395 protein-coding genes, 2 tRNA genes and 12 pseudogenes (1 of these 409 cut by a window edge) are annotated in these 459,570 nt (G+C 66.2%); 259 read left to right on the forward strand and 150 right to left on the reverse strand.

The genetic code is table 11. From position 1 onward, the window contains the following. Position 1, reverse strand: a 1-nt sliver of a protein-coding gene (locus tag DM992_RS29485; RefSeq protein ID WP_111019748.1) for a LysR family transcriptional regulator. The gene continues 920 nt to the left of window position 1, outside the view; only 1 of the gene's 921 nt is visible here; only part of the start codon is in view: it crosses the left edge, with 1 base visible at position 1; its stop codon lies off the left edge, out of view. Positions 2-112: 111 nt separating this feature from the next. Here DM992_RS29485 and DM992_RS29490 point away from each other — a divergent pair, with 111 nt between their 5' ends. The 3 genes from DM992_RS29490 to DM992_RS29500 all read left to right on the forward strand — a co-directional run bounded on the left by DM992_RS29490 (position 113) and on the right by DM992_RS29500 (position 2,455). Beyond that, on the forward strand, positions 113-541 hold the full coding sequence (locus DM992_RS29490; RefSeq protein WP_111019749.1) for a MarR family winged helix-turn-helix transcriptional regulator: 429 nt from the start codon (positions 113-115) through the stop codon (positions 539-541). Positions 542-765: 224 nt separating this feature from the next. Further along, positions 766-2,013, forward strand: a complete 1,248-nt coding sequence (locus DM992_RS29495; RefSeq protein ID WP_111019750.1) for an aconitase X — start codon at positions 766-768, stop codon at positions 2,011-2,013. After that, positions 2,006-2,455, forward strand: a complete 450-nt coding sequence (locus tag DM992_RS29500) for a DUF126 domain-containing protein (protein WP_111019751.1) — start codon at positions 2,006-2,008, stop codon at positions 2,453-2,455. Before DM992_RS29495 ends, DM992_RS29500 begins: the two co-directional genes overlap by 8 nt. A gap of 19 nt (positions 2,456-2,474) precedes the next feature. On the opposite strand, the gene DM992_RS29505 is transcribed toward DM992_RS29500, so the two are convergent. The 3 genes from DM992_RS29505 to DM992_RS29515 form a co-directional block, all read right to left on the reverse strand. Then, the gene (locus DM992_RS29505; RefSeq protein ID WP_111019752.1) at positions 2,475-3,077 is read right to left on the reverse strand and encodes a hypothetical protein; all 603 of its coding nucleotides are present in this window, start codon (positions 3,075-3,077) and stop codon (positions 2,475-2,477) included. Further along, a complete protein-coding gene (locus tag DM992_RS29510; RefSeq protein WP_105393426.1) occupies positions 3,074-3,619 on the reverse strand; it encodes a hypothetical protein in 546 nt (181 codons plus the stop codon). The genes DM992_RS29505 and DM992_RS29510 overlap by 4 nt, the downstream gene beginning before the upstream one ends. A 100-nt stretch (positions 3,620-3,719) precedes the next feature. Next, entirely contained in the window at positions 3,720-4,799 is a 1,080-nt protein-coding gene (locus DM992_RS29515; protein WP_111019753.1) for an AraC family transcriptional regulator, read from the reverse strand. Between the two features lie 75 nt (positions 4,800-4,874). Here DM992_RS29515 and DM992_RS29520 point away from each other — a divergent pair, with 75 nt between their 5' ends. After that, positions 4,875-6,908: an NADPH-dependent 2,4-dienoyl-CoA reductase gene (locus tag DM992_RS29520; RefSeq protein ID WP_111019754.1), complete on the forward strand. Its 2,034-nt coding sequence runs from the start codon at positions 4,875-4,877 to the stop codon at positions 6,906-6,908. A gap of 105 nt (positions 6,909-7,013) precedes the next feature. Here the strand turns inward: DM992_RS29520 and DM992_RS29525 are convergent, their stop codons facing one another. Together DM992_RS29525 and DM992_RS29530 are read right to left on the reverse strand one after the other, a co-directional pair. Beyond that, complete coding sequence (locus DM992_RS29525) at positions 7,014-7,424, reverse strand: DUF2471 family protein (RefSeq protein ID WP_034185087.1); 411 nt, start codon at positions 7,422-7,424, stop codon at positions 7,014-7,016. A 220-nt stretch (positions 7,425-7,644) separates the two neighbouring features. Further along, on the reverse strand, positions 7,645-8,538 hold the full coding sequence (locus DM992_RS29530) for a LysR family transcriptional regulator (RefSeq protein ID WP_111019755.1): 894 nt from the start codon (positions 8,536-8,538) through the stop codon (positions 7,645-7,647). An 86-nt stretch (positions 8,539-8,624) separates the two neighbouring features. On the opposite strand from DM992_RS29530, the gene DM992_RS29535 reads away from it, so the two are divergent. Continuing rightward, the gene (locus tag DM992_RS29535) at positions 8,625-9,410 is read left to right on the forward strand and encodes an NAD(P)H-dependent oxidoreductase (RefSeq protein ID WP_111020463.1); all 786 of its coding nucleotides are present in this window, start codon (positions 8,625-8,627) and stop codon (positions 9,408-9,410) included. Between the two features lie 10 nt (positions 9,411-9,420). On the opposite strand, the gene tssE (DM992_RS29540) is transcribed toward DM992_RS29535, so the two are convergent. The 6 genes from tssE (DM992_RS29540) to tssK (DM992_RS29565) form a co-directional block, all read right to left on the reverse strand. Further along, positions 9,421-9,843: a type VI secretion system baseplate subunit TssE gene (tssE, locus tag DM992_RS29540; RefSeq protein WP_105393430.1), complete on the reverse strand. Its 423-nt coding sequence runs from the start codon at positions 9,841-9,843 to the stop codon at positions 9,421-9,423. Continuing rightward, positions 9,840-12,554, reverse strand: a complete 2,715-nt coding sequence (tssH, locus tag DM992_RS29545; RefSeq protein ID WP_111019756.1) for a type VI secretion system ATPase TssH — start codon at positions 12,552-12,554, stop codon at positions 9,840-9,842. The genes tssE (DM992_RS29540) and tssH (DM992_RS29545) overlap by 4 nt, the downstream gene beginning before the upstream one ends. A 135-nt stretch (positions 12,555-12,689) precedes the next feature. After that, positions 12,690-13,175: an Hcp family type VI secretion system effector gene (locus DM992_RS29550; RefSeq protein ID WP_006479553.1), complete on the reverse strand. Its 486-nt coding sequence runs from the start codon at positions 13,173-13,175 to the stop codon at positions 12,690-12,692. A gap of 94 nt (positions 13,176-13,269) precedes the next feature. Beyond that, positions 13,270-14,931, reverse strand: coding sequence for an OmpA family protein (locus DM992_RS29555; protein ID WP_239511449.1), 1,662 nt, complete (start codon positions 14,929-14,931; stop codon positions 13,270-13,272). 98 nt (positions 14,932-15,029) lie between these two features. Continuing rightward, positions 15,030-15,704 carry a DotU family type IV/VI secretion system protein gene (locus DM992_RS29560; protein ID WP_111019758.1) on the reverse strand — a complete coding sequence of 225 codons (675 nt, stop codon included), beginning with the start codon at positions 15,702-15,704 and terminating at the stop codon, positions 15,030-15,032. A 77-nt stretch (positions 15,705-15,781) separates the two neighbouring features. Continuing rightward, complete coding sequence (gene tssK, locus DM992_RS29565) at positions 15,782-17,134, reverse strand: type VI secretion system baseplate subunit TssK (RefSeq protein WP_111019759.1); 1,353 nt, start codon at positions 17,132-17,134, stop codon at positions 15,782-15,784. A 573-nt stretch (positions 17,135-17,707) separates the two neighbouring features. On the opposite strand from tssK (DM992_RS29565), the gene tssB (DM992_RS29570) reads away from it, so the two are divergent. From tssB (DM992_RS29570) to tssJ (DM992_RS29640), 13 genes are all read left to right on the forward strand, one after another. Continuing rightward, positions 17,708-18,220, forward strand: coding sequence for a type VI secretion system contractile sheath small subunit (tssB, locus tag DM992_RS29570; RefSeq protein WP_111019760.1), 513 nt, complete (start codon positions 17,708-17,710; stop codon positions 18,218-18,220). Positions 18,221-18,293: 73 nt separating this feature from the next. Further along, a complete protein-coding gene (gene tssC / locus DM992_RS29575) occupies positions 18,294-19,844 on the forward strand; it encodes a type VI secretion system contractile sheath large subunit (protein WP_111019761.1) in 1,551 nt (516 codons plus the stop codon). Between the two features lie 80 nt (positions 19,845-19,924). Beyond that, positions 19,925-22,393: a type VI secretion system Vgr family protein gene (gene vgrG / locus DM992_RS29580; protein ID WP_111019762.1), complete on the forward strand. Its 2,469-nt coding sequence runs from the start codon at positions 19,925-19,927 to the stop codon at positions 22,391-22,393. Positions 22,394-22,423: 30 nt separating this feature from the next. Beyond that, on the forward strand, positions 22,424-24,214 hold the full coding sequence (locus DM992_RS29585) for a hypothetical protein (protein ID WP_111019763.1): 1,791 nt from the start codon (positions 22,424-22,426) through the stop codon (positions 24,212-24,214). Next, positions 24,211-25,110 carry a T6SS immunity protein Tli4 family protein gene (locus DM992_RS41905; protein WP_162631760.1) on the forward strand — a complete coding sequence of 300 codons (900 nt, stop codon included), beginning with the start codon at positions 24,211-24,213 and terminating at the stop codon, positions 25,108-25,110. The genes DM992_RS29585 and DM992_RS41905 overlap by 4 nt, the downstream gene beginning before the upstream one ends. 205 nt (positions 25,111-25,315) lie before the next feature. Further along, positions 25,316-26,218 (forward strand): T6SS immunity protein Tli4 family protein, encoded by a 903-nt coding sequence (locus tag DM992_RS41910; protein WP_162631761.1) that lies wholly within the window; start codon positions 25,316-25,318, stop codon positions 26,216-26,218. Between the two features lie 318 nt (positions 26,219-26,536). Beyond that, complete coding sequence (locus DM992_RS29610) at positions 26,537-27,790, forward strand: hypothetical protein (protein ID WP_162631762.1); 1,254 nt, start codon at positions 26,537-26,539, stop codon at positions 27,788-27,790. Positions 27,791-27,860: 70 nt separating this feature from the next. Next, entirely contained in the window at positions 27,861-28,151 is a 291-nt protein-coding gene (locus DM992_RS29615; protein ID WP_111019767.1) for a PAAR domain-containing protein, read from the forward strand. Between the two features lie 105 nt (positions 28,152-28,256). Continuing rightward, entirely contained in the window at positions 28,257-32,024 is a 3,768-nt protein-coding gene (locus tag DM992_RS29620; RefSeq protein ID WP_111019768.1) for an ImcF-related family protein, read from the forward strand. Positions 32,025-32,032: 8 nt separating this feature from the next. Beyond that, the gene (gene tssA, locus DM992_RS29625; RefSeq protein WP_111019769.1) at positions 32,033-33,616 is read left to right on the forward strand and encodes a type VI secretion system protein TssA; all 1,584 of its coding nucleotides are present in this window, start codon (positions 32,033-32,035) and stop codon (positions 33,614-33,616) included. Positions 33,617-33,625: 9 nt separating this feature from the next. Beyond that, positions 33,626-35,440: a type VI secretion system baseplate subunit TssF gene (gene tssF / locus DM992_RS29630; RefSeq protein ID WP_111019770.1), complete on the forward strand. Its 1,815-nt coding sequence runs from the start codon at positions 33,626-33,628 to the stop codon at positions 35,438-35,440. Continuing rightward, on the forward strand, positions 35,437-36,561 hold the full coding sequence (gene tssG, locus DM992_RS29635; RefSeq protein ID WP_111020466.1) for a type VI secretion system baseplate subunit TssG: 1,125 nt from the start codon (positions 35,437-35,439) through the stop codon (positions 36,559-36,561). Before tssF (DM992_RS29630) ends, tssG (DM992_RS29635) begins: the two co-directional genes overlap by 4 nt. A 13-nt stretch (positions 36,562-36,574) precedes the next feature. Then, entirely contained in the window at positions 36,575-37,108 is a 534-nt protein-coding gene (gene tssJ / locus DM992_RS29640) for a type VI secretion system lipoprotein TssJ (protein WP_111019771.1), read from the forward strand. Between the two features lie 108 nt (positions 37,109-37,216). Here tssJ (DM992_RS29640) and catC read toward each other — a convergent pair whose 3' ends face one another. Genes catC through DM992_RS29655 form a run of 3 tightly spaced genes read right to left on the reverse strand, consistent with a single transcriptional unit; the run spans position 37,217 to position 39,619 of the window. Then, positions 37,217-37,507 carry a muconolactone Delta-isomerase gene (gene catC, locus DM992_RS29645; RefSeq protein WP_034185107.1) on the reverse strand — a complete coding sequence of 97 codons (291 nt, stop codon included), beginning with the start codon at positions 37,505-37,507 and terminating at the stop codon, positions 37,217-37,219. A gap of 43 nt (positions 37,508-37,550) precedes the next feature. Next, on the reverse strand, positions 37,551-38,453 hold the full coding sequence (gene catA, locus DM992_RS29650) for a catechol 1,2-dioxygenase (RefSeq protein WP_111019772.1): 903 nt from the start codon (positions 38,451-38,453) through the stop codon (positions 37,551-37,553). A gap of 32 nt (positions 38,454-38,485) precedes the next feature. After that, positions 38,486-39,619, reverse strand: coding sequence for a muconate/chloromuconate family cycloisomerase (locus DM992_RS29655; RefSeq protein WP_111019773.1), 1,134 nt, complete (start codon positions 39,617-39,619; stop codon positions 38,486-38,488). A gap of 91 nt (positions 39,620-39,710) precedes the next feature. Between DM992_RS29655 and DM992_RS29660 the strand changes: the two genes are divergently transcribed. After that, positions 39,711-40,601: a LysR family transcriptional regulator gene (locus tag DM992_RS29660; RefSeq protein ID WP_111019774.1), complete on the forward strand. Its 891-nt coding sequence runs from the start codon at positions 39,711-39,713 to the stop codon at positions 40,599-40,601. 146 nt (positions 40,602-40,747) lie between these two features. On the opposite strand, the gene andR is transcribed toward DM992_RS29660, so the two are convergent. Beyond that, complete coding sequence (gene andR / locus DM992_RS29665) at positions 40,748-41,707, reverse strand: anthranilate 1,2-dioxygenase regulatory protein AndR (RefSeq protein ID WP_111020467.1); 960 nt, start codon at positions 41,705-41,707, stop codon at positions 40,748-40,750. Here andR and DM992_RS41915 point away from each other — a divergent pair. From DM992_RS41915 to DM992_RS29690, 6 genes are all read left to right on the forward strand, one after another. Next, positions 41,706-41,849, forward strand: coding sequence for a hypothetical protein (locus tag DM992_RS41915; RefSeq protein WP_162631763.1), 144 nt, complete (start codon positions 41,706-41,708; stop codon positions 41,847-41,849). The genes andR and DM992_RS41915 overlap by 2 nt on opposite strands. 69 nt (positions 41,850-41,918) lie before the next feature. Then, positions 41,919-43,190 (forward strand): anthranilate 1,2-dioxygenase large subunit AndAc, encoded by a 1,272-nt coding sequence (andAc, locus tag DM992_RS29670; protein WP_111020468.1) that lies wholly within the window; start codon positions 41,919-41,921, stop codon positions 43,188-43,190. Positions 43,191-43,204: 14 nt separating this feature from the next. Further along, positions 43,205-43,681, forward strand: a complete 477-nt coding sequence (gene andAd, locus DM992_RS29675) for an anthranilate 1,2-dioxygenase small subunit AndAd (protein ID WP_014900133.1) — start codon at positions 43,205-43,207, stop codon at positions 43,679-43,681. A gap of 17 nt (positions 43,682-43,698) precedes the next feature. Further along, complete coding sequence (gene andAb / locus DM992_RS29680) at positions 43,699-44,025, forward strand: anthranilate 1,2-dioxygenase ferredoxin subunit AndAb (protein WP_111019775.1); 327 nt, start codon at positions 43,699-43,701, stop codon at positions 44,023-44,025. Further along, positions 44,015-45,235 (forward strand): anthranilate 1,2-dioxygenase system ferredoxin--NAD(+) reductase, encoded by a 1,221-nt coding sequence (gene andAa, locus DM992_RS29685; protein WP_111019776.1) that lies wholly within the window; start codon positions 44,015-44,017, stop codon positions 45,233-45,235. The genes andAb and andAa overlap by 11 nt, the downstream gene beginning before the upstream one ends. A 91-nt stretch (positions 45,236-45,326) precedes the next feature. Further along, the gene (locus DM992_RS29690) at positions 45,327-46,613 is read left to right on the forward strand and encodes a DUF445 domain-containing protein (protein WP_111019777.1); all 1,287 of its coding nucleotides are present in this window, start codon (positions 45,327-45,329) and stop codon (positions 46,611-46,613) included. A 33-nt stretch (positions 46,614-46,646) separates the two neighbouring features. Here the strand turns inward: DM992_RS29690 and DM992_RS29695 are convergent, their stop codons facing one another. Together DM992_RS29695 and DM992_RS29700 are read right to left on the reverse strand one after the other, a co-directional pair. Then, a complete protein-coding gene (locus DM992_RS29695) occupies positions 46,647-46,949 on the reverse strand; it encodes a HigA family addiction module antitoxin (RefSeq protein ID WP_034185116.1) in 303 nt (100 codons plus the stop codon). Between the two features lie 12 nt (positions 46,950-46,961). Next, the gene (locus DM992_RS29700) at positions 46,962-47,240 is read right to left on the reverse strand and encodes a type II toxin-antitoxin system RelE/ParE family toxin (protein WP_111019778.1); all 279 of its coding nucleotides are present in this window, start codon (positions 47,238-47,240) and stop codon (positions 46,962-46,964) included. A 388-nt stretch (positions 47,241-47,628) separates the two neighbouring features. Here DM992_RS29700 and DM992_RS29710 point away from each other — a divergent pair, with 388 nt between their 5' ends. The 11 genes from DM992_RS29710 to DM992_RS29765 all read left to right on the forward strand — a co-directional run bounded on the left by DM992_RS29710 (position 47,629) and on the right by DM992_RS29765 (position 63,420). After that, positions 47,629-49,269 (forward strand): acetolactate synthase large subunit, encoded by a 1,641-nt coding sequence (locus DM992_RS29710; RefSeq protein WP_111019779.1) that lies wholly within the window; start codon positions 47,629-47,631, stop codon positions 49,267-49,269. Between the two features lie 29 nt (positions 49,270-49,298). After that, positions 49,299-50,732: an aldehyde dehydrogenase family protein gene (locus tag DM992_RS29715; protein ID WP_111019780.1), complete on the forward strand. Its 1,434-nt coding sequence runs from the start codon at positions 49,299-49,301 to the stop codon at positions 50,730-50,732. A gap of 230 nt (positions 50,733-50,962) precedes the next feature. After that, positions 50,963-52,546: a Na+/H+ antiporter gene (locus DM992_RS29720; protein ID WP_111019781.1), complete on the forward strand. Its 1,584-nt coding sequence runs from the start codon at positions 50,963-50,965 to the stop codon at positions 52,544-52,546. Positions 52,547-53,022: 476 nt separating this feature from the next. After that, on the forward strand, positions 53,023-54,156 hold the full coding sequence (locus tag DM992_RS29725; protein WP_111019782.1) for a hybrid sensor histidine kinase/response regulator: 1,134 nt from the start codon (positions 53,023-53,025) through the stop codon (positions 54,154-54,156). 126 nt (positions 54,157-54,282) lie between these two features. After that, the gene (locus tag DM992_RS29735; RefSeq protein WP_111019783.1) at positions 54,283-55,959 is read left to right on the forward strand and encodes a methyl-accepting chemotaxis protein; all 1,677 of its coding nucleotides are present in this window, start codon (positions 54,283-54,285) and stop codon (positions 55,957-55,959) included. Beyond that, a complete protein-coding gene (locus DM992_RS29740; RefSeq protein WP_111019784.1) occupies positions 55,956-56,468 on the forward strand; it encodes a chemotaxis protein CheW in 513 nt (170 codons plus the stop codon). Before DM992_RS29735 ends, DM992_RS29740 begins: the two co-directional genes overlap by 4 nt. Then, positions 56,465-57,856: a CheR family methyltransferase gene (locus DM992_RS29745; protein ID WP_111019785.1), complete on the forward strand. Its 1,392-nt coding sequence runs from the start codon at positions 56,465-56,467 to the stop codon at positions 57,854-57,856. Before DM992_RS29740 ends, DM992_RS29745 begins: the two co-directional genes overlap by 4 nt. 46 nt (positions 57,857-57,902) lie before the next feature. After that, positions 57,903-58,607: a chemotaxis protein CheW gene (locus DM992_RS29750; RefSeq protein ID WP_111019786.1), complete on the forward strand. Its 705-nt coding sequence runs from the start codon at positions 57,903-57,905 to the stop codon at positions 58,605-58,607. Beyond that, positions 58,604-60,898: a hybrid sensor histidine kinase/response regulator gene (locus DM992_RS29755; RefSeq protein ID WP_111019787.1), complete on the forward strand. Its 2,295-nt coding sequence runs from the start codon at positions 58,604-58,606 to the stop codon at positions 60,896-60,898. Before DM992_RS29750 ends, DM992_RS29755 begins: the two co-directional genes overlap by 4 nt. Then, positions 60,895-61,914: a chemotaxis response regulator protein-glutamate methylesterase gene (locus tag DM992_RS29760; protein ID WP_111019788.1), complete on the forward strand. Its 1,020-nt coding sequence runs from the start codon at positions 60,895-60,897 to the stop codon at positions 61,912-61,914. The genes DM992_RS29755 and DM992_RS29760 overlap by 4 nt, the downstream gene beginning before the upstream one ends. Positions 61,915-62,178: 264 nt before the next feature. Continuing rightward, on the forward strand, positions 62,179-63,420 hold the full coding sequence (locus tag DM992_RS29765; RefSeq protein ID WP_111019789.1) for a voltage-gated chloride channel family protein: 1,242 nt from the start codon (positions 62,179-62,181) through the stop codon (positions 63,418-63,420). 81 nt (positions 63,421-63,501) lie between these two features. On the opposite strand, the gene DM992_RS29770 is transcribed toward DM992_RS29765, so the two are convergent. Then, complete coding sequence (locus tag DM992_RS29770; protein WP_111019790.1) at positions 63,502-64,215, reverse strand: riboflavin synthase subunit alpha; 714 nt, start codon at positions 64,213-64,215, stop codon at positions 63,502-63,504. A 207-nt stretch (positions 64,216-64,422) separates the two neighbouring features. Beyond that, positions 64,423-66,285: an ABC transporter ATP-binding protein gene (locus tag DM992_RS29775; RefSeq protein ID WP_111019791.1), complete on the reverse strand. Its 1,863-nt coding sequence runs from the start codon at positions 66,283-66,285 to the stop codon at positions 64,423-64,425. A 534-nt stretch (positions 66,286-66,819) separates the two neighbouring features. Between DM992_RS29775 and DM992_RS29785 the strand changes: the two genes are divergently transcribed. Next, positions 66,820-67,701, forward strand: coding sequence for a Dyp-type peroxidase (locus tag DM992_RS29785; protein ID WP_111019792.1), 882 nt, complete (start codon positions 66,820-66,822; stop codon positions 67,699-67,701). A gap of 90 nt (positions 67,702-67,791) precedes the next feature. Here DM992_RS29785 and DM992_RS29790 read toward each other — a convergent pair whose 3' ends face one another. Further along, positions 67,792-68,193, reverse strand: coding sequence for an OsmC family protein (locus DM992_RS29790; RefSeq protein ID WP_111019793.1), 402 nt, complete (start codon positions 68,191-68,193; stop codon positions 67,792-67,794). Positions 68,194-68,290: 97 nt separating this feature from the next. Beyond that, on the reverse strand, positions 68,291-69,214 hold the full coding sequence (locus DM992_RS29795) for a LysR family transcriptional regulator (RefSeq protein ID WP_111019794.1): 924 nt from the start codon (positions 69,212-69,214) through the stop codon (positions 68,291-68,293). Between the two features lie 486 nt (positions 69,215-69,700). Between DM992_RS29795 and DM992_RS29800 the strand changes: the two genes are divergently transcribed. The 6 genes from DM992_RS29800 to DM992_RS29825 all read left to right on the forward strand — a co-directional run bounded on the left by DM992_RS29800 (position 69,701) and on the right by DM992_RS29825 (position 75,750). Continuing rightward, positions 69,701-70,765 (forward strand): helix-turn-helix domain-containing protein, encoded by a 1,065-nt coding sequence (locus tag DM992_RS29800; RefSeq protein ID WP_111019795.1) that lies wholly within the window; start codon positions 69,701-69,703, stop codon positions 70,763-70,765. Then, entirely contained in the window at positions 70,714-72,030 is a 1,317-nt protein-coding gene (locus tag DM992_RS29805; protein WP_111019796.1) for an Nramp family divalent metal transporter, read from the forward strand. The genes DM992_RS29800 and DM992_RS29805 overlap by 52 nt, the downstream gene beginning before the upstream one ends. Before the next feature lie 81 nt (positions 72,031-72,111). Further along, a complete protein-coding gene (locus tag DM992_RS29810; protein WP_111019797.1) occupies positions 72,112-72,702 on the forward strand; it encodes a phosphatase PAP2 family protein in 591 nt (196 codons plus the stop codon). Positions 72,703-73,169: 467 nt separating this feature from the next. Then, positions 73,170-73,958 (forward strand): SDR family oxidoreductase, encoded by a 789-nt coding sequence (locus DM992_RS29815; protein WP_111019798.1) that lies wholly within the window; start codon positions 73,170-73,172, stop codon positions 73,956-73,958. A 44-nt stretch (positions 73,959-74,002) separates the two neighbouring features. Continuing rightward, positions 74,003-75,019 carry an NADP-dependent oxidoreductase gene (locus DM992_RS29820; protein WP_111020469.1) on the forward strand — a complete coding sequence of 339 codons (1,017 nt, stop codon included), beginning with the start codon at positions 74,003-74,005 and terminating at the stop codon, positions 75,017-75,019. Between the two features lie 245 nt (positions 75,020-75,264). Continuing rightward, positions 75,265-75,750 carry a thioesterase gene (locus DM992_RS29825; protein ID WP_111020470.1) on the forward strand — a complete coding sequence of 162 codons (486 nt, stop codon included), beginning with the start codon at positions 75,265-75,267 and terminating at the stop codon, positions 75,748-75,750. A 66-nt stretch (positions 75,751-75,816) separates the two neighbouring features. On the opposite strand, the gene DM992_RS29830 is transcribed toward DM992_RS29825, so the two are convergent. The 4 genes from DM992_RS29830 to DM992_RS29845 all read right to left on the reverse strand — a co-directional run bounded on the left by DM992_RS29830 (position 75,817) and on the right by DM992_RS29845 (position 80,246). Beyond that, positions 75,817-76,869, reverse strand: coding sequence for an AI-2E family transporter (locus DM992_RS29830; RefSeq protein ID WP_111019799.1), 1,053 nt, complete (start codon positions 76,867-76,869; stop codon positions 75,817-75,819). A gap of 235 nt (positions 76,870-77,104) precedes the next feature. After that, positions 77,105-77,689: a YSC84-related protein gene (locus DM992_RS29835; protein WP_111019800.1), complete on the reverse strand. Its 585-nt coding sequence runs from the start codon at positions 77,687-77,689 to the stop codon at positions 77,105-77,107. Between the two features lie 48 nt (positions 77,690-77,737). Then, positions 77,738-78,124, reverse strand: a complete 387-nt coding sequence (locus DM992_RS29840; protein ID WP_047901453.1) for a DUF883 family protein — start codon at positions 78,122-78,124, stop codon at positions 77,738-77,740. Positions 78,125-78,398: 274 nt separating this feature from the next. Then, on the reverse strand, positions 78,399-80,246 hold the full coding sequence (locus DM992_RS29845) for an ExeM/NucH family extracellular endonuclease (protein ID WP_111019801.1): 1,848 nt from the start codon (positions 80,244-80,246) through the stop codon (positions 78,399-78,401). A gap of 207 nt (positions 80,247-80,453) precedes the next feature. Between DM992_RS29845 and DM992_RS29850 the strand changes: the two genes are divergently transcribed. From DM992_RS29850 to DM992_RS29890, 8 genes are all read left to right on the forward strand, one after another. Beyond that, positions 80,454-80,807, forward strand: a complete 354-nt coding sequence (locus tag DM992_RS29850; protein WP_034185206.1) for a YciI family protein — start codon at positions 80,454-80,456, stop codon at positions 80,805-80,807. 125 nt (positions 80,808-80,932) lie between these two features. Then, entirely contained in the window at positions 80,933-81,355 is a 423-nt protein-coding gene (locus DM992_RS29855; RefSeq protein ID WP_111019802.1) for a YciI family protein, read from the forward strand. 38 nt (positions 81,356-81,393) lie between these two features. Beyond that, positions 81,394-81,810: a VOC family protein gene (locus DM992_RS29860; protein WP_111019803.1), complete on the forward strand. Its 417-nt coding sequence runs from the start codon at positions 81,394-81,396 to the stop codon at positions 81,808-81,810. Next, a complete protein-coding gene (locus tag DM992_RS29865; protein ID WP_111019804.1) occupies positions 81,807-83,075 on the forward strand; it encodes an RNA polymerase sigma factor in 1,269 nt (422 codons plus the stop codon). Before DM992_RS29860 ends, DM992_RS29865 begins: the two co-directional genes overlap by 4 nt. A 249-nt stretch (positions 83,076-83,324) precedes the next feature. Next, positions 83,325-83,747 (forward strand): rubrerythrin family protein, encoded by a 423-nt coding sequence (locus tag DM992_RS29870; RefSeq protein ID WP_111019805.1) that lies wholly within the window; start codon positions 83,325-83,327, stop codon positions 83,745-83,747. A gap of 121 nt (positions 83,748-83,868) precedes the next feature. Continuing rightward, positions 83,869-85,206 (forward strand): heterodisulfide reductase-related iron-sulfur binding cluster, encoded by a 1,338-nt coding sequence (locus DM992_RS29875; protein ID WP_111020471.1) that lies wholly within the window; start codon positions 83,869-83,871, stop codon positions 85,204-85,206. Between the two features lie 31 nt (positions 85,207-85,237). Then, positions 85,238-85,819 carry a DUF3501 family protein gene (locus tag DM992_RS29880; RefSeq protein WP_111019806.1) on the forward strand — a complete coding sequence of 194 codons (582 nt, stop codon included), beginning with the start codon at positions 85,238-85,240 and terminating at the stop codon, positions 85,817-85,819. Positions 85,820-86,541: 722 nt separating this feature from the next. Next, the gene (locus DM992_RS29890; protein ID WP_111019807.1) at positions 86,542-87,486 is read left to right on the forward strand and encodes a transposase; all 945 of its coding nucleotides are present in this window, start codon (positions 86,542-86,544) and stop codon (positions 87,484-87,486) included. A 124-nt stretch (positions 87,487-87,610) separates the two neighbouring features. Here DM992_RS29890 and DM992_RS29895 read toward each other — a convergent pair whose 3' ends face one another. Continuing rightward, positions 87,611-89,137, reverse strand: coding sequence for a mannose-1-phosphate guanylyltransferase/mannose-6-phosphate isomerase (locus DM992_RS29895; protein ID WP_111019808.1), 1,527 nt, complete (start codon positions 89,135-89,137; stop codon positions 87,611-87,613). A gap of 428 nt (positions 89,138-89,565) precedes the next feature. On the opposite strand from DM992_RS29895, the gene DM992_RS29900 reads away from it, so the two are divergent. The 10 genes from DM992_RS29900 (at position 89,566) to DM992_RS29945 (ending at position 102,450) form a co-directional block, all read left to right on the forward strand. Continuing rightward, complete coding sequence (locus tag DM992_RS29900) at positions 89,566-90,939, forward strand: undecaprenyl-phosphate glucose phosphotransferase (protein ID WP_111020472.1); 1,374 nt, start codon at positions 89,566-89,568, stop codon at positions 90,937-90,939. A 65-nt stretch (positions 90,940-91,004) separates the two neighbouring features. Then, entirely contained in the window at positions 91,005-92,417 is a 1,413-nt protein-coding gene (locus DM992_RS29905; RefSeq protein ID WP_034185153.1) for a UDP-glucose/GDP-mannose dehydrogenase family protein, read from the forward strand. Between the two features lie 31 nt (positions 92,418-92,448). Further along, complete coding sequence (locus DM992_RS29910) at positions 92,449-92,892, forward strand: low molecular weight protein-tyrosine-phosphatase (RefSeq protein WP_072439345.1); 444 nt, start codon at positions 92,449-92,451, stop codon at positions 92,890-92,892. Next, positions 92,886-94,064 (forward strand): polysaccharide biosynthesis/export family protein, encoded by a 1,179-nt coding sequence (locus DM992_RS29915; protein ID WP_034185155.1) that lies wholly within the window; start codon positions 92,886-92,888, stop codon positions 94,062-94,064. Before DM992_RS29910 ends, DM992_RS29915 begins: the two co-directional genes overlap by 7 nt. Before the next feature lie 50 nt (positions 94,065-94,114). After that, positions 94,115-96,340, forward strand: coding sequence for a polysaccharide biosynthesis tyrosine autokinase (locus DM992_RS29920; protein WP_111019809.1), 2,226 nt, complete (start codon positions 94,115-94,117; stop codon positions 96,338-96,340). 62 nt (positions 96,341-96,402) lie between these two features. Further along, on the forward strand, positions 96,403-97,362 hold the full coding sequence (locus DM992_RS29925; protein WP_111019810.1) for a glycosyltransferase family 2 protein: 960 nt from the start codon (positions 96,403-96,405) through the stop codon (positions 97,360-97,362). Between the two features lie 127 nt (positions 97,363-97,489). Further along, positions 97,490-98,626: a glycosyltransferase family 4 protein gene (locus DM992_RS29930; protein ID WP_111019811.1), complete on the forward strand. Its 1,137-nt coding sequence runs from the start codon at positions 97,490-97,492 to the stop codon at positions 98,624-98,626. Between the two features lie 10 nt (positions 98,627-98,636). Next, a complete protein-coding gene (locus DM992_RS29935; protein WP_111019812.1) occupies positions 98,637-100,103 on the forward strand; it encodes a glucose-6-phosphate isomerase in 1,467 nt (488 codons plus the stop codon). Further along, complete coding sequence (locus DM992_RS29940; RefSeq protein ID WP_111019813.1) at positions 100,100-101,284, forward strand: glycosyltransferase family 4 protein; 1,185 nt, start codon at positions 100,100-100,102, stop codon at positions 101,282-101,284. Before DM992_RS29935 ends, DM992_RS29940 begins: the two co-directional genes overlap by 4 nt. Further along, positions 101,284-102,450, forward strand: coding sequence for a glycosyltransferase family 4 protein (locus DM992_RS29945; RefSeq protein WP_111019814.1), 1,167 nt, complete (start codon positions 101,284-101,286; stop codon positions 102,448-102,450). Before DM992_RS29940 ends, DM992_RS29945 begins: the two co-directional genes overlap by 1 nt. Positions 102,451-102,595: 145 nt before the next feature. Here DM992_RS29945 and DM992_RS29950 read toward each other — a convergent pair whose 3' ends face one another. After that, positions 102,596-103,837: an MFS transporter gene (locus DM992_RS29950; RefSeq protein WP_111019815.1), complete on the reverse strand. Its 1,242-nt coding sequence runs from the start codon at positions 103,835-103,837 to the stop codon at positions 102,596-102,598. 153 nt (positions 103,838-103,990) lie between these two features. Between DM992_RS29950 and DM992_RS29955 the strand changes: the two genes are divergently transcribed. After that, positions 103,991-104,461 (forward strand): helix-turn-helix domain-containing protein, encoded by a 471-nt coding sequence (locus tag DM992_RS29955; protein ID WP_204356143.1) that lies wholly within the window; start codon positions 103,991-103,993, stop codon positions 104,459-104,461. A 135-nt stretch (positions 104,462-104,596) separates the two neighbouring features. On the opposite strand, the gene DM992_RS29960 is transcribed toward DM992_RS29955, so the two are convergent. Together DM992_RS29960 and DM992_RS29965 are read right to left on the reverse strand one after the other, a co-directional pair. Next, positions 104,597-105,370 carry an AraC family transcriptional regulator gene (locus DM992_RS29960; protein WP_111019817.1) on the reverse strand — a complete coding sequence of 258 codons (774 nt, stop codon included), beginning with the start codon at positions 105,368-105,370 and terminating at the stop codon, positions 104,597-104,599. Between the two features lie 25 nt (positions 105,371-105,395). Further along, complete coding sequence (locus DM992_RS29965) at positions 105,396-105,737, reverse strand: FKBP-type peptidyl-prolyl cis-trans isomerase (RefSeq protein WP_006479474.1); 342 nt, start codon at positions 105,735-105,737, stop codon at positions 105,396-105,398. 582 nt (positions 105,738-106,319) lie between these two features. On the opposite strand from DM992_RS29965, the gene DM992_RS29975 reads away from it, so the two are divergent. Both DM992_RS29975 and DM992_RS29980 read left to right on the forward strand, forming a co-directional pair. After that, positions 106,320-107,237, forward strand: coding sequence for a metal-dependent hydrolase (locus DM992_RS29975; RefSeq protein WP_111020473.1), 918 nt, complete (start codon positions 106,320-106,322; stop codon positions 107,235-107,237). A 470-nt stretch (positions 107,238-107,707) separates the two neighbouring features. Further along, positions 107,708-109,171, forward strand: a complete 1,464-nt coding sequence (locus tag DM992_RS29980) for a sigma-54 dependent transcriptional regulator (protein WP_111020474.1) — start codon at positions 107,708-107,710, stop codon at positions 109,169-109,171. A 39-nt stretch (positions 109,172-109,210) separates the two neighbouring features. Here DM992_RS29980 and DM992_RS29985 read toward each other — a convergent pair whose 3' ends face one another. Both DM992_RS29985 and DM992_RS30005 read right to left on the reverse strand, forming a co-directional pair. Beyond that, complete coding sequence (locus DM992_RS29985) at positions 109,211-109,597, reverse strand: GtrA family protein (protein WP_111019819.1); 387 nt, start codon at positions 109,595-109,597, stop codon at positions 109,211-109,213. A gap of 1,142 nt (positions 109,598-110,739) precedes the next feature. Next, positions 110,740-111,522 carry an ABC transporter substrate-binding protein gene (locus tag DM992_RS30005; protein ID WP_111019822.1) on the reverse strand — a complete coding sequence of 261 codons (783 nt, stop codon included), beginning with the start codon at positions 111,520-111,522 and terminating at the stop codon, positions 110,740-110,742. Positions 111,523-111,755: 233 nt separating this feature from the next. Here DM992_RS30005 and DM992_RS30010 point away from each other — a divergent pair, with 233 nt between their 5' ends. Further along, on the forward strand, positions 111,756-112,175 hold the full coding sequence (locus DM992_RS30010; protein WP_034185167.1) for an MbcA/ParS/Xre antitoxin family protein: 420 nt from the start codon (positions 111,756-111,758) through the stop codon (positions 112,173-112,175). A gap of 2 nt (positions 112,176-112,177) precedes the next feature. Further along, entirely contained in the window at positions 112,178-112,873 is a 696-nt protein-coding gene (locus tag DM992_RS30015; RefSeq protein ID WP_111019823.1) for an RES family NAD+ phosphorylase, read from the forward strand. A gap of 240 nt (positions 112,874-113,113) precedes the next feature. On the opposite strand, the gene DM992_RS30020 is transcribed toward DM992_RS30015, so the two are convergent. Then, entirely contained in the window at positions 113,114-113,845 is a 732-nt protein-coding gene (locus tag DM992_RS30020; RefSeq protein WP_111019824.1) for a metallophosphoesterase, read from the reverse strand. Between the two features lie 139 nt (positions 113,846-113,984). Between DM992_RS30020 and DM992_RS30025 the strand changes: the two genes are divergently transcribed. Continuing rightward, on the forward strand, positions 113,985-114,638 hold the full coding sequence (locus DM992_RS30025) for a DUF1345 domain-containing protein (protein ID WP_034185170.1): 654 nt from the start codon (positions 113,985-113,987) through the stop codon (positions 114,636-114,638). 117 nt (positions 114,639-114,755) lie between these two features. On the opposite strand, the gene DM992_RS30030 is transcribed toward DM992_RS30025, so the two are convergent. Beyond that, entirely contained in the window at positions 114,756-115,463 is a 708-nt protein-coding gene (locus DM992_RS30030; RefSeq protein ID WP_111019825.1) for a class I SAM-dependent methyltransferase, read from the reverse strand. A gap of 304 nt (positions 115,464-115,767) precedes the next feature. Here DM992_RS30030 and DM992_RS30035 point away from each other — a divergent pair, with 304 nt between their 5' ends. Continuing rightward, on the forward strand, positions 115,768-117,420 hold the full coding sequence (locus tag DM992_RS30035) for a DUF3459 domain-containing protein (protein ID WP_111020475.1): 1,653 nt from the start codon (positions 115,768-115,770) through the stop codon (positions 117,418-117,420). A gap of 89 nt (positions 117,421-117,509) precedes the next feature. On the opposite strand, the gene DM992_RS30040 is transcribed toward DM992_RS30035, so the two are convergent. From DM992_RS30040 to DM992_RS30060, 5 genes are all read right to left on the reverse strand, one after another. Continuing rightward, positions 117,510-118,094: a thiamine phosphate synthase gene (locus DM992_RS30040; RefSeq protein WP_111019826.1), complete on the reverse strand. Its 585-nt coding sequence runs from the start codon at positions 118,092-118,094 to the stop codon at positions 117,510-117,512. 28 nt (positions 118,095-118,122) lie between these two features. Next, positions 118,123-119,466 carry a hemolysin family protein gene (locus tag DM992_RS30045; RefSeq protein WP_111019827.1) on the reverse strand — a complete coding sequence of 448 codons (1,344 nt, stop codon included), beginning with the start codon at positions 119,464-119,466 and terminating at the stop codon, positions 118,123-118,125. Between the two features lie 76 nt (positions 119,467-119,542). Beyond that, positions 119,543-120,322, reverse strand: a complete 780-nt coding sequence (locus DM992_RS30050) for a HAMP domain-containing sensor histidine kinase (protein ID WP_111019828.1) — start codon at positions 120,320-120,322, stop codon at positions 119,543-119,545. A gap of 67 nt (positions 120,323-120,389) precedes the next feature. Next, entirely contained in the window at positions 120,390-121,313 is a 924-nt protein-coding gene (locus DM992_RS30055; protein WP_111019829.1) for a DMT family transporter, read from the reverse strand. 40 nt (positions 121,314-121,353) lie between these two features. Further along, a complete protein-coding gene (locus tag DM992_RS30060) occupies positions 121,354-122,211 on the reverse strand; it encodes a LysR substrate-binding domain-containing protein (RefSeq protein ID WP_111019830.1) in 858 nt (285 codons plus the stop codon). Positions 122,212-122,320: 109 nt separating this feature from the next. On the opposite strand from DM992_RS30060, the gene DM992_RS30065 reads away from it, so the two are divergent. The 3 genes from DM992_RS30065 to DM992_RS30075 all read left to right on the forward strand — a co-directional run bounded on the left by DM992_RS30065 (position 122,321) and on the right by DM992_RS30075 (position 125,356). After that, positions 122,321-122,704, forward strand: a complete 384-nt coding sequence (locus tag DM992_RS30065) for a tautomerase family protein (RefSeq protein WP_111019831.1) — start codon at positions 122,321-122,323, stop codon at positions 122,702-122,704. A gap of 126 nt (positions 122,705-122,830) precedes the next feature. Then, positions 122,831-124,471, forward strand: a complete 1,641-nt coding sequence (locus tag DM992_RS30070) for a CHAD domain-containing protein (RefSeq protein WP_111019832.1) — start codon at positions 122,831-122,833, stop codon at positions 124,469-124,471. 48 nt (positions 124,472-124,519) lie between these two features. After that, a complete protein-coding gene (locus DM992_RS30075; protein ID WP_111020476.1) occupies positions 124,520-125,356 on the forward strand; it encodes a TOBE domain-containing protein in 837 nt (278 codons plus the stop codon). Positions 125,357-125,538: 182 nt separating this feature from the next. On the opposite strand, the gene DM992_RS30080 is transcribed toward DM992_RS30075, so the two are convergent. The 4 genes from DM992_RS30080 to DM992_RS30095 form a co-directional block, all read right to left on the reverse strand. After that, the gene (locus DM992_RS30080; RefSeq protein WP_111019833.1) at positions 125,539-126,240 is read right to left on the reverse strand and encodes an ATP-binding cassette domain-containing protein; all 702 of its coding nucleotides are present in this window, start codon (positions 126,238-126,240) and stop codon (positions 125,539-125,541) included. A 64-nt stretch (positions 126,241-126,304) separates the two neighbouring features. After that, on the reverse strand, positions 126,305-126,982 hold the full coding sequence (modB, locus tag DM992_RS30085) for a molybdate ABC transporter permease subunit (RefSeq protein ID WP_111019834.1): 678 nt from the start codon (positions 126,980-126,982) through the stop codon (positions 126,305-126,307). Positions 126,983-126,992: 10 nt separating this feature from the next. Further along, positions 126,993-127,790, reverse strand: coding sequence for a molybdate ABC transporter substrate-binding protein (gene modA / locus DM992_RS30090; protein ID WP_111019835.1), 798 nt, complete (start codon positions 127,788-127,790; stop codon positions 126,993-126,995). Positions 127,791-127,926: 136 nt separating this feature from the next. Next, positions 127,927-128,625, reverse strand: a complete 699-nt coding sequence (locus DM992_RS30095; protein ID WP_111019836.1) for a phosphatase PAP2 family protein — start codon at positions 128,623-128,625, stop codon at positions 127,927-127,929. A 258-nt stretch (positions 128,626-128,883) separates the two neighbouring features. On the opposite strand from DM992_RS30095, the gene DM992_RS30100 reads away from it, so the two are divergent. Both DM992_RS30100 and DM992_RS30105 read left to right on the forward strand, forming a co-directional pair. Further along, a complete protein-coding gene (locus tag DM992_RS30100; protein ID WP_111019837.1) occupies positions 128,884-129,993 on the forward strand; it encodes a PHB depolymerase family esterase in 1,110 nt (369 codons plus the stop codon). A gap of 81 nt (positions 129,994-130,074) precedes the next feature. After that, positions 130,075-130,251, forward strand: a complete 177-nt coding sequence (locus DM992_RS30105) for a DUF3563 family protein (protein WP_065502568.1) — start codon at positions 130,075-130,077, stop codon at positions 130,249-130,251. Positions 130,252-130,363: 112 nt separating this feature from the next. Here DM992_RS30105 and DM992_RS30110 read toward each other — a convergent pair whose 3' ends face one another. The 5 genes from DM992_RS30110 to DM992_RS30130 form a co-directional block, all read right to left on the reverse strand. Next, positions 130,364-130,783 carry an organic hydroperoxide resistance protein gene (locus tag DM992_RS30110; protein WP_111019838.1) on the reverse strand — a complete coding sequence of 140 codons (420 nt, stop codon included), beginning with the start codon at positions 130,781-130,783 and terminating at the stop codon, positions 130,364-130,366. 156 nt (positions 130,784-130,939) lie between these two features. Continuing rightward, a complete protein-coding gene (locus DM992_RS30115; RefSeq protein ID WP_111019839.1) occupies positions 130,940-131,392 on the reverse strand; it encodes a MarR family transcriptional regulator in 453 nt (150 codons plus the stop codon). Positions 131,393-131,593: 201 nt separating this feature from the next. After that, a complete protein-coding gene (locus DM992_RS30120) occupies positions 131,594-132,403 on the reverse strand; it encodes a BPSS1780 family membrane protein (protein ID WP_111019840.1) in 810 nt (269 codons plus the stop codon). Beyond that, positions 132,394-133,392, reverse strand: coding sequence for a homoserine kinase (locus DM992_RS30125; protein ID WP_034185187.1), 999 nt, complete (start codon positions 133,390-133,392; stop codon positions 132,394-132,396). Before DM992_RS30125 ends, DM992_RS30120 begins: the two co-directional genes overlap by 10 nt. 101 nt (positions 133,393-133,493) lie before the next feature. Beyond that, positions 133,494-133,889, reverse strand: a complete 396-nt coding sequence (locus DM992_RS30130) for a hypothetical protein (protein WP_096474838.1) — start codon at positions 133,887-133,889, stop codon at positions 133,494-133,496. 129 nt (positions 133,890-134,018) lie between these two features. Between DM992_RS30130 and DM992_RS30135 the strand changes: the two genes are divergently transcribed. Next, positions 134,019-135,545, forward strand: a complete 1,527-nt coding sequence (locus tag DM992_RS30135) for an AMP nucleosidase (protein WP_111020477.1) — start codon at positions 134,019-134,021, stop codon at positions 135,543-135,545. A 117-nt stretch (positions 135,546-135,662) separates the two neighbouring features. On the opposite strand, the gene DM992_RS30140 is transcribed toward DM992_RS30135, so the two are convergent. The 4 genes from DM992_RS30140 to DM992_RS30155 form a co-directional block, all read right to left on the reverse strand. Continuing rightward, positions 135,663-136,226 (reverse strand): Tautomerase enzyme, encoded by a 564-nt coding sequence (locus tag DM992_RS30140; RefSeq protein ID WP_111019841.1) that lies wholly within the window; start codon positions 136,224-136,226, stop codon positions 135,663-135,665. A 148-nt stretch (positions 136,227-136,374) separates the two neighbouring features. Next, a complete protein-coding gene (locus DM992_RS30145) occupies positions 136,375-137,367 on the reverse strand; it encodes a helix-turn-helix domain-containing protein (protein ID WP_111019842.1) in 993 nt (330 codons plus the stop codon). A gap of 246 nt (positions 137,368-137,613) precedes the next feature. Then, positions 137,614-137,913: a hypothetical protein gene (locus DM992_RS30150; RefSeq protein WP_111019843.1), complete on the reverse strand. Its 300-nt coding sequence runs from the start codon at positions 137,911-137,913 to the stop codon at positions 137,614-137,616. A gap of 389 nt (positions 137,914-138,302) precedes the next feature. After that, a complete protein-coding gene (locus DM992_RS30155; RefSeq protein WP_034185191.1) occupies positions 138,303-139,061 on the reverse strand; it encodes a TIGR00730 family Rossman fold protein in 759 nt (252 codons plus the stop codon). 1 nt (position 139,062) lies between these two features. On the opposite strand from DM992_RS30155, the gene polA reads away from it, so the two are divergent. The 3 genes from polA (at position 139,063) to DM992_RS30170 (ending at position 144,730) form a co-directional block, all read left to right on the forward strand. Next, positions 139,063-141,816: a DNA polymerase I gene (gene polA, locus DM992_RS30160; protein WP_111019844.1), complete on the forward strand. Its 2,754-nt coding sequence runs from the start codon at positions 139,063-139,065 to the stop codon at positions 141,814-141,816. 278 nt (positions 141,817-142,094) lie between these two features. Next, a complete protein-coding gene (locus DM992_RS30165; protein WP_111019845.1) occupies positions 142,095-143,429 on the forward strand; it encodes an NAD(P)/FAD-dependent oxidoreductase in 1,335 nt (444 codons plus the stop codon). 425 nt (positions 143,430-143,854) lie between these two features. Continuing rightward, positions 143,855-144,730: a dienelactone hydrolase family protein gene (locus tag DM992_RS30170; protein WP_111019846.1), complete on the forward strand. Its 876-nt coding sequence runs from the start codon at positions 143,855-143,857 to the stop codon at positions 144,728-144,730. A 58-nt stretch (positions 144,731-144,788) separates the two neighbouring features. Here DM992_RS30170 and DM992_RS30175 read toward each other — a convergent pair whose 3' ends face one another. Together DM992_RS30175 and DM992_RS30180 are read right to left on the reverse strand one after the other, a co-directional pair. Continuing rightward, positions 144,789-145,658 (reverse strand): sulfurtransferase, encoded by an 870-nt coding sequence (locus DM992_RS30175; protein WP_111019847.1) that lies wholly within the window; start codon positions 145,656-145,658, stop codon positions 144,789-144,791. Between the two features lie 117 nt (positions 145,659-145,775). After that, positions 145,776-146,882: an aromatic ring-hydroxylating dioxygenase subunit alpha gene (locus tag DM992_RS30180; RefSeq protein WP_111019848.1), complete on the reverse strand. Its 1,107-nt coding sequence runs from the start codon at positions 146,880-146,882 to the stop codon at positions 145,776-145,778. 270 nt (positions 146,883-147,152) lie between these two features. Here DM992_RS30180 and DM992_RS30185 point away from each other — a divergent pair, with 270 nt between their 5' ends. From DM992_RS30185 to folE2, 4 genes are all read left to right on the forward strand, one after another. Next, the gene (locus DM992_RS30185) at positions 147,153-147,446 is read left to right on the forward strand and encodes an exodeoxyribonuclease VII small subunit (RefSeq protein WP_006479428.1); all 294 of its coding nucleotides are present in this window, start codon (positions 147,153-147,155) and stop codon (positions 147,444-147,446) included. Then, positions 147,443-148,327, forward strand: a complete 885-nt coding sequence (locus tag DM992_RS30190) for a polyprenyl synthetase family protein (protein WP_111019849.1) — start codon at positions 147,443-147,445, stop codon at positions 148,325-148,327. Before DM992_RS30185 ends, DM992_RS30190 begins: the two co-directional genes overlap by 4 nt. Positions 148,328-148,408: 81 nt before the next feature. Continuing rightward, positions 148,409-150,313, forward strand: a complete 1,905-nt coding sequence (gene dxs, locus DM992_RS30195) for a 1-deoxy-D-xylulose-5-phosphate synthase (RefSeq protein ID WP_111019850.1) — start codon at positions 148,409-148,411, stop codon at positions 150,311-150,313. A 154-nt stretch (positions 150,314-150,467) separates the two neighbouring features. After that, complete coding sequence (gene folE2, locus DM992_RS30200; RefSeq protein ID WP_111019851.1) at positions 150,468-151,277, forward strand: GTP cyclohydrolase FolE2; 810 nt, start codon at positions 150,468-150,470, stop codon at positions 151,275-151,277. An 80-nt stretch (positions 151,278-151,357) separates the two neighbouring features. On the opposite strand, the gene tsaD is transcribed toward folE2, so the two are convergent. Further along, positions 151,358-152,398 (reverse strand): tRNA (adenosine(37)-N6)-threonylcarbamoyltransferase complex transferase subunit TsaD, encoded by a 1,041-nt coding sequence (tsaD, locus tag DM992_RS30205; protein ID WP_111019852.1) that lies wholly within the window; start codon positions 152,396-152,398, stop codon positions 151,358-151,360. 129 nt (positions 152,399-152,527) lie between these two features. Between tsaD and DM992_RS30210 the strand changes: the two genes are divergently transcribed. The 15 genes and pseudogenes from DM992_RS30210 (at position 152,528) to DM992_RS30275 (ending at position 167,342) form a co-directional block, all read left to right on the forward strand. Further along, on the forward strand, positions 152,528-153,748 hold the full coding sequence (locus DM992_RS30210) for an NAD(P)/FAD-dependent oxidoreductase (protein WP_111019853.1): 1,221 nt from the start codon (positions 152,528-152,530) through the stop codon (positions 153,746-153,748). A 106-nt stretch (positions 153,749-153,854) separates the two neighbouring features. After that, on the forward strand, positions 153,855-154,067 hold the full coding sequence (gene rpsU, locus DM992_RS30215) for a 30S ribosomal protein S21 (protein ID WP_006479415.1): 213 nt from the start codon (positions 153,855-153,857) through the stop codon (positions 154,065-154,067). A gap of 192 nt (positions 154,068-154,259) precedes the next feature. Then, positions 154,260-154,706, forward strand: coding sequence for a GatB/YqeY domain-containing protein (locus DM992_RS30220; RefSeq protein WP_006479409.1), 447 nt, complete (start codon positions 154,260-154,262; stop codon positions 154,704-154,706). Positions 154,707-154,776: 70 nt separating this feature from the next. Beyond that, positions 154,777-156,648, forward strand: a complete 1,872-nt coding sequence (gene dnaG / locus DM992_RS30225; RefSeq protein WP_111019854.1) for a DNA primase — start codon at positions 154,777-154,779, stop codon at positions 156,646-156,648. A gap of 88 nt (positions 156,649-156,736) precedes the next feature. Beyond that, positions 156,737-159,154: an RNA polymerase sigma factor RpoD gene (gene rpoD, locus DM992_RS30230; RefSeq protein ID WP_111019855.1), complete on the forward strand. Its 2,418-nt coding sequence runs from the start codon at positions 156,737-156,739 to the stop codon at positions 159,152-159,154. 129 nt (positions 159,155-159,283) lie between these two features. Beyond that, positions 159,284-159,359: transfer RNA gene (locus tag DM992_RS30235), tRNA-Ile, on the forward strand. Positions 159,360-159,512: 153 nt separating this feature from the next. Next, positions 159,513-160,351, forward strand: a pseudogene (locus DM992_RS30240) (integrase arm-type DNA-binding domain-containing protein); the annotation flags it as partial. 1,596 nt (positions 160,352-161,947) lie between these two features. Further along, on the forward strand, positions 161,948-162,340 hold the full coding sequence (locus DM992_RS30245) for a hypothetical protein (protein ID WP_162631764.1): 393 nt from the start codon (positions 161,948-161,950) through the stop codon (positions 162,338-162,340). Between the two features lie 68 nt (positions 162,341-162,408). After that, positions 162,409-162,612, forward strand: a pseudogene (locus tag DM992_RS30250) (IS256 family transposase); the annotation flags it as partial. Positions 162,613-162,671: 59 nt separating this feature from the next. Beyond that, complete coding sequence (locus DM992_RS30255) at positions 162,672-163,940, forward strand: IS256-like element ISBcen18 family transposase (protein WP_081938342.1); 1,269 nt, start codon at positions 162,672-162,674, stop codon at positions 163,938-163,940. Between the two features lie 153 nt (positions 163,941-164,093). Then, a complete protein-coding gene (locus DM992_RS30260) occupies positions 164,094-165,035 on the forward strand; it encodes a TraB/GumN family protein (RefSeq protein ID WP_162631765.1) in 942 nt (313 codons plus the stop codon). 30 nt (positions 165,036-165,065) lie between these two features. Further along, positions 165,066-165,245, forward strand: a complete 180-nt coding sequence (locus DM992_RS30265) for a hypothetical protein (protein WP_111019858.1) — start codon at positions 165,066-165,068, stop codon at positions 165,243-165,245. Positions 165,246-165,265: 20 nt separating this feature from the next. Continuing rightward, positions 165,266-166,207, forward strand: a complete 942-nt coding sequence (locus tag DM992_RS30270) for a cysteine peptidase family C39 domain-containing protein (RefSeq protein WP_111019859.1) — start codon at positions 165,266-165,268, stop codon at positions 166,205-166,207. Continuing rightward, positions 166,204-166,431, forward strand: coding sequence for a hypothetical protein (locus DM992_RS41920; protein ID WP_162631766.1), 228 nt, complete (start codon positions 166,204-166,206; stop codon positions 166,429-166,431). The genes DM992_RS30270 and DM992_RS41920 overlap by 4 nt, the downstream gene beginning before the upstream one ends. Next, positions 166,428-167,342: an alpha/beta fold hydrolase gene (locus DM992_RS30275; RefSeq protein WP_111019860.1), complete on the forward strand. Its 915-nt coding sequence runs from the start codon at positions 166,428-166,430 to the stop codon at positions 167,340-167,342. The genes DM992_RS41920 and DM992_RS30275 overlap by 4 nt, the downstream gene beginning before the upstream one ends. Positions 167,343-167,570: 228 nt before the next feature. Here DM992_RS30275 and DM992_RS30280 read toward each other — a convergent pair whose 3' ends face one another. The 4 genes from DM992_RS30280 to DM992_RS30295 form a co-directional block, all read right to left on the reverse strand. Further along, entirely contained in the window at positions 167,571-167,750 is a 180-nt protein-coding gene (locus DM992_RS30280; protein ID WP_111019861.1) for a hypothetical protein, read from the reverse strand. A 9-nt stretch (positions 167,751-167,759) separates the two neighbouring features. Continuing rightward, a complete protein-coding gene (locus DM992_RS30285) occupies positions 167,760-168,014 on the reverse strand; it encodes a hypothetical protein (RefSeq protein ID WP_111019862.1) in 255 nt (84 codons plus the stop codon). An 85-nt stretch (positions 168,015-168,099) separates the two neighbouring features. Next, on the reverse strand, positions 168,100-168,909 hold the full coding sequence (locus DM992_RS30290) for a PRC-barrel domain-containing protein (RefSeq protein WP_111020478.1): 810 nt from the start codon (positions 168,907-168,909) through the stop codon (positions 168,100-168,102). A gap of 445 nt (positions 168,910-169,354) precedes the next feature. Next, the gene (locus DM992_RS30295) at positions 169,355-169,783 is read right to left on the reverse strand and encodes a carboxypeptidase regulatory-like domain-containing protein (protein WP_239511381.1); all 429 of its coding nucleotides are present in this window, start codon (positions 169,781-169,783) and stop codon (positions 169,355-169,357) included. A 573-nt stretch (positions 169,784-170,356) separates the two neighbouring features. Here DM992_RS30295 and DM992_RS30300 point away from each other — a divergent pair. Then, positions 170,357-171,907: a phospholipase D family protein gene (locus tag DM992_RS30300; protein WP_111020480.1), complete on the forward strand. Its 1,551-nt coding sequence runs from the start codon at positions 170,357-170,359 to the stop codon at positions 171,905-171,907. Between the two features lie 22 nt (positions 171,908-171,929). Here the strand turns inward: DM992_RS30300 and DM992_RS30305 are convergent, their stop codons facing one another. Further along, positions 171,930-173,396, reverse strand: coding sequence for a PLP-dependent aminotransferase family protein (locus DM992_RS30305; RefSeq protein ID WP_111019863.1), 1,467 nt, complete (start codon positions 173,394-173,396; stop codon positions 171,930-171,932). Positions 173,397-173,721: 325 nt separating this feature from the next. Here DM992_RS30305 and DM992_RS30310 point away from each other — a divergent pair, with 325 nt between their 5' ends. Next, on the forward strand, positions 173,722-174,378 hold the full coding sequence (locus DM992_RS30310) for a pyridoxamine 5'-phosphate oxidase family protein (protein ID WP_111019864.1): 657 nt from the start codon (positions 173,722-173,724) through the stop codon (positions 174,376-174,378). 133 nt (positions 174,379-174,511) lie between these two features. Here the strand turns inward: DM992_RS30310 and DM992_RS30315 are convergent, their stop codons facing one another. From DM992_RS30315 to DM992_RS30335, 4 genes and pseudogenes are all read right to left on the reverse strand, one after another. Continuing rightward, entirely contained in the window at positions 174,512-176,335 is a 1,824-nt protein-coding gene (locus DM992_RS30315; protein WP_111019865.1) for a S53 family peptidase, read from the reverse strand. A 665-nt stretch (positions 176,336-177,000) separates the two neighbouring features. Then, the gene (locus tag DM992_RS30325; RefSeq protein WP_111019866.1) at positions 177,001-177,612 is read right to left on the reverse strand and encodes an ankyrin repeat domain-containing protein; all 612 of its coding nucleotides are present in this window, start codon (positions 177,610-177,612) and stop codon (positions 177,001-177,003) included. A gap of 77 nt (positions 177,613-177,689) precedes the next feature. Further along, a complete protein-coding gene (locus DM992_RS30330) occupies positions 177,690-179,225 on the reverse strand; it encodes a catalase (protein WP_111019867.1) in 1,536 nt (511 codons plus the stop codon). A 221-nt stretch (positions 179,226-179,446) separates the two neighbouring features. Then, positions 179,447-180,064: pseudogene (locus DM992_RS30335) on the reverse strand (TolC family protein); the annotation flags it as partial. Here DM992_RS30335 and DM992_RS30340 point away from each other — a divergent pair. Next, positions 180,042-180,416: pseudogene (locus DM992_RS30340) on the forward strand (CerR family C-terminal domain-containing protein); the annotation flags it as partial. The pseudogenes DM992_RS30335 and DM992_RS30340 overlap by 23 nt on opposite strands. Before the next feature lie 27 nt (positions 180,417-180,443). On the opposite strand, the gene DM992_RS30345 reads toward DM992_RS30340, so the two are convergent. Together DM992_RS30345 and DM992_RS30350 are read right to left on the reverse strand one after the other, a co-directional pair. Next, positions 180,444-182,906, reverse strand: coding sequence for a mechanosensitive ion channel domain-containing protein (locus tag DM992_RS30345; protein ID WP_111019868.1), 2,463 nt, complete (start codon positions 182,904-182,906; stop codon positions 180,444-180,446). A 361-nt stretch (positions 182,907-183,267) separates the two neighbouring features. Further along, the gene (locus tag DM992_RS30350) at positions 183,268-184,227 is read right to left on the reverse strand and encodes an LLM class oxidoreductase (protein ID WP_111020481.1); all 960 of its coding nucleotides are present in this window, start codon (positions 184,225-184,227) and stop codon (positions 183,268-183,270) included. A gap of 197 nt (positions 184,228-184,424) precedes the next feature. Here DM992_RS30350 and DM992_RS30355 point away from each other — a divergent pair, with 197 nt between their 5' ends. Continuing rightward, positions 184,425-184,823: a lysozyme inhibitor LprI family protein gene (locus DM992_RS30355; RefSeq protein ID WP_111019869.1), complete on the forward strand. Its 399-nt coding sequence runs from the start codon at positions 184,425-184,427 to the stop codon at positions 184,821-184,823. A gap of 22 nt (positions 184,824-184,845) precedes the next feature. Here the strand turns inward: DM992_RS30355 and DM992_RS30360 are convergent, their stop codons facing one another. Then, entirely contained in the window at positions 184,846-185,109 is a 264-nt protein-coding gene (locus DM992_RS30360; protein ID WP_239511383.1) for a GNAT family N-acetyltransferase, read from the reverse strand. A 1,235-nt stretch (positions 185,110-186,344) separates the two neighbouring features. On the opposite strand from DM992_RS30360, the gene DM992_RS30370 reads away from it, so the two are divergent. The 4 genes from DM992_RS30370 (at position 186,345) to DM992_RS30385 (ending at position 189,933) form a co-directional block, all read left to right on the forward strand. Next, positions 186,345-187,241: an NAD-dependent protein deacetylase gene (locus tag DM992_RS30370; protein WP_111019870.1), complete on the forward strand. Its 897-nt coding sequence runs from the start codon at positions 186,345-186,347 to the stop codon at positions 187,239-187,241. Continuing rightward, positions 187,238-187,879: a DUF938 domain-containing protein gene (locus DM992_RS30375; RefSeq protein ID WP_111019871.1), complete on the forward strand. Its 642-nt coding sequence runs from the start codon at positions 187,238-187,240 to the stop codon at positions 187,877-187,879. The genes DM992_RS30370 and DM992_RS30375 overlap by 4 nt, the downstream gene beginning before the upstream one ends. Before the next feature lie 97 nt (positions 187,880-187,976). Continuing rightward, positions 187,977-189,389, forward strand: a complete 1,413-nt coding sequence (gndA, locus tag DM992_RS30380; protein ID WP_111019872.1) for an NADP-dependent phosphogluconate dehydrogenase — start codon at positions 187,977-187,979, stop codon at positions 189,387-189,389. Positions 189,390-189,588: 199 nt separating this feature from the next. Further along, positions 189,589-189,933, forward strand: a complete 345-nt coding sequence (locus DM992_RS30385) for a DUF4148 domain-containing protein (RefSeq protein WP_034180037.1) — start codon at positions 189,589-189,591, stop codon at positions 189,931-189,933. Positions 189,934-190,045: 112 nt separating this feature from the next. On the opposite strand, the gene DM992_RS30390 is transcribed toward DM992_RS30385, so the two are convergent. Then, on the reverse strand, positions 190,046-190,366 hold the full coding sequence (locus DM992_RS30390) for a hypothetical protein (protein ID WP_111020482.1): 321 nt from the start codon (positions 190,364-190,366) through the stop codon (positions 190,046-190,048). A gap of 422 nt (positions 190,367-190,788) precedes the next feature. Here DM992_RS30390 and DM992_RS30395 point away from each other — a divergent pair, with 422 nt between their 5' ends. Further along, positions 190,789-191,520, forward strand: a complete 732-nt coding sequence (locus tag DM992_RS30395; RefSeq protein WP_111019873.1) for a peptidoglycan DD-metalloendopeptidase family protein — start codon at positions 190,789-190,791, stop codon at positions 191,518-191,520. Between the two features lie 58 nt (positions 191,521-191,578). Here DM992_RS30395 and DM992_RS30400 read toward each other — a convergent pair whose 3' ends face one another. Next, positions 191,579-192,217, reverse strand: a complete 639-nt coding sequence (locus DM992_RS30400; RefSeq protein ID WP_111019874.1) for a Pr6Pr family membrane protein — start codon at positions 192,215-192,217, stop codon at positions 191,579-191,581. 228 nt (positions 192,218-192,445) lie between these two features. On the opposite strand from DM992_RS30400, the gene DM992_RS30405 reads away from it, so the two are divergent. The 5 genes from DM992_RS30405 to DM992_RS30430 all read left to right on the forward strand — a co-directional run bounded on the left by DM992_RS30405 (position 192,446) and on the right by DM992_RS30430 (position 198,076). Next, a complete protein-coding gene (locus DM992_RS30405; protein WP_111019875.1) occupies positions 192,446-192,982 on the forward strand; it encodes a cytochrome b in 537 nt (178 codons plus the stop codon). Positions 192,983-193,138: 156 nt separating this feature from the next. Beyond that, a complete protein-coding gene (locus DM992_RS30410; RefSeq protein ID WP_111019876.1) occupies positions 193,139-193,507 on the forward strand; it encodes a DUF2946 domain-containing protein in 369 nt (122 codons plus the stop codon). 83 nt (positions 193,508-193,590) lie between these two features. Further along, complete coding sequence (locus DM992_RS30420) at positions 193,591-195,723, forward strand: TonB-dependent copper receptor (RefSeq protein ID WP_111019877.1); 2,133 nt, start codon at positions 193,591-193,593, stop codon at positions 195,721-195,723. 220 nt (positions 195,724-195,943) lie between these two features. Next, on the forward strand, positions 195,944-197,038 hold the full coding sequence (locus tag DM992_RS30425) for a triacylglycerol lipase (protein ID WP_111019878.1): 1,095 nt from the start codon (positions 195,944-195,946) through the stop codon (positions 197,036-197,038). A gap of 3 nt (positions 197,039-197,041) precedes the next feature. Continuing rightward, positions 197,042-198,076, forward strand: a complete 1,035-nt coding sequence (locus tag DM992_RS30430) for a lipase secretion chaperone (protein ID WP_111019879.1) — start codon at positions 197,042-197,044, stop codon at positions 198,074-198,076. 27 nt (positions 198,077-198,103) lie between these two features. On the opposite strand, the gene DM992_RS30435 is transcribed toward DM992_RS30430, so the two are convergent. After that, positions 198,104-199,627 carry a PLP-dependent aminotransferase family protein gene (locus tag DM992_RS30435; protein WP_111019880.1) on the reverse strand — a complete coding sequence of 508 codons (1,524 nt, stop codon included), beginning with the start codon at positions 199,625-199,627 and terminating at the stop codon, positions 198,104-198,106. A 107-nt stretch (positions 199,628-199,734) separates the two neighbouring features. Between DM992_RS30435 and DM992_RS30440 the strand changes: the two genes are divergently transcribed. The 5 genes from DM992_RS30440 to DM992_RS30460 all read left to right on the forward strand — a co-directional run bounded on the left by DM992_RS30440 (position 199,735) and on the right by DM992_RS30460 (position 205,984). Next, positions 199,735-200,841: an ABC transporter ATP-binding protein gene (locus tag DM992_RS30440; protein ID WP_111020483.1), complete on the forward strand. Its 1,107-nt coding sequence runs from the start codon at positions 199,735-199,737 to the stop codon at positions 200,839-200,841. A 77-nt stretch (positions 200,842-200,918) separates the two neighbouring features. Continuing rightward, entirely contained in the window at positions 200,919-201,965 is a 1,047-nt protein-coding gene (locus tag DM992_RS30445) for an ABC transporter substrate-binding protein (RefSeq protein ID WP_105392770.1), read from the forward strand. Positions 201,966-202,064: 99 nt separating this feature from the next. After that, positions 202,065-203,318 (forward strand): ABC transporter permease, encoded by a 1,254-nt coding sequence (locus tag DM992_RS30450; RefSeq protein WP_162631786.1) that lies wholly within the window; start codon positions 202,065-202,067, stop codon positions 203,316-203,318. A 33-nt stretch (positions 203,319-203,351) separates the two neighbouring features. Further along, complete coding sequence (locus tag DM992_RS30455) at positions 203,352-204,191, forward strand: ABC transporter permease (RefSeq protein ID WP_111019882.1); 840 nt, start codon at positions 203,352-203,354, stop codon at positions 204,189-204,191. Between the two features lie 374 nt (positions 204,192-204,565). Continuing rightward, the gene (locus DM992_RS30460; RefSeq protein WP_204356144.1) at positions 204,566-205,984 is read left to right on the forward strand and encodes an MFS transporter; all 1,419 of its coding nucleotides are present in this window, start codon (positions 204,566-204,568) and stop codon (positions 205,982-205,984) included. An 85-nt stretch (positions 205,985-206,069) separates the two neighbouring features. Here the strand turns inward: DM992_RS30460 and DM992_RS30465 are convergent, their stop codons facing one another. Continuing rightward, on the reverse strand, positions 206,070-207,809 hold the full coding sequence (locus tag DM992_RS30465) for a S53 family peptidase (protein ID WP_111019883.1): 1,740 nt from the start codon (positions 207,807-207,809) through the stop codon (positions 206,070-206,072). A gap of 705 nt (positions 207,810-208,514) precedes the next feature. Here DM992_RS30465 and DM992_RS30475 point away from each other — a divergent pair. Genes DM992_RS30475 through DM992_RS30485 form a run of 3 tightly spaced genes read left to right on the forward strand, consistent with a single transcriptional unit; the run spans position 208,515 to position 209,703 of the window. Then, entirely contained in the window at positions 208,515-208,838 is a 324-nt protein-coding gene (locus DM992_RS30475) for a metalloregulator ArsR/SmtB family transcription factor (RefSeq protein ID WP_111020485.1), read from the forward strand. Further along, positions 208,838-209,269: an SRPBCC domain-containing protein gene (locus DM992_RS30480; RefSeq protein WP_111019884.1), complete on the forward strand. Its 432-nt coding sequence runs from the start codon at positions 208,838-208,840 to the stop codon at positions 209,267-209,269. Before DM992_RS30475 ends, DM992_RS30480 begins: the two co-directional genes overlap by 1 nt. After that, the gene (locus tag DM992_RS30485) at positions 209,266-209,703 is read left to right on the forward strand and encodes a DUF1801 domain-containing protein (protein WP_111019885.1); all 438 of its coding nucleotides are present in this window, start codon (positions 209,266-209,268) and stop codon (positions 209,701-209,703) included. The genes DM992_RS30480 and DM992_RS30485 overlap by 4 nt, the downstream gene beginning before the upstream one ends. Before the next feature lie 95 nt (positions 209,704-209,798). Here the strand turns inward: DM992_RS30485 and acnA are convergent, their stop codons facing one another. From acnA to DM992_RS30510, 5 genes are all read right to left on the reverse strand, one after another. Next, complete coding sequence (gene acnA, locus DM992_RS30490; protein WP_111019886.1) at positions 209,799-212,516, reverse strand: aconitate hydratase AcnA; 2,718 nt, start codon at positions 212,514-212,516, stop codon at positions 209,799-209,801. Between the two features lie 52 nt (positions 212,517-212,568). Then, the gene (locus tag DM992_RS30495) at positions 212,569-214,020 is read right to left on the reverse strand and encodes a bifunctional 2-methylcitrate dehydratase/aconitate hydratase (protein ID WP_111019887.1); all 1,452 of its coding nucleotides are present in this window, start codon (positions 214,018-214,020) and stop codon (positions 212,569-212,571) included. Between the two features lie 23 nt (positions 214,021-214,043). After that, complete coding sequence (locus DM992_RS30500; RefSeq protein ID WP_111019888.1) at positions 214,044-214,559, reverse strand: hypothetical protein; 516 nt, start codon at positions 214,557-214,559, stop codon at positions 214,044-214,046. A gap of 231 nt (positions 214,560-214,790) precedes the next feature. Further along, on the reverse strand, positions 214,791-215,798 hold the full coding sequence (locus DM992_RS30505; protein WP_111019889.1) for an aldolase/citrate lyase family protein: 1,008 nt from the start codon (positions 215,796-215,798) through the stop codon (positions 214,791-214,793). A gap of 180 nt (positions 215,799-215,978) precedes the next feature. Next, positions 215,979-216,965 (reverse strand): malate dehydrogenase, encoded by a 987-nt coding sequence (locus tag DM992_RS30510; protein ID WP_034180017.1) that lies wholly within the window; start codon positions 216,963-216,965, stop codon positions 215,979-215,981. A 288-nt stretch (positions 216,966-217,253) separates the two neighbouring features. Here DM992_RS30510 and DM992_RS30515 point away from each other — a divergent pair, with 288 nt between their 5' ends. From DM992_RS30515 to gltA, 7 genes are all read left to right on the forward strand, one after another. Beyond that, positions 217,254-218,078 carry a GntR family transcriptional regulator gene (locus DM992_RS30515; protein ID WP_081938389.1) on the forward strand — a complete coding sequence of 275 codons (825 nt, stop codon included), beginning with the start codon at positions 217,254-217,256 and terminating at the stop codon, positions 218,076-218,078. 170 nt (positions 218,079-218,248) lie between these two features. Then, entirely contained in the window at positions 218,249-218,665 is a 417-nt protein-coding gene (sdhC, locus tag DM992_RS30520; protein WP_111019890.1) for a succinate dehydrogenase, cytochrome b556 subunit, read from the forward strand. Positions 218,666-218,669: 4 nt separating this feature from the next. Then, positions 218,670-219,038, forward strand: a complete 369-nt coding sequence (sdhD, locus tag DM992_RS30525; protein ID WP_034180015.1) for a succinate dehydrogenase, hydrophobic membrane anchor protein — start codon at positions 218,670-218,672, stop codon at positions 219,036-219,038. A 3-nt stretch (positions 219,039-219,041) separates the two neighbouring features. After that, positions 219,042-220,817 (forward strand): succinate dehydrogenase flavoprotein subunit, encoded by a 1,776-nt coding sequence (gene sdhA / locus DM992_RS30530; RefSeq protein ID WP_111019891.1) that lies wholly within the window; start codon positions 219,042-219,044, stop codon positions 220,815-220,817. A 21-nt stretch (positions 220,818-220,838) separates the two neighbouring features. Next, positions 220,839-221,540: a succinate dehydrogenase iron-sulfur subunit gene (locus DM992_RS30535; protein WP_011658352.1), complete on the forward strand. Its 702-nt coding sequence runs from the start codon at positions 220,839-220,841 to the stop codon at positions 221,538-221,540. A gap of 10 nt (positions 221,541-221,550) precedes the next feature. Further along, positions 221,551-221,823, forward strand: coding sequence for a succinate dehydrogenase assembly factor 2 (locus DM992_RS30540; RefSeq protein WP_011548107.1), 273 nt, complete (start codon positions 221,551-221,553; stop codon positions 221,821-221,823). A gap of 53 nt (positions 221,824-221,876) precedes the next feature. Continuing rightward, positions 221,877-223,178 carry a citrate synthase gene (gene gltA, locus DM992_RS30545; protein ID WP_014899964.1) on the forward strand — a complete coding sequence of 434 codons (1,302 nt, stop codon included), beginning with the start codon at positions 221,877-221,879 and terminating at the stop codon, positions 223,176-223,178. An 89-nt stretch (positions 223,179-223,267) separates the two neighbouring features. On the opposite strand, the gene DM992_RS30550 is transcribed toward gltA, so the two are convergent. Then, positions 223,268-224,233, reverse strand: a complete 966-nt coding sequence (locus tag DM992_RS30550) for an AraC family transcriptional regulator (RefSeq protein WP_111020486.1) — start codon at positions 224,231-224,233, stop codon at positions 223,268-223,270. A 71-nt stretch (positions 224,234-224,304) separates the two neighbouring features. On the opposite strand from DM992_RS30550, the gene DM992_RS30555 reads away from it, so the two are divergent. The 6 genes and pseudogenes from DM992_RS30555 to DM992_RS42425 all read left to right on the forward strand — a co-directional run. Continuing rightward, positions 224,305-224,694 carry a VOC family protein gene (locus DM992_RS30555; protein WP_111019892.1) on the forward strand — a complete coding sequence of 130 codons (390 nt, stop codon included), beginning with the start codon at positions 224,305-224,307 and terminating at the stop codon, positions 224,692-224,694. 109 nt (positions 224,695-224,803) lie between these two features. Further along, the gene (locus DM992_RS30560) at positions 224,804-226,054 is read left to right on the forward strand and encodes a DUF1479 domain-containing protein (RefSeq protein ID WP_111019893.1); all 1,251 of its coding nucleotides are present in this window, start codon (positions 224,804-224,806) and stop codon (positions 226,052-226,054) included. A 209-nt stretch (positions 226,055-226,263) separates the two neighbouring features. Next, on the forward strand, positions 226,264-227,022 hold the full coding sequence (locus DM992_RS30565) for an amidinotransferase (RefSeq protein ID WP_111020487.1): 759 nt from the start codon (positions 226,264-226,266) through the stop codon (positions 227,020-227,022). A 98-nt stretch (positions 227,023-227,120) separates the two neighbouring features. Further along, positions 227,121-227,585, forward strand: a complete 465-nt coding sequence (locus DM992_RS30570; protein ID WP_111019894.1) for an Lrp/AsnC family transcriptional regulator — start codon at positions 227,121-227,123, stop codon at positions 227,583-227,585. 78 nt (positions 227,586-227,663) lie between these two features. Continuing rightward, positions 227,664-229,202, forward strand: a complete 1,539-nt coding sequence (locus tag DM992_RS30575; protein WP_111019895.1) for an amino acid permease — start codon at positions 227,664-227,666, stop codon at positions 229,200-229,202. Between the two features lie 352 nt (positions 229,203-229,554). Then, positions 229,555-229,716: pseudogene (locus tag DM992_RS42425) on the forward strand (indole acetimide hydrolase); the annotation flags it as partial. Positions 229,717-229,726: 10 nt separating this feature from the next. Here DM992_RS42425 and DM992_RS30585 read toward each other — a convergent pair. Continuing rightward, positions 229,727-230,632, reverse strand: coding sequence for a LysR family transcriptional regulator (locus DM992_RS30585; protein ID WP_111019897.1), 906 nt, complete (start codon positions 230,630-230,632; stop codon positions 229,727-229,729). Between the two features lie 138 nt (positions 230,633-230,770). On the opposite strand from DM992_RS30585, the gene DM992_RS30590 reads away from it, so the two are divergent. The 3 genes and pseudogenes from DM992_RS30590 to DM992_RS30600 all read left to right on the forward strand — a co-directional run. Then, positions 230,771-232,153, forward strand: coding sequence for an MFS transporter (locus DM992_RS30590; protein ID WP_111019898.1), 1,383 nt, complete (start codon positions 230,771-230,773; stop codon positions 232,151-232,153). An 8-nt stretch (positions 232,154-232,161) separates the two neighbouring features. Then, positions 232,162-232,560 (forward strand): DUF4440 domain-containing protein, encoded by a 399-nt coding sequence (locus DM992_RS30595; protein ID WP_111019899.1) that lies wholly within the window; start codon positions 232,162-232,164, stop codon positions 232,558-232,560. 156 nt (positions 232,561-232,716) lie between these two features. Continuing rightward, positions 232,717-233,118 (forward strand): annotated as a pseudogene (locus DM992_RS30600) (Rieske 2Fe-2S domain-containing protein); the annotation flags it as partial. A gap of 137 nt (positions 233,119-233,255) precedes the next feature. Here the strand turns inward: DM992_RS30600 and DM992_RS30605 are convergent. Next, entirely contained in the window at positions 233,256-233,981 is a 726-nt protein-coding gene (locus DM992_RS30605) for a glutathione S-transferase (RefSeq protein ID WP_111019900.1), read from the reverse strand. Positions 233,982-234,101: 120 nt separating this feature from the next. Then, complete coding sequence (locus DM992_RS30610) at positions 234,102-234,425, reverse strand: cupin domain-containing protein (RefSeq protein ID WP_111020488.1); 324 nt, start codon at positions 234,423-234,425, stop codon at positions 234,102-234,104. A gap of 397 nt (positions 234,426-234,822) precedes the next feature. Between DM992_RS30610 and DM992_RS30615 the strand changes: the two genes are divergently transcribed. From DM992_RS30615 to asd, 8 genes are all read left to right on the forward strand, one after another. Then, positions 234,823-235,644: a hypothetical protein gene (locus DM992_RS30615; RefSeq protein WP_111019901.1), complete on the forward strand. Its 822-nt coding sequence runs from the start codon at positions 234,823-234,825 to the stop codon at positions 235,642-235,644. A gap of 32 nt (positions 235,645-235,676) precedes the next feature. Next, complete coding sequence (locus DM992_RS30620) at positions 235,677-236,435, forward strand: Tat pathway signal protein (protein ID WP_111020489.1); 759 nt, start codon at positions 235,677-235,679, stop codon at positions 236,433-236,435. 233 nt (positions 236,436-236,668) lie between these two features. Continuing rightward, a complete protein-coding gene (gene leuC / locus DM992_RS30625) occupies positions 236,669-238,078 on the forward strand; it encodes a 3-isopropylmalate dehydratase large subunit (protein ID WP_111019902.1) in 1,410 nt (469 codons plus the stop codon). Between the two features lie 3 nt (positions 238,079-238,081). Continuing rightward, the gene (locus DM992_RS30630) at positions 238,082-238,228 is read left to right on the forward strand and encodes an entericidin A/B family lipoprotein (protein ID WP_111019903.1); all 147 of its coding nucleotides are present in this window, start codon (positions 238,082-238,084) and stop codon (positions 238,226-238,228) included. Positions 238,229-238,296: 68 nt separating this feature from the next. Next, positions 238,297-238,947 carry a 3-isopropylmalate dehydratase small subunit gene (leuD, locus tag DM992_RS30635; RefSeq protein ID WP_034179996.1) on the forward strand — a complete coding sequence of 217 codons (651 nt, stop codon included), beginning with the start codon at positions 238,297-238,299 and terminating at the stop codon, positions 238,945-238,947. A 77-nt stretch (positions 238,948-239,024) separates the two neighbouring features. Next, on the forward strand, positions 239,025-240,092 hold the full coding sequence (gene leuB, locus DM992_RS30640; RefSeq protein ID WP_034179995.1) for a 3-isopropylmalate dehydrogenase: 1,068 nt from the start codon (positions 239,025-239,027) through the stop codon (positions 240,090-240,092). A gap of 96 nt (positions 240,093-240,188) precedes the next feature. Further along, on the forward strand, positions 240,189-240,308 hold the full coding sequence (locus DM992_RS42970; protein ID WP_006756675.1) for a hypothetical protein: 120 nt from the start codon (positions 240,189-240,191) through the stop codon (positions 240,306-240,308). An 82-nt stretch (positions 240,309-240,390) separates the two neighbouring features. Further along, positions 240,391-241,512 carry an aspartate-semialdehyde dehydrogenase gene (gene asd / locus DM992_RS30650; protein WP_034179994.1) on the forward strand — a complete coding sequence of 374 codons (1,122 nt, stop codon included), beginning with the start codon at positions 240,391-240,393 and terminating at the stop codon, positions 241,510-241,512. A 105-nt stretch (positions 241,513-241,617) separates the two neighbouring features. Here asd and DM992_RS30655 read toward each other — a convergent pair. Further along, positions 241,618-241,875: pseudogene (locus DM992_RS30655) on the reverse strand (flagellar basal body rod C-terminal domain-containing protein); the annotation flags it as partial. Between the two features lie 387 nt (positions 241,876-242,262). On the opposite strand from DM992_RS30655, the gene DM992_RS30660 reads away from it, so the two are divergent. The 12 genes from DM992_RS30660 (at position 242,263) to DM992_RS30715 (ending at position 255,543) form a co-directional block, all read left to right on the forward strand. Then, a complete protein-coding gene (locus tag DM992_RS30660) occupies positions 242,263-244,350 on the forward strand; it encodes a FimV/HubP family polar landmark protein (RefSeq protein WP_111019904.1) in 2,088 nt (695 codons plus the stop codon). Beyond that, positions 244,350-245,162 (forward strand): tRNA pseudouridine(38-40) synthase TruA, encoded by an 813-nt coding sequence (gene truA, locus DM992_RS30665; protein WP_162631767.1) that lies wholly within the window; start codon positions 244,350-244,352, stop codon positions 245,160-245,162. Before DM992_RS30660 ends, truA begins: the two co-directional genes overlap by 1 nt. After that, positions 245,159-245,857, forward strand: coding sequence for a phosphoribosylanthranilate isomerase (locus tag DM992_RS30670; protein ID WP_111019906.1), 699 nt, complete (start codon positions 245,159-245,161; stop codon positions 245,855-245,857). Before truA ends, DM992_RS30670 begins: the two co-directional genes overlap by 4 nt. 54 nt (positions 245,858-245,911) lie before the next feature. After that, positions 245,912-247,105 carry a tryptophan synthase subunit beta gene (gene trpB / locus DM992_RS30675; RefSeq protein WP_111019907.1) on the forward strand — a complete coding sequence of 398 codons (1,194 nt, stop codon included), beginning with the start codon at positions 245,912-245,914 and terminating at the stop codon, positions 247,103-247,105. Positions 247,106-247,114: 9 nt separating this feature from the next. Continuing rightward, positions 247,115-247,966, forward strand: coding sequence for a site-specific DNA-methyltransferase (locus DM992_RS30680; RefSeq protein WP_111019908.1), 852 nt, complete (start codon positions 247,115-247,117; stop codon positions 247,964-247,966). A 42-nt stretch (positions 247,967-248,008) separates the two neighbouring features. Continuing rightward, the gene (trpA, locus tag DM992_RS30685) at positions 248,009-248,824 is read left to right on the forward strand and encodes a tryptophan synthase subunit alpha (protein WP_111019909.1); all 816 of its coding nucleotides are present in this window, start codon (positions 248,009-248,011) and stop codon (positions 248,822-248,824) included. Positions 248,825-248,886: 62 nt separating this feature from the next. Further along, positions 248,887-249,759, forward strand: a complete 873-nt coding sequence (accD, locus tag DM992_RS30690) for an acetyl-CoA carboxylase, carboxyltransferase subunit beta (RefSeq protein ID WP_009691548.1) — start codon at positions 248,887-248,889, stop codon at positions 249,757-249,759. Between the two features lie 100 nt (positions 249,760-249,859). Beyond that, positions 249,860-251,170 carry a bifunctional tetrahydrofolate synthase/dihydrofolate synthase gene (gene folC / locus DM992_RS30695; RefSeq protein ID WP_111019910.1) on the forward strand — a complete coding sequence of 437 codons (1,311 nt, stop codon included), beginning with the start codon at positions 249,860-249,862 and terminating at the stop codon, positions 251,168-251,170. Between the two features lie 29 nt (positions 251,171-251,199). Further along, on the forward strand, positions 251,200-252,024 hold the full coding sequence (locus DM992_RS30700; protein ID WP_111019911.1) for an SPOR domain-containing protein: 825 nt from the start codon (positions 251,200-251,202) through the stop codon (positions 252,022-252,024). A gap of 6 nt (positions 252,025-252,030) precedes the next feature. Then, positions 252,031-252,525: a CvpA family protein gene (locus DM992_RS30705; protein WP_111019912.1), complete on the forward strand. Its 495-nt coding sequence runs from the start codon at positions 252,031-252,033 to the stop codon at positions 252,523-252,525. A gap of 51 nt (positions 252,526-252,576) precedes the next feature. Beyond that, complete coding sequence (gene purF / locus DM992_RS30710; protein ID WP_111019913.1) at positions 252,577-254,109, forward strand: amidophosphoribosyltransferase; 1,533 nt, start codon at positions 252,577-252,579, stop codon at positions 254,107-254,109. A 243-nt stretch (positions 254,110-254,352) separates the two neighbouring features. After that, complete coding sequence (locus DM992_RS30715; RefSeq protein WP_111019914.1) at positions 254,353-255,543, forward strand: O-succinylhomoserine sulfhydrylase; 1,191 nt, start codon at positions 254,353-254,355, stop codon at positions 255,541-255,543. Between the two features lie 133 nt (positions 255,544-255,676). Here the strand turns inward: DM992_RS30715 and DM992_RS30720 are convergent, their stop codons facing one another. The 3 genes from DM992_RS30720 to DM992_RS30730 are packed head-to-tail and all read right to left on the reverse strand — an operon-like array spanning position 255,677 to position 258,768. Further along, positions 255,677-256,639 (reverse strand): NAD-dependent epimerase/dehydratase family protein, encoded by a 963-nt coding sequence (locus DM992_RS30720; RefSeq protein ID WP_111019915.1) that lies wholly within the window; start codon positions 256,637-256,639, stop codon positions 255,677-255,679. Beyond that, positions 256,626-257,672: a GDP-mannose 4,6-dehydratase gene (gene gmd, locus DM992_RS30725; protein WP_072444091.1), complete on the reverse strand. Its 1,047-nt coding sequence runs from the start codon at positions 257,670-257,672 to the stop codon at positions 256,626-256,628. Before gmd ends, DM992_RS30720 begins: the two co-directional genes overlap by 14 nt. Positions 257,673-257,703: 31 nt before the next feature. Continuing rightward, positions 257,704-258,768: an acyltransferase gene (locus DM992_RS30730; RefSeq protein WP_111019916.1), complete on the reverse strand. Its 1,065-nt coding sequence runs from the start codon at positions 258,766-258,768 to the stop codon at positions 257,704-257,706. A 492-nt stretch (positions 258,769-259,260) separates the two neighbouring features. Here DM992_RS30730 and DM992_RS30735 point away from each other — a divergent pair, with 492 nt between their 5' ends. The 3 genes from DM992_RS30735 to DM992_RS30745 are packed head-to-tail and all read left to right on the forward strand — an operon-like array spanning position 259,261 to position 265,425. Further along, positions 259,261-261,453: a hypothetical protein gene (locus DM992_RS30735; protein WP_162631787.1), complete on the forward strand. Its 2,193-nt coding sequence runs from the start codon at positions 259,261-259,263 to the stop codon at positions 261,451-261,453. Positions 261,454-261,493: 40 nt separating this feature from the next. Further along, positions 261,494-262,960 carry a flippase gene (locus tag DM992_RS30740; RefSeq protein WP_111019918.1) on the forward strand — a complete coding sequence of 489 codons (1,467 nt, stop codon included), beginning with the start codon at positions 261,494-261,496 and terminating at the stop codon, positions 262,958-262,960. Then, positions 262,957-265,425, forward strand: a complete 2,469-nt coding sequence (locus tag DM992_RS30745) for a glycosyltransferase family 4 protein (RefSeq protein WP_162631768.1) — start codon at positions 262,957-262,959, stop codon at positions 265,423-265,425. Before DM992_RS30740 ends, DM992_RS30745 begins: the two co-directional genes overlap by 4 nt. Before the next feature lie 383 nt (positions 265,426-265,808). On the opposite strand, the gene DM992_RS30750 is transcribed toward DM992_RS30745, so the two are convergent. Then, on the reverse strand, positions 265,809-266,984 hold the full coding sequence (locus tag DM992_RS30750; protein WP_111019920.1) for an acyltransferase: 1,176 nt from the start codon (positions 266,982-266,984) through the stop codon (positions 265,809-265,811). A gap of 232 nt (positions 266,985-267,216) precedes the next feature. On the opposite strand from DM992_RS30750, the gene DM992_RS42435 reads away from it, so the two are divergent. Together DM992_RS42435 and galU are read left to right on the forward strand one after the other, a co-directional pair. Next, complete coding sequence (locus tag DM992_RS42435; protein WP_006479318.1) at positions 267,217-267,360, forward strand: hypothetical protein; 144 nt, start codon at positions 267,217-267,219, stop codon at positions 267,358-267,360. Positions 267,361-267,592: 232 nt separating this feature from the next. Further along, a complete protein-coding gene (gene galU / locus DM992_RS30755; RefSeq protein WP_047901323.1) occupies positions 267,593-268,480 on the forward strand; it encodes a UTP--glucose-1-phosphate uridylyltransferase GalU in 888 nt (295 codons plus the stop codon). 380 nt (positions 268,481-268,860) lie between these two features. Here galU and DM992_RS30760 read toward each other — a convergent pair whose 3' ends face one another. Next, a complete protein-coding gene (locus DM992_RS30760; protein ID WP_111019921.1) occupies positions 268,861-269,979 on the reverse strand; it encodes an acyltransferase in 1,119 nt (372 codons plus the stop codon). A 257-nt stretch (positions 269,980-270,236) separates the two neighbouring features. On the opposite strand from DM992_RS30760, the gene DM992_RS30770 reads away from it, so the two are divergent. Together DM992_RS30770 and DM992_RS30780 are read left to right on the forward strand one after the other, a co-directional pair. Then, positions 270,237-270,686 carry an HU family DNA-binding protein gene (locus tag DM992_RS30770; RefSeq protein WP_034179973.1) on the forward strand — a complete coding sequence of 150 codons (450 nt, stop codon included), beginning with the start codon at positions 270,237-270,239 and terminating at the stop codon, positions 270,684-270,686. 332 nt (positions 270,687-271,018) lie between these two features. After that, positions 271,019-271,810, forward strand: a complete 792-nt coding sequence (locus tag DM992_RS30780; RefSeq protein WP_111019924.1) for an AadA family aminoglycoside 3''-O-nucleotidyltransferase — start codon at positions 271,019-271,021, stop codon at positions 271,808-271,810. Between the two features lie 165 nt (positions 271,811-271,975). Here the strand turns inward: DM992_RS30780 and DM992_RS30790 are convergent, their stop codons facing one another. The 4 genes from DM992_RS30790 to DM992_RS30800 all read right to left on the reverse strand — a co-directional run bounded on the left by DM992_RS30790 (position 271,976) and on the right by DM992_RS30800 (position 275,352). Further along, the gene (locus DM992_RS30790) at positions 271,976-272,449 is read right to left on the reverse strand and encodes a VOC family protein (RefSeq protein ID WP_111019926.1); all 474 of its coding nucleotides are present in this window, start codon (positions 272,447-272,449) and stop codon (positions 271,976-271,978) included. A 388-nt stretch (positions 272,450-272,837) separates the two neighbouring features. Further along, complete coding sequence (locus DM992_RS30795; RefSeq protein WP_111019927.1) at positions 272,838-273,995, reverse strand: porin; 1,158 nt, start codon at positions 273,993-273,995, stop codon at positions 272,838-272,840. A gap of 81 nt (positions 273,996-274,076) precedes the next feature. Then, a complete protein-coding gene (locus tag DM992_RS41925; RefSeq protein WP_162631769.1) occupies positions 274,077-274,340 on the reverse strand; it encodes a hypothetical protein in 264 nt (87 codons plus the stop codon). 91 nt (positions 274,341-274,431) lie between these two features. Further along, positions 274,432-275,352, reverse strand: a complete 921-nt coding sequence (locus DM992_RS30800) for a YihY/virulence factor BrkB family protein (protein WP_111020490.1) — start codon at positions 275,350-275,352, stop codon at positions 274,432-274,434. 142 nt (positions 275,353-275,494) lie between these two features. On the opposite strand from DM992_RS30800, the gene fdnG reads away from it, so the two are divergent. From fdnG to DM992_RS30850, 8 genes and pseudogenes are all read left to right on the forward strand, one after another. Further along, positions 275,495-278,566 (forward strand): formate dehydrogenase-N subunit alpha, encoded by a 3,072-nt coding sequence (gene fdnG, locus DM992_RS30810; RefSeq protein ID WP_162631770.1) that lies wholly within the window; start codon positions 275,495-275,497, stop codon positions 278,564-278,566. A 10-nt stretch (positions 278,567-278,576) separates the two neighbouring features. Further along, the gene (gene fdxH, locus DM992_RS30815) at positions 278,577-279,491 is read left to right on the forward strand and encodes a formate dehydrogenase subunit beta (protein ID WP_047901314.1); all 915 of its coding nucleotides are present in this window, start codon (positions 278,577-278,579) and stop codon (positions 279,489-279,491) included. Further along, a complete protein-coding gene (locus DM992_RS30820) occupies positions 279,488-280,114 on the forward strand; it encodes a formate dehydrogenase subunit gamma (protein WP_111019930.1) in 627 nt (208 codons plus the stop codon). Before fdxH ends, DM992_RS30820 begins: the two co-directional genes overlap by 4 nt. A 106-nt stretch (positions 280,115-280,220) precedes the next feature. Beyond that, a complete protein-coding gene (gene fdhE, locus DM992_RS30825; RefSeq protein ID WP_175958748.1) occupies positions 280,221-281,156 on the forward strand; it encodes a formate dehydrogenase accessory protein FdhE in 936 nt (311 codons plus the stop codon). A gap of 75 nt (positions 281,157-281,231) precedes the next feature. Then, the gene (selA, locus tag DM992_RS30830) at positions 281,232-282,671 is read left to right on the forward strand and encodes an L-seryl-tRNA(Sec) selenium transferase (RefSeq protein WP_111019931.1); all 1,440 of its coding nucleotides are present in this window, start codon (positions 281,232-281,234) and stop codon (positions 282,669-282,671) included. Beyond that, complete coding sequence (gene selB / locus DM992_RS30835) at positions 282,668-284,593, forward strand: selenocysteine-specific translation elongation factor (RefSeq protein WP_111019932.1); 1,926 nt, start codon at positions 282,668-282,670, stop codon at positions 284,591-284,593. Before selA ends, selB begins: the two co-directional genes overlap by 4 nt. A 32-nt stretch (positions 284,594-284,625) precedes the next feature. After that, positions 284,626-284,721 (forward strand) — tRNA-Sec (locus DM992_RS30840). A 576-nt stretch (positions 284,722-285,297) separates the two neighbouring features. Next, positions 285,298-285,561 (forward strand): annotated as a pseudogene (locus tag DM992_RS30850) (integrase core domain-containing protein); the annotation flags it as partial. 24 nt (positions 285,562-285,585) lie between these two features. Here DM992_RS30850 and DM992_RS30855 read toward each other — a convergent pair. The 8 genes from DM992_RS30855 to DM992_RS30890 form a co-directional block, all read right to left on the reverse strand. After that, positions 285,586-286,779, reverse strand: coding sequence for an MFS transporter (locus tag DM992_RS30855; protein ID WP_111019934.1), 1,194 nt, complete (start codon positions 286,777-286,779; stop codon positions 285,586-285,588). Between the two features lie 123 nt (positions 286,780-286,902). Continuing rightward, entirely contained in the window at positions 286,903-288,330 is a 1,428-nt protein-coding gene (locus DM992_RS30860; protein ID WP_111019935.1) for an MFS transporter, read from the reverse strand. A 207-nt stretch (positions 288,331-288,537) separates the two neighbouring features. Next, entirely contained in the window at positions 288,538-288,981 is a 444-nt protein-coding gene (gene aroQ, locus DM992_RS30865; RefSeq protein WP_014899800.1) for a type II 3-dehydroquinate dehydratase, read from the reverse strand. A 19-nt stretch (positions 288,982-289,000) separates the two neighbouring features. Then, the gene (gene aroE, locus DM992_RS30870) at positions 289,001-289,834 is read right to left on the reverse strand and encodes a shikimate dehydrogenase (RefSeq protein ID WP_111020491.1); all 834 of its coding nucleotides are present in this window, start codon (positions 289,832-289,834) and stop codon (positions 289,001-289,003) included. After that, positions 289,834-291,054: a CoA transferase gene (locus DM992_RS30875; protein WP_111019936.1), complete on the reverse strand. Its 1,221-nt coding sequence runs from the start codon at positions 291,052-291,054 to the stop codon at positions 289,834-289,836. Before DM992_RS30875 ends, aroE begins: the two co-directional genes overlap by 1 nt. Continuing rightward, the gene (locus tag DM992_RS30880; RefSeq protein ID WP_111019937.1) at positions 291,054-291,512 is read right to left on the reverse strand and encodes a MaoC family dehydratase; all 459 of its coding nucleotides are present in this window, start codon (positions 291,510-291,512) and stop codon (positions 291,054-291,056) included. The genes DM992_RS30875 and DM992_RS30880 overlap by 1 nt, the downstream gene beginning before the upstream one ends. A gap of 2 nt (positions 291,513-291,514) precedes the next feature. Continuing rightward, positions 291,515-291,907 carry a VOC family protein gene (locus DM992_RS30885; protein ID WP_111019938.1) on the reverse strand — a complete coding sequence of 131 codons (393 nt, stop codon included), beginning with the start codon at positions 291,905-291,907 and terminating at the stop codon, positions 291,515-291,517. Next, the gene (locus tag DM992_RS30890; protein ID WP_111019939.1) at positions 291,904-292,854 is read right to left on the reverse strand and encodes a 2-dehydropantoate 2-reductase; all 951 of its coding nucleotides are present in this window, start codon (positions 292,852-292,854) and stop codon (positions 291,904-291,906) included. Before DM992_RS30890 ends, DM992_RS30885 begins: the two co-directional genes overlap by 4 nt. Before the next feature lie 81 nt (positions 292,855-292,935). Here DM992_RS30890 and DM992_RS30895 point away from each other — a divergent pair, with 81 nt between their 5' ends. Beyond that, positions 292,936-293,868: a LysR family transcriptional regulator gene (locus DM992_RS30895; protein ID WP_111019940.1), complete on the forward strand. Its 933-nt coding sequence runs from the start codon at positions 292,936-292,938 to the stop codon at positions 293,866-293,868. A 420-nt stretch (positions 293,869-294,288) separates the two neighbouring features. On the opposite strand, the pseudogene DM992_RS42975 reads toward DM992_RS30895, so the two are convergent. Next, positions 294,289-294,447 (reverse strand): annotated as a pseudogene (locus DM992_RS42975) (aromatic alcohol reductase); the annotation flags it as partial. A 563-nt stretch (positions 294,448-295,010) separates the two neighbouring features. Between DM992_RS42975 and DM992_RS30905 the strand changes: the two are divergent. Next, positions 295,011-295,304: a hypothetical protein gene (locus DM992_RS30905; protein WP_111019941.1), complete on the forward strand. Its 294-nt coding sequence runs from the start codon at positions 295,011-295,013 to the stop codon at positions 295,302-295,304. A gap of 201 nt (positions 295,305-295,505) precedes the next feature. Here DM992_RS30905 and DM992_RS30910 read toward each other — a convergent pair whose 3' ends face one another. The 3 genes from DM992_RS30910 to DM992_RS30920 all read right to left on the reverse strand — a co-directional run bounded on the left by DM992_RS30910 (position 295,506) and on the right by DM992_RS30920 (position 297,585). Beyond that, a complete protein-coding gene (locus tag DM992_RS30910; RefSeq protein ID WP_204356145.1) occupies positions 295,506-296,270 on the reverse strand; it encodes a hypothetical protein in 765 nt (254 codons plus the stop codon). A 51-nt stretch (positions 296,271-296,321) separates the two neighbouring features. Continuing rightward, positions 296,322-296,930 carry an acyl-homoserine-lactone synthase gene (locus DM992_RS30915; RefSeq protein WP_111019943.1) on the reverse strand — a complete coding sequence of 203 codons (609 nt, stop codon included), beginning with the start codon at positions 296,928-296,930 and terminating at the stop codon, positions 296,322-296,324. A gap of 211 nt (positions 296,931-297,141) precedes the next feature. Further along, entirely contained in the window at positions 297,142-297,585 is a 444-nt protein-coding gene (locus DM992_RS30920) for a DUF4902 domain-containing protein (RefSeq protein WP_111019944.1), read from the reverse strand. Between the two features lie 73 nt (positions 297,586-297,658). Between DM992_RS30920 and DM992_RS30925 the strand changes: the two genes are divergently transcribed. Continuing rightward, complete coding sequence (locus DM992_RS30925; protein WP_111019945.1) at positions 297,659-298,378, forward strand: autoinducer binding domain-containing protein; 720 nt, start codon at positions 297,659-297,661, stop codon at positions 298,376-298,378. Between the two features lie 45 nt (positions 298,379-298,423). Here DM992_RS30925 and DM992_RS30930 read toward each other — a convergent pair whose 3' ends face one another. The 5 genes from DM992_RS30930 to DM992_RS30955 all read right to left on the reverse strand — a co-directional run bounded on the left by DM992_RS30930 (position 298,424) and on the right by DM992_RS30955 (position 304,350). Further along, positions 298,424-299,131 carry an MgtC/SapB family protein gene (locus tag DM992_RS30930; RefSeq protein WP_010089673.1) on the reverse strand — a complete coding sequence of 236 codons (708 nt, stop codon included), beginning with the start codon at positions 299,129-299,131 and terminating at the stop codon, positions 298,424-298,426. A 307-nt stretch (positions 299,132-299,438) separates the two neighbouring features. Next, positions 299,439-300,983, reverse strand: coding sequence for a TolC family protein (locus DM992_RS30940; protein ID WP_111019946.1), 1,545 nt, complete (start codon positions 300,981-300,983; stop codon positions 299,439-299,441). Next, a complete protein-coding gene (locus tag DM992_RS30945) occupies positions 300,970-303,030 on the reverse strand; it encodes an FUSC family protein (RefSeq protein ID WP_111019947.1) in 2,061 nt (686 codons plus the stop codon). Before DM992_RS30945 ends, DM992_RS30940 begins: the two co-directional genes overlap by 14 nt. Continuing rightward, positions 303,011-304,060: a multidrug transporter subunit MdtN gene (gene mdtN / locus DM992_RS30950; RefSeq protein WP_111019948.1), complete on the reverse strand. Its 1,050-nt coding sequence runs from the start codon at positions 304,058-304,060 to the stop codon at positions 303,011-303,013. Before mdtN ends, DM992_RS30945 begins: the two co-directional genes overlap by 20 nt. Beyond that, positions 304,057-304,350: a hypothetical protein gene (locus DM992_RS30955; RefSeq protein WP_111019949.1), complete on the reverse strand. Its 294-nt coding sequence runs from the start codon at positions 304,348-304,350 to the stop codon at positions 304,057-304,059. The genes mdtN and DM992_RS30955 overlap by 4 nt, the downstream gene beginning before the upstream one ends. Before the next feature lie 502 nt (positions 304,351-304,852). On the opposite strand from DM992_RS30955, the pseudogene DM992_RS30960 reads away from it, so the two are divergent. Continuing rightward, positions 304,853-306,002, forward strand: a pseudogene (locus DM992_RS30960) (metallophosphoesterase). A 9-nt stretch (positions 306,003-306,011) separates the two neighbouring features. Here DM992_RS30960 and DM992_RS30965 read toward each other — a convergent pair. After that, a complete protein-coding gene (locus DM992_RS30965; RefSeq protein WP_111019950.1) occupies positions 306,012-306,599 on the reverse strand; it encodes a malonic semialdehyde reductase in 588 nt (195 codons plus the stop codon). Positions 306,600-306,825: 226 nt separating this feature from the next. On the opposite strand from DM992_RS30965, the gene DM992_RS30970 reads away from it, so the two are divergent. The 8 genes from DM992_RS30970 (at position 306,826) to DM992_RS31005 (ending at position 329,239) form a co-directional block, all read left to right on the forward strand. Continuing rightward, a complete protein-coding gene (locus tag DM992_RS30970) occupies positions 306,826-307,431 on the forward strand; it encodes an alpha-ketoglutarate-dependent dioxygenase AlkB (protein WP_111019951.1) in 606 nt (201 codons plus the stop codon). A gap of 339 nt (positions 307,432-307,770) precedes the next feature. Next, positions 307,771-307,977: a hypothetical protein gene (locus DM992_RS30975; protein WP_034180396.1), complete on the forward strand. Its 207-nt coding sequence runs from the start codon at positions 307,771-307,773 to the stop codon at positions 307,975-307,977. A 306-nt stretch (positions 307,978-308,283) separates the two neighbouring features. Next, positions 308,284-308,715 (forward strand): type II secretion system minor pseudopilin GspI, encoded by a 432-nt coding sequence (gene gspI / locus DM992_RS30980; RefSeq protein ID WP_111019952.1) that lies wholly within the window; start codon positions 308,284-308,286, stop codon positions 308,713-308,715. Beyond that, positions 308,699-309,361, forward strand: a complete 663-nt coding sequence (locus tag DM992_RS30985) for a prepilin-type N-terminal cleavage/methylation domain-containing protein (protein WP_111019953.1) — start codon at positions 308,699-308,701, stop codon at positions 309,359-309,361. The genes gspI and DM992_RS30985 overlap by 17 nt, the downstream gene beginning before the upstream one ends. Before the next feature lie 176 nt (positions 309,362-309,537). Further along, entirely contained in the window at positions 309,538-311,760 is a 2,223-nt protein-coding gene (locus DM992_RS30990) for a tetratricopeptide repeat protein (RefSeq protein ID WP_111020492.1), read from the forward strand. A gap of 42 nt (positions 311,761-311,802) precedes the next feature. Continuing rightward, positions 311,803-314,046 carry a tetratricopeptide repeat protein gene (locus tag DM992_RS30995; protein WP_111019954.1) on the forward strand — a complete coding sequence of 748 codons (2,244 nt, stop codon included), beginning with the start codon at positions 311,803-311,805 and terminating at the stop codon, positions 314,044-314,046. A 47-nt stretch (positions 314,047-314,093) separates the two neighbouring features. After that, the gene (locus tag DM992_RS31000) at positions 314,094-316,295 is read left to right on the forward strand and encodes a tetratricopeptide repeat protein (RefSeq protein WP_111020493.1); all 2,202 of its coding nucleotides are present in this window, start codon (positions 314,094-314,096) and stop codon (positions 316,293-316,295) included. A 284-nt stretch (positions 316,296-316,579) separates the two neighbouring features. After that, a complete protein-coding gene (locus tag DM992_RS31005; protein ID WP_239511450.1) occupies positions 316,580-329,239 on the forward strand; it encodes a filamentous haemagglutinin family protein in 12,660 nt (4,219 codons plus the stop codon). Positions 329,240-329,576: 337 nt separating this feature from the next. Here the strand turns inward: DM992_RS31005 and DM992_RS31010 are convergent, their stop codons facing one another. Then, positions 329,577-330,902 (reverse strand): substrate-binding domain-containing protein, encoded by a 1,326-nt coding sequence (locus DM992_RS31010; protein WP_111019956.1) that lies wholly within the window; start codon positions 330,900-330,902, stop codon positions 329,577-329,579. A gap of 171 nt (positions 330,903-331,073) precedes the next feature. Then, on the reverse strand, positions 331,074-332,399 hold the full coding sequence (locus tag DM992_RS31015; protein WP_111019957.1) for a substrate-binding domain-containing protein: 1,326 nt from the start codon (positions 332,397-332,399) through the stop codon (positions 331,074-331,076). A 680-nt stretch (positions 332,400-333,079) separates the two neighbouring features. Between DM992_RS31015 and gspF the strand changes: the two genes are divergently transcribed. Continuing rightward, complete coding sequence (gene gspF, locus DM992_RS31020) at positions 333,080-334,297, forward strand: type II secretion system inner membrane protein GspF (RefSeq protein ID WP_111019958.1); 1,218 nt, start codon at positions 333,080-333,082, stop codon at positions 334,295-334,297. A gap of 8 nt (positions 334,298-334,305) precedes the next feature. Here gspF and DM992_RS31025 read toward each other — a convergent pair whose 3' ends face one another. After that, entirely contained in the window at positions 334,306-334,752 is a 447-nt protein-coding gene (locus DM992_RS31025) for a type II secretion system protein N (RefSeq protein WP_111019959.1), read from the reverse strand. Positions 334,753-334,806: 54 nt separating this feature from the next. On the opposite strand from DM992_RS31025, the gene DM992_RS31030 reads away from it, so the two are divergent. The 5 genes from DM992_RS31030 to DM992_RS31050 all read left to right on the forward strand — a co-directional run bounded on the left by DM992_RS31030 (position 334,807) and on the right by DM992_RS31050 (position 338,339). After that, the gene (locus tag DM992_RS31030) at positions 334,807-335,334 is read left to right on the forward strand and encodes a GspH/FimT family pseudopilin (RefSeq protein WP_111019960.1); all 528 of its coding nucleotides are present in this window, start codon (positions 334,807-334,809) and stop codon (positions 335,332-335,334) included. A gap of 174 nt (positions 335,335-335,508) precedes the next feature. Continuing rightward, on the forward strand, positions 335,509-336,255 hold the full coding sequence (locus DM992_RS31035; RefSeq protein ID WP_111019961.1) for a TonB C-terminal domain-containing protein: 747 nt from the start codon (positions 335,509-335,511) through the stop codon (positions 336,253-336,255). Between the two features lie 6 nt (positions 336,256-336,261). Next, a complete protein-coding gene (locus DM992_RS31040; RefSeq protein WP_111019962.1) occupies positions 336,262-336,813 on the forward strand; it encodes an RNA polymerase sigma factor in 552 nt (183 codons plus the stop codon). Between the two features lie 11 nt (positions 336,814-336,824). Continuing rightward, entirely contained in the window at positions 336,825-337,820 is a 996-nt protein-coding gene (locus DM992_RS31045) for a FecR domain-containing protein (RefSeq protein WP_111020494.1), read from the forward strand. A 258-nt stretch (positions 337,821-338,078) separates the two neighbouring features. Further along, positions 338,079-338,339 (forward strand): DUF4880 domain-containing protein, encoded by a 261-nt coding sequence (locus tag DM992_RS31050; protein WP_239511384.1) that lies wholly within the window; start codon positions 338,079-338,081, stop codon positions 338,337-338,339. Between the two features lie 219 nt (positions 338,340-338,558). Here the strand turns inward: DM992_RS31050 and DM992_RS31055 are convergent, their stop codons facing one another. Further along, a complete protein-coding gene (locus tag DM992_RS31055) occupies positions 338,559-339,383 on the reverse strand; it encodes a hypothetical protein (protein WP_111020495.1) in 825 nt (274 codons plus the stop codon). A gap of 182 nt (positions 339,384-339,565) precedes the next feature. On the opposite strand from DM992_RS31055, the gene DM992_RS31060 reads away from it, so the two are divergent. After that, on the forward strand, positions 339,566-341,209 hold the full coding sequence (locus tag DM992_RS31060) for a transposase (protein WP_111019964.1): 1,644 nt from the start codon (positions 339,566-339,568) through the stop codon (positions 341,207-341,209). An 87-nt stretch (positions 341,210-341,296) separates the two neighbouring features. Here DM992_RS31060 and gspK read toward each other — a convergent pair whose 3' ends face one another. Both gspK and DM992_RS31070 read right to left on the reverse strand, forming a co-directional pair. Next, positions 341,297-342,292 (reverse strand): type II secretion system minor pseudopilin GspK, encoded by a 996-nt coding sequence (gene gspK, locus DM992_RS31065; protein ID WP_111019965.1) that lies wholly within the window; start codon positions 342,290-342,292, stop codon positions 341,297-341,299. Between the two features lie 32 nt (positions 342,293-342,324). Next, positions 342,325-342,873 (reverse strand): hypothetical protein, encoded by a 549-nt coding sequence (locus DM992_RS31070; RefSeq protein WP_111019966.1) that lies wholly within the window; start codon positions 342,871-342,873, stop codon positions 342,325-342,327. Positions 342,874-343,567: 694 nt separating this feature from the next. On the opposite strand from DM992_RS31070, the gene DM992_RS31075 reads away from it, so the two are divergent. From DM992_RS31075 to DM992_RS31155, 17 genes are all read left to right on the forward strand, one after another. Beyond that, positions 343,568-344,740: a TIGR03032 family protein gene (locus DM992_RS31075; RefSeq protein WP_111020496.1), complete on the forward strand. Its 1,173-nt coding sequence runs from the start codon at positions 343,568-343,570 to the stop codon at positions 344,738-344,740. After that, positions 344,740-345,387 (forward strand): adenylyl-sulfate kinase, encoded by a 648-nt coding sequence (cysC, locus tag DM992_RS31080; RefSeq protein ID WP_239511385.1) that lies wholly within the window; start codon positions 344,740-344,742, stop codon positions 345,385-345,387. The genes DM992_RS31075 and cysC overlap by 1 nt, the downstream gene beginning before the upstream one ends. Positions 345,388-345,538: 151 nt before the next feature. Beyond that, the gene (locus tag DM992_RS31085; RefSeq protein WP_239511386.1) at positions 345,539-347,191 is read left to right on the forward strand and encodes a ShlB/FhaC/HecB family hemolysin secretion/activation protein; all 1,653 of its coding nucleotides are present in this window, start codon (positions 345,539-345,541) and stop codon (positions 347,189-347,191) included. Between the two features lie 67 nt (positions 347,192-347,258). Next, positions 347,259-349,064 (forward strand): MotA/TolQ/ExbB proton channel family protein, encoded by a 1,806-nt coding sequence (locus DM992_RS31090; protein WP_111020498.1) that lies wholly within the window; start codon positions 347,259-347,261, stop codon positions 349,062-349,064. A gap of 19 nt (positions 349,065-349,083) precedes the next feature. After that, positions 349,084-349,494, forward strand: coding sequence for a biopolymer transporter ExbD (locus tag DM992_RS31095; RefSeq protein ID WP_027780971.1), 411 nt, complete (start codon positions 349,084-349,086; stop codon positions 349,492-349,494). 4 nt (positions 349,495-349,498) lie between these two features. Continuing rightward, positions 349,499-350,197, forward strand: coding sequence for a TonB family protein (locus tag DM992_RS31100; RefSeq protein ID WP_111019968.1), 699 nt, complete (start codon positions 349,499-349,501; stop codon positions 350,195-350,197). Positions 350,198-350,289: 92 nt separating this feature from the next. Continuing rightward, positions 350,290-352,104, forward strand: a complete 1,815-nt coding sequence (locus tag DM992_RS31105) for a putative porin (protein WP_111019969.1) — start codon at positions 350,290-350,292, stop codon at positions 352,102-352,104. 12 nt (positions 352,105-352,116) lie between these two features. Beyond that, positions 352,117-352,794 carry a hypothetical protein gene (locus tag DM992_RS31110; protein ID WP_111019970.1) on the forward strand — a complete coding sequence of 226 codons (678 nt, stop codon included), beginning with the start codon at positions 352,117-352,119 and terminating at the stop codon, positions 352,792-352,794. Between the two features lie 59 nt (positions 352,795-352,853). Further along, entirely contained in the window at positions 352,854-353,444 is a 591-nt protein-coding gene (locus DM992_RS31115; protein ID WP_111019971.1) for a YbjN domain-containing protein, read from the forward strand. Beyond that, positions 353,441-353,905, forward strand: a complete 465-nt coding sequence (locus tag DM992_RS31120) for a hypothetical protein (RefSeq protein WP_111019972.1) — start codon at positions 353,441-353,443, stop codon at positions 353,903-353,905. Before DM992_RS31115 ends, DM992_RS31120 begins: the two co-directional genes overlap by 4 nt. An 89-nt stretch (positions 353,906-353,994) precedes the next feature. Continuing rightward, on the forward strand, positions 353,995-354,885 hold the full coding sequence (locus DM992_RS31125; protein ID WP_111019973.1) for a peptidylprolyl isomerase: 891 nt from the start codon (positions 353,995-353,997) through the stop codon (positions 354,883-354,885). Positions 354,886-354,893: 8 nt separating this feature from the next. Continuing rightward, a complete protein-coding gene (locus DM992_RS41930) occupies positions 354,894-355,769 on the forward strand; it encodes a hypothetical protein (RefSeq protein ID WP_162631771.1) in 876 nt (291 codons plus the stop codon). 46 nt (positions 355,770-355,815) lie between these two features. Next, on the forward strand, positions 355,816-356,199 hold the full coding sequence (locus DM992_RS31135; RefSeq protein WP_111019975.1) for a hypothetical protein: 384 nt from the start codon (positions 355,816-355,818) through the stop codon (positions 356,197-356,199). Positions 356,200-356,275: 76 nt separating this feature from the next. Further along, entirely contained in the window at positions 356,276-357,691 is a 1,416-nt protein-coding gene (locus DM992_RS31140) for a Do family serine endopeptidase (protein WP_111020499.1), read from the forward strand. A gap of 130 nt (positions 357,692-357,821) precedes the next feature. Continuing rightward, a complete protein-coding gene (locus DM992_RS31145; RefSeq protein WP_204356147.1) occupies positions 357,822-358,304 on the forward strand; it encodes a YbaB/EbfC family DNA-binding protein in 483 nt (160 codons plus the stop codon). A gap of 97 nt (positions 358,305-358,401) precedes the next feature. Continuing rightward, positions 358,402-358,881, forward strand: a complete 480-nt coding sequence (tecA, locus tag DM992_RS31150; protein WP_111019976.1) for a type 6 secretion system effector deamidase TecA — start codon at positions 358,402-358,404, stop codon at positions 358,879-358,881. 288 nt (positions 358,882-359,169) lie between these two features. Next, the gene (locus DM992_RS31155) at positions 359,170-360,063 is read left to right on the forward strand and encodes an IclR family transcriptional regulator (protein ID WP_111019977.1); all 894 of its coding nucleotides are present in this window, start codon (positions 359,170-359,172) and stop codon (positions 360,061-360,063) included. Between the two features lie 93 nt (positions 360,064-360,156). On the opposite strand, the gene DM992_RS31160 is transcribed toward DM992_RS31155, so the two are convergent. Then, positions 360,157-361,236, reverse strand: a complete 1,080-nt coding sequence (locus DM992_RS31160; protein ID WP_111019978.1) for a porin — start codon at positions 361,234-361,236, stop codon at positions 360,157-360,159. A gap of 447 nt (positions 361,237-361,683) precedes the next feature. Here DM992_RS31160 and DM992_RS31165 point away from each other — a divergent pair, with 447 nt between their 5' ends. The 19 genes from DM992_RS31165 (at position 361,684) to DM992_RS31260 (ending at position 379,742) form a co-directional block, all read left to right on the forward strand. Next, positions 361,684-362,001 (forward strand): non-heme iron oxygenase ferredoxin subunit, encoded by a 318-nt coding sequence (locus DM992_RS31165; protein ID WP_027789384.1) that lies wholly within the window; start codon positions 361,684-361,686, stop codon positions 361,999-362,001. A 1-nt stretch (position 362,002) separates the two neighbouring features. Then, positions 362,003-362,314, forward strand: coding sequence for a recombinase-like helix-turn-helix domain-containing protein (locus DM992_RS31170; protein ID WP_034180372.1), 312 nt, complete (start codon positions 362,003-362,005; stop codon positions 362,312-362,314). Positions 362,315-362,369: 55 nt separating this feature from the next. Then, positions 362,370-363,440, forward strand: a complete 1,071-nt coding sequence (locus tag DM992_RS31175; RefSeq protein ID WP_111019979.1) for an aromatic ring-hydroxylating dioxygenase subunit alpha — start codon at positions 362,370-362,372, stop codon at positions 363,438-363,440. Next, a complete protein-coding gene (locus DM992_RS31180) occupies positions 363,433-364,203 on the forward strand; it encodes an SDR family oxidoreductase (protein ID WP_111019980.1) in 771 nt (256 codons plus the stop codon). Before DM992_RS31175 ends, DM992_RS31180 begins: the two co-directional genes overlap by 8 nt. A gap of 29 nt (positions 364,204-364,232) precedes the next feature. Continuing rightward, the gene (locus DM992_RS31185; RefSeq protein WP_034180369.1) at positions 364,233-364,760 is read left to right on the forward strand and encodes a cupin domain-containing protein; all 528 of its coding nucleotides are present in this window, start codon (positions 364,233-364,235) and stop codon (positions 364,758-364,760) included. 18 nt (positions 364,761-364,778) lie between these two features. Further along, positions 364,779-365,675: an alpha/beta fold hydrolase gene (locus DM992_RS31190; protein ID WP_111019981.1), complete on the forward strand. Its 897-nt coding sequence runs from the start codon at positions 364,779-364,781 to the stop codon at positions 365,673-365,675. A gap of 100 nt (positions 365,676-365,775) precedes the next feature. Continuing rightward, positions 365,776-366,630: an IclR family transcriptional regulator gene (locus DM992_RS31195; RefSeq protein ID WP_111019982.1), complete on the forward strand. Its 855-nt coding sequence runs from the start codon at positions 365,776-365,778 to the stop codon at positions 366,628-366,630. After that, the gene (locus DM992_RS31200) at positions 366,627-367,424 is read left to right on the forward strand and encodes an SDR family oxidoreductase (RefSeq protein ID WP_111019983.1); all 798 of its coding nucleotides are present in this window, start codon (positions 366,627-366,629) and stop codon (positions 367,422-367,424) included. The genes DM992_RS31195 and DM992_RS31200 overlap by 4 nt, the downstream gene beginning before the upstream one ends. Next, complete coding sequence (locus tag DM992_RS31205) at positions 367,417-369,084, forward strand: thiamine pyrophosphate-binding protein (RefSeq protein ID WP_111019984.1); 1,668 nt, start codon at positions 367,417-367,419, stop codon at positions 369,082-369,084. Before DM992_RS31200 ends, DM992_RS31205 begins: the two co-directional genes overlap by 8 nt. After that, on the forward strand, positions 369,077-369,892 hold the full coding sequence (locus DM992_RS31210; RefSeq protein WP_111019985.1) for an aspartate dehydrogenase: 816 nt from the start codon (positions 369,077-369,079) through the stop codon (positions 369,890-369,892). Before DM992_RS31205 ends, DM992_RS31210 begins: the two co-directional genes overlap by 8 nt. An 89-nt stretch (positions 369,893-369,981) precedes the next feature. Beyond that, complete coding sequence (locus tag DM992_RS31215; RefSeq protein ID WP_111019986.1) at positions 369,982-371,472, forward strand: aldehyde dehydrogenase; 1,491 nt, start codon at positions 369,982-369,984, stop codon at positions 371,470-371,472. Positions 371,473-371,490: 18 nt separating this feature from the next. Next, positions 371,491-372,453 carry a VOC family protein gene (locus DM992_RS31220; RefSeq protein ID WP_111019987.1) on the forward strand — a complete coding sequence of 321 codons (963 nt, stop codon included), beginning with the start codon at positions 371,491-371,493 and terminating at the stop codon, positions 372,451-372,453. Next, positions 372,450-373,694 (forward strand): FAD-dependent oxidoreductase, encoded by a 1,245-nt coding sequence (locus DM992_RS31225; RefSeq protein ID WP_111019988.1) that lies wholly within the window; start codon positions 372,450-372,452, stop codon positions 373,692-373,694. The genes DM992_RS31220 and DM992_RS31225 overlap by 4 nt, the downstream gene beginning before the upstream one ends. Before the next feature lie 24 nt (positions 373,695-373,718). Next, entirely contained in the window at positions 373,719-375,119 is a 1,401-nt protein-coding gene (locus tag DM992_RS31230; protein ID WP_111019989.1) for an MFS transporter, read from the forward strand. 164 nt (positions 375,120-375,283) lie between these two features. Beyond that, a complete protein-coding gene (locus DM992_RS31235; RefSeq protein ID WP_111019990.1) occupies positions 375,284-375,835 on the forward strand; it encodes a GNAT family N-acetyltransferase in 552 nt (183 codons plus the stop codon). A 278-nt stretch (positions 375,836-376,113) separates the two neighbouring features. After that, positions 376,114-376,335: a DUF3079 domain-containing protein gene (locus DM992_RS31245; RefSeq protein ID WP_111019991.1), complete on the forward strand. Its 222-nt coding sequence runs from the start codon at positions 376,114-376,116 to the stop codon at positions 376,333-376,335. A 193-nt stretch (positions 376,336-376,528) separates the two neighbouring features. Beyond that, complete coding sequence (gene hcp / locus DM992_RS31250) at positions 376,529-378,196, forward strand: hydroxylamine reductase (RefSeq protein ID WP_111019992.1); 1,668 nt, start codon at positions 376,529-376,531, stop codon at positions 378,194-378,196. Between the two features lie 13 nt (positions 378,197-378,209). Continuing rightward, positions 378,210-379,232: an FAD-binding oxidoreductase gene (locus DM992_RS31255; protein ID WP_111019993.1), complete on the forward strand. Its 1,023-nt coding sequence runs from the start codon at positions 378,210-378,212 to the stop codon at positions 379,230-379,232. A gap of 96 nt (positions 379,233-379,328) precedes the next feature. Beyond that, complete coding sequence (locus DM992_RS31260) at positions 379,329-379,742, forward strand: PPC domain-containing DNA-binding protein (RefSeq protein WP_111019994.1); 414 nt, start codon at positions 379,329-379,331, stop codon at positions 379,740-379,742. A gap of 329 nt (positions 379,743-380,071) precedes the next feature. On the opposite strand, the gene acnB is transcribed toward DM992_RS31260, so the two are convergent. From acnB to DM992_RS31280, 4 genes are all read right to left on the reverse strand, one after another. Continuing rightward, positions 380,072-382,657: a bifunctional aconitate hydratase 2/2-methylisocitrate dehydratase gene (gene acnB, locus DM992_RS31265; RefSeq protein ID WP_111019995.1), complete on the reverse strand. Its 2,586-nt coding sequence runs from the start codon at positions 382,655-382,657 to the stop codon at positions 380,072-380,074. A 510-nt stretch (positions 382,658-383,167) separates the two neighbouring features. Then, a complete protein-coding gene (locus DM992_RS31270) occupies positions 383,168-383,641 on the reverse strand; it encodes a nuclear transport factor 2 family protein (RefSeq protein ID WP_111019996.1) in 474 nt (157 codons plus the stop codon). A 477-nt stretch (positions 383,642-384,118) separates the two neighbouring features. Then, a complete protein-coding gene (locus DM992_RS42980) occupies positions 384,119-384,367 on the reverse strand; it encodes an adhesin (RefSeq protein WP_111019997.1) in 249 nt (82 codons plus the stop codon). A gap of 631 nt (positions 384,368-384,998) precedes the next feature. Beyond that, entirely contained in the window at positions 384,999-385,433 is a 435-nt protein-coding gene (locus DM992_RS31280) for a universal stress protein (RefSeq protein WP_034180351.1), read from the reverse strand. Between the two features lie 371 nt (positions 385,434-385,804). On the opposite strand from DM992_RS31280, the gene DM992_RS31285 reads away from it, so the two are divergent. From DM992_RS31285 to DM992_RS31310, 6 genes are all read left to right on the forward strand, one after another. Continuing rightward, positions 385,805-387,289 (forward strand): amidase, encoded by a 1,485-nt coding sequence (locus tag DM992_RS31285; RefSeq protein ID WP_111019998.1) that lies wholly within the window; start codon positions 385,805-385,807, stop codon positions 387,287-387,289. A 393-nt stretch (positions 387,290-387,682) separates the two neighbouring features. Continuing rightward, positions 387,683-388,369: a hypothetical protein gene (locus tag DM992_RS31290; protein ID WP_111019999.1), complete on the forward strand. Its 687-nt coding sequence runs from the start codon at positions 387,683-387,685 to the stop codon at positions 388,367-388,369. A 123-nt stretch (positions 388,370-388,492) separates the two neighbouring features. Beyond that, entirely contained in the window at positions 388,493-389,323 is an 831-nt protein-coding gene (locus DM992_RS31295) for an arylamine N-acetyltransferase (RefSeq protein ID WP_111020000.1), read from the forward strand. 119 nt (positions 389,324-389,442) lie between these two features. Next, entirely contained in the window at positions 389,443-389,619 is a 177-nt protein-coding gene (locus tag DM992_RS31300; RefSeq protein WP_111020001.1) for a ribbon-helix-helix domain-containing protein, read from the forward strand. Between the two features lies 1 nt (position 389,620). Continuing rightward, positions 389,621-389,971, forward strand: coding sequence for a glyoxalase (locus DM992_RS31305; RefSeq protein ID WP_072443328.1), 351 nt, complete (start codon positions 389,621-389,623; stop codon positions 389,969-389,971). A gap of 7 nt (positions 389,972-389,978) precedes the next feature. Then, a complete protein-coding gene (locus DM992_RS31310) occupies positions 389,979-390,839 on the forward strand; it encodes a class I SAM-dependent methyltransferase (RefSeq protein ID WP_111020002.1) in 861 nt (286 codons plus the stop codon). A gap of 14 nt (positions 390,840-390,853) precedes the next feature. On the opposite strand, the gene DM992_RS31315 is transcribed toward DM992_RS31310, so the two are convergent. The 5 genes from DM992_RS31315 to DM992_RS31335 form a co-directional block, all read right to left on the reverse strand. Continuing rightward, positions 390,854-395,695, reverse strand: a complete 4,842-nt coding sequence (locus tag DM992_RS31315; RefSeq protein WP_111020003.1) for an NAD-glutamate dehydrogenase — start codon at positions 395,693-395,695, stop codon at positions 390,854-390,856. Positions 395,696-395,839: 144 nt separating this feature from the next. Then, positions 395,840-396,061, reverse strand: coding sequence for a hypothetical protein (locus tag DM992_RS31320; RefSeq protein WP_111020501.1), 222 nt, complete (start codon positions 396,059-396,061; stop codon positions 395,840-395,842). Between the two features lie 102 nt (positions 396,062-396,163). After that, on the reverse strand, positions 396,164-396,352 hold the full coding sequence (locus DM992_RS31325) for a 4-oxalocrotonate tautomerase (RefSeq protein ID WP_105392471.1): 189 nt from the start codon (positions 396,350-396,352) through the stop codon (positions 396,164-396,166). A 60-nt stretch (positions 396,353-396,412) separates the two neighbouring features. After that, the gene (locus tag DM992_RS31330; RefSeq protein WP_111020004.1) at positions 396,413-397,189 is read right to left on the reverse strand and encodes a class II aldolase/adducin family protein; all 777 of its coding nucleotides are present in this window, start codon (positions 397,187-397,189) and stop codon (positions 396,413-396,415) included. After that, positions 397,164-398,057 carry an urea transporter gene (locus DM992_RS31335; RefSeq protein ID WP_111020005.1) on the reverse strand — a complete coding sequence of 298 codons (894 nt, stop codon included), beginning with the start codon at positions 398,055-398,057 and terminating at the stop codon, positions 397,164-397,166. The genes DM992_RS31330 and DM992_RS31335 overlap by 26 nt, the downstream gene beginning before the upstream one ends. Positions 398,058-398,304: 247 nt before the next feature. On the opposite strand from DM992_RS31335, the gene DM992_RS31340 reads away from it, so the two are divergent. Next, positions 398,305-398,865 (forward strand): putative glycolipid-binding domain-containing protein, encoded by a 561-nt coding sequence (locus tag DM992_RS31340; protein ID WP_111020006.1) that lies wholly within the window; start codon positions 398,305-398,307, stop codon positions 398,863-398,865. Here DM992_RS31340 and DM992_RS31345 read toward each other — a convergent pair. From DM992_RS31345 to DM992_RS31365, 5 genes are all read right to left on the reverse strand, one after another. Further along, a complete protein-coding gene (locus DM992_RS31345; protein WP_111020007.1) occupies positions 398,820-399,731 on the reverse strand; it encodes an alpha/beta fold hydrolase in 912 nt (303 codons plus the stop codon). The genes DM992_RS31340 and DM992_RS31345 overlap by 46 nt on opposite strands. 4 nt (positions 399,732-399,735) lie before the next feature. Continuing rightward, positions 399,736-400,641: a metal-dependent hydrolase gene (locus DM992_RS31350; RefSeq protein ID WP_111020008.1), complete on the reverse strand. Its 906-nt coding sequence runs from the start codon at positions 400,639-400,641 to the stop codon at positions 399,736-399,738. Then, on the reverse strand, positions 400,638-401,573 hold the full coding sequence (locus DM992_RS31355; RefSeq protein WP_111020009.1) for an SDR family NAD(P)-dependent oxidoreductase: 936 nt from the start codon (positions 401,571-401,573) through the stop codon (positions 400,638-400,640). The genes DM992_RS31350 and DM992_RS31355 overlap by 4 nt, the downstream gene beginning before the upstream one ends. A gap of 21 nt (positions 401,574-401,594) precedes the next feature. After that, positions 401,595-403,178 carry an NAD(P)/FAD-dependent oxidoreductase gene (locus tag DM992_RS31360; protein WP_111020010.1) on the reverse strand — a complete coding sequence of 528 codons (1,584 nt, stop codon included), beginning with the start codon at positions 403,176-403,178 and terminating at the stop codon, positions 401,595-401,597. Positions 403,179-403,425: 247 nt separating this feature from the next. Beyond that, positions 403,426-404,097: a lysoplasmalogenase gene (locus DM992_RS31365; RefSeq protein WP_111020011.1), complete on the reverse strand. Its 672-nt coding sequence runs from the start codon at positions 404,095-404,097 to the stop codon at positions 403,426-403,428. A 406-nt stretch (positions 404,098-404,503) separates the two neighbouring features. Here DM992_RS31365 and speB point away from each other — a divergent pair, with 406 nt between their 5' ends. After that, on the forward strand, positions 404,504-405,472 hold the full coding sequence (gene speB / locus DM992_RS31370) for an agmatinase (protein WP_096474026.1): 969 nt from the start codon (positions 404,504-404,506) through the stop codon (positions 405,470-405,472). Between the two features lie 308 nt (positions 405,473-405,780). Here speB and DM992_RS31375 read toward each other — a convergent pair whose 3' ends face one another. Beyond that, complete coding sequence (locus DM992_RS31375) at positions 405,781-406,155, reverse strand: MerR family transcriptional regulator (protein WP_111020012.1); 375 nt, start codon at positions 406,153-406,155, stop codon at positions 405,781-405,783. 100 nt (positions 406,156-406,255) lie between these two features. On the opposite strand from DM992_RS31375, the gene DM992_RS31380 reads away from it, so the two are divergent. Further along, positions 406,256-407,083 (forward strand): SDR family oxidoreductase, encoded by an 828-nt coding sequence (locus DM992_RS31380; protein ID WP_111020013.1) that lies wholly within the window; start codon positions 406,256-406,258, stop codon positions 407,081-407,083. Positions 407,084-407,283: 200 nt separating this feature from the next. Here DM992_RS31380 and DM992_RS31385 read toward each other — a convergent pair whose 3' ends face one another. The 4 genes and pseudogenes from DM992_RS31385 to DM992_RS31400 all read right to left on the reverse strand — a co-directional run. Continuing rightward, positions 407,284-408,264, reverse strand: coding sequence for a sulfonate ABC transporter substrate-binding protein (locus DM992_RS31385; RefSeq protein ID WP_111020014.1), 981 nt, complete (start codon positions 408,262-408,264; stop codon positions 407,284-407,286). A gap of 124 nt (positions 408,265-408,388) precedes the next feature. Beyond that, positions 408,389-409,231: a MerR family transcriptional regulator gene (locus DM992_RS31390; protein ID WP_111020015.1), complete on the reverse strand. Its 843-nt coding sequence runs from the start codon at positions 409,229-409,231 to the stop codon at positions 408,389-408,391. Positions 409,232-409,240: 9 nt separating this feature from the next. Then, complete coding sequence (locus DM992_RS31395; RefSeq protein WP_111020016.1) at positions 409,241-409,804, reverse strand: GNAT family N-acetyltransferase; 564 nt, start codon at positions 409,802-409,804, stop codon at positions 409,241-409,243. Between the two features lie 98 nt (positions 409,805-409,902). Continuing rightward, positions 409,903-410,157 (reverse strand): annotated as a pseudogene (locus tag DM992_RS31400) (helix-turn-helix domain-containing protein); the annotation flags it as partial. Here DM992_RS31400 and DM992_RS42985 point away from each other — a divergent pair. Then, a pseudogene (locus tag DM992_RS42985) lies at positions 410,153-410,437 on the forward strand (MFS transporter); the annotation flags it as partial. The pseudogenes DM992_RS31400 and DM992_RS42985 overlap by 5 nt on opposite strands. 125 nt (positions 410,438-410,562) lie before the next feature. Here the strand turns inward: DM992_RS42985 and DM992_RS31410 are convergent. Continuing rightward, complete coding sequence (locus DM992_RS31410; RefSeq protein WP_111020503.1) at positions 410,563-411,456, reverse strand: LysR family transcriptional regulator; 894 nt, start codon at positions 411,454-411,456, stop codon at positions 410,563-410,565. A 131-nt stretch (positions 411,457-411,587) separates the two neighbouring features. On the opposite strand from DM992_RS31410, the gene DM992_RS31415 reads away from it, so the two are divergent. Next, positions 411,588-412,586, forward strand: a complete 999-nt coding sequence (locus DM992_RS31415) for a quinone oxidoreductase (RefSeq protein WP_111020502.1) — start codon at positions 411,588-411,590, stop codon at positions 412,584-412,586. Positions 412,587-412,685: 99 nt separating this feature from the next. Here the strand turns inward: DM992_RS31415 and DM992_RS31420 are convergent, their stop codons facing one another. After that, positions 412,686-414,200, reverse strand: a complete 1,515-nt coding sequence (locus DM992_RS31420; RefSeq protein WP_111020504.1) for an MDR family MFS transporter — start codon at positions 414,198-414,200, stop codon at positions 412,686-412,688. A gap of 230 nt (positions 414,201-414,430) precedes the next feature. Between DM992_RS31420 and DM992_RS31425 the strand changes: the two genes are divergently transcribed. Continuing rightward, positions 414,431-415,990 carry a methyl-accepting chemotaxis protein gene (locus DM992_RS31425; RefSeq protein WP_111020017.1) on the forward strand — a complete coding sequence of 520 codons (1,560 nt, stop codon included), beginning with the start codon at positions 414,431-414,433 and terminating at the stop codon, positions 415,988-415,990. A gap of 56 nt (positions 415,991-416,046) precedes the next feature. On the opposite strand, the gene DM992_RS31430 is transcribed toward DM992_RS31425, so the two are convergent. Continuing rightward, on the reverse strand, positions 416,047-417,714 hold the full coding sequence (locus DM992_RS31430) for an ATP-dependent helicase (RefSeq protein WP_111020018.1): 1,668 nt from the start codon (positions 417,712-417,714) through the stop codon (positions 416,047-416,049). 97 nt (positions 417,715-417,811) lie between these two features. Next, complete coding sequence (locus DM992_RS31435; RefSeq protein WP_034180325.1) at positions 417,812-418,666, reverse strand: helix-turn-helix domain-containing protein; 855 nt, start codon at positions 418,664-418,666, stop codon at positions 417,812-417,814. A gap of 226 nt (positions 418,667-418,892) precedes the next feature. Between DM992_RS31435 and DM992_RS31440 the strand changes: the two genes are divergently transcribed. From DM992_RS31440 to DM992_RS42990, 3 genes are all read left to right on the forward strand, one after another. Beyond that, positions 418,893-420,227, forward strand: coding sequence for an FAD-binding oxidoreductase (locus DM992_RS31440; RefSeq protein ID WP_111020019.1), 1,335 nt, complete (start codon positions 418,893-418,895; stop codon positions 420,225-420,227). Between the two features lie 84 nt (positions 420,228-420,311). After that, entirely contained in the window at positions 420,312-421,406 is a 1,095-nt protein-coding gene (locus DM992_RS31445) for a potassium channel protein (RefSeq protein ID WP_111020020.1), read from the forward strand. 279 nt (positions 421,407-421,685) lie between these two features. Further along, positions 421,686-422,066 (forward strand): hypothetical protein, encoded by a 381-nt coding sequence (locus DM992_RS42990; RefSeq protein WP_239511387.1) that lies wholly within the window; start codon positions 421,686-421,688, stop codon positions 422,064-422,066. Positions 422,067-422,323: 257 nt separating this feature from the next. Here the strand turns inward: DM992_RS42990 and DM992_RS31455 are convergent, their stop codons facing one another. The 6 genes from DM992_RS31455 to DM992_RS31480 are packed head-to-tail and all read right to left on the reverse strand — an operon-like array spanning position 422,324 to position 428,467. Further along, the gene (locus DM992_RS31455) at positions 422,324-423,418 is read right to left on the reverse strand and encodes a type VI secretion system ImpA family N-terminal domain-containing protein (RefSeq protein ID WP_111020022.1); all 1,095 of its coding nucleotides are present in this window, start codon (positions 423,416-423,418) and stop codon (positions 422,324-422,326) included. Next, on the reverse strand, positions 423,415-424,488 hold the full coding sequence (tssG, locus tag DM992_RS31460) for a type VI secretion system baseplate subunit TssG (RefSeq protein WP_111020023.1): 1,074 nt from the start codon (positions 424,486-424,488) through the stop codon (positions 423,415-423,417). The genes DM992_RS31455 and tssG (DM992_RS31460) overlap by 4 nt, the downstream gene beginning before the upstream one ends. Then, the gene (tssF, locus tag DM992_RS31465) at positions 424,488-426,377 is read right to left on the reverse strand and encodes a type VI secretion system baseplate subunit TssF (RefSeq protein ID WP_111020505.1); all 1,890 of its coding nucleotides are present in this window, start codon (positions 426,375-426,377) and stop codon (positions 424,488-424,490) included. Before tssF (DM992_RS31465) ends, tssG (DM992_RS31460) begins: the two co-directional genes overlap by 1 nt. A gap of 38 nt (positions 426,378-426,415) precedes the next feature. Continuing rightward, positions 426,416-426,973 carry a type VI secretion system baseplate subunit TssE gene (tssE, locus tag DM992_RS31470; protein ID WP_111020506.1) on the reverse strand — a complete coding sequence of 186 codons (558 nt, stop codon included), beginning with the start codon at positions 426,971-426,973 and terminating at the stop codon, positions 426,416-426,418. Beyond that, positions 426,966-427,817 carry a type VI secretion system accessory protein TagJ gene (locus tag DM992_RS31475; protein ID WP_111020024.1) on the reverse strand — a complete coding sequence of 284 codons (852 nt, stop codon included), beginning with the start codon at positions 427,815-427,817 and terminating at the stop codon, positions 426,966-426,968. Before DM992_RS31475 ends, tssE (DM992_RS31470) begins: the two co-directional genes overlap by 8 nt. Then, positions 427,814-428,467: a TagK domain-containing protein gene (locus tag DM992_RS31480; RefSeq protein WP_111020025.1), complete on the reverse strand. Its 654-nt coding sequence runs from the start codon at positions 428,465-428,467 to the stop codon at positions 427,814-427,816. The genes DM992_RS31475 and DM992_RS31480 overlap by 4 nt, the downstream gene beginning before the upstream one ends. Before the next feature lie 546 nt (positions 428,468-429,013). Between DM992_RS31480 and tssH (DM992_RS31485) the strand changes: the two genes are divergently transcribed. The 18 genes from tssH (DM992_RS31485) (at position 429,014) to icmH (ending at position 451,603) form a co-directional block, all read left to right on the forward strand. Beyond that, entirely contained in the window at positions 429,014-431,695 is a 2,682-nt protein-coding gene (gene tssH, locus DM992_RS31485; protein ID WP_111020026.1) for a type VI secretion system ATPase TssH, read from the forward strand. A 37-nt stretch (positions 431,696-431,732) separates the two neighbouring features. Beyond that, a complete protein-coding gene (gene tssB / locus DM992_RS31490) occupies positions 431,733-432,275 on the forward strand; it encodes a type VI secretion system contractile sheath small subunit (protein WP_034180314.1) in 543 nt (180 codons plus the stop codon). Positions 432,276-432,302: 27 nt separating this feature from the next. Continuing rightward, on the forward strand, positions 432,303-433,796 hold the full coding sequence (gene tssC / locus DM992_RS31495) for a type VI secretion system contractile sheath large subunit (protein ID WP_111020027.1): 1,494 nt from the start codon (positions 432,303-432,305) through the stop codon (positions 433,794-433,796). 88 nt (positions 433,797-433,884) lie between these two features. Further along, the gene (locus DM992_RS31500; RefSeq protein WP_034180312.1) at positions 433,885-434,370 is read left to right on the forward strand and encodes an Hcp family type VI secretion system effector; all 486 of its coding nucleotides are present in this window, start codon (positions 433,885-433,887) and stop codon (positions 434,368-434,370) included. A gap of 81 nt (positions 434,371-434,451) precedes the next feature. Beyond that, positions 434,452-434,958 (forward strand): type VI secretion system lipoprotein TssJ, encoded by a 507-nt coding sequence (gene tssJ, locus DM992_RS31505; RefSeq protein ID WP_111020028.1) that lies wholly within the window; start codon positions 434,452-434,454, stop codon positions 434,956-434,958. Positions 434,959-434,962: 4 nt separating this feature from the next. Continuing rightward, entirely contained in the window at positions 434,963-435,295 is a 333-nt protein-coding gene (locus DM992_RS31510) for a DUF6693 family protein (protein WP_111020029.1), read from the forward strand. Between the two features lie 133 nt (positions 435,296-435,428). Then, entirely contained in the window at positions 435,429-436,775 is a 1,347-nt protein-coding gene (tssK, locus tag DM992_RS31515) for a type VI secretion system baseplate subunit TssK (protein WP_111020030.1), read from the forward strand. Between the two features lie 34 nt (positions 436,776-436,809). After that, the gene (tssI, locus tag DM992_RS31520; protein WP_111020031.1) at positions 436,810-439,344 is read left to right on the forward strand and encodes a type VI secretion system Vgr family protein; all 2,535 of its coding nucleotides are present in this window, start codon (positions 436,810-436,812) and stop codon (positions 439,342-439,344) included. A 9-nt stretch (positions 439,345-439,353) separates the two neighbouring features. Then, positions 439,354-440,238, forward strand: a complete 885-nt coding sequence (locus tag DM992_RS31525; protein ID WP_111020032.1) for a DUF4123 domain-containing protein — start codon at positions 439,354-439,356, stop codon at positions 440,236-440,238. Between the two features lie 127 nt (positions 440,239-440,365). Next, positions 440,366-440,902: a DUF3304 domain-containing protein gene (locus tag DM992_RS31530; protein ID WP_111020507.1), complete on the forward strand. Its 537-nt coding sequence runs from the start codon at positions 440,366-440,368 to the stop codon at positions 440,900-440,902. Then, a complete protein-coding gene (locus DM992_RS41935; RefSeq protein ID WP_162631773.1) occupies positions 440,899-441,066 on the forward strand; it encodes a hypothetical protein in 168 nt (55 codons plus the stop codon). Before DM992_RS31530 ends, DM992_RS41935 begins: the two co-directional genes overlap by 4 nt. Next, complete coding sequence (locus DM992_RS31535; protein ID WP_111020033.1) at positions 441,063-441,605, forward strand: DUF3304 domain-containing protein; 543 nt, start codon at positions 441,063-441,065, stop codon at positions 441,603-441,605. The genes DM992_RS41935 and DM992_RS31535 overlap by 4 nt, the downstream gene beginning before the upstream one ends. A gap of 162 nt (positions 441,606-441,767) precedes the next feature. After that, positions 441,768-442,304, forward strand: a complete 537-nt coding sequence (locus DM992_RS31540) for a DUF3304 domain-containing protein (RefSeq protein ID WP_111020034.1) — start codon at positions 441,768-441,770, stop codon at positions 442,302-442,304. Beyond that, positions 442,301-444,673 carry a DUF2235 domain-containing protein gene (locus DM992_RS31545; RefSeq protein ID WP_111020035.1) on the forward strand — a complete coding sequence of 791 codons (2,373 nt, stop codon included), beginning with the start codon at positions 442,301-442,303 and terminating at the stop codon, positions 444,671-444,673. The genes DM992_RS31540 and DM992_RS31545 overlap by 4 nt, the downstream gene beginning before the upstream one ends. A gap of 23 nt (positions 444,674-444,696) precedes the next feature. Next, a complete protein-coding gene (locus DM992_RS31550; RefSeq protein ID WP_111020036.1) occupies positions 444,697-444,978 on the forward strand; it encodes a PAAR domain-containing protein in 282 nt (93 codons plus the stop codon). 41 nt (positions 444,979-445,019) lie between these two features. Next, positions 445,020-446,270, forward strand: a complete 1,251-nt coding sequence (gene tssL / locus DM992_RS31555; RefSeq protein ID WP_239511388.1) for a type VI secretion system protein TssL, long form — start codon at positions 445,020-445,022, stop codon at positions 446,268-446,270. Positions 446,271-446,295: 25 nt separating this feature from the next. Next, positions 446,296-450,363, forward strand: coding sequence for a type VI secretion system membrane subunit TssM (gene tssM, locus DM992_RS31560; protein ID WP_111020038.1), 4,068 nt, complete (start codon positions 446,296-446,298; stop codon positions 450,361-450,363). Positions 450,364-450,382: 19 nt separating this feature from the next. Continuing rightward, positions 450,383-451,603: a type IVB secretion system protein IcmH/DotU gene (gene icmH, locus DM992_RS31565; RefSeq protein ID WP_111020039.1), complete on the forward strand. Its 1,221-nt coding sequence runs from the start codon at positions 450,383-450,385 to the stop codon at positions 451,601-451,603. A gap of 519 nt (positions 451,604-452,122) precedes the next feature. Here icmH and DM992_RS31575 read toward each other — a convergent pair. Next, positions 452,123-452,701 carry a TetR/AcrR family transcriptional regulator gene (locus DM992_RS31575; RefSeq protein ID WP_239511389.1) on the reverse strand — a complete coding sequence of 193 codons (579 nt, stop codon included), beginning with the start codon at positions 452,699-452,701 and terminating at the stop codon, positions 452,123-452,125. Between the two features lie 402 nt (positions 452,702-453,103). Between DM992_RS31575 and DM992_RS31580 the strand changes: the two genes are divergently transcribed. Then, the gene (locus DM992_RS31580) at positions 453,104-453,439 is read left to right on the forward strand and encodes an H-NS histone family protein (protein ID WP_239511390.1); all 336 of its coding nucleotides are present in this window, start codon (positions 453,104-453,106) and stop codon (positions 453,437-453,439) included. A 76-nt stretch (positions 453,440-453,515) separates the two neighbouring features. Here DM992_RS31580 and DM992_RS31585 read toward each other — a convergent pair whose 3' ends face one another. The 3 genes from DM992_RS31585 to DM992_RS31595 form a co-directional block, all read right to left on the reverse strand. Continuing rightward, complete coding sequence (locus DM992_RS31585) at positions 453,516-454,274, reverse strand: SDR family oxidoreductase (RefSeq protein WP_111020041.1); 759 nt, start codon at positions 454,272-454,274, stop codon at positions 453,516-453,518. 152 nt (positions 454,275-454,426) lie between these two features. Next, positions 454,427-454,798: a hypothetical protein gene (locus DM992_RS31590; protein ID WP_111020042.1), complete on the reverse strand. Its 372-nt coding sequence runs from the start codon at positions 454,796-454,798 to the stop codon at positions 454,427-454,429. Between the two features lie 35 nt (positions 454,799-454,833). Then, entirely contained in the window at positions 454,834-455,778 is a 945-nt protein-coding gene (locus DM992_RS31595; RefSeq protein WP_111020043.1) for a LysR family transcriptional regulator, read from the reverse strand. Between the two features lie 166 nt (positions 455,779-455,944). Between DM992_RS31595 and DM992_RS31600 the strand changes: the two genes are divergently transcribed. Continuing rightward, positions 455,945-457,159 carry an FAD-dependent monooxygenase gene (locus tag DM992_RS31600; protein ID WP_111020509.1) on the forward strand — a complete coding sequence of 405 codons (1,215 nt, stop codon included), beginning with the start codon at positions 455,945-455,947 and terminating at the stop codon, positions 457,157-457,159. A 111-nt stretch (positions 457,160-457,270) separates the two neighbouring features. Here the strand turns inward: DM992_RS31600 and DM992_RS31605 are convergent, their stop codons facing one another. Then, positions 457,271-458,212: an alpha/beta hydrolase-fold protein gene (locus DM992_RS31605; protein WP_111020044.1), complete on the reverse strand. Its 942-nt coding sequence runs from the start codon at positions 458,210-458,212 to the stop codon at positions 457,271-457,273. 61 nt (positions 458,213-458,273) lie between these two features. Next, a complete protein-coding gene (locus tag DM992_RS31610) occupies positions 458,274-459,371 on the reverse strand; it encodes an OpgC domain-containing protein (RefSeq protein WP_111020510.1) in 1,098 nt (365 codons plus the stop codon). Positions 459,372-459,570: the final 199 nt, after the last annotated feature.

Genomic DNA, 459,570 nt, shown 5'->3' on the forward strand with positions numbered 1-459,570 from the left:
TGTCCGTCTCCTTGACGCGATGGCGGGCGCTGGCCGCTCCCCGCCGGCCAGCGGCCTCGTTACGGCGGAGTGTACATTGACTTTATGCATATGCACATATAAATTGCGGAGCATGAACGACAACCCGATTGCCCTAGCGTGCAACTGCCTCGCGCTGCGTCAGGCGGCGCGCTTCGTCACGCAACTGTACGAACGCCATCTGGCCCCGGTCGGCGTCACGCCCGCGCAGTTCTCGATCATGGCGAACCTGGCGCATCGGCCCGGCCTGCTGATGAGCGAACTCGCCGACACGCTCGTGATGGATCGCACGACGCTGCTGCGCGCGCTGAAGCCGCTGCAGCGCGACGGTTTTGTCGCGACGGCCGCGTCCGAGCACGATGCGCGTGCGCATGCGCTGAGCCTCACGAAGCTCGGCGAGCGCACGTTCGCGCGGGCGTTGGTCGCGTGGCAGGCCGCGCAGGAAGAATTCGAGACGCAGTTCGGCGAGGGGCGTGCGAAGGCGCTGCGCGATGAACTGTTCAGCCTTACCGCGGAACGCTAGGCGGGCCGCAGGTGGTTCGCACGTTGCGTCGAACTGGAGCCGAATTCGATCCATCGGCCGCTTTGGTGGCGTTCAAAGCGCGGAGGTGTGGCATCCATGACTGAAAATTGGTTTTTATTATGTCCGGATTGGCGGTTATCTGGACAGTTTTTATTTCCAGTTGTAGAGTCTTCTGACGGATTTCACGGGCCGGTGCCGCCGGCACGAGTCACGAGGAGCAACCGATGCTGCAGTTGAGCGACCGCGACGACGCGATGTTGCGCGGGGATTTCGGCGACGGCGTCGCGCGCGCGATGCGGATCGTCGTGCACACGGCGGAAGTGATGGCCGCGCCGCACCTGATCGACATTACGTCCGCGCATATCGACGGCTGTCTTTATCACGGCCAGACGAGCCTCGACTTCGTCGAGTATTTCGTCGACACCGGCGCGAAGGTCGCGGTGCCGACCACCTTGAACGTCGGGTCGCTCGACCTGATCCATCCCGAGCTGTACCACGGCGACCGCACGATCCAGCGCGATGCGCAGCGGCTAATGGACGCGCATCTGCAGCTCGGCTGCGAATCGAGTTTCACGTGCGCGCCGTATCAGTTGAAGAACCGGCCCGCGAAAGGCGAGCAGATCGCGTGGGCCGAATCGAATGCGATCGTGTTCGCGAACTCGGTGCTCGGCGCGCGCACGAGCCGGTACGGCGATTTTCTCGATCTGGCCGCCGCGATTACCGGGCGCGCACCGTATGCGGGTTTGCATGTCGAAGCGAACCGCGCCGCGCGGATCGTGTTCAACGCACCGGACTTCAGCGGCCTGCCGTCGCGCGATATTTATTTCGCCGCGCTCGGCCTGGCTGTCGGCAGGATCGCGGGTGCCGCCGTGCCGGCGATCGTCGGGCTGCCGGCGGACACCACCGAAGACGAACTCAAGGCGCTCGGCGCGGCCGCCGCATCGAGCGGGGCCGTCGCGCTGTTCCATGCGGTGGGCGTGACGCCCGAGGCGCCGACGCTCGATGCCGCATTGCACGGGCAAGCGGCGCAGCGCACCGTCGACGTCGCGATGGCCGACCTCGACGAGATTCGCCGCACGCTGAACCACGGCGCGGCCGGCGACGCACTCGTCGCGGTGGCGCTCGGCACGCCGCATTTCTCGCTGGCCGAATTCCGCACGCTCGATGCGTTGCTCGACGCGTACGACGGCAAGCCGGCCTGCGATTTCTACGTGAACACGAGCCGCTTCATTTTGTGGGAGCTGGGCGAAGCCGGCCTCGCGGACAAGTTCGCCGCGCGCGGCATCCAGATCGTCGTCGATACCTGCACGTACATCACGCCGGTGATGAAGCGACTGTCGGGGCTGGTGATGACCAACTCGGGGAAATGGGCGTCGTATGCGCCCGCGAACATCGGCGTGACGGTCGCGTACGGCAGTATGCGCGAATGCGTGCGTTCGGCGTACGAAGGAAAGGTGCGATTCGATGACTGACGCGACGGGCAACGTACTGACGGGCGACACGCTCGTGCCGGGCAGCGCGTGCGCGAGTGCGTTCGTGCTCGACAAGCCGCTCAGCTTCTGGGGCGGCTACGATTCGGGCGCGGGCAAGATCGTCGATCGCGGGCATCCGCAAGCCGGCGCGAGTCTCGCCGGCAAGGTGATGGTGATGCCGCACGCGAAGGGTTCGAGTTCGAGCAGCAGCGTGCTCGCGGAAGCCGTGCGCAATGGCACGGGGCCCGTCGGGATCGTGCTGAAGGAGCGCGACCTGATCATCTCGATCGGCGCGATCGTGGCCGCCGAGCTGTATGCGATCGCGGTGCCGGTGGTGTGCGTGACCGACGACGTGTATGACGCGATCGTCGCCGCAACCGGCGCGGTGCGGATCGACGCGGGCGACGGGGATGGCGGCGCGCGGATTTACATCGGCGACTGACGCGTCGTGCGTTATCGACTCAGATGAAGCGAATGCGCCGAGTATCGTCCGCCGCGAGCGACAGCGCATCTAGTGCAGCATGCATCTCGCGCTTGCCGCCCGGCTGCGCGAGCCGTCGGATCTCGGGCCACACGATCACGCCGAATACAGTGCGCAGCATCGTGCTCAGCAGGAACAGGCCGATCGCGCCGCCGGCGAACCACATGGCCGCGTCGAGCATCCCGCCCTTGCCGTGCGATACCGCGGACATGATCCCGAGGATGAAGACCAGGGCGACCAGCAGGAACAGCGTCACGAACACATCGACGCGGGCGCCGGCGACTTTCGCGGGGCGAACGAGATACACCGAGCCGTCGGTCACGTTGCGGATGCCGTAGATGGCGAGGCGATCCTGGCCTTCGGTGTAGGCGACATCCAGCCGATCGCCCGCGACGATGAACAGGCTTCGCGTTGCGCTGGTCCTGAGCGTGAGCGGCGCCTCGAACGCGTCCAGCTGCAGCGCGATTTCCTCGATGCTTCGCGTGGTCCAGCCGAGGTTGTTGCTCCGGACCTGCGTACTAATCGTCTTCTGGCTGACCGACGTCACGCAGCCGGATGCGATCCGCATCGAACCATCGGTCATGCGTGGCTCCGTTCCACCGTGAAACTGGCGGGTTCGTACTGCCACTTTTCCTGCGCTTCGCGACGCTGCGGTTGGAAGACCAGATCGGACAGGCCCGCGATCGCGAGCAGTGTACCTAGCAGGCTGATGATGCTCACGAGCAACGCCAGTGCGCACACGAACGCCCAGCTTGATTTGAATGCTGCGGCACCGACCAGCAGGCTCAGCATGAAGATGATCGACGCCCACGTGAGCAGCGACAGGTTGCTGTCTTTTTGTCCGAGCGCATCGTAAGGCGCGATCGCCAGATCGGTGCTTCTGATCCACGCGATCCGGTGACGGCCGCGATCCTCGAACACGCACGCGCGCACCGCCGTGCCGGGTTTCAATTGGTCGATCTGCTTGAACGCTTCCGCATCGATGTCGCCGGCCGCGATGAAGTAGCAGGCGCCCCGCATCGTCAGGCGGTAAAGCGGCACCTTCTTGATATCGGCCTCGACACGGATGAGGTTCGTATCGATACGGTCGATCGTCGCCTCGATCAGGGTGGTGTGGTTACGCATGGTCGGGAGAGTGCGCCGGTCGGCGCCGCTTTGGCGTGACATTGATCATACCGATGAAATCACACGCAGGCACCTCGTGCCACGGACGGCATTCTGTCAGTCACGTGCGTGGTCCGCCGGCCGCTTCCCGATACGCACTCGGCGTCTGCCCGGCCCAGCGCCGGAACGCGCGCGTGAAATTCGCCGGATCGGTAAATTGCAGCCGCTCGGCGATCGTCTTCAGGTCGAGATCCGACGCGGCGAGCAACTGCTTCGCGTCGCGAAACCGTGCTTCGTCGAGCAAGTGCCGATAGCTCGAACCGGCTTCCTCCAGCCGGCGCCGCAGCGTGCGAGTCGACACGAGCAGCGCATCGGCGAGCGTTTCAGGCCCCGGATAGACGCCGGTTGCTTTCGCCAACTCCGCGCGCACGCGCTCGACCAGATCGCCTTCCTCCTGCCGCACCTGCGCATACTCGCGCTCGACCTGCACGAGCGCCTGCCGGTGCGCGACTTCGTCGGCGAGCGGCAGCGGCCAGTCGAGCACGTCGCGCGCGATCCACAGCGCGTTCGCCGTGCAGCCGAATTCGACCGGCGGCAACTGGTCGCGATAGCGCGCGAAATACGCGGGCTCCGGCCACGCGAACTGCAGCGCGATCAGCGGCGACGCGCGTCCGGCCCATTGCGAGATGTTCTGCGCGAGCCCGGTCAGCACGAATTCGAACATCACGTGATGCTGCAACACCGGGCTCGCTTGCACGCCGTGCAGTTCGAGCGTCGCGCCGCGTTCGTCTTCCGCATAGGTCAGCCGGTATTGGCGGTTGCGCATCCGGAAGTAGCGCTGCGTGACGGACAGCGCTTCGCGGATATCCCGCGCGGTCAGCGTCGCGTAACCGAGAAAGCCGTGTACGGTCGGCTTCAGCAACAGCCCGAACGCGAGCCCGATGCCCGGATCGCCGCCGATCTCGATCGCGTTGAGCACGAGCCGCCCCCATTGCGACGGCGCGACGCGCGCGTCGGGTTCGGCCAGCACCGCGTCGCGCAGGCCCGTGCCGGCACGGACGGCGGCCAGGTCGACGCCGCGCGCGGCCAGCGCCTGCAGCAACAGGCGCGTATAGGCGACCGGGATCGTCGGCCGGCGCAGCCCGAGGCGGTCCTTGGCGAGTGGGGAGGTCATGTCATTTTGGCCGGAAATGACAAGCATTATGGCTGTTTGCCCCCTCACGTTCAAGGCGGCGCGCGCCTACGATGGCAGGCATCGCTTACAGGCAGGATCACCATGACGACCACCTTTCCCCACCTGCTCGCGCCGCTCGATCTCGGCTTCACGACGCTGAAGAACCGCGTGCTGATGGGCTCGATGCACACGGGCCTCGAGGACAGCCGCAAGACGCTGCCGCGGCTCGCCGAATATTTCGCCGAACGCGCGCGCGGCGGCGTGGGCCTGATCGTGACGGGCGGCTTCGCGCCGAACGTGGCCGGCTGGACCAAGCCGTTCGGCGGCACGCTGATGACGTCGGCCGCCGCGCGGCGGCATCGCGAGATCACCGGCGCCGTGCATGCGGAGGACGGCAAGATCGCGCTGCAGATCCTGCATACGGGCCGCTACGGCTATCACCCGTTCGCGGTCGCGCCGTCGAAGATCAAGTCGCCGATTTCACCGTTCGCGCCGCACGAACTGAGCGCGGGCGGCGTCGAGCGGCAGATTCGCGCGTTCGTCCGCTGCGCGAAGCTCGCGCGCGAAGCCGGCTATGACGGCGTCGAGATCATGGGCTCCGAGGGCTACCTGATCAACCAGTTCATCTCGATGCACACGAACAAGCGCACCGACCAGTGGGGTGGTTCGTACGAGAACCGCATCCGCTTGCCGATCGAGATCATCGAGCGCACGCGCGAAGCGGTCGGCCGCGATTTCATCCTGATCTACCGGCTGTCGATGCTCGACCTGATTCCCGACGGCAGCGACTGGAGCGAAACCGTGCAGCTCGCGAAGGCCGTCGAGCGTGCGGGGGCGACGATCATCAACACGGGGATCGGCTGGCACGAGGCGCGTGTGCCGACCATCGCGACGTCGGTGCCGCGCGGCGCGTTCGCGTGGGTGACGAAGAAAATGAAGGGCGAGGTCGGCATTCCGCTCGTGACGACCAACCGGATCAACCGGCCGGAAGTGGCCGAGCAGATTCTCGCGGATGGCTGCGCGGACATGGTGTCGATGGCGCGCCCGCTGCTCGCGGATGCCGAGTTCGTCGTCAAGGCCGCGCAGGGCCGCGCCGACGAGATCAACACCTGCATCGGCTGCAACCAGGCGTGCCTCGACCACGCGTTCAAGAACAAGATCGCGTCGTGCCTGCTGAATCCGCGTGCGTGCCACGAGACGGAGCTGAAATACACGGCCGCGCAGCAGCCGAAGCGCATCGCGGTGGTCGGCGCGGGGCCGGCCGGGCTTGCGTGCTCGACCGTGCTCGCGCAGCGCGGCCATCAGGTCGACCTGTTCGACGGCGCAGCCGAGATCGGCGGCCAGTTCAACATGGCGAAGCGGGTTCCGGGCAAGGAAGAGTTTCATGAAGCGCTGCGCTACTTCGGCCGCCAGGTCGAGCTGACCGGCGTGAACCTGCACCTGAACCGCCGCGTCGACGCGAGCGACCTGATCGCGGGCGGTTACGACGAGATCGTGCTTGCGACCGGCGTCGCGCCGCGCGACCCGAAGATTCCGGGGCAGGATGGCCCGAACGTGCTCAGCTATATCGACGTGCTCGCCGGCAGGCAGCCGGTCGGCCGGCGGGTCGCGGTGGTCGGCGCGGGCGGGATCGGCTTCGATGTCGCCGAATATCTGGTGCAGGACGGCGAGTCGCCGGCGCTCGATCTGGAAGAATGGAAGGCCGAGTGGGGCGTGACCGACCCGGCCGCGACGCGCGGTGGCGTGACGCGTGCGCAGGTTGCGGCGCCCGCGCGTGAAGTGACGCTGCTGCAGCGCAAGGCCGCGCCGCTCGGCAAGGGGCTCGGCAAGACGACCGGCTGGATTCACCGCGCGACGCTGAAGATGAAGCAGGTGAAGATGATCGGCGGCGTGAACTACGAGCTGATCGATGCGCGCGGGCTGCACGTGTCGTACGGCGAGCAGCGCACCGATCACGAAGTAATCGAAGCCGACACGATCGTGCTCTGCACGGGGCAGGAGCCGCAGCGCGCATTGCTCGCGCCGCTGCAGGCGGCCGGGCGCTCGGTGCACCTGATCGGCGGCGCGGAACTGGCCGCCGAACTCGATGCAAAGCGCGCGATCGATCAGGGCGCGCGGCTCGCGGCGCGGCTCTGATTGCTCGATGGCGCGGCTGCGCGTGACCGCGATGGCATGCGCTGTCCCAGGATTCGGCGCTTGCGCCGGCGCGGCCTGACCGGAAGGCCGCGCCGGCCGCCGGGGTCATTCCATCTCGACGCGCTGTGCCTCTGTCTCTTCCGCCTCGAGCATCGCCTTGACGATCAGATAGACGGCAGGTAGATCGTCGTCGTCGCGCTTCCAGTCGACGGCTTCCTCGATGTCTGCCGCGACCATTCGGCTGTCGCGCAGCCGGATGAATGCATCGACGACGGTCGGATCGTTGCGGTTCAGGAAACCGGCGTTCGAGAACGCCAGCTCCTCGACATTCAACAGCGCCTGCCAGCTCATCGTGCGGACCGCGGCCGGATGGCTGCGGCGTCGCAGACCGAGCGCCCGCTGCGCGGGGGCGCCGACGACGCGTTGAAGATCGACGACCGCCTGCCGCGCGGCGCGCTCGAAGTGGATCGGGTTGAAACCGGGTTGCTCGGGATCGAATGCGGATGACTGGAACATGGTCGCCTCACAAAAATCCGTCCGTCGATGGGTGACGGAATTCGGGTCAAATGGTGCAAAAGCACTGTAAATATATACAGTGTTCGAGGCGGTTTCAAGTCCCGAATGAAGAATCTTGCAGCATGGCCGGGCGGCCCTGGCGAACGCGACCGAAACCGGCAATCGGGCGCCGTCCGGCACGCTGTTCCCCGCCGTGCCGAATCCGGCCGCCGTCGTTGGCTTATACCGATGCTGCAATCGTCTCCCGCAGCCACCGATGCGCCGGATCGCGATGCACGCGCTCGTGCCACAGCATCGACATTTCATAGCCGGGCACCTCGACCGGCGCTTCCACGACACGCAGCGCGGGCACGTCGCGCACCAGCCGCTCGGGCAGCATCGCGACGAGATCGGTGCTGGCGACGGCCGACATCACGAACAGGAAATGCGGCACGGACAGCACGACGCGCCGCGTGGCGCCAACTTTCGCGAGCGCTTCGTCCGTCACGCCGAAGAAGCCACCGCCGTCGGGCGACACGATCACGTGTTCGAGCGTGCCGAACTGCGCGAGCGTCGGGCGCCGCTTCAGCTTCGGATGCCCGGCGCGGCCGATGAGCACGTAGCGCTCGACGAACAGCGGCAGGCGCCGCATGCTGGCCGGCGAACCCTCGGTCGTATGGAAGGCCAGGTCGATGCCGTTTCGCTCGGCATCCTGCTCGATGCGCGGCGGCACGAGCTCGACGACGGCCAGCCGCGTACCGGGCGCGGCCGCCCGCAGCGTGTTCAGCGCGGGCAGCACGATCGTCGATTCGCCATAGTCGGTCGCGGCCGCGCGCCAGGTGTTCGTCGCGGTTGCCGGATCGAACGGCGTGGCCGGACTCACTGCACGTTCGACGGCTTCCAGCGCATCGCGCAACGGCTCGCGCAGTGCTTCCGCGCGCGCGGTCGGCCGCATCCCGCGCGGCCCCGGCAGCAGCAGCGGATCGCCGAACAGGTCGCGCAGTTTCTGCAACTGCACGCTGACCGACGGTTGCGACATGTTCAGCTTCTCGGCCGCGCGCGTGACGTTGTGCTCGGCGAGCAGCACGTCCAGCGTGACGAGCAGGTTCAGATCGATCCGCCTGAGATTGTTCATGGCTATACCTGGAATATCAGGAATTCATTTCAAATATACCTTCGGCGGCGGCATCCTGCAGTCATTCAATCAACGGAGTGACGAACATGAATGTGCTGATCGTGTATGCCCATCCCGAACCGCGTTCGCTGAACGGCGCGCTGCGCGACTTTGCCGTCGGGCATCTCGAAGCGGCCGGCCACAGCGTGCAGGTGACCGATCTGTATGCGATGAACTGGAAGGCGGCGTTCGACGCGAACGACGTGACCGATCGCGCGCCCGATGCGCGTTTCGATCCGTCGCTCGATTCGAAGCACGCGTTCGCGACCGGCACGCAAAGTGAAGACATTGCGCGCGAGCAAGACAAGCTGAAGTGGGCCGACGCGGTGATCCTGCAGTTTCCGCTGTGGTGGTTCTCGATACCGGCGATCATGAAGGGCTGGGTCGAGCGCGTATATGCGTTCGGCTTTGCCTACGGCGTCGGCGAGCATTCGGACACGCGCTGGGGAACCCGCTACGGCGAAGGTTCGCTTGCCGGCAAGCGGGCGATGGTGATCGTCACGGCAGGCGGGTGGGAATCGCACTACAGCCCGCGCGGCATCAACGGGCCGATCGACGACGTGCTGTTCCCGATCCAGCACGGTATTCTGTATTACCCGGGTTTCGACGTGCTGCCGCCGTTCGTGATCTACCGGACGGGAAGGATGAACGACGCGCGCTTCGAGGAAACGCGCGCGGCGCTCGGCAGGCGTCTCGACGATCTGTGGACCACGCAGCCGATTCCGTTCCGGCGGCAGAACGCCGGCGATTACGAGATTCCGGCGTTGACGCTGAAGGAGGACGTTGCGCCGGGGAAGGCGGGGTTTGCGGCGCATCTTGCGCACGGGCATTGATTGGGCGTGGTCATGACCGATCGATGCGCCGTTCGACGCGCAGGCGGCCCGGCGGCTCGAAGTAGGTGCCGAAACGCACGAGCCCGGCGTTCTTCAGGTGGCACGTCATCTCGAAGCTGACCAGGATGCCGGGGTCGCGGTTGTCGATGATCCCGACGTCGATCGATCGAATGCGCGGCTCGTACTTCAGCAGCGTCGCTTCCATCTGCTGCTTGAGCAAGTGTGCGGATGCCGGCAGTGCCTTGTAGATGTTCGTGAGATCGGGCAGCCCGTAGTCGGGCAGGTGCTTGAGCGCACCGGCCCGCGTATTGAGAATGCGGCGTACGTTCTGCTGCACGCTCAGGCATTCGAGCGTCCGGTCGTCGTAAGCGCCGATCGGTTCGCCGCCGATCTGGCCGAGCAGCATGTCGTAGAGCGAGGGGCCGGCGGTCATCGGTCGTTCCATCGTGTCGTGCCGGTATCGCCGGCCGCCGGCGCGTCGACGAAGTCGATCGTCAACGATCCTTCGGTGGTGGCCGACAACATGATTTGCCGTGGCGTAGTGCCCGATGCCATCCGTCCAAGCAGTTCGCGCGACACGACCGGCAGCACGCGCTGGTTCAGGAACGCGTCGACGCTGCGTGCGCCGGATTCGCGCGACACGCAGTGCTGCGCGATCGATTCGATCAGGTCGTCCGCGCACGTCAGGGCCACTGCGTGTTGCCGATGGAGGCGTTCGGCGATCATGTCCAGCTTGATCCGCATGATCGATGCGAGCGCCGCCGCGCCGAGCGGCCGATAGACGAGTGTCTGAAAGCGCGCAAGCAGTGCGGGCTGGAAGTGAGCGACCAACTGGGGATGAACAGCTTCGCGCAGCGCTTCGTGCGTGATCGCCGGATCCTCGGCCGTTGCATCGTCGATTTGCGCGCTGCCGAGATTGGACGTCATCACGATCACGCAATTGCGGAAATCGATCTCGCGTCCCTCGCCGTCGCGCATCGTGCCGCGGTCGAACACCTGATAGAAAATGTCGAGCACGTCGCGATGCGCTTTCTCGACTTCGTCCAGCAGCACGACGCTGTACGGACGCTGACGCACGGCTTCGGTCAGGACCCCGCCGCGTCCGTAACCGACGTAGCCGGGCGGCGAGCCCTTGAGTTGCGATACCGTATGCGCTTCCTGGTACTCGGACAGGTTGATCGTCGTCAGCGCGGCTTCGCCGCCGAACAGCAGGTCGGCGAGTGCCAGCGCGGTTTCGGTCTTGCCGACGCCGGACGGCCCGGTGAGCAGGAACACGCCGAGCGGTGCGTGCTCGTTCTTCAGGCCGGCCTTGGCGGTACGCAGGCTCTCCGCCAGCGCACCGATCGCATCGTCCTGTGCAACCACGCGCGCGGCGAGCGTCGCTTCGAGCGCGAGCAGGCTTCGCAGTTCATCGTCGACGAGATTGCCGACCGGCACACCCGTCCATTCCGCGACGACGCGTGCGATGGATTGCGCATCAACGTCGGCGGCGATCATCGGCGACTTGCCCTGAACGGTCGACAGCGCATCGATGGCATTGGAAATGGCCGCCGGATCGGGCGCGGGGCCGGCTGCGCAGCGAAGGGCGCGCAAGATGTCGACGAGTTCGCGTTCTCGCGCGTACTGGCCGAGCAGCATGTCGGCGGTGCCGCGCACGGCGTTGTGTTCCGTGTCGATCGTCGCGCGCCGCCCTGCGACGTCGCCTATCCCGGCGCGGGAATCCGCATCGAGCGCGGCACGTTCCAGTTCGAGTGCCGTCAGCGTCGCGCGTGCCTGCTGCAGCTCCACCGGCGGCACGTCGAGCGCCATGCGCACGCGCGCAGCCGCCGTGTCGATCAGGTCGACGGCCTTGTCCGGCAGTTGGCGCGCCGGAATGTAGCGGCGCGACAGCCGCACGGCCGCGACGATCGCGTCGTCGCGAATGTGGACGTCGTGATGCTTCGCATAGCGGCTTGCGAGCCCGCGCAGCATCAGGCAGGCCGTGTCGTCGTCGGGCTCGTCGACCTTGATGACCTGGAAGCGCCGTTCGAGCGCGGCATCGCGTTCGAAATATTCCTTGTACTCGGCCCACGTGGTTGCCGCGATCGTGCGTAACTCGCCGCGGGCGAGCGCCGGCTTGAGCAGGTTGGCCGCGTCGGCGCCGCCTACCGCGTTGCCCGCGCCGATCAGCGTATGCGCTTCGTCGATGAACAACAGGATGGGTGTCGCCGATGTCCTTACCTCGTCGATCACGTTCTTCAGCCGTTGCTCGAATTCCCCCTTCACGCCTGCGCCGGCCTGCAGCAAGCCGAGGTCGAGCGTCAGGATGCGCGTGTCGCGGATCGTTTCCGGAACGCTGCCTTCGATCACGCGCGACGCGAGTCCTTCGACCAACGCTGTCTTGCCGACGCCCGGCTCGCCGACCAGGATCGGGTTGTTCTTGCGGCGGCGCGTCAGCACGTCGATCATCTGCCGGATCTCCCGGTCGCGGCCGAAGACGGGATCGATCTCGCCACGGCGGGCCTTCTCGGTCAGGTCGAGCGCAAAGCGCGCGAGTGCGTTGTCGTCGGCGGCGCGAGACGGTGCGTGCCGGTCGTGACGATCGATGGAAGTTTCCGTTGCAACATTGCCGGGTTGATCGATGGTTGGCGACGTTTTCGGCTGCAACGTCATTTCATCGGACGCGTTCTCGGACGAACGTCGCCCGATCCGGGGCAGCACGCGTCGGATCTGCGCGCTTGAAACCGACAGCAGCGGCCACACACGTTGCGTGCGCAAGACGTGTGGCGCGTCGACGATCGCCTGTAGCAGATGACCCGAACGAATGGTGCCGTCGGAATCGTCCGACACCGCATGTGTCCACGCATCCTCGATCACCGTGGCGAGCTGCCGCGACAGCGCCGGCATGCCGCGCAACGTACGTGGCATGCGGTCGATCACGTCGATCAACGCATCCCACACCGCATCGATGTCGAGATCGTAGTGGCGCAGGATTGCCGGAATGTCGCCGTCGTCCGCTTCGATCAGTTTCAGCACCCAGTGCTCGACCGCGATTTCGTCCGCGAGCCGGGTCTGGCACAGGCTCGCGGCGGCTTCGAGCGCGCGCGTGCAATGGGGATTGAGGCGGCGAATGAGATGGGAGGCGTCCCGGAGAGGCGGCGTCATGTCGATAGCAGATCAGGAAGGAGGGCGTGCATTCGTCGATGCCCATGCGAACCGACGGGCATGACTGCGAACGGGCGACCGGCGCAGCGGAACCCGGCGCGCGGGCGTGCCGGATTCCGCCAGTCGGTCAACGCATCAGGAACGTTCGTTCCACGTGTCCTTGTGGATGATGTTGCCGTCCTTGTACGACCACGTGATCGTCTCGTAGCGCAGTTCGACGTCTTCGAGATGGTTGTGTTTCTCGTAGTCGGGGTTCTTGATGTCGAGCATCTTCGGCTTCACGGCGACGATCTTCACGTTGTCGAGCTTCGTGTTGAAGTACTCCTTCTCCTTGCCCGCGTCGTCGATCTTGTACCACTTGATCTCGACCGACTTCAGCGTCTGGCCGCTCGTCACGGCTTTGTACAGATAGGGTGTCGACGCGTCCGTCTCCTTCGTCAGCGTAATCGGTTTGTGCACGCGCGTGCCGGTGAGCTTGCCCGTATTGCCGTCGGTCGGAATGTGCACGCCGTGATCGAACGCGACCAGTTCGACGCTGCCTTCGCGATCCTGGACGGTTACCGAACCCTTGATGTCCGCGCCGCCGTCGTCCTTGAGCCACATATAGGCCGGAATTGCCATTTGTTCACTCCTTCTTCTTCGTACTGCGAATCGCCGGAACCGGATTCCGGCACTGACAAACCCGGGGCGGATGCCCCAGGAACCAAAACGCGTGCTACATCGCAGTGCGGATCGAAGCGGCCGGCGCCGGTATATCAGGCACCAGCGTGATTTCGACCCGGCGATTCCTCGCTCGTCCTTCGGGTGTCCCGTTGTCCGCTACCGGTCGCGTATCGCCGTAGCCCTGAATCGCGAATTGCGTTGTCGGCAAGCCCGATGCATCGACGAGCCAGTCGCGCACGGCGGTCGCGCGGTCGATCGACAGCTTCAGGTTGCGGTCGGGGCGGCCCTGGTCGTCCGCATAACCGGCCACAAGTACGCGCTTGCCGGGATGCGCGTTGATCAGTTCGAGCGCATCGACCATCGCGCGCGTGGTACCCGGCTTCAGCTGTGCTTTGCCGCTGTCGAACAGCGACATGCTGTCCAGCGTGACGACGGCGGGCGGCGGCGCGGGCGGTTCGTAGGAGGCGATCGCGTCGTTGAGCATCGGCAGCAGTTGAGCGCCGCGATACGTGCCGAACGACAGTCGGAGCGGAACGCCGATGCGGGCATACCGTTCGAGTTGGTCGCGGTCCGACGAAAGGGATTTGACCGCGTCGCGCTTTGCGGCGTCTTGCGCAGCGGGAAGACGGTTGTAGCGCTCGACGTGTTCGCCGATTCGGGTCATCAGCGTTTCGTTGTTTTTCGCGGCGCTGCAGATGGCGGCGGTGGCCGCGCAAGCAACGATCGCGACGACATGTGCGACTGCGGTGACGCGCGGTGATCGCTGCGACCGGTGCGGCATCGCGTCGATCAGCGGCTGCGGCAGCGGCCATGGGGACGGCGATGCAGGCAGCGCAGCCGGCGCGATACCGATGCACGACCGGACTTCACGTTCCCATGGCTTGCCGGGGCCCGTCGCGGGACCATGGTCGATCCAGCCGGCGCCGAACAACGGCCAGGGCGACGCGGGCTGGCGTCGGTCCGTCAGCGTGTCGAACACGGTGCGGCGAGTCCATCCGATCATCGGTCCGATCCCGGCGGCGCGTGCCGCGACTGCGTGGCTTCCGTCGGCATGGAGGGCATCGGATTCGGCTGCGTCGATCGCGGAGTCGAAACGGTGCATATCCGCGATCGGTGAGCCTGCCGATACGCCATACCACTGGGCCGCCGGCTCCACCGAAACGGCTGAATCGGCGAGTCGCTGATAGATCGCGACGTAGCCCGGCAGCGACGCACCAAGCATGCGCGACGTGTCTGCAACCGCCTGCCGGATGACGCGCAGCGTTTGCGACAACATATCATCGTTCGCATGAAGCCCCGGCGCGACCGACAACACGACGCAATCGGGGGCATGACCGTCCCGCCACTGGCGGACGGCGACGGCAAGACGGGGAAGATCCTGGGGGCGATCGGCGCGCAACCAGATGGCGCCGTCGCCGACGTGGACGAAACGCGACCGGGTTGCGTCGCGATCGAACAGGGCGGGCAGGCCGTCCCCGGTGACGAGGGCGAGCGGCATCCTGGTGCGCAGCGCGACGGGCAGGTCGGCGGTTGCCGCGCCGAGTTGCGCAAGCATGTGCACGTTTCGTTCTCGGGCGTGCGTCATTCTGCGCGAATGCAACCAGACGATCAGCGCCGAAAGCGCGACGACGATCGCAATCAATCCCCACATGACGCCGCGGTCGACAGGCAAAACCCATCCGATGACGGCAAGCGCCAGTGCGGCCGATATCATCACGACCGTGCGCAGCGGGTAGCCGAGGCCCGACAGGGCCGCGCGGGCGGCATCGGAGTAGGCGCGTGTTGCCGCCGGCGGGAGGGCGGTATCGGAAGTCACGGCCGCTTCGCTTTCTGGACGAGTTGTGCCAGTTCCGCGTCGAGGATGCGATCCCACGCGAACCACACGCATATCGCGATCACGCATGCCAATCCCGCCATCGCCCACGGCGACAGGCGTCTGAACCGGTCGATCAGCCGCGTGTTCGAGCGGTCGGTGACGAACCCCGGCTGCGAGGCCGGTCGTAACCGATCGATCTGTGCGACCAGCGCAGCGATCACGGCCTGACGCTTCGCTTCGCCGTCGTGGGCTTCCGCCGACAGGCCCGAGCGAGCAGCGTAACGGCCGCGGAAACCAAGGCCGAGCACGGCCGCATAGCATTCGAGCAGGTCGACGTTCGGCGCGGGTTCTCGCATCCGGTGCTCGAGGCGCTCGTAGATGCGGGTCCCCGCGTCGTGAGTGCCGAAGCGCTCGACCTGCAGCGGTCGCGACTCCCAGTTCCCCTTGTCCGACGCGGGAAGGTAACGCAATGCCGCTTCATCGATCAGCCCGCACTGGGCGAGGACGGCGTCGTCCCGGATATCGGCGGCGACTCCTTGCGCATCGAGTGCCGTCGCGAACTGTGCGATGAGTCGGACGCACTGTTGACGCAGGTTTTCTTGGCTGTCGACCTGCCCACCGTTCGACAGGTGAGTAACGAGCAGCGCGGTATCGCGCAGCAGCGCCCGCATCGAAGGCCGGGGCGAGCGGCCGGACGATGGCTCCCTCGCGAGTAGCGCGGATTCATGGTGAGTGGAGACGATGGCATTCATCTGCGCAGCACCGCATAGAGTTCGATCGACGCGTCCGGAATCGACGCGGGCAGGTAGATCTGGCAAGCACGCGCGGCGAGCATCCGCGCATGCGCGGCGTCATGTGCATCGAGCGCGAAATAGTGGTTGTCCAGCCGAACCGGAATGGCGCCGGGTACTCGCTGCACGGCCTTGAGCGGAATACCGGCCACTGCGGAATTGACGATGTGCTCGACATCGTCCGGCGCACCGATCTTGCACAGGCGGGAAAACTGTTCGGCGAGCTCGAATGCCGGCAGCGCGGCGCTGACGGACAGGTACCAGTCCGCCGCGTCTTCGACGATGCGCTCGTCACGGAACTGGCCGACCCAGGTTGTCGGCGTCGTGTGCGAAAGTCCGATCGACACGACGCGCGACGGGATGATCGCGTCGAGCAGATCGCGGATCAGCGATTCGAGCGTTGCGAAGACCTCATGTGCGGCGGCGTGATCGTAAGGCGGAATGTCGGTCAGCGACACGCGCGTCGAGAACGTGGTCAACGATCCTGCCAACTGGGCGAGCACCTGGTACAGGCGATCCGTGGGCTGCGCCGGATGCGACGCGAGGAAACGCAGTTGCGGCCATGCTTGATGAATGCAGTGCAGGAGCCAGAAGAGCTGGACGTCGGCGACGCCGTATTCGGCTACCTGTTCGATCCGTTCGCTGCGGCGCGCGCCGAGGAGCGCGCTTTTGGCGGCGAGGATATCCGCAAGGCGCCGGATGCGCTCGATATGCAGTGGATGACCCGACAGCGACAGGCAGGGCGGCACATATCCGCGATCGATCTGGAACTGGCCGCTCGTCGTGCGCGTCAGGCGGGCTATCGCGCATGCCGTATCGTCCGCGTGCGATTCGTAGCCGTACAGCAACCGGACCGCGTGGCGCTCGGCAGCGATTTCGGTTTCCGCCGTGCCGTTCAGGTCCGTCACCTTGACGAATTCGCGGTACGCGCGACGCGGGCGGGCCAGCGCCGTTTCGTCGAAACGGCAGTTGCTGCCGTTCGCATTGGGCAGCGCGAGTGCGGCGAGCACCTCGACGGACTGGGTATCGGCGGGAATTTCGCCGACGAGGTCGCGAGCGGGCGGCAGTGCGTCTGCGATGGTCGTGTCGACCGGCGTGCCATCCGGGAAGCGCAGTTGCAGCCGCGTGAGCTTCAGGCGGCCGGAGGCCAGAGCTTCTTCGTCGACGTCGACGTTCAGCGTTCCCCAAGGCGATACGGCAATGGCCGACGCCAGCTGTTGCAGCGCGAACCCGTTCCAGCGGTCCTGCTGCTGGAAATGCTGCTGCGTAAGAATCAGCCCTTCATGCCAGAGCGGCTTTTCGATCCGCATGGTTTGGTCTATATCGATTAGGAATTATGAGGCGCCGATTCTATACATCATTTCCTGATTTCGTATACCCCGTGATTTGGGATTCTTTAAAGAATGTGTCATTTATATTGAGATATGTGAGTGATTAATTTTGAGATTGTGTGGGTGAGCTTGTTTTGAAGGTTCGAGGATTTAGGGTGGGGGGGATTATCGAGATTGTTGTGATTTTTTTGTCTTGTGTTTTTGTATAAAAATCAGTTGCTTATGTGCATGATTTTGTTATTTGTGATTGGTTTGGTGTTTGAGGTGATCTCGGTGTGGCGAGGTGGTCGGCTGGATTCTGTATTCGGACTAATCTTGTTATTGAAATTCCGTGTGTGATTGGAGATAAATTTTTGATTTTTGTGGTTTACTTCGTGTGAAAGTGCGTGCTATTTTTTCTGCCTGAATCAGATGTCGTGCCGCGAATATCTGAATCAGTCGTCCGTCAATACGTGTTGCGGGGTTGAGAAAAGGTGACGTGAACGACGGTGCACCAGCGATTGCGGGTGCGCATCGCGGAGTCTTCAAGCTTCCTGAGATAAGGAGAACGAATTGGATAGCTTTCAGCGAGAGATCCCGAAGAGCCGGGTGTCGATCACCCTTGATCTGCATACGGGCGGGGCGCAAAAGAAGGTCGAGCTGCCGCTGAAGCTGCTGGTGGCCGGCGACTTCAGCGCCGGACGCGAGCAGGCGCCGCTGGCCGAGCGCAAGAAAGTGAACATCGACAAGAACAACTTCGATGCCGTGCTGGCCGACTACGCACCGGATCTCAAGATCGCTGCGGACAACACGCTGGCCGGCGACGGTTCGGAGTTGCCCCTCAACCTGTCGTTCCGGTCGATCAAGGATTTCGAGCCCGAGCAGGTGGCGCGCCAGATTCCCGAGCTTCAGGCGCTACTCGCGATGCGCAATCTGCTGCGCGACCTGAAATCGAACCTGCTCGACAACGGCACGTTCCGTCGCGAGTTCGAGAAGGTGCTGAAGGACGACCGCCTGTCCGCGAAGCTCCGTGGCGAACTCGCGCAGATCGCGACCGCCGCGACGCAGACGGAAGGGCATGCGTGAGCGACGCCGGGCAAAGCGCGCGTTCAGCGCATTCCGCAACATCGTAGCGATTCGATCGCAGACAGGACCCGAGATGAAATCCACTGAAACGCAGCAGACTGGCGCGACCGAGACCGTCGTGCTGGACGCCCCGCACGGGGATATCGACAGCGTCTATGCATCGCTGTGCAGCAAGATCAACCTGAAGCCCGTCAACGAAGCGCGCCCGCTCGAGGCGTTCCGCGACAACGACATGCTGTCCGAGGCGTCGGCCGACGAGCGGATCGCGCGCGGGATGGGCGCGTTCCTCGAGCTCGTCGCGAAGGCGAGCCAGCCGGTCGACCGGCTGGACAAGTCGCTGCTCGACTTCCATATCGGCCAGATCGACCGGCAGATCGGCCGCCAGCTCGACGCGGTGATGCATACGCCTGAATTCCAGGCGCTCGAAGCACGCTGGCGCGGCCTGAAGATGCTCGTGAGCCGTACCGATTTCCGCAAGAACGCGCGAATCGAGGTGCTGGACGTGTCGAAGGATGCGCTGCAGCGCGACTTCGAGGACACGCCCGAACTGATCCAGAGCGGCCTGTATCGCCTGACGTACATCGAGGAATACGACACGCCGGGCGGCCAGCCGATCAGCGCGATGATCAGCGACTTCGAGTTTGCGAACTCGCCGATGGATGTTGCGCTGCTGCGGAACATCTCGAAGGTGGCCGCCGCTGCGCACATGCCGTTCATCGGCTCGGTCGGGCCGGCGTTCTTCGGCAAGCAGTCGATGGAGGAAGTGGCGGCGATCCAGGACATCGGCAACTACTTCGATCGCGCCGAATACATCAAGTGGAAGAGCTTCCGCGATACCGACGACGCGCGCTACGTCGGCCTGACGATGCCGCGCGTGCTCGGCCGCCTGCCGTACGGCAAGGATACGGCGCCGGTGCGGGCGTTCAACTACGAGGAAGCGGTCAAGGGCCCCGATCACAACAAGTACCTGTGGATGAACGCGTCGTTCGCGTTCGCGGCGAACATGGTGCGCAGCTTCGTCAGCAACGGCTGGTGCGTGCAGATTCGCGGGCCGCAGGCGGGCGGCAAGGTCGAGGATCTGCCGGTCCACCTGTACGACCTCGGCACCGGCTATCAGCCGAAGATCCCGACCGAAGTGCTGATCCCGGAAACGCGCGAATTCGAGTTCGCGAATCTCGGCTTCATCCCGTTGTCGTTCTACAAGAACCACGACTTCGCGTGCTTCTTCTCCGCGAGCTCGGCGCAGAAGCCTGCGCTGTACGAGACCAAGGAAGCCACGGCGAACAGCCGCATCAACGCGCGGCTGCCGTACATCTTCCTGTTGTCCCGCATCGCGCACTACCTGAAGCTGATCCAGCGCGAAAACATCGGCACGACCAAGGATCGCCGTCTGCTCGAACTCGAACTGAACGGCTGGATCAAGGGGCTCGTGACCGAGATGAAGGATCCGGGCGACGAGCTGCAGGCGTCACACCCGCTGCGCGACGCGAAGGTGACCGTCGAGGATATCGACGACAACCCGGGTTTCTTCCGGATCAAGCTGTTCATCGTGCCGCACTTCCAGGTCGAAGGGATGGACATCGGGCTGTCGCTCGTGTCGCAGATGCCGAAGGCCAAGAACTGATCAGGCGTTAGTCGCGTGAGGCGCCCGGGGTGGCGAGAGTCGCTCCGGTGTGCCGCATGTTTGCGCAACCGAGGGACCCCATGTCGATGATTCTGCCTTCGCAGGCTTATGAATTGAAACTGGCGCCGCAACCGGCGCCGTTCTCGATCCTGACGTTCACCGGGCTGGACCGGATCAGCCAGCTGTACCGGTACGAGATCGAATTCACGAGCCCGGTCGCGGGCATTCCGATGGATCAGGTGCTGGGGCGACCGGCGAAATTCATCGTCGATCCGGTCGATCCGGACATGGGGTATCTGCAGAAGATGTTCGGGGAGAGCGCCGGGCAATTCAGCACGAAGCCGCCGGCATATACGGTGCACGGGATCATCACCCGGTTCGACGAGCTCGGGACGTCGGCTGACGAGACGCACTATCGGGTCGTGCTGGAGCCGACATTGGCCGATCTCGATCGCGGGGTGACCAGCCGGTTGTTTCAGAAGCAGTCGGTCGAAGAGATCGTGACCGATACGTTGCGGCATTACGGGTATCGTGCGGGCGTCGATTTTCAGTTCCAGTTGCGCGGGGAATACAAGCGTCGCGAATACGTGACGCAGTATCGCGAGACGACGTTTGCGTTCGTCCGGCGTATCTGCGCCGAGGCAGGGATATGGTTCCGTTGGGAACAGAAGAAGGATCGCGCGGTGGTCGTGTTCGGCGACGATCTGGATGCCTATGCGCGCAAGCAGCGTACGGTTCCCTATCGTCGTGATTCGGGGCTGGAGAGCGTCGGGGCCGATGCGATCAAGACGCTTGGGCGTGAAATGCAACGTGTGCCGGAAACGGTGCGATTGCATGATTACAACCATCGGCAGGCCGGGGTATCGCTGTTGGTCGAGGAAAACGTCGCGCGCGACGACAAGACGACGAACTCGGTCGATTATCGCTGGGGCGAGCATTACGAGACGCCGGAGGAAGGCAAGCGCGTGGCCCGGTTGCGGCATGAGGCTTATCTGGCCGGACAGATCATCTTCAAGGGAACGGGCAATCCGTTCTGGCTCGAAGCCGGCGAGGTGATGCGGGTCGCGCCGAATCCGGTCGATGCGAAGCACGGGATTTTCGTGACGTCGGTCGAGTCGCACGGCGGGCGCAGCGAGGCGTATTGGGTGGCGTTCGAGGGGATTCCGTCAGATCGCGTGTGGCGCACGCCGATGGTGTCTGTCTCGCGGCCGGTGGTCGACGGAATCTTGCCCGCGCGGATTGCGTCGCCGGGCAATTACAAGTATGCGTATCTGACCGAGCAGGGCTGGTACGTGATCAAGCTGCCGTTCGATCTCGATGAATGGAGCCCGGGCGGCACGAGCCGGCCGGTGCGGTTTGCGAAACCGTATAGCGGCGACAACTATGGGCATCACTTTCCGCTGATCGATGGCGCGGAAGTGGCTATTGTCCATACGGACGGCGATCCGAACCGGCCGGCGATCATCGGGGCGATGCACGACAGCGTGCATCCGGATCTGGTCAACAACCTGAACCATACGCGGAACCTGATTCGTACTGCTGCGCGGAATGAGTTGCGGATGGAGGATAAGGAGGGTGTAGAGCACATTCACCTGACTACACCGCATCAGGTCAGCGAGCTCAATCTTGGGCACATGGTCGACGAGAACCGAAAGGAGCGCGGCCAGGGAGCGGAGCTTCGCACGGATGGACACGCTGCGGTTCGAGGCGCAAAGGGTGTTCTGGTTACTGCTGAAGCTCAATCTGACGACAACAGCCAACAGCTTGCCATGCAGGGTGCGCAAGGATTGCTCGATCTGGCTTTGCAGCAGATGCGCTCGCTCGGTGACGCGGCGAGCGCAGCGCGGGCCGTGGCGGCAGACTACGAGCGTCAACGCACACTGCTCGACGGAACGCTCAAGGAACTGAAAAAATCCGGCGTTCTCGTGAGCGCGCCGGATGGCATGGGCCTTACCTCCGGGACCGATCTCCAGTTGACGGCGAACAACCACCTATTTGCAACTGCTGGTGGAAACGCCGATTTTGGCGTCATGAAGCGCTTCACGGTTGCTGCTGGCGAACTGGTCTCTCTTTTTGCGCAAAGGCTCGGGCTGAGGCTTTTCGCCGCCCGGGGAAAAGTCGAGATACAAGCGCAGAGCGATGAGATGCACGTGATGTCGGACAAGGACATGCGCATCACCAGTGCCAATGGCCGCGTCACGGTGGAAGCCAAGGAAGAACTGATCCTTAAATGCGGAGGTTCATACATTCGGATTGCCTCAACCGGTATCGAGGATGGCACCCGAGGTCACCGAACCATCAAATCCGCTGCCTTTGGCCGCCAGGGACCGAGTTCACTCGCCGAATCGATGAATACGTGGAAGCACGCGAAATTCGCCGATACCTACGTTGTCCGGAATCCTTCGACCGGAGAGCCGCTTGCCAATGCAAGCGCCGAGATCAAGCGGGACGATGGCAGTGTGCTCAAGGTGTTGACGGACGAGTTTGGCAAGACGCCACATCAGAAGAGTCTTTTCACTGAGCACGTTCGTATTCGCGTGCTGGACTGAACCCGCCAATTCCTGTTTCAGAACAACGTCATGACAGAAACCACTCCCGTTCTGCATCACAGCATGGTCGACGAGAACGGTAACCAGTACAGCGTGGCGACGCTGACCTCCACGGAGGATCAGCGCGAGAAGATCGTGCTCGCGAAGCCTTACGTCATTCCTGTCCTTTTCCTGCCCGGGATCATGGGCACCAACTTGCGGAAGAAAAAAGGCAAGGCCAGCGCCTGGCAGCCGCCCAATCTCGATTTACGTGGCGCGGCGGATCTGATCGCACAGTTGTTCATCTATCTCTTCAAGAATACCAACGAGCGTGCCGCCGATCTGGTGACTGATTCGGTCGAGATCGACCCCAGCGGGCCGATCGACGCCGGCGAGAGCGGTTTGCCGAAGAGCGTGCTGGTGGCCCGGGGCTGGGGCGCGTTGATGCGCTCAAGCTATCACCCGTTCATGGCAAAGCTTCAGCATCTGCTGAACGATTTGTCCCGGTATGACTTCCAACGTTGCGAGGCCGACCTCCGGAAATGGGCCGCCGAAGCCGGTCAGGACGCGCCCACGGAATGGGGCGCGAAAGAAGGGGATGCCCTCACGCGTGAAGAGATTTTGCACGCCGCCAACTATCAGTTCGACGTCTGGGCGGGCGGCTACAACTGGCTGCAAAGCAATCGGGATTCCGGCGCTGCCATCAAGGATTTGATCGAGAAAACCATCCTGCCGTTCTACAACGAAGGGAAAGGCGTCGTTGTCCCGGACACGCCTGACGGGAAAGGCGGGTCGTACTGCTATAACGAGCGCCCTGCGCCCAACCGGCCCATGGCGGAAAAGGTGATCGTCGTCACCCATTCGATGGGTGGGCTGGTCAGCCGTGCACTCACGGAACTACACCAATGCGACAAGGTGCTCGGCGTCTCGCACGGCGTGCAGCCTGCTACGGGGGCGCCCGCCACCTATAAGCGCATGCGGTCGGGTTTTGAGGGTGGGGAAAAACTCTTCCTCGGGCGCAACGCGGCAGATGTCGTAGCGATTCTCTCGCAAGCGCCGGGAGGGCTCGAACTGCTGCCGACGGCGGATTACAACGACGGTAAGCCGTGGCTCAAGGTGCGGGACAAGGGGAGTGGAAAAGAGATTCTCGCGCTGCCGCAGAACGGTGATCCTTACAACGAGATCTATTTCTCGCCTGAGTGGTATGGATTGGTGCCGGAGGGGAACCTGGGGTTGATGAATCCGGAGAGGCGGGCGGATCAGATTCAGCCAACAAATGGGGCGGTGGTTAATAAACGCAGTCCACGCGAAAAGCTAAACGAAACGATTTGTCGAGTCAGGGAGTTCCACCATGCAATCGAAAAGCGCTACCAGCGGCTCACCTATGCCCACTATGGTGCGCAAGGAAAGCGCGATACAGACAAGGATACTGGTGGCCTTCTTGGAACGGGGCTACTGGCTAGCAAGCACCGCTTCGCTTGGGGTGAGGTGTCATGGGAAGGGGGCGGCCTTGGAGATTTTGACTCCGCCAAAGTGGGCATAGCCAACGACGACGGGAACGGAAAGCTTGTGACTACTACAGGTGTCAAGTTGACCATCAGCGAACCAGATTGCCGCGGGGACGGCACAGTGCCAGTGTATTCCGGCGAAGCGCCAGCCAAGGCCGGCATTGCGATGAGCTTTGCCCATGGACAAGGAAACCCTGGTCAATGCAATGAGAATTTCGGCTACGACCATCAAGGCAGCTACGGCGACGAAAACGGCCGATCACTGTACGCCACAATGTACGCCATTATCAAGATCGCCCAGCAAGCCTGCTGGCATAAAAAGGGGGAAGCATGAAACAAGGCTGGACGACGCGCGCAATCGGACGCCACCTGGTCGATTTGCCCTCTGCGGCAACGACTGCCGAAAGTTATATCTTCAACGAGGATCGTATAGAGCCGCTGTCCGAAATCAAGACGCAGGTGAACTTCGATTACCTTGTTGCTCAACGGGAAAAAGAATTGCGCGCGACCAAACACGTTAAGCACGGCAGCTTGTTTGTTGAGCGGGCAATGCACTCGAATGGCTCAGTGACGCTGCTCTCGTGGAATCGTTCGACGGGGGATATCCTGTATCGCTTCGAAGCTTACTTCCGGGCAGGCTCCAAAAGCCTGAAATATTCCGGGGATGTTTCACCGAAACGCAAAGACGCGGTTCTGGCTAGCTTTGAAGTGATGGCTAAAGAATGGCGAGAAATCCCAACCCACGAGCTTCCGGAAGGTGTCGGCTTCGTAGTCGATGACGCCATATTGGTTGACAGAGATTTCAATTTTGAGAGTTGGGAGCTGAACATCCGCCTGCCCGACAAGCCCGATGTCTGGTTCCGACTTACCGCCTATGCGCAAGGCAAAGTAGAGCCCGGCCTGCGTGCCCGCGCGGGCGGCATTTTGCCAGCGCTGCTGGGCGCAGTGGCAGGTGTGGGCCAGTTACGCAACCGCGCACGACCTGTCGGCCCGATCGAAGCCGATGAGATTCTGGTGGCCGGTATGCAAGACGGTAAACGTACCTACGGCTTCAAATGGGAAGCGCCGGGCAAGGCGTACTCGCTGGCTGAGCCGAACCTGAACGCCTCGCTGCGCGTGGGCGAAAGCGCGTACTCCACCAACAAGGAATCATTCGCCAACGACGGCGAGGCGCTGGAGTTGTGGGATGCCGTGGTGGGTTCAATTCGCCTGCGCCCGGGGGCCGTATGAAGACGCTGTCCCGCCGCGAAATCCTAATGGCGCTCGTTGCAGCGCCGGTTGTCGCGTTGACACCTCGGATCGCATTTGGCGCGCAGCGCGCTATGACGGTAGGCGAAGCAATGCGGTACTTGGACGAGCATGTGTTCCCGTCGCCTTGCCAGAAACGGAATGAATTGCATTACTCCGCTGACCGCTGGTCCAGGAAGGAGTCGGCATGAAACAAGGCTGGAGAATTCGCGCAATCGGGCGGCATCTGGTGGATGTGCCTAATGAGGCGACCATTGTCGAGACGTATAAGTACAACGAGGTGAAGATTGAGCCTCTGCCGGAAATCAAGACACCAGAGAGCTTTAGCGACCTGATTTCTCGAAAAGAGAACGAGCTTCGTTCGACAAAGCACATTTCGCGCGGAAACATGTTTGTCGAGCGGGTGCCGCATGCCAACGGTTCGGTTACCTTGGTATCGTGGAGTAACCCTAACTCGAACTATGAATATTACAAATTCGATACTTACTTCCGGGCAGGCACGAAAAGCTTAATGTACTCCGGAAAGGTGTCGCCGGATCGCAAGTCCAGTGCGCTTGCCACCTGTCAAAACCTGTCCCGCGAATGGCGAGAGATACCGGCCGGCGAGTTGCCAGAAGGAGTTGGCTTTGTGGTCGACGACACCATCCTGGCGGCAAAGCGCTTCAACCTCGAAAGCTGGGAGATGGTTATCCAGCTACCCGACAGGCCCGATGCTTGGTTCCGGCTGACCGCCTATGCGCAACGCAAAGTAGAGCCCGGCTTGCGTGCCCGCGCGGGAGGTATTCTGCCAGCGCTGTTGGGGGCGGTGGTCGGTGTGGGTCAGCTGCGTAACCGAGCACGACCCGTCGGCCCGATCGAAGCCGACGAGATTCTGGTGGCCGGTACGCAAGACGGTAAACGTACCTACGGCTTCAAATGGGAAGCGCCGGGCAAGGCGTACTCGCTGGCTGAACCGAACCTGAACGCCTCGCTCCGCGTGGGCGAAGGCGCCTACCCCACCAACAAGGAATCGTTCGCCAACGACGGCGAGGCGCTCGAGTTGTGGGACGCCGTGGTGGATTCGATTCGCCTGCGCCCGGGGGCGGTATGAAGACGCTATCTCGACGAGAGGTTCTGATGACGCCTCTTGCCATGCCGATTACCACGATGCTGCCTCGCATCGCGTTGGGCACGCTGCACATGATAACGGTAAACGAGGCAATGCGTTACTTATGCGACGAGGTATTTCCGTCGCCGTGTCAGAAGCGGAACGAGTTGCGGGGTGCGGTCGATCGACGGAACGAACACGGCCGTCGGACGGTATTGCAATAGAAGATTGACGAGGCTAGTTTAACTGAGGACGACATTGATTTGATAGATGCAGTGTCTCGTAGACTCCAACCTCGTCCTAATGTTTTTAGGATTGCAAATGGCTGTTAACTTCGAAAATCTTCCACCGGAAGAACTGGAACCGAACGAGAAACCCTCTCGCTTTGTCTGGACCATCGTGTTTTTCGTCATCGTGCTTGCCGGAGTTTTTGCTGTCCTGCTTCTCTGGCCCAAAGATGAGCCGACGCAGTCCCTATGGTTCTGGATATGCGTCACGGTGTACCCGGTTGGCGTTGCCGCCTTCGTCGTGTTGCGGCGCTACAGCGTTTTCGAGGGCCGTCGGCTAGACGCAATTGCGTGGAACGAAGCTCGGGAAAAGTATGTGACTGGCGTGTTCGAACAGGCCAGCCAACCGCTTGTGCTGCTGGCAGCGGCGTACAGGTTTGAGAGTGACGCGAAAGATGATGCGTTCGACAGATTGCTGCGTGGCTCAATCAAACTCGAACCGCGAACCGTATCCAAACCCGATGTACCGCCTGTGAACGCTCGGTGGTTCGACCAGCCGGATGCAGACGACGAGGGGGAGCGATTCAAGAACGACGACCAACGACAGCGTTGCGTGCGCGAGTGGGTGTTCGACGCATTGATTTCCGATGTCGCTGAAGCCGTGCGGACGTTGCCGTCGGATTTGAAGTTTTCGATCCAGCTGATGTTGCCAGGCGTTGCGAACACGGACGAAGCTTTGGCCTCGTGGGACAAAAAATGGGCGAAGTCTAGTCTCCGGCCGCTTCAGGCGGAGGTCCTGCTTGAGCCGCCCGATTTGATGGCTTTAGATACCTGGCTCGACCGAATCAACCAGCAGCAGGATCAACAAGCACGCCTGCTCGTCTTCGTTCGCTTGAATCCCGTTCTTCAAGCGCTCCCGCCGGACGGCAGCGCGGAAACCGGTGTCGCGCTTCTGGTTGTGCCAGAAGCGGTGCTGCATAGGGTTGACGTCAAACCGATTGCCAGGGTGCATCGACCCAACGGGACGGATGACTGCCCGGTGGATGTAGCACTTGCGCGTGCGCTGCGATGGGGACGTGTGGAACCAGCTGCCGTCAGCCGTATGTGGCAAAGCGGCCTTGATTCGAACGCGGCAAACGAGACGACCGCTGCCGCGGTCAAGGCGGGCGTCGCCGCGAAGTCAGCCAACCTCGACTACATGGTCGGTCACGCAGGCGAAATCGCGTCCTGGCTCGGCCTGGCTTGCGCGGCCAAGGCGGTGGTTCAGGATGGCCTGCCCCAGCTTGTTGTAACGGCCTGCAAGACCGGGCCTTGCTTCTCTGTATTGCGGAATAGCGACGCGCGATGACGGTGGCAAGGGTATTTCTCGGCGGTGCGGCGCAATACAGAACTTATCCGTGAATTGGGGAGATCGGATTATGACCAGACGATACGACATTCTGAAAGGCGACAGGACAACATCGAGCGGCACCGTAATGGGTGGCGATTCGAACGACAGGATTGGAGATCGCGAGCAGGCCTACGAGCGCGACGAGATCTGGTGTCCCGCATGTCAGTCGACGGGACACATTGTGTGCGCCGGCCCTCGCTTCTCGATGAAAGGCCCTGATGGCAGGGAAGGTGCGCTGAGCGACGATCTGTGCGTATGCCAGTGCGATCCGCCGCCGCGCCTGCTTCCCTCCCAACACTCGTCCTATGTCGATGTTTGAGCGGAAGAGAGAACATCCCGACCAAGAGGACATTGGCCGTATTGCTTAACAACGAGATGTGCGGGGGTGTCCGCACGGAAAATCTTGATTCAATTTCTATCAAATATGTTTCGCAAGTTCCGGATTGACATTCTAAGCATCGTCATAGCGGTCATCCTTCCCGGATTGCTGATCTGGTTCAAAGGTGACTGGGTGGGGCTGCACTCGGTCGAAAGGCGTGCAGGATGGATCGTTGCGCTTTGCGTAGTATTCGTCGTGTGGTTCCTGTGGTTCAGCTTCGATTCCTCATCCCGTCCAGCGATAGCCGCGCGGCGTATCAAGCACTGGGTCGCGAAACAGATTAATGCGTCAACCGGGGAGGGCGATACCAAAGCACCGGTCGGAGGAGGGCGCGCTGCTGTGCTACGTAGCAATCTTCTCAACCGTCACGGCTGGCGTTGGCGCTATCGTGACCGCTGGGTGCTTGTCGCTGGCGACGAGCCGTTCGTACGCCGTCTGGCGCCCGGCCTGGTCGATACCGGGTCGATTGTTCTTGGCAATACGGTCCTGCTGTATGCGAGGCAGATCGGCGACCAACTCGATACCGAATGGCTCGATCAAATCCGCCGCTTGCGGCGCCGGCGGCCAGTAGACGCAATCGTAGCGGTAACGCGTAGTTGCGGTTCCGTCAACGCCTCGTTTGATACCGACGAACTCACCGCTCGGCTTGCTCGCCATACGCGCGCATTGCGCTGGGCCGCACCTGCCTATCTTCTGGACGTTACGGATTTCGGCGGCGAGTGGATGGACACGGACGAGGCCATTGGATTCACGTGGGCAAACACGCACGTGAATGAAACGGTGATCGACGAGTCGCTCCGAAATCTTCTCGACGATCTCGCGGATTCTGGTGTCATGCGCCTTGCCGCGAATGCCAGTGACCGTTACCCGGCACAACTGGCGCAGCATATTTCGATGTTGCGCAGCGCGTTGGCGGGTCTGGTGCTCAAAACCACCGAATCCGGTGTTCGGACTGGTGGAATCTATGGCCTGATGTTCGCGCCGCTATTCAAGGAGCGGGATCTGGCGCAGCCGCATGCCGATACTGAGAGGGCCGATGTTTCTCGATTCAATCCTCAGCACCGAACGGTTTGGCAAACCGTCGCCGATCACAGCCGCAAGGTTAATGGTCGCCGCGTCGGCCTTTCACTGTCGACTACGGCAGCGTGGATGGCGATCGTTGTAATTGGCTGCTGGATTGCCGGCACGATGCTGTCCGGCTTCGTCAACCGCGCAACGATCGGAAGTGCTACAGAGACAGTCTCGAAGCTCGAGGGAATCCAGAACCCAACACAGTCACTGCAGACGCTCACCGACCTTGACCGACAGATTGACACACTTGAATTCCACCAGCGCACCCGCGCGCCGCTGACCACCCGTTTCGGCCTGAATCGCGACCACGCATTGCTCGATGTCCTCTGGCCGCACTATGCGGATGCGGCAAACCGCATTCTCGTCGGCCCGATTCGCCGGCAACTCGAGGCGCGACTGCATCAACTGGCATCGTTGTCCGACGCAGAAATCGCCAGCGGCGGCGATGCGCAAGTACAGGCCGCATACGACACGCTCAAGACCTATCTGATGCTCGCGAAGCCGGAGCGCGCGGTGGCCGCATTCCTGACACCCCAGCTCGTCGCGACGTCGATGCCGGCACGCCCCGTCAATTCATCGTTGTCGCCAGGCAGATGGGAAGACTTGCGGCAGCAAGCCATTACATTCTTCACGAACCACCTGGGACCCGGTGCGAAGTCGACCGCGGCTGCGTTGGCAATCGTTCCGGACAGTACCTTGATCGCAGCGACTCGCCAGACGGTGATCGGCGTTCGGGGTATTCAGAATTCGCGGGACGCGGTCTACCAGCAGATCCTAGACGAAGCGACGCCGAAGTACCCGCCGGTGTCGCTCGTCACGCTGCTGGGTGACTCGGCATCCCAATCCGGTGCAGGTGGCGCGACAAGCCGCGGCTTGTTCGACACGACCATGACCATACCGGGCGTATTCACGCGCGCAGCATGGGACGAACGGATCGCCAAGGCCATCGACGAAGCGGGCGAGCAACATGACGTGGCAAGCGACTGGGTGCTTTCCGACACCAAGGCCGCCGGCCAGTCCTCGTCGACGCTAAAGGACGAACTGCGCCAACGCTATTTCGACGACTATGCGCGCGCCTGGGCACTGTTCCTCAACAGCGTGCGCTGGCAACCGGCACCGACGCTTTCCGCCACGGCCGATCAACTGACCTTGCTGGGCGATCCGCAACGTTCGCCGCTCGTCGCGCTGATGAACGCGATCGTCTATCAGGCGGGAACGGGAGCCAACACGCAGTCGCTGTCCGACACGCTGATCAGCAAGGCGCAGCAGATCGTCGGCGCTGACGAAAAGGATCCGTCGAAGCAGGTCAAGCCGCAACTCGCGCCGCTGGCGGCGGCGTTCGGCCCGATCCTGCGTCTGACCGGCACCGATCTCGTTTCCGGCGGGCCGGTCAACGGCAAAACCGCCGCCGCGCAAATGGCCGCGACCGGTGATCTGAGCCTCGCCCGATATCTGGAACGCATCACGGCCATGCGCCTGAAGACGTCGCAGATCGTCTCCAGCGCCGATCCGGATGCGGTTGCGCGACTGGCCGCCCAGTCGGTGCTGCAGGGCAAGACATCCGACATCGCCGACAGCCGCGACTATGCGAGCCGGGTCGCCGCGAGCCTCGGCGAACAGTGGTCCGGCTTCGGCGCACTGTTCCGGGCGCCGTTCGATCAGGCATGGCAGGTCATCGTGCAGCCGGCCGCGTCGAGCCTGAACGAGATCTGGCGCGCGGCGATCGTGGCCGACTGGAACAAGTCGTTCGGCGGCCGCTATCCGTTCGCGGATTCGGACAACGACGCGTCGCTGCCGGAGATGGCGCGCTTCATGCGACCCGATGGCGGCGTGATCACGCAATTCGTGACGACGCAACTCGCGGGCGTCATCGAGCGACAGGGCGACCGCTGGGTGCTCGCACAGGGCACCGATTCCGGTGCGCTGACGATTGATCCGGGCTTCCTGAGCGGGTTGAACAAGCTCACGCGCATTTCGACGGTGCTGTTTCCGTCCGGTGACGCGCGCATGCGCTACGAGTTGCAGGCGGTGCCGACGCCGGGCGTCACCGACATGCGATTCGTGTTGTCCGGCCGCGAATTGCACTACTTCAACCAGAAGCAGGAATGGACGCCGTTCGAATGGCCCGGCCAGTCGCTCGAAAACCTGTCGCATATCGAATGGCAGACCGAGCAGGGTGGCTTGCGGACGGCGCTCGATTCGCAGGGGCGCTTCGGCCTGATTCGCCTGTTCGAGCGAGCGAAGGTCATGCAACAGGACAACGCCCGTTACCTGCTGACCTGGATGCCGGATACGAGCCAGGGCATCCCGTTGAAGGTGCAGCTGCGCAGCGAGGCGGGCGCCGGCCCGCTCGACGTCCTGCAACTGCGCAACTTCGTGCTGCCTGCACGGATTTTCATGGCCGGGGCGGTGAGCGCCGGGCCGAAGGTGTCGACGGCCAGTCCGCCGCCGTTGCCGGCTGCGGCGATTGCCGCAGCCAGGCACGCTGCCGTGCCGTTGCCACCGGGGCCGCCGGGTGCGATGGCGTGGCTGGATGAAGCGATGCCGGTGGAGTCTCGGAAGGCGTCCCGTCAGACAACTCCGATAGCGGAAGCGCGATCAAGCACACCCGGCGAGAAGCCGCCAAAGAGTGATCCGCGGATGGAGGTGTCTTCGCTGGCGACGACTTCGGCATCTTCCGATGTCTCCACCAGACCGTTCGGACACGCCCTCCGTTTGCTGGGCGACGCATTCGCATTCTGAGACCTGCCATGACGCTTGCCAATTTCGTAAAGACACTCGTCGGCGGTCCTCGCGTCGATTCGCTGCAGGAATCCCGACAGACCGCCTGGGCGGCATGGCTGGCCCCGATACCGGGCGAGCACACGTGCGGCCGCGATCCGGGCTACGAGGATGCCTTCTTTGAACTGAAGGACGAGGCAAACAAGCTTTCGGGAATCGACGACGGACTGATCGTCGGCAACTGCGAGCAGTTGCTCAAGGAAACCGGGAAGGATCTGCGTCTGGTCGGCTACTACACGTTTGCGAGGCTGCGGCTGGACGGATCGGCCGGCTTTGCCGACGGACTCGAACTGGCCGCTTCGCTCATCGACCGGTTCGGCGAGGCCGTGCTGCCCGCGCGGGCCGAGGCGAAGCGGGCGGCGCTGGAGATGCTGGCGACTTCACGCATGATCGAGACGCTGAACAGTCGTGGCGACTTTGCGCCGGCCGATCTGGAACGTGCGCTTGCCGCGCTCGACGTGCTCGTCGAACAAACGGGAAACTGGCCGGAAGCCGTGCGTCCGAATTTGCAGCCGCTGGTTGCCCGTTTCGAGCGCAAGGAGGAACCGGCTCGGGGTGCGAATCCGGGCGTGGTCCCGCCGCAAAAGATCGCTTCGGTTCCCGCGTCGAGCGGGGCGATCGCGTCGACGCGCGACCTGCTCGATCAGGCACGTTCGATGTCGACGTGGCTGCGGGATCAGGAAAACGGCTATCTGCCGTCGGTGCGCCTCGTGCGCAGCATTCGTTGGGATACCTTACATGACGTGCCGCCGGCTGATGCCGCATCGCATACGCGTCTGGCACCGCCGCGCGCCGAGTTGCGCCAGCAGATGAAGCGCCTCGTGCTGCAAAAGCACTGGCACGAGTTGCTGGAGCGTGTCGAAGGCGCGTTCATGGAAGGCGTGAATCACCTGTGGTTCGATCTGCAGTACCTCCAGCATGTCGCGCTCGATCACGTCGGCACGCCGTACAGCGCGTGGCGCGAACTGCTGCGTGCCGACTTTGCGCTGTTTCTCGAACGACTGCCGGGCATCGAACGGCTGGCATTCAGCGACGGCACGCCGTTCGCGGACGACACGACACTCGAATGGATTGCGCGGCACGCGGTCGTGCGCGACCTGGAGGCGGGCGAGACGGTGGCGCCGCTGCCGGTCTCCGCGGATGGCGACGGCGACGCCGCCGGCGACTGGCCCGAGATCGAGACCCAGGCCCGCGAACTGGCGGGGCGCGAAGGCATCGAGACGGCCTTCGCATGGCTCGAAGCGCTACCCGGCATGAAAACCGATCGGCACCGCTACCTGCAGCGGCTCGTGATGGCCCGCCTGGCCGATCATGCCGGCCGGCCCGATGCGGCGCTCGCGCTGCTTGCCGAGCTCGATGCGTCGTCGCGGTCGCTGCCGCTGATGCGCTGGGAGCCGGCGCTGACGTTCGAAGTCAAGCAACAACTCGTCAAGGCAATGAAAGCGATGAGCAGCCGCAAGGACGCCGACAAGCCGGCGCTCATGCGTCGCATCGGCGAACTGCAGGCCGAACTGACCGTGCTCGATCCCGCACGCGCCTTGACTCTTTCGTAACGGATTCCCATGGACAACAACGATTCCATCCTGCGCTACTACGAAGCGGAAATGCGCTATCTGCGCGAATCCGGCAAGGAATTCGCGAAGGCGCATCCCGATCGGGCGCGTCTGCTCAATCTCGATCGTGTAGGTGATCGTGACCCGTACGTTGAGCGGCTCTTCGAGGGTTTCGCGTTCCTGACCGGCCGGCTCCGACAAAAGCTCGACGATGAATTGCCCGAACTGACCGAAGGACTCGTCAGCCTGTTGTGGCCGCACTATCTGCGGATGATTCCGTCGCTGTCGATCGTGGAACTGATGCCGTTCGCGGAGAAACTGCAGAAGACCGAAATGGTGCCGGCCGGCGCACCCGTCAGGTCGGCGCCGATCAATGTCCCGTCGCCGGGCCGTGTCGAGGGGGCGGCGCCGCGAACGGTCCAGTGTATGTACCGGACCACGCAACCCGTCGCGCTTCAGCCGGTTACGATTACCCACGCCGGGCCGACCGTGCGCCATGATGGCCGGTCGGTGATCAGGATCGGTTTCGCATTGGAGGGATCCGCACTCCGCAACGAAACGAATCTGTCGCGCCTGCGTGTGCATCTGAACGCGGATCTTCCGACCGCATTCGCGATGCATCTCGCGCTCACGAGGCAGGTCGACGCGATCCACTGGCGCATCCCGGAAATTCGCGACGGCGAACCGGTGCCGCTCGCAGGTGTCACGATCGAGCCGGCGGGCTTCTCGACGGAAGAGCGGCTGTGGCCAAGGGCCGATGCTGCGTTTTCCGGGTATCAACTTCTGCTCGAGTACTTCACGTTCCGCGAGAAGTTTCTGTTCGTCGACTTGTGCGGACTCGATGTCGCGAAGCTTCCGGAAGGTGCGACCCGCTTCGAACTCGAAATCGTGCTGAAGCACGCGTATCCGTCGGACCAGCGTTTCAGTGCGGAAAACGTGCGACTGTTCTGCACGCCGGTCATCAACCTGTTCGAACTCGACGCCGAGCCGATCGAGATCGACCATCACGAAACCGAATATCGCGTCGTGCCGGCCGGCCATCAAGGCGAGCATGTCGAAACGTATTCGGTCGACGCGATCGCGACATTCGACCACGACACGGCCGAACGATACGAATACGTGCCGTTCGCCACGTTCCGTCACCGCGGCGGCATGTTGCGGCACGAGGCCCCCGAGCGCTATTTCCATACGCGCGTGCGTCCCGGCGTGTCGGGGCTGCATGAAACCTGGGTGATTCTCGGCGGCCATGCGTGGGAAACGATGGATGCGCTTCCCGAAGAGAGCCTGTCCCTGCGCGTGACCGGCACGAACGGGATGCTGCCGCGCAAGGGTTTGCGGGAGGCAAGTCTCAACGAGATCGCAGTCAGCACGCAAAGCGTTGCCGGCGTGCGTAATCTCGTGTCGCCGACGTTGCCGCTGTATCCGCCGACGGAGGATCGTTTCCAGTGGCGTGTGTTGTCGCATCTGGCGCCGAACTTCCTGTCGATGATGAACGCGGAAGTGTTGCGTGGCGCCCTGGCGCTTTACGACTGGACCAGCGACGAGCTGAACCGACGACGGCTCGCGGGCATCCTGCATGTGTCTCAGGAATTGATCGAAGAGGTGTCGGGCGGTGCGGTCGAGCGGGGCGTGCTGATCGAGATCACGCTCGACTCCCACGCTTTTTCCGGAGACGGTGACGTGATGCTGTTCGGGGAATTGCTGCATCGGTTCTTCGAGGCATATGCGGAGATCAACCTGTTTACGAAGCTCGCGATCGTCAGCCTGCCGTCGCAGCGTCGAACGGAGTGGCCGCGCGGCAAGGTGCAGAGGGCGGCGTTATGAAGCGGTTATTCAATCGGCGGGGTATCGAAGCGGCCGATGCACAAGAGCTTCCGGCAATTGTCGGAGGCCTGCTGGCGTGTGCGCCGAAGATGAGCTTCATGCAGTTCTGTCGGCTGTTGGAAGCCTGTGATTCCGACGCGCCCGGATTCGGCACGCGCGATACGCCGGAACGCGAGCCGGTGCGATTCCGGCCGCGTCCTCGCTTGGGCTTTCCGGCCGGTGAGATTGCGGCGGTCGAGATCGACGACGAGGATGGCGATGCGCCGCCGACCATCCGCACGACGTTCATGGGGTTGTACGGGGTGGATGCGGCGATGCCGTCGCATACGATCGACGAGATCGCGGTGCGTGAAGAGGGACATGAAGCGGTCGAGGCGTTTCTCGATCCGTTCAATCATCGCATCGCAACGCTGCTGTACCGCACATGGAAGAAATATCGATATCCCGAGCGTTTTCAGGCCGGTGGTGTCGACGATTATTCCCGGAGCCTGTTGTGTCTGGCAGGGTTCGGATGGGGCGACAAGCCCGCGCGTGCCGGTTTGCCGGCGTCGCGAATGCTGGCGTTGCTCGGTCTCCTGATTCAGCGCACGCGGACGTCTGAAGGGCTGGCCAGCGTCATCGCGCTGGCAGCACCGCGCGTCGGCGTTCGTGTCGACGAGTTCTGGGCGGTGACGACGAGCGCCGGCCAGCCGAAGCCGCTGACGTCGACACGCCCCGCGATTGCCGCTTCGCGGGACGGCCGGCGCGTCGGTCTCGGCGGCGGTTACGTGCTCGGCCGGCGCATCGCGTATCGAAGCCGCGCGGTGCGTGTGACATTGCGGCCTGACGATGTGCAGCAGGCACACGACCTGTTGCCGGGCGCGTCGTTGCATCGCGAGTTGACGGCGTTCATTCGGCTGTATGTCGGCATGAAAGCCGATGTGCATTTGCGAATGGAAGTGTCGTCCCGTTTCGTTCCGAGTCCGGTTGTCGGAGCAGGGCGTGCAGATCCTGCGCCGCGTCTCGGCTGGACCACGGTATTGCCCTCCGGGGACTCGCGCTTGATCGATATCGCGCTCGGTATCTACGAGGCATTGCCGACACCTCAATCGAACTCGCATCTCGTGCCGCGCACGATCTGATTCCGGAGTCTTCATGTTCAATCGAATGAGCGCAGCAACCGTTGCCGCAGCAGTGCTTCTGTCGGGCTGCGGTGCCTGGCAGTCCGTCTCGGATGCGTCATCGAGCGCCTATCGCGCGGTGTTTTTCAGGCAGGTGAAGGTGCTGAATGTCGATCTCACGGCACGGGCTGCACTGAATCCGGACGAGGCGGGGCGAGCGACATCGGTAGCCGTTCGCGTGTATCAGCTGAAGGATCGCACGGTATTCGATGAAGCAACGTATGAGGACCTGTTGAAGCACGATCGGATCGTTCTCGCACCGGATCTGCAGGCAGATATGTCGACGGTCGTGAATCCTGGCGCGTCGTCGAGTTTGTCGCAGCCCATGCAACGCGAGACGAAGTACGTGGCGATCGTTGCGTTGTACCGTGTCCCCGGAGCACAAGGAGACTGGAAGCGGGTGATTGAGAAAAAGAAGCTCAATCCGGATAAGCCGCTCCGAATGGAACTGTCGCTGAACGGACTACAGGTGACAGGAGAAGTCGTGAAGTCAGCGTCTTCTAGATGAACTGGGGAGATGGCGCTGGAGAGCTGATATCGTGTGCGAACGCGGGGCGTTTCATTCCCGGTGCTGGCCCATGTGCCGGGTAACCGGCAGCATGGGCCGCTTCGGGTATTACCGATCGTCTTCCCGAACCGAAGACGGATGCCGGCACAGTGCCCGCACCTCGAGCTCCATATACGGAAACAGCGGCAATTGACTGAGCAGGTCATGCAGCTGCTGCACGCTCTCGACATCGAAAATGCTGACGTTCGCATAGCGCCCGGCGATCCGCCACAGATGCCGCCAGATCCCTTCGTTCATCAGCCGCTGGCACATCGCCTTTTCTTCCGCCTTCAGCGTCGCCGCCTTGACCGGATCCATGTCCGCCGGCAGACGGACCGTCATTTCCACATGAAACAGCATCCTGCACTCCTTGCGTTATCGATTCGTCGAACGGAACGGCCGCTCAGGCTTGCGCACGGGCCCGCTCGACTTCGCTCGCCGGCACGTCCTGCTTTTCCTTGAGCAGCGAGAAATCGAAGTCGATCAGCGCGAACTGCCCGTCGACGCCATACGGCTTGCCTTCCGCGCCTTCGGCCTGCTTGACCTTCGGGATCAGCCCTTCGCGGGTCGCGAATGCGAAGTCGTCCCAGATGTGCGGATCGCCCTCGATGTTGATCTGCGTCGTCAGCTTACGATAACCGTCCGCCGAAACGAAGAAGTGAATGTGCGCCGGACGATGGCCGTGGCGGCCGAGCTGGTCGAGCAACTGCTCGGTCTTGCTGCCCGGCGGCACGCTGTAGCCGACCGGCAGCACGCTGCGGAAGCTGTAGCGGCCTTCGGCGTCGGTGCGGATCGAGCGGCGCAGGTTGAACGCGGGCTGCGACTGATCGAAGTACGAGTAGTTGCCCAGATGGTTCGCGTGCCACACCTCGACCAGCGCATTCGCGATCGGCGCGCCATCGTTGCCGAGCACCTGGCCGCGCATGATGAGCGTCTGGCCCGGATCGGTGCCGTCGTCGAGGCGCGCATGGCCGACCGACTCCGGTGCACCGGCGACATACAGCGGCCCTTCGATCGTGCGCGGCGTGCCGCCCTGGATGCCGGCCTTTTCCTCGGCCTCGTCCATCCGCACGTCGAGGAAGCGCTCGAGGCCGAGGCCCGCGGCGATCAGCCCGAATTCGCGGCCGGCTTCGTTCAGGTAGTTCAGCGCCGTCCAGAACTCACTCGGCTGCACGTCGAAGTCCTCGATCGTGTAGCAGATGTCCTTCACGATCCGGTTGACGATCGCGCGCACGCGCGGGTTGCCGGGCTTCTCGGCGGCGTCGTCGAAGGTCTTCAGCAGGGCGTCGATGGCTTGCTTGTTCATCTGTGTCTCCGGTTTCGGTTGTCGTGTGGGGATCAGCGGGCGTCGCGTCGCATCCGTTCGATGCGGGCCCAGTCGAAGGTGATGCCGAGGCCGGGCGTCGCCGGCAGGTGCAGCTTGAAATCCTGGTAGCGCAGCGGCTCGACGAGGATTTCCTCGGTGAGCAGCAGCGGGCCGAACAACTCGGTGCCCCATTTCAGCGAGTCGAACGTGCTGAACAGTTGCGCGGACGCCATCGTGCCGGCCGCGCCCTCGAGCATCGTGCCGCCGTACAGTTCGATGCCGGCCGCCGCCGCGATCGACGCGACGCTCGCCGCACCCTGCAGGCCGCCCGATTGCGCGATCTTCACCGCGAACACGTCGGCCGCGCGATCCTGCGCGAGCGCGAACGCATCGACGGGGCCGTGCAGCGCCTCGTCGGCCATGATCGGGACCTGCGCGAGCTGCGTGAGGCGTTTCATCCCCGCGCGGTTGGTCGCGGCGATCGGCTGCTCGACCAGGCTCACGCCGGCTTCCGCGAGCCGCGCGCCGGCCCAGATCGCGTCGGTTTCGCTCCACGCCTGGTTCACGTCGACCCGCACGTCGCCGCGCTCGCCGAGCGCGCGCTTGATCGCGACCACGTGCGCGACGTCGTCGGCGACCGCGTTCGAGCCGATCTTCAGCTTGAACGCGCGGTGGCGGCGCGCTTCGAGCATCGCTTCGGCTTCCGCGATGTCGCGCTGCGTGTCGCCGCTCGCGAGCGTCCATGCGACGTCCACCGCATCGGTCCTGCGGCCGCCGAACAGCTCGGACAGCGGCACGCCGAGACGTTGCGCCTGTGCGTCGAACAGTGCGGTCTCGATCGCGCACTTCGCGAAGCGGTTGCCCTGGAACAGCTTGCGCGCCCGCGCCATCGCGGCGCCCGGGCGCGTCGCGTCCATGCCCTGCAGCAGCCGCGCGAAGTAGGTGTCGATGTTGACCTTGATGCTTTCGGGGCTCTCCTCGCCGTACGCGAGGCCGCCGATGGTCGTCGCCTCGCCGACGCCTTCGATACCGTCCGTGCATCGAATACGGACCAGCACGAGGGTCTGGCAATTCATCGTGGCGACCGATAATTTATGGGGCCTGATTGTCGGCACGTCGACGAGCAGCGTCTCGATGCGTTCGATGGTGGCGGCAGTTGCTATCATGCGATTCCTCCTGTTGGTGCACATGGTAGGAATTCCCGCCCCGCGTCGTCCAACACTCTTTCCGACTACTTCCATACCTTTGAGGCATGAAATGGAATTGCGCCAGCTTCGCTACTTCATTGCCGTCGCCGAGGAAATGAACATCACGCGGGCTGCCGAACGGCTGCACATGACGCAGCCGCCGCTGAGCCGGCAGCTCCAGGCGATCGAGGACGAGATCGGGTTGCCGCTGTTCGAGCGCGGCGCGCGGCCGCTGAGGCTGACGGATGCCGGCCGCGTGTTCTATACGCAGGCGAAGCGCCTCGTCGACCAGGCCGACGAGCTGGGCCCGCTGACGCGGCGGCTCGCGCAACTGTCGGAGCGGATCGTGATCGGCTTCGTGCCGTCGACGCTGTACGGCGCGCTGCCGGACGTGATCCGTGCGTTTCGCGAGGCGCAGCCGGAGGTCGAGCTGTCGCTGATTGAAATGTTCACGCTCGAACAGCTCGGCGCGCTGAAGGGCGGGCGGATCGACGTCGGGTTCGGCCGTTTGCGTTTCGACGACGACCAGCTCGTGCGCGAGGCGCTGATCGAGGAAAAGCTGATCGCGGCGCTGCCGGCCGGGCATCCGCTTGCCGATCCCGACCGGCCGCTCGTGCTCGCGGATATCGCGAACGAGACGCTGATCGTCTATCCGAGCACGCCGCGCCCGAGCTTCGCCGATCAGCAGTTATCCGCATTGCGCGACGGCGGGCTGGTGCCGGCGGCCGTGCATGAGGTGCGCGAATTGCAGACGGCGCTCGGGCTCGTCGCCGCGCAGGTCGGCGTGTCGCTGGTGCCGGAGAGCGTGGAGGGTGTGCGCGTGAAGGGCGTCGTGTACCGGCGGCTGCCGGAACCGGCCGCGACGTCGCCGATCATCATGAGCCGCCGGCTGCACGGCGAAAGCGCCGCGACAGCCGCGTTCTGCGCGATCGCGCGGGAGATGATCGTGCCGGCGGCGTAACGATTGCCGCTGGTTTTAAGAACCGCAACTAACGGTCGGTTTCGGCGTGCGCAGGCGAATGCGCAGAGGGCATCGCGATCTCGTGCCGTCCCATCTGATGCCGTTGCCGGTTGCGCAAGCCGCCGGGTGCACCGGCGGATTCGTCGTTATCGCTTCCCGTCGAGCGTCTCCGACGGTGACTCACCAAACTTCTCCCGGTACGCGATCGCGAACCGCCCGAGGTGGGTAAACCCGCAATCGAGCGCGACATCGGCAATTCGCCGGTCGGACGTCGCACCGCGCAGCAGCTCGCGCGCATGGTCGAGCCGGGTCGCGCGCAGGTATTGCATCGGGCTCAGCCCGCGGAACTGCAGGAACGCATCGCGCAGCGTCCGTTCCGGCACGTTGGCGGCGCGGACGATATCGGCGAGCTGCAGCGGCTGCGCGTAGTGCGCGTTCACGAATTCCTGCGCGCGCCGCACGAAGCCCGGCGCCGGGTCGCGGTGCGACGCGTGCAGCACGGACGGCGGATGGCCTTCGATCAGCAGGTCGATCAGCAGGTGCTCGAGCTGCGACGCGACGCGCGGGTTCGCGTTCGCGCGTTCGAGCAGTTCGGGCGAGCGCGCGACGAGCATCAGTTGCTGGCGCCATGCGGCGAGCGCGGCGTCGCTGATGTGCAGCACGGGGTCGAGCGTCGCGCGCGGGTCGCCGGTCAGCGAGCCGACGGTCGCCGCGTCGATGCGCAGCACGAACTGCTCGCAATCGGCGGACAGCACCGCGTCGAAGCGCTCGCCGGGCGCGCACAGCACGCCGGTCTGGCCGTCGACGCCGAGCTGCCGCCCCATCGCGCGCACCTCGGCCTGGCCGGACAGGCAAAACATCAGCAGGTAGTAGCCGTCGACCGCGTCGACCTGCACGCGCATCGCGTCGCCGAACGCGATCGTGCCGATCCCGAGCCCGCCGAGCCTGACGAAATCCATGTGCGACGCCCCGTGCACGCGGCCGTTCGGCAGCAGCGCGTGTGGCTGCATCACGCGCGAGATCCGCTCGCGCGTCTCGTCGAGATCGCGGGATTCGAACAGCCGGTGCGCGCGCAGCGCGAGCGGCTCGAACGACGTTGGGGACATGGGCATCAGCCTGATTGTGGACGGCGCGCTTCGATCCGACGAATGGGTCTCGATCAAGTGCCGCATCGTGTGTGCCGTCATGCTAGCTCAGAAATTCGCCGAAAGTGGATATTGCATCGCCGCAATCGCACTTTCCGGATAGACGGCGAATATTAGCCTTCCAAAAATGGACCCCATCTTGTTAATGAAACGGAACGACCAGGAGTCCGACATGGAGCAGACAGAATCGCCCGTCGTGTTCGCCGCGCGCGACGACGCATCCGACGTGAGCTTTCCGCACGACGACGGCTCGCGCGTGCCGTACAAGGTGTTCAGCTCGCGCGCCGTCTACGACCGCGAGCAGGAACGCATCTTCCGCGGGCCGACGTGGAACTTCGTCGCGCTGGAAGCGGAAATCCCGAACGCCGGCGACTTCAAAAGCACGTTCGTCGGCGACACGCCGGTCGTCGTCACGCGCGCCGAGGACGGCACGCTCGCCGCTTGGGTGAACCGCTGCGCGCACCGCGGCGCGCAGGTGTGCCGCAAGTCGCGCGGCAACGCGACCTCGCACACGTGCGTGTATCACCAGTGGAGCTTCGACAACACGGGCAACCTGCTCGGCGTGCCGTTCCGGCGCGGCCAGAAGGGGATGACCGGGATGCCGGCCGATTTCGATCCGAAGCAGCATGGGCTGCGCAAGCTGCGCGTCGGCAGCTATCGCGGGCTGGTGTTCGCGACCTTCAGCGACGACGTGATGCCGCTGTCCGACTACCTCGGCGAGCAGATGCGCCCGTGGATCGACCGGATCTTCCACAAGCCGATCGAGTATCTCGGCTGCACGCGCCAGTATTCGAAGTCGAACTGGAAGCTGTACATGGAGAACGTGAAGGACCCGTATCACGCGAGCATGCTGCACCTGTTCCATACGACCTTCAACATCTTCCGCGTCGGGATGAAGGCGCGTTCGATTCCGGACGCGAACCACGGGCTGCACAGCATCATCACGGTGACGAAGACGAACGACGACACGTCGGCCGCATACAAGCAGCAGAACATCCGTTCGTTCGACGAGGGCTTCCACCTCGAAGACGAATCGATCCTCGATCTCGTATCGGAATACGACGAGGACTGCACGAACCATATCCAGCCGATTTTCCCGCAGCTCGTGATCCAGCAGATCCACAACACGCTGGTCGCGCGACAGATCCTGCCGAAGGGCCCCGACAACTTCGAGCTGATCTTCCATTTCTTCGGCTATGCGGACGACACGCCCGAGCTGCGCGCGCTGCGCATCAAGCAGGCAAACCTCGTCGGGCCGGCCGGCTATATCTCGATGGAGGACACGGAGGCGACCGAGCTCGTGCAGCGCGGCACGGTGCGCGACGGCGATGCGACGTCGGTGATCGAGATGTCGCGCGGCAATCCGGACCAGCAGGACACGGTGATCACCGAAAGCCTGATCCGCAAGTTCTGGGTCGGCTACCAGAAGCTGATGGGCTATTGAAGCGGGAGCGAAAGATGACGGAAGACATGAAGACGTGGTTCGAGATTTACATGCTCCAGAACCGCTACATCGGGCACCTCGACAACGACCGGCTCGAACACTGGCCGGAAATGTTCACCGAGGACTGCACGTACGAAATCGTGCCGAAGGAGAATGCCGATCTCGGGCTGCCGGTCGGGATCGTCCACTGCACGAACCAGCGGATGCTGCGCGATCGCGTGGTGTCGCTGCGGCACGCGAACATTTTCGAGGAGCACACGTACCGGCACATGACGTCGGGCCTGACGATCGTCGCCGAACGCGACGGCGAGATCGACACCGAGAGCAACTACGTGGTCGTGCAGACGCGCAGCAACGGCGAGTCGAACGTGTACCAGGCCGGCAAGTACTACGACACGGTCGTGCGTACGCCCGACGGGCTGCGCTACAAGACCAAGCGCGTGATCTACGACACGTCGCGCGTGCAGACGCTGCTCGCAACCCCGATCTGACGAAGCAAGGAACCGACATGACCGAAGCAACGCTCGCCGAGTGGCATCCGCTCGGCGCTTTCGACGAATTTACCGAAGACGAACCGGCGGCGCGCGTCGCCGGCCAGAAGCCGATCGCCGTGTTCCGGATCGGTGACGAACTGTTCGCGATGCACGACCTCTGCACGCACGGCCATGCGCGGCTGTCCGAAGGTTATGTGGAGGACGGTTGCGTCGAATGCCCGCTGCACCAGGGGCTGATCGACATCCGCACCGGTGCGCCGAAATGCGCGCCGATCACGGAGCCGGTGCGGACCTATCCGCTCCGGATCGTCGACGGGCAGGTGGAAGTCAATGTCGGCTGATCCGTTCGTGATCGTCGGCGCGGGCCACGCGGCCCGGCGCACGGCCGAAGCGCTGCGCGAACGCGATGTCGCCGCGCGCATCGTGATGATCGGCGCGGAGCGTGAACTGCCGTACGACCGGCCCGCGCTGTCGAAGGATGCGCTGATGAGCGACGGCGGCGAGCAGCGCGCGTTCGTGCGCGACGCGGCGTGGTACGACACGCAGCGCATCGAGCTGCGGCTCGGCACGCGCGTCGATGCGATCGAGCGCGACGCGCAGCGCGTGCGGCTCGACGACGGCGCGACGCTGCCGTACGCGCGGCTCGTGCTCGCGACGGGCTCGCGGGTGCGCACGTTCGGCGGCGCGATCGACGCAGGCGTCGCGCCGCATTACGTCCGCACCGTCGACGATGCGCGTGCGTTGCGCGCGCAACTTGCGCCGGGCCGCCGCGTCGCGGTGCTCGGCGGCGGGTTCATCGGCCTCGAGGTCGCGGCTGCGGCGCGCCAGCTCGGCTGCGACGTGACGGTGATCGATCCTGCGCCCCGGTTGCTGCAGCGAGCGTTGCCGGAAGTCGTCGGTGCATATGCGCGTCGGTTGCACGACGCGCGCGGCGTGGTGTTTCAGATGGCAACGCTGCCGCGTGCGGTTCGTCGTGCGCCGTCCGGCGGTGCGATTGTCGAGACCGATCGCGGCGACGTGCAGGCCGATATCGTCGTGGTCGGCATCGGTGTCGTGCCCAATGTCGAGCTTGCACAGGCGGCCGGGCTCGACGTCGACAACGGGATACGCGTCGACGCGGGCTGTCGTACGACCGATCCCGCGATCTTCGCGACGGGCGAGGTGACGATGCACTTCAATCCGCTGCTCGGGCGCCACGTGCGGATCGAATCGTGGCAGGTCGCCGAAAACCAGCCGGCTGTCGCGGCCGCGAACCTGCTCGGTGCGGACGAGACCTATGCCGAGCTGCCGTGGTTATGGTCCGATCAGTACGACTGCAATCTGCAGATGCTCGGGCTGTTCGGCAGCGAACGCACGACCGTCGTGCGCGGCGATCCGGCGAGCGGGCCGTTCACGGTGTTCGGGCTGGGTGACGACGGCAGGATCGTCGCGGTGGCCGCGGCGAACCTGGGGCGCGACATCGGCGCATCGCGCCGGCTGATCGCGGCGGGAGCGGTGCCCGATCCGGTGAAACTCGCCGATCCGGCGGTGAACCTGAAGACGTTCCTGTAACGGCTGGGCGCGCGGGCCGGCTCGGCCCGCGCGTTTGTCGGTTGACGCGAAATCGGGGATATTAGCGGCATCGCCGATCCGCCCGTCCTCCATGCCGCCAGACAAAGCCCTCGAACTGAAACGAAGCAAGCGCCGCGCGCTGTGGCTGCTGCTGGCCGCGGTCGCGGTGTTCGTCGCGACGATCCTGCTGCCGCGCGGCCCGTGGGTGGACGGCTTCAAGGCCGTGGCCGAGGCCGCGATGGTCGGCGCGCTCGCCGACTGGTTCGCGGTCGTCGCGCTGTTTCGCCGCGTGCCGATCCCGTTCGTGTCGCGCCACACCGAGATCATCCCGAAGAACAAGGACAAGATCGCCGACAACCTCGCGGTATTCGTGCGCGAGAAGTTCCTCGGCCCCGACGCGCTTGCCGCGCAGATCCGCCAGCACGATCCCGCGCAGAAACTCGGCGCGTGGCTCGGCGAGCCGGCGAACACCGACGCGCTCGGCGGTTATGTGACGAAGCTGATGAGCTTCGCGCTCGACATGACCGACGACGCGCGGATCCAGTCGTTCGTCCACGACGCGTTTCGCGCGGTGATCGACCGCGTCGACCTGTCGCAATCGGCCGGCGTGATCCTCGATACGCTGACGAAGGACGGCCGTCACCAGGCGCTGCTCGACGATGCGATCGAACAGGTGGTCGACGTGCTCGACAAGGAGGAGAACCGCGAGGTGATCGCGGGCTTCATCGTCGAATGGCTGAAGACGCAGTACCCGAAGGTCGAGAAGATCATGCCGACGCAATGGTTCGGCGAGAACGGCGCGCGGATGCTCGCGAGCGCGGTGAGCCGCGTGCTCGAAGGCGTGGCGGCGGACCCCGAGCACGAGTTGCGGCAGCGCTTCGACCGGACGGTCGCGCGGCTGACCGAGCGGCTGAAGCACGATCCCGCGTTCATCGAAAAGGGCGAGGAGATCAGGCGCTACATCCGCGACGGCGATGCGTTCAACGAGTATGCGCGCGACTTGTGGGACCAGTTGCGCGCGTGGCTGAAGGCCGATCTCGCACGCCCCGATTCGACGCTGCACCGGCAGGCCGCGACGCTCGGCGGCTGGCTCGGCGCGCGGCTCGCCGAGAGCCCGGCGCTGCGCGCGTCGCTGAACGAGCATATCGAGAAGGCCGTGCACGAGATGGCGCCGGATTTCGCCGATTTCCTGATGCGTCATATCCGCGACACGGTGCGCAACTGGGATGCGCGCGAGATGTCGCGGCAGATCGAGCTGAACATCGGCAAGGATCTGCAGTACATCCGCATCAACGGCACGCTGGTCGGCGGGCTGATCGGGCTCGGGTTGTATCTGGTGTCGCTGGTGCCGCGCTGGGCGGCCGGGTGGCTGCATTGACGCGGCCACGCCCGCGAACGGCGGCCGGTGTGCTTACGCGTGCGTGCGTTCGCGCGGTTCGACCTTGCGGTCGATCTCGCTGCGCGTGGGTAGCGTCTTGAGATCGTAAGCGGCTTGCAGGTTAAGCCAGAATTCCGGCGACGTATCGAAGTAGCGCGCGAGCCGGTAAGCCGTATCGGCCGTGATTCCACGCCGTTCCTTGACGATTTCGTGCAGGCGCGTGGCCGGCACGTTCAACGCGAGCGCCAGCGCGTTGACGCTCATTTCCAGCGGGACGAGGAATTCTTCCCGCAGGATTTCACCCGGATGAATCGGGCGCATTCCGTTCTTGAGCATGCGAATCTCCAGTCAGTGATAGTCGACGATCTCGACGTTGGCGGGGCCGTCGTCGGTCCATTCGAAGCAGATCCGCCATCGGTCGTTGATGCGGATGCCGTGCTGGCCTTCCCGATCGCCATGCAGTGCTTCGAGCCGGTTGCCGGGAGGCGCCCGCAAATCGCGCAGCTCTTTCGCGGCGGCGACCATTTGCAGTTTGCGGGTTGCAACGGTTTCGATTGCGCGAAAGCGCCCGGGCGATTCTCCGGCGAACAGCGACTGCGTGACCTTGCATCGGAAGGAGTGGATCATGACGAAAAGCGTATTACGTTAACCGTAATACGTCAATGGGAATGAAAAAGGGCGGTATGAACGGGTTCGACTGTGCCGACTATAGGGCTGCCTGCCTGTCGATGGGTCCGTTTGGCCGTTCGGCCAGCCCCTGCGGGCCGTCGAAGTCGGCATTTCCCGAATCCGTCTACAATCAAAAACGTCCTTGCCGCCCGTGCGCGCCTGCCGCGCACGGGCGGGTCCGTTCGTCCTCCGATACCCGGAGGCACCGCCGCGCGTTGCGTGCCGCGCGACGGGAAGTGCCGTGGTCTGTGTCCAGTAGGTAAAGCGTCCGCGTGCCGTAGGCCGGCGCGCGTCATGTACGCCGCGTGTCCGTAGGCCGGGCAGGCGGCATAACCGAGAGTCCCCCATGAAAGCATCGGATCTGTTCGTGAAGGCGCTGGAAGCCGAAGGTGTCGAGTACGTGTTCGGCATTCCCGGTGAAGAAAACCTCGATCTGCTCGAATCGCTGCGGCGATCGAAGATCAAGCTCGTGCTGACCCGGCACGAGCAGGCGGCAGGGTTCATGGCCGCCACCTACGGCCGCCTGACGGGCCGCACCGGCGTGTGTCTCGCGACGCTCGGGCCCGGCGCCACGAACCTCGTGACGGCCGCAGCGTATGCGCAGCTCGGCGGGATGCCGATGCTGATGATCACCGGGCAGAAGCCGATCAAGTCCAGCAAGCAGGGCCACTTCCAGATCGTCGACGTGGTCGACATGATGCAGCCGCTCACGAAGTTCACGCGGCAGATCGTGTCGATCGGCAACATCCCGTCGGCCGTGCGCGAGGCGTTTCGCCGCGCCGAGGAAGAGCGCCCGGGCGCCGCGCACCTCGAACTGCCGGAAGACATCGCGCACGAGGAGGGCGACGGCAAGCCGATCCCGCGCAGCTACAGCCGGCGGCCGGTGGCCGAGGAGAAGGCGGTCGCGCACGCGGTCGACGCGATCCAGGCCGCGCGCCATCCGCTGCTGATGATCGGCGCGGGCGGCAACCGCAAGACGACCCGCAAGATCCTCGTCGAATTCGTCGACAAGACCGGCATCCCGTTCTTCACGACGCAGATGGGCAAGGGCGTGATCGACGAGACGCATCCGCTGTGGCTCGGCAACGCGACGCTGTCCGACGGCGACTTCGTGCACCGCGCGATCGAGCATGCGGACTGCATCATCAACGTCGGCCACGACGTGATCGAGAAGCCGCCGTTCTTCATGCGTGCCGACGACAAGACCGTGATCCACGTGAACTTCCTCGGTGCGCAGGTCGATCCCGTCTATTTCCCGCAGATCGAGGTGGTGGGCGACATCGCGAACGCGGTGTGGCAGATGACGGAAGCGATCACCCCGCAGCCGCACTGGGATTTCGTGCGCTTCGCGATGATCAAGGAGCATTTCGACGCGCACCTGGAGAAGGGCCAGCACGACCCGCGCTTCCCGATGTACCCGGTGCGCATCGTGGGCGACCTGTACAACGCGCTGCCGGTCGACGGGATCGTCTGCCTCGACAACGGGATGTACAAGATCTGGTTCGCGCGCTACTGGCGCGCGCACGAGCCGAACTCGCTGTTGCTCGACAACGCGCTCGCGTCGATGGGCGCGGGCCTGCCGTCGGCGATCGCGACGAAGATCGTGCATCCGCAGCGCAAGGTGATCGCCGTATGCGGCGACGGCGGTTTCATGATGAATTCGCAGGAGCTCGAAACGGCCGTGCGGCTGAAGCTCGACATCGTCGTGATGATCCTGCGCGACGACGCATTCGGGATGATCCGCTGGAAGCAGGAGAACATGAATTTCCCCGATTTCGCGATGACGCTGCAGAACCCCGATTTCGTGTCGTATGCGCAAAGCTACGGCGCGCACGGGCATCGCGTCGAATCGGCCGACGATCTCGAGCCGCTGCTGCGCGAGTGCTTCTCGTCGCCCGGCGTGCATGTGATCGACGTGCCGATCGACTATTCGGACAACGAGCGCGTGCTGAACCGCGAGATCAAGCGGCTGTCGGCGCAGCTCTGAATTCCCCGTTCACAGGAAGGAGTCGTTCCATGTTGAAGGATACCTATCCGTACTACCTGGCCAACGAGGCCGTCTACGCGAACGCCGATCTGGAAGTGACGGACAAGTTCAGCGGCAAGGTCGCGACGCGCGTCGCGCTGGCCGACGCGAAGGCGATCGATGCGGCGATCGGCGCGGCGGTCGACGCCGCGAAGCCGATGCGCGAGCTGCCGGCCTTCAAGCGGCAGGCCGTGCTCGACCATTGCGTCGCGCGCTTTCGCGAGCGCTTCGACGAGCTGGCCGAGGCGCTGTGCATCGAGGCCGGCAAGCCGATCAACGATTCGAAGGGCGAAGTGACGCGGCTGATCGACACGTTCCGCGTCGCATCCGAGGAATCGGTGCGCATCGACGGCGAGATCATCAACCTCGAGATCTCCGCGCGTGCGCAGGGCTATTCGGGCTATACGAAGCGCGTGCCGGTCGGCCCGTGCTCGTTCATCTCGCCGTTCAACTTCCCGTTGAACCTCGCCGCGCACAAGGTCGCGCCCGCGCTCGCGGCCGGCTGTCCGTTCGTGCTGAAGCCCGCGAGCCGCACGCCGATCGGCGCGCTGATCATCGGCGAGGTGCTTGCGGAAACCGACTTGCCGAAGGGCGCGTTCTCGGTGCTGCCCGCGCATCGCGACGGCGCCGATCTGTTCACGACCGACGAGCGCTTCAAGCTGCTGTCGTTCACGGGCTCGCCGGCCGTCGGCTGGGCGCTGAAGGAGAAGGCCGGCAAGAAGAAAGTCGTGCTGGAGCTCGGCGGCAACGCGGCCGCGATCGTCGATGCGGACCAGCGCGACCGGCTCGACTACGTGGTCGAGCGTCTCGCGTTCGGCGCGTACTACCAGTCGGGCCAGAGCTGCATCGGCGTGCAGCGGATCCTCGTGCATGCCGATCTTTACGATGCGCTGCGCGAGAAGCTGATCGCGAAGACGCGTTCGTTGAAGATGGGCGATCCGAAGGATCCGTCGACGTTCGTCGGCCCGATGATTTCCGAATCAGAATCGCGCCGGCTGTCGGGCTGGATGGACGCGGCCGTCGCGGCGGGCGCGAAGATCGTCGCGGGCGGCAAGGTCGACGGCGCGATGTTCGAGGCGACGCTGCTGGAAAACGTCGAGCACGAGCAGGACCTGTACCGCAAGGAGGCGTTCGGCCCCGTCGCGATCCTCGAGAAGTTCGACCGGTTCGACGACGCGCTTGCGCGCGTGAACGACAGCGATTTCGGGCTGCAGGCCGGCGTGTTCACCGATTCGCTCACGCATGCGCAGCGCGCGTGGGACGAGCTGGAGGTCGGCGGTGTCGTGATCAACGACGTGCCGTCGTTCCGCGTCGACAACATGCCGTACGGCGGCGTGAAGGATTCGGGCCTTGGCCGCGAAGGGATCCGCTACGCGATCGAGGACATGACCGAGCCGCGGCTGATGGTCGTGCGGCGCCGGTAACCGTTGGCGGGCAGCGCGGTGCCGCGACGGCGCGCGGGTGGGCGATCGTGCCGGCCCGCGTGCCGTTTTTCATCGCGGCGCGCACACAGGGCCGGTATCGGGCCCGTGTCGCGTGGCGGGCCTCCCGACCGCGCTCGACTGCGGGCATCGCATCGTGATGTAATCGCGCCAAACTGCCGACCGGGGTACGACGCCGGAAAGCGCGAATTCATTCTTCACGAGGTCGATTCATGTCTCCCGTCTCGGCATTCAAGCTGGTTCTGTTGTCATTCCTGGCGATCGTCGCGCTCGAATGCATCGCCAAGCGGCTGCGGCTGCCGCCCGCGGCCGCGCTGCTGATCGGCGGCATCGGCATCGCGTTCATTCCCGGCCTGCCGCCGATCGACCTCGATCCCGAGCTGGTGCTGCTGGTATTCCTGCCGCCGCTGCTGATGGACGGCGCGTACTTCTCCGTGTGGGAGGAGTTCAAGCGCAACGTCGGCGGCATCCTGCTGCTCGCGATCGGCGCGGTCGTGTTCACGACGTTCGCGGTCGGCTTTGCCGTGCACTGGGTCGCGCCGGCGCTGCCGTGGGCCGCCTGCTTCGCGCTCGGCGCGATCGTGTCGCCGCCCGACGCGGTCGCCGCGAAGGCCGTGCTCGAACGCGTCGCGCTGCCGCGCCGGCTGATGGTGCTGCTCGAAGGCGAGAGCCTGCTGAACGACGCGGCCGGCCTCGTGCTGTTCCGCTTCGCGGTCGCGGCCGCGCTCACCGGCGCGTTCAGCCTCGAGCACGCGGTCGTGCGCTTCGCGGAGCTCGGGCTCGGCGGCGTGGTGGTCGGCTTCGTGGTCGGCAGGCTCGTCGTGTGGTTCCTGAAGCTGCTCGACGACGACTATCTCGTGATCACCGTCGCGGTGATAGCCGGCTGGATCGCGTACATCGCGGGTGAAATGGTCGAGGTGTCAGGCGTGATCGCGACTGTCACGGCCGGCATGATCATCGGCTGGCACCAGCACGAGGTGTTCTCGGCGGCCGTGCGCACGCGCGGCACCGCGTTCTGGCAGGTCATCGTGTTCCTGCTCGAAGCGATGGTGTTCGTGCTGATCGGGCTGTCGCTGCGCGGAGCGATGCATCGGCTCGGCGGCTTCGAGCAGGTGCTCGCCACGATGGTGCCGCCGGTGCTCGCGGTGCTGGCGGCGGTGATCGTGTCGCGCTTCGTATGGATCTACGCGGTCGAGGCGCTTAAGTGGCCGGTGCGAGGCATCGCGCGGCGCAGCGACGCGCCCGACTGGAAGGCAGCGACGATCATGAGCTGGGCCGGGATGCGCGGCGTCGTTACACTGGCGATCGCGCTGTCGCTGCCCGAGGCGATGCCCGGCCGCGACGTGATCCTGGTCGCGTCGTTCGCGGTGATCCTCGTCACGGTGCTGCTGCAGGGTACGACGATCGGGCCGCTGATCCGGCTGCTGCGCCTGCCGCAACGCGAAGAGCGCGCCGTGCATCACCTGACCGAGCCGCAGACGTGGGCGTACGTCGAGGCCGCGCAGCTCGCGGCGATCCAGCCGCTCGTGCGCGACGAGAACGGCGTGGTGATCCATCCGCGCCTGCTCGAGCAATACACGTATCGCGCGGAACTGACCGAGCGGACGAAGAACGAACCCGCGTATCCGGCGGAAGTGCGCATCGCGCACTACGACGTGGTGCTGTCCGCGATCAAGGCCGGGCGCGCGGAACTGTTGCGCCTGCATCGTTCGGGCCGCATCCACGACGAGATGCTGCACATGCTTGAACGCGATCTCGATCTGCAGGAAGTGTCCGCGCAGCACGCGCGCGGGTAAGGCGGGCCGCACCGCCGTCTCGCGGGCCGGCCTCCTGCCGGCCCGATGCGCGTACGGGGCGATCGTCGCCCGGCGCCGCGTTTCTTCTCCCTTCATTCGGCCGATTCGATGCATTTGCATCGGGCCCCAATACGTGTCGCGATCGGGCCTTGCAGCGCATGCAAACCTCGCTGCGCCGACCGCGCAAACGTTATCGTCTTTCGAATCCGGAAATGATCCGATTTATCTGATTGCGGCTCTTTCCGCATATTTGGCAAAACTAAACCGGAAGGAGATAGATGCTGTGTTCTAATTTCATTTAGAATCAGCCGGTTATGTTTATTGAGAGAAAGAATGCGGAGGTAATGCGGTCGTCGACGGGGAAAAATCGGCGCCCGGAGCCCCGCAAGGCAGTGCCGACAGGCCAAATCGGCAGAATCAGGCGGGTTTATCAACCGCCAATATAAGATAGTGTCCAAGTCGGATAAGCAACTCCTATGAAAGAATCGATTGGAGATTCGGCGTTTGAAACTGTGTTTATGAAAGAATCGAGCGGTGATAATGCCTCGGATTGTCTTGAATCGGGGCTTTCGGTCCTTCTCGTCGACGATCAACCGTTCGTCGGCGAGGTGATCCGCCGCGCGCTGCGCAGCGAACACGACATCGACCTGCACGTGTGCACCGACGCGCACCGGGCGATGACGGTCGCGCGCGACGTGAAGCCGACGGTCATCCTGCAGGATCTCGTGATGCCGGAGATCGACGGCCTCGATCTCGTTCGCGCATGGCGCGCGAACGCCGGCACCGCGCGCGTGCCGATCATCGTGCTGTCCGCGAAGGAGGAGCCGATCGTCAAGCGCGAGGCGTTCATCGCCGGCGCGAACGACTATCTGGTGAAGCTCCCCGACGCGATGGAACTGACCGCGCGGATTCGCTATCACTCGAATTCGTACCTGATGTCGCGGCAGCGCGACGAGGCGCTCGATTTCCTGTCGCACGACATGCGTTCGCCGCAGACGTCGATTCTCGCGCTGCTCGACGTCTACCGGACCGAACACGGCGACATGCCGGCGATCATGGAGCGCATCGCCGGCCATGCGAGGCGCGCGCTCGCGCTCGCCGACGGTTTCATCCACCTGACCCGCGCCCAGTCCGAACGCCGTGCGCACGAGGTCGTGAGTCTCAACGAGATCGTGCTCGATGCCGTCGACCAGCTTTGGGAGAAGGCGGCCGGGTGCGGCAGCCGGGTCGTCGCGCACGTGCCCGATACCGAGTGCGTGACGATGGGCGACCGCATGATGCTCACGCGCGCGGTCGCGAACCTGATCGACAACGGGCTGAAGTACGGCCCGGCCTGCACGGACGTGCACTGTACGCTGAGCGGCGAGGGCGGCGCCTGGCTGATCGGCGTCGAGGATACCGGCGCCGGCATCGCACCGGAGCAGCGCACGGCCGCGACCGAGTCGTTCGTGCAGCTCGAATCCGCGCATGGCGCGGCGCGCAGCGGCTTCGGCCTCGGGCTCGCATTCGTCCGCGCGACGGCGGCGCGGCATCGCGGCCAGATTTTGATGCGCAATACGGCGCGCGGCTTCATGGTCGCGCTGCGACTGCCGGCGCAAGCGGAGCGGTGATTTCGCGGCGCGGCCCGCCGGCGCCGCGTCGTCCGCATCCGACCACGAGGCGCTCGTGGCGCGCCGTCCGGCGCGCAGGCGGGCGTGGATTTTTTCAACGCTGATTTTAGAAAGCCCATAACGAACATGGCCACCGTGACGCCCCGCGCGACCAATGAAAGCCTGCATCCGACGAGCGGCGCTGCCCGGCTGACGCTCGGCAATCGCATCCTGCTCAGCTTCGGCGTGCTGTTCGTGCTGATGCTGGTGACAGCGGGCGTGTCGTACGAGCGCCTGCGCGCGATCAACAGCGAAGCCGTCAGCATCGAGCGCGACTCGCTGCCCGGCGTCTACCTCGCGTCGTCGCTGCGCGGCGCGGTGAACGAATCGTTCACGCTGCTGCAGCAGGCAACGTTCGTCGACACCGATCCCGAAGCCGTGCAGCGCGATCTCGCGAAAATTTCCGACGCGCTGAAGGAAGTCGAGTCGCTGTCGGTCGAATACCAGAACTCGACGTTCCGCGACGACGACCGTCAGCGCTTCGCGACGTTTCGCGGCTCCTACGACCGCTACCTGCCGCTGCTGAACGAAGCCGTGCAGAAACACCGCATATCGCGCGACGAGGCCGTTGCGGCCTACGCGAAGGTGCAGCTCGTGTGGGTCGAGGTCGTGCGCAACGCGAATGTCCTGGTACAGGAAAACCGCAAGTTCGCCGACCAGTCCGCGAAGCTGATCCGCGAATCCGTGCAGGATACCGAGGTCGTGCTCGCGACCGCGCTGGCGATCATGCTGCTGTCCGCGCTCGGGCTCGGCTACGTGCTGTACCGTTCGGTCACCGTGCCGATGGCGCGGCTCGTCGAGGTGCACGACGTGATGCGCACCGGCAACCTGACGCGCCGCCTCGACCTGCGCCGCCGCGACGAATTCGGCACGCTCGAGACGGGTTTCAACCGGATGGCCGACGAGCTGACCGAGCTCGTCTCGCGCGCGCAGCAGTCGTCGCTGCAGGTGACGACGTCGGTCGCCGAGATTGCGGCGACGTCGCGCGAGCAGCAGGCGACCGCGAACGAAACCGCGGCGACGACGACCGAGATCGGCGCGACGTCGCGCGAGATCTTCGCGACGTCGCGCGACCTGCTGCGCACGATGAACGAGGTGGCTGGCGTGGCCGAGCAGTCGGCGACGCTCGCGGGCGTGAGCCAGAGCGGGCTCACGCGGATGGGCGAGACGATGCGCAGCGTGATGGACGCGGCCGGTTCGGTGAACGCGAAGCTCGCGATCCTCAACGAGAAGGCGCTGAACATCAATCAGGTGGTCGCGACGATCACCAAGGTGGCCGACCAGACCAACCTGCTGTCGCTGAACGCGGCGATCGAGGCCGAGAAGGCCGGCGAATACGGTCGCGGCTTCGCGGTCGTCGCGACCGAGATCCGCCGCCTCGCCGACCAGACGGCCGTCGCGACCTACGACATCGAGCAGACGGTGAAGGAAATCCAGTCGGCCGTGTCGGCGGGCGTGATGGGGATGGACAAGTTTTCCGAGGAAGTGCGCCGCGGGATGCTCGACGTGCAGCAGGTCGGTGGGCAGCTGTCGCAGATCATCGCCGAGGTGCAGACGCTCGCGCCGCGCTTCCAGATGGTCAACGAAGGGATGCAGACGCAGGCGAACGGCGCCGAGCAGATCACGCAGGCGCTGTCGCAGCTGTCGGAAGCCGCGCAGCAGACCGCCGAGTCGCTGCGCCAGTCGTCGCAGGCGATCGACGACCTGACGCTCGTCGCGAACCAGTTGCGCACCAGCGTCTCGCGCTTCAAGGTCGACGCATGACGCGCGCCGACCCGCAGAACGGTGCACACGCGCTGTTCCTGATGTTCGAGCTCGACGGCGGGCGCTATGCGCTCGACGCGGCGGCCATCGACGAGGTGCTGCCGCTCGCGATCACGAATGCCGTGCCCGGCGCACCCGAATGGATCGCCGGGCTGCTGATGCGCGGCGGCCAGCCGGTGCCGGTGATCGACGTGCCGATGCTCGCGCTCGGGCGGCGCGCGCATGCGCTGCGCTCGACGCGGCTCGTGATGGCGCGCCATCGCGCGGGCCTTGCAGAAGGCGAGCGCGTGATCGGCCTGATCGTCGAGCGCGCGACGCAGACGATGCGGATCGATCGTGCGGCGTTCCGCCCGAGCGGCATCTCGACCGCGCGCACGCGCTGGCTCGGGCTCGTCGCGAACACGCCCGACGGCGTCGTTCAGCAGGTGTCGGTATCCGACCTGATCGACGACGTTGCGCGCCTGTATCTGTTCGACGGCCTGCCGGGCCACGGGAAGGAGTCCGCATGAAAGAGTCCGAATCGCGATTTCGCGGCTGGCTGCTGCGCGAGACCGGCATCGACCCCGATTCGCTCGGCAACGATTTTCTGATCCGTGCGCTGACGGAGCGCGTGCACGCGCTGCAGGCGGACGGCGAGCGCCTGCCGTCGGCGGCGCGGCCGCCCGTGACGCAGGACGCGCTCGATGCGTACTGGCAGCAGCTCAACGCGTCGGCCGACGAGCGGCGTGCGCTGATCGAACTGTTCGTCGTGCCCGAGACGTGGTTCTTCCGCGACCGCGAGGCCTTCGCGACGCTCGCGCGGCTGGCGGCCGAACGGCTCGCCGCGACGCCCGGCCGCGTGGTCCGCGTGCTGAGCGCGCCGTGCTCGACGGGCGAGGAGCCGTATTCGGCGGCGATGGCGCTGCTCGACGCGGGGCTCGAACCGGCCAGCTTCACGATCGACGCGATCGACCTCAGCGCGCGCGCGATCGAACAGGCGCGGCTCGGCTGTTACGGGCGCAACGCGTTTCGCGGCACCGCGACGGAATTTCGCGCGCGCTACTTCACGCCGGCCGCCGACGGCTGGCTGCTCGACGAGCGCGTGCGCGCGTGCGTGCAGTTCCGGCACGCGAACCTCGTCGAACCGGTCGCCGATACGGGCATTCGCTACGATTTCGTGTTCTGTCGCAACGTGCTGATCTACTTCGATCGCGACGCGCAGGATCGCGTGATCCGCTCGCTCGACGCGTGTCTCGTCGACGACGGCATGCTGTTCGTCGGGCCGGCTGAAACGGGCGTCGCGATGCGGCACGGGATGCGCTCGGCGCGCGTGCCGCTCGCGTTCGCATTTCATCGCGAGTCTGCCGCTACGGCGGCCGATGCAAGCGCGGCCCGGGCTGCGGCGCCGCAGTCAGCGGCGGCGGCCCGGCGCGCGGAGCGCTTTACCGTTGCGCCGCTCGTGGCGACGCGCCCGGTGCTGGCCGTCGCGCCGCCGGCCTGGCTCGGCGACGGGCCGTGGCCGTTCGCGGCGCCGGCCGTGCGCACGGCCGCGTTCGACGCACGGGCCGACCGGTCGGTGGCGACGGTCGAAGCGGCCGCGCCGGTCGCCGAAGGCGTCGCGCCGACGCTCGAGGAGGCGCAGGCGCTCGCGAACGCCGGCGCGTTCGATGAGGCCGAACGCGTGCTCGCGCAGTTCTCGGCGCGCGTCGGGCCGCATGCCGATGCGTTCTACCTGAACGGGTTGATCGCGGATGCGCGCGGGCGCGCCGCGGAAGCTGGCGACTTCTACCGGAAGGCGCTGTACCTGCGGCCCACGCACCACGAGGCGCTGACCCATCTCGCGACGCTGCTCGACGTCGGCGGCGATCGCGCGGGCGCGCAATGGCTGCTCGAGCGCGCACGGCGCTCGGCCGGCTGACACGATTACGGGATCGGGACCGACACCGCGATGACCAGAGGAATCCATGAACCGCGCCGCCGCCACTGACGACACGACGATCGACGTCGACGATTGCTGGAACCGGATCGGCACGCGCGGCGACCGCTCGTGCGAGCGGCTGGCCGACTGCCAGCGCTGCCTGAACTGCCCGGTCTACGCGTATCACGCGGCGAAGCTGCTCGAGCGTCCGCTCGGCGACGCCGAGATGGCCGACGCGACACGCCGGATGAGCGCGTTCCGCGCGACGAGCGTGCGCGACGACGACGGCGATACGCGCCACGCGGCGCTGGCGTTTCGCGTGGCCGACGAATGGCTCGCGCTGCCGATCGGCGTGCTGCGCGAGATCGCCGGCACGCGCCCGATCCATTCGCTGCCGCATCGCCGCAATTCGGCCGTGCGCGGCGTGGTCAACATCCGCGGCACGCTGCGCATCGCGATCTCGATCGGCGCGCTGCTCGGTCTCGACGCCCGCAAGGGCGGCAACGGCAGTGGCGACGGCCGTTTCACTCGGCTGCTGGTGGCCGCGCACCAGGGCGAACCGGTCGTGTTTCCGGTCGACGAAGTCGAAGGCGTGCTGCGCTTCGGCGCGTCCGACTGGGTGCCCGTGCCGGCAACGGTCGGGCGCGCGAGCGCCGGCCTGTCGCGCGGCGTACTGTCGTGGCGCGGCAAGTCGGTGGGCCTGCTCGACGACGATCGCCTGTTCGACGCCGTGACACGGAGCATGCGATGAGCGGCGACGACGATCTGAGCCACCTGTCGCTGCTCGAGCTGTATCGCGAGGAGACGCGCACGCAGACCCAGGCACTGTCCGAGCGGCTGCTCGCGCTCGAATCGGGCGAACCCGATTCCGTCGCGCTCGAGGCGTGCATGCGCGCCGCGCATTCGCTGAAGGGCGCCGCGCGCATCGTCGGCGTGCCGCTCGGCGTCGACATCGCGGGGCGGATGGAAGAATGCTTCGTCGCCGCGCAGGCCGGCACGATTGCGCTGACGGCCACGCACGTCGACGTGCTGCTCGCCGGCGTCGACCTGCTGGTGCGAGTCGGCGATCCGCAGGGGCCGCCCGTGTCGCCGACCGAGATCGATTTGTTCGCGGCGGCGCTGACGGGCGCCGACGGCGCGCAGACGATGCAGGCGGCCGTCGTGCCGCCGTCGGCCGTGCCGTATCGCGATCACGACGGCGCCGCGAATGAGTCCGTCGGGGCCGGCGCCACGGTGCCGCCGCTCGCGGTGTCGGGCACGGTGCCCGATCCGGTCCAGGCCGGCCGCGTGGCCGGCGCCGGCGCGATGCGCCGCGTGCGTGCCGATACGCTGAACCGGCTGCTGAGCCTGTCCGGCGAATCGCTGGTCGAATCGCGCTGGCTCAAGCCGTTCGCCGAATCGATGCTGCGCGTGAAGCGTGCGCAGCGCGACGCCGCCCGTTCGCTCGATTTGATATACGAACAGTTCGCCGACGATCTCGACGCGGGCATGCTCGCGTCGATGAACGAAGTGCGGCACATGCTCAACGACCTGCAGCGTTCGCTCGCCGAGCGCATGGACGAATTCGACCGCTTCGAGCGGCGCAGCACGCATATCGCCGAGCAGCTCTACGACGAGGCTCTGCAATGCCGGATGCGGCCGTTCGGCGATGCGACGCGTGCGTATCCGCGCATCGTCCGCGATCTCGCGCGCTCGCTCGGCAAGCAGGTGCGCTTCTCGATCGTCGGCGAGGGCACCCAGGTCGACCGCGACATCCTCGACCTGCTCGACGCGCCGCTCGGCCACCTGCTGCGCAATGCGATCGACCACGGCGTCGAGCCGCCCGACGCGCGGCGCGCGCGGGGCAAGCCGGCCGAGGCGAGCGTGACGCTGGAGGCGCGCCACAGCGCCGGCTCGCTGCTCGTCAGCGTGATCGACGATGGGCCGGGCGTCGACATGGACGCGCTGCGCGCGGCCGTCGTGCGCCAGCGCCTGACCGACGACGAGACGGCCGCGCGGCTGTCGGATCCCGAACTGCTCGAATTCCTGCTGCTGCCGGGCTTCTCGATGCGCGAGGCGGTGACCGACGTGTCGGGGCGCGGCGTCGGCCTCGACGCGGTGCAGGAGATGGTGCGCGGCGTGCGCGGCGCGGTGCGGATCTTCAACGAACCGGGCGCGGGCATGCGCTTCGTGCTGCAGTTGCCGCTCACGCTGTCGGTGATCCGCAGCCTGCTCGTCGAAGTCGGCGGCGAACCGTATGCGTTCCCGCTCGCGCACGTGCGCCGCACGCTCGAGCTCGCGCACGACGACATCGACGTACTCGAAGGGCAGCCGCATTTCCCGTTCGACGGCCGGCGCGCGGGCCTCGTCGCCGCGCACCAGTTGCTCGATGCGGGTGAACCCAACGGGGCGCGCGGCAGCACGGCGGTCGTGGTCGTCGGCGGCGAGCCCGAGCTGTACGGCGTCGCCGTCGACCGTTTCCTCGGCGAACGGATGCTCGTCGTGCAGCCGCTCGACAGCCGCCTGCACAAGATCCAGAACATCGCGGCCGGCGCGCTGCTCGAGAACGGCGACCCCGTGCTGATCGTCGACGTCGAGGATCTGATCCGCTCGGTCGACAAGCTCGTGCGCGGCGGGCAGCTCGCGCGGCTCAAGCGCGACCGGCAGCTGGCGCTCGTCGACCGGCGCCGCCGCGTGCTCGTCGTCGACGATTCGCTGACGGTGCGCGAGCTCGAGCGCAAGCTGCTGGAAAAGCGCGGCTACGACGTGACCGTCGCGGTCGACGGGATGGACGGCTGGAACGCGGTGCGCAGCGATGCATTCGATCTCGTCGTCACGGATGTCGACATGCCGCGCATGGACGGCATCGAGCTCGTCACGCTGATCAAGGGCGATCCGATGCTCAAGCGCGTGCCGGTGATGATCGTGTCGTACAAGGATCGCGACGAGGATCGCCGCCGCGGGCTCGATGCCGGCGCCGACTACTACCTCGCGAAGAGCAGCTTCCACGACGAGGCGCTGCTCGATGCCGTGCACGACCTGATCGGGGGCGCGCGCGGATGAACATCGGCATCGTCAACGACCTGCCGCTGGCCGTGGAGGCGCTGCGCCGCGTGCTCGCGCTGCGGCCGGACCACCGCGTGCTGTGGGTCGCGACCGACGGCGACGAGGCCGTGGATTTCTGCATCGCCCATCCGCCCGATCTCGTGCTGATGGATCTCGTGATGCCGAAGGTCGACGGCGTGGCGGCGACGCGGCAGATCATGGCGCGCGCGCCGTGCGCGATCCTGATCGTGACGGTCAGCGTCAGCGCGAACACGTCGTCGGTTTACGAGGCGATGGGCGCGGGCGCGCTCGACGCGGTCGACACGCCGACGCTTGCGCTGGGGCTGTCGACCGACGCGTCGCCGCAGGCGCTGCTCGGGAAGATCGACCAGATCGGCCGGCTGCTCGAAAGCCGCACCGCGGCGCTCGTGCTGCCGGGGCCGACGCCCTCGCGCGGCCAGCCGACGCTCGTCGCGATCGGCGCGTCGGCGGGCGGGCCGACCGCGCTCACCGCGCTGCTGCGCGCGCTGCCGGCCGATTTCCCGGCTGCGATCGTGATCGTCCAGCACGTCGACCAGGCGTTCGCGCTCGGGATGGCCGAATGGCTCGACGGCTATACGCGGCTGCCCGTGCGCGTCGCGCGGCAGGGCAGCGTGCCGCAGGCGGGCGAGGTGCTGCTCGCGGCGACCAACGATCACCTGTACCTGTCGCCGCGTGGCGTGCTCGGCTATACGCGACATCCGGTGGAGACGCCGTACCGGCCGTCGATCGACGTGTTCTTCAACAGTGTCGCCGACGGCTGGCAGGGCGATGCGCTCGGCGTGCTGCTGACGGGCATGGGGCGCGATGGCGCGCTCGGCCTGAAGGCGATGCGCGCGAAAGGCTGCTACACGATCGCGCAGGACGAGGCGACCAGCGCCGTCTACGGGATGCCGAAGGCGGCCGCGGCGATCGGCGCGGCATCGGCGATCCTGCCGCTCGAACGGATCGCGCCGCAGCTTATTTCGCACATCGCGCGCGCGCCGCGCGACTGACGGCGCGCCGGGGAGCGCGACGCCGTTCCGGCCCGGTGCGCCGGCGCTGCATTGCGTGCGATGCGCGGCGTCGCGTACAATTGCGGCCTGCGGAGATGGCATGCCTCCCTGCGGTCGTTGCGGCGCGTTGCGCGCGGTGCGGCCCTCGACCGCCGGTTTGCCCGGCTGATGATGCCTGCGTGTTCCTGGGTTGTCAGGAGGTCGCAGGCTGTCCATGCGGTATTCTGCCGCCCAGGTTTTGATGTTCTGTCGAATCTGGAAATCATGTTTTTCACGACTTCTTCCGACCTGCTCGCGACCGTGCGCTATGTGTGCCGCTGGCTCGCGCTCTCGGCCCTGCTCGGCGCGCTGGCCGGCACGGCTTCCGCGCTGTTCCTGATCGCGCTCGACTGGGCGACCGGCACGCGCGTTGCGCATCCGTGGCTGCTGTGGGGGCTGCCGGCCGCCGGTTTCGCGACCGGGTGGATCTACCATCGTTTCGGCCAGTCGGTCGCGCGCGGCAACAACCTGCTGATCGACGAGATTCACGACCCGAAGGCGCTCGTGCCGAAGCGGATGGCGCCGCTGGTGCTCGTCGCGACCGTCGTCACGCACCTGTTCGGCGGCTCGGCCGGCCGCGAGGGTACCGCCGTGCAGATGGGCGGCGCGCTCGCCGATCGCGTCACGCATGTGTTCCGCCTAGATCGCGAGCATCGCCGCGTGCTGCTGATGGGCGGCATCGCGGCCGGTTTCGCGTCGGTGTTCGGCACGCCGCTCGCGGGCGCCGTGTTCGGGCTCGAGGTGCTCGCGATCGGCCGCGTGCGGTACGACGCGCTGCTGACCTGCGTCGCGTCGGCGATCGTCGCGGACGTCGTGTGCCGTGCATGGGGCGTGCATCACACGGCCTATGCGATTCCGTTCGTGCCGGCCGTGTCGGCGACGGGGCTGGCCGTGACGGTCGTCGCGGGCATCGCGTTCGGCGTCGTCGGCCGGCTGTTCGCGTATGCGACGCATGCGCTGACCGCGTGGTTCCGCCGCGTTGTCCGTTACGCGCCGCTGCAGCCGGTGCTCGGCGGTCTGCTGGTCGCGGCGGCGGCCACCGTGCTGAACGTGCCGCAGTACCTCGGCCTCGGCATTCCGACGATCGAGGCCGCGTTTCACGGGCCGCTGCCGCTCTACGATTTCGCGGGCAAGTTCGCATTCACCGTCGTCACGCTGGCGTCAGGGTTCAAGGGCGGCGAGGTGACGCCGCTGTTCTACATCGGTGCGACGCTCGGCAACGCGCTCGGCCAGGTGCTGGCGCTGCCGGTGCCCGTGCTCGCGGGGCTCGGCTTCGTCGCGGTATTCGCGGGCGCGGCCAACACGCCGATCGCGTCGACGATCATGGCGATCGAACTGTTCGGCGCGGATATCGGCGTGTATGCGATCGTCGCGTGCGTCGTCGCGTACCTGTTTTCGGGGCACGCGGGGATTTATCGCGCGCAGCGCGTGGCGGTGGGGAAGGGGACGCAGGCTGAGGCGGAGTGAAGCGGACCCGTGGGTCGAGGTGTTTGCCGACGGAAGCCGGTACTCGGTGATCCAGCGGATCACCTAGCACACCGGCTTACGTTACTTCTTCGACAGTTGCGCGACATTGCGGGCCAGCAGTTCCTCGATATCGACGCCTTTTTCCGCCAGCAGCGTCGTGACGATGCCGGTCAATTCGCCGAGCGTTTCCTTGACCGATTCGCGGATCGTATCGACGACGACCTGCGTGCTTCGCTCGATCTCGATATTGACCTTGTCGTTGACGCCCTTCGCATCGAAGGTCGTCGCGCGTCGCGTTTCCGGAATCAGCCAGATTTCAAACCAGCCTTCGTCTCGATTGACGTCCGAAACCGTGAGGCTGCAGCCGTTGATCGCGATATAGCCCTTTGCGAACACATAGCGTTTGAATTCGGCAGGCACGCCGATGCGAATCATCCGGTTGTGCTCGGACGACGCGATGTGCAGGATGGTCCCCGGGAAGTCGACATGGCCGGACAGCGGATGCCCGCCGATTTCCGCGCCGTCCTTCGCGGCCCGCTCCACGTTGATCCGCGCGCCGGTCGCCAGATCGGCCAGCGTGGTGATCTTCAGGCTCGGCAGCATCACGTCGAAGTCGATCAGCTCCGGCGAATGGATGGTCGTCACCGTCAGGCAAACGCCGTCGACGGAGACACTGGCGCCGATCTCGATGTCGTCGGTAAACCGCTCGGGGAATTCGATGCTGAAGGTTCTCAGCTCCCCGTGATCCTTGATGGCCTTGATTACGCCAACGCCCTGGACAATTCCTGTAAACATGATCGAACCCTCGTCGCAAATTTCCTGGTCGACATGATAAGTGATCCCGGAAAAGGCGACGCCGCGGCGCGCGGCTCAGGGGCGGCCGGCGATATTCGCGGACGCAAAAAAGACAGTGCACGTGGCACGGCCTCGATCCGGATCCGGTTGTCGATACGGCCCGGCGGTGGCGATCGCACCGCCGGGCCGTATCGCGACACGCTTGCGTTATGCCTGCGCCGGCTCGCCCCGCGGCCCGGCATTATCGTCCGCCATGCGCTGCGGCGAATCGGCGAGCCCCTTCGCGAGCTCCAGCGCCTGCCGCTCGAACAGCCGGCGGTAGATGCCGCCGTCGATGCGGATCAGTGCGTCGTGGCTGCCTTCCTCGATCACCTTGCCGCGATCGAGCACGAGCAGCCGGTCGAGCGCACGTACGGTCGACAGCCGGTGCGCGACGACGAGCGTCGTGCGGCCGACCATCAGCCGCTCCATCGCCTGCTGGATCAGCAGCTCGCTTTCGCTGTCGAGGCTCGACGTCGCTTCGTCGAGGATCAGGATCGGCGCATCGGCGAGGAACGCGCGCGCGATCGCGACGCGCTGGCGCTCGCCGCCCGACAGCTTGATCCCGCGTTCGCCGACGAGCGTGTCATAGCCGTCCGGCAGCGCGACGATGAAATCGTGCGCACTGGCGAGCCGCGCGGCGCGCTCGATGTCCGCACGGCTCGCGTCGGGGCGCGCATACGCGATGTTTTCCGCGAGCGTGCGGTGGAACAGCACGGGCTCCTGCTGGACGATCGCGATCTGGCTGCGCAGCGAATCCTGCCGCACGCACGCGATGTCCTGGCCGTCGATCGTGATGCGGCCGCCCGACACGTCGTACAGGCGCTGGATCAGCTTGATGAACGTCGTCTTGCCCGACCCCGAGTGGCCGACGAGGCCCACGCGCTCGCCGGGCGCGATCCGCATCGAGAAATCGTCGTACAGCGGCACCGGATGGTTGCCGTAGCGGAACGTCACGTGCTCGAAACGGATCTCGCCTTGCCCGATCCGGATCGCCGGCGCGCCGGGGCGATCGTCGATGCCGAGCGGCTGGCGTTCGAGCGCGACGAGTTCTTCCATGTCGTTCACCGAGCGCTGCAGGTTGCGGATGTGCATGCCGACGTCGCGCAGGTAACCCTGCAGCATGAAGAACATCGTCAGCGCGAACGCGATGTCGCCGACGCTCGCCTCGTCGTTCGCCCACAGCCGCAGCGCGACGCCGATCATCGCGGCCTGCATCGCGACGAGCATCGCGCCCTGCAGCCCGCCGTTGAACGTGCCGCGCACCCACGTGCGGCGCGTGCGCTGCCGCCACTTGCCGATCACGCGCGCAAGCCGCGCTTCCTCGCGCGTCTCCGCGCCGAACGCCTTGACGACCGCGTTGCAGCTCACCGCGTCGGCGAGCGCGCCGCCCATGCGCGTATCCCACAGGTTGCCGAGCCGCGCGGCCGGCGCGACGATGCCGAGCGACACGGCGACCGTCACCGCGATGTACAGCAACGAGCCCGCGCCGACGACGAGCCCCATCACGGGCCAATGCGTGCCGAGCAGCACGGTTGCGCCGACCAGCATCGTGACCGACGGCAGAAGCGCGATCAGCACGGTGTCGTTCAGCAGGTCGAGCGCCCAGATGCCGCGCGTGATCTTGCGCACGGTCGAACCCGCGAAGCTGTTCGCGTGCCAGTCGGTCGAGAAGCGCTGCACGCGGTGGAACGATGCGGCGGCGATCTCGCTCATCATCTTCAGCGTGAGCGTGATGATGTTCAGGTAGACGCCTTGCCGCAGCACCGTTGCGCCGATGCCGAGCGCGGCGAGCGTGCCGAACGCGACGACGGCGGAATGCCACGCGGCGGCGCGGTCGGTCAGGCCGGTCGACAGCGCGTCGACGAGGCGGCCGGCGAACAGCGGCGTGAGCACGTCGGCGAGCGCGGCCAGCAGCGCGAAGGTCGCGACCGTGGCGATGCGTGCCGGCTGCTTGCGCCAGTAGCGGATGGTGAAGCCGAAGACGGCCTTGAATGCGTGGCCGCCCAGATGGGAGGTTTTTCTGGTCATTTATCATTGCCCGGCGCATCGCGCGACGGGACTTTCCGGTTCGGAGAACGTCGAAAACGCAACAGCCGGAGCCGCGTGGAAAACGCGGGCGGAACGAAACGGGCTGTCGGGAAAAGCGCGGCTGACGGGTTAGCGAAAAACTCGGGAGCCGGCGCGGACGGCGGGCTGGATCAGCTGCGCCGAGGGACCACGTTCGGGAAGGTTGCTGGCATTCGGAACATCTGCACCTCCCCTGAAGTGAATGGTTGAAAGGACGCCGAAAAGACGTGTAAAGATTCTATCAGCAGTGTTCCGCACGCTGCAACGTCTGACGAATGCGGCGTTGCGGCGTCGATACGGTTAGTATTCAAGGTTTCGGCCCTTCTTTTGCGCGGTTTTCCGCGAAGTGGCGGCTCGTGGGCCGGCGGGCGCATCGATTACACTTTGGCGCCCGCGGCACGCCACGGTGCGTGCGTCCCGACGCGGCACGGCACGATGTGCGGCCGGCCGATGCGGCCCTCGCAGATTCACCCCCGATACACTCCTGAGGAAACGATGAGCGACGTTCAGCAAGGCATTCTGGCTCCGATCGACACGGCAGCCCGATACCTCACTTTCACGATTTCGAATGACGGCAATGTGGCGGCGGCGCTGGCCGCGCTGCGTGAGATCGTCGACGGACGCGATACGGTCGTCGGTTTCGGACAGGCGCTGGCGGCGCATCTCGGGCGCCCGGTTCCGGGCCTGACCGACTATCCGGCGTTCGCGGTGAAGGACCGCACGCTGCCGGCGACGCCGGCCGACGTGTGGGTCTGGCTGCGCGCCGACGACCGCGGCGAGATCGTGCTGCGCGCGCGGGCGATCGAGCGCGCGCTGGCGCCGGCGTTCGCGCTGCAGGACGCCGTCGACGGCTTCCGCTATTCGAACGATCGCGACCTGTCCGGCTACGAGGACGGCACCGAGAACCCGACCGGCGACGACGCGTTCGGCGCGGCGATCGTGGCGGGGCAGGGCGCGGGGCTCGACGGTTCGAGCTTCGTCGCGGTCCAGCAGTGGCTGCACGACTTCGACCAGATGGAGCGCATTCCGTCGGGCGACATGGACAACATCGTCGGGCGCCGCCGCTCGGACAACGAGGAACTCGACGACGCGCCCGAGTTCGCGCACGTGAAGCGCACCGCGCAGGAAAGCTTCGAGCCGGAGGCGTTCATGCTGCGCCGTTCGTCGCCGTGGTCGGACGCGCGCCGCGCGGGCCTCTACTTCGTTGCGTTCGGCTGCTCGTTCCGCGCGTTCGACGTGCAGATGCGCCGCATGAGCGGCGCGGACGACGGAATCGTCGACGGCCTGTTCCGCTTCACGCGGCCGCTGACGGGCGCGTATTTCTGGTGCCCGCCGATGAAGGACGGCAAGCTGGACCTGTCCGCGCTCGGACTGTAAGCGCCTGGCTGGTTCGATGGACGGGCGGGCTGCGCGTCGTGCGCGGCCCGCCCGTTTTGTTTGTCAGGCGTCGATGGTGTGCCGCTCGCATCACTTCAACGTCGTTTCGATCCGCGTGCCGCGCTTGATGAACTGCGTCACCGGCGTCTTCTCGCAGATTTCCGCGAGGCGCTGGCGTTGCGCTTCGTCGAGGGGGCCGTCGAGCGTCACGACGCGGCGCACGTATTGCACGCCTTCGCGATCGGCATGCAGCTCGGTGCGCACGTCGATGCGCGCGGCCGGCCATGACTTGCGCTGCATGTACATGCGCAGCGTCGCGGCCGTGCATTGCGCGAGACCGGCAAGCACGAACTCGTACGGGGCCGGCCCGCGATCCTGACCGCCTTCGCGTGGCCCTTCGTCGCCGGTCAGCGCGTGCGTGCCGGCCTGCAGCTGGACGACGTAATCGGGCGCGTCGGCATCGAGGGCGGCGGCGGCATGGATGAGCGGCATGGCAAGTCTCCGGTAAGCGGGAGGAAGGAAGCGGGAACCGCATGGTGGCGCGAATCCGTCAGCATACCGTTTCGATCGTAACGGCGTACGCAGCGTGTTACGCGTCGGCGACGCCGGCGCTGCTGCGCACGAGCGCGGCGATACGCTCGCGCACCCACTGGTGCGCGCGATCGGTGTCGCGCGATTCGTGCCAGTACGCGAGCAGCGGGAACGGCTTGAGCCGCAACGGCAGCGGCCGCACGACGATCGGCAGCAGCGCGGCCATCCGCAGCGCATGGGTGTGCGGCAGCGTGACCAGCAGGTCCCCGGTCGCGGCGATCTGGCAAGCGGCGAAATAGTGCTGGCAGGTGAGCCGGATATCGCGGAAGCGCCCGTCGCTGCCGAGCAATACGTCGAGCGATTGCGGTTCGCCGAACGACGACACCGCGATATGCCGCGCCGCGAAATAGTCGGCGCGCCGCAGCGGGGGGCGCGCGAGCGGATGATCGCGGCGCAGCGCGACGACGAGCGAATCGTCGAGCAGGTGCTCGGTTGCAATGCGCGGCCCCGTCTGCACGCGACGCTCGACCGCGAGATCCAGATTGCCCGATGCGAGTTCGCGCTCGATGTCGGGCACCGCGATGCGGCGGCTCACGAGCCGCAGGCCCGGCGCTTCGTCGGCGAACGCGGCGACGATCCGCGGCAGCGCGATCGATTCGAGCACGTCGCGAATGCCGACCGCGATGCTCAGGTCGAGCGTTGCGGGATCGAATGCCGACGGATCGCGCACGGTGCCCTGCAGGCCCTTCAAGTGCAACTGCACGTCCGCGATGATCGACCGCGTGCGCTCGGTCGGCACGACGCGGTTGCCCTGGCGCACGAACAGCGGATCGCCGAAATGCGCGCGCAGCCGGTTGAGCGCGTGCGTGACCGCGGGCTGCGTGAGATGCAGTGCGCGGGCGGCCGCGCCGATGCCGCCGTGCACGTAGACGGCGTCGAGCACGCGAAACAGGTTCAGGTCGAGACGGTGATCGGCGGGCACGGGGCGCGGGCGGCGTGGTGAACGGTGGATCGATTCTAAAGGATGCGCAGGCAACGGATATGCGGGCTTTCGTGCGCGACGATCGATGGCGTTCGATGCAGGTCGAGGCCGTTCGGACCGGTACGCGACCGCAGCTTCGTCCGATGCGCAACGCAGCGAAACGCGCACATCGTGACGCGTGACGGCGCAATGATCGGCTGCATCGACAGGCGTGATTCCGTGCCGGCATACCATCGGCTCGCGACAGCCTGTAGTAATCCGCCATCATGCTGTCCACGTCGGCCATTTCGCGCCAAAGGCGCTACCCGTTCGGCTAAGATGCCGTCGCTTCATATTTCGGGATAGCCGTCCTGTCGCACGCATTCAAACCAAATATAAGCCTGACAGTTCGACGGTATTAGAAGAAGTCGAAACAAGTCGGGGGCTTGGCCAGTGAATGCAGCAGATCAGAGGTGGGTCGTTATCTATTTGAGTACGGGGTTTTCGTTGGCCCAGGCCGCGCGTCTCGGCGAGGCTTTCAACCTGGCGAATCGCCTGCATGCGTTCAGTGCGGGTTACCAGTTGAAGTACGTATCTGAAAGCGGGGGACTGTTGCAGTCTTCGTCCGGCGTGAGCATCGCGGCCGATCCGCTCAGCGACGAGCACGGCCGCCGTGCGCTCGCGTTCTTTCATCTTCACGGCGACCGCGCGGCCGTCAACTGGAACGACGCGTTGCAGCGGCGCCTGACCGACATTCGCCGGCACGCGCGCTGGATCGTCGATGCGATGGACCTGCCCGCGCTCGCGGCCACGCAGCGGCCGTCGGCGGCGATCCACGTGTCGCCCGGCAAAGCCGGGCGCCGTGCCGATGCGACGGTCGAACTGCAGGCAGGCGAGACCGACGTGTTCGCGGCCGCGCTCGACATGTTCCGCGCCGATCTCGGCGACAGCGCCGCGCAGGAGATCGCCAGCAACATGCTGCGGCCGGTCGAGCAGCGCTATGCACAATCGATGTGGGCGTTTCGCGAACTGAGTGCGAGCCCGCCGATCCGGATGTCGGTGCAGCGGCTGCGCGCGCTGAGCGTGAACCGCATCTCGATCGCGAGCGCCGCGCAGGCCGCCGCGATGAGCGAGCGCAATTTCCTGCGGCGCTTCAAGAAGGAGATCGGCGTGACGCCGACCGAGTTCGTTCAGCACGTGCGGCTCGAGCGCGCATGCCACATGCTGATCCACACGACGCTGCCGGCCGACAAGGTCGCGCGCCGCACGGGGTTCGGTAGCGGCGAGCGGCTCGCGAAGCTGTTTCGCCAGCGCCTGCTGATGTCGCCGACCGAATTTCGCGTCGCGGAGCGGGAAAAGATCCTTGGCCGCGATGCTGCGTCGCGCGATGCGGACGACCGACCTGCAGCCGCATTTTGCGAGGGCGGAGGGGCGAGTGGCGGCGTGCGCGCCGACGCGCGGGAGAAAACGGGGCGGATACCCGTAGAATCGTCCTGTCGCGATCTCGATTCCCGGTTTACATGCCCTTCCTCCCCACTACCGCCACCGCCCCTTTCTGCCCGTCGGAAGTAAAGGGCAGCATCACGATCGACGCCGGCGCGCCGCGCTGGCAGAAGCTCAAGCGCTTTTTCGGCCCCGGCCTGCTCGTCGCGATCGGCTACATGGATCCCGGCAACTGGGCGACCGACATCCAGGCCGGCTCGCAGTTCGGCTATTCGCTGCTGTGGGTCGTCGCGTTCTCGAGCCTCGCGGCGATCTTCCTGCAGATGCTCGCGGCGCGGCTCGGCCTCGTCGCGGGCAGGGATCTCGCGCAGGCCAGCTACGATCGCTACGGCCGGTTCGGCCGCATCGTGCAGTGGGTCACCGCCGAAGTGTCGATCATCGCGTGCGACATCGCGGAAGTCCTCGGCTGCGCGCTTGCGTTCAAGCTGCTGCTCGGCGTGCCGCTCGCGTGGGGGATCGTGCTGACCGCGCTCGACACGATGATCGTGCTCGGCCTGCAGGGCAAGGGGTTCCGGCAGATCGAGGCGATCGTGCTCGGGCTGATCGCGACGATGGCGTTCTGCTTCGTCGCGCAGGTCGCGATCACGCCGCCCGACTGGCACGCGGTGGTCGGCGGGCTCGTGCCCGGCGATCCGGGCCACGACCGCAAGGACGCGATCGTGCTCGCGCTCGGCATCGTCGGCGCGACGATCATGCCGCACAACCTGTATCTGCATTCGTCGGTCGTGCAGACGCGGCATGTCGTTGGCGGCGCGCGCGGCGTAGTTCGCGACACGCTCGCGCTGGTGCGCATCGATACCTGCGTGTCGCTGTTCGTCGCGATGCTCGTCAATGCGGCGATCCTGATCGTCGCGGGCGCGGCGTTCCATGCGACGGGCCAGCACAACGTGACCGACATCGAGCAGGCCTACAAGCTGATTACGCCGATCGCGGGCGGCGCGGCCGCGCTGCTGTTCGGCATCGCGCTGCTCGCGTCGGGGCAAAGCTCGACGCTGACCGGCACGATTGCCGGCCAGGTGATCATGGACGGCTTCCTGCATACGAAGATCCCGTGCTATCAGCGCCGGCTGATCACGCGCGGGCTCGCGCTCGTGCCGGCGCTGATCGGCGTGCTGTGGCTCGGCGACGGGTCGGTCGGGCAACTGCTCGTATGGAGCCAGGTGCTGCTGAGCCTGCAGCTGCCGTTCGCGATGTGGCCGCTGATCCGGTCGGTCAGCGATCGCAGCGTGATGGGCGAGCACACGATCGGCCGCGGGATGCAGGTTGCCGCGTGGGCGCTGTTCGTCGTCATCACCGGCACGAACCTGCTGCTGATCACCGGTGTCGCGGGCTGATACAGCCTGTCACAGGCTGACACAGGCGCGGTGCGCGCATGCGGTAAACTGCGGCCTTTCGATCGTCGTCCGAAGTCCGTTATGTGGAGTGAAATCAGCAACATCGGCGATGCCGCGCTGACCTTGCCGATCGCGCTGACCTGCGCGGCGTGGCTGGCGCTGACCGACCGGCGCCTCGCCGTGCGCTGGGTCGTGCTGCTGGCCGCCGGCATGGGCCTCGTCGGCGCAACCAAGATCCTGTATGCCGGGTGCGGCATCGAGATTCCCCAATTCGATTTCCGCGTGATCAGCGGCCATACGATGCTGTCGACGTCGGTGTGGACGGTCGCGCTGTCGATGCTGTGGCAGGCGTTCCGGCCGGGCAAGGTGCCCGGCATCGCGGCCGGGCTGGCCGTCGGCGCGGTCACGGCCGTCGCGCGCGTGTTCGATCACTCGCACACGATTCCGGAAGTCGTCGTCGGCTGGATGCTCGGCGCGCTGGTGGCGCTGGTGTTCCTGCGCGGCTACGACGGCGCGCGCCAGCACGCGTTCTCGCCGCGCATCGCCGCTGTCTGCCTGCTGCTCGTGTCGGGTATCGCTTACGGGAACCGTGCGCCGTTCCAGCAGATGATCGACACGCATTCGCGGCAACTCTGCGCGTTCGTGCGCGCGCCGTCGGGCGAGGGATTCTGACAGTTGCCGGTTGCGGCGGCCCGGTGTTCCGGTGTTCCGGTGTTCCGGCGCTGCCAGGTTGCCGCCCGCGATCGACCGGCGGTTGCCCGATTCCTCTTCCCGATCGTTTCCTGCCTGTCGCGGAACGCATCGTCAGTCTTTCCCCGAGTCAACGAACCGGCCGGTCCGCGGGATCGGTCGCGCCGCTTTGCGCATTGGCGCAGGCGCGCGAAGGTCATGAGCAAAATCTATGACCGGACATAACGAATATTCATTTCATCGATTGGCGGCATTCGCGTACGCTGGCTGTCGTTCGACCGCGGCCAGCTGCCCGGCGCGCGTCACGCGCGTCTCGATATACTCGCGGAAACCGTGCGGCACCTTATGACGTCGGCGCGCCGTCGACCGGCATGCGTCGGCCGCGACACGCACGGAAAACCCGTCGCGGCAGCGTTCCGCGACGATGACTCACGACAGGAGCAGCTCACATGACAGTCGTTTCTTCGCGCCTCGCCGGCAAGTGCGCATACATCACGGGCGCCGCGGGCGGCCTCGGCCGCGCGATCGCGCGCCGGATGGTCGAGCAGGGCGCGCGCGTGTTCTTGACCGACATCGCCGAAGCGGCGGTGCTCGACGCGTTCGCGCAGGAACTCAACGCGGGCCACGCGACGCCGGTCGCGTTCGCCGCGACGCAGGACGTGCGCGACGAAGCGCGCTGGCAGGCACTGCTCGCGCAGGCGGACGATGCGATGGGCGGGCTGTCGGTGCTCGTCAACAATGCGGGCGTCGGCTCGATCGGCTCGCCCGCGCAAATCGAGCTGGACGAATGGCGGCGCGTGATGGCGATCAACGTCGAGAGCATCGTGCTCGGCTGCAAGCATGCGCTGTCGTACCTGGGCGCGAGCCATCCCGCATCGATCATCAACATCTCGTCGGTCGCCGCATTCAAGGTCGAGCCGGATTTCACCGCGTACAACGCGTCGAAGGCGGCGGTCGCGTCGCTGACGAAATCGGTTGCGATCGATTGCGCACGCCGCGAGCTCGACGTGCGCTGCAACTCGATTCACCCGGCGTTCATCCGGACGGGGATCGTCGAGCCGCTGTTCCAGACGCTCGGCGAACGCGATGCGACGCGCAAGCTCGCGCGCGGCATTCCGCTGCGCCGGCTCGGCGAGCCGGACGACGTCGCGCATGCGGTCGTGTATCTCGCGTCCGACGAGAGCCGTTTCGTGACGGCCTCCGAACTCGTGATCGACGGCGGCATGTGCGCGGTCTGACGCGCACCCCGCATCCCGCACAGCAACTATCGGAGGAGAACATCGTGTCGACACCCGTGAACCGCCAACTGCTGCTGAAGACGCGCCCGGAAGGGCGGGTCGGCCGCGAACACTTCTCGTTCGTCGAGACGCCGGTGCCGGCGCTCGCGGACGGCGAGGTGCTCGTGCGCGTGCTGTACCTGTCGATGGACCCGACCAACCGCGTGTGGATGAGCGACGTGCCGCAGTACCTGCCGCCCGTCGCGATTGGCGAGGTGATGCGCGCGCTCGGTATCGGGCGCGTGGTCGCGTCGCGCGATGCCGGTTTCGCGGAAGGCGATCTCGTGCAAGGGCTCGTCGGCTGGCAGGACTATGCGGTCGTGCCGGCCGACCAGGCCGCGCAGCTCGTGAAGCTGCCCGCGCAGTCGGGCCTGCCGCTGCCGACGCTGCTCGGCGCATGCGGGATGAGCGGGCTGACCGCGTATTACGGGCTGACCGACATCGCGCCGGTGCAGCCCGGCGAAACGCTCGTCGTGTCGGCGGCGGCCGGCTCGGTGGGCTCGATCGCCGGGCAGATCGGCAAGATCCACGGCGCGCGCGTGGTCGGGATCGCGGGCGGTGCTGACAAGTGCCGCTACCTGACCGAGACGCTCGGCTTCGACGCGGCCGTCGACTACAAGGCCGACGATTTCCGTCAGCAACTGAAGGCGGCGACGCCGGACGGCGTGCACGTGAACTTCGAGAACGTCGGCGGCGAGGTGATGCGCGCGGTGTTGTCGCGGATGGTGATCGGCGGGCGCGTTGCGCTGTGCGGCGTGATCTCGAACTACAACAGCGGACGCGCGGCCGACGATGTCGGCGTGCTGATCTCGAAGCGGCTGACGATGCGCGGCTTCCTGATCCTCGATTACCGCAAGAGCCGCGAAGCCGTGCAGACGCTCGCGGGCTGGCTGCGCGACGGCCGGCTCAAGGCCGAGGAAACTGTCGCAGACGGTCTCGAAAACGCGCCCGACGTGCTGAATCGCCTGTTCGACGGCGACCATCGAGGCAAGCTCGTGCTGCGTGTCGATCCGGACGCGTGACCGGCTTGCGGCGCGGCGTGCGATATCGGTCGCGCGTTGCCGCGAGATGTTGTCGAACGTGGTGAGTTCGATCAATCGGGCCTCAATTTAGGACTTGTCCCATATATTGTCCGGGCCTCTCTCCCTAAAGTGATTGCCAGCAAACAGGCTGGCATGACCGACGCGTCACGCCGCCTATTTTTCTGGTCACGCGGCAGGGGAGAGGGAACGTGCGGAACAACGTGAAGCGGGCGGCATCGGCGGCGATGCGTAATCGAACGGTGCGGTGCGCCGGCGCCGGCGCCGTGCGGATGGTGGCGATCGGACTGGGCGTCGTATTCGCGATGTCGAACGCGGTGGCAGCCGGGCAGGCCGCGTCGGACGGCGTCGTGCGGTTTAGCGGCGCGCTCGTCGATCTCTACGATGTGAAGTTCGACGCGCCGTCGGGCACGGTTGTCGAAGGACGGGACGCGGCGGGCAGTGGAGCCGTGGCGACGCTTCGGTTCGATGCGCATGGCCGGCGTTTGCCGGGTGCTCATGTGGCACTGGTCGGGCCCGACGGTGCGCCGTTCGCGCTGGATGCCGATTCGGGTGTGCGCGCAACATGGCGCGATGCGCACGACGATCGAAACGTGCCGCTGGTGTCGGGCCGTGCTCATCGCGTCGGCCCTTACGGCGGCGTGATGACCGTCGCGGCGGATGAAGCGACGGGCGCCGTGGCGCCCGTCGTGATCAGGATTCGCCATCCGTGACGGAGGCTTGTGCGTGTGGAGGGAGCGACGGCGGCCAGAGGGCGTGGCACGCGGCCACGCGCCGCGTCATTCGCCCTGTTCGGCGCGCGCGTAGATGTCCCAGCTCGCCATGAACAGCGCGGCGACGAGCGGCCCGATCACGAAGCCGTTGATGCCGAACAGCGCCATCCCGCCGAGCGTCGAGATCAGCACGACCCAGTCGGGCATCTTCGTGTCCTTGCCGACGAGGATCGGGCGCAGCAGGTTGTCGACGAGACCGATCACGCCGACGCAGAACGCGACGAGGATCACGCATTTCCAGATCTCGCCGGTCGCCAGGAAGTAGAGCGCGGCCGGTATCCATACGAGGCTCGCGCCGATCGCGGGCAGCAGCGACAGGAACGCCATCAGCGCGCCCCACAGTACGACGCCCTGGATGCCGAGGATCCAGAAGATCAGCCCGCCGAGCGCGCCCTGCACGAGGGCGACCGCGATGTTGCCTTTCACGGTCGCGCGCACGACCGTCGTGAACTTCGCGAGCAGCAGATTCTTGTGCTCCTCGTCGAGCGGCAGCGCGCGGCGCACGCGGCGGCCGATCTCGCCGCCGTCGCGCAGCAGGAAGAACACCATGTACAGCATCACGCCGAAGCTGACGATGAACTGGAACGTGTTCTGGCCGATGCTGAACGCCTGGGTCGCGGCGAACTGGCTGATCTGCGCGGCGCCGTCGGTCAGCTTCTTCTGGATGCCGGGGAGGTTGGTCATCCCGTATTTCGCGAGCACACGCTGGATCGAGGTCGGCAGCGCGTGGATGACGTCCTGGAAGTACTGCGAATAGTTCGGCTGCGCGGTCTTGATTTCCTGGTACACATATGCGATTTCCTGCACGAGCGTCGCGGCGACGAACACGAGCGGCAGGATCACGATCAGGACGATCAGCGTCATCGTCACGAGCGCGGCCAGGTTGCGCCGCTTGCCGAAGCGCGCGGCGAGCCAGCGCTGCACGGGCTGGAACAGGATCGCGAGAATGGCGCCCCAGAACACGGCCCCGGAGAACGGCGCGAGAATCCCGCACATGCCGACGGTGACCGCGAACAACAGGAAATAGAAGAATTTTTGGTGATCGTGTCCGCTATCCATGGGTGGCATTCGCGCAGATTGATGCTTGGTTTGATTGAATCTCGTTGCCCTGGGCGCGATCGGCTCGCGAACGTCACGGGTTCGCTGCGGAACACGCGGCGGGGCGGCCCATCGGGAGTATGCCCGCAAAGGTGCCGCCATCATAACCGCTGCGTGCGACCCATGCGAAAACGCCGCGGCCGGGGCCGCGGCGCTGCCGGGAAGCGAACGCGGCGCAAGGCCGCGTGCGATACCGTCACATATTGAGCTTCGTGACCTTGGTGCCGTTCACCGACAGGTCGCCCATCAGGCCCGCGTTGGTCAGGACCAGCACCTGGACCGGCGCGGTGGCCGTGGTGGTGTCGACCGCGCCGTTCGCGCCGACCTTCACGACCGCGACCGATGCGTCGGCGCCGGCAGCCCAGCCGTCCGACTTGCGGAACGAGTCAAGCGCATCCTGCGTCATGAACAGGAACACGATCGCCTTCGACTGCGCGCCGGCCTGCAGGCCGACCGATAGCGACGACGTGTTGTAGTAGCCGACGGTGCTGCCGCCGACGCGCAGCGCGCCGTTGCCGGACTGGCCGCCGATGATGAGACCGGCCTGCAGCACGTTCGGGAACACGAGTACGCCGCGCGATTTCGCGACGAGTTCACGAGAACCCGGCACCGTCGAATAGAGGCGCGACAGCGTCGCGTTCACGCTCGCGTCGATCGACTGGCGCTTCGATGCGCTGGCCGACGCGGTTTCGGGTTTGTCGGGCGTGGTCGTGCAGCCGGCGAGTGCAAGGCTGCCGAGAATCACGGCGGCGGCGGCTTTCATGGCGAGGGGCTTCTGCATGACGGTTCTCCTTCGTTGTCTGATTGAGGACGGCGCGGGCAGCCCAGTTCAACGGCGGGCGAGGAGCAGGCCCGCAACGAACGCGAGGCCCGCGACCACGCCGGCGGTCTGCCACGGGTTGTCGTGCACGACCTGCGACACGCGTTCGGCCGAATCGCGCAGCCGGGCGGCCGCGCTGCCCGACGCGTAGTCGAGCGTGCTGCGCGCTTCGTCGAGCCTCGACTGCACGCGCTTGCGCAGCGCGGCGATATCGCCGTCGCCATCGTTTTTCAACAGGTCTTCCAGTTCGTCGACCAGCCCGCGCAGGTCGTCGGTCACGTCGGCATGCAGATCGCGGGCGGCGGAGCGCGTCGTGCGTCCCACGCGCCGGCCGGTGCGACGGATGTCGGCCAGGCCGCGGTCCAGTTTGTGTTCGATCGAGTCGGTGAGCGCCATGGTGTTTATCCTCCTTCGATTCCAGGCCAATTTGAAGATAAGACGAATCCCAGCAATTGATGTGATTCACTTGCCCCAATTGAGTTTCGAGACAAATTTTCAATTCGTTGGCAGGATCGCCGCGAAGCCCCGTCGCGCGGGGCGGTGCGACGGTTGAAAAAATTTCGCAATCGGCGAATCAGGCAGCGGCACAAGGTGAATGTCCGGTAAGTATTGCGTCTCCATGGATATTCGGTAAATAGTGCCATTGCGGGCCTTGCGGTGACGCAAGGCACTAGTCGACGCTGTTTGACGGAGCACGGTTTGTGCCCGAGCCGCGCGGCGAGCCGCCATCGTCAAGCGCGACATCGACAATGACGGGGTCGTGGTCCGACGAGCGGTATGCGTCGGGTGCGTAATAAGACGACCGGTGCACATGCGTTTTGTAATCGGGCACGGGTTGCAGGGCGACCGGTTCGTCGACGTTGATGTGCCATATGTGCACGGCCTTCACGCGTGCGGCGAGTGTCGACGTGGCCAGCGCGTGGTCGAGGTAACCGGCTTCACCGCGAAATACGTAGCTGTACGCGGCATCGCCGACGAAGCTGGCGACCAGGTTCGCATAGCCGCGCGATTCGAGCGTGCGGATCGGATCTTCCTTCGCATAGCTGTTCAGGTCGCCGATCAGCAGCACGCCGTCGGCCGCGGCGCCCGTCGGCGACGCGGCGAGCCAGCCGGCGATGCGCGCGGCCGCCCGCGTGCGTGCCGCATTCCAGCAGCCCTGGCCGTCCGCATGGTCGAGGTCGGCGCCGGTCGCGTTCGGGCAGTTCTTCGACTTCAGGTGATTGACCGCGACGGTGAACGCGCGCGTGCCGCCGATGCGCCGGAAGGTCTGCGCAAGCGGCGGGCGGTGCCGGCCGCCGAGCGCGATGGTCGCGGCGCGCCCGACCGGCTCGACCGTGCGACTGTCGTACAGCAGCGCGACCGCGATCGCATCGCGGCCGCGCCGCGCGGTGCCGGGATCGACCGCGCGCCAGCCTTCGCCAAGTTGTGCCGCGAGACGCCGCACTGCGCTCGCGTCGCCGTGGCCGTTGTTCGCGATTTCCATCAGCCCGATCACGTCGGCGCGCAGCGCATGCAACGCTGCGACGATCTTCGCTTCCTGCCGCGCGAAGACGGCGTGCGTTTTTGCGCCACGGTTGGCCGGCGCGTCGAATCCGCCGCCATGGCCGTCGCCATTGAAATAGTTGAGAACGTTGAACGACGCGATGCGCACGTCGGCATCGGGATGCCGGGCCGGCGCATCGGCACGCGGATTTGCGGCGGCGTCGAACACGGGCGCCGCGCCGGCTGTCGGTTGCAGCCGCCACGTGCCGTAGCGCAGTTCGAGCACGCCTTCGACGCCGCGCACCGTATAGCCAGCGCGCAGCGTATTGGCAGCGCTCAGCGCGGGCGGCGGATAGCGGACGGTTGCAGGATCGCGGCGGCTCGAGCCGTCGTCGAGCACGATGCGGTTGCGCGCGTTGGCCGCCGCGTGCGCGGCGGCTTCGGCCGGCGGCGCGACGTGGGTCGGGATGCGCAGCCGGCCGTTGCTGAGAACGAGGCTGCCGTAGCGGCCGAGTTCGCGTGTGTCGCTGACCGTCAGCGTTTGCGGCAGGCGCACCCGCATGCCTTCGTGCGCGGCCAGCACGGCCGGTGCGGCGACCGGCAGCGTGAGCGTCGCCGGCGTGACCGTGTGCCCGCGTGCGCAGACGGCGATGCCGCCCGACAGCACGAACTGCGTGCGGCCGTATCGATCGTCGACCCGGCCCGTGAGATGCACGAGATCGCCGGGGCTCGCGCGTGCGTTCGGTGCGTACACGAACAGGCCTTCCGGGACGCCCGGCCGACGCCGCCGCTGCGCGTCGGCCTGCTGGACGAAGAAGCCGCCTAAGCCGTCGGCGCCGCCGAACGCAGCGGTGACGACGGCTTCGATCGACGTCGTTTGCCCGGCCAGCGGCGACGGGCCGCCGGCGCTGCGGAGGTCGGCAATCGCCGAGGCCGCGCCGCCGCAGCCGGCGCTGACCGGCGGCGCGGCGGGGGCAGGCCGGATGGAGAGGGCGAGCGATAGCGCAACGGCAAGCGGCGGAAGCAGGCGTGACATGGGACGGTCCACTGGAAGAAAATCCGACAGTTCGGGAGCGCATCTTGACGGCGAAATGCCAGGAAGCGGCCGAATTGGCCGTCCGGCCAGTGCCGGATGGCCAACGATGCAGGCAGGCCCTGCCGCGGCTGTTACGCTTTCGCATCGGGCGTCGCATGCCGATCGCGCAGCGAACGCTGGCGCACCCCGTCCCCACAGGAGAAGTCCATGTCTTACATGCTGTTGATTGTCGAACCGACCGACCAGCGCGCCGAACGCACGCTCGACGAAGGCCAGGCGCTTTACGCACGGATGGTCGATTTCGCCGAGACGCTGAAGGCGCGCGGCGTGCTGCGCGGCGTCGAGTCGCTGGAGCGTTCCGAGCGCGGCACGCGCGTGCAGGTGCGCGACGGCGAGACGCGCCTGCTCGACGGCCCGTTCGCGGAGGCGAAGGAGATGGTCGGCGGCTTCTTCCTCGTCGACGTCGACACGCGAGAGGAAGCGATCGAGATCGCACGCCAGTGCCCGGCCGCGCAATGGTGCACGGTCGAGGTACGCGCGGTCGGCCCGTGCTTCCTGTGAAGGCGGTGACTCGGTATTTACCCTGATTTGTCGTGGCGCGTGTCGATCCGGCCGTGTTTCGCCCGTCGTCCGGATAAGGCGCCGATGAACGGGCGTCTCCTTTTACCGACGACAAGGAGTGAACGATGCGATTCATGATCATGATTCGGGCGAACGCCGTCAGCGAATCCGACGCGTTGCCGGACAACCGGCTGGTCGAGGCGATGACCGTGTATCACGAGGAACTGGCCAATGCCGGCGTGCTGCTCGACGCGAACGGCCTGCGGCCGAGCGCGCGCGGCTGGCGCGTGCGCTATACGGGCGGCAAGGGCACGGTGGTCGACGGCCCGTTCGCGGAAACGAAGGAGCTGATCGCCGGCTATACGCTGATCCAGGTGCGTTCGCGCGACGAGGCGCTCGAATGGACGCGCCGGTTCCCCGCGCCGTTCGGCGCCGAGATGGATTGCGAGATCGAGGTGCGGCCGCTGTTCGAGCTCGACGACCTTACGCCGAGCGACGCGGTCGAGCGGTTCCGCGAACTCCACGTCGGCCACGGCAACGCCGCCTGAATCCCAGCCTGAATCCAACCTCACCAGGAGCATCCGTCATGCACAAAATGGTTTTCATCAACCTGCCCGTGGCCGACCTGCCGCGCTCGAAGACGTTCTACCAGGCGCTCGGCTTCGAGGTCGTGCCGGCCTATACGAACGATCAGGCCGCCTGCCTCCGGATCAGCGACACGATCTTCGCGATGCTGCTCGTGCGGCCGTTTTTCCAGACCTTTACCGACAAGACGATCGTCGATCCGGCGACGCATGTGCAGGTGTTGTCGTGCCTGTCGTGCGAAAGCCGTGCCGAGGTCGAGGCGATCGTCGCGAAGGCGCTGGCGGCCGGCGGCGCCGCGCCGCTGCCGCCGCGCGAGTACCCGGCCATGTACGGCCACGGGTTCACAGATCCGGACGGTCATGCGTGGGAGCTGATGTCCATGCCGCAGGACGCGTCCGCGCAGGGGCAGGCGTCGTGACGCATGACGCGGCGCATCGTGCGATCGAGGCGGTCTGGCGGATCGAGGCGCCGAAGATCATCGCGCGCGCCGCGCGCGTGGTGCGCGACGTCGGCGTGGCCGAGGAGCTGGCGCAGGACACGCTCGTCGCGGCGCTCGAGCACTGGCCCATCGACGGCGTGCCCGACAACCCGGCCGCCTGGCTGATGACGGCCGTGAAGCGTCGCGCGCTCGACCGCGTCCGGCAGGAGTCGCTTCATGCGGCGAAGCGCGACCAGCTCGGCCACGAGATGGACGCGCTCGAAGCGCATGTTGTCCCCGACATCGCCGAGGCGCTCGCCGACGCGAGCGACGACGACATCGGCGACGACCTGCTGCGGCTGATCTTCACGTCGTGCCACCCGGTGCTGTCGACCGACGCGCGCGTCGCGCTGACGCTGAGGCTGCTCGGCGGGCTGACGACGGGCGAGATCGCACGTGCGTTCCTGACGCCCGAGCCGACGATCGCGCAGCGGATCGTACGCGCGAAGCGCACGCTCGCGGCGGCGCACGTGCCGTTCGAGGTGCCGGCCGCCGATGCGCGGCCCGCGCGGCTCGCGTCGGTGCTCGAGGTGATCTACCTGGTGTTCAACGAAGGCCATGCGGCGACGGCGGGCGACGACTGGACGCGTCCGGCGCTGTGCGACGAAGCGCTGCGGCTCGGCCGCGTGCTGGCCGGCCTCGCGCCGGACGAGAGCGAAGTGCTCGGGCTCGTCGCGCTGATGGAGTTGCAGGCGTCGCGCATGCATGCGCGCACCGATGCGCAGGGCCGGCCCGTGCTGCTGCTCGACCAGGACCGCAGCCGCTGGGATCAACTGCTGATCCGGCGCGGCCTCGCGGCGCTCGAACGGGCGACGAAGCTCGGCGGCGTGCGTGGGCCGTATGCGCTGCAGGCCGCGCTGGCCGCCTGCCATGCGCGTGCGCGGCACGCGTCGGAAACGGACTGGGCGCAGATCGTCGCGCTGTACGACGCGCTCGCCGAAGTCGCACCGTCGCCCGTCGTCGAACTGAACCGCGCAGTGGCCGTGGGGATGGCGTTCGGGCCGGCTGCGGCGCTCGAACTCGTCGACGTGCTGCGCGACGATCCCGCGCTCGCGCGCTATCACTGGCTGCCGAGCGTGCGCGGCGACCTGCTGGCGAAGCTGGGCCGTGCCGACGAAGCGAAGCTCGAGTTCCGCCGCGCGGCGGAACTGACGCGCAACGAGCGCGAACGCGAGTTGCTGCTCAAGCGCGCAATCGATGCGTGATCGATCGATGCGTGACGCATGAAGCGTGCGTCGCAAGCGCGGCGTACGCCGCGTCGATCCCGCCCTCCCGCCGATTCCCCGATGCACGCCCGGCACTATCGCCCGGATTGAAAAAGCCTATTGGGGGATGCGAACGCCAGCGCCTAGATTAAAGAGCACGATGCGTACGTCCCGGCAAATGCATCGTTCCCCACATATCTGATCGGCCCGGCTTCGCACGCGGCCGCGCCGACTCGAACGGAGGCGCAAATGGCTCAACTCAAGGGCAGCAAAACCGAAGAGAACCTGAAGGCGGCATTCGCAGGCGAATCGCAGGCGAATCGACGCTATCTCTATTTCGCTTCGAAGGCTGACGTCGAAGGCCAGAACGACCTCGCCGCGCTGTTCCGCTCGACCGCCGAAGGCGAAACCGGCCATGCGCACGGCCACCTCGAATACCTGGAAGCCGTCGGCGATCCGGCAACGGGCTTGCCGTTCGGCTCGTCGCGGCTGAATCTCGAATCGGCGATCGCCGGCGAAACGCACGAATACACCGACATGTATCCGGGCATGGCGAAGACGGCGCGCGACGAAGGCTTCGACGAAATCGCGAACTGGTTCGAGACGCTCGCGAAGGCCGAACGCAGCCACGCGAACCGCTACACGAAGGCGCTGGACAGTCTCGTCGACTGAAGGGCTGCCGCAGGCCGCACGGCACGGCCGTGTAACCGGCAAGCGGCCCCCGCTCATTCATCGCCGCCCGCAGCGCGCGGGCGGCGCGCTTGCGCGCATGCGCGCCACGCTGGAGCGCCTCATGCCCCACAAGGAAGGCAGTCTCGAAGCCCCGACCCGGCATCCGCTCGACTGGCAGTCCGATACGTTCTACGACCAGGCCGCGATCGATGCGGAAATGTCGCGCGTGTTCGACATCTGCGCCGGGTGCCGGCGCTGCGTGTCGCTGTGCGGCGCGTTTCCCGCGCTGTTCGATCTGGTCGACGACACGCCGATGGGCGACATCGACGAAGTGCCGAAGGCCGCGTTCGGCAAGGTCGTCGACCAGTGCTATCTGTGCGACCTCTGCTACATGACGAAATGCCCGTACGTGCCGCCGCACGCATGGAACGTCGACTTCCCGCACCTGATGCTGCGCGGCAAGGCGGCGCGCTACAAGCGCGGCGAAGCGGCGCTGCGCGACAAGGTGCTGTCGAACACCGATGCGCTCGGCCATTTCGCGGGCATTCCGATCGTCACGCAGACGGTGAACGCGGTGAACCGTACGCCGCCCGCGCGCCATGCGCTCGAAGCGGCGCTCGGCGTCGATCGTAACGCGTGGCTGCCGGAGTTCGCGCCGCGCAAGTTCCGGCGCGCCGCGAAGCGCTCGGACAACCCGCCCGCGCGCGACGGCGAACGCACCCCCGGCAAGGTCGCGATCTACGCGACGTGCTACGTGAATTTCAACGAGCCGGGCATCGGCCACGACCTGCTCGCGATCCTCGCGCACAACGACATTCCGTACGAACTCGTCACGCGCGAAGCGTGCTGCGGAATGCCGCTGCTGGAGCAGGGCAACCTTGCCGGTGTCGCCGCGAAGAAGGAGGTGAACCTGCCCGTGCTCGAACGCTATGCGCGCGAAGGCTATGCGCTGATCGGCGCGATCCCGAGCTGCGTGCTGATGTACAAGAGCGAGCTGCCGCTGATGTTCCCCGGCGACGAAGCGGTGCGCGCGGTGGCCGACGCATTCTGGGATCCGTTCGAATACGTGATCGCGCGGCATCGCGACGGGCTGCTGAAGACCGATTTCAAGACCGGCCTCGGCACCGTGTCGTATCACGTGCCGTGCCATGCGCGCGTGCAGAACATCGGCCGCAAGACGGCCGACGCGCTGTCGCTCGTGCCCGATACGCGCGTGAATGTCGTCGAGCGCTGCTCGGGCCATGCGGGCACGTTCGGTGTGAAGAAGGAATTCCATGCGGACGCGATGCGGATCGGCGCGCCCGTGTTCAAGGCGATGGCCGAGCCGCAGCCGGATTTCGTGTCGTCGGACTGCGCGCTGGCCGGCCATCACATCGTGCAGGGCATCGACGAGAAGGGGCTGCCGTCCGCGCCGCTTGCGCATCCGCTCACGCTGCTGCGCCGCGCATACGGCATCTGAGCCGCTGCCGGCCGACTCACGAGGAGATCCCATGACGCTGACCCGCGACTCCCTGCTGACGCTCGAAGCGTACGCGAAGATCCGCCGGACCGAACACGCTCGGCTCGTCGCGTACAAGCGCCGCCGTGCGGTCGCGCTCGGCAACCACCTGCGTTTTTTGTTCGAGGACGAGACGACGATCCGCTATCAGATCCAGGAGATGCTGCACATCGAGAAGATCTTCGACGAGGCGGGCATCGACGGCGAACTGGAAGCGTATCTGCCGCTCGTGCCCGACGGCACCAACCTGAAGGCGACGATGCAGATCGAATACGAGCACGAGATCGAGCGGCGCGCGGCGCTCGCGCGGCTGATCGGTATCGAGGATCGCGTGTACCTGCAGGTCGACGGGCACGCGCGCGTCTACGCGATCGCCGACGAGGACCTCGAGCGCGACAACGACGAGAAGACGTCGGCCGTGCATTTCGTGCGTTTCGAACTCGACGCGCCGATGCGCGCGGCGCTCAAGGGCGGGGCGGCGTTGTCGATCGGCTGCGATCACCCGGCCTACACGATGCCGCTGCAGCGCGTGGATCCGGACGTGACCGCGTCGCTGGCCGGCGACCTGCGCTGACACGGCCGCCGCGCGTCCTGCGCGGCGTATCCAGCCTTTCCGTTTCGACCCGAAACAGGCTTTCCGCGAGTAGCGCGGCGCGAGCGCTCGTCGGTCGCCGCGAAAATGTAACAGGCGCCCCGTGCTTGCGTGCGGAGAAATAACGTGCATCCCGCGTCACCGTGCTTTCGTCACTCGCAGAGAAACAATAAAGAGATTGTGCACGGAGATAATTCAGTTGAACGGATATTGAACGATTTACCGATTCATGAATATCTTGTTACGCAATTTTCCCTGATTTACCGATTTTAGGCAGCGATTCCCGCGATTGTTGCAGGCAAGGGTCGGAACAGCCCGGGAAGGCCCGTTGGAGGCCATTCTTCATACCCTGCGGAGCCCCGCCAGACGGGCCTTCGCAGCGCCGGGCATAAAAATCTCGCAAAAAAATTCAAGCGTAAATAGTTTGCGTATCCATGGCAGGTTGTTTCAGTGCGTAACATTAAGTCATTGTCATATTGAGATAAACCCTAAGGATGGTATGCTTCGTGCACAAAAATTCCCACATTGGAGTGAGACCGTGATTTGTGCGCCATTGCCGGGAATTCCGGCACCGTGAAAGTGCGGTGTCGGCCGGCGTGCACAACGCCGATAAGCATAATGTGCAACCTGGCCGCCCCGCGACGCGATGTGTCGCGACGGCGCCGCCAATCGCAGCCCGGCCTGGCTGCGTGGAGAGATCTACTATGTTCTTCGATGAGCTTAACGATGAAGAGTGGTTTCGTCTTTCAACGCTGATCGCCGATGAACCCATCCGGCTGAATCGTCGTGGGCGTCCACGAGCCGAACCGCGCGTCGTTGCCAACGCGGTGCTCTGGATCCTGACGACCGGTGAAGCCTGGTCCAAGCTGCCCGGTCGCTATCCGTCCGGGCCGACGTGCCGTCGTCGCTACGAGGAGTGGCTCGCGAGCGGCACGCTGCTGCAGATGATCGACGTGCTGACCCAGTTCAGCGGGCGCACGTTCGCGTATATTCCGCCGCCGCCGGTGCCGGTCGTGCCTGCGCGTCGCGCGGAGCCCGCACCCGACAACGATCGCTTGCGCGGCGTGTTCTGGCAAAACCCCGAGTCGTGGCAATTGCCGGTCGCGCAGGCAAACGTTTGGGAGGGCGAAGGCGCGTCGTTGAGCGCGATGCCGGGCGACGCAGTGGCCGATCATCCGGCCCGCACGTCGTTCGTGGTGCCCGGTGCGCCGGCCGCGGAACTGCGCCATGCGCGTGCGTCGTCGGCGAGCTTCGCCGCGGCCGAACCGCAAGTCGACGAGTATCGCGGCTATACGATCTGCGGCATCGCGCAGCCCGTGCAGAACCTGATGTATCGCGCGTGGGCCGAGATCTCGCAGGACGACCGGCGCGTCGAGCGCTCGGGCCTCATCGGTCCGCGTTTCACCGATGCCGAGGAAGCCGAGCAGTTCGCGCTCGACTGGGCGCGCCAGTGGATCGATCGCCACGGTGCGAGCGACGAGCCGGCGCGCGCGCCGCAAAGCGAGGTGCTGGCCGGTTTGTCCGCGCTGGCGCGCGCGGAGTCGGACATCAAGCGCTTCATCGCCGAGCGTCACGCGGGTGCGCTGTCCGAAAGCCGCAACGATCCCGTGCAGTCGGAGCGCCGCGAGTATGCATACCGTGTAGGTTAAGCGCCGTTGGCATGCATCGCGCAGGCCGTCGTGTGCCACGACGCCCGCGCGAAAGCCTCGTCTTTCGCTGCTTGCCGCACCCGGGGGCTCCGCTGTCGAAGCGGAGCCCCCGGTGCTTGCTGCGTCACTGCCGGCCGTAGGTATCGTCGAAGCGGACGATGTCGTCCTCGCCGAGATACGCGCCCGACTGCACTTCGATCAGTTCGAGCGGCATCATGCCCGGGTTCTCCAGGCGGTGCGATACACCGAGCGGGATGTACGTCGATTCGTTTTCGGACAGCAGGAACGTTTCGTCGCCGCGCGTGATGCGCGCGGTGCCGCGCACGACGATCCAGTGTTCGGCGCGATGGTGGTGCATCTGCAGCGACAGTCGCGCACCCGGTTTCACGACGATGCGTTTCACCTGGAAGCGCTCGCCCATGTCGATCGAGTCGTAGTGGCCCCACGGGCGATGCACCTTGCGGTGATCGGTGGCTTCCGCGCCTTGTTGCGCCTTGATGCGGCCGACGATCTTCTTCACGTCCTGCACGCGCGACTTGTCCGCGACGAGCACGGCGTCGGGCGTTTCGACGACGACGAGGTTCTGCGTGCCGACGCAGGCGACGAGCCGGCTTTCCGAATGCGCGAAGGTCGATTCGGCGCCTTCGAACAGCACGTGGCCGCGGCCGACGTTGCTGTCCTCGTCCTTCTGCGAGATCTGCCAGATCGCGTCCCACGAGCCGACGTCCGACCAGCCCGCGTCGAGCGGCACGACGACGCTCTCGCACAGTTGCGGCAGGCTCGCGAGCGGCTCCATCACCGCATAGTCGATCGAGTTCGACGGCGATGCGGCGAACGCGTCGCGATCGACGCGGAAGAAGTCGCCATCGGCCTTGCCCTGTGCGACGGCCTGTTCGCAGGCTGCGTAGATCGCCGGTTCGAGCTGGCGGATCGCCTTCAGCCATACCGATGCGCGAACGATGAAGATCCCGCTGTTCCACCAGTACTCGCCGGATGCGACGTACTGCTGGGCGAGTTCGAGGTGCGGCTTCTCGACGAAACGGTCGAGGCGGCGCACGTCGAGGTTGCCCGTCGCGGCGTCGCCGAGCGGGGCGCCGACGCGGATGTAGCCGTAGCCGGTTTCAGCGTGCGTGGGCACGATGCCCATCGTCGCGATCCTGCCTTGCGCCGCGCAGTGCACGCCGGCCGCGACGGCTGCGTGGAAGCGCGGCAGGTCGGCGACCGCATGGTCGGCCGGCATCACGGTCATCACCGCATCGTTGCCGTCGGCGACGAGCCGCAGCGCGGCGAGCGTCAGCGCGGGTGCGGTGTCGCGGCCGAGCGGCTCGAGCATGATCGTCGCGGGCTTGGCCGTCAGGCGCAGTTGTTCGGCGGTCGTGAAGCGGTGATCCTCGCCGCACACGATCAGCACGTCGTCGTTCAGCGGGTGGTCGGCCGTCAGGCCGTCGAGGCGCAGTGCGGTCGACTGCAGCAGCGAATGATCGCCGAGCAGGCCGATCAGCTGTTTCGGAAAGCGTTCGCGCGACATCGGCCACAGGCGCGTGCCGGAACCGCCGGCAAGAATCACCGGCTGTACGGCGAGGCGCATGCCGGCGGCGGGGGCGGCGGAAGAAGATTGGCGCGTTTCGGCGGCCACGGCCGGAGCATTCATGGTGACACTCTCCACGGTTGAAGTCAGTGCCTGTCGTTGTAGCATGAAGTAAATCGACAATAAAACCGGACCGATTGGCAGATATTCGCCAGGCATTCATCTGGAAAAATTTTCCGCGATCGCATCGGATGCAAATAAAAAAATAAAAAATAATTCCGGGTATTGTTGGTCATCCCGTGCCGGCAAAGGGCTCGCGGCGAACGTAAAATTTCCGAAAATTTCTCGATTTCCGATCGATTCGGGAAAACGTGCCGAATTAAATCAAAAAGTTCGCGGCAAGAATTTCCGATTATTTTTCGAAATACTTGTGCGCTTGAGGGGCGATTTTCTTGTCGCTTCAATAGCGTCATGCAACGTTTGAATCGAATGTGCGGCACGGGCTGCACGAGGAGCTGTTCGGCAAACGCCTGTTCAAAGAGGAAGCAGACATGTTGAGCGTGCTGGCGAGAGTCATCGATATCGCGATGGTCGTGGCAGGGGCGCTGATCGCCGCTGCGCTGCACGACGGCAGCATCTGGCTCAACGACCTGCAGCGCACGACGGTGCTGTTCGACTGCCTGCTGGTCGTGGTGTTCTTTCCGGCCATCGGCATTTACCAGTCGTGGCGAGGCAAGCGTCTCGTCGGGCTGATGGGGCGCGTCGCGTTCGCGTGGCTCGTGGTCGAGCTCGCGGGCATCCTGATGAGCTTCAGTTTTCACCAGTCGGGCGACCTGTCGCGGCTGTGGCTCGGCTACTGGGCGCTCGTGACGATGGCGCTGCTTGCCGGCTCGAAGGCCTGCGTGCACGTCGTGCTGCGGCAACTGCGCCGCGGCGGCTACAACCTGAAGGCGGTCGCGATCGTCGGCGGTACGCCGGCGGCGCGGCGGCTGATCGCGCAGATGCGGGCGCGGCCGGAAGCGGGCTTCAACCCGGTATGCGTGTACGACGAAAGCGAAGCGCCGGGCGATGTCGCACTCGACGACGTGCGCATCGAGCGGCAGTTCGAATCGCTGGTGTGGCTCGTGCGCAGCCGCGCGATCCGCGAGTTGTGGCTCACGCTGCCGATCTCGGAGGAACCGAGGATTCACCAGATCGTGACGGTGTTCCGCCACGACTTCGTGAACATCCGTTTCATTCCGGACGTGCGCACGCTGTCGTTCTTCAACCAGGAAGTGGTCGAGGTGCTCGGCGTGCCGGCGATCAACCTCGCGGCGTCGCCGATCACCGACGTGCGGATCCTGCCGAAGTTCGTGTTCGACCGGCTGTTCGCGCTGGCGGCGCTCACGGCGCTCGCGCCGGTGATGCTGCTGATCGCGGGCCTGATCAAGCTGACGTCGCGCGGGCCGGTGTTCTTCCGCCAGAAACGCAAGGGCATCGACGGGCACGAGTTCGAGATCTACAAGTTCCGCTCGATGAAGGTGCACCAGGAAGCGGCGGGCACGGTGACGCAGGCGACCAAGAACGACATGCGCGTAACGCCGGTCGGCCGGTTCCTGCGCCGCACCAGCCTCGACGAGCTGCCGCAGTTCATCAACGTGCTGAAGGGCGAGATGTCGGTCGTCGGCCCGCGCCCGCATGCGCTCGCGCACGACGACATCTACAAGGATCTGGTCAAGGGCTACATGTTCCGCTACCGGATCAAGCCCGGCATCACCGGATGGGCGCAGATCAACGGCTTTCGCGGCGAGACCGACCAGATCGAGAAGATGATGGGGCGCGTGAAGCTCGATCTGTACTACATGCAGAACTGGTCGTTCTGGCTCGACATCAAGATCGTCGCGCTGACGCTCTGGAAAGGCTTCACCGGCAGCAACGCGTACTGACACAGTGCCTCGCAGGCATTCCGGTTTTACGAATTTCGAATCATTGGTCAAGAGGTCGACACATCATGAATCTGACTATCATCGGCAGCGGTTACGTAGGTCTTGTCACCGGCGCATGCCTCGCCGACATCGGGCACGACGTGTTCTGTCTCGACGTCGACCAGGCAAAGATCGACATCCTGAACAACGGCGGCGTGCCGATCCACGAGCCGGGCCTCAAGGAAGTCATCGCGCGCAACCGCTCGGCCGGCCGCCTGCGGTTCTCGACCGACATCGAAGCCGCGGTCGCGCACGGCGACGTGCAGTTCATCGCGGTCGGCACGCCGCCCGACGAGGACGGCTCGGCCGACCTGCAATACGTGCTCGCGGCGGCGCGCAACATCGGCCGCTACATGACGGGCTTCAAGGTGATCGTCGACAAGTCGACGGTGCCGGTCGGCACGGCCGAGCGCGTGCGCGCGGCGGTCGCCGAGGAACTCGCGAAGCGCGGCGGCGACCAGATGTTCTCGGTCGTGTCGAATCCTGAATTCCTGAAGGAAGGCGCGGCGGTCGACGATTTCACGCGGCCGGACCGTATCGTGATCGGTTGCGACGACGACGTGCCGGGCGAGCGCGCCCGCGAGCTGATGAAGAAGCTGTACGCGCCGTTCAACCGCAACCACGAGCGCACGCTGTACATGGACGTGCGCTCGGCCGAGTTCACGAAATACGCGGCGAACGCGATGCTCGCGACGCGCATCTCGTTCATGAACGAGCTGGCGAACCTCGCCGACCGCTTCGGCGCGGACATCGAGGCCGTGCGCCGCGGGATCGGCTCCGATCCGCGCATCGGCTATCACTTCCTGTACGCCGGCTGCGGCTACGGCGGCTCGTGCTTCCCGAAGGACGTCGAGGCGCTGATTCGCACGGCCGACGAGCACGGGCAATCGCTGCAGATCCTGAAGGCCGTGTCGTCGGTCAACGCGACGCAAAAGCGCGTGCTGGCCGACAAGATCGTCGCGCGCTTCGGCGAGGACCTGACGGGCCGCACGTTCGCGATCTGGGGCCTGGCATTCAAGCCGAACACCGACGACATGCGCGAGGCGCCGAGCCGCGAACTGATCGCCGAGCTGCTGTCGCGCGGCGCGCGCATCGCCGCGTACGATCCGGTCGCGCAGCAGGAGGCGCGCCGCGTGATCGCGCTCGATCTCGCCGATCACCCGAGCTGGCTCGAGCGCCTGAGCTTCGTCGACGACGAAGCTCAGGCCGCGCGCGATGCCGATGCGCTCGTGATCGTCACCGAATGGAAGGCGTTCAAGAGCCCCGACTTCGTCGCGCTCGGCCGCCTGTGGAAGACGCCGGTGATCTTCGACGGCCGCAACCTGTACGAGCCGGAGACGATGAGCGAGCAGGGCATCGAATACCACCCGATCGGCCGGCCGGGCTCGCGCCAGGCCGTCGCCGCTCGCGTGCCGGGCGCCGCGCGCGCGAGCGCGTAACCCTGTTTCCCGTCACCCGTTACGAGACGCCATGTTCCGGAACATCCTGATCGTCTGCCACGCGAACGTCTGCCGCAGCCCGGCGGCGGAAATGCTGTTCAAGTCGCACGCCGCGTCGCGCGGCGGCCCGCGCGCGACGTTTCACTCGGCCGGCGTTCATGCGAACGACGGCGACGGCATCGATCCGGTGATGCGGCAGTTGCTCGCGGAGCGCGGCGTCGATGCGACGACCCACCGCTCGCGGCGGCTGTCGCGCCGGATCGTGCGCGACGCCGACCTGATTCTCGTCAGCGAGCGCGGACAGATCGCGGCCGTCGAATCGGTCGATCCGTTCGCGCGCGGCAAGGTCCACCTGCTCGGCAAGTGGGAAGGGGCCGAGATTGCCGATCCGCACGGCGGCCCCGAGGCCGAATACCGCGAGAGCTACTCGCAGATCGAACGTCTGGTTCAAGGATGGCTACAGAAACTATGCTGAAACGCCCGATGCGCCCGGTGGCGCTTGCCGTCGCGCTGACGACTTTCCTGTCAGCCTGTGCAACCGCGCCCGGCAACTACCTCGACTCGTCGAACCTGAAGGACGAAGGCCGCCAGCAAGCGGCCGAGACCTATCCGGTTCATTACATCGACGCCAAAGTGGTGATGGACCAGTTGCAGAAGCAGCAGGTCGACCATCCGCTGCCGCCCGGACGCTATACCGATGCGTCGCAGTACGTGTACCGCATCGGCGCGCAGGACATCCTCGGCGTCACCGTCTGGGACCACCCCGAGCTGACGACGCCGCAGGGCCAGTCGTTCTCGAGCGGCGGCAACACGACGCAGACGATCGCGGGTGCGCTGCAGCAGCCCTATTCGTCGTCGCTGCCGGGCCAGGCCGATCCTTACGGCCAGACGGTGGCCGCCGACGGCACGATCTTCTTCCCGTTCGTCGGCCGCATTCACGTGGCGGGCAAGACGATCGCGCAGACCCGCGACGAGCTGGCCACGCGTCTCGCACGCTACGTGAAGAACCCGCAGCTCGACGTGCGCGTGCTGTCGTACCGCAGCCAGAAGGTGCAGGTGACGGGCGAGGTGAAGACGCCGGGCCCGCTCGCGATGAGCGACGTGCCGCTGACGCTGGTCGACGCGATCTCGCGCTCGGGCGGCTCGACCAACGAGGCCGATCTGCAGCGCGTGCGCCTGACGCGCGACGGCAAGCTGTATACGCTCGACGCGAACGGCGTGCTCGATCGCGGCGAAGTGCGGCAGAACGTGATGCTGCAGCAGGGCGACATCGTCAACGTACCGGACCGCAGCGACAGCCGCGTGTTCATCATGGGCGAGGTCAAGACGCCGGTCACGGTGCCGATGCTCAAGGGCAGGCTGACCATCGCCGACGCGCTGACGGCGGGCGGCGGCATCCTCGACACCGATGCGAACCCGCGCAAGATCTACGTGATGCGCGGGATGCGCGACAACCCGACGAAGCCTGAAGTGTTCCGCCTCGACATGACGCAGCCCGATGCGTTGATGCTGTCGAGCCGCTTCCCGCTTCAGCCGCTCGATGTGGTCTACGTCAGCACGGCCAGCTCGGTGCAGTTCAACCGGGTGCTGCAGCAGGTGCTGCCGACGATCCAGACGATCTTCTACATGCGGCAAATCACGCGCTGATAGCCCGCCGGGGCGGCGCCTCCGCCCCGGCACCACTCAAGCGGGAACGAATGGTGAACACGCAAGCGAAACACTCCTACGCGGATCTGTCCGTGAAGACCGAGGAAGAGGACGTCGTCCTCGGCCAGTTGCTCCAGGTAATCATGGACGACATCTGGCTGCTGCTCGGCATCGCGGTGACGGTCGTCGCGCTCGCCGGCCTTTACTGCTACATCGCGAAGCCGGTGTATCAGGCCGACGTGCACGTGCGGGTCGAGAGCAACGACAACACGTCGCAGGCGCTCACGCAGACGCAGACCGGCGCGACGATCAATACCGGTCCGCAGCAGGCGCAGACCGATGCGGAAATCGAGATCATCAAGAGCCGCGGCGTCGTCGCGCCGGTCGTCGAGCAGTTCAAGCTGAACTTTTCGGTCGTGCCGAAGACGCTGCCCGTGATCGGCAGCCTCGCCGCGCGCGTCGCGACGCCGGGCGAGCCGGCGCGGCCGTGGCTCGGCCTGAAATCGTATGCGTGGGGCGGTGAAGTCGCCGACGTCGATTCGATCAGCGTCGTGCCGGCGCTCGAAGGCAAGAAGCTGACGCTGACGGCCGGTCCGAACGGCACCTATTCGATCGTCGACCGGAACGGCACCCGGCTGCTGTCGGGCCAGGTCGGCGAGTCGGCGCAGGGCGGCGGCGTGACGCTGCTCGTGAAGAAGCTCGTCGCGCGCCCCGGCACGCAGTTCACGGTGGTCCGCTACAACGATCTCGACGCGATCGGCGGCTTCCAGGCCGGCATCCAGGTCAGCGAGCAGGGCAAGCAGACGGGCGTCGTGCAGATCTCGCTCGAAGGCAAGGACCCGGATCAGACCGCCGCGATCGCGAACGCGCTCGCGCAGTCGTACCTGAACCAGCACGTGGTCGCGAAGCAGGCCGAAGCGACCAAGATGCTCGACTTCCTGAAGGGCGAGGAACCGCGCCTGAAGGCCGACCTCGAACACGCTGAAGCCGCGCTGACGCAGTACCAGCGCACGTCGGGCTCGATCAACGCGAGCGAAGAGGCGAAGGTCTACCTCGAAGGCAGCGTGCAGTACGAGCAGCAGATCGCCGCGCAGCGCCTGCAGCTCGCGTCGCTCGCGCAGCGCTTCACCGATTCGCACCCGATGGTGATCGCCGCGAAGCAGCAGCTCTCGGAGCTGCAGGGCGAGAAGGACAAGTTCAGCAACCGCTTCCGCAGCCTGCCGGCGACCGAAGTGAAGGCCGTCCAGCTCCAGCGCGACGCGAAGGTCGCCGAGGACATCTACGTGCTGCTGCTGAACCGCGTGCAGGAGCTGTCGGTACAGAAGGCCGGCACGGGCGGCAACATCCACCTCGTCGATTCGGCGCTGCGCCCGGGCGATCCGGTCAAGCCGAAGAAGGTGCTGATCCTGTCGGCCGCCGTGTTCCTGGGGCTGATCCTCGGCACGGGCATCGTGTTCCTGCGCCGCAACCTGTTCCAGGGCATCGAGGATCCCGATCGCATCGAGCGCGCGTTCAACCTGCCGCTGTACGGGCTGGTGCCGCAAAGCGCCGAGCAGGTGAAGCTCGACGCCGCGGCCGAGAAGGGCGGCGGCCGCGCGCGGCCGATCCTCGCGAGCCTGCGTCCGAAGGATCTCAGCGTCGAGAGCCTGCGCAGCCTGCGCACCGCGATGCAGTTCGCGATGATGGACGCGAAGAACCGCGTGATCGTGCTGACGGGCCCGACGCCCGGCATCGGCAAGAGTTTCCTGACGGTCAACCTCGCGGTGCTGCTCGCGCATTCGGGCAAGCGCGTGCTGCTGATCGACGCCGACATGCGTCGCGGCCTGCTCGACCGGTACTTCGGCCTCACCGCGCAGCCGGGCCTGTCGGAACTGCTGAGCGACCAGTCGCCGCTCGAGGATGCCGTGCGCGAAACGCCGGTGCAGGGCCTGTCGTTCATCGCGGCCGGCACGCGTCCGCCGAACCCGTCGGAACTGCTGATGTCGACGCGCCTGCCGCAATACCTCGAAGGGCTCAGCAAGCGCTACGACGTCGTGCTGATCGATTCGCCGCCGGTGCTGGCGGTGACCGACGCAACCATCATCGGCCGCATGGCCGGCTCGACGTTCCTCGTGCTGCGCTCGGGCATGCACACCGAAGGCGAGATCGCCGACGCGATCAAGCGCCTGCGCACCGCGGGCGTCGATCTGGAAGGCGGGATCTTCAACGGCGTGCCGCCGAAGGCGCGCGGCTACGGCCGCGGCTACGCGGCCGTGCACGAATACCTGAGCGCCTGAGTGCAGTGCGCGAAACCGGGCCGGTGCGCAGCGCGCCAGCCCGGCCGACTGGAGAACCATCGATGAAAATTTCCGTGCTCGTCCCGACCTACCGGCGCCCGGCCGACCTCGCGCGCTGCCTGCTGGCGCTGCAGCGCCAGCAGCGGCTGCCCGACGAGGTGATCGTCGTCGCGCGCCCGGAGGACGACGCCACGCACGAACGGCTCGCCGATCCGGCGGTCGGCGGCGCGCTGCCGCTGCGCATCGTGCCGGTCGACGTGCCGGGGCAGGTCGCCGCGCTGAACAAGGGGCTCGACTCGGCGCACGGCGACATCGTCGCGATCACCGACGACGATGCGGCGCCGCACCCCGACTGGCTGGCGCGCGTCGAGTCGGCATTCCAGGCCGATCCGCGCGTGGGCGCGGTCGGCGGGCGCGACTGGGTGCACGAGAAGGGCCGCGTGCTCGACGAATCGCGCGAACTCGTCGGCCAGCTCACGCTGTCCGGCAAGATCGTCGGCAATCATCACCTCGGCGTCGGCGGCGCGCGCGAAGTCGACATGCTGAAGGGCGCGAACATGAGCTACCGCCGCGCCGCGATCGAACGGCTCCGTTTCGACACGCGGCTGCGCGGCGCCGGTGCGCAGGTGCACAACGACATGGCGTTCAGCATGCGCGTGCAGCGCGACGGCTGGAAGCTCGTCTACGACCCGGCGATCGCGGTCGATCATTTCCCGGCCGAGCGCTTCGACGACGACCGGCGCGATGCCGCGTCGCTGAATGCGATCAGCAACGGCGCGTACAACCTGCATCTGATCCTGCGCGAGCATCTGCCGCCGCTTCGGCGCGAGATCGCGTGGTGGTGGTGGACGCTGGTCGGCACGCGCGTCTATCCGGGTTTCGCGCATGTGCTGCTGTCGCTGCATTCGGCGCAGCGCAACCGGATCCGCGAGCACTGGCGCGCAGTGCGCCGCGGCGCGCGCGAAGCACGCCGCGCGAACCTTGCCCCCCACCGTGCGGCGATGCCGCCGGTGACGTCTTGAACGGGCTGCGCGCATCGCGCGCGGCCACCCCCGGAGGGCTCGAAATGAAACAACCCCCACGCACGCTTTGCGCGCTGCCCCCCGAGGGGGCGGTCAGCCTCCTTGGGGCGGTCCGGCGGAGGCTGACATGACCGCAACGAAAGTCCACGTCCACCTGTTTTACGGCGCCGATCCGCGTACCTACCGGAAAGGCGAGAACATCGGCTGCCTGTACGGCTATCACCACGCCGAATCCGACGAATTCCGGCTGACCTATTCGCAGGACGGCGGCGAGGGCCGTGTCGCCAGCCTCGCGCGCCGCGCGCTGAAGGCGGCGCTCGGCTTCGACGTCGTGCATGCGTGGCGCAACCGCGCCGCGCTGCTGAACACCGACGTGATCTGGACACACACCGAGCAGGAGCATCTCGCCGCTTCGCTGATCCTGAAGCTCGCCGGCGCGCAGGGCAAGCGCCCGCTGCTGCTCGCGCAGAGCGTGTGGCTGTTCGACAAGTGGGGCAGCTTCGGCGCCGCGCGCCGCTGGCTGTACCGCAAGCTGCTCGCGCGCGCCGACGCGCTGACCACGCTCGCCCGCGACAACGCCGAGCTGTGCCGCCGCTACCTCGGGCGCGATGCCGAGTTCGTCTATTACGGGCTGAACACGCAGGATTTCCCGCTCACCGAGCCGCGGCAGTGGCAACCGAACCGGCCGCTGCGGATCGCGGCGATCGGCAACGACCGCGACCGCGACTGGCGCACGTTCCTCGCCGCGTTCGGCGGCGACGAGCGCTACGACGTACGACTCGCGACGCGCCGCCGCGTGCCGCGCGAGTGGCATGCGCCGAACGTGAAGATCGGCTCGGCGTCGGGGCTCGCGAAGCAGCACGAGCTGTACGCGTGGGCCGACGTGATCGTCGTGCCGCTGCGGCCGAACTTCCACGCGTCGGGCATCACGGTGATGCTCGAGGCGGCGGCCGTCGGCAAGCCGATGATCGTGTCCGACGTCGGCGGCCTCAGCGACTACTTCCCGCACGATGCGGCCGCCTATGTGCCGGCGTTCGACGCGCAGGCGATGCGCCAGGCCGCCGACCGCTTCGTCGCCGATCCGGTTGCGGCGCTCGGCTGCGCGCGGGCTGCCGCCGCGTGCCTGCGCGAGCGCGACCTGACCACGCAGGCGTTCGCCGAGCAGCACGTGCGGATCACGCGCGACCTGCTGCACCGGCGCCGCACGCCGGCGGCCGCGGGCCTGGCGATGCCGCTTGCGGATTCGCGTCCGTCGTCGCGGTGAGAGCGGATCGATGAGTACGATTGCCGCCGAACGCGCACCGTCGCGCAGCCGCAGCTGGTTCGCCGAACCGAAGCACTGGGTCGGACAGGCCGGCCTGTGGTCGTTCACCGCCGCGCTGATCGCCATTCACCAGGGCAAGGTGCTGACGCTCGCGTTTCCGGTGCTGGCCATCGCGGTCGGCATCTGGCTGTATTTCAAGAGCCCGGCGCGCTATGTCGGCTTCATGTGGTGGGTGTGGTTCCTGAGCCCCGAAGTGCGGCGGCTCGCCGACTGGTCGAAGGGCGCGTTCACGCCGACCAGCCTGATCCAGGTCGCGCCGCTCGCGGTGACGATGATCGCCGGCTTCGGGCTGATCCGGCATTACCGCGTGCTCGCGCAGCGGCGCGGGATACCGGTGCTGCTGATGCTGTTCGGGCTCGCGTACGCGTATCTCGTCGGGATCGTGTCGAGCGGCGTGATGGCCGCGACCTACGACCTCGCGAACTGGGTGTACCCGGTGCTGATCGGCTTTCACATCATGGTCAACGCGCGCGACTATCCCGAGTATCGCGACGTGCTGCTGTCCACGTTCATGTGGGGCATGCTCGTGATGGGCGTGTACGGCGTCGTGCAGTACTTCGTGATGCCGCAGTGGGACGTGCTGTGGATGATCGGTTCGGACATGGGTTCGCAGGGCGAGCCGGTGCCGTACGGCGTGCGGGTATTCAGCACGATGAACTCGTCGGGGCCGTTCGCGTTCGCGATGATGGGCGCGCTGGTGTTCGTGCTCGCGGCGCCGCAGAAGATCCGCTGGTTCGCGGGCGCGGCCGGTTTCGTGTCGTTCGCGCTGTGTCTCGTGCGTTCGACGTGGGGCGGCTGGGTGATCGCGCTCGCGATCCAGCTCGCGCAGTCGAACAACCGCGTGCGGATGCGGATCCTCATCAGCGGCATCGTGCTGGTCGGGCTATGCGTCCCGCTGCTGACCGTCGGGCCGGTGGCCGATCGTCTCGGCCAGCGTCTCCAGTCGATCACGAACCTGAAGGACGATCGCAGCTACGACGACCGCAACAAGTTCTACGCAACCTTCGCGCAGACGGCGTTTACCGACGTCGCCGGCGAAGGGATGGGCGCGACGGGCGCATCGACGAAGCTGTCGAGCGACAGCGGCGAGCTCGGCAAGTACGGCAGCTTCGACAGCGGCGTGATGAACGTGCCGTTCGTACTCGGCTGGCCCGGTACGCTGCTGTATCTCGCCGGCGTCGTGATGCTGTTCGGCCGCACGCTGCGCGCGGCGTTCAAGCTGCGCAAGGACAAGTTCGTCGGCGCGTGCCTGAGCCTGTGCCTTTCGACGTTCGCGATGCTCGTGTTCACGAACTCGCTGATCGGCACGGGCGGCCTGCTGATGTTTACAGCCATTTTTTCGATACTTTCCGCGGCGCACTGGCAGAAGGCTCAGCGCCTGCTGGCCGCCGCGCGTTCACGGGGAGGCGACCTTTGAGAATCGCGATCGTCACGCATGTCGTGCGACATAACGACGGGCAGGGCCGCGTCAATTACGAAATCGCGCGCGCGGCGCTGGCCGAGAACTACGAAGTCACGCTGGTCGCGTCGCACGTCGCGCCCGAGCTGCTGGCCGACCCGCGCGTGCGCTGGGTGCCGGTGAAGGTCGGGCGCTTCTGGCCGTCCAATCTCGTCAAGCAGCAGGTATTCGCGCTGAAGAGCGCGTGGTGGCTGCGCGCGCATCGCGGCGAGTACGACGTGCTGCACGTGAACGGCTTCATCTCGTGGATCAAGGCCGACGTGAATACCGCACACTTCGTGCACGGCGGCTGGTTCAGGAGCCCGTACTATCCGTTCGGGCTCACGAAGGGGATGTGGTCGGCTTACCAGTATGTCTATACACGCGTGAACACCGCGCTCGAGCGCTGGGCATACCGGCGTTCGCGTGCGATCACCGCGGTGTCGCAGAAAGTGGCCGACGAGATTGCCGCGCTCGGCATCGACAGCCGCAAGATCAGCGTGATCTACAACGGCGTCGACGGTAGCGCGTTCGCGGGCGCGCAGGCCGACCGCGCGGCGTTCAAGCTGCCGGACGACGCGTTCCTGCTGCTGTTCGTCGGCGATCTGCGCACGCCGCGCAAGAACCTCGGCACCGTGTTGAAGGCGCTGACGAAGCTGCCGGCGAACGTCCATCTGGCTGTGGCCGGCTATCTGCCGGGCAGCCCGTATCCGGAAGAGGCGCGCGCGCTCGGCATCGATTCGCGCGTGCATTTCCTCGGCCTCGTGAAAAACATGCCGACGCTGATGCGCTCGGTCGACGCGTATGTGTTCCCGTCGCGCTACGAAGCGATGAGCCTGTCGCTGCTCGAGGCGATGGCGGCCGGACTGCCGGTCGTCACCGCGCGCACTGCGGGCGGCGCGGAAATCATCACGCGCGAATGCGGGATCGTGCTGGAGGATCCGGACGATCCGGCCGCGCTCGCGCAGGCGATCGGTTCGCTCGCGGCGTCGCGCGACACCTGCCGCGCGATGGGCGACGCGGCCCGCGAATTGATGACCCGTTTCGGCTGGGCGCACATGGGTGCCCAGTACGTCGCGCTCTACCGGCGCATCGGCCAACCCACGCAGCCGTCCGCGTTCGAGCGGGTCGAGCATGCAGTCACGCAGGAGCAATCGTGATGTCCCAATCTTCCCGGCCGATCAAATCGTTGCAGATCGGCATGCACTGGTTTCCCGAACGTGCGGGCGGCCTCGACCGGATGTACTACTCGCTCGTCGGCGCGCTGCCGGGCGCGGGCGTGGAGGTGCGCGGGCTCGTCGCGGGCTCGCCGAAGGTCGCCGACGACACGGGCGGCGCGATCCAGGGCTTCGGTCCCGCGTCGCAGACGCTCGCGCGCCGGATGCTCGCCGCGCGGCGCGCGCTGCGCGAGGAGATCCGCAGCGAGCGGCCGGACGTGATCTCGTCGCACTTTGCGCTGTACACATTCCCGGGCCTCGACGTGACGCGCGGGATTCCGCAGGTGTCGCACTTCCAGGGGCCGTGGGCAGACGAAAGCCAGGTCGAGGGCGCCGCGTCGCTCGGGCAGCGCGCGAAGCGCTATCTCGAACAGGCCGTCTATACGCGTTCGTCGCGGCTGATCGTGCTGTCGCAGGCGTTCGGCCAGATCCTGACGAACCGCTACGGGATCGACCCGTCGCGCGTGCGCGTGATTCCCGGCTGCGTCGATACCGCGCAGTTCGACACACCGCTCACGCCCGCCGAGGCGCGGCACAAGCTGCAACTGCCGCAGGATCGGCCGATCGTGCTGGCCGTGCGCCGGCTCGTGCGGCGCATGGGGCTGGAGGACCTGATCGACGCGATCGGCCTCGTCAAGCACCGTCACCCGGACGTGCTGCTGCTGATTGCCGGCAAGGGCAAGATCGGCGAGGAGTTGCAGCAGCGCATCGACGCGGCGGGGCTGCAGGACAACGTGAAGCTGCTCGGCTTCGTGCCTGACCATCATCTCGCGGCGCTGTACCGTGCGGCGACGGTCAGCGTCGTGCCGACGGTCGCGCTCGAAGGCTTCGGGCTGATCACCGTCGAATCGCTCGCGTCCGGCACGCCCGTGCTGGTTACGCCGGTCGGCGGGCTGCCGGAGGCGGTGGCCGGGCTGTCCAACGATCTCGTGCTGCCGTCGACCGGCGCGAACGCGATCGCGGAAGGGCTCGGCGGCGCGCTGTCGGGTGCGATCGCGCTGCCCGACGAGGCCGCGTGCAAGCGTTATGCGCGCGATCATTTCGACAACGCGGTGATCGCGCGGCGCGTCGCCGGCGTGTACGAAGAGGCGATCCGGGCGGCAGGCTGAGCGCTCGCGGCGCGCACCGTGCGTGCCGAACCGAAGGCTGTACCGAAGGTCGAACCGGCGCGTGCGCGGCCGGTTCGCGCACCGGCCGCCCGCTACGGGCGCACCGGCTTTCCCCTCTCCACCCGATCCGCATCGCCGGCACTAGTCACGCGCGCCTGAGCGTCGCGGCCCACACGCCGAGCGCGGCAACGCTCACGACCGCGCCGAGCGCGCAGACGCCCGCCCATCCGGCGTGCGCATACATCATCGTCGACGCAATCGCGCCGAGACCGCTGCCGGCCGAGTAGAACAGCATGTAGCAGCCGACGAGCCGCGCATGCGCGTCGGGCCGCGTGCCGAGAATCATGCTCTGGTTGACGACATGGATGGCCTGTCCGCCGACGTCGAGCAGCACGATGCCGACGATCAGCAGCGCAATCGACGAATCGCCGAACGCGAGTGGCAACCACGAGCACGCGAGCAGCGCGAGTGCGGCGCCGGTCGTCGCTTCGCCGCGCCCGCGATCGGCAAGCCGGCCCGCGCGCGTGGCCGCCGCCGCGCCCAGTGCGCCGACGAGGCCGAACGCGCCGATCTGCGTATGCGACATCGAATGCGGCGGTGTGCTCATCGGCAGCACCAGCGCGCTCCAGAAGATGCTGAACGCCGCGAACATCAGCAACGCGATCGCACCGCGCACGCGCAGCACGCGTTCGTCGCGCAGCAGCGACGCCATCGATCGTAGCAGCGCCGCGTAACCGATGCGTTTGCGCGGCCCGTTCGAGTCGGGCAACAGCCGTGACAGCACGGCGAGCATCGCGATCGCGAGCGCACCCGAGACGAGATAGACCGCGCGCCAGCCGGCGACATCGGTGACGACGCCGGCCACCGACCGCGCGGCCAGCAGCCCGATCACCACGCCGCCCTGCGCGGCGCCCACGACGCGCCCGCGTTCGCCGGCGCCCGCGAGCGCGGCCGAGCACGCGATCAGCCCTTGCGTCATCGCGGTGCCGAGCAGCCCGAGCGCGACCATCCCCGCCAGCAGCGCGAAGCGCGTCGACGCTGCCGCCACGCCGATGCAGGCCGCCGTCAGCAGCAGAAGCTGCACGGCGATCAGGCGTTTGCGGTTCAGCAGATCGCCGAGCGGCACGACGAACAGCAGCGCGAGCGCGCAGCCGAGCTGCGTGGCGGTGACGACGCTGCCGACCGCGGCTTGCGACACGCCGAAATCCCGCGCAATCGAATCGAGCAGCGGCTGCGCGTAGTAGACGTTCGCGACGCTCGCCGCGCAGCAGACGGCCAGCAGCGAGACGCAGGTCGAGGACAGACGGCCGTCGCCGGCCGGATGCGCCGTGTTCGATGCATTCGCTGCATTCGACGTAACGGTGCTTGAATGACAGGAAGACGCCATCGGTTTCCTCACGCAAAGTAGTTGCAATTTGAAACTGGTGTGAGTGTAGGAAAAGTAGTTTTAAAATGCAACTTGTTGTGCGGTGGGCGACGGGCCCGCGCACGGATGGCCGGCGCTGCCGCGAGGGCGGCCGGCACGACTGCGGAGAGGAACATGGCCAGGCAGAAAAGTCTTGCGGATTCGCCGTGCCCGGTGGCGCGGGCGACCGATATCGTCGGCGATCGCTGGGCGCTGCTGATCGTGCGCGATGCGTTCGACGGCGTGCGCCGCTTCGGCGATTTCCGCGCGAGCCTCGGCGTCGCGAGCAACATCCTGTCCGACCGGCTCAGGATGCTGGTGGAAGCCGGCGTGTTCGACGTCGTGCCGGCGTCGGACGGTACCGCGTATCAGGAGTACGCGCTGACCAAAAAGGGCGACGGGCTGTTTCCGGTCATCGTGATGCTGCGGCAGTGGGGCGAGGCGAACCTGTTCGCACGCGGCGAGCCGCATTCGGTGCTGGTCGACCGCAATACGGGGCGCGCGATCCGCAAGCTCGCGCTGCGGCACGACGACGGGCGGCCCGTGAAGGCGGCCGAGACGGTCGTGAGGAAGGTCGGCGACGAAGCGGGCGCGACGCGGCGGTGAGCGCCACGCGCCATAGCCGGATTGCGAGCGGAAAAGAAGCGGGGGCGACGAAGGTTGCGGCCGGACCGACTCGAACGCTGTTTTCCGAATCGTGCGGCTACGTGGATTGACGCGTGTTCAGGGCGACGGATTCGCTCAATGCCGCTCGCCGCGCCAGCGTCCAGGCGCAACGCCGAAGCGTTTCGTGAACGCATGCGTAAAGGTGCTTTGATCCGCAAAACCGACCATGCCCGCGATGTCGACGAGCGGATGCCGGCCGTCGGCGAGCAGCACGACCGCCGCGTCGAGCCGCAGCCGCTGCAAATAGCGATGCGGCGTTTCGCCGAACGCGTCGACGAACAGTTGATGAAACCGGCGCATCCCGTAGCCGCAGTGCGCGGCGAGATCGGCGATGCGCAGCGGCTCGGCGAGCCGCGCGCGCAGCCAGCGGTCGATGCGCGCGAAATCGAGGCCCGACGCGGGTGCGGCGATGCCGGCATCGTCAATGAGCGCGCCGCACAGGCGCGCGGCGGCCTGCCACTGGAAACGGTGCGCGGCTGCCTGCCGTGCGTCGCCGGCCGGCGCATCGAGTTGCGCGGCGGCCGCCGCGACCTGCGCGACGAGCGACGTCAGGGCTGGATCGATCGACATGGCGCGTGCGCGGTCGAACAACCGCTGCGGCACCGCGAGCGATGCCGCGGGCAGGTCGATCACGAGCTGGCAATTGTCGCCGAGGCCCGCATAGTCGTGGCGCGCGCCGGCCGGAATCAGCCACGCCGCGTGCCGGTCGATGCGCTGGCCGATCCCGTCCACCGCCATCACCATCGCGCCATCGACGCCGAGCACGACCTGGTGGAAGTCGTGCACGTCCGACGCTTCGCACGTGTCGTAGCGGCGCAGCGCGATGGCGGGGGAGGCGATGCGTTCCATCGGAAGGAAACGGCCGGGTGCGTCGTCAGACGTCGAGCAGTTCGACTTCGAACACGAGCGTCGCGTTCGGCGGAATCACGCCGCCTGCGCCGCGCGGGCCGTAGCCGAGTTGCGGCGGGATCGTCAGGCGGCGCACGCCGCCGACCTTCATGCCCTGCACGCCTTCGTCCCAGCCCTTGATGACCATGCCGCCGCCGAGCACGAACGCGAACGGGTCGTTGCGGTCCTTGCTCGAATCGAATTTCTGACCGTCGGTCAGCCAGCCCGTGTAGTGGACGCTGACGGTCTTGCCGGCTTGCGCTTCCGCGCCGGTGCCTTCGGTCAGGTCTTCGTATTTGAGGCCCGATTCGGTCGTGATGACAGACATGACTACTCCTGAAAGAGGGTTGCGTAAGACCGCTATTGTAGGCGAGCGCGCAGCGGGCCGCGGCACGTAGCTTTCACCCGCCGGCACGCGTGTCGCGGACGGCTGCGAGGCGCCGCGCCCGCGATTGCCGAAAACGCAAATGGAACGCGCGTTTGAATTTTTCAACGGATGCGCGACCGGGGTTGCACCGCGCGAGTGCGCCGCGCGTATGAATCGGTGCTGCCGCGGCGGTATTCCACATGCCGCGCGCCGCCGCCGGATTCGTCGAAACGCTCGCCGCATCGGGCTTTCGGGCAGGGGGCGGGTCGCAGCGCCGGCCGCCTGGCGTCGCTCGCAGCTCGGCGTGCACGTTCGAATCGCGGCCCACCCGGGCGCTGTTCGAACGTCGCTTTTTTTCGCCTTTCCGACCGTGCCCTGTTTGGAAGCGCGCATCTACCGCGCGGCTTGCGCGCGTCGGCGCGGGTAGCCTATCTTTACATCTGTCGATGTCAAGATTTTGGCGGTGCGCGATGCGCCGCCCGGGGCTGCGCCGGCCGCGTCGGACGACGCGCCGGGCCGCTCCGGAAAAGGAGAACGATGAACATGAAGTCAGCCGCTTCCGCTACCGCAGCCGGGATCATGCCGGTGCGCCGCGACCTGCGCTTCGACCTGCCGGTCGAACGCGCGAAGGACTGGCATGGCCTCGGGTCGCACGTGACCCATTTCTTCAACGCGCTGTCGCTGCTGTTCCCGGCCGGCGAGCGCTTTTTCATGGACTCGGTGCGCAATTACCGCGACCGGATCGACGATCCCGTGCTGAAGCAGCAGGTGCTCGGCTTCATCGGCCAGGAAGCGATGCATACGCGCGAGCACGTCGAATACAACGAGCTGATGCAGGCGAACCGTTTGCCCGCGCGCAAGCTCGACAAGCGCGTGTGGGCGGTGCTCGGCTACATGAAGCGCAAGCTGCCGCATTCGGTGCAGCTCGCGCATACGGTCGCGGCGGAGCACTACACGGCGATGCTCGCCGACTGGCTGCTGCGCGACCCGACGCGCCTCGAAGGCTCGGTCGAAGGCTACCGGCAGATGTGGATATGGCACGCGCTCGAGGAAACCGAGCACAAGGCCGTGTCGTTCGACGTGTGGAATGCCGTGATGAAGCCGGGGCTGCGGCGTTACCTGATCCGCATCGGCGTGTATCTGCTGACGACGCTGACGTTCTGGCCGGCCGTGTTCCTGATGCATGCGACGCTGCTTTGGCGCGATCGCGGCGCCGGACATCACGTGCGCGGGATGCTGCGGACGATCGCGTTCCTGTACGGGCCGCGCCGCGGGCTGTTCCCGCGCATCGCGGGCGAATGGCTGAGCTTTTTCCGGCCGGGCTTCCATCCGTGGGATCACGACAACCATCACCATCTCGCGCGGGTCGACGCGCTCGTCGCCACCTACGGCGAACACGGCGGCACGCCGGCCGGCCGCGGCCGCGCGAACGCGCTGGCGCCGGTCGCGTCTGGCCGCTGACGCAATCCGTTTCTGATACAACCCGTCGCGCTGCCATGGGCGGCGTCGGGTCGCGCATGTTGCGTTCCTGCATCATGCCGGCTTCCTCCGACGATTGACCGAAATCAATCGAAACCGGCTGCGCGGGCACCCGGCTGTCCGGTCGACCGGCCGTGCATATACCCGCCGGCGTGCCGGTTCTGCGTGCGCCGCATCGTATGCGAACGCCGCGCGCCAGCACTGGCGCGGCTTTGCGCGCAGTGCGCCCGCCCGTTCCGGGTTTGCGCCGCGCCCGCCACCGGGATAACACCCATCTAGCCGCAGGCCGGCCGCGTCGATATACCGTTCATGACAACCTCGACCTCATGCACGATTCATGCGCAGGGGGATTTTATTCGGACGGAAATGCGGCCAATATGTCGGTTCGATCGTGGTCCGTCGTATGCGTCGGCGAGCCGGCGCACGATACCAACGCCAAGCGGGGAACAACGATGGTTGCAAGGTCACCCGACGCAAACGGGAATGCGGCGCCCGAGATGACGCCCGTGTCCGTCACCGCACCCGAGGCCGGCCGCAAGCTGTTCGTGATCATGCGTACGCCCGACGAGCCGCTGCTTGCGCAACTGCGCGGGCTCGGCTGGGAGATCGCGGTCGCGAAGACAGCCGGCGCCGCGCAGAATATGACGTCCGGCGTAAACGTCGCCGCCGGGCTGGTCGATTTCACGGGGTTCACGTCGCGCGACTATCCGGCACTGAAAGCGTGCCTGAGCCAGCCTGCGATCGGCTGGATTTCGATCGCGCAGGCCGGCATCACGATCGGTCCCGCCGTGCGCGAACTGATCCGCAGCTATTGTTTCGATTACGTGACGCTGCCGCTGCCCTACGAATGGATTTCGCATGTGCTCGGCCATGCGCGCGGGATGGCCGCGCTCGACCGCGTCGACGGCGCAGCCTATGCGGCGTCGATCGGCGAGCACGGGATGATCGGCAACTGCGAGGCGATGCAGCAGTTGTTCAGCACGATCCGCAAGGTCGCGAAGACCGATGCGAGCGTATTCATTTCCGGCGAGTCGGGCACCGGCAAGGAACTGACGGCGCTCGCGATTCACGAGCGTTCCGGCCGCGGCAAGGGGCCGTTCGTCGCGATCAACTGCGGGGCGATTCCGCATCACCTGCTGCAGTCGGAGCTGTTCGGCTATGAGCGCGGCGCGTTCACCGGCGCGAACCAGCGGCGCGTGGGCCGGATCGAATCGGCGAACGGCGGCACGCTGTTTCTCGACGAGATCGGCGACATGCCGGTCGAGAGCCAGGCGAGCCTGCTGCGCTTCCTGCAGGAAGGGAAGATCGAGCGGCTCGGCGGACAGGAATCGATCGCGGTCGACGTGCGGATCATCTCGGCGACGCACGTGGATCTCGACGGCGCGGTCGAGACCGGGCGCTTCCGCGCTGATCTCTATCACCGCCTGTGCGTGCTGCGCATCCACGAGCCGCCGCTGCGCGCGCGCGGCAAGGACATCGACATCCTCGCGCATTACGTGCTGCAGAAGTTCAAGTCCGACAGCGGCCGCAAGATCAGCGGCTTTACGTCGGCCGCGCTCGACGCAATGCGCCGCTACGAATGGCCCGGCAATGTGCGCGAGCTGATCAACCGCGTGCGGCGCGCGATCGTGATGGCCGAGAGCCGGCTGCTGACGCCGCACGATCTCGGGCTCGAGACGCCGGGCGAAACCGAACCGGTGACGCTCGAACAGGCGAGGGCGCTCGCCGAGCGCACCGCGATCGAGAACGCGCTGCTGCGCAACGATCACCGGATCAACAAGGCTGCCGCCGAACTCGGCATCTCGCGCGTGACGCTCTACCGGATGATGATCGAGCACGGGCTGAACGATCACGACAACAACGGCGGGCACGACGGCGCGCCGTCCGGCGACGCGGGGCATCAGCGCGTCGGCTGAGCGGCGCGTTAAGCGCGTGAACCGGTTCGATGTCGGTGTTCAGCGATACGTCCAGAGCCGGTGCAGCACGAACGTGACGGGCGGCACGCACAGCACGACCGCGACGATGCTCCATGCACGCGCAAACCCGAGCATCGCGGTGCCGTGCGCGAGCAGCATCGTGACGACGAGGCCGGCCATCGCGACCGCGAGAAAGCGTGCGAAGTTGCCCCACGTCACGGGCGACGAAAAACTCCACAGCGTGTTGGCGAGATACGAGAACGCGGTCGAGCAGACGAACGCGGCCGCGTTCGCGATCATGGGCGTCGCATCGAACAGCGCGAACATCGCGGTTGCGATCAGCGCATGCAGCGCGGTCGAGCAGAGGCCCGACACGCCGAAGCGGATCAGTCTGGCGCGCTCGGCGGCATGGAGGTTGCGGATCATCGATGGGCGGTATTGCGGGCGGTGAGGTGCCGCGTGAAGCGTTGTCGCGCCGCGCGGCGTTCGCCGGCGAAAGTCACGCGCAACGCGCGGCGCGTTTCGCGCTTCGCAGTATAGCCGCGCGATCGGCAGCCGGATTGCCCCCGCAATTGCCAGTCCGGTCCGCGCGCGACCGGCGGCTCCGATGTCGCCGACGGCATGTAAAGCGCATGAAACATTTCGCTTCGGCAACCGGGCGAATTTCCGCGGCGAATCGGGCCGATCGGAACGGTGCCGGCCGGTAAAAATTCCATGTCGATTGTTCAGCCTTATCCCGCAAGGCCCGGCCGCCACGCGGCCGGCGCATGCCGCGTGCCGCATGTTTCAGATTCGCAACTTCCGGCATTCCGCCCCAGTTCCGGCCGTCATCCCGCGCGCCGAACCCCTTGTGCGGATGGGCGCGCGCGAAGCTGGCCCGCTCCTTGCGGATATGAACGTACGAAAGTCGACGACGCGAGGTCCGGCCGGTTCTGCAGCGAACCCTGTCAGTACCGGCCAGGACGCAGTCCGCGGGGATGCGGCGACGGAGCGCGGCGCAGCCGCCGCGTTCCGGCGAGCACGGAACGTTGTCGCCTGGTCGTCGGGGCACCGGCATCGTCCGGTTGCCGGAACAAGCATCAGACTGAAAACGGGGTAGAAAAATGATCGATCGCCACACGCCGCGGCTCGCAGGCCGCGATCGCAGTGATGCGGGGCATCGCCGGTCGAACGTCGCTCTCGCAGCGGGCCGGCATGCATCGACAGGCCATCTCTCCGCGCCCGGTGCGAGGCGGATCCGGCAGATTGCCGGTCATCCGCGCCGGGTCGGCACTTTCCTGCACGCAGACCCGATTCGAAAGGGCATGTGCACACGGGCGCCGGTATCGCGACGCCCGATCTTCGGCTACTGAATTCGCACGATATCCGGTCGCGTTACCCATCGTTCACGCGAACCGGTGCAATTGGTCTGCAATCCGAATCAGGTTTGACACGTTGCGCAGTGCACGCGACAGAGGATGAATTCGATGCGGCGGCGAACGGCGCAATGCCGTTGCCGCCCGGTGGTGAGGGGAGGGGCGGTCGGACGCGCGCGACGGGAGTGTCGCCCGTACGCGCGCGACGCCGTTTCAGCCGCCGTAGATGTCGAAGTCGAAGTACTTCGACGCGAGCCGCTTGTAGGTGCCGTCCTTGACCATGTCGACGATCGCGCGGTCGATCTTCGCCTTCAGGTCGGCGTCTTCCTTGCGCAGCCCGATGCCGGCGCCGATGCCGAGCACCTTCTCGTCGACGAGTTCGGGCCCGACGAACTGGTAGTTCGCACCGCGCGGCGATTTCAGGAACCCGATCGCGGCCTGCACTTCATCCTGGAGTGCCGCGTCGAGGCGGCCCGAGGTCAGGTCCGCATACACGCCGTCCTGGTTCTGGTACGACACGACGTTCGCGCCTTGCTTGCCCCAGTACGCTTTCGCATAGGTTTCCTGCGTCGTGCCCTGCTCGACGCCGATCGACTTGCCCTTCAGCGATTCGGCCGTCGGCAGCAGCGGCGAACCCTTCTTCACGACGAGCCGCGTCGGCTGGTTGTAGATCTTCGTCGTGAAGCCGATCTGCTCCGCGCGCTGCGGCGTGATCGACATCGACGACAGCACCGCGTCGAACTTCTTCGCCTTCAGCGCCGGAATCATCCCGTCGAAATCGTTCTCGAGCCACACGCACTTCGCCTTCAGGCGCGCGCAGATCTCGTTGCCGAGGTCGATGTCGAAGCCGACGAGCTTGCCGTCGGGCGCCTTCGACTCGAACGGCGCGTAGCTTGCGTCGGTGCCGAAGCGGATCGTGGTCCAGTCCTTCGCGGCGGCGGGGCCTGCGGATACTGCGAGCAGGGCGATCGAAACAGCGGCAATCAGTCTCTTCATGGTGCGTTTCCTTGGCGTGGTGCTTCCGGTTCTGTGCGACACGGTTCCGCAGACAGGACCGCGTCTGCACGCGCTGTCCGCATGGCCATTAACGCAGAAAATAAAATAAGAGTCCAGAATGGACAAAAAATATCGTTTTGCTGTAAGAAATGACCGACCGTCGGGTGTCGACCCTTGCAAAAATGCGAAAATGGACTAGTCTTGTTAGTGAATTCATTTCGAGACTAACCATCATGTCACAGCCTGCCTACGATTCGCATTCCGCCCCGCCGCAGGCTTCGTTTGCGCAGATGTCGGCGGCAGGCCTGCGTGCGTTTTTCAACATCGCGCGCGACTGGGAACTGACGATCGACGAGCAGATCGTGCTGCTCGGGTCGCCCGGACGTTCGACGTTCTTCAAGTGGAAGGCGGCGCCGGAGTCGGCGCGGCTGCCGCGCGATACGCTCGAGCGGCTATCGCTGCTGCTCGGCATCTACAAGGCGCTGCAGATCCTGCTGCCGCAGCCGGCCGCGGCAGACGCATGGGTCAAGCGGCCCAACGATGCCGCGCCGTTCGGCGGCAAGCGCGCGCTCGACCGGATGCTGGCCGGCAACGTCGGCGATCTGGTCGCCGTCCGGCAATATCTCGACGCGATGCGAGGTGGCTGGGCGTGACGATGCCGATCGAAGCAAAACAATGGCCCACGACCGCCGTCGACTGGGCGCCTGCCTATCGTGTGATCCCCACCCGTTTTCCTGCCATCAACCTGTTCGACCGCGTCGCGTCGGCGGACGATTTCGACGCGCTGTACGCGCTCGAATCGCTGACCAACGACCGCATCCGCAACGAAGTCGGCACGCTCGACCTGGTGCCGCCCGACGAGCGCCGCTACGGGCTGGGCTGGGGGCCGATCATGGCCGCGTTCACGCACCTGAATCCGCAGGGCAGCCGTTTTTCCGACGGTAGCTACGGCGTGTTCTACTGCGCCCGCTCGCGCGACACGGCGATCGCCGAAACGCGCTATCACGGCGCGTTGTTCCTGGCCGCGACGAAGGAGCCGCCGATGCGCCAGCAGATGCGGCTCTATACGGTGTTCGCGCAGGGCGACGTGGTCGACGTGCGCACGTGGCCGCAGCGCGATCCCGCATTGCTGCATCCGCTCGATTACAGCGCGGGGCAGGCGCTCGGCCGCGCGGTGCGCAACGCGGGCGGCGCGGGGATCGTCTATCCGTCGGTGCGCGACCCGGGCGGCGAGTGTCTGGCGGCATTGCGCACCGCGCTGCTGCGCGACTGCCATCACGCGGCGTACCTCGAATACAACTGGAACGGCTCGGCCGTCGACGCGGTGTTCGAACTGAACCAGGTTGGCTAGGGCCTGCTTACACTAATAACGGGCATGCGCCGGCCCCCAGAAGGGCCGAGCGCAAGGATTGCGACGAAGCGAATACGCGACGTATTCGCAAGGAGCATGACGCTCGCGCGTCACTTGTTTGGTTCGGCCCAACGGCGCTCCTTGCTCCTTGCGCTGCGACCGGTAACGCTCGTTCGCATGCCCGTTATTAGCGTGAGCAGGCCCTGGGGCCGCTCGCGGGCCGATGCGGGCGCGAGGGCATCACGGCAGCGGCCAGTTGCCCGCGTGGCGTTCGCGCGCCTCGGCCTGCGTCATCGACCACGTGCTGCCGGTGCGCGGCTCGGCGAGCGTGAGCCGCCCGGACGGCGCGAACGCACCGGTGTCGATGAACCATTGCGCGCCGATCCGCTGCGGCGCGCGCACAGGCGTATGCCCGGTGCAGGTCAGCGACAGTCCGGCCTGCCGCGCCGGATCGGCGAGCCCCTGGACCAGATCGCGGCCCCAGATCAGCCGTTCGCGCACGTCGTGCGAATAGCTGCCCGTATCGAGGTCGGTGTCCGACCCGAAAAATTCCGCATGCAGCACGTTGAAGCGCTCGGGGCCGTCGCCGATCACGCGCACCAGCGGCAGCGCGTCGACGCGTGCCGCATGCGCGTGCAGCCGTTCCGGCGGCAGGTCGGCGCCCCAGTCGCCGCCGATCCCGCGCCACGCGTCGGGCGACAGCTTGCCGCGCGACACGAGGCTCAGCACTTCCTCGTGATTGCCGCGCACGACGTGGCACCACGGGCGGTCGAGCAGGTCGAGCGCGGTTTCGGACGCGGGGCCGCGATCGACGAGATCGCCGACCGAGAACAGGCGGTCGCGGGCCGGATCGAAGCGGATGTCGTGCAGCAGCGCGCGCAGCACGTCCACGCAGCCGTGCAGGTCGCCGACGACGAAGTCGCGGCCGGCCGTGTTCGCGGGGTGGCGGCAGAGGGAGGCGGTGGCGGTCATCCCAGTATCTTAGGCGCTCGTGCCCATCGCCACGTCGCGATGGAATGGCGATAATCGGGGCGCGGTAACCGCCGGCGCGGCGCAGCGGGCCGCCCCGCCTACCGTTCGAACCCTTTCCATCCGCTTTCGGAATCACACGATGACGTTTTATCCGCAGGTATTACGCAACCGGCCGCGCATGGTCGCGGCGTTCGTCGCGGGCTTGCTGTGCGCGGTGCTGCTGCCGTTTCCGCTGCGCCTGACCGCGCGTACGCTGATCGGCTGGGACTGCGCGGTCTGGCTGTATCTCGTGCTGATGTGGGTGCGCATGGTCACCGCGCATCATCACAAGGTGCGCGAAGTCGCGATCCGCGAGGACGAAAACGCGACGACCGTGCTGACCGTCGTGTGCCTCGCGACCGTCGCGAGCGTGGCCGCGATCGCGATCGAACTCGCGACCGCCAAGAGCGTCGGCTTCCGCGCGGGGCTCAGCCATTACGCGATCACGGGCGCGACGCTGTTCGGCGCGTGGTTCCTGATTCCGACGATCTTCACGCTGCACTATGCACGGCTCTATTACGGCTCGCCGAGCAGCGACCGCGCGCTGCGCTTCCCGGACCGGAATCCCGAACCCGATTACTGGGATTTCCTGTATTTCGCGTTCACGCTCGCGGTCGCGTCGCAGACCGCCGACATATCGCTGGCGAACCGCTCCGCGCGACGCGCGGTGCTCGCGCAGTCGATCCTGTCGTTCTACTTCAACATGGCCGTGCTCGGGTTGTCGATCAATGTCGCGGCGGGGCTGCTGAGTTGACGCCGGTTACTTGAGCAGGTCGTACCGACCGCCGCGTTCCAGTGCCCGCCGGTACGCCGGCCGCGCGTGGCACGCACGCGAATCGCGCCGCCCGTCGTTTCGAACCGCGTCGATCCGTTACGCGCGCCGCACCGCGATCCACGCACCCCAGAACAGGCTCGCGAAAAAGCGCAGCGGTGCGTCGAAGCCCGCGTCGCGCAGCAGGCCGAACACGGCTTCCTCGGACGCGGGCGGATCGGCGCCCTGCAGGATCTTCGCGAGTTGCGCGCGTACGGCGTCCGGCGTGGCGCCCTTCATGCGCCAGCGCTGCTGCCACGCGTCGAGCAGGCGAGGGTGGTCCGCGTAGCGGCGATGATTGCCGGCGAGCACGAGCGGCGCGCCGGGCTTCAGGCGTCGCGCGATCGCGTGCAGCAGCGCCGCCTTCGCATCGTCGCCCGGGACATGATGCAGCACGCCGATCAGCGTTGCGCCGTCGAACGCGGGTGCGTCGGGCAGCGCATCGACATTGTCCTCGACGAACGCCGTGCGCGCGCCGAAGCCGGCGGCCTCGACGTTCGTGCGCGCGAGCGCGAGCATCGGCGCGGACGGGTCGACGGCCGTGAATTGCCAGCCCGGCTCGAGCGCGGCCGCCACGCAGATTTCCTGCCCCGTGCCGCCCGCGCCCGCGACGAGTATCCGCGCATCGGGCGCCCCGACCGCCGACGCGAGCATGCACGCGGCGAGTTCGTGGCAGGCATCGTAGCCGGCGAGCGCAATGCGCGATTGCTCGGCGTATTCGTGTGCGCGTGCCGGATCGAATTTCGCGGCGCTGGCGGGAAGCGACATGGCGGGTTCCTCGGGTCGGGCGCGGACGACGTGTCCGCGAGCATCGCGCAGAGCGTAAGCGTGCGTGGTCGACGCAACAAGGCGAGCGGTCATTCCGGTATGCCGACTACCCGATTCGGCAAGCGTCGGGCTGCCGATTTTCCAGGGGTCGATTCGCATTTAAAAATGCCCGATCACGATGCATCGCGGTGGCGAATCCGGTGCATACTCGTTTTTCTCCCCCCGCCTGGCCGTCGCATGCCGGGCTCCGATGCGCCGCGCCAGTGGCGCGGCCATGCCGCTCGGCACGCACGAGGAGCGCATGATGTCCGATTGTCCGCACGATCCGTACGCGCAGCACTACATTCATTGTTTGCCGTTTGGCGCGCAGCCTTGTGGCGCGCTCGGCACGACACCGCGCACGCATTTTCGCGTGTGGGCGCCGGGCAGCACGCAGGTCCAGCTCGAACTCGATACCGGCTATGGCCCGACGCTCGTCCCGATGACGGCCGCCGGCCCGAACTGGTTCGAAGTGTTCGCCGATTGCGGCGCGGGTGCGCGTTACCGCTATCGCCTCGACGATGCCGTGTCGATTCCCGATCCCGCGTCGCGCTCGCAACCCGAAGGGCTCAACGGTCCGAGCGAGGTCGTCGATCCGCGCGCGTTCACGTGGCGCAACACGTTCTGGCGCGGGCGCGCGTGGGAAGACATGGCGCTCTACGCGATTCGCCCGCACGCGGTGGGCGGCTTCGCCGGCGTGCGCCGCCGCCTGCCGCAGCTCGCGCGCCTCGGCGTGACCGCGCTGGAACTGCTCGCCTCGCCGCACGACAGCCTGCCGTTCGCGCCGCTTGCGGTCGAAGGCGGCCCCGATGCGCTGAAGGCGCTGATCGACGACGCGCACGGCTACGGCCTTGCGGTGCTGCTGGAACTCGACTACGCGCGCTTCGGCAGCGGCACCGACGCGCTGCGCCACTTCGCGGAGCCGTTCTTCCATATGCGCGACGATCCGCTGCAGGCGCCGCCGCTGGCGCTCGATCATCCGGACGTCTGCGATTTCTTCTGCGACAACGCGCTGTACTGGATCGACGAATACCGTTGCGACGGGCTGCGCCTGCGCGAGGCCGACCGGATCGGCGTGTCGTGGCTGCGCGAGATCGCGGACCGCGTGCGCGCGGCCGTGCCGGCCGACAGGTTCATCCATCTCGTGCTCGGCAGCGAGCGGCATCCGGCGCATCTCGCCGATACCCATTTCGATGCGCAGTGGAACGGTTGCGGCGAACGCGCGCTGCACCGGCTGACGGGGCGTGACGCGTCGGCCCATGAAGGCATTTCCACGCACCAGTCGATCCATACGCTCGCCCGCGCGCTAACCGCGGTCGGCGCGGCGTTTCAGCCGGCCGCGCCGGCAGAAGGCATGGCCGCCGAAACCGGGCTGTCGTTGACGTCGCTGGTGCTGTCCGATGGCGCGTGGCGCGACAGCGACCAGGGCGACCGAGGGCAGGAGGCCTGCCTGGCCGGGCTTGCGCTGTCGCTGCTCACGCCGCAGATCCCGCTGATCTTCGACGAAACCGCGCGCGACGCCGATCGCGCGCATTTCGTGCAGTCGGCGCTCGCGGTGCGCGCGAAGCTGATCGCGCCGCGGCTGTCCGATTGCCGGCCGCAGGATGCGCATGCGCTGAAGGCGGACGGCGACGGGGATGCCGACGCGCTGCTCGCGTCATGGCGCCTTGCCGACGACGAGACGCTGACGATCGCATTGAACCTGTCGCCCGATGCGGTGCCGTTCGATGCGCCGAGAGGGCAGGTCGTGTTCGAGACGCCGGCGCGCGCGCGCGACCGGGTCGACGAAGGGGAATTGCCGCCGTATTCGCTCGTTGCGTGGCTGACGGGCGACGTCAACCGGTACGCGCTCACGCACGACGTGCGTCGCATCGACGACGGCTCGTGGCGTGGAGCGCGACCGAACCTGAACGCCTGAAGAGCGCCTGGGCGTGTGAACGCATAACTCTGTCCGAACGGCCGCGGGCGCCTTAGCGCCCGGCGGCTGCCCTGCCGGAACGCCCTGAGTTACCAGAATCCGCGAATGCCCGCGATGCCGTACGCGCCGTGACGGCGCGCGTCGTCGAGATGCGCGCGCGTCATCCCCCCGAGCGCGTAGACGGGCATCGCGGCCTGCGCGGCCAGCGCGCCGAATCGGCTCCAGCCGAGCGCCGGCGCACCGGGGTGGCTGAGCGTCGGCAACACGGGCGACAGCGTGACGAAATCCGCGCCGGCGCGTGCGGCCAGCAGCAGGTCGTCACGCGTGTGGCAGGCGGCGGATACCCATCGTCCGGCCGGCAACGGCCGTTGCGCGGCGGCGCGCAACGCGGTGCCGTCGAGATGCCAGCCGGCGCCGTCGAGCCGTATCACGCCGGCCGCATCGATCGGGCCGTTCAGCATCAGGTGCGCACCGGCTGCATTGCAGCGCGCGAGCGCCGCGGCGGCGAGCCGCGCGAACGCGGCCGCATCGAGCGATTTCACGCGCAGTTGCACGAGCGTCTCGCCGCGCGCGAGTACGGCCGACAGCCGGTCGAGGAACGCATCGCAATCGGCCGCAGACGCGGACGCCGGTTCCGGCGTGATCACGCAGCAGCGCGGCAGCGTTGCGTTCATCGCGCGCGGCGACGACCACGAGAGGCCGTCATTCGTCGGCCTCCTTCGCGATCTTCGGATAGACGCGCACGAGCACGATGCGCGGCCCGTTCATCTTCTTCACGACGACGTCGAAGCGGTCGAACGACACGCGCTGCCCTTCGGTCGGCAGGTCGCTGAGCGCCTGGATCACGAGGCCGCCGACCGATTCCGCACGGCCTTCGTCGATGTCGATGCCGAGCGCCTGCTCGAGCGACACGACGGGCAGGCTGCCCTTGCCCATCAGCGTGCCGTCGTCGAGGCGGCTCCAGTCGGCATCGCCCTGGCGGAACTCGTCGTGGATCTGGCCGACCAGCGCGCCGAGCAGGTTGTCGAGCGTCAGGAAGCCGATCGGCTTCTCGCCCTTGTTGCCGACCAGCGCGAAGTGCGGCGCGCCCTTGCGGAAGCGGCGGAACAGTTCGAGTGCCGGCGTGTCGGGCTTTACGTACTGCACGGGGCGCACGTAGTCGGACAGGTCTTCGAGCGCCGCGCCCGCGTGACGCGCGAGCAGCAGGTCCTTCAGGTGGATCAGCCCGCTCACCTGTTCGCGCGACGCATCCTCGAACAGCGGATAGCGGCTGAAGCGGTGCCGCGCGACGATCTCCATGTTGTCGGGCAGCGGCAGGTCGCGCCGCAGGCCGATCATTTCATGGGCCGGCCGCATCAGGTCCGACACGGTCATCGACGAAAAATCGAGCGAATGCGCGAGCGTGTTCCACTCGTCGTTGCTGTACGTGCCGCGCGCCGGCTGTGCCGCGTTGCCGGCCGTGCTGCGGCGGCTGCGCAGGATCAGCTTCAGCTCGTCGGTCGAGTAGTGCGCGTCGCCGCCGTGGTCGGCCGACAGCCCCGCGAGCCGCAGCACCGCGTTGGCGCTGTTGTTGAGCACCCAGATCGCCGGATACATCGCCCAGTAGAACGCATAGAGCGGCAGCGCGACCCACAGGCCGACCTTCTCGGACTGGCGGATCGCCATCGATTTCGGCGCAAGCTCGCCGACGACGATGTGCAGGAACGAGATCAGCGAGAACGCGAACACGAGCGAGATCAGGTGCACGACGCGTTCGGACTGCACGCCGATCAGGTCGAGCAACGGGCTGAGCAGTTGCGCGAAGGCCGGTTCGCCGACCCAGCCGAGGCCGAGCGACGCGAGCGTGATGCCGAGCTGGCACGCGGAAAGATACGCGTCGAGCCGGCCGTGCACGATGCCGAGAATGCGCCCGCGCAGGCCGTGCTTGCGGGCAAGGGTCTTGACGCGCGTCGCGCGCAGTTTGACGAGGCCGAATTCGGCCGCAACGAAGAACCCGTTCAGGGCCACCAGGAACAACGCGCCGATGAGCGCGAAGATCTGTAACAAAGAATCGCTCCGGTTATGACAGGCCCATCAGTATAGAGCCGGAAAGGGATTTGTAATGTTTTGGGCGGCCGATTGCTTACACCGGCGCCTCGCGGGGGATGGCGAGCGTCATGGTGGCGGTCGTGCCGTCGGCGAACACCGTATGTGCGAACGTGCCGCCGTGCGCGAGCGCGACGCGCTGGCACAGCGCGAGCGCCCATGCGATCCGCTTCGCGTCGCGCTCGCGGAGCATTTCGCGTCGCGCGAACGATTCGAACGCATGCGGCTGTGCAGGATCGGCGAGTGCGCCGGCGCTCACGGTGCAAGTGGCGCGCGCGACGAACTGCGCGCCGTCGCGCGTGCATGCGAACGTCACGCGGCTGCCGGCGGCGCTGGCCTCGACGGCCGCCGTCAGCATCGTCCAGAGCGCCTGTGCGATGCGTTCGCGGTCGGCCGACAGCGACGGTTCGCCGTCCGGCAGCGTCGTGTCGAGCGCGACCTGCCGTGCGTCGGCGAGCGCAAAACGGACGAGCGCGAGCGTGTCGTCGAGCAGCGCGCGCAGCGCGAACGGCCGCGGCGCGATCGCGAGCGTGCGCGTTTCCGCGCGCGGCGCATCGAGCACGTCGTCGATCAGCGTCACCTGCTGGTCGATGCCCGTGCGGATGCCCGCGAGCGCGCGCTGCAGGTTCGGATCGGCATTGGCGAGCTGGCGCTCGAGCACGTACGCCCAGCTGTGCATCGCGTTCAGCGGGCTGCGCAGGTCGTGCGACGCGGTGGAGAGCGCCTGGTCGCGCAGGAACAGCGCCGCCTGGGTGGCGTAGTGCGCTGCGCGTTCGCGCAGCAGGTCGGCGGCGGGATCGACGGTAGTGGGCGTCACGGAGCAGGCCTGTCGGAAGCGGTTGGCGTGGAAGTCACGCGAACCGTCATTATAGGGACGGTGCGTGTCACGCCGGCAGCGCGTCCCCGTCCTTTTTCCGCGCGTCGCCGTTCGGCAGCAGCTGGCACGCGAGCAGGCCGGCCAGCATCAGCGCGCAGCCGACGAGCGCGCGCAGCGTCAGCGTTTCGTTGAGCGCGGCCCAGCCTGCGACCGCCGCGAACACGCCTTCCATGCTGAAGATCACGGCTGCGTGCGCGGGCGCAGCGTCGCGTTGCGCGACGACCTGCAGCGTATAGCCGACGCCGACCGACAGCAGCCCGCCGTACAGCAGCGTCGGCAGCGCGCCGCGCAGCATCGCGACGCTGACCGGCTCGACGGCGAGGCCGACCGCGAGGCACGCCACGCCGCAGACGACGAACTGCAGGAACGCGAGCACGAGCGGATCGTGACGCTTCGCGAGATGGCCGACTGCCATCACGTGCGCGGCGATGATGACGGCGCCCGCGAGCTGGAACCAGTCGCCGTACAGCACCGAGAAGTGCTCGTCGATGCTGAGGAAATACAGGCCGATCGCCGCGAGCAGCGCGCCGAACCACGTGCCCGTGCCGATCCGGTGGCGCGCGAACACGCCCATCAGCGGCACGATCACGACGTACAGCGAGCTGATGAAGCCCGCGTTCGCGACCCGCGTGTACTGCAGGCCGAACTGCTGCAGCGAGATCGACACCGCGAGCAGCCCGCCGAGCGCGAGGCCCGGCAGCAGCAGCGCCGGCTCGCGGCGGATCGCCGCGAGCTGCGCGCGCGACGCCGCGTTCAGCATCAGCAGCGGAACCAGCACGAGCGCGCCGAGCAGGAAGCGCAGCCCCGTGAACAGGAACGGCCCGATCACGTCGAGGCTCAATCGCTGCGCGACGAACGCCGAGCCCCAGATCGCGGCGGCGGCGAGCATCAGCAGGTTGGCGCGGAGGTGCGTGCGGGCTTCGGGCTTCATCGTATTCTTCTGAAGATTGCGGGCGGCGAAACTCCACAGCTTACGCCGAGATTGCAAGGCTGTCGGCAAACCTGCGCAGCGCGGCGGCCGCACGTGCGTCGCGCACGCGCGAATACAGCACGACCTGCGACTGCGGCAGCGGCGGCAGCCCGAATTTCGCGCCGACGTCGACCAGCGTGCGCGGCGCGACCCGCCGCGCGAGCGGGCAGACGGCGAGCCCCGCCGCGGCTGCGGCCGTGACCGCCGCGACACCGCCGCCCGTGAAGCGCTCGCGCCACGGCCGCCCCGCATGGTCGAGCGCGCGCAGCGCGGCGGCCCGCACGCCGCATGGGCCGGCCAGCACCGCGAGCGGCAGCGGCTCGCCCGCGCGCGGCGCCCAGTCCGGCGCGGCGAGCCAGGTCAGCGGTTCGGCAAACAGCAGCGTGCCGTCGTCGCGCGGCGGGTCTTCGCCGGGCTCGTGCCGCACGATCGCCGCGTCGAGCCGGCGTTCGTCGTATTGCGCGAGCAGGCCGGCCGACATCCCGAGATGCATTTCCAGCGACAGCCCCGGATCCTGTCGATGCAGGCTCGTGAGCACGGCCGGCAGGTCGGGCACCGCGACGTGCTCGCTGACGCCGAGCGACAAACGGTGCGTGCCGGCCGAGATCGCACCGAGCGCATGGTCGTGCGCGTCGAGCAGCGCACGGGCAGCCGGCAGGAAGTTCTCGCCGTCGGCGGCCAGCTTGACCACGCGCGGCGTGCGCGCGAGCAGCGGCTTGCCGAGGTGTGCCTCCAGCCGTTTCAGCTTCAGGCTGACGGCCGATTGCGTGGTGCCGAGCGCATCGGCGGCGCGCGTGAAGCTGGCGAGATCGGCGACCAGCACGAACGCGCGCACGGCATCGAGATCGAGGACTTTCATTTCAAATGAAAATGAATGAAATATTCATTGATGACTGTTCATTATAGTTCGGCGGGCCTAACCTGATGTCGTGTTTCCGTTCTTCAACGTCACCGACAGGAGCAGGACCATGCCATTCACCCGTATCGCAGTGCGCGAGGGCAAACCGGCCGCATACCGCGCGGCGCTCGTCGACGGCGTGCATCGCGCGCTGATGCACACGTTCAACGTGCCCGAGGACGACATCTTCATGGTCATCACCGAGCATTCGGCCGAGAACTTCGTGTACGGCCGCCACTACCTCGACATCGAGCGGAGCGACGATCTCGTGATGATCCAGATCACCGCGAACAACACGCGCACGCTCGAGCAGAAGCGGGCGCTGTACCGGACGATCGCGGAGAACCTCGCGCAGCAGCCCGGCGTGCGGCAACAGGACGTATTCATCAGTCTTGTCGAGGTGCTGAAGGAGGACTGGTCTTTCGGCAACGGCATCGCGCAATACGCCGTTTGATATACGACAGCGCGACGGGGCCGGATCGTCGCCTGCGCGTTTTGACGGCGTGTACTATGGAAGATGCTTCACGGGCGACGCCGGTGCGGAGGATGCGCCGGCGATTCTTCATGTGCAGGAGCTTCCATGTCGCGTGTGCTGGAAATCGTATTGTCGTTGTCGCTGGAAGGTTGGCCGGCCAAGGCTGCGAGTCGTGCCCGCGGCACGCAGCGCGATTTCGGCGCCGAGCTCGTGCGCGCATGGCGGATCTGCCCGCAGGTCCGGATGCGGCGCGGCCATGAACGCGTGACGATCGAGCCGTGCCAGGTCGAGGAGGCCGAGCCGAGCCCCGGCGCGAGCTGGTGGACCTGGGTCGAGTCGAATGCGCATGGCAGGCGGGTCGTCGCGTCCCGCACGAAACCGTTCGCGCCCGGCGTCACGCAGCGCGAACTGTTCGACGCGGAGCACGCGGGCATCGTCGTCGCGATGCCGCTGCCCGTACCCGCAACGGGCGCCGCGGTTGATGCCGATGCGCCGACTGGCGAAGTCGACGGCGTCGTGCCGGACGCCGCCGAGCACCCGGCCGCCGGCGCGCCGCCCGAAGCGCCGGCTCTGCGCGTCGTCAGCGAACGGCGGCGCGGGCGGTGGGCCGACGACAGCGGTGTCGTGGTCGAGATGACGCTCGACGATGTCACGCTGCATGGCGGTGGCGAGCCGCCGCGCCGCTACGTCGAACTGCGTCTCGCCGCGCCCGACTGGGAAACCTTCACCGCGCGCACGGCCGCGCTGCACGCGCTGTTTGCCGCGGCGCGTGAACTGAGCGGCGCGTGGCCCGCATTCGTGCAACTGACGAGCGTGATCGACCGCGCCTGTGCGGGCGAGCCGGCCGCCGCCGGCCCGGTCAAGGCGCGGCTCGTCGACTTGACCGGCATTCGCAGGCAGCGTGCCGCGCTGTTCGCATTGTCCGGCGACATCGCCGCACAATGGCTCGGCAACGAGGCCGGCGTGCTCGATCGCGACGATCCCGAATTCGTGCATCAGTTGCGCGTCGCGCTGCGCCGCCTGCGCACGCTGATGCGTTTCTTTCCGCGCTTTGCGGACCGCCAATGGAAGGACACGTTCGGCGCCGACCTGCACTGGCTCGCCGCACTGCTCGGCACGGTGCGCGACTGGGACGTGTTCTCGACCGAAACCCTGCCCGCGCTGATCGCGGCCGACGGCGGCGGCGCCGACTGGAATGGCACGCTCGACGCCGCGCGTGCGCAGTCCACGGCCGCGCGCGTCGAACTGCGGCAGGCGCTGCATTCGGCCCGTTATGCGCGGCTGACGCTCGGCTGGCTCGAATGGCTGAGCGCGCTCGCGCTGCCGCCCGCCGCCGCCGCCGACGACGACGCGCCGTCGCTGCGGCGTCACGCGACGAAGCGCGTGCGGCGGCTGTTCGGCCATCTTTACGCATCGCCGTCGCTGACGTCGCTCGATACGGCTGCGCGCCACCGGGTGCGGATCGACGCGAAGCGGCTGCGCTATGCGCTCGAATTCTTCGCGTCGCTGGCGTCGCGCCGCACGCGCACCGAGACGGTAAAGACGCTCGCGCGCGTGCAGAGCGTGCTCGGCGAAGCGAACGACACGGTGGTCGCGCTGCATCATCTTGAGCAACTGGCGGCGCCGCCGTACCAGCTCGGTTTCGTGCGCGGCTACGGCGCGGCGCTCGAACAGCGCGCGGCGCGCGACGCCGAGACGCTGCTGGCCAGCCTGCGTCCGCCGAAGCTCGACGGCAAGCCGGGCTGAGCGGCGCGCGCTGAATATAATGGCCGCCCGTTTCCCGCACCCATGCCGATGACCGACGCACCGCATTCTTCCCCGTCTTCCGAGCCGCTTGAACTGGGCGGCGAGCTGTGGCTGCGCGCGGGCGAGCAGACGCTCGGCGGCGCCACGCGCATCGCGCTGCTCGCGGCGATCGGCGACACGGGTTCGATCACGCGCGCGGCGAAGGCCGTCGGCCTCAGCTACAAGGCTGCATGGGATGCCGTCGACACGATGAACAATCTCGCCGGCGAACCGCTCGTCGCGCGGTCGACGGGCGGCAAGGGCGGCGGCGGCACGACGCTGACGCCGCGCGCGACGTCGCTGATCGCCGCGTTCCGCACGATCGAGCGCGAGCATCGCCGTTTCATCGACGCCGCGAGCGCGGCCGTTGCCGGGTTCGACGTCGACTGGGCGCTGATCGGCCGGATCGGGATGAAGACCAGCGCGCGCAACCAGTTGTTCGGCAAGGTCGCATCGATCGTGCGCGGCACGGTCAACGACGAGGTGACGCTCACGCTGCCTGGCGGGCAGCCGATCGTCGCCGTGCTGACGCACGAAAGCGCCGATGCGCTCGGCCTGCGGGAAGGTGCGGATGCCTGCGCACTGGTGAAGGCGTCGTGGGTCGTGCTGGCAGTCGACGATGGCGGGCCCGAGCTGAAGGTGTCAGCGCGGAACCGGCTGCGCGGCAGCGTCGAATCCGTCGCGGCGGGCGCGGTGAACAGCGAAGTGACGCTGGCGCTCGACGGCGGCGGGACGCTGACGGCCGTCGTCACCAACGAAAGCGTCGATGCGCTGCAGCTCGACGCCGGCCGGCCGGCGATCGCGCTGTTCAAGGCATCGAGCGTGATTCTCGCGGTGACGGGCTGACGGCGCAGGCACGGCAGCGCACGTGCGTGCTGCGGCGCTCGCGTGACGGACGGGCGCGAAGCCGGCGCCGGACGTCGTCTGCAAGGCGCCGGCTTCGTTTCCGTTTCCAGCTTATGCCGCAGCGCGCGGCTTCTCTCAGGCTCCGGCGTGGCTGCCAGCGCCACGGTCCCGGCCTCGCGCGTTCACGCGACGCGCGTCGGCCACTCGGCGTGCGGCGGTACCGCCTGCACGCGTCCTTCGCTCAATTGCACGACCTGGTCGCCGAACGCGGCGACGTCGTCGGGGTCGTGCGAGATCAGCACCATCGGGATGTCGAGCCGCGCCTGCAGCTCGGCGAGCTCGTGGCGCATGCGCTGGCGCATCGCGGCGTCCAGCGCCGCGAACGGTTCGTCGAGCAGCAGGATCCGCGGTTGCGCGACCAGCGCGCGCGCGAGCGCGACGCGCTGCTTCTGCCCGCCCGACAGTTGCGACGGATACTGCCCCGCGAGCGCTTCGAGGTCGAACGCGTGCAGCCAGTACGCGACTTCGGGCGGCACCGTCCTCGCGCGCGGGTTGCGCAGCCCCGACGTGAGCCCGAACGCGATGTTCTGGCGCACGTTCAGATGCGGAAACAGCGCGTAGTCCTGGAACAGGTATGCGACGCGCCGTTCCCGGGTCGGCACGTCGATGCGGCGCGCGGCGTCGAACAGCGGCTCGCCGTTCAGCGTGATCGTGCCTGCGTCGGGCGACAGCAGGCCGGCGATCGCCTGCAGCGTCATGCTCTTGCCCGCGCCGGACGGCCCGAACAGCACGACGCGCTGCGTCGCCGCCGTGAACGACACGTCGAGCGTGAAACGGCGCTCGGCATTCGCGTAGGTCTTGCGGATATCGACGATGAGGCTCATGCGGGCCTCCGCCGAAGCAAGCCGGCCGCTGCATGAGACAGGCGATACGGACGAGGCAGGCGCTTCATGTCAACTGGCTCCGCCGGGCGCGCGACGGCACGAGCCAGCCGGTCGCGAGCAGCACGAGCACGCAGGTGATCGACGTCACCAGCACGAGGAAGTTGGCCGTGTTGTCGTCGCCGGCCTGCACGGCCGCGTAGATCGCAACCGACAGCGTCTGCGTGCGGCCGGGCAGGTTGCCCGCGATCATCAGCGTCGCGCCGAACTCGCCGAGCGCGCGCGCGAACGCGAGCAGCGCGCCGGCGAGGATCCCGCGCGTGGCAAGCGGCAGCGTCACGCGGAAGAACACCGCGGCTTCGCCGAGCCCGAGCGTGCGCGCGGCGCGCTCGAGATGCGGATCGACGCCCTCGAACGCGGCACGCGCCGACTTCAGGATCAGCGGAAACGCGACGACCATCGATGCGATCACCGCACCTTGCCACGTGAAGACGAGCTCGATGCCGAGCGTGTCGAGCCACGCGCCGAACACGCCGCGCCGGCCGAGCAGCACGAGCAGGTAATAGCCGAGCACCGTCGGCGGCAGCACGAGCGGCAGCGTCAGCAGCGAATCGACGACGTCGCGCAGCGGCGAGCGCCAGCGCGCGAGCACGAACGCGGCCGCGACGCCGAGCACGATGTCGAGCGCGGTCGCCCAGCCGGCGACCTTCAGCGATAGCAGCAGCGGTACCCAGGCGTCTTGCATCGCGATACGCTCACTTGCCCGCGGGCTTGAAGCCGAACGTCGACAGCACGGCCTGGCCCTGCGGCGACGAGACGAAGTCGATGAACGACTGCGCCTGCGCGGCGTGGCGGCTGTCCTTGACCACGGCGATCGGATAGGTGATGGCCGTCTTCGTCGGCACCGTCAGTGCGACCTTCACGCGGCCGGGCATGATCGCGGCGTCGGTGCCGAACACGAAGCCCGCGTCGACCTCGCCGCGCGCGACGTAGTCGAGGCTCTGGCGCACGTTGGCGGCCAGCACGCCCTTCGCGCTGACGGCATCCCACACGCCGGCCGCGCGCAGCGCGCCTTCGGTGTAGCGGCCGACCGGTACCGATGCCGGGTCGCCGTATGCGATGCGCTTCACGCCGGGCGCCGTCAGGTCGTTCAGTGACGTCGGCGCGGCCGCGTGGCTGTCCGCCGGAACGATCAGCACGAGCGAGTTCGCGGCGAAATCGCGGCGCGTGCCGGGCACGATCACCTTTTCGTCGGCCGCGCGATCCATCGCCTTCTGGTCGGCCGACGCGAACACGTCGGCCGGCGCGCCCTTGGCGATCTGCTGCATCAGCACGTCCGACGCGCCGAAGTTGAACAGCACCTTGGTATCGGGATGCTGTTTCTGGTACGCGTCGCCGACGGCCTTGAACGCGTTCGTCAGGCTGGCGGCGGCCGACACGACCAGTTCGTCGGCGCAAGCGGGCGCGCTGAACGCGACACCGGCGGCGGCAAGCGCGGCGATCGGCAGCAGGCGGAGCAGGGTGCGGCGAAGCGGACGGACGGTCGAGCGCATGGTGGATTCGTTGGAATGGGTGGAAACCGTAATCGTAATATAGGGCGGGTTATAACGCTTGGCATACCGCTCATGCGACGGTGTGCATGAAATGGTCAGACTTGAAGAACGGCGGGCGTGACGGCCGGATGCCCCGTCACGCGTGCAGCGTGTGCGTCGACGATTCGGTGCGCTGCAGCGACGACGGCTGCGACGCGGGGCGGTAGTTCGGATTGGCCTTCCAGCGCGCGCGGACGAACGGGCGCTCGTGGCCCGACAGTTGCAGCGCAACCTTGGTGACCCAGCGATGCGACGGCACCGTGATGCCGTGCAGCGCGACGGTGACGAATGCGAGGCTCGCGATGACCGCGGGGGCCGACCAGCGGTGCGGCACCGCGCGCCACGAGCCGGCGATGAACGCGAGCGCGGCGATCGCGCCGACGATGCAGCCGGTGATCGATTCGGACGGCGAATGCGCGTCGAGCGCGACGCGCGACACGCCGACCGCGATGCCGGCCGCGAGCCCGAGCGCGATGCCGGCGATCCGCACCGGCGTGCGCATGCGGATCAACATCAGGAAGATCGCGACCGGATAAACTGACGTCGACAGCATCGCGTGGCCGCTGAAGCCCGTGAAATCCCACGCACGGATGCCGATGCCCCAGCCCAGGAACGCGATCTTCGTGAGCGCGACCACGCCGATCGCGGCTGCGAGCACGCCGAGCCATGCGGCCGCACGCTGCCACGAGTAGCCGAGCGCGAGCCAGACGGCGATCGTGATCGCGAGCGGCAAGGTCAGGCCGGCGCCGCCGAACGCGGTGATCATGATCCACAGGTGAGACGGCAGGTCGAACATCGGGAAGGGACGAACGGAGGCGGGGAGGATGCTTAAATCAACGCGCGAGCCGGGAAGAACGACTACAACGGATACAAGCGGCGAAGCCCCAGTATAGCGCCGCGTGCGCACGAGCCCCGTTTTTTGCGCCGTCGGGAACTTACCGCGCGCAGGAAAAATCCCAGAAACAATGTTATGGTGCATTGCACAAAGTCGAACGATGCATCCATTGCGGCGCCCTCATGGCGCCCCTATTTTTCCTGACTGCGAGCCCGATCGATGACCAAAAGTCTGACCAAGGTGTGGCTGGGCGGCATGAAACGCATGCTGTCTCCGGCCGCCAAACGTGCGGCGCGCGATGCGCAGCGCATCACACGCGACGCACTCGAGGCCGCCGCCTCTCCCGCCGTATCCGAGCTGTCCCCGCCGCGCGAATCGCGCGTGCGGCCGCGTGCGGCCGCGTGGGCGGCGGGCGAGTGGACGCGCGGCGAACATCCGATGGCGCCCGCGCTCGGGCGTCTCGTCCAGAATCTCGCATATGGCCTCTACGTGCCGCCCGGCCGCCGGCGCGGCGCGATGCCGCTCGTCGTGATGCTGCACGGCTGCCAGCAGTCCGTCGACGAATTCGTGCAGGGCACGCGGATGAACCTGCTGGCCGACAAGCACGGTTTCGCAGTGCTGTATCCGGAACAGTCGCTGCGCGCGCACGCGCACGGCTGCTGGCACTGGTATGAAGACACCGACCGCGCGGGCCGCGGCGAGGCGAACGCGGTTGCGTCGCTGGTCGACGCGCTCGTCGACGAACGCGGTTTCGACGCGTCGCGCGTCTATGTCGCGGGGCTGTCGGCCGGTGCGGGCCTCGCGTCGCTTCTTGCACTGCACCATCCGGACCGCTTCGCGGCGGTCGCGCTGCACTCTGGCCCCGCGCTCGGCGAGGCGAGCTCCGGCATCACCGCGATGGACGTGATGCGGCGCGGCGTGCGGCAGAACCCGGCCGCGGCCGTCGATGCGCTGGTCGACGCCAGCGGGTATCCGGGCATGCCGGCGCTGATCTTCCAGGGCGACGGCGACCATGTCGTCGCGCCGAAGAACGCCGACCAGCTGACGGTGCAGTTCATGCGGCTGAACGGGCTCGCCGACAGCCGCGGCGCGCTGCGCGGCGGCGAACGTGTCGAGACGCGCGGCGCGGGCGCACAGATCACCGACGTCTGCCGCGACGGCGAACCGGTCGTACGGCTCTGCCATGTGAAAGGGCTCGATCACGCGTGGGCAGGCGGCGACGAAGCCGTGCCGTTTCATGCGGCCGTCGGCCCCGATGCGAGCGCGATGATCTGGGCCTTTTTCGAAGCACATCGGCGCACTGTGGCGACCGAACGACGCATCGTCTGATCGACGCTGGCCAAAGCCTAGGGTTTTCCCTATAATTCGGGAAAACCCTAGTCAAAGAACCTTTGGATTGCGAGATCGAACATGTACCTGCTGAGCCACCTTTTCCTGATGCTGACCAAGAACGCTGAAACGGCTCGTAAAGAGCGCGCCGAGGCGTACCTGTCCGAAGCGACCGACATCTACGATCTCGAATTCCGCATGCGCAAGATCGATCGCGAAGCGTCGATGAACCGCCCGTATTCGTTCGGCGCGCGCTAAGCAGCGCAGCGCAGGGCGGGCCAGCCGGCCCGCCGTTCCGGCGAGTCACGAAAAAGGGCGCGTGCGGCATGAAGCCGCACGCGCCCTGTTGCATTCGTCGTCCTGCGTCGCGTCAGACGACCGTCAGGCGCACCGGCACGTTGTTGCGCGTTGCGTTCGAATACGGGCACACGTGGTGCGCCTTTTCGACCAGCGCCTGCGCGTCGGCCTTGTCGAGCCCCGGCAGCGACACGCGCAGCTCGATGTCGAGCGCGAAGCCGCCTGCGTCGTTCGGGCCGATGCCCACTTCCGCCGTGACCTGCGTATCGGCCGGCAGCGCCTGCTTGTTCTGGCCGGCGACGAATTTCATCGCGCTCAGGAAGCACGCCGAGTAGCCTGCGGCAAACAGCTGCTCCGGATTCGTGCCTTCCGCACCCGTACCGCCGAGTTCGCGCGGCGCGGCCAGCTTCACTTCCAGCTTGTTGTCGGCGGATACCGCGCGGCCGTCGCGGCCGCCCGTGCTCGTGGCGCTCGTCTTGTACAGAATGTTCATCGTGCAGCTCCTGTCGGGAAAAGGGGAGAAAAGCGGCCCGGTCGGATGGAATGTCGCCGGCCACGGAGAAAATATAGAACACAAATCATTAGTGTGCAAATGAAAATTTGAAGAAAAACCCGGCAATGCCGGGTCGGTAGGCCGGCGCTCGGTTCGTCAGCGTTCGTTGGCGGCCGACAGCGCGTCGCGCAACTGCTGGAGATCGGCGCGCAGCCTGATCAGGAACTCGGGCGCTTGCTGCATCGCGCAGAAGAGGTCGGCGGGCACGGAGCGCGCGCGATTCTTCAGCGCCCGGCCTTCCGGCGTCACGCGCACGTTCACGACGCGTTCGTCGGCCGCGCTGCGCACGCGCTCGACGTAGCCGAGCGCTTCCAGCCGCTTGAGCAGCGGCGTGACCGTGGCCGGGTCGAGGTCGAGCCGCGCCGCGATGTCCTTTACCGCGATGTCGTCGCGCTCCCACAGCACGAGCATCGCGAGATATTGGGGATAGGTCAGCGACAGCTTGTCGAGCAGCGGCTTGTACGCTTTCGTCATCGCGTGCGAAGTCGAGTAGAGCGCGAAGCACAGTTGCTCGTCGAGCGTCTGGGGCAGCGGGGGTGGGCGGTCCATGATTCGGGAGGCGCGGCGCACGCGCGAACAATTTGTACGCAAATTATTTTGCGCGCAAAAGATCGGGTTGAACAGGGGCGCCCGGCCAGGGGCGGCAGGTGACGGATATCGGGAAAAGGGGCGCGATGGGAGGGGGCGCCGGGACGCAACCCGGCGCGGAGAACAGCGTGACGGCTGGCGGCGCGCCGGCCGGGGCGGGTTTCAGCGGCCCGACGTGGTCGTCGGTGCGCCCGGCTCCTGGACGCCGAAGCAGCCGCGATAGGTCGCGTAGAACGAGCAGTACAGCATCGTGACGATGATGATCGTCACCGGCATCATGATCGTCAGCGCATAGGCGCCGGCGCCGAGCGCCTGCAGCAGCAGCGACAGCGCGAGCGACGTGCCGAGCGCGACGCCGAACCACAGCGCGCCGTACACGACGAACGCGCCGCGATTGCGCCAGCAGCTGACGATGCTGAAGAACAGCGCCTTGGCGGGCGGCACGTCATGCCATGCGACGAGCACCGGCGCGAACCAGAACAGCATCGCGATCGGCAGATACAGCAGCGTCGCGAACATCAGCGCGCCGAACGTGCCTTGCGCGGCGAGCGTTTCCGGCGTCGTGCTCGCCTCGTCGGCCGCGCCCATCATCACGTGGAACAGCGCGCCGCCGTCCACGAACGACGAAGCGGCGAACACGAGCACCATCGACGCGACGTAGATCACGCCGAGCACGAGCAGCCGCTGGGTCGCGACGGTGCCGTATGAGCGGAAGCCGTCGATCAGGATCGTCGGCATCACCGGCTTGCCGGCCACCGTGTCGCGGCACGCGGCCATGAAGCCGACCGCGATGCCGGGAATCAGCACCAGCGGCAGCGCCGAGCCGATCACGGGCACCCTCGACACCAGCGTGATCGCCAGCAGGTACGTGAAGAACAGCGTGATGAACGCGAGCGGGTTCCGGCGGAACAGCCAGACGCCTTGACGGAACCAGACATAGCCCGTTTTCGCGGGCACTTCGATCAGTTGCATGCGGTTTGGATCTCGGGAAGCGCGGGCGTATGCGCGATACGCTCACGCAGGATGCGTTCGAAATGACCGGGGTCGTGCGGCTTGAGCATCTCGGCCGCGCGCGGCAGGTAGAAGTCGTACAGGCGCGACACCCAGAAGCGGTACGCGCCCGCGCGCAGCATGTCGCTCCAGTGGCGTCGTTCCTCGGCCGTGAACGGCCGCACGGTCTGGTATGCGCGCAGCAGCGCATCGGCGCGCGCGACGTCGAGCACGCCTGTCGCGAGGTCGACGCACCAGTCGTTGACGGTCACCGCGACATCGAACAGCCATTTATCGCAGCCGGCGAAATAGAAGTCGAAGAAGCCGCCGAGCCGCACGTCGTGGCCGGTGCCCGGCGCCGCGTGCGCGAACAGCACGTTGTCGCGGAACAGGTCGCAATGGCAAGGCCCGGCCGGCAGCGCCGCGTAGTCGTCCGACGCGAAGAAGGCCGCCTGGTGCGCGAGTTCGCCTTCGAGCAGCGTGCGTTGCGCGTCCGTGATGAACGGCACGATCGCCGGCACGTTCTCCTGCCACCACGGCAGGCTGCGCAGATTCGGCTGGTTGCGCGGGTAATCGCGCCCCGCGAGGTGCAGGCGCGCGAGCATCTGCCCGACCTCGATGCAGTGTTCCACCCCCGGCGCGAGCTCGGCCGCGCCGTCGAGCTTCGTGACGATCGCGGCCGGCTTGCCGTGCAGCTCGCCGAACAGCGCGCCGTCGTCGCGCGGAATCGGATCCGGCACCGGCACGCCGTGGCCGGCCAGGTGGCGCATCAGGTCGAGGTAGAACGGCAGTTGTTGCGCCGTCAGCTTTTCGAAGATCGTGAGGACGTATTCGCCGCGCGTCGTCGTCAGGAAGAAATTGCTGTTTTCGATACCGGACGGAATGCCGCGAAACGCAAGCACGTCGCCCAGTTCGTAGTGGCGCATCCATTGCGCGAGATCGGAGTCGGAAACAGCGGTGAAAACGGCCATGCGGGATGCGTCAGGTCAGGGTGTCGGCACGCGGGCGGCGTGCGTCGCGACAGCGGGTGAAGGGAGGCGGCGCGCCGCGATCGATGCGGCGCGCGACGGAATCAGTAGCGCAGGTTCAGCGACGGCAGACGCGTGATCGGGATGCCTGCGTCGTGCGGCTTCGGCGACGTGTCGGGCGTCGAGCTCATCTGGTAGCGCGTGCCGAAGTTCGACTTCACGTCGATCTCGACCGGCTTGCCGCGATCGCGGTACTCGGTGACCTCGGTGCCGTTCTTGCTCTTTTCATGGAAGCTCGGCGTGCGTCGAATGTCGGCGAAGTCGACTTTCGACGTGACTTCGGCGCCAGGCCGGTTGATCTTGCGGAGATCGGGCAGGCCGGCGGCTTCGTTGGCCTCGGCCCGCGCCTGCGCGTCGGCGTCAGGCGTGGCGCCGGCGGCGTAAGCGACGCTGGCGGCGGCAAACGCAGCGGCAGCGACGACGAGAATGAGCGGCTTCATGATGAGTCTCCAGTGAACCCACTGATTTTAGCAAATACTGCGGCCCATCCGGCCCTGGCATGCGTACGGGCGGCCACGAGGATGACCGGGTTCCGTGGTAATGTCGTCAGATCAGACGAGGTAATGAAAATGAAGAACGACTTGAGCCGCCGGCACCGTGTGCTGACGCCCGAAAGCCCGTCGGTCGAGGCTTTCGACGATCCGATCGCCGCCGTCGGGCGGCTGTCCGCCATTTACGACACGAATACGGGTTTCCTGCGCGACGCATTCGCGCGCTATCGCCGCCACGAACCGATTACCGAGCATGTGCGCGCGTGCTATCCGTTCGTGCGGATCCGCACCGATGTCAACACGCACGTCGATTCGCGGCGCTCGTACGGCTTCGTCGCCGGCCCCGGCGTGTTCGAGACGACGGTCACGCGCCCCGATCTCTTCGCGAACTACTATCGCGAGCAACTGCGCCTGCTGTCGAAGAACCACCACGTCAAGATCGAGATCGGCGTGTCGTCGCAGCCGATTCCGGTCCATTTCGCGTTTCCGGAAGGCATCCATCTCGAAGGCGAGCTCGACCGCGATCGCCTGCTCGCGATGCGCGACATCTTCGACACGCCCGACCTGTCGTATCTCGACGACCGCATCGTCAACGGCACGTTCGAGCCGGCGCCGGGCGAGCCGCATCCGCTCGCGCTGTTCACGGCCGCGCGCGTCGACTTCTCGCTGCACCGGCTGCGTCACTACACGGCGACGTCGCCCACGCATTTCCAGAACTACGTGCTCTACACGAACTACCAGTTCTACATCGACGAGTTCGTGAAGCTCGGCCGCACGCTGATGACGGAGAGCGACGATCCCGAGGTGCGTGAGTACCGCAGCCAGTACAGCTCGTTCGTCGAGCCGGGCGATGTCGTCACGTACAACGCGAACCTCGGCAGCGAGCCGGCCGAGGGCGCCGCGCCGCCGCGCTTGCCGCAGATGCCCGCGTATCACCTGAAGCGTGCCGACGGCAGCGGGATCACGATGGTCAACATCGGCGTCGGTCCGTCGAACGCGAAGACGATCACCGATCACATCGCGGTGCTGCGTCCGCACGCATGGGTGATGCTCGGTCACTGCGCGGGGCTGCGCAACACGCAGCGTCTCGGCGACTACGTGCTCGCGCACGGTTACGTGCGCGAGGATCATGTGCTCGACGCCGACCTGCCGCTGTGGGTGCCGATCCCGGCGCTCGCCGAAGTGCAGCTCGCACTCGAGCGCGCGGTGGCCGACGTCACGCGGCTCGAGGGCGTCGAACTGAAGCGCGTGATGCGCACGGGCACGGTCGCGAGCGTCGACAACCGCAACTGGGAGTTGCGCGATCATCGCGAGCCCGTGCAGCGGTTGTCGCAGAGCCGCGCGATCGCGCTCGACATGGAGAGTGCGACGATCGCCGCGAACGGCTTCCGCTTCCGCGTGCCGTACGGCACGCTGCTGTGCGTATCGGACAAGCCGCTGCACGGCGAGCTGAAGCTGCCGGGCATGGCCGACACGTTCTATCGCGGGCAGGTCGACCAGCATCTGCAGATCGGCGTGAAGGCGATGGAGATCCTGCGCACGAACGGGCTCGACAAGCTGCATAGCCGCAAGCTGCGGAGCTTTGCGGAAGTGGCGTTTCAGTGATGTGAACGCCGGCCCCGGCGGCGGCGCGCATTGCCATGTGCGGCGCGCCTTCTGACGGGGCACACCTGTCGTCCTCCTGCCGCGCGCGCCCGGCCACGATCCCGCTGCGAACCGGCGTCAGCGCGCGGTTTCTGCGGCCGGTTCGTACGACACGCTCCGATCCGTCTCCCGCATCGAATCGCGCACCGCATCGACGATCCTGATCGCATCCGCGCGCCGCTTGATCGCGAGGCGCTGTTCGCCGAGCGCCCGCAGCGTCGCTCCGCCGAAATACTCCATGATGTCCGGCAGCCGGCGTGCCACGCCGCGACTGCCCCAGCTGCCGTCGTCGATTTCCGACGGAAAGACCCACACGCGTGTCGCGACGGCATCGATCGCCACGCCTTCCGCGCGTGCGACGGCGACGGTCACGTCGGCGATCAGCGCGGCGCGCGCGGTGTCCGTGTACTGTCCTTCCGGCACGGTCGGCACAATCCGGTAGATCGGTGCTGGCGCGACGGTACCGGCGCGATACACGGCCGCCGGCCGATGGACGAAGATCCATGTCACATCGAGCACGCGCGCATTGTCGGGATCGAGTCCCTCGTGACGGATCAGCGTCGCGGTCAGTTCGTTCATCAATTGCGCTTCGGCATGCGGGGCGAGCGCCCCTTCGGGGATGTAGACGTCGATCATCGGCATGATGGTGTCCTGGTGCGGTGGGGAAGGCGTCGCTCCGGTTCCGGCGACGTGAATCCAGTGTATGAACCGCATCCGGGTGCGCGAAGTGGCGAAACTGCCATTCGGCGATGCCATTTCCGACACCCCGCCTGACGCCTGTCGCAGCTGGCTAGCGCGTGAAGCGACGGCGATACTCGCCGGGGGAGATACCGGTCTCGCGTTTGAACAGTTGCCGGAAGCCGCTGATGTCCGCATAGCCGACGCGCTCGCAAACTGCATCGATCGCGAGCTTCGTTTCCGCGAGCAGCCGCTTTGCGACTTCGATCCGGAGCGTCTGCATATACCTGAGCGGCGGCGTGCCCACCGCGTCCTTGAAACGTCGATGGAGCGTGCGTTCGCTCGTCGCGACGTGATCGCTCAGTCGGGCGAGGCTGAACGGTTCGCGAAGATGCCGCTCCATCCAGCGCAGCGCGCGTGCGATGGTGGGATCGTCGTGCCCGTCATGGCCCATCCGGTCGAGATCGATGAACGAATCCTGCGACACGCGATTCATGTCGATCAGCATGAGCCTGGCGACGGATGCGGCAAGGCGTGCGTTCGCCAGTTTGTCGACGACCCGCAGCGCGAGATTCTGGTACGACGTGACGGCGGCGCCGCACAGTATGCCGTCCTGTTCGGTCAGGACCTCCGACGCACGCAGCGCCACGTCCGGATAGCGTGCGCGGAAGCTCGACGCTTTCGACCAGTGTGTGGTGGCGGCGCGGCCGTCGAGCAAGCCGGCTTCCGCCAGCAGGAACGCACCCGTGCAGTAGGTGGCGATCAGCGTGCCGCGCGCATGCTGTCGGCGCAGTGCGTCAAGCAGCGGCGCGAGCGACGCAGGCCGGGCGAGCAGCCGTTCGAGGTCGGCGACGAACGGCGCGGTCAGCCAGATCGCATCGGCGGTGCTGTGGCCGTCGATCGTGCCGTCGACAGGGGCGGTCTGACCGGAGGCCGTGCGCACCGGCTTGCCGTCGATCGATTCGATGCGCCAGCGGAACGGGGCCTGCGGCCGGCCGGCGCGCATCGACGGGGCGAGATGATTGGCTGCCGTGAAGATATCGGTCGGCGCGGCGATACCGGATGCAAGGGCATGGTCGACGGCCCAGATTCGGATGAGCGGCATGGGTGGCGGGAATGGCCATGGGCATGGCCGATCCTACCATTCGTACCTAGGATCGCGCAGGCTGTCGCGAGCGCCCGATGCACCGGCAAATCTACCGGAAGGCGGAATGCGCGACGGTCGGGCCTGCCGTTCGCGTTGCCGTTGGAAGGCAGCGGTCGCGTGGAATGCGCCGCCATAAACGACAAGTCCGCCCGGCGCCGAAGCGCGCGGGCGGACTTGCGTGTCGAGCGGGCCGTGCGGTGTTGCTCAGCACTCGCCCTTCTTTGCATGTCCCGGCGGGCAGTGGTAGCCGCGGCGGTCGTCGTGACCACGATAACGCTGGTGATCTTCCCACTCACGGCGTTCCCAGTAACGGCGGCCGTCCCAGTAGCGGTCGCCATGCCAGCCGATGATGACTGCGGGCGCCGGAGCGACCACGACGGGTGCAGGCGCGACGACGACCGGCGCGGGCGTGCCGATGTTGACGTCGACGTTGACGGCATGGGCGAGGCCGGACAGCGAAAGGCCGAGGCCGGCGAAGGCGAGGGCGATCAGCGAGCGTTGCATGTTCTTTCCGTGAGGTCGTTATGAATAGGCCGGCGCGACGCGATGGAAGCGAGGGGGGATCGTTCCACCGGGGGAACGCCGCGCCGACACAATGCAGTGTGCTGGCACGCGACGGAAAAGGCGAGGCCTGTTTATTACCGCGGGTTGGCGGCTCGCAGGCGCGGGATGCGGGCATTGGGCCGCATATTTGACAATGGCGGGCCGCGGGTGCCGGCGATTACGCCGCATCGCGCAGCGCCGGCCGCGCGAATTTGACATTCGACGGCGCACGGCCGTGAAGCGGGATTAACAGCGCGTTACAAAGTAGCGCGCGGCAGGTGGCGTGATCGCCATCCTGCCGCGCGGGAAGCGGTACGCCGGCCGTCGGGCCGGCGGTCGTCACGGACTGGTTACAGATAGAACATGCGGTCTTCTTCAGGCCGCGGCGGCTGCCCTTCCGAACCTTCGCCTTCTTCCTCGCCGCTGTCCTCGTAGAACGCGAGCACCGCGTCGAGCACCTGGTCGGGATCGTCGATCACCTGCATCAGATCCATGTCTTCCGGATTGATGAGGCCCATCGGAATCAGCTGGTCGCGGAACCACTGCAGCAAGCCCTGCCAGAACGTGCTGCCGACGAGGATGATCGGCACGAGGCGCGACTTCTTCGTCTGGATCAGCGTGAGCACTTCGGACAGCTCGTCGAGCGTGCCGAAACCGCCCGGCATCACGATCACCGCATCCGAATTCTTCACGAACGTGACCTTGCGCGTGAAGAAGTGGCGGAAGCGCAGCGAGATGTCCTGGTAGTGGTTGCCGGCCTGCTCGTGCGGCAGCTCGATGTTCAGGCCGACCGACGGCGCCTTGCCGGCGTGCGCGCCCTTGTTCGCGGCTTCCATGATGCCGGGGCCGCCGCCGGAGATCACCGCGAAGCCGGCGTCGGACAGCTTGCGTGCGATCTGCGCGGCCAGCTTGTAGTGCGGCGTGTCGGGTTTGAGGCGGGCAGAACCGTAGATGCTGACAGCCGGGCGGATCTCCGACAGGTACTCGGTCGCCTCGATAAACTCTGCCATAATCGTGAACATCTGCCACGATGCGCGCGCCTTCTTGGCCGTCGCGCGCTCTTGATCTGCGAGTGAACGCAGACTCGGAATCACTTTTCTCTTGTTCATAATGCCTGAAGAACGAAATCTGGAAGGTAAGACCCTGCTATTGGTTGACGGTTCGAGCTATCTGTATCGGGCTTACCATGCGATGCCTGATTTGCGTGGCCCTGGCGGGGAGCCGACCGGAGCGCTCTACGGAATCATCAACATGCTGCGCCGTATGCGCAAGGAAGTCAGTGCAGAGTATAGCGCTTGCGTGTTCGATGCAAAGGGCAAGACGTTCCGCGACGACCTGTACGCCGACTATAAGGCAAACCGCCCGTCGATGCCGCCCGACCTCGCATTGCAGGTCGAACCGATCCACGGCGCGGTGCGCGCGCTCGGCTGGCCGCTGCTGATGGTCGAAGGCGTCGAGGCCGACGACGTGATCGGCACGCTCGCGCGCGAAGCCGAACGCCACGGGATGAACGTGATCGTGTCGACGGGCGACAAGGATCTCGCGCAGCTCGTGACCGACCGCGTCAAGCTCGTCAATACGATGACCAACGAGACGCTCGACCGCGACGGCGTGATCGCGAAGTTCGGCGTGCCGCCCGAGCGGATCATCGACTACCTGGCATTGATCGGCGATACCGTCGACAACGTGCCGGGCGTGGAGAAGTGCGGGCCGAAGACGGCCGTGAAATGGCTGTCGCAATACGACAGCCTCGACGGTGTCATCGCGCACGCGGGCGACATCAAGGGCGTGGTCGGCGACAACCTGCGCCGCGCGCTCGATTTCCTGCCGCTCGGCCGCACGCTCGTGACGGTCGACACGGCCTGCGATCTCGCGCCGCATCTCGAATCGATCGAAGCGTCGTTGAAGACCGACGGCGAGGCGCGCGATCTGCTGCGCGACATCTTCGCGCGCTACGGCTTCAAGACGTGGCTGCGCGAAGTCGACAGCGCACCGGCGGAAGGCGGCGGCGCCGATGCGCCGGACGGCGAGCCGGCGCCGGTGGTGGCGGCCGACATCGTTCGCGAATACGACACGATCCAGACCTGGGAGCAGTTCGACGCGTGGTTCGCGAAGATCGACGCGGCCGCGCTGACCGCGTTCGACACCGAGACGACCGCACTCGACCCGATGCTCGCGCGGCTCGTCGGCCTGTCGTTCTCGGTCGAGCCGGGCAAGGCCGCGTACCTGCCGGTCGCGCACCGCGGCCCCGACATGCCCGAGCAGCTTCCGATCGACGAAGTGCTCGCACGCCTGAAGCCGTGGCTCGAATCGGCCGATCGCAAGAAGGTCGGCCAGCACCTGAAGTACGACGCGCAGGTGCTCGCGAACTACGACATCGCGCTGAACGGCATCGAACACGACACGCTGCTCGAATCGTACGTGCTCGAATCGCACCGCACGCACGACATGGACAGCCTCGCGCTGCGTCATCTGGGCGTCAAGACGATCAAGTACGAAGACGTGGCCGGCAAGGGCGCGAAGCAGATCGGATTCGACGAAGTGGCGCTCGCGCAGGCCGCCGAATACGCGGCCGAGGATGCCGACATCACGCTGCAGCTTCATCACGCGCTGTATCCGCAGGTCGCGCGCGAACCGGGCCTCGAGCGCGTGTACCGCGAGATCGAGATGCCCGTATCGCTCGTGCTGCGCAAGATGGAACGCACGGGCGTGCTGATCGACGACGCGCTCCTGCAGGCGCAGAGCACCGAAATCGCGACGCGCCTGATCGAGCTCGAAGCGCAGGCGTACGAACTGGCGGGCGGCGAATTCAATCTTGGCTCACCTAAACAGATCGGGCAGATCTTCTTCGAGAAGCTGCAGTTGCCGGTCGTGAAGAAGACGCCGAGCGGCGCGCCGTCGACCGACGAAGAGGTGCTGCAGAAGCTCGCCGAGGATTACCCGCTGCCGAAGCTGCTGCTCGAGCATCGCGGGCTGTCGAAGCTGAAGTCGACCTATACCGACAAGCTGCCGCGCATGGTGAACCCCGCAACGGGCCGCGTGCACACGAACTATGCGCAGGCCGTCGCGGTGACGGGCCGTCTCGCATCGAACGATCCGAATCTTCAGAACATTCCGGTGCGTACGGCCGAAGGCCGGCGGATCCGCGAGGCGTTTATCGCGTCGCCGGGCCACCGGATCGTGTCGGCCGACTATTCGCAGATCGAACTGCGGATTATGGCGCACATCTCGGGCGACGCGTCGCTGCTGCGCGCGTTCTCGCAGGGCGAGGACATTCACCGTGCGACGGCCGCCGAGGTGTTCGGCGTGACGCCGCTGGAGGTCAATTCCGACCAGCGCCGGATCGCGAAGGTGATCAACTTCGGGCTGATCTACGGGATGAGCGCGTTCGGGCTCGCGTCGAACCTCGGCATCACGCGCGACGCGGCGAAGCTCTATATCGACCGCTATTTCGCCCGCTATCCGGGCGTCGCGCAGTACATGGAAGACACGCGCGCGACCGCGAAGGAGAAGGGTTACGTCGAAACCGTTTTCGGCCGCCGCCTGTGGCTGCCGGAGATCAACGGCGGCAACGGCCCGCGCCGCCAGGCGGCCGAGCGCGCGGCGATCAATGCGCCGATGCAGGGCACGGCGGCCGATCTGATCAAGCTGTCGATGATCGCGGTGGACGACTGGCTCACGCGCGACAGGCTCGCGTCGCGGATGATCATGCAGGTGCACGATGAACTGGTGCTCGAGGTGCCCGATGACGAACTGTCGCTCGTGCGCGAGAAACTGCCGGAAATGATGTGCGGCGTCGCGAAGCTGAAGGTGCCGCTAGTCGCCGAAGTGGGCGCCGGAGCGAACTGGGAAGAGGCACACTGACGCACCGCTGCGCGGTTCCCGATTCCTGCGGCATATTGTTGCAGGGATGCTGAATATCGAGATGGTTTGCTTGTGGTCAACGCGCAAGCTCCCGGACAATGCATGTGAGTCATGTCATTGACGCGGGGCGGCGCGCCCCGCGTTCCGGGGTCGGCGCATCGAAGTGCTTCGAACTGCACATCGATGATGTCCGAACCGGTTAATCCACCGGGTGGCGCGAATGCATCGCGTTCGCTTCGTCCGGCGGCAGCAGTTTCGAATCGCAAAGGGGGAATCGGATGCATCGGATCATCATCGTAGGCGGAGGCGCGGGCGGCCTGGAACTGGCGACGCGGCTCGGCGACCGTTACGGCGCGCGCGGCAATCGTCCCGCGCGTGCGCTCGTCACGCTCGTCGACCGCAATCCGACGCACATCTGGAAACCGCTGCTGCATGAGGTCGCGGCCGGCAGCATGGATCCGTTCACGCAGGAGCTCGAATATGCGGCGCAGGCGCGCTGGCACGGCTTCGAGTTCCAGCAGGGCGGGTTGACCGGGCTCGACCGCGCGGCGAAGCGCATCACACTGTCGCCCATCAACGACAGCGACGGCGCGGAACTGCTGCCGGAGCGCGAGCTGGAATACGACACGCTGGTGATCGCGATCGGCAGCACGACCCACTTCTTCGGCGTGCAGGGCGCGCCGGAAAACGCGATCGCGCTCGATACGGTTGGCGAGGCCGAGCGCTTCCGCAAGCGGCTGATCGCCGCGTGCATGCGCGCCGAGCACCAGGCGCCGGCGCCGACCGCGCCGGGCGATGCGGCCGAACCGCGCATCCAGGTCGTGATCGTCGGCGGCGGCGCGACGGGCGTCGAGTTGTCCGCGGAGCTGCGCAACACGGCGCAGGTGCTGTCCGCGTATGGGCTGCACAAGCTCGACCCGCGCCACGACGTCGGCATCGTGCTGATCGAATCGGGGCCGCGGATTCTGCCGGCGCTGCAGGAGCGCGTGTCGACGGCGACGGCTGAACTGCTCGAAAAGCTCGGCGTGCGGCTGATGCTCAGCGAGCGCGTGACCGAGGTCGCGCCGGGGCTCGTGCATACCGCGAGCGGCAAGACGGTGCGCGCGGACCTGACGGTCTGGGCAGCCGGCATCAAGGCGCCGTCCGTGCTGTCGCATCTCGACGGCCTCCAGGTCAACAAGCTCGGCCAGCTCGACGTGCGCCGCACGCTGCAGACCTTCACCGACGACAACGTGTTCGCGCTCGGCGATTGTGCGGCATGCGCATGGCCCGGCAACGAACGCAACGTGCCGCCGCGCGCGCAGGCCGCGCACCAGCAGGCGAGCTTCCTGCTGAAGGCGATCGGCTGCCGGCTCGAAGGGCGTCCGCTGCCCGAATTCACGTATCGTGATTTCGGTTCGCTCGTGTCGCTCGGCCATTTCAGCGCGGTCGGCAACCTGATGGGCGGGCTGATCGGCGGCAACATGCTGATCGAAGGGCTGTTTGCGCGCTTCATGTACATGTCGCTGTACCGGCTGCACATCGCGGCGCTGCACGGTTATCCGCGGATGATGCTCGACACGGTCGCGCACTGGCTGCGGCGCACGACGTTGCCGCGCGTCAAGCTGCACTGACGCCGCGTGTTCGCGCGGGGAGCGGGCGGGAAATGCGTGCGTCGCGCGTGTTCTCCGCCCGTCGTGTTTGCGGGCAGCGGGGCGGTTGCGCGTGTTCTGGCCGGGCGACGTCGCCCACGCGTTATTCTTTTCAGTCCGCAAGCATCCGGTCGTGCAACGGCGATCGATACACGCGGGCCGCGCCGCGATTCGGCGGGGCCGTCAGCGGGCGTCGACGCCACCACCGATGCGTTCGAATCGATGAGTCGTAATCGAGTCTTACACATCTGACAGTTGACGCGACAACGGATTATTGGGCATCTTGTCCGGGTTTCCGTTTGCGGCGGGGTGCCAACCGCCGCGACATCCGCGCCGTGCGCCGGCGCGACGCCCCATCATGCCGCATCCATGATCGTGACGGCGGCGCCCTATCGAGGAGTGCATTCATGTTGAAACCCGAAGTCGACAGCCTGGTCCCCCACGTCCCGTTCTCGCGCCGCAAGTTCATGCAGGCCGCGCTGGGCGGCACCTTCGCTGCGGCCGTGCTGCCCGTGTCGGCGCAGACGGTTACGACCGACAGCGCCGGGCTCGACGTCGACACCGTCGAGATCCGCTCCGGTGATGCCAGCGTGCCGGCCTATCGCGTACAGCCGGCCGGCAAGACGAACCTGCCGGTCATCGTCGTGATCCACGAGATCTTCGGCGTGCACGCGCATATCGCTGATGTTTGCCGCCGCTTCGCGAAGCTCGGCTACCTCGCGATCGCGCCTGACCTGTTCGCGCGGCAGGGCAGCGCGGCGAAGTATCCGACGATGAAGGATCTTTTCGACAACATCATCAGCAAGGTGCCGGACCGGCAAGTTACCGAGGATCTCGATGCGACGGTCGCATGGGCCGGCAAGAACGGCGGCGACCCGGCGCGTCTCGGCGTGACGGGGTTCTGCTGGGGCGGCCGCCAGGCGTGGCTGTATGCCGAGCACAATCCGCACGTGCGTGCGGCCGTTGCGTGGTACGGGTTCGTCGAAGGCAAGACCGACGAGATGACGCCGTTCAATCCGGTCGATCATGCGGCGTCGCTGAAGGTGCCCGTGCTCGGGCTGTACGGCGAGAAGGATGCGAACATCACGCAGGCCTCGCTCGCGGACATGCGCAAGGCGATCCAGACGAGCGACTCGAATCTCGCGCGCGAATCGGAGATCGTCGTGTATCCGGATGCCGGCCACGCGTTCTTCGCCGACTACCGGCCGAGCTATGTAAAGGGCGATGCCGAAGACGGCTGGAAGCGCGCGATCGCGTGGTTCCACAAGTACGGCGTGATGTAAACGAAACGCGGCGGCCAAATGGCCGCCGCGTCGCTTCGCCGGCGCGCGGTGTGCCGGATTACGGGTTCGGGCCGGTCGCGATCGGCCGCGACGGATCGGCGCTCCATTCGCTCCACGAGCCCGGATACAGCGATGCGCCGTGCAGCCCCGCGATCTCCAGCGCAAGCGCGTTGTGGCAGGCGGTGACGCCGGAGCCGCACTGCAGGATCGCGAGATTCGGTTCGGTGCCGGCCAGCAGCGTGGAAAACGTCTCGCGCAGTTCATGGCCGGTCTTGAAGCGGCCGTCGGCGTTCAGGTTGTCCTTGAAGAACCGGTTGCGCGCGCCGGGGATGTGGCCGCCCACACGATCGATCGTTTCGTTTTCGCCGCGATAGCGGTCCGGTGCGCGTGCGTCGATCACGACACGCGTGTGCGACGTTACGTTCGCAAGCACGGCTGCTGCGTCGACCGTCGATTCAAGAGGCGTTGCCGCGCGGAAATCGCCGACGGCCGGTTGCGGTACGTCGGCCGTCAGCGGCTGGCCGGCCGCTTCCCATGCCTGCAGGCCGCCGTCCAGTACGGCGACCGAATCGTGGCCGAGCCAGCGCAGCAGCCACCATAGGCGTGCCGCGTAGGCGCCGCCTTGCGCGTCGTATGCGACGACCTGCTGGCCCTGCTTGAGGCCGCGGCTCGCGAGCAGCGTGGCGAACGCATCGCGGGTCGGCAGCGGATGACGGCCGTTGGTGCCCGTCTTGCGGCCCGACAGGTCGCGGTCGAGATGAAGATACTGCGCGCCGGGGATGTGGCCGGCTGCATACGCGGCTTCGCCCGCGCCCGGATCGGCGAGGTCGAAACGGCAGTCGAACAGCACGACGCTCCCGGGCGCCGCGGCCAGGCGCTCGGCGAGATTGGCGGCGGAGATGAGCGTGGTGTAATGAGTGTGCGGCATGACGGCTCCCTGGAGTGCGAATGGCCTGATATTCCAAGTCTAAACAAAAAAAGACGGGCCGAAGCCCGTCTTTTCGTCTGCCGGATGCGGTGCGGCGTCAAAGCGCCGCACCGGCCATCAGATGTCGCCGAGGTGGCGGCGCAGGAACTCGTGGAAGTGCTGCATGCCGTCTTCCATCGGGCTCTGGTACGGGCCGACCTGCGACTCGCCGCGTGCCATCAGCGCATGGCGGCCTGCGTCCATCCGCATCGCGATTTCGTCGTCCTCGACGGCCGTTTCCATATAGGCGGCGCGCTCGGCCTCGACGAATTCGCGTTCGAACAGCGCGATTTCCTCGGGGTAATAGAACTCGACGATGTTGGTCGTCTTCTGCGGGCCGCGCGGGATCAGCCACGACACGACGAGCACGTGCGGATACCACTCGATCATCAGGCCCGGGTAGTAGACCATCCAGATCGCGCCGAACTCCGGCGGCACGCCGTTGCGGAACTTCAGCACCTGCTCGTGCCATTTCTGGTAAGTCGCGCTGCCCGGCTTCGCGAGTGCGTTGTGCACGCCGACCGTCTGCACGCTGTACCAGTCGCCGAATTCCCACTTGAGGTCGTCACACGACACGAAGCTGCCGAGGCCCGGGTGGAACGGGACGACGTGGTAATCCTCGAGGTAGACCTCGATGAACGTCTTCCAGTTGTAATCGCACTCGTGCACTTCGACATGATCGAAGTGGTACTCGGAGAAGTCGAAGTGATGTTTCGTGCCGAGATTGGCGAGGTCGCGCGCGACATTCCGGCCTTCGGCCTCGAACAGCAGCCCCTGCCAGTTCTGCAGCGGGCTCTTGCCGAGGTTCAGGCACGGCTTGTCGGGGAAGTGCGGTGCCCCGAGCAACTCGCCTTCCAGGTCGTACGTCCAGCGGTGCAGCGGGCACACGATGTTCTGCGCGTGGCCGCGCCCGTTGAGCATGATCGCCTGCCGGTGGCGGCAGACGTTCGACAGCAGTTCGATCCGGTTCGTCTGGTTGCGGACCAGCACGCGGCCTTCCTTCTCGGACGGCAGCGCAAAATAATCCCCCGCCTCGGGCACCATCAACTCGTGCCCGACGTAACGAGGTCCTTTCTTGAAGAGGGCTTCGATCTCGCGCTCGAGTAGCGCCTCATCGAAATATGCAGTGACTGGAAGCTGGCTGTGAGCCGACTTCAACTGAAGCGCATCGCTCAGATTGGACATTCCCACTCCCGGTGTTAGCGTGAAAGCAGTGAACAACCCAACCATCGAAAAATCGATTTAGGGAAACGGGGAATTATACCCGGTTCGCCTCGCAAGGCCAGGATTAAGTGCCTGATTTGTGTCAATTTTTTGTCGGGAGACCATCGGGAGGCGCACACTGTGTGTCGGAGATGGGGCCGGAATAAGTGCCGGGCTGCCCAAGTCGGCAGATCGGAGAATTCTCTTTTGCCGTAGAATGTCCGACTTGTTTTGAAATTTGACACCTCGTCCATGGCGAAAACCGCATCCCCAGGCGCCACGCCGCCCGGCAATGGCACCGAACCGTTGCCGGACAATTATGAGATGGCGCTCGCGGAACTCGAGACGCTGGTTGCCCGGATGGAAGGCGGCGCGTTGAGCCTCGAGGATTCACTGGCGGCGTACCGCCGCGGTGCGACCCTCGTTGCGTTTTGCCAACAGCAGCTCGAGAAAGTGGAGCAGCAGGTTCGCGTGCTCGACGGCGCGACGCTGAAGCCGCTTTCGTCCGGAACGGCCGCCACGGACGGCGAAGACGACGATCTATGACATTCGAACAATGGATGCGGTCCGTGCTTGACCGTGTCGAGGACGCACTCGGCCACTATCTGCCCGCTGAAACCGCGATGCCCGCGCAACTCCACGAGGCGATGCGTTATGCGGTCCTCGGCGGCGGCAAGCGCGTTCGCCCGCTGCTGTGCCATGCAGCAGGCGAGCTGACCGGCGCGACGGAAGCGGCGCGCAATGCGGCGGCGGCGGCGCTGGAGATGATCCACGTGTACTCGCTCGTGCACGACGACATGCCGTGCATGGACGACGACGCGCTGCGACGCGGCAAGCCGACCGTGCACGTGCAGTACGACGAGCCGACGGCACTGCTCGTCGGCGATGCGCTGCAGTCGCAGGCGTTCGTCGCGCTGACCGATGCCGCTGCGCTGTCGCCGGTGCAGCAGGCCGCGCTCGTGCGCGAGCTTGCGCTTGCGAGCGGTTCGCTCGGCATGGCCGGCGGGCAGGCGATCGACCTGGCGAGCGTCGGCCTCAAGCTGACGCGCGAGCAGCTCGAGACGATGCACCGGATGAAGACTGGCGCACTGCTGCGCGCGGCCGTGCGGATGGGCGCACTGGCCGGCGAGACGCCGTCGGCCGAAACGATGGCCGCGCTCGATGTCTACGCGGGGGCCGTGGGTCTGGCCTTCCAGGTCGTCGACGATATTCTCGACGTCACGACCGATTCGGCGACGCTCGGCAAGACGGCCGGCAAGGACGCGGCGAACGACAAGCCGACCTACGTATCGATTCTCGGTCTCGAGGCGTCGCGCGAGCTTGCCGCGCAACTGCGCACCGAAGCGCACGACGCGCTGAAACCGTTCGGCGCACGCGCACAGCGTCTCGCCGAACTTGCCGACCTGGTAGTGAACCGGGTCAGCTGACGCGAAAGCCCGCCGCCGCGCACACGCTACGGTGCGTGCAATAGAATGCGGGCGCGTTTGATTTCCTACAATGGAACGACGATGTACGACTTGCTGAAAACCATCGACGACCCGGCGGATCTGCGCCGCCTCGATCGTCGCCAACTGCAACCGCTCGCGGATGAACTGCGCGCGTTTGTGCTCGACAGCGTGTCGAAGACGGGCGGCCATTTGTCGTCCAACCTCGGGACGGTCGAGCTGACGATCGCGCTGCACTACGTGTTCAACACGCCGAACGATCGCATCGTCTGGGACGTGGGCCACCAGACCTATCCGCACAAGATCCTCACGGGTCGCCGCGACCAGATGCATTCGCTGCGCCAGTACGACGGCATCTCGGGCTTCCCGCGCCGCAGCGAATCCGAATACGACACGTTCGGCACCGCGCACTCGAGCACGTCGATCTCAGCCGCGCTCGGCATGGCGATCGGCAGCCAGCTGAACGGCGACGACCGTTTCTCGATCGCCGTGATCGGCGACGGCGCGATGACGGCCGGCATGGCGTTCGAGGCGATGAACAACGCGGGCGTGTCGGAGGATGCGAAGCTGCTCGTGATCCTGAACGACAACGACATGTCGATCTCGCCGCCGGTCGGCGCGCTGAATCGCCATCTCGCACGCCTGATGTCGGGCCGCTTCTACGCGGCTGCGCGCGCGGGCGTCGAGCGCGTGCTGAGCGTTGCGCCGCCGGTGCTCGAGCTCGCACGCAAGCTCGAGGAGCACGCGAAGGGCATGGTCGTGCCGGCCACGCTGTTCGAGGAGTTCGGCTTCAATTACATCGGCCCGATCGACGGTCACGATCTCGATTCGCTGATCCCGACGCTGCAGAACATCCGAGAACTGCGCGGCCCGCAGTTCCTGCACGTGGTGACGAAGAAAGGCCAGGGCTACAAGCTCGCCGAAGCCGATCCCGTGCTCTATCACGGCCCCGGCAAGTTCAACCCGGCCGAAGGCATCAAGCCGTCGACCACGCCCGCGAAGAAGACGTACACCCAGGTGTTCGGCGAGTGGCTGTGCGATGAAGCCGAGCGTGATACGCGCGTCGTCGGCATCACGCCCGCGATGCGCGAGGGCTCGGGCATGGTCGAGTTCGAGAAGCGTTTCAAGGATCGCTACTACGACGTCGGCATCGCCGAGCAGCACGCGGTGACGTTCGCGGGCGGTCTCGCGACCGAAGGGCTCAAGCCGGTCGTCGCGATCTACTCGACGTTCCTGCAACGTGCTTACGATCAGCTGATCCACGACGTCGCGCTGCAGAACCTGCCGGTCGTGTTCGCGATCGACCGCGCGGGTCTCGTCGGCGCGGACGGCGCGACGCACGCGGGCGCGTACGATCTCGCGTTCATGCGCTGCATCCCGAACATGACGATCATGGCCGCATCCGATGAGAACGAATGCCGCCAGATGCTGCACACGGCGCTGCAGCAGCCGAACCCGACCGCAGTGCGCTATCCGCGCGGCGCGGGCACGGGCGTGCCGACGGTGAAGGAATTCACCGAGATCCCGCTCGGCAAGGGTGAAGTGCGTCGCCGCACGGCGCAGCCGGAAGGCAAGCGTGTCGCGATCCTCGCATTCGGCACGATGGTCTCACCGTCGCTCGCCGCGGCCGAGGAGCTCGACGCAACCGTCGCGAACATGCGCTTCGTGAAGCCGGTCGACGCCGCGCTCGTGCGCGAACTCGCCGAGACGCATGACTACCTCGTCACGATCGAGGAAGGCTGCGTGATGGGCGGCGCGGGCTCGGCCTGCGTGGAAGCCCTGATGGAGAGTGGGGTTATCCGACCCGTACTACAATTGGGCCTCCCTGACCAGTTCGTCGATCACGGCGACCACGCAAAGCTGCTGTCGCTATGCGGCCTCGACGGCGCGGGCATCGCGAAATCGATTCGCGAACGCTTCCTGAACCCGGCGGCTGATGTCGCCGGTCAGGCGAAGCGCGTCGCATAAGCTGGCGCCGCCCGCGGGCGGCGCTGGTGCGACTGGCGCAACCGGTCTTCATTGATGCGGAAAACATGGGCCTGCGGGCCCATGTTGCTTTTCCGGCTGCCGCATGACGCGGCGTGCGCGTCGTCGAACGCGCGGCTTACAAGGATTGAACAAGATGAACCAGATGAATCCCGCCTTCGTGATGCCCGACGTGCAGAGCACGGTGGATACCCGTCGGATTCCGATTCAGCGCGTGGGCGTGAAGGCGGTCCGGCATCCGTTGACGGTATGCACCGAAAGCGGCGACGTGCAGCCGACCGTCGGTGTCTGGAATCTCGACGTGCGCCTGCCGGCCGACCAGAAGGGCACGCACATGTCGCGCTTCGTCGCGCTGCTCGAAGAGAACCGCGCGCCGCTGACGGTCGAGCGCTTCCGCACGATGCTCGCATCGATGCTGGAGAAGCTCGAGGCCGAGGCGGGGCGCATCGAGGTCACGTTCCCGTACTTCGTGAACAAGACGGCGCCGGTGTCCGGCGTGCAGAGCCTGCTCGACTACGAAGTGACGCTCGCGGGCGAAAGCCGAAACGGTGACACGCGCCTGTTCCTGAAGGTGCTCGTGCCCGTGACGAGCCTGTGCCCGTGCTCGAAGAAGATCTCGCAGTACGGCGCGCACAACCAGCGCTCGCACGTGACGATCGATGCCGAGCTCGCGGCCGATCTGCCGGTCGAGGCGCTGATCCGCATCGCGGAGGAAGAGGCGTCGTGCGAACTGTGGGGCCTGCTGAAGCGCCCGGACGAGAAGTTCGTCACCGAGCGTGCGTACGAGAACCCGAAGTTCGTCGAGGATCTCGTGCGCGACGTCGCGCAGCGTCTCGATGCGGACGAGCGCGTGGTCGCGTATGTGCTCGAAGCCGAGAACTTCGAGTCGATCCACAATCACAGCGCGTATGCGCTGATCGAGCGCGACAAGCGGCAGGCGGCATAACGCTGCGTCGTTTTGCCGCATCGATGAAAAAGGCCGCTCGTTTGAGCGGCCTTTTGATTTTCTTGTATGGGCGTCGTGGTTCAGCGTGCGAGCGACGCGAGATCCCAGCGCGGCTTCACCGTGAACGCGTAGTCGGCGTTCGCCTGCTCGGGCCAGCGGCCGAGCCGCAGCGCACCCGCGAGCGCGATCATCGCGCCGTTGTCGGTGCAGAGCGCGAGATCGGGGTAGTGCACGTCGAAGCCGCGCTTGGCCGCGGCGGCCGACAGCGCCTCGCGCAACTGGCGGTTCGCGCCGACGCCGCCCGCGACCACGAGGCGCTTGAGCTTCGTCTTCTTCAGCGCGGCGAGCGACTTCGCGACGAGCACGTCGACGGCCGCGTCGACGAAACCGCGCGCGAGGTCGGCTTTCGCGCGTTCGAGCGCGTCGCCCGTCAGCTTCGCAGCCTCGAACTTCTTCATCTGCGTGAGCACGGCCGTCTTCAGGCCGCTGAAGCTGAAGTCGAGGTCGCCCGAATGCAACATCGGACGCGGCAGCACGACCGCGCCCGGCGTGCCCGTTTCGGCGAGCTTCGACACTTCCGGGCCGCCCGGGTAGCCGAGGCCGATCAGCTTCGCGGTCTTGTCGAACGCTTCGCCGGCCGCGTCGTCGAGCGTTTCGCCGAGCGTCTCGTACACGCCGACGTTGGTCACGCGCATCAGTTGCGTGTGGCCACCGGAAACCAGCAGCGCGACGAACGGGAACGGCGGCGGCTCGGCGACGAGCAGCGGCGACAGCAGGTGGCCTTCGAGGTGATGGATGCCGACGGTCGGCTTGTTCCATGCGAGCGCGAGCGCATTCGCGATGCTCGCGCCGACCAGCAGCGCGCCGGCGAGGCCGGGGCCTTGCGTGAACGCGATCGCGTCGATGTCGTCGCGGTGCGTGCCGCTTTGCGCCATCACTTCCTCGAGCAGCGGCAGCGCGCGGCGGATGTGGTCGCGCGACGCGAGTTCGGGCACGACGCCGCCGTAGTCGCGGTGCATCGCGATCTGCGAATGGAGCGCGTGCGCGAGCAGGCCGCGCTGCGTGTCGTAGAGCGCGAGGCCGGTTTCGTCGCAGGAGCTTTCGATGCCGAGAACGAGCATGGGTGCGGGCGGGGCGCGCCTATCGGGCGCGCCAAAGGAAGGTAAACGTAACCCGAAAGTATAGCAGGCGAGGGCCGGCCACCGCTGGCGGCGGCCCGGGCCCGATGCCGGGCAGGTACAATCCGCGCCATGGAAACTTTTGACATCGCCGTGATCGGCGCGGGCGCCGCCGGGATGATGAGCGCCGCGGTCGCCGGGCAGCTCGGCCGCCGCGTCGTGCTGATCGATCACGCGCCGCGGCTCGCCGAGAAAATCCGCATCTCGGGCGGCGGCCGCTGCAACTTCACGAACCTGTACGCAGGCCCCGACAACTACCTGTCGGCGAATCCGCATTTCGCGCGTTCGGCGCTGGCGCGCTATACGCCGCGCGACTTCCTCGGGCTGCTCAGGCGCCATCATGTGACCTGGCACGAAAAGCACAAGGGCCAGCTCTTTTGCGACCACGGCAGCGACGCGATCATCGACGTGCTGAAGCACGAATGCGACGCGGGCGGTATCGCGTGGCGCCGGCCCGTCGTCGTCGACGCGGTGCGCCACGCACCGGCCGACGGCTTCACGCTCGACACGCAGCAGGCCGGGCCGATCGGTGCGCGTGCACTGATTGTCGCGACGGGCGGCCTGTCGATCCCGAAGATCGGCGCGACCGACTTCGGCTACCGGCTCGCGAAGCAGTTCGGCCATAAGCTCATCGATACGCGGCCCGCGCTCGTGCCGCTCACATTCGCGCAGCACGACTGGGAGCCGTTCGCGGCGCTGTCCGGCGTGTCGCTCGAAGTGCGCGTGTCGACCGGCGACAAGAAGCGCGGCGGCGAATTCGTCGAGGACCTGCTGTTGACTCATCGCGGCCTGTCGGGGCCCGGCATCCTGCAGATCTCGAGCTACTGGCAGCCCGGCGACCCGATTCGCGTCGACCTGCTGCCGCAGCGCGACGCGGTGGCGGACCTGCTCGACGCGAAGCGCACGTCGAAGCGCCAGATCGGTTCGCTGCTGGCGGACTGGGTGCCGTCACGCCTCGCACACGCATGGCTCGACACGCATCGCGTCGCGGCCGACGCGCGGCTCGCGGACCTGCCCGACAAGACGCTGCGCCAGATCGGCGACGCGCTCGCCGGCTGGACGCTGACGCCGAACGGCACCGAAGGCTACAAGAAGGCCGAGGTGACGAAGGGCGGGATCGATACGCGGGAGCTGTCGTCGGCGACGATGATGAGCGCGCGCGTCCCGGGGCTGTTCTTCGTCGGCGAGGCGGTGGACGTGACGGGCTGGCTCGGCGGCTACAACTTCCAGTGGGCGTGGGCGTCCGGCACGGCGGCCGGGCAGGCTGCGGCGGAGTATGCGCGCGGCGCCTGACGGGCTTGGCAAGCTCCGTGTTAGCGGGACCAGGCCCCGTGCCTTTGAGCAATCGCTCTGCTATACTCGGTAGTCTTTCCCTGCAAACCTTTATTCGTGTCGGATCATGACGATCATTCGCGTTAAAGAGAACGAGCCGTTCGAAGTTGCAATGCGTCGCTTCAAGCGCACGATCGAGAAGAACGGTTTGTTGACCGAACTTCGTGCGCGCGAGTTTTACGAGAAGCCGACCGCGGAGCGCAAGCGCAAGAAGGCTGCTGCAGTGAAGCGTCATTACAAGCGTATCCGCAGCCAGACGCTGCCGAAGAAGCTGTACTGAACGATTGGGCGCCGCGCGGTTCGCTGAGCGGCGCACCGGCGACTCCGTGCGATCGGGTGATCGTGCAGCCGATCAGGCGGCGAGTCGCCGATGCCGGATTCGAGCAACCCGCTTGAGACACTGTCCCAAGCGGGTTTTTGTGTTGACGCCCTTTCGCGGGCGTCGGATTCACGTTTCCATCCCGGGTGAAAGATGAGTTTGAAAGAGCAGATCAGCGAAGACATGAAGGCCGCGATGCGCGCGAAGGAAAGCGAGCGCCTGGCGACGATTCGCCTGCTGATGGCCGCGATCAAGCAGCGCGAGGTCGATGATCGGGTCACGCTCGACGACGCGGGCATCACGGCCGTGATCGACAAGATGATCAAGCAGCGCAAGGATTCGATCAGCCAGTTCCAGGCCGCCGGCCGCGACGACCTCGTCGCGAAGGAGCAGGCCGAGCTGACCGTGCTGGGCGGCTACATGCCCGCGCAACTGTCGGATGCCGAAGTGGCGGCCGAAGTCCAGGCGGCGGTCGCGCAAACCGGCGCCGCCGGCCCGCAGGACATGGGCAAGGTGATGGGCGTGCTGAAGGGCAAGCTCGCCGGCCGTGCCGACATGACGGCCGTTTCCGCGCAGGTCAAGGCCGCGCTCACGAAGTAAAACCCGTTCCCGGCGCGCCCGGCGTTGCGTGCGTCGGGCGTCGTATTGTCTTTTTTCGCTCGATCCCACGGTGATTCCGCATTCGTTCCTGCAGGACTTGCTGAACCGCGTCGACATCGTCGACGTGGTGGGTCGGTACGTGCAGCTCAAGAAGGGCGGCGCCAACTTCATGGGGCTGTGCCCGTTCCATAACGAGAAGAGCCCGTCGTTTACCGTCAGTCCGACCAAGCAGTTCTATCACTGCTTCGGCTGCGGCGCGCACGGCACGGCGATCGGCTTCCTGATGGAGCATGCGGGGCTCACGTTCCCGGAAGCCGTGCAGGAACTCGCGCAATCCGTCGGGCTGACCGTGCCGCACGAGCCGTCGATGCGCGGCGGCGGTGGGGGCGGTGGCGGCGATTATCCGGCGCCGGTGTCGAAATCCGTCGCGACCGCGCTGTCCGATGCGATGACTGCCGCGTGCGATTACTACCGCAAGCAGCTGCGCGGCGCGACCGTCGCGATCCAGTACCTGAAGAACCGGGGCCTGACCGGCGAGATCGCCGCGCGCTTCGGTCTCGGTTATGCGCCGGACGGCTGGCAGAACCTCGAAACCGCGTTCCCCGACTATCGCGACGAGTCGCTCGTCGAGTCGGGGCTCGTGATCGTCAGCGACAAAACCGATGCGCAGGGCGTCGCGCGCCGCTACGACCGGTTCCGCGAGCGGATCATGTTCCCGATCCGCAACGTGAAGGGGCAGGTGATCGGCTTCGGCGGCCGCGTGCTCGGCAGCGGCGAGCCGAAATACCTGAACTCGCCCGAAACGCCGCTGTTCAACAAGGGCAGCGAGCTGTACGGGCTGTTCGAGGCGCGGCTCGCGATTCGCGAGCGCAAGTATGTGCTGGTCGTCGAAGGCTACATGGACGTCGTCGCGCTCGCGCAGCTCGGCTTCCCGAATGCGGTCGCGACGCTCGGCACCGCGTGCACGCCGATTCACGTGCAGAAGCTGCTGCGCCAGACCGACACGGTCATTTTCAGTTTCGACGGCGACTCGGCCGGGCGGCGTGCGGCCCGGCGCGCGCTCGAGGCGTGCCTGCCGCATGCGGCGGACAATCGCACGATCCGGTTCCTTTTTCTGCCGGCCGAGCACGATCCGGACAGCTATGTGCGCGAGTTCGGCGCTGATGCGTTTTCCGAGCAGGTCGAGCGCGCGATGCCGCTGTCGCAATTTCTGCTCAACGAAGCAATTGCCGGCAAGGCACTCGATCAGCCGGAAGGCCGTGCGAAGGCGCTGTTCGATGCGAAGCCGCTGCTGCAGGCGCTGCCCGCGAACGCGTTGCGCGCGCAGATCATGCACATGTTCGCGGACCGTCTCGATATCCCGTTCGAAGAGGTTGCGGGGTTGTCCGACGTCGACGCGAGGATCGCGGCGCCGCCGCGCCAGGCACCCGCGCGCAGCGAGCGGCGTCGCGTGACGGACAGCGAAAAGCGTGCGTTGCGCACGCTGGTGATGCATCCGCGTATCGCGTCGCAACTCGACGATGAACAGATTGCGACCCTGCGCGCGTTGCCGCGCATCGGCGAGCTGTTCGCCGAAGTCGTCGACCATGCGCGTGCGCTGGGCGACGGCGCGGAGTTCCGGCTGCTGTCGGATGTCCTGCGGACGTCCTCGAACGGGGCGACTTACGAGGAAATCTTCCGCGAAATTCTGGACTATGATGAAAACGTCCGCGATTTGCTGTTACAGAATCCGGAAGACGAGACGGTGCCCGAGCGGCAGCGTGAACAGGAGCGGATCGCGGGGGAGGAGTTGCAGGCGGCGGTGCTCAAGATGCGCTATGACGCCTGCTGCGACCGGCTCGATCGGCTGGCGCGGCAATCCACCTTCACACCCGAGGAATTGGCCGAATTGACGGAATTGAACCAGCAGCGAACCGACATGAAGCGTCGGCTCGGGCTGTAGGCGGCCGGGGCGCTTAGAGAGGGCTCCCCAGCGTGCTATAATATAAGGTTTCCAGCGGTTTGTTTTCCAAGCAGAGGCGAAAATCGCGATGGCAAAGACGACAGGCGGAAAGAAAGCAACAGGCAAGGGCTCGACGGAGCCGACCAAGAAGGTCACAGCGGCCAAGTCTGCTTCTTCCACCAGGACAACGTCTTCAGCATCGTCAGCCCCTGCGGGAAAGAAAACCGCGGCCGGCACTGCTCAGGCTGCGCCGGCGCCGGCAGCCAGAACGCGGGCTGCCGCCAGACCCGACTCCGGGCCGGCCAAGCCGGCGGCGAAGCGGGCAAGTGCGAAAAGCGCAAGGGACACGACTGCCGCCGCGGACGAAACGGCAGTACGTACTACTCATGCACCCACGGTTCAACCGGCTGTCGTCCAGCAGCCGCGAGTCGATATAGCCGGTACGGCGAACTCCATGACCAAAAAGCTGAACGAAGTATCCGTCGATGACGACGCAAATCAGAGCGACGAGCAGCCCGCAGCCGCGGCTGCACCGGGCAAATCCAAGGTGCGCGATCGTCGCGCCAAGGAAAAGGCGCTGCTGAAGGAAGCGTTCGCGACGAGCACGCCGGGCACGGCCGAGGAGCTCGAAGAGCGCCGCGTGAAGCTGCGCGCGCTGATCAAGCTCGGCAAGGAGCGCGGCTTCCTTACGTACGCCGAAATCAACGATCACCTGCCGGACAACTTCACCGAGACGGAAGCCCTCGAAGGCATCATCGGCACGTTCAACGACATGGGCGTGGCGGTCTACGAGCAGGCGCCGGACGCGGAAACGCTGCTCCTGAACGACAACGCGCCGGCCGCGTCGTCGGACGATGAAGTCGAAGAGGAAGCGGAAGTCGCGCTGTCCACCGTCGATTCGGAGTTCGGCCGCACGACCGATCCGGTCCGGATGTACATGCGCGAAATGGGCACGGTCGAGCTGCTCACGCGCGAAGGCGAAATCGAGATCGCGAAGCGGATCGAGGACGGCCTGCGCCACATGGTGATGGCGATTTCCGCGTGCCCGACGACGATCGCCGACATTCTCGCGATGGCCGAGCGCGTCGCGAACGAAGAGATCCGCGTCGACGAGCTCGTCGACGGCCTGCTCGATCCGAACGCGTCGGACAGCGCCGACACGGACGGCTTCTCCGCGAAGGAAGCGGAAGCCATCGAGAACGAGGACGAGGAAGCCGAAGAGGAAGAGGAAGAAGAGGAAGAGGAGGACGATGACGGCGCCGCGCAGGCGACGGCCAACGCCGCCCAGCTCGAAGCCCTCAAGCGCGCATCGCTCGACAAGTTCTCGCAGATCAGCGAGTGGTTCGACAAGATGCGCCGCGCGTTCGAGAAGGAAGGCTACAAGTCGAAGTCCTACCTGAAGGCGCAGGAAACGATCCAGACCGAGCTGATGACGATCCGCTTCACCGCGCGTACCGTCGAGCGCCTGTGCGACACGCTGCGTGCGCAGGTGGACGAAGTGCGTCAGGTCGAGCGCCAGATCCTGCACATCGTCGTCGACAAGTGCGGCATGCCGCGTTCGGAATTCATCGCGCGCTTCCCGGGCAGCGAGACGGATCTCGACTGGGCCGAGAAGATCACGGCCGAGGGCCATTCGTACAGCGCGGTCCTGTCGCGCAACATCCCGGCGATCCGCGAACAGCAGCAGCGCCTGCTCGACCTGCAGGCGCGCGTCGTGCTGCCGCTGAAGGACCTGAAGGAAACCAACCGCCAGATGGCGGCTGGCGAACTGAAGGCACGCCAGGCGAAGCGCGAAATGACCGAGGCCAACCTGCGTCTCGTGATCTCGATCGCGAAGAAGTACACGAACCGCGGCCTGCAGTTCCTCGACCTGATCCAGGAAGGCAACATCGGCCTGATGAAGGCGGTGGACAAGTTCGAATACCGTCGCGGCTACAAGTTCTCGACCTATGCGACGTGGTGGATCCGTCAGGCCATCACGCGCTCGATCGCCGATCAGGCGCGCACGATCCGTATTCCGGTTCACATGATCGAGACGATCAACAAGATGAACCGCATCTCGCGGCAGATCCTGCAGGAAACCGGTCTCGAGCCGGATCCGGCAACGCTTGCCGAGAAGATGGAAATGCCGGAAGACAAGATCCGCAAGATCATGAAGATCGCGAAGGAGCCGATCTCGATGGAAACGCCGATCGGTGACGACGACGATTCCCATCTCGGCGACTTCATCGAGGACACCAACACGGTCGCGCCGGCGGATGCCGCGCTGCATGCAAGCATGCGCGACGTCGTGAAGGACGTGCTCGATTCGCTGACGCCGCGCGAGGCGAAGGTGCTGCGGATGCGCTTCGGCATCGAAATGAGCACGGACCACACGCTCGAGGAAGTCGGCAAGCAGTTCGACGTCACGCGCGAGCGGATCCGTCAGATCGAGGCCAAGGCGCTGCGCAAGCTGCGTCATCCGAGCCGTTCCGACAAGCTGAAGTCGTTCCTCGAAGGGAACTGATTTCCAGCGTTTCTCCTGCGAACGCCGCCGGCATTTGCGTGATGCCGGTGGCGTTTGTCTCCTTTGTTGTTACAATGCCGGCCCGGCTTCTTTGCCGGGGCTGCATGTAGCACGCGTCGTATCTCGTCAGGGCTTGTAGCTCAGCGGTTAGAGCAGTCGACTCATAATCGATTGGTCGCGGGTTCGAACCCCGCCGGGCCCACCAGATTCGCTTCCATGGTGTTCCATGGAATGCTGTGAACCCGCGATAGCCGCAAGGCTTCGCGGGTTTTTTGTTTTTCGGGGCGTCCAAGGGATTCCATGGACAGCCAGGGGCAAGTGTACTTTCCCTATTGTCTGTTGCCCCCGGGCCTGGACGATGCCTTTAACCGACACCGCTATTCGTAACGCCAAACCTGCTGACAAACCGATCCGCTTGTTCGACGGCGGCGGCCTTTATCTTGGAGTTGCCCGAGTGGCGGCAAGTGGTGGCGGTTGAAGTACCGCTTCTCCAGCAAGGAAAAACGCATTTCCCTTGGCGTGTACCCAGAGGTCAGTCTGAAAGAGGCGCGTGAGCGACGTGACAAGGCTCGCTTGTTGCTGGGAGCCGGAGCTGATCCGGGAGAGACTCGAAAAGCCGAAAAACGCGTGGCGCGACTCGGAGCTGAAAATACGTTCGAGGCCATCGCTCGGGAGTGGTACGCGAAATACTCCCCCTCATGGTCGGAGAGCCATGCCACGCGCAATCTCGCGCGCCTGGAGGCGGACGTCTTTCCTTGGATGGGCGCGCGTCCCATTGCCGGGTTGACGCCTCCTGAAGTGCTGGATGTATTACTCCGGGTGGAAAAGCGTGGGGCACTGGAAACGGCGCATCGGTTGCGCGGGATCATCGGTCAAGTGATTCGATACGGTGTTGCGACGGGGCGTGTCGCTCGTGATATCACCGTCGATTTGCGTGGCGCGTTACCGCCGAATCAAGTTCAGCACTACGCGGCAATCACGGATCCGACCCAGGTCGGCGAGTTGTTGCGCGCCATCGATGGCTATGCTGGGCCGCTGCCTGTTTCGTGCGCGTTGCGGCTCGCCCCATTGCTCTTTCAGCGTCCCGGAGAACTGCGAGCCGCTGAGTGGGCAGAGTTTGATCTGGAAGAGGGGACTTGGGAAATACCGGCAGAAAGGATGAAGCGTACCAAGCTGGGCAAGGCAGCAGGTGGTGCTGACCTGCCTGATTTCTTCGGGCCATTTCAAGCTTGGGGAACGGCCTCGGTTGATCCGGTGCGGGCGCGCGAACTGACCGGGGGCCAAGACGCCGTGCGCAAGGCACGCGCCGGCGATGGTACTCGACGGCTGCCGCTGGCCCCCTTCGAGCGCGTCGAATGCGATGCGCACAAGCTCGATTCTCGCATGGTCGTACTGATGCCCTCGCCGCACGGCGGCACCGAGCCACGCATGATCCGTCGTCTGTGGGGCGTGGTACTGGTCGAGATCGCCTCGCGCGCGGTGCTTGGCTATCACCCTCAGCCTGCGACGCGAATGTTCTGCCGAAGACGTGTTACGCGCGGTGCGCTGCGCCCTCATGCCGTGAGCCCCGCGCGACCTGCAGTTCAGCGACGCGGCGTACGTGCCGGGCGCGGGTCTGCTGTCGTATCGCTTCCCAGAACTCGCGGGCGCATGCTGGAACGAATTCAGCGTTGACGGGGCGCTAGCCAACATCTGCGCGCGCGTCGAAAACGTGCTGCGCGATGTGGTCGGCGCCAGGATCGTCAAGCCGCTGGTTGGTCGGTGCTACTGCGGCGCACCTTTTCATACGACGCTGCGATCCATTGTCGACTTTGGCACCGCCGGCGCCTGCCGATGCGGCCGGCTGCACTTCTTTACGCGTGAAACGTGCCGCCGGCCGATCTTGGCGCCGGAGTTGACGCACGCGTTCGATTCCGTGGCGGCCTAGCTGGAAGCCCTGTCGAAATTGATCCGGCCGGCCCGGCTCGACGATGCGTTGCTACGACGAGATCCCGATAGTGTGCGCTGGCTGGTCACCACCGCGCGCACGCTCGGCGTGACCTATCCCGCGTGCCTGCGTCCCGTCGCGCCGTCAGCCCCGGTCGTGCTGGTTCAGCTGGGAACACGTCCGGGTGGCACCTCGAATCCAGCACCGCCGCGCCTGAAAGATGAGCGGTCGTCGTACTGGCGAGCCTCGCCGACCATCACGGTATCCCGGGCGCTCGCGCGTCACGTTCGCCGGCATCTAGCACCCGGCGGCAACCGGTGGGTCGCCCGGCGATTCGCCTTGGGTCGAATGGTGACGCCAGAGGGGAGGCTGGAATCGCATGCGCCGATAAGATAGCCTTGTTATCACGACAGCTCGGTTTGACCTCGAAACTTGGCGCCGGAAAGCCGGTTGGGGCAGTTCCGGCACGGCTGGCGGACCAGCAGCCCGTCGATCGACACAACTTTAGTTGAAATTTAGACACAACATTAGTTGTGTGAGCGCTGGTCGCCCGATCGAGCCCGCCCGATGCGGCCGAAATAATGTATCGCTTTTACGCGGTGGTACTACGAACGGCACCTCGGTTAGCCAATATGTGAAATTTCGCCCCCAATATTCCGCGTAATGCCTCATAAAACCTGGGAAATATGGCAGTAAAGCAGGTGATTCGCTTATATGGTAGCGGTATCTTTCATATTACATAAACAAATATTTCTAAAAACAAAAAAATCGCCACTTCCGAAAGGAAGGCGGAATGGTGTTTCGGAAGAGATTTTGATAATCTCGCTCGGCTTGCAAAGAAGGCATCACGATTTAATGTGAGATGGATGCAGTGGATCAACCGCAGACGTGCATGTAATTTCCCGGGGCTGCATTTTCGCCGAAATCGTTTTCGCGGGCATTCGGTTAAAAACCCAACGAAATGGAGATTTTCAATCATGAGACTCCTGAATGACAATGAACTGGCAATTCCGAGTGGTGCCGTGTTTGCCGGTGATGTGGGCAATGCGGTTGGTGCAGCTGTCGGCGGCCTTGTCGGCGGTGAAGTGGGGGGGCGGTCGGCGCGGCGGTCGGTAGCGCCGTGGGTGCCACTGCGGGGGAGGCCGTCGGTGAAGCAGTTGGTAATGCTGTTAGCGGCGATTCCAGCGATAGCTCGGGTGACGCTGGTTCCAGCGACGGCGGCGATGGCGGAGGAGACGGCGGCGGTGATTAACCGCTAGCAGAAGGGACCTATCCGTCATTTCGTGGGCGGGGCATATCATGAGGTATAAAAGTCATGGATATGCCGATGAAGAAGAAGAGGCAAACCGTAGCGCGTCAGGCAGCGGCCCGCGGGCCGCTGCCTGAGTTGCCCAAGGAACTGCTGGACCAGTTGGTCAAGGGGCCGATGACGCCGACCGAGGTTCAGGATCTGATGCTGGCGTTCAACAAGGCGATCATCGAACGGGCGATGGGCGCCGAGATGAATCTGCATCTGGGCTACCCGTCGGGACCTATCCGTCATTTCGTGGGCGGGGCATATCATGAGGTATAAAAGTCATGGATATGCCGATGAAGAAGAAGAGGCAAACCGTAGCGCGTCAGGCAGCGGCCCGCGGGCCGCTGCCTGAGTTGCCCAAGGAACTGCTGGACCAGTTGGTCAAGGGGCCGATGACGCCGACCGAGGTTCAGGATCTGATGCTGGCGTTCAACAAGGCGATCATCGAACGGGCGATGGGCGCCGAGATGAATCTGCATCTGGGCTACCCGTCGGGCCAGTCCAAGCCGGCCGGACAAGCCAACGAGCGCAACGGCGCCAGCGGCAAGACGGTCATCACGGATCGCGGCCCGGTTCGTGTCGAAGTCCCTCGTGACCGTGACGGCAGCTTCGAGCCGATCCTGATTCCCAAGCACGAGCGCCGCTTCACCGGCTTCGACGAACGCATCATTGCGATGTACGCGCGTGGCATGAGCGTGCGCGAGATTCAAGGGTTTCTGGCCGAGCAATACGGCACCGAAGTGTCGCCCGACTTCATCAGCTCGGTCACCGACGAGGTGATGGCCGAAGCGCTGAGCTGGCAGAGCCGCCCACTCGAGGCGATGTATCCGGTCGTGTTCTTCGATGCGCTGCGGGTCAAGATCCGCGACGACGGGGTGGTCAGCAACAAGGCCGTCTATCTGGCCTTGGGCATCCAAGCCGATGGCCAGCGCGATGTGCTGGGCCTCTGGATCGAGCAGACCGAGGGCGCCAAGTTCTGGCTCAAGGTGTTCAATGAACTCAAGACGCGCGGCTGCCAGGACATCCTGATCGCCGTGGTCGATGGCCTGAAGGGGCTAACCGAAGCCATCAGCGCGGCCTATCCGCGGACCACCGTTCAGACCTGCATCGTGCATCTGATCCGCAATAGCCTCGAATACGCCAGCTACAAGGACCGCAAGGTACTCGCCACGGCGCTGCGCCCGATCTACGCGGCTGCCAGCGAAGAGGCAGCAAGGCAAGCGCTGCAAGACTTCGCCGACGGACCTTGGGGCGCGAAGTACCCGACGATCGTGCAGTCGTGGCAACGCGCGTGGGAGCACGTCGTGCCGTTCTACGTGTTCCCGCCGGAAATTCGGCGAGTCGTTTATACGACAAACGCCATCGAGAGCTTGAACATGCAATTGCGCAAGATCATCAAGACGCGCGGTCACTTCCCGAACGACGAGGCGGCCATCAAGCTGCTCTGGCTGGCGCTGCGCAACGTACTGGCCAAGACCGTGAGGGCCGCCTTCGACTGGAAATCAGCGATGAACCAGTTTGCTATTCTGTTCGGCGAACGGTTTACGCAGGCGCGTGGATAACCTGTTGTTCAACCGCCTCGCCCACAAAAATGCGGACAGGTTCAGCAGAAGTGCCGCGGGCTGGCGTTGCCAGAAGCCCGCGGTACTCATTCGTCGAGCCACGCCATGTTGAGGTTAGGCATCGATTGTCGTATTGCTACTGGTGGATTGTGCATGCCGATTTCCCGCCGTGACTTCGTGAGAATCGTGATTCCCTTGATGATCAATGCTATTGCTCCCGGTGCCGACGGTGCATCGCAAGACGATACGTCAATTCCGGAGGTCTCTCCCTCAAATAATGGGATCGTCTGGAAAGCCGTCTCCGAAACAGGTCTCGTGGTCAATCTCATTCCGACGATTCACGTTCTTCCTCGTCACGACCGGCTACCACCTCGTATCGTCAAGAAAATCGCCACGTCAACGAAAGTATTTATCGAAGCTAATCCTAACGACGCCACCGATCGGGCGAACGCGGTAAGGCACTGCCGTTACCCGAACGACGATGACGTATTCAAACATCTGACCGCGCAGACCGCGGCACTGCTCATCGCACGCGCCAACACTGATAAGGTTCCGGTGGAGAAAGTCAGAAGATTGAAGCCTTGGGCCATATCGATCCTGCTCCAGGACATCGAGAAGCGAAACGCGGACCTCGGCAAGCTGACAAGCGTTGAAGCAAAGATCGTCGAGGAAGCGCGCCACGACGACATACCGGTCGAAAGCTTCGAAAGCATCGAACAACAGTTCGTGATGTTTGATTCGTTTCCCGAGGACATTCAAGACGCGATGCTGCGCGGTTATCTTGAACAGAACGCGACCGCGGCGCAAACCAATACCGCACTGACACGCATCGCGCGAGCATGGCTGGCGGGAGATGTCGAACGTGTCGGCAGCGAGATTTCGGCGCTCGATCCGTACACCCCACGTATCGACAAGATCGTCAACGAAAAAATGCTGGATCAGCGAAACCATCGGTTCGCCGACCGGATTCTGGCTGAAACGCAATCGCCTGCAGCGGCTCCATTTGCCGTCGCGGTTGGATTCAACCACTTCAATGGATCAAATGGCCTGCTGAATCTCCTTGCGGCTAGAGGATTCGTCATCGACGCCACCTGAGACAAGCTCAACCGACGAGAAATATCGAACATGGACAAACACGCAATTCTCTCAGCCCTCGTCATCGGCGTGCTGGCATATCTCATCACGTCGGGCGTACGTCGTTTATCCGAAAGCGGCCGACTCGGGCAGTCGAAGTGGACGAGGCACACCCTGATCGTGGTTCTCATATTCATCACCGCACTCGGCGTCAAAGCGCTGATCGGCTAGTTGCTTTACCGCGCCTACTTATGAATCTCCTCGGGATATTTGGCAACCTTCAGGCCGGGCTGCGCAAGAAGGTTCCGGTCGTTCTACAAAACGAGGCGGCCGAGTGTGGACTTGCGTGCATTTGCATGGTCGCGTCGTTTCATGGCCATGAAATCGATTTGCGCCAGTTGCGTCAACGCTTTTTGGTTTCCCTCAAAGGCACGACGCTCGCCAACCTCATCGAGATCGGCAGCCATCTGAAGCTGACAGCTCGCCCCCTGTCGCTCGAATTAGATGAAGTGCGTCACTTGCAACTGCCCTGCATCCTGTACTGGAGTTTCAATCACTTCGTCGTGCTGGAGCGTGTCCGGTCGTCGAGCGTGGAAATCGTCGATCCGGCGCTCGGACGCAGCACCGTTGAGTGGAAGGAACTATCCAAGCATTTCACGGGCGTCGCACTCGAACTAACGCCTAACCCCGAATTCAAACGCGCGAAACGGAAAGAAAAGCTCCGGGTCCGCGAGTTGACCGGGCGCATTGTTGGGCTCAAGCGATCGCTTTCGCAGATATTCCTACTGGCCATCGCGATCGAAGTTTGCACGATAGTGACCCCACTCTTCGTTCAATGGGTGACCGACGAGGCACTTGTTACGGGTGACGAGCAGCTCGTATTGACCTCCTCGGTTGCCGTAAATTATGGCTCGAAGATGTCTACGAAAGGCTGGCCGGTCCAGTCCGAGGCCATTCACGCCGCAGTCACTGCCCGCGACGCGACCCGGAAGGCATATACACTTGGCGTCAAGATCAATGTGGACGTACTCGATGCGGAGGACCGGCTATATGCTGCGCGGACCGACTCCATCAGGGCGACTTTCGACGCGCTGCAGTCCGAGGTCAAATTGAAGCGGCTGACGACTGATCTCACTGAATATTATGGTGCCGAGCTGAACCGCGATATATACGGGGAGACGAAAGTGCCATGACCTTGATTGAAACGAGTCAATTGTGTTCGTGGGCGGCTGCGACCAATTGGCGCCGCTGGACTGACGTTTCCGGCTATGAGGCTATTATGCCGCCTGCTGAACAGCGTATCAGTTTCGTTCAAACTGCATCAGACGCTTATTATCTGTATTTTGAGAACATTACCAAGGCGGCTTGCCAATCAAAAAGGTCTCCTGCATATCCGAGGCAATTCAGTGGAATATGAAAATCATCTCTCGTCGAAAATGGATATTCGTTCACGTGCCCCGACTCTTGATGTCGGGGGCTTTGATCGCTTCCGTGATTGGCTGCGCACTGTCCGCTAACGAGGATCAGCCCTTCGCAACTGACCTCCACGAAACCATCGTCATAGTTTCGGTCGACGACGGAGCGCATAAACGCGATCTGGTAGCGACCACCTATATGCCCGCTGGTCCTGGACCGTTTCCGTTGCTTGTTTTGAGTCACGGCAGTCCGCCTGATCCCCGGGACCGGTGGAAGGTGGGCCGCTACCGTGAATTACCGCAGATTCGAACGTTCGTCCAACTCGGTTTTGCTGTTATCGTGCCAATCCGCCGTGGCTACGGAGCCACGGGAGGCACCGACGAGGAGGGCGCTGGTTCTTGCCAACATCCCGATTACATGGCCGCCGGTAAGCAGGCGGCGCAAGACGTGCTCGCAGCCGTCAAATATGCGCAGACCTTGCCTCAGGTCGATCGGGAGCATGTTGTTTTGGTAGGGCAATCAGCGGGTGGATTCGCGTCTCTTGCAGCAGCAAGCTATGCCCCGGAGGGATTAGTCGCGGTCGTCAACTTTTCGGGCGGCCGCGGCGGGAACCCATCGAAACATCCTGGCATGCCGTGTGGCGCGCAGCAGATGGCTGACACGATTGCGCATTTCGCAACGACAACACGTGTTCCCGTACTCTGGCATTATGTTCAAAACGACAAGTTCTTTGCACCTGAAGTCGTTGCGACATGGTTTGCAGCATTTCAGGCAGCTGGCGGTCAGGGGCAAATGATCGTCGAACCGCCTTTCGGTAAGAACGGTCACGGCATGTTCACCGTCAAGGACGCAATCCCCATCTGGTTGCCGCACTTCGAGCAATTTGTCGCCCCGCTCGTATCGACAAAATAGTGGATCTAATTTTGACGTAAGTGAACCGGCCAGGAGAAGCCGTTCGATTGCCGGTGAATTGCCATCAATTGCCTGGAAGCCATGAAATGAACGCGTCCGTCCCATGATTGAGAACCCAAAACGGGCCACCAGATTCGCTTCCATGGAGTTCCATGGAATGCTGTGAACCCGCGATAGCCGCAAGGCTTCGCGGGTTTTTTGTTTTTCGGGGCATCAAGGGGATTCGTATTACACGACCGTCGCCGTCGCGTAGGCAGCAGCGCTGGCTGCTCCGCTGCCGGTATTGAACACGCAGGCGGAGAGGATGATCGAGGCGGTGGATTTGATCGAAGCGCTTGGGGGCGGCTGGTCGACGGACGAGATGGAATCCAGGTCGGGGTCCGGGTCGGCTTCGACCGGCGGGCGCATCGAACGGCGCTATCCGGAGCCGGCCAGCCGCAGGTCCGGTTCGACCAGGAATTGGGATTTCACATGATCGACGACATAGATGACCACGCCGCTCGCCCGGCGCGTCCTCGGTGAATAGTCGAACTCGACCGCATCGGCGTCGGCGGATGCAGGGCTCACGAGAAACACATGCATCCCGGCCTTGAATACGTGATGCGAGGGCAGGCGCTGATTGACCAGTTCGATGAATTGCCTGGCGGAGATGACGGGCATGAAAGCGGGCATGGAACTTCTCCGGTATGAACTGACGAAGCGTTCAGAACGGACGAGCGTGAGGGTCGCAGGTTTCACGCAGTCAGAGGCCGCGGCATCAAAGCGTACCGCGGGCCGTGGACGATTCGGCATTCAACCAGTAGCCGTGCTTGCCGTAGAACTGATGCAGCACAATTTCGTCGCTTCGATAAACAGGCTGTGAATCGTCGTATTCGGGGCTGTGGCGGATCGAGTCGCGGTCGAGCGCGGTCGATACCGTTTCCGTGGCCCAGTCCACCTGGTCGAGCCAGTGCGTCGCGATCAGGAATTCCCTGTTGGTCAGCCACCAGTTCCGCGTACTGATTGCGAGATAGCGGATCACCCAGGCTTCATCGTCGTAGATGAAGTCGGACACGCGGCCGATGTGTCCGGCCGTGGTTTCGAGCCGATAACCCTTGACCTTGCCGGTGCCGCGCAGATGCGTGTCCGCTGGCGCATCGGCAGGCGTTGGGCGGGTGGGCAGCGGATTGCCAGTCTCAAGATCTTGCGACAGGACGGCAGAATGGAACGCAGGGCATGCGTCCGTGCCCCACAGGTTCGGGCCACCCCAGTAGGGCGGGTAATGGTAGTAACGCAGGTATTCGATTTCGTGTTGGCGGGATACCGGCTTGCGTATGTCCAGATCCGGGCTGTCTCCTACCTGCCGGCGCGTAAGATCGACATGCAGCGTGCTGGATCGGGAGTCGGTGTGCTTGACTGAATAGGGCGAGATGAGTACCAGCCTCTCGTGCAGCCAGTCGCCCGTCTCGACGACGAGGTAGCGGATGCACCAGTTGTCGTCGTCGAAGTAGGCTTGATTGACGTGCCCGATGTCGCCGTCCTTCGCGCGCACCGCGCTTCCGTGCAATTCCTTGATGCTTCGTAGCATGATGTTCTCGGCAGATCGATGCGCGGCATGTCGATGATCCGGCTGAACCGCGTGCCGTGCGGTGGCGTCCAGTCGCTCGCCCGTGGATGCCGAGCGATTCGTGCCGATCCCGTTCATGCACGCGGTACACGATCTGACGTGTCGTCGTGACGGATATCCGGCATGCTTACACGGTACTGGCAACGGACGGTCGACGCGGTACGAAAGCGTACAGAGTGTGTGCCGGATCGAACATCGGTCTGTTGGATCGACGCAGATCAGGATAACGAATCGACCGGAATCGGAAGGACGATGTGTTTCCGGCGTTCACGAGTCGCGCGGGCGGTCGCTTCATCGGTAGTTGCTGCAGCCGGACGCCGTACCGTGCGGACTGACGGGCCGGCCTTGCCGGCTCGAGAGGCCATTGTGCCGAGCCGCTTGTGCGCAGAGGGGCCGGTACTCGTGGCTACATGAACCAGATAAACGTATGGCGCGCGGGCCGGGATGCCGAAATGTTCACGATGTATCGTTCGGACTGGCCGTTGTAGCTGGCATTGATCGCATAACGTCCGCTCCTCAGATTGGCCAGCATGAACGGGCCATCAGACGGCACCTCCAGAATCGTATTGCCTTTCATGTCCGTGATGGTCACGAGTACGTCGGACAAGTATTCGTTCCCGCTTCGGGCCCGGCGGACGAAGGTGAGCACGAGAGCGTAGTCGCGCATGACGCCCTTGATTGCGACCGATTGATCGAGTCCGATGCCGCCCGACAAATAGGTAACCTGATCGGTGTGCTGCACCGGAGGGAGGTTGTCGTCGGCTGCAACCGGGGCGATTCCGACTAACGTGGCGCTTAGAAGGAACGCGAGCACTAAGGATGCGGATGTTTTCATGACGGATCTCCTGGGGAATTCGGAGGGGAGTCGAGGTGTGGCGGCAGCGCCGGTCTGACTGACAGGATCGGCTCGCCTCTCACCAATGCGGCTATTCGCGCCGCATGTCTGTCCGGTGCCGGACCCTTGGTCGTCATCAGATTGCGCGCCGTCCGAATCGTCGTACGCGCCTGCTTCGGCAACCTGAGCGTCGCGCCGCCTGCGGGCGCATGTACGCTAGCCGACCGACAGGCCATTCGAATGCATTGGGCCCGCTGTCGAAGGACTCGTTCGCATGCTTCGCGGACGGTGCATTTCGCCGGAATCGACTGCACCGCCGGCAATCTGGACGGTTTCCACCGTGACCGTCCGCGCGAGCATTTTTGCCGCGAGCGACAGCGGCGTGTCGCGCATCTTCAGAGCACCACCGCAGGGAAAACACGGAGAGGGTGCCGTCCCGATGGCAATCGAAGTATGCTGTGGCGCGGCACGGTCCGCGCGCGATGCCTTTAGGGCGCCCGGGCAGCCGTCGAGCCCCGTATCCATCCGGCGGCCAGAATAAACATACTTCGCCGGGGAGTGGCGACGGCAATCATGATCATGCTGCGTTCGTGGGGTGCGATTCTTTCGTTGCTGGCGCTTGTCGCCTGCGCCAGCCTGCCGCCGCAGTCTGATCGCGCGCCGACGCATGCGTTCGCCGACACGGAAAACACGCGGCTGGGCGTCGCGTTTCGCCAGCAGGCCGGCATGCATCCGGGGCAGGACGCGTTTCATCTTCTGACGGATCCGGTCGATGCGCTGGATGCGCGTGTGCTGCTTGCGGACCGCGCGGACCGGTCGCTGGACCTCCAGTACTACATCTGGCACGACGACCTGACCGGGCACGAACTGGCCGATGCGATCATTCGCGCGGCCGATCGCGGCGTACGCGTCCGCGCGCTGCTCGACGATCTCGGCACGAACGCGGACGACCGCAAGCTGCTCGAGATCAGCTCGCACCCGAACATCGAGATCCGGCTGTTCAACCCGGTTGCCACGCGCACGTTCAAGAAGATCGGCACGGTGTTCGAGTTCTCGCGCGTCAACCGGCGCATGCACAACAAGGCGATGATCGCGGACAACCAGGCAGCGATCGTCGGCGGCCGCAATATCGGCGACGAATACTTCGGCGCATCGTCGATGCTGGAGTTCGGCGATCTCGATGTCGTCGTCCACGGTACGGTCGTGAAGGACATCTCGACGGAATTCGATACGTTCTGGAATTCCCCGTATGCATATCCGATCGACGCGCTGGTCGGGCACGACGCGGCACCTGGCGGGCTGGACCGCGAGCGCGAACGGTTGCGCGACTACCTGAGGGCGATGGACGACAATCCTTACGTGCTCGAAGCGAGGCAACGGCTCGACCGGATCGTTCATGGGCAGGGCACGGAATTGTCGTGGGGGCGCGCGACGGTGCTGTACGACGATCCGTCGAAGATCGCGCATTCGCCGAAGGACAGCGACGGGCACCTGATGCCGCAGTTGCGCGCGCTCGCATTGCAGCCCGAACATGACCTGCTGATCGTGTCGCCGTATTTCGTGCCGGGCAACGCCGTCGTCGAGCGGCTGCGCGCGCTCTCGGCGCGCGGCGTGCGCGTGACGGTGCTGACCAATTCGCTCGCGTCGACCGACGTGGCGGCCGTGCATGCCGGCTACCGTCGCTACCGAAGCGATCTCGTGGCGGCCGGCGTGAGGCTTTACGAGCGGCGGCCGTCGGGCGACAAGAGCATTTCGAAGCAGGTCATCATCGGGTCGTCGCGTGCGTCGCTGCACGCGAAGACCTACGTGTTCGACCACAAGAGCATTTTCATCGGCTCGATGAACCTCGATCCCCGTTCGCTGAACCTCAATACCGAGATCGGCGTTTACTGCGAGAGTTCGGCGATTGCGTCGCAGGTTGCAAACGACCTGGAATCGCGACTCGACCGGATCGCGTGGCGCGTCGAGCCGAGGACCGATCAGGCAGGGAAAGGGCAGCTCAAGTGGGTTCAGACCGATTCGGACGGGAAGGTCGCCGAGCTCGATCACGAACCGGAAGTGTCGGCTGCGCGCCGGATGGAAGTCTGGTTTCTCGGGCTCTTTCCGATCGAGTCGCAACTGTGAGCGACGATGCGTCGTGCTGCGCTCAACTCCGCACGCGGCTGTACTGCTCAATGACGTTCGCGAACTGCCTCGTCGCTGTTTCGATCGTCGCGTCGCTTAGCCCGGAATATCCGAGCACGAAACCGTTGTACCGACGTCCGTCGCCGACGCCGTAGCTGCTCAGCGGCTGAAGCAGCAAGCCATGCGCGGACGCGGCGCGCGCGACTTCGGTATCGTGCAGCGGCAGCGCGAGATCCGCCGTCAGATGCATGCCGCCCGGGCTTTCCCGAACGCTCAACGATGTGCCGAGATGGCGGGCGAGTGCCGCTTCGAGGCTGCTGCGCCGCGCGGCGTACAGCGCCCGCATGCGGCGCAGGTGCCGCGCAAAGAGACCGGTGTCGATGAATTCGGCCATCGCCAGTTGATCGGCCGAATGGCCGCGATGGACGAGTTCGCGCAGCGTCCTGGTGAAGTGGTCGACCAGCACCGGCGGCACCACCATGAAGCCGAGCCGGAGGGCGGGAAACATCGTCTTGCTGAACGTGCCGAGATAGCAGACGGGCGCGTCGGCATAGAGGCCCTGGATCGCCGGGAGCGGCTGGACGCCATGTCGGAACTCGCTGTCGTAGTCGTCCTCGATGATCCACGCGCCGCATGCGCGCGCATGCTCGACGAGCGCCGCGCGTCGCCGCGGGCTCATCAGCGCGCCGAGCGGGTATTGGTGCGACGGCGTCGTATAGATCAGCCGGGGCGGTTGGGCGCGCCACTGTTCGTCGGTCGGCGCCATGCCTTCATGGTCGACCTCGATCGGCACGATATTCAGGCCGGTCGAGCGGAATGCCGTCCTGGCGCCGTTATAGCAGGGGTTTTCGAGCCAGCCGAATTCGCCTGGGTCGGCCAGCATGCGCGCGCACAGCTCGAGGCTGCCCTGCGTGCCGTCGGTGATGAATACCTGGCCGGTCTCGCAGCGCACGCCTCGCGAAACCCGGATGTAGGCGGCCACGGCGCGCCGCAATTCGGGCAGCCCTTCGATCGGGCCATACGCGAGCTGGGTGGGCTTGACGGCTTTCCATGCGCGCTCGACGCAACGGCGCCACTGGGCGACCGGGAATTCGTCGAGCGAAGGAAGGCCGGGGACGAACGGCAGCATGCGTTCGGGCTCGGGGTGGGCGTTCTCCAGGCCGTGCACGCGCTCGGACAGGTGAACCGGGGCCGGGCTGTCGTCATTCCCGGCGCTCGAACGGCCGCATCCGTCCCACAGCGTGATCGTGCCGTTGCGCGTGGCCGCCACGAAGCCTTCTTCGGCTAGACGCTCGTACGCATAGACCGCGGAGTTGCGCGCGATGCCCAGCTCCGCCGCGAGCACGCGCGTCGATACGAGCCGCGTGCCGGGCGGAACGTGCCCGTCCAGCAGCATGTTGCGCAGGCTCCGGTACAGGGCTTCCTGCTGGCTATGTCTTGTCGTGCCGTCCTGTCCGGACAGCGAGGAGATGAGTAGCGCCAGGTCCATCGGCTGGTTCCAGATTTTTTCCTTGGGCTGGTTCTTTTTAAGAATCAACGCACATCGTATTGTTCACGTTCTCGCGGTGCAGGCCGGTGCCGGGCGATTCGCGGCGGATGGCCGGTACCCGGGCGATCGTTGCGATCGCGTATTTTGATCGATTCGGCGCGCGACTGTCGATGAGTCGATCGATCCGTCGTTCGGGCGGGGATGCCGCACGATTCCGATTCGATTCATTTCGCAGTGCATAGATGTTTTCGATCGAATTCCGCGTGTTGCCGAAACGCGGACCGCTTGATGCGCGCCAGGTGGCGCACGAACAGGAAAACCAAACGTGAAAGACCAGACCCTCACCTCTCCTACATCCCGTACCACCATTCGCCGCCTGCCTGAACTGGCGAATCGCGATCGCACGATGCTCTACCGTATCGTGGACGATGCATACGTCTGTCACATCGCGTTCAGCGACGGACAGGACACGCACTGCATCCCGACCGCACACTGGAGAAGGGGCGACGATCTCTATATTCATGGGTCGAACGGAAGCCGGATGATCAAGGCACTTTCTGCGGACATACAGGCCTCCGTGGCGATTACGCTGCTGGATGGCCTCGTGTTGGCCAAGTCGGCCTTCAGTCACTCGATGAATTATCGATCGGCGGTGATCTACGGGCAGTTCGACATGGTGGAGGGTAGTGCGGAAAAACTCACGGCGCTGGATGCCTTCATGGACAAGATCGCCGCGGGCCGCAAGCATGAAGCGCGACCGGGCAATTCGAAGGAACTCAACGCAACCAGCGTGCTGCGGATTTCCCTGGCGGAAGCGGCCGTGAAGGTCAGCGATTCGCTGCCGTCCGACAAGGAGGAGGACCTCGCGCTCGCCGTGTGGGCGGGGATCCTGCCGCTGAAGACGACGCGCGGCACGCCGGTTCATGCCGACGGCAGCGACAGCGTGCCCTTGCCGGACTACGTTCGGAACTGGGCCGATTGAGTGGTGCGGCAAGATCGGGATGTTTCGCAGAAAACCCGCGAGGGCTTCGCAGCCTTCGCGTTTTTTTACGCGGTGGCATGCGATTCCGGGCGCGCGAAACGGCGCACGCGGAACCGCATCGGTCATCGATCCGTCAGCGCGCGAAATCCGACGTACTCTGGATGAACGCGTTCAGCTTCGAGATGTTCACGCTGCCGAAGCCCGTCGTCGCGTCCCAGCCGGCCTTCGCCTTGTAGCCGTAGGTGCCGCTGCCGTTGTTGCCGGACGTGACGTCGTGCAGCAGCGCCGCATTGGTCGGGAAGTACTTGTAGATGCTCGACGCGGGGAACCCGAGCGCATTGTTGTTCGCCGATTGCAGCCGCGCCCAGATGCCCGTGAAGATCGGCGCGGCGAGGCTCGTGCCGCCTTCGTTGTTCAGGTAACCCGAGCCCCACAGCGTGTCGGACGTCTGGCCGTTCACCACCAGAATCGCACCGGTGCGCAGATCGGCGTCGAAGCCGACGTCCGGCAGCGCGCGCTTGGTCGACCCGGTGAGGCTCGACAATTGCCACGACGGCGCGGCCTCGTACTTGCTGTATCCGCCGCCCGTCGACCACACGGTGCCCGGCTGCCAGCTCGGATCGTTCCAGACGATCTCGCTGTTGTACGCGTTGGTCGACGTGTTGGTGAACAGCGTCGTGCCGCCCACGGCGATCACGTATGGCGACGTCGCCGGTTCGCTCACCGTGTAGGTCGAGCGCGACGGCGTGCCGCTCGCGCATTCGTACGCGCCATGGTCACCGGCTGACACGGAGAAGGTTTGCCCTTGAGCGACCGCCTGCTTGAAGATGGTGTCGTCGGTCGACTGCGACCCGGTGCTGTATGCGGACGATTCGCACACGCCGAGCGACACGTTGATCACCTTCGCGACGTTGTCGGTCACGGCCTTGTTGTACGCGGCCGTGATCGCCGTCAGCGTCATCGACGGCGCCGCGTAGAACACGACCTGCTTCACGCTGCCGCCGGCCGTACCGACGATCGACTGGCTGTCGAGGTTCCACTCGACGGTGCCGGACGTATCGGTGTATGAACTGCCGGCCGGGCCCGTCTGCACGATGCTGCTGCTGATCGTGCCGAGGCCGTTGTTCGCGGCGAACGTATTGAGGTCGCTCACCGTCTGCGACAGGTCGCCTTCGGAGATGATGCCGACCGTGGTTTGCGAGGCCGTCGGCGTGCCGTCGCCGCCGTAGAGCGACGAGAATTCGGTCGGGTTGTGCGGCACCGCCGACGCGCCGGCCGGGATCGTCAGGTTGCTGGTGTTGCCTTGCGGCTTGCTGCCCGCGCCGGTATGCATCAGTTCGACGTTCTGCAGGCCGAGCACCGCGCCCACGATGCCGCCGATCGCGTTCGGCACTTGCGCGGCATCGGTATTCGCATAGACGCTGCGGCCGTTGCGCGTGAAGCGCTTGAGCGTCGTGCGGAACGCGGACTTGATGGTCGCCGCGGTGCCGGATGCGGACACCAGCAGCCGATTCGGCGCGACCACGACGTTCACGAAACCTTCCTTGCGCAGGTGCGCGACGACGGACGCGACCTGCTGGTCGGTCGGCGCATATTGCGCGGCGAACTGCGCGGGCGTGAGGAACTGCCGGTAGTGCGGCGAGCCGGGCGTATGCAGGTCGCGCAGGTACTTGTCGAGTTGCGCCTCGTTGCGCAGGTTCAGCCCGAGCACGATGTCCACCGATTCGCCGGGCGCCATTTCGATGGCTGCTGCGGCGGCCGTGCTCGCGGCAGGCGCGCCGGCCACGCCGGCTTCGCTCTGCTGCACGAGCGGCAGGAACCCCTTGGTGCGCGTTTCCGTCCAGCCGGCCGCCGGCGCGGCGTGGGCGGTCGCCATGCCGAACGAAGCGGCCGCGGCGGCGCATGCGAGCTTGACGATGCGAATGTGCTTTTGTTTCTTGTTTGCAACCTGATTCATTTGGATTACCCCTCCGGTTGAACATCGAACGGCACGAACAACAACGGTCGACGGCGGTGCGGGTCGTGCATCGCCGCTTTCTGCCGCGCTCGCGCGGTTGGCGCGGACGCGACAGGGCCATTCGCCCGATCCGGAAAGGTGGTTTCTCTCCGGGGGCGAAATACGGGAAACGCGGTAGCGGAAGGGCTGCACCGCGATGCGGGGCAGCCGCGCGGACATGGCGCGGACGGGATTGCTAGAGCAACAGCTTCGGTATCCTGCTCATTTCATTCGATCCTTCGGCCCGCTGCCGGATGGCAGTCGTCCAATGAGATGCATCGGGATGTTGCGTGCGCCGGTGCGCGAACGACACAACCGGCGGTGAGCACTTCGGTGCGACGGAAGCGAAAAAAGACGTAGAGCGGAATCGATTGCGTGGTGAACAATTCGTCCGATTGCTTGAATCGGACGGTATCAAGAACGAAAGAGAAGTGTCAAACTTTTTTTGATCATATGAAACAAAATTAAATCGAATAGCGTGCAATGATTTTGAAAAGTTTGGCGGCGATTTGTAATGTTCGAGATCGCGTTCGTGAGGAATGCAGAATGCGATGCGTCGATCATTTCCTATTCATCCTGTAATAGGCATGCCCGGTCGATCTGCCTGTCGACAACACACAACCGCTCTACTGTGCGGCACCGGCGCGCCGCAGCGCATCCGCGGCTTCGGTGTTGTCGTGCGTCAGCGCGAGCCGCAGCAGCGACTGGCCGCGCCGATCGACATGGTTCGGATTCGCGCCATGCGCGACGAGTAGCGGGATCAGCTCGAAACGATTGAACAGCGTTGCGAACCCCAGTGCGGTTTCGCCGGCGCCGTTCGTCTGGTCGATCGGGCAACGCGTATCGAGCAGGCGCCGCGCGATGGCGGGTTCGTTCTTGAAGAGGGCGCCCATCAGCGCCGTGTTGCCGTGGCGATCGCCGGCGCACGCGTTGGCGCCGGCCGACAGCAGGTAGTCGAGCGCGGCGGGTTGGCCGTCGTAGGACGCGAGTATCACGGCCGTATAGCCGCGGCTGTCGGTGGCGTTGACCGGATAGCCGGCGTCGTGCAATGCACGCAGGATGTCGACGCGTCCGACGCGGGCAGCGTCGAACCAGTCGCCGTCGTAACGGCGCAGCGCGGCGGGATCGGCTTTGGAATACGCCGGTTGGTCGGGAAGGTGCGCGCAGCCGGCGATCGCGGCCAGCGCCAGGGCCGTTGCGGTCGCGCGGATCGTGCGTGTCAGGCGTTCTGATCGCATGGGGATGTCCTGATGTGGAGAGAAGGTCGACGTGCGCGGCGCAACCCCGCACGTCGACGGCGACCGGAGTCGCGGGATCAGTTCTCGTTCAGCTTCGCCGCGAGCGACTGCACCTGCTGAACGTTCGCGTGCACGGCCTGCGCGAGACGCGTGCCGTAGTCGGCGTCGGCCTTGTAGAAGTACGACAGCATCGCGTACTGGTTGCGCGCGTTCGCCACCTTGCCGAGATCGCCGGACAGCGCGGTGATCAGGTCGTCCTTGTCCTGCTGCGACAGGCCGCGGTAGTACTCGCCCGCCTGACGGAACAGCAGCTTCTTGTGGATCGCTTCCTGCTGCGTCGTTCCGGCCAGTGCCGTGCGTACGGACTTGTACTGCGGATCCTGCGCGAGTTCGTGCAGCGTCGACGGTTCGTAGTTCACCTCGCCCTTGCGGTCGCCGGCATTCATCTTGCCGTCCTGGTTGTTGTTGACCACCGGCACGACCGGCCGGTTGATCGGCAGGTCCATGTAGTTCGAGCCGAGCCGGTACAACTGCGTGTCGGCGTACGCGAACAGGCGATCCTGCAGCATCCGGTCTTCGGACGGCTCGATGCCCGGCACGAGCCGCGACGGCGCAAACGCCGATTCCTCGGTCGACTGGAAGTAGTTGTCGGGCACGCGGTTCAGCGTCATCGTGCCGATCTTGCGTTCAGGGACGCCGGTCCAGACCTTCGTGTCGTCCAGCGCATCGAAGTCGAAGCGGTTCAGGTCCTTCGGCGTGAGCACCTGCACGTACAGATCCCACTTCGGGTAGTCGCCTTGCTTCAGCGCGCCGTACAGGTCGTTCGTCATCATGTTCCAGTCGCGCCCGATCGACGCGGCGATGTCCTGCGGACGCAGGCCGTGCACGCCTTGCTGGCTTTTCCAGTGGAACTTCACGTAGTGCACGTCGCCGTGCGCATTGACGAACTTGAACGCATGCACGGCAAAGCCGTCCATATGGCGATACGAATCGGGCATGCCGGCATTCGTGTACAGCATCGTCAGCATGTGCGTCGCTTCGGGCGTGTTCGCGAAGAAGTCGAATGCGAGGTTCGGATCCTGCACGCCGGTCACGGCGCTCGGCTTGTTCGCGTGAACGAAGTCGGGGAACTTGATGCCGTCGCGAATGAAGAACACGGGCCAGTTGATGCCGACCATGTCCCAGTTGCCCTGCTGCGTATAGAACTTCACCGCGAAGCCGCGCGGGTCGCGGGCCTGTTCGGGCGAGCCGCGGGAGCCCATCACGGTGGAGAACCGAACGAACACCGGCGTGCGGGTGCCCGGCGTGAAGACCTTCGCTTTCGTCAGGTCCGAGATGTCGGCGGTCGGCACGAACTCGCCGAATGCGCCGGTGCCGCGCGCATGCACGACGCGTTCCGGAATGCGCTCGCGATCGAAGCGCTGCAGTTTCTCGATGAGCGCGGAGTCCTGCAGGAGCACGGGGCCGGCAGGGCCGGCCGTCTGCGAATTCTGGTTGTCGCCGACGGGCGCGCCCGTGTCCCGGGTGAGTTCGGCGGCGTAGGGAGACGCGGAGAACGCAACGCAGATTGCGGCGACTGCGTGTCTCAGCACGCGATGGGAGGATGAGGACATGACGATGAAACTCCTTGAATCCGATCGGTGGTGGGGAAGCCGACTGAATTAGAAGAGATCGTCAGACGATTGGCCAATTGATATTGGATATGTTTTCGATAGCCGCGGCGACGATGCGGGGCGAGCCCGATCGTTGCGGAAGGAACGAATAGTGTTGCGCGCGCAATGCGTTATTGCGTGGCGAATGATGCCGCAGTCGTGCATGTATCACGCACGCATCGTCAACCCGCACCCGCCTGCCATCCGAGCCCGAGGCTCTTCTGCAGCGATACGTAATCCTTGATCAGTTCGGCTTGTCCGGCAATCACGTTCTGCTGCACGGACAGCGCTTCGCGTTGCGTGTCGAGCAGGTCGATCATCGACGCGACGCCCGCGCGATAGCGTTCGTCCATCAGCGATCGGGAGTGCACGGCCGACGTTTGCACCTTGGTGAGTGCAACGACGTGCTCGCGCTGGTGCCCATAGCGCTGCAGCACGGTGTTCGCATCCTGCAACGCGCCGAGCACCGCCTTCTGGTAATTCGCTTCCGCTTCGTCGCGCGACGCTTCGGCCGCGCGCACCGCGCCGCGTGTGCGTCCGAAGTCGAGAATGTTCCATTGCAGGTACGGCGCACCGACCCACGTGAAGTTCTGCTTGCGCAACAGGTGGCCGGGGTCCGTCGCTCTGAAGCCGAGATCGCCGGGCAGCGTCACCTTCGGGAAATAGTCGGCGACATGCTCGCCGATCTGCGCATGGCTCGACGCGAGCCGACGCTCGGCCGCGCGAATGTCGGGGCGCTGCTTCAGCAGTGCGGCCGGATCGCCGATTGCGACGCTGCCGCTCAACGACGTGAGCGCCGAACTGATCGGCCGTATCTCGGGGCGGCCGGCGGACGATCCCGTCACGCGGTTGCGCGCGCTGAGCCTGTTCGGGCAGATCACGGTATTCCACATCGCGCAGCGTTCGGCGCTTCAACTGCTCGAATGGGAAGCGTTCGACGGCGAGCGCGCGGTGCTGCTGATCGAGACGATCGCCGACCAGACGCGCGTGCTGCTCGAACAATGGCATGCACAGCGCGACGCGTGTGCCGCTGCTGCTGAAGCCGGTGCGAAGCGGGGGCAGCGTGCAGCGGCGAAACGCACGGCGAAGCCGGGTGCGTCGACGCCCGCGGCGGCAAGCACGCGGCGCGTGAAGAAGCCCGCCGCGCGTTGAGCGCGGCGCATCGTTAGCCGCGGCCGGTCAGCTCGGCTTGCGCTCCGGTTCGCCGGCCGACGGCGGCCGGGCCGCCGTTGCGGCGGCATTGCCGTTGCGGGTGTTGCTGCCGCTTTCGCCTTCGTCCTCGCGTTCGCCGTTGCCTTCCGGCCGCGGTCCATCCGCGTACGCGACGAGGCTGCGTTGCGGATTGGCGATCCGGATGCCGCGTTCACGGAACGTCTCCGCGATCCGCCGGTTGAATTCACGCTGCACGCTCCAGCGCGTCGAGTCCGTGCACTGCATTTGCCCCGCGAGCGCAACGGCCGCGCCGTCGACCTGGTCGATGCCCCAGTAGCTGAAGTCGGACAGGATGCCGTCGTGGTACTTCGGATCGTCGCGCAATGCGGTGCCGATCTCCTTGAGCGTCGCGATCGCGCGATCGATGTCTTCGCCGTACGCGATGCTGACCTTGACGGCCGCGTTGCCGAGCCCGCGATTCGTATTGTTGACGGTCGTCACCGAGCTGAACGGAATCGTGTACAGCGACCCGTCGCCCGCGCGCAGCCGCACGGTGCGGATCGACAGGTATTCGACCGTGCCCGATACGCCGGCGAGCGTGACCCAGTCGCCGACCTGCATCGCGTTTTCCATCAGCAGGAAGATCCCGGTGATGAAATCCTGCACGAGCTTCTGCGAGCCGAAGCCGAGCGCGACGCCGAAGATGCTGGCGCCGGCCAGCAGCGGGCCGACGTTTACGCCGAGTTCGCTGAGGCCCGTCAGCACGACGACCAGCGCGATCATCACGAACAGCAGCGAGCGCAGCATCGGCAGCAGCGTGCGCAGCCGCGCCGCGCGCACGAGATTGCCTTCGCGAGTCCAGCGCTGCAGGCGGCGCTCGATCGCGATGTTCGCGGCTTCCCATACGACGAGCGCGACGATGGCCGCGATCGCGATCGTCACCAGCGCCGACGCGAGCCGGTGGCCGATCGTGCCGGTCTCGAACGCGCGGAAGATCGGCACACCCCAGATCTGCAGCAACAGCACGACCGTCACGATGCCGATCGCGCCCGATACGATCCGGCGCAGCAGCGGGTAGTAGCGGTACGCATGCAGATGGACGAGCGTGCGGTCTTCGTCGCGGCGCTGGAACAGCCGCGCGAGCGCGCCGAACACGACGATCGACACGATCCGCATGCCGATCATCGCGGCGATCGAACGGCCGCCGAGCGTGATCAGCACGCGGTAGCCGTTGTGGACGTCGAGCGCCCACACGAACCACAGTGCCATCACGATGAATACCGACACGGGAGCCCAGGCGTCCGCGAGCGCGTTGCCGATTACCGCGAAGGTCGGCCGGTCCGCGCCGGCTGCGCGGATCCGCGCGGCGACCGGCCGGCGGCACTGCAGGATCAGAGCCGCGATCATCACGTGTCCGACGAGCGCGACCGCTTTCAGCAGCGCGACGTGACCGGCCTCGCTGAGGCCGATGTTCGCGGCGATCTCGACCGCGGCCGTGCACACGCCGACCACGATCACGATCCGCGCGATCGAGCGTTGCGCGAAGTCGGCCCATGCATCGCTGATGTGCAGCAGCCGCAATTGCCGCGCATCGGGCTGGAAGAACAGCCGGCTGACGATCGTGACGAGCCGGCCGATCACGTAGATGTCGATCAGCGATTCGAGCGCGGATTCGATCGGTGTGCCTGCGTCGCCGATCATCGACATCGTCAGGCTCGCGACGCCGACGAACACGAGCAGCGGCACCGCGCGCAGCGCGAGGCTGACGAGCGCGCGCGGCATCCGGTGCAGCAGCGTGGTGTGGCGCTGCGCGTCGCCGCGGCCTTGCGATGATGTGGGGGCCGCGTCGGGCGGAGCGGATGATTCCGGCGGCGGCGCGTTGTCGTCGTCGGACGCGACGGCATCGGGCGAGGAGCCGCGCGCCGAGTCGGCGCGCCGTGCGGCCAGCGCGGCCAGCGCGCGCCGCAGCAGCCGCTTCGCGAACCATTCGAACAGGACCGCGGGCACGAGCACGGCGACGATGATCCAGATCGCGTGCGCGAGATCCGCGCGCTCGTCGGCGCGCACCAGCCTGTCATGCCACCAGCTTCCGACCGAGCCGACATCGAGCAGCGAGCGCAGCGATTCCTTCAGTGCGCTGCCGATTTCGGTGGTCCAGCGCGCCCCCTGGCGGACGAGCATCGATGCGAGCCCGTTCGACGTGAGCGCGGCAGGCGCGGCGGCAGCCGACGCGCCGCCGGCCGCGGCCGCTTCGCTCGCGGCGGCCGCGGGCGCGCTCAATGCGCCGACGGCCGCGATCGCACGCAGCGTCGTTTCGACCTGGGCGCGCTGGCGCGGGTTCTCGAGCACGTCGAGTGCCTGTCGGGCCTGTTGCGGCGTCAGCGCGGGCGCGGTGCCGGAGGCGGCCGACGCGGCGGCCGGTGCGGGAGCGGCCGCGTGCGCGGCCGAGACGACGGCGGCGAGTAGCCAGCCGAGGAGGAAATGTCGCATGGGTAGGCATGCGGGCGCGCATCGGCGCGCGGCCCGCGGGGCTGATCGATGGACGGAAGTTAACATGATCGCGATCGGAACCGAATAGTTCCATCGACGAATATTCGAATCGGGCATACGCGAGGCAGCGCGGGCGTTTGCGGCTTGTTCGTGCCTGCAGGCAGTCCGATATGTGGACACGTCCTTCTTATCGAATCGTAAGCGTCCTGTAACGCGTGCTCGTTGGCGATCCGGTGTGCAGATGGGAACCGGTTTTTGAGCGCGAATGGCGCGTCGTTACGCGAGCGTCCGCCCGATCGTGAACAAACGACGATCAACACGACACGCACGTCGCATGTAGTGGCTTCGTATTCCTGACTAATCACGCATGCCCGTCGTGAAAAACCGGCAGCACATGCTCGGCGAGTTCTTCGATGACCTCGCGCACGGGCCGGTCCGATCCCGGATTCAGCGTGACGTGATGCGTGCCCGCCGCGCGCATGTCCTGCAGGATGCCGACCAATGCGCGGCGCCCGGTGGCATAACCGAGCGTCAGCGCGGTGGCCGGCGTATCGGGATGCGCGGCGAGGTCGAGCCGCATCGACACGCCGAACGCGCGAAAGGCCGGCGACGCGAGCCGGTCGACCGCCGCGCGCCACATCGAATAGCGGGCGCGCTGCGTGTCCGGATCGCGGTGGTACGTCATCCAGCCGATCGAATGCCGCGCGATCCAGTCGACGCTCTGTCCGCCCGAGCCGACCGCGAGCATCGGCACCGCGTCGTCGCGGCGCGGCAGCAGCGTGAATTCAGGCGCGTCGGGTGGCGCTTCGTCGGGCAGCACGCGCGACGGTATGCCGAGCGCGGCCGCGACGACGTCCCAGTGTTCGCGATAGCGGTCGCGCCGCGTTTCCGCATCGACGCCGAACGCAGCGTATTCAGGCGGCCGGTCGCCGGAGCCGAGCCCGAGGATGAAGCGTCCGCCCGACAGCGTCGCGACCGACAGCGCGCCTTTCGCGATATGCAGCGGATGACGCAGCGGCAGCACGATCGCGCCGCTGGCGAGCGCGATCCGGCGCGTGCGCGACGCCAGTGCACCGAGCAGCACCCACGGGTCGAGGTGGCCGACCGGGTCGGGATAGTCGGCGCTGTTCAGCGGCACGTCGCGAATCCACAGCGCGCGAAAGCCGAGCGTATCGGCAAGCGCCGCGAGTTCGAGCTGTTCGTTGAAGTCGGCGACGATATTGCCGCTCCGAAGCAGCGGCAGCGTGAGGCCGATCGACAACTGCCCGGCCGAAAAGACGCGGCGTGCGACGTCGGCGCGGGCGGGGGCGTGCGTGGTCATGTCGAATTCCTGGATGCGGTGCAAGGCGAACGCGCGGCGTTCGGTGTCCGAATGCTAGCGTGTTTGCACGCTCGCTGCGAAACACGGCATGCGCTGAACCCGGTTGAGCGTAACCGGATGACATCGAGGTGGCGAGGGGCGTGTGAGCAGCGGGTCGGGCATAATCAGCGCCTTCTGTCATTGAGTAACGAATCCGGATGAATGCACTTCGACAAATGGTGGTTGGTCTGACGGCGAGTGCGGCGCTCTCCGTGGCTGCGTCAGGTGCGTTCGCAGACGAAGCGGCGAGTGCCGATATCTGCAAGACCGCCGAGGAAACGGGCTATACGGCCGATATCCGCAATTGCCTCAGCCTGAAATACGACGCAGCTGACAGGCGTTTGAATGCCGTCTATAAGACGAAGATGGCGAGCCTGGACGCGGAGGGTAAGTCAAGGTTGCGCAACGACGAGCGCCGCTGGCTCAAGACGCGGGACACAACGTGTGCCGAGTCGCGGCAGCCCGACGCGGGTGGCACGCTTGCGCTGGTGGAGCGTGACAGTTGCTTCGTCGACGAAACCGAACGTCGGGTTAAGGCTATCGAAGCCTTTCGTTAATGTGCCCGCGCCGAGCACGGCGCTATGCGATCCGCAGCGTCATGCCGCGCAGCGCGAGGCCCAGGCGTGACGCCACGCGTTGCGACGCACGGTTGTCGCTGTCGGTGCTGTAGGACAGCGTGCGCGAGCGAAGCGACGGCAGCCGCGACCATGCGGCGGTGACGGCGGCCGTCAGGCCGCGTCCCCGAAACGCCGGGGCGGTCGCGCGACCCAGTTCGGCGCCGACATCGGATAGCCGCGCAGCGAACGCGACCGGCACGACCTCGCCGTCGACGAGGCCGCGCACCGCGGCGCCGACAGATCGGCGGCGCTTCGAAAACCCGTCGAGAACAGCTCGTCGGGCATCCCGTGCGTGGACAGCGATTGCCGCAGTTGCCTGCCCGCGTCGCTGTCGCCATCGATCAGCGCGATGCGTACATCCATGTCGAATCCGAGCGCGCGCGGCAGTCGATATCCAGCCAGTCTTTTGCGTCAGGCATGCGTCGAGTGCGGTTTTCCGGTCAGGCGGCGGGAGCCGCGCGAAGGGCGCAGGGCCAGGCGAGCACGTCCGATCGTGCGTGCGCCGCCGCTGTCGGGCGATTGTAAGACGACTGGCGGCGGTGCGGCGCGCGAAGAAACTACGTCGCGATGTCGGCCCGGTGCCGGTGCGGCAAGCCGGCAGGCAAGGCCGCCCGTCGTCGATCCGGCGGGCGTTTCAGTTTCGAAACGTTCGCGTTCCTCGCCGGTGCGCGATCCCCGTCGACGGCTTTGCATCGGCCCGCCCGGCCTTGCGGCATGGAGCTTGGTGCGCTCCTTGCATATCAGTGCGTGCCGGGAGTGCGATCGCAGGCGCAGTCGGCCCTGCGATCGCTTCAGTGGGTCGGATGTATCGAATACGGGGACAAGAGAATGAAAAGAGACCGAATCGCAACGTGTCATGTTGCAAATATGAATCGCCGACCTGCCAGGGTATTCGCTTCGCCGTTGATCGCGGCGACGTGAGCGCGCGGCTTTCCGTTCCATCCGAGCAGTCGGGTTCGTTCTGAACGACGACGTGCATGCGTGACGCACGAGGCCGACCGGTGACGGTCGGCCGTCGGGGATGACCCGCGAATGCATGCGGATGGCCCGGGCCTGGATCCCGGATCGTCATTTCGCGGCGCAACGCGAGTCGTGGCGCGGCGGATGCGTTCGCGCGCCGCGCATTGCGTCGGCGTGACGGGCCCGAAGAACCGGATAGCACGGGAAAGCCGGTGGCGCAACGATGCGTGCGGCATCGCGGAACATGCGTAGTCCAGGGGAAGCGTTCGCCATTCTCAGCGCGGCGGACGCCGCAATATTGTGCTGTCAGTTGATCCACTACCCCGATGGATCAATTGTTGAAGCGCCCATCGCCGAGCGGCGATGGGCGTCTTTTTTTGTGCGCGGGTTTGCCGTGCGTGGCACCGGCCGGATCGCGCGGCGTTCTGTATCATGTGCTGGCGCGCGGGCCGCTCGTGCGGTCGCACGGCTTGCCGGCGCGCCCGCTCACGCGTTGCCAACATGAACGATCAAGCCTTGCACGACCCCTCATCCGCTTGTGTCGAGCCAACCGCGCTCGACGCGCTGCACACGTTTGTCGAGCGTCATCCGCGCCTGCTCGTGCTGACCGGCGCGGGCATCAGCACCGATTCCGGCATTCCCGGCTATCGCGACCGCAATGGCCGATGGATGCGCTCGCCGCCGATCCAGCTCAACGAATTCCTCGGCTCCGACGCGGCGCGGCGACGCTACTGGGCGCGCAGCATGATCGGCTGGCCCGTCGTCGGCCGCGCGCAGCCGAACCGGTCGCACGTCGCGCTGGCGCGGCTCGGCCGCGCGGGCCGGATCGAGCGCCTCGTCACGCAGAATGTCGACGGCCTGCATCAGCGCGCGGGCAGCGATGACGTGATCGAGCTGCACGGCGGGATCAACGGCGTGACGTGCCTCGAATGCGGGGCGCATCATGCGCGCGCGACGATCCAGACCGTGCTCGAAGCCGACAATCCCGATCTGCTGGGCGCGCAGGCCGAGCCGGCTGCCGACGGCGACGCGCACCTCGAATGGGCGGCGCTCGACACGTTCCGCATCCCGGCGTGCCCCGCGTGCGGCGGCCTGCTGAAGCCGGCGGTCGTGTTCTTCGGCGAGAACGTGCCGCGCGAGCGCGTGACGCTGGCCGCGCAGGCGCTTGATGCGGCCGATGCATTGCTCGTCGTCGGGTCGTCGCTGATGGTGTATTCCGGGTACCGCTTCTGCGTGTGGGCGCAGGCGCAGCACAAGCCGGTCGCCGCGCTCAATCTCGGCCATACGCGCGCCGATCCGATGCTGACGCTGAAGGTCGAGGCGCAGTGCGCACCGGCGCTCGACGCACTCACCGCGCGGCTGGGCCTCGCGGGCAACGCACCGGAGCACGCATCGTGAGCGGCCCGACACCTTCGCCCGATCCGTCAGCGCGACTGTCGGCGCCGGCGGCCGAACGCAATCGCGGGCCGATCCTCGACGTGTTGCGCCGCGTGCTGCCGACGACCGGCAGCGTGCTCGAAATCGCGAGCGGCACGGGGCAGCACGTCGTCCATTTCGCCCAGGCGCTGCCGGGCCTGCGCTGGCAGCCGAGCGATCCCGACGCGCACGCGCGGCGCTCGATCGCCGCGTGGATCGCGCATGCGGGCGTCGCGAACGTCGCCGGGCCTCTGGCGTTCGACGTGCGCGACGCGTCGTGGCCGGCCGACGCGCTCGATGCGATCGTCTGCATCAACATGATTCACATCTCGCCGTGGGCCTGCACCGACGCGCTGTTCGCGGGCGCGTCGCGCCTGCTGCAGCCGGGCGGCGTGCTGTTCCTGTACGGCCCGTACCGTCGTGAGGGCCGGCATACGGCGCCGTCGAACGAAGCATTCGACCTGCAGTTGCGAAGCCGCGACCCGTCGTGGGGCGTGCGCGATCTCGAAGCCGTCGTCGCGCTGGGACTCGATCGCGGGCTCGACTGCATCGAGGTCGTCGAGATGCCGGCGAACAACCTGAGCGTCGTGTTCCGGCGGCTTCCGCACGCGGAGCAATGACACGCAAGCGCGCATCGCCGCCGGGTTTCCACTATCCTTTCGCCTGTGCGCGCGACCCGATTCGGGTCGCGCCCTGTTTTTTCCGGAGAATTGACTAATGGGCAAGCAAGCAATCGGTGTGATCGGACTCGCGGTGATGGGCCGCAATCTCGCACTCAATATCGAGAGCCGCGGTTACGCGGTGTCGGTGTACAACCGCAGCCGCGAGAAAACCGACGAACTGGTCGCCGAATTCCCTGGCCGCAATCTGGTGCCGACCTACACGCTCGAGGAGTTCGTCGCGTCGCTCGAGACGCCGCGCCGGATCCTGATGATGGTGAAGGCCGGCGAGGCGACCGATGCGACGATCGCGTCGCTCAAGCCGCTGCTCGAGAAGGGCGACGTGCTGATCGACGGCGGCAATACGCACTTCACCGACACGATCCGCCGCAATCAGGAACTCGCGCAATCGGGCCTGCATTTCATCGGCACCGGCGTGTCGGGCGGCGAAGAGGGCGCGCTGCGCGGCCCGTCGATCATGCCTGGCGGCCAGCGCGACGCGTACGACCTCGTCGAGCCGATCCTCAAGCAGATCGCCGCGAAGGCGCCGTCGGACGGCGAGCCGTGCGTCGCGTACATGGGCCCGGATGGCGCCGGCCACTACGTGAAGATGGTCCACAACGGCATCGAATACGGCGACATGCAGCTGATCGCCGAAAGCTACTCGGTGCTGAAGGACGTCGCGGGCCTGACCAACGACGAGCTCGGCGCGGTGTACACCGAATGGAACCAGGGCGAGCTCGACAGCTACCTGATCGAGATCACATCGAAGATCTTCGGCAAGAAGGACGAAGAGACCGGCAAGCACCTCGTCGACGTGATCCTCGATCGCGCCGCGCAGAAGGGCACCGGCAAGTGGACGAGCCAGAATGCGCTGGATCTCGGCGTGCCGCTGCCGCTCATCACGGAATCGGTGTTCGCGCGCGTGCTGTCGTCGCTGAAGACCGAGCGCGTTGCCGCCAGCAAGATCCTGTCGGGCCCGGCCGCCGCGCCGTTCGACGGCGATCGCGCCGCGTTCGTCGAAGCGGTGCGCCGCGCGCTGTACCTGAGCAAGGTGATCTCGTACGCGCAGGGCTTCGCGCAACTGCGCACGGCATCCGAAGAGTACGGCTGGAATCTCGACCTCGGGACGATCGCGAAAATCTTCCGCGCGGGCTGCATCATCCGCGCGCGCTTCCTGCAGAAGATCACGGATGCTTACGCGAAGGAGCCGGCGCTCGCGAACCTGCTGCTCGATCCGTACTTCCAGGATATCGCCGCGAACTATCAGGCATCGCTGCGCGACGTCGTGGTCGCCGCGGTGAAGGCCGGCGTGCCGGTGCCGGCGTTCGCGTCGGCGGTCGCGTACTTCGACAGCTATCGTTCCGAGCGGCTGCCGGCGAACCTCGTGCAGGCGCAGCGCGACTTCTTCGGCGCGCATACGTTCGAGCGCACCGACAAGCCGGGCAGCTTCCACGCGAACTGGTCGTAACCGGCCAGCGGGGCGCATTGTTGCGAAAATCTATTCTTTGAATAGGGTTTTTCATTCCCGGATGCCGACATTGTTGGCTCCGGGGAAACAGTGTTTTCGCTCTTTCATGGTTTTCCCTAGGGGACGTCGGGACTAAACTCTGTTCCATCGCTGCAGACATGGTGTGTGCGGCGGAGCAAAAAAAATCCCGGAGGTAATCATGAAATCGCTGATCGCAACGTTCGCTGCAGCTGCTGTCCTCGCCGTTCCCGCCGTCTCGTTCGCCCAACAGAATGCGCCCGTTACCCGTGCGCAGGTGAAGGCCGAACTGGTCCAACTGCAACAGGCCGGCTACAAGCTGGGCAGCGACCGCACGGACTACCCGGCAGGCATCCAGGCAGCTGAAGCTCGTGTGAACCCGCAACAGAACGTCGCCGCCGCCGACACGACCGGCTATGGCGCGCAACCGGCCGCCGCGCAGGAATCCGGCGCTCCGGCCGCAGCAAAGACCGGCTGGCAAGTCAAGCGTATCGCTGACGGCGCACCGGTCTACAAGGGTCGTTAATGGCGCGGCCGCCCCGGCGGCCGGACCTGACCCCATGTAGTACAAACAGCCCGTCGTCCCGCTTTGCGGAACGACGGGCTGTTTTCATTTGTGGCGCGTGCCGCGCCGGCGGTCAATGCAGCGGGCGTGTGCCGCGCCCGATCTCCCGGAACAGCGCATCTGCCGGCTCCAGCACCTGCAGCCACGTTTCGTCGTAGCCGCTCAGCGTGTCGAGCGCATCGCGCAGCCGCTCGATCGCGAGGACCGGCAGCTCGACGCTGTGGCGCGTGGCGCCCGTCAGGTGCGCGACGCTCGCCAGCTGGACGAGCGCATCGGCCGCCTCGGCGACGTCGGTCGCGAACAGCAGGTGCCGGTTGAGCAATTCGACCAGGCCGCTGGAACCGGCGAAATCGTCCGCATTGAGCTGCACCGAAAGAAACGTCGCATTGTTCATTGCCATGCTCCTCGTTGTCGTTGGATTACGCTGCGCATCACCGAGTATAGGCGGCGATCGAAGGGGAGAATGTGACGGAGCCGAGACGGCAGACGGCTGCGAGGCGGGCGGAAGACCGGCGGCTGGGCCGCCGGACGGCCCGCGCGGTGCGGTTCGCGGGCCGCCGGCCCGCATCGGCGAGGCCGCAAGATTGTTGCCGGAACCAGCGCCTGTCGAGGTCCTGACCGCGACAAATGGTATCTTTGCCGGTCGGAGCGACGCGAAAAAGGGGCCGGTGAGCCCGTTCGCGCCGACGTTCCGCTGTGGAAACTGACGGCCGCGACAGCGGTCGGATACTGGTTGGTCCGGCCGTCCGGCCGGACATCGTGCGTCGTGCGCCGGAGGGCGGTGGGCGGCGCAACGACGCAAATCCGGGAGGACCCTTGAGAAAAACTATTCCCATCCACGATTCGCTGGCGCGCTGGCTGCCGCAGGCGGCGCTTGTCGCCGCGGCCGTCGCGCTGTCGGGCTGTACGCTGACGCCGTGGACCGACAACTGGCAGCCGGCGCGTTCGTCGGCACCGACGTCGGCCGCGACGCCGGGCGTGATCGCCGGCTATTACCGCGTGAACCCGGGCGACACGCTCGCGGGCATCGCGAACGCCTACGGGCAGCGCGTGCAGGACGTGGCGAGCTGGAACCACATGGCGCCTACCGACGCGGTGTCGCCCGGCCAGGTGCTGCGCGTCGCGCCGCCTGCCGCGACGTCGTTCGGGCAGCCGCCCGCGGCGGCCGCGCAGCCGGGCTCGCTCGCATGGCCGGCCACGGGCGTCGTCACGGCGCCGTTTGCGGCCGGCAAGACGCGCGGCGTCGTGATCGCCGCGTCCGGGCCCGATCGTTCGGTGCGGGCCGCGGCGAACGGGCGGGTGGTCTACGCCGGGTCCGGCGTCAAGGCATACGGCCCGCTCGTGATCCTGAAGCACGACAACGGGCTCATCACGGCCTACGGTCACAACGGCAAGCTGCTCGTCAACGAAGGCGACGCGGTGCGCCAGGGCCAGCCGGTCGCCGAGATGGGCACCGACGCAAGCGGTCGTTCGACGTTCGAGTTCGAAGTCCGCCAGAACGGCAAGGTCGTCGATCCGATGAATTTCCTGCCGCGCAACGGCGGCTGACGAGCCGCATCTCCACGTGTGCGCCGGGCGGCGCACACGCTCCCGCCTTTTTTCGCCTTCATCCTTCCTTCAGCGTCGCGGTGTCGGATTGTCTCGCGTGATTGCCGAGCCAGCGGATGCCCAATGCGAGCGCCGCCGCGCCGAGCGCGATCAGCGAGCACTGGATCGCGACCGGCAGGTAGCCGTGCGGCCGCGGATCGACGAACGGGTAGGGATACCAGTTCTCCAGCGCGCCGCGCACGAGCGTATAGCCGAGATAGACGATCGGAAAGCCGAGCCAAGCGAATGCGCTGCGCCGCGCGATCGGCGAGCGCGGCTCCACGTACAGCCAGTCGCACAGCATGATGAGCGGCACGATCCGGTGCAGCACCCAGTTATTGAACGCAGGTGTGACGTGATGCAGCGCATCGAGGCGTGCGAGCAGCAGTTCGTAGACGATTGCGGTGATCAGCACGTACAGCACGGCCGCACCGCGCATCGATTCGTAGCGGGCCGAGCCGGGACGCGCGATGCACCAGAGTCCCGCGGTCAGCATCGCCGACGCATAGAGGTTGCTCAGTTGCGTGAAATAGCTGAGGAAGTTGCCGAGGTGAATTGCGGGCATGCCCCAGTAGCCGGCGATGCTGTGCAACGTCGTGGACACCGCGAGCAACGCGGCAATCAGCCGGTAGGCCGCAACGAAGAACGCCTTGCTCATGATGCGCGCGCAACGTCGACACCAAAGCTTCATCGTGCCACAGCCGTTCCCGTGCGCGATGCGGATTTTCCATATGGCAGCCGCGCGCGGTGCGCGTTGACGATTCGTCGGATATTTGACCGCGCCGCGGGAAATCGGACGCCCGTGCGGCTACAATCTTGGCAGCTCTGCCGGGCGCGGAGCCCGTTGCGGCATGCGCCCCTCCCCGCATACAACATGAGACGACGCATGAAAAACATCCTCGCGAAACAGACGCGCTACAGCTCGCCGGCGATCTTCTTTCACTGGGCCATCTTCCTGCTGGTGGTGCTGGCGTACCTGGCTATCGAGATCCGCGGGCCGAAAGGCAGCGACAGCCGGGTGTTCTGGATGAACGTGCACCTCACCGCGGGCACGTTCGTGCTCGTGCTGTCGGTGCTGCGCGTGCTGTGGCGGGTCGTCAGCCGCGTGCCGGAAGCCATTCCGCAGGCCGCGCTGCTGCGCTGGCTCTCGAAGCTCGCGCATGTCGCGCTCTACGTGTTCATCATCGCGCAGCCGCTGCTCGGCATCATGATGATCAACCTGGGCGGCAAGCCGGTGTCGCTCGACTGGCTCGGCGTGTCGTTCACGCTGTTCGGCCCCGACAAGGCGCTGCGGCCGACGATCAAGGAAGCGCACGAACTGATCGGCAACGCGTTCTACTTCGTGATCGGCCTGCACGCGCTGGCCACGTTGTACCACCATTTCATCCGGCGCGACGACGTGCTGCGGCGCATGGTGCCCTGAGCGCCGCGCTCCGGACGCGCGCAGCAGGCGGGGGCGCATGGTTGTGTTGACAACCATGCGCCCCCGCTTCGTTTACCGTCAGCCGCGGCTGGCCATCGCGGCGAACATTCTGTAACATCTCGGCTGATTTTACGTTCCGCTTACTCGCCGCCGCACATGCTGCACCGACATCGTCACCTGACCGCCTGGCTTGGCGTGCTCGCGATCTGGTTCGCGATCGCGGCGCCGCTGGTGTCGCAGTGGCGCATCGCGCAGGCGGCCGCGCCCGACACGATCGTCTGCAGTGCAGAGCACGGCGCGCATCGGTCGCCCGATGCGGGCAGCACGCACGATCGTGCGCTGCATCTCGATGCGTGCGGCTATTGCGGATTCTTCGCGCACAGCCCCGCGATCGGCGCGCCTGCCGCCGCGTCGTTCGCTTCCGTTCCCGTCGTTTCCGTTTCCGCCGCCGCGCCGCCAGCCGTCGCGGCGCGCGCCGATCGCTATCCGCGCGCGTATCCACGCGCACCGCCCGAGCGCGCCTGACGCGCTGTCTTCCGTTCTTTCCACCGCCGATATCCGTGCGGCCCGTCGAGGCCGCGTGGAGGGCGTCACTCGGGCTTTCGATCATGACCATTTTCCAGTTGCGTGCGCCGCGGGCGTCACGCAATGCCTGTGCGCGGCGCGTGCCGCGCATGTTGAAACTCACCGTTCCCGCGCTCGCCGTCGGCGCGCTGGCCGCGACCGCCGCCGCGGCCGAAACGGCGCGCGCGGCCGGCGCGCCTGCGGACGAAGCGGCCGCGCTGCTGCCGCCCGTCGAGGTCGTCGCGTCGCCGCTGACGACGCCGCTCGTCGTCGTCACGGATCCGAAGGCGCCGCGCCAGCCGCTGCCCGCCAGCGACGGTGCGGATTACCTGAAGACGATCCCCGGCTTCACGTCGATCCGCAGCGGCGGTACGAACGGCGACCCCGTGCTGCGCGGGATGTTCGGTTCACGGTTGAATATCCTGGCGAACGGGATGCCGACGCTCGGCGCCTGCCCGAACCGGATGGATGCGCCGACGTCGTACATCGCGCCGGAAAGCTATGACAAGGTCACCGTCGTGAAGGGGCCGCAGACCGTGCTGTACGGTCCCGGCGCGTCGGCCGGCACCGTGCTGTTCGAGCGCGTGACACCGCGTTTCGACAAGCCGGGCATGCGTTTCGAGGGCAGCCTCGTCGGCGGCTCGTTCGGCCGTAACGACCAGAACCTCGACCTGACGGCCGGCACGCCGGACGTCTATGGCCGCGTGACCGCAAACCACGCGCATTCGCAGGACTACAAGGACGGCAACGGCAACACGGTGCCGTCGCAGTGGGACAAGTGGAACGCCGATGCTGCGCTCGGCTGGACGCCCGACGATCACACGCGGGTCGAACTGACGGCCGGCACGGGCGACGGCTACGCGAAGTATGCGGGCCGCGGGATGGACGGCGCGCATTTCCGCCGCGAGACGTTCGGCCTGTCGTTCGACAAACGGCATCTCGGCGACGTGCTCGACCGGATCGAGGCGCGTGTGTACTACAACGAAGCCGACCACGTGATGGACAACTACACGTTGCGGCAGCCCGATCCGACCAGCAGCATGCCGATGCGCATGGCGTCGGAGGTGCGGCGCCGCACGTTCGGCGCGCGCGCGGCCGCAACGTTTCGTTTCGGCGACGACTTCAAGCTCGTGACGGGCGTCGACGCGCAATCGAACCGGCTCGATTCGCGTTCGGCGATGGGGCGGCAGAACTACGGCGATCAGCCGTGGGATGCGCAGGCGACGATGTGGAACGCGGGTGCGTTCGGCGAGCTGACGTGGTACGCGAGCGACGTGTCGCGCGTGATCGGCGGCGCGCGTGTCGACTACGCGAGCGCACGCGACAAGCGCGCGACGACCAGCGGCATGATGACGAGCAAACCGAACCCGACCTTCGACGACGACCGTGCGCGCGTGCTGCCGAGCGGCTTCGTGCGCTACGAGCGCGATCTCGCGTCGCTGCCCGTCACGTGGTACGCGGGGATCGGTCATGCGGAGCGCTATCCCGACTACTGGGAGCTGTTCTCCGCGAAGCGCGGGCCGGCCGGTTCGCTCAACGCATTCTCGGCGGTGCAGCCGGAGAAGACCACGCAGATCGACATCGGCGCGCAATACAAGAGCGACCGGTTCGATGCGTGGGTGTCGGCTTACGCAGGCTACGTGCAGGACTTCATCCTGTTCAACTACGCGGCCGGCATGATGGGCCCGACCACGCAGGCGACCAACGTCAATGCGCAGATCATGGGCGGCGAAGCAGGCGTGTCGTGGCGGCCGATTGCGCCGCTGCGCGTCGAGACGTCGCTCGCGTATGCATGGGGGCGCAACGTGGCGAGCGGCGATCCGCTGCCGCAGATGCCGCCGCTCGAGGCGCGCATCGGGCTCGAATACACGCGCGGAGCGTGGTCGGCCGGCGGCCTGTGGCGGATCGTTGCGCCGCAGCATCGTTATGCCCTGAATGAGGGCAACGTCGTCGGCAAGGACTTCGGCCCGAGCGCCGGATTCGGCGTGCTGTCGCTGCATACGCAATACAACGTCAGCAAGACCGTGCAGGTCTCGGTCGGCGTCGACAACGTGCTGAACAAGGCCTACACCGAGCATCTGAACCTCGCCGGCAACGCCGGCTTCGGCTATCCGGCGAACGCGCCGGTGATGGAGCCGGGCCGTACCGCATGGGTACGCGTGAGCGCAAAGCTGTAGCGCGTTGTGCGTGTGCGTTGCAGCATGCGCGCGCATGAACGCGGCCCCGCCCGAACGGGCGGGGCGCGTCAAGCGATTAGAGAACCGTGTCTAGTCAGGGCGCAAACGTTGGCCACTCGTGATTCACTCCCGCAATCGACGGTCACGGCGCACGCGAGGGCGCCGCGTGCGTCGATTCGATTTCGTTCGCACCGGCAGCACAATAATCAGGAGAACATGCATGGCCAGATCGATGCGTTCCAGGGTGGTGGCAGGGGCAGTGGCATGCGCGATGAGCGTTGCGCCGTTCGCGGGGACGACCGCGGTGATGACGCTCGCGACGACACGCGCGGCGATGGCGGCGATCGCGCCCGCCGACGACTACGCGGCGACGCGTTATCCGATCATCCTCGTGCACGGGCTCACGGGCACCGACAAGTACGCGGGCGTGCTCGAGTACTGGTACGGCATCCAGGAAGACTTGCAGCAGCATGGCACGACCGTCTACGTCGCGAACCTGTCGGGCTTCCAGAGCGACGACGGGCCGAACGGGCGCGGCGAACAGCTGCTCGCTTACGTGAAGACGGTGCTGGCCGCGACGGGCGCGACCAAGGTCAATCTCGTCGGTCACAGCCAGGGCGGGCTCACGTCGCGTTATGTCGCAGCCGTCGCGCCCGATCTCGTCGCGTCGGTGACGACGATCGGCACGCCGCATCGCGGCTCCGAGTTCGCCGACTTCGTGCAGAGCGTGCTCGCATACGATCCGACCGGGCTTTCGTCATCGATCATCGCCGCGTTCGTCAATGTGTTCGGAATCCTGACTAGCAGCAGCCACAACACGAACCAGGACGCGCTCGCGTCGCTGAAGACGCTGACGACCGCGCAGGCCGCCACGTACAACCAGAACTATCCGAGCGCGGGCCTTGGCGCACCGGGAAGTTGCCAGACCGGCGCATCGACGGAAACCGTCGGCGGCAACACGCATCTGCTGTATTCGTGGGCCGGCACGGCGATCCAGCCGACGCTCTCCGTGCTCGGCATGACGGGCGCGACGGACACGAGCACGATTCCGCTCGTCGATCCGGCGAACTCGCTCGACCTGTCCACGCTCGCGCTGTTCGGCACGGGCACGGTGATGATCAACCGCGGCTCGGGCCAGAACGACGGGCTCGTATCGAAGTGCAGCGCGCTGTACGGCAAGGTGCTGAGCACGAGCTACAAGTGGAACCATATCGACGAGATCAACCAGTTGCTCGGCGTGCGAGGTGCGTATGCGGAAGATCCGGTCGCGGTGATCCGCACGCATGCGAACCGGCTGAAACTGGCGGGCGTGTAATCGATGACGGCACGTGAAGGGCGCGCGCCGCTGGTGCGGCGCGCTGCGGTCTATGGTGTCGTGGGGCTGGCGGCGATCGCCGGCGTCGCGATGTGGAGCGGTGCGGGATGGCATCGCGGTACGGGTAGCGCCGGCGAGCCGCCCGAAGCCGCGGCGGTGGGCGGCGTGGCTGCGGCACCGCCGCAGGCCGCCGCGCTGGCGAGCGCGGGCCTGCCGTCGTCGCTGGCCGGTTCCAGCGCGCCGCGGCTGCCGCTCGATGCCGGCGGCCATCTCGCGAAGGTGCGCGCGGTACGCGATTTTTTCGATTACTGCCTGACCGCGCAGAGCGATCTCAGTGCGGTCGCGCTCGATGCGCTCGTCGTGCGCGAGATTGCCGCGCAGCTCGATGCCACGGCCGCGCAGGCCGACGCGCTCGACGTGTGGCGCCGGTATCGTGCGTATCTCGACGCGCTCGCGAAACTGCGCGATGCCGGCGCGGTCGACAAGTCCGACCTGGGCGCGCTGCAGCTCGCGCTCGACCAGCGCGCGTCGATCGCGTATCGCACGCTTGGCGACTGGAGCCAGCCGTTCTTCGGCGCGGAGCAGTGGCGGCAGCGCTACGATCTCGCACGGCTGAAGGTCGCGCAGGATCGCACGCTGACCGATGCACAGAAGGCCGAACGGCTCGCGGCGCTCGAGCAGCAGATGCCGGCCGACGAACGCGCGGCGCAGCAGCGGGTCGACCGGCAGCGGGCCGCAATCGACCAGATCGCGCAGTTACAGAAGAGCGGGGCGACGCCCGATGCGATGCGCGCGCAACTGACGCAGACGCTCGGGCCCGAGGCCGCGGCACGCGTCGCGCAGATGCAGCAGGACGACGCATCGTGGCAGAGCCGCTACGCGGACTATGCGGCGCAGCGTGCGCAGATCGAGTCGGCCGGTTTGTCGCCGAAGAACCGCGACGCGCAAATTGCCGCTTTGCAGCAGCGCGTGTTCACAAAGCCCGGCGAAGCGGTGCGCGCGGCGTCGCTCGATCGCGGCGCGGGTGCCGCGAAATAACGCGGGCAGCGCTGCGTGTGACCGACCTCATGCCGCGCGCGTGACGTGCTGCGGCAGATGCTGCTCGATGGTCGCGGCGAGCGTATCGAACGCGGGTTTGATGCCTTCGTGCGGGACGCACGCATAGCCGAGCAGCAGGCCGCGCTGAGCGGTGTCGAGGTTGCTGTAGTAGCTGGTGAGCGGGCGCACGATCACGCCGGCGTCGAACGCGCTCTGCGTGACCGCACGATCGTCACACGCGTCGGGCAGGCCGAGCACCAGGTGCAGGCCGGCCTCGTCGCCCATCACGGGCAGCGCGTCGCCGAAGCGCGCGCGGATCGCGTCGATCATCAGTTGCCGGCGCTCGCCGTACAGCGTGCGCATCCGCCTGACGTGCGAAGTCAGGTGGCCATCCATGATGAATTCGGCGAGCACGGCCTGCTGCATCAGCTGGCCCTCGCGGTACAGCTCCGACAGCCCGGTGCGGAAGGTATCGACCAGATGCTCGGGCACGACCATGTAGCCCATCCGCAGGCCCGGGAACAGCATCTTGCCGAGGCTGCCGACGTAGATCACACGGCCGCCGTCGTCGAGCCCCTGCAGCGACGCGAGCGGGCGGCTGCCGTAGCGGAATTCGCTGTCGTAGTCGTCCTCGATGATCCAGCAGCGGTGCTGGCGCGCGTATTCGAGCAGCATCCGGCGCCGCGCGAGGCTCATCACCATCCCGAGCGGGTACTGATGCGACGGCGTGACGAGCACGAGCCGCGGCGGATGCTGCATGTCGCCGGCGCGCGGGGCGAGCCCTTCCTGGTCGACCGGCACCGGCGCGAGCGTGAGGCCGGCCGCCTGCAATACGCTGCGCACGCCCCAGTAGCACGGCTCCTCGACCCACGCGCGATCGCCGATATCGGACAGCAGCCGTACCGCGAGATCGATCGACTGATGAATGCCGGTCGTGATGATCAGCTGGTCCGGCGAGCATTTGACCGAACGCGCGACGCGCAGGTAATCGGCGAGCGCGCGCCGTAACGGCCGGTAGCCGCCGCCCGGCGCATAGGTCAGCAGCTCGGGGTTCGCCTCCTTCCACAGCCGCGCCTGCAGGCGGCTCCACGTACGGCTCGGAAACTCCGACACGTCCGGCACGCCCGGCATGAACGCGCCCCACTGGCGCCGCGATACACCCGCGTGCTCGATCAGTTGCCGGCCGCGCATCGACAGGCTGCCCTGTGCGTCCGGCGGCGGCAGCGTACCAGCGTCGGACGGCGGCGGTACGGCGCCCGGCGCGCGAATCGCGGCGGCGTCCGGCCGCGTGTCGGCCACATAGGTGCCGCTGCCGGTCGTCGTCAGCACATAGCCTTCGGCCGTCAGCTGGTCATATACGTGCAGCACGGTATTGCGCGCGATCGACAGGTCCGCCGCGAGCGTCCGGGAACTGGGCAGTTTCGTTCCTGGCCCCAATTCTCCGGTCAGGATGGCCTGCTGCATCTGTTGCAGCAACTGCCGGTACATCGGCTCGGACGAGCCGCGGTCGAGACGGGCGGAGAGCCAGTCGGCAAGGATCACGGTATCCAAAGTGGTCCTACTTGGAATATTGAAATGGTTCCCTAGTATAGAACCGTGCGCACCGTATAGTGGATCGCATCTCAAAAACGATTGTCGCGACGCAAGGGGACAGCATGATGAAGTCCGATGATGTGATCGTCAGCTTTCGCGGCGTGCGGAAGACCTATGACGGTGAAACGCTGGTCGTCAAATCGCTCGACCTCGATATCCACCGAGGGGAATTCCTGACGCTGCTCGGGCCGTCGGGCTCGGGCAAGACGACCTGCCTGATGATGCTCGCCGGTTTCGAGTTTCCGACCGGCGGCGAGATCCGCCTGGACGGCGAACTCCTGAACAACGTGCCGCCGCACAAGCGCAACATCGGCATGGTGTTCCAGAACTACGCGCTGTTCCCGCACCTGACGGTCGAGCAGAACGTCGCGTATCCGCTGACCGTGCGCAAGCTGCCGGCTGCCGAGCGCACGGAGCGCGTCGCGCATGCGCTGAAGATGGTGCAGATGGAGCGCTTCGCGAAACGCTATCCGGCGCAGCTGTCGGGCGGCCAGCAGCAGCGTATCGCGCTGGCGCGTGCGCTCGTGTTCGAGCCGAAGCTCGTGCTGATGGACGAGCCGCTCGGCGCGCTCGACAAGCAGCTGCGCGAACACATGCAATACGAACTGAAGGCGCTGCACGAAAAGCTCGGCGTGACCTTCGTGTACGTGACGCACGACCAGGGCGAGGCGCTGACGATGTCCGATCGTGTGGCCGTGTTCGACAAGGGCATCGTGCAGCAGCTCGACACCGTCGACCGCCTGTACGAATCGCCGTGCAACGAATTCGTCGCGAACTTCATCGGCGACAGCAACCGGCTGCGCGGCACCATTGCGCGTGTCGACGGCGAATTCTGCGAATTCCGGCTCGACGACGGCACGCAGCTGGTCGGCCGCCATATCGGCGAAGCCGCCGAGGGCGCGTCGGCCGTCGCGTGCATCCGCCCCGAACGCATGAGCCTCGCCGCGCACGGTGCGAACGGGCACGCGAATGGCGCGGCCGCGAACCGGCTGACCGGCGAGGCGCGCAGCCTCATCTATTTCGGCGATCACGTGCGCATGCGCTGCGCGCTGCCGGGCCAGGACGAATGCTTCGTAAAGGTGCCGCTCGGTACCGGCGCGCTCGATGCGTTCTCGCCCGGCGCGCCTGTCTCGCTTGCATTCGCACCCGAGCACCTGCGCGTGTTCGCATGAACAGGGTTTCCCTGATTTACCGCAGCACGTCGTCAACAACAACTGCCCACTTCCACCACGAGAGGAGAGGAACCATCATGAAACGAGCAAGCTTTACGGCGCGCCGCACCGCGCTGGCACTGGCGCTCGCCGTAGTCGGCGCATCGGCAACGGCCGCCGAACTCACGGTCGTCAACTTCGGCGGCGCGAACGGCGACGCGCAGAAGGTCGCGTTCAACCAGCCGTTCGAGAAGGCAACCGGCAACAAGGTCACCGCCGTCGAATACAACGGCGAGCAGGCGAAGGTGAAGGCGATGGTCGAGGCGAAGCACGTCAACTGGGACGTGGTCGAAGTCGAGTCGGGCGACCTGAACCGCGGTTGCGACGAAGGGCTGTACGAGAAGCTCGACTGGTCGAAGATCGCGAAGAAGTCCGACCTGATTCCGGAATCGCCGCAAACGTGCGGCGTCGGCTTCTTCGTGTGGTCGACGGCGCTGTCGTACAACGCGGACAAGCTGAAGTCGGCACCGACCGGCTGGGCCGATTTCTGGAACGTGAAGAAATTCCCCGGCAAGCGCGGGATGCGCAAGGGCGCGCGCTACAACCTCGAATTTGCGCTGATGGCCGACGGCGTCGCGACGAAGGACGTGTACAAGGTGCTCGGCACGAAGGCCGGCCAGGACCGCGCGTTCAAGAAGCTCGACGAGCTGAAGCCGTACATCCAGTGGTGGGAAGCGGGCGCGCAGCCGCCGCAGTTCCTCGTCGCCGGCGACGTCGTGATGTCGACCGCGTACAACGGCCGCATCGATGCCGCGCAGAAGGAAGGCAAGAACCTGAAGGTCGTGTGGAACGGCAGCATCTACGACCTCGACTACTGGGCGATTCCGAAGGGCTCGCCGAACAAGGCGCTGGCCGAGCAGTACATCGCGTATTCGCTGACGCCGAAGCCGCAGCAGGCGTATGCGCAGCACATTGCGTACGGCCCCGCGAACATCGCCGCGATCAAGTCGCTCGATGCGAAGACGCTCGCGAACCTGCCGAACTCGCCGGCCAACGGCAAGAACGCGGTGCTGGAAGATATCGGCTTCTGGACCGACCACAGCGACGAGCTCGAGCAGCGCTTCGCCGCATGGGCGACGAAGTAACCGTTCAGGCATCCTGATGCAACCCGCCGCGCGGCGCGTCGATAGCGTCGCGCGGCATTCCGCCGGAGCGTGCCCGGCCGGAGAGACCCGTTGAATACGATGACGATCGCGCCTTCCTCGTCGGGCGCCGCACTCAAGCGCGAGCTGAAGGCTGCCGAGGCCCGCAAGCGCACGATGGCGCTGCTGCTGGTCGCGCCGCTCGCGATTTTCCTGCTGCTGATCTTCGTCGTGCCGATCGGCACGCTGCTCACGCGCGCGGTGCAGAACCCCGAGATCGCGACTGCGCTGCCGAACACGGTCGCCGCGCTGTCGAGCTGGGACCGCAAGGCGCCGCCGGCCGACGCCGCGTATGTCGCGCTCGCGGCCGACATGACGAAGGTGGCCGACAGCGAAGCGATGGGCGCGCTCGCGCGGCGCCTGAACACCGAGATTCCCGGCTATCGCTCGCTCGTCGCGAAGACGGCGCGCGCGATGCCGCTGAAGGGCGACAATGAATCGACGCTCACGCCTGCGCAGACGCGCACGAAACTCGTCGAACTCGATTCGCGCTGGGGCGACGCGGCGTACTGGCAAGCCATTGCGAAGAACGGCAGCACGGTTTCGCCGTTCTACCTGCTCGCCGCGCTCGACCACAAACAGGACGGCTTCGGCCATATCGTGCAGGCCGATCCCGATCAGTCGATCTATCTCGCGATCTTCGGCCGCACGTTCGTGATCGGCGTCGCGGTCACGCTGTTCGCGCTGCTGCTCGGCTACCCGCTCGCATACTGGATTTCGACGCTGTCGGAGCGGCGCGCGAACCTCGTGATGATTCTCGTGCTGATTCCGTTCTGGACCTCGGTGCTCGTGCGCGTCGCCGCGTGGATCGTGCTGCTGCAGAGCGAAGGGCTCATCAACACGGCGCTGATCGGCAGCGGGCTGATCTCGCATCCGCTGACGCTGCTGTTCAACCGCGTCGGCGTGTATATCTCGATGACGCACATCCTGCTGCCGTTCATGATCCTGCCGCTGTACAGCGTGATGAAGTCGATTCCGCCGACCTACCAGCGCGCGGCCGTATCGCTCGGCAGCCATCCGTTCGCCGCGTTCTGGCGCGTGTACGTGCCGCAGACCTATCCGGGCGTCGGCGCGGGCGCGCTGCTGGTGTTCATCCTCGCGATCGGCTACTACATCACGCCCGCGCTGCTCGGCGGGCCGAACGACCAGATGGTCAGCTACTACGTCGCGTACTTCACGAACGTGACGATCAACTGGGGCATGGCGTGCGCACTTGGCGGGCTGCTGCTCGCGGCGACGCTCGTGCTGTACGCGATCTACGGCCGCTTCACCCGCTCGAACGTGAGCCTCGGCTAAGCGCGCAACAACGGAACGGAAGGGGATTCGACCATGAAACTGCTCGCCAGGCCGCTGTTCGCGCCGCACATGTCGTTCGTCGAGCGCGCGTGGTACGTCGCATTGCGCGTGCTCGTCGTGCTGACGCTGCTGTACCTGATCCTGCCGGTGCTCGCGATCGTGCCGCTGTCGTTTTCGTCGAGCACGTTCCTCGTCTATCCGATCCCGGGTTTCTCGATGCGCTGGTACGAGAACCTGATCGCGTCGGACGAGTGGCGGATGGCCGCGAAGAACAGCTTCATCGTTGCGCCGTCGGCGACCATCGTCGCGACCGTGCTCGGCACGCTCGCCGCGATCGGTCTCACGAAGGCCGACTTCCGCGGCAAGGCGCTGCTGATGGCCGTGCTGCTGTCGCCGATGATCGTGCCGGTCGTCGTGGTCGGCGTCGGCATGTACCTGTTCTTCGCACCGCTCGGGCTCGCGAATACCTATACGGGGCTGATCGCCGCGCACGCGGCGCTCGGCGTGCCGTTCGTCGTGACGACGGTCGCCGCGACGCTGCAGGGGTTCAACCACAATCTCGTGCGCGCGAGCCTGTCGCTCGGCGCGAATCCGGTGTCGACGTTTTTCCGCGTGACGCTGCCGGTGATCGCGCCGGGCGTGATGTCGGGCGCGCTGTTCGCGTTCGCGACGTCGTTCGATGAAGTGGTCGTCACGCTGTTCCTCGCGGGCGCGGACCAGACGACGCTGCCGCGCCAGATGTTCACGGGCATCCGCGAGAACATCAGCCCGACGATCGCCGCGCTCGCGACGATCCTGATCATCTTCTCGACGAGCCTGCTGCTCGCGCTCGAATGGCTGCGCGGACGCAATGCGCGGCGCGCGGTGACCTGATTCGACCCGGCGCGACGGCGGCGCGCGCACGCCGACCAGCGGCGCATCGGTGCGATTCCGATGCGCGGTGCCGCCGGCAGACGCGGCCGGGCCGGCCGCCAGCGCCGACGCGACGAAGACGGGCACGAGTCCGGAAGGCCGGCCGGCGCTCGCCGGATCGTAGATCGTTGTGCGCTCAACGATGCCGCGCACAACGCACGGCATCGTGCAAGCTTTCGTTTCGCTGACTGACGAGGCGGCCGCCTGCACGTTCGATGCGGCTCTGCAACAATACGGATCGCGGCTGCGCGCGCGCCGGTCTTGCCGTCCGGAACGCATGCCGCCGCGCCGCTCAATCCGCGATGCCGCGCGTCGCCCGTCAGCCGAGCCTCATCTTGTCCGAATTCGCATCTTCCGCCGGCGCCCGGGAGCCGGCCGTCAACTGGCGCGCGATGTCCGCCGTGCTGCTGGCCGTCGCGCTCGCGACGCTCGACACCGCGATCGCGAACACCGCACTGCCCGCGATCGCCGCCGACCTGCATGCGTCGCCGGCCGCGTCCGTATGGATCATCAATGCGTACCAGCTCGCGATGGTCGCGACGCTGCTGCCGTTCGCGTCGCTCGGCGACATTGTCGGCCACAAGCGCGTGTACATCGCCGGGCTCGCCGTGTTCACGCTCGCATCGCTCGGCTGTTCGCTTGCGTCGACGCTGCCGATGCTGACGGCTGCGCGGATCGTGCAGGGCTTCGGCGCGAGCGCGATAATGAGCGTCAACGTCGCGCTGATCCGCGGCCTGTTTCCCGCGCACCGGCTCGGGCGCGGTGTCGGCTTCAACGCGCTCGTCGTCGGCGTATCGTTCGCGGTGGGTCCGACGATCGCGTCGCTGATCCTGTCGGTCGCAGCATGGCCGTGGCTGTTCGCGGTGAACGTGCCGCTCGGCGTGTTCGCGCTTGCAGTGGCGATTCCGTCGCTGCCGCAGACGGCGCGCGGCAAGCATGCGTTCGATCCGGTCGCCGCACTGTTCAACGTGATCACGTTCGCCTCGCTGATCTTCGCGCTCGGCGAATTCGCGCAGCGCGGGCCGCTTTCCGTGGTGTTTGCGGCTGCTGCGGTTGCGCTCGCATTCGGCTGGCTGCTGATCCGCCGCCAGGCCGGGCACCCGGCGCCGATGCTGCCGGTCGACCTGTTTCGCCGGCCCGTGTTCACGCTGTCCGCGCTGACCGCCGTGTGCGCGTTCGCTGCGCAGGGGCTCGCGTTCGTGTCGCTGCCGTTCTATTTCGAAACTGTCCTGCATCGCAACGCGGTCGAGACGGGGTTCCTGATGACGCCGTGGTCGGCGATCGTCGCGCTCGCCGCGCCGATCGCGGGCCGCCTGTCGGATCGTTATCCGCCGGGTCTGCTCGGCGCGATCGGGCTCGCGTTGCTGAGCGCGGGCATGGTGTCGCTCGCCGCGCTGCCGGCGGCGCCGAGCGTATTCGACATCGGCTGGCGGATGATGCTGTGCGGCGCGGGCTTCGGCTTCTTCCAGTCGCCGAACCTCAAGGCGCTGATGTCGAGCGCGCCGCCCGAGCGTAGCGGCGGCGCGAGCGGGATCATCGCGACCGCGCGGCTGATCGGGCAGGCGACCGGTGCTGCGCTCGTCGCGCTGTCGTTCGGGATCGCGGGGCGCCACGGGCCGACGCTGGCGTTGATGCTCGGTGCGGGTTTCGCGGGGGCCGCGAGCGTCGCGAGCGGGTTGCGGCTGTTTGCGCCGTCGCATCGGAACGGTGTGCCGGCCGCGCCAGAGCGTGTGAACGAGCGGGCGACGGAGTAGGGTGACGCGCGAATATCGCGCGACCTGAATGCGACAAAGCCGGCGCGCGGCAAACTGCTGCCGCGCGCCGGCCTTCACGCATCGTTCAGAACCCGCCCGCCTTGATCAGCTGGTTGAGGTTCGCGATGTTCAGGCTGCCGAAGCCGGTCGTCAGATCCCAGCCGGTGCCGGCGGTGTAGCCATACCCCTGATAACCGTTGTTCCCCGACACGACGTCATAGCGCACGAGCGACCGGTTCGACGGAATCGCGCGATACAGGTTGCTGGCCGGGAATCCGAGGCCCGTGCCGTTCGCCGCGAGCAGGCGCGCCCAGAAGCCCGTGAAGATCGGCGCGGCGAGACTCGTGCCGCCGATCTGCTGCAACTGGCCGTAGTTGTAGATATACGCGCCCGTGCTTTGCGCGGCGTCGAACGAGACATCCGGCAACTGGCGGCTGCTGCCCGACTGCCACGACGGCGCGGGCAGGATCGTGCTGACGCCGCCGCCCGTTGCCCACAGCTTGCCGTTGCCGTCGAGTCCTTCGTTCCACACCGTTTCGTTCGAGAATGCGCCCGCCGACGTCGTGTAGAGCGTCGTGCCGCCGATCGCGAGCACGTGCGGCGACGAAGCCGGCCACGACACCGTGTAGTTCGAGCCGTCCGGATAGCCGCGGTTGTTGCACTCGTATACGCCTTCGTCGCCCGACGACACCGAGAACGTCTGGCCTTGCGCCGCGGCCGTCGTGAAGATCTGCTCCTCGGCGTCGAGCGTGCCGTCCGCGTTCGCGTCGGTTTCGCACCAGCCGAGCGACACGTTGATCACTTTCGCGGTGTTGTCCGACACCGCGCGGTTGAATGCCTGCGTGAGCCCCGTGTTGCCGGCGGCGTTGAGGTCCGCCATGTAGAACACGAGCTTGCCGACCTGGCCGCCTGCCGAGCCGACGATCGACTGGCTGTCGAGATCCCATTCGCCCTGGCCGTCCTGGTCGTCGCTGTAGCTGCCGCTCGTGCCGGTGCCGTTGGTCTTGACGGTCTGCGTCGAGACCGTGCCGTAGCCGTTGCTCGACGTGAACTGCTTCAGGTCCTGCAGCGTCTGCGACACGCCGCCGATCGTGATGATGCCGACGGTCACGCCGGCCGCGGTCGGCACGCCGGTCGCGTTGTAGAGGCCCGGGAATTCCTTCGGATAGTGGCCCGTCGCCGTGCCGGCCGCGAGTGCCTGCGGCTTCGCCACGTTGCCGATGCGCAGCATCGGCCGTGCACGCGCGACGTTCTGCAGCCCGAGCACCGAGCCGACGACGTCGCCGAGCGCGCTCGGCACCTGTGCGGTCGACGCATTCGCGAAGCCCGAGCGGCCCGCGTATTCGAAGTGCACGAGCGACGTGTTGAACGCGGTCTTCACCGTGCCGGCCGTGCCGCGCGCGGACACCAGCAGCCGGTTCGGCGCGACCTCGATGTTCACGAAGCCGCTCTTGCGCAGATAGTCGACGACCGACTTCACCTGCGCGTCGGTCGGCGCGTAGCTGGCGAGGAACTGCTCGTGCGTCAGGTACTGGCGGTAATGCACGCTGCCGGGCCGGTTCACGTCGCGTGCCAGTTGCTTGAGCTGCGCGGCATTGCGCAGCTTCAGGCTGACGACGACGTCCGTCGTCTCGCCGGCCGCGAGTTCGAGCGACGGCGCCGCGCTGCGCGCCATCAACTGCGGGCCGGTCAGAAAGGCCTTCGTGTGGGTATCGACCCAGTCCGTCGTCGCGTGCGCCGCGCCGGCGGCGAGTACGAGCGGCCACGCGCACGCAAGGCGGCGGGGCGACGGAAGAGGCAGGGCAAACCAGGCGTTCCTTTTCATCGGGAGTCCTTTTTAGGAGAGACGACGTTGCTGGAGCCCACGGCCCTTGTGGGGCCGCGAGCGGTGACGAGCGTAGGGCGTCGGTGCCGTTCAGGTAGCTGCCAGTTTCCATAGCTGTCAGTTCTGACATCGGCGTGGGGAATCGCGCGTGGCGCACGGTGAACGCGGCGAGCGGCGGGCGCCGGCGAGGGAACCGGTTCGCGACATGTCGGCACGACGATGCGCGGCGTTCGCGCGCACGAGTCGTTCGTCGCAGCGCCGGAACGTGCGCGATGACGTTGCGAACCGGCATGCGCATGCGTGCTTCGCGACCAGGTGTGGACGCAGGCCGAGTCGCACTATGTGGTCAAGCGATGCGATGCGGGCCGAGCCGGTTCGCGCATGCACAAAAACAGGGCCGGCCGATCCCAAACGTTTCCCGAACTGTGAAACAGCGCATGGCCCAGTCTTGCAGGCGGCTTTCGGACGCGAGGCCGCCGTCGTGAATTAGAGCAAACACTCGAGTCCTGACGGGCAAAGCAGGCGTGATCCGGCGGCAAGCGACGCCTTCGGCACGCCCGCTTCCGGCGCGATTGCGCGCGGCGCGAAGCGTGCCGCGTGCCGCGTGCGGCAGCGGCACGCATCGACATCCGCGAAATTCCTTCTTGACTCTTGCCGGTCAGCAGATATTCTTCAATCCATAACCAACGGGTTATGGATTTGGACATGCAGAACGCTCACGACATGCTTTTCAGGACGCTTGCCGATCCGACGCGCCGCGCGCTTTTCGAACGGCTGTGCGAGGAGGGCGAGCTGACGGTTGTCGCGCTGACGGCTCATGCGGGCGTCTCGCAGCCGGCCGTGTCGAAGCATCTCGGCGTACTGAAGCAGGCCGGGCTCGTGAACGACCGTCACGAAGGCCGGCAGACGCACTACAGCGCACAGCCGCAAGCGCTGGCCCCGCTGATCGACTGGACCAGCCAGATGGCAGGCTTCTGGCAGAACCGGTTCGACGCCCTCGAAGATCTGCTCAGAAGGATGGATCAGTAATGAACCAAGCCACCACCGAAACGCGCTCCGTCGTCGTCGAACGGGAACTGCCGCATCCGCCGGAGAAGATCTGGCGCGCGCTCACGCAACCGCACCTGATCGAGGCGTGGTTGATGAAGAGCGACTTCGAGCCCGTCGCGGGCCGCGCCTTCAGCTTCCGCGCGGACTGGGGCTCAGTCGACTGCACGGTCCTGAAGATCGAGCCGCCGCGGGCGCTGTCGTACACGTGGGCCGCGTACGGCCTCGAAAGCGTCGTCACATGGACGCTCACGCCGACACCGGCCGGCACGCACCTGCGCATGGAGCAGGTCGGCTTCCGCGCGGATCAGGAGCAGGCGTACCGCGGCGCGCAGCACGGCTGGGTGCGGTTCTTCGAGTCGCTCGAACAGGTGCTGGCCCGCCCCGACGAAGGCACGGAGGCCCGCGCATGAGTGCAACTGACCTGCAACCGTCGGCGCGCATCGACGCGCTGATCGCCGGAATCGCCGACTGGCGCGGCCAGACCTTCGCGGACCTCCGCCAGACGATCCTCGCGGCCGATGACGGCATCGTCGAGGAATGGAAATGGATGGGCAGCCCCGTGTGGTCGCGCGACGGGATGATCGCGGTCGCGAATGCGCACAAGGGCAAGGTGAAGCTGACGTTCATGCACGGCGCGCATCTGCCCGATCCCGACGGGCTGTTCAATGCGGGCCTCGAAGGCAATGCGCGGCGCGCGATCGATTTCCTGGAAGGCGACCGGATCGACAAGCGGGCGCTGAAGAGCCTGGTGCGCGCGGCGATCGAATACAACCGCACACATCTGAAGAAGAACGCGCGAGGAACGGGCTCGCGCGCGAAGGCGCGCGGCGACAAGGCGGCGTAACGCGCGCAGGCAAAAAAAGCCCGACACGAGGTCGGGCATCCAAATCGGCCGCAACCGCCCGCGAGGCGGCTGCGGCACCTGCAAAAGCAGGGCGCTTACGCTGCGAGCAGCGAGCGCAGCACGAACGGCAGGATACCGCCGTGCTTGTAGTAGTCGACTTCGATCGGCGTATCGATGCGCAGCAGCACCTGCACGCGCTGCGTTTCGCCGTTCTTGCGGTTGATCACGAGCGTGACGTCCTGCTGCGGCTTGAAGTCGTCGCCGAGGCCTTCGATGTCGTACGTCTCGTCGCCGGTGATGCCGAGCGACTGGACGCTGTCCGAGCCCTTGAACTGCAGCGGCAGCACGCCCATGCCGACCAGGTTCGAGCGGTGGATGCGCTCGAAGCTGCGTGCGATCACGGCCTTCACGCCGAGCAGTTGCGTGCCCTTCGCGGCCCAGTCGCGCGACGAGCCCGTGCCGTACTCTTCGCCCGCGAACACGACGGTCGGCGTGTCGGCGGCGATGTACTGCATCGCCGCGTCGTAGATCGACTGCTGTTCGCCGCTCGGCTGGTGGATCGTCAGGCCGCCTTCGACGCGCGTGCCGTCTGCCTTCACCGGGATCATCAGGTTCTTGATCCGGACGTTCGCGAACGTGCCGCGCATCATCACGTCGTGGTTGCCTCGGCGCGAGCCGTAGCTGTTGAAGTCGGCCTTCTGCACGCCGTTTTCCTTCAGCCACTTGCCTGCCGGCGAGTCTTCCTTGATCGAGCCTGCCGGGCTGATGTGGTCGGTCGTGACCGAGTCACCGAAGATGCCCAGTGCGCGCGCGCCCTTGACCGTCGGGATCGAAGCGGCCGGTTCCATCGAGAAGTCGTTGCCGAAGAACGGCGGCTCCGCGATGTACGTCGACTTCGGCCAGTCGTAGACCTGGCCCGATTCGCCTTCGATCTTGCTCCAGAGGTCGCCCTTCTTGGTCAGCTTCGAGTAGTTGTCCTCGAACTTCTTCGGATCGAGCGCGAACTTGAGCAGCGCCTGGATTTCGTCGCTCGTCGGCCAGATGTCGCCGAGGTAGATGTCGCGGCCGCCCTTGCCCTTGCCGACCGGTTCGGTCATCAGGTCGCGCGTGATGTTGCCGGCGATCGCGTACGCGACGACGAGCGGCGGCGACGCGAGGAAGTTCGCGCGGATGTTCGGGTGGATGCGCGCTTCGAAGTTACGGTTGCCCGACAGCACGGCTGCCGCGACGATGTCGTTCTTCGTGATCGCTTCGTTCAGTTCCGGCGTCAGGTCGCCCGCGTTGCCGATACAGGTCGTGCAGCCGTAGGCCGCGACTTCGAAGCCGAGCTTCGAAAGGTAGGGCAGCAGGCCCGTCTTCGTCAGGTATTCGGTGACGATGCGCGATCCCGGCGCGAGCGACGTCTTGATGTGCGGCGCGACGGTCAGGCCGGCTTCGACGGCCTTCTTCGCGAGCAGGCCGGCGGCCAGCAGCACGCTCGGGTTCGACGTGTTCGTGCACGACGTGATCGCGGCGATCAGCACGTCGCCGTTCTTCACGTCGACGCCGTTGCTCGTCGTGTACTGCGTGTTCAGGTCGTCCGCCTTCTTCGCGAAGCCGTTCTCCGCGACCGGCTTCGAGAACAGGTCGGTGAACGTCGACTTGACGTTGCCGATCTCGATGCGGTCCTGCGGGCGCTTCGGGCCGGCCAGCGACGGTGCGACCGTCGCGAGGTCCAGCGTGACCGTCTTCGTGTAGTCGATGTCGCCGGCCTTCGGGATGCCGAACAGCTTCTGCGCCTTGAAGTAGTTTTCGAACGCGGCGATTTCCGCCTTCGTGCGGCCCGTGCCTTCGAAGTAGTCGATCGTCTTTTCGTCGACCGGGAAGAAGCCCATCGTCGCGCCGTATTCCGGCGCCATGTTGCCGATCGTTGCGCGGTCCGGCAGCGACAGCGACTTCGTGCCTTCGCCGAAGAATTCGACGAACTTGCCGACGACCTTTTCCTTGCGCAGCATTTCGGTGATCGTCAGCACGAGGTCGGTGGCCGTCACGCCTTCGCGCAGCTTGCCCTTCAGCTCGACGCCGACGACGTCCGGCGTCAGGAAGTACACCGGCTGGCCGAGCATGCCGGCTTCGGCTTCGATGCCGCCCACGCCCCAGCCGACCACGCCGATGCCGTTGATCATCGTCGTGTGGCTGTCCGTGCCGACGAGGGTATCCGGGTAGTACACGGTGTCGCCGCCGTCCGCCTTCTTGTGGACGCCGCGCGCGAGGTATTCGAGGTTCACCTGGTGGACGATGCCGACGCCCGGCGGCACGACCTTGAACGTGTCGAAGGCCTGCATGCCCCACTTCATGAACTGGTAGCGCTCGTTGTTGCGCTGGAATTCCAGTTTCATGTTCAGGTCGAGCGCGTCCTTCTGGCGGAAGTAGTCGATCTGGACCGAGTGGTCGACGACGAGATCGACCGGGACCAGCGGCTCGATCTTCTTCGGGTTCTTGCCCGTGCGCTCGGCGACGCCGCGCATGGCCGCGATGTCGGCGAGCAGCGGCACGCCCGTGAAGTCCTGCAGCACGACGCGCGACACCACGAACGGAATCTCGTCGACGCGCTTCGCGGTCGGCTTCCAGTTCGCGAGCTGCTCGATGTGCTCTTCGGTGATTTTCTTGCCGTCGTAGTTGCGCAGCACGGACTCGAGCACGATACGGATCGACACCGGCAGGCGCTCGATCTTCGTCTTCAGCTCCTTGCCGAGTTGCGGCAGCGAGTAGAACTTGCCTTTGCCGGAACCGCTGTCGAATTCCTTGAGGGTCTTGTGGAGATTGTGGGCCATGGTGATTTTCCTGGGTTTAAGGCTAGGAAACAACGTGTCCTGTATCTGACGGCTATATCACATACAAGTCGACGTACTCATCGACCGGCATCGCTTCGAGCTTTGCCTGGTCCAGCGACACGTCGAGAATCGCTTGTTGCTGCTTTGCCGGGAAGCGGCGCGCGAGGTTGGTCCTGAACTTCTCGACCAGCAGCGGGATGCCGTCCGCGCGGCGTCGCTTGTGGCCGAGCGGGTATTCGACCGCCACTTCGGCAAGTTTCGATCCGTCCGTGAACTCGATCGTCAGCGCATTCGCGATCGATCGCTTGTCCGGATCGTGGTAATCCTCCGTGAACTGCGGATCCTCGACGCACACGGTTTTCGCGCGCAGCGCGTCGATGCGGGCGTCCGCTGCGGCCGCATCCTCGTAGTCGGCCGCGGTCAGCCGGCCGAACAGCAGCGGCACGGCGACCATGTACTGGATGCAGTGGTCGCGGTCGGCCGGATTGGCAAGCGGGCCCTGCTTGTCGATGATGCGGATCGCGGCCGCATGCGTGCGGATCGTGATCCGGCTGATGTCGTCGGTCGATTTCCCCGCCGCGGCGAGCTGCGCGTGCAGCTGCAGCGCGGCCTCGGCGGCCGTCTGCGCGTGGAATTCAGCTGGGAACGCGATCTTGAACAGCACGTTTTCCATCACGTACGTGCCGTACGGGCGCTGGAAGCGGAACGGCTGCCCGTCGAACAGCACGTCGTAGAAACCCCAGGTCTTCGCGGTGAGCGCCGACGGGTAGCCCATTTCGCCGGTTTTCGCGATCAGCGCGAGGCGCACCGCGCGGGACGTGGCATCGCCGGCCGCCCACGACTTGCGCGAACCCGTGTTCGGTGCGTGGCGGTAGGTACGCAGCGCGTGGCCGTCGACGAACGCGTTGGAGACCGCATTGATCAACTCGTCGCGCGTGAGCCCGAGCAGCCGGCCGACGACGGCCGTCGACGCAACCTTCACGAGCAGCACGTGGTCGAGCCCGACCGCATTGAATGAATTCTCGAGTGCGAGGCAGCCCTGGATCTCGTGGGCCTGGATCATCGCGACCAGCACGTCGCGCATGAGCAGCGGTTTCCGGCCGGCCGCGACGGCCGTGCGGGAGAGCCAGTCGGCCGTCGCCAGGATCCCGCCGAGATTGTCGGACGGATGACCCCATTCGGCGGCGAGCCAGGTGTCGTTGAAGTCCAGCCAGCGGATCATCGCGCCGATGTCGAACGCGGCCTGGACGGGATCGAGCTGGAAGGACGTGCCGGGCACCTTCGCGCCGTTCGGCACGATCGTGCCGGGCACGACGGGGCCGAGCAGCTTGGTGCAGGCAGGGTAGGACAGCGCCTCGAGTCCGCATCCGAGCGTGTCGATCAGGCAATGACGCGCCGTCTCCAGCGCGAGCGCGCTGTCGATGCCGGTGTTCAGCACGTAGTCGACGATATCGACGAGTACCGTATCCGGAGCAGGGCGGACGTTGGAGACCGGGGCGGACATCGAGGGGCCGGGGAGGAACGCGCTTAGTTCGTTGCCGGCTTCAGCTCGTTCGACTGCGTCGGTGCCGGCGTGCCTTGCGCCATTTCCGGCGTTACGCACTCGTCCGCGAGGCGCTCGCCGCCGTTCGCGTCGGAGAACAGCATCGCCTTGGACGGGATCACGACCAGCTTGAAGCCCGCTGCCGGATCGTAGAACGTGTCGGCGCCCGTCGTCGTGGCCTGACGCGGCAGCTTGTAGTTCTTCTTCGCCCAGTGAACCGTGACGACCTGGTCGCGCTTCATGTCGCCGGCGAGGTCGAACGACAGGCCTTCCTTACAGGTCCACTTGACCGCGCCGTCCGGTACCGGATCGACCTTGGCAGCGGCACGCGCCTGGGCCTTCTTGCTGCGCGGGATGATGCGCTTGGCCGGCGCCGGGCGCTTGGCCGTGGCCTTCTTCGCGGTCGTGGTGGCCGTACCCTGGGCAAACGCGCTCGGAGCCGAGACCAGCATCGTGGCGGACAAGGCGCCGATGGCGGTAGCGATCAGGAGTTTCTTCATGGAGTCAGAACCTTTCGATAATCAGTTGACAAGGGCCGGCAATCGAAGCTGCCGGCCGGTTTGAAACTGCACGCGCCCCGAAAGCGCGCAGCGGCCGCTATTTTCACCTATTTGGCCGCGCATATTTCAGGTTTTCGGGCTCCGTTACGTTTTTTGTCGTTTCGCAAACCTCTGTCCGGTTCGCGCCTCTGCGAATGCATGAAATTCGTGTATCGGCGCGACGGGGCGCTCTCATCGCGCGTCGCCCGCGGCGGCCGGGCCGAACAGCGGCGCGGCCTCGGCCGGTACGGGCTGGCCGGTGGCCCGCGCGCGGCGCAGCACCGACCAGTAATAGCGATAGCTCGCGCGATCGTGCAGCGTATCACCGTGGCGCGTCGGACCCCAGTCGGCGGCCTGCGCGGCGAGCAGGATCTCGGCGGCCAGCACGACCTCGTCCGTGCGCGGCGCGAATGCGTCGACGATCGGGCGGATCTGCGCGGGGTGGATGCTCCACATCCGCGTGAACGCGAATTCGTCGCGCGCGCGGTGTGCATCGGCAGCGACGACGCTCATGTCGCGCACCTCGGTCGTTACGTTGTGCGACGGCGTCTTGCCGTGCGCGTGGCAGGCCGCAGCGATTTCCAGCTTCGCGCGGCGCACGAGCGGGTGTTCGAATTGGCCGGGCGAGCGCATCGCGGCATCGGGAATCGCGCCGTGGTGCGCGGACACGAAATCCATCAGCCCGAAGCTCAGCGTGCCGACCATCGGCAGCGCGGCGAGGGCGGCTGCCTGTGCGAGCGCGCCGTGCGTCTCGACCAGCACGTCGACCGGGATCGGCTGAGCGATGCCGAGCTCGCGGCGCGCGCCTTCGATGAACGCGGCCATTTCGGCCGCGTCGGCGGCGTTCGCGATCTTCGGGAGCGTGATGTAGGCGGGTGCGCGGGCGGCGCGCAGCACGATGCGGACATCGTCGCGCCAGTGCGGGTGGGAAAAGTCGTGGATCCGGACGCCGACGCGCCCGAAGCGGTTCTCGGCGCTGCCGAGCAGCTCGGCGACGAGTGCCGCGTGCGCGGCTTCCTGGCCGACGGCCGCGCCGTCCTCGCAGTCGAGCGTGATGTCGAATACGGGGCCCGTTTCGGCCTGCAGCGCGAGCGACTTGCGCATCAGCTTCTCGCTGCCCGCGTAGTGATCGCAGCATGGCAGGATCGCGGGCGGGGACGCCCCGTCGTACAGCACTTGTGCAGGAGTGAGCGCGGCCATCTCTTCGACGTCAGGGAAGCGGGTCAACGTGCAGAAAATCGGATTCGGGCGCGTTCTGGGCCGATGCGCAGGGCGCACGAGGCGGCAAAACGTGCCCGGATCGGATCGGGCGGCAGGGCCGGCGGCTTGCCGGCCCTGCGATGACGGGCTGCCCGGAGGCGGCCCGTCGCGGTGCCGAATTTAGTTCTTCAGCAGGTGGGCGACGCCATCGCGCTCTTCGAGCAGCTCGGCCAGCGTGCCGTCCATCTTCTCGCGCGAGAACGCGTCGATTTCCAGGCCTTCGACACGCTTGTACTCGCCGTTTTCGCAAACGACCGGCACGCCGTAGATGATGTCTTCGGGGATGCCGTACGAGCCGTCCGACGGGATGCCCATCGTGACCCACTTGCCGTTCGTGCCGAGCACCCAGTCACGGACGTGGTCGATCGCCGCGTTGGCTGCCGATGCGGCCGACGACAGGCCGCGCGCTTCGATGATCGCCGCGCCGCGCTTGCCGACGGTCGGGATGAACGTGTCGCGGTTCCACACGTCGTCGTTGATCAGCTTCAGCATCGATTCGCCTTCGGCGGTCGCGAAGCGGAAGTCCGGGTACATCGTCGGCGAGTGGTTGCCCCACACGGCGAGCTTCTCGATCGATGCGACCGGCTTGCCCGACTTGGCGGCGAGCTGCGACAGTGCGCGGTTGTGGTCGAGGCGCAGCATGGCCGTGAAGTTCTTTTTCGGCAGGTCCGGTGCCGACTTCATCGCGATGTACGCGTTCGTGTTCGCCGGGTTGCCGACGACCAGCACCTTCACGTCGCGGCTCGCGACTTCGTTCAGCGCAGCGCCCTGAACCGTGAAGATCTCGGCGTTCGCCGACAGCAGATCCTTGCGCTCCATGCCCTTCGAGCGCGGACGCGCACCGACCAGCAGCGCGACGTCGGCGTCCTTGAATGCAACCTTCGGATCGTCGGTGATCACGACGCCCGCGAGCAGCGGGAACGCGCAATCGTCGAGTTCCATCACGACGCCTTTGACGGCGGCTTGGGCTTGCGGGAGGTCGAGCAGTTGCAGGATGACCGGCTGGTCCTTGCCGAGCAGGTCGCCGTTCGCGATGCGGAACAGCAGGGAGTAAGCGATTTGACCTGCGGCGCCGGTGACGGCAACGCGCTTTGCGGGCTTAGCCATTGAAAATCTCCAGGACGGGTGAAGCGTTGGACGCTAGCGAAAACGCCATTCTATGCGCGTTGTGCGTAACGTTGCATTGAAGCAGGGCGGAGGACTCGCGATGGCAGACGCGGTGAACCTGGAGACGGCCGTGGCACGTAGCCTGGGACGCGCTTTTGCACCCGCGAACCCTTGCTCGACCGGGAGTGTAGGAGCCGTCACGCGCAAAGTCAAACGGTATCATATGTCTTATATAAGACAGATGTTTTGCCGAAATTGAGTGGACGAAAAAGTGCGGTTTGTGATGAAATGCGCGCCATGACATCGAACCAGGCGAATACCGCGAATCAGACCGGCGCAGGCGGCCCAGGGCAGCCGGGCGCGAGCGATTCCGCGCCTTCGCCCGCGGCGTCTGCGTCGCCGACGTTCAGCCCGTTATACCAGCAGATCAAGTCATTGATCACGCAAAGTCTCGAAACCGGCGAATGGAAGCCGGGCGAGATCATTCCGAGCGAAGTGGAGCTTGCGGCCCGTTACAAGGTTAGCCAGGGCACCGTTCGCAAGGCGATCGACGAACTGGCCGCCGAAAACCTCGTGGTCCGACGGCAGGGCAAGGGTACTTTTGTTGCAACGCACAACGAGGATCGCGCGCAATTCCGCTTCCTGCGTCTGCTTGCCGACGACGGTGCCGAGCACCCGCACGTGAGCCGCCTGCTCGAATGCCGGCGCCTGCGTGCGCCGGCCGAGATCGCGCGGCAGCTCGACCTGAAGCCGGCCGATCCCGTCGTGCAGGTGCGCCGCCTGCTGGAGTTCGACAGCGAGGTGACGGTGCTCGACGAGATCTGGCTGCCGGGCGCGATGTTTCGCGGGCTCACGTTCGAGCGGCTGAGCGAGTACAAGGGGCCGCTCTACGCGATGTTCGAGACGGAGTTCGGCACGCGGATGATCCGCGCGACGGAGAAGATTCGCGCGGTCGCGGCGGATCCGGCGGTGGCCGACCTGCTGCACGTGCCCGCGGGTTTTCCGTTGCTGTCGGTCGAGCGCGTGTCCTATACATACGGGGATCGGCCGGTGGAAGTGCGGCGCGGCTGGTATGTCACAACCGGGTACTACTATCAGAATGACTTGAGTTGACGACGGTTCGGCTCAGGCCGAGTGCATTCGCGTTTCCCACGCTCGCGAAGCACGTTTCGGGCCGCCTTTGTTCTCGTTCGCGCAACTATCCAGAGCAGACTTTCGCTGCAGCGCGATATAAAAAGGCGCTAAAATCGCGGATTAGTGTGACAACATAGTAGGGGTCTAGCATGACTGACGCAGTAAGAAAACCGAGACCGGAATACCGGAACATCGGCTTCGGCGATATCACGATGAAATATCGCATGCCGCTGGCAGCGACTTTGTCGATCCTCCATCGAGTCAGCGGCGCGCTGCTGTTCTTGTTCCTGCCGTTCCTGTTGTTCCTCTTCGACCAGAGCCTGACGTCCGAGCTCAGCTTCGAAGTCTTCAAGGCCTTCCTCTCCAACATCGTCGTCAAGCTGATCGTCCTCGCGTTGTCCTGGGCTTTCTTCCACCATTTCTGCGCCGGCATTCGCCACCTGCTGATGGACGTCAACCACGACGCCGTCACGAAGGAAGGCGGCAAGCGGACGGCAGTCGTCGTCTTTGTCGTCTCGATCGCGCTGACGATCGCCATGGCACTCAAACTGTTCGGAGCATTCTAAGAAAATGGCAGCCAATAACCGAATCGGCTCGAAGCGCCTCGTCGTCGGCGCGCACTACGGCCTGCGCGACTGGCTTGCGCAGCGTATCACCGCCACGATCATGGCGGTCTACACGGTCATCCTGCTCGTCCTGTTCTTCGGCGCGCACGACTTCTCGTACGAAGGCTGGGCGTCGATCTTCTCCGCGCAATGGATGAAGCTCGCGACCTTCGTGATGCTGCTTTCCCTCTTCTACCACGCATGGGTCGGCGTGCGCGACATCTGGATGGACTACGTGAAGCCCGTTGGTGTGCGCCTGCTGCTGCAATCGCTGACCATCGTCTGGCTGCTCGCATGTGCGGGCTACGCCGCGCAGATTCTCTGGAGAGTGTAAAGAATGGCTGCAATCAAAACTTCCCTCCCGCGTCGCAAGTTCGACGTAGTGATCGTCGGCGCGGGCGGCTCCGGCTTGCGCGCGGCGCTGCAACTGTCGCGCGCGGGCCTGTCGGTCGGCGTGCTGTCGAAGGTGTTCCCGACGCGTTCGCACACGGTGGCCGCGCAGGGCGGCATCGGTGCGTCGCTCGGCAACATGAGCGAAGACAACTGGCACTTCCACTTCTACGACACGATCAAGGGCTCCGACTGGCTCGGCGACCAGGACGCGATCGAATTCATGTGCCGTGAAGCGCCGAACGTCGTGTACGAACTCGAGCACTTCGGCATGCCGTTCGACCGCAACGCGGACGGCACGATCTACCAGCGCCCGTTCGGCGGCCACACCGCGAACTACGGCGAGAAGCCGGTCCAGCGCGCATGTGCGGCCGCCGACCGTACCGGTCACGCGCTGCTGCACACGCTGTACCAGCAGAACGTCGAGGCGAAGACGCAGTTCTTCGTCGAATGGATGGCGCTCGACCTGATCCGCGACGCGGACGGCGACGTGCTCGGCGTGACGGCCCTCGAGATGGAGACGGGCGACGTCTACATCATGGAAGGCAAGACGACGCTGTTCGCGACGGGCGGCGCAGGCCGGATCTTCGCGGCATCGACCAACGCGTTCATCAACACCGGCGACGGCCTCGGCATGGCTGCGCGTTCGGGCATTGCGCTGCAGGACATGGAGTTCTGGCAGTTCCACCCGACCGGCGTGGCCGGCGCGGGCGTGCTGATCACCGAAGGCGTGCGCGGCGAAGGCGGCATCCTGCGCAACGCGAACGGCGAGCGCTTCATGGAGCGCTATGCGCCGACGCTGAAGGATCTGGCGCCGCGTGACTTCGTGTCGCGCTCGATGGACCAGGAAATCAAGGAAGGCCGCGGCGTCGGTCCGAACAAGGATCACGTGCTGCTCGACCTGTCGCACATCGGCGCCGAGACGATCATGAAGCGTCTGCCGTCGATCCGCGAAATCGCGCTGAAGTTCGCGAACGTCGATGCGATCAAGGAACCGATCCCGGTCGTCCCGACGATCCACTACCAGATGGGCGGCATCCCGACCAACATCCACGGTCAGGTCGTCGGCACGTCGCGCGATCACAAGGAACCGGTCAACGGCTTCTACGCAGTGGGCGAGTGCTCGTGCGTGTCCGTGCACGGCGCGAACCGCCTCGGCACGAACTCGCTGCTGGACCTCGTGGTGTTCGGCCGTGCGGCCGGCAACCACATCGTCGAGCACGTGAAGAGCCAGAAGGAACACAAGCCGCTGCCGGCCGATGCGGGCGAATTCTCGCTGGCGCGCCTGAACAAGCTCGACAAGTCGACGTCGGGCGAATACACGCAGGACGTCGCGAACGACATCCGCGCGACGATGCAGAAGCACGCAGGCGTGTTCCGCACGTCGGCGCTGCTGAAGGAAGGCGTCGAGCAGATGGGCGGCCTGGCGGCGCGCGTGGAAAACATCCACCTGAAGGACAAGTCGAAGGTGTTCAACACCGCGCGCGTCGAAGCGCTCGAGCTGGAGAACCTGATCGAAGTCGCCCGCGCGACGATGGTGTCGGCGGAAGCGCGCAAGGAAAGCCGTGGCGCGCACGCCCACAGCGACTACGAACACCGCGACGACGAGAACTGGCTGCGCCACACGCTGTGGTACAGCGAAGGCGATCGCCTCGACTACAAGCCGGTTCAAATGAAGCCGCTGACGGTCGAATCCGTGCCGCCGAAGCCGCGCACGTTCTAAGCCGAGTCAAAGGAATCCGAAATGGCAAAACGCATTTTTGAAGTCTACCGCTACGATCCGGACAAGGACGCAGCGCCGCGCATGCAGACGTACGAGCTCGAGATCCAGCACGAGCGCATGCTGCTCGACGCACTGGTCAAGCTGAAGGCAGTGGACGAGACGCTGTCGTTCCGCCGTTCGTGCCGCGAAGGCGTGTGCGGTTCGGACGCGATGAACATCAACGGCAAGAACGGTCTCGCGTGCCTGACGAACCTGAACGACCTGCCGCAGAAGATCGTGCTGCGTCCGCTGCCGGGCCTGCCCGTCGTGCGCGACCTGATCGTCGACATGACGCACTTCTTCAACCAGTATCACTCGATCAAGCCGTACCTGATCAACGACGCGCCGCCGCCGGAGAAGGAACGCCTCCAGTCGCCGGAAGAGCGCGACGAGCTCGACGGCGTGTACGAGTGCATTCTGTGCGCGAGCTGCTCGACGTCGTGCCCGAGCTTCTGGTGGAACCCGGACAAGTTCGTCGGCCCGGCCGGCCTGCTGCAGGCTTACCGCTTCATCGCGGACAGCCGCGATACGGCCACCGGCGAGCGTCTCGACAACCTGGAAGACCCGTACCGTCTGTTCCGTTGCCACACGATCATGAACTGCGTCGACGTTTGCCCGAAGGGCCTGAACCCGACAAAGGCGATCGGCAAGATCAAGGAACTGATGGTTCGCCGCGCGGTTTAAGGCCGGTGCAATGAGCGACGATTCGCATCAATCCGACCCACACCGTCGCGCGCGCCTTCGCTGGCGCGCGCGGCGGGGTCTGCTGGAAAACGACATTGTGTTCGAGCGTTTCTTCGGCAGATACGAGCATGACCTCACCGATGCAGACGTAGGCGCGTTGTCGCGCCTGCTCGATCTGAGCGACAACGACCTGATGGACTTGCTCCTCGCGCGCAAGGAACCAGAGGGCGACCTAGACAGCCCGGATATTCACCGGCTGTTGGAGATGCTGCGCAACGTGTAACGCGTTACGCCCGTTATCGAATCCCGTTTCTTTATTTCGATTGAGGATGTGCCATGACTCCGTCTGATGTTAAAGCCACGCTATCGTTCAGCGACAACTCGCCGAGCGTCGAACTGCCGATCTACAAGGGCACGATGGGCCCGGACGTAATCGACATCCGCAAGCTGTACGGCCAGACCGGCAAGTTCACGTACGACCCGGGCTTCATGTCGACGGCAGCTTGTAATTCGGCGATCACGTACATCGACGGCGACAAGGGCGAACTGCTGTACCGCGGCTACCCGATCGACAACCTCGCGCAAAACGCGGACTTCCTCGAAAGCTGCTACCTGCTGCTGAAGGGCGAGCTGCCGAACGCAGCGCAGAAGAAGGAATTCGTCGACACCGTCACGAAGCACACGATGGTGCACGAGCAGATGCACTTCTTCTTCCGTGGCTTCCGCCGCGACGCGCACCCGATGGCGATCCTGGTCGCTGCGGTCGGCGCGCTGTCCGCGTTCTACCACGACTCGCTCGACATCAACGACCCGCGTCACCGTGAAGTGTCGGCGATCCGCATGATCGCGAAGCTGCCGACGCTCGTCGCGATGGCGTACAAGTACAGCATCGGCCAGCCGTTCGTGTATCCGAAGAACTCGCTGTCGTACAGCGCGAACTTCATGCACATGATGTTCTCGAACCCGTGCGAAGAGTACAAGGTCAACGACGTGCTCGTCCGTGCACTCGACCGCATCCTGATCCTGCACGCCGACCACGAGCAGAACGCATCGACGTCGACGGTCCGCCTGGCCGGTTCGTCGGGCGCGAACCCGTTCGCGTGTATCGCGGCCGGTATCGCTTGTCTGTGGGGCCCGGCGCACGGCGGTGCGAACGAAGCCGCGCTGAACATGCTCGAGCAGATCGGTTCGCCGGACAACATCCCCGAATTCATCAAGCAGGTGAAGGACAAGAATTCGGGCGTGAAGCTGATGGGCTTCGGCCACCGCGTGTACAAGAACTACGACCCGCGTGCGAAGCTGATGCGCGAGACGTGCTACGAAGTGCTGAACGAACTGGGCCTGCACGACGACCCGCTGTTCAAGCTCGCGATGCAGCTCGAGAAGATCGCGCTGGAAGACGAATACTTCGTATCGCGCAAGCTGTACCCGAACGTCGACTTCTACTCGGGCATCGTCCAGCGCGCGCTGGGCATTCCGACGTCGATGTTCACGTGTATCTTCGCGATGGCACGTACGGTCGGCTGGATCGCACAGTGGAACGAAATGATTGCCGATCCCGAACAGAAGATCGGCCGTCCGCGCCAGCTGTTCATCGGCGATACGCCGCGCGAAGCGAAGCCGATCAACGCACGTTAAGTCGTGTGCGGCGCGACGGCCGGCAGGCCGCTCGCGTCGGGCAGTCGCAACGCCACGACACCCCGACGGATCATCCCGTCGGGGTGTTTTCATTTGCGCGCCGGATCGGCGCGGCGCTCCAGCGACGGCGGCCGCGTATCGAGCGCCGGTGTGTTTTCGTCGGGCGCGTGGCCGTGCTGCAGGAAGAACTGCCGGTACGCGCCCGGCGTCATCCCGCGCGCGGCGAGGAACTGGCGGTTGAAGTTCGCGGCATTCGGAATGCCGCAGCGCGCGGCGACCGTCGCGATCGGCCAGTCGGTGCCGACGAGATGGCGGCACGCGTGCGCGAGCCGCAGCCGCTGTACGTAGCGGCCGACGCTTTCGCCGAGATGCCGGACGAACAGGCGCTGCAGCGTGCGCTCGGACATGTGCGCGGCAGCCGCGAGTGCATCGATGCGCAGCGGTTCGTGGAAGTGCCGGTCGATCGCGTCGAGCACGCGATCGAGGCGCTCGGCTTCGGGTGCGGCCGGATCGGCGCGCGGTGTCGTTCCGTCGGGCCCGCCGTACGCATGCGCGGTGGCGAGCGGCTCGCCGCCGGCTTCGGCGAGATCGGTAAGCGTGTCGAGCGTGGCCGCGAGTCGTACGCGCGGAGCAGGATCGAGCAACTGCGGCAGCCGTGCGCGCATCGCGCGGGCCGTGTCGGTGTCGAAGCGCAGGCCCGGCGCCGCGCGCCGCAGCAGCGAGCGCAGCGGTGCGTATTCGGGGCAGCAGTCGGCAAGCCGCCGCACCCAGTCGCCGTCGAACCAGACGACGAGCGCGACTTCGGGCGCATCGCGATCGATGCGCGCGTTCGACGACCAGGTGTGCGGCAGGTTGGGCGGCACGAGTACCAGATCGTCGTCCGCGTAGCGCGCGACGTGATCGCCGATGACGCGCTGGCCGCGGCTGTTGAGCGTCAGTGTCAGCTCGTATTCGGGATGGCGGTGCCATTCGAACGGGATGCGTGCGAGCTGGCGGTGGTACACGCGGACCGAACAGCCGGGAGCGAACGTCACGTGCTCGTACTGCGGTTTCATCGCGGCCTCCAGGTGGCGCCGGCTGCGCGTCGTGGCATGATCGTGAGCGATCGTCACCACGGAGCGCTGCCATGTTTTCACATGTTTGTGTGGGCGTCAGCGATACGACGCGCGCCTACGATTTCTATGCGCCGCTGTTCGCGGAACTCGGGTTGCGCCTGAAGTTTCGCGAGCCGGACGGCTGGTCGGGCTGGATGCCGGCCGACGCGGACCGGCCGCTGTTCTTCTTCGGCCAGCCGCTGGACGGCCGCGCGCCCGAGCCGGGCAATGGTCACACGATCGCGTTCGACGTGCCGACGCGCGCACACGTCGATCGCTGCCACGCGCTCGCGCTGCGGCACGGCGCCACCTGCGAAGGGCCGCCGGGCCTGCGGCCGCATTACCACCGCGACTACTACGGCGCATATTTCCGCGACCCGGACGGCAACAAGCTCTGCGTGGTCTGCCATCGTCCCGAGTAACGTACGGTTGTCAGGATTGTATCGATAGTTGACCGGATAGCGGTGATGGTGGTCGTGTGCCGGCCGTACGCTGGCAGCACATCACGACACGCTTCAGCGAGGAGACACGATGCAACTGACGATTGACGATCTGCCCGCCGCGATCCGAGCGGCGAAACAGGCGTTGCGCGCCGACTTGCCCGGTTACGCGGCCACGTTCCGCGAGCTGGAAGGCGACATCGCGCGGCAGGTCGACGCGATCCGCCGCGCGCATGCGCATGGCCGCGACGTGATTCCGGTGGTGCCGTTCGCGGATATTGCGGGCGGCGCCGTCGATCCGCACGCGATTGCCGCGATCCGCACACATGGCGCGGTCGTGATTCGCGGCGTGTTCGACGCGCGGCAGGCGCGCGACTGGAACGACGAGATCGGCGCGTATCTGGATTCGAACCGTTTCGCCGACCGGCTGAATGCGCGTGCCGAGGACCGCTATTTCGGCAACCTCGCGTCGGGCAAGCCGCAGATCTACGGCGTTTACTGGTCGAAGCCGCAGGTGGCCGCGCGCCAGTCGCCGGCGCTCACGCAGGCGCGCGTGTTCCTGAACCGCCTGTGGCGGCACGCGGACGGCGCGCGCACGCATTTCGATCCCGACCAGGTGCCCGCCTACGCGGACCGGATTCGCCGCCGGCCGCCGGGATCGACGTCGCTCGGGCTGTCGCCGCATGTCGACGGCGGCTCCGTCGAACGTTGGCTCGGCGCGAACTTCCGCCAGGTCTATCGCCACGTGCTGGCCGGCCGCTGGCGCGATTACGACCCGTTCGATGCGGCATTCCGTCCCGGCGTCGAGGAGATTCCGTCGCCGGCCGTGTGTTCGATGTTCCGCACGTTCCAGGGTTGGACCGCGCTGACGCCGCAGGGGCCCGGCGACGGCACGCTGCAACTGATCCCGGTCGCGAATGCGATGGCCTATGTCGTGCTGCGCGCGCTGCAGGACGACGTCGCCGACGACGACCTGTGCGGCGCGCGTCCCGGCCGCGCGCTGTCGATCCGGCCCGAATGGCACGTACTGCTGCTCGACGGGCTGGTGCCGATCCCGCACATGGAGCCGGGCGACGCGGTGTTCTGGCACGGCGACGTCGTGCATGCGGTCGAGGACGCGCATCGCGGCAGCGGCGACAGCAACGTGATGTACATCGCGGCCGCGCCCGGCTGCGCGAAGAACGACGCGTACCTGCGGCGCCAGTTGCCCGCGTTCTTGCGCGGCGAGAGTCCGCCCGATTTCCCGGCCGATCATTTCGAGGTCGAATTCGACCGGCGCGGCGAGGAGGGCGATCTCACGACGCTCGGCCGCTCGCAGATGGGGTTCGGGCCAGGCGCGTAACGGGCGCGCCGCAGACGGAAGCGGTCGTTCGCGACACCGCGAACGGCCGTCTGCCGAATCCGCTGCGTGCCGCGCGCAATTCGACGCAATCGGCTGTCGGCGCAGCCGAAATCGACGCGAATTGCGCAATTTGGCTTCCGATAATGGTCCGGACACAACGCCGCTGCCCCGTGCGCCGCACGGGCGTGGCGATGACCAAGGAGGAGTCGATGCAATTCACGCAAGCGATCGTTCGCCGTCCCGCGCCGTCCTGTGGCGCGGGCCTGACCACCGCCGAACTCGGCGCACCCGACTACGACAAGACGCTTACGCAGTTCCACGCGTATTGTGACGCGCTGCGCACGCTCGGCGTCGAGCTGACCGAGCTGCCGCCGCTGGACGCATTCCCCGATTCGCATTTCGTCGAGGACGTGGCCGTCGTGACGCCCGAATTCGCGGTGATCACGCGTCCCGGCGCGCCCGCGCGGCGCGGCGAGACGGCGCATATCGAAGCGGCGCTCGCCGCGCATCGCGACCTGCTGCCGATGCAGGACGGCCGTCTCGACGGCGGCGACGTGATGCTGGTCGGCAAGCGCTTCTACATCGGCCTGACCGGCCGCACCGACGCCGAAGGCATTGCCGCGTTCGAGGCGCTCGTATCGCGCTACGGTTATTCGGTCGTCGCGGTGCCGGTCGGCGCCGGCCTGCACCTGAAATCGGTCGTCAATGCGCTCGGCGACGACACGCTGCTCGTGACCGAAGCGCTGGCCGCGCACCCGGCGTTCGCCGACTACCGCCGGATCGCGATCTCGGCCGCCGACGAATACGCTGGCAACACGCTGCGCGTGAACGGCACGCTGATCACGCCGGCCGGTTATCCGCGCGTGCACGACGCGATCGCGTCGCTCGGGCTGCCGCTGCACGTGATCGACACGAGCGAATTCCGCAAGATGGACGGCGGCCTGACCTGCCTGTCGCTGCGGTTCTAGCCGATTGGCGCGCGGCCGCTTCGGCCGGATAATGTGGCCCCCGCGCGGAACAGGAGACGTTCCGCGCACCAGCCACGACCCGACCGGAGCGAACGCGGATGACCGACAAGAAGATGCAGCTCGACAAGATCGATCTCCGGATCCTCGACATCCTGCGCACCGACGGGCGGATTTCCTACCGAAAGCTGTCGGAGCTCGTGAACCTCACGCCGCGGCCCTGCCAGGCGCGCGTGGAGCGGCTCGAGGCGCTCGGCGTGATCGAAGGCTACCGCGCGGTGATCAACGCGCCGCGCGCGACCAAGCCGATCGTCGTGATCGCGCAGATCGTGCTGGCCGATCACGGGCGTTCGCAGGCGCCGTTCGAGGATGAAATGCGGGCTACTCCGGCCGTGCTCGATTGCTGGCTCGTCAGCGGCACATTCGATTTTCTCGTGCGGCTCGCATGCGAGGATCTCGACGAGTACCGGCGGATCGCAAACGCGTGGCTGGAAAGCCCGCGGTTCCGGATCGAAAAGATCGTGACGACGGCCGAACTGCAGGCGATCAAGCGCAGCGTCGTTTGACGCGCCGGGAAAGTCCGGTTTCGATGCGAATGACCAGGCCGATCGATTTGCATTCCGAATAAAATCAGGGTGAATACTATGGATGCTTTGCAAGCGGCAGCGCAGACGGCCGTGCCGTCCGGGACGACGCTGAAGCGCCGTCTGCAGGGCCGCCACATCGCGATGATCGCGATCGGCGGCTCGATCGGCACGGGGCTGTTCGTCGCGTCGGGCGCGTCGGTCGCGCAGGCGGGGCCGGGCGGTGCGATCGCCGCGTATCTCGCGATCGGGATCATGGTCTACTTTGTCGTCACGGGGCTCGGCGAGATGGCGGCGCTGATGCCTGTGTCGGGTTCGTTCGCGATCTACGGCGAGAAGTACGTCGACGAAGGCTTCGGCGTCGCGCTCGGCTGGACCTACTGGTATAGCTGGGCCGTGACGATCGCGATCGAGCTGGTCGCCGCGCAGATCGTGATGCGCTACTGGTTTCCGGCCGTGCCGGGCGTGTGGTGGGGCGCGGCCTTCCTCGTGCTGATCTTCCTGCTGAATACGATGTCGGTGCGCGGCTTCGGAGAGTCGGAATACTGGTTCTCGCTGATCAAGGTCGTCACCGTGATCGCGTTCATCGCGGCCGGGCTGCTGATCGCGGCCGGCGTGCTCGGCACCGGACATCCGGTCGGCTGGCGCAACTTCACGACGGGCGATGCGCCGTTCGTCGGCGGCGTGCACGCGATGATGAGCGTTGCGCTGATCGCAGGCTTCTCGTTTCTCGGCACCGAACTGGTCGGGATCACGGCCGGCGAATCGGAAAACCCGCGCAAGACGATCCCGCGCGCGGTGAAGCAGATCTTCTGGCGGATCATGCTGTTCTACGTGCTCGCGATCTTCGTGATCGGCCTGCTCGTGCCGTACACGGATCCGAACCTGCTGAAGAGCGACGTGACCGACATCGGCGTCAGCCCGTTCACGCTGGTGTTCAGCCATGCGGGCTTTCCGCTCGCGGCCGGCGCAATGAATCTCGTGATCCTGACGGCCGTGCTGTCGGCCGGCAATTCCGGTACCTACGCGGCGACGCGGATGCTGTACAACCTCGCATCGGAAGGGCGTGCGCCGGCGATGTTCGCGACGCTGTCGCCGGGCGGCGTGCCGCGCAACGCGCTGTACGCGACGATGGCCGTCGGCGGGCTGTGTTTCCTCACGTCGCTGACCAACAACCAGAGCATCTATCTGTGGCTGCTGAATACGGTGGGCATCACGGGTTTCATCGCGTGGCTCGGCATCGCGGTCTGCCATTACCGGTTCCGCAAGGGCTTCCTGAAGCAGGGCTACCGTCTCGATCAGTTGCCGTATCGCGCCAGGTGGTTTCCGTTCGGGCCGCTGTTCGCGATCGCGATCTGCATCGTGATCTCGCTCGGGCAGGATTACCAGGCGTTTTTCGCGGCCCGCATCGACTGGATGGAAGTGCTGTCGATCTATGTGTGGATTCCGCTGTTCGTCGCGATCTGGTTCGCGTATCGCCGTGCACGCAAGAGCCGGCTCGTGCGCTACGAGGAGATGGACATCGGGCCGTGGCTGACCCGCTCGGTCGAGGCCGTCGACGCGGCGGCGGACCCGCGCAAGCGAGCGCGCGACGCGTAGCGCGCAGCGTGCGGCCGGCCGCACGCCGGGATACCATCGCGGTTCGCGCGGCGTGTCGCTCAGGGCCTGCGGCACGCCGCGCATTTCCCGATCGATTCCGCGTCCGGCACACAACATGACAACACGGCCGAACCGCGTTTCTTCCCAGTCACTTGCCGCCGGCGCCAGCGTGCGCGAGATAGCCGATGCGGTGCGCACGGCCGGACGGCGTGCCGTCGATGTCGCCGGCGACGCGCTCGCGCGTCTCGCGGCGATCGCGCCGCTCAATGCGATGGTGCACGTCGATACCGATCTCGCGCGCCGCACGGCCAAGCGTGTCGATGCGCGCGTTGCGCAAGGCGGCGCGCTGCCGCTTGCCGGCGTGCCGTCCGTGTCGATCCCGGTCGGGTGCTCCGCGCAAACGGGGCTGCCGGTCGGACTGATGCTGGAAGGGCCGTGGGGCAGCGATCGCCGCCTGCTGGCGATCGCGCGCCGGATCGACGCGCGGCTGCGGGACGGCGCGACGGCCGCCTGAGCCGCCGCGTTCAGGCCAGGTAGGCCTTCATGAAGTCGACCCACGCGCGCACCTTCTGCGGTACGTGCGGGGTCGACGGGTACAGCGCGTAGACGGCCTGCGGCGGAAACCGGTAGTCGGGGAGCGCGTCGACCAGCGCACCGCTCGCGAGGTCGTCGCGTACGAGCCATTCGGGCAGCAGCGCGACGCCGCTGCCCCGGCGCGCGAGCACGCGCAGCACCGAAGCGTTGTCGACGACCACACGCGGCTTGGCGCCCGGTTGAAATGCGTGCGGGTTGCCGTCGCGATCCGCGAGCGTCCAGGTGGCGATCCGCTCGAGCCGCGTGTGGCCGAGCTGCGGCAGGCGCGCCAGCACGTCGGGCGAATCGATGCGCGACAGGCCGGCAGCGGCGAGCAGCGACGGGGCGATCACGGGCCGCACTTCATAGGTCGCAAGGCACGCGCCACGGTACGGCAGGTCCTGGAACTGTTCGAGGCGCCCGAGCCGGATCGCGACGTCGACGCGCTCGCGCACCAGATCGACCTGCGACGCATGCGTCTCGAGCCGTACGCGCAGCGCGGGATGGCGCTGCATGAACTCGTGCAGCGCCGGCGCGACGACCATCGTCCCGTACTCGACGGTCGACGTCACGCGCAGCACGCCGTGCATCCCGCCGTGCTCGCTGCGGGCGTCGTCGATCGCGCTCTCGGCTTCCTCCAGCACGCGCAGGCAGCGCGCATAAAAGCGCTCGCCCGCGTCGGTCAGCTCGACGCGCCGTGTCGTGCGCGTGAGCAGCGTGACGCCGAGTTCGGTTTCCAACTGCTTGATGTTGAAGCTGACCGCGGCCCGGGCCTGATTCAACTGGGCGGCGGCGGCTGTAAACGACCCCGATTCCACGACGGCGCGGAAGACGGCGAAACGATCGAGACTCACCATGGCATGTCGGCTGCTCTGCGGAAAATCGACATGTTGCCCCGATTGTCAAAATTTTTCGACCAGTCTTGCCGGCCGGGCGGTCTTATCGACGCGTGAGGTGAACCTTACACTGCGACGTTTCGTTCGTCTTCCGCCGTCATGACCGATCGCTCGAAAATTGCCGCTGTCTACCTGCTCGGGTTCGCGATCGACCTCGCCAACATGTTCGTGATCAATGCCGCGTACCCGACGATCCAGCGCGAGCTGCACGCATCGGTCGCCCAACTGGCGTGGATCGGCAACATGTACGTGCTCGGGCTGACCGTCGTGATCCCGCTCGGCACGTGGCTCGCGCGGCGTTTCGGCGAGCGCCGGCTGCTGATCGCGTCGCTGCTGCTGTTCGCGCTCGGCAGCCTCGGGGTCGGGCTGTCGGCGTCGATCGGCGCGCTGCTGGCGTGGCGGCTGATCCAGGGGCTCGGCGGCGGGCTGCTGATTCCGGTCGGGCAGACGATGGCTTATCGTGCGTATCCGCCCGATGCGCGCGCGCACCTGACGTCGATCGTGATGATGGTTGCGCTGCTCGTGCCGGCGCTGTCGCCGGCGCTCGGCGGCGTGATCGTCGATCGCGCATCGTGGCGCGCGATCTTCTTCGGCATGCTGCCGCTGGCCGCGGCCACCAGCGTGCTCGCGTTCGCGTGGCTGCCGCCCGACGACGCAAGCGAACGCCCGGCGGCGCTCGATGTGCGCGGCCTCGCGTTGAGCGCCGTGGCGCTCGTCGCGCTGCTGCTCGGCCTGACGTTCGCGGGGCAACCGGGGGCGGCCCGCCAAGCGATCGCGCCGCTCGCGATCGCGCTCGTCGCCGGCGGCGCATACGTCGCGCATGCGCGACGCGCGGCCGCGCCGCTGCTCGACCTGAGCCTGGTCGCGCAGCCGCTGCTGCGGATCGGCCTGATCGTCTATCTGTGCGTGCCGGGCGTGTTCACCGGTGTGAACCTGGTCGCGGCGCTGTATCTGCAGAACACGCTGGGGCTCAGTGCGACGCATACGGGCGCGCTGATGGTGCCGTGGGCGATCGCGTCGTTCGTCGCGATCGCGACGACGCGCCGCTGTTTCCCGAAGTGGGGTGCGAGGCCGCTGTTCATGTGCGGGATCGTGATCGACGGGACCGGCATCGCGCTGCTCGCGACCCCGCTTGCCGGTTTCGAGGCCGGACGCGTGCTCGCTTTCGTCGCGATGGGGCTCGGCGCCAGCATGTGCACGAGCACGTCGCAAAGCGCGGCGTTCCTCGACGTGCCTGCCGCGCGGATGGGAGGTGCGAGCGCGCTCTGGAACATCAACCGGCAGTTGAGCTTCTGCCTCGGCGTCGCGGTGCTGGGCAGCGCACTGAATTTCCTGCTGTCGATGCGCGGCGTCGACGCGCGGCTGCCGTACCAGCAGTGCTTCGTCCTGGCCGCGTTGCTGACGCTGCTCCCGCTGCCGTTCGTCGCGCGCGTCGCGGGGCGCCGCGCGCCTGCCGGGCAGCCGGTTTCCCAACGTTCGTGAGTATCGAGATGAATTCGTCAAACCCGTTTTTCCAGGAAGTCGTCGGTGCGCATGTCGACATCGAGCAATGGCTGTCCGGCAGCGCCGCACGCGAGGGCCTCGCGCCGCTGCTCGCGCGTTTTTCGCGGCGTTTCTCGATGATTTCGCTGCAGGGGCATGCGCTGGACTTCGCGGACATCGACGCCCTGTTCTCGCGCGGCTTCGGCGCGCGTCCCGGCCTGCGGATCGCGATCGACGAACTGCACGAAGTGAGCGCCTGGCAGGGCGGCGCGGCGATCGCCTATCGCGAGACGCAAGTCGACGGAGAGGGGCGGCGCAGCGTCCGCCGGTCGACCGTCGTGTTCGAGCGTGACGCGAGCGGCCGCATCGACTGGCTGCGCCTGCACGAAACACCGGTGACGGGCTGACCGTCCCCGCCACGCCTGCCGCCGGGTGCCCGGCGGCAGGCGCACGCTGCCCGAGCGGTACCCAAGACCAGAAACCTGAGAGATGACCATAAAAGCAATCGAATCCGCGCGCCGCGACGGCGCGCGGCGGCAGCGCGTCCGCGGCCGGAGGTGTGCATGACGGCGCAACCGTTCAACGATGCGGTGGCGGCGCTCGTGCGCGAGACCGAGGTGCACGAGGATCCCTACCTGTCGCCGCGGATCTTCGAGCTGGAAATGCGCCACCTGTTCGCGAACACGTGGGTCTATGGCGGCCACGTCGGCCAGATTCCGGATACCGGCGACTACGTGACGACGATCGGCGCCGAGCCGGTCGTGATGGTGCGCCACGTCGACGGATCGGTGCTTGTGCTGCACAACCGTTGTTCGCACAAGGGCACGCAGCTCGTGACCGATGCATGCGGCAACACGGGCACGTTCTTCCGTTATCCGTACCATGCATGGTCGTACCGGACCGACGGCAGCCTCTATGCGATCCCGCTGCGGCGCGGCTACGAGAACACCGGGTTCGAATCGTGCGCGACTGCATCGTTTACGCGGCCGTGCGCGGCGTGACGAAGCAGCCCGACGGCACGTTTGCGCTCGCGCTCGCCGACGGCAATCCGCTCGATGCGATGCGCAGCCGCTATCGGTACGGCGACTGATGCGGCACGCCGCTATTGGTCCAGCTCCGGATAGTGCCGGAAGATCCCCATGTCGTTGAACGGGATGCGGCGGTCCGAGTCGAGATAACGCGCGACGGGCGGATGACGTGCGACGCGGTCGTGCAGCGCGACGAGCGCCGCGACCTTCCGCTCGGCGCGCTTCATCGCTTTCGGAAACGCGTAGCGCAGGCCCTCGATGAGCTGGAACATCGAAAGGTCCGCATAACTGAGCGCGCTGCCGGCGATATAGCCGCTCTTGTGCGGATTCTGTTCGAGCACGCGATCGAAATAGCCGAGGAATTTCGGCAGCCGATTCTCGAGGAAATCGGCCGCGCGCTCGGCCGCTTCCGCTTTCTGGTCCTCGTAGTACAGGCCGCTTGCGATCGGATGATGCGTGTCGTGGATCTCGGTGACGAAATCGGCGACGGTCAGCTGGAGCTGGTGCACCCACAACCGGCCGGCTTCGTCGTCGGGCGCGAGCCCGAGCCGCGCCCCGAGGAACAACAGGATATTTGCGGTCTGCCCGACGACCACGTCGCCGGCCTTCAGGAACGGCGGCGCGAACGGCACGCATTCCGCGTTCGCGCTGTCCATCATGCGCATCATCGCCGACACGCCCATGCCGCGCCCCGATTCGCGGGCGACGTCGACATAGTCGGCTTCGGCCGCCTCGAGCGCGAGCCGCACGTATTCGCCGCGACCCTGGATCTCGGGCCAGTAATAGAGTTCATATCGCATGCTGTTCTCCTGTCCAGTTGAACCGGATGCTTGAGCTATCGTGATAACCGGGCGGCCGTGCGCGGTCCGCCGCGAATAGACAGTCTAGGCAATCGCAAGAAAAGTGCTGCGCGCATTGCGTCACGCGCCGCGTTCACCGCCTTCGGGGCCGTAGAAGAACACCCACGTCGAGAAGTCGCCGGAGAAACCGACGAAGCGATGCTCCGCGTGAGCGGGGACGAACAGCACGTCGCCGGCCGCGACGTCGCATTCGCGTCCGTCGACGATGAAGCGCGACGTGCCGGAGGCGATCACGTAAACCTCGTCGCGCGCATGCGGCTTCTGCTTGTCCTCGATGTGCGGCCGGTACAGCTCGACGTCGAGCGTGCCGTGCTGAAACAGCGTCGTGAACAGCGTGCCTTCTTCGTCGAGGCGAGCAAGCGATTCGTTCAGGCCGAGCTTCATCGTGGTGTGCTTCGGATCCGATCGTGGGAACGTGCGTTGCGTCATCGTAGCGCGAAATCCGGAGATGGCCGTGCAGTACGCGAAAATGCACGCGAATCGCATGCTCGCCGCCGATGAAACGGCCGCTGCGCTCGCTCGCCACGGATGAAACGAATTTGTCCATCGATGAAACGGCATGACGATCGCCAGCATTCGATCGACAGATTCACCGCAGTTTAATAAACGCCCACTACGATCCAGCATCGTCGATCGACAGAGCGCAGCGATCCGATCCGCGCGTCGATCCTGTCGCCTGTCTCCCAACCGCGCGACGTGCCCGATTGTCCTTTCCCGTGAACCCGCGATTTGCAACGCCGCGACCTGCTGCCGGCGTTGTTCGCATCGTTTCGTATCTCTTATGAATCTGAACCCGCCGGCTTCTTCACGCAGAAAATTTCTTGCCGCGGCACCCGCCGTTGCGGCAGCACCGCTGCTGAACGCATGCGGTGGCGACGACGTCACATCGGCACCCATTACCGATAGCGCACTTGCCGCGCAGATGTCCGCGAAGCTGAACGTGCAGCTCGGCGATGCGGCGACGGTCAATGCGATCATGCCGGCGCTGACCGATGTCGGCTTCACCTGGGGCCTGCCGACGGCGCCGGCCGCGCAGATCGGCGCGATCGTCGCATACAGCTTCGGCAACCGTCCGAACGCGGCGAGCGGCAACACGTCGAGCACGGGCGGCAACCAGTCCGCGCTGCCCGATCCGGGGCCGGTCAACGAAGCGCTCGCGGACGCCGTATACCGCATCCGCCAGTTGAAACCCGTCAAGGTCTACGCGCAGTGGGAAATCGCGCGCTTTCTCGTGTCGAAATACGGGATGGGCGCCGACGTGCTGTCGTCGATCGAACCGACGATCGCGAGCGACGGCACGATCGTGTACCTGAGCACGGCCGGCGTCGCGGCGGTGGCCGTGTCGCGCGCCGGCGGCGCGGCCGCGATGGGCGCCGTCGCGGTGGTCGGCCATCGCGACCATGCGAAGCGCTGCATCCAGACTTCGCGGCAGGCGGGCATGAATGCGGCTGCCGTTGCCGAGGTGCCGCTCCCGACGCTCTACGACTCGCAATCGGGCCAGCCGTGGACGCGCAACCGAAGCCTGTACCTCGTGCACGACATGTATGCGCAGATGCTTGGCCGCGCGATGGCCGCGACGATGCAGGCGTTCCCGAAGGGCTGACGCCTTTCGTTCTCCACTCGATTCTCATGACCATGACGACCCGCCGCCATTTCCTGGCTTCCACTTCCGCACTCGCCGCATCGTGCGCGGCCGCCACGCCCGTGTTCGCGAGCGACGCGCCGGCCTCCGATGCCGAGCTGCAGCGCCAGATGCTCGGCAAGCTGACGAACGAACTCAACGATCGCGCGACCGCGGCCGACGAGACGGGTTACCTGTTCGATACGTTTTTCTCGTGGGCGCCGCCCACCGTCGCGGCGGCCGGCATCAATACGATTGTCGCGTTCAGCTTCGGCAGTCGCGCCGCGGCATCCGGTGCCGCGCCGGTGCCGGGCCCGGTGAACGAGGCGATTGCGGACGCGGTGTTCGCGCTCCGGCAGAAGGTCGCCGTGCCGGTCTGCGCGCAGCAGGAAGTCGCGAGCGTGCTCGCGTCGAAATACGGGCTGACGGCCGGCGTGACGACGATCGCGACGCCGGCCCTGAGCGCCGGCAGCCCGATACCGACGCCCGACGGCGTCGCCGCCGCGATCGTCAGGCAGGCCGGCTCGGCCGCGGCGCTTGGCAAGGTCGCGATCGTCACGCACGCGGATCAGGCGTCGATCGCCGTGCGCGTGTCGAATGCGGCAGGGATGCAGGCGACGGTGCCGGCCGGGCTGGTGCTTCCGTCGCTCTACGATGCGTTCGCGCAGCAGCCGGCGATGCGCCGCCGCGATCTCTACCTGATGAGCAACGCCGGCATGCAGCTTGCGATGCTGCGGCTCGACCTGATCAACCGCGAATATCCGAACGGCTGACGCCGCCGGGTTCCGGACCGTCGCGCCCGGTCCGGGCGACGCGATCCGCGCTCGCAGTCATCCGGACTCCGCGCGCCCCATTTGCCGGGTAATGCCGATACAGGTATTGGCACTACCAGCCAAACCACTGTTTTTAATGGGTTTTTTCGCGTCCGGCCTGCGCCGCGACGCGTTCTGCGTGGCATAATCGACCACATCCGCAAGGCTTGTAGTCACAACGACCCCGCATACCCATGGCACAGACTCTCTACGACAAACTGTGGAATACCCACGTCGTCCACACCGAGGATGACGGCACGGCATTGCTGTACATCGACCGTCAGCTGCTGCATGAAGTCACGAGCCCGCAGGCGTTCGAAGGGCTGAAGATCGCGCAGCGTCCGGTGTGGCGCATCAGCGCGAACCTGGCCGTGTCGGATCACAACGTGCCGACGACGGACCGCAGTCACGGCATCGCCGATCCCGTCTCGAAGCTGCAGGTCGACACGCTCGACGCGAACTGCGATGCGTTCGGCATCACGCAGTTCAAGATGAACGACGTGCGCCAGGGCATCGTCCACATCATCGGGCCGGAGCAGGGCGCGACGCTGCCGGGCATGACGATCGTGTGCGGCGATTCGCATACGTCGACGCACGGCGCGTTCGGCGCGCTCGCGCACGGCATCGGCACGTCGGAAGTCGAGCACGTGCTCGCGACGCAAACGCTGCTGCAGAAGAAGAGCAAGAACATGCTCGTGAAGGTCGAGGGCGCACTGCCGCGCGGCTGCACCGCGAAGGACATCGTGCTCGCGATCATCGGCAAGATCGGCACCGCAGGCGGCACGGGCTACGCGATCGAATTCGGCGGCTCGACGATTCGCGCGCTGACGATGGAAGGCCGCATGACGGTCTGCAACATGGCGATCGAGGCAGGCGCACGCGCGGGCATGGTCGCCGTCGACGATACGACGATCGATTACTTGAAGGGCCGTCCGTTCGTGCCGACCGGCGCGGAATGGGACCAGGCCGTCGAATACTGGCGCCAGTTCAAATCGGACGAAGGCGCGCAGTTCGACCGCGTCGTCGAGCTGAACGCGGCCGAGATCGTCCCGCAGGTCACGTGGGGCACGTCGCCGGAAATGGTCACGTCGATCGACGGCCGCGTGCCCGATCCCGAGCGCGAGAAGGATCCGGTCAAGCGCGACGCGATGGAGCGCGCGCTGGCCTACATGGCGCTCGAGCCGAACACGCCGATCGAATCGATCAAGGTCGACAAGATCTTCATCGGCTCGTGCACGAACGCGCGGATCGAGGACATCCGCGCGGCCGCGTATGTCGTGAAGAAGCTGAACCGGCGCGTTGCGTCGAACGTGCGGCTCGCGATGGTCGTGCCGGGCTCGGGCCTCGTGAAGGCGCAGGCCGAACGCGAAGGGCTCGACAAGGTGTTCACCGACGCCGGCTTCGAATGGCGCGAGCCGGGCTGCTCGATGTGCCTCGCGATGAACGCCGACCGGCTCGATCCGGGCGAGCGCTGCGCGTCGACGTCGAACCGCAACTTCGAAGGCCGGCAGGGCGCGGGCGGTCGCACGCACCTCGTGAGCCCCGCGATGGCGGCGGCCGCGGCGATCGAAGGCCATTTCGTCGACATTCGCAAGCTGGGGTAACGCGTGACGGCATCGAAGATCATAACGCGGCTGGTTGCCGCGCTGGCGCTGGCGGGGCTGGGCTTCGGCCTCGCGGGCTGCAATACCGTCCAGGGCTTCGGGCAGGACGTCAACGCCGCCGGCAATGCGCTGAAGCGCGCCGCGGAGTGACGTTTCCCGCCGAGAATTTGTCGATGTGCGCCGGCTGAACGCCGGCCCTCCAACCGGATAGACGGATCATGGAAAAATTCACAGTACATACCGGCGTCGTGGCGCCGCTCGATCGCGAGAACGTCGACACCGACGCGATCATCCCGAAGCAGTTCCTGAAGTCGATCAAGCGCACGGGCTTCGGTCCGAACGCGTTCGACGAGTGGCGTTACCTCGATCACGGCGAGCCGGGCCAGGACAACTCGAAGCGTCCGCTGAATCCCGATTTCGTGCTGAACCAGCCGCGCTACCAGGGCGCATCGGTGCTGGTCGCGCGCAAGAATTTCGGCTGCGGCAGCTCGCGCGAGCACGCGCCGTGGGCGCTGCAGCAGTACGGCTTCCGCGCGATCATCGCGCCGAGCTTCGCGGACATCTTCTTCAACAACTGCTACAAGAACGGTCTGCTGCCGATCGTGCTGACCGAGCAGCAGGTCGATCACGTGTTCAACGACACGTACGCGTTCAACGGCTACCAGCTGACGATCGACCTCGACGCGCAGGTCGTGCGCACGGGCGACGGCCGCGAGTATCCGTTCGAGATCGCCGCGTTCCGCAAGTACTGCCTGCTGAACGGCTTCGACGACATCGGCCTCACGCTGCGCCATGCGGACAAGATCCGCCAGTTCGAAGCCGAGCGGCTCGTGAAGCAGCCGTGGCTCAACACCAAGCTGGTCGGCTGATATATCGCCTTCGAGGCGGGCGCGCTGTCCGCGCGTTCGCCGGCCTGCTCCATAACCTACCCAGTCAGGAATAACGCATGAAGATTGCAGTGCTGCCCGGCGACGGCATCGGTCCGGAAATCGTCAACGAAGCGGTCAAGGTGCTGAACGCACTCGACGAGAAGTTCGAACTCGAGCACGCGCCGGTCGGCGGCGCGGGCTACGAGGCGAGCGGCCATCCGCTGCCCGACGCGACGCTGAAGCTCGCGAAGGAAGCCGACGCGATCCTGTTCGGCGCGGTCGGCGACTGGAAGTACGACTCGCTCGAGCGCGCGCTGCGCCCCGAGCAGGCGATCCTCGGGCTGCGCAAGCATCTCGAGCTGTTCGCGAACTTCCGTCCGGCGATCTGCTATCCGCAGCTCGTCGATGCTTCGCCGCTCAAGCCCGAGCTCGTCGCAGGCCTCGACATCCTGATCGTGCGCGAACTGAACGGCGACATCTACTTCGGCCAGCCGCGCGGCGTGCGTGCCGCACCGGACGGCCCGTTCGCCGGCGAGCGCGAAGGCTTCGACACGATGCGCTACTCGGAACCGGAAGTGCGCCGCATCGCGCACGTCGCGTTCCAGGCGGCACGCAAGCGCGCGAAGAAGCTGCTGTCCGTAGACAAGTCGAACGTGCTCGAAACGTCGCAGTTCTGGCGCGACATCATGATCGACGTGTCGAAGGAATACGCGGACGTCGAGCTGTCGCACATGTACGTCGACAACGCGGCGATGCAGCTCGCGAAGGCGCCGAAGCAGTTCGACGTGATCGTCACCGGCAACATGTTCGGCGACATCCTGTCGGATGAAGCGTCGATGCTGACGGGCTCGATCGGCATGCTGCCGTCGGCGTCGCTCGACAAGAACAACAAGGGCCTGTACGAACCGTCGCACGGTTCGGCGCCGGACATCGCAGGCAAGGGCATCGCGAACCCGCTCGCGACGATCCTGTCGGCCGCGATGCTGCTGCGCTATTCGTTGAATCGCGCTGAGCAGGCCGATCGCATCGAGCGCGCGGTGAAAACGGTGCTCGAACAGGGCTACCGCACGGGCGACATCGCGACGCCGGGCTGCAAGCAGGTCGGTACGGCGGCAATGGGCGACGCGGTGGTCGCGGCGCTGTAAGCAGGCAGTAAAGGGTGCGAACGCGACCGGTAAAAACGGTGCGTTCGCACCGGGTTGGCCGTTGTGCGGCCGAATAGGTTTGTGTAGACTCGAACGATGGCGCTGATTTCCCTGATCTCCCCGGTCCTGAAACTCCACGGCAACACTGCCCGTGCGGGTGCGCGCGCCATCGTCATCACGAAAACCATTACCACGAAAACGATCATTAAACGCTGATCGTCCGTCGTGCCCGCCTGTTTCCCCGCGCGGTCACGCCGGGGACGGAAATGGCGGGGAAGCTCCATTCAAAGGGTTAGTCATGAACGTAGGTCTCGTAGGTTGGCGCGGCATGGTCGGCAGCGTCCTGATGCAGCGCATGCAGGAAGAGGGCGATTTCGACCTGATCGAACCGGTGTTTTTCAGCACCAGCAACACGGGTGGCAAGGCGCCGTCGTTCGCGAAAAACGAGACTACGCTCAAGGACGCGACCAACGTCGACGAGTTGAAGAAGTGCGACGTGATCATCACGTGCCAGGGCGGCGACTACACGAACGACGTGTTCCCGAAGCTGCGCGCGGCCGGCTGGAACGGCTACTGGATCGATGCGGCATCGTCGCTGCGGATGAACGATGACGCAGTCATCATCCTCGATCCGGTCAACCTCGACGTGATCAAGGACGCGCTCGTCAAGGGCACGAAGAACTTCGTCGGCGGCAACTGCACGGTCAGCCTGATGCTGATGGCGCTCGGCGGCCTGTTCCGCGAGAACCTCGTCGACTGGATGACGGCGATGACCTACCAGGCCGCATCGGGCGCGGGCGCGCAGAACATGCGCGAACTGCTGTCGCAGATGGGCACGCTGAACGGCGCGGTGCAGGAACAGCTCGCCGATCCGGCTTCCGCGATTCTCGACATCGACCGCCGCGTGCTGGCCGCGATGAACAGCGATGCGATGCCGACCAGCAACTTCGGCGTGCCGCTCGCCGGCTCGCTGATCCCGTGGATCGACAAGGATCTCGGCAACGGGATGTCGAAGGAAGAGTGGAAGGGCGGCGCGGAAACCAACAAGATCCTCGGCAAGCCGGCGATGGGCGAGCCTGGCTCGATCCCGGTCGACGGCCTGTGCGTGCGGATCGGCGCGATGCGCTGCCACTCGCAGGCGCTGACGATCAAGCTGAACAAGGATGTGCCGCTCGACGAGATCAACGGCATCCTCGCCTCGGCGAACGACTGGGTGAAGGTCGTGCCGAACGAGCGTGAAGCGTCGATGCGCGACCTGTCGCCGGCGAAGATCACCGGCACGCTGACGGTGCCGGTCGGCCGCCTGCGCAAGCTCGCGATGGGCGGCGAATACCTGTCGGCATTCACGGTCGGCGATCAGCTGCTGTGGGGCGCGGCCGAGCCGCTGCGCCGCATGCTGCGCATCCTGCTCGACAAGTAAGAAGCCGCTTGCCGGTCCGGTCCGCGGGCCGGGCTGCACAAGATGACGCGCCGCGTCGGCCTTGATGATGTCAAGGCTGCCGCGGCGCGTTTTTTCATGCGTGGATCAGCGCAGGTTCAGCAGCGTCTGGTCGACCGTCTGCTGGGTCTTGATCGTCTGCGCATTGGCCTGGTAATTGCGCTGCGCGGTGATCAGGTTCACGAGCCCGTTCGGGTTGTTGAAGTTCGCGAGCGCGATCAGGCCGAGCACCGCGCTCTGGCCGTTCGAGTAGTTGCCGGTCAGCTTGCCGTCGGTGCCGATCGAGAACGTCGTCAGCGTGCCGCTCGCGAAGCCGTCCTGCGCGAGGTTGTTCACGCAGTTCTTGCGTGCATCGCGTCGTTTGGCGCGAGGAGAGGAAGCGGCGCGGCGTAAAGCCTTGCCATTCGTTCCGGATGAGATGTTGTCGCAAGGATTTTGATTCATTGACGCCTATCCTTTCGATCGATCCGGCGTGCCGGCTGCAGTGTGCGAACCGGTGCGGCAGCCCGACGCGATCGCTGCGTGTGCCACGACGCGCGAGCGCGGCCGGTTGCGCCGCAGCCGATGAATTCGGCCCGAACGCGAGCACGTGAAGTAAACTACGCGGTTACGACGCACAGACCAGCCAAAAGCGTCGCGTTCCGCGCGACGCTTTTGCATTTCTGCGGCAACTTTATTGATGCTTCCAACCGCGAATCCGAGCCGCGCCCGCGCGCGGCGATAGAGCCTACGATGTCCCGAATTTCCTTGTTTCCGCGTCAGTCCCGTTTGTCGCGCGCCGTGCGTGGCGCGCTGGCGATCCTGGCGCTCGGCGCCGCCGCGTCGGCCTGGGCGGCCGGCACCGGCGAACTGCCGGCGTCGGCTGCCGGCACCGCCGTGCCGCTTACCGTGACGGTCCAGCCGGGCCAGTCGCTGAACGACATCGCGAAAGCGGCGACGCAATCGCACGATCCCGGCGTGCTCGCGCGCGCCGGCCGCGCGCTGTTCGACGCCAATCCGCAGGCGTTCATGAAGCGCGACGCGAGCCGCCTGAAAGTCGGCGCGACGCTGACCGTGCCCGCGCTCGACGCAACGGGCGCGGCGCTTGCGCCGGCCGGTGCGTCTGGCGCATCCGGTGCGACGGCCGCCTCCGCGCCCGCTGCCGCGTCGGGCGGTGCGGCGCTCTCGCAGCCCGGTGCGTCCGCGCCGCATCCGGGGTCGGCCGTGCAATCCGCGACGGTGGCGCCGGCCGTGCACGCGGCGCCGGTGAGCGGTGCGAGCGCCGCGACGGCAGCGGGGGCGTCGGCTTCGGTCGGCGCTTCGGCCGCGCACGGCGCTTCGGCTGTCGAAAACATGCAGCCGGCGGGGCCTGCTGCCGGCGCCAGCGGCCCGCATGTGTGGAGCGGCGCGATCCAGTCGGCGCCGTCGTCCGCGAGCGAGGCCGCTGCCCAGCCTGCGCCGGGCAGTCAGGTTTCGGGCACGAACGAACCGGCCGGTGCGGCACCCGCCACGGGGGCATCGCAGCAGCGGCCGTCGAGCCTGCAGCAACTGTTGGCATTGAAGAACCGCGTGCTGATGGAGTTGCAGAAGCACGGCATCGGCAAGCCGGCCGCGACGAACAACGTCGCACCTGCGCCTGCCGCGCCGCGTCCGGCCGCGAACGATGCGGGCGCACCGTCTGCCGCATCGCAGGCAGCCGAAGCGGCGTCCGGCGTGGCCGGCAGCGCTGCGCAGCCGGCATCGGCGCCCGCGCAGCCGGTGGCACCCGTGACGGCGCCTGCGCGCGCTGCGGATCAGACGGACTGGCGTCCGGTCGCAGCGGCCGGCGCGGCCGTGATCGTCCTCGCGGCCGGGTTCGCGTGGCGCAAGCGCCGGAAGGGTCGGCACACGGACGATGCGGGCACGACGGCTGCCGCCGCTGCAGCGGGTGGTGCCGCTGTCGAAGCAGACGCGGAGCCGTCCGTCGAACGCGAACTGCCGATCCGGCCCGAGATGCCGGTCGCCCGCGACGCGGCTGCCGACATGAATCTCGCCGCGGCGACTGCCGCAGCGGCGGAGACGGTCGAGCCGCCTGAAGCGGATGCATCGCCGGCGCCCGAAGTCACGAAGCCGCATGACGACCAGCCTGAATTGCCGCCTGCGCCTGCCCACGCCGCAGTACCGCCGGGGAACGACGTGGCTTCGGCTCCGGCCACGGCCCCGCACGACGCAGAACCGGTAGAACCGGCGGCCGCCGACAAGCCTGCCGAGACGCCCGCCGAGCCTTCGGCGACCGAAACGCAGCACGCGGCGCTGATGCAGAACGCGATCAGCGCGCTCAGCAGCCTCGACATGCCGCTGCCGCCGCGCACGCAGGACGATCCGTCGCTGGCGGCGGACGAGCCTGCGGCACGAGCAGGGCAGTCCGGCACCGATAAAATCGCAACTAACGGTCAATCCGCGTCGCGCCCGCCAATTGGCTCGAACGATCCGGCCCCGGAACATCCGGCCGACCAGGACGACGAGTTCGAATGGGATCCCGACGCGGCGACACCGGCCGACGACGCGGGCCGCCCGTCCGCGACGTCGTCGCTGCCGCCGCTCGGCGGCGCGCAGTTCGGCGCGCTGAAGCTCGATTTCGACCTCGACCTGCCGTCCGCGCCGGGTGCGGCGCTGCCTGCGCTGACACCGGACGAACTCGCTCGTATCGCACGCAACAAGCTCGACCTCGCGGCCGAGTACGTCGAGCTGGGCGACCTGTCCGGCGCGAGGACGCTGCTGCAGGAAGTGGTCGACGCGAACGACGCCGCGACGCGCGACGATGCGCGTGCGCTGCTCGCGAAACTCGCGGACGAGGCGTGATGCGGATCGCGCTGGGCATTCAGTACGACGGCGCGGCGTTCTGCGGCTGGCAGGCGCAGCCGCACGGCAAGACCGTGCAGAACGCACTCGAGCATGCGCTGGCCGAGTTCGCGCGGGTGCCGCTGCATACGACGGTGGCCGGGCGGACCGACACCGGCGTGCACGGGCTCGGGCAGGTCGTGCACTTCGACACGGACCTCGATCGCGAGGCATTCTCGTGGGTGCGCGGCACCAACGCGTTCCTGCCGTCGACTGTGTCGGTGCAATGGGCGAAGCCGATGCCGGAGACGTTCCACGCGCGTTTCTCGGCGTTCGAGCGCACCTATTACTACGTGCTGTACGTGCACCCCGTGCGCTCGCCGATGCTGGCCGGACGCGCAGGCTGGATCCATACGCCGCTCGACGACCACGCGATGCGCGCCGCCGCCGCGCATCTGATCGGCGAGCACGATTTCTCGTCGTTCCGGTCGTCGGAATGCCAGTCGAAGACGCCGGTCAAACACCTGTACCAGATCGACGTGCGGCGCTCCGGCCATTTCATCCATTTCCGCTTCCGCGCCAACGCGTTCCTGCACCACATGGTGCGCAACCTGATGGGCTGCCTCGTCGCGGTCGGCCGCGGCCGCTATCCGGCCGACTGGGTCGCCGACGTGCTGGCAGGGCGCGACCGCAACCTCGCGGCGCCCACGTTCATGGCCGACGGGCTGTACCTCGCCCACGTCGGCTACCCGGCGGAATTCGCCGTCCCGCCCGCGCAGCTCGGCAGCGTGCCGTGGAGCAGCGTCTGGGCCGATCTGGACCCGCAATCATGACGGATCACGCCGTGTCTCCTTCGACTTCCGCCTCCGGCCTGCCGCCGCGCACGCGTATCAAGCTGTGCGGGCTGTCGCGTCCCGAGGACGTGCTGCACGCGGCGGCGCTCGGCGCCGATGCGATCGGCCTCGTGTTCTACCCGAAGAGCCCGCGCGCGGTGACGATCGCTCAGGCGGCCGAGCTCGCGCGCCTCGCGCCGCCGTTCGTGTCGGTGGTCGGGCTGTTCGTGAATGCGACCGAAGCCGAGATCGAAGCCGTCGTGCGCGACGTGCCGCTTACGCTGCTGCAGTTCCATGGCGACGAGACGCCGGAGCAATGCGACGCGCTCGGCCGCGCGGCACGCCTGCCGTGGTTGCGCGCAGTGCGCGTCGGCCCCTCGACGCAGTCGTCCGATTTGGTAGAATCGGCTCTTCATTATTCGAAAGCGCGCGGCCTCCTGTTCGACACCCTGGTGCCGGACTACGGCGGTAGCGGCAAGGTCTTCGATTGGTCTCTTATTCCCGCAGAGCTCGTGCATCGGGCCGTTTTGAGTGGTGGCTTGAGCGCGCAAAACGTCGGTGATGCGATCCGCCAGTTGCGCCCGTTTGCTGTCGATGTCTCGAGTGGCATCGAAGTGGAGGGCGCGAAGGGCGTGAAGGATCACGCCCGGATGGCGGCGTTCGTACGCGCGGTGCGCGAAGCGGACGCCGGGTGATGCAAGCCGGTGCGGCCCCGAAAGCGGGCGCATCGACCGATCGAGAGAGACACCATGTACAACCTTCCTGATGCTCGCGGCCACTTCGGCCCGTATGGCGGCACGTTCGTCGCCGAGACGCTGATTCACGCGCTGGACGAGCTGCGCGCGGCGTATGAGAAATTCCAGAACGATCCCGACTTCGTCGCCGAATTCGAGCGCGAGCTGAAGCATTTCGTCGGCCGTCCGTCGCCGATCTACCACGCGCAGCGCTGGAGCGAGACGCTCGGCGGCGCGCAGATCTACCTGAAGCGCGAGGACCTGAACCACACGGGCGCGCACAAGATCAACAACGTGATCGGCCAGGCGCTGCTCGCGAAGCGCATGGGCAAGAAGCGCGTGATCGCCGAGACGGGCGCCGGCCAGCACGGCGTCGCGACCGCGACGATCTGCGCGCGCTTCGGGATGGAGTGCGTCGTCTACATGGGTTCCGAGGACGTGCGCCGGCAGGCCGCCAACGTCTACCGGATGAAACTGCTCGGTGCGACGGTCGTGCCGGTCGAGTCGGGTTCGCGCACGCTGAAGGACGCGCTGAACGAAGCGATGCGCGACTGGGTCACGAACATCGAGAGCACGTTCTACATCATCGGCACGGTAGCGGGCCCGCACCCGTACCCGATGATGGTGCGCGATTTCCAGCGCGTGATCGGCGACGAGTGCAAGGTGCAGATGCCCGAGCTCGCGGGCCGGCAGCCCGACGCGGTGATCGCCTGCGTCGGCGGCGGCTCCAACGCGATGGGCATCTTCTATCCGTACATCGACGATGCGTCGGTGCAGCTGATCGGCGTCGAAGCGGCCGGCGACGGGCTCGACACCGGCCATCACGCGGCGTCGCTGATCGCGGGCAGCCCGGGTGTGCTGCACGGCAACCGCACGTACCTGCTGCAGGACGACAACGGCCAGATCATCGAGACGCATTCGGTGTCGGCGGGCCTCGACTATCCGGGCGTCGGCCCCGAGCATGCATGGCTGAAGGACAGCGGCCGCGCGCAGTACGTCGGGATCACCGACGAGGAAGCGCTGAAGGCGTTCCACGACTGCTGCCGGATCGAGGGGATCATTCCCGCGCTCGAGTCGAGCCACGCGATCGCCTATGGCGTGAAGCTCGCGCCGACGTTGCCGAAGGACAAGATCCTGCTCGTCAACCTGTCGGGCCGCGGCGACAAGGACATGCACACGGTCGCCGAGCGATCGGGCATCGAGCTCTGACCCCGACCGATGCGTGACCTGATCGAAGAGCCGGGCGGCGGTGCCGCGAGCGAGGCGGAGGCGGTTCAGCCTGCCGCCGTCGTGCCGCGCGCGCTGCCGTCCGGTATCGAACTGCATAACCGCGATTTCCTGACCGACGCCGCGCACCTGCCGGATGCGTCGATCGACCTGATCGTCGCCGATCCGCCGTATGGGCTCGGCAAGGACTACGGCAACGACTCGGACAAGCGTTCGGGCGACGTGTTTCTCGCGTGGACGCGCGAGTGGCTCGAGCTCGCGATTCCGAAGCTCAAGCCGAGCGGGTCGATGTACATCTTCTGCACATGGCAGTACGCGCCGGAAATCTTCAGTTTCCTGAAGACGAAGCTCACGATGGTCAACGAGATCATCTGGGACCGGCGCGTGCCGAGCATGGGCGGCACGACGCGCCGCTTTACGTCGGTGCACGACAACATCGGCTTTTTCGCGGTTTCCAAGGCGTATTACTTCGATCTCGATCCGGTCCGCATCCCGTACGACGCCGACACGAAGAAGGCCCGCTCGCGCAAGCTGTTCGAAGGCAGCAAGTGGCTGGAGATGGGCTACAACCCGAAGGACGTCTGGTCGGTCTCGCGCCTGCACCGGCAGCACGCGGAGCGCGTCGATCATCCGACCCAGAAGCCGCTGGAAATCGTCGAGCGGATGGTGCTCGCAAGCTGCCCGCCGGGCGGCCGCGTGCTCGATCCGTTCATGGGCAGCGGCACGACCGCGGTGGCCTGCGCACGGCAGGGGCGCGACTTCGTCGGCTACGAGATCAACGAAAGTTATTGTGCGATCGCGCACGAGCGCGTGAGCGCGCTCGCCGCGCCGGCATGCGCGTGAATCGCGCCGCCGTATCGCTGAACGAATCCTAGGAAAATTGCCATGTCCCGTATCCAGCAGACCTTTGCCGCGCTCGCCGAACAAGGCCGAAAGGGCCTGATCCCGTTCATCACGGCTGGCGACCCCGATCCCGCAAAGACCGTCGAATTCATGCACGCGCTCGCCGAAGGCGGCGCGGACGTGATCGAACTCGGCGTGCCGTTCTCGGACCCGATGGCCGACGGCCCCGTGATCCAGCGCTCGTCGGAACGCGCGCTCGCGCGCGGCGTCAGTCTGAGGAGCGTGCTTGCCGACGTGAAGCGCTTCCGCGAAACCGACCCCAAAACCCCCGTCGTGCTGATGGGTTATGCGAACCCGATCGAGCGGATGGGTGTCGACGCGTTCGCGGCCGAAGCGCAGGCGGCCGGCGTCGACGGCGTGCTCGTCGTCGACTATCCGCCTGAAGAGGCGGGCGTATTCGCTGAAAAGATGCGCGCCGCGCAGATCGATCCGATCTTCCTGCTCGCGCCCACGTCGACCGACGAACGCATCGCCGACGTCGGCAAGATCGCGAGCGGCTACGTGTATTACGTGTCGCTCAAGGGCGTGACCGGCGCGGGAAATCTGGATGTTTCGAGCATTGCGGGTAAAATCCCGGCCATCAAGTCGCGCGTGCCGGTTCCGGTGGGCGTCGGCTTCGGCATCCGCGACGCCGAAACGGCGCGCGCGGTGGCCGAGGTGTCGGACGCCGTCGTGATCGGCAGCCGCCTCGTGCAGCTGCTCGAAAGCGCCGCGCCGGAAGGCGCCGCCGCCGCGCTGAAGGCGTTCATCGCCGAGCTGCGTGCCGCGCTGGACGGCGCGGGCAAGGCGGCGCGATAAACACAACACAGGGAGCGGCTGGGCCATGCGGCCCGGCCCGCCACGGAACAGGAAACCATACGATGAGCTGGCTCGACAAACTGTTGCCGCCGAAGATCAAGCAGACCGACCCGAAAAGCCGCAAGGGCATTCCGGAAGGGCTGTGGGTCAAGTGCCCGTCCTGCGAGGCCGTGCTGTACCGCAACGACGTGGACGCGAACCTGCACGTGTGCCCGAAGTGCGATCACCACATGCGCATCGGCGCGCGCGAGCGCCTCGACGGGCTGCTCGATCCGGAAGGCCGCTACGAGATCGGCCAGGAAATCGTGCCGGTCGACTCGCTGAAGTTCAAGGACAGCCGCAAGTATCCCGATCGTCTGAAGGAAGCGATGGACGAGACGGGCGAGACCGACGCGATGGTCGTGATGGGCGGTGCGATCCACACGCTGCCCGTCGTCGCGGCCTGCTTCGAGTTCTCGTTCATGGGCGGCTCGATGGGTTCGGTCGTCGGCGAGCGCTTCGCGCGCGGCGCGCAGAACGCGCTGGAACAGCACGTGCCGTTCATCTGCTTCACGGCGTCGGGCGGTGCGCGGATGCAGGAGAGCCTGCTGTCGCTGATGCAGATGGCGAAAACCACCGCGATGCTGACCAAGCTGGCCGAAGCGAAACTGCCGTTCATTTCGGTGCTGACCGACCCGACGATGGGCGGCGTGTCGGCGAGCTTCGCGTTCCTCGGCGACGTCGTGATCGCCGAGCCGAAGGCGCTGATCGGCTTCGCCGGCCCGCGCGTGATCGAGCAGACGGTCCGCGAGAAGCTGCCGGAAGGCTTCCAGCGCGCCGAATTCCTGCTGAAGACGGGCGCGATCGACATGATCGTCGATCGCCGCAAGATGCGCGACGAGATCGCGCAGCTGCTCGCGCTGCTGCAGCGACAGCCGGCCGACGCGCTGGCCTGACCGGCGCGAGGTTGTGAACTCTGCGCGTCGCCTGGCTTCAGCGTCAGGCGGCGCGCTTCGTTTTTTGGCGTAGTGGCGGTACCGATCCAGATTTGATCCGATGAGCACTTTTCCCACTCTCGACGCGTGGCTCTCGCACCTTGAACGCGCGCACCCGGTCGGCATCGACATGGGCCTGACCCGCATCGGGCAGGTCAAGGCGGCGCTGCAGCTCGAATTCACGTGCCCCGTCATCACCGTCGGCGGCACGAACGGCAAGGGCTCGACCTGCGCATTCCTCGAGACGATCCTCGTGCGCGCGGGCTACAAGGTCGGCTGCCACACGTCGCCGCACCTGCTCGAATTCAACGAGCGCGCGCGCGTGAACGGGCAGAACGTCACCGACGACGAACTGCTGCCGCACTTCGAGGCCGTCGAAGCCGCGCGCACATCGCTGCCGGAACCGGTGTCGCTCACGTACTTCGAATTCACGACGCTCGCGATCCTGCATCTGTTCGCGTCGCGCGGGCTCGATGCGGTGATCCTCGAAGTCGGCCTCGGCGGCCGGCTCGATGCGGTCAACATCGTCGATACCGATTGCGCGATCGTCACGAGCATCGACATCGACCACACCGAATACCTCGGCGACACGCGCGAGAAGATCGCGTTCGAGAAGGCCGGAATCTTCCGTACCGGCAAGCCGGCGATCTGCGGCGATCCGGCCGCGCCGCAGACGCTCGTCGACCACGCCGAAGCGATCGGCGCCGACCTGTGGCTCGTCGGCCGCGATTTCCGCTACGAGGCGCAGGCGGGCGCGGAGCGCCAGCAGTGGAGTTACCTCGGCCGCGAGAAGCGCTATCCGGCGCTCGCGTATCCGGCGCTGCGCGGCGCGAATCAGCTGATCAATGCATCGGCCGCGCTCGCGGCGCTCGAGGCGCTGCGCCCGGTGCTGCCGGTGTCCGCGCAGGACATCCGGCTCGGGCTCGCGAACGTCGAGCTGCCGGGGCGCTTCCAGGTGCTGCCCGGCAAGCCGGCGATCGTGCTCGACGTCGCGCACAACCCGCATGCGGCGGCCGTGCTCGAGCAGAATCTCGGCAACATGGGCTTTTTCCCGTACACGTACGCGGTGTTCGGCGCGATGCACGACAAGGACATCGACGGTGTGCTGCGGCACCTGAAAGGCGAGATCGACCACTGGTGCGTGACCGACCTGCCGCTGCCGCGCGCGGCCTCCGCGGAGCAGCTCGAAGCCGCGCTGCGCAAGGCCGGCGTGGAGGACGGGGCCGATTCGAGCGTGACGCGTTACGCGTCGCCGGCGGAAGCGTTTCGCGATGCACTAAAAAGAGCATCCGAGAATGATAGAATCGTGGTTTTCGGCAGTTTCCATACGGTTGCCGGCGTGCTGGCCTACCGTAAATCGCAGCAACACTGACTGACGGGCAGTTTCGGACTCAGCCATTCATGGGAATTTTCTCGTTCGGCAAAAAAGACGACGACGCGCCCACGCGGCGCGGCGGTCGCACCGGGACCTCCCGGAACGTGCGCACGGAGCGCACTGAACGCGTCGAGCGGCGCCCGCGTCGTACCGAGCGTCCGGAATCGGACGCGCTGCTCCTCGATCCGACCCTTCCAGAAAAGCAGCGCGCGCGCCGTCGCCTCGTCGGCGCGATCGCGCTCGTCGTAGCCGCCGTGATCGTGTTGCCGATGGTGCTCGATTCGCACCCGAAGCCGGTGACGGACGACATCGCGATCGACATCCCGAACCGGCCCGCGCACCAGGCAGTCGCGCCGCGTGACGACGACGCGTCCGACGTGCAGGCAGGTGTCGCGCACGATGAGCCGCCGGCATCCGATACCGCCGTCGCGGCGGTCCCGGCGCCTGCGCCGAAGGATGCCGCCAAGCCGGCCGCGAAGCCCGATACGACGACCACGGCGAGCGTGACGCCGCCGAAGCCGGCTGCTCCCGCGGCGAAACCGGCCGCGCCGAAGCCGGCGCCCGCGACCGTCGCGAATGCCGACGCCGCGAGCCCCGATAGCGGCGATGCATCGTCGCCGTCATCGCCGGCTGGTGCGCGCTTCGCGGTGCAGCTCGGTTCGTTCAAGGATGACGCGACGGCCCGTTCGTGGGCCACCAAGTTGAAATCGGCGGGCGTGCCCGCATATGTCGAGCATCGCAAGCAGGCAGACGGTGGCACGGCTACACTGTTGCGTGCCGGCCCGTTCGCGGATCGCGCGGCGGCTTCCGCCGCGATCGCGAAGGTGCGCGAAGCCGGTCTGACGCAATAACGCACGATGCTGACGGCTTTCGACTACGCTGTATTGGCAGTGATTGTGTTGTCGGCGCTGCGCGGTGCGTGGCGCGGCTTCGTGTCCGAGATTTTCGGATTGATCGGCTGGATTGCGGCGATCGTGATCGCGGGCCGCTACGTCGGGCTGGTCGTACCGTACATTCCGGCGAACTGGCCGGGCGGCGCGCTGACGCAGTGGGTGATCGCCTTCGCATTGCTCGTGATCGGCGTCGTGCTGATCGCCGGCGTCGCGAACGCGCTGCTGTCGCGGATCGCGCAGGCGAGCGGCCTCGGCGGTGTCGATCGCTCGCTGGGCATGATGTTCGGGCTGGTCCGCGGCGGCGTGCTGGTGGTGCTGCTGGTCGCGGCGGCCGGGCTGACCGAATTGCCCAAACAGGATTTCTGGCGCAATGCGCTATTGCGTCCTTTCGCCGAACAGGGCGTGCATGAGCTGAAGCAGCTCCTGCCCGACGGCATGGCCCAGTACGTACGCGTGTGACGACGCGGCCGGGCAGGACGTAACCGATTTTGTCATCTTGAAGGACATGCCATGTGCGGCATCGTAGGCGTTATCTCCCAATCTCCGGTCAACCAGCTGATCTATGACAGCCTGCTGCTGCTGCAGCATCGCGGTCAGGACGCAGCGGGCATCGCGACGGCGGACGGCAGCAATTTCCACATGTACAAGGCGAACGGCATGGTGCGCGACGTGTTCCGCACGCGCAACATGCGCAGCCTGCCCGGCACCTACGGCATCGGCCAGGTGCGCTACCCGACGGCCGGTTCGGCGTCGAGCGAAGCCGAGGCGCAGCCGTTCTACGTGAACGCGCCGTTCGGCATCATCCTCGCGCACAACGGCAACCTGACGAACTGGCAGCAACTGAAGGACGAGATGTTCCGGATCGACCGCCGGCACATCAACACCAATTCCGACAGCGAAGTGCTGCTCAACGTGTTCGCGCACGAGCTGCAGCTGTCGACCACGGGCCTCGAGCTCGATCCGGCCTCGGTGTTCAAGGCGGTCTCGGGCGTCCATCGCCGCCTGCAGGGCTCGTATGCGATCGTGTCGCTGATCGCCGGCTACGGCCTGCTCGCGTTCCGCGATCCGTTCGGCATCCGCCCGCTCTGCATCGGCAAGCTCGAAACCGAGCACGGCACCGAGTGGATGGTCGCGTCGGAGTCGGTCGCGGTGGAAGGCATCGGTTTCGAATTCGTGCGCGACGTGCAGCCGGGCGAGGCGATCTTCATCGACCCGGCCGGCAACTTCCACAGCCAGCAATGCGCGGAGCACCCGACGCTGAATCCGTGCATGTTCGAATACGTGTACCTCGCGCGTCCGGATTCGTGCCTCGACGGTGTGCCCGTCTACAACGTACGCCTGCGCATGGGCGACTATCTCGCCGAGAAGATCAAGCGCGAGCTGCCGAACGTGCCGATCGACGTCGTGATGCCGATTCCCGATTCGTCGCGCCCGGCTGCGATGCAGGTCGCCGCGAAGCTCGGCGTCGAGTATCGCGAAGGCTTCTTCAAGAACCGCTACGTCGGCCGTACGTTCATCATGCCGGGGCAGGCCGTGCGCAAGAAGTCGGTGCGCCAGAAGCTCAACGCGATGAGCATCGAGTTCAAGGACAAGCACGTGCTGATCGTCGACGATTCGATCGTGCGCGGCACGACCTCGCATGAGATCGTGCAGATGGCGCGCGATGCGGGCGCGAAATCGGTGATCTTCGCGTCGGCGGCGCCGCCCGTGAAGTTCCCGAACGTGTACGGCATCGACATGCCGACGCGCGGCGAGCTCGTCGCGCACGGCCGTACCGACGACGAAGTCGCGAAGATCATCGGCGCCGATCACCTGATCTACCAGGACGTCGACGACCTGCGCCGCGCGGTGCGCGACATCAACCCGAAGCTCGAGCGCTTCGAGGCGTCGTGCTTCGACGGCAACTACATCACCGGCGACGTGACGCCCGAGTATCTCGACGCGATCGAGCGCGCGCGACTCGCGCCGGCGTCGCAGGCCGATCGCGACACGGCCGGCGATACCGGGCGCTCGCAGATGAACCTGCAGCTGTCGGTCGAGTGACACCGGCGTACGCTTTTGCCGAAGCGTGATAGGATGTGGCCTTGCGTCGATTTGATATCAGCTTGCGGACGCGGGGCGACTTCCCAAAACAGCTAAAGCGAAGGCCGGCGGCAGTCGGCCCGAGTCGATCGCTGTCGTACCCCCGAAGCCCGCTGATGCCGACGCATAGCGGGCTTTTTGTTTTGGCCTGGTTTTGACTTGGCCTGCGCGACACGCGCGGCCATCGAATACGGAAAACGGAACATGGACGACTCCCTCAACTTCGACACGCTTGCCGTGCGCGCGGGCACGCTGCGCAGCGACTTCAACGAGCACTCGGAAGCGCTGTTCCTCACGTCGAGCTTCTGCTTCCAGAGCGCGGCCGACGCGGCCGAGCGCTTTGCGAATTCGGAGGACTACTTCACCTATTCGCGCTTCACGAACCCGACCGTCACCATGTTCCAGGAGCGTCTCGCGGCGCTCGAGGGCGGCGAGGCGTGCATCGCGACTGCGTCGGGGATGGCCGCGATCATGTCGGTCGTGATGTCCGCGCTGCAGGCGGGCGACCACCTCGTCAGCTCGCGCAGCCTGTTCGGCTCGACGCTCGGGATGTTCTCGCAGATCTTCAGCAAGTTCGGGATCACGACGACCTTCGTCGATCCGACCGACTTGAACGCATGGCAGGAAGCCGTGCGGCCCGAAACGAAGATGTTCTTCCTCGAGACGCCGTCGAACCCGCTGACCGAACTCGCCGACATCGAGGCGATCGGCAAGATCGCGAAGCAGGCCAACGCGCTGTTCGTCGTCGACAACTGTTTCTGCAGCCCGGTGCTGCAGCAGCCGCTGAAGCTCGGCGCGGACGTCGTGATGCACTCGGCGACGAAATTCCTCGACGGGCAGGGCCGCGTGCTCGGCGGCGCGCTGGTCGGCTCGAAGGAATTCATCATGGGCAAGGTATTCCCGTTCGTGCGCAGCGCGGGCCCGACGCTGTCGGCCTTCAACGCGTGGGTGCTGCTGAAGGGGATGGAGACGCTGTCGCTGCGCGTCGAGAAGCAGTCGGCGAACGCGCTGGAAATCGCGCGCTGGCTCGATTCGCATCCGGCGGTGGCACGCGTGTTTCATCCGGGCCTCGAGTCGCACCCGCAGTACGAACTCGCGAAGCGTCAGCAGAAGGCGGGCGGCGCGATCCTGTCGTTCGAGCTGAAGGGCGACACGCCCGAGCAGCAGCGCGCGAACGCATGGCGCGTGATCGACAACACGAAGCTGATCTCGATCACCGGCAACCTCGGCGATACGCGCACGACGATCACGCATCCGGCGACCACGACGCACGGCCGCATCACGCCGGAAGCGCGCGCGGCGGCGGGGATCACCGAAGGTTTGATCCGCTTGTCGGTCGGCCTCGAGCATGCGGGCGACCTGCGTAACGATCTCGCGCGCGGCCTGGAGGGCTGAGCGACGCGGTGCTGCTTTCGCCGCATCGACGCATCAACGACGACGGGCCGCCTGCAAAACAGGCGGCCCGTTGTTTTTCCCGCATGAAGGCATTTACATCCGGCGCGTCGCGTTCGCGCATGCGCCGCGTGATTCAGCCGGCGTGCCCGTGCGGCGCGGCGCGCATCGCATCCACCATCCACCGCAGCGTTTCGTCGAGCGGCGTGACGGGCAGCTCGCCCACCGCGCGCCGCAGCTTGTCGCGCGACCCGCTCAGGCTCTTCACCTCGTTGTGCCGCACGAAACGCGGATCGACCGTCACGTCGATCACGTAACCGGCGATGCGCGACAGCATCGCCAGCACTTCCTTCAGCGAATACGCGCGCTCCGAGCAGACGTTGAACGTCTCGCCGGCCGGCGCCGCTTCGAGCAGCTTCAGATAGGCGGCCGTCACGTCGCGCACGTCGGAGAAATCGCGGCTCACGTCGAGATTGCCGAGCGAGATGCGCGGTTCGTTGCGCGCGTAGTGCGCGGCGAGCTTCGGCAGCAGATACGCTTCGCCCTGGCCGACCCCGGTGTAGTTGAACGGCCGCGCGATCACGATCGGCAGCCGGTCGGCCCACAGCTTCGCCGCGTATTCCATCGCGAGCTTGCTGACCGCGTAGTCGTTCGCGGGGGCGGGCGAGACGGTCTCGTCGAGCACGCCGGCGGTCGAATTGCCATAGATGTTCGCGCTGCTCGCGAGCAGCACGGCCGACGGGCGTTGGTCGAGACCCGCGAGCGCGGCCAGCAGGTTGCGCGTGCCGACGATGTTGACCGCGTAGGTCTGCGACGGTTCGTCCTGCGCGACATGTGCGCGAGCGGCGAGATGCACGACCGCATCGGGCCGTGCATCGGCGGCCGCCGCACGCACCGCGTCCGCGTCGAGCAGGTCGACGGGCAGCAGCGTGCAGTGCGCGAAGGCCGGATCGTCGGGTTGCGGCGCGCCGGGCGCGATCGTGCCCCAGACGTCATAGCCGGCCGCCTGCAGGCGTTCGGCCATGTAGCGGCCCGTGAAGCCCGTCAGGCCCGTGACGAATGCACGGCGCGACGGGCGTCCGGCTTCAGAACGTGTCATGGTGTTGATTCCGCGTCAAATCCGCTTCGACCATCATCTGGCAAAGTTGTTCGAGCGTCGTCTTCGGTACCCAGCCGAGCTTGGCCTTAGCCTTGTCCGCGCAGCCGATCAGCAGGTCGACCTCGGCGGGGCGGTAGAACTTCGGGTTCACTTCGACGAGCACGTTGCCGTTCGACGCGTCGAGGCCGCGTTCCTGCTCGCCCTTGCCGGTCCATTCGAGCTGGTAGCCGGCAGCCGCGAATGCCATCTGCACGAAGTCGCGCACGGTCTCGGTGCGATTGGTCGCGAGCACGTAGGTGTCGGGCTCGTCGGCCTGCAGCATGCGCCACATCCCTTCGACGTATTCGAGCGCGAAGCCCCAGTCGCGCTTCGCGTCGAGGTTGCCGAGCTCGAGGCGGGTCGCCTTGCCGAGCTTGATCTTCGCGACGGTGTCGGTGATCTTGCGCGTGACGAACTCGCGGCCGCGCAGCGGCGACTCGTGGTTGAACAGGATGCCGCTGCTGCCGAACAGGCCGTACGACTCGCGGTAGTTCACGGTCATCCAGTGCGCGTACAGCTTCGCGACGCCATACGGGCTGCGCGGATAGAACGCGGTCGTTTCGGTCTGCGGAATCGCCTGCACCTTGCCGAACATCTCGGACGTCGACGCCTGGTAGAAGCGCGTCTTCGGGCTCACGACGCGGATCGCCTCGAGCAGGTTCAGCGGGCCGAGGCCCGTCACTTCGGCAGTCGTCGCCGGCTGGTCGAACGACACGCCGACGAAGCTCTGCGCGGCCAGGTTGTACAGCTCGTCGGGCTGCGTGCGTTCGAGCAGGCGCAGGCTCGAGCCGGCATCGGTCAGGTCGTGTTCGACTAGCGTGAGGTTCGGGTGCGTGTCGACGCCGAGCTCGGCGATGCGCCAGAAATTCACCGAACTGGTGCGGCGATAGGTGCCCGTGACCTCGTAGCCCTTGTCGAGCAGCAGTTTGGTCAGGTAGGCGCCGTCTTGCCCCGAGATCCCGGTAATGATGGCCTTTTTGCGAGTTTGGCTCATGGCGTTGTCCTGGTAGAAGCGAAAGGGAAAATCAGGCGGTCGTGCTGGCGGCAGCCGGCAGCGCGCGGCGTGCGGGGCCGCGCGTCAGGCGCCGTTCGAAGCCGTACCAGCTCAGGGTCGCGTAGGCGAGCGTGATCGCGAGCGCGAGCGCGGCCGTGACGAAGCGGTTCAGGTGCAGCGGCCACAGCGCGTACAGCACGCTGAGGTGGATCAGGTACACGGTGTAGCTGACGGTGCCCACGTAGACGAGCATCGGGTTCGTCAGCACGCGTTGCACGATGCCGCGGCCGCGCAGCGCGATCACGACGATCGACGTGCACAGCAGCAGCGAGATGCTGTAGAGCGCCGCGTTCGACAGCGGCGTGTTCGCGGCGCGAAAGCGCGGGAATGACAGGTGCAGCCAGCCGAGGATCGCGAGCGACACGAGCGCGCCGACGATCGCGAGCGGATAGAACGGCTCCAGCGCGCGCCGGTCGCGGCGCAGCACGATCGCGAGCAGCGCGCCCGCGGCGAGCAGGTCCATCCGGAACGGGGTCAGGTAGTAGATCGGCCAGAACGAGTCGAACCACGGCGTCGCGATCGCGCGCAGCACCGGAGCCGCGACGATCAGCGCGGCGGCGACCCATAGCAGCGCGCGCTCCGAACACCACAGCACGACGAACGGCCAGAAGATGTAGAACTGCTCCTCGACCGCGAGCGACCACAGCACGTTCAGGCTGTCGTGGCCGATGCTGCCGAGCGACAGCCCGATATTGGTCGAGAAGAACGCGAACCACGGCCAGTGCGGCAGCCAGCTCGCGCCGAACAGGATCGTCGACACCACCAGCAGCAGCACGTACGGCGGCAGGATGCGTCGCACGCGACGCGCGTAGAAGTGGCTGAAGTACGACTGCCCGCGCGCCTTGCGATCGAGCAGGATGCCGGTGATCAGCAGGCCGCTCAGCACGAAGAACAGGTCGACACCCATCCAGAGCGGCGCCTTCAGCGCATGCTGCAGGAACACGGCGCCGACCGCGATCGCGCGCAGCCCGTCGAGCTGCACGATGCGGCCGTGTTGCGGCGGGGCCGGGTCGGCGGATCGCGAAATGCCCGTCATCGCGCCGCTCCTTCGCGACGCGCGGCGGGGGCCGCGGCGTGTCGCACATCCGATGCGTGAACGTAATGCATGCCTTTAAATGAAATATCGAATCGAAAACGATTCTAGGGAAAAGAAATCGGCAAAAAAACGCATGCCATTTATCTGGCGACAAACATTCAAATGCCGATTATTCCGATCGTGAGATGAAAGGTTGATGCCCGGGCAGCCTCGGCAGGCGGTGCGAGGCGGCATTTTCTACAGGGCGGCGCGTGAAAGGCGGTCGTTATTGCCGTTTCCTGGCGCCATTTTCCGCCTGTTCCGGTTCGATATTTCAGGCGGAAACATCCCCAAATATTTCCAAATTTCTTGTGATTATTTTTGCTTGTAACCTGCATCGCGACGTTTGAAACCCATTTAGCGACAGGGTGCGCCGGCGGCAGTCCGAGGCGGCGCCGGTCGCTGTTGCATCGAGTCTGGAGAAGCGCATTGCGACGTCTGATTCTGGTAGGCATGACGGTATGCGCGACGCTGCTGACGAGCGCCGCACCGGCCGAGACGGTGTTGCCCGCGACGACGTCGTGGATCGGCAACACGTTCGGCTATGGCGACGGCAGCTGGACGCAGATCGACATCCGCGCGATTGCGGTGACGCCTGAAGGCAAGGTGTATACGAATGCGCCGTGGGACGAAAGCGGCGCCGAGGCGAGCGTCTACCAGGACGGGAAGATGCTCGGCTTCGCCGGCGGCACGCACGGCTGGGGCAATCTCGGCGGCAATGCGATCGCCGTGAACAGCAAGTACGCGTATGTCGCGATCGGCGTCGGCAACGAACGCGGCCACCTGCAGTCGCCCGGCATCTGGCCGGACAAGGGCAAGCAGTGGTTCGGCATCTCGCGGCGCACGATCGGCGACATGAAGCAGCCCGCGCCGTTTCGCGCGGCGCCGCAGGTCGCGCCGGGCGGCCGCGCCGATGCCGGTCGCGCGCGCATGGCCGCGAGCTTCATGATGATGAACGAGGTGCCGGCTCCCGCGCGCTCGGAAGTGGGCGAGGTGAAGGCGGAAGTGGGCGGCCTCGCGGCCGACGACAAGACGCTGTTCGCGACGAATCCGTCGCACGACGTGGTGGACGTGTACGACGCGGAGACGATGCAGCAGAAGGGCACGTGGAGCGCGCACGAACCGGGCCGCATCGCGCTCGCGGGCGACGGCACGCTGTGGCTGCTCACGGACACGCTCAGCGGGCCCGCGCACCTGGTGCACGTGCGCGCGGACGGCCGCAAGCTTGACGACGCGCCCGCGCTGCCGGAAGGCACCGACGCGGTGGACGTGGCCGTCGACGCGAAAGGGCGCGTGCTCGTCGCGGACAACGGGCCGCGCCAGCAGATCCTGATCTTCTCCAAAGGCGGCAAGGGCTATGCGCAGTCCGGCACGCTCGGCGAGCGCGGCGGCATCTTCGCCGGCCCGGTGCCGGGGCGGCCGGGGCCGCAGCGCTTCAACGGGCTGACGGGCGTCGGCGTCGATCGCGCGGGCAACGTGTATGTGTCGATGAACGGCATCGGACCGCGCCACGACACGATCGGCGCGGGGCTCGGCGCGGTGCTCGAAAGCTACACGCCGGACGGCAAGCCGCGCTGGCAGGTGCAGGGGCTGCTGTTCGTCGACGGCGCGTGGCTCGACCCCGCCCGGCCGAACAGCGTGTACACGGGCAACAAGCGCTTCGAGCTCGACCTGTCGAAGCCGCCGGGCCAGGACTGGAAATACGTCGGCTTCCTGTCGAACCGCTTCAAGTATCCGGACGACCCTGTGTTCCACACGGACCAGTGGCCGGGCATGCCGATCGCGCGCCGCGTCGACGGCCGCACGTTCCTGTACCTGACCGACATGTATGCCGATCACCTGAAGATCTACCGCTTCGACGCGAAGCGCGACGGCGAGGTCGCGATTCCGTCGGGCCTGATCGCGGGCCGCGCGCGGCCGGTCGACAAGGTGCCGAACAAGCCGCCCGGCGGCGACTGGCAGTGGCGCGATGCGAACGGCAACGGCCGGCTCGACGCCGACGAGTTCGAGATCAACACGACCGGCAAGGCGAAGGCGGGCGGCTGGGGCTGGTGGGTCGACACGAAGGGCGACATCTGGCGCACGAGCGACGTGCGCGGCATCCACCGGTTTCGCTATGGCGGCGTCGACAAGGCCGGCAACCCGGTCTACTCGTACGACAAGGTCACGACCTACCCGATGCCGCAGCCGTTCACGCAGCTGCGCCGCTCGATCTACGACGCGCAAGCCGACACGCTGTACGTGACCGGCTACACGGCTGACGCACCGCCGCAGCCGGGCATCAACAAGGAAGTCGGCCGCGTGCTGGTGCGTTTCGACAAGTGGTCGACCGGCTCGCCCGTCGTGCGCTATACGGTCGCGCTGCCCTGGCAGCTCGACGCGAAGCCGATCCTGGACCTGATCGGGATCACGGTCGAGGGCCGCTACATCTTCACCGTGGAGCCGGTCGGCAAGATCCACGTGTACGACAAGGACACCGGCAAGGAAGTGGGCGTGATGAGCCCTGGTACCGAGGTCGGCAAGGCATCCGGCTGGGTCGACGTGCCGTTCGGCATCAGCGCGTTCCGGCGCGAGAACGGCGAATACCTCGTGTTCGTCGAGGAAGACGCGCGCGGCAAGGTGCTGATGTATCGCTGGAAACCGTGACGGGCGGCGCGCCGTCGTCGACGTCACACAAGGCACAAGCATGGACAAAGGCATACTCAAGAACGTTTCGATCAATTTCATCGGGCTGATCCTGCCGACCTTCGTGTCGCTGGTGACGGTGCCCGCGTATATCCACGCGCTCGGCGTCGAACGCTATGGCGTCGTCAGCCTCGTGTGGACGCTGATCGGCTATTTCGGGATCCTCGATCTCGGGATGAGCATGGCCGCGCAGAACCACATCTCGAAGGCGCTCGCGAGCGGCAACGACGACGAAAGCGCGCGCGTGTTCTGGAGCGCGTTCTGGCTCAATCTCGGCACCGGCATCGTGGGCGGGCTGCTGATCTATTTCGGCGCGTTCGTCTACACCGCGTATTTCACGAAGGTGTCGGCCGCGATGCAGCACGAGGTGTATCTCGCGCTGCCGTGGCTCGCGCTCGCGATTCCGCTCGCGAACGTGTCGTGGGTGTTCGCCGGCGCGATCAACGGCGCCGAGCGCTTCGGCGTGTTCAACACGAACCAGACGATCGGCACGTTCCTGTTCCAGCTGCTGCCGCTCGGCGCCGCATGGTGGATCGCGCCGAACCTGCAGACGGTGCTCGCCGCGGCAGTCGTCGCGCGCCTGATCGCGGCGGTGATGCTCGGCCACGCCAGCATCAAGGTGCTCGGCATCCGCCGCATCGATCCGCCGCAGTGGGGTACCGCGAAGGGGCTGTTCAACTTCGGCGGCTGGATGCTGATCGCGAGCACGACGAGCATGATCGCGGACACGCTCGATCGCGTGATGCTCGGCGCCGGCATGGGCGCGAAGTTCGTCACCTACTACACGGTGCCGCAGAACCTCGTCACGCGCCTGAACATGCTGCCGAACGCGCTCGTGCGCACGCTGTTCCCGCGCCTGTCGGCAGTCGGCCGCGATCACGCGGACACGCTCGCACGCCAGTCGCTCGAATTCCTGAACGGCGTGTTCACGCCGGTCGGCATCGTCGCGATCTTCGCGCTCGCGCCGTTCCTCACGCTGTGGGTCGGCGCCGATCTCGCCGCGCACTCGGCGCCGGTCGGCCGCGTGCTGGTGATCAGCGTGTGGCTCGTCGGTCAGGCGAGCGTGACGCGGATCCTGATCCAGTCGCAGGTCAACCCGGCCCGCGCGGCGTTCGCCGGACTCGTCGAAATGCCGTTCTTCGTCGGCGGCCTGTGGTTCGGCATTCATCACTTCGGGCTGATCGGCGCGGCGGTGGTCGTCGCGGCGCGCGCGTTCGTCGATTACGGCGTGCTGCTGTACCTGTCGGCGATCCGGATGCGCGCGATCGTGCTCGACATGCTGGCGCACCTGGCCTTCCTGCTCGCGAGCCTGTTTCTCGCGCAGGCGTGGCCGGGGCTCGGTGAATCGATCGGCATGTGCGCGATCGTGCTGGTGCTGAACGTCGCGTGGTCGCTCACGATGACGCCGGGGCTGCGCGCGCTCGTGCGCGACCTCTTTGTCCGTCTCAATGCGAGGAAAACCGTATGAATCGCGATCTGGCGGAACACGCCGTTTTGAATCTCGCCACTGCCGATGCGGCCGTGGCCGAAGCGGGCGATGCCGCCGCGCTGCGCCGGTCCGTGCCGGCCGAGCGGGCCAGCGCGCGCCAGCCGGCGCGCGCGCTGCGCGTGGCGATCGTCCACGACTGGCTCGTCACCTATGCGGGCGCCGAGCGCGTGCTCGAACAGATCGTCGCGTGCTTTCCCGACGCGGACCTGTTCAGCCTCGTCGATTTTCTCGACGACCGCGCGTTCGTGCGCGGCAAGCCGGTGACGACGTCGTTCATCCAGAAACTGCCGTTCGCGCGCACCAAGTACCGCAGCTACCTGCCGCTGATGCCGCTCGCGATCGAGCAGCTCGACGTGTCCGAGTACGATCTCGTGATCTCAAGCAGCCACGCGGTTGCGAAGGGCGTGCTGACGGGACCGGACCAGGTGCACATCAGCTACGTGCATTCGCCGATCCGCTATGCGTGGGATCTGCAGCACCAGTACCTGGAGCAGTCGAACCTCACGCATGGGCCGAAATCGCTGCTCGCGCGGATGATTCTTCACTACATTCGCAACTGGGACACGCGCACTGCCAATGCGGTGGACGGCTTCGTCGCGAACTCCGCGTTCATCGCACGGCGCATCAAGAAGGTCTACCACCGCGACGCGGCGGTGATCTTCCCGCCGGTCGACGTCGATGGTTTCTCGCTGAACGCGGTCAAGGACGATTTCTACCTGACCGCGTCGCGGATGGTGCCGTACAAGAAGATCGACCTGATCGTCGAGGCGTTCTCGAAGACGCCCGAGCGCAAGCTCGTCGTGATCGGTGACGGCCCCGAGATGCAGAAGATCCGCGCGAAGGCCGGCCCGAACGTCGAGATCATGGGCTACCAGCCGTTCGCGGTGCTGCACGACCGGATGCGGCGCGCGAAGGCGTTCGTGTTCGCGGCCGAGGAGGATTTCGGGATCTCGGTCGTCGAGGCGCAGGCCTGCGGCACGCCGGTGATCGCATACGGCAAGGGCGGTGCGCTCGAAACCGTGCTCGACCCGCAATCTGGCGCGAACCCGACCGGGCTGTTCTTCGACGAGCAGACGCCGCACGCGATCGTCGCGGCCGTCGACGATTTCGAGCGCGCGCCGCAGCGCTTCACGCCGAACGCATGCCGCGCGAACGCGGAGCGTTTTTCCGCCGATACGTTCCGGCGGCGCTTTCTCGACTATGTGGAAACCGCGCTGCCCGGCTCGACCGCGCAGCGCGGCGCGGCCGTCGCGCCGATGCCGGCCGCGCGCGGCCCGGCGACGCTCGTGCTCGACCAGAGCGGCGTGCTCGGCGGCGCCGAGCTGTCGCTGCTCGAGATCATGAAGCACATGCGCGCGAACGCCGACGTGCTGCTGTTCGACGATGGCCCGTTCCGTGCGGCGCTCGACGAGATCGGCGCGCGCGTCGACGTGGTCGACCAGGGCGCGCTGGCGGCCGTGCGCAAGCAGGGCGGCGTGTCGGTCGGCGCATTGAAGCAGCTCGTGCGGCTCGTGCGCGACGTCGCACGGCGTGCGCGCCGCGCCGAGGTGATCTACGCGAACACGCAGCGCGCGATGGTGGTCGCTGCGCTCGCCGGGCGGCTCGCGCGCAAGCCGGTGGTCTGGCATCTGCGCGACATCGTCAGCACCGACCATTTCGGCAGCAAGCAGCTGCTGGCGATCAAGTACTGCGCGCGGCTCGGCGTCACGCGCGTGATCGCGAACTCCGACGCATCCGCGCAGGCGTTTCGCACGCTGACGGGTTTCACGCCGCAGCACGTCGACGTCGTGTTCAACGGCATTTCGGCCGAGCCGTTCGATGCGCTGGAAGGCGTCAGCCAGGCCGCGCTGCGCGCGCGCCTCGGGTTGCCGCAGGATGCGTGGCTCGTCGGCTCGTTCAGCCGTCTCGCGCGCTGGAAGGGGCAGCACGTGCTGCTGGAGGCCGCCGCGCGGCATCCCGACATGCACGTGGTGCTGGTCGGCGCGCCGCTGTTCGGCGAGGACGAATACGCTGCGCAACTGCACGAATACGTCGCGCAGCACGGGATGGACGCACGCGTGCATTTCCTCGGGTTCCAGCGCGACGTGGCCGCGTGCATGACGGCGGTCGACGTCGTCGCGCACACGTCGATCACGCCGGAGCCGTTCGGGCGCGTGATCGTCGAAGGGATGCTCGCGCGCCGGCCGGTCGTCGCGGCCCGCGCGGGCGGCGTCGTCGAGATCATCGAGGACGGCGACAACGGGCTGCTCTGCGAGCCGGGCGATGCGACCGCGCTGGCCAACGCGCTGGTCACGCTGAAGCGCGACGGCGCACTGCGCGAACGGCTCGTCGCGAGCGGGCGTGCGACGGCGGTGCGCCGGTTCGGCACCGAGACCTACGTGGAGCGGGTCGAGAAGATCCTCGCGGATACGGCGAAGGCTGCGAAGGCGAAGAAGCAGTCGTAGCCGACGGCGCCAGCCGGCGGGAAACGGGCCCTCATGCGGCGTTGCGCTGCGTGGGGGCTTCGTTTTTCAGCGGGCGCGTTGGGTACGGCGAGTGACGGGTGGGTTGTTGCGTGCCGTGCCGGGCGCGGGATCGGCCGGCTGCCGGTTCGATCGGGAGCGTGCGGGAGACGGGGCGGCAAGGCGGCGCCGAGACAGTCGCGATGTGATCCGATGGGGGGCGGCCCAGGGCGGGCGGCATTGCAGCCGGACAGGCGGCCGTCAGGCGGCGGCATACAGGGTTGGTTGCGTACCCGCCCAACCCGCCATGCAGCTGCGCTTCGGCCATGAAAAAACCCCCGCGCAGCGAGATGCCACACGGGGGCTCCGGAACCGGTCCGGCCGGATCAGACGGCCCGCTCGGGCGCCTGCGCGACGACGCCGGCAGCGCGTGTCGGCTTGAAGCTGGCCGACCACGTCATCGCCGGCCGTTCGAACATCCGGTAGAACAGATACGCGACCGGAATCGCGGCGACCATGAACGCGATCGACGGCCAGATCGACAGTTGCAGTTCGGAGTGGAACAGCACCGAGCCGAGGCACACGAACAGCGGCAGGTGGATCAGGTACAGCGAGTAGCTGAAGTCGCCGAACCAGCCGAGCACGCGCAGCGGCGGCGTCGGGCGCGGCGGGCGCGCGAGCGCGCGGTACAGGAAGCACGCGAAGCCGGCCGACCACAGCTGGAACGCGCCGTACTGGCCGAAACGGAATGCGCCGCAGCCGGCGGCCAGCAGCACGGCGGCCGCGACGTACCATGCGCGCGACGGCACGGCGGCCGGGCCGCGCGCCTGCTGGACCCGCACATCGGCGATCCATGCGCCGATCGTCCAGGACAGCCAGTACGACGTGAAGAACTGCAGGTCGTGCCGTTCGAGCAGCCACGCGGACGCGACGTTGACGAGCGCGACCGCGGCCACGACGGCCGGCATGCCGATGCGCCGGCGCAGCGCGAACAGCAGCGGGTAGATTGCGTAGAACTGCACTTCGAGCGACAGCGTCCACAGTGCGCCGTTCGACCCGTACGTGTAGCCGGCGACGCCCTGCAGCGAGAACAGGTTCACGAGGAATGCCGTGATGCCGATGTCGCGGATCTTGTGGCTGACGGGCTCGATCTGCAGGCTGACCAGATCGAGCGCGAGCGTGAACAGCAGCGCGGCGAGCAGCACCGGGTAGATGCGCGCGAACCGGCGGGCCCAGAAGTTGGGCGCGTCGAGCCGGTACGCGGGATCGGCCGCGAGCTTGAGCGCCGCGTTGCGGTGGATGCAGTAGCCGCTGATCACGAAGAAGATCGGCACGCCGGCGGAGCCCCACGCGAACGGGAAGGTCAGGTAGCCGACGATCACGCTCGGATCGAGCGCGCGACCGTAAGCATGATGGAAGGTCTGCATCCCGACCCAGACGACCTGGCGGCAGTGGAAATAGGCGACGAGCAGCGCCGCGAAGCCGCGCATCGCGTCGATGACGTGTTCCTTGTGATCGGCGACGGGCGGCGCGGTCAGAGACGATCCGCTGAAAGCTTGCATGCGATTCGATTCCTTGCGACGGGTGGAGTGGAAGACGGACGAACGGGAAGTCTGTTCCCATCGTAATGCGCAAGAATTCGATCAATGAATAAAAAAATCTCGCCCGGAAATAACGCAATTCCACATGATGGCTATATCGTGCTCTGAAAGCGGTTCCGAAGGCGTGTCAATTATTTGCCGATTTTTTTCTGATAGTTTGAAGCTCCAGTTGATTGATGCAAGGAGCGGCAAGATGGACATGCATTGGATCGCGAGCGCTGCAGTACTGCTGGTCATGGCCGTGCTGTCGGCGTACCGCGAAGCGCTGAAGAACGAACCGATTCGCCCGGGCCTCGAACGGGGCGGCGTGCCCTATATCGAGGAATTCGAATCGTAAGAATTTGTATCTGGAAAATCGGTAATTTGTTTCTGCTTCGGCACTCGGCCCGGCAATATCGACCGAATTGAAGGGATTATATTTTTTCGGAAACATTGGGCAATCAGTCCATATCGAAAATGAGCGGAGTGGAATTGGCAGTGCCGTCGATTCTCGATATGCCGTTCGGAACACAATGGCGCCGGGTCGCAGCAGGTCGACGCGGCGCAGTCAACGCAATCAGGATGCGAACATGTTGAAAGTCACCAAGGCCGTGTTCCCCGTTGCCGGTCTCGGCACGCGGTTCCTCCCGGCAACGAAGGCGAGCCCGAAGGAAATGTTGCCCGTCGTCGACAAGCCGCTGATCCAGTACGCGGTCGAGGAAGCGATCAACGCCGGTATCACCGAGATGATCTTCGTCACCGGGCGCAGCAAGCGCGCGATCGAGGATCATTTCGACAAGTCGTACGAGATCGAGGCCGAACTCGAGGCGCGCGGCAAGGAAAAGCTGCTCGAACTCGTGCGCGGCATCAAGCCGAGCAACGTCAACTGCTTCTACGTGCGCCAGCCGGAAGCACTCGGCCTCGGCCATGCGGTGTTGTGCGCGGAGAAGCTCGTGCACGGCGAGCCGTTCGCGGTGATCCTCGCCGACGACCTGCTGCACGGCGAGCAGCCGGTGCTCAAGCAGCTCGTCGATGTGTTCGACCATTATCACAGCTCGGTGATCGGGGTCGAGACGATCCCGCGCGAGGACAGCCGCTCGTACGGCGTCGTCGAAGGCCGTGAATGGGAAGAGGACATCATCAAGCTGTCGGGCATCATCGAGAAGCCCGCGCCCGAGGATGCGCCGTCGAACCTCGGCGTGGTCGGTCGTTACGTGTTCATGCCGACGATCTTCGATCACCTGCGCAAGCTCAAGCCGGGCGCGGGCGGCGAACTGCAGCTGACCGACGCGGTCCAGACGCTGCTTGCGAACGAGCAGGTGCTCGCGTACCGCTACTACGGTACGCGTTTCGACTGCGGCAGCAAGATCGGCTATCTCAAGGCAACCGTCGAGCTCGCGCTCCAGCATCCGGAGGTGAGCCGCGAATTCGAGGCGTACCTGCGTACCTGCTTGCCCGCGCTGGCTGCCGTCGCATAGGCGGCCGCGCGCTCCGTTGTTTCAGGTGGTGGTTGTTCCGTTGGCCCCGGCCGCTCAGGCGCCGGGGCTTTTTTGCATTTGCCGGTGCGCGATCGTGGTGCGTGCGGCCGGCTTGTCGTGTGGTCGGGTTCGCGTGGAGCGAGGTGCCGTGTGTGGGGCGGCGCGGTCCGGCGTCACGCCTGAAACCGGTGCCGAAGCGCTTGCCGGGGCGAGCGGCGCGGCGTTGTCATTGCGCGATGTGCGTCGACGTTCGCGCCGGCGTTGGTTCCGTCCGTGCCGGTTCGTGGCGCAGCGGCGCAGCGCGTCAGCTTCCCGACGCTACCTGTCTCGCGGTCTTCCAGCGCATTTCCAGTCCGGTGTTTTCCGCTTGCGCGTGGCGCTCAACGCGCCGACGTGCTCGGCCGCGCGACGAAATGCCGGGCGAGCATCGCGGCGATCGGCTTCTTGAAGTCGAGCAGCCTTTTTTCGAGATAGCGCCAGGACAGGTGCGCGAGCAGCACGGCGAGCGCGAATTGCAGCATCTCGGGCAGCGCTTCGCGGGCGATTTCCGGCATCGGCACGCGCGCGAAGAGCGCGGGCATCGCGCCGAAGCGCGTCGGAATCAGGTTGTGGAACAGGTAGAAGCCGTAGCTGATCGTGCCGAGATAGACGAGCGGCGCCCAGTCGAGCAGCGCCACGACGGGATGCTCGGGTTCGCTGACGATCCACAGCATCAGCGCACCGAGCGACGCGGACAGGCCGAGATCCGCGAGCCCCGCGACCGCGTCGGGCAGCGCCGTGCACGCGGGCAGTGCGAGGAAAAACACGACGCCTGCCGAGCCGAGCCAGCCGGGCGGGACGCGGCGCACGGCGGCCGGGCCGTGATCGGCGAGCGCGATCGCGCCGACGCCGCCGAGCGCGATCAGCGCGAAATTCCACGGGGAAAACGCGTAGATCAGCACCGGCGACGCATCGGACAGGTAGAGCGCGAGATGCGCGGCCGCGCACAGCGCGACGGCCGCGACGCCGAGTGCGACGTGTCGCGCGGCTGGCACTGCGAGCAGCGCGAGCGGTGCGATCAGATAGAACTGCTGTTCAACCGCGAGGCTCCAGAAGTGCGACGTGGAGCCCGGCCAGCCGTCCTTGACGACGCCGATCCAGTAATTCGACAGGAACGCCGCATGCCACGCGAGCCCGAGGTTGACGCCGCGCTGGTAGAACAGCGCGTGCGCGATCGCGAGCGCCGCGAGCAGCAGGTAATACACGGGGAAGATCCGCAGCGCGCGCTTCGCGAGGAACAGCGCAAGCGCGTGGCGGCGCGTCATGGTGCCGCATTCGACTGCCTGGCGGTTGCGATGCAACTCGCCGACGATCAGGAATCCGCTGATGAAGAAAAACGTCCACACGCCAAGCTTGCCGACGTCGACGGCAAGGACGTGGCCCTTGTGGGACAGGAAAACGAGAATGACGGCGATGGCTCGCAGGCCGTCGAGTCCTTTGACGTATCTGACTTCGCGCATGGAGGCATCCGGGCATTGAGCGAGGCCAGTATAGGTGCGCAAATATCGAACGTAATTCGCGATCGGGCGCATACGTGAAGGCGTTTTTTGATGCTCGAGCGTCGGAGAAGTCGGTCGCGCGCAACAAAACCTGCGGGAAACCCCGCGAAAACGTATAAAAGTACTGCACGAAGCGTCAAGGCGCTTGTAGAATCCGGCGTTGAAGCGTGCGCAGTGCGCGCTTCATGTATCCAACGACCACACCTGGTAGGAGAAACATGGCGACTTCCGCAAAAAAGGTGGCCAAGAAGGCTGCCGCCGCACCGGCCAAGAAAGTGGCTGCTAAGAAAGTAGCGCCCGCGAAGAAAGTAGTGGCCAAGAAGGCCGCCGTCGCGAAGGCGCCCGCTGCTCCGACGCCGCTGAAGGACAAGTTCACGAAGGCATCGCTCGCAACGCACATCGCCGAGCGCGCAGCCGTGGAAGTGAAGGCGGTCAAGGCAGTGCTCGTCGCACTCGAGAACGTCGTGCTGGGCTCGGTCCACAAGAAGGGCGCAGGCGAGTTCACGCTGCCGGGTCTGCTGAAGATCACGGCACAAGTCGTGCCGGCGAAGAAGAAGCGCTTCGGCAAGGATCCGTTCACGGGCGAAGAGCGTTGGTTCCCGGCGAAGCCGGCCAGCGTGCGCGTGAAGGCTCGTGCGCTGAAGAAGCTGAAGGACGCGGCGGCGTAATGCCGCGCAACGGCTGCCGAATGCATGTCGGCAGCCGTTGCGATGTCCTGCGATCCCCGTACGCGAAAGCGTGCGGGGATTTTTATTGCGCCGCGCAAATCGCGCGGCAGCGAAAACGCGAAGCGGCAGCAATGTGCGGTTCGATGCGTGCCGCGTGCCGCGCGGCGCGAGCCGCGAGCCGCGTGGCGAATGGCGAATGGTGTGCAGCGCTTGCGCAATGCCGGACGGCAATCGTCATCCGCGCGCGCCGTTGTACCGCCGCAGCCCGCCGCTCTCGTCGCCTCGTTACCTCGTTACCTCGTCGCTCCCGCTGCGCCTGTTGCCTGCGCATCGTGACTGAATTCGTCCCATCTGAAATCGCCGGGCAGGTCGCTCCCGCACGCGCCGCGATCGAGCGGCATCTCGGTGCGACGCTGGATGCGATCCACCTGTTCGGCTCGGCGCTCGACGGCGGCTTGAAACCGCGCAGCGACATCGACCTGCTGGTGACGGTGGCCGTGCGGCCCGACGATACGGCGCGGCGTACGCTGATGTTCGACCTGCTCGCTGCGTCGGCGCCGCCCGGTCACGCAGGCGGCATGCGTCCGCTCGAGGTCACCGTCGTCGCGCGCGGCGACGTGGTGCCGTGGCGTCATCCGGCGCGACGCGAACTGCAGTTCGGCGAGTGGCTGCGCCGCGACCTCGAAGCCGGCATCGTCGACCCGGCGCTCGCCGATCACGATCTGGCGATCCTGTTGACGAAGGCGCGGCAGCACAGTGTCGCGCTGGTCGGTCCGCCGGCGGCCGCGCTGTTCGAGCCGGTGCCCGCGCGCGACTTTGTCGCCGCGCTTCTCGCTACCGTTGCGCAGTGGAATGCCGAACCGGACTGGCGCGGCGACGAGTGCAACGTGGTGCTCGCGCTCGCGCGCATCTGGTACAGCGCCGCGACCGGCAGGATCGCGCCCAAGGACGTCGCCGCGGCATGGGTGCTGGAGCGCCTGCCGGCCGCTTATCGGCCGGTTGTGGCGGCTGCGCGTGCCGCCTATCTCGGTGGCGAGGCGGGCGCGGCGATCCTGTCGGGTGAGCCGCTTGCCGCATTTATCGGCTACGCGCGGCGGACCGTCGAATCGATGCTGCCGGCGTAGCGGCGGATGCCGCGGTGCGCGCGATCGGCTTGCAGGCCGGCACCTTGCGGATCGTCAGCACTTTCGCCGCCGCCGCACGCGCAAGCCCCCGATCCGGGCGCTCGCCGGCGGCTCGCGACGTGCTTGACCGGCACGCCGTCACTCATCGCGGCACGACGCGCTTCGTCAACCAGCCGTGCCCGCATAGGCGGCCTTCAGCGCGGCGTCGTCGAACTTGGTCATCTGCATCATCGCCGCGGCCACACGCGCCGCCTTGACCGCGTCGCGATCGGCCATCATCGGGATGAGCGCTTCCGGAACGATCTGCCACGACACGCCGTAGCGGTCCCTGAGCCAGCCGCAGCCGTCGGCCGTGCCGCCGTTGTCGAGCAGGGCGCTCCAGTAGCGGTCGAGTTCCGCCTGGTCGGCACAACTGACCAGCAGCGAAATCGCGTGATTGAACGTCTCCGTGCGCGGGTGGCTCATCGCGATGAACGGCTGCCCGAACAGCTCGAACTCGACCATCCGCGTACCGTCGGTGCCGGACACCGACGTGACGCGCACGACGCGCGAATCCGGAAAGATGCCCGCATAGAAGGCCGCTGCTTCCTCGGCTTCCGTCGAGTACCAGAGAAAAGGCGTGATCTTCTGAATCGTCATGGCGAATCTCCTGTCTGTAGTGGCCGGGCCGCAAACCGCGTGCCGCCGTCGATACGACGGACGACGGCCGCCGAATTCGACACACGTGGGGCGAATGGCCGTCGCGCCGGATGAGCGGCGCCGACAGTGCGGATGGTAGTCGCTGGGAGGGAGGACGGCGACCCGCCCGGACATCCGGAAGCGGTGTTTGCGTGCGCTTTACAGCCGCCAGGTGCCGTTGCCGGCCCGCCGACGTGCGTCGGCATCGGTTTCGTTCGCCGGCCCGTGCAGGTGCGGCGGGCACACGGAAGACGGACAAAAAAAAAGCCAGCCGCGGCCGAAACCGGGGCTGGCTTTCCAGTTCGGCGGCAAGGCGTCGGAGACGCCATGCACGCCGGATACATCGTTTTTAGAACTTGTGGCGAATGCCGAGTGCGACCATTTCGGCCGAGCTCTTGCCGGCGAAGCCGTACGAAGCGATCGACGCTTGCGCGCTTTGCTGCACGCCGTCGACGAGCTGCGTGCCGCTCGCGTGCTGGTATGCGCCAACCAGGTAGATGTCCGTGCGCTTCGACAGTGAGTAGTCCGCGCCGACGCCGACCTGGTGGTACTTCGCGGACGTGTCGCCGCTTGCCTTCGTGTACGAGTAGCCGAGGCCCAGCAGCAGCGGCGGCGTGACCTGGTACGTCACGAACGCGCGGCCCGTGTTGTACTTTTCGGTCGAGCCGAAGCCCGAGAACGCGTCCGGCTTGTACTGTGCATTGCTGTAGCCGAGGCCGAACGTCACCGGGCCGATCGCGTACTGACCTGCGACTTGCGCGATGGCGATCGACTTCGCCGTGGCATAACCCGAGTTGATCGGGCCGTCGAAGATCGCGTCGGACGTCGTCGAGCCCCAGCCGCTGCGCAGGGCCGTGGCCGTCGGCGACGGGTTGTTCGCGTAGAAGTAGCCCGCGGCAACGCCGACCGGGCCGTTGTTGTAGGCAGCTGCGACCGACCAGGTCTGGCCCGCGCCCGTCTTGCCCGCCACACCGCCGATGCCGTACATGCCTTCGACCTGGAAGCCTGCGAAGACCGGCGACGTGTACTTGATCGCGTTGCTGACGCGCAGGCTGTTGTCGTTGTTGTCGACGTCGCCCGGCGTGGCCATCACGCTGCCGAAATAGTTGTCGGCCGTGACTGCCTGGACCAGGTCGACCAGCGGGTCGTACTGGCGGCCGAGCGTCAGCGTACCGTATTGCTTGCTGTCGAGACCGACGAATGCCTGACGACCGAACATGCGGCCGCCCTGGTTCAGCTTGCCGGTGCCCGGATCAAAGCCGTTTTCCAACTGGAAGATCGCCTTCAGGCCACCGCCGAGGTCTTCTGCGCCCTTCAGGCCGAAGCGGCTGCCTTGCAGGTTGCCCGACAGCATTTGCCACGAGTTGTTGGCTTGACCGTCATTGCCGTGCACCCATGCGATCGACGTATCGATCACGCCGTACAGCGTCACGCTCGACTGAGCGTGCGCAGCGCCAGCGGCGCCCAGCAGGGCGAGCGAGAGGGTCGAGAGAGCAAGTTTCTTCATCGTTGAGATTCTCCACGCAAGTGATTCATCGTTATTTGTTGCGGATTGGAGAATAGCTCAGTGCCATCCACGCAAGAAAGCTTAAAAAATAAAGTGTCTCGAAAAGGTAACAGCGTGGAAAAGTCCATATATATCAAGCACATCAGCGACTGTTCCTGTTTTTGAAATAGTTGACGGTTGCTGCGGCGCGATTGTTTCAATGCTTGGTGCACATTGCGGCAGACGCGCCATTTCGGCCGGTTGGAGCAGCGAAATGAGCACTTGCAAACGTTTGCCGTTGCAGCTGCGAACGCGCCGACGTACGAGAAACGCGTCAACGCTGCGCGAATGCGCGGCGGACAGCATGCTTGCCAGAAGTCGGGCTGGTGTGCGGGGGGGGCACTTGGCTGCGCGCGCGATGCCGGCGCGCAGCCGCTTTGCGGAGGAGGCGCGTGAATCAGTCGTTGCGCACGCGATCGGTTTGAGCGGGTACGGTCGGTGCGATGCCGGCGGGCCGATGCGCGTTGCCGCGGGCCGCCGCGAATTCCGCACCGAGCAGCAGCACGATCGCGGAGAAGTACAGCCACATCAGCAGGACCGCGAAGGATCCGGCCGCGCCGAACGCACTCGCGGTGCCCGCGTGCGTGAGGTACAGCGCGAACAGCTTCTTGCCGCCGGAGAACAGGATCGCGGACACCACGCCGCCGACCGCGGCGTCGCGCCACGCGACGCGGGCATCGGGCAGGAACTTCATCAACGCGGCGAACGCGGCCGCGAGCACTGCGATGCCGACGAAGAACTGCACGATGTTCGTGACGACGACATACGGCGAATTGCCCAGCAGCCAGGTGCCGACGAACGTGATCGCGGTGTCGAGCACGAGCGACACGATCAGCAGGAACGCGACGCCGAGCACGAGCCCGAACGAGATCAGCCGCACGCGCACGAGCCCGAGCATGCTCGACCAGCGGTTTTCGGTGGCAGGCCAGATCACGCTGAGCGCGGCGCTGAGCGACGCGAACGTGGCCGACGCGCCGATCGCGAGCGCGGCGAACGAGATCAGCGTCGCCAGGCCGCCGCGCTCTCCCGCGCGGTGCGCGTTCTGCACGATCGTCTGGATGCTGGCCGCCGCGTCGTCGCCGATCAACTGGTGCGCCTGTTCGAACACCTGGCCGCGTGCGGCGTCGTCGCCGTAGAACCAGCCGGCCACCGCGATCACCATCACGAGCGTCGGCGCGAGCGAGAACGCGGAGAAGAACGCGATGCCCGCGGCCATCGCGGAGCAGCGGTCGGACGAGAAGCGCTTGAACGCGGTGAGGGCCCAGTTGGCCTGTCGTTGGGCAAGTCGGGTCGCGTCGGTGGTGATCTGTCGTTTCATGAGGGTTCGGTCGAGATGCCGTGCGGCGGTCACCGTTGGTAATCGGACAATTCAGTATTGATCCGAGGATTCGAACATAGTTGCGCGGACTGTCTATAATTCCTTTCAGTTTCCTCCACCCCACAATAACGCCGAGACCGCCATGCTACAAATGTCCCGGCGCCAGTTCCTGAAGGTGACGGCCACGTCGCTTGCCGGATCGAGTCTTGCCCTGATGGGCTTTTCTCCATCCGAAGCGCTTGCCGAAGTCCGACAGTACAAGCTGGCGCGCACCGTCGAAACGCGCAACACCTGTCCTTACTGCTCAGTGGGTTGCGGCATCCTCATGTACAGCCTCGGAGACGGCGCGAAGAATGCGCAGCCGAGCATCATTCACATCGAGGGCGATCCCGACCATCCCGTCAATCGCGGCACGCTGTGCCCGAAGGGCGCGAGCCTGATCGACTTCATCCACAGCCCGAATCGCCTGACGCACCCCGAATACCGGGCACCGGGCTCGGACAAGTGGGAACCCATCTCGTGGAACGACGCGCTCGACCGGATCGCGAAGCTGATGAAGGCCGACCGCGACGCGAACTTCGTCGAGACGGCGGAAGACGGCGCGAGGGTCAACCGCTGGCTCACGACCGGCATGCTGGCCGCATCGGCAGGCAGCAACGAGGTCGGCTACCTGACGCACAAGACTATCCGTAGTCTGGGAATGCTCGCATTCGACAATCAGGCGCGTGTCTGACATGGCCCGACGGTGGCAGGTCTTGCCCCGACGTTTGGCCGTGGAGCGATGACGAACCATTGGGTCGACATCAAGAACGCGGACGTGATTCTCGTGATGGGCGGCAATGCAGCCGAGGCCCATCCGTGCGGTTTCAAGTGGGTAACGGAGGCGAAGGCGCACCGCAAGGCGCGGCTGATCGTCGTCGACCCGCGCTTTACGCGTACGGCCTCGGTGGCTGACTACTACGCGCCGATCCGCACCGGCACCGACATCGTCTTCCTGGGCGGTGTCATCAACTATCTGCTGACGAACGACAAGATCCAGCATGAGTATGTGAAGAACTACACGGACTTCACGTTCATCGTGCGCGAGGATTTCGCGTTCAACGACGGCATCTATTCCGGCTACGACGCGGAAAAGCACGCGTACCCGGACAAATCGAGCTGGGACTACGAGCGCGGCGACGACGGATTCGCGAAGGTCGACCCGACGCTGCAGCATCCGCGCTGCGTGTACAACCTGCTGAAGCAGCACTACGCGCGCTATACGCCGGACATGGTCGCGCAGATCTGCGGCACGCCGAAGGAGAAGTTCCTGAAGGTGTGCGAGATGCTCGCGACGACGGCCGTGCCAGGCCGCGCCGGCACGATCCTGTACGCGCTCGGCTGGACGCACCACTCGATCGGCGCGCAGATGATCCGCACCGGCGCGATGGTGCAGCTGCTGCTCGGCAACATCGGCATCGCCGGCGGCGGGATGAACGCGCTGCGCGGCCACTCGAACATCCAGGGGCTGACCGACCTCGGGCTGATGTCGAACCTGCTGCCGGGCTACATGACGCTGCCGATGCAGTCCGAGCAGGACTTCGACGGCTACATCAAGAAGCGCACTCAGCTGCCGCTGCGGCCGAACCAGTTGAGCTACTGGAAGAACTACAAGGCGTTCCACGTCAGCTTCATGAAGTCGTGGTGGGGCGATGCGGCGACCGCCGAGAACAACTGGGGCTACGACTACCTGCCGAAGCTGGACAAGCAGTACGACCTGCTGCAGGCGATCGAGCTGATGAATGCCGGCAAGATGAACGGCTACATCTGCCAGGGCTTCAACCCGCTCGCGGCGGCGCCGTCGAAGGTGAAGACGGCCGCGGGGCTCGCGAAGCTGAAGTGGCTCGTGATCATGGATCCGCTCGCGACCGAGACGTCCGAGTTCTGGAAGCATCACGGCGACTACAACGACGTCGATGCGTCGAAGATCCAGACCGAGGTGTTCCGTCTGCCGACCACGTGCTTTGCGGAGGAAAACGGCTCGCTCGTGAGTTCGAGCCGCGTGCTGCAATGGCACTGGAAGGGCGCGGAGCCGCCGGGCGAAGCGAAGAGCGATCTCGAGATCATGTCGGGGCTGTTCCTGCGCATGCGCAAGATGTATCAGGCAGACGGCGGCAAGTATCCGGACCCGATCGTGAACCTGACCTGGCCGTACGCGAACCCGGAAAGCCCGACGCCCGAAGAGCTCGCGATGGAGTTCAATGGCAAGGCGCTTGCCGACTTGCCCGACCCGAAGGATCCGGCCAAGACGCTCGTGAAGAAGGGCGAGCAGCTCGCCGCGTTCGCGCAACTGAAGGACGACGGCACGACCGCGAGCGGCTGCTGGATCTTCTGCGGCGCATGGACGCAGGCCGGCAACCAGATGGGGCGGCGCGACAACTCGGATCCGACCGGCATCGGCCAGACGCTGAACTGGGCGTGGGCGTGGCCGGCGAACCGGCGGATCCTGTACAACCGCGCATCGTGCGACGTGAACGGCAAGCCGTTCGACCCGACCCGCAAGCTGATCGGCTGGAACGGCAAGGCGTGGGCGGGCCCGGATATCCCGGACTTCAAGGCGGACGAACCGCCCGAGAACGGGATGGGGCCGTTCATCATGAACCCGGAAGGCGTCGCGCGCTTCTTCGCGCGCGCGGGGATGAACGAAGGTCCGTTCCCCGAGCACTACGAGCCGTTCGAGACGCCGATCGGCACGAACCCGCTGCACCCGAACAACCCGCAGGCGCTGAACAACCCGGCCGCCCGCGTGTTCCCGGACGACCGCGCGTCGTTCGGCAAGGCACCGGAGTTCCCTCACGCCGCGACGACTTACCGGCTGACCGAGCACTTCCACTACTGGACCAAGCATGCGCGGCTGAACTCGATCATCCAGCCCGAGCAATTCGTCGAGATCGGCGAAGACCTCGCGAAGGAAGTCGGCGTCGCGCACGGCGAACGCGTGAAGGTGTCGTCCAAGCGCGGCTACATCGTCGCGGTCGCACTCGTCACGAAGCGGATCAAGCCGCTGACGGTCGACGGCAAGAAGGTCCAGACGGTCGGCATCCCGTTGCACTGGGGCTTCAAGGGTCTGACGAAGCCCGGCTATCTCGCCAATACCCTGACTCCGTCCGTGGGTGACGGCAACTCGTACACACCGGAATTCAAGTCGTTCCTGGTGAAGGTCGAAAAGGCGTAAGGGGAAAGAGATGGCATTGCAATCGCTGGATATCAAGCGCGTCTCGGCCACCACGACGCCACCGCCCACGGTGCGCGAACCGGTGACCGGGAGCGTCGCGAAGCTGATCGACGTATCGAAGTGCATCGGCTGCAAGGCATGCCAGACGGCGTGCATGGAGTGGAACGACCTGCGCGACGAGGTCGGCACCAACGTCGGCGTGTACGACAACCCGGCCGACCTGTCGGAGCACTCGTGGACCGTGATGCGGTTCTCCGAATACGAGAACCCGGCCGGCGATCTCGAATGGCTGATCCGCAAGGACGGCTGCATGCACTGCGAGGATCCGGGCTGCCTGAAGGCGTGTCCGTCGCCGGGCGCGATCGTGCAGTACAACAACGGGATCGTCGATTTCCACGAGGAGAACTGCATCGGTTGCGGCTATTGCGTGACCGGCTGCCCGTTCAACGTTCCGCGGATCTCGAAGAAGGATCATCGCGCGTACAAGTGCACGCTCTGTTCCGACCGCGTCGCGGTCGGCCAGGAACCGGCCTGCGTGAAGACCTGCCCGACGGGCGCGATCGTGTTCGGCACCAAGGAGGACATGAAGCAGCATGCGGCCGAACGGATCGAGGACCTGAAGGAGCGCGGCTTCGAGCATGCGGGGCTGTACGACCCGCAGGGCGTCGGCGGCACGCACGTGATGTACGTGCTGCACCACGCCGACAAACCGTCGCTGTACCACGGGCTGCCCGACAACCCGTCGATCAGCCCGATGGTGAAGCTGTGGAAGGGCATCGCGAAGCCGCTCGCGGTCGCCGGCATCGCGCTGACGGCGCTCGCCGGATTCTTCCACTATGTCCGGGTCGGTCCGAACGAGGTGAGCGACGACGAGGAATCGGCCGCGCGCGACGAGGCGCGACGCATCAAGGAGGACGCGAAATGAAGCACGACGACCCCAACCTGATCGTCCGCTATTCGGCGAACGAGCGTACGAATCACTGGATCACCGCGATCACGTTCGTGCTGCTCGCGTTGTCCGGGCTCGCGCTGTTCCATCCGTCGATGTTCTGGCTGACCGCGCTGTTCGGCGGCGGCCAATGGACGCGGATCCTGCATCCGTTCGTCGGCCTCGTGATGTTCGTGTCGTTCGCGATCCTGGTGGTGCGCTTCTGGCACCATAACGCGCTCGACGCGGACGACCGGCAATGGCTGAAGCAGATCGGCGACGTGCTGACCAACCAGGAAGACAAGCTGCCGCCCGTCGGGCGCTATAACGCCGGGCAGAAGCTGCTATTCTTTACGTTGGTGGTGTGCCTGCTGTTGCTCCTGCTGTCGGGGATCGTGATCTGGCGGCGCTACTTCTCGTTCTACTTCCCGATCGGGGTGATCCGCGCGGCCGCTGTCGTGCATGCCGTGGCGGCCTTCGTGCTGATCGCGAGCATCATCGTGCACATTTACGCGGCGTTGTGGGTGAAGGGCTCGATCGGCGCGATGGTGCGTGGCACCGTCACGCCGGGCTGGGCTCGCAAGCATCATCCGAAGTGGTTCCGTGAAAGCGTGAAATAACGCACCGGAGCGGGCGGCTCGCCGATCGCGGCGGGCCGCTCCGTCAGCCGTCGGAACTGCCTGAAGCGCCGATCCGTCGGCGCTTGTTTATTTGGAATACATTTCTGTGACACAACGCATTCTCGAACCGACCGAGATCTCGGCACTCGATCATTCGGCCATTCCACGCTTTCGCCTGCCGGAGCGCGCCACCGCGTTTTCGGCGCGCGCCGCGCGGCTGCGCAAGCTTGCCGACCTGAACCCGATCAGCGGCTATCTGCGGCTGATGGCCACCGTCGCCGATGCGCAGCACGCGACATTGCAGACGCTGGAGCTGCCGCTGCCCTCGAAGGAAGCGATCGCGCGCGCGCAGCAGCATTCGATGCCGCTCGTGCCGGCGCTCGACGGCGAGCGCGATCCGCGCTGGCGCGCGGTGCTGTACGAACTGCTCGATCGCGTCGAAGGCGCCGGGCTCGTCAATCCGTCGCTCGCGAAGCTGCTCGACCGGCTGCGCCTGACGGCGCCCGCCGAACTCGACGCGCAGGCCGACGCGATCCTCGCGCTGCGTTTCGCCGAGGTCGACCCGGCCACCGCGCCGTTCCTGATGGCCGCGCTGCAGGTCGTGTGGACCGATCTCGCCAGCCGCGTGACGCCGGCCGACGTTCCGTATCTCGACCAGCCGGGGCTGTGCCCGGTGTGCGGCTCGCATCCGGTCGCGAGCGTCGTGCGGGTCGGCGGCCAGTTCCAGGGCTACCGTTTCCTGCAATGCGGGCTATGCACGACCGAGTGGCACATGGTGCGCACCAAGTGCTCGCACTGCGATTCGACGAAGGGCATCGCGTACCACGGGATCGAGGGTGGCAGCGAAGCTGTCAAGGCCGAATCGTGCGACGAGTGCAAGACCTACCGCAAGATCGGCTATCAGGAGAAGGACTACGAGTTCGAGCCGCTGGCGGACGATCTCGCGAGTCTCACGCTCGACCTGCTGATGAACGAGGCCGGATACCAGCGCAGTTCGCCGAACCCGCTGCTGTGGCCGGATGTCTCGCGGGAAGCGGATTGACGGCACGGGGCCGGGGGCGGTGCGCGAGCGCCGGCTTCGGCCGACTGCGAAGCATGAGACTGGAGCCACTACTACGTGACCGAACCGGGTGTGAATGAACTGAATGCGGTGCTGGCGCGCGTGCCGTCGGTCGAGCGCGTGCTGTCGTCGGCACCGCTGCAACCGCTGCTTGCCCACTATGGCCGCACGCGCGTGCTGAACGCCGTGCGCGCCGAACTCGAACGCTGGCGTACCGCCGCGCAGCACGATCCGATGGCGGCCGAGCCGCTCGACGAGCCGCGCATCGCCGCGGCCGTCGCGCGCACGCTGGCCGCGCAGAGCGCCGGCGCCGTGCGAGCGGTGTTCAACCTGACCGGCACCGTGCTGCATACGAACCTCGGGCGTGCGCTGTTGCCCGACGAAGCGGTGCGCGCGGTGATCGACGTGCTTACGCGGCCCGTCAACCTCGAATTCGATCTCGCCACGGGCCGTCGCGGCGATCGCGACGACCTGATCGACGATCTGTTGTGCGAACTGACGGGCGCGGAAGCGGCGACCGTCGTCAACAACAATGCAGCGGCCGTGCTGCTGACGCTTTCGGCGCTCGCGACGAAGCGCGAAGTCGTCGTATCTCGCGGCGAGCTGGTCGAGATCGGCGGCGCCTTCCGCATTCCCGACATCATGAGTCGCGCCGGCGCGAGGTTGCGCGAGGTCGGCACGACCAACCGCACCCATCTGCGCGACTACGCGGACGCGATCGGCCCGCGCACCGCGCTGCTGATGAAGGTGCACTGCAGCAACTATGCGATCAGCGGCTTCACGAAGGAGGCGACGCTCGCCGAACTTGCGCCGCTCGCGCGCGAGCACGGGCTGCCGGTCGCCGTCGATCTCGGCAGCGGCACGCTCGCCGACCTGTCGTCATGGGGGCTGCCGCACGAGACGACCGTGCAGGAAACCGTTGCCGCCGGCGCAAACGTTGTCACCTTCAGCGGTGACAAGCTGCTCGGCGGGCCGCAGGCCGGCCTGATCGTCGGCGATCGCGCACTGGTCGCTAAGATCAAGAAACATCCGCTCAAGCGCGCGCTGCGCGTCGGCAAGCTGACGCTTGCGGCGCTCGAGCCCGTGCTGCGTCTCTACCAGGCACCCGAATTCCTGCGCGACCGGCTCACGACTTTGCGCCTGCTGACGCGTCCGCAGCGCGAGATCGCCGAGGCCGCCGAACGCGTGCGCCCGGCGCTGCAGGCCGCGCTCGGCAACGGTTTCGACGTGACGGTCGAACCGATGTTCAGCCAGATCGGCAGCGGCGCGCTGCCGGTCGACCAACTGCCGAGCGCCGGGCTCGTCGTGCGCACGCCGGACGGCAAGCGCGGCGGCCGCGCGCTTGCGCAGCTGGAGAAGCGGCTGCGCGAATGGCCACGCCCGGTGATCGGCCGTATCGCCGACAACGCGCTGCGGCTCGACCTGCGCTGCCTCGAAGCCGCCGACGAAGCGGAATTCGTCGCGCAATGCGTGCCGCCCTCGGGGCCCGCTGCATGATCGTCGGTACCGCGGGGCACATCGACCACGGCAAGACGACGCTTGCGCGGGCGCTGACGGGCGTCGATACCGACCGGCTGAAGGAAGAGAAGGCGCGCGGCATCTCGATCGAGCTCGGCTACGCGTATACGCCGCTCGAGAACGGCGACGTGCTCGGCCTGATCGACGTGCCGGGCCACGAGAAGCTGATCCATACGATGGCGGCCGGCGCGTGCGGGATCGACTTCGCGCTGCTCGTGATCGCCGCCGACGATGGCGTGATGCCGCAGACGCGCGAGCATCTCGCGATCCTGCAGCTGCTCGGCGTCACGCATGGCGCGGTCGCGCTGACGAAGTGCGATCGTGTCGACGCCGCGCGCGTCGTCCAGGTACGCGACGAGATCGCCGCATGGCTGCAAGACTCGACGCTGGCCGGCGCGCCGATCTTCGAAACCCGTGCGACGGCCGTGGACGATCCGGGCGTCGCCGCGTTGAAGCGTCACCTGGCCGACGCGGCGATCGCGTGGCGCGCGCGCCGTGACGACGGCTTGTTCCGGCTCGCGGTCGATCGCGTGTTTACGCTCGCGGGGCAGGGGACCGTCGTGACGGGCACCGCGTTTGCGGGCCGCGTCGCGACGGGCGACACGCTCGCGATCGTGCGCACGGGCGGCGCGGCGCGCGTGCGCAGCATCCATGCGCAGAACCGGCCGGTCGAGGCCGGCCGCGCGGGCGAGCGTTGCGCACTGAACCTGGCCGGCGTCGACAAGGCCGACGTCGAGCGTGGCGATACCGTCGCCGATGCGCGGCTCGCTGCGACGTCGCCGCGCGTGGACGTCGAGCTGACGCTGCTCGCGGACGCGGGGCTGATGCTCACGCACTGGGCGCCGCTGCACGTGCATCTCGGCACGCTGCATCGCGTCGCGCATGTCGCGCTGCTCGACGGCGATACGCTCGCGGCCGGCCAGCGGATGCGCGTGCAACTGGTATTCGACGAACCGGTGTTCGGGCTGCCGGGCGACCGGTTCATCGTCCGCAATCCGCAGGCGACGCGCACCGTCGGCGGCGGTCGCGTGCTCGATCCGTTCGGGCCGGCGCGCAAGCGCCGCACGCCCGCGCGCCGCGCGTGGCTCGATGCGCTTGCCGAGTGGCTCGACGCGGGGCGCCTCGATGCGCTGCTGGCGCATGCGCCGCTCGGCATCCCGCGCGCGATGCTTACGCATCTCACCGGTTTCGCACCGGACGCGCTCGCGTTGCCGGACGACGCGCTGGCGATCGGGCAACGCGATGCCGCGTCGAACGACGGCGCGGTGATTTCGCATGCGCACTGGCGCGCGCTGCAGACGCGGGCGATCGAGACGCTGCGCGCGTATCACGAGCGCATGCCCGACGAACAGGGGCTCGACGCCGCGCGCCTGCGGCGGATGGCGGCACCGCTTGCCGGCGATGCGTTGTGGCGCGCGCTCGTCGATGCGCTGGTGGACGGCGGTGAAGTCGCGCGAAGCGGGCCGTGGCTGCATCTGCCGTCGCATTCGGTGAGCCTCGATTCGCGCGAGGAAGCGCTGGCGCGGCAACTGCTGCCGCTGATTCATGCGGGGCGCTTCGATCCGCCGTGGGTGCGCGACCTGGCCCGCGACACGGGCGCGGCCGAGGACGCGGTGCGCACGCTGCTGCGCAAGCTCGCGCGGCGCGGCGACGTGCACCAGGTCGTGCGCGACTTGTTCTATCACGCGGATGTCGTACGCGAGCTGGCGGAACTGGTCGCGCATCTCGCGCCTTCGCGCGGCGGCGGGCTCGATGCCGCGACGTTTCGCGACGCGACGGGGCTGGGCCGCAAGCGCGCGATCCAGATTCTCGAGTTCTTCGATCGGGTTGGGTATACTCGCTTCCACCGCGATCTCCACTTCCTGCGGCCTGACAGCGGTTGGGTGGGTATTCAGGCGTAGGCGCCCGTTGTTCTTTTGGTTGTTTTCCCCGAGGAAGGCATTCGTATCCGGTGGTACGGCCGGGCTTCAAACCCGGTTGGGGGTGTCAGACACTCCTGGGTAGGTTCGACTCCTGCTGCCTTCCGCCATTCAAGGGTTCGCGGGCATTCCGGCGACTTCCGTAAATGCGCCATAGGTCGCTGATTTCAAATCGATTCGTGGGTAACGGCATGCTTGCGGCTTCCCCTCGCGTCCCTCACAATTTCCGCGCGAAGTATGGGTAGCGGCGTGGGCTTTGCGGGTAAGAAGGAGCGCAACATGGCAGGCCGACAGTTTCACCGGCTCAGTACCTTGCGGATCGCAAAGGAAGTACCCCCTGGTCCCTACGCTGACGGCGGCGGCCTTTAAATGCAGATCGCGAACAGTGGCGCCCGCTCGGGGGCTTTCGTTTGAAACTCAACGGGCGCGTGCGGGAAATGGGGCTCGGCCGCTTTCGCGAGTCTCGCTGGTCTCATACCTTTCGTTTCGGACTTTCTCCCTGGTCACGCGGATCGGGTCGCGGACACGTCTGATTCACGGCCGTCAAGACAGGCTTTGTCTTTCCTTGCGCAAAGTTCCTGTCACTTGACGCAATGCATTAAGTCTGTCCGCGGCAGTCTTAAATTCCGCTGTCGTGGTCGTCGCGCTTGAATTTGCCTCTGCCTGGGGCATGCAGCTGGCCGTGAGATGCTGCCATCGGTCCGGCCTTCGTCGCACCGGGCAGTCCGTGGCAAATCGGGGTCGTTGAGAGCGTTGGCCGCAAGCCGCACGAGGAATTGCTGAGCCGGGGAGGGTCCCGCAGTCGTGCCGCAGCCAAGGTGCTCATCGAACGCTGGCGGCAGTTTTACGACAGGCGCCGGCCTCATGCCACACATCGCTATCAACTTCCCGCCACCGTCCGTCCGGCCTGGCTGGGTTCCGATAATATCGACGCGAGACTCAGCGTCTGACGGGCTACAAAATTCCGCCGCATGTCACATAGTCGCGTCGTTGATTTTTGGCAGCCAGGCAAACGCGATTGTCACCAGCGTGACGCCGACGACGAGCATCGGCACCACCATTGGCCACGCGCCCAATTGATAGCGCGGATCGGTGAAAGCCGCTGCCGTCTGTCCCACGCTGAAAGCGAAGAACATCATGAGGAAGCCAGACCAGGATACCGCGCGACCCGCAAGATGAGGCAGGCTGCTGACCGCCCCCGCCTGCCCGCATGGCTGATGGATCCCGTGGCCGAGGCAATACACGCCATGCCCCGCGAGCAGCGGCCAGATGCTCCCGGGAAGCAACGCGCAGCCCACCGCCTGAATCACTGCGCCGGAGAGGCTCAACGTTGCGCCTTGTCGCACCGTTCGCAGCATGCTCTGACGTCGCAACAACAGGCGGCAGCCATACGTACTCAGGACATAGACGAACGTACCGCTCGCCGGTATCCAGCCATATCGCTGGGGCGACAGGCCGAGATGCCGGATGTAGATTGCGGGAGAGAGCAATAGAAAGCAGAACATGCCGGTGTACGTCGAGGCGGCCAGCAACGCCCATACCCTGAACGTGGCATTGCCGAGTATCTCGCGCACGTCCCGGATCGAGCCCCGGCTCGAAGCGATTCTGGAGAAACTTTCGTCGAAGCCGTACCAGCACATGACGAGCAGCCCGAACGCATACAGGCTCATCCCCGCGAGCACCCATCGCCATCCGGCCTGCTGCGTGACATACGCACCGAGAATCGGCGCGAGGAACGCCATCATCCCCATTCCCATGAAGCCGCGCGCCATCACGTACGGGCCGTCGGCCGCCGAATGCCGGTCGCGCACCGTCGCGCGCGCGCATACCAGTATCGCGGCCATTGCAAAGCCCTGCATCGCGCGAGCGGCCACCAGCATCGCTGCGGTCGAAGCGAGTGCAGCCGCGAGCGCTGCAAGCGCATAGAGCGCAAGGCCGCTCAGCAACACGGGACGGCGGCCGAATCGGTCGGAAAGACTGCCCATCGGCAATTGTCCTATTCCGAATATCAATGCGAAAACCGTGAGGCTGACGCTGGCAGAGCCCAGCGTTGCGGCGATTTCAGGCAGCGCCGGCAGGTAACTGTCGGTCGCCACCGGCTGGGCCGCCAGCAGAAGCGGCAACATGAGCGCGAAGTTCAGGCGAGCAGGGCGCGTGGTGTCGGGCATGACGGTTTTCGGCACGGTATCAGGCATCGGTAACGCAAGTTGGCTCTGTCAGTGAGGGCGCACCAGCAAGCTGGAAATGATTGGCGGAAGGGGCGCCGAACACGACGCCCCGTCGAGCGCTGGCTAGCTGCCGACGGACCCTGGCACGTGTTCGCGCACGATGCGATTGCGCGACATCGCCGCGACGCGCAGCCGGTCGTATTCTGCCTTGCCGACCGGTTGAGCGTTCGCTCGTCCCAGGTCGTTCATATGGACACGATGGGTCTCGCGTGCGCTTGCGGCTGCGAGCGACGCAATCACGGTGATGCCGAACGCGATCGCACCGACGATCAGCCAGACGTGGTGTCCTCCGGGCGGCGCGACCGCCGTGAACAGCGCGGGCAGCATCGCCGTGGCCGCGGTACCGAGGTTCTGCGCGATTGCCATCGCCGAGACGCGCGTGCGGGTCGGGAAGAGTTCCGGGTAAAAGGCGGGAAATACGGCGTTGTAGCCCTGGTACACCACACCCCACATGAGCATCGACATCGCGAATGCGAGCGGCACGTTGCGGATGCTGATCGCATACAGGTAGGCAAACGCGAGCAGGCCGGCCGCCAGCGAGCCGACGATGATCGGCGGCCGGCGTCCGACCTTGTCGGACAGGTTGCCGACGAACGGAATCACGATCATCGCAACGATATTGCCCACCACCGTGATCCAGAGATAGATATCTTTCTGGAATCCGATTCCATACGCCGGCTGGACCGCATAGGCTGCGCCGAAGATCGTGGCGACGACCGGAATCACGTTCATCATCGACATGCAGGCAACGCGCACCATGTCGGGAAAGTGGTGCCTGAAAGCGTCGGCAACGGGCGAGCCGGCTTGCGACCGGTTGCGTACCGCTTCATCGAAGGCCGGCGACTCGTCGACCTCGCGGCGAATGATCAAACCCGCAACGATGACCAGCGCACTCAGCAGGAACGGAATGCGCCAGCCCCAGCTGTCGAATTGCGCGGACGGCATGTAGTAGGCGAGCGGCAGGAACACGGCGGCGGCCAGCACTTGCCCGGCCTGCACGCCCTGTAGCGTGAAGCTGACGAAGTATCCGCGCCGACCGAACGGCGCGTGCTCCAGGATCATCGAGCTCGCGCCGGTAATCTCGCCGGCCACGGCGAAACCCTGCAGCAGGCGAAGCGTCACCAGCAATGCCGGCGCGATCAGCCCGGCTTGCTGATAGGTCGGCAGCAGGCCGACTCCGACGGTCGAGATTCCCATCAGGAACATGCAGAAAAGCAGGACGGTTTTCCGTCCGCGCGTGTCGCCGAGATGGCCCAGCACGAACGCGCCGATCGGGCGGGACACATAGCCGACACCGTAAGTGGCCAGCGACGCGATGATGGCTGTCGTGGGGCTGCCGTGCGGAAAGAATATCTGCGGGAAGATCAGCGCCGATGCCGTGGCGTAGATGAAGAAATCGTAGTATTCGAGCACCGAGCCGATCCAGCCGCTGACGGCGGCTTTTCTCGATTGGTGCCTGCCCCGGGGCTCGTCTCGCAAGGTCGCGGTCATCGTCGTCTCCAGATATTGATATGTGTGCCGGGCAACGCGGGTGATGCGGGGAGTCGTCACTGCCCGATGTATCGACTCCGTTGTGTGACCTGACCGAGGCCCATCGATACGACGCACGGCGAACAACCTCCGTGCGCAACGCCGTGCACCCGGGAACGGTTGCGTATGTGCGTCGGCCCCGCATCGGCAGCCGATGCGGGAATCGGCCTATTCCTCGCCGAGCGCCGAGACCGCGGCCCTCAGCGCCAGCAGATAGCTTTGAACACCGAAACCGCAAATCTGCCCGCTGACGATCTCGGCCAGGACGGAGTGATGCCGGAACGGCTCGCGCGCATGAATGTTGGACATGTGCAGTTCGACGATCGGGCACGTGAGGATGGCAAGGGCATCGCGAATGCCGTAGCTGTAATGCGTCCATGCGCCCGCGTTGATCAGCACCGCGTCCTGGCGTTCCTCGAAGGCGCGATGAATGCGCTCGCACATCGCTCCTTCGCTGTTTGTCTGGAACGAGTCCACCTGTACACCCAGTTCCTCCGCCAGCCCTTGCAGCCGTGCATCGATCTGCGCGAGCGTGATCGTCCCGTACTGCGCCGGGTCGCGCTTGCCGAACATGTTGTGGTTGATGCCGTGCAGCATCAGGATCTTCTTCATGCGAATCTCCATTGCGTGTTCAATCAAAGGGCACGGCCAGCCGATCGATTACCGAACTGGTCTCGGGGCGCACGCCGCGCCACCACGCGAACGCTTCGGCCGCCTGCTCGACCAGCATGCCGACGCCGTCCGCAATTCCGTGTACGCCTGCGTTTTTCGCGAGCCGGAGAAACGGCGTCAGACGCTTGCCGTATGCAAGTTCGTAGGCCGTGCCGGCCGGACTGAACACGCTCGGCGGGACCGGCGGCAGGTCGCCGGTCAGGCTGGCCGACGTCGCATTGACGACCAGGTCGAAACGCCCCATCCGTGCGAGGTCTGCGTAGCCGCCGGCAACGAGCGGACCGCGTCCGGCAACCTGCGCGACCAATGCGCGCGCCTTGTCGACGTCGCGATTCGCGATGACCAGTTCAGCCGGTCCGGCTTCGAGGAACGGCAAAAGCGCGCCGCGTGCCGCGCCGCCTGCACCGAGCACCAGGACACGCTTGCCGGCCATCGGCAGATTGAGGTTCGCCTCGATATCGCGAACCAGGCCGATGCCGTCGAAGTTGTCGGCCAGGATGCGGCCGCCGTCGAACTTGAGCGCGTTGGCCGCGCCCGCGAGTTGCGCCCGCTCGCTGCGTTCGTCCGACATCGCGAACGCGTCGAGCTTGAACGGCGCTGTGACGTTGATGCCCTTGCCGCCGCCCTCGAAAAACGCACGAACCGCGGCAGCGAAAGCGCCTGCCGGCTCGACGGGCCCCTCGATGGCCGTATAGCTGATGTCCTGCCGCGTCTCCTGCGCGAAGAGGCCGTGAATCAGTGGGGATTTCGTGTGCCCGATCGGATTGCCGATCACCGCGTATTGGTCGGTCATCATTGGCTCGCTTTTGAATAGAGGACGCCGTCGGCCTGCATCGCGTCGATTTCGGCCGAATCGAACCCGAGGGAGCGCGCGACTTCCGCGTTGTGCTGCCCGAGATCGGGCGCGACGTCGCGAATCGTCGTATCGCAACCGGAAAACCGGAACGGCAGGTTGGGCAGGCGCAGCGTTCCGTAGCGCGGATGCTGTTGCTCGACGACCATGCCTCTTGCCTGGATCTGCGGATCGTTCAATACCTCGTCGATGCGCTGCACCTTCGCGCACGGAACGTCGATGCCGTCCAGCAGTTCGAGCACCGACGCGACGGAACGCGCGGCCACCCACGGCTCGACCACCGACAGAATCTCCGCGCGGTGCGCGTTGCGGCCGGTGCTGTCGTGAAACCGTGTGTCGGCGCCGAAGTCCGCCGGGCCGCCGCGCGTCGCGATCAGATCGGCGAAGCGTTTCCACGCGTCGTCGACTTGCGCGGCGATCACGAGATCGCCGTCCGCGGCACGGAATACGCCGTAGAGCGTCGAGGTCGGCATGTCGTGCCCAGTCTGCTCGGGCAGCACGCCCTGCAGGGTGTAGCACTGCACCGCATATTCGTGCATCGATACCAGCGTGTCGTACAGCGCCATGTCGATGTGTTGCCCGCGGCCGCTCTTCACGCGCCCCAGCAGCGCGGCGTTGATGGCCGCGACCGCATGAATGCCGGTGTACATGTCGCCGAGCGAGATGCGCAGCAGCGGCGGCCGCTCGCCCGGCGTGCCCACCATCTGCATGATTCCGCTCTTGGCTTCCGCGATCAGCCCGAAGCCTGCGCGATGCGCATCGGGACCGGTATGCCCGTACGCCGAAATCGAACAGTAGACGAGGCCCGGATTGCGCGCCGACAATTCGGCATAGCCGAGCCCGAGCTTGTCCAGTGCGCCCGGCCGATAGTTCTCGATGAACACGTCGGCGGAGTCGCACAGCCGCTGCATGAACGCCTTGCCGCGCGCGTCCTTCATGTTGACGCTCACGCCGCGCTTGCCCATGTTGAGCTGCAGGAAGTAGCCGCTTTGCTGGTCGTCGAGCACGGTCGCGTGCTGGCGTCCGGCGTCGCCTGACCCGGGGCGCTCGACCTTGATGACTTCGGCGCCGAGCGCCGCGAGACAGCGCCCGACATACGGCCCGGCAAGGAAGTGGCTGTAGTCGACGACGCGAATGCCTTCGAGTGGGCGAGCCTGCATTACAGTGCCTCCAGGCGGCGCGGCACCATCAGGCGATGCTCGCCGCGTTGAACGACCTGACCGTCCTGATTGATCAGCTCCGACGGCAGCACGACGATGCCCCAATCCGGACGACTCTTGCTGGCCCGCATCGAGCCGACGCGGAACTTCACGTGCAGCACGTCGCCGACCTTGATCGGCAGCAGGAAATCCCAGCTCCAGCCGAGCGACATGCCCGGCAGAAAGCGATAGTCGCTCTGCGTCTTCAGGCCGTCGGCGATGGACAAGCCAAACAGCCCGTGCGCGACGAGGCAGCCGAAATGGCTCGCGTTTGCGTATTCCTCGTCCACGTGGACGGGCGTATGGTCGCCGGTGAGGTTGGCGTACGCGAGAATGCGCTCCTTGGTCACGGTGTAGCTCGGGCTCGTGCACGTGTCACCCTCGCGGGCGTCGTCCCAGTATTTCTCGACGATCGTCATGGTCACGCCTCCGCGCGCGGGTCGATGGCCAGCGCCTGCGCGACGCAAGAAGCCGGCCTGGCCTGGATCAGTTCGACGGCAAGCCCGTCGGGCAGGCGAAGCCAGTTCCGCCCCTGCGGCATCTCCGTCACACCGAATCGTTGCGCCGCGGCCAGCGCGGCCTCCAGGTCTTCGCACATCACGCCGAGATGGGCGAGCCGGCCTTCCGGACCGTCGTGTTCCGGCGCGTGGATGAACTGCAGGCCGCCGAGCGTCCAGTACTGCCGCGGCGCGTCGAGCGTGCCGTCCACTTCGCGCAGGGTCATGCCGAGCACGTCCTCGAAGAAGCAGATGTGCCAGCGGATGTCCTTGACCCAGATCGCAACGTGTTCGAGATAGGCTTTCGTGGCATTCATGCGACGGCCTCCTGCCGTTGGCGATCGGCCATCGCGCGTTCCAGCCCCTTGATGCAGGCGACGAGCGTTGCATTGACCGGGGTCGGCACGCAGTAGCGCTGCCCGCAGCGCACGACCGAACCGTTGATGAAGTCGATTTCGGTGATCGAACCCTTCTCCAGGCTTTGCAGCATCGACGTCTTGAAGGTCGCGGGCAGCCCCTCGGCGGCGAGCGTCCAGGCCTGTTCGGGATCGGTCATCGACAGCTTGACGCCGGCTGCCTGCGCCGCCGCGATCGCCTCGGCCACGGCCGCAAGCGACGTTGCCTTCAGCAGCGGCTCATCGTAAAGCTGCCCGTAGGTGAGGCCGGTCAGCCCAGTCAGCGCACCCGTCGCGACATTCACCAGCAGCTTGTCCCACATCGTGCCGACGATGTTGTCGCTGATCGTCGTGGCGAGGCCGGCGGCATCGAACGCGGCGGCGATCGCCTGCACGCGCGGTGTGATGCGGCCGTCGAGTTCGCCGATATAGGTGTACTTGCCGATCACGCCGGATTCGATATGACCCGCACCGCGCAGCACACCACCGACGTAGGTCTTGCCCGCGAGGACGCGCTCGCGGCCGACGACGTCGATCAGGATGTCCTCGTGCCCGAGGCCGTTCTGCAGCGACAGCACGGCGGTATCCGGCCCCACCAGCGATTGGGCGCCGCGGATGGCCGCGTCGGTATGGAACGACTTGACCAGCACCACCACCACGTCGGCCACGCCGACATCGGCAGCCTGAGTCGTCGCGTGGACGCGTACGTGGCGGGTGCCGCCCGCGTCGTCGACTCGCAGGCCGTCACGGCGCATCGCATCGACGTGCGCGGGCGAGCGGTCGATCAGCCAGGTCTCGTGGCCGCCTTGGGTAAGGGTGGCGCCGATCGCGCAGCCCAGCGCGCCAGCCCCCAGAATCGCGATTTTCAATGGCTTCTCCTTGACGTATGGCACCACGATAGGAGTCGCCGCTCATGCCGACAATGCAATGGATACAATGGCGTCATTGCCATGGACAATAACGCCGCGATGCCCGCCGACCTGCCCGACCTGAAGCTGCTTCAGCTTTTCGATCTCCTGTACGACGTGCGCAGCGTCACGCGCGTCGCCGAGCAACTGGGCCAGAGCCAGCCGACGGTCAGCATCTGGCTCGGGCACTTGAGGGAACATCTGCACGATCCGCTCTTCATCCGGACACCCGGCGGCATGGCGCCGACGCCGCAAGCCGACGCGCTGATCGGGCCATGCCGGGAAATTCTCGAATCCCTGCGGCGCTTCACCGCATGGGAGATCGCGTTCGATCCAGCGACGGCCCAGCGACGCTTTCGTATCTGCATGACCGACGCGAGCCACATCACGCTGCTTCCAAGGCTACTGGCCCATGTCCGGGCGCAGGCGCCCGGCGTCCGGCTGGAAGCCGCACGGATCGACGGCAATACGGAACGCGCGCTCGAATCCGGCGAAGCCGATCTCGCGATCGGCTATGTGCCGTGGCTAGGCGGCGGCATTTATCAGCAGAAGCTGTACGACCAGGACTGGGTATGTCTGGCCAACCGGCATCATCCGAGGATTCGCGGTCGCCTCGGGGCGAAGCAGTATCGTTCCGAAGGACATGTCGCCATTACCGCGGGAACCGGGGCGCAACTTCTCGAACAGGCGCTGCGGCAGGCGCGCATCGAGCGAGACGTCGTGCTGGAGTTGCCGGGTTTTCTGGGTTTGGGTGCGATCGTCCAGACGACCGACCTGATCACGACGCTACCCCGTCATATCGGCCAGACACTGGCTCAGGCGAGCGATCTGGCGGTTCATGCGTGTCCGATCCCGGTCGACGGGTTTGCGGTACGGCAGCATTGGCATGCGCGCTATCACCATGAGGCGGGCAACCGGTGGCTGCGCGGCGTCGTGATTCAACTGTTCGGTGCATCGCATCCGTCCACAGCGTAGGGATGTGCGCTTATTCCGCGTTGCTTGGATCTATCCGTGTTGGGCGGCACGCCGGGCTCGAAGCCTGTGGCCAGTGCCGTGGCCGGTTTTCGAGGAGGCGTTTGGCAACGGGTTGGGGCGAGTCGCACGCGTTATCAGATCAGCGTCGAAATTCTGTCGGCAACGAGCATGGGGCTGGAGTCGCCGAGGCCGAGCAAAGCGGGCGTGCAGAATATGACGACCCGCTTCGTGCTCGATTCAGCCGTCCGCAAGCGTTGATTTGAATTCCTGAGAGAGTCGCGATATGAGCAAGAAGGGAAGCCTTTTTCGCGCCGAAGACTAGCCCGCGTTCCGAAGAGCGCCTTTCCGCCGCGGGTACTAAAGCTGTTCGGGGAAGCTGTCGTCGACACCGTTTGCCTGGATGGTCGGTCGGACTCGCGATTACTCGCTGCGACCCGAAGCAAGCTTTGCATTGATCCACGATGCCACGTCGGTGACCGGAATGGCGTGGCGTTGATTGAACGTCCCGCTCTTGTCCCATGCGACACCCCGCCCTTGAGCAAATGCCGCACGATACTTACGCATCATATTGTGCGGGTCGCAATGGTTTGGCCACAGTCGCTCGTTGTGTCACCGGATTGGGGTTCACGATGTTCGACTCGGTGATCTTGTTGCCGAACCGGCTGGTCGCGATCACCGAAATCCGAGTCCGGAAGTGGGCGGGGCGGTAGCCGAGTTTTCTGTAGGATTCCAAATTCAGTTGATCTCGATACGCTCCTTCTCTTAGGTCAAAACGGCTATCATGCGCGCAACACAGCAATAGTGACCTGCTCCCGGTTTTATTCCGGGTGCAGTTGGAGTCCGAGGTTAAAAACCGCTGCTTTGCATCGTGCGCCCGGGTGAACTGCGCGGGCGTCAGATAAAGGCTCACATACATCGGGCCGTCAGCGCCATGCGGCGTTCTGCAGCACGATCCTGTGAATGTGGATTCGTTCCGGCCAAACGAACCGCTGAACCTCATCTCACGAAAGAAAAAAGCATGGCGCTTCAGATCGCGTGTGCGAACCCCATCGCTGCAGTGGCTCTTCCGGAAAACTGTCGAATCCCTGCCTTCGACGGAGCCGGTCCGCCGACGTATGCGCATGCCGTACGGGAGGTGAGGAATGGGTAAGCCCGACCTTCGTCGGCCGGTTGCCGGACCTTATCGCCAGTCCCGATGGGCGGCCGTGCTGGAGGCTGCCTTTGGATGGGTGGCAAAGGGGACGATGGTGCTGGCCGGGCTGGCGATGGTCGCGGTGATGGCCCTGACGGGCGACCTGGGTGGTCTAACAGATCTGCTGCCGACGACCAGAAAGGACTGGCTGTACCTGCTGCTGATACTTGTCGTAGCGGTCGCGCTGATATTTGCGGTGCGCCACTACTGGTTGCCGCCGGGCAGTGCGCGTCCGGCAGGTTAGCCGGAACGGAAGGCGATGCGGCCCCGCAATCCGCGCAGGCAAGAAAAAGCCCGCTGCTTGAGCGGGCTGAATCCATGTTTGGAGACATGGAGGAGACAGACGTTAATTTAAGGGAAAACCCGAAGGTTGGCAAGCCCCCGTTGTATCGATGCAACTTGCTGCCGTACCGGCTGCCTCGCGTCGACGCAACCGATACCGCAGTTACATACCGCCGGCCCGCGCGTGCGCCCCAAACGCGCCAAACCGCTCCTGCGCGACGGGCAGCGCGTACTTGTCGCGCATCTCCGTCTCGATCCACGCACAGGCCTCGCGCGCGCAGTCGGTCAGCGCGTGCCGCGTCGCGTGCCCGTCGATGTCGTAGACGAAGCGCACGCCAACCTCGTCGTCGGCAACTTTCCGTTCGAGCTGGTTGAGCTGTAGTTGCGGCCCGTGCTGTTGCGACAGCGCGCGCAGCTCGTCGAAGTGATATTCGAGCCAGTCCGCGAAGAACAGCGCGTCGCTGCGGCACGGCAGGCGGAAAGCCGCGCTGCGCGACGGGCGCAGCCCGGCTTCGCCGGCCGCCGCGCGCGGGTCGCTGTTCGCGGCGAGGGACGCGTCGACGGGCGCGAGCGGATGCTGAATCCGCCGGTACGGTGCGTGGTCGCGCAGCGCATGCCACAGCAATTCGTCGCCGGCGGCGCCGGACGGCTGCATCGTCAGGTCGTGGCGGCCGTCGCCGGCAGGGGCGATGTCGCGGATCACGAGGCGCAGCGAGCACAGCGGCTCGTCCGCGACCAGCAGCGTCGCCGCGCGCGGCAGCCCGCAGACGAGCGGCGCGGCGCCGGTGGCACGAAACACGAGCCCGCTGCGGTCGAGCCGCACGAGCGGCAGCGGCCTGGGAAACGACGGATAGGCGACCGCGATGCGGGCGCCGTTGGCGCTCGTCAACCCGGGCATCATCGCGCGAAAGACCTGAGACTGGTCCACGTTGGTTCTCCTTCGTTACGATGCCGCCCGGACGGAAACGCGCGTTCCGGCTCAGGCGGCGATGGCTTGCCGGGCGGTCTGCCCCGGCTCGATTCCTAGTGCCGCAAACGTTTGCGGATCGATATCGATCCAGCACGCGACCACCAGACGTCCGTCCACCTGCTTCGGCGGGCCTGCGCGGTGCGCGTGTATGCCGATCCGGCGGAACAGCCGCTCCATGCTCGCGAACGTCACGCCGATCAACTGCTGCGCGCCAAGCTGCGCCGCGCATTCGACCACGGCCGCGAGCATCGGCCGCACGGCCCATTCGGCATTGCCCGGCCCGCCTTCGTCGTCGGTCGCCGCGAACCTGGACAGCTCCCAGACGGCCGCCGATTGCGGCAGCGGCATGTCTGCGGCGATCAGGTCGGCGAACAGCGACTGCAGCAGATACGGGCGCGTCGTGGGCAGCAGGCGCGCACATCCGCACACGTCGCCGCCGGCATTTCGCGCGAACACGTACACGGTATCGTCGCGATCGAACTGGTCGTGCTCGAAGCTTTCGTTCGCCGACGGGAGCTCCCAACCGAGTTGTTCGACGAACACGCGGCGCCGGTAGCGCCCGAGATCCGCTGCAAGTTCGTGTGGCAACCGCCCTTCTTCGTGAACGAAGGTCCGCATCGTGTCCTCGGATTTGTGCTTTTGTATGTATGCATTACATCGCGCGGCACGAGGAGGCGGTAACTGGTAACTCTTACAGGTTGGGCGGCGCAAAGACGCCATTTAGGACGTGGTAACGGTTTCTTGATCGATGGGATTGAAAAACCGGGCGCTTTTGCTTATAAAGAGCGCCAGCATCGTGGAAATTGTCAGATGAATGCGCGGCCAGTTGTCACTGGAGCGTCGGACCGGCATGATAGGCGTCGTTGCGCCCGAGCAGGGCCGACGCGACCGCGGCGGGCCAGTCGATGCAGGCGAGCCGCGCGACAAGCGTGGCGGCCGTGCGGAACATGCCGATGTCGGCACCGGTGGCGTCGACGGCCATCACGTTGCTGCGGACGTCGCCGCCGGCGATGACGAACGTGCCCGTTGCGCGTTCGAGGTACCAGTCCCAGCCGACCGTCACGTAAGGGACGCCGGCACGGGCCGTGCGCTGCCATTCGGTATAGCCGGCGAGGCGTGCGTCGATCGCGTTGTCGCGCAGTTCCGCGAGTAGCGATGCGTCGAGGCCGCTTGTGACATGATCGAGTGCAAGCGCGGCCAGTGCGCCTTTTGACAGGCGCACGTAGCCGTCCGGGGACGGGCCGGGGACCGGGTGCAGCAAAGGTAAAGTCATGCGCGGAATGTATCAGCCTCGAACCGGAGCTGGCACCTGACAAGTATGACAGCGTGACGTTGTCGGAGAACGAATGGAACTGCGCTGGCAGGATGCCTATCAACAATTCAGCGCCGCGGAAGACGAGCAGCAACTCTTCCAGCGGATCGCTGCCTATTCCAGACGGCTGGGATTCGAATACTGCTGTTACGGCATTCGCGTGCCGCTGCCGGTGTCGAAACCGTCGGTCGCGATCTTCGATACCTATCCGGACGGCTGGATGGCGCACTACCAGGCGCGGAACTACATCGAGATCGATTCGACGGTACGCGACGGCGCGCACAGCACCAACATGATCGTCTGGCCGGATGTCGACCGGATCGATTCGAACCCGCTGTGGCAGGACGCGCGTGAATTCGGGCTGTCGGTGGGTGTCGCGCAGTCGAGCTGGGCGGCCCGCGGTGCGTTCGGGCTGCTGAGCATCGCGCGCCACGCCGACCGGCTCACGCCGGCCGAGATCAACATGCTGACGCTGCAGACGAACTGGCTCGCGAATATGTCGCATTCGCTGATGAGCCGCTTCATGGTGCCGAAGCTGTCGCCCGCGGCGGGCGTCGCGCTGACCGCGCGCGAGCGCGAGGTGCTGTGCTGGACCGCCGAAGGCAAGACCGCATGCGAAATCGGCCAGATCCTCAGCATCTCGGAGCGGACGGTCAACTTCCACGTCAACAACATCCTCGAGAAGCTCGGCGCGACGAACAAGGTCCAGGCGGTCGTCAAGGCGATCTCGGCCGGGCTCATCGAGGCACCCTGACACGAGCTAGGGCGGTAATGCCGAATCCGGCGGCCGCCATGCCGCTCACTCCATCAACGGCTCCGCTTCCTTCGCGGTCCAGCTCACGCTGGAAATGCTCTTCTCCATGCTCATCCGGCTCGCGATCTGCTCGAGCTTCTGCTGATCCTTCGGATGCAGCTTCAGCGTCGCGGTCACTTTCAGACGGTCCGGCTGGTCGGGCACGTCCTCGCTCGTCAGGCTCTGGAACGACAGCGGCTTCGCGTACATCGAGTTCGACAGCAGCGTGCGGATGTGTACTTCGTCGGCGGCGAGACAGATCACGGTGATCTGGTATTCGCGCACGAGATCGGCGTTCGACACGGGCGTCGCGTTGATCGCCTGGCTGACGCCGCGCAGCACGGTGTTGGTGAGCAGCACGACGCCCGTGCCGGCGAGCGCGGGCACGTAATGGCCGGAGCCGGACAGCACGCCGACGGCGGCCGAGCACCACAGCGTCGCGGCCGTGTTGATGCCCTGGATCGAGCCCTTGTCGCGCATGATCACGCCGCCGCCGAGAAAGCCGACGCCCGACACGACGTACGCGGCGATCTGCGTGACGCCCGCGACGCCGTTGCCGGTCAGCACGCCGAGCGTGACGAACAGGCACGCACCGCTCGCGACGAGCGTGATCGTGCGCAGGCCGGCCGTGCGCTGGCGCATCTGGCGCTCGAGGCCGATCGCGACGCCGCAGGCGAACGCGGTGAAAAGACGGAGTGCGAAATCGAAAGTCATGGTTGTCCTGCCGTGCAAGGCGCGCATACCGGCTCACGTTGCCGCGGCGCAATGCCGAAAGCGACGCGACGATAGCCGTCATCGCGCGGTACTGTACCGCGCGTATGCGTCATTCAGTGTGAAACGGTAGGCGTGCGGGCTCGCGGAACGCGAGCCGGGGCAGGAGAACTGCGTCGGACAGGCGTTCAGGCGGCAAGCGGCGCACGCAACGGAGTGCTGCAACTGTCCACGATGGTTCCTGAAGGAAGAATGGGCGGCATTCTAGTGGGCGGCGTGCGCATGCGTCAACCGCCGGGCGGCGGTTGCGCTACTGCGCCGAGCCGATCGTCCCCGTTGCGAGCGCGAGCGCGGCCGCCGCAGACAGCGCACCGGCGTAGCTGTCGACCTCAGCATTCCGCGCCGCGAGCAACTGGCTTTGCGCGATCGTCGCATCGGTGACCGAGCCGACGCCGTTCCGGTACGCGGTCAGCGCCGCATCGTAGCTTGTCTGCGCGGCATCGACGAGCGCCGTCGCGGCGTCGTGCGACGCGAGGCTCGTCTGTACCGCGTTCTGCGCGGCAACGACCTGGCGGACGGCTTCCTCCTTGGTCCGTGTGAGGCGCGCGGATGCGCTTTGCGCGTCGTTGCGCGCCTGCATCAGCACGGCCGAGCGCAGGCCGCCGTCGTACAGCGGGATCGTCACGCCGAGGAACACGCCGCCGCCGTAGCGGCTGCCGTTCAGGTTGACGGTCGGCGCCTGGTCGCCGATCGCGGGCAGTGCGGTGATGGCGGTGCCGCCGCTTGCGTACGACGTCGAAGCGGACAGGAATATCTTCGGCATGAACGCGGCTTCGGCGGCCTTGATCTTCGCGCGATTGGCCTTTTCGAGCGCAAACGCGCCCTGCAGGTCGGGGCGGCGCGCGATCGCGTCCGACACGATCGCGTCGACCGACGAGCCGAGCGCGGGCGGCAGCGGCCGCTTCGGCAGCGCGGCGATCGTCGGCTTCGACAGCGGCGAGATGCCGAGCGCGGAGACGAGGGCGAGGTAGCTGTCGCTTTCCGTGCCGTCCGCCTGCACGAGCGCGAGGTTCGCTTGCGCGCGGTTCTGCGTTGCCTGGGCGAGCTCGACGACCGTACCGACGCCATGCTTGAGCCGTGCACGGGACGCCGCGAGGATTGCGTCCGCGTTCGCGACGCCCTGCTGCGCGCTGAGTGCGCGCGAGCGCGCGGCTTCGTACCGGTAGTACGCGACGGTCACGTCGTGGATCACTTGCTGGTGCACGGCCGTGAATGCGACGTTCGACGCGATCGACGCCTGTTCGGCTGCTTCGACGCGCGCCGCGCGCCCGCCGAAATCGAACAGCAGCCATTGCAGCGACAGCGCCGAGATCGTGCCGTGCACGGTCGTGTCGCTCGACGAGTCGCCGAGTATCGTCGACGTCGAGCCGTGGCTCGCCTGGTACGCGCCCATGGCCGTTGCGGACAGCTTCGGCAGGTAGGCGGCTTTCGCGATGCCGACCGCGAGCGCCGCATTGCGCGCGTCGTTCCATGCGATGCGCGTCAGCGGGTTCGCCGATTCGGCGAGGTCGATCAGCTCGGGGAGCGTGTACGCGTGCGCGGCATCGAGCGCGGCAGGCGGCGCTACCGACGCGAGCGCGGGCGTGACCGGCAGCGTGTAGTCGTGCGCGCCTTGCGCGGTCGCGCGCGGCGGTGCGGGCACGATGTCGCCCGCGGCCGAGGTCTGCGGCTGCCACGGGCGGTCGGACGCCTCCGGCGCCAGATCGATCGACGACGTCGCACAGCCGGCCAGCGCGACGGCGGTCGCGAGGGCGGCGGCGGCGATCGAGGCGGCCGGCGGTTCAGTTAGGCGCATGGGGGACAGGCTCCTTCGGTGTGGCTTGACAGGCGGCGTCGGCGATATGCGCGAGCCGCGTGTCGATCAGGTTCAGCAGCGCGTCGCGCGCGGGGTCGGTGGGGGCGGCATTCGGTGGTGGGGCCGGCGGTGCGGGGGAATCCGCGTGAGGCGCGGCTTCGTCGTCGTGCAGGTCGACTACGCGTGCAAGCCGCGCGCCGATCGCCGCGTCGCCCGGTGTGCGCTCGGCGAGCAGGAACAGCGGGCCTTCGAGCGCGCCGAGTTCCGCGAGTGCGCGCCGCCGCGCGGCGAGCCACGTGGCGGCCGGCCGCACCCACGACGGTTCGTAATGGATCAGGCCGAGCTCCTGCGAGATCGCGCCGTGGCGTGCGAACGCCTCGGCAGCCAGCGCGCGCCGCTCGGCCGGCTGTGCGATCTGCGCGACGCGCCGCCACTGGTCGAGCAGCGCCGCGAGCGCCGTGTCGATCTGCTTGCCGATGCTGACGGGCCAGATGCGCGTGAACACGAGATACACGACCACGTTGCCGAGCAGGATGCCGATCGTGCGATCGCGCGCGAGCGTCAGGTCGAAGCCGGGGCCCGCGCCCTGGATCACGCACAGGAAGAACGCGAATGCGACCTGGAAGCCCGCGTAGGCGATGCGCGGCGACCCGAACGCGACCCACGCGGCGAGCCACGCGCCGGCGAACACGAGCGCCATCAGCTCGCCGATCGACGACAGCGACGGCACGACGAACACGAGCGCGGCGGTGCCGAGCAGCGCGCCGACGATGCAGCCGGCGATGCGCAGCGTGAGCTTCTCGACCGTTTCGGCCGTCGAGCCGAGCGACACCATATAGCAGGTGATGAAGCAGGTATGGATGCCCGACCAGTCGAGCTGCGAGTACAGCAGGTAGCAGAACATTGCTGCTGCCGTCGTTTTCAGCGCATAGCGGATGTGGTCGGGATTGGTGCGCGCGTCGGGAAGGAAGAAGCTGCCGCCGGGGGCGGGCGGCGCAGGCGGTGCGGCGGGTTCGGCAGGCGTGTCGGCGCCGTGCACGTGGGCCGTATCGTCCGATGCGTCGGCCTCGGCCGGTTCCGCGAAGTGCGTGATCGCCGTGTGCAGATCCGTCGCGACGACGCGCGCGAGCGGCGGTAGCGCACCGGCTGCCGGCAGCGCGAGCGTCACGTCGACCGGATAACCGCCGCGTTCGAGGATGGCGGCCATGTCGTCGAGCGTCGTCGCGATCGGCTCGACAAACGCGTCGGGCAGCCGCGCGTCGGGTTCGCGGTCGGCGAGCGCGACCGCGACGAGCAGCGCGGTGCTCGATGCGATGGCCTGCCGCAGTGCGACGACGTCGGCGGCCGCCGACGAGCCTTCGAGCTTCGACAGCTTGAGCCACGTGAGCAACTGCTTGTCGCCTTCGCGCAGGCTCGCGTCGAACGCGGCGCGAGAGTCGCCGCTGTCGTCGCCGCGCAGCCGCCGTGCGGCGAGCCGCAGCCGTTTCGCGAGCTGCGCGTGCACGAGCTTGCGCGGCGACGGCGCGATCAGCAGGTTGACGACGATCGCGACACCGACCGGGATCGCGACCATCAGCCATGCATAGAGCAGCGCGCGTGTCGCGGCTTCGCCGAACGGCGCCTGTCCGAGCTGGTCGAGCCCGAAGCCGACGATCATCGCGAGGATTGCGCCGACCGGGCGCAGCTTGCTGGCGGATGTCAGGTAGAGCAGGCCGATCGACATCACGGTCATGCAGGCGACCCGCAGGATCGAATAGTCGATGCTGAAGATCGCGACGCCCATCACGAGCGCGATCACGACCGTGACGAGCAGCAGCATCGCGACCGCGAGCACGACGCTCGTCACGCGGTCGGCACGGTTCAGGAAGAACACGACATACGCGGAGATCGCGGCTTCCGGCGTGCCGTAGCCGCTCGTCACGAGCACGACCAGCGCGCAGATCAGCGCGACGCGCACGGCCATCGCCGTGCGCCCCGGAAACGGTGCCAGCAGCCGCAGGACTTCGCGCGGGCCCGGCGAGCGGACGTCAGCGGCAGGCAGTGCCATGCCGGACCTCGACGATCGCGCTGGCGCCGACGCGCACGAGCTTGCCGTCGGGTTCGTCGAGCTTCACGCGCACGGGGAAGCGCTGCGCGACGTGCACCCAGTTCACCGAGTTCTGCACGATCGGCAGCGAGCGCGGCAGGTTGATGCGAGCGCTGTCCGCGATGCCCGCGCCGATGCCGACGACCTTGCCCGTCATCGGACGGCTGCGGTCGATCATCGAATAGACGGTCGCGCAGTCGCCGACCTCGATGCGGTTCAGCGACGTCTCGCGGAAATTGCCGACGGCGAACCATTCGCTCGCGTCGATCAGCGTGAAGATCGACTGGTTCGGCGCGAGGGTCTCGCCGGCGAGCACGGTCAGGCCCGTCACGAGCCCGTTGTGCGGCGCGCGCACGACCGTATCGTCGAGCGCGTGCTGCGCGCGGGCCAGCGCGGCCTCGCGCGCATGCAGCGTCGCGATCGCGTCGGCGTCGTCGCCGATCGTCTGCGCGGACGCGCGCTGCTGTTCCTGTGCCTGCGCGAGCGACACGGCCGCGTCGCGCTGGCGGACCTTCGCCTGATCGAACTGCTGCACGCTGACGTAGCCCTGCGCGGCGAGCGGCGCGAGCCGGTTCACGTCGCGCGTCGCGAGGTCGGCGTTCTGCGTCGCGCGCTTGACCTGCTCGCCGGCGACCGCCGCGTTCGAGCGTTCGCCGATCAGCGAACGGCGGCGCGTGTCGAGCGATGCGCGCGCGAGCTCGAGGTCGGCCTGCGCCTGTGCAACCGTCAGCCGGTATGGCACGGGATCGATTTCGTACAGCAGGTCGCCTTTCGCGACGCGCTGGTTTTCATGCACCGCGAGCCGCACGATGCGCCCGCCGACAGGCGACGCGACATGCACGACGTCCGCGTCGATCGACGCGTCGTCGGTGGACGGGTAGGCCGTCGTGCGGTGGTACGCGTACGCGAGCGCCGCGATGCCGAGCGCGACGATCGCGAGCGCGATCACGCGGCCTTTCATGGACGGGCGGGCGGTTCCGGCGGCCTTCATGCGAACGGCCCCGTGCCGGTAAGCCAGACGATCACGGCGATCACGAGCCCGATCGCGGTGCAGACGGCAAGCTGGTAAGGGACCGTGGCGGCCCAGCCGGTCGCGACGAACACGCGGTGCGCAACGATCGCGCCGACGATGCCGACGATCGCGCTGACGAGCCAGAGCGGGAAATACGCGCCGAACAGCACGTATGACGGTGCGCCGCGCGATGCGCAGCTCGCGAGCGGCAGGGCTGGCGCCAGGACGGCGGCGACGCGCAGGGGTGCGCGCGGCGTTATTTTTCTCATGGTGTGACGAGCTCGACGATGGGGGGATGCCGGGCGCGGCGCAATGCGGTTCGTCGCCGCGACGACGATTCCGAGATACGGGGCCGATAATAAAGCAGCGCGATGCGGACCGCCAGCCGTCCGTCCCGCGGGGGGCGGCACGGGCCATGGCCGGTCGCGGTCGCGCTGGCGGTGGTGCCGGCTCGTCCGGCATCGCGTTTCCGTAGCGGTGGCCGGATCGCCGCGTTCCGTAGAGCAAGCTCGTGTAGGGTTGCTAACGGACTGTAAAGGATCGTAAGACGAACGAGGGCTGGCGAAATTTGCCGCGCTGATGCGGTGGAATCGGCGTGGAAACGGCCGATTACTGCGCGAAGCCGCGCAAGCGACCACCGGCGGCCGCGATCGGTCGTCGCGGCCGGGATCTGTGTACCATCGTGCGTATGGCGCGAAGCGCGGCACGGGACGTCACGGCCCCGTGCGACGCGCGTCGCGGAAGCCGTATCGCAACGAAGGTGAGCGCTCCATGCGAAGTTTCTTTGTCCGGTTCATTGCAATCGGCGTGCTGTTCCATCTGTATGTCGGGATGCGGATCATTCCCGACGCGTTTGCTTCGCCGGTCGCACGCACCATCGCGGCGCTCGTGCTGGCGAGCTTCGTCGTGCTGATCCCGGTCGGCATGTTCTCGCGCCGCTTCGACGAAGGCTGGGCCGCGACGCTGGCAGGCTGGACCGGCTCGCTCCTGATGGGTTTTTTTTTCGTCGCTGCTGGTGCTGACGTTCCTGCGCGAGTTCGTGCTGCTCGGCGTGTTCGCGTGGCGGCAGCTCGGGCACGACGGCGCGTGGAGCGGCGCCGCGGCCGACACGGCGCTCGGCGTGCTGGCGGCCGCGGGGCTCGTCACCGCAATCGGGTTCGTCGGCGCGCGCCGCACGGCGGCGGTCAAGCGCGTGTCGATTCCGGTCGCCGGGCTGCCGGCCGCGCTCGACGGGCTGACGATCGTGCAACTGTCCGACATCCACGTCGGGCCGACGATCAAGCGGCCCTATATCGAACGGATCGTGCGTGTGGTCAATGCGCTCGATGCCGACCTCGTCGTCGTGACGGGCGACGTGGTCGACGGCTCGGTCAAGCGCCTGCGCGAACATACCGCGCCGCTCGGCCGCATGCAGTCGCGACACGGCAGCTTTCTCGTGACGGGCAACCACGAGTATTACGCGGGCGCGCATGCGTGGATCGACGAATTCCGGCGCATCGGGCTGACGGTGCTGCTGAACGAGCACGTACTGATCGAGCACGACGGCGCGCGCGCGGTGCTCGCCGGCGTGACCGACTTCACGGCGGGCGGGTTCGATCCCGCGCACCGGAGCGACCCCGAGCAGGCGCTGGCGGGCGCGCCGCGCGACGTCGGCACGAAGATCCTGCTCGCCCACCAGCCGCGCAGCGCGGAAGCGGCGAACCGCGCGGGTTTTACCGTGCAGTTGTCGGGGCACACGCACGGCGGCCAGTTCCTGCCGTGGCCGCCGTTCGTGCGGATGCAGCAGCCCGTGATCGGCGGGCTGAGCCGCTTCGGCGATCTGTGGCTCTATACGAGCCGCGGCACCGGATACTGGGGGCCGCCGAACCGCTTCGGCGTACCGTCCGAGATCACGCTGATCCGGCTGACGCGCGGCGGCTAGCGAGCCCCGTCATTCGATGCGGGCGATATCGTCGAAGTCGAAGCGCGGGCTGCGCGGGAGCAGGCCGGCCGGATCGCCGTAGCCGAGATTCACGAGGAAATTGCTCTTGATCGCGGTGCCCGCGAAGAATTCGGCATCGACCTTCGCGCAGTCGAAGCCCGACATCGGGCCCGCATCGAGGCCAAGCGCGCGTGCTGCGAGGATCAGGTACGCGCCTTGCAGCGACGAGTTGCGGAACGCGGTGGCCTCGATCAGCGCATCGTTGCCGGCGAACCAGCTGCGTGCGTCGGCGTGCGGGAACAGGCGCGGCAGGTGATCGAGGAACGCGAAATCCATCGCGACGATAACGGTGACGGGCGCGGCCATCGTCTTCGCGAGATTGCCTTGGGACAACGCGGGCTTCAGGCGCGCCTTCGCTTCGGGCGACTTGACGAACACGAAGCGCGCGGGGCTCGAGTTCGCCGACGTCGGGCCGAATTTCATCAGGTCGATCAGCCGGTGCAGCAGCGCGTCGTCGACGGGTTTGTCCTGCCACGCGTTGTGCGTGCGCGCGGTGAGGAACAGTTGATCGAGGGCGGAATCGGAGAGCGTCGTCATGATGGGATCCGGAAAGCAATCGGCCGGGTCGCGCCGGCAGGCATGGCGGAAGAAAGCGGCCCCCTCGGCAGGGCGCGCGGCGATGATAGCGTGATGCGCGAACGCGCATCGCGGTGCGCGGCGGTTTCTTTCATCGGCGAATGACAGCGCATGGCGGCGGGCGTCGCCGTTGGCTAGTATGCAGACATGCGCTGTTCATCCCGTTCATCGCCCGTTTCCTCCCGACATGTCGACGTCCGATTTCTTCACCGATACGCCCGCGCCAGACGTGGACTGGTACCCGGACTGGCTCGCGCAACCCGATGCCGATCGCGCGCTGGCCGCGCTGATCGGCGAGGTAGCGTGGCGGCAGGACACGATCCGCACGCCGCGCGGACGCATTCCGTTGCCGAGGCTCACCGCGTGGCAGGGCGAGCCCGATGCCGTTTACGTGTATTCGGGGATCCGCAACGTGCCGGCGCCGTGGACGCCGGCCGTGCTCGACCTGAAGCGCGCGGTCGAGGCGACGTGCGGTGCGCACTTCAACAGCGTGCTGCTCAATCGCTACCGCAACGGGCAGGACAGCCTCGGCTGGCACGCGGACAACGAGCCCGAACTCGGCGATGCGCCGGTGATCGCGTCGGTGAGCCTCGGCGCGATGCGCGTGTTCGATCTTCGCCATCGCGCGACCGGCGTCACGCATGCGTATCGCCTCGTGCATGGCAGCCTGCTGGTGATGCGCGGGCGTACGCAGGCCGAATGGCAGCATCGCGTGCCGAAGGCGCCGAGCGTGCAGGGCGAGCGCGTCAACCTGACATTCCGGCGCGTGATGCCGGCCGGTATGGGCCGGTGAAACTGACCGTTAAGCGGTGCCCGGGTGGCCGGGCGATTCCCGCCCCGTTTTTTCGACCCATGAACGGGCGAGACAAGCAATTGGCGGCATGTGCGGCACGTTGCCGCATGAGCGTTTTGCCATGTGGCCTGAAATGGCTCTGAGGCCCGTCCCATATGGATTTCAGGCATATTCGATCGACCGTCCGGTTCCGATAGATGAGTGAAACCTCTGATGGTGCGTCGCAACAATCATTAACTAGACTGTCGAATAGCAGAAACGCGTCGCATACCGGCGCGACCTTTTCGACATGCCCCGTGCGTTGCCGATGCAACGTGCAAGGGGGCAGGAGCTTAACGCGTGACCGTACTCGACCCTTCCTTCGAACCCTCGCTGCACGTCTTCGAACAAGACGGCGGATGGCAATGGGCGCTGACGGTGAAGCGGGCGACCGGCGTCGGGGTGAAAGTCGTCGCATTCAGCCGGGAAGGCTTTCGCGGCGAAGCCGAGGCTTACGCCGCCGGCCAGCTTGCCCGCGCCGAGTATGACGCTGCCGTGACGGCCTGACGCCGTCGCGTCGATCCCGCCCGAGGATCGCCTTCACCCCTGCCGGACGGTTTTTCCCGGCCGTTTCCCGTTTTCCCGTGTTCCGCCTGCCGCGCTGCTTGCATCGCGCGATACCGCCACGCGGTGCGCCGGCGCACCGGTCCGTCCGCGCTTGCCGCGCCAAATGGTCCGTACCATTCGACACGTGTGTGCCATACGCGGCGCTTAACGTTCTTGCACGGCGCCCGTCGCGCCGGCGATGCGGCCTGCGCCGCGGTTTGGGCGCCGGACGCCGGGCGACGCGACCCATCGACAAGAACGCAGGTCATGTGCGACGACTACACCGACTACAACCGCCATGCGCGCGGCGAATCGCGCACGGCGCGGGCGCCGGAACGGGGATTCACGCTGATCGAGGTGCTGATCGCGCTGGCGATCGTGGCGGTGGCGCTCGGCGCCGTGATGCGTGCGATCGGTGCGCTCGCGTCGGATACCGATACGGCACGCATGCGCCTGCTCGCGTTGTGGAGCGCCGATAACGCGCTCGGCGAGATCCGCATCGCGTCGACCTGGCCGCCCGTCGGCACGAACACGTTTGCATGTCCGCAGGGCCGGTACCGGTTCGTGTGCCGCCAGTCGGTGGCCGCACTGCCGAGCCCGCTCGTGCGTCGCGTGACGGTGAGCGTCTATCCGTCCGCGTCGAGCCGCAACGTGCTCGCCGAAGTCGTAACGGTGATCCAGAATGAAGCGCGCCGCTGAACCGCGCGCGGCGGCGCGCGCCCGCGGCTTCACGTTGATCGAGATGCTGGTCGCGATCGCGCTGCTCGCCGTGATCGCGCTGCTGTCGTGGCGCGGCCTCGACGCGACGATCCGCGGCCGCGACGATATCGCGTCGAATCTGGCGCAAACGCGTCTGCTCGGCCGCTATTTCTCCCAGTTGCAGTTCGACCTGATGAACCTGGTGACGGCCGACGAAGTGTTCGGGCCGCCGCTGCGCATCCGCCCGAACGAACTGGTGATGGTGCGCCATCTCGGTGTCGGCGGCGGGCCGACGCAGATGCAGGTCGTGCGCTACCAGCTCAAGGGCCGCGAGCTCGCGCGCAGCGCGTCGCAGCCGCTCGCGTCGCTGGCCGAGGTCGAAGACGCGCTGCATCATATGGATGCGTTCGCGCGTGTGGTGGCCAGCAACGATGCGCGGTCGATGCAGCTGGCCGTGTGGATTCCGCCGGGTGGCTGGACGACGAGCCAGGTGAGCATCGAGCAGACCTACGCACAGTTCCTCGCGCAGCACGGCGTCAGCAACATCACGTCGCTCGGGATGCCGCTGCCGCGCGGGGTGCGCTTCGCGGTCACGACGGGCTCGCCGGCGGTCGAATACGTGCGGACGATTCCGATCGGACAGTGACGGCGGCGCGTGCCGCCCCGACCCGAAACGCGTTCCGTCGCCCGGGCAAAAAGGTCCGTAACTTTCGTCATACGTCTGTTATTGCCCGTCCGTTAGTCTCGTGGCGAGCATGACCGCCGCGACCGGTTCCATCGGCCGGTTCAGCGGCGGCATTGGCAAACGGGAAGGGGGCGAACGTGACGGTCGAGCACCGGCATGATGCACACGCGGGCGCGTCGGGGAACGACGCGCGCGGGCAACAGCAATCGGCGGCGATCCTGAGCCGCGCACAAAACTGGCACAGCACCGGACGATTCGACGACGCTGCGCGCGAATATCTGGCGGTGCTCGCGAAGGAGCCGGACAATCCCCAGGCGCTGCACCTGTACGGCGTACTGCAGTTCCAGCGCGGCGCGGCGGACGACGCCGAAGCGTTGCTGCGCCAGTCGATCGTGATCGCACCCGGCACGCGCGCGCTGTCGGACCTCGGCGCGATCGCCGGCGAGCGCGGCCGCATCGACGAGGCGCTCGAGCATTTCGCGGCCGCGCTGCGCGCGACGCCCGACGACGTGCAGACGCTCGTGCGTCGCGGCAATACGCTGATCGGGCTGCGCCGCTACGACGACGCACTCGCGTCGTTCGACCGCGCGCTCGCCGTATCGCCGCTCGTGCTCGATGCGCTCTGCAATCGCGGTAGCGCGTTGCGTGCGCTGGGCCGCTTCGACGAAGCGCTCGATACCTACGATCGCGCGCTGATGGTCGACCCGCGTTCGTTCGAGTCGTGGTTCAACCGCGGCCTCGTGTTGCGCGAACTGCAGCGGCCGGCCGACGCGCTGCAGTGCTTCGATCGCGCCAACGCGATCCGGCCCGGCGTCGCCGCGATCATGGCCGAGCGCGGCCGCACGCTGATCGAGCTCGATCGGCCGGGTGAGGCGCTCGCCGCCTTCAACGAAGCGATCGCTTCCGATCCCGCGCGCATCGACGTGCTTTACAACAGCGCGGTGGCGCTCGAACGGCTCGGTCGCGCCGACGAATCGCTCGCCCGCTGCGAGCGCGTGCTGATGCTCGATCCGGAGCATGTCCGCGCTCATGCGACCCGCGGCAATGCGTTGCTGCAGCTCAAGCGCTACGACGACGCGCTGGCAGGTTATGCGCGCGCGCTGGCGCTCGATCCGCACGCGGCGGAGACGTTGTGCAACCGCGGTACGGCGTTGCGTTATCTGAAACGTTACGACGACGCGCTGGCCAGCTACGATGCGGCGCTCGCGCGCGACGCGCGGTTCGCCGAGGCGTGGGCCAATCGCAGCAGCGTGCTGCAGGACCTGCATCGCTACGACGAAGCGATGGCGTCGCTCGACCGCGCGCTCGCGCTGCGTCCCGATCACGCGACGAACTGGCTCAATCGCGGCAACCTGCATTTCGAAACGGCACGCACGGACGACGCGCTCGCCGCGTACGACCACGCGATCGCGCTGCGTCCCGACTACGCCGAAGCGCATTTCGCGCGCGCGTCGCTGTATCTGATCGAAGGCGATTTCGCGCGCGGCTGGCCCGAATACGAATGGCGGCTGCGCGATGCGCAGCTTGCGCGGCACTACCGGCCGTTCATGCAGCCGGCGTGGCAGGGCGACACGCCGCTCGACGGCAGGACCGTGCTGATTCATGCGGAACAGGGTTTCGGCGACACGCTGCAATTCTGTCGTTATGTGCCGCTGGTGGCCGCGCGCGGCGCACGGGTCGTATTCGAGGTGCAGCCGACGCTGCGCGCGCTGATGGCGTCGTTGTCCGGTACAACCGACGTGATCGCGCGCGGCGAGCTGCTGCCGGCATTCGACTGCCAGGCGCCGCTGTTGAGCCTGCCGCTTGCGTTTCGCACCGAAGAAGCCACCATTCCGCGCGCCGGGGCCTACCTGCATGCGGACCCGCAGCGCACGCGCCAGTGGGATGCGTTGCTCGGCGAACGGCGCCGGCCGCGGATCGGGCTCGCATGGGCCGGCAATCCGGAGCATCGCAACGATCACAACCGGTCGATCGATTTCTCGCGGCTCGCGCCGCTGTTCGATCTCGACGTCGACTGGATCAGCCTGCAGAAGCCCGTGCGCGAGCGCGACGAGGCGCTGCTCGCGGATGCACCGGTTCGCCGCGTCGAAGACGAACTCGGCGACTTCGCGGATACGGCCGCGCTGATAGGCGCCCTGGATCTCGTGATCGCGGTCGATTCCGCGGTCGCGCATCTGGCGGGCGCGCTGGGCCGCCCGGTCTGGGTGCTGCTGCCCGATCCGCCGGAGTGGCGCTGGATGCGTACGCGCGGCGACAGCCCGTGGTATCCGTCCGCGCGGCTGTTCCGGCAGCCGGCGCCGGGAGACTGGGCGGGCGCGATCGACGCGGTGCGTGCCGCGCTCGAGCCGATGACACGTTAGACACGATACGCGATGCGAACAGCGACCAGTGGGAGCCACACGATGACACCGAACGGGGAAGGGACGACATTCGCGAGCGTGCCGGTCGCGCCGGATCGCCGTCCGCCCGACGCCGCGCAGCTCGAACGGCTGCTCCTGCGTGCGCGCAAGGCGCACCACGAGGGCGCGCTACAGCATGCGGAGAACGCGTATGCCGAATTGCTGACGCTCGATCCCGAGCATCCCGAGGCGCTGCACCTGCTCGGCGCGGTGCGCTTCCAGCAGGGGCGGCTCGACGATGCCGAGCCGTTGATGCGGCGTTCGGTCGAGCGCCGGCCGGTGCCGCTCGCGCTCGCGAACTATGCGGCGGTGCTGGCCGGACTCGGACGAGAGCACGATGCGCTCGCGCGTCTCGACGAGGCGCTCGCGATCAATCCCGCCCATCAACGCGTATTGTTTCAGCGCGCCGGGCTGCTCGCGCAACTCGCGCGGCACGACGACGCACGCACGGTCTACGATCGCCTGCTCGAACTGACGCCCGGCTTCGCCGACGGCTATGTGAAGCGCAGCGACATGCTGCGCGCACTCGGCCGCCATGACGAAGCGCTCGCCGACTGCGACCGGTCGATCACACTCGGCGGACGTTCGTTCGACGCGATGCGCGCGCGCGGTCTCGCGCTGCGCGAACTCGGCCGTTTCCGCGATGCGGTCGACAGCTATGGCCACGCGCTCGCGCAGACGCCGGGCAGTGCCGAGGTGCTGTTCCTGCGCGGCGTCGCGTATCTGGACCTGCACGATCCGGAATGTGCGCTCGCGGATTTCAATGCGGCGATCGCGACGAGCCCGACCTTCGTCGATGCGATCTTCAACAGTTCGATCGCGCTCGAGCAGCTAGGCCGGCACGACGAGGCGCTCGGACGCTGCGACCGCGTGCTCGCGATCGATCCGAGCCATGCGCGGGCGCTCGCGAACCGCGGCAACGCGGCCAGCCACCTGGAGCGCTACCGCGACGCGGTCGACAGCTATGCGCGCGCGCTCGAAGCGGAACCGCGCAGTACCGGCGTGCTGTGCAACTATGCGAGCGCGCTGATGCGCGTCGAACGTCACGACGACGCGCGCGACATGTGCGACCGCGCGCTCGCGCTCGATGCGAGTTTCGTACCCGCATGGTTCACGCGCGGCCGCGTGCAACTCGAAACGCACCGCTACGAGGCCGCGCTCGACGATTTCGCGCGCGTGATCGACGCGACGCCACAAGACAAGCTCGCGCACTTCCACAAGGGCAACGCACTGCGCGCGCTGCGACGTCACGACGCCGCGCGGCAGGCGTATGCGGACGCGATCGACATCGATCCCGACTATGTGCTCGCGCACTGCATGCGCGCGTTCCTGTGCCTGTCGATCGGCGATTTCGAAGCGGGCTGGGCCGAGTATGAATGGCGCTGGCGCGACACGCAGCTCGACGCGAGCCGGCGCGCGTTCGCGCAGCCGCGCTGGACCTACGGGATGCCGCTCGACGGGAAGACGATCCTGCTGTACCCGGAACAGGGGCTCGGCGATACGTTGCAGTTCTGCCGCTACGTGGCGCTCGTGAAAGCGCTCGGCGCACGCGTCGTGCTCGAAGCGCCGGTCGAACTGAAGGCGCTGTTCGCGACGCTCGACGGCGTCGACGCGCTGGTCGCGCGCGGCGAACCGCTGCCGCCGTTCGACCTGCATTGCCCGCTGCTGAGCCTGCCGCTCGAGTTCCGCACGGACCTGGCGTCGATTCCGGCGGGCGTGCCGTATCTCGCCGCCGATCCCGCGCGCGTGGCGCGCTGGCGCGAACGGCTCGGCGCATCGACCCGGCCGCGCATCGGCCTCGTGTGGTCCGGCAACCCGCTGCACCTGAACGACCGCAATCGCTCGATGACGCTCGCGGATCTGCTGCCGCTGTTCGACGACCGCTACGAGTGGATCAGCCTGCAGAAGGTGGTCCGCGACGAGGATCGGCCGGTGCTCGACGCGAGCGTGGTCCGCTTCGTCGGCGACGATCTGGCGGACTTCGCCGACACGGCGGCGCTGACCACGCTGATGGACGGCGTCGTCAGCGTCGATACGTCCGTCGCGCACCTCGCCGGCGCGCTCGGCCGGCCGCTGGCGCTGATGATTCCGCATACGCCCGATTTCCGCTGGCTGCTCGAGCGGGACGACAGCCCGTGGTATCCGTCCGCACGGTTGTTCCGCCAGCCTGAGGGCGGACAGTGGGCGCCCGTCGTCGAGCGGATCGCGGCCGAATTGCCCACGCTCGTTGGTGGGGGCGCGCGGTGAGTGCGCGCCGTGAAGCTGCGCCGCTCGCCGGATTCGGTGTCGGCGCCGTGCCGTTGAGCTCGGTGCTAGCCGATGCGCTACGTAATGCGCGCACGCGTCTCGAACAGCGCGACTTCGCGGGGGCCGGACGGCTCTACGAAGGTGTATTGACGATGGCGCCCGACAACGTCGAGGCATTGCACCTGCTCGGCCTCGTGCACCTGAAGCTCGGCGATCCCGCGCGGGCGGAGCCGCTGATTGCGCGGTCGATGCGGGTCGGGCTGAACCAGCCGTGGAATCTCGCGAACCACGCGGCAGCGCTGACCGGCGTCGGTCGTCATCGCGACGCACTCGCGGTTGCCGACCGCGCGCTCGCGACCGATCCGGACCATGCACCGTCGAATGCGGCGCGCGGCGATGCGCTGCTCGCGCTCGGACAATACGACGCAGCGCTCGCGGCCTACGATCGCGCGCTGGTGTGCGAGCCGGCCCACGCCGCGGCGTGGTGCAAGCGAGGCGAGACGCTGAGGCGGCTCGAGCGGCCCGCCGATGCGCTGATCAGCATCGAGCGCGCGCTGCGGATCGATGCGAACGACCCGGCCGCGCATACCGAGCGCGGGCATGCGCTGCGCGGGCTGGGTCATCGCGAGCAGGCGCTGCATAGCTATCAGCTCGCGATGGTCGTGCGCGGCAAGACCCCTGATCTCGTCTATGCGTGCGGCGTGGTGATGACTGAACTCGGTCGGCCGGCCGACGCGCTCGCGTGTCTCGACGAAGGGCTTGCACGGCTACCGAACGACGAACAGTTGCTGTACGCGAGCTGCGTCGCGCTGGATCTGCTGCATGCCCGCGACGAATTGCTGAAGCGCTGCGACCGGCTGCTCGCGCTGAATCGCGGCAACGTCGCCGCATGGGTCGGACGCGGCAATGCGCTGCTCGGGCTCGAACGCTACGACGAAGCCGCGTACGCGTATCGCGAAGCGCTGGCGCGCAAGCCCGACGATATCGACGCGCGACGCAACAGCGCGGCCGCGCTGCGCGCGCTCGGCCGGTACGACGATGCGCTCGCCGATTACGACACGGCGCTCGCGCTGACGGGCCCGCATGTCGAGCTGCATTACAACCGCGCGCTCGCATTGCAGCAGCTCGGCCGCTACGACGAAGCGCTCGCGAGCCACGCGGCCGCGGCCGCCGCGCCGGCGGAAGTGGCGCAGGCGTTGTTTACGCGTGCGCTCGCGCGCCAGCATCTCGGCGACTACGACGCGGCGCTCGCAGATTATGCCGACGCGTGCCGGCGCGATCCGCATCATGGCGCCGCACACCGCTCCGAGGCGTTCTGCCGGCTGCTGATGGGCGATTTCGATGCGGGATGGCGGCAGCACGAGGCGCGTTGGGACGCGGCCGACGTGATGCTGCACCGGCGTCATGCCGACCGGCCGCTGTGGACCGGTGCCGAACCGCTCGCGGGCCGCACGCTGCTGCTGCACGCGGAACAGGGATACGGCGACACGCTGCAATTCTGCCGCTATGCGAGCCTCGCGCACGACCTCGGCGCGACCGTGATCGTCGAAGCGCCGGCCGCGCTCGGCGAACTGCTCGGCACGCTGCGCGGCGTGAGCCGGATCGTCACCGAGGATCAGCCGACACCCGCGTTCGATCTGCATTGCCCGCTGATGAGCCTGCCGTACGCGTTCCGCACGACGCTCGACACGGTGCCGGCCGATGGGCCGTACCTGCGTGCGGATGCGCGGCGGCGCGACGCATGGGCGCAGCGCGTCGATCGGGTTGCTCGGCCGGGCCGGCTGCGGGTCGGGCTCGCATGGTCCGGCAATCCGCGTCACGCGAACGACGAGAACCGCTCGATACCGTTCGTCGCGCTTGCGCCGCTGATGGCGCTCGACGCGACCTTCGTGAGCCTGCAGCCGCAAATGCGGGCGCGCGACGCGGACCCATTCGCGGCCAGCGGCGTGCTGTCGTTCGCGGATGCGCTGACGGATTTTGCCGAAACGGCCGCGCTGATCGACACGCTGGATCTCGTGATCAGTGTCGACACGTCGGTCGCGCATCTGGCCGGCGCGCTCGGGCGGCCCGTGTGGGTGCTGCTGCCGCGCGTGCCGGACTGGCGCTGGCTGCTCGAACGCGACGACTGCCCGTGGTATCCGGCCGCGACGCTGTTCCGGCAGATGCGGCCCGGCGACTGGCCGGCGGTAGTCGAGCGGGTGGCCGGGGCGCTCGACGCGGTGTGCCGCGCGCGCCCCGAACCGGCGTGACCGGCCTTCCATGACAAAAGCTACGGACCTTTTCGCGGCGGCCGGAATGGTCCGTAACAGTCGCCATGTCGCTGCCATTCGCGCTTCGTATGGTCTTCGGATTCCAGCGGCCTGTTTCAGGCGCAACGACATGTGCGGTGCCGGACCGGCGCCGCGCGCAATTTCCTAGCATCGGGGTGGAAAGAATGGCAGCACGCGCACGTACGGATCGGCAAGTTCGCGCAACGGCCTCTCGGTCGGTCTTGAAATCGGAGCTGAGCCCGCTTTACCGGGCGGTCGTGCTGATGCTCGCGGCGGGCGTGTCCGCGCATGCGCATGCGGCGGGCATCATGAACCTCGGGCAGGCCACCGCGCGTGCGGCGGGCGGCGCCGCGGGCGGTGCCGGCGGCGTGCCGGGCATGCCGAATCTCGGCGTGTCGCCGCAGCAGGCGCTGCAGGCGAGCCAGCCGTCGATCCGCAACCTCGGTTATGCCGCGCACGCGATCGCTGCGCAGATCGCCGTGCAGCAGAACGCGGCCGCGGCGGCGGCGAAGCTGCCGTCGACCGTACCGAACGGGCTTGCGCCGGGCGGGCTGCAAGTGGCGGCAGGCGCGACCGGCGATACGAACAATCCGGTGCTGTGGTTCAACGCGAACGCGCCGCAGCAGAGCGTCGACGCGACCGGACACGTGAACGTCGACGTCAAGCAGACCGGGCAGAACGCGGTGCTGACGTGGGAGACGATGAACGTCGGCCGGCAGACGACACTGAACTTCGACCAGTCGGGCGGCACGCAGACGAACGGCGCAAACAACTGGGCGGTGTTGAACCGGATCAACGATCCGAGCGGCAGGCCGAGCCAGATTCTCGGGAACATTACCGCGCAGGGGGCGGTGTATGTGATCAACCGGAACGGTGTGCTGTTCGGGGCCGGGTCGCAGGTGAACGTGCATTCGCTGGTGGCGTCGTCGCTCGACGTGCTGAACATGAACAACTACAACCAGACCCTGCAGAACAAGGTGCCGGTTGTGGCGGACAGTACGCTTGCGCAGGATGCTGCCGGGATTGTCGCGAGCAACAAGCAGTTCCTGAGCCTGCCTGCCGGGACGACGGGCGGGCTCGCGTATCCGGAGTCGGGTAGTTCGACGGGGGTGAATGGCAGCAGCCAGGTTCCGAACGAAGTGCTTGGCCTTGGCAATCAGGTCAACCTTACGTCCGCAAGCCAGTATCAACCGTGGGGCGACGTCACCATCGAACAGGGTGCGTCGATCACCACGCACGCGAACGGCAATGCGAGCGACGGCGGCTTCGTGATGATCGCGGCACCGAACGTGACGAACGCGGGGCACATCAAGGCGACGGACGGGCAGGTCGTGCTGGCGGCCGGTGTCGGCGTGAGCCTGCGGCCCAATAGTGGCGTCACGGCGAATCCTCAAGTGCTGCTGCCGGAACTGAGCGGGCAGATCATGCTGCTTGGGCCGAATGGCGCGACAACCGACGTCACGCCGGCCGGCACGCTGACCAATACCGGTATCGTCGAGGCCGCACGCGGCAACGTGAACCTGCTCGGCAGCCGCGTCGCGCAGAACGGGGTGGTCGGCGTGACGACGAGTGTCAACGCGCCCGGCACGATCACGATTTCCACGGTCGACGAATACAGTTCGAACAACCCTTCGGGTGCCAAATACCTCGGGCTGGGGCAGGCGACTGGTGGAATCGGCGGCGCGGACGACACGCATCGCGCCGGCCTGCTGAGCTTCGGCCCGGACTCGGTGACGACGGTGATGCCGGACGGCAACGGCCAGACGACGCCGTCGACGCCGGGCGCGACCTTCACGCCGGGCAGCATCGGCATGACGGCCGGCTCGATCTGGTTCCAGGGCGGCTCGCTGATCGAGGCGCCCGGGTCGAAGGTCACCGTCGCGGCGCTGACGCCGTCCACGTCGGGCGCGCAGGCGCCTGCCGGCCAGACTGCCGTACCGGGCCGCATCTATGTCGACAACGGCGCGACGATCGACGTGTCGGGCCTTGCGAACGTCGAAGTGCCGATCTCGCAGACACTGGTGACGGTCGACCGGATCGGACAGAACGAACTCGCGGATTCGCCGCTGCTGCGCAACGGGTTCCTGCTCGGGTACAAGAACCTCGTGTTCGACAGCACGCTGACGGGCACGCGCAGCGACGGCGTGCAGTGGGTCGGCAGCCCGATCCTGAACCTGTCGGGGTACGTGAACCTGATTCCGCGCACGGTCGACCAGTTGCTGACCAATGGCGGGTCGATCACGCTGTCGGGCAACGAGGTGATGACCGCCGCGGGTTCGTCGATGAACCTGAACGGCGGTTACGTCCATTACGACGGCGGGATGGTCAACACGACGCGCCTGGTCGACGCGAACGGCGCGATCGTCCCGATCGGGCGGGCGAGCCCGTACGACACCTACGTCGGTATCGCGGGCCAGTTCGTCGAATCGCATCCGCGCTGGGGCGTGACGAAGTCCTGGTACAACCCGCTGCAGACGGCGGGCACGTATCAGGGCGACACCATCGTCGGCGGCAATGCGGGCACGCTCGACGTGTATGCGTCCCAGGCGACGGTGCTCGACGGCGACATCAGCGCGCAGGCGTTCGGCGGCGCGAAACAGATGCAGGGCAACAGCCTGCCGAGCGGCGGGACGTTCAACCTCGGGGCCGATCCGAAGCTCGGCAGCACTGCGCTGGTCAATCTGACGTCGAACAACCACGACGCGGGAACCGGCGCCACCGGCCTCGTCGTGCTGCAGGACCACGCGCCGTCGCTCGGCGAGATCGCGCGGGGTTTCTCCATCGATACGCCACTCGATGCCAACGCCTTGCAGGCGCTGCCCGAGACGGACCCGCGCAACGTGTTGTCGACCACCGTCGTACCGGTCGCGACATTGAACAACGGCGGTTTCGCGAACCTGAACGTGACCGAGGACAAGGTCGGCGGCAAGGGAATCGTGGTGCCGCAAGGCACGCAATTGGAATTGCAGCCGGGAGGCTCCATTTCGCTCGGCAGCGCGCGTCCCGGCGCCGACGTCAATGTGGCAGGCAAGCTGATCGTGCCGTCGGGATCGATTTCGATTGCCAGCGGCGGCAACGTCATCGTAGGGCCGCAGGGGGTAATCAGTGCTGCCGGTCAATGGGTGAACAACGACTTGCAGGCGGCGCCCGGATCGACGCCGGGCAACAGCCAGTTCATCAACGGCGGTACGATCTCGCTGTCGGCAATCCAGAATTCGCTGATTGTGCCCGGCGCCGGTTATGCGGACGCGACCGGCTCGGTCCTGTTACAGCCCGGCAGCGTGCTGGACGTGTCGAGCGGCGGCGAGATGCTGGCGAACGGCCAGATGCTGATGCAGAACGGCGTGCCGGCCGGGCGTGGCGGCAACGTGTCGTTGCAGACTTATGCGGGACCGCAATCGAAACAGTTTGGTCACACGACCGATGGCGGCGGCGGTGCGTACCTGCCCGCCACGCAGCCGACGGCCGGCACGCTTGCGCTGGGCGGCACGATCCTGAGCGACGGTTTTTCGGGCGGCGGCACGCTGACGCTTCAGGCGCTCGGATTCCGGATCGGTGGCGATGCGGCGGCAGCGTCGCCGTTCGACGTGTATCTCCCGGAGACCTTCTTCGCGCGGCAAGGGTTCGGCAAGTACGTGCTGAACGCGTATTACGACGCGACCGTCGCGCCGGGCGCCATGGTCGGCGTGACGCAACTGAACCGCATCCCGGATGCGGTCGCGCTTCAACAGGCCGGTACGGGCGCGAACCTGTCGGCGGGCAGCCTGACGTCGATCGGCCAGCTCGATGCGTATCACCGGCAGGCGACGAACCTCGTGTTGACGGGCGGCAATTACACGTCGTGGCTGACTTCAGCCGGCGTGGTGCCAACGTACCCGGGCGGGACCGGCGCGGTCACTGTGTCGGAAGGCGCGTCGATCCATGCGGATGCCGGCGCGAGCGTCGGCCTCGGTTCGCCGACACAGGTCACGGTGCTCGGCTCGATCGTCGCGCCCGGTGGATCGATCACGCTGAGCGCGGACGGCGGCGGCACGTATGCGCAGGCCGGGCAGTTCAACACCGGTTTCCTGAGCGCGAGCCAGTCGGTGTGGCTGGGCGCGGATGCCTTGCTCGACGTATCGGGCACGGCATTGGCCAATCCACTCGCGGCGCCGGTCAAGATCGGCGCGACGACGGTCGTGCCGAATTCGGGCAAGGTGTTGCCCGGCGGCTCGGTGACGATGTCGAGCGACAAGGGCTACGTGGTGGCGCAGGCGGGCTCGAAGATCGACGTGTCCGGTACGTCTGCGAATTTCGACCGGTTGCAGGCCAATGGTACTTACGCGTCGCAGCCGGTCTGGAGCGATGCGGGCTCGATCACGCTGTTGGCGGCGAACGGCCTGTTTGCGGATGCGACGCTGGCGGGGCATCCGGGTGCCGCGCAGGCACGCGGCGGTACGTTGACGATCCTGCCGCATCAAAACGATGGCGCGAGCGGCACGGCATTGGTCGTGCGGCAAGACGGAACGCTCGTGCCCGCGGGACTGGCACCGGGACAGGATTTCACGTCGGCGATCGATCCGACGACCGGACAGCCGATCGGCCAGCCGACCGGGGTCATCCAGTTCGCGGCCGACCGGTTGACCGGGTCCGGCATCGCAAACCTGGTGCTCGGCAGTGCCACGCCGCCGAATCTGTTCGGCGTGTCACCGACACAGATGCTGTTTGCGGGTGACGTTACGCTGTCCTTGCCCGAATCGGTGACCCTGAATGCGGGACGCATTGCAGCCATCGGCATGGGACAGTTGTCGACGCTGCTGTCGACGCCGGTACGCAAGCCGGACGGGACGATTGCGTCGGCGGTCGACGCCGTGCTGGCACAGGCGCCGCAAACGCCGCTCGGCACGACGGTGGAAATCGATGCGCCCTACGTCGCGTTGTCGGGGCCGTTCATCCAGACGCAGGCACCCAAGTTCAAACCGGTCGCGACGCTGTCGGATGCGACGCTGAACGTGAATGCGTCGTTCATCGACCTGAAGAACCAGCTTCAGCTCAACAATTTCAGCCATGCGAACTTCACGAGCGGCGGCGACATCCGGCTGAGTTCGACGAATGCCGGCCAGACCTTGACGCCGGGCATCCTTTATACGCCTGGCGACCTGACGTTCAGGGCGGCTGGCCTGTATCCGGCGACCGGCAGCACGTTCATCGTCGACGCGGTCGGCCCGACCGATCCGGCAACCGGCAAGCCGGCGCCGACGACGGTCACGTTCGCGTCGAACGGCGCGTCGCTCACACCGCTGTCCGCAGGTGGCACGTTGCTCGTCGATGCGACGAACATCGTGCAGGGCGGCACGGTGCGCGCACCGTCCGGCACGCTCGTGTTCGGTATCGGCGATCCGTCGAATGCGGCGACGCAGGCGCAGTTTGCCGGTCTGCCGTTGGTCGCGACGGATTCGGTCAGGCTGGCAAGCGGCAGCGTGACGTCGGTGTCGAACGAAGGCGCAGTCATTCCGTATGGCACGACGGTCGACGGGGTCGAGTGGCAGTTCAATCCGGTCGCCGGCACGACGACGGCAGACCTGACCGCACCGCCCGCGAAATATGTCGGCGTGAACGGCGGCAACGTCGCGCTCGACAAGGGCGCGACGATCGACCTGTCCGGCGGCGGCGACCTGCAGGCGGTCGAATGGGTGCCGGGCACCGGCGGCACGCGCGACGTGCTGTCGCAATACAACGTGAGCTATGCAAGCGGCAAGGGCGCGACGGCAGTGCCGGTCAATGCCGGGGCCGGCAACGTCTATGCGATCCTGCCGGGCAAGCAATCACCGGTCGCGGCTTATGACCCGACCCTCGCGCAGACGGTACAGCCTTCCACCAATGAAAACGGTACGGCAACGACCGCGACGGCGACGATGGGAGTGGGACAGGCGAGCCTGACCGACCCGGTCGGCAAGGCCGTGTATCTGTCGGGCGTGCCGGGGCTGGCGGCCGGCTACTACACGCTGTTGCCGGGCAAGTACGCGACGGTGCCGGGCGCGTATCGCGTGACGGTGTCGAGCACGGCCGGCAACGTCGTACCGGGCGCGAGCCAGGTGCTGCAGGACGGCACGGTCGTGACGGCCGGCTATTTTGCCGACTCGCTGACGGGCAGCCGCAGCGCGACGCCGACGTTGTTCAACGTGCAGTCGAACAGCGTGTGGCAGCAATACTCGCAATACACGCTGACGGGGGCGAACGCGTACTTCACGAAACTTGCCGCAAGCAAGGGCAACGTGACGCCGCCGTTGCCGGTGGACGGCGGCCAGCTGGTGCTGGCCGCGACGAAGGCGCTGACGCTCGGCGCGACGCTGAACGCGGCCGCCGGCGCGGGCGGCGCGCCGGCCGAGGTCGACATCGCATCGCAGGACATCCAGATCACCGGCAACGGCAGCGCGGTGCTGCCCGGCTATCTGCAGATCGGCAGCGATGCGCTCGATTCGCTGAACGCGGGCAGCCTGCTGATCGGCGGCACGCGAGCGGCGACGACGAGCGGCGTTACGATCACGCCGATTGCGAACAGCGTCGTCCTGTCGAACGACGGGAACACGACACTGAAGGGCCCCGAGATCCTGCTCGTCACGAAGACCGATGGCAGCGGCACCGATCCGAACGCGGCGAACGGTTTGCGTGTCGATGCGGGCGCATCGATTACCGCGCAGGGCGATTATCCGGCCGCGAAGGACCAGCCGATCTCGATCGCCGGCGACGGCGCGCTGCTGCGCGTGTCGAACGGCGCAATGGCACCGCTCACGCGCACGGGCGGCACGGGCACCGGTTTGCTGACGGTCGGCGCGGGTGCAACGCTCGCGGGTGGCCAGGCGCTGCTGCTCGATTCGTCCGGCAACCTGAAGGTCGATCCGTCTGCGGCGCTGTCGGCCAAGGCGATCACGGCGGACGGTGCCGCGATCACGTTCACGAACGCGAGCGGCGGCGCGGCCGCGAGCCTGCCGGGTTTCGTGATCGATCCGGCCGGCCTTGCGCAGTTCGCGAACGCGCAGCAGGTGGCGCTGCGTAGCTACGGCGCGATCGGCTTCGTCGGCGACGTGAACGCGACGTTCGGCAACAACGTCGATCTGAGCGCGGGCACCTTCACGAGCGACGGCGGCCACGTGACGCTGAACGCACAGCAGATCGCGTTCACGAACGAGATGGGCGCAACGCCCGGCACGGCGACGGCCGGCGGCGGCACGCTGACGGTCAACGCGAAGGAAATCGACTTCGGCACTGGTACGAAGAGCGCGAGCGGCTTCGGCTCGGCTGTGATGAATGCGACGGGCGGCATCGTGGGGCAGGGCACCGGGACGTTCGACTTCGGCGCGTTGCCGGTGACGCTCAATGCACCGGTTTATCTGGCCGATACGAGCTCGGCCGCTACCGTGAAGACCACGGGCGCACTGACGCTGAACGGTGCGTCGGGTACCGCGTTGAAGCGCGATGCGGTTGGCGGTGCATGGACCTTCATCGGCGGCACCGTGGCCGACAACGGCGCGACGATCAGCGCGCCGGCGGGCAACGTCACGCTCGAAGCGACGAGCGGCAACCTGACGATCGGCGTCGGCTCGACGGTCAGCTCGGCGGGCGTGTCGAAGCAATTCTTCGACGTGACGCGTTACGCGCCGGCCGGGCCGATCACGCTGACGGCCGATGCGGGCACCGTCGACGTACAGGCAGGATCGACGCTCGATTTTTCCGGGGCGAGCGGCGGCGGTGCGGCGGGCAGCCTTGCGCTGTCGGCGCCGCAACAGGTCGTGAACCTGAACGGCACGCTCAAGGGCGGTGCGGCGAGCGGTTATGCGGGCGGCTCGTTCTCGTTGAATACGGGCGGCGCGGCCGATCTCGATGCGTTGTCGAAGACGCTTGCATCGAGCGGCGTGAACCAGGCGATTGCGATCCGCACGAAGACGGGCAACCTGACGCTGTCGCAAGGCAACACGCTGACCGCGCATTCGGTGCTGCTCACGGCCGACGGCGGTTCGGGCAGTGCGGCGGATACGGCGAACGGCAACGTGAACGTGCTCGGAACGATCGATGCGTCCGGCAAGGCGGGCGGCGAGATCGACCTGTACGGTCGCAACGGCGTGGACATCGAGGGTTCGCTGCTGGCGCGTGGCTCCGATCCGAAACAGCGTGGCGGCAAGGTCAACATCGGTACGACCGCGCTGTTCGATCCGACGATCGTCGATACGAACGGCAACTCGATCGCGTACAACGCGACCTATGGTTACGAGAACATCCTGCGCGGGAATTCTGGCGCGATCACGCTCGGTGCGAATGCGCTGATCGACGTGTCGGGTGGCACGGCGGGCGGCCTGTCGGGCGGCACCGTGAATTTCCGCGCACCGCTGCTGATCGACAACGGCGTGAATCTCAATCTGCCGGATACGTTCAACAACGGCAAGGGGATCGTCGGTTCGCGCGCGGCGACGCTCGAGCCATATGCGGTGTGGAGCACGACGGATGCGACGACGGGCGCGAAGCACTTCGATGGCGTCATCGATCCGGCAGGATGGTATGACAAGAGCGGGCATCTGCTGGGCGGCACGTTCACGGCGCAAGGCACATCCGGCACGCCGGCGACGTTCTCGTTCACGCCGGACGGCTCGGGCGGCGGCACGCTGACGAATCAGGCGACCGGTGCATCGGCGAGCGTCACGCAGGCACAGCTTCAGAACGGGAATTCCACGATCGGGTTCGGCGGGCTGAACAACATGTATTTCGCGCCCGCGAGCGGCGGGGCAAATTCGGATCACCAGACCTTCTACGGATATCAGAACGGCGATGCGTCGACGGCGGCGCCGGGCACGCTGATGGGATTCGTGCAGCACGGGCTCGATACGCTGGTCGATCCGTTTGCGGGAAAGAACATCGCGAATGCGCACATCGTGCCGGGGATCGAGCTCGACAACCCGAGTGCGGCGATCAACGGCGGCGATATCCAGGTGCTGACGAACTGGAACCTCGGCGCGGGCGCGTCGCCGACGAATCTCGCGTTCCGGTTCGACGGGGAGGCGCCGGTTGTAACGCTTCGCGCCGAGAACAATGTGAAGGTGAAGGCGAGCCTGTCGGACGGGTTCTTTCAGATTGCGAACCCGCTGGGTGGAGGCGGGACGATTCCGGTGCCGCCGTTGTCGACGCTGAATGCAGTACAGACAATTTTCAACGCGCCCGCGGGCTTTTTCGGGATTGCGTATGGCTATGGACTCTCGTATTTCGCGGGGAGCGGCCTGGCGTCCGGTCCGGGGCAACCGACCGGCGGCACGCCGGACGAGATTGCAGAGTACTACGCACTATATTCGGCGTATGCGAATTTTCTGGATCAGACCGCGACAAGCCTTTCGTCAGCGTTGACAGGTGTGCCGTTGACCAGTAGCAATATGGAGATCGTCTACAGACTACACGCGCAAAACTCTACGACGATGCTGCCCGGTCAGCCAGTGGCTCCGATTGCGCCGAGCACAGCCGAGCAGGCTTCGAATCCCGGCTCCTATCTGATCTATCTGAATCAATATCAGAAGTATCTGTCCGATTCAGTCCAGTTTGTGGTCCAGCATCAGCAGCAATGGCCGCTCGTGACTACTGTCACGGCGCCAAGCGTTCAACCGGTTTCGGTCATCGCGACCACGACGATCAGCTTGCCTGCCGTGACGGACAATTCGCCGGCCCCTACCTCCGTTGCGACCGTCCCGATTCCGCTTGTGTCTGCTTCACTGACGGGCGGATCGAGCAGTTCCTTCCGCGTCGTGGCTGGGGCGGATCTGAACAGCACGAACCCGCTGGCGCTTCAGGCGCCGACCGCAGGAGGCGGATCGAACGGCAAGAGCGTGATTTTCGACGGGCATACGACGTTCGTGGACGGCAATGGCCTGGCGTTGCTGGCCCCGACGATGATTCGCACGGGTACGGGTGCGATCGATATAGCGGCCGGCAACGACATTGCGTTGTTCGATGTCGATTCGATCCAGCCGGGCAACCCGGACGTGCTGGTTCCCGGCGTGATTTACACGGGCGGCGCGCCTGCCGCGGGGGCGCCAGCCCCGGGCACCGGCCTTTCGATCATTCATGGCGGGAGCGGCAATCCGGATATTCTGGTTACGTCCCCCGTCAATCCGGATTCGGCCGGCGATATCACGATTCACGCACAGGGAGATATCACCGGCGCGGAGTATTTGACCGATGTGAACGGCACGGTGACCGGAAAGAAGGGCGCCAACATCAGTCAATTCTGGTGGCAGTGGATGCAGATCGGCAATCCGACCGGGATGGTCGGGGCGACCAATCCCGCGACGCAGACCGTGCAGACGTCGATCAACTTCGGTGCGTTCGATCAAGGCGTGTTGAGCGCGGGCGGAAACGTCTCCGTGTCGGCGGGCGGGAATATTTCCGACCTGTCGGTGTCGTTGCCGACGACGTGGTATCTGACCGGCGCCAATACCGATAGCCCGACGGTCAATACCGTTGGAGGCGGCAATCTGACAGTACGGGCAAGCGGAGACATTCTGAGCGGCGGCTATTTCGTCGCGAAAGGATCGGGCACGATCACGGCGGGCGGGAAGATCGGGTCGGATATTGTGGTGCCCCCGAATTTCGACGGTGCGCGGACCGTGACGATGGATACGTTGCTGGCTATGCAGGATGGCGTACTCGACGTCAACGCGCGACAAGGCGCCAGCATCGGACGCGTGTTCGATCCGTCGTATGTGCAGGGCAATGCGCTGTTGTCCGCGTACAAGCAACAAGCCGACATGAAGGGCTATTCGTCGACATCCGCCGTCAATATCACGTCCACGACGGGCGATGTTGCAATCGGCACGCTTTCCAACGTCGGGTTGATCGGTGGCGGCAATTTCAGCCCGATGACGCCGGGTCAACTCGACCTGTCGTCCATTCTGCCGTCGTCGGTAGACCTGACCGCGTTCACTGGCGGCATTACGGTTGCGGCGAGCGGCGAGCTTTACCCGTCGGCATCGGGCAATCTGAATCTGATTGCCGACCAGACCATCGGTCTGTCGACCATCAACGGCATGGGGCCGCCCGTCGGGACGCCGTCATTCGGCATGCTCGATGTCGACCCGTCCGCGATGCCGTCACCGGCGAGGCCGAATGTATTCGTCGCGGATCCCACGGTTGCATCTGCGGCGGCACACGATTCCGCTGCGTTGCATGGCGATGATGCCGTACCGGCGCGAATCTACAGTTTGAATGGCGATATTGTCGATGGCGTTCTGCAGACAACCGGTGCTCGCGCAGGCTTGTTCGATTATCTTGTCCCTGTCGTGATTGACAAGCCTGCATTGATCCAGGCCGGGCGCGACATCGTCAATCTGTCGTTCCTGGGGCAAAACCTGCGCAAGTCGGATGTGACTCGTATCGTGGCTGGACGCGACATTTACGATACGCAGGGATTGATAGTGGGGCAGGGAACGGTTGCGCCGGTACTTGCGCTTGGCGGTCCGGGCACGTTCGATATCGAGGCGGGCAGGAATATCGGACCGCTGACGAATCAGCTGACCGTGAAGAATTCGAAAACGCTAACGGGTATCGACGCGATCGGCAACGCGAACAATCCGTACCTGCCGCACGAAAGCGCAGACGTCAATGTTCTTTTCGGCATTGGGCCGGGCATCGACACGTCATCGTTCGTCTCGACTTATATCGACCCCGCGGGTTCGGTGCCCGGTGTCGCAAGCAGTGCAGGCACGCTCGTCGCGTTCATGGAGCAATACGAGGCGGGTCTTTCGGTCGATACGGGCCTCGTCAACGATCAGCCGACGATCAAGCCGTTGACCTCGGACGAAGCATGGTCGAAATTCAAGGCGCTGCCGCAGTATGTCCAGCAGCTCTTTGCCGAACAGGTACTGTTCAAGGTGCTGACCAGCGTCGGCGAGGATTACAACAACCCCGGCAGTCCGTACTATCAGAAATATGCACGCGGATATGAGGCGCTCAATACGATGTTCCCAGCCGCGCTGGGCTACACGGCCAACAATCTCGGCGGGGGCAGCAACGGTGCGAACAGGTTGATCGATACGGGTGACCTGGACATTCGCAGCACGACCATCCAGACCCAGCAGGGCGGCAACGTATCGATTCTCGGCCCGGGAGGTCAGGCGCTGATCGGCAGTACATCCGCACCGCCGCAGATCGTCGATCCCACCACCGGCAAGGTGATTGCGGGGCCGGGGACGATGGGGATTCTCACGCTCGAGAAAGGGGATATCGACATCTTTACGGATCGCAGTGTCCTGCTGGCGCAGAGCCGGATCTTCACCGAGCAGGGCGGCGACATGACGATCTGGAGTTCAAACGGCGACATCAACGCGGGCAAGGGTGCGAAATCGTCGGCCGATACGCCTGCGCCGCAGTATGTGTGCGATGCGAACCACTACTGTACGGTCGACGCGCGTGGGCAGGTCACCGGAGCGGGCATCGCGACGCTGCAGAGCGTACCTGGCGTGCCGATTGGGACAATCAACCTGATCGCGCCGCGCGGCACGGTTGATGCGGGAGACGCCGGTATTCGCGCGGGGAACCTGAACGTCGCGGCGCTGCGCGTGGTGAATGCCGACAACATTCAGGTGACGGGAAAGGCGTCCGGTATCCCGCTCGTGCAGGCGGTGAATACCGGTGCGTTGACGGCCGCGAGCGCAGCTGCATCGGCCGCGACACAAGTCGCGCAGGATATCGCGAAGAACAACGCATCCGGCGGGTCAGTCCGTCGCTGGACGATTTCGGTGCAGGTCGAAGGTTTTGGCGACGCAGGCGGCGATGGCATGAAGAAACACAAGCAGCAAGTTGGCTACGATTCGTCGAACGCGGTGTCGATTCTTGGCTTCGGTCAAGCAGGCGCAACGCAACGGGCCACGTTGACGTCGGAGGAGCGCGCCAGGTTAGGCAAGATCTGATTCGGACGAACGTAAGGTGTGACGCGGGGCGCCGGTTGGATCGGTGACCCGCATTTTATTTTTCGTGCATGCATACATGCGTCGTGCGGGTCGTTCGACGAGCGGAGCGGAACGGAACGATTCCGACGCGAACGTAAGTTGTGCTGCCTACCAGTCCACCCGGAGTTCTTGTATGTCGTAAGACCGCGTGGACATTCCGACTGCAATACGGGATGTTCGGAGTTGTTGCGGCTTGCCTGACGGATACGTTGAAGACGACCGAATAAAACTGAGCCCCTGATAACCCAGGGGCTCAGTCGTTTAGAACTCGGAAGTCAGCTTGCTGGCGACTTAGGACTTAGCGGCCGACCACCGTGCCCGTGCAGACGCTCGTGTTGCCGATGTCGAGGTTGAAGCCGCTCGTGTTGCTCAGGAAGTCGGCCGAAATCGCGGTCTGATAGTTCGACGGGACCGTGTCGAAGCCATTGCCATGAACGATCGACGCGAAGCTGGCGTTCGTGTAATGCGCGTTCAGGAAGTCATGCGTGGCCGCCTTGACGTCCGGATTGGCGTAGCACTGGCTCAGGATAATGTAGCTCATGCCGGAGACCGGATAGCCAGAGTTCGGGTTGTTGGTATTTGGGGCCCAGTTTGTCTGGTTGGCGGCGAAGAACCTGTTTGCTGGTGGCGCAATCGTACCAAGCGCTGCCGTAGCGTTCGCATACGTTGGCGCGTAATACTGGCCGTTCTTCAAGTTCACGAGGCTCGCCACCGGCAGTTGGATCGCATTGGCCGAGGTCACGACGGAGCTTGATGGCGCGAGATACGTATTGGTATGACCCGGTCCCAGGTACGCAACCGCAGCGATGCCGGTGCTGGCGAGCGAGGTCAATGTGTTTCGCACGTGGCCATCTGTCGAGCCCGGAATGAAGTTCGGCGGTGCGATGCCACCCGGGAACGACGCCGTGAACGTCAGCGAGTCGATGAACGTCACGCCCGTGGCCGTATTGACAGTCGTACAGACAGCGGCTAGATGGCGGGTCAGCAGTTCGGTCGTGCCGCTGCCGTCCGAGCGATAAACCACCTTGATCGGCATGCTGGTCGTCGTGTACGCCGAGCCCGTTTGCGGGTTGATGACGGGATTGGCACCGCTCACGCCAGCCCAATCGGTGATACGACCCGAGAAGATGCCGCACAGATCGTCGTCGTTCAGCGCGATGCTATGCGCTTGACTCGGCGTCGTTTGCGGCGTCGTCGTGCTCGTCACGGCCGGGCCGTTGACGACTGGAACCGTGATCGGCGTGACGATGTACGGGATCTGGATCAGCGGGCCGTTGGTCGCGCCGAGGCCTACCTTGTACGACATGAGTTGTGAGGGTGTGAGTGCCGCGTCGCTGTTCGCGAAGTGGACCGTGCCCGTGACCGTCGAACCGAAGAACGTCGGCTGGTTGTTCAGGAACGCGTTCTGGCCGGCACCCGAGCCGACAGAGAAGTACGTGAACGAGCCTTCGGCGGTGCCAAACAGACCGATTTCGGTTGTGCTGTTGTCGATTGTGCCGATAGCCGGAGCGAAGAGCGACGAACCACCGCCTTGCACGTTCGGCGAAGCCACCGTTGCCGTGGCACCTGCGCCGGACAAGAAAAGAGCGATGATCTGGCAGAGTTTGCGTTGTTGGTGTTTCATAAGATTTTCTCCCGTCGTGTTGACCGGATATTCAAAGTGCATCGTATGTTCGAAAGCGATGCTCGACTTGGCAGCGAAGAGAAACGCGCAATTGCATACGCAAACAAACACTGCGCCCTTGGTTTCCCAAGGGCGCAGTCGCGTCGGGCAAAAAATCAGCCTGAAGAACGCTTAACGACCGGTAACCGTGCCTGCGCAGACGCCCGTGTTGCCGATGTCGAGGTTGAAGCCGCTCGTGTTGCTCAGGAAGTCGGCCGAAATCGCGGTCTGATAGTTCGACGGGACCGTGTCGAAGCCATTGCCATGAACGATCGACGCGAAGCTGGCGTTCGTGTAGTGGCTGTTCAGGAAGTCGTGCACCGCCGTTTTGACAGTTGCATCCTTATAGCACTGGCTCAGGATGATCTGGCTCGTGCCGGAAACCGGATAGCCGGAAGCCGGGTTGCCTGCATTCGGCACCCAGTTTGCTTGGTTGGCGGCCTGCGCCTTGAGTGTCGGCGGGGTTACAGAACCCAATGCCGTAGACGCGTTCGTGTAGTTCGGTGCGTAGTACACGCCATTCGTCTTGTTCACGAGGCTGGCCACCGGCAGTTGCAGCGCGCCGGCCGACGTCACGACCGTGCTCGACGGGGCGAGGAACGTATTCGTGTAATCCGGGCTCAGGTACGCGAAGGCTGCCGTACCGGCCGACGAGAAGCTCGCCACCGCATTACGCACGCCACCGCTGCCCGATGCTGCAACGAAGTTCGCCGGCACGACGCCGCCCGGGAACGACGCCGTGAACGTCAGCGAGTCGACAAACGTGACACCGGCTTGCGTGTTGGTCGTCGTACAAACAGCGGCCAGGTGGCGCGTCAGCAGTTCGGTCGTGCCGCTGCCGTCTGCACGATAGACCACCTTGATCGGCGTGCTGGTCGTCGTGTACGCCGAACCCGTTTGCGGGTTGATGACGGGGTTGGCGCCGCTCACGCCGGCCCAGTCGGTGATACGACCCGAGAAGATCCCGCACAGATCGTCGTCGTTCAGCGCGATGCTATGCGCCTGACCCGGCGTCGTTTGCGGCGTCGTCGTGCTCGTCACGGCCGGGCCGTTGACGACCGGCACCGTGATCGGCGTGACGATGTACGGGATCTGGATCAGCGGGCCGTTGGTCGCGCCGAGGCCGGCCTTGTACGACGTGAGCTGGGCGGTCGACAGTGCCGCATCGCTGTTCGCGAAGTGGACCGTGCCCGTGACGCCTGCGCCGAAGAACGTCGGCTGGTTGTTCAGGAATGCGTTCTGGCCTGCGCCCGAACCCACCGAGAAATACGTGAACGAGCCTTCGGCGGTGCCGAACAGGCCGATTTCGGTCGCGCTGTTGCCGATCGCACCGATGGTCGGGGCGACGAGCGACGAACCGCCGCCTTGCACGTTCGGCGAGGCCATCGCGGCCGTGGCGCCCAGACCGGAAACGACGAGAGCGAGGACTTGACAGATCTTGCGCTTGCTGGATTTCATGAGAAATTTCCTTGGACGAAGATAAACGGGAACCCCTGCTACTGCGGTTGGAATGCTTATGGACCGCCGGATAACTGTAGGGGGAAATCCGTATGACGCGTGTGAATTTTTCATAACGAATGGTGTGTAACATTTTCGTCGAATAAACCATTGCGTTATTCGGATTGATAAAGCGTCGATTTCACTGGTATTCGATGTGTGTCGTGATTCCCTGATGTTGAGATTGCACCGTGGAGCGTTGCTGCGTGCTTTCGAGCCGCCTTGTGGTGGGGTGCAGGGGCGCGTTTTCGTGCGTCACTCTGGCTGGTCCGCGCATGCGGTGCCGCGCTATAGCAACTCCAAGTCAGTTTCGTGGCGGATGCTACGGAACATTTCTTCCAGAGGCAAATGAGCTGCATGTTGAGATATTTCTGAAATTGATTGAATGAGTTTTATAAAGTAAAGCTGATTCGAGCGTTCCTGATCGTTAATGTTTGAATGACTGCTTATGCAATCCGGAATGAAATCGTTTTTTCCGATATAAGAATACCGATCGAAAGTAATAAGGCCCGCTCAAAAATGTAGCCCAACATCCGTCACAAATTTGCGCCGGTTCGCTCCTTAGTCTTCCCCGGCGACTCCGTTCGGCGTGTTGCGCGACGTCGTCGGAAAAAACGTACGCGTGACACGAGGGCACAGACATGTCGGCATTCCGCTACGAAGCGATCGATCCCACCGGCCGCACGCTGAAAGGCGTGCTCGAAGCCGACAGCGCACGCGCCGGGCGCAGCCATCTGCGAACGCAGGGGCTCACGCCGCTCGTCGTCGAACTCGCCGCGCAACGCCAGCACGGCGAGCGTCAGCAACGCCTGTCGCTCGGCCGCAAGCTGTCGCAGCGCGAGCAGGCGATCATCACGCGCCAGCTCGCGAGCCTGCTGGTCGCGGGGCTGCCGCTCGACGAATCGCTGTCGGTGCTGAGCGAGCAGGCCGAACGCGAATACCTGCGCGAGCTGATGGCGTCGATTCGCGCGGAAGTCGTTGGCGGTCACTCGTTCGCGAATGCGCTCGGCCAGCATCCGCGCGATTTTCCCGACATCTATCGCGCGCTCGTGGCGGCGGGCGAGCATACGGGCAAGCTCGGTGTCGTGCTGTCGCGTCTCGCAGACTACATCGAGCAGAGCAACGCGCTGAAGCAGAAGATCCTGCTCGCGTTTACATATCCGGGCATCGTCACGCTGATCGCGTTCGGCATCGTCACGTTCCTGCTGAGCTACGTGGTGCCGCAGGTCGCAAACGTGTTCACCAGCACGAAGCAGCAGTTGCCGACGCTGACGGTCGTGATGATGGCGTTGTCCGATTTCGTGCGGCACTGGTGGTGGGCGTCGCTGCTGGCGACGGTCGCGATCGTCTTCGCGATCCGCAAGGTGCTGTCGCAGGAAGGGCCGCGGCTCAGGTTCGATCACTGGCTGCTGACCGCGCCGCTCGCGGGCAAGCTCGTGCGCGGCTACAACACGGTGCGCTTCGCGAGCACGCTCGGCATCCTGACGGCCGCCGGCGTGCCGATCCTGCGCGCATTGCAGGCGGCCGGCGAGACGCTGTCGAACCGCGCGATGAGCGCGAACGTCGACGATGCGATCGTGCGCGTTCGGGAGGGCTCGGCGCTGTCGCGGGCGCTGGCCCACACGAAGACGTTCCCGCCGGTGCTCGTGCACCTGATCCGCTCGGGCGAGGCGACCGGCGACGTGACGACGATGCTCGATCGCGCATCCGAAGGCGAATCGCGCGAGCTGGAGCGTCGCACGATGTTCCTGACGAGCCTGCTCGAACCGCTGCTGATCCTCGCGATGGGCGGCGTCGTGCTCGTGATCGTGCTCGCAGTGATGATGCCGATCATCGAGTTGAACAACATGGTGCAGTGAGACGCGGCTCAGCGCACGAACACGTTCACCTTCTCCGCGGCAGGCAGCGCGATCTCGCGTTGAAGGCCGTTGCGGTCGACGACGATCGAGCGCGCTCGAACCTCGGCGAGCTTCGCGGCTTCGCCGATCGCGGCGCCGAGCGACACGACGCGCGACGCTTCGCCGCCGATGCTGACGATCGCGGCCGCGCGGCGCGCGTCGAATGCGAGTACGCCGAGCAACTGGATCGCATCGCGGCCGTTGTCGGGCTTCGCGCCGAAGAGCTGCGCGCTCGCGGTGACGTCGAACGGCGCGGGCGGTGCGACAGGCGAAGGTGCCGGTGCATCGGACACGCTCAGCAAACGCACGGCCCACAGCGATACGGCGACGAGCGCCGCGCCGGAAACGAGCGTCGTGACGAGCGGCAGGAGATCGGCGCGGGACGGAACGAAGCGGAGCAGGGCGAACGGTTTCATGGCGACAGGTCGGTGCGATGGACGATTTCCATTCTTTGATGAAAGGGTGAATGCATGATGACGGGCCACGACGAAACCCGAACGTCGCGCGCAGGCGGGCCGCATGAGAACGCACTCCGCCGCACGCAACGCGGCTTCACGCTGCTGGAGATGCTCGTCGTGCTCCTGATCGTCGGGCTGCTGGTCGCGGTCGTGACGCTCGCGCCGTCGCGCAATCGCCGTACCGATCTGGCGGAGGAAGCGCAGCGCCTCGCGAACCTGCTCGAATCGGCCGGCGACGAAGCGCAGGTGCGGTCGATGCCGATCGCATGGCAGCCGGTCGGCGGCGGCTACCGTTTCGTGCAGCGCATGGAAAGCGGCGCGTGGGCGCCGATGACGGATGAACTGTATCGCGCGCGCCGCTGGGGCACCGAAGTCACGGGCGTGTCGGTGCGTTACACGGGGGGCGGCGAAGCGCCGTCGCGGATCGTGCTCGGCAGCGAAAGCATCGACGTGCCGGTGACGATCACGCTGTGGTCCGGCGATGTGCGGATGGCAGTGGTCGGCACGGGCATCGGCAACTTCGTGGTGCGCCGGCCATGAACCGCATGCGGCGCCCGCCACGCGCGTGACGCGCGAAAGTGGTGCGCGCAGCTACACGGTTCACCGGACTGTCATAGTACCCGCTCACAATCTGTCGTTCGCTTGCGACGGAACCGCTCACGGGGGAGCGCGTTCCGGCATGCAACGTGCAACTCCACTTCCGTCCAGGGATTCATGACTCGTTCACGGGCGCCGACCGGTGTCCTGGCGCTCGTCGCGTGGCTCGCGTTCGTCGTGCTTTGCATGCGCGGCGTACAGGCGCAGGAGACCGGTTCCATCGGCCTCCAGCCGGGCAGCGCGGTGCATTTCGATCTGCCCGCGCAGCCGCTCGCGAAGACCTTGCAGGATTTCGCGCGGATGACCGAACTGATCGTGCTGGCGCCGGCGCCGCTGCTCGACGGGCGCACGAGTGCGCCGGTCCGGGGCGAATTCGCACCGCGCGACGCGCTCGAGCGGATGCTGGCCGGAACGGGGTTGCGTGCGGAATTCTCGCGTCCGGACGAAGCGATCATCGTCGCGCAGCCGGCCGCCGAGACGGCGCCCGCGACGGCCGACACGCCGGCGGATGCGGCCTTGCCGATCGACGGGATCGGCGATTCCGGCGAGCGGCGCGCGTTCGCGGGCTCGCTGCAGGCGCATCTGATCGATGCGCTGTGCGCGCAGCCGGCGGCCGTGCCGGGCAGCTATCGACTCGTCGCGCAGGTGCGCATCGACAACAGGGGGACGGTGGTGGCGGTCAACATGGTGGCATCGAGCGGTTCGGCCGCCCGCGACGCGGCGGTGATGCGCGCGCTGCGCGCGCTGAAGCTGGACGACGCGCCGCCGGCGGACTTGCCGCAGCCGGTCACGATCCTGCTGCGGCCGGCCGGCAATGGCGTGCATTTCCGCTGTCCGGTGCCGCAGCCGGCCGTTCGGGGCTAGGCCGCCATGTCCGACAGCAACCGCTCCGGGCTCCGGAATCTGCTGGCGACGCGCTACGCGTACCTGGTCAGGCGCCTCGAGCGCGTGACGGGGTCGAAGGACGGCGCCGCCGATGCACTGCACGAAACCTGGCTGCGCCTCGAAAATGCGAACGTCTCCACGCAGGTGACGAATGCGGACGCCTATATCCTCGGGATGGCGAACAATGTCGCGATCGACCAGCATCGCCGCGAACGGCGCCATCTGCACGACGACGATGTCGAGACGCTGCTCGAGATGCCCGACGAACTGGCCGACCCCGAGCGCATCGTCGCGGCGCGCCGCAAGGTCGATACATTGAAGGACGTGCTGCGCGGCCTGCCGCCGCGGCGCCGCGCGATCCTGCTGGCCGCGCGCGTGGACGGCCTGCTGAACCGCGAGATCGCCGAGCATTTCGGTATTTCGCTGCGGCTCGTCGAAAGCGAGCTGAGCGCGGCGATGAAGTACTGCCTGCAGCGCATGCAGGAAGATGACGGTGATTCGTACACGGGTTCGCGAGGCGGCCCGCGCAAATTTTGAGCATCCGGACGATGACGAAAGCCCAGGCCGAACCTGCCCACGACGAACTCGACGAAGCGAGTGCGTGGCTGCTGCGTCTGCGCTCGGGGAGCGCGACCCAGGCCGAAGCCGACGCGTTCGAGCGCTGGTGCGCCGATCGTCCGCAGGCCGCCGATCTGCTGCGCGACACCTGGAGTTCGCTGCGCACGGCTGCGACCGAGCTCGCGCACGAGGAACGCGCGGCCGCTGCGTGGGCGAACATTGCAAAGCGCGAGCGCACGATGCGCACCGGGCGGCGTGCGTTCATCGGCTTTGCGGTCGCGGCCGGTGCGTCGTGGCTCGCGTTGCGCCCGCCGATGGAATTGTGGCCTTCGCTCGGCGATCTCGCGGCCGATTACCACACGGGCACCGGCGAGCAGCGCAGCATCACGCTGTCGTCGCGCGTGACGGTCGAACTGAATACGCAGACGCGCGTCGACGTGCTGCCGGCGAGCGATGCCGCGCACGGTGTCGAAGTCGTCGCGGGCGAGGCGGAGATCGACGCGGCCGTGCCGCCGGCCAGCCGTGCGACGCCGATCCAGCCCGTCATCGTGGTCGCGGGCGGCGGCCGCATGCAGGCGAGCGTCGCGCGCTTCAATGTGCGGCGCACGGGCTCGCAGGTCTGCGTGACCTGCCTGTCGGGCACGGTCGCGCTCGAGCATCCGCGCGGCGCACGCACGCTGAATGCCGACGATCAGGTGGTCTACGACGATCGCGGCGTGCAGCCCGTGTCGCGGATCGATCCGGGCGCAGTCAGCGCGTGGCGGCGCGGCATGCTGGTGTTCAACGGCGTGCCGCTCGCGGATGTCGTCGACGAGATCAACCGCTACCGGCGCGGCAAGGTGATCCTGCGCAGCGCGTCGCTCGGTGCGAACCGGATGCAGGCGCAGTTTCCGATCACGCGGCTCGACGACGTGATCGACATGGTCGGCCGCCTGTACGGCGCGCACATCACGCACCTGCCCGGCAACATCGTGCTGCTGAGCTGACGCGGCTTCCCGCGTTTCAATTCCCCGTCTTCCTTCCGCGGGCGATTCATGCGCCTCCTTTCCGGCTGTCCGCACGCTGCGGGTTACGGCCGTCCGATACGACCTGATCAATGAGGGCCGGCAAACGCCGGGCTGTCTTTCGTGGCAGCCCGGCGGGGCGTCGTCGGACCCGAGGCGTGGGTGGCAAGCGCCCCGGTCGCGCAGCGATGCGCGGTGCGGGGGATGTGTGTCGAGGGAGCTTCGGGCGGTGGCGTGATCATGAACGAATCGCAACGGGATGAGGATTCCGGCGACGCAAACACGCGCGCCGACGCGATCCGCGAGGGCGCGGTGCGCTGGCTGCTGTGGCTGCGCGCCGGCGACACGACGGAACACGAACTCGACGCTTTCCGGCGCTGGCGCACGCAGAGCGACGAGCATGCGCGCACGGTCCGCGAGCTGATCTGGATGTGGGCCGTGCTGGAGACGGTCGGGCGCCAGGAGCCGGGTGAGCCGGGCGGCTCGACGCGCACGCATTGATTCGGCGAGCGGGCGCAGGAAGAAAGTCTGCGGGTTACGCGGGCTCGCTTCGACCTTGTATATGAGAGAGCGAGGGGGCCGTGAAGAGGGGCTGTAGAGGGGGCCGTAGAGCGGGACCGGGGGCCGGATCGGCCCCCGGATCACCGTTCGTGCAGCGGGGCGGCATGCGGCGAGGTCTTGCCGGCCGGACCTCGCAAGCCCCGATTCACGAATCGGGATTCAGGATGGCGACCCGCGCTGCCTGCCGGCACGTGCGCCGCTCCACGCGGCGTCGAGCGGATCGCCGGCGTCGCGCAGCGGCTCGCGCAGAAAGGGAAAGCGTTCGACGAACGGTGCGGATTCTTGCAGGGCCACGATATGGTTGACCATCCATTGCAGCAGCTCGCCGCCGTGCCGGACCTGTTCCGGGCGCCAGTCCGGCATCGTCGAGAAGAGGGCAGAGAAGCCGCTCCAGCGCGACGGACGGTCGTTGTCGCCGGGTCGGAAATAAGTGTTCATCGCGACATCGTGCGCGTCGGTCAGCGTGCCGACGAACAGCCCGTGCGGCGTCGGCACGCCGATCTGCTGCCAGCCTTCCGCGAGTGCGAGCGAGCGCATCACGCGCGCCGCGACGAACGCGATGCGCGTTTCATGCTCGATTTCCGCGAGCGACAACACGCCGTTGCGCTGCATGCAGCGCGCGACCGCATGCGGCCGGATCGCGTTCGACGCGAAGCTGCGCAGCACGAGGTCGGGCACCGTCAATTGAAGCTGGAATTCGCGCAGGCCGTGCTCGGCGCTCATCGTCGAGAAATTGACGAACAGTCCTTCAACGTGGCCGAGCACGCCGACGTACGGCTCGAGCCCGAGGCGCGCGAGCTTCGGCGCGATCTGGCGTTCGAGCAGCCGCATCAGGTTGCGGCGGTTGCGCACGCCCGCGAAATCGTCGATGCCGCGCGTGACGACGTCGCTGATTTCCCAGCGGCGCTCGTCGGCGACGAGCCGCGGCGAGCCGCTCAGGTCGAACCGGGCGCGGCCGTGCGCCACGCGTGGATCTACGTACATGCCGGTGCCTCGTGCATCGATTGCGGGCGGACCGCCGCGACGGCGCGTCGTCGCGCGGATCCGGTCGTCCACGATGCTGCGGCGCCGAACGCGCTCCGTCAAGTGCGATCGCATCGCGGCGCACGCGCGCGCATGCCGCTGCGGCGGCCCGCGCAATCAACCAGACAGTGTGGGGTAACCCGATGATGCGCACGATCGTGGAACGCTTTGTCGAGCAGAGCCCGATGACGATCATGACGCGGCTCGTGCTGCAGTGCGCGCTGCACGACGACTGGATCGGCGCCGCGGCGGACGCCGGCGACGAACCCGACGACGAGTCGACCCGCGAGGCGCTGTTCGCGCTCGCCGTCGACGCGATCGCGGCGATTGCCGCGTGGCAGCGGATGCCGGATGCAGTCGGCGCGGCTGCGCCGGGGTTCGGCGCAGCCATAGCGGCGCTGCACGACCGCATGAGCCGGTGGCGGTCCGGCTGGGGGCGTGCGCTGGCGAAGGACAGCGTCGAACTGCTGCTGCCCGTCGCGTCGGTGCGCACCGTCGACGGCGCGCGCGTGGTCGACGGGATGCGGCTGCGCGTGCTCGACGGTGCGGGCGATGCATGCGCACCGCGGGCTGACGGTTGCGGTTGCGGACGCGCGTGCGACGGCCCTGCGGGCGATGCCGCCGCGGGCGGGCCGCGCGTGCTGCCGGTCTACGATCCGGATCTCGGGATGATCGTCGACCTGCTGCCTTACGAGCGCGGCCGCTCGCATGAGCGCGCCTTCGTCGGCGCGCTGCTCGAAACGGTCAGGCCGGGCGAGCTGTGGATCGTCGACGGGCGCTTCGATACGGACGCGATCCTGTCCGGCTGGCCGCGCCGCGGCGGCGCGTTCGTCGTGCGCGAATACGGCCGCGCGGCCGCGTGCCGGCCGCTGGGCGACTGGCAGGAAGCCGGCGGGCTCGGCGACGGGCACGTGTACGAACAGTCCGTCGGGATGGCCGGCGATGGCGGAGTATCGGGCGCGTTTCGGCGGATCGAATGGCGCCGCGCCGCGGCGCACGGCGAAACCGGCGAAATCGTCACGCTGCTGACCGATCTGCCGGCCGAGCGGTTCGACGCGCCGCAGGTCGTGCAACTGTCGTGCCGGCGCTGGCGCGACGCGTTGCCGCTGTCGCTCCAGCCCGTGACGGGCGGCGCGCTGTTTGGCGGCGTGCCCGCGCGCGCGGCGCTGCTGGCGAGCGGGATCGCGGCGTTCGCGTACAACGCGCTCGGCGTGATGACGCGCGTCGTCGGCGGTGCGCTCGCGCTCGACGCGCGCGACGTCGAGCGCCTGCCGTCGCTGATCGCCGACGGCGTGACGGCCACCTATGCGGGGATGATGATCGCGCTGCCGCCCGCGTGGTGGGAGCGTTACGACCAGCTGCCCGCGACGGCGCTCGGCCAGATCGTGCGCATGCTCGCCGTGCACGTCGATCCGCGCAGCGAACGGCGCCGGCGTCGCGACAACCGGCTGTCCGCGAAGTCGCAGGCGCTGCTGCGTGCGGCGACGCTCGAGCGCCTGATGCACGACGACGGCGACGATCCGGCCGCGAACGTGTTCAGCCTGCGCACGATCGCGATGGCGACGCGCGACTTCAGCAGCAATCCGTCGAAGGCGCTGCGGCACGCGGGCGAGGCGCTCGTGATGGTCACCAAATACAACCGGCCGATCGCGCTGCTGGTGTCGATCGACGACTGGAACCGGCTGCTCGGCGAAGTGCGCGAGACGAGCCTCACGCGGCTGTCGTTCGCTGCGGCGGCGTCGCAGGGCGTGCGCCCGGTCGCATTGAGCGAATCGTCGTTGAACTAGCGGGCGTTGATGCGCAATGCGGGCCGATGACCGCGCGTTGCCGGCCCGTCACGCGACGCGCCACGCAAGTGCACACCGCTCCCGGCTTCAGCTCGCGAGCCGTCGCACCCAGATGACCGACGTCCACGCGAAATTGCCGCTGCCGTAGCGCGCGATCAGCGTGTCGACGCGCGCGTTGATGCGTGCCGAATGCACGCGGCAGTGCACGATGAAATAACCGCTGGTCACGCCGACGGACGAGCCGTCCGGCAGCGTCGGGTTGCCGCCCTGCGCGGGCAGCAGGTATTCGGCGATGTCGCCGGTGCTGACGAAATATGCGGTGGCGCGCCGGTCGACGAGCCGTTTTGCCTGGCTGGGCGACAGCGTCGGAATCGCGGCGACGAGCACGGGCTCGGCCGCGGTGTTCGCGTTGACGACGGTCAGGTCGGGCAGGATCGTCACGAACGGCGCGAGCGTTTCGATCGCATGTGCGTCGTAGCCGGGGATGCGGGCGAGATCGTCGACGGACACCAGTTGCAGCGGCCAGCCGCCGGGGCCGTTCGCGTCGCGCAGCGAGCGCAGCATGTAGTCGGCCGTCTGCTGCGCGAGCGCGGGTTCGAGCGATAGCTGGCCGAGCAGCCGCCGGTACGCCAGAACACCTTCGCCGTTGGACTGCCACGGCTTGCCGGGCGCGGCGCGCGATACGAGGTTCATCAGGTTGAAGCGCGCCTGCGCATCCTCGACGCTGCCCGAGATCCACGCGCGCGACAACTCGGCGTTGACCGCCAGCGCGTCGGACGGCAGCAGGTCCGAAAGCTGCACGTCGGCGACCGGCGCGGACCACGGCTGGCCGACGAACGTGACGTTCGACGTCGCGCTTTGCGCGCGCAGCGTCGCGCGCGCCCATTCGACCGCGGCGCGCTCCACCCACATCGTCTGCGTCGCGAGCCGCTGGTTCTCGACGTCGCGCGTCGCGACCTGCTGGCGCCACAGCACGCTGGCCGCGAGCGCGGCTGCCAGCGCGACGACGAGCAGCACCGTCACGATCGCGATGCCGCGTTCGCGCCGCACGTGCGCGGTCCTTCCTGTCCCGTATCGATGCATCCGCGTGCCCCCGCAGTGTCGGCGCGGCGCGCTCAGACCTCGAACGCCAGCCACGCATGCGCAGATGACGTGACGCCGAACAGTGCGGCGAGCCCCGCCACCCAGCACGCGAGCGTAGCGGGACGCATGCCGTCGGCCGCCAGCGGGCCGACGAGGCTGGCGATCGCGTGCGAACGCCACAGCAGCAGCACGAACAGCGCGCAGCCGACGGTCATCGCGATGCCGAACATGTGCAGCGCGACCGCCGGGCGTCGCGTGAACGGCGCGCGGTGATGCCGCTGGTTCGTCGCGACGATCGCGACTCCGTTCGCGACGGGGACGATCGCCATCGCAAGCGCCCAGAACAGCGGCTGGTCGCTCGACGAATTGATCAGCAGCAGCGTGCCGATCGTCCAGATCGGCGGAGCAAGCAGCGTGAGCGCGGTCCAAGACAGCAGTTGCCACGCGAGCCAGGGCGTGCGCCAGCGCAGCGGCGGATTCGGCGCTGCATGAGCGGCAGGCGGAAGCAGCCGGCCCGGCGTTCCGACGGCGCCGGACCATCGCCCGGCGAGCCACCGTACGAGCATCGTCGCGAATGACATGGATCGTCCTGTCGTTGATGTTGTCCGTTCTCAATAGCTAGGACGAAGCGGGTGGGCGCAAGCCGCAGGATTTCATGCGTGCCGGCGGTTTGCCGTGGGGCGGATCGGGAGTCCGCCGCGCGTAAACGGTCTCGGCGCAGTCCCGGCGGTCCCCGGCCGGGTTTCGCGTGCGTTTCGTGAATATCTTCAGCGGAATGTCACAAAAACTTCCCGGTTGAAACCGGAGGATGGTGCCGGCTGCACGCTGGCGCGTTGCGTTTTCGCACGTCGGCCAGCAAGACGGCGACACGTTTGCCGGCGGTCCGTGCGCAAGTGCGGGCCGCTGAAGAGCCGGAGATCGGCCGGGCAACGGCACGCACACGAAACGGGGGCCACGCAAGGTCATGCGCCGCGTCTCGCGAGCATCGCGCGAGGGGCTGGCTGCGCGCGCATTGCAGTCCGCGCCTTGTCGGTTGCACGGCATGGCACACGCGGGCCGCTTGTGTCGACCGTTTGCCCGTGGCGGCAGAACGGTCGACGTCACGCAAAAAAATTGCGGCAATGCGCGCTTCGTTCCGTCTAGGTAGGTGGGAGCTGCGACTTGGTGCGCCGTACGCGGCCCCGTTCGAGACCGATGCACGTGCGTCGTGTCGGCGGGCGGGACGACGCGGACGCGCGCATTTTTCTCATCACGCGGCGTGAAGCCGACAGGTGCATGACAGTGGAACAGTTCGAGGAAACCCGGCCGGCCGGCGATAGCGGCGCGGCACCGGACGACGTATCGGCGCGGGAAGCGGAAGCGCTCGCGCCGGTCATCAACCTGCGCGACACGGGGCGCTTCCTGCAGGTGCTCGACGCGCTCAAGTGCTCGCTGGCCGTGAGCCGGCGCCCGTCCGGCGTCGCGGTGATCGGCGTCGACGGCGGCATGCCCACGCTGTCCGCGTGCCTGTTGCCGCGCTCGATGGGAATGGCCGTGTCGGGCAACCGGCTCGCGGTCGCGACGATGCACGAGCTGATGGTGTTTGCCAACGTGTCGACGCTCGCGCCGCTTTATCCGGGCCGCCCGGATCATTACGACGCGATGTTCGTGCCGCGCATGTCCTACTACACCGGCGATCTCGACCTGCACGACATGGCGTTCGACAAGCACGTCCTGCTCGCGGTCAACACGCGCTATTCGTGCATCAGCGTGATCGACGGCTATTTCAACTTCACGCCGATCTGGCAGCCGCCGTTCGTGACGGCGACGGTGCCCGACGATCGCTGCCACCTGAACGGCATGGCGTTCGCCGACGGCAAGGTGCGGTTCGTGACCGCGCTCGGGATGAGCGACGAGCCGTTCGGCTGGCGAAGCGGGATGGCCGGCGGCGGCATCGTGATGGAGGTGCCGTCCGGCCGGGTCGTCGCATCGGGGCTGTCGATGCCGCATTCGCCGCGCGTGATCGGCGGGCGTCTGCACGTGCTCGAAGGCGGTCGCGGCCACGTGCTGCAGATCGATCCGCAATCGGGCGCACGACGCGTGCTCGCGAAGCTGCCGGGCTTTACGCACGGCCTCGCGGAATACGGCGGCGTGCTGTTCGTCGGACTGTCGAAGCTGCGCGACAAGCGCGGCCCGCAGGGGTTGCCGATCGAAAGCGAATCGGATGGGCTGGTCGCGGGAGTCGCCGCGCTCGACGCGAACAGCGGCGACGTGCTCGGCATCCTTCAGTTCTTCAATGGCGTCGACGAGATCTTCGACGTGCAGGTGCTGCCGAACGTGCGGCGTGCCGAAATCCTGAGCCCGCATCAATGGGCCGAGACGCCGTCGATCGTGACGATGCAGGGCGGCTTCTGGCAGACGCGTCCGCGCGAGGACGACGAGCCAGCGAACACCGGCGGGCGAGCGTGATGAAGAGCGATCGTTGCGGGTTTTCCGGCGTCGTTTCGTCCTTATCGGTAGACGCGGCGTATGCGGTGTGCGGCGCGTCGTCGCAACGGGCTGGCGGGGTGCTGTGGCTCACTGGGCTGTCGGGCGCGGGCAAGACGACGCTGGCCGACGCGCTGGCGGCGCGATTGCGCGACCGAGGCGTGCATCCCGTGGTGCTCGACGGCGACCGGCTGCGGACGGGGCTGAATCGGGATCTCGGTTTTACGGTGCAGGATCGTTTCGAAAACGTGCGGCGCATCGCCGAAGTCGCGGCACTGACGAGCGAATCCGGCGCGCTTGCGATCGTCTCGGTCATTTCTCCGCTCGTGGCGATGCGCGACGAAGCGCGATCGATCGTGGGGCAGGCATTTCGCGAAGTGTATGTGAGCACGCCGCTGGCCTGCTGCGAGGCGCGTGATCCGAAAGGGCTGTATGCGAAGGCGCGGGGCGGCGTGCTGCCGGAATTCACGGGCGTTTCGTCGCCGTACGAGCCGCCGGTGGACGCCGACCTCACGATCGACACCGGCCGCACATCGCTCGCGGTGTGCGTCGATACGCTGATGCGATTCGCGCACGCGCAGTTCGGTTTCCCTGCGGATGCGCGGGCGGTGCAGATGCGTTGCGGCTGAGTTCGAATCGAAGCGTGTGAAAAGCATTGCGCTGATCATGATAAGGATGACGAATAAAGCGTCATCAAAATGAAACAGGCATTTGATAGCGAAGCGGGCGACGGGTGCCGAGCACTTCGCTGCGATCCGGAACAACAAAGGGGAATGGCGCATGCCGCCGAGAGTAGACCGCAAGTCACGCGAACGATGGCGGCTGAACTGCCGATGCCTGGCCGGCGCCGTGCTGGTCGGAGGGCTGGGCCTCGCGCCGGGCATTCATGCGCAGGAAGCCGCCGCGCCGGCCGCGAAGGCGGCGCCGTCGGCGCCGCAGACGTTCGACGTGAATGCCTTCGTGGTGCGCGGCAACACGACGCTGCCGACGATCGAGATCGAGAAGGCCGTGTATCCGTTCGAAGGGCCGGGCCGGACGCTCGCCGACGTGAACGCGGCTCGCGACGCGTTGCAGAAGGCGTACCAGGAGCGCGGCTACCAGTCGGTCGTCGTCGAGCTGCCGCAGCAGCAGGTGAAGAACGGCGTGATCCTGCTGCAGGTGACCGAGGCGAAGGTCGGGCGCCTGCGCGTCGACGGCGCGAAATACAACTCGCCGCAGAACATCCGCGATGCGGTGCCTGCGCTGGCCGAAGGCCAGGTGCCCGATTTCAACCAGGCGCAGCAGCAGCTCACCGACCTGAACCGCTCGGCGGACCGGCAGGTGATCCCGGTGCTCAAGCCGGGCGCGCAGCCGCAGACGGTCGACGTCGACCTGAAGGTCGATGATCACAGCCCGCTGCACGGCACGCTCGAACTGAACAACGACAACAGCCCCGGCACGTCGACGTTGCGCACGAGCGCGAGCCTCAGTTACTCGAATCTGTGGCAGCTCGGCCACGTGATTTCCGGCACCTATGTGATCGCGCCGCAGCATCCGAATGATGCGCGCGTCTACGCGTTCTCGTATCTCGCGCCGATCAGGGACACGCGCTGGAGTTTCCTCGCGACGGTCGTGCACTCGGACAGCAACGTCGCGTCGGTCGGCGGCACGAACGTGCTCGGCAAGGGCACGACCTACGGCTTCACCGCGATCTATGCACTGCCGGCGACGGAGACGTATGCGCATTCGGTCAGCATCGAGATCGACCGCAAGCATTACGACGAGAACGTGAGCCTGGTGGGCCAGACGTCCACGGCGCCGCTGACCTATGTGCCGGTGACGTTCTCGTACAACGGCCAGCTCAGCCTGAAGAATTCGCAGACGTCGTTCTCCGCGTCGTTGACGACGAACATCCGCGGCCTCGGCAGCGACTGGGGCGCGTGGGACAACAAGCGCTACAACGCGACGCCCGATTTCGTGTACGGCAAGTTCGACGTCAACCACACGCAGCGCTTCGCGAACGACATGCAGGCCAATGCCCACGTCAGCGCGCAGATCTCGAACTCGCCGCTGGTGTCGAGCGAGCAGTTCGCCGCGGGCGGGATGAACAGCGTGCGCGGCTACATGCAGGCGGAGGACACGGCCGACAGCGGCGTGATCGCGTCGCTGGAGCTGCGCAGCCCGTCACTGTCGAAGTGGTTGGGCGGCGCGGTCGGCAGTCGTGTGAACGAATGGCGTTTCCACGCGTTTTTCGACGCGGCGCACCTGTGGCTGCTGAGTCCGCTGCCCGAGCAGACGTCGCGCTTCAACCTGATGAGTGTCGGCTTCGGCACACGGCTGCAGATCATGAAGTACGCGAGCGCGGATTTCGAGGCCGGGTGGCCGTTGAAGGCGGGCGTCTATACGCGGCAGTACAGCCCGCGATTCGATTTCTACGTACGGCTGGGGTTCTGACGGATTTTTTTTGATCGTGCCGGGGCGATGCGACGAGCGCGGCGCCCGCACATTCGGGGAGTGGATCGTGAAGCGAGTCTTGTTTTTCCTGTTGGCGGTGATGTTCGGCGTGCTGCCCGGCATCGCGAACGCATGGTGGCAGAACGACTGGTCGTACCGGAAGGCGATCACGGTCGACGCGAGCGCGAAGGGCGCCAATCTCGCGGAATCGGCCGGCCGCGTGCCGCTGCTGATCCGTCTGCATTCGGGCAACTTCCAGTTCGACGGGCTGGCCGACAACGGCGCGGATATCCGCTTCGTCGCCGCCGACGACAAGACGCCGCTGAATTACCACATCGAACAATACGATCCGGTGCTCGGCGTCGCGCTGATCTGGGTCGACGTGCCGAAGATGCCGGCCGGTGCCGCCGAGTCGATCTGGATGTACTACGGCAACAAGAAGGCGCCGGACGGCGGCAAGCCGGCCGAGACGTTCGATGCCGACTACACGCTCGTCTATCACTTCAACGGTGCGGCGGGCGCGCCGCCGAAGGATGTGACCGCATACGGCAACAACGCGCAGAACGCGTCGTTCCGCACGGTCGAGGACGGCATCGTCGGCAAGGGCGCGCGGTTCGACGGCAGCGGGGCGCTGACGCTGCCGGCGAGCCCGTCGCTGAACCTGGCCGCAGGCGGCAGCTTCACGTTCAGCGCGTGGGTGAAGCCGTCGGCGCTGGCGCCGAACACGGTGCTGTACAGCCGCCGCGACGGCGCGAACGCGCTGCTGATCGGTCTCGACAACGGCGTGCCGTTCGCGGAAGTCGACGGCGCGTCCAGCAGCCCGGCGCCGGTGCGCACGCCGGCCGCCGCGCCGGTCGCCGCGAACCAGTGGACGTATCTCGCGGTCACGGCCGACGGCAGGAACCTGACCGTCTACGTGAACGGCAAGCAGGCCGCGCAGGTCGCGGCGACGCTGCCCGCGCTGAACGGCGCGGCGACCATCGGCGCGGATGCGGCCGGTGCGCCGGCCGGCCTGGCTGCTTATACGGGCGCGCTCGACGAACTGCGCTTGTCGAAGATCGCGCGCTCGCCGGCCGCGCTCGCCGTCGACGCGCTCGCGCAGGGCTCGGAATCGAAGCTCGTCGCGTATGGCGCCGACGAGAAGCAGTCGGGCTTCGGCTTCGGTTACTTCGGCGTGATCGTGCAGTCGGTGACCGTCGACGCATGGGTCGTGATTGCGATCCTGCTCGGCATGGCGTTCGTATCGTGGATCGTGATGTGGACGAAGGCGCGCTACGTCGGCACCGTCGACAAGGCGAACCAGTATTTCGTGCAGCGCTTTCGCGAAGTGGCCGGGCGACACCTGGTCGGTCTCGCGCATGTCGACGAAGCGAGCGACGATGGCCGCCGGCTGTACCAGTCGTCGCTGTACCGGCTGTACAAGGCCGGCGTGCATGAAATCCACAGCCGCGTGGACGGCAACGGCCGCACGGTGATCACGTCCGAATCGATCGAGGCGATCCGCGCGTCGATGGACGCGACGCTGGTGCGCGAGAACCAGCGGCTGTCGAAATCGATGGTGCTGCTGACGATCGCGATCTCGGGCGGCCCGTTCCTCGGCCTGCTCGGCACGGTGGTCGGCGTGATGATCACGTTCGCGGCGATCGCCGCGGCCGGCGACGTCAACGTGAACGCGATCGCACCGGGTATCGCGGCTGCACTGCTCGCCACCGTCACCGGCCTGTTCGTCGCGATTCCCGCGCTGTTCGGCTACAACTACCTGCTGATCCGCAACAAGAACGTGACCGCGAACATGCAGGTGTTCGTCGACGAATTCGTCACGCGACTCGCCGAAGCGCACCGCACGCCCGATCACGCGGTGCTGGCCGACTGAACGCACGCAGGAGACCACCATGCAGGTTCAGGACGACGACAAGCCGTACGACGACATCAACATCACGCCGATGCTCGACCTCGCGTACGTGCTGCTGATCATCTTCATCATCATGACGACCGCGTCGGTGCAGGGCATCAAGGTCGACCTGCCGAAGGCGAGCTCGTCCGCGAGTCTCGCGAAGCCGAAGACGAAGGCGATCACGGTCGCCGATTCGGGACAGGTCTTCCTCGACGCATACCCGGTGACGATGGACGAGCTCGAGAGCCGGCTGCGCACCGAGAAGGCGACCAACCCGGAATTCCCGATCGTGCTGAAGGGCGATGCGGCCGTGCAGTACCAGAAGGTCATGGACGTGCTCGACCTGCTGCGCCGTCTCGACCTGTCGCAGGTCGGGCTCGTGACCGGCAAGGCGAAGCAGGGCGGCTAGCGCGATGGAAATGACCTATAACGGCGGCCCGCCGCAGAAAGGCCCCGGCCGCTTCGTGAAGCCGGTTGCGATCGCGCTCGTGCTCGCGGGGCTGGCCGCGCTGATCTGGCGTTTCGCCGGCGATACCGCGGGCGTGAAGCGCGTGAGCGCGCCGCAGGTAACGACGGTGATTCCGCTGCCGCCGCCCCCGCCCCCGCCGAAACAGAAGCCGCCGCCCGAAAAGGTGAAGGAAGAGGTCAAGACGCCGGTCGACCGGCCGACGATCGCGCCGAAGCCGTCCGAGGCGCCGAAGCCGTCGGACAACCAGCCGAAGCAGATGACGATGAATGCGCCCGCGCAGGCCGGCACCGACAGCTTCAACATCGGTGCGGGCGACGGCTCGGGGATGATCGGCAGCGGCGGGGGCGGCAAGTTCGGCAATGCGAGCTACGCGCAATACATGGTGTACGTGCTGCAGCGCGCGATCGAACAGGACAAGGGCGTGCAGGAGGCCGGCGGTGCGCGCTTCGCGGGCAGCCTGAACCTGTGGATGGATGCATCCGGGCGAATCACGAAGGTGACGGTCGTGCAGTCGACCGGCGACGCGAAGATCGATGCGGCCGTGGTCGCGGCGGTCGAGGCGCTCGGCAGGGTCGACGAGGTGCCGCCGCCCGCGACCGCGTATCCGGTGCTCGTCAGGCTCCAGGGGCGCAAGCCGGCATGACGACGCGTGCGCGACACGGCGAATCAATCATGGGGCGGCGCCGTTGCACGGACGCTGCCGGAAAAGAAACGAAAATTGTTCGGAGTGCTTCGATGATTCGGAAGATGGACGGATGGGGTGTGGTGCCCCGCAACGGCGTGCTGCCCGCGCGCCTGTCGCGCGTCGGCGCGGCGGTGCTGACGCTCGGGCTGACGTGCGCGTCCGCCGCGCACGGGCAATCGCTCGAGGCGCAGGCGGCATCGGGCAAGGCCGCGCCGACGGAGAGCGTGGTGATCAACCTGATCAACCTGCTCGTCAAGCGCGGCGTGCTGACGCAGCAGAATGCGAACGAGCTGATCAGCGAGGCGCGCACGGAAGCCGTGCAGGCGAGGGCCGCGCGTGGGTCCGGTGCGCCGGTGGCGGCCGGCGCCGCCGTGGTCAACCCGCCGACGCAGCCGGGCGACGTCGCGGTGCCGTATGTGCCGCAGCTCGTGCGCGACCAGATCCGCGACCAGGTGAAGCAGGAAGTGATCGCGCAGGCGAAGGCCGAGAACTGGGCGCAGCCGAACACGTTCCCCGACTGGGTGTCGCGCATCAAGCTCGACGGCGACCTGCGCGTGCGTGACGAATACCACTTCTACGGCAGCCGCAACGCGAACAACGTGACGAACTTCGCGGCGATCAACCAGGGCGGCGGATTCGACATCAACCCGAACACCAACACCACGCAGCTGCCGACGCAAAACACCACGCAGAACCGCAACAACCTGCTGCGCTACCGCGCGCGGCTCGGCGTGACGGCGACGCTGTCCGACGAAATGATCGCCGGGATCCAGCTCGCGAGCGGCAACGACAACGGGCCCGTGTCGACGACGGCCACGGCCGGCGGCGGCTTCGCGAAGAAGAATATCTGGCTGAACAAGGCGTTCTTCGCGTACCGGCCGACGCCGTGGCTGAACCTGACGGCCGGCCGCTTCGACAATCCGTTCTTCAGGTCGGACCTGGTGTTTTCCGACGACCTGATGATGGACGGGCTCGCCGCAAACCTGCTCCATGCGCTGCCGTGGAATCCCGACGTCACGCTGTTCGGCACGCTCGGCGTGTTCCCGATCCAGTACACGAGCGAGAACTTCCCGTCGAACAGCACCGACAAGGCCGGCAGCGACACGAAGTGGATGTTCGGCGCGCAGTTCGGCGCGGACTGGAAGATCGATGCGAAGAACCGGCTGCGCGGCGCGGTCGCGTACTACGATTTCCAGAACATGCGCGGCACGCTGTCGTCGCCGTGCGCGCTGTATCTCGGCGCGACGAGCTGCAACACCGACAACGAGGCGCCCGCGTTCATGCAGGGCGGCAACACGCTGATCGCGCTGCGCAACATCGTGCAGAACCCGAACCTCGCACCGGGGATGACACCTCAGCCGCAGCTCTTCGGGCTCGCATACAACTACCGGCTGCTCGACCTGAAGGCGCAGTGGGATACGGTGGTGGCCGACCGCTTCAAGCTGCGCCTGGACGGCGAATACGTGCGCAACCTCGCGTACAACGACAACAAGGCGTTCGCGGCGGCGTCGCTGCCGGTCAACAACTACGAATCGACGTCGGTGAACGCGACGCGTGCCGACTATCGCAGCGGCCCGAACGGCTTCCTCGCGAAGGCGACGATCGGCGAGCCGGAGCCGCGCGAGAAGGGCCAGTGGAATTTCTCGATCGCGTACAAGTACCTGCAGCCGGACGCCGTGCTCGACGCGTTCAACGACCCCGACTTCCATCTCGGCGGCACCAACGCGCGCGGCTACGTGATAGGCGCTGCATACGCGGTCGCACGCGACACGTGGGTGTCGGCCCGCTACCTGAGCTCGAAGGAAGTGTACGGGCCGCCGGTATCGATCGACGTGCTGCAGATCGAGCTCAATGCTCGCTTCTGACCGGAGCCGCGAATGAACACCACCTATCGCACGATGCTCGCGGCCGGTGCGGCCGCCGGGCTGCTGCTGGCGGCCGGCGGCGCGCACGCGCAGAGCATCGAGGACAAGCTGCGCAGCCAGTTGCGCTCGACCGTGCAGGAGCTGCGCCAGTTGCAGGACAGTCAAGCGCAATTGCAAAGCGACAAGGCGGCGGCCGAGAAGCAGCGCGACGACGCGCTCGCGCAACTGAAGGCGTTGCAGGGGCAGCTAGCGGCGGCGCGCGGCGATTCGGGCGCCGAGGCGGCCGCGAAGCGCGCGCTTGCGCAGGAGCGCGCGGGCCGTGAGCAGGACGCGAAGTCGCTGGCGAAATACAAGTCGTCCTACGAGGACCTGCTCGCCGTGTCGCGCGCCCGCGATGCGCAGCACACGCAGCTGCAGAAGGACATTGCCGCGCGTGACACGCAACTGAAAACCTGCCAGGCACACAATGCCGAGCTGTATCGCGTGGGGCACGAGATTCTCGACGCGTACGAGCATGTCGGGATCGGCACGTTCTTCTCGTCGCGGCAGCCGTTCGCGCAGTCGGCGCGCGTGAAGTATGACGATCTCGCGCAACGCTACGGCGATGCGCTGTATGCGGGCAAGTACGACCCGTCCGCACGTCCGGCCGCTGCGGCAGCTGCGTCGGCCGCACCGGCGAGCGCGCAGTGAGCGCACGGCCCGAAGCCGCGCTTGAACCGACCGATTCACTGAATACGGAGAAGACATACATGCAAGACAAGCAACCGAACGCCGGCGACGAACGCGCGGCACACGATGAGCCGATCGAGGCGATCAGCGCCGAGCGTCTCGCCGACGTGCTGCGCCGCGCGGGCTACCGCGTGACGGCCGCCGAGCAGAACGGCACGGTGCAACTGATGAGCGCGAGCCAGGGCATCGGTTTCGCGGTGCGCTTCGGCAACCCGGCCACGGCGCTCGTGCGGCAAGGCGTCGATGCACCGGCCGCGACGCTTCCGTATATCGACTACACGCTGTCGTGCGTGCTGCAGGTGCAGGGCGAATTGCCGGCCGAACTCGTCGCGGACTGGAACCGCACCAAGCGCTTTGCGCGTCTCGCGAGCCACGGAGCGTTTCTCGCGCTGGAGATGGACGTCGTCGTCGCGGGCGGCGTTTCCGAGCGCTACCTGCGCTCGACGATCGAGCTGTGGGACCGGTTGATCCAGGAATTCCTGCTGCACCTGCGCAACCGGCCCGCGATGGCCGAGCAGGAAGCGGCGGCGCGTGCGGCGGCCGGCGAACCGGTGACGGCTCCGTCCGAGGCTACGGCTACGGCTGCACGCGAGGCCGCCGCGCAGTCATGAACACCGCGAGCGGGAGCACCGGCCGCCGTAGCGCCGGCCACCGGATCGCCGCCGCGCTGCGCGCGCTGCTGCTGCCGCATGGCCGGTCCTCCGAGCGCCGGCCGGTGCCGACATCCGCCGCCGACGCGCCCGCCGCGTGGGTGATGTATGCGGAGGGCGTCGCGCAAGGGCTGCGGGCGGTGCTCGACGGCGACGAGGCAGCCGTGTGCCGGCTGCGCGCCGACCTCGGGCGCTGGGCCGACCGGCTCGCCGATACCGGCGACGATGAGCCCGTGCTGCCGGTGCGCGCATGGCTCGACCGGCGCGGGCGCGTGACGCGGGTCGACAGCGCGCCGGCCAGCGATCCTGCGGTCGACGCGGCGCTGCGCGACGCGCTGGTGGGCCGCGTGGTCGGCACGGCGCCGCCGAACGGGATGACGCAGCCGATCGTGATGCGCGTGACGCTGACCGGTATGCGCTAGCGCGGGACGGCGAGGAACGGAACGACGCGGACACCGTGCGACGGACGGTGTCCGCGATTCAAAAAAGCAATCGAGAGGGCTGTCGAATCATGATGACGAAAGTGAAGACGCTGGCAATGCTGGCAGGCAGTCTCGTGCTGAGCGCGCCGCTCGTCGCGCACGCACAGGACGACGTGATCGCGAACGCCGCACAGGCGTCGGTCACGCAGGCCGACATCGCGGGGCTGTTGAGGACGGTAGGCGCCGAAGTGCGCGAACGCCTCGCGGCCGACCCCGCGACGCTGGACCAGATCGTGCGTTCGACGCTGGCGCAGAAGGCGGTGCTGGCCGAGGCGAAATCGAAGGGCTGGGACAAGCAGGCGCAGGTGCAGGCGGCCGTCGAGCAGGCGCAGCGCGACATCGTCGTGCGCAGCTATCTGACGTCGGTGAACGCACCGCCGGCCGACTATCCGTCGGACGCGGAGATCCAGTCCGCGTATGACGGGAACCGTGCCGCGTTCACCGCGCCGCGCGCGCTGCACGTCGCGCAGATCTACATCGCGGTGCCGCCGAACGCGGATGCCGCGACGCTCGACAAGGCGCGCAAGCAGGCGGCCGATCTCGCGAACCGCGCGCGCAGCGGCGATTTCGCGGCGCTCGCGAAGGCGAATTCGCAGGACAAGGCGAGCGCCGCGAACGGCGGCGATCTCGGTTTCGTGCCAGACCAGTCGATGCTGCCGGCCGTCCGGCAGGCGGCCGACGCGCTGAAGCCAGGCCAGGTCTCCGCGCCGATCCGGACGCCGGCCGGCTTTCACGTCGTGAAGCTGATCGACGTGCGTGCGGCCGCGCCGCGTCCGCTGGCCGACGTGAAGGAGCAGTTGCGCGCGATGCTGCGCGCGCAGCGCACGCAGCAGAATGCGCAGGCGTATCTCGCGAAGCTGGCCGCGAACGCGCCGATCAACGAAGACGCGCTGAAGAAAGCGCTCGCGTCGGCCCGGTAGGCACGCTCATGGCACCTGTCCGTTCGACGCCGCGCGTCGCGGCCCCCGACGCGCGCACGCCGGCGCGGCGTGGCCCGGCCGCCGCGTCCGACCGTCCGCGCATGCCGAAGGCGAACCCGTGGCCGGGCCGGCCCGGCGAATGGCCGACGCATTGTCCGCTTTGCTTCGGCGCGCTGGAGCCGTTGCCCGGCGCGGGCGGCTATGCGCGGCACCGCAGCGCGCGGTGCTCCGCGCAGTGCGTGCTCACGACGCGCCAGTATCAGCCGGACGAGCCGACGATACGCGGCGCGCGCGACGCGCAGGTCGCCGCGCTCCATCGCGAGCGCTTCGTCGCGCAGTGGCCGCGTCATTACGCGTTGATGCGGCGCGTGTGGCCCGCGCTTACGATCGGCCGCTTCATCGCGGTGATTGCCTGCGTGGACGTCGCGGATCTCTGGTCGTATCGGATGCTGCGCGACGACGATCTCGCGGCCGTGCTGCTCGTGCTGGCCGGCTTCCTGCGCGTGCCGGATGCGTCGGGCGTCGATACGTCGGGCGTCGATACATCGGGTGTCGATGCGCCGGGCGCCGACGCGCCGGCCGGCGATGCGCGCGCGCCCACGGTGCGCTGGGTGCGGTTCTGGTTCGACGCGAGCGTGCGCGACGTCGGCGATCTGTGGACGGCCGGCAGCGACGCGCCGCCGCTTTTTCGCGTCGACTATCGCGAGCCGCTCGTCACGCCGTATCCGACCGGCGCGCAGGTGCATGCATGGCGGCCGGTCGACGGCATGCGCGATGCATGGGCGCAGCACGCCGATGCGCATGAACGGGCCGTCGACGTGTCCGATCGCGCGGCGTTCGAGCGCTTTCTGGCGCGTGCGCAGGCGTCGGGTGCGAGCGTGTGAGTGCGGCGCCGCGAGTGCGATGAAGCCATCACCGAAGGAGCTGCGGATGAAGATGCGACGAAATGGAATCGCGACGATCGTCTGCCTGCTGCTGGCGGCCGGCGCACACGCACAGGGCGGCCACGCGGCGGCGAGTGCGGCCATGCCTGCGCCGGCCGGTCCGGGTTCGGCCGCGAAACCGGTGTGCGTCGATGCGGAAGTCGACGGCAAGCGCGCGCTGTCGTACGACTGCCTGAGCCAGCAACTGAAGCCGAAGGCCGAACCGCAGGCGGGCGCATCGCAGGCGGATTCGGAGCGGCTGTCGAAGCAGCCGTCGAACCGTCTTGGCACGTTCAACCTGTCGACCGAGCGGAATCGCTTCGGCTCGAACTGGGGCCGGTCGGTGACGCCGCAGCGGCCCGATGCGCCGGTCGCGGTGCCGCCGAAGTGATGCAGGCGGCCGGCCGTGCGGCGTGGGCATCGACGTGCCGGCGGCGCTCCGGCGCAGACCGACGAGGATCAACGATATGAAGGCGGGCAAGCACACGGGTCGGGCGGCGGTGTTGCAGGCGATCGCGGGTGTGCTCGCGCTCGCCTGCGCGTGCTCGACGGCGCAGGCTGCGGAGCGATCCGCGCAGGCGGGGGCCGCACCGCCGACCGTCGCGCTGCCGAACTTCGCCGCGCTGGTCCGGCGTGTCGGCCCGGCCGTCGTCAACATCAGCGTCACGCGCGAAGTCACGCAGATGGGCATCCAGTTGCCACCGGGCATCGCGCCCGATCATCCGCTCGCGCCGTTTCTCGCGCGGCGTGTAATCGGCAACCGCGAGGAAGCGAGCCTCGGCTCCGGCTTCATCGTCAGTGCGGACGGCGTGATCCTGACCAATCGGCACGTAGTCGGCGACGCGACCGACATCGACGTGAAGCTGACCGACAAGCGCCAGTTCAAGGGGCGCGTGATCGGCAGCGATCCCGTGTCCGACGTCGCGGTGATCCGCATCGACGCGCACGACCTGCCGGTCGTCGAGACCGGCGACCCCGCACGCACGGAGGTCGGCGACTGGGTGATGGCGATCGGTTCGCCGTACGGGTTCGCGAACACGGTCACGCAGGGCATCGTCGGCGCGAAATCGCGCTCGCTGCCCGGCGAGCGCGCGATTCCGTTCATCCAGACCGACGTGCCGATCAATCCCGGTAATTCGGGCGGCCCATTGTTCGACCTCGGCGGCCGCGTGATCGCGATCAACTCGATGATCTTTTCGAAGACGGGCGGTTATCAGGGGCTCGCGTTCGCGATTCCGATCGACATCGCGCTCGACGTGAAGGACCAGCTGCTGCGGACCGGCAAGGTCACGCGCGGCCGGCTCGGCGTGGCCGTGCAGGAAGTGAGCCAGGCGCTCGCGCGTTCGTTCGGCCTCGCGAGCCCGGACGGTGCGCTGATCACGATGGTCGAGCCGGACGGCCCGGCCGCGCACGCGGGCCTGCGGGCGGGCGACGTCGTGCTCGCGGTCGACGGCAAGCTGGTCGCCGAATCGGCGGACCTGCTCGGCACGGTCGCCGGCATGCGTGCCGGGCGGCAGGCCGACCTGCTCGTGTGGCGCGCGGGCCGGGCGATGCACGTGGTCGCGACGGTCGGCGCATTCGACAGCGGCACGGCGTCGGCCGGTGGCGAGCAAGGGCCCGCGCGGTTCGGGCTCGCGCTGCGCGCGGCGACGGAGCCGGAACGCCGGCGGCTCGGCGTCGGCCAGGCGCTCGTCGTCGAGCAGGCGAACGGCCAGGCTGCCCGCGCGGGTTTGCAGCCGGGCGACATCGTGCTGTCGGTGAACGGCAAGCCGGTCGCGAGCATCGGCGCGCTGATGACCGAGATCGACGCCGCGCACGGCAACGTCGCGCTGCTGGTCCAGCGCGGCGGCACGCGGCTGTATGTGCCGATCGAGATCGGGTGAGCGGGCACAGCCGGGACGCACGAAGGCAACGCGAGAGCAGTGCGAGAGCAGTGCGAGAGTAGCGCGAATGACTGCGCGAATGGCCGCGCACGAAACGGCGCGCGGGCGATTCATCGAAACGGGAGGCGGGATGAAGCGAATGCAGGAGTGGGGCGCATCCGGATGGATGCGGGCAATCGTCGTCGCATTTGCGCTGGCCGTGTGTGCCGCGCCGGCCGCCGCGCAAATGGCCGACGTGCCGCAGACTTGGATCCGTTACGGGCAGCTTGCCGGGCAGCAGTTCCAGGCGTGGCTCGAGGCGGACGGCGACGCGGCCGACCGGTTGCACCGCTATCTCGAAGCGCGCGTGCTGAACGCGAGCGCCGATGCGCCCCCGCCCGCGATCGTCGTGCGCGCGTGGATCGGCGCGAACGGCGCCGTCACGCACGTCGAATTCGCGTCGCTGGGCGATCCCGACGCGGACGCGACGCTGCGGCAACTGCTCACGGCCGGCGGCCCGCTGGCCGAGCCGCCGCCGCCCGACATGCTGCAGCCGTTGCGCGTGCGCCTGCGGCTCGCGCCGAATCCCGACGCGGCGGCCGCCGCACCGGCGTCGGCGGCGCGCGCGCCGTGACGCCCGGGCCGGCTGCCGTCGGCGGATATCGTAATAAGATATGAGGTTATTGCGTTGGCGGGACGACGATGCCCTTCTTCCTCAAAAGGACCTACCCATGCAACTGACCCAGTTGGGCGGCCATGTCGCCCAATCCGGCTTCGCCGAAAAGCAGAAACATGCGCAAGCGCTGATGTACGGCATGGCCGACATCAACGAGTACGTGTCCGGCGGCGTCTGCTATGACGCCGCGGCCTATGTCAGGTACCTGCTGCGTGGCGACGCGATGATCGCGCCCGGTACGCTGCTCGACACGATCGGTCAGCACTGGAGGACGCGGTTCAACTTCGAGACCGGCGATCAGTGGGACGGGCGCGCCAGCATTCCGGCGGGAACCGCGGTCGGTTTCTCCCGCGGCGGCAATGTCTTTCATGCCGCGATCGCGGTCGGCGGCAGCCGGATCCGGGCCGTCAACGGCGGCCGTCTGGGTAGCGGATGGATGTATGCGGTTGACCTCTCCCGAGTGCTCGAGCGGGATGCGGCCGGCGGCTTTACGTACGACCGCGCGAACATCCGGGTCCACCTGTCGCGCCTGTAGGCGACGCGGCGCCGGACGCCGCGCCGCTCGCCGTCTTTCAGCCGCCCGAAGCGGGCAAGGGCCGGGCGGCCGGGTTCCCGCCGTTCGGCGATTTCCGCATGGCGCCGCGCTGTCCATCGCTGCTATCCTCTCGACCGTGAATGACTCTGCATGGGGTCGCGGATGCGCATGCTGCGTCGCGGCGAAGCGCGCGGGTGCGAGCCTGCGCGCGCGCTGGAGTAGCATGACTGAATATCCACGACGATCCATGACCTGTTTCGTGACTGATTTCCTTCCGTCCATGTCCACATGGTCAAGACAACGATGAGCGACGCACCCGATCCTGCCGCCGCCGGCGACGACGAACCGTCCGGCGGCGCCTCGTCCTATCTGGTGCCGGGGCTCGAACGCGGGCTGCGGATCCTCGCCGAATTCTCGGCGCGCGAGCCCGTGCTCGGCGCGCCCGAGCTGTCGAAGCGCATCGGCATTCCGCGCACGACCACGTTCCGCCTGCTGCAGACGCTCGAGGCGCTCGGTTTTCTCGAGCGCGTGAACGGCGACCGCTATTTCCGGCTCGGCGTCGGCGTGCTGCGGCTCGGCTTCGAATACCTGAACTCGCTCGAACTGACCGATCTCGGCGCGCCGGTGCTCGAAAGGCTGCGCGATTCCACCGGCTTCTCGACGCACCTGCTGATCCGCGACCAGCGCGACGTGGTGTTCGTCGCGAAGGCGCAGAGCAATACGTCGATGTTCGGTTCGGTGAAGGTGCATGTCGGCACGCGCCTGCCCGCGCATGCGACCGTGCACGGCCACGTGCTGATGGGCGACCTGACGCGCGACGCGCTGCGCCAGCTCTATCCGGAAAAGCGGCTCGAACAGTTCACCGAGCGCACGCCGGGCACCGTCGACGAACTGTACGAACGCGTGCGCCATTACGCGCGGCTCGGTTATGCGGTCAGCGAGGCGGCGTTCGAAAGCGGCATCTCGGCCGTGACCGCGCCCGTGCGCGATCATTCGGGTTCGATCGTCGCGGCGATCACCGCGACGGTGCCGCGCTCGGAGATCGGCGAGGCCGGCGAGAAGGAGCGGCTCGTCGAAGCCGTGTGCGGTGCGGCGGTCGACCTGTCGCAGCGCCTGAACTATCGTCCGCTCGAAAGCGACCCGACATTCGCGCACGCGCGCCACAAGGTCGCGATGTTCTGACGTACAGGCGGCGCGACGCGCCCGGCATCGCAAAAAGCAAGAGCGGCCCGCGGGCCGCTCTTGTCGTTTCGGACGCCGAACGCGTGAAACCGCTCAGAACGAGTGGTGGATCCCGGTGAGCACGATCACCTGGTTCGCGGTGCTCGATACGCCGGCTGTGAAGAACGCGGCTTTCGCGCCGCCCGACCCGTGCTCGTACAACACGTTCGCATAGAGCTGCGTGCGCTTCGACAACGCGTAGATGTCGCCGAGCTCGACCTGCGTCCAGCGGCGGCCGGCGAGCGTCGTGGTCGCCGCGCCGCCCGCGATCGTGTTGAACGCGCTGCTGCGGTAGTTCACGCCCGCGTCATAGCTCCGGAACGTATCCGAATAGCCGTTCGACTGCATCTTCGTGCGCGTGTACAGGCCGTGCACGAGGAAGTCGCCGAACTGGTACGACGCGCCCGCGCCGATGTTCTCGACCTTGTTCGCGAGATAGCCGTTCGCGGTGTTCTGCCCCTGGAACGAAGCGATACCCGTCTGGCCGATCAGGATCGAGCGGTCGTGTTCGTTCGAGTAGACGGCCGACGCCTTGAACGGCCCGTTCGCATAGTTCAGCGCGACGCCGACCGACTTGCCGGTCGAGAAGTTCGTCGTGTTGCCGAGCGCCAGCGTCGCCGCGGCCGAGAAGCCCGCATAGGTCGGCGAGCGGTACTTCACCGAATTGTTGTACGGCACGTTGCCGGTCGCGGCGAGCCCGTCGATGTTGCCGGGGTGGAACGCGTACCAGCTCAGCGCAAGGTAGGCCGTGCTGAGCGGATCGAGATAGTCGAACGACAGCGGCGTCTGGCGGCCGAGCGTCAGCGTGCCGTAGCGATCCGAGCTCAGGCCGACAAACGCCGCACGGTTCCAGATCGTGTTCGCGGTCGCGAACTGGCCGTTGTTCGTATAGAAGCCGTTTTCGAGCTGGAAGATCGCCGACAGGCCGTCGCCGAGGTCTTCCTTGCCCTTCAGGCCCCACCGATCGGGCTGCGTATTGCCCTGGATCATCGCCCACTTCGCATGACCGCCGACGTTGTTCACGTACGCGACGCCCGCATCCAGGCTGCCGTACAGCACCACGCTGCTCTGCGCCCACGCGCCCGACGCGGCGCCCAATCCGATGACTGCTGCTGCTACCGCATGCTTGACCATTTGATCTCCTGACTCTCCAACCTGATGAAAACGTGCCGTGGCGGCATGCGCGGGGACGGCCGGCCGTCACGCGTGTTCCACCGCCGGGTGGGCATTCCATATGTTCCATATAAGGAACAGTGTGCCTCTGATGGAATGGAGTATAGAGGCGTCAAGCGCGTGATCAAAAATAAATTTTTCGGGACGGATGGGTTCCCGGACGATGCTCGGCACTGCTGCGCGAAGCCCGTAAAAAGGGCATAACTCCCCGCTACAAAACAAAAAATCACATTTGATGGGATGGGCGCGCGCAATGGTTGACCCGTCGGTCGGTGTTTTCCCTAGGGCATGCAGCTTTTTGTTTTACTCGTGGAAAGTCGCTCCTATAATCACCATCCATAAACTGACGTTCCTAATATGGAACAAGAAAGGAACAAACCGAGAGTCGATCAGAAGGAAGGGTGTGAGATGTCTGAACAATGGATTTGCGCCGGACATGCCGGCGCGCTGTCGGAAGACACGCCGATCGAGTTCAAGCGGACCGACGGCGTCGAAATCGGGATCTACCGCGTCGGCGACGACGTGTATGCGCTCGAGAACGTGTGCCCGCATGCGTACGCGCTGCTGACGCAGGGGTTCGTCGACGAAGGTACGGTCGAATGCCCGCTGCACGAGGCCGTGTTCGACATCAGGACGGGCGAATGCCTGAAGGGTCCGGGCGGACGCGCGCTGAAGCAGTACGCGGTGCGCCTCGCCGGCGAGGAAATCCAGATCAAGGTGGAATGACATGAAAGAAGCGACCGTCAACTTCAATCCCTTCCTGAAGCCGTGGGTGGCGCCGCAGCCGAACAACGTCGCCGGCAAGGGGCAGATCGAGATCCCCGGTCAGGTCGAGAACCGGATCTGGCAGAACCGCAAGGCCGAGCCGACCCAGTACGAGAACGACCTCGGCGATGCGCTCGAACGCGTGTTCGAAGCCGGCGCGACCGAGCTGGACGACGTCGTCGCGGGCCTGAACCGCATCGGCTTCCGCGCACCGGACGGCACGCCGTGGACACCCGAGCGCTTCCGCGCCGAAATGGCCGCGCTCGCGGAATGACCGCGCCGAGCGCGCGATCCGCTGATCCGACGACAACCGCATCCGGAGCACACTGATGACGTCCCCCGCACAACACGCTTCCCAACACGACCCGGTCCGTGACTATCTCGACCGCGGCATCAAGAACTACTGGTATCCCGTCGCGCCGAGCTGGCAGGTGTCGAACGCACCTGTCGGCCTGACGCGCCTGTCCGAGCAGATCGTGCTGTGGCGCGATCACGACGGCAAGGTCCACGCACTCGAGGATCGCTGCCCGCACCGCGGCGCGCGCCTGTCGCTCGGCTGGAACCTCGGCGGCAGCATCGCGTGCTGGTATCACGGCATCGAAGTCGACGGCGGCGGCACGGTCAACCGTGTGCCGGCCGTGTCGAACTGTCCGCTCGAAGGCATGAAGTGCGTGAAGTCCTATCCGGTCGAGGAAAAGGCCGGCGCGATCTTCCTGTGGTTCGGCGACGAAGCGCACGGCGAGCCGGCGCCGCTGAATCTGCCCGAGGAACTGGTCACCGACGAATACGGCCACTTCCTGTGCGTGTCGAACTGGAAGTGCAATTACCAGTACGCGATCGACAACGTGATGGACCCGATGCACGGCGCGTACCTGCATGCGACGTCGCACTCGATGGCCGAAGGCGACAAGCAGGCCGACATGCGCGTGCGCAAGACGGAAACCGGCCTGATGTTCGAGAAGATCGGCCAGCGCGACGTGAACTTCGACTGGGTCGAACTCGGCGAAACCGGCTGCCTGTGGATGCGCCTCGCGATTCCGTACAAGCAGAAGTTCGGCCCGGGCGGCAACTTCGGGATCATCGGCTTCGCGACGCCGGTCGACGGCGACAACTGCCAGGTCTACTTCTGGCGCACGCGCAAGGTCAGCGGCTGGCAGCGCGACGTGTGGCGCTTCATGTACCGCAACCGCCTCGAAGGGCTGCACTGGGACGTGCTCGAGCAGGACCGCTACGTCCTAGAAAGCCTCGCGCCGCGAGCGCGCGATCACGAATACCTGTACCAGCACGACGTCGGCATCACGCGTGTGCGCCGGATGCTGCGCCAGCGTGCGCAGGAACACCTGTCCGCGCTCGACGCGCATCGCGCGGCGCAAGCCGCTTCGGAGCCCGCGAATGGCTGAGTTCGCACCGGTCGTGTCGCTCGCGGGGCGCCGCGTGCTCGTCACGGGCGGCGCGCGCGGCCTCGGCGCGGCGTTCGTGAAGGCGCTCGTCGCCGCGGGCGCGCAGGTCGCGTTCGGCGACGTGCTGGCCGACGAAGGTCGTGCGCTCGCCGCGCAACTGTCGGAAGCCGGCCACGTTGCGCATTTCTTCGGGCTCGACCTGGCCGATCCTGCGAGCGTCGACGCATTCGTCGCGCAGGGTGCGACGGCGCTCGGCGGCATCGATGCGCTGATCAACAACGCGGCGATCACGAACTCGGGCGGCAAGCTGTCGACGGAGCTCGACGTCGCGACGTGGGACGCCGTGATGAACGTGAACGTGCGCGGCGTGTGGCTCGTCAGCAATGCGGCGCTGCCGCACCTCGCGAAGTCGGGCCGTGGCGCGATCGTGAACCTCGCATCGGACACCGCGCTGTGGGGCGCGCCGAAGCTGCTCGCGTATGTCGCGAGCAAGGGCGCGGTGATCGCGATGACGCATGCGCAGGCGCGCGAGTTCGGCGCGCACGGCGTGACGGTCAACGCGATCGCGCCGGGGCTGACCGAAGTCGAGGCGACCGCCTACGTGCCGGCCGAGCGCCACGCGTTCTACATGCAGGGCCGTGCGCTGACGCGCGCGCAGGTGCCCGACGACGTGACGGGCCCCGTGCTGTTCCTGCTGTCGGACGGCGCGCGCTTCGTGACGGGCCAGCTGCTGCCGGTGAACGGCGGCTTCGTAATGAATTGATGTTTTCACTCTGAATGAAGGAGAGGACGATGGCGGACGCCGATCTCGAACGCAAGTCGTGGGACCAGCCGGAAGGCGCAAGCTTCAACGACTGGATGGAAGGGCGCGTCGCGCGCTACGCGACGCGGCGCTACGACTGGGACGCACTGAAGTTCCAGGCCGACTACGACCCGAAGTACCGCCGTGCGCAGATGCGCTATGTCGGCACCGGCGGCACGGGCGTCGCGAAGGACGTCAATACGGTGCCGGCCGGCAACTTCACGTTCTCGACGATGGTGATCCCGGCCGGCAACATCGGCCCGAGCCATATCCATATCGACGTGGAAGAAATCTTCTTCGTGCTGCGCGGCAAGATGAAGGTGATCTGCGAGCGCGACGGCGAGACGTGGGAAGCGATCCTCGGCGAGCGCGACCTGATCTCGGTGCCGCCCGGCGTGTATCGCACGGAAATCAACATCGGCGAGGAAGACGCGCTGATGTGCGTGATGCTCGGTTCGCCGAAGCCGATCACGCCGACGTATCCGCCCGATTCGCCGCTCGCGAAGATCAAGCGTTGAGACGGAGCCGGTGAAGCAATGAGTGTCATCGACAAACGTGAACGCGACCGCACCGCGGCGTTCGCCGCGCTGCTCGGGCGGTTTCCCGAGCAGCGTTGTGCGGCCGGCGCGGCGGGTACGATCGGTTATCGCGAGGCCGGCGCGCAGCATGCGGGCCGCGCGCTGCCCGTCGTGCTGCTGCACGGGATCGGCTCGGGCGCCGCATCGTGGGTGCGCCAGCTCGACGCGCTCGGCGCATCGCGGCGCGTGCTCGCGTGGGATGCGCCCGGTTATGGCGCGTCGACGCCCGTGCACGGCGCGTCGCCGGCCGCCGCCGATTACGCGGCGTCGCTGAACGCGTGGCTCGAGGCACTCGGCATCGAACGCTGCGTGCTGGTCGGGCATTCGCTCGGCGCGATCGTCGCGGGCGGTCTTGCCCGCGTGATGCCCGCGCGGATCGCCGGCCTGCTGCTGGTGTCGCCTGCCGGCGGCTATGGCAGCGCGCCCGCCGAAACGCGCGAATCGCGCCGCGACGCGCGGCTCGCGATGCTCGCGGAACTCGGCCCGGCCGGGCTCGCCGAGCAGCGCAGCGGCAACATGCTGTCCGGTTTCGCGAGCGAGGATGCGCGTGCGTGGGTGCGCTGGAACATGGCACGCATCATGCCGGCAGGCTACGCGCAGGCCACGCATCTGCTTGCGAACGCCGATCTTGCGACCGATCTCGCCGGTTTTCGCGGCCGCACGGCCGTGGCCGTCGGCGCGAACGACGCGATCACGCCGCCCGCCGCATGCGAGCGGATCGCCGCGGCCGCGCACGTCGGGCTGCAGGTGATTCCGCAAGCCGGTCATGCCGGGTACGTGGAAGCGCCGGCCGTTTATTCCGCACTGATCGACACGTTCTGCCGTCAGTGCGATACGCAGTGGGGGCTGGTATGAACGCCCCCCACGCTCGCTATCGTTCGCTTGGGGGGGCGCAGCCCCCCCATCCCCAGAGAGCATGTCCATCTAAGCTCGGGGCGGCCCGGCGGGAGGCATCATGAGCGACCCGCTGCAACAAGAACCCGAAAACGGGAAGGCCGAGGCCAGCTACGTGGTGCCGGGCCTCGAACGCGGGCTGCGGATTCTCGCCGAATTCTCGCCGCGCGAGCCAGTGCTCGGCGCGCCCGAATTGTCGAAGCGGCTCGGCATTCCGCGCACGACGGTGTTCCGTCTGCTGCAGACGCTCGAATCGCTCGGCTTCCTCGAGCGTGCGGACAAGGATCGCAACTACAAGCTCGGCATCGCCGTGCTGCGGCTCGGCTTCGAATACCTGAGCTCGCTGGAGCTGACCGATCTCGGCCTGCCGGTGATCGAGAGCCTGCGCGACGCGACCGGCTTCACGACGCACATCGTGATCCGCGACGGCCGCGACGTCGTGTTCGTCGCGAAGGCGCAGAGCCAGTCGCCGGTGTTCAGCTCGATTCGCGTGAACGTCGGAACCCGCTTGCCCGCGTATGCGACGACGCACGGCCACGTGCTGATGGGCGACCTGTCGCTGAAGGAGCTGCGCTCGCTGTACCCGGAAGGCACGCTGAACCGGATGACGAGCGCGACGCCGGAGACGGTCGATGCGTTGTACGAAGCGATCCGCGAGGATGCGCTGCGCGGCTACGGCGTCAGCAATTCGTCGTTCGAGCGCGGCATCTCGGTGGTCACGGCACCCGTGCGCAACGAGACGCAGAAGATCGTCGCGTGCATCACGGTGACGGTGCCGCGGCCGGAGATCGACGCGGCGCTGATCGCGGACGGTCTGATCGACAAGGTGCAGCGCGCGGCGGCGGAACTGTCGCGGCGGCTCAATTACCGCTCGGATGACGAGCACACGTTTATGAATGCTTTAGGACTCCGATGATTGAGATCGAACTGACCGGGCAGGTTGCGGTGGTGACGGGCGGTTCGTCCGGCATCGGCCTCGCGACGGCCGAACGGTTCCTGCAGGCCGGCGCATCGGTCGCGATTTGCGGCCGCGACAGTGACCGCCTCGCACGCGCCGCGGCGATGCTCGGCGAAAAATATCCGGGCGCGCAACTGCTCGCCGAGCGCTGCAACGTGCTCGACGAAGCCGACGTGGCCGCGTTCGCGCAGGCGGTGTCCGCGCGCTTCGGCCGTGCCGACATGCTGGTGAACAACGCAGGCCAGGGCCGCGTGTCGACCTTCGCCGACACGACCGACGATGCGTGGCGCGAAGAGCTCGAACTGAAGTACTTCAGCATCATCCGCCCGACGCGCGCGTTCCTGCCGCTGCTGCGCGACGCGCCGGCGCCGACGATCACCTGCGTGAACTCGCTGCTTGCGCTGCAGCCCGAGCCGCACATGGTCGCGACGTCGTCGGCGCGTGCGGGCGTGCTGAGCCTCGTGAAGTCGCTCGCGACAGAACTGGCGCCGCAGCGCATCCGCGTGAACTCGATCCTGATCGGCATCGTCGAGTCGGGCCAGTGGCGCCGCCGCTTTGAAGCGCAGGCGCAAGCCGGCGAAAGCTGGGAGGACTGGACGGGGGCGCTCGCGCGCAAGAAGAACATTCCGCTGAATCGCTTCGGCAAGCCCGACGAGGCCGCCTGGGCACTTTTTTATCTCGCAACGCATCTGTCGTCCTACACGACGGGCAGCCATATCGACGTTTCTGGAGGCTTTGCACGGCATGTCTAAAAAAACCACGGTTGGCGAGCTGATTGCCGCCTTTCTCGAGCAGTGCGGCGTGAAAACCGCATTCGGTGTCATCTCGATCCACAACATGCCGATCCTCGACGCGATCAACTCGCGCGGCAACATCCGGTATGTCGGCGCGCGCGGCGAAGCGGGCGCGGTGAACATGGCCGACGGCCTGGCCCGCGTGTCGGGCGGCCTCGGCGTCGCGTTCACCAGCACGGGCACGGCGGCGGGCAACGCGGCCGGCGCGATGGTCGAGGCGCTGACGGCCGGCACCGCGATGCTGCACATCACCGGGCAGATCGAGACGCCGTACCTCGACCAGGATCTCGCCTATATCCACGAAGCGCCCGACCAGCTGACGATGCTGGACGCGATCTCGAAGGCCGCGTTCCGCGTGCGCACGGTCGAGACCGTGCTGCCGACGATCCGCGAAGCCGTGCGCATCGCGCAGACCGCGCCGACGGGCCCCGTGTCGGTCGAGATCCCGATCGACATTCAGGCCGCCGAAATCGAATGGCCGGAAGACCTCGCGCCGGCGCACGTCGCGGTGAGCGAGCATGACGCCGCACGCGTCGCGAAGCTCGCCGACGCACTCGCGGCCAAGCGTCGCCCGCTGCTGTGGCTCGGCGGCGGCGCGCGCCACGCCCGCGATGAAGTCGAACGTCTCGTGAAGCTCGGCTTCGGCGTCGTGACGAGCGTGCAGGGCCGTGGTGTGCTGCCCGAGGATCATCCGGCGACGCTCGGCGCGTTCAACGTGCATGCGTCCGCCGAAGCGTTCTACAAGACCTGCGACGCACTCGTCGTGGTCGGCTCGCGCCTGCGCGGCAACGAGACGCTGAAGTACAAGCTCGCGCTGCCGCAGCCGCTGTTCCGCGTCGATGCCGACGCGCTCGCCGACAACCGCGGCTATCGCAACGAGCTGTTCGTGCACGGCGACTCGAAGCGCGTGCTGGCCGAGCTGGCCGACCTGCTCGAAGGCCGCCTGTCGGTCGATCCGCAGTTCGCATCCGATCTCGCGGCAGCCCGCGAGCAGGCGGTCGCCGATGTGGCGAAGGGCCTCGGGCCGTACAAGCAGCTCGTCGATACGCTGCAGGGCGCCGTCGGTCGTGACTACAACTGGGTGCGTGACGTGACGATCTCGAACAGCACGTGGGGCAACCGCCTGCTGAAGATCTTCGAACCGCGCGCGGGCGTGCATGCGCTCGGCGGCGGCATCGGCCAGGGGATTCAGATGGGCATCGGCGCGGCGCTGGCGGGCGCGGCGGCGAAGACGGTCTGCCTCGTCGGCGACGGCGGCCTGATGGTCAACGTCGGCGAGCTGGTGACGGCCGTGCAGGAAAACGCGAACGTGATGATCGTGCTGATGAACGACCAGTGCTACGGCGTGATCCGCAACATCCAGGACGCCCACTACGGTGGCCGCCGCTGCTTCGTACAGTTGCACCAGCCCGATTTCGCGCAGTTCTGCGCGAGCTTCGGCCTCACGCACTACCGGATCACGTCGCTCGACCAGGCCGAAGCGATCGTGCGCGACGGACTCGCGAAGGAAGGGCCGGTGATGGTCGAAGTCGACATGCTGTCGGTCGGCTCGTTCGCGTCGTCGTTCGCGGGCCCGCCGGTGAAGAAGGAAGCGCCGTCGGAGCGCCAGTATGCGTAACGCGCACGCACCCGTCGACGTCGCGATGATCGGCTTTGGCGCGATCGGCGCGGCCGTGTACCACGCGGTCGAGCACGACGCGGCGCTGCGCATCGCGCACGTGATCGTGCCCGACCACCAGCGCGCCGCGGTGCAGGGCGTGCTGGGCGGTGCGGTGGAGGTCGTGTCGTCGGTCGACGCACTGGCCCGCCGCCCCGAGTTCGCGCTCGAATGCGCTGGCCACAGTGCGCTCGTCGATCACGTCGTGCCGCTGCTGAAGGCCGGCACCGACTGCGCGGTCGCATCGATCGGCGCGCTGTCCGATCTCGCGCTGCTCGACGTGCTGTCGCAGGCCGCCGACGAAGGCGACGCGACGCTGACGCTGCTGTCGGGCGCGATCGGCGGCATCGACGCGCTGGCATCCGCGAAGCAGGGCGGCCTCGACGAAGTGCTGTACGTCGGCCGCAAGCCGCCGCTCGGCTGGCTCGGTACGCCGGCCGAGGAGTTGTGCGACCTGCGCACGATGGCCGAAGAGAAGGTGATCTTCGAAGGCACTGCGCGCGACGCCGCGCGGCTGTATCCGAAGAACGCGAACGTCGCGGCGACCGTCGCGCTCGCGGGCCTCGGCCTCGATGCGACGCGCGTGCGCCTGATCGCCGATCCGGCCGTCGCGCGCAACGTGCATCGCATCACCGCGCGCGGCGCCTTCGGCGAGATGTCGCTGGAAATGAGCGGCAAGCCGTTGCCCGACAACCCGAAGACGTCCGCGCTGACGGCGTTCAGCGCGATTCGCGCGCTGCGCAACCGCGCGGCCCGCTGCGTGATCTGAGTGGCGCTTCGAGAGATTCGGATTATTGAACGTCTGCCAGCGCCACGGCGAGGGCAGGTGCGCAGAGACAGATTTGTGGGACTTGTGACATGACACCTTTCGATACGAGCCTGGTACCCGACGGCAACATCCTGATCGGCGGCAAGTGGCGGCGCGGCCGTGGCGCGCCTTACGCCAGCATCTATCCGGCCGACCAGTCGGTGAACATGGAAGTGTCGACGGCGAATGCGGAAGACGCGGCCGAAGCCGTCGAAGCCGCCGATGCCGCATGGCGCCGCGCCGACTGGGCCGGGCTGAAGCCGCACCAGCGCGCGCAGGTGCTGTACCGCATCGCGGATCTGATCATGCAGCGCCACGAGGCGCTCGCGAACCTGCAGCGCCGCGACAACGGCAAGCCGATCGGCGAGACGCGCGTGCTGGTGGCCAGCGCCGCGAACACGTTCCGCTATTTCGCGGCCTGCCTCGAAACGCTCGACGAAGAACTGACGCCGTCGCGCGGCGATTACCTGACGATGAGCGTGTACGAGCCGATCGGCGTGATCGCCGCGATCACGCCGTGGAATTCGCCGATCGCATCCGACGCGCAGAAGCTCGCGCCGGCACTTGCCGGCGGCAACGCGGTAGTGCTCAAGCCGGCCGAAGTCACGCCGCTCGCGTCGCTCGCGCTCGCGCGCATCTGCGAGGAAGCCGGCGTGCCGAAGGGCGTGCTGAGCGTGCTGCCGGGCAAGGGCTCGGTGATCGGCGACGTGCTCGTGCGCCATCCGCTGGTGAAGAAGGTGTCGTTCACGGGCGGCACCGAAGTGGGCCGCGGCATCGCGCGCATTGCGGCCGAGAAGCTGATGCCCGTGTCGCTCGAACTTGGCGGCAAGTCGCCGACGATCGTGTGCGACGACGCCGATCTCGATCACGCGGTCAACGGCGTGTTGTACGGCATTTTCAGCTCGTCGGGCGAAGCGTGCATCGCGGGTTCGCGGCTGTTCGTGCAGCGCGCGGTATACGACGAATTCACGAAGCGCCTGGTCGCGGGGGCACGCAAGCTGCGCGTGGGCGATCCGACGCGGCCCGATACGCAGATGGGGCCGCTGATCACCGCGAAGCATCGCGAATCGGTGGAGCGCTACGTCGCGCTCGGCCTGGAAGAAGGCGGCCGCCTGCTGTGCGGCGGCGAGCGGCCGTCGGGCGACGGGCGCGAGAACGGCTTCTTCTACCAGCCGACGATACTCGAAGGCTTGCCGAACAGCGCGCGCATCTGCCAGGAAGAAATCTTCGGGCCCGTGCTCGTCGCGATGCCGTTCGACGACGAAGCGTCGCTGATCGCGCAGGCGAACGACAGCGTGTTCGGCCTTGCCGCCGGCATCTGGACGCGCGACTACAAGCGTGCCTGGCGCATCGCGCGCGCGCTCGAAACGGGCACCGTCTGGATCAACACGTACAAGCTGTTTTCGATTTCCACGCCGTTCTCCGGCTGGAAGGAGAGCGGGATGGGGCGCGAGAAGGGGCGTCTCGGCATCCGCGAATACATGCAGCAGAAGAGCCTCTACTGGGGTTTGAACGACGCGCCGCTGCCGTGGGCGAACTGAGCGAAGGGGAATGACGCAATGAGCATTTTGGGAATCGAGCAGATCACGTACGGCGTCGACGATCTCGCGACCTGCCGGCGCTTTTTCGCCGACTGGGGGCTGAAGGAAGTCGAGCACGACGATACGCGCGCGCGCTTCGAGACGATGAACGGCTGCACCGTGCTGGCCGTCAACGCCGACGATCCGGCGCTGCCACCCGCGTTCGAAGCGGGCCCGACGCTGCGCGAGGTCACGTGGGGCGTCGCGACGCAGCAGGAACTCGATGCGCTGCGCACGAAGCTTGCCGGCCAGCCCGGCTATTACTCGCACGACGATGCGGTCGGCTGTATCGACCCGAACGGCATGGCGATCCGCGTCGAAGTCACGCGCAAGCGCGAACTCGACATCACGGGCTCGCCGTCGAACGTGTGGGGCCAGACGCTGCGCGTCGACCAGCCGAGCCCGATCTATGCACGCGCGGAGCCGGTCGAGGTCGGGCATGTCGTGTTCTTCACGAACTGCCTCGACGAACAGGAAAGGTTCTATCACGAACTGCTCGGCTTCGAGACGTCCGATCGCTACCCGGGCCGCGGCGCGTTCATGCGCTGCGCGCCGCACGGCGGCCACCACGACCTGTTCCTGCTAGCGCTGCCGAACGGAAAGCGCGGCCTGAACCACGTCGCGTTCACCGTGCGCGATATCCACGAAGTGTTCGGCGGCGGCATGCATATCGACCGCTGCGGCTGGGAAACGCAACTCGGCCCGGGTCGACACCCGGTGTCGTCCGCGTACTTCTGGTACTTCCAGAATCCGGCCGGCGCGCTGATCGAGTACTACGCCGATGAGGACATGCTGACGCCCGAATGGCAGCCGCGCGAATTCGAGCCGGGCCCGACCGTGTTCGCCGAATGGGCCGTCGACGGCGGCCTCGACGGCAACACGCGCCGGCAGAAAAACGCGAAGGCGCCGGAAGGCAAGTTCATGACGGAGCGAAAATCATGACCGAAACGTACACGCCCGCGCAGCCCGCGCCCGGCACGGTCGTCGTGATCGGCGGCGGCCAGGCCGCCGGCTGGGTGCTGAAGACGTTGCGCGCGGAAGGTTACACGGGCCGCCTCGTGATGATCGCCGACGAGCCGCACCTGCCGTACGAGCGTCCGCCTCTGTCGAAGGCCGTGCTGGCCGGCGACGCCGATGTCGAAACCGTACGCGTCGTGCGCCCGGACGAATTCGATGCGCTCGATATCGAAGCATGGCAGCCGGAATGCGCGGCATCGATCGACCGCGCGCGCCGCGTGGTGACGACCGCCAGCGGCCGCGAGATCGAATACGACAGCCTCGTGATCGCGACCGGCGGCACGTCGCGCCGCCTGCCGGACGCGATCGTGAGGACGCCGAATCTGCACTATCTGCGCACGCTCGACGAAGCGGCCGCGCTCGGCGAGAAGCTGCGCGCGAGCCAACGCGTGCTGGTGATCGGCGGCGGCTGGATCGGCCTCGAAGTCGCGGCCACCGCGCGCAAGCTCGGCGTCGAGGCGGTCGTGGTCGAAGGCGCGCCGCGTCTGTGCGGCCGCTCGGTGCCGCAGATCGTGTCGGATTTCCTGCTCGACCTGCATCGCTCGAACGGCGTCGATGTGCGTCTTGGCGCGGCGCTCGCGTCGCTCGATGCGCAGCCGGACGACGCATCGAAGGTGCGCGCGACGCTCGCCGACGGCACGACGATCGACGCCGATTTCGCGGTGGCCGGCATCGGCCTCGCGCTGAACGCGTCGCTCGCGAGCGATGCGGGGCTGGCCGTCGACGACGGCATCGTCGTCGACGAATTCGGCGCGACGAGCGACCCGGCGATCTTCGCGTGCGGCGACGTCGCGAACCATCACAACGGCTGGCTGAAGCGGCGCGTGCGGCTCGAATCGTGGGCCAACGCGCAGAACCAGGCGATCGCGGCCGCGAAAGCCGTGCTCGGCGTGCGCGCGCCGTACGAGGAGATCCCGTGGTTCTGGTCAGATCAGTACGACGTGAACCTGCAGATCCTCGGCGATCTGCCGGCCGATGCGCAGCTCGTCGTGCGCGGCGATCTCGCCGCGCGCCGCGCGACGCTGTTTTTCCTTGGCGACGGGCATGTGAGAGGTGTCATCGCCGTGAACAACGCACGCGAGCTGAAGCTTGCGCGCAAGTGGATGAACCAGGGCCGGGCAGTGGATACGGAAGCCCTGGCGGACACGACCAAAGCGCTTGCCTGACCGGCAGACCAGGAGACACCCCGCATGAGCACTTTCGACAACGTCGTGGCCGGACGCGCCACGATGGAAGCTGCCGCCTCCACGCCCGGCGCGATCATCGCGCGGCTCGAGCGGCTTCCCGGCAACGCGATGCAGATCCGCGCACGCGTGCTGATCGGCACCGCGACGTTCTTCGACGGCTTCGACGTGATCACGATCGCGGCGACGCTGCCGCTGCTGATTCACAAATGGGGGCTGTCGCCGACGCAAATCGGCATGCTGATCGCATCCGGCGCGATCGGCCAGCTGATCGGCGCCTTCCTGTTTCCCGCGCTGGCCGAGAAACACGGCCGCGTGAAGGCGATCGCATGGAGCTCGGCCGTGATCGGCATCACGAGTATCGCGTGCGGGTTTGCGCCGACCTTCGAGGTGTTCGTGCTGCTGCGGATCCTGCAGGGGCTCGGGCTCGGCGGCGAGCTGCCGGTCGCCGCGACGTACATCAACGAGATCACGCGCGCGCACGGCCGCGGCCGGTTCGTGCTGCTGTACGAGATCGTGTTCCCGATCGGCCTGCTCGTGTCGATGGCGCTCGGTGCGTGGCTCGTGCCGCGGTTCGGCTGGGAAATCATGTACTTCGTCGGCGGGCTGCCGCTGATCCTGTCGTTCGTGCTCACGCGTCTCGTGCCGGAATCGCCGCGCTGGCTCGCATCGCGCGGGCGGCTCGCGGAAGCCGGGCGCGCGGTCGGCGTGTTCGAAGCATCGGTGCGCGGCGAGCTGCCGCCGGTCACGCAGGCGGCCGCGTTCGACGAGATGGTGCGCCAGCATCCGAAGCGCAAGATGAGCGACCTGTTCAGCGCCGCGTATCGCAAGCGCACGCTCGCGGTGGCGACGCTGTGGGCGACCTGCGGGTTCATCCAGTACGGACTGTCGACGTGGCTGCCGACGATCTACAAGAACTTCTATCACGCGCCGCTGCAGCTCGCGCTGAATCTCGCGGTGATCGGTTCGGTGATGGGCGTGCTCGGGTCGCTGGCGTCGGCCCTGCTCGTCGACAAGCTCGGCCGCAAGCCGGTGATCGTGTGGTCGTTCGTGCTGTGCGCGCTGTCGCTGGCGTTCGCGGGCATCTATCACGCATCGTCGGTGTATGTCGTCGCGGTCTTCTGCTCGCTGTCGCTCGGGTTGATGGCGTCGGGGTTCATTACCGCGTACGTCTATACGCCGGAACAGTATCCGACGAGCATCCGCGCGTCGGGTTGCGGGCTCGGCAGCGCATGGCTGAAGATCGCGTCGTTCGTCGCGCCGATGGTCGTGCCGCACGCGATCATCGGCGGGAACCTCGCGCCCGCGTTCTACCTGATCGGCATCGTGCCGCTGATCGCGGCGGTGACCGTGCACTTCGTCGGGATCGAGACGAAGGGGAAGGTGCTGGAGGCGCTCGAAGCGTAAGCGCAGCCGGCGATAACGGACGATGTGCACAGGCCCGGGCGATGTCCGGGCCTTTTTGTCTGGGGCGACCCGGTTGCGTCGCGGGGCAATGCGAACGCGTGCAATTGTCGGCGTATGGCTTGCATGGTCTAATTCACGGTCCCGCTTTTCGTCCGACCGCCGCCATGCCGCTGTTCGAACCCGTCACGCTGAATACATCCCGCCTCGTGCTGCGGCCGCTTCGCGAAGCAGACACGCAGGCCTTCTTCGAGATCTGGTCGGATGCGGAAGCGATGCGCTATTTCTCGTTTGCGCCGATGACGGACATCGAGCAGGCAGCGGAGCGCGTCGCGCGCAACCTGAGGACGTCCGCCGGCGGGCAGGATTTCGCGTGCGTACTCGAATCGCGGGAAACCGGCGAAACGCTGGGTGAATGCGCGCTGTTCCATGCGAACGAGCAATGCCGCCGTGCCGAGATCGGCTTCAGCCTGCAGCGCAAGTACTGGCGCGGCGGATACATGCGCGAAGCGGCGTCTGCCGTGATCGATCATGCGTTCGGCACGCTGAGACTGAACCGGCTCGAGGCCGATATCGATCCGCGCAACGTGGCGTCGGCGCGGCTGCTCGAACGGTTGGGCTTCGTGCGGGAAGGGCTGCTGCGCGAACGCTGGATCGTCGGCGAGGAAGTGTCGGACAGCGCGCTGTACGGATTGCTGGCGAGCGATCGTCGCGCGTGATGCGGCCGGGGCGGATCGCTTCTCGGCAGGAGCGATCGTGTCCATTTCAACCGGCACATCCGGGCGGAACAGCGAAGCGATGCCGAAGAGGGCGCTTGCGGCGTCGAACGGAACATGCCCGGACAAACAGAGCGGCTGACGGCCTTCTACGAGAATCGCCTCCGCGCGCCTGGCCGGCGCACGGTCGCCACTGCGAAAGAATGCCGCATTGCCGGTGTGCATCGGTGCACTAGAGTCGAACGGTAGCGAACGAAACGACACCGGGAGGACAACGCACGATGGCCAGGAAATTTCCGCTGCATCCCGTGCATCCGGAGAGGATCTGCTGGGGATGCGACAACTACTGCCCGACGCGCGCGATGCGTTGCGGCAACGGCTCCAGCCGCACGCAGCACCCGAGCGAGCTGCTCGGCGACGACTGGTATCGATACGGCGACTGGGGCATCGAATGCACGGATGCCGAAAACGAACACACGACCGAAGCCGGCGGGCAGCGATAGCGACAAGTTGCCTCACCGGCGAGCGTCCCGTTTCTTGATCTGCATCACGGTGGCGAAATGCTTGCCGAAACATCATGAAAAAGATGCATACAACACGCATCTTGAAGCGGGCGGGATGTCCGGCGGCAAGGAACCCGCGTTCCGCCGCCGTTCACGCCGACCCGCGTCCCCATGATCGAGAAAGGAGAGCACCGTGTTTTGCTATCAATGCGAACAGACCGACCGGACCGGCGCGCGGCCCGGCTGCGCATCGGCGAAAGGCAACTGCGGCAAGGATGCAACGACGGCCGACCTGCAGGACCTGCTGGTCCATGCGGTGAAGGGCATTGCGCAATACGGCGCGGTCGCGCGCGCACTGGGCGCCCCCGATCGCGACGCCGACCGGTTCGTGCTGTACGCGATGTTCACGACGCTGACCAACGTGAACTTCCATGCGGCGCGCTTCGTCGCGTTGCTGCGCGATGCGGCGCAGACGCGCGACCGCGTGAAGGCCGCATCCGAAGCGAAGGCGCGGGCCATGGGAGCGGTCATCCCCGTGCTGCACGGGCCCGCGATGTGGCAGCCGGCGGACGATCTCGCCGGCCTGCTGGAACAGGCCGCTGCCGTCGGCATCGACGCGGGGCTCGACAAGGTGGGCGCGGACATCGTCGGCCTGCGTGCGCTGGTGCTGTACGGACTGAAGGGCGTGTGCGCCTACGCGCATCATGCGCGAGTGCTCGGCTACGAGCGCGACGACATCTACGAGGGCGTCGAAGCGGCGCTCGCGTTTCTCGCGCGCGACCCCGACGATGTCGATGCGCTGCTCGCGCAGGCGCTCGAACTCGGCAGGCTGAACCTGACGGTGATGGAACTGCTCGACAGCGCGAACACCGGCCGTTTCGGCGCGCAGCAGCCGACCGCCGTGCGCGTGTCGCCGGTGGCGGGCAAGGCGATCCTCGTGTCGGGCCACGATCTCGGCGATCTGCACGCGCTGCTCGAACAGACGGCCGGCACGGGTATCCATGTGTACACGCACGGCGAAATGCTGCCGGCCCACGCGTACCCGGCGCTCAAGGCATTTCCGCATCTCGTCGGCAACTATGGCGGCGCGTGGCAGGACCAGCAGAGCGACTTCGCGCATTTCCCCGGGCCGATCCTGATGACGTCCAACTGCATCATCGAGCCGATGCCGCAATATCGGCAGCGGATCTTCACGACGGGGCCGGTCGGCTGGCCGGGCGTGCGCCATCTCGAACATCAGGATTTTTCGGTGCTGATCCGCGCCGCGCAGGCGCTGCCCGGTTTCCCGGCCACGGCGCCGGAGCAGACGATCACGGTCGGGTTCGGCCGTCATGCGGTGCTCGGCGTCGCGGACAAGGTCATCGACGCGGTCAAGGCCGGACAGATCCGCCACTTCTTCCTGATCGGCGGCTGCGACGGCGCGGCGCCGGGCCGCAACTACTACACGGAGTTCGCGGAGCAGGCGCCCGACGATACGGTCGTGATGACGCTCGGCTGCAACAAGTACCGGTTCAACCGGCATGCGTTCGGCGATATCGGCGGCATTCCGCGCCTGCTCGACGTCGGGCAGTGCAACGACAGCTATTCGGCGATCCGGATCGCGACGGCGCTCGCCGACGCGTTCGAGTGCGGCGTGAACGATTTGCCACTGTCGCTCGTGATCTCGTGGTTCGAACAGAAGGCGGCGGCCGTGCTGCTGACGCTGCTCGCGCTCGGCCTGCGCAACATCCGCCTCGGACCGACGCTGCCGGCGTTCGTCACGCCGGGCGTGCTCGCGGTGCTGGTCGAGCAATTCGGCATACAGCCGATCGGCGACGCCGGCGCGGACCTTGCTGCTTCGCTGGCGCGCAAGGCCGCTTGAGCGGGATCGTTCGATGACCTATCGAATCGAGATCACGACGCGCGACGGTGAGCAGTTCGGCTTCGGATGCGACGCCGAACAGGACGTGCTCACCGCAGCGGCGGACGCCGGCATCACGCTGCCGTCGCAATGCCGGCGCGGAAGCTGCGGCGCGTGCCAGGCGACCGTCGTCGACGGCGCATACGAGATGCAGGCCGACAGCGCAGGCGTGCTGCCGGCCGGCCAGCGCGGCGCGGTCCTGCTGTGCCGGACCGCGCCGCGCGGCGATCTGCGGGTCGCCGCGCCATACGACAGGACCAAGGTGCTGCTGCATCCGGTGCCCGTGCGCACCGCGAGGATCGCGGTGCTCGATGCGATCGCGGCCGACACGATGCGCGTCGAGTTGCAAGTCGAGCCCGACGACGCGTTCGGCTCGGCCGTCGAGTTCGAGCCCGGCCAGTTCGCCGAGCTGGAGGTGCCGGGCAGCGGCTTGCGCCGGCCGTATTCGCTCGCGAACACGAGCAACTGGGACGGCCGCCTCGAGTTCCTGATCCGGCTGCGGCCGGACGGCTGGTTCTCGACGTACCTGCGCGAGCGAGCACGGCCGGGCGATCCGCTGACCGTGCGCGCCCCGATGGGCGGCTTCGGGCTGTTCGCGGACAGCCTGCGGCCGCGCTGGTTCGTCGCGGGCGGCACGGGGCTCGCGCCAATCCTGTCGATGCTGCGGCGCATGGCAGAGTATCAGGAGATGGCCGATGCGCGGCTGTTCTTCGGCGTCAATCAGGAAAGCGAATTGTTCATGCTCGACGAGCTGACGCGATTGCAGGCCGACCTGCCGCAGTTGCAGGTCGATCTCTGCGTATGGCGGCCCGGCGGGGAGTGGGCCGGGTTGCGAGGCACGCCGGTCGACGCGTTGCGTGCGGCGCTTGCACAGGCCGGCGCGCTGCCGGACATCTACGTGTGCGGGCCGCCGCCGCTCGTGCAGGGTGTGCGGGACGTGGCCGTTGCGGCAGGCGTGCCGGATGCGCAGTTCGCGAGCGAGCGTTTTACCGGGTGATGCCTGAGCGTTGCCGCGAGGCGTGGGTGACTTGCCGGATTCACGGGCCGAACGTACTCTTTGTCGACACCATGATCCACCAGCGGGTTCTCGACCATGCAAGCCCATCCTCTGCGTCTGTCCCCCGGCGACGATCTGCGCGCGTCCATCGAGGACGCGTTGCGTTCGCACGGTGCGCACGCGGCATTCGTGATCCAGGGCATCGGCAGCCTGAGCGTCGCGCAGTTGCGCTTTGCCGGCGCCGACCTGCCGACCGAACTGCGCGGCGACCTCGAAATCCTGACGCTGGCCGGCTCGGTATCGCCTGACGGCGCACACCTGCACATGTCCGTTTCCGATGCGGGCGGCCGCGTGTCGGGCGGCCATGTGGCGAGCGGCTGCGTGGTGCGCACGACCGCCGAGATCCTGCTCGCGCTGCTTCCCGCGCATCGCTTCTCTCGCGAACCCGATGCGGGTACCGGCTTCAACGAGCTGGTGATCCGTCGCGAGCCGGGCGGCGATGCCGCGTGAGTGTCGCGAAGCGGCGACGGAATCGCCGGTCATTCGGGGCGTTCCCGCCATCCCTCATTCCGCAGCGGCGCGATCCTCGATCCGCATGACTTCGATGCCGCGGGCTCGACCGACGGCCACGCGTAGGTCGACCTCGACGAACGAAGCGCAACGGTATGGCGAAGGCTTGCCGTTCGACCCGGCCGAGCGGCTTTACGCGCTTTGCGACTGACCGGCCCGTCACTTCACACACCGGGGCCGAATAAAAAAATGGCGCCGCGGGCATGCAGCCTGCGGCGCCATTGCGTGTCGCTGCGACGGGAAAGACCCGCCGCAGCCCGGCAGCGTGCTTACATCTGCACGGTGTCGGCCACTTCCTTGAAGTCTTCGATCTGGTCGAAGTTCATGTACTTGTAGATCTTGTCGCCGTTGGCGCTGAGCACGCCCATGTCGGCCATGTACTCGTCCTTGGTCGGGATCTTGCCCAGGCGCGAGCAGATTGCCGCCAGTTCCGCCGAGCCGAGGTACACGTTCGTGTTCTTGCCCAGGCGGTTCGGGAAGTTGCGGGTCGACGTCGACATGACCGTCGCGCCTTCGCGCACCTGTGCCTGGTTACCCATGCACAGCGAGCAGCCCGGCATTTCGGTACGCGCACCGGCCGTGCCGAACACGCCGTAGTGACCTTCTTCGGTCAGCTGCTTCTGGTCCATCTTGGTCGGCGGGGCAACCCACAGCTTGACCGGGATGTCGCGCTTGCCTTCCAGCAGCTTCGACGCCGCACGGAAGTGGCCGATGTTGGTCATGCACGAGCCGATGAACACTTCGTCGATCTTCGCGCCGGCGACGTCGGACAGCGTCTTCACGTCGTCCGGGTCGTTCGGGCAGGCGACGATCGGCTCGTGGATGTCGGCGAGATCGATCTCGATGACGGCCGCGTAGTCGGCGTCGGCGTCCGGCGACAGCAGTTGCGGGTCGGCCAGCCACTGCTCCATCGCCGCGATGCGGCGCTGCAGGCTGCGCGGATCCTGGTAGCCCTGCGCGATCATCCACTTCAGCAGCGTGACGTTGCTGTTCAGGTATTCGATGATCGGTTCCTTGTTCAGGTGGACCGTGCAACCGGCGGCCGAACGTTCGGCGGATGCATCCGACAGTTCGAACGCTTGCTCGACCTTCAGGTCGGGCAGGCCTTCGATTTCGAGAATGCGGCCCGAGAAGATGTTCTTCTTGCCTTGCTTGGCGACCGTCAGCATGCCTTGCTTGATCGCGTACAGCGGAATCGCGTTGACGAGGTCGCGCAGCGTGACGCCCGGCTGCATCTTGCCCTTGAAGCGGACCAGCACCGATTCCGGCATGTCCAGCGGCATCGTGCCGGTGGCGGCCGCGAAGGCCACCAGGCCCGAGCCTGCCGGGAAGCTGATGCCGATCGGGAAGCGCGTGTGCGAATCGCCGCCGGTGCCGACGGTGTCGGGCAGCAGCATGCGGTTCAGCCACGAGTGGATCACGCCGTCGCCCGGACGCAGCGCGATGCCGCCGCGCGTGCTGATGAAGTTCGGCAGCGTCTGGTGCGTCTTCACGTCGACCGGCTTCGGATAAGCGGCGGTGTGGCAGAACGACTGCATCACGAGGTCGGCCGAGAAGCCGAGGCAGGCGAGATCCTTCAGCTCGTCGCGGGTCATCGGGCCCGTGGTGTCCTGCGAGCCGACCGAGGTCATCTTCGGTTCGCAGTACGTGCCCGGACGAACGCCCTGGCCTTCCGGCAGACCGCATGCGCGGCCGACCATCTTCTGCGCGAGCGAGAAGCCCTTGCCGCTGTCGGCCGGCTGGTGCGGCAGGCGGAACAGCGTCGACGGCGCGAGGCCCAGCGCTTCGCGTGCCTTCGCGGTCAGCCCCCGGCCGATGATCAGCGGAATGCGGCCGCTGGCGCGCACTTCGTCGAACAGCACGTCGGACTTGACCTGGAATTCGGCGATCACTTCGCCGTTCTTCAGCGCCTTGCCTTCATACGGGCGCAGTTCGACCACGTCGCCCATTTCCATCTGCGACACGTCGAGTTCGATCGGCAGTGCGCCTGCGTCTTCCATCGTGTTGTAGAAGATCGGGGCGATCTTGCCGCCGAGGCACACGCCGCCGAAGCGCTTGTTCGGCACGAACGGGATGTCTTCGCCGGTGAACCACAGCACCGAGTTGGTGGCCGACTTGCGCGAGGAGCCGGTGCCGACCACGTCGCCCACGTACGCGACCAGGTGACCCTTTTCCTTCAGCGACTCGATGAACTTGACCGGGCCGCGCTTGCCGTCTTCTTCCGGCGTGATGCCCGGGCGCGCGTTCTTCAGCATCGCCAGCGCGTGCATCGGGATGTCCGGGCGGGTGGTGGCGTCCGGTGCCGGCGACAGGTCGTCGGTGTTGGTTTCGCCCGTCACCTTGAAGACGGTGACGGTCAGGCTTTGCGGCACTTCCGGACGGCTGGTGAACCATTCGGCGTCGGCCCAGCTTTGCAGCACGGCCTTCGCGTGCGCGTTGCCCTTGTCGGCGAGTTCCTTCACGTCATGGAACTGGTCGAACATCAGCAGGGTTTTCTTCAGCGCGTCGGCGGCGACGGCCGCGACTGCGTCGTCGGACAGCAGTTCGATCAGCGGCTGGATGTTGTAGCCGCCCAGCATCGTGCCGAGCAGTTCGGTAGCGCGTTCGCGCGAGATCAGCGGGCAGGCGGTCTCGCCCTTGGCCACGGCGGCCAGGAAGCCGGCCTTCACGCGGGCGGCTTCGTCGACGCCGGCCGGCACGCGGTAGGTGATCAGTTCGAGCAGCGTTTGCTCTTCGCCTGCGGGCGGGTTCGTCAGCAGTTCCACCAGTTCGGCGGTTTGCTGAGCCGTCAGCGGCAGGGGGGGAATACCGAGCGCGGCGCGGGCGGCCACGTGAGCACGAAAGTTTTCAAGCATGGGGAAACCTGCTGATATGGCGTTTGAGGGGAAGGCCTTTCCGGCACTCCGGGGCTGTTCCAGGCACTGCTTTGAGCGGGATTCTAATCTCAATGCACTGTAACGTCAAATGTCTTATGTCTTATATAAGAGTTGGCGGACGAGATGGGTGGGAACGTGGCGGCGCGGGGGAGTCGGCGTTTCCGTGCGTGCTCCGGAGGGTGGGCTGGGAGCCTTTGCAGGCAAGGTATTCCGTGTGGTTCCTGCGGTAGTCGGCAGGAGGGGAGGCGATTTGCGGCGGGCTGCTCGGCTGCGGTTGGGGGCGTCCGCTGGCGGTAGATTGGTCCTGTCGGGGCTGGCTTTCGTGATGTGGAACAGAGGCGGGCCTTGCGAAGCCGCGCCGGACGACTACATGCCCCAGCCAGAGAAGCCCTTGCGCTCGATTCGGGTTTCAGGTGCAGCACATATCTGCACAAGCACGCAAGAAGCTGTACACGTCAACGCCACGATGAAGCAGTAGCGGCGCGTGCCCTAGCCCTGCTTTGCCCGATACGCGTCGAGATTCTTCCGCGCCTGCGCGCGGATCGCGCGTTGCACGAACGGCGTCCAGCCGAGCAGGGCGCCCTTCAGCCCAAGCGCCTGACGCGCCCAGCGCCACAGGTCGAAACTGTCGCGATGCTCGGCGATGAGCCCGTCGCGGAACCGGAAACGCGCGTCGATCCGGTTGACCACCATGCGGCCGGTCGGGGTGAACCTGTAGTGCGCGACCCACTGCGCGCGCCCGGTCTGTTCGTCCGCGTCGACCTCGCCGAACGTCAACGAAAATTCCTGCGCGCGCGCCACCAGCATGCGCCACATGTCGCGCGCGAGTTCGCCGTGCAACTCGCCGAACGCGGGATCGCCGAAGACGATGTCGTCGGCATAGCAGGCGAGCATCGCGTCGATGTCGCGCTGCTGAAAGGCCGTGTAAAAGCGCTGGATCAAATCGGTGTTGGGATGACTCATCTTTTGATTGACTGTTGTTGTAGATGAAGCGGCGTCTCGACGCGATGGCCCGATAGCGGGCTAGCCACTGTATCGGAAATCGAACAGGCGCTGCGCAACGTGAGCGACAGCACCGCGCGCGATGCCGGCTCCGACACGCCGCTGTGTCCGGTTCCGCCTTCGGTGCAAGACGACGATCGCAGCGAGTACATGAGCTATGGGCCCGGCCACTACGCGTACGAGATTGTCGGCGACATGCCGGTTCATGTCGGCGGCACGTGCTACATCGGCAGGCTGGTCGACCGGTTTGGCGATTACGGCAAGGATGGCCTGATGGCGCAGATGTCGATGCGTCTTCCCCGCGACGATACGGGCCACGAGCAGACGTTCAGCGTGAACGGCGTCCGGAGCGTGACATCCGTCGCGACATCGATCGAGAAAATGACGGCAAACAGCGGGAATCGACTCGAATGCGACCGGAACGTCACCGGATTCGCGTCAACGGTTCGCCATCGCGACGTCCCGGTTGCCTCGCCCCGTTACCAGGCAGCTCGACATGAACGCCTCGCCCTGGCTGCCGGCGGCCGCCTCGCCGAAGCCGCGGCCGAGCGCGTCGGCCTTCACCTGCGCGGCGCCCTGTTCGCATGCAAGCGGGCTGGCGTCGCGGCCCTGCGCATGCAGGATCGCGCGATCGGCAATGAGATAGGCCAGCAGCGCGAAAACAGCGATATGTACGGCTCGTCTCATGGTTCGTCTCCTCGTCGCTCAAGCGTAACGCGGACACGTTCGGCGAAGCACTTGGGGCTTCCCCCGGTAAACGTCTGCTGAATCGGTGGCGGGGCGGCGTGATCCCGTCACGTTTTTCGTGATTTCGCGTGCACAAGGAAGGGGCTTTCAGGCGGGCGGCCGGCAGACGAGGATGGGCACGCAGCGCGGCGATCGTGCGACGGATTTCGGCACGACAGACGCGCGATTCGCGCGCGAGTTTGACGAATGTCAGGGTACGGGCGGGAGGGGACGGTCGCGCTGCCGCTCAAAGCGATAGCATGAATGCATGATTTGACGGAACGTGATGACGGATGAATGCATCGGTTCCGGCAAGCAGGTGCGTGTTGAACATCGCTGTCGAAATAGTGAGGAATCCAAATGCTTAACGTCTCTTCCGTGCTGATCAGTCTCGCTCCGATGTGGGCAATCCTGCTGGTTGCGTCTTCGGCGGCCGCCTATTTCGTGTTCTGGCGCAAGGTCATCAAATAAGCGCTTCGTGACGGGCGGTACGCGTGCGACGCGCAACGCGCACACGTACGCATCGCTCGTTCGTCCGTCGCCGGCGCAAGCCTGCGGCCTGTCGTGAGACTATCGACGCACATCATTCCCGTCATTGCACGGCCGTCACCGGCACATTCGAAATCCGCACCAGCCGGCCCATCACGCTGCGGCGAAACACCGACATCAGCGCATGGAGCGGATCGTGCCTCGGCGCGACGACCACGATCTCGTCGCATCCGGTTTCGGCCGCCACGGCCGCGATCGTATCGGCCACCGGCCCGACCTTCTTCACGACGCTGTACTTGACGCCGGCGTCCTGCAAAATCCGCTCCGCCATGGCCAGATCGTCGGACGCGAACTTTTCCTCGATCGAGCGCAGCCGCGACAGCGGGTGATAGGCCTCGAGCCGCGTCGATTCGAGCGGCGCCTGAACGTTGATCAGCACGATCTCCGATGCGCACCGCTCGCGATACAGGAATGTCGCGTGGCGAACCGCCTGCAGCGAGCGGGGCGAGTGACCGACCGGAACCAGCAGCTTGAGCATGAACGATGTCCAGGAAACGAGATGCTTCCAGCGTAGCGCGCAGCCGGAATGAGCAATCTAAAGAGATCGGGCGGTTGCGTAAAAATGTCGTTAACGCGCGCCGTCTCGTGTCGCGCCTATTAGAAATATAAGAAATTTTAGTTTATGCGCATAAACGATTTCATCGATCGGCCCGGCGTGGGCGGCCCGGTACGCGTTGCCCCGATTCAGTCGAATCCGCAATGAATCGCGACGGAAAATATCGGCAGTCGCCGAATCGGCGTCGCGTAGAGTAGAGCGCATCGGCCGCGGCGCGGCCCCTCCCGGCCGGATCGGGAGCGACCGCCGCCGCCACGCGGCCTGTCATTCCATTCCGATTTCAGGAGACCCGCATGCCGCACGGCGCCCCGCAGCTTCTCGCTCCCGCTTCCATCCCTGTCGACCCGATCGTGCGCCTGTCGGCCGGCGAGCTCGCGTCGGCGATCCGCGGCAAGGCGGTTTCGTGCGTCGAGACGATGCGTGCGTATCTCGACCACGTCGAGCGCGTGAACGGCGCGGTCAACGCGATCGTCGCGCTGCGTGAGCGCGATGCGCTGCTCGCCGAAGCCGCGGAAAAGGATGCCGCGCTGGCGCGCGGCGAGTACCAGGGCTGGATGCACGGGATGCCGCAGGCGCCGAAGGATCTGGCGATGACGAAGGGGCTGCGGACCACCTACGGCTCGCCGATCTTCCGCGAGAACGTGCCGCAGGCCGATTCCGTCGGCGTCGCGCGGATGCGCGCGGCCGGCGCGATCTTCATCGGCAAGACCAATACGCCGGAGTTCGGGCTCGGTTCGCACACGTTCAACGAGGTTTATGGTGCGACGCGCAATCCGTACGACCTGACGAAGAGTGCCGGCGGCAGCAGCGGCGGCACGGCGGCGGCGCTCGCGTCGCGGATGCTGCCGGTGGCGGACGGCAGCGATTTCGGCGGCTCGCTGCGCAATCCGGCCGCGTTCTGCAACATCTACGGCTTCCGCCCGTCGCAGGGGCGCGTACCGCGCTGGCCGGCCGTCGACGTGTTCGTGCAGCAGCTCGGCATCGAAGGGCCGATGGGCCGCACGGTCGGCGACGTCGCGCAGCTGCTCGCGATCCAGGCCGGCTACGACCGCAACGATCCGCTGTCGCTCGCGGAAGATCCGGCCGTGTTCGCGCAGCCGCTCGACGCGGACCTGCGCGGCAAGCGCATCGCGTGGGTCGGCGACTGGAACGGCTATCTCGCGACCGAGGCCGGCGTGCTCGCGCAGTGCGAACAGGGGGTGGCAACGCTGCGCGAGATCGGCTGCGACGTCGATGCCGCGCTGCCGGCGTTCGCGCCCGACCGGATCTGGCGCCTGTGGCTCGCGCACCGTCACCTGCTGTCCGGCGGCGGGCTGCTCGCGCACTATCGCGACCCGGCGCGCCGCGCGCTGCTGAAGCCCGAGGCGATCTATGAGGTCGAAGGGCTGCTCGCGATGCAGGGCGCGGCCGTGTTCGACGCGAGCGTCGAGCGCACCGCGTGGCATCAGGCCGTGCTGAGCTTCTTCGACCGCTACGACTTCATCGCGGCGCCGACCGCGCAGGTGTTCCCGTTCGACGTCGACCAGCGCTGGCCGAAGGAGATCGCGGGCCGTGCGATGGACACCTACCACCGCTGGATGGAAACGGTCGTACCGTGGACGCTGGCCGGCTGCCCGGTGATCAACGTGCCGGTCGGCTTCAACGATGCGGGGCTGCCGATGGGGATGCAGCTGATCGGGCGCCCGCGCGCCGATCTCGCGGTGCTGCAGCTCGCGCGCGGCTACGAGCAGGCGGCCGACTGGGTCGGCCGGCGGCTGCCGGCATGGATGGCTGCGTAACGTCGCGGCCGGCCGGCAGCCGGTAGCGGGGTGACGAAACGGGTGGCGGCGAGCCGCACGTTTTGCTTGGATTTCCGAACGCGATGTTTGTCGGCACTTGGCACCCGGCTCTCAGCACGCCGGTGACGAACTCGCCTCGTCGCTGCGATGCGTTTGCGGTACCGCTCGCGGAACCCGAAACCCGCCGTCATTCATGCAACCGGAGAACGAATTCCGGCACACGCGTGATATCGCGCATCAACCACGGACGAATCCGCTCGAGCGTGTCCGTCGGCCGCCGAATTGCAAGCGGCCGCGCGGCGTGATTTCGTTTCGATGTGTTTCAGTCGTTGCGGCGGCGCGCGACGCGCTTCGACAATATCGGCCTCAATCATTCCGGCACGAGGGAAACACATGAAGCACATTCGCGCGACGGGCAGGCATCTGGCCTCGGCAGGCATCGCATTCGGCATCCTGATGAGCGGCGCCGCGCACGCGCAGCTCGACCTGCAGTCGCTCGGCGCGTCGCTGCTCGGCGCCGGCCAGCAGCAGGCGGCGCCCGCGCAGGGCGGCCTCGCGCAGTTGCTGCAGGCCTACGTCGGTGCGAACCAGCAGGTGCTGTCCGGCCAGTCGTCGCTCGCATCGGCGATGGGGCTCACCGGCGCGGCGGGGCAGGCGCAGCAGGCGGCGAGCCAGCTGGCCGGCGGCGATGCGCTGACGCCGGCCGCGCTGTCGCAGATGGGCGGCGCGCAGCAGTCGGTGTCGCAGGCGCTCGGCCAGGCTTTCGCGAGCGGCGGCGCGTCGCACGGCCCGATCGACAAGCAGGCGTTCAGCAACGGCCTCGCGTCGCTCGGCCAGGGGCTCACGCAGTATTCGCAACTGCAGTCGGGGCTCGGCAATCTCGGTTCGACGAGCGCCGCGTCGCTGCTGCAGTCGGGCCTGAATCCGCAGAACATGCAGGCCGCGTCGTATATCGCGCAAAGCGCACCGGGCCAGTTGCAGTCGCTCGCGGCGACGCTCAGCCAGGCCGTGCAGTTCGCGACGAGCCAGGGCATTTCGGTGCCGTCGGTCGCGTCGTCGGCGCTGAAGCTGCTGCCGTAACGTTGCGCGGGGCCGCGCGCGGTGCGGTGCCGGCATCGCGCGCGACGGCTGACAATCGCCCCGCACAACATGGGGATTTCGCGCGATGCTATCGTGGCGTGTCCCTTTTATCGGTGCAGGTTCATGACTGACTCGTTCGACCTCTCGCGCTATTTCTCCCGCATCGGCTACGACGGCCCGCCCGAGCCGACGCTCGACGTGCTGCGCCGGCTGCATCTGCTGCACCCGCAGGCGATTCCGTTCGAAAACCTCAATCCGCTGACCGGCGCGCGCGTCGCGCTCGACTTGCCCGCGATCGTCGACAAGGTGATCGGGCGCCGCCGCGGCGGCTACTGCTTCGAACTCAACAAGCTGTTCTACACCGCGCTCACGACGATCGGTTTTCGCGTGACGCCGCTGATCGCGCGCGTGCGCTGGATGCGGCCGCCCGAGATCGTCACCGCGCAGACGCACATGCTGCTGCGCATCGATCTCGACGACGCGGTCTGGCTCGCGGACATCGGCTTCGGCAGCGCGACGCTGACCGCGCCGCTGCGCTTCGTGCCGGGCGAGCGGCAACTGACGCCGCATGGCGCGTTTCGCGTGATCGACGCGCCGGTCGACGGCGAATTCGACATGCAGTTCGAGATCCCCGACGGCTGGCAGACCACTTACCGTTTCTCGCTGAAGCCGGCCGAGTGGATCGATTACGACGCCGCGAACTGGTTCACGTCGACGTATCCGGAATCGATCTTCGTGAACGACCTGATCGCGTGCCGCGTGCTGCCGGACGGCCGTGCGGCGCTGCTCAACACAGCGCTGACGCTGCGTGACGCGGCGGGGGCCGGGCGCACCGTCACGTTCGACGATGCGGCCGCGTGGGGCGCGTGCCTGCGCGACACGATCGGCATCGATACGGCAGGGTTCGATCTCGACGCGCTGTTTGCGCGGCTGGCGGCGCGCGCCGCGAAGTAACGACGCGAACCTGCGGGGTTCGAGCCGGCGGCCCGAGCGGCGGGCCGCGCCCGATCAAGACATCCCGCGCTTCACCACTCGCATTTGACAATTGCTATTTTGCTAGCATACTAGCAACCATGACCGACGAAGAAGTGAAGCAATTCAACGTGTACCTGCCGCTCGGCCTGATCCGGCAGGTCAAGCATCGCGCCATCGAAACGGAGCAATCGCTGTCCGCGCTGGTGGCCGACGCATTGCGCGCATACCTGGCGGTGCCGCCGCCGGGCGCGGGGCCGTCCACCAAGGAGGAGTGACATGTCGTCCGAGCGAATCGAAGCCGTGTACCTGACGACGCACAACTGGGGCAAGTCGGCGAAATTCTTCCAGGCGCTGGGCTTCACGCTGGAATTCGAAACCGATCACAACTCGGGCCGGCTTCGCAGCGGCGACGGCCCTTTTCTGTTCATCGCCGAAGTGCCGCCGGGCGAGGAGCCGGACATGCAGGTCGTGCTCAAGGTGCCGGACGAGCAGGCGGTGCGGCCGCAGCCGATCGTCGATGTCGTCACGCCGTTCGAGGACACGCACTGGGGCACGCGCGACATGACCGTGCGCGACCCGGACGGCCGCGTATGGCGGCTGCAGGCGCCGGGCAAGCAGGGCGCGTGAGGCCGCTATGACCGATACCCGCGAAGACGCGCCCGACAGCACCGCCGCGCGCGTCGCGCTGTGGCGCGCACTGCACGTCGAACTCGACGCGCCGCCGCACGTGCTCGCCGACGAAGTGGGGCTTCGATTGCTCGCACCGGCGCCGGGCTGGCAGCAGCGCGGCGACATGGACCCGCAGTTCACACGGCCGTTTCGCGCGTCGATCGTCGCGCGGGCGCGCTTCATCGAGGATCTCGTGGCCGGGCAGGCCGCGCGCGGCGTGAGCCAGTACGTGATCCTCGGCGCGGGTCTCGACAGTTTCGTGCAGCGCCGGCCCGACATGGCGTCGCGCGTGACCGTCTTCGAAGTCGATCCGCCGGCGCCGCAGGCATGGAAGCAACGCCGTCTGGTCGAACTCGGCTTCGGCGTGCCCGACTGGCTGCGCTTCGTGCCGGTCGATTTCGAGGCGAAGCAGTCGTGGCGCGATGCGCTCGTCGGAGCGGGCTTCGATGCCGGCCAGCCGGCGGTCGTGGTGTCCACCGGCGTCAGCATGTACCTGACGCGCGAAGCGAACGCGGCCGCGCTGCGCGAAGTCGCGTCGCTCGCGCCGGGCTCGACGCTCGCGATGACGTTCCTGCTGCCGCTGGAGAACGCGGATCCGGACGTGCGCCCGGGGCTCGAAATGGCCGCGAAGGGCGCGCGCGCGAGCGGCACGCCGTTCATCAGCTTCTTCATGCCGGCGCAGATCCAGGCGCTCGCGCTGGAGGCCGGCTTCGCGACTGCCGCACACGTATCGGCCGCGGAACTGACGCGCCGTTATTTCGCTGATCGCGCGGACGGCCTGCGGCCGCCAAACAACGCGGAAGAGCTGCTGGTCGCGACGGTCTGACCCTGCCCGAACCGTTACGCGCGTTCGAGCACGGCCATCTCCCGCACGATCACGAGCAGCACCGCGAGGCTGGCGCCGCCCGACGCGCGCAGGTCCGCGAGCAGGTGCTCGTAGCGCGCGAGCGCGGCGTCGCGGCGCTCGCGCCACGCGCCGACGATCGTCTCCGGCGTGGTCGAATCCGGCGATTCCGCGAGCGCGCTCGTTGCGAGCGTGCGCTTCAGCCGCGCGACTTCCGCGAGCGCGGCCGCGCGCGCGAGCATGTCCCAGTGCGTTGGCGTCGGCAGCGTCGCCGCGCGTTCGCCGATCCATCCGTAATTGAGCAGCGTGCCGAGCGAGAAATAGACGCCCGCGACGAGTTCGAGGCTGCGGTTGCAGGTCGCGGCCACTTCGGCAATGTCGAGCAGCGCGGCCGAGATGTCGCCGCTCGCGACACGCACCGCGAGCGCGCTGTCGACGCCCGCTTCAACCAGCACGCGCTGCCGCTCGGACAGCGCTTCGAGCGCGTCGGCCGGCAGCAGCGACGGCAGTTGCGGCGCGAGCCGCTGCGCCGCGTCGCGGCAGCGCGTGATCAGCTCGGCAACGCCGCCGTCGGCCACCGCGCCGGACTGCAGATGACGCAGGAACCACAGCGCCGCGCGCTCCAGCAGCCGGGCGACGTCGACGAACATGCGCGCCTGCACGTCGTCGGCGACGCGGTTGTCGAGCGCGTCGATGTCGCGCCACACCGCATCGAGGTCGAACACGTCGCGCGCCATGATGCACGCGCGCACGATGTCGCCGGGCTTCGCGTCGGTTTCCTCCATCAGCCGATGCACGAACGCGCAGCCGACGCGATTGACGAGCGCATTGGTCAGGTGTGTCGCGAGAATCTCGCGGCGCAGCGGATGGCGGCGCATCGGCTCGCTGAAGCGTTGCTGCAGCGGCGTCGGGAAGTAGTCGACGAGCATCGCGGCGACCAGCGGATCCTCGGGCACGTCGGATTCGAGCAGCGCGTCGTAGAGCCACATCTTGCTGTACGCGAGCAGTACCGCGCGCTCGGGCGACGTGAGGCCGAGCTTCGCGGCCTGCCGTTCGGCGACTTCGTCGTCGGTCGGCAGGAATTCGATCACGCGGTTCAGGCGGCCCGCGCGTTCGAGCCAGCGCATCAGGCGCGCCTCGGCGTCGAGCTGCTCGACGCCGTAGCGGCCCGCGATCGACAGCGCCTGCGTCTGGTAGTAGTTGTCGCGCAGCACGAGCAGCCCGACTTCGTCGGTCATCTCCGCGAGCAGCGCGTTGCGCTGCTTCCCGGTCATTTCGCCGTCGGAGACGACGAGCCCGAGAAGGATCTTGATGTTGACTTCGTGATCCGAACAATCGACGCCGGCCGAGTTGTCGATCGCATCGGTGTTGATGCGGCCGCCGCGCTGCGCGAACTCGATGCGGCCGAACTGCGTGCAGCCGAGGTTGCCGCCTTCGCCGACGACCTTGCAGCGCAGGTCCGCGCCGTTCACGCGCACCGCGTCGTTCGCGCGGTCGCCGACCTGCAGGTGGGTTTCGCGCGCGGCCTTCACGTAGGTGCCGATGCCGCCGTTGTACAGCAGGTCGACCGGCGCCTGCAGGATCGCGCGGATCAGCTCGGTCGGCGGCAGCGCGTGCGCGTCGATGCCGAGAGCGGCCTGTACGGCCGGCGACAGCGGGATCGTCTTCGCGGTGCGCGGATAGACGCCGCCGCCCGCCGAAATCGCGGCCGGGTCGTAGTCGGCCCAGCTCGACCGTTCGAGCGCGAACATGCGCTGGCGCTCCGCGAAGCTGACCGCCGGATCGGGGTTCGGGTCGAGGAACACATGCCGGTGATCGAACGCGGCGACGAGCCGGATATGCGGCGACAGCAGCATCCCGTTGCCGAACACGTCGCCCGACATGTCGCCGACGCCGACTACCGTGAAGTCGGTCGTCTGCGTATCGATGCCCATCTCGCGGAAGTGCCGCTTCACCGATTCCCACGCGCCCCGCGCGGTGATCGCCATCTTCTTGTGGTCGTAGCCGACCGAGCCGCCGGACGCGAACGCGTCGTCGAGCCAGAAGCCGTATTCGTGCGAGATCGCGTTCGCGTAGTCGGAGAAGGTGGCCGTGCCCTTGTCGGCGGCGACGACCAGATACGGATCGTCGGGATCGTGGCGCACGACGTCGGGCGGCGGCACGATCACGTTGCCGACCAGGTTGTCGGTCAGGTCGAGCAGGCCGCGCAGGAACGTCTGGTAGCACGCGATGCCTTCGCGCATCCACGCTTCGCGATCGCTCGGCGGCGGCGGGTTCTTCACGACGAAGCCGCCTTTCGATCCGACCGGCACGATCACGACGTTCTTCACCATCTGCGCCTTCATCAGCCCGAGCACCTCGGTACGGAAATCCTCGCGGCGATCCGACCAGCGCAGCCCGCCGCGTGCGACGCGGCCGCCGCGCAGGTGCACGCCCTCGACGCGCGGCGAATACACCCAGATCTCGAACATCGGCTTCGGTTCGGGCAGGCCCGGCACTTTCGCCGGATTGAACTTGAACGACAGGTAGGGTTTCGGTTCGCCGTTCGCGTCGAGCAGGAAGTAGTTGGTGCGCTCGGTCGCGTTGATCACGCCGAGGAACTGGCGCAGGATGCGGTCCTCGTCGAGGTTAGGCACCTGGTCGAGCGCACCTTCGATCGCCTTCAGCAGCCGTTCGGCCTGCACGTCGCGCGTGTCGCCGGTGCGCGGGTCGAAGCGCAGCAGGAACAGCTCGACGAACTGGCGCGCGATCGCCGGATTGCCGGTCAGCGCGCGTTCGATATACGCGTCGCTGAACGTCGATCCGACCTGCCGCAGGTATTTCGCATACGCGCGCAGGATCGTCACTTCGCGCGCGCCCAGGTGCGCGCGTAGCACGAGGCGGTTGAAGTCGTCGTTCTCGATCCGGCCGCTCCAGATCCGGTCGAACGCATCCTCGAACAGGCCTTTTACGCGCTCGATGTCGAACTCGGTATCGTCGGCGAGTTCGAGCCCGAAGTCGTGCACCCATGCGTGCGCGGCGTCCGGCGTCTGGATCCGGTACGGCCGCTCCTCGTCGACGCGCACGCCGAGATGCTCGAGCATCGGCAGGCTGCGCGACAGCGCGATCGGGTCGCCGGTGCGATAGACCTTGAAGCGGAACGTGCGCGCCCCGGCCTCGATCGGCCGGTACAGGTTCATCGCGAGCTGGCCCGAATCCTTCACGCGCTCGATCAGCTCGATGTCGCGCACGGCCGTGCGCGCCGGATAGTCGTCGCGATAGCCGGCCGGGAACGAGTCTGCATAGCGTTGCAGCAGGCGGTTGCCTTGCTCTTCGCCGAACGCGTCGAGCAGTGCGTCGGCGAGATCGTCCTGCCAGCGGCGCGCCGCCTGCACGAGCCGGGTCTCGAGCTCGCGCGTGTCGACGTCGGGCATCGTGCCCGGCTCCGCATGCACGACGAAATGAATGCGTGCGATCGCCGATTCCGACAGCAGCGGCGTGAATTCGACGTTCACGCCGTTGTACGCGTCGACGAGCAGCTTCGCGATGCGCCGGCGCAGGTCGGTGTTGTACTTGTCGCGCGGCACGAACACGAGGCACGACACGAAGCGGTCGAACCGGTCGCGGCGCACGAACAGGCGCGTGCGCTGGTGTTCCTGCAGCCGCAGGATGCCGAGCGCGATGTCGTAGAGCTGGTCTTCGTCGGCCTGGAACAGCTCGTCGCGCGGATAGGTTTCGAGCACCGTCATGAGCGTCTTGCCGAGATGCCCCTTCGGCAGGAAGCCCGCGCGCCGCACGATGTTCGCGCACTTGCGGCGCACGATCGGGATCTCGGCGCTCGACACCATGTATGCGGTCGACGTGTAGAGCCCGATGAAGCGGCGCTCGCCGGTGATCTTGCCGTCGGCGCCGACGAGCTTCACGCCCACGTAGTCGAGATAGCCGGGCCGGTGCACGGTCGCGCGCGAATTCGCCTTGGTCAGGAAGATCGGCCAGGAGCCGGTGATGATGTCGGCGGCGGCCTTCGGCAGCGGCGTCACGTCTGACGCACCCGACGTGCGCAGCGATTCGCGCAGAATGCCGAGGCCCGTGCCCTCGATGCCGCGCAGGCCGAAGCCGGTGCCGTCCGACACCAGCGCGTAGTCGCGGTGGCCGAGGAACGTGAAGTGATCGGCGACCATCCATTCGACGAATGCGCGCGCCTCGATGTCTTCCTCGGTCGATTCGCGCGCCTTCATGTCCTTGATCGTCGCGCGCGCGATGTCGACGATCTTGGGCCAATCCTCGACCGATGCGCGCACGTCGCCGAGCACGCGCGCGATGTCCTCGCGCAGCGTGTCGAGCAGTGCCGCGTCGCCGCAGCGATCGACTTCGAAGTGGATGAACGACGCGAGTTGCGACTGGCCGTCGCCGGGCGTCGCGCCGCCCGCTTCGACGCGCTCGATGCCGCCGTTGGCGCCGCGCCAGATGCGGAACACGGGATGCAGCACCGAATGCAGCGCGAGCCCGAGGCGGTTGACGGCCATCGTCACCGAGTCGACGAGGAACGGCATGTCGTCGTTGACGATCTCGATGACCGTGTGGTCGGAATGCCAGCCGTGCTGTTCGAGGATCGGGTTGTATACGCGCAGCCGTTCGCTGCCGGGCACGTATTTCTGGGCGGTCTGCCAGTGCGTCATCGCGGCGCCGTACAGGTCGGCGATGCTGCGGTTCTGCAGATCGTCGGCGTCGACGAAATCGTAGTAATGACGCAGGAAAGGTTCGACGATCCGGAACGTGGCTTCGGGCAGGCGCTCGCGCGCGAATTCGACGACGTCGGAGAGCAGATGTGCGACGACTTCCTCGTTCTTCGCTTCCATGGCGGTCTCCCGGGTGGCCATTGGCTGCTGCGTCTGTCCGGCATTATGCGCCGATTGCGTGACAAAGCGATGTGCGGACGCACAACGGGAGAGGCCGGAGGAGGCCCGCGGGCAGCGCCCGTGGCAGGGTGCTGCAGAGGCGGGTCAGGTCAGTTCCGGCGGCTTCAGGTCGGGATGCCTTGCGTAGAGCGGATTCATGAAGTCGACCAGCATCCTGGTCAGCACTTGCGACACGAATTCGCGGTAGGCGACGAATTCGTGCTCGGGGCACGTCTCTTTGACCTGATGGAGCGACTGATCCAGTTTCGCGCCCATGGCCAGGATCATTTCGTTGAGCGTCGTGGCGATGTGTTTGTCTTCGATCATGCGGTCTCCGTCGAGTGCCGTTTGGTGCGGTGCGCTCGTTCGGGTGTCGCCGAGGTTCGAGCTCACATCGCCCAGGTTCCGCCGGCGCGGAGGCGGCGTTTGTTAGCCCTCGTCGCTCCACAGCTTCCCGGCCGTCGCCCAGTTCTCCTTCTTCACGTCGGTCAGGATGATGTCGACCGAGCCCGGCGCGCAGCCGAGCGTCTCGCACGTGACGCGCGTGATTGCTTCGACGAATTCGCGCTTCTGTTCGACGGTGCGGCCTTCGAACAGCTGGATGTTGAAAGTCGGCATGACAGGTGCTCCGGTTGGGTTTGAACGATTCGGCCGCGGGTGGCGGCCATGGTTGCAACGTCAGTCGCGATACGAAGGGTCGATCCGGTCGAGCCGGCGCAGCAGCGCCGGCCATTCCAGTTCGCCTTCGATCGCGCCGCCGTCGCGCAGTTGTTCGGCGGTGCGGTCGGCGACGGCCGGGTCGGGCAGCACGAGCGGCCCGCCGCCTGCCTGTGCGCGCACCTGGATATCGCACGCCTTGATCAGCGTATCCATCAGCACATAGGCTTCGGCAACGGTGCGGCCGACCGTCAGCGTGCCGTGATTGCGCAGCAGCATCGCGGATTTCGCGCCGAGGCTTGAAGTAAGCCGCGCGCCTTCGGCCGGCGAGAACGCGAGCGCCTCGTAGTCGTGATACGCGAGGTCGCCGTGAAAGCGCAGCGCGTGCTGCGATGCGGGCAACAGCCCGTCGCGCTGGATCGACACGGCGATGCCGGCCGTATTGTGCAGATGCATCACGCACACGGCGTCCGCGCGCGCGGCATGCACGGCCGCGTGCAGCGCGAAGCCCGTCACGTTGACCGCGTGTTCGCTGTCGCCGATCCGGTTGCCGGCCGGGTCGATCTTCACGAGGTTCGATGCTCGGACCTCGTCGAATGTCAGGCCGAACGGATTGATCAGGAAATGGCCGGGCTCGCCGGGCACGGTCGCGGAAAGATGCGTGTAGATCAGGTCATCCCAGCCGTTGAGCGCGACGAGCCGATACGCGGCGGCGAGATCGACGCGCAGCCGGCGTTCGGCGTCCGAGATCGGACCGCCGGGTTTCACGGCATCAGGACGGTGTGCGAATGACGACATCGGGTTCTCCGAGGATGAAGCGGCGCGCGACAGCCACCGTGACCCACGACGCGAGCACGAACGGGGCCGTGAACGCGGGGATGCCCGCGCATGTCGCGAGCCACTGGATCAGAGCGGCGAGGGCGGCGGCCGCGAATGCCGCGCGCGGGCCTCGCGGCGCCACCGCGAGCGCGGCGAGCGCGCCGTTGAAGCCGAGCAGGCCGTCGGCGAACGATGTGGCATTCGCGCCGAGCGCGAGCAGCAGCACGGTCGACACGATGGCGCCGCCGAGCGCGAACGCGGCCGCGCGGCGCGACGCGGCGGCGATGCCGGCGACGATCAGCACGCCGGCCCACGCGCCTTGCGCGAAGGTGGTCTGCGCGATGCCCGAGAGCAGCGCGTCGGCGACGGAAGACAGCGTCAGTGTCGCGCCAGCCGTTGCGCCGCTCGCATGTGGCAGTGCAACAAACGACAGCCACAGCGCGGTAACCGCGAGGCACGGGCTCGAATACGGACACTGGCGCCAGCGGGCGAGCGGCGCGCGCATCGCGCGTTGCACGAGCGCCGCGCCGATTGCGACCAGCGGCACCAGCGCGAGCGCAACGAGCGGATGGGGCGCGAGCAGCGCGGCGATCAGCGCGGCGAGCGCGCCGTTGAAGCCGTGCAGCCCCTGTGCGACGTCGCGCAGCTCGGCGCCCGTCAGCACGGCGGTCATGCTCGCGGCGGCCGAGCCGACCAGCGCCGCACACGCGAGCCGCACGTCGGTCAGCGCCAGTGCGGCGAGCAGCAGCGCGCCGGTGAATGCATTCGCCTGCAGTACGATCTGCCCGATACCGCGCAGCAGGATGCGCAGGTCGATCGACGGCGAGGCGGAACGGGCGGTAGGCATGATGGCGGCGGGACAGGACGAGCCGCGAGCATAGGACACAATTCCATGCACCGGAATAGGGAATCCTGGATAGTCAGGATTTGTCGGTGATGCGCCAGATCGGGGAATGGGCCATGTTTGACCGGGGTAACGTTAGCGTTTTCGGGTGCGTTCTCTGTTTTGGTAGCGAATTTGGGCATCTGCTGGCATTTTCGTTGCGGGATTTGTGTGACGATGCCCTGCATCGGAGAAACCGGGAGGCGGAAAGATGCGCGAAGTGCGTTGGGCGTCGCTCGAAGGCGACGGGGTCGAACATCTGACGTTCGATCGGAGCGGCGGCGGAATCGTTGTCGAAAGCGCGGTGGTCGGCCAACGGTACGGCCGCGCATATGGGCTCGCGTATCGCGTCGAGTGCGATTCGCACTGGCGCGTGACGTATGCGGTGCTCAAGGTGATGGGCGGCGGCACGCTCGAACTGCTCGGCGACGGCGCAGGCCATTGGCGCGACGGTGCTGGCCGCGTGCTGCCGGAGCTCGACGGGTGCGTCGACATCGACATCGCGGCGACGCCGTTCACGAATTCGCTGCCGATCGGCCGCCTCGGGCTTGCGCGCGGCGAGCGGCGGCCGATCGACGTCGCGTATATCTCGACGCCGGACCTGAAGGTTACGCCGGTCAAGCAGGCCTACGCGTGCATCGAGCCGGGCCGGCGCTACCGCTACGAAGGCATCTTCCGGAATTTCACGGCCGAGATGGACATCGACGACGACGGGCTCGTCGTCGACTACGAGACGCTGTTCAGGCGCCTGCCGACGCCGACGGGGCGCTGAACCGCAGCGGTCGTGACCGCCGGCCGCTCCTGCGCGGACGCGAAGCCGTCGATCCGCGACGCGATCATGTCCGGGTGGCGCAGCACGATCCAGTGCGTGCCGTCGATCTCCTCGCGCACGTGCCTGCCTAGCCAGCGGTCGAGGTCGACCGACATCTCGGGCGTCACGTAGCGGTCGCGCACGGGCACCAGGATCTGCACGGGCGCCTGCGCGTACCGTTCGCGCGGCTTGCGCGCCCGCGCGAGAAAGTTCGCTCGGTACAACTGCAGGCCGTTCAGCGCATTCTTCAGTTGCACGGGATCGCGCTCGGCGCGCACGCGTTCGGTGAGCTGAAGCCAGCGCGGCCACAGCGCCGCGCCGCCGAGCCGCCACACCAGCGACGGCACGAGCGGCAGGTGGAAGAACGCGATGTACCACGATTTCAGGCTCTGCTTGAGCCGCAGCTTCGCGCGGAACACGTGATCGAGGCACGGGCCCGAGATCGACGTGTACGACGCGATCCGGCCGCGGAACGCGGGGTCGGTCACGGCCTCCCAGCACTGGATCGAGCCCCAGTCGTGGCCGACGAGGTGGAACGGCCGGCCGCCGCAGGTCGCGTCGGCCACCGCCTTCAGGTCGTCGGCGAGCCGTGCGAGCGTGTAGTCGCCACGGCGGCGCGGCGCATCGGACGCGCCGGCGCCGCGCACGTCGTACGCGATCACGCGGTAGCGCTTCGCGAGCCGTGCGCGGATCGGCGCCCACACGGCCGCCGAATCGGGGTAGCCGTGCACGAGGATCAGCGGCGGCGCGCGACGCGATCCGCTTACGTAGACGGCGAGTTTCACGTCGCCGGACTGGACGGTCAGCATCTCGTGAGCGCGCGCCATCGCGTCATGCCTGCGCAACCGGGTGCAGCGGCACGCGGCGCGGGGCGGCCTGCGCCGCGTAGCGCGCGTTGGTCGCGTCGATGTTCGCGAGCAGCATGTCGAGCCCCTGCAGATACTGGTGGTTGTCGTGGTCCCATGGGTGGAAGCCCGGGCGGAAGTAGTCGAGCCATTCGCGCGCGATGCTCGGGAACACGCCGTGCGTCGGGCCGTACAGGTACTTCACGAGGCGCCACATGCCGCCGAACTTGCCGTGTTCGCGACGGTGCGCGCGCATCAGGCGCACGTGGAAGTCGAACACGATCGCCCAGAAGAACACGGTCGTCGTCAGCATCGTGCCCGTGCGCAGCAGGTAGCTGCCGAGGCCCGGCTTCATCACGGTGGTCCATACGTCGTACGACACCGCCTTGTGCTCGGTTTCCTCCATCGCATGCCACATCCACATCTGCTGGTAGCCTTCGACCGAGCCGTCGATGCGGTGCTCGTGGCCCGACAGCAGCTGGTTCGCGAGGATCGCCGTGTAGTGCTCGAGCGCGATCGTGATCGCGAGCTGCATCGAATGCGGCAGCACCTTCTTGAACCAGCCGAGGATCGTCCACAGGCGCTTGTCGAGCTTGTGCGCGGGCAGGCCCGACGCCTGCAGCAGGTCGTTGTATTCGATGTGCTCGCGCGTGTGCATCGCTTCCTGGCCGATGAAGCCGAGCACCTGCTTCTTCAGTTCCGGATCCTCGATCCGGTCGCGGTAGTTGCGCACCGAATCCATGAAGAAGCGTTCGCCGGCCGGGAACAGCAGCGACAGCGCGTTCATGAAGTGCGTGACCGGCACGCCCTGCACGTGCCAGTCCTTCGCGCGTTCGGGCGGCAGCGCGAAACGGATGTCGCGCCGCACCGGCATCATGTTCGGGGTCGTCATGATTGTTCTCCTCCCTGATTACCTGCGTTGTTGTAGGTGGCGTGCAGCGGTGCGGGCGCCGGCGTGCCGCGGGCGGCGTCGCGGCGGGCCCTGGCGGCCTCGCGGCGCGTCGCCAGCACGACGAGCGCCTGGTACGCGGACGGCAGGATGCGCGCCATCCAGTCGCCGGCCTTCGCATCGCGGCCGATCAGCACGCGGCGCTTGTTGCGGCGCACGCCGGCGAGGATCGTGCGCGCGGCGTCGTCGGCGGTCGTGATGAAGAACTTCTCGAACGTGTCCCTGCCTTGCTGCTCGCTCGCGACCATGAAACCGACCATGTTCTTCGACACGCGGCTGGCCTGCGCGATGTTCGTGCGGATGCCGCCCGGATGCACGCAGGTCGCCGATACGCCGCACTTCATCATGTCGAGTTCCTGGCGCAGCGATTCGGTGAAGCCGCGCACTGCGAACTTGGTCGCGTTGTAGCCGCTCATGCCCGGTTGCGCGAAGATCCCGAACAGGCTCGACGTGTTGATCACGTGGCCGTCGCCCGATGCCTTCAGGTGCGGCAGGAACGCCTTCGTGCCGTGCACGACGCCCCAGAAGTTGATGTTCACGATCCACTCGAGATCGCTGTAGTCCATCCCTTCGATCGTGCTCGACAGCGCGACGCCCGCGTTGTTGAAGATCAGGTTGACCTCGCCGTGTTCCTTCGCGGTGTCGTCGGCCCACGCGAACATCGCGTCGCGCTCGCCGACGTCGAGCACGCGCGTCGACACGCGCACGTTCGGCGCGATCGCGCGCACGATCCGTTCGGTTTCCGCAAGGCCGACGCCGTTCTTGTCGGCGAGCGACACATGGCAGCCCGCCTGCGCGAGCTGGATCGCGAGCGAGCGACCCATGCCCGAGCCGGCGCCCGTGATCGCGGCGACCTTGTTGGCGAAATCTCTCATGTCGTTGGCTCCTTGTCTGGCTCAGGCCGCTTCGGCGGAAGTGGATGCGGAAGCGGCGGGCGCGGCGACCGGCCGCGCGATCGTGTCGTGCTGCGGCGCGCGATACGCGTGGTAATCGGCGATCGAGAAGCGCGCGGTTGCCTGGCGGAAGCGCCACGTGAAGCCCGGCCACAGCGTCGTGTTCTTGCCCGTGCGCGGATCGAGATACCAGCTCTTGCAGCCGCCCGTCGACCAGATCGCCTTCTTCAGCTTGTCCTGCAGGTCGCTGTTGAACTGCGCCTCGACGAGCGGGCGCACCTCGATCGCATCCGCGCGCTCGCGGTGCATCGCCTGCAGCGCGCCGAGGATGTATTCGATCTGCGACTCGATCATGAACACCATCGAGTTGTGGCCGAGGCCCGTGTTCGGGCCGACGATCATGAAGAAGTTCGGGTAGCCGGGCAGCGTCGAGCCGAGATACGCGTGCGCGCCGTCGCGCCATGCGTCGACGATGTCGAGGCCGCCGCGGCCGACGATGGCGCCGCGCGGATACGGATCGGCGACCTGGAAGCCGGTGCCGTAGATCAGGCAGTCGACTTCATGGCGGCGGCCGTCGGTCGTCACGATCGCGTCGGCCTCGATATGGTCGATGCCGGTCGTGATCACGTCGACGTTCTTGCGCGACAGCGCCGGGTAGTAGTCGTTCGAGATCAGCACGCGCTTGCAGCCGAGCGTGTAGTTCGGCGTGACGGTCTTGCGCAGCTCCGGATCAGGGATCTGCTTGTGGATATGGCGCAGCGCGAGCTTCTGCACGTTCTTCATCAGCGACGGATGGATCGCGAAGCCGAGCACGCGCGATTCGAGCATCCAGTAGATGCCGCTGCGCACGACCTTCTGCGTGAACGGCAGCGTGCGGAACAGCCATTTCTCGAACCGGGTCAGGTTGCGGTCGGGCTTCGGCATGATCCACGGCGGCGTGCGCTGGAACAGCGCGAGCTCCTTCACGCGCGGCGCGATCTGCGGCACGAACTGGATCGCGCTCGCGCCGGTGCCGATCACCGCGACGCGCTTGCCTTCGAGCGCGTAGTCGTGATCCCACTGCTGCGAATGAAACGCGCGGCCCCGGAAATTCTCGACGCCGGGAATCGCCGGCAGCGCGGCGCGTGACAGGCCGCCCATCCCCGACACCAGCACGCGCGCGCACAGTCGCTTGCCGTTCGCAAACGTGAGGCGCCAGCGCTGCGCGGCCTCGTCGTATTCGGCGCGCTGCAGCTCGTGGTTCAGGCGCAGGTGCGGGCCGATCCCGAAGCGCTGCACGCAGTCTTCCAGATACGCGCGGATTTCCGGCTGCGGCGCGAACATGCGCGTCCAGCGCGGGTTCGGCGCGAACGAGAACGAATAGACGTGCGATTGCACGTCGCATGCACACCCGGGGTAATGATTGTCGCGCCACGTGCCGCCGACCGACGCGGCCTTCTCGAGGACGACGAAGTCGGTCACGCCTGTCTGCCGCAGGCGGATCGCCATGCCGAGACCGGCGAAGCCGGTGCCGATGATGGCGATGTCGATGGATTCGTCCAGGCCGTCGTGGCCGGGCGGACCGAAAGGCAACGTGCGAGCATTCATCCGGGTGTCTCCGATTTGGCTCATTTTTTAATGTTACATTGGTTGATGTAACGATAGTGGGTGAGCCCGGAAACCGCAAGAGGCTAGAAGCGGCCCTCTAAGGGCCGGAAACCAGGCGGGAAAAGGCTAAGCGGGGTTTGGAACAGCGCACTTTCCGCAATACGGGATACGCGGAAAGGCTCGTCGACACGAGCGGAGCGGGGCGGAGACGAGACCGCCGGCGTGCGGCGGTCTGTTTGAAACGGAATCAGGGGCGGATCGATCGGGCGGCCGTCTCATGGAAAACCCCGGCCACGATCGTGACCTGCGCGAGCGCGTAGAGGCCCCAGATCAGGTAGTCGATGCCTGGAAAACCGCCGAGGAACCGGCCGACGCCGATCAGCGTATCGGAGCCGACGAAGATCAGGCTGCCGACGGCTACCAGCGCGCCATGCGTGCGGGCGGCGAGCGCGACGCTCGCCATCGCGCACAGCACGAGCATGTAGACGGCGACCGGCGCCAGCAGCTCGCCGAGGTGCGGCAGGAAGGCGAGGTAGAACGCCGGCGCGGCGATCCACAGCACGACCAGCGCGACGATGCGCCAGCCGTGCGGCCGCGCGCGCCAGCGGAAGAAAATCGCGCAATAGAACAGATGCGTGAGCAGGAACGCGCCGAGGCCGAGGACGAACGACAGCGGCCAGTCGGGCAGCGCGAGCAGTACGTCGCCGAGCACGGCCGTCGCGAGCGCCGCGCACAGCCACGCACGTTCGCGCGCCGCGCCGCAGGTGCTGCCCGCCGCGAGCAGCAGGAGGCCCATCGCGGCTTTCGCGGCGGCCTGGCCCGGATAGGGTGCGGCGGCGAGCGACAGCCCGTACAGCAGCGCCGCGGCGACGGCGAGCGGCCAGAGCCGGCGGTAGGTGGCGGGAAGCGTGGCGATCAAGGCGGGTGTCTCCGGTTTGTTGTTGTCTGCGGTGGACGGCGCGCCGTCGAGGGCGCGGCTGCGGCCATTATCCGGAAGAAAGGGCGGGCGAAAACCGGCGAATCCTTCTAGGACGCGGTCGGGATGGCACGTGCAGGTGTGTGCCCGCCGCCGCGATCCGGTGCTGCCGGGTGGCGATGCGCGGGCGTTGCCGCTGGATTTTTTCAACGCGTTGCCCCTGCTGAACCGGGGCAACGGCTCCAATTCGGCTTGCTATGATCGCCGCGGTATTGCCGTTGTCGTTGTCCCGCCCGGCCGCGCGACTGGATGCGCAAGCCGATGCGTGCCCGATGAATCCACGCCGTGCCCGGCCCGCGCGCCCATGCAATGCGGGGCGGAGCCGGCTCCGACTAAAACAGGTCCGACCATGACCGAACTTCTCCATGGCGACGGCGCGATCCGTCGCACGACGCCGTACGGCTCCTCCATCGAAAACACCTATGCGGGCGTGCTGTCGTTCATGCGCCGCAACTATTCGCGCGAGCTCGACGGCGTCGACGTCGCGATTTCCGGCGTGCCGCTCGACCTCGCGACCACCTATCGCTCGGGCGCGCGGCTCGGCCCGGCCGCGATCCGCGCGGCGAGCGTGCAGCTCGCGGAGCTCAATCCGTATCCGTGGGGCTTCGATCCGTTCGACGATCTCGCGGCCGTCGACTACGGCGACTGCTGGTTCGATGCGCACAACCCGCTGTCGATCAAGCCCGCGATCGTCGAGCATGCGCGCACGATCCTGCGCTCGGGCGCGAAGATGCTGACGCTCGGCGGCGACCACTACATCACGTATCCGCTGCTGGTCGCGCACGCGGAGCGCTACGGCAAGCCGCTGTCGCTGATCCATTTCGACGCGCACTGCGATACGTGGGCCGACGACGATCCGGACAGCCTCAATCACGGCACGATGTTCTACAAGGCGGTGAAGGAAGGGCTGATCGATCCCGCGACGTCGGTGCAGGTCGGCATCCGCACGTGGAACGATGATTTTCTCGGGATCGAGCGGCTCGATGCTGCGTGGGTGCACGATCATGGTTCGCGCGCGGCGGTCGAGCGGATCGTCGACATCGTCGGCGCGCGGCCCGCGTACCTGACGTTCGACATCGACTGCCTCGATCCGGCGTTCGCGCCCGGCACGGGCACGCCGGTCGCGGGCGGGCTGTCGTCCGCGCAGGCGCTGGCGATCGTGCGTGCGCTCGGGGCGGTGAATCTGGTTGGGGCGGATGTCGTCGAGGTCGCGCCTGCTTATGATCATGCGGACATTACTGCGATCGCGGCCGCGCATGTCGCGTGCGATTTGCTGTGTCTGTGGCGGCAGAAGAAGGTGGCGGGTGCATTGAAGTAGGGCTGCGCGCACGGTCACGCGATGCGAAAGGCCGGCGGGTAGGGGCCCCGCCGGCTTTTCTTCATGCGCTGCGCGTGACTTCGCCGGATCGATGGCCGTATGCTGATTGCCCGCCGTGGGTCAAGCAAAAAAGTTCAACGCGGAATTCCTTGATGGTGCTTTCCAACTGCGCATTCAACCCGTCATTGCAACACGCCTTGCTGCCATGCAGCCTCAAGTGTGTTGCATCGACGGGTGGAATCCGCAACCCAAAGCGGCCATTGACGTTCCTGTTCGGCGCAGCATGACACTTGCACGGCCGCGATTCATCACGCTATTTCTTCTTCGACACAATCGCTGCCAACTTTGGCCAACGCATTCAGCAGCCCTGTTCGCAGCGTGATCAACGCAAGACTCTTGGCGTCGAGTTCGGCGAGTTTTGCTTGCAGGCACGCGACCTTTTGGTCAACGCCGAACGTCGGACTTTCCCATACATGGACAACGTCGCGAATTTCCGCCAGCGTGAAGCCCAACGCCTTCGCGTGGACGATCAGCCTTATCCGCTGTAACGAAAGTTCTGAATAGCGCTTGTAAGTGTTCGTCGCGTTAGGTTGCGTTGCTTTGTCCAGCAGACCCATGCGCTCGTAGTAACGGACGGTGTCGCGCGATACACCCGCCCGCTTGCATAGCTCGCCGATGCGCATGCTGCCTCCAATCAATGTCGTGGAGCGTCATTTACGCTTGACCGTTGCCTATAGTCAACGGTTTAGAGTGCAAACTCCCGTTCCACTCCATCAGCAAGCTATGAGTAAATCATTCGATTTTGGCGGAAAAACAGCACTCGTCACCGGTGCATCGTCGGGTATCGGACGCGCGTTTGCCTATGCGTTGGCCGAACGCGGTGCGAGACTCCTGCTGGTCGCACGCTCTCACGACAAGCTGCGCGATCTGGCCGCGGAACTGCGACGCGACTATGCGTGCGACGCCGATTTTCTGACGGTCGACCTGAGCGCGGCCGACGCCGTCGACACGATCGATCGTCATCTGAAGGAGACCGGCACGTTCGTCGATGTGCTGATCAACAATGCGGGCTTCGCAGCTTACGGGCGCTTTGAAACGATTCCGTTGACGCGCCAGCGCGATGAAGTTCTGGTGAACTGCATCGCCGCGATCGAGCTGACTCATCTTCTGCTGCCGGGGATGCAAGCGCGATCCGATGGCGCAGTCATCAACGTCGCGTCAACCGCGGCATTCCAGCCCGATCCGTATATGGCCGTCTACGGCGCGACGAAGGCCTTTCTCCTGTCATTTTCGGAAGCTGTTTGGGCTGAGAACCGGCATCGGGGCATCCGGGTCGTCGCGCTATGTCCTGGCGCGACGCAAACGGCCTTTTTCGACGTTGTTGGCGCGAAGGAGGCTGCTGTCGGCGTGCCGATGCCGGTCGCGAACGTGGTGCGGGATGCGTTGTGGGCGCTCGATCGCAATCTGAGCTATCGGGTTGTGGGGGCGCGAAATCGGCTGCTGGCGAACTTGCAGAGACTACTGAGCCGTCATATGTCGGCTCGGCTCGTCGAAAAAATCCTTCGGCCAAGAGAAGATCAGAGTCTCGCGGCAACAGATCTCAAGGCTTAGGGCTGCGCCGTTTCCAGATGGAGGTCTCTCGACGTCGCTATCCGCAGATCGTCTTCGGCGGATAGCGAGCAGCTGCAACTGGCCGAACGCTGACAGTTCGCCCCACGTTCCCCGAAAATTCGAGAAGAACCCAAAAACGCCGACGGGCAGGGTGCCCGTCGGCGTTTCTCGAATGAGTGCGCGTTGTGCCGTGTCGAGCGTTACTTCGCGGCGAGCGCGCTCGCCACGCGTTTATCGCTCCAAGCATTGTCCGCAACACTCAGCTTCTGTGGAATCAGCTTCGCTGCATAAAACGCATCGGCGACACCCTGCTGAACCGCGATGATCTTTTCGTCGACCGGCACCGCACCGAACGGCACGCGCTTGATCCACGTCTCGACGAGCGGCAGCGGTAGTCCGACCTTCGGCGCGATCAGCGCGGCGGTCTCGGCCGGATGCCCGTTGACCCACAGGCCCGTCTCGTGTGCCTGCTTCAGGATCGCGCCGACCACGTCGGCATGCTGCTCCGCGAAATCGCGTGTCGCCTCGTAGAAGTTGTTTGCGGGCGTGAGGCCCATGTAGTCGGACAGCGTGCGGATCTTCAGCGAATTCTGCGCGGCCGCGTAATACGGATCCCAGACGGCCCACGCGTCGACGTTGCCGCTTTCGAACGCGGCGCGCGCGTCGGCGGGCGGCAGGTACACGGGGCGGATCTCGTCGTAGCGCACGCCGGCCTTCTTCAGCGCTTCCAGCAGCAGGTAGTTCGCGCTCGAGCCTTTCTGCAGCGCGACCTTCTTGCCGCGCAGCTCGGCGAGCGAGCGGATCGGCGAATCGGCCTTCACGAACACGGCTTCGTTGTGCGGCGACGGCGGTTCCGCGCCGACGTACACGAAGCGCACGCCTGCTGCCTGCGCAAACACGGGCGGCGGCGCGCCCGTGTAGCCGAAGTCGATGCTGTTCGCGTTCAGCGCTTCGAGCAGTTGCGGGCCGGCGGGGAATTCGAACCACTGCACGTTGTAGCCGAGCGGCTTGAGCCGCGCTTCGAGCGAGCCCTGCGCCTTGATGATCGACAGCAGGCCGGCCTTTTGATAGCCGATGCGCACGACCTTGTCGGCGCCGCCCTGCGCGAAGGCCGACGCGGCGGACAGCGCGACGAGCGTGACGGCGGCGGTGCGGGTGATCCAGCGGGTGAAACGAATCATCGAACGGACTCCATGCGAAACGTCTTCGGGAGAGCGGCCGGTGCCGCTCGGTTGGAAGAATCGTCGCATGGGCGGTTGCGCCCGCAAACGAAGCATTGCCGATAAGAATATGACGGCGGCGGCCCTATGCTTTGTCGTCGTCGCCTTGCGTATCGGGCGTGCCGGACTGGCGCGCGGCCTCGTCGTCGCTGAGCTTCTTGTCGAGAATCGTCGCAACGCGGCCGCCGAGATACGCGCTCGCCGCGGTTTCGAGCGCGCGGTTCGTTTCGCCCTCGACGAACACGGCTGCGAGCGGGCGCAGGCGCCAGATCGCGTCGACCAGTTCGGGTACGTCGGTGGCGGGCGGCAGCGTGTCGGCGTCGTAGCGGTCGAGCCGCTTCACGACGAGATCGACGAGCAGCCGCGCGATCGCGTCGAAATGCGGCCGCGCGAGGCTGATCACGTCGAGCAGCTCGCGCGGCGGGATCCCTTCCTTCGTCATCGCGGCGGCCGCCTCGAGCAGCGCGGGGCTCTTCGCGACGAACGACAGGCCGTGCCGTTCGAGCAGGCCGAGCTCGGTCACGCGCGAAAGCTGCGTGGTCGCCTGCGTGCCGAACATCTGCGCGAGCGCGGCGAGCGAATAGGTTTTCGGCAGTTCATGCGACCAGCGGCCGCCGATCGCGTTTTCGAGGCCGAGGATCGAGCGCAGGTCGTGGCCTTCGTCGATCGCCTTGATCAGGTCCTGGATGTTCGACAGCGTATAGCCGCGCGCGAGCAGGTGGTTGATCAGCTTCAGGCGCGCGACGTGCGTGTCGTCGTAGATGCCGACGCGCCCGCGCTTCTCGGGCGGCGCGAGCAAACCGCGATCCTGGTACGCGCGGACGTTGCGCACGGTCGTGTCGGACACGCGCGCCAGTTCGTCGACAGTGTACTCGTTGCGGGAATCCGCCGCGGCCTCGTCAGGGATGGAATGAGTCTGTTTTGACATGCGGCCATTCTAGCGCGACGCGGCGGGCTCGGGCGACGCGGGGAGCGTGCGTGCGCCGTCGCCGAGCGGGCGCTGCAGCAGCGCCGTGTCGATCCAGCGGCCGTGCTTGAAGCCGACCGCCTTCAGCGTGCCGGCCGGCTCGAAGCCGAGCGCGCGATGCAGCGACGTCGAGCCACCCGTGCCGCCGTCGGCGATCACCGCGATCATCTGCCGCCACGGGCCGGCCTCGCAGCGCGCGATCAGCGCCGCGAGCAGTGCGCGGCCGATCCCGCGCCCGCGCTGCGCATCGTCGACGTAGATCGAATCCTCGATCGTGAAGCGGTATGCACTGCGCGTGCGGTACGGCGTCGCGTACGCGTAGCCGGCCACGCGGCCGCCGCATTCGGCGACGAGATACGGCAGCCCGTGGTGCAGTACCGCGTCGCGGCGCGCGCGCAGCTCGGCGGCGTCGGGCGGCGTTTCCTCGAACGACGAGACGCCGTGGCGGACGTGGTGCGCATAGATCGCGTGGATGGCGGCGAGATCGGCTTCGGTCGAATCGCGGACGATGCAGGCGGCTGACGTATCAGACATGGCGACGGGGCGGCAGGGTGGGGATGCGGGCAAACCATGACTATGCGGGCGATCGCCTGGCGCGTAAAGCGGCGGCCGCATTCCCGGCGCCGCGGCGTTCAGTTCGGCGGCCGCTTCTTCTGCGGGTCGCGCGGCAACTCGTCGAAGCGGGCGAAGTCGTACGCGGAAAAGCGGCCGAGGTGCCCGAAACCGAACGTCAGCGCCGTATCGGTGATGCTGGCCACCGGGTCGGTCAGCAACTGCACGCGTGCGGCGTCCAGCCGGATGTTGCGCAGCAGTTCCATCGGGGTCGCGCCGTGGTAGCGCCGGCACAGCGCGTTCAGCGTCCGCAGGCTGACGCCGGCCGCGCTGCTGTTCGTGCTGGTCGGCCTCGCGGGTGCGTCGACGATCGGCACGCAGATCGTCAATTGCGCGTATGCCGGGCAGTTCCATCCGATGGCGATCCGCTCGACCGGCATCGGCTGAACGCTGGGCGTGCGCCGCAGCGGCGCGATCCTGGCGCCGATCGTCATCGGTTTGCTGGTCGGCATCGATCTGCCGCTGGAACAGAACTTCATGGCGATCGGGCTGCCCGCGCTGGCATCGGCCGTCGCGGTCGGCCTGATCGATCATCGGCGCTCGGCGTCGCATCGCGATCGCCCGGCCAGCGCCGGCGAGCGTCAGGCGTTGCCTGTCCGTCCTGAGCGGCGCATCGGCGGGGCGCAGCCAGCGGGGGATCACGGCCGGACCGCAACGGCGGTTCCGAAGGGGTTGAGGCGTCAGAGTCGCCCGTCCGCCGCGCGCACCGCGTCCGCGATCGCGTCTGCGACGCGTTGCACGCGCGGCGAGCGGCGCACGTCCGGATGGACGACGAGCCAGATCTCGCGCTCGATGTCGCAGCGCGGCGCGGAAGTCAGCTCGACGAGCGGCGCGGGTGCGGACGACGGTGCCGCACCGGCTTCGGCGAGCGAATCGTCGACGAGAAACCGCGGCAACAGCGCGACCCCCGCGCCGGCGACGCACGCGCGATGCAGCGCCGCGAGGTCGTTCGCGACGAACGCGAAACGGCGCCCGGCCGCGAAGCGTTCGAGCCATTGCTGCTGCGGTGTCTGCGCGAGCGCGTCGTCGTAGCCGACGAACGGCCAGGTGTCGGGCGGCGCGTCCGCCCATTCCGGAGACGCGCACAGCGCGAAGCGCATCGTGCCGAGCCGGCGCGCGGCGAGCCCCGGCTCGCTCGGCCGCGACAGCCGCACGGCGAGATCGGCTTCGCGCGCATACAGGTTCGCCGCATGCATCTCGCCCATCAGGTCGATCCGCAGCGCCGGCCATGCGCGCTGCGCGCGGGCGAGCCGCGGCGCGAGGAAATGGCTGGCGAACACCGGCGAGGCCGACACGCGCACGACGCCGTCGAGCGCCGCCGCACCCTGCGCGGCGCGCGCGAACGCATGTGCATCGGTTTCGACGCGCGCGGCGTGCTCGGCGAGGTGCAGCCCTTCGTCGGTCGGCGGCCAGCCGCGCGGCAGCCGGTCGAACAGCCGGATGCCGAGCGCGGATTCCAGCGCGTCGATGCGCCGCGCGACGGTCGAATGCTGGACCTGCAGCGCGCGTGCGGCGGCCGACAGGCTGCCGCCGCGCATCACCGCGAGGAAGGTGCGGATGTCGTCCCAGCTCATCGGCAGCGCGGACGCGGGAACGGGATCCTGATCGGTCGAATTTTGCACAGTAGTTGGGCGTTTAACGGGAATTCCGGTCGATTATGCACGATGGGATGATCGTGTCACTTCATTCGATTGCGAGGAACGTCATGACCCAAACTGCTACCGCCATCCGGATCGGGATCGACCGCTACGGCGACGCCGGCGTGCTGCGCCGCGTCGACACGCCCGTCGCGCCGCCCGCCGCCGGCGAGGTGCGGATTCGCCAGACCGCCGTCGGCGTGAATTTCGTCGACATCTATTTCAGGACGGGGGCGCACGCATTGCCCGCGCTGCCGGACGCGCTCGGCGTCGAGGCGGCCGGCGTGATCGACGCGGTCGGGCCCGGCGTGACGGATCTCGTGCCGGGCCAGCGCGTCGCGTATGCGGGCATGCCGACCGGCAGTTATGCGAGCCTGCGCACGATGCCGGCCGGGCGCGTGCTGCCGATACCCGACGGCCTGAGCGACGACGCGGTCGCCGCCGGATTGCTGAAAGGAATCACCGTCTACATGTTGTTGCATCGCGTCCGGCAGGTCGGCGCCGGTGACACGGTGCTCGTGCATGCGGCGGCCGGCGGCGTCGGCCTGCTCGCGACGCAGTGGGCGCGCGCGCTCGGCGCGCGGGTGATCGGCACGGTCGGGTCGGCCGCGAAAGCCGCGCTCGTGCGCACGCATGGCGCCGACGCGGTCGTCGATTATCGCGAGGAGGATTTCGTCGCGGCCGCGCGCGCGTTCGGCGGCGGCACGGGTGTCGATTACGCGATCGACGGGATCGGCGGCGACGTGCTGACGCGCACGCTCGGCGCGATCCGTCCGTTCGGAATGGTCGCGAGCATCGGGCAGGTTGCCGCGATCGGTACGCGCCAGACGGTCGATCTCGACGAGCTGGGGCCGGCCCGCTCGATCGCGCTCGCGCGGCCGAGCGTGCTCGGTTTCATCGCGCGCGACGTCACGGGGTATCGCGAAGCCGCGCGCGCGACGCTCGAACGGCTGGCAGGCGGGATGCACGTGGAGATCGGCGCGCGGCTGCCGCTCGAACAGGCGGCCGATGCGCACCGGCTGCTGGAGTCGCGTGCGACGACGGGCGCGGTGGTGCTGGTGCCGTAACGACGGGCCGCGGCGGATCGGTCGCGATGCGGGGCAACGGGCCAAAAGTCGCGGCGTGGCGCGCTTCCGGTGCCGGCCGCGGCGCGGCTCGCATGCCGATCAGTTGTGCGTGCGCAGCGGCGCATCCTCGACGAACCACGCGAGCACGAACGCGATCGCGACCACGGTCGCCGCCGCCAGATACACGACGTGCAGCGAGCCCGCGAACGCATGCAGGTACGCGTCGCGCACCGCGTCCGGCAACTGGTGCACGACACCGGGGCCGAGCGCCGGCGGCAGCTCCGTGCCGGCCGGCAGCGCCCGCAGCATCCGCGCCTGCAGCCCGTGCGAGAACAGCGCGCCGAATGCCGCGACGCCGATCGAGCTGCCGATCGAGCGGAACAGCGTCGCGCCCGATGTCGCGACGCCCATGTGCCGGAACTCGACCGTGTTCTGCACCGCGAGCGTGAGCACGGGCATTACCATCCCGAGGCCGATCCCGAGCAGCGCCATGTACGCGTACATCGTCTGCAGCGGCGTATCGAGCGACAGCGTCGACAGCAGCGCCAGCGCGATCCCGCCGATCAGCGTGCCGACGATCGGAAAGATCCGGTACGAGCCGAGCCGCGAGATCAGCCGGCCGCTGATCACCGACATCGCGAGCATCCCGCCCATCATCGGCAGCAGCTGCATTCCGGCCTGCGACGGCGTCGAGCCTTTCACGACCTGCAGGTAGAGCGGAATGAACGTGACCGAGCCGAACAGCGCGGTGCCGACCACGAAGCCGATCAGGCCGACCAGCACGAAGGTGCGATGGCGGAACAGTTCGAGCGGAATGATCGGCTCGGCCGCGAGCCGCTCTTCGTAGATGAAGCCGCCGATCGCGACAAGGCCGAGCACGAGCGTCATCCACAGTTGCGGCGACGTCCACGGCAGCAGCGAGCCGCCTTCGCTCGTGAACAGGATCACGCAGGTGAGGGCCGTCGCGAGGAACGCGGCGCCCATGTAGTCGATCCGGTGCTTCACGTGCGCGGTGTGCGGCCGGAACGCGATGCCGATCACCGCGAGCGCGAGAAAGCCGAGCGGCAGGTTGATCGTGAAGATCCAGCGCCACGACAGGTGCTCGACCAGAAAGCCGCCGAGCAGCGGGCCGACGATCGTCGCGAGGCCGTAAACGCCGCCGAACATCCCCTGATAGCGCGCCCGGCGATCCGGCGGGACCAGATCGCCTATCGCCGCCATCGTGACGACCATCAGGCCGCCGCCGCCGAGCCCCTGCAGCGCGCGCAGCACGATCAGCTGCGTCATGTCCTGCGCGATCCCGCACAGCGCGGAGCCCGCGAGGAACAGCACGACCGCGGCCTGCAGCACGATCTTGCGGCCGTACAGGTCGCCGAGCTTGCCGTACAGCGGCAGCACGACGGTGGACGACAGCAGGTACGCGGTGACGACCCACGACAACTGGTCGAGGCCGCCGAGCTCGCCGACGATCGTCGGCAGCGCGGTCGACACGATCGTCTGGTCGAGCGCGGACAGCAGCATGACGAGCAGCAGCGCGGCGACGATCAGCCCGGTCGGCGCGTCGCGGCGGGCCGTCTCGGCGGCTGGCGGGGTAAGGAGGGTGTCGGTTGTCATCGAGATATCTGCCATGGCAGGGAGTTGGTCGAAATATAGCGACCAATGATTGACTAGTCAATTTCTGCCCAGCCTCGGTATGTTGCAGCCGTAACAGAAGATTGCCGGTGCGAAAAATTGACCGGGATCAGACGAAAAGCGGGGCCGGACTCAAGTTTTCTGCAGGCAAACCGTAATCCAGAGTGCCGCGGACCGATTGCCGCGGCACTTTTCATCGCTCACGTCCCGTCATGAACCTGAACGCCCTGTTTTCCCGTTTCTCGATCCGTACGCGGATTTTCTCCACGCTCGGTCTCGTCGCCGCGCTGCTCGTCGTGTCGGGGCTGATCGGCCTCGCCGGCATGCAGAGCTCGAACCGCGCGCTCGACGAGGCCTATACGAAGCAACTGGCTGCGAAGACCGCGCTGTCCACGGCGAGCCTGAACCTGACGGTCGTGCGCACGACGCTCGACCGCGCGCTGCTGCATCCGGAAGCGCAGGAAGCGCCCGATCTCGTCAAGAAGGCCGAGAGCTATCTCGCGAAGGCCGACACCGCCTGGCGCGGCTACGCGGCGATGCCGCACGACGGCGACGAAGGCCCGCTCGCGAGCCGTCTCGACGCCGCGCGCCAGGCGCTGATCGGGCAGGCGCTGAAGCCGCTGATCGACGCGATTCGCGATGGCAGGCGCGACGAGGCCGACCGCTTGCTGATGTCGGTCGCGCCGCCGCTGTCGGTCGCGCTCACGCAGGCGACCGATGCGCTCGATGCGTACCAGGCGGCGCGCGGCAAGGATGTCTACGACACCGCGCAGACCTATTACGGCTGGATGCGCGCAGGCGCGATCGCGGGCATCGCGTTCGGTCTGGCCGCGTGCCTCGGCTGCGCGATCGGCCTGCATTACGCGATCACGCAGCCGGTGAATCGGCTGCTGTCGCATTTCCGCCGCCTGTCGGACGGCGACCTGACATCGGAAGTGCGCTGGTCGTCGCGCGACGAGATGGCCGAACTGGTCGAGGGCGTGACGGGCATGCAGCGCAGCCTCGCGGACACGGTGCGCCAGGTCAGCCAGGGTTCGGAAGCGATCTCGACGGCGACGCACCAGATCGCGGCCGGCAACACCGATCTCTCGCAACGCACCGAGGAACAGGCGTCGGCGCTGCAGGAGACGGCCGCGAGCATGGAGCAACTGACCGCGACCGTGAAGCAGAACGCCGATCATGCGCTCGAGGCGCAGGCATGCGCGGACAGCGCGAGCGAGATCGCGACGCGCGGCGCGACGGTGGTCGGCGAGGTGATCGGCACGATGAACGAGATCGACCAGAGCTCGCAGAAGGTCGCCGACATCATCGGCACGATCGAGGGGATCGCGTTCCAGACCAACATCCTCGCGCTGAATGCGGCGGTCGAAGCCGCGCGCGCGGGCGAGCAGGGCCGCGGCTTCGCGGTGGTCGCGGGCGAGGTGCGCACGCTCGCGCAACGCTCGGCGTCCGCCGCGAAGGAGATCCGCACGCTGATCGGCGAATCGGTCGAGCGCGTCGCGAACGGCTCGCGGCTCGTCGGCGTGGCCGGCGCGACGATGCAGGACATCCAGCAGGCGATCGGGCGCGTGACGGGGATCATGACCGAGATCGCGGCCGCGTCGAACGAGCAACGCGACGGGATCGAGCAGGTGAACCGCGCGGTGTCGCAGATGGATCAGGTGTCGCAGCAGAATGCGGCGCTCGTCGAGCAGGCCGCGGCTGCGGCGTCGTCGCTGGAGGAGCAGGCGGACGGGTTGCGTCGCGCGGTGGGGGCGTTCCGGGTGGCTTGATGAATAACGGGCGGTGACGCGGCGGGCACTCGCCTGCCGGCTGCCCGCCCGTTGCGTCAACCCGTCGCGAGTTGCGCGGCCGCGCGTGACGACGCGACGATCAGCAGCTTCATCGTCGCGCGCGTCGCGCCGACGAACAGCTTGCGCGCGGCACGCGCGTCGAGCGTGTCGAAATCGACTTCGGTGAGGATCACGCACGGCGCCGACTGGCCCTTGAAGCGGTAGATCGAATCGAGCAGCACATCGCCCTCGCGATATTCGGGGTTGCCGAACAGGTCGTACTTGCCGGTGAAGCTCTTGATCCGGTGCGGGCCGAGCTGGTCGAGCGGCGCGAGCACCGAGCCTTCGCGGCCGCGATACGACAGCACCGCGATGTCCTGCTTGCGGAAGCCGAGCGACAGCGCGTGCGTGATCGCGCGCTTGGTCGCGTCGATGCAGGCTTCCGCCAACGCGTCGCCCGACATGCCTTCTTCCCCGTAGGCCGACACCGACGGATCGGACCCGTCGAACGGGCTGCCCGAGCGCAGCTCGGCCGCGAGCGGCTCGACGCGCCCGACGACGTCGCGCACGAAGTCGAGCAGGTCGCGCGGGCTGCGGTAGTTCGTCAGCGCCTTCAGCGTGACCCAGCCGGGCAGCGCGACGGGCTCGCGCATGTACAGGTTCTGCAGCGGATCTTCGAGCCACCACCACGCGCCGTCCGGCGCCAGCAAACGCTCCAGTGCGGCCGCCCACGGCGCATGGAAATCCTGCCCTTCGTCGACGACCAGCACGTCGAAGCGCCAGCGTTCGGGGATCGGCGCCTGTGCGAAGCGCGTCTCGAGCCGCTCGAATTCGCCGGGCACCTGGAAGTCGGGCGTATAGCCGCCGTCGCGCGCGACCCAGTCGCACAACTGGTGGTAATTCGCTATCTTTGCGCCGGGCGGCGCGATGCGCGCGATGTAGTCGGCGAGCGGCCGGTTGAAGCATACATAGAGCACGCGCTTGCCGGCCGCGACGGCATCGCGCATCGCCTGCACCGCGAGCTGCGTCTTGCCCGAGCCGGCCGTGCCGGTGACGCGCAGCCGGAACGGCGCGAATTCGAGCTGGCGCGCCCACGCGGCGAGGCCGCCCGACAGCCGCGTGACGAGCGTGCCGGCCTGCCCGACGAGCGCGCTCGTGTCGGGCGTGAGCGCGAGCTCGTCCGCGAGGAAATGGTGGAGCTTCGGCGCGTTCGGGAGACGTTCGTCGTCCTCGGGCAGGATCTGCAGGATCACCTGCGCGAGCTGCGCCTTGCGCGACGCGTCGACGATGCGGTCGGCCGCGACGCCGGCGATCGATGCCTGCCGGATCGAATAGTCGGGGCAGTACAGCAGCGCCTCGACGCCGTAGACGCCCGCGCCGAGCGCGGCCGTCAGGCGCCGGTGCAGCGTTTCCTGCGTGCGCGCGAGTTGGATCGCGACGTTGCGCTCGGTCTGCAGGTAGACCTTCACGAGCCCCTTCGGCGTTTCGCGCAGGAAGCCGGCCTTCTGCTCGATCAGCAGCACGCGGCCGGCCGGGCTCACGACGACGAACGCGGCCTCGCCGAACACCGAGAAGGCCTGGTCGGCGCGCGTCCAGTGCACGCCGTGATACACGGTGTAGGTGTCGGGCAGCGCGTGTTCGAGCGCGGCGAGCGTTTCGCGCTCGCGTTCGGCCGCGCCGGTCGCGGCGAGGCTTTTCCAGTCGTCGGGAATGAGGCGGGCCATGGAGTCGGGCGGCGTAGGCGTGAACAGGTGCGGCTATTGTACTGAGGAACCTGTTCACGGCCGCACGGACGCTGGCCGTCCGGGGGAGGGGCGGAAGTTACCCGCGCGCGAGCCGTTTCGCGAGATCGGCGCTGAGGATCGCCATACGTGCAGGTTTTTCGTAGCAGACGACGTCGAACGTGCGAATCACTTCGCTGATGTCGGCTTCGCTCGCGCGGCCGGTGAGCAGGTCGCCCGTCAGCACGAAAATCGGCGCGCCCGGGTTGTCGGACGTACGCACCGCCTTGATCGCGGTCGCGGCCGTGCCGTCGTCGAACAGCCATTCGGTCAGCACCGCATCGAAAGCCTGGCCCTGCAGCGCGTCGACGAACGGCGCGAGGCCGTCGAACGCGGCCGTCGCGAAACCCTGCCGTTCGAGATAGCGGCACAGCTCGGTCGCGCTGACGCGATCGGGATCGATCACGGCGACGACGAGCTTGTCGCTCTCCGCGCGGCGCGGATAGATTTCGATCTTGTGCACGTCGTACGCGTTCTGGTACAGCACGCCCGTGTGGCGCAGCACGCGCCAGCGGCCGTTCTGTTCGTACGCGACGAACTCGGGGCGCGCGCCGGCTTCGAGCGGCGCGCCGATCCATGCGGTGCACGGAATCTCGGCGACGCCCGCGTAAAGTACGGCCTCCTGCGAACAGGCGCCGACCATGCCGGGGTCGAGCGTTTGTGCGCCGAACAGTTGCGCGGCGGGTTCGCCGTACGCTTCGGCGACTTTCTTGATCTGCGCGAGCGTCCAGGGGCTGCTGCCACGCAGCTTACGATGGCCTTGCGAGAAACTCAGGTCGAGGATGCGGCACAGCTCGGTGGTCTGCTGGCGCTTGCCGATGCCGTTGCGGGTCATCAACTCGCGCACGCGCTCGGCAACCGCGAGGGAATCCGTGGTGATTGCTTCAGTGGTCATGCTACGGGAACGGATCGTGACGTTCAGAACGACGCCTTGCGGCAGTCTCGACGGACAGTCTTCATGACGTCCAGTGGCGAGCCGACCGGCCACGCGCGGAAAAGATAACTTTACCGCAAAATGGTCGTCATTCAGTGTCATGAAAGGTGCGTTTGTGTGAAAGGTGTGTCACGACGTTACCGTAGCAGCCCATATCTTCGAATGTATTAACGCCCGACAGGAAACAATGACGACGATCTATCCGCTGCACGATGCCTTGACCCGCGCCGAAACGGCGCTTCCGGCCGAAGCCGACGTCGTGATCGCCGGCGCCGGCATCATGGGCTGCGCGGCCGCGTATTACCTGGGCCTGCGCGGCCTGAAGGCAGTCGTGCTCGACAAGTCGCGCATCGCCGGACAGCAGTCGACGCGCGCGTGGGGCTTCGTGCGGCAGCAGGGCCGCGAAGCCGCCGAGGTGCCGCTGATGATGGCCGGCATGCGGATCTGGGAGGGGTTAGAGGAAACCCTCGGTTTCGATCTCGAATGGCGGCAGGGCGGCTGTCTCTATATTGCGGACAACGAAACGGACTGGGCGTCGTTCAACGCGTGGCTCTCCGTCGCGCGCGAGCACGGGCTCGATACGCGTACGCTGACGCGCGCGCAGATCGACGAGCGCGTCAGCGGCCTTTCGCCGCAGGCGCGCACGCTCGGCGGGCTGTACACCGCGACCGACGGGCAGGCCGAGCCGCGCCGCGTGGCCGCGGCGTTCGCCGCGCGTGCCACCGAGGCCGGCGCGCGCTTCTTCGAAGGCTGCGGCGTGACGGCGATCGAGACAGCCGGCGGCGCGGTCGTCGGCGTCGCGACCGAGCGCGGCACGATCCGCACGCGGCGCGTAATCTGCGCGGCCGGCGCGACCAGCTTCCGGCTGCTCGACGGCGTCGGCATCCGGCTGCCGCAGCAAGCCGTGCGCGGCACCTGCATGCGCACCAACGTGGTGCCGCCGGTATCGGCGTCGACGGTGTGGGGGCACGGCCTCGGCATCCGGCAGCGCAAGAACGGCGCGATCAATCTCGCCGACGACATGCAGGTCGACGTCGATCTGACGCTCGGCCACCTGCGCGGGTTGAGCCTGTTCTGGCCGGAGTTCTGGTCGCAGCGCGACAAGTTCCGGCTACACCTGAATTCGGCTGCATGGCGCGATGTGCTCTCGCGCATCAACGGCGCGGCCGGCCCGATCGAGCCGCGCGATCCGCAGCCGCAGCCGAATCGCGCGCACGCGCCGCGCGCGCTCGCGAAGCTCAAGGCGATCTTTCCCGCGCTGAAGGATGCGCAGATCGTCGAGGCATGGGCCGGCCTGATCGACGTGCTGCCCGACGGCATTCCGGTGATCGATGCGCCGGGCACGCCGTCGGGCCTCGCGATCGCGACGGGGTTCTGCGGTCACGGTTTCGCGATGGGGCCGATCGTCGGCCGGCTGCTTGCCGAATGGATCGACACGGGCGTGCCGTCGCTCGACCTGTCGGCGTTTCGCGCGCAGCGTTTCGTCGACGGGACGATGGTGCGGCCGCGCAGCATGCTGTAGCGGACGAATCGATGCAATGATGTCGGGCCGGATCGCTGCGTTCCCGTCGTAGAATCGAGCCCGCATTCTTCAGGAGATTCCCCGTTGGCCTCGCCTTCCGCCCAGCGCCGTTCGTTGCGCTCACGCCTGCGTCGCGCCCGCAATCCGTGGCAGGCGCCGCGTGCGCGCATGCTGTTCACGCGTCCCGCGACGTCGCCACGGCGCACGCTGCTGTTACGCGTCGGTGCAGTCGCGCTGTTGTGCGTGCTCGCGTTCCTCGTGCTGTATCTCGATCGCGACGGCCTGCGCGATTCGACCAAGAGCACGCCGATGACCGTCGCCGACCTCGTGTACTTCACGATGGTCACCGTCGCGACGGTCGGCTACGGCGACATCGTGCCCGTCACCGCGCGCGCCCGCCTGATCGACGCGTTCTTCATCGTGCCGATCCGCATCGTCATCTGGTTCATTTTCCTGGGCACGGCGTATCAGTTCGTGATCCAGCGCGTCGTCGAGGAATTCCGCATGAAACGTCTGCAAAAGCAATTGTCCGATCACATCGTCGTGTGCGGTTACGGCCTGTCGGGGTCGATCGCCGTGCGCGAGCTTCTCGAGAGCGGCGTCGATGCCGCGACGATCATCGTGATCGATTCGCAGCAGCAGGCGCTCGAGGCCGCGACGTCGCTCGGCGTGACGGGGCTGCTCGGCGATCCCGCGCACGAGGATCTGCTTCAGCAGGCACAGGTGCGCGCGGCGAAGGCCGTGATCATCTCGGTGACCGACGATCCGACCGCGATCCTGCTGACGCTGTCGGTGCGCAGCATCGCGCCCGAGACGAAGATCGTCGTGCGGATCCAGGAGAACCTGTACCAGCGGCAACTGCGGCAGGCCGGCGCGGACGTGATCGTGTCGTCGACGAAGATCGGCGCGCTGCTGCTCGCGGATGCGGTGCATAGCCGCTACATCGTGCCGTTCGTGAACGACATGCTGTCGACGCGCGGGCGTGCGACGCTGATCGAGCGCGAGGCGCTGCCGCACGAGATCGGCTGCATGACCAATGTCGTGCCGGGCGCGATCGTGGTCGGGCTCGATCGCTGCGGGAAGATCCAGTCGTTTTATGAAGATCCGCCATGCCGGATCGAGAAGGGGGACACGCTGGTCGTGATTCAGTCGGCGCGGATTCCGGATCCGGATGTTTGACGGTGTCGTTTTTTGGGGAAAATATAAATAATTCAACGGACTATTGAGTTCGATTTCCGATGGCGAACCGTCCGCTTTTTGCCGTGTAGGCGGCATGTAGGTGTTTGGGGCAACATTGATCCACGTCGATTCTCGTTGGAGTTGACGGCCAAGTTCCGGTGCTTAGAACGCGGGTGGTAGGTCCCGTTGACGGCCGAGACGCACACGCGCTGCATAGTCCCCAGACGGATCGAGTGCAAGTAGCCACGCGCGAAAACGTCGTACCCACAAGTCGACCGTATGACGCTTCATGCCAAGTTCAGCGGCGACCGCGTCGAGCGTGCGGCATTGGGACAGGCACCGCACAAAATCGATGAGTCTGTCCCTTTTGTGAGTGCTGTGGAGCGGAGTGCCCTGCGTACGAGTGAAACCCCGGTGACATGTGTCGCACACAAAGTAGGGAAGTGCGCGGCAGGGACTTGCGCGATGAACGAGATGCGTCGCGAGGCTCGTACAGCGAGGGCAGGAAGGAGGCGTGATGTCTGTCGAAAGGACATGCTCAATGGCGGAGACGAGAAACCTGGTCAGCTCAGGATCGTGATCATCGTGACGCGATGCGCCATCGGTCCCCGCATGAAATCGTCCACGCTGAAATCGATCAATTTCGCCGATGCTGATTGACCACTGCGCCATGAGATCGACGATCTGATTGAGAGCGGGGTCAATTTCTCGTTGGCGAGCGTTCTTGATTTTCGCATCGAGACAGGCGAGTTCGCCCCGCAATTCTGCCACTGTTTTCTTCATCAGTTCCGTCCAGAGACCAACCGTTTCTTGCTGGTTTGCCCGCGCATTGCAGGATGATTCGCTACAGGTCGTCGACACACATCGAATGCAGATAGTTGTGCCTTCTTTCCCGTCGTATTCGTCCGTTTTCCGCGCTATTGCGCGCCGTCTTCCTCTTCCCATTGCGCCAGGAGCTCGGCCGGAATTGCCTTGACGACCTCGCTGTAGCGTTTGCCGACAAACTGTTCGGCGCGTTTGAGCAACACCGGAATCGGGCTGCTCGGTTCGTGATTTTCGAACCATGTTCGCGCGACTCGAATCGCCGCAAGCGCCGTGTCGCGGTCAGATGGCATGGGCTTATTTGGCGTCGGGGCACATTCAGAACCGCTCGCCGATACGGAAATCGCCGGCGGGGTCAGCGTGAACGCGTCGTGTCCCGATGATGTGTCAGGTATTGCAATCGGCTCGGGTGATTCGGCCGATGTGGCCTGCGTGGGCGTGATTAACCTGTCGAGCAGTCGCGTCAGCGTCGAAAGGTCTGGCTGGAAGGTCTCGAGATGACTGTTGCACCACGCGTTGATCGTGGCGAGATGGGCGATCGCATCGTCGAAGCCTGCGATCACTGCCGGATGCTGCGTACGCAAATCCTGCAACTGCCGGACGACCGAATCGGGCGCGAGCGCATCGGCCGGACGCGGATGCGCGAAGGCGCGTTCGACGTCGCGCACCTGCAAGCGGGTAACGGTCGACTTCACCAGTACGATTTCTCGCAAATCGGCGAGTAATCCTTCGGGATCAGAGAGCGCCTGCAATGCGTTCATTCGCATTTCCAGCGCCGCATCGCGATCGCTGTCGGCGCTCGTCTGTGGATGGACATCATCCGGAAAGGCTTGCAGCCAGGCAGCCAGTACCGCGGCTCCCTCAGACAGGCCCATAACACCACCGAGATGTACGCGGCAACGCGTATACAGCACGGCGACACGCAGGTCCTTCGTGCGCATCATGAGCCGCCGGCAATCCCGTTCGATCTCGCTCCAGTTGAGCGGATCGGGCGCGCCCACGAACGTGCCGTACTGCACATCTCGTTTGGGTGCGACACTGGAGAACAGCACCACGAAATCGTGATCGTATTCGAGATCCGGACCACAGGGCGCGTCATCGCTCACGGGCGTGAGCCAGTCGAAATACGGTGCATTCGTGGCGGACGTCTGGCCCGGTTTGCCGGGCGCGGCGGATAGCTTCTTGCTCATGGTCGGTTCTTGAGATCAGTGGCACGGCGATCGAAATGCCGCACGTAACGTTCGGGCTCGAATCGCATGCCGGTAATGGGCTTACGCGGGGACGGGCGACCGAGCCATCCGGACCAGCCCATGCGCTGCCGGCCGCCCATTACTGCCGGCGGGGCACTCTCGGGCTTGATGCGGAGCTCGAGCTCCCATTCCAGTTCGTAGCCGACGAACGCCCGCACCCACTCGACGAGCCGAGGCAGATCTTCGCCCTGCGGCGTGAAGCGCAGGTAGGCGTCGAGATCGACCGGGCCGATCACAATGCGAAAGCGATGCTGTCGATCCGGGGCGACGCGGCCGAGCATTGCACCTTGTCCCATCGTCGCCGCCGCTCCCGGACGACCCATGCGGCCTTGGTCGGCGGGATCGATCTCGATCCAGTGAAACACGTTTTCCTCGATCGCGACCGGCACGCCGAAGTAACGTTCGAGCGTGGCGCGTAGTCCGTCCGGATTGCGCGCTTCGCGCACGAGGTGCGCCGAGGCGGCGAGACGCGCGTGCGAGGGCAGGGGGCGGCGGCTGATTTCGCCGACGTCCTGCCCCATGAGGCTCGCGATGTAAAACGAAAACCGCTCGTTGTCCTTTCGGTCAAGCCCGGCCGTCGACTGGGACGAGGCCCACGCGCGATAGAACAGTGTGAAGAAGCGGTGATGGAAGAGGTCGAAAAAATCAGCCGTCGTCGTATCTCGCCGGCTGTCCTCGCGATCCTTCGCGATCTCGGTCACGTGGATCGGCAACGGGCCATTGGGGCCAAGCGTCCCGAGACCGAACAGTCGCACCTTCAGTCGCCCATCGGCTTCCTGAGCGTTGGCGATTTCGCGCGGCGCGAACGCAAGGCTCGGTTGCTGGCCGAGCCGGAACGGTTCCGAACGCGGCCGGGGTGCGGTGCCGATCGGATCGATCGCCGGATTCGCGCCGATGCGCCGTAACAGTGACAGGAATCCGAAACGCCACGGCTCGGCCTGCAAGTGTTCGAGCAGCTCTGGCGACAGCGTGCTGTCGCGTAGCAGCGCCGGCAGCGTCGCGCGCTTCATCACAATACTCCGCGCGTGCCTGTGCGCACAGGCCAGCGGGCAATGCGGCCGCGTTGCATCGAATGCAGCTCGGTGTGCGTAAAGCTGTTGATCGAGACGTGCCGTGCAAGCCAGTGCTCGAGGATCGTGCCGAAGAGATAGGGGCTCACGCCAGAGAAGCCGGTCTCATCCACCGTCAGCGCGCACTCGATGCCGCGTCCGAACGTCATCGGGCCGGTCCCCGGCAGCTTGCGCGTCACCGGGCGCGTCTTGACGCCGACAAGGCTTTCGACTTGCCGGTTTTGCGCGGAGTCGCCTTCCGCGAGGTACAGACGCAGCAGACCGCGCAGCCCCTGACCGCCTTCGCGGTGATCGAGATCGTCGAGCGGTAGATAGTTGAAGTTGAGTTGGCGGATCAGGCGCCACGCCATTTCCCGCTCGGCATACGGCGGCAGCGGCGGACTCGGCGGCCGGATGAGGCCAATGCTTTCCACCGGCGCGGACTCCGCGGTCTCCAGATCGCGCACGCCGTTGCGCGGCACGAGCGTGGCCAGATCGCGGTTGGTCAGGAGCGCGTCGACCGACAGGAAGCGGAGATTTTCGGCATAAGGCGCCTCGTTCTGGTCGACGAGCGAGAGAAATACCTCGGTACCGACGTAGGGCGTACGTGTGCCGTAACGACGCGCGGAATGGGACACGAGGCGCTGTTCACGCCGCGTCGAAAAATAGCGCCCGTGGTTACCTTCATCGTTGTTCAGCGTCTGGTAGAGCGGGCGGAACTCAAGCTCGTCGGATGTCAGGGCCACCTGACCGTACACGGTCTCCACCGAAAACACCTCGTAGTCGAGCGGCGCCAGTCGTGCTGGCACGAGGTGAAACTCGGTCTCGCGCGGCGAGATTTCTATTCGGTCGGTGTGTTTGCTGAAGAGATTGATGATGGGCGTGCAGAACAGCGCAAAGCGAGAGGCGTCAACGAGGTTTGCGAGCTGCCCCGGCACCCGGTCGAGCAGGACGACGATTTCGACCTCCCGGCCAGGAATACGCGAGAGCCCTTCGGCGAGGCCGTTCAACGCAAAGAACCAGAACCGTTCCGGGCATGCAAAGTACTCGTGCAGCAGGTTGTGGCCGTGAAATTTTGCCCAGCTGAGCGGAAGCAGGTTTTGGTCGAGGCGCAACCCCTCGTGCTCTACCGCGCTCTGAGTGACCGCGGCAAGCGGACGACCGGGTACGCCGAATTCACCGGGTACGCCAATAACGGACGCGATTCCGCCAGCGTGCAGCAGTTCGAAGAGGTGCGAGGCGACCTGCTCATCACCTGCCAGGTAGACGGGAAGCCGATCGAGTCCCTTCAGATCGGCGATATGCACGTCTCCGGTCGTGGCGAGCTTGATCCGTAACGCGCCTCGTACCTGCGTATCCGGTGGCGTATAACGTTCGAGCGCAGGAATGTCCGGCGGAATACCCGTCAGGCGTGCGTCGGTGATCGTGAGCGGCCACAGCGTCACGTCCTGTCCACTCGTAAACTGGCACGCGGTTCTTTCTCCATCAGGAACCCGCGCAGTGAACGATGTGCCACGCGCGATGCGGTACCCTTCGGTGAGTTTGCCTTCAGTCCGGCCCGGATACATGCGTGCGACAGCAATCGAGGGAGTGGGTGCGACATAGTTCGGGTAGATAACTTCGAGCAACCGCTGCGTGAAGCGTGGGAACTCAGCGTCGAGCTTGATCTGCATGCGTGCGGCCATGAAGCTGAACGATTCGATCAGGCGCTCGACGTAGGGATCGGCCACTTCGCCCGCCTGCATGCCGAGCCGGCGCGCAATCTTCGGGTGCGCATGCGCGAATTCGGCGGCCAACTCGCGCATGTAGATGAGTTCTTGATTGTAGTAATCGAGCAGTCGCGGGTGCATCGGAGTGGTCTCGTTGTTGTCGTTGTACTGCACCGGGCTCAACTGGTGCGCATGCCGGTGATGCGAATCTCGCTCGTTTCGAGATCCAGCGAGCTCTGCACCATGAACTCGAGCGGGTACGGGTCCATGTGAATCAGTCCGCGGACTTCGAACGCGAGGACATTGTGATGTTCGCCGGCCTCGATGGCATGGCGGGGCGATACCACCAGCGAATCCGGAATCAACCGCGGCTCGAAATCGGTAATGGCCTGCCGGATCATGTGCTCGACGTCGTTCCATTGACGCGACGCGATAAAGGCTCCCGCGAGCGGCGGCACGCCAAAGTTGACGGTCGAGGCGGCTGCATGCGGATGGCGTGCGCGATCGATCTGATCCTCGATGCTGGTCGTGTTCAGCAAATAGGCGAGGTCGCGCTGCACGATGTCACGCATCTGTTTGCGCGTGACCGTATATTCCTCCGGGGCTTCGACGTGCCGATGCGGGGCGTCATCGCGCAGCCGGTCGAGCAGGGTTGGCATCAGGTGCGCGTTGGCCCGGCGGGGCGTGCGAACCGTCAGCGCATTCAGAGCAGGCGATGGTGTCTTGCGATCAGTCATCGACGCGCTCCCCGACGGCTGCGTCGTCAGTGATGCGCGCGCCGAATTCCGCATTCGCCAATTCGAACAGACTGAAGTCGCCTTGATCCGTGGCCCAGGTTTTTTGCCCGAATCCGGTCACGCCGGTTCGCCCATGCTCCTGCCAAACGGTCTCGCGCCCGAGGCGCACCGCGTCGTCGCCAGTCTCCGAACCCGGATATCGGGCCGGCATGAAACCATGGACGATGCTTTCGTCGACGAGCGTGAGCGTACACGGCGCCCAGACCAGATCGATCAGCCTTGTCGGCGGTGACATGCGCCATGCCATCAGATCCGAGAACGGCACCCAGCGGTAGTGCCCGGCCGTGATGACCTCGCAGACCGGGCCGAAACGGGAATCGCTATCGACGATCCAGTCAGCCGTTCCTTGCGGCATGCGCACAGCAACGGTCGGCACGGCGTCGAGTGCTGCTTCACGAGCGTCGTCGGCCAGTTCGCTCTGCGCGCCACCAGCCAAGCGGAGGGCGTTCAGCAGACCCTCCACTCCCGCCGGTGGTTCGAGCACGAAGCCCGGGCGTTTGCGTCCCTCGACGACCTGCTTGCGCCAGCTTTCGGCCCGGATCAGGTCGCGATAGACCTGTGCGGTTTCCGCCTGGCCAGGGTCGAGCTTGGCCCATGTCTGCAATTGCTGGATCGCCCGTGTCCATTCGCCCGTGATGCACATCAGCTGAAACAGCGCCCATCGATGGGACGCTGTGGTCGGCTGCGCGCGCAGACGCGTCGAGATGCACTCGATCTGCTCGCTGAAGGGGGCCTCACTCGAGCGTTGGGTTTGGGGCGGATCGGAGGCGGTGAGCCGGGTCATCCTTCGTCCTTGCGTGTGGGGGCGGACAGCGGGCTGTCTACGGACAGCGCGTGGTGTTCGCGCCGAGTGAGTGCGGGTGGCAGGGCCGGCCCCCGCCGCGCGGTCGCCGCGTGAAATTCGGGAGGGGCAAACAGTCGCAAGATTTCCGGAACGGATTCATCGTCCAGGACGTGCTCGGCGTGCCGGTCGAGTCGCTCGAACACGTCTTCGAGCGTGTGATTGCCAAACAGTAGCGCTTCGATCGAATCGTATTCGCCGTGCACATCCAGATCGACCTGCGAATCCGGTACGCGCGTGTGCGGCGCCGGTTCGTCCGCCCGTGACACCCACTCCGCGGTGACCGGTGCATGAGGATCGGTCAGCGCGCGCCAGTACTGCGCGTGCAACGTCTCGACCAGCGAGTCGGTACTGTCCGCGTTGGCAAAGGATGCACGGGCCGGGGCGTGCACATGTGCCGCGGCACTGTCCATGCTCCCGATACCTAGCTCGCCCAGTACGCCATCGTCGCTGCGCGGATGGTCGGTCACTTCGTCCTCCGGAAGATCGAGACCTTCCACGTTGGGCGTGTGCTGCGCATGGTTTTCGTCAAGCACGGGCTCGGCATGCGAGATGTCCGGTTGGCGATGCCAAGGTAGACGAAGGGAGCGCATCTGGGTGTCCGATGACAAGAAGCTCGCATTTTAACCACGAGTTCAGGTGACTCGTCCATCATTGCAGAGATAATCGTGGGGTCGAGTGGAATTGAGAATGTTTTTGAGATTAATGAGTGAGTGTTAAATATAGTCACAATTCATGGTGGAATTTGTTGTAAATCATGGTGTTGAAAATTTGTGAGATAAGGTGAGGAGTGGATTATGTGAAAATATCTCAAAATAACAAGGACTTGGGTGACTTTGATTTGGGTCGTATGATGTGGAATTTTATGCGGATTCTTGCAGGGTTGCGGCACGGTTGATCTGAAAAGATGTCTGAAAGAACGTGATTCGATCTCGGTGATTTTAGCGTCGAGAATGGATTGACGGGAGTTGGATTTCATGCGGATAATGCGGCTTCGATCCAATTTGGCCGATTGAATCGAATTGAAGAGAGGGCGATGCGTCGAGTACTCCCGGGGTCATCAGGCGAGACGTCTATGTAGTAGTACTGATAGGTCTGGCAGGGTGCTCGGAGCATCGCGACCAACAACAAAGATCATCATGACCATTTCGCGCCAAGCATTATTCGGTAAGCTCGGGATCCAGCTTTACCGAGGTATCGAGTCGGCGACGAATTTCTGCAAGTTGCGCGGGAATCCGTTCGTCGAGCTCATCCATTGGCTGCATCAGTTGCTGCAGCAGCCGGACGGCGACCTTCAGCGGATCGTTCGCCATGCCGGCATCGATCGCGACACGCTCGAGCGTGACTTCGCGCGGGCGCTGGCTGCGTTGCCGGCCGGCGCAAGTTCGATCAGCGACTTTTCATGGCACATCGAATCGGCAATCGAGCGCGCCTGGGTGCTTGCGACGCTCGAACACGGTGACCGCCGCGTGCGCGGTGCGTGGCTGATCGCGGCACTAATGTCCACGCCCGACCTGCGGCGTGTGCTGCTTGCCATCTCTCCCGCGTTCGGCAAAATTCCGTGCGACGGCCTCGACGTCGTGCTTCCGGCCTGGATCGGGGGCTCGCCGGAAGCGGCCGATGATCCGTACGACCGCAGCGAATTGCTGCCTGCCACGCCGGGCGAGGCGTCCGGCGCGATGCCGGGCGCGCCGAAGGGCGGCTCGCTTGAGCAGTACTGCACGGATCTGACGGCGCTGGCCCGCGCGGGCGAAATCGATCCGGTCATCGGCCGCGAGCTCGAGATCCGCACGATGATCGACGTGTTGCTGCGCCGGAGGCAGAACAACCCGCTGGTGACCGGCGAAGCCGGCGTCGGCAAGACGGCCGTGGTCGAAGGTCTCGCACGCGCGATCGCGTCGGGCAACGTGCCGCCGAAGCTGGCCGACGTGCGGCTGCTTGGCCTCGATGTCGGAGCGCTGCTGGCGGGTGCCAGCATGAAGGGGGAATTCGAGGCTCGCTTGAAGGGCCTCCTCGAAGCGGCTGCGAAGTCGACTGTCCCCGTGATCCTGTTCATCGACGAGATCCATACGCTGATCGGCGCGGGCGGCCAGGCGGGCACGGGCGACGCCGCCAACCTCCTGAAGCCGGCCCTCGCGCGCGGCACGATCCGGACGATCGGCGCGACGACCTGGGCCGAGTACAAGCGGCATATCGAAAAGGATCCCGCATTGACCCGGCGTTTTCAGGTGCTGCAGGTCGCGGAGCCGTCCGAGGCCGCTTCCGTCGATATGGTGCGAGGGCTCGCGCAAACGTTTTCGGCGCATCACGGTGTCGTGGTGCGTGACGAGGCGATCCGTGGCGCGGTGACGTTGTCGCACCGCTACATTCCGGCACGCCAGTTGCCGGACAAGGCAATCAGCCTGCTCGATACCGCTTGCGCGCGGGTCGCATTGTCGCAACATGCGACGCCGCGCGAACTCGACGACGTGCGCCAGCGTCTCGCGGCCGCGCGCACGGAAGAGGCGCTTCTCGTGCAGGAGGCCCGCGTCGGTCTGGACGCGGACAAGGCACTAACCAATGTGCGCGTGCGTATCGACACGCTGGCAACGGAGGAGGCCGCGGTCGACACGCGTTGGCGTGAACAGGCCGCTGCCGCGCAGGCGCTGCTTGTCGCGCGCGAGGGCGCGGCAGGATCACCCGACGATTCGCCGGTGCCCCTTGAACGGCTGCGCGAGCTCGAGCGAGCGCTGGCCAACCTTCAGGGCGAGGTGCCGCTCGTGCTTCCGGAAGTCGATGAGGCGATCGTGGCGGAGATCGTTTCGGACTGGACCGGTATCCCAGTAGGTCGCATGGTCACGGACGAGGTGGCCGCAGTGCGCCGGCTGCCCGAAACGCTGGAGGCGCGCGTGATCGGCCAGACTGATGCGCTGCGCCTGATCGGCGAGCGCGTGCAGACCGCGCGGGCCGGCCTGACCGACCCGAAGAAACCGCTTGGCGTGTTCCTGCTCGCGGGGCCGTCGGGTGTGGGCAAGACAGAAACAGCACTGGCACTGGCCGAAGCGCTGTACGGCGGCGAACAAAACCTGATCACGATCAACATGAGCGAGTATCAGGAAGCCCACACCGTGTCGGGCCTGAAAGGGGCGCCGCCAGGGTATGTCGGTTATGGCGAGGGCGGGGTGCTGACCGAAGCGGTACGGCGCCGTCCGTACTCCGTCGTTTTGCTCGACGAGGTCGAAAAGGCTCATCGCGACGTCCACGAAATGTTCTTCCAGGTGTTCGACAAGGGCTACATGGAGGACGGCGACGGCCGCCACATCGATTTCCGCAACACCACCATTCTGCTGACCAGCAATGTCGGCTCCGATCTGACCGCGAGCCTGTGCGCCGATCCCGCACTGTCGCCCGATATGGACGGGTTGCTGGATGCGCTTACCCCCGAATTGCTGAAAGCCTTCCCGGCGGCCTTTCTCGGACGAGTGACGGTCGTGCCGTACCGGCCGCTGGCCGACACTGCGCTCGCCCGCATCGTTCGCCTGCATCTGGGACGGGTGGTGAAGCGCATGGCCGACAGTCATGAAATCGCGCTCACCTATGACGACGCGGTGGTCGACTACATCGTCGGCCGCTGCCTCGTACAGGAGACCGGTGCGCGCGTCCTCATCGGCTTTATCGAACAACACGTGCTACCGCGCCTGTCGGCCCTTTGGCTCGATGCGTTCACGTCGAAAGCCACGCTTGCACGTATCGCAATCGGTGTCGCCGATTCAGCGGCAGCGCCTGTCCAGGCGTTGACGTTCGATGCATTGCCATCCCGTTTGGACGAATCGCTTTGCTGAGCGCAGTCCACTTACCACCGTCCAGGAGAACCTGTCCATGTCCGCTTCCAGCAGTTCGCAGAAATTCATCGCGCGCAATCGTGCTCCGCGCGTGCAGATCGAGTACGACGTCGAGGTCTACGGCTCGGAGAAAAAGGTCGAGCTGCCGTTCGTGATGGGCGTGCTGGCCGACCTGTCCGGCAAGCATCCGGTCGAGCCGCTACCGGCTGTATCGGATCGGCGGTTCCTCGACATCGATATCGACAATTTCGACGAGCGCATGAAGGCGATCCGTCCGCGCGTCGCGTTTGCCGTGCCGAACACGTTAACGGGTGAAGGCCAGATGATGGTCGACATGACCTTCGAGAGCATCGAGGACTTTTCGCCGGCCGCCGTCGCTCGCAAGGTCGAGCCGCTGCGCCGGCTGCTCGAAGCGCGTACGCAGCTTGCGAACCTGCAGACCTACATGGACGGCAAGTCGGGCGCCGAGGCGCTCGTCACCCAATTGCTGCAGGACCCGGCGCTGCTCAAGTCGCTGGCCTCCGCGCCGAAGCCCGTGCGTCACGAGGACGATGAAGCCGACCAGAACGAAGCGAACTGACCGACGAAACGATCGAGGATGACCACCATGGCGAAACAGCAAGCACAGGCCGACCACGCTCAGACGGCCACCCAATCCGACTTTACGCAGCTGCTCGAAAGGGAGTTCCGCCCGAAGACCGAGCAAGCACGTGAAGCGGTCGAATATGCGGTCCAGACACTCGCCGAGCAGGCGCTGGCGCAGTCGACCACGATCAGCGACGATGCGTACAAGAGCATCGCCGCGATCATCGCGCAGATCGACCACAAGCTCTCCGAGCAGATCAATCTGATTCTCCACCACGACGACTATCAGGCGCTTGAGTCGGCGTGGCGTGGCCTGCATCACCTCGTGTCGAACACCGAGACGGACGAACACCTCAAAATCCGTGCCCTCGACGTTTCGAAGACTGACCTGCACCGCACGATGCGCCGGTACAAGGGCATCGCATGGGACCAGAGCCCGCTCTTCAAGCAGATCTACGAACAGGAATACGGCCAGCTCGGCGGCGAACCGTACGGCTGCCTGGTCGCCGACTACTATTTCGACCATACGCCGCCTGACGTCGACCTGTTGGGCTCGATCGCGAAAGTCGCCGCGGCCGCGCATACGCCGTTCATCACGGGCGCGGCGCCGTCGGTGCTGCAGATGGAGTCGTGGCAGGAGCTCGCGAACCCGCGTGACCTGACGAAGATCTTCACGCAGAACCTCGAATACGCGGCATGGAATACGCTGCGCAACACCGAGGACGCGCGCTATGTGGGGCTCGCGATGCCGCGCTTCCTTGCGCGCCTGCCGTATGGTGCGAAGAGCAATCCGGTCGACGAGTTCGATTTCGAGGAAGACACGAACGGGTCGGACCACAGCCGCTATGGCTGGGCGAACGCGGCGTATGCGATGGGCGTCAACGTCAACCGCTCGTTCAAGCAGTACGGCTGGTGTTCGCTGATCCGCGGCGTCGAGTCGGGCGGCACGGTCGAGAACTTGCCATGCCACACGTTCCCGACCGACGACGGCGGGGTCGACATGAAGTGTCCGACCGAGATCGCGATCTCGGATCGGCGCGAGGCCGAACTGTCGAAGAACGGCTTCATTCCGCTCGTGCATCGCAAAAATACCGATCACGCGACCTTCATCGGCGCGCAGTCGCTGCAAAAGCCGGCCGAGTATCACGACGCGGATGCGACTGCCAACGCGAACCTGTCCGCACGCCTGCCGTATCTGTTCGCCTGCTCGCGCTTCGCGCATTACCTGAAGTGCATCGTGCGCGACAAGATCGGCGCGTTCAAGGAGCGTGAGGACATGCAGCGCTGGCTCAACGAATGGGTCATGCACTACGTCGACGCGGATCCGGCCAACTCGTCACAAGACACCAAGGCGCGCCGGCCGCTCGCAGCAGCCGAAGTACTCGTCGAAGACGTCGAAGGCAATCCCGGCTACTACCAGGCGAAATTCTTCCTGCGTCCGCACTTCCAGCTCGAGGGGCTGACGGTTTCGCTGCGGCTCGTCACCAAGCTGCCGTCGATCAAGGAAGCGGCTTGATTCAGAAGCTTCGCTCTCTTAGGTCGGGCGTCAGACCATTTTCTCTCGTAACGCCCGACCTGTTTTCATTCACTCAAGGAGCATTGGCATGGCACAAGACATTTTCCTGAAGATCGACGGCATCAACGGCGAATCGCTCGACGACAAGCACAAGGACGAGATCGAAATCCTGAACTGGGACTGGGAAATCCTGCAGGAGTCGACGATGCATGCGGGCAGCGGCGGCGGCGCAGGCAAGGCAACGGTCAAGGATCTGACGTTCGAACACAACATCGATCGCGCGAGTCCGAACCTGATGAAGTACGCGCTGACCGGCAAGCACATCGACCAGGCGACGCTTGTGATGCGCAAGGCCGGTGGCAACCCGCTCGAGTATCTGAAGCTCACGATGAGCGACGTGATCGTCACGCGTGTGAAGCCGTCGGGCAGCAAGCTGGACGCCGAGAAGAGCCGCGAAACCGTGTCGCTGTCGTTCGCGAAGGTGAAGCAGGAGTACGTCGTGCAGAACGCGCAGGGTGGCAGCGGTGGTGCCGTGACGGCAAGCTTCGACATCAAGGGCAACAAGGAAGCGTAAGCCCGGGAGATGCCGCGCGTTGGGCGGAGACTACCTGTTCCGCGCGCGGCGCAGTTCGCTGTTCATCAAGGTGAAATCTGCATGCGTTCGATCCTGACTGCTGCCACCCTCGCCAGTGTCGTGTTGCTTTCCGCCTGTGCGAGCGGCGAGCCGAAACCCAAGGAGCCGATCCGGCTTGAAATGATGGTCGACGCGAAGGCCGACGTCAATCCCGACGACCGTGGACGGGCGGCGCCGATCGTCGTGCGCCTCTATGAGCTGAAGAACGACAACGCCTTCAAGGCGGCGGACTTCTTCACGCTGCAGACTCAGGACAAGACGGTACTGGGCGACGATGTTGTCAAACGCGACGAGTTGCAGTTGCGTCCCGGCGAGCACCAGACGATCGTGCGGCGCCCCGGCGCGGATACGACTGCCATTGGCGTGATTGCAGCCTATCGCGATTTACCGAATTCCGTCTGGCGCACGGTCTATGTGATGCCGGCCGGACCCGACAAGGCGTGGTACCGATTTTCCGCGCCGAAACTGAAGTTAAACATTGTTCTCGACGCCAAGGTAGTCAGCGTGCGAGAAGTGGAGAAAAAATAGGACCATGAACAATCTCACATTGAAATCGGAACTGACCGTCTCTGACATCATCGGACACGCTGTCATCTGGATCCTGCTTTCGATTGTCACGCTTGGCCTCGCATTGTTTGTCTATCCCTACTACATGTACCGATTTGTAATCAGCAGAACCGTCGCCACAAATTCGGAGGGCAAGGTCATTGGCAGGTTGCAGTGCACGATCGACCTGGCGACGATTATTGGAAAGATTGTGGTCTGGACGCTGATCTCGATCGTCACGCTTGGCATCGGCTATTTTATCTTTCTGTACAAGATTCTTTCGCATTGCATGAACCATACGCGACTGGCCGGTAATTGATTGATGGCATGGATCGTATTCAAGTGAATGAAATCAAAATGCAGGCGCTTTTTGCGGTGCGGTCCAACGCGGACCTAGCTGTCAGGCGCAATGGGTACAGCACATCTTTCGCACAGACAATCGGACAACGCGTATGAGTTGGTATGCCAAGGTCGCCTGGCAGGAAGGGCTGTTTTTCCGTCCGCAACTGTTCCAGCAACAGGATCGCTATCTGGAGAAGTACGCGCACATGCGCGCGGCGCCGCTGTCGCCGTTCTTTTTCGGTTTTGCACACTATGCACTCGATCTGGAATCGCTCGCACTGGGCAAGGTGGTCGTCAAGTCCGCCGCCGGCGTGTTCGCAGATGGCTCGCCGTTCGACGCACCGGGCAACACGCCGCTGCCGCCGCCGTTGACGATCCGGCCGGAACATCTCGATCAGGTGATTTATCTGGCGGTGCCGGTTCGATTGCCTAATTGCGAAGAGACGACGTTCGAGAACACCACGGATTCGCTGGCGCGCTACCTCGTGTTCGATACCGAGTTGCGCGACACGAATTCGATCGGCCTCGCGCCCGAGTCCGTGCAGCTTTCGAACCTGCGCATGCGCCTGATGCCCGAGAAGGAGCTCGGTGATGCATGGATCGGCCTTGCGCTTACTTGCGTGAAAACGATTCGCGCGGATGGCAGCATCGAGCTCGACAATACGCTTGTACCTCCTGTCTCGGGTTATGGGGCGAGCGACCTGCTGACCAGCTGGGTCACAAAGATTCACGATCTCGCGCGGTTGCGTGCGAATGCGCTGGCACGACGGTTGGCGGGCACCGACGACACCACCGCGAGTGCCGCAACCGTCACGGATTACCTGTTGCTGCAGATCCTGAACCGGTACGAGCCGTTACTGCAGCACATGCTGCGCGTGCCGACCACGTCTCCTGCGGACGTCTATGCGTTGCTGATCGGCATGGCGGGTGAGCTGTCGACCCATCTGCGCACGGATACGCGCCGGCCGCTCGACACGCATCCTCACTATCAGCACATGACACCGCACCTGTGCCTGAAGCCGGTTGTCGACGACACGCATCGACTGCTTAACGCCGTGCTGGTGCGCAGCGCGCAGAGCATTGCACTCGAGGACCGGGGGCACGGCATGCGAAACGCGGTGGTCGATCCGGTCGACATGCAGGGATTTACCGCACTGGTCCTGGCCGTACATGCGGCGATGCCGCCCGATGTGTTGAAGCAGCAGTTTCTCGCGCAGGCGAAGGCGGGGCCTTCGGAGAAGCTGCCGGGCCTCGTGCGCAGTCACTTGCCGGGTATCAGCCTGCAGGCACTTCCGGTGCCACCGCGGCAGATTCCGTTCAATGCGGGATACATCTACTACGAGCTTACCCAGGGCGGCCCGCTCTGGGAGGAAGTCGTGCGCCATGGCGGCCTCGCGTTGCACGTCGCGGGCGAGTTCCCGTCGCTCAAGCTTGAACTGTGGGGCGTGCGCGTGTAAGTCCCGCGAACGCCGATCGTGAACGGAGAAGCAGATGGCTTTGTTTGATGCACCTCGTACCCTGTCCGTTGCCGGTGCGGCACTGCCGACATATGGCAATCAGCCGATCCTTACGCCGGTCAGGCTCAGCGGCGGCGAAACGATCGGTGAGTTGTTCGAGTACATGCTCGAACTGAAAACGCCGGATGCGCTCGGTTTTTCGCCGAGCATTGCGGCGAACGTCAATCTCGACGCGCTGATCGGCACTGAAGTGACCGTTTCGATCCAGCTCGAGGGGAAAGGCCGATTCATCCCAGGTCTGCCAGGCGATGCCGGCATGGCCAACATCGGCGCCGGCACGCGCGAGATTACCGGTGTCGTGAGCAACGCTCGGATGCTGCGCGAAGACGGTCGTTCGATCGTCTACGTGCTCACGTTGCGCCCCTGGCTCTGGTCCGCAACCAAGAATTGCGACTGTCGCATTTTCCAGGACATGTCGGTGATCGAGATCACCGATGCCGTGCTCTCGGCCTACCCATTTCCCGTCGAAATGCGTTTGACCACGCCACGTCCCAACAAGACGTGGCCGAAGCGCGACATCCAGCGTCAGCACTTCGAAAGCGACTGGGTGTTTCTGCAGCGGATCTGGGAAGAATGGGGCATCTTCTATTTCTTCGAGCACAGCGAAGGCAAGCACCGGCTGGTGCTCACGGATTCTCTGGCTGCGCTCAAGCCGCTTGACGAAGCCTATGCGACGATTCGCTATCAGGCGCCGACCGGTCGGCGCATCGACGAAGAGCATATTCACGATCTGTCGGTTTCGCACGCGCTCACGACGGGTGCGGTGACCAGCGTCGATTACGACTACACGTGGCCGCGTGCGGATCTGAAGGTCACGCATGACGACCCTCGCGACACAGGGCTCGCCCATCAGGAGCATTACACGTGGGGCGATCATGTGCAGCCCCAGGCGGGTGCCGCGGGTCTTTCCGGCGACCACAACGATCCGCGTACCGAGGCGGAATACCAGACGATCGTGCAGATGGAGGCATATCGCTGCCAGGGGCTGCGGGCATTCGGCAACGGAAATTTGCGTGGCGTCGTGACCGGGCAAACATTCGTGCTGTCGCACTACCCGCAGACTGCGGCCAATCGCGAGTACGCGGTTATTGCCTGCACGCTGACGATCGAGGAGATCGGGGAGGCGTCTGGTACTGGTCAGCGCTATCGTTGCGAAGCACGCTTTACGTTGCAGCCGTCCAATGAACCCTTCCGGTTGCTTCGCACGATCGCGAAGCCGCGCGTTGCCGGCGTCGAATATGCGGTGGTTACGTGCCCGGAAAATCAGGAAATCTGGACCGATGCATATGGTCGCGTAAAACTCCAGTTCCTGTGGGATCGCCTCGGCAAGAACGATGAGCGTTCGAGCTGCTGGGTACGTGTTGCCGGGGCGTGGCACGGCGATCAGTTCGGCGGGATATTCCTGCCGCGTCGTGGGCATGAGGTCGAAGTTGCGTTCGTCAACGGCGACCCGGACTTGCCGATCATTGTCGGAAGTGCCACGAACGCATTCAACATGCCGCCGTTCGAGCTACCGGGCAACCAGGCGCTGGCCGGTTACCGCAGCCGCGAGATCGGTGGTCGGCGGGCGAACACCCTGGCTTTCGACGATACGAACGGGAAAATCCAGGCACATCTGTCGAGTGACGAAGGCAGCTCTCAGTTGAATCTGGGTTACATCACGCGTATCGCGGGTAATGCCGGCAGGCAGGATGAGCGCGGCCGGGGGGCCGAACTGCGCACGGACGGACGTGGCGTGTTTCGTGCTGGGCAGGGCATGTTGCTCACGACCGAGGCTCGACCGAACGCGCAAGCCCATATGACGGACATGGGCGAAACGACCGCTCGGCTGGAGGAGGCCGAACGCTGGCAGTCCGTGCTCGCCCAACTGGCGCAGCAGGCAACTGCGCAAGAGGCAGACAACCATCAGGAATCCGTCGCGAAAGCGCTGGCCCGACAGAACGCGGCAATAGGCGGCACGCACGGCGAGGCCGACAAGGACGGTTTTACGGAACTGGAGACGCCGCAGATCGTCGTTGCCGGTGCAGCCGGCATTCAGACGACGACTCCCGCGACCACTCATATCGCGAGCGGTCAGCATATTGCATTCACCAGTGGGGAGCATATCGCGGCATCCGCGAACGGCAGTGTTCTTGTCAGTGCACGGGATGCAATGCGCTTGTTCTCGGCTCGCGACGGCATGAAAGCCGTCGCGGCAGACGGCGACATCGATATTCATGCACTTCAGAAGGCGATCAATCTGCTGGCCTTGCTCGAAGTCAACGTGACCAGCGACACGATCCATATCAAGGCGAAAAAGAAACTGGTGCTGAACGGGGGCGGTAGCTATATCGAACTCGAACAAGGCACCATCAAGAGCGGAACCAGTGGTGTCTGGCTTGCGCATGCGACCAACCATTTCTTCCCGCAGCCGGACGAGGTACCCGTCGAGTTGCACGTTCCCAAGGTATGTATCGAGTGCCTGATGAAAGCCGCGAAGACGGGCGCTTCTGTCGTGCCGAGACTCTGAGGTTAGATCATGTCTACAGTGCAGCACCCTGAAAAACTTTACGGCCTGGTCGACGGCGCCCAGTACCCGGAGGCACTCGCTCCATGGGTGCTCGAATATTCGCCGGAAGTGCGTTCATTGTTTGAAGGATTGCCGGAGGAAGAAGCCGGCAATGCGGCCCCGATCCTGTTCGAGATCGATGATGCCGATAGCGAATGGGCGCGCCAGATCGATCACATGGATCGGTATCGGCCATGCCTCACGGTGATACGTAGCGCGCTGCGCATCGATGAACTCAACGCGCATCTGCAGCGTTCTCTCTTTGCGGACATCGGCGATGGCATGCAAGTTCTGCTGCGCCTGTTCGATCCGCGGTCGCTTCCATCGATCCTGGATGTTTGCGGCAAGGAAGTGCGCGCCGGGATTACGTATCCGATGTCCATGTGGATGTACCGCGGCGGCCATATGGAATGGCAGCGCGTCGAAATCGACGAGCGTAGACATGGTGTCGATGTCGAGCAGGTTGATGTTTCGCTTGAGCAGCAACAACTCGATGAACTGGAACAACGTGACGAACCCTATGCGCTAGTGGGCGAGATGGTCGATCTTGGCCTGATCGATGAGACGCAGCCGTATGCAGTGAGCTATCAGGATTTCTTGCGCAGATATAACCGGGCAGTTGACTGGGGCCTTGCATCGCGGGCCGATCGCCACGCGTTTTGCGTGGCTTCGTACCGGTACGGAGAGTCATTCGATCAGCAAGACGAGATTCGATTTGCGATTCGGTCGAGCGTAACGGGAAAGACACCGTTGGTGCAGCAGTTTGAACGAGTTCCTGGATACATCTGGCGGAAGCTGAACGACGATTCCGAGAAGCGCGTGAGCGGGCTCGCCGTGGGGATGGCTGGGGAATGAGAGTGCCAAATGTCGGCAATTCGACTCGCGTTTCGATTTTCGATAATGGAAATGGAAAATCGTCTGGCCAATTGTCGCCACGTCGCGTTTATTGCTCGCCGATGATGCGAAGGGATGGAATATCGCGATGAAAATACCTGTTCTGAATCGTCTCGTTGCCCTGTTCGTGACTGGGCTATTGCTAACGATGGTCGGATGCTCGGATGCAAACGAGAGCAATCCAGGAGACGTAAGCGGCTACAACTACACCGATTACTACATTGCACAGTTTCGCGTTGCGAATGAAGGTCAAGATCTCTGGGCAGGCGGGCCGAACATTTTTCCGAAGAAGCAAGGGGCAGAGCGTTCGGGAGGAGGGGGGTTCATGTGTTGTATCGGCATTCCCAGCCACTGGCGTCCTGGCATGAAGCTCGTTGTCAAATGGAAAGCTAACAAGGCCCTAGATGGAAAGACACCGAGTAAATGGTACACGGCAACAACAGAAGTTCCCCCGTACGATCCGGGGACATACGGCTTTGTGGTGCATTTTCTACCAGGTGATCGGATTCGTGTTCAAGTGTTGGACAAATCCGGAATTCTCGAAAGAATCGATGACCGTGACCCGTACGTTGCGCAGGGCATGCTGGATCCTGAACTGAACGAGAATAAGGAGAATGCGCAATGAGCGTCATTCGCTGGCCCGAGCTATTCAATGAGAAGGCGCGTTTGTTCGAAGGTGAAGCCGTCCGACTGATGGGCGAGAGTACGCTGGCAGGTGAGCTGTGTGACTGTCCGAGGACACTGCCTCGCCATATTTTCGTGAAGGAAAAAACGGAATATTTGCGATGAAAATCCCCGTTCTGAATCGTCTCGTTGCCCTGTTCGTGATAGGGCTATTACTAACAATGGTCGGCTGTTCGGATGCAAACGAGAGTAATCCAGGAGACGTAAGCGGCTACAACTACACCGATTACTACATTGCACAGTTTCGCGTTGCGAATGAAGGTCAGGATCTCTGGGCAGGCGGGCCGAACATTTTTCCGAAGAAGCAAGGGGCAGAGCGTTCGGGAGGAGGGGGGTTCATGTGTTGTATCGGCATTCCCAGTCAGTGGCGCCTCGGTATGAAGCTCGTTGTCAAGTGGAGGCGAGATACACATCCCTATGATGATGATCGAAGCGGCGATCGATGGCTTACGGCAACGACAGAAGTTCCCCCATACGATCCAGGGACATACGGCTTTGTGGTGCATTTTCTGCCTGGTGACCGGATTCGTGTTCAGGTGTTGGACAAGTCCGGAGTTCTCGAAAAAATCGATGACCATGATCCGTACGTTGCGCAGGGTGTGCTAGATCCTGAACTGAACGAGAGTAAGGAGAATGTGCAATGAGCGTCATTCGCTGGCCGGAGCCATTCATTCAGAAAGGGCGTTTAGCCGAAGGTGAAGCCGCCCAACTAATGGGCAAGAGTACGCCGGCAGGTGAGCCGTCCAGCTGTCGGCAGGCATTGCTTGGTTACCGTTCTTAACGGTATAGAAAGTGGAATCTCTGCGATGAAAACTCTAATTATGAATCGAATCGTTGCTTTGTTCGCGACAGGGCTATTGCTAACGATGGTCGGATGCTCGGATGCAAACGAGAGCAATCCAGGAGACGTAAGCGGCTACAACTACACCGATTACTACATTGCACGGTTTCGCGTTGCTAATGAAGGCCAGGATCTCTGGGCAGGCGGTCCGAATATTTTTCCAAAGAAGCAAGGGGATCAGCGGTCAGGTGGGGGGAAGTTTATGTGTTGTATGGGTATTCCCAGCCACTGGCGTCCCGGCATGAAGCTTGTGGTCAAGTGGAAAGTTGACAAGATTCAAGATGGCAGGACGCCGGGTAAATGGTACACGGCAACGGCAGAAGTCCCCCCGTACGATCCGGGCACATTCGGCTTTGTGGCACATTTTCTGCCAGATGATCGAATTCGTGTGCAGGTGTTGGACAAGTCCGGAGTTCTCGAAAGAATCGGTGACCATGATCAGTACATCGCGCAGGGCGTACTGGATACTGAGCTGAACGAAGATAAGGAGAACGCGCAATGAGCGTCATTCGCTGGCCTGAGGCATTCAATGAGAAAGGGCGTTTAGCCGAAGGTGAGGCCGCCCGACTGATGGGTAAAAGCGTACTGGCAGGTGAACCGTCCGGCTGTCCGCAGACGCTGCACGTCAATCTGTTTTTTGACGGTACGAACAACAACGAGTATTGGGACACCAAGAACAAAGAGAAGCCAACGCATACGAACGTCGCAAGGTTGTACTACGCATGTAGCGACGAACACAAGGCGGGTGAGTATTCGTTCTACATACCTGGCGTAGGCACTCCATTTCCAGAGATTGGTGAGAATGAATTCACCTCGATCGGCAAGGCAATGGCCTACGGTTTCGGCATGCGTGTGGCGTGGGGTTACACCCGTGTACTGAATGCATTGCATCAAGCAATGGCTGGTCCTCCTATGTTGAACGACGTCGACGCTCGTGCCTTGTGCTCGCAAATTGACGACGAAGTCATGGCCTCCAATAGCAATCTGGCGCTCGCTGCCCGCACGGTGTCTCCGGTGCTTCGTCCGGTCGGCACGCTGACAAAGGCTGCGCGGTTGTACTACCGCTACCAGTCACAGGCCAAACTGGAACGTCTGCATGGCGAACTGTCGGCGATTCAGAAGAAGCACCGTGGACCCGGTGGTCAGCTCAATCGCTCGATCAAGAAAGTCTGGGTGAACGTTATCGGTTTTTCGCGTGGTGCGGCCGGGGCACGGGTATTCGTTAACCGGCTTATCAACACGTGGGCGAAGGGCGGAATGATTGCAGGCGCGATTCCCTACGAGGTCAGCTTCCTGGGGTTGTTTGATACCGTCGCATCGGTTGGCATACCCGACACCGCAACGGCCGCGCTCAACCTTGACGAGCTTGATGGGCACTGGGCGTGGACGGCGGACGGAGCACTCAACGTACCCGAGTCGGTCAGGAAATGCGTGCACTTCTTCTCCATTCATGAACAGCGGATGAGTTTCCCGCTTGATTCCATTCGGGAGAAGCAGATTTATCCGGGCGGCGAATCACGCAGAGTTGAGGTTGCATATCCGGGTGTGCATTCGGACGTTGGCGGCGGCTATCGGGTGGGCGAAGAGGGCAAGTCCCGAGATGGCGAAGGAAGCAAGCTCAGTCAGATTGCCTTGCACAACATGTATATCGAAGCGTTGAAGGCTGGCGTGCCGTTGATGGTCAAAGACGACATTAGTAGGCGCGATGATCTGATAAGAGATTTCTCATTGTCGCCATCGCTTGTCCGCACCTTCAACGACTGGCTCTCAACCGTCAATCAAAAACCCCTCGACAGCGTTGAAACGGCAATACGCGCAGGTATGGGGCAGTCGCTCGCATGGCGTACCTTGCGCGCAGACTATGGCAATCCGCAGGCATACGTCACGTCGCAGCAATTCTTCCGCAGTGCGCCCGAAGACGACGTCACGCCGTACGGACTGGAAAGGCGAATCGCGAGCAAGGCAGCGTCGTCCTCGCGGCTTGACAACCTCAAGCGCGAAAAGAGCCGGCTCGAGGAGCAAAAGGCCGGCCTCGACGCAGCGGCGCTGAGCATGCCTGCGATTCCGGCACTTGCGAATCCGTTCAAGAAAAGAGCGGCCGAACTCGGCGAACAGATCAAGAAAAAGGAAGCCGAGATCCTGACAGCCGCGGCGGGAAAACCTCCTCGGCCCGGCGAGGGCACGACCGACGTCATGACCAACGACAAGACCGACCTTCTGGAAGCCGCGGAAGAATTCCGGCTTTTGCTGGCGTACCTGTATCCCGATCGGCGATCGCGCTGGCAGGTGTACTGGTCACGGACACCGGGAGAGGCAGTGAAGGTGAAGTTGGGACCGATCGGGACGGCGGTTTCCCTTGAGCAGAACGTCATGGCCTATTACCTGACGGTCGACCGGAAGGATGTCCCCTCCAAACGCAGGCAAGGGTCGAAGATCGTCTGGATGGGGAGGCGCGACCGGGTGATACAACTGTTCGGCGCGGTCGCCCCGTATCAGCCGATACTGGATTTTGTCCTCGCGCCGCAGCCGGAGATGCTGCCGTTCCTGCTTGAACACACGTCCGACGAGGCGGTGCGAAAGTTGCCTCAGGCCGCGATCCGGTTGCTGGACGACTACGTTCACGACAGCCGTGCGTGGTTCCGCGTACCCTATTTTCATGAATACGCGCCGGGCGGGTACGGTTGGGCGCGGACGTTCTTCGTCGGCAACGACAGACGTGTTCGGGCGCTCGACCTGAAAGACAATGCCGCGGGCATTGCCGCCGAGCGGGCCAGGACAGCGGCGGCCGATCTCGGTAATTACATCGCAGTGCAGAGCAATGCCTTGCCGCCGCCGGTCAAGATCGACTTCAGCAGTTTTCCGCACATGTAAGCGTGCATTTTCGAAGAGACACCATGTCCACTAGCATTGCAGTCGTCGGTGACGCGACCGACCATGGCGGCCGGATCATCACCGGTTCCGAAACGCATAAGATTCGCGGCAAGAAAGTCGCGCGCCTGTACGACCTGGTCGATTGTCCGGCGATTTACCCTGACGGACGTCCGCATGGCATCAACAAGATTGTCGAGGCGCATCCGACGCTCAGCATGGGCGGGCGTCATGTCGCGTTGCATGGCCACCGTACCGAATGCGGTTGCAGGCTGATCGCGGCGTCGACGGTCAAGGTGGGGCGCTGACCATGTCTACCGTGAGAAAGTCCAACGGGCCTGTAGATGGCATGCATGCATCCCCCGAAGATCAGGAGGCGTTGACAGAGGCACTGAACAGGAAGGACGAAACGCCCTTGGACCGACCTGCTGAGCCACGAGAAAGCTTTGCCCAGCGTCTGGACAAGATCAAGGCTGCAGGAAATCCGCTGCTGGAAGCGTCTCGCGTTTTGTTGCGGGCCCAAGCCGATATGCCTTACATGCTTTCGGCCAGTGAGGTGACGCGTTTGCGTGACCTGCTGGCGAGCGAAATCCACGCGTTCGAGAAACTCTGTACGCAAGCGAATATCCGCCGAGATCATGCGCTTGGCGCAAGCTATTGTCTCTGCACGGCATTGGACGAGGTCGCCATGCAGACGGACTGGGCACGCGGCAACTCGCTCGAGGCCGTGTGGGTGCGGACGAGTCTGGCGTCGACATTTCATCGGGATGTCGAGGGGGGGACGAAAGTTTATCTGCTGATCGGGCGTTTGCTGCAGGATGCCGAAGAGCATCGCGACCTGCTGGAAGTTATCTATCGGATATTGAGCCTCGGTTTTGAAGGCCAGTACCGTGGCGTGCCCCGGCAACACGCCGCCGTGCGCCAGCGCCTCTACAACGAGATCATGCGCGGCCGTGAGCCCGTGCCCCAGGCATTGTCGCCGAACTGGAAGCCTCACGATCGAAAGCGCCACATGTCGTTGTTCGAGTTTCCGGTATGGGTGACGGCCATGGTGCTGTCGATCGTTCTTCTCGGAATCTTCGGCTGGTTCAAGTACGACCTGATGAGCCGCAGCGCGGTTGTGCAGACGCAGATCGCTGATATCGGCCGGATGACGCCGCCACCCGCACCGCCGCAATTGCATTTGAAGCAACTACTCAAGGACGAGATCGCGGCGGGCACGGTCAGCGTCAACGAAGATGCGCGTCATAGCGCGGTGACGTTCCGGGGCGATGCGATGTTCCTGCCCGGCGGCGTCACGATCAAAAGTGCAACGGCGCCGCTCATCGCGAAGATCGCGGGAGAAATCGTGAAAGTGCCAGGCAAGGTCACCGTCCTGGGTTACACGGACAACCAGCCAATCCGTAGCCGTCAGTTCCCGTCGAACGAGGCGCTGTCGGAGGAGCGGGCGACCCAGGTCATGCAGATGCTGCAAGCCGCTGGTGTGCCGGCCAACCGCCTTGAGGTGGTGGGCAAAGGCGACGCTGATCCGATTGGGGACAACCATACTGCCCAGGGCCGCGCACAGAACCGGCGCGTCGAGATCGTCGTTGCGCAATAGACAGGATTCGCTTCCCAGACAAGACATGAAAAAGTATCTGCCGTTTTTTGTATCGCGCGCGTTTCTCGCGTTCCTCGCGATGATCGTCGTTGCGCTGGTGATCTGGTTCGTCGGTCCGTTCTTCGCATTCGGCGGCCTCAAGCCGCTTGCCGCAGCCGGCGTGCGCGTGCTGCTGATCGTTCTGTTGCTCGTCGGCGTATTGCTTTGGCTTGCAGGCAAGCCGACGAGCATCGTGTTCGTTACGTTGTCGTGCCTGCTGATCTGGTATGCGGCGCCGCTGTTGTCGTTCGGCCATGCGTCACCGTTCGAGCCTGTGTCGACGCGACTCGTCGCGATCGCGCTGGTGGTCGGCGTCTTTGTCCTTTTCTGGGCGGTCCGGATCTGGCGCAAGATGCAAGAGGACGAGGCTTTCCTGAAGAAGGTGCTTCATTTCGGCGGGAAGAAGGTGGATTCGCCGGCTGCACCGCGGTTGAAAAAGGTCGAAGCAATCGTCGCGGCCGCGCTGGTACGGTTGAAGTCGATGCGCACTGGCTCGCGCGGGCTGGGCAAGTTGTTTCAGGGCAAGCGCTATCTCTATGAACTGCCCTGGTACGTCACGCTAGGCTCGAGCAGTGCGGGTAAGACGAGCATGCTGCTCAATGGCGGGCTGGCGTTTCCGATCGCCGAGCAGATGCAGCGTGCAGCCGGAAAACCGACGGACGAAGCGGCTGCCGTCGACTGGTGGCTCACGAATGATGCCGTGCTGATCGACACGGTTGGTTACTACACGCGTCATGGAACTTCGAAGGTTGCGGATGCTGACGTCCCGGCTGAACCAGCGGGAAAGTCGACTGCCGAGGTGCGTGGTGACGACGAGCCAGCAGAATCGCATGAGGACGGTGGGGCTGAGACATCCTCCATTTCCCCGGCCGCCACATCGAAGTCGAGCGCGAATGCCGCTTCGATTCGCGGAGATACGAGAGGGTGGCACGAAGCACTCGACCGCGGGGAATGGCTGGGTTTTCTCGGAATGTTGCGCCGACATCGGCCTCGTGCCCCGATCAATGGGGTATTGCTCGTGGTCGACGTTGCCACGCTGGCGAGGGCAGATGAACAGAAACGCATCGCCGAAGCGGCCGCGCTGCGCGCGCGTCTCGATGAACTGCGCAGTGAGCTGGGAATTCGCTTTCCTGTCTACGTACTCGTCACGAAGATGGATCGTCTGACGGGATTTGTAGAGTATTTCAGCGATCTGACGACGGAGAGTCGTGCGCAGACCTGGGGGGTAACGTTGCCGTATGGCAAGGATGCCATTGAGAAGTCGGGTTTGCATGTGCGCTACCGAGATGAACTGATGCAGTTGTCAGGACGACTGTCCGATATGATCCATTCGCGCCTTCAGGATGAAGACGAAACTATCAAACGTCGTCGGCTTGCTGCGCTTCCGGAAGAGTTCTCCGCACTGATCGCTCCGCTCGTCGACCTGATCGACCGCGTATTTCTCGATTCCCGATACGACGACACCCAGCTTCATTCGACGCTGCGCGGCGTCTATTTCACGAGCGCGCAGCAAGGCGGGAGCCCGGTCGTCGCGGAACGCGACACGGTCGTGCAACGTCTTGCACCGAAGCATGGGCAGGAGGGCGCCGCCGATGGGCATGAAGGCAACCGGAGTCTTTTCCTGCACGACGTCCTGACTCGCGTCGTGTTCCCGGAAGCGCATCTCGTCAGTCCCAACCTGCGCTGGGAGTACCGGTACCGGTTGCTGCGCCTGATCGGACATGCGCTCGCCTTGCTGCTGTTCGTCTGGCTCGCGCTCGGTCTGCGCGTGAGTTTTGGCAACAACAGCGACTATCTCGACGCCATCGGCCGCAAGGTTCAGGCATTGGCGGCCCGCGTGACGCAGCAGTACAAGGTGCCCAAGCCGGAGACCGTACCCGACACGCTGACCGAAGCGCACTATTTGCCGGCGTTTCCGAATCTGGACCTGTCCGATCCCGGTAGCACATGGCGCTACGGCCTCTATACCCCACCGAACATCGTGACGGAGAGCGGTCGCACCTACGATGCACTGGAGGACAACCTGCTGGTGCCGCAGATCGTGCGCCGGATGGAAGACGTGATGTCCGGGGCGATTACCAACAAGGATCCGAAGGCCGCCTACGATGCGCTGCGCGTCTACTTGATGCTTTACGACACCGCGAAATTCAATGCCGCCGACGTCAAGGCGTGGGTGCTCGACGACTGGGCGAAAAACGACAGCGCGGCGATTTTTGGCGGCCGCGCGTCGATGATCGATCACGTGCAGCAGCTGCTTTCCGGCGATCGCGTCGTGAAGTCGCCGTTGATTCGTAACGACGCACTGATCCAGCAGGCCCGGGCGTTCCTCGACGGCAGCAACGCGACGGACCGTCTGTACCAGCGTGCGAAGGCGGCGATGCTGAAGGAGGCGCCGGACGAGTTCACGCTGCTGCGCGCCGTCGGGCCGCAAGCCGGCACCGTGTTCACGCGGGCGAGCGACCAGCCGCTCTCGCGCGGCGTGCCGGGTCTCTTTACGTTCGATGGCTACCGGAACCTGTTCGACAAGCGGCTAGCGGAATTCGTCCAGATCGCGCGCGACGACGATGCGTGGGTGATGGGTCGCTCGTATCTGGGGGAGGCTCAAAAAAAAACGGCTGAGATCGTGAGCAACGCGACCGGGGTGGACGATGCGCTGACGGATGCTGTCCGTCGCGAGTACCTGATGGAATACGCGCAACAGTGGGATACGTTTCTCAACGACATCCGGACGGTGAGCGGCACGAGCCTGGCATTCAATCTCCAGGTGCTGCGCAGCTTCGCCGCCCCCGACTCGCCGCTTGCGCGACTCGCCCGCGCGGCCGTGCATGAGACGACGCTCACGGCGGTGGCGACCGGATCGGATGGTTCCTTCCTTCAGAAGGCGGCCGACCAGCTCAACCAGAAGGCCGACAAGGTGCTCGGCATCCGCGCATCGGAACGCGTCGAACGCGAACTCGTCGACGACCATTTCGCAGCGCTGCGCGAGGTCGTGACGGGCAACGCCGACTCGCAGGCCGGTCCCCAGGCGGCGGCCGCGCAGGCCGGAAGGACGGGCCTCGACAGTGTGGCCAACCTGGTGAACGATTACTACACGGCGCTTACGGTTTCCGACAACGCATTGTCGAACAACAGCATGCCGCCGGCGACCGACACCGGGGCGAAGCTCAAGATGACGGCCAACACGATGCCGGCGCCTTTCCGGGCCGTGCTGCTGCAGCTTGCCGCGGACGGTTCTCAGGAGGTCAACCACGGTATCGGCCAACTGCTGTCCCGACAGATGCAGGCGGTCGTTGGCGACGCGTGTCGGCTCTCCATCGAGGGCAACTATCCGTTCTCGCCCGACAGCAAGCGCGACGTCAGCATCGACGACTTCACTCGCGTGTTCGCGCAAGGCGGCGTGATCGACGATTTCTTCACGAAGACGCTTGCGCCCTTCGTCGACACGGCCGCGAAGCCGTGGCGCTACCGTACGCTGCCCGGCGCGACAGAATCTGTCCAGGGGCCCGATCTGGAGCCGTTCGAGCATGCGAAGGCGATTCGTGACGTCTTCTTCAATGATCCAGGTCACAAGCAGCTTACGTGGAAGGCCGATATCCGTATTCCCGAACTGGATCCCACGATCACAAGCCTGTCGCTCGACATCGACGGCCAGAGCTCGCTCTATCAGCATGGCCCAGTGGCACCGTTCACGGTGTCGTGGCCGGGGCCGCGCGGTGGCGTCCACACGGAGATTACCGCCAGCCCTCGCATTCGCCCGGATACGTCGACGATCGTGGCCGACGGACCGTGGGCGCTGATGCGGTTGCTTCGGAAGGGGCAGGTTGTCGAGACGGCCACGCCCGGCCGTACCCGAGTTGCGTTTGACTTCGATGGTCGCAAAGCGGTGCTTGACGTTGCGAATACGGGAAGCGTGGCGAATCCATTGACGAGCGATGTGCTGAAGACATTCCGCTGCCCGACCTCGATGCCGGTGTTCAACCTGTCCGATAGCGGACCGCCCCCTGGATTGCCGCGCGGCGCGATGCCGATGAGCCCGGCAGGCGTCTCCCAATGAACTGCGAGGAACCTGCAAGGTGACGATTTCGACCGCCGATTCGAGGAACCAGGCCGGGTTGCCGGCGTCTCCGTCGTTTGCGGCGCGACTGAAAGCCGCGGAGCAAGCGGTCAATCCGTTGCTTGAGTCCGCACACGTCTTGTTGCGCGCCCTGGCCAGCACACCCGCTTCACTGGATCCTGAAGCTGTTGTGCATCGGCGGCAATGGCTGGAACACGAGCTCAGGCTGTTTACGCGTGTCTGTAACGAATTGAAGCTTCGAACCGAGCACGTGGTCCGCGCGAGTTACTGCCTGTGCGCCGCGCTCGATGAAGCAGCGATGCAGATGCGTTGGGGAAAGGGCGAGGTGACGGGAATCGACTGGCAGTCAAACAGCTTGGCGGTGGCGTTGGGCCACGATCGGCAGGGTGGTGATCGGTTGTTTCGATTGATCGATGACGCGATGGAGCGCCCACGCGAGCACCTCGACCTGATCGAGCTGTTTCAGAACCTCCTCGATCTCGGATTCCAGGGGCGCTACCGCTTTGCGAACGAAGGCGCGATGCGCTTGTTGAACATCCGCGAGCGTGTGCATGACGTTGTGATGGCGGGCGGACTCGGTTTCGTTAGTGACATTGAACCGGTTCGGCTGCCTCGACAAGCGGTGGTTGATCCGTGGGTGCGCCCCGCGACGGCGCGGCGATCGCGCGGATGGATTGTCGCCGGTCTGGTCGTCGCGCTGTTGCTGGCGGTGATCGGATATGCGGCTGTCAGCCATTGGGCACGCAGCTTGCAGCCCGCTTCGGCGACGTCCTCCCTCGATACGCTGACCGAGCAGCTCGGATCGAGCCTGCGCGATGAACTTGCTGCCGGGAATGTCGATTTGAGCCGTGATGTAGTGACGAACGCGCTGACGCTCAGATTCAACGGCATGTATGGGTCTGGCGACGTGACAGTGGCGCCGTGGTGGGCGTCCCTGATGGCTTCGATCGGTCGGATCATTGCCGCGTCGGCACCAGCCGCCCACGTTCGTGTCGCCGGCTACACCGATGCCGTACCGGCGAGTACGACGCTTAAGGGTACCAATCAGGCGCTTTCCGAAGCCCGTGCTCAGCAGGTCGCGCAGATTCTCGTGGCGGCTGGCGTGCCGAAGGAGCGTGTCAGCGTGGCAGGCCAGAGCGATGCCAATCCGCTGGCCGATAACGCCTCGAAGGAAGGACGTGCGAGAAACCGCCGCGTCGAAGTGACGGTATCGAATTGATGCAGGAAGCCGAATGACATATTTCCGAAAGGAGGCCAGATATGCAGGATGCGCAAGGCAGAAATGTGGTGCGTCTGGGCGACGCGACTGACCATGGCGGCAGGGTCGTCGAAGCGACCAATGAACTGAAGCACTTGGGATTGGTGTCGCGCTGTATGGGTATTTGGTGATGTGCCCGACATGCGGAGGACCGTTTCCGCTGCTGGCGACGGGGCCGCGTACGCATTGCGGTCGTCTCGTCGGGTATGGGAGATGCGCGAGACGTCGCACTACGTGTACGAACCGGGCAGCTATACACCGCTCGCGCAGGTGAGGGGGCCGGCGGTGTTTCGCGATGGCGAAGCCGTATTGATCCACGTCGATGAATCTAAAAACACTCGGATTCCGGATGCGGATGTTCGACGGTTGTTTTGTAAGCGGAACGCGATAAATTCACGTCGACGAGTGCGAACTGCACTGCTCGCAATCCGGCGCCATCGCGGCGCCGGCCATCCCCGCAATCGCTTGTAACCTTGCCGGTCAACGCACCGGCTCCGCCGTCGCCAGCAAACTGCGCAGGAACACCATGATCATGTGCCCGATGGGCACGTCGGACAGGATCGACTGCTGCAGCGACAGGCCTTGCGAGAGCCCCATGAACGACACGGCCAGGACGGCCGGCGATTCGGGCGGCACCTTCTTCATCCGCGCGAAAATCTGTTCGATGCAATAGGCGAGGCCATCGCGGTGGCCGTCCAGTAACGCCTGCGACGCCGCTGAAAACGCGGGGTTGCGACGCCCCTGAAGCTTGAACTCGACGCCCAGCACCGACCACTCGGGCTCGGCATCGACGGTCCGCGACCAGACTTCCAGCGCATTCAATATGTCGTCCCCGGTCGCGGACGGGTCGCTCAACGCCCGGGCGATGTCGGCCACTTGCGACTTCGATCGCTCCCGCATCAACTCCACGAACAGCTCTTCCTTGCTCGCGAAATTCGAATAGAACGCGCCCTGCGTGTAGCCGGCCTCGGCCGCGATATCCCTGAGCGACGTGGCGCCGAAACCGCGGTCGACAAACAGCCGCTTCGCCGCGGCGAGCAAATGTGCACGGGTCTGCAATCGACTTTCTTCGCGACTCAGCCGCGGGGGAAGGGGCACCGTATTCATGGCGGGAAGGATATCAGTTGATATTTGAGATAGATACCTTTACGATTGCATTTCGCATATCGCTTGATATGTGAAATGCGGCGTGCGATTGTGCGTCCGGATGTCCGCAGCGGGTCTTGTTCCGCGCGGACGATCGTTTCGGCCGGGTATGCCTGCCTGTTTGCGGCATCGGGGTGATTGCCGGGGCTTCGGCGTTCCGCGGATTGTCAGTCTCTTCGCGTCGAGTTATCCGGCGCGCAGAGATGCGTCGCATGCCGGTCAAGCGAATGCCTTCGTCTCGGGGCGTTTTAAAACAGTCTGTTAGTCATGCAAATCATGTCGATTCGTATGCGGATGCAGAGCAGGAAGCAGAAGATGAGCGTGAGCAAGACCTATGCGCAGCTCGTTGCCGAGCTGGACGAACTGGACGAGGAAATCGAGCGCGCACGCGCACGAGAACGCATCGACGCGATCGCGGAGGTTCACGCGCTGATGGACACCTATGCGATCAAGCATCGCGACCTGGTCGGCCGAAATGGCCGCCGAGGTGCGTACATCGTGAAAGTGCTGCCGGCGCGGTATCGCGACCCGGCGAGCGGGAAGGAGTGGAGCGGGCGCGGCAACGCGCCGCTCTGGATCAGGGGCAAGGACCGCCGTCGGTTCGTGATACGCAAGCCGCCGGCCGCAGGCAAGAAAGCCAAGTCAAGTTGACGAGGCATGGCCGATGCGCTACCTGCATCGACGGATACGACGGTAGTGCCGTGCCCGTCTCCCGCACCGCTCGCACTTATCCTCGCCCAACGAAAGGCATCGCGGTCGCCATGATCGTCATGTTCAGGATGTTCGTGTCGAGCGGTAGGTTCGCCATCTGGACGACTGCGTTCGCGACATGCGCGACGTCCATCCGCGCCTCGGGCGCGAGGCTGCCGTCCGCTTGCGGGACGCCTTGCGTCATCCGGTCCGTGAGCGAGGTCGCCGCATTGCCGATGTCGATCTGGCCGCATGCGATGTTGTACCGGCGGCCGTCCAGCGCCAGCGATTTCGTGATCCCGGTCACCGCATGCTTGGTGGCCGTGTACGCGATCGTATCGGGGCGCGGCGCGTGCGCCGAGATCGAGCCGTTGTTGATGATCCTGCCTCCCTGCGGCGTTTGCGCTTTCATCAGGCGCCACGCGGCCCGCGCGCACAGAAAGACGCCGGTCAGGTTCGTCGCGACGACGCTGTTCCACACGTCGAATTCGTATTCGTCGAGGGCAACGGGCGGGGCGTTGCGTCCGGCATTGTTGAACAGCACGTCCAGCCGGCCGAACTGCTGCGCGATTTGCGAAAACGCGCGGTCGACCGATGCTTCGTCGGTGACGTCGGCGGGAAACACGTGCGCATCGCTGTCGGCGGCGCGGATCGCGTCCTGCGTTTCGCTCAACGATGCTTCGTTGCGTCCGAGCAGCGCGACGGTGAATCCCGCGTGAGCGAGCGCGATGGCCGCCGCACGACCGATGCCGGATCCGGCGCCCGTGACGGCTGCGAATTTCTTCGTGACAGACATGGCTTGATTTCCTGCGGGTTGAATGAGGAAAGAGGCGGCGGGTGACCGATGTCATCGCCATTTCGGCAATGTAGTCGAAATGCCCGGTGCACGGTGTCGAACGACATCGTCGAGCGCGCTCGATACTGCGATGCTGGCCGGCACTTGATCGATTAAACCGCTGCGTCCTTCGGGTCGCCCGGCAGCCGATCGATCCGACTTCGCGTCAGGCACTGTGGCCAGGTCGCCGCCACCCCGTTATGCCCGACGACGACAAAGTTCGTGAAGGCGCGATCGGAAACGAGCATCTGGCCTTTGCCGATGTTCTCGCCGATAAAGGTGATCGCCGGTTCGATCGGCAGAAAATCGCCGATCTTGCGGCGGACGTGGATCAGGACGTCCGCGGCGCCAATCGTCGAGAGCATCTTCCGAAGCAGGTCGCGATCGATGCTGCCGGTCGATAGCAGATGTATCCACTCGCATTTGACGAGATCGACTTCGGGGCGATGCTTGAGATAGAGCGAATGTACGCGTCTGGGATTCATGGATTTGGGTACCCGTGATTGCGCGATAACCGCGACTATTTCTTCTGCCCGGGCCCAGCCCCCCGCGCCCGCACACCCGTCTCCGCGAACAGATCGACCACCACGCCGCGCAGCCACCGGTTCCCTTCGTCCTGATTGACCCGCGTATGCCAGAGCATATGAATCGGCGCACCGGGCGGCGTGACGGGCAACGCGCGCCAGCCCAGCGAAAACGGCGCGGCGAGCTGCAGCGCGAGATGCTCCGGCACGGTCGCGATCAGGTCGGTGCGCTGCAGGATGTAGCCCACGCTCATGAAATGCGGCACCGTCAGCCGCACGTGGCGCTTCACGCGGCGCCGCTTCAGCCATTCGTCCACCTGCCCGTGGCCGGTGTCGGCCGACACCACGACCAGGTGCTCGGCGTCGCGCCATGCATCGACCGTCAACGGCGCATCTTCGAGCGGATGCCCGTGCCGGAACAGGCACACATAACGCTGATCGAACAGCCGGCGCTGATAGAACCCGCCCTTGAGTTGCGGCAGGAGGCCGATCGCGAGATCGACGCGGCCGTCGGCCATCTCGTCGCTGAGGTTGACGCTCGTGTTGCGCACGGTATTGAGCACGATGTCAGGCGCCGCTTGCGACAGGTGTTCGAGCAGCGCGGGGAGAAACACGACTTCGCCGATATCGGTCATGCCGATCGTCAGCGTGCGCGCGGCGCGCAGCGGATCGAAACCGGTCTCGGGATTGAGCGCGGCATGCAGCGTCGCGAGTGCGTGCGACACGGGCTCCGACAGTCGCAGCGCGAACGGCGTCGGCACCACGCCGCCCGGCCCGCGCACGAACAGCGGATCGCCGAGCCGGCGGCGCAGCTTCGCGAGCGCGTTGCTGACGCCCGGCTGGCTCATGTTCATCTGTTCGGCGACGCTCGACACGCGCCGCTCCTGCATCAGCCGCTGGAAAAGCAGCAGCAGGTTCAGGTCGATCTCGCTCAGTTCCATGGGTTTCGCCTTGCCAGGATCATTGCATTCGGTGATAAAGCAGATTCATTTCATTTTATTGCGGGATGAATGTCCACTCCTGAAACTACCGATACGGCGCATGCATTCGACATGACCGCTGCGCAGCCCGCAGACCCCACATATGAATATCGGAGACACCTTCATCATGCAGACGAACCCGAAGATTGCGATCGTCGGCGCCGGCATCGGCGGCCTGACGCTCGCACTCGCCTTGCGCGAGCACGGCATCGACGCGCAGCTCTACGAGCAGACCGACGCATTGCGCGAAGTCGGCGCGGCCGTCGCGCTGTCGGCCAATGCGACGCGCTTCTACGAGCGCATGGGCTTGCGCGCGGCCTTCGACGCGGTGTGCGCGGACATCCCGGGACTCGTCTATCGCGACGGGCGCAGCGGCGCGGTGATCGGCCATCATCGCGGCGAACCCGACTATCGCCGGCAATTCGGCGGCGCGTACTGGGGCGTGCATCGCGCCGATCTGCAGGCCGTGCTGTCGAACGCGGTCGGTCTCGAATGCATCCATCTCGGCCACCGGCTGGTCGATCTCGCGCAGCACGCCGATCGTGTCACGCTCGCATTCGACAACGGCGAGCGCGTCGAAGCCGATCTCGTGATCGGCGCGGACGGCGCTCGCTCGATCACGCGGCGCTGGATGCTCGGTTATGACGATGTGCTGTATTCGGGCTGCTCGGGCTTTCGCGGCGTGGTACCGGCCGCGCGCATGGACCTGCTGCCCGATCCCGGCACGATCCAGTTCTGGGTCGGGCCGCACGGGCATCTGCTGCACTATCCGATCGGCGACGACGGCGACCAGAATTTCCTGCTGGTCGAGCGTCATCCGTCACCGTGGCCGTCGCGCGACTGGGTCATGCCGGCGGAAGAGGGCGAGCAATTGCGCGTGTTCAGGGACTGGCATCCGGCGGTGGTGCAGATGATCACCGCCGTGCCGATCAGCCAGCGCTGGGGGCTGTTCCATCGGCCGCCGCTCGGCCGCTGGAGCCGCGGGCGCGTGACGCTGATCGGCGACGCCGCGCACGCGCTGGTGCCGCATCACGGGCAGGGCGCGAATCAATCGATCGAGGATGCGGTGGTATTGGCGGCGCAACTGGCGAAGGCCGGCCCGGGCAACTGGCGCGAAGCGCAGGAAGCATACGAGCGCCTGCGTCGCGGCCGTACGCGCAAGGTGCAGTACGCGTCGATTTCCGCGGCCGACGTGCTGCACCTGCCCGACGGGCCGGCCGCGCAGGCGCGCAACGCGCGTCTGGCCGAGCGCGACAGCGTGCTGCATCACCTGGGCTGGATTCACGATTTCGATGCGCTCGCCGAGGAGCCGAGCGAGCGGCAGGGCGGCACGTGGCTTTGAGCGCGGCGTGCGCGCCCGGGTTGTGCGCGATGCGCATCGCTCCTGTCGACGGAGGATGGGCCGGGCATCGGCCGGCTTGACGGAAACGGGCGGGGTAACGCCCGCCCGCCGTCACTTCACGCACTCGAGCGCGTACTTCAAGCCCTGCCCGAGCAACCCGCGCCACACGTCCCACGTATGCCCGCCGTCTACGATGCGCAGCTCGGCCGGGTTCTGCGCACGGCGCAGCTGCGTGTACAGCACGCTCGATTCCGCCTGGATCGTCAGGTCGTCGTCGCCGACCGCGATGAACATCGGCACGCGCCAGCTGCGCGCGAAATAGCCGCGCATCAGCGCCGGGTAGTTGAGCTCGTGCCACACGCGCGAGTCGAACTGCCGGTCGCCGAACACGCCGACATAGCGCGCGGCGGAATTGAGCGGCGGCTCGTTCGCATAGATCGCGGGGCTCAGCAGCATTGCGCCGCAGAACAGGCCGGGTTCGAGCAGCGAGAAGCGCAGCGCGCCGAAGCCGCCCATCGACACGCCGCCGATCGCGCGGCCCGCGCGCTGGTTCGACACCGCGAAGTGCGCTTCGACTTCGGGCAGCAGGTCGTTGAGGAACGCGCTCTGCATCTTCTCCTTGCGGTCGACGTACCAGTCGGTGCCGCCTTGCGGCATCACGATCACGACGGGCGGAATCTCGTGGCGCTCGATCAGCGTGTCGGCGGTGGCCTGCAGCCGGCCCTGCGTGATCCAGTCGTTCGCGTTGCCGGCATTGCCGTGCAGCAGGTACATCACCGGATAGCGCGCGCCTTCAGGGTTATAACCGGGCGGCAGATAAACCGTGTACGACCAGTCGCGCTTCAGCGACGCCGACCGGAACGTGCGCAGCGCGACGCTGCTGCCCGGATTGACCGGCGGCTCCTGGGCGGCCGGCGTGACCGGCGCGGCCTGGGTGGCTTGCGCGGCCGACGGCGGCGCGGGCGATACCGCCGGCGCCGCCGGCGTGGCGCGGGCGGTGGCGATGGAGCCGGCGATCAGGGTGACGGCGAACGGAAGGGCGAGTCGGCGCATGGCGAATCGTTTCAGGAGAGGCGCCGGCTATCGTAGCAGCGGCGCATGACGGCGCGGCGCGTCATTGCCGCGAACGGAACGGCAGCCGCGCGACGAGCGGCCCGTAGAGTTTGGCGACGAGATACAGCAGGCCCATCGCGACGGCATCGGCGGTCAGGCCGAGCGGCACGTCGAGATAGCCTTCGGTCGCCTGGTAAAGCAGCGAATCGACCGCGAGCGAGATGCCGGTGCCCGCGACGAAGCACAGCAGCCCCTGCCGGCCGATCGTGCCGATCCAAGGCATCGCGTGCGCGACCTTCTTCATCCAGCCGAGGTGCACGAGCTTGGCCGCGAGCCACGCGATCGCGAGGAAGTTCGCGAGCCGCAGCGCGCCGAGGTTCTGCTTGATCGACGGATCGGTCGGGAACGGCTCGATGCGCAGCCGGTAGTACGCGCCGGCGGCGATGATCGCGAGCGAGGCGGCCGTGAGCAGCCAGCCCTGCGGCCTGGGCGCGAGCGTCTGGTAGACGGGCTGGCAGCGTGCGATCACGCCGAGCACGAACAGGAACTGCCACGCGAACGGGTTGAAGTCCCACGGCGCGCCTTCGACGGTCGGCAAAAAGCGCGCGACGTGCGGCGCCGCGTACCACAGCGATCCGCTGAACGCGAGCATCAGCCACGGCTGCGTGCGCGCGAGCGGCAGCGCGAGCGGGACGAGCAGCGCGAAGAACGCGTACATCGGCAGCACCGACGCGAGGTACGGCTGGCGGCGGAACAGCAGGATGTCGCGCAGCGCGGCGAGCGGCTTGTGGAGCAGGCCGTCGAGATCGTTGGTCGGCATGTTCGGGCCGTCGATCGCGAGCGCGTTCAGCGCGGCCGTGATCAGCAGCATCAGGCCGGCCGTCACGAGGAATGCGCGGTAGATCTCGAACGCGCGCAGGATGAAACGCTGGCGCGCGGCGGCCTCGTCGTGCCGCTCGGCGAGCGAGTTGTACGCGATCGCGGTCGCGAAGCCGCCGAGGAACACGAATACTTCGGCCGCGTCGCACAGCGCGTACGCGTGCAGCGTCACGCGCGACAGGATGCTGCCGCCGATATGGTCGACGACGATGACGAGCAGCACGAGGCCGCGGAAGAAATCGAGCTCGGCGTAGCGGCCGGCCCGGGCAGGCGCGGTCATCGGACCGCCGCCCGGCGCGGGCCGCGTGCACGGCCGGCACGCGCCGCGCAAGAATCGGGGTGAAGCATGACTTCGTGAAGAAATGGCGAACGGATGCGCATTGTGCCACCGATGCGACGCTTGTCGGGTTTACGCGGATGGTGGGCCGGAACGCCGCTGCCGACAAGCCCGGTGAGGCTGTCGGCGCAACGGGGCAGTT

Origin of the sequence: Burkholderia sp. JP2-270 (genome assembly GCF_003233675.1) — a bacterium.
GTDB lineage: Bacteria > Pseudomonadota > Gammaproteobacteria > Burkholderiales > Burkholderiaceae > Burkholderia > Burkholderia pyrrocinia_C.

What these genes read in the sequence shown, in the direction of transcription:
- DM992_RS31430 (WP_111020018.1), bottom strand. Translation starts at nt 417,714, where the DNA reads ATGGCCCGCCTCATTCCCGACGACTGGAAAAGCCTCGCCGCGACCGGC.
- DM992_RS30060 (WP_111019830.1), bottom strand. Translation starts at nt 122,211, where the DNA reads ATGAAAGTCCTCGATCTCGATGCCGTGCGCGCGTTCGTGCTGGTCGCC.
- DM992_RS31300 (WP_111020001.1), top strand. Translation starts at nt 389,443, where the DNA reads ATGACCGACGAAGAAGTGAAGCAATTCAACGTGTACCTGCCGCTCGGC.
- DM992_RS29525 (WP_034185087.1), bottom strand. Translation starts at nt 7,424, where the DNA reads ATGTTCCAGTCATCCGCATTCGATCCCGAGCAACCCGGTTTCAACCCG.
- DM992_RS31035 (WP_111019961.1), top strand. Translation starts at nt 335,509, where the DNA reads ATGACTCGTTCACGGGCGCCGACCGGTGTCCTGGCGCTCGTCGCGTGG.
- DM992_RS31025 (WP_111019959.1), bottom strand. Translation starts at nt 334,752, where the DNA reads ATGAAACCGTTCGCCCTGCTCCGCTTCGTTCCGTCCCGCGCCGATCTC.
- DM992_RS30510 (WP_034180017.1), bottom strand. Translation starts at nt 216,965, where the DNA reads ATGGCTAAGCCCGCAAAGCGCGTTGCCGTCACCGGCGCCGCAGGTCAA.
- DM992_RS29880 (WP_111019806.1), top strand. Translation starts at nt 85,238, where the DNA reads ATGACGCTGACCCGCGACTCCCTGCTGACGCTCGAAGCGTACGCGAAG.
- DM992_RS29495 (WP_111019750.1), top strand. Translation starts at nt 766, where the DNA reads ATGCTGCAGTTGAGCGACCGCGACGACGCGATGTTGCGCGGGGATTTC.
- DM992_RS29785 (WP_111019792.1), top strand. Translation starts at nt 66,820, where the DNA reads ATGAGCGACGTTCAGCAAGGCATTCTGGCTCCGATCGACACGGCAGCC.
- tssJ (WP_111020028.1), top strand. Translation starts at nt 434,452, where the DNA reads ATGCGTTCGATCCTGACTGCTGCCACCCTCGCCAGTGTCGTGTTGCTT.
- DM992_RS30995 (WP_111019954.1), top strand. Translation starts at nt 311,803, where the DNA reads ATGACACCGAACGGGGAAGGGACGACATTCGCGAGCGTGCCGGTCGCG.
- DM992_RS30475 (WP_111020485.1), top strand. Translation starts at nt 208,515, where the DNA reads ATGCAGAACGCTCACGACATGCTTTTCAGGACGCTTGCCGATCCGACG.
- DM992_RS30905 (WP_111019941.1), top strand. Translation starts at nt 295,011, where the DNA reads ATGGGTAAGCCCGACCTTCGTCGGCCGGTTGCCGGACCTTATCGCCAG.
- DM992_RS29790 (WP_111019793.1), bottom strand. Translation starts at nt 68,193, where the DNA reads ATGCCGCTCATCCATGCCGCCGCCGCCCTCGATGCCGACGCGCCCGAT.
- DM992_RS29840 (WP_047901453.1), bottom strand. Translation starts at nt 78,124, where the DNA reads ATGGCGCTCACCGACTCGATCGAACACAAACTGGACCGCGGCCTGGCC.
- rpsU (WP_006479415.1), top strand. Translation starts at nt 153,855, where the DNA reads ATGACGATCATTCGCGTTAAAGAGAACGAGCCGTTCGAAGTTGCAATG.
- DM992_RS30180 (WP_111019848.1), bottom strand. Translation starts at nt 146,882, where the DNA reads ATGTCCAATCTGAGCGATGCGCTTCAGTTGAAGTCGGCTCACAGCCAG.
- sdhD (WP_034180015.1), top strand. Translation starts at nt 218,670, where the DNA reads ATGGCAGCCAATAACCGAATCGGCTCGAAGCGCCTCGTCGTCGGCGCG.
- DM992_RS30270 (WP_111019859.1), top strand. Translation starts at nt 165,266, where the DNA reads ATGAATCTCCTCGGGATATTTGGCAACCTTCAGGCCGGGCTGCGCAAG.
- DM992_RS29490 (WP_111019749.1), top strand. Translation starts at nt 113, where the DNA reads ATGAACGACAACCCGATTGCCCTAGCGTGCAACTGCCTCGCGCTGCGT.
- DM992_RS30255 (WP_081938342.1), top strand. Translation starts at nt 162,672, where the DNA reads ATGAAGAAGAAGAGGCAAACCGTAGCGCGTCAGGCAGCGGCCCGCGGG.
- DM992_RS31170 (WP_034180372.1), top strand. Translation starts at nt 362,003, where the DNA reads ATGAAAGAAGCGACCGTCAACTTCAATCCCTTCCTGAAGCCGTGGGTG.
- DM992_RS29960 (WP_111019817.1), bottom strand. Translation starts at nt 105,370, where the DNA reads ATGGAACGCATCGCCTCCCCCGCCATCGCGCTGCGCCGCTACGACACG.
- DM992_RS30590 (WP_111019898.1), top strand. Translation starts at nt 230,771, where the DNA reads ATGACCGATCGCTCGAAAATTGCCGCTGTCTACCTGCTCGGGTTCGCG.
- DM992_RS31270 (WP_111019996.1), bottom strand. Translation starts at nt 383,641, where the DNA reads ATGAGTCATCCCAACACCGATTTGATCCAGCGCTTTTACACGGCCTTT.
- cysC (WP_239511385.1), top strand. Translation starts at nt 344,740, where the DNA reads ATGAAGAGCGATCGTTGCGGGTTTTCCGGCGTCGTTTCGTCCTTATCG.
- folE2 (WP_111019851.1), top strand. Translation starts at nt 150,468, where the DNA reads ATGAACCAGATGAATCCCGCCTTCGTGATGCCCGACGTGCAGAGCACG.
- DM992_RS31280 (WP_034180351.1), bottom strand. Translation starts at nt 385,433, where the DNA reads ATGCTCAAGCTGCTGGTTCCGGTCGGTCACTCGCCCCGCTCGCTGCAG.
- trpB (WP_111019907.1), top strand. Translation starts at nt 245,912, where the DNA reads ATGTACAACCTTCCTGATGCTCGCGGCCACTTCGGCCCGTATGGCGGC.
- DM992_RS30750 (WP_111019920.1), bottom strand. Translation starts at nt 266,984, where the DNA reads ATGCAAGCTTTCAGCGGATCGTCTCTGACCGCGCCGCCCGTCGCCGAT.
- DM992_RS31075 (WP_111020496.1), top strand. Translation starts at nt 343,568, where the DNA reads ATGACAGTGGAACAGTTCGAGGAAACCCGGCCGGCCGGCGATAGCGGC.
- DM992_RS30275 (WP_111019860.1), top strand. Translation starts at nt 166,428, where the DNA reads ATGAAAATCATCTCTCGTCGAAAATGGATATTCGTTCACGTGCCCCGA.
- tssG (WP_111020466.1), top strand. Translation starts at nt 35,437, where the DNA reads ATGAAGCGGTTATTCAATCGGCGGGGTATCGAAGCGGCCGATGCACAA.
- DM992_RS31535 (WP_111020033.1), top strand. Translation starts at nt 441,063, where the DNA reads ATGAAAATCCCCGTTCTGAATCGTCTCGTTGCCCTGTTCGTGATAGGG.
- DM992_RS30170 (WP_111019846.1), top strand. Translation starts at nt 143,855, where the DNA reads ATGTTGAAACCCGAAGTCGACAGCCTGGTCCCCCACGTCCCGTTCTCG.
- gspI (WP_111019952.1), top strand. Translation starts at nt 308,284, where the DNA reads ATGTGCGACGACTACACCGACTACAACCGCCATGCGCGCGGCGAATCG.
- dxs (WP_111019850.1), top strand. Translation starts at nt 148,409, where the DNA reads ATGTACGACTTGCTGAAAACCATCGACGACCCGGCGGATCTGCGCCGC.
- DM992_RS29920 (WP_111019809.1), top strand. Translation starts at nt 94,115, where the DNA reads ATGGTGAACACGCAAGCGAAACACTCCTACGCGGATCTGTCCGTGAAG.
- DM992_RS30860 (WP_111019935.1), bottom strand. Translation starts at nt 288,330, where the DNA reads ATGACCGCGACCTTGCGAGACGAGCCCCGGGGCAGGCACCAATCGAGA.
- folC (WP_111019910.1), top strand. Translation starts at nt 249,860, where the DNA reads ATGAGCACTTTTCCCACTCTCGACGCGTGGCTCTCGCACCTTGAACGC.
- DM992_RS29690 (WP_111019777.1), top strand. Translation starts at nt 45,327, where the DNA reads ATGCCGCCAGACAAAGCCCTCGAACTGAAACGAAGCAAGCGCCGCGCG.
- sdhC (WP_111019890.1), top strand. Translation starts at nt 218,249, where the DNA reads ATGACTGACGCAGTAAGAAAACCGAGACCGGAATACCGGAACATCGGC.
- DM992_RS29745 (WP_111019785.1), top strand. Translation starts at nt 56,465, where the DNA reads ATGAAAGAGTCCGAATCGCGATTTCGCGGCTGGCTGCTGCGCGAGACC.
- DM992_RS30345 (WP_111019868.1), bottom strand. Translation starts at nt 182,906, where the DNA reads ATGCGACATTTCCTCCTCGGCTGGCTACTCGCCGCCGTCGTCTCGGCC.
- DM992_RS30280 (WP_111019861.1), bottom strand. Translation starts at nt 167,750, where the DNA reads ATGCGCCCGCCGGTCGAAGCCGACCCGGACCCCGACCTGGATTCCATC.
- DM992_RS31105 (WP_111019969.1), top strand. Translation starts at nt 350,290, where the DNA reads ATGATTCGGAAGATGGACGGATGGGGTGTGGTGCCCCGCAACGGCGTG.
- DM992_RS31220 (WP_111019987.1), top strand. Translation starts at nt 371,491, where the DNA reads ATGAGCATTTTGGGAATCGAGCAGATCACGTACGGCGTCGACGATCTC.
- DM992_RS29950 (WP_111019815.1), bottom strand. Translation starts at nt 103,837, where the DNA reads ATGGCGTCTTCCTGTCATTCAAGCACCGTTACGTCGAATGCAGCGAAT.
- DM992_RS31410 (WP_111020503.1), bottom strand. Translation starts at nt 411,456, where the DNA reads ATGAGCTGGGACGACATCCGCACCTTCCTCGCGGTGATGCGCGGCGGC.
- DM992_RS31095 (WP_027780971.1), top strand. Translation starts at nt 349,084, where the DNA reads ATGCAGGTTCAGGACGACGACAAGCCGTACGACGACATCAACATCACG.
- DM992_RS30790 (WP_111019926.1), bottom strand. Translation starts at nt 272,449, where the DNA reads ATGACGATTCAGAAGATCACGCCTTTTCTCTGGTACTCGACGGAAGCC.
- leuC (WP_111019902.1), top strand. Translation starts at nt 236,669, where the DNA reads ATGGCACAGACTCTCTACGACAAACTGTGGAATACCCACGTCGTCCAC.
- DM992_RS29890 (WP_111019807.1), top strand. Translation starts at nt 86,542, where the DNA reads ATGTTCTTCGATGAGCTTAACGATGAAGAGTGGTTTCGTCTTTCAACG.
- DM992_RS30985 (WP_111019953.1), top strand. Translation starts at nt 308,699, where the DNA reads ATGAAGCGCGCCGCTGAACCGCGCGCGGCGGCGCGCGCCCGCGGCTTC.
- DM992_RS30290 (WP_111020478.1), bottom strand. Translation starts at nt 168,909, where the DNA reads ATGCTACGAAGCATCAAGGAATTGCACGGAAGCGCGGTGCGCGCGAAG.
- DM992_RS31175 (WP_111019979.1), top strand. Translation starts at nt 362,370, where the DNA reads ATGACGTCCCCCGCACAACACGCTTCCCAACACGACCCGGTCCGTGAC.
- gmd (WP_072444091.1), bottom strand. Translation starts at nt 257,672, where the DNA reads ATGAGCCAAACTCGCAAAAAGGCCATCATTACCGGGATCTCGGGGCAA.
- DM992_RS30035 (WP_111020475.1), top strand. Translation starts at nt 115,768, where the DNA reads ATGTCCGATTGTCCGCACGATCCGTACGCGCAGCACTACATTCATTGT.
- DM992_RS31165 (WP_027789384.1), top strand. Translation starts at nt 361,684, where the DNA reads ATGTCTGAACAATGGATTTGCGCCGGACATGCCGGCGCGCTGTCGGAA.
- sdhA (WP_111019891.1), top strand. Translation starts at nt 219,042, where the DNA reads ATGGCTGCAATCAAAACTTCCCTCCCGCGTCGCAAGTTCGACGTAGTG.
- DM992_RS30535 (WP_011658352.1), top strand. Translation starts at nt 220,839, where the DNA reads ATGGCAAAACGCATTTTTGAAGTCTACCGCTACGATCCGGACAAGGAC.
- DM992_RS31345 (WP_111020007.1), bottom strand. Translation starts at nt 399,731, where the DNA reads ATGGCGCGCGCTCACGAGATGCTGACCGTCCAGTCCGGCGACGTGAAA.
- DM992_RS31135 (WP_111019975.1), top strand. Translation starts at nt 355,816, where the DNA reads ATGAAGATGCGACGAAATGGAATCGCGACGATCGTCTGCCTGCTGCTG.
- DM992_RS29695 (WP_034185116.1), bottom strand. Translation starts at nt 46,949, where the DNA reads ATGCTCAAGAACGGAATGCGCCCGATTCATCCGGGTGAAATCCTGCGG.
- DM992_RS29945 (WP_111019814.1), top strand. Translation starts at nt 101,284, where the DNA reads ATGTCCCAATCTTCCCGGCCGATCAAATCGTTGCAGATCGGCATGCAC.
- gspF (WP_111019958.1), top strand. Translation starts at nt 333,080, where the DNA reads ATGTCGGCATTCCGCTACGAAGCGATCGATCCCACCGGCCGCACGCTG.
- DM992_RS31510 (WP_111020029.1), top strand. Translation starts at nt 434,963, where the DNA reads ATGAACAATCTCACATTGAAATCGGAACTGACCGTCTCTGACATCATC.
- DM992_RS30330 (WP_111019867.1), bottom strand. Translation starts at nt 179,225, where the DNA reads ATGTCCTCATCCTCCCATCGCGTGCTGAGACACGCAGTCGCCGCAATC.
- DM992_RS30595 (WP_111019899.1), top strand. Translation starts at nt 232,162, where the DNA reads ATGAATTCGTCAAACCCGTTTTTCCAGGAAGTCGTCGGTGCGCATGTC.
- DM992_RS30080 (WP_111019833.1), bottom strand. Translation starts at nt 126,240, where the DNA reads ATGAGCCTCATCGTCGATATCCGCAAGACCTACGCGAATGCCGAGCGC.
- selB (WP_111019932.1), top strand. Translation starts at nt 282,668, where the DNA reads ATGATCGTCGGTACCGCGGGGCACATCGACCACGGCAAGACGACGCTT.
- DM992_RS30945 (WP_111019947.1), bottom strand. Translation starts at nt 303,030, where the DNA reads ATGGCACTGCCTGCCGCTGACGTCCGCTCGCCGGGCCCGCGCGAAGTC.
- DM992_RS30130 (WP_096474838.1), bottom strand. Translation starts at nt 133,889, where the DNA reads ATGAAGCCGCTCATTCTCGTCGTCGCTGCCGCTGCGTTTGCCGCCGCC.
- tssB (WP_034180314.1), top strand. Translation starts at nt 431,733, where the DNA reads ATGTCCGCTTCCAGCAGTTCGCAGAAATTCATCGCGCGCAATCGTGCT.
- DM992_RS31305 (WP_072443328.1), top strand. Translation starts at nt 389,621, where the DNA reads ATGTCGTCCGAGCGAATCGAAGCCGTGTACCTGACGACGCACAACTGG.
- DM992_RS31580 (WP_239511390.1), top strand. Translation starts at nt 453,104, where the DNA reads ATGAGCGTGAGCAAGACCTATGCGCAGCTCGTTGCCGAGCTGGACGAA.
- catC (WP_034185107.1), bottom strand. Translation starts at nt 37,507, where the DNA reads ATGCTGTTTCATGTGGAAATGACGGTCCGTCTGCCGGCGGACATGGAT.
- DM992_RS31310 (WP_111020002.1), top strand. Translation starts at nt 389,979, where the DNA reads ATGACCGATACCCGCGAAGACGCGCCCGACAGCACCGCCGCGCGCGTC.
- DM992_RS29515 (WP_111019753.1), bottom strand. Translation starts at nt 4,799, where the DNA reads ATGCTTGTCATTTCCGGCCAAAATGACATGACCTCCCCACTCGCCAAG.
- DM992_RS31385 (WP_111020014.1), bottom strand. Translation starts at nt 408,264, where the DNA reads ATGATTCGTTTCACCCGCTGGATCACCCGCACCGCCGCCGTCACGCTC.
- DM992_RS41925 (WP_162631769.1), bottom strand. Translation starts at nt 274,340, where the DNA reads ATGCTGTCCGCCGCGCATTCGCGCAGCGTTGACGCGTTTCTCGTACGT.
- andAd (WP_014900133.1), top strand. Translation starts at nt 43,205, where the DNA reads ATGACGGAAGACATGAAGACGTGGTTCGAGATTTACATGCTCCAGAAC.
- DM992_RS42980 (WP_111019997.1), bottom strand. Translation starts at nt 384,367, where the DNA reads ATGAGACGAGCCGTACATATCGCTGTTTTCGCGCTGCTGGCCTATCTC.
- DM992_RS30145 (WP_111019842.1), bottom strand. Translation starts at nt 137,367, where the DNA reads ATGCCGCTCATCCGAATCTGGGCCGTCGACCATGCCCTTGCATCCGGT.
- DM992_RS30430 (WP_111019879.1), top strand. Translation starts at nt 197,042, where the DNA reads ATGACGGCACGTGAAGGGCGCGCGCCGCTGGTGCGGCGCGCTGCGGTC.
- DM992_RS30010 (WP_034185167.1), top strand. Translation starts at nt 111,756, where the DNA reads ATGTCACAGCCTGCCTACGATTCGCATTCCGCCCCGCCGCAGGCTTCG.
- DM992_RS31315 (WP_111020003.1), bottom strand. Translation starts at nt 395,695, where the DNA reads ATGGAAGCGAAGAACGAGGAAGTCGTCGCACATCTGCTCTCCGACGTC.
- DM992_RS30620 (WP_111020489.1), top strand. Translation starts at nt 235,677, where the DNA reads ATGACGACCCGCCGCCATTTCCTGGCTTCCACTTCCGCACTCGCCGCA.
- DM992_RS30465 (WP_111019883.1), bottom strand. Translation starts at nt 207,809, where the DNA reads ATGAAAAGGAACGCCTGGTTTGCCCTGCCTCTTCCGTCGCCCCGCCGC.
- polA (WP_111019844.1), top strand. Translation starts at nt 139,063, where the DNA reads ATGCCTGAAGAACGAAATCTGGAAGGTAAGACCCTGCTATTGGTTGAC.
- andR (WP_111020467.1), bottom strand. Translation starts at nt 41,707, where the DNA reads ATGTCCCCAACGTCGTTCGAGCCGCTCGCGCTGCGCGCGCACCGGCTG.
- DM992_RS30265 (WP_111019858.1), top strand. Translation starts at nt 165,066, where the DNA reads ATGGACAAACACGCAATTCTCTCAGCCCTCGTCATCGGCGTGCTGGCA.
- DM992_RS30400 (WP_111019874.1), bottom strand. Translation starts at nt 192,217, where the DNA reads ATGAGCAAGGCGTTCTTCGTTGCGGCCTACCGGCTGATTGCCGCGTTG.
- DM992_RS29915 (WP_034185155.1), top strand. Translation starts at nt 92,886, where the DNA reads ATGCTGAAACGCCCGATGCGCCCGGTGGCGCTTGCCGTCGCGCTGACG.
- DM992_RS29975 (WP_111020473.1), top strand. Translation starts at nt 106,320, where the DNA reads ATGAAGTCAGCCGCTTCCGCTACCGCAGCCGGGATCATGCCGGTGCGC.
- DM992_RS30820 (WP_111019930.1), top strand. Translation starts at nt 279,488, where the DNA reads ATGAAGCACGACGACCCCAACCTGATCGTCCGCTATTCGGCGAACGAG.
- DM992_RS31005 (WP_239511450.1), top strand. Translation starts at nt 316,580, where the DNA reads ATGCTCGCGGCGGGCGTGTCCGCGCATGCGCATGCGGCGGGCATCATG.
- purF (WP_111019913.1), top strand. Translation starts at nt 252,577, where the DNA reads ATGTGCGGCATCGTAGGCGTTATCTCCCAATCTCCGGTCAACCAGCTG.
- DM992_RS30735 (WP_162631787.1), top strand. Translation starts at nt 259,261, where the DNA reads ATGACGGTATGCGCGACGCTGCTGACGAGCGCCGCACCGGCCGAGACG.
- tecA (WP_111019976.1), top strand. Translation starts at nt 358,402, where the DNA reads ATGCAACTGACCCAGTTGGGCGGCCATGTCGCCCAATCCGGCTTCGCC.
- DM992_RS31195 (WP_111019982.1), top strand. Translation starts at nt 365,776, where the DNA reads ATGAGCGACCCGCTGCAACAAGAACCCGAAAACGGGAAGGCCGAGGCC.
- DM992_RS30095 (WP_111019836.1), bottom strand. Translation starts at nt 128,625, where the DNA reads ATGTTCGACCTGCCGTCTCACCTGTGGATCATGATCACCGCGTTCGGC.
- DM992_RS30570 (WP_111019894.1), top strand. Translation starts at nt 227,121, where the DNA reads ATGACCGACAAGAAGATGCAGCTCGACAAGATCGATCTCCGGATCCTC.
- DM992_RS29980 (WP_111020474.1), top strand. Translation starts at nt 107,708, where the DNA reads ATGGTTGCAAGGTCACCCGACGCAAACGGGAATGCGGCGCCCGAGATG.
- DM992_RS29750 (WP_111019786.1), top strand. Translation starts at nt 57,903, where the DNA reads ATGAACCGCGCCGCCGCCACTGACGACACGACGATCGACGTCGACGAT.
- DM992_RS29700 (WP_111019778.1), bottom strand. Translation starts at nt 47,240, where the DNA reads ATGATCCACTCCTTCCGATGCAAGGTCACGCAGTCGCTGTTCGCCGGA.
- DM992_RS31340 (WP_111020006.1), top strand. Translation starts at nt 398,305, where the DNA reads ATGCGCGAAGTGCGTTGGGCGTCGCTCGAAGGCGACGGGGTCGAACAT.
- DM992_RS31285 (WP_111019998.1), top strand. Translation starts at nt 385,805, where the DNA reads ATGCCGCACGGCGCCCCGCAGCTTCTCGCTCCCGCTTCCATCCCTGTC.
- tssA (WP_111019769.1), top strand. Translation starts at nt 32,033, where the DNA reads ATGACGCTTGCCAATTTCGTAAAGACACTCGTCGGCGGTCCTCGCGTC.
- DM992_RS30605 (WP_111019900.1), bottom strand. Translation starts at nt 233,981, where the DNA reads ATGCGATATGAACTCTATTACTGGCCCGAGATCCAGGGTCGCGGCGAA.
- DM992_RS31155 (WP_111019977.1), top strand. Translation starts at nt 359,170, where the DNA reads ATGGTCAAGACAACGATGAGCGACGCACCCGATCCTGCCGCCGCCGGC.
- tssG (WP_111020023.1), bottom strand. Translation starts at nt 424,488, where the DNA reads ATGAAGCGCGCGACGCTGCCGGCGCTGCTACGCGACAGCACGCTGTCG.
- DM992_RS29735 (WP_111019783.1), top strand. Translation starts at nt 54,283, where the DNA reads ATGGCCACCGTGACGCCCCGCGCGACCAATGAAAGCCTGCATCCGACG.
- gndA (WP_111019872.1), top strand. Translation starts at nt 187,977, where the DNA reads ATGGGCAAGCAAGCAATCGGTGTGATCGGACTCGCGGTGATGGGCCGC.
- DM992_RS31360 (WP_111020010.1), bottom strand. Translation starts at nt 403,178, where the DNA reads ATGAATGCTCGCACGTTGCCTTTCGGTCCGCCCGGCCACGACGGCCTG.
- DM992_RS30260 (WP_162631765.1), top strand. Translation starts at nt 164,094, where the DNA reads ATGCCGATTTCCCGCCGTGACTTCGTGAGAATCGTGATTCCCTTGATG.
- DM992_RS29855 (WP_111019802.1), top strand. Translation starts at nt 80,933, where the DNA reads ATGCGATTCATGATCATGATTCGGGCGAACGCCGTCAGCGAATCCGAC.
- DM992_RS29850 (WP_034185206.1), top strand. Translation starts at nt 80,454, where the DNA reads ATGTCTTACATGCTGTTGATTGTCGAACCGACCGACCAGCGCGCCGAA.
- modB (WP_111019834.1), bottom strand. Translation starts at nt 126,982, where the DNA reads ATGCAAGACGCCTGGGTACCGCTGCTGCTATCGCTGAAGGTCGCCGGC.
- DM992_RS41910 (WP_162631761.1), top strand. Translation starts at nt 25,316, where the DNA reads ATGAAACAAGGCTGGAGAATTCGCGCAATCGGGCGGCATCTGGTGGAT.
- rpoD (WP_111019855.1), top strand. Translation starts at nt 156,737, where the DNA reads ATGGCAAAGACGACAGGCGGAAAGAAAGCAACAGGCAAGGGCTCGACG.
- DM992_RS29930 (WP_111019811.1), top strand. Translation starts at nt 97,490, where the DNA reads ATGACCGCAACGAAAGTCCACGTCCACCTGTTTTACGGCGCCGATCCG.
- DM992_RS30185 (WP_006479428.1), top strand. Translation starts at nt 147,153, where the DNA reads ATGGCGAAAACCGCATCCCCAGGCGCCACGCCGCCCGGCAATGGCACC.
- tssK (WP_111020030.1), top strand. Translation starts at nt 435,429, where the DNA reads ATGAGTTGGTATGCCAAGGTCGCCTGGCAGGAAGGGCTGTTTTTCCGT.
- DM992_RS29615 (WP_111019767.1), top strand. Translation starts at nt 27,861, where the DNA reads ATGACCAGACGATACGACATTCTGAAAGGCGACAGGACAACATCGAGC.
- DM992_RS29555 (WP_239511449.1), bottom strand. Translation starts at nt 14,931, where the DNA reads ATGATATCGGCCGCACTGGCGCTTGCCGTCATCGGATGGGTTTTGCCT.
- DM992_RS31140 (WP_111020499.1), top strand. Translation starts at nt 356,276, where the DNA reads ATGAAGGCGGGCAAGCACACGGGTCGGGCGGCGGTGTTGCAGGCGATC.
- DM992_RS31125 (WP_111019973.1), top strand. Translation starts at nt 353,995, where the DNA reads ATGATGACGAAAGTGAAGACGCTGGCAATGCTGGCAGGCAGTCTCGTG.
- DM992_RS30555 (WP_111019892.1), top strand. Translation starts at nt 224,305, where the DNA reads ATGTTTTCACATGTTTGTGTGGGCGTCAGCGATACGACGCGCGCCTAC.
- DM992_RS31330 (WP_111020004.1), bottom strand. Translation starts at nt 397,189, where the DNA reads ATGTCGTCATTCGCACACCGTCCTGATGCCGTGAAACCCGGCGGTCCG.
- DM992_RS31180 (WP_111019980.1), top strand. Translation starts at nt 363,433, where the DNA reads ATGGCTGAGTTCGCACCGGTCGTGTCGCTCGCGGGGCGCCGCGTGCTC.
- DM992_RS30070 (WP_111019832.1), top strand. Translation starts at nt 122,831, where the DNA reads ATGTCGCGTGTGCTGGAAATCGTATTGTCGTTGTCGCTGGAAGGTTGG.
- DM992_RS31040 (WP_111019962.1), top strand. Translation starts at nt 336,262, where the DNA reads ATGTCCGACAGCAACCGCTCCGGGCTCCGGAATCTGCTGGCGACGCGC.
- DM992_RS30425 (WP_111019878.1), top strand. Translation starts at nt 195,944, where the DNA reads ATGGCCAGATCGATGCGTTCCAGGGTGGTGGCAGGGGCAGTGGCATGC.
- DM992_RS30150 (WP_111019843.1), bottom strand. Translation starts at nt 137,913, where the DNA reads ATGCAACGCTCGCTGATCGCCCTCGCCTTCGCCGGCCTCGGCCTTTCG.
- DM992_RS30055 (WP_111019829.1), bottom strand. Translation starts at nt 121,313, where the DNA reads ATGAAGCCCGAAGCCCGCACGCACCTCCGCGCCAACCTGCTGATGCTC.
- DM992_RS29875 (WP_111020471.1), top strand. Translation starts at nt 83,869, where the DNA reads ATGCCCCACAAGGAAGGCAGTCTCGAAGCCCCGACCCGGCATCCGCTC.
- DM992_RS31290 (WP_111019999.1), top strand. Translation starts at nt 387,683, where the DNA reads ATGAAGCACATTCGCGCGACGGGCAGGCATCTGGCCTCGGCAGGCATC.
- tssI (WP_111020031.1), top strand. Translation starts at nt 436,810, where the DNA reads ATGGCTTTGTTTGATGCACCTCGTACCCTGTCCGTTGCCGGTGCGGCA.
- gspK (WP_111019965.1), bottom strand. Translation starts at nt 342,292, where the DNA reads ATGCATCGATACGGGACAGGAAGGACCGCGCACGTGCGGCGCGAACGC.
- DM992_RS31235 (WP_111019990.1), top strand. Translation starts at nt 375,284, where the DNA reads ATGCCGCTGTTCGAACCCGTCACGCTGAATACATCCCGCCTCGTGCTG.
- DM992_RS30680 (WP_111019908.1), top strand. Translation starts at nt 247,115, where the DNA reads ATGCGTGACCTGATCGAAGAGCCGGGCGGCGGTGCCGCGAGCGAGGCG.
- DM992_RS29955 (WP_204356143.1), top strand. Translation starts at nt 103,991, where the DNA reads ATGGCCAGGCAGAAAAGTCTTGCGGATTCGCCGTGCCCGGTGGCGCGG.
- DM992_RS29550 (WP_006479553.1), bottom strand. Translation starts at nt 13,175, where the DNA reads ATGGCAATTCCGGCCTATATGTGGCTCAAGGACGACGGCGGCGCGGAC.
- DM992_RS30455 (WP_111019882.1), top strand. Translation starts at nt 203,352, where the DNA reads ATGAAACTGCTCGCCAGGCCGCTGTTCGCGCCGCACATGTCGTTCGTC.
- DM992_RS30505 (WP_111019889.1), bottom strand. Translation starts at nt 215,798, where the DNA reads ATGGCCGCGCTCACTCCTGCACAAGTGCTGTACGACGGGGCGTCCCCG.
- DM992_RS29560 (WP_111019758.1), bottom strand. Translation starts at nt 15,704, where the DNA reads ATGCGGGCGCTGCTGCGCGATACCGCGCTGCTCGTTACTCACCTGTCG.
- DM992_RS31440 (WP_111020019.1), top strand. Translation starts at nt 418,893, where the DNA reads ATGACGACGATCTATCCGCTGCACGATGCCTTGACCCGCGCCGAAACG.
- DM992_RS30610 (WP_111020488.1), bottom strand. Translation starts at nt 234,425, where the DNA reads ATGAAGCTCGGCCTGAACGAATCGCTTGCTCGCCTCGACGAAGAAGGC.
- DM992_RS31255 (WP_111019993.1), top strand. Translation starts at nt 378,210, where the DNA reads ATGACCTATCGAATCGAGATCACGACGCGCGACGGTGAGCAGTTCGGC.
- DM992_RS31015 (WP_111019957.1), bottom strand. Translation starts at nt 332,399, where the DNA reads ATGAAATCCAGCAAGCGCAAGATCTGTCAAGTCCTCGCTCTCGTCGTT.
- DM992_RS31050 (WP_239511384.1), top strand. Translation starts at nt 338,079, where the DNA reads ATGAACGAATCGCAACGGGATGAGGATTCCGGCGACGCAAACACGCGC.
- DM992_RS29775 (WP_111019791.1), bottom strand. Translation starts at nt 66,285, where the DNA reads ATGACCAGAAAAACCTCCCATCTGGGCGGCCACGCATTCAAGGCCGTC.
- DM992_RS29755 (WP_111019787.1), top strand. Translation starts at nt 58,604, where the DNA reads ATGAGCGGCGACGACGATCTGAGCCACCTGTCGCTGCTCGAGCTGTAT.
- DM992_RS30390 (WP_111020482.1), bottom strand. Translation starts at nt 190,366, where the DNA reads ATGAACAATGCGACGTTTCTTTCGGTGCAGCTCAATGCGGACGATTTC.
- DM992_RS30770 (WP_034179973.1), top strand. Translation starts at nt 270,237, where the DNA reads ATGGCGACTTCCGCAAAAAAGGTGGCCAAGAAGGCTGCCGCCGCACCG.
- DM992_RS29535 (WP_111020463.1), top strand. Translation starts at nt 8,625, where the DNA reads ATGAATGTGCTGATCGTGTATGCCCATCCCGAACCGCGTTCGCTGAAC.
- DM992_RS30005 (WP_111019822.1), bottom strand. Translation starts at nt 111,522, where the DNA reads ATGAAGAGACTGATTGCCGCTGTTTCGATCGCCCTGCTCGCAGTATCC.
- asd (WP_034179994.1), top strand. Translation starts at nt 240,391, where the DNA reads ATGAACGTAGGTCTCGTAGGTTGGCGCGGCATGGTCGGCAGCGTCCTG.
- DM992_RS29740 (WP_111019784.1), top strand. Translation starts at nt 55,956, where the DNA reads ATGACGCGCGCCGACCCGCAGAACGGTGCACACGCGCTGTTCCTGATG.
- DM992_RS30450 (WP_162631786.1), top strand. Translation starts at nt 202,065, where the DNA reads ATGACGATCGCGCCTTCCTCGTCGGGCGCCGCACTCAAGCGCGAGCTG.
- DM992_RS31500 (WP_034180312.1), top strand. Translation starts at nt 433,885, where the DNA reads ATGGCACAAGACATTTTCCTGAAGATCGACGGCATCAACGGCGAATCG.
- DM992_RS30480 (WP_111019884.1), top strand. Translation starts at nt 208,838, where the DNA reads ATGAACCAAGCCACCACCGAAACGCGCTCCGTCGTCGTCGAACGGGAA.
- DM992_RS31070 (WP_111019966.1), bottom strand. Translation starts at nt 342,873, where the DNA reads ATGTCATTCGCGACGATGCTCGTACGGTGGCTCGCCGGGCGATGGTCC.
- DM992_RS31415 (WP_111020502.1), top strand. Translation starts at nt 411,588, where the DNA reads ATGACCCAAACTGCTACCGCCATCCGGATCGGGATCGACCGCTACGGC.
- catA (WP_111019772.1), bottom strand. Translation starts at nt 38,453, where the DNA reads ATGAACAAGCAAGCCATCGACGCCCTGCTGAAGACCTTCGACGACGCC.
- fdxH (WP_047901314.1), top strand. Translation starts at nt 278,577, where the DNA reads ATGGCATTGCAATCGCTGGATATCAAGCGCGTCTCGGCCACCACGACG.
- DM992_RS29520 (WP_111019754.1), top strand. Translation starts at nt 4,875, where the DNA reads ATGACGACCACCTTTCCCCACCTGCTCGCGCCGCTCGATCTCGGCTTC.
- andAb (WP_111019775.1), top strand. Translation starts at nt 43,699, where the DNA reads ATGACCGAAGCAACGCTCGCCGAGTGGCATCCGCTCGGCGCTTTCGAC.
- DM992_RS29760 (WP_111019788.1), top strand. Translation starts at nt 60,895, where the DNA reads ATGAACATCGGCATCGTCAACGACCTGCCGCTGGCCGTGGAGGCGCTG.
- DM992_RS31435 (WP_034180325.1), bottom strand. Translation starts at nt 418,666, where the DNA reads ATGACCACTGAAGCAATCACCACGGATTCCCTCGCGGTTGCCGAGCGC.
- tssK (WP_111019759.1), bottom strand. Translation starts at nt 17,134, where the DNA reads ATGCGGATCGAAAAGCCGCTCTGGCATGAAGGGCTGATTCTTACGCAG.
- DM992_RS29870 (WP_111019805.1), top strand. Translation starts at nt 83,325, where the DNA reads ATGGCTCAACTCAAGGGCAGCAAAACCGAAGAGAACCTGAAGGCGGCA.
- DM992_RS30795 (WP_111019927.1), bottom strand. Translation starts at nt 273,995, where the DNA reads ATGAAGAAACTTGCTCTCTCGACCCTCTCGCTCGCCCTGCTGGGCGCC.
- DM992_RS31530 (WP_111020507.1), top strand. Translation starts at nt 440,366, where the DNA reads ATGAAAATACCTGTTCTGAATCGTCTCGTTGCCCTGTTCGTGACTGGG.
- DM992_RS31060 (WP_111019964.1), top strand. Translation starts at nt 339,566, where the DNA reads ATGATGCGCACGATCGTGGAACGCTTTGTCGAGCAGAGCCCGATGACG.
- DM992_RS29710 (WP_111019779.1), top strand. Translation starts at nt 47,629, where the DNA reads ATGAAAGCATCGGATCTGTTCGTGAAGGCGCTGGAAGCCGAAGGTGTC.
- DM992_RS29620 (WP_111019768.1), top strand. Translation starts at nt 28,257, where the DNA reads ATGTTTCGCAAGTTCCGGATTGACATTCTAAGCATCGTCATAGCGGTC.
- DM992_RS29725 (WP_111019782.1), top strand. Translation starts at nt 53,023, where the DNA reads ATGAAAGAATCGATTGGAGATTCGGCGTTTGAAACTGTGTTTATGAAA.
- DM992_RS41930 (WP_162631771.1), top strand. Translation starts at nt 354,894, where the DNA reads ATGGCACCTGTCCGTTCGACGCCGCGCGTCGCGGCCCCCGACGCGCGC.
- tssC (WP_111020027.1), top strand. Translation starts at nt 432,303, where the DNA reads ATGGCGAAACAGCAAGCACAGGCCGACCACGCTCAGACGGCCACCCAA.
- DM992_RS31380 (WP_111020013.1), top strand. Translation starts at nt 406,256, where the DNA reads ATGAGTAAATCATTCGATTTTGGCGGAAAAACAGCACTCGTCACCGGT.
- DM992_RS30075 (WP_111020476.1), top strand. Translation starts at nt 124,520, where the DNA reads ATGACCGACGCACCGCATTCTTCCCCGTCTTCCGAGCCGCTTGAACTG.
- andAa (WP_111019776.1), top strand. Translation starts at nt 44,015, where the DNA reads ATGTCGGCTGATCCGTTCGTGATCGTCGGCGCGGGCCACGCGGCCCGG.
- DM992_RS29910 (WP_072439345.1), top strand. Translation starts at nt 92,449, where the DNA reads ATGTTCCGGAACATCCTGATCGTCTGCCACGCGAACGTCTGCCGCAGC.
- DM992_RS41905 (WP_162631760.1), top strand. Translation starts at nt 24,211, where the DNA reads ATGAAACAAGGCTGGACGACGCGCGCAATCGGACGCCACCTGGTCGAT.
- DM992_RS30955 (WP_111019949.1), bottom strand. Translation starts at nt 304,350, where the DNA reads ATGAGAAAAATAACGCCGCGCGCACCCCTGCGCGTCGCCGCCGTCCTG.
- DM992_RS31595 (WP_111020043.1), bottom strand. Translation starts at nt 455,778, where the DNA reads ATGGAACTGAGCGAGATCGACCTGAACCTGCTGCTGCTTTTCCAGCGG.
- DM992_RS29965 (WP_006479474.1), bottom strand. Translation starts at nt 105,737, where the DNA reads ATGTCTGTCATCACGACCGAATCGGGCCTCAAATACGAAGACCTGACC.
- DM992_RS31605 (WP_111020044.1), bottom strand. Translation starts at nt 458,212, where the DNA reads ATGCGCCGACTCGCCCTTCCGTTCGCCGTCACCCTGATCGCCGGCTCC.
- DM992_RS31200 (WP_111019983.1), top strand. Translation starts at nt 366,627, where the DNA reads ATGATTGAGATCGAACTGACCGGGCAGGTTGCGGTGGTGACGGGCGGT.
- DM992_RS30100 (WP_111019837.1), top strand. Translation starts at nt 128,884, where the DNA reads ATGACCAAAAGTCTGACCAAGGTGTGGCTGGGCGGCATGAAACGCATG.
- DM992_RS29815 (WP_111019798.1), top strand. Translation starts at nt 73,170, where the DNA reads ATGACAGTCGTTTCTTCGCGCCTCGCCGGCAAGTGCGCATACATCACG.
- DM992_RS31600 (WP_111020509.1), top strand. Translation starts at nt 455,945, where the DNA reads ATGCAGACGAACCCGAAGATTGCGATCGTCGGCGCCGGCATCGGCGGC.
- DM992_RS31205 (WP_111019984.1), top strand. Translation starts at nt 367,417, where the DNA reads ATGTCTAAAAAAACCACGGTTGGCGAGCTGATTGCCGCCTTTCTCGAG.
- DM992_RS31585 (WP_111020041.1), bottom strand. Translation starts at nt 454,274, where the DNA reads ATGTCTGTCACGAAGAAATTCGCAGCCGTCACGGGCGCCGGATCCGGC.
- vgrG (WP_111019762.1), top strand. Translation starts at nt 19,925, where the DNA reads ATGTCGATGATTCTGCCTTCGCAGGCTTATGAATTGAAACTGGCGCCG.
- DM992_RS31395 (WP_111020016.1), bottom strand. Translation starts at nt 409,804, where the DNA reads ATGTCTGATACGTCAGCCGCCTGCATCGTCCGCGATTCGACCGAAGCC.
- DM992_RS31295 (WP_111020000.1), top strand. Translation starts at nt 388,493, where the DNA reads ATGACTGACTCGTTCGACCTCTCGCGCTATTTCTCCCGCATCGGCTAC.
- DM992_RS29510 (WP_105393426.1), bottom strand. Translation starts at nt 3,619, where the DNA reads ATGCGTAACCACACCACCCTGATCGAGGCGACGATCGACCGTATCGAT.
- tssE (WP_111020506.1), bottom strand. Translation starts at nt 426,973, where the DNA reads ATGACTGATCGCAAGACACCATCGCCTGCTCTGAATGCGCTGACGGTT.
- DM992_RS42990 (WP_239511387.1), top strand. Translation starts at nt 421,686, where the DNA reads ATGACGCTTCATGCCAAGTTCAGCGGCGACCGCGTCGAGCGTGCGGCA.
- DM992_RS31045 (WP_111020494.1), top strand. Translation starts at nt 336,825, where the DNA reads ATGACGAAAGCCCAGGCCGAACCTGCCCACGACGAACTCGACGAAGCG.
- acnB (WP_111019995.1), bottom strand. Translation starts at nt 382,657, where the DNA reads ATGCTTGAAAACTTTCGTGCTCACGTGGCCGCCCGCGCCGCGCTCGGT.
- DM992_RS30025 (WP_034185170.1), top strand. Translation starts at nt 113,985, where the DNA reads ATGACGTTTTATCCGCAGGTATTACGCAACCGGCCGCGCATGGTCGCG.
- DM992_RS30885 (WP_111019938.1), bottom strand. Translation starts at nt 291,907, where the DNA reads ATGAATGCCACGAAAGCCTATCTCGAACACGTTGCGATCTGGGTCAAG.
- DM992_RS30965 (WP_111019950.1), bottom strand. Translation starts at nt 306,599, where the DNA reads ATGACGACGCTCTCCGATTCCGCCCTCGATCAACTGTTCCTCACCGCG.
- DM992_RS29830 (WP_111019799.1), bottom strand. Translation starts at nt 76,869, where the DNA reads ATGGATAGCGGACACGATCACCAAAAATTCTTCTATTTCCTGTTGTTC.
- DM992_RS30740 (WP_111019918.1), top strand. Translation starts at nt 261,494, where the DNA reads ATGGACAAAGGCATACTCAAGAACGTTTCGATCAATTTCATCGGGCTG.
- DM992_RS31160 (WP_111019978.1), bottom strand. Translation starts at nt 361,236, where the DNA reads ATGGTCAAGCATGCGGTAGCAGCAGCAGTCATCGGATTGGGCGCCGCG.
- DM992_RS30140 (WP_111019841.1), bottom strand. Translation starts at nt 136,226, where the DNA reads ATGCCGATGATCGACGTCTACATCCCCGAAGGGGCGCTCGCCCCGCAT.
- DM992_RS30220 (WP_006479409.1), top strand. Translation starts at nt 154,260, where the DNA reads ATGAGTTTGAAAGAGCAGATCAGCGAAGACATGAAGGCCGCGATGCGC.
- DM992_RS31030 (WP_111019960.1), top strand. Translation starts at nt 334,807, where the DNA reads ATGATGACGGGCCACGACGAAACCCGAACGTCGCGCGCAGGCGGGCCG.
- DM992_RS30325 (WP_111019866.1), bottom strand. Translation starts at nt 177,612, where the DNA reads ATGCGATCAGAACGCCTGACACGCACGATCCGCGCGACCGCAACGGCC.
- DM992_RS31110 (WP_111019970.1), top strand. Translation starts at nt 352,117, where the DNA reads ATGAACACCACCTATCGCACGATGCTCGCGGCCGGTGCGGCCGCCGGG.
- DM992_RS31145 (WP_204356147.1), top strand. Translation starts at nt 357,822, where the DNA reads ATGAAGCGAATGCAGGAGTGGGGCGCATCCGGATGGATGCGGGCAATC.
- DM992_RS30615 (WP_111019901.1), top strand. Translation starts at nt 234,823, where the DNA reads ATGAATCTGAACCCGCCGGCTTCTTCACGCAGAAAATTTCTTGCCGCG.
- DM992_RS30030 (WP_111019825.1), bottom strand. Translation starts at nt 115,463, where the DNA reads ATGTCGCTTCCCGCCAGCGCCGCGAAATTCGATCCGGCACGCGCACAC.
- DM992_RS30175 (WP_111019847.1), bottom strand. Translation starts at nt 145,658, where the DNA reads ATGCCGCACACTCATTACACCACGCTCATCTCCGCCGCCAATCTCGCC.
- DM992_RS31455 (WP_111020022.1), bottom strand. Translation starts at nt 423,418, where the DNA reads ATGAGCAAGAAGCTATCCGCCGCGCCCGGCAAACCGGGCCAGACGTCC.
- DM992_RS31390 (WP_111020015.1), bottom strand. Translation starts at nt 409,231, where the DNA reads ATGTCAAAACAGACTCATTCCATCCCTGACGAGGCCGCGGCGGATTCC.
- DM992_RS31525 (WP_111020032.1), top strand. Translation starts at nt 439,354, where the DNA reads ATGTCTACAGTGCAGCACCCTGAAAAACTTTACGGCCTGGTCGACGGC.
- tssJ (WP_111019771.1), top strand. Translation starts at nt 36,575, where the DNA reads ATGTTCAATCGAATGAGCGCAGCAACCGTTGCCGCAGCAGTGCTTCTG.
- andAc (WP_111020468.1), top strand. Translation starts at nt 41,919, where the DNA reads ATGGAGCAGACAGAATCGCCCGTCGTGTTCGCCGCGCGCGACGACGCA.
- DM992_RS30550 (WP_111020486.1), bottom strand. Translation starts at nt 224,233, where the DNA reads ATGAAACCGCAGTACGAGCACGTGACGTTCGCTCCCGGCTGTTCGGTC.
- DM992_RS30155 (WP_034185191.1), bottom strand. Translation starts at nt 139,061, where the DNA reads ATGAACAAGAGAAAAGTGATTCCGAGTCTGCGTTCACTCGCAGATCAA.
- DM992_RS31480 (WP_111020025.1), bottom strand. Translation starts at nt 428,467, where the DNA reads ATGCGCTCCCTTCGTCTACCTTGGCATCGCCAACCGGACATCTCGCAT.
- DM992_RS30315 (WP_111019865.1), bottom strand. Translation starts at nt 176,335, where the DNA reads ATGAATCAGGTTGCAAACAAGAAACAAAAGCACATTCGCATCGTCAAG.
- DM992_RS30970 (WP_111019951.1), top strand. Translation starts at nt 306,826, where the DNA reads ATGTCGACGTCCGATTTCTTCACCGATACGCCCGCGCCAGACGTGGAC.
- DM992_RS31245 (WP_111019991.1), top strand. Translation starts at nt 376,114, where the DNA reads ATGGCCAGGAAATTTCCGCTGCATCCCGTGCATCCGGAGAGGATCTGC.
- DM992_RS30915 (WP_111019943.1), bottom strand. Translation starts at nt 296,930, where the DNA reads ATGCGGACCTTCGTTCACGAAGAAGGGCGGTTGCCACACGAACTTGCA.
- DM992_RS30720 (WP_111019915.1), bottom strand. Translation starts at nt 256,639, where the DNA reads ATGACACGTTCTGAAGCCGGACGCCCGTCGCGCCGTGCATTCGTCACG.
- DM992_RS31335 (WP_111020005.1), bottom strand. Translation starts at nt 398,057, where the DNA reads ATGCCTACCGCCCGTTCCGCCTCGCCGTCGATCGACCTGCGCATCCTG.
- DM992_RS29845 (WP_111019801.1), bottom strand. Translation starts at nt 80,246, where the DNA reads ATGTCACGCCTGCTTCCGCCGCTTGCCGTTGCGCTATCGCTCGCCCTC.
- DM992_RS31375 (WP_111020012.1), bottom strand. Translation starts at nt 406,155, where the DNA reads ATGCGCATCGGCGAGCTATGCAAGCGGGCGGGTGTATCGCGCGACACC.
- leuB (WP_034179995.1), top strand. Translation starts at nt 239,025, where the DNA reads ATGAAGATTGCAGTGCTGCCCGGCGACGGCATCGGTCCGGAAATCGTC.
- DM992_RS31475 (WP_111020024.1), bottom strand. Translation starts at nt 427,817, where the DNA reads ATGACCCGGCTCACCGCCTCCGATCCGCCCCAAACCCAACGCTCGAGT.
- tsaD (WP_111019852.1), bottom strand. Translation starts at nt 152,398, where the DNA reads ATGCTCGTTCTCGGCATCGAAAGCTCCTGCGACGAAACCGGCCTCGCG.
- DM992_RS31185 (WP_034180369.1), top strand. Translation starts at nt 364,233, where the DNA reads ATGGCGGACGCCGATCTCGAACGCAAGTCGTGGGACCAGCCGGAAGGC.
- DM992_RS41920 (WP_162631766.1), top strand. Translation starts at nt 166,204, where the DNA reads ATGACCTTGATTGAAACGAGTCAATTGTGTTCGTGGGCGGCTGCGACC.
- DM992_RS30190 (WP_111019849.1), top strand. Translation starts at nt 147,443, where the DNA reads ATGACATTCGAACAATGGATGCGGTCCGTGCTTGACCGTGTCGAGGAC.
- DM992_RS30925 (WP_111019945.1), top strand. Translation starts at nt 297,659, where the DNA reads ATGGAACTGCGCTGGCAGGATGCCTATCAACAATTCAGCGCCGCGGAA.
- DM992_RS30670 (WP_111019906.1), top strand. Translation starts at nt 245,159, where the DNA reads ATGACGGATCACGCCGTGTCTCCTTCGACTTCCGCCTCCGGCCTGCCG.
- aroE (WP_111020491.1), bottom strand. Translation starts at nt 289,834, where the DNA reads ATGACCGACCAATACGCGGTGATCGGCAATCCGATCGGGCACACGAAA.
- DM992_RS30920 (WP_111019944.1), bottom strand. Translation starts at nt 297,585, where the DNA reads ATGACTTTACCTTTGCTGCACCCGGTCCCCGGCCCGTCCCCGGACGGC.
- DM992_RS31100 (WP_111019968.1), top strand. Translation starts at nt 349,499, where the DNA reads ATGGAAATGACCTATAACGGCGGCCCGCCGCAGAAAGGCCCCGGCCGC.
- DM992_RS30495 (WP_111019887.1), bottom strand. Translation starts at nt 214,020, where the DNA reads ATGTCCGCCCCGGTCTCCAACGTCCGCCCTGCTCCGGATACGGTACTC.
- tssF (WP_111019770.1), top strand. Translation starts at nt 33,626, where the DNA reads ATGGACAACAACGATTCCATCCTGCGCTACTACGAAGCGGAAATGCGC.
- DM992_RS30940 (WP_111019946.1), bottom strand. Translation starts at nt 300,983, where the DNA reads ATGCGCCTAACTGAACCGCCGGCCGCCTCGATCGCCGCCGCCGCCCTC.
- DM992_RS31325 (WP_105392471.1), bottom strand. Translation starts at nt 396,352, where the DNA reads ATGCCGACTTTCAACATCCAGCTGTTCGAAGGCCGCACCGTCGAACAG.
- DM992_RS30895 (WP_111019940.1), top strand. Translation starts at nt 292,936, where the DNA reads ATGGACAATAACGCCGCGATGCCCGCCGACCTGCCCGACCTGAAGCTG.
- DM992_RS30540 (WP_011548107.1), top strand. Translation starts at nt 221,551, where the DNA reads ATGAGCGACGATTCGCATCAATCCGACCCACACCGTCGCGCGCGCCTT.
- DM992_RS30745 (WP_162631768.1), top strand. Translation starts at nt 262,957, where the DNA reads ATGAATCGCGATCTGGCGGAACACGCCGTTTTGAATCTCGCCACTGCC.
- DM992_RS30410 (WP_111019876.1), top strand. Translation starts at nt 193,139, where the DNA reads ATGCTGCACCGACATCGTCACCTGACCGCCTGGCTTGGCGTGCTCGCG.
- DM992_RS31550 (WP_111020036.1), top strand. Translation starts at nt 444,697, where the DNA reads ATGTCCACTAGCATTGCAGTCGTCGGTGACGCGACCGACCATGGCGGC.
- DM992_RS30210 (WP_111019853.1), top strand. Translation starts at nt 152,528, where the DNA reads ATGGAAACTTTTGACATCGCCGTGATCGGCGCGGGCGCCGCCGGGATG.
- DM992_RS30115 (WP_111019839.1), bottom strand. Translation starts at nt 131,392, where the DNA reads ATGGACCGCCCACCCCCGCTGCCCCAGACGCTCGACGAGCAACTGTGC.
- DM992_RS30300 (WP_111020480.1), top strand. Translation starts at nt 170,357, where the DNA reads ATGATCATGCTGCGTTCGTGGGGTGCGATTCTTTCGTTGCTGGCGCTT.
- DM992_RS29765 (WP_111019789.1), top strand. Translation starts at nt 62,179, where the DNA reads ATGTTTTTCACGACTTCTTCCGACCTGCTCGCGACCGTGCGCTATGTG.
- DM992_RS29835 (WP_111019800.1), bottom strand. Translation starts at nt 77,689, where the DNA reads ATGCAGAAGCCCCTCGCCATGAAAGCCGCCGCCGCCGTGATTCTCGGC.
- DM992_RS29810 (WP_111019797.1), top strand. Translation starts at nt 72,112, where the DNA reads ATGTGGAGTGAAATCAGCAACATCGGCGATGCCGCGCTGACCTTGCCG.
- DM992_RS31545 (WP_111020035.1), top strand. Translation starts at nt 442,301, where the DNA reads ATGAGCGTCATTCGCTGGCCTGAGGCATTCAATGAGAAAGGGCGTTTA.
- DM992_RS31230 (WP_111019989.1), top strand. Translation starts at nt 373,719, where the DNA reads ATGAGCACTTTCGACAACGTCGTGGCCGGACGCGCCACGATGGAAGCT.
- DM992_RS29770 (WP_111019790.1), bottom strand. Translation starts at nt 64,215, where the DNA reads ATGTTTACAGGAATTGTCCAGGGCGTTGGCGTAATCAAGGCCATCAAG.
- DM992_RS30705 (WP_111019912.1), top strand. Translation starts at nt 252,031, where the DNA reads ATGCTGACGGCTTTCGACTACGCTGTATTGGCAGTGATTGTGTTGTCG.
- DM992_RS29905 (WP_034185153.1), top strand. Translation starts at nt 91,005, where the DNA reads ATGAATCTGACTATCATCGGCAGCGGTTACGTAGGTCTTGTCACCGGC.
- DM992_RS30800 (WP_111020490.1), bottom strand. Translation starts at nt 275,352, where the DNA reads ATGAAACGACAGATCACCACCGACGCGACCCGACTTGCCCAACGACAG.
- DM992_RS29805 (WP_111019796.1), top strand. Translation starts at nt 70,714, where the DNA reads ATGCCCTTCCTCCCCACTACCGCCACCGCCCCTTTCTGCCCGTCGGAA.
- DM992_RS30370 (WP_111019870.1), top strand. Translation starts at nt 186,345, where the DNA reads ATGAACGATCAAGCCTTGCACGACCCCTCATCCGCTTGTGTCGAGCCA.
- tssF (WP_111020505.1), bottom strand. Translation starts at nt 426,377, where the DNA reads ATGCACCCGCGACTGCTCGATTACTACAATCAAGAACTCATCTACATG.
- truA (WP_162631767.1), top strand. Translation starts at nt 244,350, where the DNA reads ATGCGGATCGCGCTGGGCATTCAGTACGACGGCGCGGCGTTCTGCGGC.
- DM992_RS30700 (WP_111019911.1), top strand. Translation starts at nt 251,200, where the DNA reads ATGGGAATTTTCTCGTTCGGCAAAAAAGACGACGACGCGCCCACGCGG.
- DM992_RS30120 (WP_111019840.1), bottom strand. Translation starts at nt 132,403, where the DNA reads ATGCAACTGATCGAAGTGCCCGCGAAAACGGGCTATGTCTGGTTCCGT.
- DM992_RS30245 (WP_162631764.1), top strand. Translation starts at nt 161,948, where the DNA reads ATGCAGTGGATCAACCGCAGACGTGCATGTAATTTCCCGGGGCTGCAT.
- DM992_RS29860 (WP_111019803.1), top strand. Translation starts at nt 81,394, where the DNA reads ATGCACAAAATGGTTTTCATCAACCTGCCCGTGGCCGACCTGCCGCGC.
- modA (WP_111019835.1), bottom strand. Translation starts at nt 127,790, where the DNA reads ATGCGCTCGACCGTCCGTCCGCTTCGCCGCACCCTGCTCCGCCTGCTG.
- DM992_RS30385 (WP_034180037.1), top strand. Translation starts at nt 189,589, where the DNA reads ATGAAATCGCTGATCGCAACGTTCGCTGCAGCTGCTGTCCTCGCCGTT.
- DM992_RS29985 (WP_111019819.1), bottom strand. Translation starts at nt 109,597, where the DNA reads ATGATCCGCAACCTCCATGCCGCCGAGCGCGCCAGACTGATCCGCTTC.
- DM992_RS30165 (WP_111019845.1), top strand. Translation starts at nt 142,095, where the DNA reads ATGCATCGGATCATCATCGTAGGCGGAGGCGCGGGCGGCCTGGAACTG.
- galU (WP_047901323.1), top strand. Translation starts at nt 267,593, where the DNA reads ATGTTGAAAGTCACCAAGGCCGTGTTCCCCGTTGCCGGTCTCGGCACG.
- tssC (WP_111019761.1), top strand. Translation starts at nt 18,294, where the DNA reads ATGAAATCCACTGAAACGCAGCAGACTGGCGCGACCGAGACCGTCGTG.
- DM992_RS41935 (WP_162631773.1), top strand. Translation starts at nt 440,899, where the DNA reads ATGAGCGTCATTCGCTGGCCCGAGCTATTCAATGAGAAGGCGCGTTTG.
- DM992_RS30350 (WP_111020481.1), bottom strand. Translation starts at nt 184,227, where the DNA reads ATGACCACGCACGCCCCCGCCCGCGCCGACGTCGCACGCCGCGTCTTT.
- DM992_RS30110 (WP_111019838.1), bottom strand. Translation starts at nt 130,783, where the DNA reads ATGAACATTCTGTACAAGACGAGCGCCACGAGCACGGGCGGCCGCGAC.
- DM992_RS30015 (WP_111019823.1), top strand. Translation starts at nt 112,178, where the DNA reads ATGCCGATCGAAGCAAAACAATGGCCCACGACCGCCGTCGACTGGGCG.
- DM992_RS30515 (WP_081938389.1), top strand. Translation starts at nt 217,254, where the DNA reads ATGCGCGCCATGACATCGAACCAGGCGAATACCGCGAATCAGACCGGC.
- gltA (WP_014899964.1), top strand. Translation starts at nt 221,877, where the DNA reads ATGACTCCGTCTGATGTTAAAGCCACGCTATCGTTCAGCGACAACTCG.
- DM992_RS30715 (WP_111019914.1), top strand. Translation starts at nt 254,353, where the DNA reads ATGGACGACTCCCTCAACTTCGACACGCTTGCCGTGCGCGCGGGCACG.
- DM992_RS29655 (WP_111019773.1), bottom strand. Translation starts at nt 39,619, where the DNA reads ATGATAGCAACTGCCGCCACCATCGAACGCATCGAGACGCTGCTCGTC.
- tssH (WP_111020026.1), top strand. Translation starts at nt 429,014, where the DNA reads ATGACCATTTCGCGCCAAGCATTATTCGGTAAGCTCGGGATCCAGCTT.
- DM992_RS31350 (WP_111020008.1), bottom strand. Translation starts at nt 400,641, where the DNA reads ATGACGACCCCGAACATGATGCCGGTGCGGCGCGACATCCGTTTCGCG.
- DM992_RS42435 (WP_006479318.1), top strand. Translation starts at nt 267,217, where the DNA reads ATGGACATGCATTGGATCGCGAGCGCTGCAGTACTGCTGGTCATGGCC.
- DM992_RS29585 (WP_111019763.1), top strand. Translation starts at nt 22,424, where the DNA reads ATGACAGAAACCACTCCCGTTCTGCATCACAGCATGGTCGACGAGAAC.
- DM992_RS30305 (WP_111019863.1), bottom strand. Translation starts at nt 173,396, where the DNA reads ATGGACCTGGCGCTACTCATCTCCTCGCTGTCCGGACAGGACGGCACG.
- DM992_RS30020 (WP_111019824.1), bottom strand. Translation starts at nt 113,845, where the DNA reads ATGACCGCCACCGCCTCCCTCTGCCGCCACCCCGCGAACACGGCCGGC.
- DM992_RS31055 (WP_111020495.1), bottom strand. Translation starts at nt 339,383, where the DNA reads ATGTACGTAGATCCACGCGTGGCGCACGGCCGCGCCCGGTTCGACCTG.
- DM992_RS31190 (WP_111019981.1), top strand. Translation starts at nt 364,779, where the DNA reads ATGAGTGTCATCGACAAACGTGAACGCGACCGCACCGCGGCGTTCGCC.
- DM992_RS30420 (WP_111019877.1), top strand. Translation starts at nt 193,591, where the DNA reads ATGACCATTTTCCAGTTGCGTGCGCCGCGGGCGTCACGCAATGCCTGT.
- DM992_RS42970 (WP_006756675.1), top strand. Translation starts at nt 240,189, where the DNA reads ATGGCGCTGATTTCCCTGATCTCCCCGGTCCTGAAACTCCACGGCAAC.
- DM992_RS31215 (WP_111019986.1), top strand. Translation starts at nt 369,982, where the DNA reads ATGACACCTTTCGATACGAGCCTGGTACCCGACGGCAACATCCTGATC.
- DM992_RS30930 (WP_010089673.1), bottom strand. Translation starts at nt 299,131, where the DNA reads ATGACTTTCGATTTCGCACTCCGTCTTTTCACCGCGTTCGCCTGCGGC.
- DM992_RS31355 (WP_111020009.1), bottom strand. Translation starts at nt 401,573, where the DNA reads ATGAGAGATTTCGCCAACAAGGTCGCCGCGATCACGGGCGCCGGCTCG.
- DM992_RS30105 (WP_065502568.1), top strand. Translation starts at nt 130,075, where the DNA reads ATGTACCTGCTGAGCCACCTTTTCCTGATGCTGACCAAGAACGCTGAA.
- DM992_RS31320 (WP_111020501.1), bottom strand. Translation starts at nt 396,061, where the DNA reads ATGATCGAAGACAAACACATCGCCACGACGCTCAACGAAATGATCCTG.
- DM992_RS29530 (WP_111019755.1), bottom strand. Translation starts at nt 8,538, where the DNA reads ATGAACAATCTCAGGCGGATCGATCTGAACCTGCTCGTCACGCTGGAC.
- DM992_RS31425 (WP_111020017.1), top strand. Translation starts at nt 414,431, where the DNA reads ATGAACCTGAACGCCCTGTTTTCCCGTTTCTCGATCCGTACGCGGATT.
- DM992_RS30125 (WP_034185187.1), bottom strand. Translation starts at nt 133,392, where the DNA reads ATGGCCGTTTTCACCGCTGTTTCCGACTCCGATCTCGCGCAATGGATG.
- DM992_RS30295 (WP_239511381.1), bottom strand. Translation starts at nt 169,783, where the DNA reads ATGAAAACATCCGCATCCTTAGTGCTCGCGTTCCTTCTAAGCGCCACG.
- DM992_RS30500 (WP_111019888.1), bottom strand. Translation starts at nt 214,559, where the DNA reads ATGAAGAAACTCCTGATCGCTACCGCCATCGGCGCCTTGTCCGCCACG.
- DM992_RS30855 (WP_111019934.1), bottom strand. Translation starts at nt 286,779, where the DNA reads ATGCCCGACACCACGCGCCCTGCTCGCCTGAACTTCGCGCTCATGTTG.
- accD (WP_009691548.1), top strand. Translation starts at nt 248,887, where the DNA reads ATGAGCTGGCTCGACAAACTGTTGCCGCCGAAGATCAAGCAGACCGAC.
- DM992_RS29925 (WP_111019810.1), top strand. Translation starts at nt 96,403, where the DNA reads ATGAAAATTTCCGTGCTCGTCCCGACCTACCGGCGCCCGGCCGACCTC.
- DM992_RS30485 (WP_111019885.1), top strand. Translation starts at nt 209,266, where the DNA reads ATGAGTGCAACTGACCTGCAACCGTCGGCGCGCATCGACGCGCTGATC.
- DM992_RS30040 (WP_111019826.1), bottom strand. Translation starts at nt 118,094, where the DNA reads ATGAACGCAACGCTGCCGCGCTGCTGCGTGATCACGCCGGAACCGGCG.
- DM992_RS31610 (WP_111020510.1), bottom strand. Translation starts at nt 459,371, where the DNA reads ATGACCGCGCCTGCCCGGGCCGGCCGCTACGCCGAGCTCGATTTCTTC.
- DM992_RS29895 (WP_111019808.1), bottom strand. Translation starts at nt 89,137, where the DNA reads ATGAATGCTCCGGCCGTGGCCGCCGAAACGCGCCAATCTTCTTCCGCC.
- DM992_RS30660 (WP_111019904.1), top strand. Translation starts at nt 242,263, where the DNA reads ATGTCCCGAATTTCCTTGTTTCCGCGTCAGTCCCGTTTGTCGCGCGCC.
- DM992_RS31590 (WP_111020042.1), bottom strand. Translation starts at nt 454,798, where the DNA reads ATGAATCCCAGACGCGTACATTCGCTCTATCTCAAGCATCGCCCCGAA.
- aroQ (WP_014899800.1), bottom strand. Translation starts at nt 288,981, where the DNA reads ATGAAGAAGATCCTGATGCTGCACGGCATCAACCACAACATGTTCGGC.
- DM992_RS31420 (WP_111020504.1), bottom strand. Translation starts at nt 414,200, where the DNA reads ATGACAACCGACACCCTCCTTACCCCGCCAGCCGCCGAGACGGCCCGC.
- DM992_RS30355 (WP_111019869.1), top strand. Translation starts at nt 184,425, where the DNA reads ATGAATGCACTTCGACAAATGGTGGTTGGTCTGACGGCGAGTGCGGCG.
- DM992_RS41915 (WP_162631763.1), top strand. Translation starts at nt 41,706, where the DNA reads ATGGGCATCAGCCTGATTGTGGACGGCGCGCTTCGATCCGACGAATGG.
- DM992_RS29500 (WP_111019751.1), top strand. Translation starts at nt 2,006, where the DNA reads ATGACTGACGCGACGGGCAACGTACTGACGGGCGACACGCTCGTGCCG.
- DM992_RS29900 (WP_111020472.1), top strand. Translation starts at nt 89,566, where the DNA reads ATGTTGAGCGTGCTGGCGAGAGTCATCGATATCGCGATGGTCGTGGCA.
- tssE (WP_105393430.1), bottom strand. Translation starts at nt 9,843, where the DNA reads ATGACCGCCGGCCCCTCGCTCTACGACATGCTGCTCGGCCAGATCGGC.
- DM992_RS29720 (WP_111019781.1), top strand. Translation starts at nt 50,963, where the DNA reads ATGTCTCCCGTCTCGGCATTCAAGCTGGTTCTGTTGTCATTCCTGGCG.
- DM992_RS31225 (WP_111019988.1), top strand. Translation starts at nt 372,450, where the DNA reads ATGACCGAAACGTACACGCCCGCGCAGCCCGCGCCCGGCACGGTCGTC.
- DM992_RS30875 (WP_111019936.1), bottom strand. Translation starts at nt 291,054, where the DNA reads ATGCAGGCTCGCCCACTCGAAGGCATTCGCGTCGTCGACTACAGCCAC.
- DM992_RS30135 (WP_111020477.1), top strand. Translation starts at nt 134,019, where the DNA reads ATGAAGAACGACTTGAGCCGCCGGCACCGTGTGCTGACGCCCGAAAGC.
- DM992_RS30585 (WP_111019897.1), bottom strand. Translation starts at nt 230,632, where the DNA reads ATGGTGAGTCTCGATCGTTTCGCCGTCTTCCGCGCCGTCGTGGAATCG.
- tssL (WP_239511388.1), top strand. Translation starts at nt 445,020, where the DNA reads ATGCATGCATCCCCCGAAGATCAGGAGGCGTTGACAGAGGCACTGAAC.
- DM992_RS30285 (WP_111019862.1), bottom strand. Translation starts at nt 168,014, where the DNA reads ATGCCCGCTTTCATGCCCGTCATCTCCGCCAGGCAATTCATCGAACTG.
- DM992_RS30575 (WP_111019895.1), top strand. Translation starts at nt 227,664, where the DNA reads ATGGATGCTTTGCAAGCGGCAGCGCAGACGGCCGTGCCGTCCGGGACG.
- DM992_RS30760 (WP_111019921.1), bottom strand. Translation starts at nt 269,979, where the DNA reads ATGCGCGAAGTCAGATACGTCAAAGGACTCGACGGCCTGCGAGCCATC.
- DM992_RS30565 (WP_111020487.1), top strand. Translation starts at nt 226,264, where the DNA reads ATGCAATTCACGCAAGCGATCGTTCGCCGTCCCGCGCCGTCCTGTGGC.
- mdtN (WP_111019948.1), bottom strand. Translation starts at nt 304,060, where the DNA reads ATGAAGGCCGCCGGAACCGCCCGCCCGTCCATGAAAGGCCGCGTGATC.
- tssH (WP_111019756.1), bottom strand. Translation starts at nt 12,554, where the DNA reads ATGACGCCGCCTCTCCGGGACGCCTCCCATCTCATTCGCCGCCTCAAT.
- leuD (WP_034179996.1), top strand. Translation starts at nt 238,297, where the DNA reads ATGGAAAAATTCACAGTACATACCGGCGTCGTGGCGCCGCTCGATCGC.
- speB (WP_096474026.1), top strand. Translation starts at nt 404,504, where the DNA reads ATGACCGAACTTCTCCATGGCGACGGCGCGATCCGTCGCACGACGCCG.
- DM992_RS30440 (WP_111020483.1), top strand. Translation starts at nt 199,735, where the DNA reads ATGAAGTCCGATGATGTGATCGTCAGCTTTCGCGGCGTGCGGAAGACC.
- DM992_RS31010 (WP_111019956.1), bottom strand. Translation starts at nt 330,902, where the DNA reads ATGAAACACCAACAACGCAAACTCTGCCAGATCATCGCTCTTTTCTTG.
- DM992_RS30730 (WP_111019916.1), bottom strand. Translation starts at nt 258,768, where the DNA reads ATGACGGGCATTTCGCGATCCGCCGACCCGGCCCCGCCGCAACACGGC.
- DM992_RS29825 (WP_111020470.1), top strand. Translation starts at nt 75,265, where the DNA reads ATGCGTAATCGAACGGTGCGGTGCGCCGGCGCCGGCGCCGTGCGGATG.
- DM992_RS31085 (WP_239511386.1), top strand. Translation starts at nt 345,539, where the DNA reads ATGCCGCCGAGAGTAGACCGCAAGTCACGCGAACGATGGCGGCTGAAC.
- DM992_RS29505 (WP_111019752.1), bottom strand. Translation starts at nt 3,077, where the DNA reads ATGACCGATGGTTCGATGCGGATCGCATCCGGCTGCGTGACGTCGGTC.
- DM992_RS29935 (WP_111019812.1), top strand. Translation starts at nt 98,637, where the DNA reads ATGAGTACGATTGCCGCCGAACGCGCACCGTCGCGCAGCCGCAGCTGG.
- DM992_RS30445 (WP_105392770.1), top strand. Translation starts at nt 200,919, where the DNA reads ATGAAACGAGCAAGCTTTACGGCGCGCCGCACCGCGCTGGCACTGGCG.
- DM992_RS31115 (WP_111019971.1), top strand. Translation starts at nt 352,854, where the DNA reads ATGCAAGACAAGCAACCGAACGCCGGCGACGAACGCGCGGCACACGAT.
- trpA (WP_111019909.1), top strand. Translation starts at nt 248,009, where the DNA reads ATGTCCCGTATCCAGCAGACCTTTGCCGCGCTCGCCGAACAAGGCCGA.
- DM992_RS31260 (WP_111019994.1), top strand. Translation starts at nt 379,329, where the DNA reads ATGCAAGCCCATCCTCTGCGTCTGTCCCCCGGCGACGATCTGCGCGCG.
- DM992_RS30065 (WP_111019831.1), top strand. Translation starts at nt 122,321, where the DNA reads ATGCCATTCACCCGTATCGCAGTGCGCGAGGGCAAACCGGCCGCATAC.
- acnA (WP_111019886.1), bottom strand. Translation starts at nt 212,516, where the DNA reads ATGGCCCACAATCTCCACAAGACCCTCAAGGAATTCGACAGCGGTTCC.
- DM992_RS29660 (WP_111019774.1), top strand. Translation starts at nt 39,711, where the DNA reads ATGGAATTGCGCCAGCTTCGCTACTTCATTGCCGTCGCCGAGGAAATG.
- DM992_RS31120 (WP_111019972.1), top strand. Translation starts at nt 353,441, where the DNA reads ATGAACACCGCGAGCGGGAGCACCGGCCGCCGTAGCGCCGGCCACCGG.
- DM992_RS30880 (WP_111019937.1), bottom strand. Translation starts at nt 291,512, where the DNA reads ATGACGATCGTCGAGAAATACTGGGACGACGCCCGCGAGGGTGACACG.
- DM992_RS31210 (WP_111019985.1), top strand. Translation starts at nt 369,077, where the DNA reads ATGCGTAACGCGCACGCACCCGTCGACGTCGCGATGATCGGCTTTGGC.
- DM992_RS30405 (WP_111019875.1), top strand. Translation starts at nt 192,446, where the DNA reads ATGAAAAACATCCTCGCGAAACAGACGCGCTACAGCTCGCCGGCGATC.
- DM992_RS29610 (WP_162631762.1), top strand. Translation starts at nt 26,537, where the DNA reads ATGGCTGTTAACTTCGAAAATCTTCCACCGGAAGAACTGGAACCGAAC.
- DM992_RS30560 (WP_111019893.1), top strand. Translation starts at nt 224,804, where the DNA reads ATGCAACTGACGATTGACGATCTGCCCGCCGCGATCCGAGCGGCGAAA.
- tssM (WP_111020038.1), top strand. Translation starts at nt 446,296, where the DNA reads ATGAAAAAGTATCTGCCGTTTTTTGTATCGCGCGCGTTTCTCGCGTTC.
- DM992_RS31540 (WP_111020034.1), top strand. Translation starts at nt 441,768, where the DNA reads ATGAAAACTCTAATTATGAATCGAATCGTTGCTTTGTTCGCGACAGGG.
- DM992_RS29715 (WP_111019780.1), top strand. Translation starts at nt 49,299, where the DNA reads ATGTTGAAGGATACCTATCCGTACTACCTGGCCAACGAGGCCGTCTAC.